The 373,066-nt window shown below is 73.0% G+C and carries 362 protein-coding genes, 1 tRNA gene and 10 pseudogenes (1 of these 373 running past the window's edge); 173 read left to right on the top strand and 200 right to left on the bottom strand.

Features of this window, described 5'->3' with window-relative positions; translation table 11 throughout:
- A pseudogene (locus HS99_RS43445) lies at positions 1 to 924 on the top strand (hypothetical protein); the annotation flags it as partial.
- Between the two features lie 1,327 nt (positions 925 to 2,251).
- Here the strand turns inward: HS99_RS43445 and HS99_RS22805 are convergent.
- The gene (locus tag HS99_RS22805) at positions 2,252 to 3,064 is read right to left on the bottom strand and encodes a TrmH family RNA methyltransferase (RefSeq protein WP_030553645.1); all 813 of its coding nucleotides are present in this window, start codon (positions 3,062 to 3,064) and stop codon (positions 2,252 to 2,254) included.
- Positions 3,065 to 3,153: 89 nt separating this feature from the next.
- Between HS99_RS22805 and HS99_RS22800 the strand changes: the two genes are divergently transcribed.
- Positions 3,154 to 5,895, top strand: coding sequence for a SpoIIE family protein phosphatase (locus tag HS99_RS22800; protein ID WP_078938553.1), 2,742 nt, complete (start codon positions 3,154 to 3,156; stop codon positions 5,893 to 5,895).
- Positions 5,896 to 5,937: 42 nt separating this feature from the next.
- Here the strand turns inward: HS99_RS22800 and cobA are convergent.
- From cobA to HS99_RS22720, 16 genes and pseudogenes are all read right to left on the bottom strand, one after another.
- Positions 5,938 to 7,184, bottom strand: a pseudogene (gene cobA, locus HS99_RS22795) (uroporphyrinogen-III C-methyltransferase).
- 128 nt (positions 7,185 to 7,312) lie between these two features.
- On the bottom strand, positions 7,313 to 11,299 hold the full coding sequence (gene cobT / locus HS99_RS22790; RefSeq protein WP_030553638.1) for a nicotinate-nucleotide--dimethylbenzimidazole phosphoribosyltransferase: 3,987 nt from the start codon (positions 11,297 to 11,299) through the stop codon (positions 7,313 to 7,315).
- A gap of 481 nt (positions 11,300 to 11,780) precedes the next feature.
- A complete protein-coding gene (gene cbiE / locus HS99_RS22785; RefSeq protein ID WP_046385661.1) occupies positions 11,781 to 13,037 on the bottom strand; it encodes a precorrin-6y C5,15-methyltransferase (decarboxylating) subunit CbiE in 1,257 nt (418 codons plus the stop codon).
- Positions 13,038 to 13,168: 131 nt separating this feature from the next.
- On the bottom strand, positions 13,169 to 13,804 hold the full coding sequence (locus HS99_RS22780; RefSeq protein WP_030286289.1) for a GNAT family N-acetyltransferase: 636 nt from the start codon (positions 13,802 to 13,804) through the stop codon (positions 13,169 to 13,171).
- Positions 13,805 to 14,002: 198 nt separating this feature from the next.
- Positions 14,003 to 14,827 (bottom strand): MetQ/NlpA family ABC transporter substrate-binding protein, encoded by an 825-nt coding sequence (locus HS99_RS22775; RefSeq protein ID WP_030286287.1) that lies wholly within the window; start codon positions 14,825 to 14,827, stop codon positions 14,003 to 14,005.
- A gap of 58 nt (positions 14,828 to 14,885) precedes the next feature.
- Entirely contained in the window at positions 14,886 to 15,620 is a 735-nt protein-coding gene (locus HS99_RS22770) for a methionine ABC transporter permease (protein ID WP_030286285.1), read from the bottom strand.
- A gap of 5 nt (positions 15,621 to 15,625) precedes the next feature.
- Positions 15,626 to 16,651 carry a methionine ABC transporter ATP-binding protein gene (locus tag HS99_RS22765; RefSeq protein WP_030286283.1) on the bottom strand — a complete coding sequence of 342 codons (1,026 nt, stop codon included), beginning with the start codon at positions 16,649 to 16,651 and terminating at the stop codon, positions 15,626 to 15,628.
- 597 nt (positions 16,652 to 17,248) lie between these two features.
- Positions 17,249 to 17,752 carry a GNAT family N-acetyltransferase gene (locus tag HS99_RS22760; RefSeq protein WP_030286281.1) on the bottom strand — a complete coding sequence of 168 codons (504 nt, stop codon included), beginning with the start codon at positions 17,750 to 17,752 and terminating at the stop codon, positions 17,249 to 17,251.
- A 259-nt stretch (positions 17,753 to 18,011) separates the two neighbouring features.
- Positions 18,012 to 18,269 carry a sigma-70 RNA polymerase sigma factor region 4 domain-containing protein gene (locus tag HS99_RS22755; protein WP_050366885.1) on the bottom strand — a complete coding sequence of 86 codons (258 nt, stop codon included), beginning with the start codon at positions 18,267 to 18,269 and terminating at the stop codon, positions 18,012 to 18,014.
- Positions 18,270 to 18,377: 108 nt separating this feature from the next.
- Entirely contained in the window at positions 18,378 to 19,805 is a 1,428-nt protein-coding gene (gene argH / locus HS99_RS22750; RefSeq protein ID WP_030553631.1) for an argininosuccinate lyase, read from the bottom strand.
- A 113-nt stretch (positions 19,806 to 19,918) separates the two neighbouring features.
- On the bottom strand, positions 19,919 to 20,467 hold the full coding sequence (locus HS99_RS22745; RefSeq protein WP_030286274.1) for an arginine repressor: 549 nt from the start codon (positions 20,465 to 20,467) through the stop codon (positions 19,919 to 19,921).
- A 23-nt stretch (positions 20,468 to 20,490) separates the two neighbouring features.
- The gene (locus HS99_RS22740; protein WP_030286272.1) at positions 20,491 to 21,696 is read right to left on the bottom strand and encodes an acetylornithine transaminase; all 1,206 of its coding nucleotides are present in this window, start codon (positions 21,694 to 21,696) and stop codon (positions 20,491 to 20,493) included.
- A complete protein-coding gene (gene argB / locus HS99_RS22735) occupies positions 21,693 to 22,568 on the bottom strand; it encodes an acetylglutamate kinase (RefSeq protein WP_046386506.1) in 876 nt (291 codons plus the stop codon). The genes HS99_RS22740 and argB overlap by 4 nt, the downstream gene beginning before the upstream one ends.
- Positions 22,569 to 22,738: 170 nt before the next feature.
- The gene (argJ, locus tag HS99_RS22730) at positions 22,739 to 23,908 is read right to left on the bottom strand and encodes a bifunctional glutamate N-acetyltransferase/amino-acid acetyltransferase ArgJ (RefSeq protein WP_167344942.1); all 1,170 of its coding nucleotides are present in this window, start codon (positions 23,906 to 23,908) and stop codon (positions 22,739 to 22,741) included.
- Positions 23,905 to 24,933 carry an N-acetyl-gamma-glutamyl-phosphate reductase gene (argC, locus tag HS99_RS22725; protein ID WP_030286268.1) on the bottom strand — a complete coding sequence of 343 codons (1,029 nt, stop codon included), beginning with the start codon at positions 24,931 to 24,933 and terminating at the stop codon, positions 23,905 to 23,907. Before argC ends, argJ begins: the two co-directional genes overlap by 4 nt.
- A gap of 146 nt (positions 24,934 to 25,079) precedes the next feature.
- The gene (locus HS99_RS22720) at positions 25,080 to 26,291 is read right to left on the bottom strand and encodes a methyltransferase (protein WP_050366884.1); all 1,212 of its coding nucleotides are present in this window, start codon (positions 26,289 to 26,291) and stop codon (positions 25,080 to 25,082) included.
- Between the two features lie 81 nt (positions 26,292 to 26,372).
- Between HS99_RS22720 and HS99_RS22715 the strand changes: the two genes are divergently transcribed.
- Positions 26,373 to 26,777 (top strand): VOC family protein, encoded by a 405-nt coding sequence (locus HS99_RS22715; RefSeq protein ID WP_030553625.1) that lies wholly within the window; start codon positions 26,373 to 26,375, stop codon positions 26,775 to 26,777.
- 97 nt (positions 26,778 to 26,874) lie between these two features.
- On the top strand, positions 26,875 to 27,249 hold the full coding sequence (locus tag HS99_RS22710; RefSeq protein WP_030286262.1) for an RNA-binding S4 domain-containing protein: 375 nt from the start codon (positions 26,875 to 26,877) through the stop codon (positions 27,247 to 27,249).
- Between the two features lie 12 nt (positions 27,250 to 27,261).
- Here HS99_RS22710 and HS99_RS22705 read toward each other — a convergent pair whose 3' ends face one another.
- From HS99_RS22705 to HS99_RS22695, 3 genes are all read right to left on the bottom strand, one after another.
- Positions 27,262 to 27,771: an FBP domain-containing protein gene (locus HS99_RS22705; RefSeq protein WP_030553623.1), complete on the bottom strand. Its 510-nt coding sequence runs from the start codon at positions 27,769 to 27,771 to the stop codon at positions 27,262 to 27,264.
- Positions 27,772 to 27,809: 38 nt separating this feature from the next.
- Positions 27,810 to 28,376, bottom strand: coding sequence for an HD domain-containing protein (locus tag HS99_RS22700; protein ID WP_030286258.1), 567 nt, complete (start codon positions 28,374 to 28,376; stop codon positions 27,810 to 27,812).
- 173 nt (positions 28,377 to 28,549) lie between these two features.
- Complete coding sequence (locus HS99_RS22695; protein WP_078656723.1) at positions 28,550 to 29,443, bottom strand: SAM-dependent methyltransferase; 894 nt, start codon at positions 29,441 to 29,443, stop codon at positions 28,550 to 28,552.
- 208 nt (positions 29,444 to 29,651) lie between these two features.
- Between HS99_RS22695 and HS99_RS22690 the strand changes: the two genes are divergently transcribed.
- Positions 29,652 to 30,554, top strand: coding sequence for a polysaccharide deacetylase family protein (locus tag HS99_RS22690; RefSeq protein ID WP_030286254.1), 903 nt, complete (start codon positions 29,652 to 29,654; stop codon positions 30,552 to 30,554).
- Positions 30,555 to 30,636: 82 nt separating this feature from the next.
- Here the strand turns inward: HS99_RS22690 and HS99_RS22685 are convergent, their stop codons facing one another.
- On the bottom strand, positions 30,637 to 31,449 hold the full coding sequence (locus HS99_RS22685; RefSeq protein ID WP_030286252.1) for an SDR family NAD(P)-dependent oxidoreductase: 813 nt from the start codon (positions 31,447 to 31,449) through the stop codon (positions 30,637 to 30,639).
- Between the two features lie 312 nt (positions 31,450 to 31,761).
- Between HS99_RS22685 and HS99_RS22680 the strand changes: the two genes are divergently transcribed.
- Positions 31,762 to 32,631 carry a 3-hydroxybutyryl-CoA dehydrogenase gene (locus HS99_RS22680; RefSeq protein WP_046386569.1) on the top strand — a complete coding sequence of 290 codons (870 nt, stop codon included), beginning with the start codon at positions 31,762 to 31,764 and terminating at the stop codon, positions 32,629 to 32,631.
- Between the two features lie 72 nt (positions 32,632 to 32,703).
- Here HS99_RS22680 and HS99_RS22675 read toward each other — a convergent pair whose 3' ends face one another.
- The 12 genes from HS99_RS22675 to infC form a co-directional block, all read right to left on the bottom strand.
- A complete protein-coding gene (locus HS99_RS22675; protein WP_030286248.1) occupies positions 32,704 to 33,795 on the bottom strand; it encodes a sugar ABC transporter substrate-binding protein in 1,092 nt (363 codons plus the stop codon).
- A gap of 242 nt (positions 33,796 to 34,037) precedes the next feature.
- Entirely contained in the window at positions 34,038 to 34,880 is an 843-nt protein-coding gene (locus tag HS99_RS22670; protein WP_030553616.1) for a chitosanase, read from the bottom strand.
- Positions 34,881 to 34,999: 119 nt separating this feature from the next.
- The gene (locus HS99_RS22665; RefSeq protein WP_030553614.1) at positions 35,000 to 35,965 is read right to left on the bottom strand and encodes an ABC-2 membrane transporter-related protein; all 966 of its coding nucleotides are present in this window, start codon (positions 35,963 to 35,965) and stop codon (positions 35,000 to 35,002) included.
- Positions 35,962 to 36,885 carry an ATP-binding cassette domain-containing protein gene (locus HS99_RS22660; RefSeq protein ID WP_046386570.1) on the bottom strand — a complete coding sequence of 308 codons (924 nt, stop codon included), beginning with the start codon at positions 36,883 to 36,885 and terminating at the stop codon, positions 35,962 to 35,964. Before HS99_RS22660 ends, HS99_RS22665 begins: the two co-directional genes overlap by 4 nt.
- Positions 36,885 to 37,322, bottom strand: a complete 438-nt coding sequence (locus HS99_RS22655) for a GntR family transcriptional regulator (RefSeq protein WP_046386571.1) — start codon at positions 37,320 to 37,322, stop codon at positions 36,885 to 36,887. Before HS99_RS22655 ends, HS99_RS22660 begins: the two co-directional genes overlap by 1 nt.
- Positions 37,323 to 37,437: 115 nt before the next feature.
- Positions 37,438 to 39,939 (bottom strand): phenylalanine--tRNA ligase subunit beta, encoded by a 2,502-nt coding sequence (gene pheT / locus HS99_RS22650; protein WP_030286236.1) that lies wholly within the window; start codon positions 39,937 to 39,939, stop codon positions 37,438 to 37,440.
- A complete protein-coding gene (pheS, locus tag HS99_RS22645) occupies positions 39,939 to 41,060 on the bottom strand; it encodes a phenylalanine--tRNA ligase subunit alpha (RefSeq protein ID WP_030286234.1) in 1,122 nt (373 codons plus the stop codon). The genes pheT and pheS overlap by 1 nt, the downstream gene beginning before the upstream one ends.
- Positions 41,061 to 41,306: 246 nt before the next feature.
- Positions 41,307 to 42,410 carry a sensor histidine kinase gene (locus HS99_RS22640; RefSeq protein WP_030286231.1) on the bottom strand — a complete coding sequence of 368 codons (1,104 nt, stop codon included), beginning with the start codon at positions 42,408 to 42,410 and terminating at the stop codon, positions 41,307 to 41,309.
- A 187-nt stretch (positions 42,411 to 42,597) separates the two neighbouring features.
- Entirely contained in the window at positions 42,598 to 43,464 is an 867-nt protein-coding gene (locus HS99_RS22635; protein ID WP_030286229.1) for a TrmH family RNA methyltransferase, read from the bottom strand.
- 122 nt (positions 43,465 to 43,586) lie between these two features.
- Positions 43,587 to 43,982 carry a 50S ribosomal protein L20 gene (gene rplT, locus HS99_RS22630; protein ID WP_030055649.1) on the bottom strand — a complete coding sequence of 132 codons (396 nt, stop codon included), beginning with the start codon at positions 43,980 to 43,982 and terminating at the stop codon, positions 43,587 to 43,589.
- A 109-nt stretch (positions 43,983 to 44,091) separates the two neighbouring features.
- Entirely contained in the window at positions 44,092 to 44,286 is a 195-nt protein-coding gene (rpmI, locus tag HS99_RS22625) for a 50S ribosomal protein L35 (protein WP_030286227.1), read from the bottom strand.
- A 139-nt stretch (positions 44,287 to 44,425) separates the two neighbouring features.
- Positions 44,426 to 45,151 (bottom strand): translation initiation factor IF-3, encoded by a 726-nt coding sequence (gene infC, locus HS99_RS22620; protein WP_072655502.1) that lies wholly within the window; start codon positions 45,149 to 45,151, stop codon positions 44,426 to 44,428.
- A 499-nt stretch (positions 45,152 to 45,650) separates the two neighbouring features.
- Here infC and HS99_RS22615 point away from each other — a divergent pair, with 499 nt between their 5' ends.
- Entirely contained in the window at positions 45,651 to 46,028 is a 378-nt protein-coding gene (locus HS99_RS22615; protein ID WP_046386572.1) for a DUF1844 domain-containing protein, read from the top strand.
- 50 nt (positions 46,029 to 46,078) lie between these two features.
- Here HS99_RS22615 and HS99_RS22610 read toward each other — a convergent pair whose 3' ends face one another.
- Positions 46,079 to 46,852, bottom strand: coding sequence for an SseB family protein (locus tag HS99_RS22610; RefSeq protein ID WP_046386573.1), 774 nt, complete (start codon positions 46,850 to 46,852; stop codon positions 46,079 to 46,081).
- An 89-nt stretch (positions 46,853 to 46,941) separates the two neighbouring features.
- On the opposite strand from HS99_RS22610, the gene HS99_RS22605 reads away from it, so the two are divergent.
- Together HS99_RS22605 and HS99_RS22600 are read left to right on the top strand one after the other, a co-directional pair.
- Positions 46,942 to 48,153 carry an amino acid deaminase/aldolase gene (locus HS99_RS22605; RefSeq protein ID WP_030553608.1) on the top strand — a complete coding sequence of 404 codons (1,212 nt, stop codon included), beginning with the start codon at positions 46,942 to 46,944 and terminating at the stop codon, positions 48,151 to 48,153.
- A 384-nt stretch (positions 48,154 to 48,537) separates the two neighbouring features.
- Positions 48,538 to 49,458 carry a lytic polysaccharide monooxygenase auxiliary activity family 9 protein gene (locus HS99_RS22600; protein WP_030286218.1) on the top strand — a complete coding sequence of 307 codons (921 nt, stop codon included), beginning with the start codon at positions 48,538 to 48,540 and terminating at the stop codon, positions 49,456 to 49,458.
- A gap of 147 nt (positions 49,459 to 49,605) precedes the next feature.
- On the opposite strand, the gene HS99_RS47870 is transcribed toward HS99_RS22600, so the two are convergent.
- The 4 genes from HS99_RS47870 to HS99_RS22580 form a co-directional block, all read right to left on the bottom strand.
- Positions 49,606 to 50,736, bottom strand: a complete 1,131-nt coding sequence (locus HS99_RS47870; protein ID WP_050366883.1) for a DUF2510 domain-containing protein — start codon at positions 50,734 to 50,736, stop codon at positions 49,606 to 49,608.
- 123 nt (positions 50,737 to 50,859) lie between these two features.
- Positions 50,860 to 51,660 (bottom strand): 3-oxoacyl-ACP reductase, encoded by an 801-nt coding sequence (locus HS99_RS22590; RefSeq protein WP_030286215.1) that lies wholly within the window; start codon positions 51,658 to 51,660, stop codon positions 50,860 to 50,862.
- 7 nt (positions 51,661 to 51,667) lie between these two features.
- Positions 51,668 to 51,895 carry a hypothetical protein gene (locus HS99_RS22585; RefSeq protein ID WP_030286214.1) on the bottom strand — a complete coding sequence of 76 codons (228 nt, stop codon included), beginning with the start codon at positions 51,893 to 51,895 and terminating at the stop codon, positions 51,668 to 51,670.
- Positions 51,896 to 51,898: 3 nt separating this feature from the next.
- Positions 51,899 to 53,284, bottom strand: coding sequence for a glutamine synthetase family protein (locus HS99_RS22580; protein ID WP_046386081.1), 1,386 nt, complete (start codon positions 53,282 to 53,284; stop codon positions 51,899 to 51,901).
- Between the two features lie 155 nt (positions 53,285 to 53,439).
- Between HS99_RS22580 and HS99_RS22575 the strand changes: the two genes are divergently transcribed.
- From HS99_RS22575 to HS99_RS22565, 3 genes are all read left to right on the top strand, one after another.
- On the top strand, positions 53,440 to 54,168 hold the full coding sequence (locus HS99_RS22575) for a gamma-glutamyl-gamma-aminobutyrate hydrolase family protein (protein WP_030553606.1): 729 nt from the start codon (positions 53,440 to 53,442) through the stop codon (positions 54,166 to 54,168).
- Positions 54,169 to 54,365: 197 nt separating this feature from the next.
- Entirely contained in the window at positions 54,366 to 55,445 is a 1,080-nt protein-coding gene (locus HS99_RS22570) for a cation diffusion facilitator family transporter (protein WP_030553604.1), read from the top strand.
- Between the two features lie 59 nt (positions 55,446 to 55,504).
- Positions 55,505 to 56,410, top strand: a complete 906-nt coding sequence (locus HS99_RS22565; RefSeq protein WP_030553602.1) for a 5'-3' exonuclease — start codon at positions 55,505 to 55,507, stop codon at positions 56,408 to 56,410.
- A 65-nt stretch (positions 56,411 to 56,475) separates the two neighbouring features.
- Here HS99_RS22565 and HS99_RS22560 read toward each other — a convergent pair whose 3' ends face one another.
- The gene (locus HS99_RS22560) at positions 56,476 to 59,331 is read right to left on the bottom strand and encodes a DEAD/DEAH box helicase (protein WP_030286203.1); all 2,856 of its coding nucleotides are present in this window, start codon (positions 59,329 to 59,331) and stop codon (positions 56,476 to 56,478) included.
- Between the two features lie 261 nt (positions 59,332 to 59,592).
- Between HS99_RS22560 and HS99_RS22555 the strand changes: the two genes are divergently transcribed.
- Positions 59,593 to 59,967, top strand: a complete 375-nt coding sequence (locus tag HS99_RS22555) for a hypothetical protein (RefSeq protein ID WP_030286200.1) — start codon at positions 59,593 to 59,595, stop codon at positions 59,965 to 59,967.
- A gap of 29 nt (positions 59,968 to 59,996) precedes the next feature.
- Positions 59,997 to 60,329, top strand: a complete 333-nt coding sequence (locus HS99_RS22550) for an ArsR/SmtB family transcription factor (protein ID WP_030286198.1) — start codon at positions 59,997 to 59,999, stop codon at positions 60,327 to 60,329.
- A 30-nt stretch (positions 60,330 to 60,359) separates the two neighbouring features.
- Here HS99_RS22550 and HS99_RS22545 read toward each other — a convergent pair whose 3' ends face one another.
- Positions 60,360 to 61,532, bottom strand: a complete 1,173-nt coding sequence (locus tag HS99_RS22545) for an aminotransferase class V-fold PLP-dependent enzyme (RefSeq protein ID WP_223886113.1) — start codon at positions 61,530 to 61,532, stop codon at positions 60,360 to 60,362.
- A 145-nt stretch (positions 61,533 to 61,677) separates the two neighbouring features.
- Between HS99_RS22545 and HS99_RS22540 the strand changes: the two genes are divergently transcribed.
- On the top strand, positions 61,678 to 62,055 hold the full coding sequence (locus tag HS99_RS22540; RefSeq protein ID WP_046386547.1) for a YrdB family protein: 378 nt from the start codon (positions 61,678 to 61,680) through the stop codon (positions 62,053 to 62,055).
- A gap of 198 nt (positions 62,056 to 62,253) precedes the next feature.
- On the opposite strand, the gene HS99_RS22535 is transcribed toward HS99_RS22540, so the two are convergent.
- Genes HS99_RS22535 through HS99_RS22515 form a run of 5 tightly spaced genes read right to left on the bottom strand, consistent with a single transcriptional unit; the run spans position 62,254 to position 67,957 of the window.
- Positions 62,254 to 63,243: an ABC transporter ATP-binding protein gene (locus HS99_RS22535; protein WP_043388600.1), complete on the bottom strand. Its 990-nt coding sequence runs from the start codon at positions 63,241 to 63,243 to the stop codon at positions 62,254 to 62,256.
- The gene (locus HS99_RS22530) at positions 63,243 to 64,250 is read right to left on the bottom strand and encodes an ABC transporter ATP-binding protein (RefSeq protein WP_030286192.1); all 1,008 of its coding nucleotides are present in this window, start codon (positions 64,248 to 64,250) and stop codon (positions 63,243 to 63,245) included. Before HS99_RS22530 ends, HS99_RS22535 begins: the two co-directional genes overlap by 1 nt.
- A gap of 1 nt (position 64,251) precedes the next feature.
- Complete coding sequence (locus HS99_RS22525; RefSeq protein WP_030286191.1) at positions 64,252 to 65,238, bottom strand: ABC transporter permease; 987 nt, start codon at positions 65,236 to 65,238, stop codon at positions 64,252 to 64,254.
- Complete coding sequence (locus HS99_RS22520) at positions 65,235 to 66,191, bottom strand: ABC transporter permease (RefSeq protein WP_030286189.1); 957 nt, start codon at positions 66,189 to 66,191, stop codon at positions 65,235 to 65,237. The genes HS99_RS22525 and HS99_RS22520 overlap by 4 nt, the downstream gene beginning before the upstream one ends.
- An 11-nt stretch (positions 66,192 to 66,202) precedes the next feature.
- Positions 66,203 to 67,957: an ABC transporter substrate-binding protein gene (locus HS99_RS22515; RefSeq protein WP_030553596.1), complete on the bottom strand. Its 1,755-nt coding sequence runs from the start codon at positions 67,955 to 67,957 to the stop codon at positions 66,203 to 66,205.
- A 194-nt stretch (positions 67,958 to 68,151) separates the two neighbouring features.
- On the opposite strand from HS99_RS22515, the gene HS99_RS22510 reads away from it, so the two are divergent.
- Positions 68,152 to 69,603, top strand: coding sequence for an aminopeptidase P family protein (locus tag HS99_RS22510; RefSeq protein ID WP_030553594.1), 1,452 nt, complete (start codon positions 68,152 to 68,154; stop codon positions 69,601 to 69,603).
- Between the two features lie 92 nt (positions 69,604 to 69,695).
- Here the strand turns inward: HS99_RS22510 and HS99_RS22505 are convergent, their stop codons facing one another.
- From HS99_RS22505 to HS99_RS22495, 3 genes are read right to left on the bottom strand one after another with little or no spacing between them, the layout of a single operon-like run.
- On the bottom strand, positions 69,696 to 70,718 hold the full coding sequence (locus tag HS99_RS22505) for a nitronate monooxygenase (RefSeq protein ID WP_030553592.1): 1,023 nt from the start codon (positions 70,716 to 70,718) through the stop codon (positions 69,696 to 69,698).
- A gap of 46 nt (positions 70,719 to 70,764) precedes the next feature.
- Positions 70,765 to 71,391 (bottom strand): response regulator transcription factor, encoded by a 627-nt coding sequence (locus HS99_RS22500; protein WP_030286179.1) that lies wholly within the window; start codon positions 71,389 to 71,391, stop codon positions 70,765 to 70,767.
- Entirely contained in the window at positions 71,388 to 72,593 is a 1,206-nt protein-coding gene (locus tag HS99_RS22495; RefSeq protein ID WP_046387020.1) for a sensor histidine kinase, read from the bottom strand. The genes HS99_RS22500 and HS99_RS22495 overlap by 4 nt, the downstream gene beginning before the upstream one ends.
- A 162-nt stretch (positions 72,594 to 72,755) precedes the next feature.
- Here HS99_RS22495 and HS99_RS22490 point away from each other — a divergent pair, with 162 nt between their 5' ends.
- Together HS99_RS22490 and HS99_RS22485 are read left to right on the top strand one after the other, a co-directional pair.
- Entirely contained in the window at positions 72,756 to 73,832 is a 1,077-nt protein-coding gene (locus HS99_RS22490) for an ABC transporter permease (RefSeq protein ID WP_030286175.1), read from the top strand.
- The gene (locus HS99_RS22485; protein ID WP_030286172.1) at positions 73,829 to 74,512 is read left to right on the top strand and encodes an ABC transporter ATP-binding protein; all 684 of its coding nucleotides are present in this window, start codon (positions 73,829 to 73,831) and stop codon (positions 74,510 to 74,512) included. The genes HS99_RS22490 and HS99_RS22485 overlap by 4 nt, the downstream gene beginning before the upstream one ends.
- 1 nt (position 74,513) lies before the next feature.
- Here the strand turns inward: HS99_RS22485 and HS99_RS22480 are convergent, their stop codons facing one another.
- The 3 genes from HS99_RS22480 to HS99_RS22470 all read right to left on the bottom strand — a co-directional run bounded on the left by HS99_RS22480 (position 74,514) and on the right by HS99_RS22470 (position 76,971).
- Positions 74,514 to 75,137 carry a Uma2 family endonuclease gene (locus HS99_RS22480; RefSeq protein ID WP_030553588.1) on the bottom strand — a complete coding sequence of 208 codons (624 nt, stop codon included), beginning with the start codon at positions 75,135 to 75,137 and terminating at the stop codon, positions 74,514 to 74,516.
- A gap of 101 nt (positions 75,138 to 75,238) precedes the next feature.
- On the bottom strand, positions 75,239 to 75,949 hold the full coding sequence (locus HS99_RS22475) for a GntR family transcriptional regulator (protein ID WP_030553586.1): 711 nt from the start codon (positions 75,947 to 75,949) through the stop codon (positions 75,239 to 75,241).
- A gap of 128 nt (positions 75,950 to 76,077) precedes the next feature.
- The gene (locus tag HS99_RS22470) at positions 76,078 to 76,971 is read right to left on the bottom strand and encodes an NAD(P)-dependent oxidoreductase (protein WP_267885552.1); all 894 of its coding nucleotides are present in this window, start codon (positions 76,969 to 76,971) and stop codon (positions 76,078 to 76,080) included.
- Between the two features lie 105 nt (positions 76,972 to 77,076).
- On the opposite strand from HS99_RS22470, the gene HS99_RS22465 reads away from it, so the two are divergent.
- Entirely contained in the window at positions 77,077 to 77,676 is a 600-nt protein-coding gene (locus HS99_RS22465) for a TetR/AcrR family transcriptional regulator (RefSeq protein WP_030286163.1), read from the top strand.
- A gap of 95 nt (positions 77,677 to 77,771) precedes the next feature.
- On the opposite strand, the gene HS99_RS22460 is transcribed toward HS99_RS22465, so the two are convergent.
- The 16 genes and pseudogenes from HS99_RS22460 to HS99_RS22385 all read right to left on the bottom strand — a co-directional run bounded on the left by HS99_RS22460 (position 77,772) and on the right by HS99_RS22385 (position 92,643).
- Positions 77,772 to 78,668 (bottom strand): ornithine cyclodeaminase family protein, encoded by an 897-nt coding sequence (locus HS99_RS22460; RefSeq protein ID WP_030553583.1) that lies wholly within the window; start codon positions 78,666 to 78,668, stop codon positions 77,772 to 77,774.
- Positions 78,669 to 78,775: 107 nt separating this feature from the next.
- Complete coding sequence (locus HS99_RS22455; protein WP_030553582.1) at positions 78,776 to 79,804, bottom strand: proline racemase family protein; 1,029 nt, start codon at positions 79,802 to 79,804, stop codon at positions 78,776 to 78,778.
- A pseudogene (locus HS99_RS22450) lies at positions 79,804 to 81,012 on the bottom strand (aldehyde dehydrogenase family protein); the annotation flags it as partial. The gene HS99_RS22455 and the pseudogene HS99_RS22450, both read right to left, overlap by 1 nt.
- Positions 81,013 to 81,442: 430 nt before the next feature.
- Complete coding sequence (locus HS99_RS22440) at positions 81,443 to 82,447, bottom strand: proline racemase family protein (RefSeq protein ID WP_030286156.1); 1,005 nt, start codon at positions 82,445 to 82,447, stop codon at positions 81,443 to 81,445.
- Positions 82,448 to 82,580: 133 nt separating this feature from the next.
- Positions 82,581 to 83,444 (bottom strand): dihydrodipicolinate synthase family protein, encoded by an 864-nt coding sequence (locus HS99_RS22435; protein ID WP_370863287.1) that lies wholly within the window; start codon positions 83,442 to 83,444, stop codon positions 82,581 to 82,583.
- A 180-nt stretch (positions 83,445 to 83,624) separates the two neighbouring features.
- Positions 83,625 to 85,010, bottom strand: a complete 1,386-nt coding sequence (locus tag HS99_RS22430; protein ID WP_030286152.1) for an FAD/NAD(P)-dependent oxidoreductase — start codon at positions 85,008 to 85,010, stop codon at positions 83,625 to 83,627.
- Positions 84,991 to 85,311, bottom strand: coding sequence for a (2Fe-2S)-binding protein (locus HS99_RS22425; RefSeq protein WP_030286150.1), 321 nt, complete (start codon positions 85,309 to 85,311; stop codon positions 84,991 to 84,993). Before HS99_RS22425 ends, HS99_RS22430 begins: the two co-directional genes overlap by 20 nt.
- Complete coding sequence (locus tag HS99_RS22420; RefSeq protein ID WP_030553581.1) at positions 85,308 to 86,489, bottom strand: NAD(P)/FAD-dependent oxidoreductase; 1,182 nt, start codon at positions 86,487 to 86,489, stop codon at positions 85,308 to 85,310. The genes HS99_RS22425 and HS99_RS22420 overlap by 4 nt, the downstream gene beginning before the upstream one ends.
- A 150-nt stretch (positions 86,490 to 86,639) precedes the next feature.
- Positions 86,640 to 87,584, bottom strand: a complete 945-nt coding sequence (tatC, locus tag HS99_RS22415; RefSeq protein WP_037830166.1) for a twin-arginine translocase subunit TatC — start codon at positions 87,582 to 87,584, stop codon at positions 86,640 to 86,642.
- A gap of 112 nt (positions 87,585 to 87,696) precedes the next feature.
- On the bottom strand, positions 87,697 to 87,999 hold the full coding sequence (tatA, locus tag HS99_RS22410) for a Sec-independent protein translocase subunit TatA (protein WP_046386872.1): 303 nt from the start codon (positions 87,997 to 87,999) through the stop codon (positions 87,697 to 87,699).
- 208 nt (positions 88,000 to 88,207) lie between these two features.
- Complete coding sequence (locus HS99_RS45130) at positions 88,208 to 88,384, bottom strand: hypothetical protein (RefSeq protein ID WP_099054205.1); 177 nt, start codon at positions 88,382 to 88,384, stop codon at positions 88,208 to 88,210.
- Between the two features lie 29 nt (positions 88,385 to 88,413).
- Positions 88,414 to 88,620: a hypothetical protein gene (locus tag HS99_RS22405; protein WP_370863285.1), complete on the bottom strand. Its 207-nt coding sequence runs from the start codon at positions 88,618 to 88,620 to the stop codon at positions 88,414 to 88,416.
- 27 nt (positions 88,621 to 88,647) lie between these two features.
- Complete coding sequence (locus HS99_RS22400; protein WP_030286140.1) at positions 88,648 to 89,574, bottom strand: helix-turn-helix transcriptional regulator; 927 nt, start codon at positions 89,572 to 89,574, stop codon at positions 88,648 to 88,650.
- A 26-nt stretch (positions 89,575 to 89,600) separates the two neighbouring features.
- Positions 89,601 to 90,578: a helix-turn-helix transcriptional regulator gene (locus HS99_RS22395; protein ID WP_030286138.1), complete on the bottom strand. Its 978-nt coding sequence runs from the start codon at positions 90,576 to 90,578 to the stop codon at positions 89,601 to 89,603.
- A 196-nt stretch (positions 90,579 to 90,774) separates the two neighbouring features.
- Positions 90,775 to 91,158: an FKBP-type peptidyl-prolyl cis-trans isomerase gene (locus HS99_RS22390; RefSeq protein ID WP_030286136.1), complete on the bottom strand. Its 384-nt coding sequence runs from the start codon at positions 91,156 to 91,158 to the stop codon at positions 90,775 to 90,777.
- Positions 91,159 to 91,320: 162 nt separating this feature from the next.
- The gene (locus HS99_RS22385) at positions 91,321 to 92,643 is read right to left on the bottom strand and encodes an FKBP-type peptidyl-prolyl cis-trans isomerase (RefSeq protein WP_050366882.1); all 1,323 of its coding nucleotides are present in this window, start codon (positions 92,641 to 92,643) and stop codon (positions 91,321 to 91,323) included.
- 250 nt (positions 92,644 to 92,893) lie between these two features.
- On the opposite strand from HS99_RS22385, the gene HS99_RS22380 reads away from it, so the two are divergent.
- On the top strand, positions 92,894 to 93,985 hold the full coding sequence (locus tag HS99_RS22380) for an IS630 family transposase (protein WP_030291294.1): 1,092 nt from the start codon (positions 92,894 to 92,896) through the stop codon (positions 93,983 to 93,985).
- A gap of 41 nt (positions 93,986 to 94,026) precedes the next feature.
- Here the strand turns inward: HS99_RS22380 and HS99_RS22375 are convergent, their stop codons facing one another.
- From HS99_RS22375 to arc, 7 genes are all read right to left on the bottom strand, one after another.
- The gene (locus HS99_RS22375; protein ID WP_037830163.1) at positions 94,027 to 95,016 is read right to left on the bottom strand and encodes an FKBP-type peptidyl-prolyl cis-trans isomerase; all 990 of its coding nucleotides are present in this window, start codon (positions 95,014 to 95,016) and stop codon (positions 94,027 to 94,029) included.
- Positions 95,017 to 95,144: 128 nt separating this feature from the next.
- On the bottom strand, positions 95,145 to 96,506 hold the full coding sequence (gene pafA, locus HS99_RS22370; protein ID WP_030286131.1) for a Pup--protein ligase: 1,362 nt from the start codon (positions 96,504 to 96,506) through the stop codon (positions 95,145 to 95,147).
- 116 nt (positions 96,507 to 96,622) lie between these two features.
- A complete protein-coding gene (prcA, locus tag HS99_RS22365; protein WP_030286129.1) occupies positions 96,623 to 97,384 on the bottom strand; it encodes a proteasome subunit alpha in 762 nt (253 codons plus the stop codon).
- A gap of 31 nt (positions 97,385 to 97,415) precedes the next feature.
- Entirely contained in the window at positions 97,416 to 98,258 is an 843-nt protein-coding gene (gene prcB, locus HS99_RS22360; protein WP_030286127.1) for a proteasome subunit beta, read from the bottom strand.
- A 161-nt stretch (positions 98,259 to 98,419) separates the two neighbouring features.
- Positions 98,420 to 98,638 carry a ubiquitin-like protein Pup gene (locus HS99_RS22355; RefSeq protein WP_030286125.1) on the bottom strand — a complete coding sequence of 73 codons (219 nt, stop codon included), beginning with the start codon at positions 98,636 to 98,638 and terminating at the stop codon, positions 98,420 to 98,422.
- A 183-nt stretch (positions 98,639 to 98,821) separates the two neighbouring features.
- Positions 98,822 to 100,333 (bottom strand): depupylase/deamidase Dop, encoded by a 1,512-nt coding sequence (gene dop / locus HS99_RS22350; RefSeq protein WP_191093610.1) that lies wholly within the window; start codon positions 100,331 to 100,333, stop codon positions 98,822 to 98,824.
- A gap of 228 nt (positions 100,334 to 100,561) precedes the next feature.
- Positions 100,562 to 102,328, bottom strand: a complete 1,767-nt coding sequence (arc, locus tag HS99_RS22345) for a proteasome ATPase (protein WP_030286120.1) — start codon at positions 102,326 to 102,328, stop codon at positions 100,562 to 100,564.
- Between the two features lie 285 nt (positions 102,329 to 102,613).
- Between arc and HS99_RS22340 the strand changes: the two genes are divergently transcribed.
- On the top strand, positions 102,614 to 102,919 hold the full coding sequence (locus HS99_RS22340) for a ferredoxin (protein ID WP_030286118.1): 306 nt from the start codon (positions 102,614 to 102,616) through the stop codon (positions 102,917 to 102,919).
- A gap of 14 nt (positions 102,920 to 102,933) precedes the next feature.
- Here the strand turns inward: HS99_RS22340 and HS99_RS22335 are convergent, their stop codons facing one another.
- The 3 genes from HS99_RS22335 to HS99_RS22325 form a co-directional block, all read right to left on the bottom strand.
- Entirely contained in the window at positions 102,934 to 103,596 is a 663-nt protein-coding gene (locus tag HS99_RS22335; protein WP_141763787.1) for a hypothetical protein, read from the bottom strand.
- A gap of 122 nt (positions 103,597 to 103,718) precedes the next feature.
- Entirely contained in the window at positions 103,719 to 104,678 is a 960-nt protein-coding gene (locus tag HS99_RS22330) for a tRNA (adenine-N1)-methyltransferase (protein WP_030286114.1), read from the bottom strand.
- Positions 104,679 to 104,726: 48 nt separating this feature from the next.
- A complete protein-coding gene (locus HS99_RS22325; RefSeq protein ID WP_078938527.1) occupies positions 104,727 to 105,938 on the bottom strand; it encodes a site-2 protease family protein in 1,212 nt (403 codons plus the stop codon).
- A gap of 243 nt (positions 105,939 to 106,181) precedes the next feature.
- Here HS99_RS22325 and HS99_RS22320 point away from each other — a divergent pair, with 243 nt between their 5' ends.
- Both HS99_RS22320 and HS99_RS22315 read left to right on the top strand, forming a co-directional pair.
- Complete coding sequence (locus HS99_RS22320; protein ID WP_043389509.1) at positions 106,182 to 107,099, top strand: RecB family exonuclease; 918 nt, start codon at positions 106,182 to 106,184, stop codon at positions 107,097 to 107,099.
- Entirely contained in the window at positions 107,099 to 107,770 is a 672-nt protein-coding gene (locus tag HS99_RS22315) for a response regulator (protein WP_030286109.1), read from the top strand. Before HS99_RS22320 ends, HS99_RS22315 begins: the two co-directional genes overlap by 1 nt.
- Before the next feature lie 65 nt (positions 107,771 to 107,835).
- Here the strand turns inward: HS99_RS22315 and HS99_RS22310 are convergent, their stop codons facing one another.
- From HS99_RS22310 to metH, 3 genes are all read right to left on the bottom strand, one after another.
- On the bottom strand, positions 107,836 to 109,455 hold the full coding sequence (locus HS99_RS22310) for an ABC transporter substrate-binding protein (RefSeq protein WP_030286106.1): 1,620 nt from the start codon (positions 109,453 to 109,455) through the stop codon (positions 107,836 to 107,838).
- A 255-nt stretch (positions 109,456 to 109,710) separates the two neighbouring features.
- Positions 109,711 to 110,415, bottom strand: coding sequence for an HAD family hydrolase (locus HS99_RS22305; protein WP_030286104.1), 705 nt, complete (start codon positions 110,413 to 110,415; stop codon positions 109,711 to 109,713).
- A gap of 152 nt (positions 110,416 to 110,567) precedes the next feature.
- A complete protein-coding gene (gene metH / locus HS99_RS22300; protein WP_030286102.1) occupies positions 110,568 to 114,077 on the bottom strand; it encodes a methionine synthase in 3,510 nt (1,169 codons plus the stop codon).
- Positions 114,078 to 114,220: 143 nt separating this feature from the next.
- Between metH and HS99_RS22295 the strand changes: the two genes are divergently transcribed.
- On the top strand, positions 114,221 to 115,315 hold the full coding sequence (locus tag HS99_RS22295) for a glycoside hydrolase family 18 protein (protein ID WP_046385576.1): 1,095 nt from the start codon (positions 114,221 to 114,223) through the stop codon (positions 115,313 to 115,315).
- Here HS99_RS22295 and HS99_RS22290 read toward each other — a convergent pair.
- Positions 115,312 to 115,833 (bottom strand): SRPBCC family protein, encoded by a 522-nt coding sequence (locus HS99_RS22290; protein ID WP_030556837.1) that lies wholly within the window; start codon positions 115,831 to 115,833, stop codon positions 115,312 to 115,314. The genes HS99_RS22295 and HS99_RS22290 overlap by 4 nt on opposite strands.
- A 349-nt stretch (positions 115,834 to 116,182) precedes the next feature.
- Here HS99_RS22290 and HS99_RS22285 point away from each other — a divergent pair, with 349 nt between their 5' ends.
- The gene (locus HS99_RS22285; protein ID WP_030286096.1) at positions 116,183 to 117,136 is read left to right on the top strand and encodes a PAC2 family protein; all 954 of its coding nucleotides are present in this window, start codon (positions 116,183 to 116,185) and stop codon (positions 117,134 to 117,136) included.
- Positions 117,137 to 117,220: 84 nt separating this feature from the next.
- Here HS99_RS22285 and mshC read toward each other — a convergent pair whose 3' ends face one another.
- The 4 genes from mshC to HS99_RS22265 all read right to left on the bottom strand — a co-directional run bounded on the left by mshC (position 117,221) and on the right by HS99_RS22265 (position 121,170).
- Positions 117,221 to 118,450 carry a cysteine--1-D-myo-inosityl 2-amino-2-deoxy-alpha-D-glucopyranoside ligase gene (mshC, locus tag HS99_RS22280; protein WP_030286094.1) on the bottom strand — a complete coding sequence of 410 codons (1,230 nt, stop codon included), beginning with the start codon at positions 118,448 to 118,450 and terminating at the stop codon, positions 117,221 to 117,223.
- 397 nt (positions 118,451 to 118,847) lie between these two features.
- Entirely contained in the window at positions 118,848 to 119,693 is an 846-nt protein-coding gene (locus HS99_RS22275) for an SCO1664 family protein (protein WP_370863286.1), read from the bottom strand.
- A complete protein-coding gene (locus HS99_RS22270) occupies positions 119,690 to 120,256 on the bottom strand; it encodes a DUF3090 domain-containing protein (protein ID WP_030556841.1) in 567 nt (188 codons plus the stop codon). Before HS99_RS22270 ends, HS99_RS22275 begins: the two co-directional genes overlap by 4 nt.
- Before the next feature lie 221 nt (positions 120,257 to 120,477).
- A complete protein-coding gene (locus HS99_RS22265; RefSeq protein ID WP_030286087.1) occupies positions 120,478 to 121,170 on the bottom strand; it encodes an MSMEG_4193 family putative phosphomutase in 693 nt (230 codons plus the stop codon).
- A 126-nt stretch (positions 121,171 to 121,296) separates the two neighbouring features.
- Between HS99_RS22265 and HS99_RS22260 the strand changes: the two genes are divergently transcribed.
- Positions 121,297 to 122,286 carry a magnesium and cobalt transport protein CorA gene (locus tag HS99_RS22260; RefSeq protein WP_030286085.1) on the top strand — a complete coding sequence of 330 codons (990 nt, stop codon included), beginning with the start codon at positions 121,297 to 121,299 and terminating at the stop codon, positions 122,284 to 122,286.
- 46 nt (positions 122,287 to 122,332) lie between these two features.
- Here the strand turns inward: HS99_RS22260 and HS99_RS22255 are convergent, their stop codons facing one another.
- Positions 122,333 to 123,379 carry an LLM class F420-dependent oxidoreductase gene (locus tag HS99_RS22255; RefSeq protein ID WP_030556842.1) on the bottom strand — a complete coding sequence of 349 codons (1,047 nt, stop codon included), beginning with the start codon at positions 123,377 to 123,379 and terminating at the stop codon, positions 122,333 to 122,335.
- 297 nt (positions 123,380 to 123,676) lie between these two features.
- On the opposite strand from HS99_RS22255, the gene HS99_RS22250 reads away from it, so the two are divergent.
- Positions 123,677 to 124,657, top strand: coding sequence for an aldo/keto reductase (locus HS99_RS22250; RefSeq protein ID WP_030286081.1), 981 nt, complete (start codon positions 123,677 to 123,679; stop codon positions 124,655 to 124,657).
- Positions 124,658 to 124,729: 72 nt separating this feature from the next.
- The gene (locus HS99_RS22245; protein ID WP_051835615.1) at positions 124,730 to 126,883 is read left to right on the top strand and encodes a helix-hairpin-helix domain-containing protein; all 2,154 of its coding nucleotides are present in this window, start codon (positions 124,730 to 124,732) and stop codon (positions 126,881 to 126,883) included.
- A gap of 92 nt (positions 126,884 to 126,975) precedes the next feature.
- Here the strand turns inward: HS99_RS22245 and HS99_RS22240 are convergent, their stop codons facing one another.
- Positions 126,976 to 127,575 carry a hypothetical protein gene (locus tag HS99_RS22240; protein ID WP_030556846.1) on the bottom strand — a complete coding sequence of 200 codons (600 nt, stop codon included), beginning with the start codon at positions 127,573 to 127,575 and terminating at the stop codon, positions 126,976 to 126,978.
- A gap of 361 nt (positions 127,576 to 127,936) precedes the next feature.
- Between HS99_RS22240 and HS99_RS22235 the strand changes: the two genes are divergently transcribed.
- Positions 127,937 to 128,146 carry a DUF5703 family protein gene (locus tag HS99_RS22235; protein ID WP_033350848.1) on the top strand — a complete coding sequence of 70 codons (210 nt, stop codon included), beginning with the start codon at positions 127,937 to 127,939 and terminating at the stop codon, positions 128,144 to 128,146.
- Positions 128,147 to 128,330: 184 nt separating this feature from the next.
- Here the strand turns inward: HS99_RS22235 and HS99_RS22230 are convergent, their stop codons facing one another.
- The 3 genes from HS99_RS22230 to HS99_RS22220 form a co-directional block, all read right to left on the bottom strand.
- A complete protein-coding gene (locus HS99_RS22230) occupies positions 128,331 to 129,152 on the bottom strand; it encodes a chaplin (RefSeq protein WP_030556849.1) in 822 nt (273 codons plus the stop codon).
- 320 nt (positions 129,153 to 129,472) lie between these two features.
- Entirely contained in the window at positions 129,473 to 129,715 is a 243-nt protein-coding gene (locus HS99_RS22225) for a chaplin (protein WP_033350846.1), read from the bottom strand.
- Between the two features lie 279 nt (positions 129,716 to 129,994).
- A complete protein-coding gene (locus HS99_RS22220; RefSeq protein ID WP_030286071.1) occupies positions 129,995 to 131,326 on the bottom strand; it encodes a M20/M25/M40 family metallo-hydrolase in 1,332 nt (443 codons plus the stop codon).
- Positions 131,327 to 131,617: 291 nt separating this feature from the next.
- On the opposite strand from HS99_RS22220, the gene HS99_RS22215 reads away from it, so the two are divergent.
- Positions 131,618 to 131,705 (top strand) — tRNA-Leu (locus HS99_RS22215).
- 52 nt (positions 131,706 to 131,757) lie between these two features.
- Here the strand turns inward: HS99_RS22215 and HS99_RS46880 are convergent.
- The 5 genes and pseudogenes from HS99_RS46880 to HS99_RS22200 all read right to left on the bottom strand — a co-directional run bounded on the left by HS99_RS46880 (position 131,758) and on the right by HS99_RS22200 (position 135,270).
- Positions 131,758 to 131,904: a BBE domain-containing protein gene (locus tag HS99_RS46880; RefSeq protein ID WP_232543321.1), complete on the bottom strand. Its 147-nt coding sequence runs from the start codon at positions 131,902 to 131,904 to the stop codon at positions 131,758 to 131,760.
- Between the two features lie 28 nt (positions 131,905 to 131,932).
- Positions 131,933 to 132,460 (bottom strand): annotated as a pseudogene (locus HS99_RS48465) (thioesterase II family protein); the annotation flags it as partial.
- Complete coding sequence (locus tag HS99_RS22210; protein ID WP_063737907.1) at positions 132,444 to 133,280, bottom strand: winged helix-turn-helix transcriptional regulator; 837 nt, start codon at positions 133,278 to 133,280, stop codon at positions 132,444 to 132,446. The gene HS99_RS22210 and the pseudogene HS99_RS48465, both read right to left, overlap by 17 nt.
- Before the next feature lie 485 nt (positions 133,281 to 133,765).
- The gene (locus HS99_RS22205) at positions 133,766 to 134,539 is read right to left on the bottom strand and encodes an HAD family hydrolase (RefSeq protein WP_063737906.1); all 774 of its coding nucleotides are present in this window, start codon (positions 134,537 to 134,539) and stop codon (positions 133,766 to 133,768) included.
- A 23-nt stretch (positions 134,540 to 134,562) separates the two neighbouring features.
- Positions 134,563 to 135,270: a ScbR family autoregulator-binding transcription factor gene (locus HS99_RS22200; protein WP_078938790.1), complete on the bottom strand. Its 708-nt coding sequence runs from the start codon at positions 135,268 to 135,270 to the stop codon at positions 134,563 to 134,565.
- Between the two features lie 157 nt (positions 135,271 to 135,427).
- Here HS99_RS22200 and HS99_RS22195 point away from each other — a divergent pair, with 157 nt between their 5' ends.
- Together HS99_RS22195 and HS99_RS22190 are read left to right on the top strand one after the other, a co-directional pair.
- Entirely contained in the window at positions 135,428 to 136,450 is a 1,023-nt protein-coding gene (locus tag HS99_RS22195; RefSeq protein WP_050366878.1) for a ScbA/BarX family gamma-butyrolactone biosynthesis protein, read from the top strand.
- Entirely contained in the window at positions 136,447 to 137,583 is a 1,137-nt protein-coding gene (locus HS99_RS22190; protein ID WP_232543320.1) for an acyl-CoA dehydrogenase family protein, read from the top strand. The genes HS99_RS22195 and HS99_RS22190 overlap by 4 nt, the downstream gene beginning before the upstream one ends.
- Before the next feature lie 254 nt (positions 137,584 to 137,837).
- On the opposite strand, the gene HS99_RS22185 is transcribed toward HS99_RS22190, so the two are convergent.
- A complete protein-coding gene (locus tag HS99_RS22185) occupies positions 137,838 to 138,176 on the bottom strand; it encodes an ArsR/SmtB family transcription factor (RefSeq protein ID WP_030286058.1) in 339 nt (112 codons plus the stop codon).
- A gap of 199 nt (positions 138,177 to 138,375) precedes the next feature.
- Between HS99_RS22185 and HS99_RS22180 the strand changes: the two genes are divergently transcribed.
- Positions 138,376 to 139,815 carry an MFS transporter gene (locus HS99_RS22180; protein WP_030556860.1) on the top strand — a complete coding sequence of 480 codons (1,440 nt, stop codon included), beginning with the start codon at positions 138,376 to 138,378 and terminating at the stop codon, positions 139,813 to 139,815.
- A gap of 168 nt (positions 139,816 to 139,983) precedes the next feature.
- Here HS99_RS22180 and HS99_RS22175 read toward each other — a convergent pair whose 3' ends face one another.
- Both HS99_RS22175 and HS99_RS22170 read right to left on the bottom strand, forming a co-directional pair.
- Positions 139,984 to 140,667 carry a TetR family transcriptional regulator gene (locus HS99_RS22175; RefSeq protein ID WP_094743043.1) on the bottom strand — a complete coding sequence of 228 codons (684 nt, stop codon included), beginning with the start codon at positions 140,665 to 140,667 and terminating at the stop codon, positions 139,984 to 139,986.
- A 146-nt stretch (positions 140,668 to 140,813) separates the two neighbouring features.
- Positions 140,814 to 141,965 (bottom strand): acyl-CoA dehydrogenase family protein, encoded by a 1,152-nt coding sequence (locus HS99_RS22170; RefSeq protein ID WP_050367176.1) that lies wholly within the window; start codon positions 141,963 to 141,965, stop codon positions 140,814 to 140,816.
- A 183-nt stretch (positions 141,966 to 142,148) separates the two neighbouring features.
- Here HS99_RS22170 and HS99_RS22165 point away from each other — a divergent pair, with 183 nt between their 5' ends.
- Positions 142,149 to 142,583, top strand: coding sequence for a PhlB family protein (locus tag HS99_RS22165; RefSeq protein WP_050366877.1), 435 nt, complete (start codon positions 142,149 to 142,151; stop codon positions 142,581 to 142,583).
- Between the two features lie 82 nt (positions 142,584 to 142,665).
- On the opposite strand, the gene HS99_RS22160 is transcribed toward HS99_RS22165, so the two are convergent.
- From HS99_RS22160 to HS99_RS22135, 6 genes are all read right to left on the bottom strand, one after another.
- The gene (locus tag HS99_RS22160) at positions 142,666 to 143,628 is read right to left on the bottom strand and encodes an electron transfer flavoprotein subunit alpha/FixB family protein (protein ID WP_063737905.1); all 963 of its coding nucleotides are present in this window, start codon (positions 143,626 to 143,628) and stop codon (positions 142,666 to 142,668) included.
- 45 nt (positions 143,629 to 143,673) lie between these two features.
- A complete protein-coding gene (locus tag HS99_RS22155; protein ID WP_050366876.1) occupies positions 143,674 to 144,459 on the bottom strand; it encodes an electron transfer flavoprotein subunit beta/FixA family protein in 786 nt (261 codons plus the stop codon).
- A 319-nt stretch (positions 144,460 to 144,778) separates the two neighbouring features.
- Complete coding sequence (locus tag HS99_RS22150) at positions 144,779 to 145,576, bottom strand: family 1 encapsulin nanocompartment shell protein (protein WP_030281363.1); 798 nt, start codon at positions 145,574 to 145,576, stop codon at positions 144,779 to 144,781.
- Positions 145,577 to 145,660: 84 nt separating this feature from the next.
- Positions 145,661 to 146,701 carry a Dyp-type peroxidase gene (locus tag HS99_RS22145; protein WP_030550960.1) on the bottom strand — a complete coding sequence of 347 codons (1,041 nt, stop codon included), beginning with the start codon at positions 146,699 to 146,701 and terminating at the stop codon, positions 145,661 to 145,663.
- A 192-nt stretch (positions 146,702 to 146,893) separates the two neighbouring features.
- On the bottom strand, positions 146,894 to 147,520 hold the full coding sequence (locus tag HS99_RS22140) for an FMN reductase (protein WP_030281367.1): 627 nt from the start codon (positions 147,518 to 147,520) through the stop codon (positions 146,894 to 146,896).
- Complete coding sequence (locus tag HS99_RS22135) at positions 147,517 to 148,626, bottom strand: LLM class flavin-dependent oxidoreductase (RefSeq protein ID WP_030281370.1); 1,110 nt, start codon at positions 148,624 to 148,626, stop codon at positions 147,517 to 147,519. The genes HS99_RS22140 and HS99_RS22135 overlap by 4 nt, the downstream gene beginning before the upstream one ends.
- A 148-nt stretch (positions 148,627 to 148,774) precedes the next feature.
- On the opposite strand from HS99_RS22135, the gene HS99_RS22130 reads away from it, so the two are divergent.
- A complete protein-coding gene (locus HS99_RS22130; protein ID WP_030550963.1) occupies positions 148,775 to 149,536 on the top strand; it encodes a PP2C family protein-serine/threonine phosphatase in 762 nt (253 codons plus the stop codon).
- Positions 149,537 to 149,672: 136 nt separating this feature from the next.
- Here the strand turns inward: HS99_RS22130 and HS99_RS22125 are convergent, their stop codons facing one another.
- The gene (locus HS99_RS22125; protein WP_030281374.1) at positions 149,673 to 150,248 is read right to left on the bottom strand and encodes a DoxX family protein; all 576 of its coding nucleotides are present in this window, start codon (positions 150,246 to 150,248) and stop codon (positions 149,673 to 149,675) included.
- Positions 150,249 to 150,363: 115 nt separating this feature from the next.
- On the opposite strand from HS99_RS22125, the gene HS99_RS22120 reads away from it, so the two are divergent.
- The gene (locus HS99_RS22120; RefSeq protein ID WP_157846638.1) at positions 150,364 to 150,750 is read left to right on the top strand and encodes a TIGR03086 family metal-binding protein; all 387 of its coding nucleotides are present in this window, start codon (positions 150,364 to 150,366) and stop codon (positions 150,748 to 150,750) included.
- Between the two features lie 112 nt (positions 150,751 to 150,862).
- A complete protein-coding gene (locus HS99_RS22115; RefSeq protein ID WP_050366874.1) occupies positions 150,863 to 151,321 on the top strand; it encodes a hemerythrin domain-containing protein in 459 nt (152 codons plus the stop codon).
- A gap of 27 nt (positions 151,322 to 151,348) precedes the next feature.
- On the opposite strand, the gene HS99_RS22110 is transcribed toward HS99_RS22115, so the two are convergent.
- Positions 151,349 to 152,137, bottom strand: coding sequence for a VOC family protein (locus HS99_RS22110; protein WP_030281380.1), 789 nt, complete (start codon positions 152,135 to 152,137; stop codon positions 151,349 to 151,351).
- Positions 152,138 to 152,255: 118 nt separating this feature from the next.
- Positions 152,256 to 152,837 (bottom strand): Uma2 family endonuclease, encoded by a 582-nt coding sequence (locus HS99_RS22105; protein ID WP_030550967.1) that lies wholly within the window; start codon positions 152,835 to 152,837, stop codon positions 152,256 to 152,258.
- A gap of 219 nt (positions 152,838 to 153,056) precedes the next feature.
- Between HS99_RS22105 and HS99_RS22100 the strand changes: the two genes are divergently transcribed.
- The 4 genes from HS99_RS22100 (at position 153,057) to HS99_RS22085 (ending at position 157,723) form a co-directional block, all read left to right on the top strand.
- On the top strand, positions 153,057 to 153,737 hold the full coding sequence (locus HS99_RS22100) for a TetR/AcrR family transcriptional regulator (RefSeq protein WP_030281382.1): 681 nt from the start codon (positions 153,057 to 153,059) through the stop codon (positions 153,735 to 153,737).
- Between the two features lie 146 nt (positions 153,738 to 153,883).
- The gene (locus HS99_RS22095) at positions 153,884 to 155,419 is read left to right on the top strand and encodes an MFS transporter (RefSeq protein ID WP_030281384.1); all 1,536 of its coding nucleotides are present in this window, start codon (positions 153,884 to 153,886) and stop codon (positions 155,417 to 155,419) included.
- 218 nt (positions 155,420 to 155,637) lie between these two features.
- Positions 155,638 to 157,251, top strand: a complete 1,614-nt coding sequence (gene qcrB / locus HS99_RS22090; RefSeq protein WP_030281386.1) for a cytochrome bc1 complex cytochrome b subunit — start codon at positions 155,638 to 155,640, stop codon at positions 157,249 to 157,251.
- A 31-nt stretch (positions 157,252 to 157,282) separates the two neighbouring features.
- Complete coding sequence (locus tag HS99_RS22085) at positions 157,283 to 157,723, top strand: PPOX class F420-dependent oxidoreductase (RefSeq protein ID WP_063736263.1); 441 nt, start codon at positions 157,283 to 157,285, stop codon at positions 157,721 to 157,723.
- Positions 157,724 to 157,828: 105 nt separating this feature from the next.
- On the opposite strand, the gene HS99_RS22080 is transcribed toward HS99_RS22085, so the two are convergent.
- Entirely contained in the window at positions 157,829 to 158,032 is a 204-nt protein-coding gene (locus tag HS99_RS22080) for a hypothetical protein (RefSeq protein ID WP_030550969.1), read from the bottom strand.
- On the bottom strand, positions 158,029 to 158,298 hold the full coding sequence (locus HS99_RS22075) for a DUF1876 domain-containing protein (RefSeq protein WP_030281392.1): 270 nt from the start codon (positions 158,296 to 158,298) through the stop codon (positions 158,029 to 158,031). The genes HS99_RS22080 and HS99_RS22075 overlap by 4 nt, the downstream gene beginning before the upstream one ends.
- 154 nt (positions 158,299 to 158,452) lie before the next feature.
- Here HS99_RS22075 and HS99_RS22070 point away from each other — a divergent pair, with 154 nt between their 5' ends.
- The 4 genes from HS99_RS22070 to HS99_RS22055 are packed head-to-tail and all read left to right on the top strand — an operon-like array spanning position 158,453 to position 161,188.
- Positions 158,453 to 159,295: a YndJ family protein gene (locus HS99_RS22070; RefSeq protein ID WP_037828796.1), complete on the top strand. Its 843-nt coding sequence runs from the start codon at positions 158,453 to 158,455 to the stop codon at positions 159,293 to 159,295.
- Positions 159,292 to 159,825, top strand: coding sequence for a DUF1990 domain-containing protein (locus HS99_RS22065; protein WP_030550970.1), 534 nt, complete (start codon positions 159,292 to 159,294; stop codon positions 159,823 to 159,825). Before HS99_RS22070 ends, HS99_RS22065 begins: the two co-directional genes overlap by 4 nt.
- Before the next feature lie 50 nt (positions 159,826 to 159,875).
- On the top strand, positions 159,876 to 160,484 hold the full coding sequence (locus tag HS99_RS22060; RefSeq protein WP_305953121.1) for a hypothetical protein: 609 nt from the start codon (positions 159,876 to 159,878) through the stop codon (positions 160,482 to 160,484).
- Positions 160,481 to 161,188, top strand: coding sequence for a hypothetical protein (locus HS99_RS22055; RefSeq protein ID WP_063737904.1), 708 nt, complete (start codon positions 160,481 to 160,483; stop codon positions 161,186 to 161,188). The genes HS99_RS22060 and HS99_RS22055 overlap by 4 nt, the downstream gene beginning before the upstream one ends.
- 17 nt (positions 161,189 to 161,205) lie before the next feature.
- On the opposite strand, the gene HS99_RS22050 is transcribed toward HS99_RS22055, so the two are convergent.
- From HS99_RS22050 to HS99_RS22040, 3 genes are all read right to left on the bottom strand, one after another.
- Positions 161,206 to 161,946, bottom strand: a complete 741-nt coding sequence (locus tag HS99_RS22050) for a zf-HC2 domain-containing protein (RefSeq protein WP_050366873.1) — start codon at positions 161,944 to 161,946, stop codon at positions 161,206 to 161,208.
- Entirely contained in the window at positions 161,943 to 162,515 is a 573-nt protein-coding gene (locus HS99_RS22045) for a sigma-70 family RNA polymerase sigma factor (protein ID WP_078656479.1), read from the bottom strand. The genes HS99_RS22050 and HS99_RS22045 overlap by 4 nt, the downstream gene beginning before the upstream one ends.
- 99 nt (positions 162,516 to 162,614) lie before the next feature.
- On the bottom strand, positions 162,615 to 163,058 hold the full coding sequence (locus HS99_RS22040; protein WP_030550976.1) for a hypothetical protein: 444 nt from the start codon (positions 163,056 to 163,058) through the stop codon (positions 162,615 to 162,617).
- A gap of 141 nt (positions 163,059 to 163,199) precedes the next feature.
- On the opposite strand from HS99_RS22040, the gene HS99_RS22035 reads away from it, so the two are divergent.
- The 6 genes from HS99_RS22035 (at position 163,200) to HS99_RS22010 (ending at position 169,301) form a co-directional block, all read left to right on the top strand.
- The gene (locus HS99_RS22035; RefSeq protein ID WP_336470379.1) at positions 163,200 to 163,628 is read left to right on the top strand and encodes a thioredoxin family protein; all 429 of its coding nucleotides are present in this window, start codon (positions 163,200 to 163,202) and stop codon (positions 163,626 to 163,628) included.
- Positions 163,629 to 163,766: 138 nt separating this feature from the next.
- Positions 163,767 to 164,501: an alpha/beta hydrolase gene (locus tag HS99_RS22030; RefSeq protein ID WP_030281410.1), complete on the top strand. Its 735-nt coding sequence runs from the start codon at positions 163,767 to 163,769 to the stop codon at positions 164,499 to 164,501.
- 129 nt (positions 164,502 to 164,630) lie between these two features.
- Positions 164,631 to 166,094 (top strand): dihydrolipoyl dehydrogenase family protein, encoded by a 1,464-nt coding sequence (locus HS99_RS22025; RefSeq protein ID WP_030550978.1) that lies wholly within the window; start codon positions 164,631 to 164,633, stop codon positions 166,092 to 166,094.
- Between the two features lie 154 nt (positions 166,095 to 166,248).
- A complete protein-coding gene (locus tag HS99_RS22020; RefSeq protein ID WP_030281414.1) occupies positions 166,249 to 167,343 on the top strand; it encodes a WD40/YVTN/BNR-like repeat-containing protein in 1,095 nt (364 codons plus the stop codon).
- 105 nt (positions 167,344 to 167,448) lie between these two features.
- Entirely contained in the window at positions 167,449 to 168,204 is a 756-nt protein-coding gene (locus HS99_RS22015; protein WP_030281416.1) for a GNAT family N-acetyltransferase, read from the top strand.
- 71 nt (positions 168,205 to 168,275) lie between these two features.
- The gene (locus HS99_RS22010) at positions 168,276 to 169,301 is read left to right on the top strand and encodes a LacI family DNA-binding transcriptional regulator (protein WP_030281424.1); all 1,026 of its coding nucleotides are present in this window, start codon (positions 168,276 to 168,278) and stop codon (positions 169,299 to 169,301) included.
- A 21-nt stretch (positions 169,302 to 169,322) separates the two neighbouring features.
- Here the strand turns inward: HS99_RS22010 and HS99_RS22005 are convergent, their stop codons facing one another.
- The 3 genes from HS99_RS22005 to HS99_RS21995 all read right to left on the bottom strand — a co-directional run bounded on the left by HS99_RS22005 (position 169,323) and on the right by HS99_RS21995 (position 171,739).
- Positions 169,323 to 170,360: an endonuclease/exonuclease/phosphatase family protein gene (locus tag HS99_RS22005; protein WP_030281426.1), complete on the bottom strand. Its 1,038-nt coding sequence runs from the start codon at positions 170,358 to 170,360 to the stop codon at positions 169,323 to 169,325.
- Between the two features lie 227 nt (positions 170,361 to 170,587).
- Positions 170,588 to 171,106, bottom strand: coding sequence for a GNAT family N-acetyltransferase (locus tag HS99_RS22000; protein ID WP_030281428.1), 519 nt, complete (start codon positions 171,104 to 171,106; stop codon positions 170,588 to 170,590).
- 165 nt (positions 171,107 to 171,271) lie between these two features.
- Complete coding sequence (locus HS99_RS21995; protein WP_030281430.1) at positions 171,272 to 171,739, bottom strand: MarR family winged helix-turn-helix transcriptional regulator; 468 nt, start codon at positions 171,737 to 171,739, stop codon at positions 171,272 to 171,274.
- Positions 171,740 to 171,864: 125 nt separating this feature from the next.
- On the opposite strand from HS99_RS21995, the gene HS99_RS21990 reads away from it, so the two are divergent.
- Entirely contained in the window at positions 171,865 to 172,647 is a 783-nt protein-coding gene (locus HS99_RS21990) for a dioxygenase family protein (RefSeq protein WP_030281432.1), read from the top strand.
- A gap of 14 nt (positions 172,648 to 172,661) precedes the next feature.
- On the opposite strand, the gene HS99_RS21985 is transcribed toward HS99_RS21990, so the two are convergent.
- From HS99_RS21985 to HS99_RS21975, 3 genes are all read right to left on the bottom strand, one after another.
- Positions 172,662 to 173,318 carry an NAD(P)-dependent oxidoreductase gene (locus HS99_RS21985; protein ID WP_030281434.1) on the bottom strand — a complete coding sequence of 219 codons (657 nt, stop codon included), beginning with the start codon at positions 173,316 to 173,318 and terminating at the stop codon, positions 172,662 to 172,664.
- Positions 173,319 to 173,447: 129 nt separating this feature from the next.
- Positions 173,448 to 173,834 carry a VOC family protein gene (locus tag HS99_RS21980; protein WP_030281436.1) on the bottom strand — a complete coding sequence of 129 codons (387 nt, stop codon included), beginning with the start codon at positions 173,832 to 173,834 and terminating at the stop codon, positions 173,448 to 173,450.
- A 4-nt stretch (positions 173,835 to 173,838) separates the two neighbouring features.
- Entirely contained in the window at positions 173,839 to 174,399 is a 561-nt protein-coding gene (locus HS99_RS21975; protein WP_046385932.1) for a GNAT family N-acetyltransferase, read from the bottom strand.
- 127 nt (positions 174,400 to 174,526) lie between these two features.
- Here HS99_RS21975 and HS99_RS21970 point away from each other — a divergent pair, with 127 nt between their 5' ends.
- Genes HS99_RS21970 through HS99_RS21960 form a run of 3 tightly spaced genes read left to right on the top strand, consistent with a single transcriptional unit; the run spans position 174,527 to position 177,322 of the window.
- Entirely contained in the window at positions 174,527 to 175,291 is a 765-nt protein-coding gene (locus HS99_RS21970) for an SDR family NAD(P)-dependent oxidoreductase (RefSeq protein WP_030281440.1), read from the top strand.
- Between the two features lie 20 nt (positions 175,292 to 175,311).
- Positions 175,312 to 175,734 carry a MerR family transcriptional regulator gene (locus HS99_RS21965; RefSeq protein ID WP_078939000.1) on the top strand — a complete coding sequence of 141 codons (423 nt, stop codon included), beginning with the start codon at positions 175,312 to 175,314 and terminating at the stop codon, positions 175,732 to 175,734.
- A gap of 52 nt (positions 175,735 to 175,786) precedes the next feature.
- Complete coding sequence (locus tag HS99_RS21960) at positions 175,787 to 177,322, top strand: AMP-binding protein (protein WP_030550983.1); 1,536 nt, start codon at positions 175,787 to 175,789, stop codon at positions 177,320 to 177,322.
- Here the strand turns inward: HS99_RS21960 and HS99_RS21955 are convergent.
- Entirely contained in the window at positions 177,315 to 178,070 is a 756-nt protein-coding gene (locus HS99_RS21955) for a LuxR C-terminal-related transcriptional regulator (protein WP_030550985.1), read from the bottom strand. The two genes, HS99_RS21960 and HS99_RS21955, sit on opposite strands and share 8 nt — an antisense overlap.
- A gap of 215 nt (positions 178,071 to 178,285) precedes the next feature.
- Between HS99_RS21955 and HS99_RS21950 the strand changes: the two genes are divergently transcribed.
- Positions 178,286 to 179,110 carry a TIGR03084 family metal-binding protein gene (locus HS99_RS21950; protein WP_046387000.1) on the top strand — a complete coding sequence of 275 codons (825 nt, stop codon included), beginning with the start codon at positions 178,286 to 178,288 and terminating at the stop codon, positions 179,108 to 179,110.
- 65 nt (positions 179,111 to 179,175) lie between these two features.
- A complete protein-coding gene (locus tag HS99_RS21945; RefSeq protein WP_030550986.1) occupies positions 179,176 to 179,733 on the top strand; it encodes a Uma2 family endonuclease in 558 nt (185 codons plus the stop codon).
- Positions 179,734 to 179,753: 20 nt separating this feature from the next.
- Here the strand turns inward: HS99_RS21945 and HS99_RS21940 are convergent, their stop codons facing one another.
- The 3 genes from HS99_RS21940 to imuA' all read right to left on the bottom strand — a co-directional run bounded on the left by HS99_RS21940 (position 179,754) and on the right by imuA' (position 185,632).
- Positions 179,754 to 183,059, bottom strand: coding sequence for an error-prone DNA polymerase (locus HS99_RS21940; protein WP_030550988.1), 3,306 nt, complete (start codon positions 183,057 to 183,059; stop codon positions 179,754 to 179,756).
- A 115-nt stretch (positions 183,060 to 183,174) separates the two neighbouring features.
- The gene (locus HS99_RS47865) at positions 183,175 to 184,917 is read right to left on the bottom strand and encodes a DNA polymerase Y family protein (RefSeq protein ID WP_078958713.1); all 1,743 of its coding nucleotides are present in this window, start codon (positions 184,915 to 184,917) and stop codon (positions 183,175 to 183,177) included.
- A 1-nt stretch (position 184,918) separates the two neighbouring features.
- Entirely contained in the window at positions 184,919 to 185,632 is a 714-nt protein-coding gene (gene imuA' / locus HS99_RS45125; protein WP_107048719.1) for a DnaE2-dependent mutagenesis accessory factor ImuA', read from the bottom strand.
- 250 nt (positions 185,633 to 185,882) lie between these two features.
- Between imuA' and HS99_RS21925 the strand changes: the two genes are divergently transcribed.
- The 5 genes from HS99_RS21925 (at position 185,883) to HS99_RS21905 (ending at position 189,634) form a co-directional block, all read left to right on the top strand.
- The gene (locus HS99_RS21925) at positions 185,883 to 186,236 is read left to right on the top strand and encodes an SRPBCC family protein (protein WP_223886107.1); all 354 of its coding nucleotides are present in this window, start codon (positions 185,883 to 185,885) and stop codon (positions 186,234 to 186,236) included.
- A gap of 101 nt (positions 186,237 to 186,337) precedes the next feature.
- Positions 186,338 to 186,916 carry a dihydrofolate reductase family protein gene (locus HS99_RS21920; protein ID WP_030550991.1) on the top strand — a complete coding sequence of 193 codons (579 nt, stop codon included), beginning with the start codon at positions 186,338 to 186,340 and terminating at the stop codon, positions 186,914 to 186,916.
- Between the two features lie 57 nt (positions 186,917 to 186,973).
- Positions 186,974 to 187,567 carry a DinB family protein gene (locus HS99_RS21915; RefSeq protein WP_030281456.1) on the top strand — a complete coding sequence of 198 codons (594 nt, stop codon included), beginning with the start codon at positions 186,974 to 186,976 and terminating at the stop codon, positions 187,565 to 187,567.
- 417 nt (positions 187,568 to 187,984) lie between these two features.
- Positions 187,985 to 189,121, top strand: a complete 1,137-nt coding sequence (locus HS99_RS44180; RefSeq protein ID WP_030550993.1) for an SUKH-4 family immunity protein — start codon at positions 187,985 to 187,987, stop codon at positions 189,119 to 189,121.
- Positions 189,122 to 189,253: 132 nt separating this feature from the next.
- Entirely contained in the window at positions 189,254 to 189,634 is a 381-nt protein-coding gene (locus tag HS99_RS21905) for a hypothetical protein (protein WP_141763785.1), read from the top strand.
- On the opposite strand, the gene HS99_RS21900 is transcribed toward HS99_RS21905, so the two are convergent.
- The gene (locus HS99_RS21900; protein WP_063737903.1) at positions 189,549 to 190,982 is read right to left on the bottom strand and encodes an MFS transporter; all 1,434 of its coding nucleotides are present in this window, start codon (positions 190,980 to 190,982) and stop codon (positions 189,549 to 189,551) included. The genes HS99_RS21905 and HS99_RS21900 overlap by 86 nt on opposite strands.
- Positions 190,983 to 190,990: 8 nt before the next feature.
- Positions 190,991 to 191,911 (bottom strand): DMT family transporter, encoded by a 921-nt coding sequence (locus HS99_RS21895; RefSeq protein ID WP_370863284.1) that lies wholly within the window; start codon positions 191,909 to 191,911, stop codon positions 190,991 to 190,993.
- Between the two features lie 132 nt (positions 191,912 to 192,043).
- Here HS99_RS21895 and HS99_RS21890 point away from each other — a divergent pair, with 132 nt between their 5' ends.
- Positions 192,044 to 192,937, top strand: coding sequence for a LysR family transcriptional regulator (locus HS99_RS21890; RefSeq protein ID WP_078939101.1), 894 nt, complete (start codon positions 192,044 to 192,046; stop codon positions 192,935 to 192,937).
- Between the two features lie 157 nt (positions 192,938 to 193,094).
- A complete protein-coding gene (locus HS99_RS21885; RefSeq protein WP_030281466.1) occupies positions 193,095 to 193,856 on the top strand; it encodes a MerR family transcriptional regulator in 762 nt (253 codons plus the stop codon).
- A gap of 201 nt (positions 193,857 to 194,057) precedes the next feature.
- On the opposite strand, the gene HS99_RS21880 is transcribed toward HS99_RS21885, so the two are convergent.
- Complete coding sequence (locus HS99_RS21880; RefSeq protein WP_030551005.1) at positions 194,058 to 196,448, bottom strand: FtsX-like permease family protein; 2,391 nt, start codon at positions 196,446 to 196,448, stop codon at positions 194,058 to 194,060.
- Positions 196,445 to 197,158: an ABC transporter ATP-binding protein gene (locus HS99_RS21875; RefSeq protein WP_197698004.1), complete on the bottom strand. Its 714-nt coding sequence runs from the start codon at positions 197,156 to 197,158 to the stop codon at positions 196,445 to 196,447. Before HS99_RS21875 ends, HS99_RS21880 begins: the two co-directional genes overlap by 4 nt.
- Positions 197,159 to 197,430: 272 nt before the next feature.
- Between HS99_RS21875 and HS99_RS21870 the strand changes: the two genes are divergently transcribed.
- From HS99_RS21870 to HS99_RS21855, 4 genes are all read left to right on the top strand, one after another.
- Positions 197,431 to 198,873: a sensor histidine kinase gene (locus HS99_RS21870; protein ID WP_051835472.1), complete on the top strand. Its 1,443-nt coding sequence runs from the start codon at positions 197,431 to 197,433 to the stop codon at positions 198,871 to 198,873.
- Positions 198,825 to 199,472, top strand: coding sequence for a response regulator (locus HS99_RS21865; RefSeq protein WP_030281475.1), 648 nt, complete (start codon positions 198,825 to 198,827; stop codon positions 199,470 to 199,472). Before HS99_RS21870 ends, HS99_RS21865 begins: the two co-directional genes overlap by 49 nt.
- Before the next feature lie 393 nt (positions 199,473 to 199,865).
- The gene (locus HS99_RS21860) at positions 199,866 to 200,927 is read left to right on the top strand and encodes an isopenicillin N synthase family dioxygenase (RefSeq protein WP_094742863.1); all 1,062 of its coding nucleotides are present in this window, start codon (positions 199,866 to 199,868) and stop codon (positions 200,925 to 200,927) included.
- A gap of 268 nt (positions 200,928 to 201,195) precedes the next feature.
- A complete protein-coding gene (locus HS99_RS21855; RefSeq protein WP_046385542.1) occupies positions 201,196 to 201,942 on the top strand; it encodes a MerR family transcriptional regulator in 747 nt (248 codons plus the stop codon).
- Between the two features lie 114 nt (positions 201,943 to 202,056).
- On the opposite strand, the gene HS99_RS21850 is transcribed toward HS99_RS21855, so the two are convergent.
- From HS99_RS21850 to HS99_RS21835, 4 genes are all read right to left on the bottom strand, one after another.
- The gene (locus HS99_RS21850; protein WP_030281481.1) at positions 202,057 to 204,237 is read right to left on the bottom strand and encodes a 3-hydroxyacyl-CoA dehydrogenase NAD-binding domain-containing protein; all 2,181 of its coding nucleotides are present in this window, start codon (positions 204,235 to 204,237) and stop codon (positions 202,057 to 202,059) included.
- Between the two features lie 39 nt (positions 204,238 to 204,276).
- The gene (locus HS99_RS21845; protein ID WP_030281483.1) at positions 204,277 to 205,491 is read right to left on the bottom strand and encodes an acetyl-CoA C-acetyltransferase; all 1,215 of its coding nucleotides are present in this window, start codon (positions 205,489 to 205,491) and stop codon (positions 204,277 to 204,279) included.
- 124 nt (positions 205,492 to 205,615) lie between these two features.
- Complete coding sequence (locus HS99_RS21840; RefSeq protein ID WP_030281485.1) at positions 205,616 to 206,758, bottom strand: acyl-CoA dehydrogenase family protein; 1,143 nt, start codon at positions 206,756 to 206,758, stop codon at positions 205,616 to 205,618.
- A gap of 2 nt (positions 206,759 to 206,760) precedes the next feature.
- A complete protein-coding gene (locus HS99_RS21835; protein ID WP_030551010.1) occupies positions 206,761 to 207,903 on the bottom strand; it encodes a CaiB/BaiF CoA transferase family protein in 1,143 nt (380 codons plus the stop codon).
- A 315-nt stretch (positions 207,904 to 208,218) separates the two neighbouring features.
- Here HS99_RS21835 and HS99_RS21830 point away from each other — a divergent pair, with 315 nt between their 5' ends.
- The 8 genes from HS99_RS21830 (at position 208,219) to HS99_RS21790 (ending at position 215,388) form a co-directional block, all read left to right on the top strand.
- Positions 208,219 to 208,686 carry a hypothetical protein gene (locus HS99_RS21830; RefSeq protein WP_030551011.1) on the top strand — a complete coding sequence of 156 codons (468 nt, stop codon included), beginning with the start codon at positions 208,219 to 208,221 and terminating at the stop codon, positions 208,684 to 208,686.
- A 110-nt stretch (positions 208,687 to 208,796) separates the two neighbouring features.
- Positions 208,797 to 209,660, top strand: a complete 864-nt coding sequence (locus HS99_RS44175; protein ID WP_141763784.1) for a hypothetical protein — start codon at positions 208,797 to 208,799, stop codon at positions 209,658 to 209,660.
- A gap of 95 nt (positions 209,661 to 209,755) precedes the next feature.
- Positions 209,756 to 210,814, top strand: coding sequence for a hypothetical protein (locus HS99_RS21815; RefSeq protein WP_050366868.1), 1,059 nt, complete (start codon positions 209,756 to 209,758; stop codon positions 210,812 to 210,814).
- An 83-nt stretch (positions 210,815 to 210,897) separates the two neighbouring features.
- Positions 210,898 to 211,440, top strand: coding sequence for a GNAT family N-acetyltransferase (locus HS99_RS21810; protein WP_046385948.1), 543 nt, complete (start codon positions 210,898 to 210,900; stop codon positions 211,438 to 211,440).
- Positions 211,441 to 211,528: 88 nt separating this feature from the next.
- On the top strand, positions 211,529 to 212,569 hold the full coding sequence (locus HS99_RS42685; protein ID WP_050366867.1) for a hypothetical protein: 1,041 nt from the start codon (positions 211,529 to 211,531) through the stop codon (positions 212,567 to 212,569).
- Positions 212,560 to 213,756, top strand: a complete 1,197-nt coding sequence (locus HS99_RS21800) for a sensor histidine kinase (protein WP_223886105.1) — start codon at positions 212,560 to 212,562, stop codon at positions 213,754 to 213,756. Before HS99_RS42685 ends, HS99_RS21800 begins: the two co-directional genes overlap by 10 nt.
- Positions 213,753 to 214,505 carry a response regulator gene (locus tag HS99_RS21795; RefSeq protein WP_078938679.1) on the top strand — a complete coding sequence of 251 codons (753 nt, stop codon included), beginning with the start codon at positions 213,753 to 213,755 and terminating at the stop codon, positions 214,503 to 214,505. Before HS99_RS21800 ends, HS99_RS21795 begins: the two co-directional genes overlap by 4 nt.
- Positions 214,506 to 214,635: 130 nt before the next feature.
- Positions 214,636 to 215,388 (top strand): Pr6Pr family membrane protein, encoded by a 753-nt coding sequence (locus tag HS99_RS21790; RefSeq protein WP_167344930.1) that lies wholly within the window; start codon positions 214,636 to 214,638, stop codon positions 215,386 to 215,388.
- Here the strand turns inward: HS99_RS21790 and HS99_RS21785 are convergent, their stop codons facing one another.
- Positions 215,389 to 217,014, bottom strand: a complete 1,626-nt coding sequence (locus HS99_RS21785) for an ABC-F family ATP-binding cassette domain-containing protein (protein ID WP_030281506.1) — start codon at positions 217,012 to 217,014, stop codon at positions 215,389 to 215,391.
- A gap of 482 nt (positions 217,015 to 217,496) precedes the next feature.
- Here HS99_RS21785 and HS99_RS45120 point away from each other — a divergent pair, with 482 nt between their 5' ends.
- The 4 genes from HS99_RS45120 to HS99_RS21765 all read left to right on the top strand — a co-directional run bounded on the left by HS99_RS45120 (position 217,497) and on the right by HS99_RS21765 (position 221,971).
- A complete protein-coding gene (locus tag HS99_RS45120; RefSeq protein ID WP_030551019.1) occupies positions 217,497 to 218,714 on the top strand; it encodes a trypsin-like serine peptidase in 1,218 nt (405 codons plus the stop codon).
- A 105-nt stretch (positions 218,715 to 218,819) separates the two neighbouring features.
- Entirely contained in the window at positions 218,820 to 220,457 is a 1,638-nt protein-coding gene (locus tag HS99_RS21775; RefSeq protein ID WP_030551020.1) for an ABC-F family ATP-binding cassette domain-containing protein, read from the top strand.
- A gap of 92 nt (positions 220,458 to 220,549) precedes the next feature.
- Positions 220,550 to 221,224: a nitroreductase family protein gene (locus HS99_RS21770; protein ID WP_030281512.1), complete on the top strand. Its 675-nt coding sequence runs from the start codon at positions 220,550 to 220,552 to the stop codon at positions 221,222 to 221,224.
- Positions 221,225 to 221,320: 96 nt separating this feature from the next.
- On the top strand, positions 221,321 to 221,971 hold the full coding sequence (locus HS99_RS21765; RefSeq protein ID WP_050366866.1) for a GNAT family N-acetyltransferase: 651 nt from the start codon (positions 221,321 to 221,323) through the stop codon (positions 221,969 to 221,971).
- A 3-nt stretch (positions 221,972 to 221,974) separates the two neighbouring features.
- Here HS99_RS21765 and HS99_RS41450 read toward each other — a convergent pair whose 3' ends face one another.
- Positions 221,975 to 222,205, bottom strand: a complete 231-nt coding sequence (locus tag HS99_RS41450; RefSeq protein WP_267885513.1) for an aldo/keto reductase — start codon at positions 222,203 to 222,205, stop codon at positions 221,975 to 221,977.
- A 352-nt stretch (positions 222,206 to 222,557) separates the two neighbouring features.
- On the opposite strand from HS99_RS41450, the gene HS99_RS21760 reads away from it, so the two are divergent.
- The 4 genes from HS99_RS21760 to HS99_RS21745 all read left to right on the top strand — a co-directional run bounded on the left by HS99_RS21760 (position 222,558) and on the right by HS99_RS21745 (position 226,986).
- The gene (locus HS99_RS21760; protein WP_030551022.1) at positions 222,558 to 223,163 is read left to right on the top strand and encodes a choice-of-anchor C family protein; all 606 of its coding nucleotides are present in this window, start codon (positions 222,558 to 222,560) and stop codon (positions 223,161 to 223,163) included.
- A 227-nt stretch (positions 223,164 to 223,390) separates the two neighbouring features.
- Positions 223,391 to 224,890 carry a carbohydrate binding domain-containing protein gene (locus HS99_RS41445; RefSeq protein WP_050366865.1) on the top strand — a complete coding sequence of 500 codons (1,500 nt, stop codon included), beginning with the start codon at positions 223,391 to 223,393 and terminating at the stop codon, positions 224,888 to 224,890.
- A 204-nt stretch (positions 224,891 to 225,094) separates the two neighbouring features.
- The gene (locus HS99_RS21750; protein ID WP_030281519.1) at positions 225,095 to 225,487 is read left to right on the top strand and encodes a hypothetical protein; all 393 of its coding nucleotides are present in this window, start codon (positions 225,095 to 225,097) and stop codon (positions 225,485 to 225,487) included.
- 92 nt (positions 225,488 to 225,579) lie between these two features.
- Complete coding sequence (locus HS99_RS21745) at positions 225,580 to 226,986, top strand: SDR family NAD(P)-dependent oxidoreductase (RefSeq protein WP_078958661.1); 1,407 nt, start codon at positions 225,580 to 225,582, stop codon at positions 226,984 to 226,986.
- Positions 226,987 to 227,074: 88 nt separating this feature from the next.
- Here HS99_RS21745 and HS99_RS21740 read toward each other — a convergent pair whose 3' ends face one another.
- Positions 227,075 to 227,824, bottom strand: coding sequence for an SDR family oxidoreductase (locus tag HS99_RS21740; protein WP_046386003.1), 750 nt, complete (start codon positions 227,822 to 227,824; stop codon positions 227,075 to 227,077).
- Between the two features lie 115 nt (positions 227,825 to 227,939).
- Here HS99_RS21740 and HS99_RS21735 point away from each other — a divergent pair, with 115 nt between their 5' ends.
- Entirely contained in the window at positions 227,940 to 228,563 is a 624-nt protein-coding gene (locus tag HS99_RS21735; protein ID WP_030551030.1) for a TetR/AcrR family transcriptional regulator, read from the top strand.
- Here HS99_RS21735 and HS99_RS21730 read toward each other — a convergent pair.
- Entirely contained in the window at positions 228,556 to 229,143 is a 588-nt protein-coding gene (locus tag HS99_RS21730) for a TetR/AcrR family transcriptional regulator (protein WP_030551032.1), read from the bottom strand. The genes HS99_RS21735 and HS99_RS21730 overlap by 8 nt on opposite strands.
- Positions 229,144 to 229,265: 122 nt before the next feature.
- Here HS99_RS21730 and HS99_RS21725 point away from each other — a divergent pair, with 122 nt between their 5' ends.
- Positions 229,266 to 230,285, top strand: a complete 1,020-nt coding sequence (locus HS99_RS21725) for a glycoside hydrolase family 113 protein (RefSeq protein WP_030551034.1) — start codon at positions 229,266 to 229,268, stop codon at positions 230,283 to 230,285.
- 55 nt (positions 230,286 to 230,340) lie between these two features.
- Here HS99_RS21725 and HS99_RS21720 read toward each other — a convergent pair whose 3' ends face one another.
- Positions 230,341 to 230,859, bottom strand: a complete 519-nt coding sequence (locus tag HS99_RS21720) for a hypothetical protein (RefSeq protein ID WP_030281531.1) — start codon at positions 230,857 to 230,859, stop codon at positions 230,341 to 230,343.
- 129 nt (positions 230,860 to 230,988) lie between these two features.
- On the bottom strand, positions 230,989 to 231,573 hold the full coding sequence (gene def, locus HS99_RS21715) for a peptide deformylase (RefSeq protein WP_037828802.1): 585 nt from the start codon (positions 231,571 to 231,573) through the stop codon (positions 230,989 to 230,991).
- A 75-nt stretch (positions 231,574 to 231,648) separates the two neighbouring features.
- Between def and HS99_RS21710 the strand changes: the two genes are divergently transcribed.
- On the top strand, positions 231,649 to 232,167 hold the full coding sequence (locus HS99_RS21710; protein ID WP_030551036.1) for a winged helix-turn-helix domain-containing protein: 519 nt from the start codon (positions 231,649 to 231,651) through the stop codon (positions 232,165 to 232,167).
- On the opposite strand, the gene HS99_RS21705 is transcribed toward HS99_RS21710, so the two are convergent.
- The 4 genes from HS99_RS21705 to HS99_RS21690 form a co-directional block, all read right to left on the bottom strand.
- The gene (locus HS99_RS21705) at positions 232,168 to 232,713 is read right to left on the bottom strand and encodes a hypothetical protein (protein ID WP_030551038.1); all 546 of its coding nucleotides are present in this window, start codon (positions 232,711 to 232,713) and stop codon (positions 232,168 to 232,170) included.
- Between the two features lie 211 nt (positions 232,714 to 232,924).
- Entirely contained in the window at positions 232,925 to 233,860 is a 936-nt protein-coding gene (gene hemC, locus HS99_RS21700) for a hydroxymethylbilane synthase (RefSeq protein ID WP_030551040.1), read from the bottom strand.
- Between the two features lie 102 nt (positions 233,861 to 233,962).
- Positions 233,963 to 236,275, bottom strand: coding sequence for an FtsX-like permease family protein (locus tag HS99_RS21695; protein WP_050366864.1), 2,313 nt, complete (start codon positions 236,273 to 236,275; stop codon positions 233,963 to 233,965).
- Complete coding sequence (locus HS99_RS21690; protein WP_046386002.1) at positions 236,272 to 236,997, bottom strand: ABC transporter ATP-binding protein; 726 nt, start codon at positions 236,995 to 236,997, stop codon at positions 236,272 to 236,274. The genes HS99_RS21695 and HS99_RS21690 overlap by 4 nt, the downstream gene beginning before the upstream one ends.
- Positions 236,998 to 237,136: 139 nt before the next feature.
- Here HS99_RS21690 and HS99_RS21685 point away from each other — a divergent pair, with 139 nt between their 5' ends.
- The 4 genes from HS99_RS21685 (at position 237,137) to HS99_RS21670 (ending at position 241,282) form a co-directional block, all read left to right on the top strand.
- A complete protein-coding gene (locus tag HS99_RS21685; RefSeq protein ID WP_223886103.1) occupies positions 237,137 to 237,967 on the top strand; it encodes a sensor histidine kinase in 831 nt (276 codons plus the stop codon).
- Positions 237,968 to 237,978: 11 nt separating this feature from the next.
- On the top strand, positions 237,979 to 238,683 hold the full coding sequence (locus HS99_RS21680) for a response regulator (RefSeq protein ID WP_030281547.1): 705 nt from the start codon (positions 237,979 to 237,981) through the stop codon (positions 238,681 to 238,683).
- 187 nt (positions 238,684 to 238,870) lie between these two features.
- On the top strand, positions 238,871 to 240,079 hold the full coding sequence (locus HS99_RS21675) for a cytochrome P450 (protein WP_030551042.1): 1,209 nt from the start codon (positions 238,871 to 238,873) through the stop codon (positions 240,077 to 240,079).
- A gap of 45 nt (positions 240,080 to 240,124) precedes the next feature.
- Positions 240,125 to 241,282, top strand: a complete 1,158-nt coding sequence (locus HS99_RS21670) for a type III polyketide synthase (protein WP_030551044.1) — start codon at positions 240,125 to 240,127, stop codon at positions 241,280 to 241,282.
- Here HS99_RS21670 and HS99_RS46870 read toward each other — a convergent pair.
- A pseudogene (locus HS99_RS46870) lies at positions 241,234 to 241,443 on the bottom strand (hypothetical protein); the annotation flags it as partial. The gene HS99_RS21670 and the pseudogene HS99_RS46870 overlap by 49 nt on opposite strands.
- A gap of 421 nt (positions 241,444 to 241,864) precedes the next feature.
- Between HS99_RS46870 and HS99_RS21665 the strand changes: the two are divergent.
- Both HS99_RS21665 and HS99_RS21660 read left to right on the top strand, forming a co-directional pair.
- Positions 241,865 to 242,449, top strand: a complete 585-nt coding sequence (locus HS99_RS21665; RefSeq protein ID WP_046386001.1) for an NUDIX hydrolase — start codon at positions 241,865 to 241,867, stop codon at positions 242,447 to 242,449.
- Positions 242,450 to 242,548: 99 nt separating this feature from the next.
- Positions 242,549 to 243,046 (top strand): SHOCT domain-containing protein, encoded by a 498-nt coding sequence (locus HS99_RS21660; protein ID WP_046386000.1) that lies wholly within the window; start codon positions 242,549 to 242,551, stop codon positions 243,044 to 243,046.
- Between the two features lie 64 nt (positions 243,047 to 243,110).
- Here the strand turns inward: HS99_RS21660 and HS99_RS21655 are convergent, their stop codons facing one another.
- Positions 243,111 to 245,576, bottom strand: coding sequence for a Tex family protein (locus HS99_RS21655; protein WP_198429360.1), 2,466 nt, complete (start codon positions 245,574 to 245,576; stop codon positions 243,111 to 243,113).
- Positions 245,577 to 245,830: 254 nt separating this feature from the next.
- On the opposite strand from HS99_RS21655, the gene HS99_RS21650 reads away from it, so the two are divergent.
- Entirely contained in the window at positions 245,831 to 246,730 is a 900-nt protein-coding gene (locus tag HS99_RS21650; protein ID WP_033348658.1) for an aminoglycoside phosphotransferase family protein, read from the top strand.
- Here HS99_RS21650 and HS99_RS21645 read toward each other — a convergent pair.
- Positions 246,727 to 247,620 carry a LysR family transcriptional regulator gene (locus tag HS99_RS21645; protein ID WP_030551050.1) on the bottom strand — a complete coding sequence of 298 codons (894 nt, stop codon included), beginning with the start codon at positions 247,618 to 247,620 and terminating at the stop codon, positions 246,727 to 246,729. The two genes, HS99_RS21650 and HS99_RS21645, sit on opposite strands and share 4 nt — an antisense overlap.
- Before the next feature lie 72 nt (positions 247,621 to 247,692).
- Between HS99_RS21645 and HS99_RS21640 the strand changes: the two are divergent.
- From HS99_RS21640 to HS99_RS21630, 3 genes and pseudogenes are all read left to right on the top strand, one after another.
- Positions 247,693 to 248,082, top strand: a pseudogene (locus HS99_RS21640) (RidA family protein).
- 75 nt (positions 248,083 to 248,157) lie between these two features.
- A complete protein-coding gene (locus HS99_RS21635) occupies positions 248,158 to 248,787 on the top strand; it encodes a TetR/AcrR family transcriptional regulator (RefSeq protein ID WP_191093607.1) in 630 nt (209 codons plus the stop codon).
- Between the two features lie 23 nt (positions 248,788 to 248,810).
- Positions 248,811 to 249,542, top strand: a complete 732-nt coding sequence (locus HS99_RS21630; RefSeq protein WP_030281564.1) for a tyrosine-protein phosphatase — start codon at positions 248,811 to 248,813, stop codon at positions 249,540 to 249,542.
- 25 nt (positions 249,543 to 249,567) lie between these two features.
- Here HS99_RS21630 and HS99_RS21625 read toward each other — a convergent pair whose 3' ends face one another.
- Complete coding sequence (locus HS99_RS21625) at positions 249,568 to 250,494, bottom strand: pentapeptide repeat-containing protein (protein ID WP_078938698.1); 927 nt, start codon at positions 250,492 to 250,494, stop codon at positions 249,568 to 249,570.
- Between the two features lie 134 nt (positions 250,495 to 250,628).
- Between HS99_RS21625 and HS99_RS21620 the strand changes: the two genes are divergently transcribed.
- A complete protein-coding gene (locus HS99_RS21620; RefSeq protein WP_030281566.1) occupies positions 250,629 to 251,294 on the top strand; it encodes a GNAT family N-acetyltransferase in 666 nt (221 codons plus the stop codon).
- Here the strand turns inward: HS99_RS21620 and HS99_RS21615 are convergent.
- The gene (locus HS99_RS21615; protein ID WP_030281567.1) at positions 251,285 to 252,073 is read right to left on the bottom strand and encodes an SGNH/GDSL hydrolase family protein; all 789 of its coding nucleotides are present in this window, start codon (positions 252,071 to 252,073) and stop codon (positions 251,285 to 251,287) included. The genes HS99_RS21620 and HS99_RS21615 overlap by 10 nt on opposite strands.
- A gap of 225 nt (positions 252,074 to 252,298) precedes the next feature.
- Positions 252,299 to 252,661: pseudogene (locus tag HS99_RS21610) on the bottom strand (winged helix-turn-helix transcriptional regulator); the annotation flags it as partial.
- Between the two features lie 97 nt (positions 252,662 to 252,758).
- On the opposite strand from HS99_RS21610, the gene HS99_RS21605 reads away from it, so the two are divergent.
- Together HS99_RS21605 and HS99_RS21600 are read left to right on the top strand one after the other, a co-directional pair.
- Complete coding sequence (locus HS99_RS21605; RefSeq protein WP_030551052.1) at positions 252,759 to 253,973, top strand: pyridoxal phosphate-dependent aminotransferase; 1,215 nt, start codon at positions 252,759 to 252,761, stop codon at positions 253,971 to 253,973.
- An 18-nt stretch (positions 253,974 to 253,991) separates the two neighbouring features.
- Positions 253,992 to 254,324, top strand: a complete 333-nt coding sequence (locus HS99_RS21600; protein ID WP_030551054.1) for a YnfA family protein — start codon at positions 253,992 to 253,994, stop codon at positions 254,322 to 254,324.
- A gap of 67 nt (positions 254,325 to 254,391) precedes the next feature.
- Here HS99_RS21600 and HS99_RS21595 read toward each other — a convergent pair whose 3' ends face one another.
- The 3 genes from HS99_RS21595 to HS99_RS21585 form a co-directional block, all read right to left on the bottom strand.
- Positions 254,392 to 256,059 carry a purple acid phosphatase family protein gene (locus tag HS99_RS21595; RefSeq protein WP_046385999.1) on the bottom strand — a complete coding sequence of 556 codons (1,668 nt, stop codon included), beginning with the start codon at positions 256,057 to 256,059 and terminating at the stop codon, positions 254,392 to 254,394.
- Positions 256,060 to 256,240: 181 nt separating this feature from the next.
- The gene (locus HS99_RS21590) at positions 256,241 to 256,495 is read right to left on the bottom strand and encodes a hypothetical protein (protein WP_030281572.1); all 255 of its coding nucleotides are present in this window, start codon (positions 256,493 to 256,495) and stop codon (positions 256,241 to 256,243) included.
- 135 nt (positions 256,496 to 256,630) lie between these two features.
- A complete protein-coding gene (locus HS99_RS21585; RefSeq protein ID WP_232543038.1) occupies positions 256,631 to 257,083 on the bottom strand; it encodes a (2Fe-2S) ferredoxin domain-containing protein in 453 nt (150 codons plus the stop codon).
- A gap of 151 nt (positions 257,084 to 257,234) precedes the next feature.
- On the opposite strand from HS99_RS21585, the gene lepB reads away from it, so the two are divergent.
- Both lepB and HS99_RS21575 read left to right on the top strand, forming a co-directional pair.
- Positions 257,235 to 257,906, top strand: a complete 672-nt coding sequence (lepB, locus tag HS99_RS21580) for a signal peptidase I (RefSeq protein WP_030281574.1) — start codon at positions 257,235 to 257,237, stop codon at positions 257,904 to 257,906.
- 334 nt (positions 257,907 to 258,240) lie between these two features.
- Positions 258,241 to 259,134, top strand: a complete 894-nt coding sequence (locus HS99_RS21575; protein WP_043388311.1) for an SGNH/GDSL hydrolase family protein — start codon at positions 258,241 to 258,243, stop codon at positions 259,132 to 259,134.
- 123 nt (positions 259,135 to 259,257) lie between these two features.
- Here the strand turns inward: HS99_RS21575 and nicT are convergent, their stop codons facing one another.
- Positions 259,258 to 260,394 carry a Nickel transporter NicT gene (gene nicT, locus HS99_RS21570; RefSeq protein ID WP_030281577.1) on the bottom strand — a complete coding sequence of 379 codons (1,137 nt, stop codon included), beginning with the start codon at positions 260,392 to 260,394 and terminating at the stop codon, positions 259,258 to 259,260.
- A gap of 318 nt (positions 260,395 to 260,712) precedes the next feature.
- On the opposite strand from nicT, the gene HS99_RS21565 reads away from it, so the two are divergent.
- Together HS99_RS21565 and HS99_RS21560 are read left to right on the top strand one after the other, a co-directional pair.
- Positions 260,713 to 262,563, top strand: a complete 1,851-nt coding sequence (locus HS99_RS21565) for a CocE/NonD family hydrolase (RefSeq protein ID WP_043388313.1) — start codon at positions 260,713 to 260,715, stop codon at positions 262,561 to 262,563.
- 57 nt (positions 262,564 to 262,620) lie between these two features.
- A complete protein-coding gene (locus tag HS99_RS21560; protein ID WP_030281581.1) occupies positions 262,621 to 263,316 on the top strand; it encodes an aspartate/glutamate racemase family protein in 696 nt (231 codons plus the stop codon).
- Between the two features lies 1 nt (position 263,317).
- Here the strand turns inward: HS99_RS21560 and HS99_RS21555 are convergent, their stop codons facing one another.
- Complete coding sequence (locus HS99_RS21555; protein ID WP_050366862.1) at positions 263,318 to 263,908, bottom strand: SMI1/KNR4 family protein; 591 nt, start codon at positions 263,906 to 263,908, stop codon at positions 263,318 to 263,320.
- A gap of 39 nt (positions 263,909 to 263,947) precedes the next feature.
- Here HS99_RS21555 and HS99_RS21550 point away from each other — a divergent pair, with 39 nt between their 5' ends.
- Both HS99_RS21550 and HS99_RS45115 read left to right on the top strand, forming a co-directional pair.
- Positions 263,948 to 264,541 carry a class I SAM-dependent methyltransferase gene (locus HS99_RS21550; protein WP_030551064.1) on the top strand — a complete coding sequence of 198 codons (594 nt, stop codon included), beginning with the start codon at positions 263,948 to 263,950 and terminating at the stop codon, positions 264,539 to 264,541.
- A gap of 83 nt (positions 264,542 to 264,624) precedes the next feature.
- Positions 264,625 to 264,789, top strand: a complete 165-nt coding sequence (locus HS99_RS45115; RefSeq protein ID WP_157846568.1) for a hypothetical protein — start codon at positions 264,625 to 264,627, stop codon at positions 264,787 to 264,789.
- Between the two features lie 10 nt (positions 264,790 to 264,799).
- Here HS99_RS45115 and HS99_RS21545 read toward each other — a convergent pair whose 3' ends face one another.
- The gene (locus HS99_RS21545; RefSeq protein WP_030281589.1) at positions 264,800 to 265,333 is read right to left on the bottom strand and encodes a hypothetical protein; all 534 of its coding nucleotides are present in this window, start codon (positions 265,331 to 265,333) and stop codon (positions 264,800 to 264,802) included.
- Between the two features lie 246 nt (positions 265,334 to 265,579).
- Between HS99_RS21545 and HS99_RS21540 the strand changes: the two genes are divergently transcribed.
- On the top strand, positions 265,580 to 266,131 hold the full coding sequence (locus tag HS99_RS21540) for an HAD domain-containing protein (protein WP_030551066.1): 552 nt from the start codon (positions 265,580 to 265,582) through the stop codon (positions 266,129 to 266,131).
- A gap of 234 nt (positions 266,132 to 266,365) precedes the next feature.
- Here HS99_RS21540 and HS99_RS21535 read toward each other — a convergent pair whose 3' ends face one another.
- The gene (locus HS99_RS21535) at positions 266,366 to 266,788 is read right to left on the bottom strand and encodes a RidA family protein (RefSeq protein ID WP_030551068.1); all 423 of its coding nucleotides are present in this window, start codon (positions 266,786 to 266,788) and stop codon (positions 266,366 to 266,368) included.
- A gap of 46 nt (positions 266,789 to 266,834) precedes the next feature.
- Entirely contained in the window at positions 266,835 to 267,509 is a 675-nt protein-coding gene (locus tag HS99_RS21530; protein WP_030551070.1) for an HD domain-containing protein, read from the bottom strand.
- A 71-nt stretch (positions 267,510 to 267,580) separates the two neighbouring features.
- Between HS99_RS21530 and HS99_RS21525 the strand changes: the two genes are divergently transcribed.
- Entirely contained in the window at positions 267,581 to 268,540 is a 960-nt protein-coding gene (locus HS99_RS21525; RefSeq protein WP_030551073.1) for a GlxA family transcriptional regulator, read from the top strand.
- Between the two features lie 43 nt (positions 268,541 to 268,583).
- On the opposite strand, the gene HS99_RS45110 is transcribed toward HS99_RS21525, so the two are convergent.
- Genes HS99_RS45110 through HS99_RS21515 form a run of 3 tightly spaced genes read right to left on the bottom strand, consistent with a single transcriptional unit; the run spans position 268,584 to position 269,394 of the window.
- Positions 268,584 to 268,742, bottom strand: coding sequence for a hypothetical protein (locus HS99_RS45110; RefSeq protein ID WP_157846569.1), 159 nt, complete (start codon positions 268,740 to 268,742; stop codon positions 268,584 to 268,586).
- Positions 268,730 to 269,029 carry a hypothetical protein gene (locus HS99_RS21520; RefSeq protein ID WP_030551075.1) on the bottom strand — a complete coding sequence of 100 codons (300 nt, stop codon included), beginning with the start codon at positions 269,027 to 269,029 and terminating at the stop codon, positions 268,730 to 268,732. Before HS99_RS21520 ends, HS99_RS45110 begins: the two co-directional genes overlap by 13 nt.
- Positions 269,026 to 269,394 (bottom strand): ATP-binding protein, encoded by a 369-nt coding sequence (locus HS99_RS21515; protein ID WP_046386637.1) that lies wholly within the window; start codon positions 269,392 to 269,394, stop codon positions 269,026 to 269,028. Before HS99_RS21515 ends, HS99_RS21520 begins: the two co-directional genes overlap by 4 nt.
- A 96-nt stretch (positions 269,395 to 269,490) precedes the next feature.
- Between HS99_RS21515 and HS99_RS21510 the strand changes: the two genes are divergently transcribed.
- Positions 269,491 to 270,519, top strand: a complete 1,029-nt coding sequence (locus tag HS99_RS21510) for a helix-turn-helix domain-containing protein (protein WP_157846570.1) — start codon at positions 269,491 to 269,493, stop codon at positions 270,517 to 270,519.
- Positions 270,516 to 270,740, top strand: coding sequence for a DUF397 domain-containing protein (locus HS99_RS21505; RefSeq protein WP_030551080.1), 225 nt, complete (start codon positions 270,516 to 270,518; stop codon positions 270,738 to 270,740). The genes HS99_RS21510 and HS99_RS21505 overlap by 4 nt, the downstream gene beginning before the upstream one ends.
- A gap of 50 nt (positions 270,741 to 270,790) precedes the next feature.
- On the opposite strand, the gene HS99_RS21500 is transcribed toward HS99_RS21505, so the two are convergent.
- Positions 270,791 to 271,099 carry a cupin domain-containing protein gene (locus HS99_RS21500; RefSeq protein WP_030551082.1) on the bottom strand — a complete coding sequence of 103 codons (309 nt, stop codon included), beginning with the start codon at positions 271,097 to 271,099 and terminating at the stop codon, positions 270,791 to 270,793.
- A 71-nt stretch (positions 271,100 to 271,170) separates the two neighbouring features.
- On the opposite strand from HS99_RS21500, the gene HS99_RS21495 reads away from it, so the two are divergent.
- On the top strand, positions 271,171 to 271,974 hold the full coding sequence (locus HS99_RS21495; protein WP_050366861.1) for a hypothetical protein: 804 nt from the start codon (positions 271,171 to 271,173) through the stop codon (positions 271,972 to 271,974).
- A complete protein-coding gene (locus HS99_RS45105) occupies positions 271,974 to 272,147 on the top strand; it encodes a hypothetical protein (protein WP_167395803.1) in 174 nt (57 codons plus the stop codon). Before HS99_RS21495 ends, HS99_RS45105 begins: the two co-directional genes overlap by 1 nt.
- Here the strand turns inward: HS99_RS45105 and HS99_RS21490 are convergent.
- The gene (locus HS99_RS21490; RefSeq protein ID WP_030281935.1) at positions 272,133 to 272,696 is read right to left on the bottom strand and encodes a DUF4291 domain-containing protein; all 564 of its coding nucleotides are present in this window, start codon (positions 272,694 to 272,696) and stop codon (positions 272,133 to 272,135) included. The genes HS99_RS45105 and HS99_RS21490 overlap by 15 nt on opposite strands.
- A gap of 86 nt (positions 272,697 to 272,782) precedes the next feature.
- Here HS99_RS21490 and HS99_RS21485 point away from each other — a divergent pair, with 86 nt between their 5' ends.
- Entirely contained in the window at positions 272,783 to 273,424 is a 642-nt protein-coding gene (locus HS99_RS21485) for a LysR family substrate-binding domain-containing protein (protein ID WP_232543037.1), read from the top strand.
- On the opposite strand, the gene HS99_RS21480 is transcribed toward HS99_RS21485, so the two are convergent.
- The gene (locus HS99_RS21480) at positions 273,400 to 274,254 is read right to left on the bottom strand and encodes a helix-turn-helix transcriptional regulator (RefSeq protein WP_442354873.1); all 855 of its coding nucleotides are present in this window, start codon (positions 274,252 to 274,254) and stop codon (positions 273,400 to 273,402) included. The genes HS99_RS21485 and HS99_RS21480 overlap by 25 nt on opposite strands.
- Positions 274,255 to 274,357: 103 nt before the next feature.
- Here HS99_RS21480 and HS99_RS21475 point away from each other — a divergent pair, with 103 nt between their 5' ends.
- Positions 274,358 to 275,104: an SDR family NAD(P)-dependent oxidoreductase gene (locus HS99_RS21475; protein WP_030551089.1), complete on the top strand. Its 747-nt coding sequence runs from the start codon at positions 274,358 to 274,360 to the stop codon at positions 275,102 to 275,104.
- Here the strand turns inward: HS99_RS21475 and HS99_RS21470 are convergent.
- From HS99_RS21470 to HS99_RS45100, 4 genes and pseudogenes are all read right to left on the bottom strand, one after another.
- Complete coding sequence (locus tag HS99_RS21470; protein ID WP_030551091.1) at positions 275,092 to 275,757, bottom strand: HAD family hydrolase; 666 nt, start codon at positions 275,755 to 275,757, stop codon at positions 275,092 to 275,094. The genes HS99_RS21475 and HS99_RS21470 overlap by 13 nt on opposite strands.
- A 161-nt stretch (positions 275,758 to 275,918) precedes the next feature.
- Positions 275,919 to 276,647, bottom strand: a pseudogene (locus HS99_RS46865) (Ig domain-containing protein); the annotation flags it as partial.
- 201 nt (positions 276,648 to 276,848) lie between these two features.
- Positions 276,849 to 277,289 (bottom strand): annotated as a pseudogene (locus HS99_RS46860) (trypsin-like peptidase domain-containing protein); the annotation flags it as partial.
- A 361-nt stretch (positions 277,290 to 277,650) separates the two neighbouring features.
- The gene (locus HS99_RS45100) at positions 277,651 to 278,553 is read right to left on the bottom strand and encodes a hypothetical protein (RefSeq protein WP_030551095.1); all 903 of its coding nucleotides are present in this window, start codon (positions 278,551 to 278,553) and stop codon (positions 277,651 to 277,653) included.
- 148 nt (positions 278,554 to 278,701) lie between these two features.
- On the opposite strand from HS99_RS45100, the gene HS99_RS21455 reads away from it, so the two are divergent.
- A complete protein-coding gene (locus HS99_RS21455) occupies positions 278,702 to 279,826 on the top strand; it encodes an alpha/beta hydrolase (protein WP_030281632.1) in 1,125 nt (374 codons plus the stop codon).
- Between the two features lie 142 nt (positions 279,827 to 279,968).
- Entirely contained in the window at positions 279,969 to 282,410 is a 2,442-nt protein-coding gene (locus tag HS99_RS21450) for a glycosyltransferase family 39 protein (RefSeq protein WP_030551102.1), read from the top strand.
- A gap of 113 nt (positions 282,411 to 282,523) precedes the next feature.
- Here HS99_RS21450 and HS99_RS21445 read toward each other — a convergent pair whose 3' ends face one another.
- Entirely contained in the window at positions 282,524 to 284,092 is a 1,569-nt protein-coding gene (locus HS99_RS21445) for an alpha/beta hydrolase (RefSeq protein ID WP_030551104.1), read from the bottom strand.
- A gap of 72 nt (positions 284,093 to 284,164) precedes the next feature.
- Positions 284,165 to 285,160: a GTP 3',8-cyclase MoaA gene (gene moaA / locus HS99_RS21440; protein WP_030551105.1), complete on the bottom strand. Its 996-nt coding sequence runs from the start codon at positions 285,158 to 285,160 to the stop codon at positions 284,165 to 284,167.
- A 141-nt stretch (positions 285,161 to 285,301) separates the two neighbouring features.
- Here moaA and HS99_RS21435 point away from each other — a divergent pair.
- From HS99_RS21435 to HS99_RS21415, 5 genes and pseudogenes are all read left to right on the top strand, one after another.
- Positions 285,302 to 285,634, top strand: a pseudogene (locus HS99_RS21435) (nucleotidyltransferase family protein); the annotation flags it as partial.
- Between the two features lie 191 nt (positions 285,635 to 285,825).
- Entirely contained in the window at positions 285,826 to 286,686 is an 861-nt protein-coding gene (locus HS99_RS21430; RefSeq protein ID WP_223886099.1) for a hypothetical protein, read from the top strand.
- Between the two features lie 224 nt (positions 286,687 to 286,910).
- On the top strand, positions 286,911 to 287,798 hold the full coding sequence (locus HS99_RS21425) for a hypothetical protein (RefSeq protein WP_223886098.1): 888 nt from the start codon (positions 286,911 to 286,913) through the stop codon (positions 287,796 to 287,798).
- A gap of 158 nt (positions 287,799 to 287,956) precedes the next feature.
- On the top strand, positions 287,957 to 288,874 hold the full coding sequence (locus HS99_RS21420; protein ID WP_078958662.1) for a (2Fe-2S)-binding protein: 918 nt from the start codon (positions 287,957 to 287,959) through the stop codon (positions 288,872 to 288,874).
- Positions 288,875 to 289,111: 237 nt separating this feature from the next.
- Complete coding sequence (locus HS99_RS21415; protein ID WP_030551109.1) at positions 289,112 to 290,185, top strand: DUF2637 domain-containing protein; 1,074 nt, start codon at positions 289,112 to 289,114, stop codon at positions 290,183 to 290,185.
- Positions 290,186 to 290,216: 31 nt separating this feature from the next.
- Here HS99_RS21415 and HS99_RS21410 read toward each other — a convergent pair whose 3' ends face one another.
- Positions 290,217 to 292,469 carry a SpoIIE family protein phosphatase gene (locus HS99_RS21410; protein WP_078867202.1) on the bottom strand — a complete coding sequence of 751 codons (2,253 nt, stop codon included), beginning with the start codon at positions 292,467 to 292,469 and terminating at the stop codon, positions 290,217 to 290,219.
- A gap of 342 nt (positions 292,470 to 292,811) precedes the next feature.
- Positions 292,812 to 293,369, bottom strand: coding sequence for an ATP-binding protein (locus tag HS99_RS48180; protein WP_107048726.1), 558 nt, complete (start codon positions 293,367 to 293,369; stop codon positions 292,812 to 292,814).
- Between the two features lie 503 nt (positions 293,370 to 293,872).
- On the opposite strand from HS99_RS48180, the gene HS99_RS21395 reads away from it, so the two are divergent.
- From HS99_RS21395 to HS99_RS21375, 5 genes are all read left to right on the top strand, one after another.
- On the top strand, positions 293,873 to 294,583 hold the full coding sequence (locus tag HS99_RS21395; protein ID WP_030281656.1) for an urease subunit gamma: 711 nt from the start codon (positions 293,873 to 293,875) through the stop codon (positions 294,581 to 294,583).
- Positions 294,580 to 296,301 carry an urease subunit alpha gene (locus HS99_RS21390; RefSeq protein ID WP_030281658.1) on the top strand — a complete coding sequence of 574 codons (1,722 nt, stop codon included), beginning with the start codon at positions 294,580 to 294,582 and terminating at the stop codon, positions 296,299 to 296,301. Before HS99_RS21395 ends, HS99_RS21390 begins: the two co-directional genes overlap by 4 nt.
- Positions 296,302 to 296,326: 25 nt before the next feature.
- The gene (locus tag HS99_RS21385) at positions 296,327 to 297,370 is read left to right on the top strand and encodes an agmatine deiminase family protein (RefSeq protein ID WP_030281660.1); all 1,044 of its coding nucleotides are present in this window, start codon (positions 296,327 to 296,329) and stop codon (positions 297,368 to 297,370) included.
- 86 nt (positions 297,371 to 297,456) lie between these two features.
- On the top strand, positions 297,457 to 298,056 hold the full coding sequence (locus HS99_RS21380; protein ID WP_030551110.1) for a TetR/AcrR family transcriptional regulator: 600 nt from the start codon (positions 297,457 to 297,459) through the stop codon (positions 298,054 to 298,056).
- A 73-nt stretch (positions 298,057 to 298,129) separates the two neighbouring features.
- The gene (locus HS99_RS21375) at positions 298,130 to 298,783 is read left to right on the top strand and encodes a class I SAM-dependent methyltransferase (protein WP_030551111.1); all 654 of its coding nucleotides are present in this window, start codon (positions 298,130 to 298,132) and stop codon (positions 298,781 to 298,783) included.
- Positions 298,784 to 299,132: 349 nt separating this feature from the next.
- Here HS99_RS21375 and HS99_RS21370 read toward each other — a convergent pair whose 3' ends face one another.
- Positions 299,133 to 300,803, bottom strand: coding sequence for a protein phosphatase 2C domain-containing protein (locus HS99_RS21370; RefSeq protein WP_050366859.1), 1,671 nt, complete (start codon positions 300,801 to 300,803; stop codon positions 299,133 to 299,135).
- Between the two features lie 338 nt (positions 300,804 to 301,141).
- Between HS99_RS21370 and HS99_RS21365 the strand changes: the two genes are divergently transcribed.
- From HS99_RS21365 to pth, 4 genes are all read left to right on the top strand, one after another.
- Positions 301,142 to 301,684: a hypothetical protein gene (locus HS99_RS21365; RefSeq protein ID WP_141763780.1), complete on the top strand. Its 543-nt coding sequence runs from the start codon at positions 301,142 to 301,144 to the stop codon at positions 301,682 to 301,684.
- 104 nt (positions 301,685 to 301,788) lie between these two features.
- Positions 301,789 to 302,451, top strand: coding sequence for a thioredoxin-like domain-containing protein (locus HS99_RS21360; protein ID WP_030281671.1), 663 nt, complete (start codon positions 301,789 to 301,791; stop codon positions 302,449 to 302,451).
- A 101-nt stretch (positions 302,452 to 302,552) separates the two neighbouring features.
- Positions 302,553 to 303,185, top strand: coding sequence for a DUF305 domain-containing protein (locus HS99_RS21355; protein WP_037828900.1), 633 nt, complete (start codon positions 302,553 to 302,555; stop codon positions 303,183 to 303,185).
- A gap of 148 nt (positions 303,186 to 303,333) precedes the next feature.
- On the top strand, positions 303,334 to 303,918 hold the full coding sequence (pth, locus tag HS99_RS21350; RefSeq protein WP_030551114.1) for an aminoacyl-tRNA hydrolase: 585 nt from the start codon (positions 303,334 to 303,336) through the stop codon (positions 303,916 to 303,918).
- Here pth and HS99_RS21345 read toward each other — a convergent pair.
- Positions 303,908 to 305,404 carry an MFS transporter gene (locus tag HS99_RS21345; RefSeq protein ID WP_046387053.1) on the bottom strand — a complete coding sequence of 499 codons (1,497 nt, stop codon included), beginning with the start codon at positions 305,402 to 305,404 and terminating at the stop codon, positions 303,908 to 303,910. The genes pth and HS99_RS21345 overlap by 11 nt on opposite strands.
- Positions 305,405 to 305,548: 144 nt before the next feature.
- Here HS99_RS21345 and HS99_RS21340 point away from each other — a divergent pair, with 144 nt between their 5' ends.
- Together HS99_RS21340 and HS99_RS21335 are read left to right on the top strand one after the other, a co-directional pair.
- Positions 305,549 to 306,064 (top strand): MarR family winged helix-turn-helix transcriptional regulator, encoded by a 516-nt coding sequence (locus tag HS99_RS21340; RefSeq protein WP_037828824.1) that lies wholly within the window; start codon positions 305,549 to 305,551, stop codon positions 306,062 to 306,064.
- 97 nt (positions 306,065 to 306,161) lie between these two features.
- Entirely contained in the window at positions 306,162 to 306,671 is a 510-nt protein-coding gene (locus HS99_RS21335) for a GNAT family N-acetyltransferase (protein ID WP_030551120.1), read from the top strand.
- Positions 306,672 to 306,712: 41 nt separating this feature from the next.
- Here the strand turns inward: HS99_RS21335 and HS99_RS21330 are convergent, their stop codons facing one another.
- The 4 genes from HS99_RS21330 to HS99_RS21315 all read right to left on the bottom strand — a co-directional run bounded on the left by HS99_RS21330 (position 306,713) and on the right by HS99_RS21315 (position 311,675).
- Positions 306,713 to 307,222, bottom strand: a complete 510-nt coding sequence (locus HS99_RS21330; protein ID WP_030281687.1) for a methylated-DNA--[protein]-cysteine S-methyltransferase — start codon at positions 307,220 to 307,222, stop codon at positions 306,713 to 306,715.
- Positions 307,219 to 308,880 carry a DNA-3-methyladenine glycosylase 2 family protein gene (locus HS99_RS21325; protein WP_078939013.1) on the bottom strand — a complete coding sequence of 554 codons (1,662 nt, stop codon included), beginning with the start codon at positions 308,878 to 308,880 and terminating at the stop codon, positions 307,219 to 307,221. Before HS99_RS21325 ends, HS99_RS21330 begins: the two co-directional genes overlap by 4 nt.
- A gap of 334 nt (positions 308,881 to 309,214) precedes the next feature.
- Entirely contained in the window at positions 309,215 to 310,375 is a 1,161-nt protein-coding gene (gene rsgA, locus HS99_RS21320) for a ribosome small subunit-dependent GTPase A (protein WP_078939083.1), read from the bottom strand.
- Between the two features lie 265 nt (positions 310,376 to 310,640).
- The gene (locus HS99_RS21315; protein WP_050366858.1) at positions 310,641 to 311,675 is read right to left on the bottom strand and encodes a cytochrome c oxidase assembly protein; all 1,035 of its coding nucleotides are present in this window, start codon (positions 311,673 to 311,675) and stop codon (positions 310,641 to 310,643) included.
- 303 nt (positions 311,676 to 311,978) lie between these two features.
- Between HS99_RS21315 and HS99_RS21310 the strand changes: the two genes are divergently transcribed.
- A complete protein-coding gene (locus HS99_RS21310) occupies positions 311,979 to 313,730 on the top strand; it encodes an FtsW/RodA/SpoVE family cell cycle protein (protein WP_063737901.1) in 1,752 nt (583 codons plus the stop codon).
- 117 nt (positions 313,731 to 313,847) lie between these two features.
- Here the strand turns inward: HS99_RS21310 and HS99_RS21305 are convergent, their stop codons facing one another.
- Positions 313,848 to 315,131 carry a YihY/virulence factor BrkB family protein gene (locus HS99_RS21305; RefSeq protein WP_223886096.1) on the bottom strand — a complete coding sequence of 428 codons (1,284 nt, stop codon included), beginning with the start codon at positions 315,129 to 315,131 and terminating at the stop codon, positions 313,848 to 313,850.
- 303 nt (positions 315,132 to 315,434) lie between these two features.
- Between HS99_RS21305 and HS99_RS48460 the strand changes: the two genes are divergently transcribed.
- The 11 genes from HS99_RS48460 to HS99_RS21255 all read left to right on the top strand — a co-directional run bounded on the left by HS99_RS48460 (position 315,435) and on the right by HS99_RS21255 (position 325,269).
- Entirely contained in the window at positions 315,435 to 315,518 is an 84-nt protein-coding gene (locus tag HS99_RS48460) for a putative leader peptide (protein ID WP_310593185.1), read from the top strand.
- 197 nt (positions 315,519 to 315,715) lie between these two features.
- The gene (locus HS99_RS21300) at positions 315,716 to 317,440 is read left to right on the top strand and encodes a nitrite/sulfite reductase (RefSeq protein ID WP_030551124.1); all 1,725 of its coding nucleotides are present in this window, start codon (positions 315,716 to 315,718) and stop codon (positions 317,438 to 317,440) included.
- A gap of 72 nt (positions 317,441 to 317,512) precedes the next feature.
- Positions 317,513 to 317,692: a hypothetical protein gene (locus tag HS99_RS21295; RefSeq protein ID WP_030281704.1), complete on the top strand. Its 180-nt coding sequence runs from the start codon at positions 317,513 to 317,515 to the stop codon at positions 317,690 to 317,692.
- Complete coding sequence (locus HS99_RS21290) at positions 317,673 to 318,374, top strand: phosphoadenylyl-sulfate reductase (protein WP_030281706.1); 702 nt, start codon at positions 317,673 to 317,675, stop codon at positions 318,372 to 318,374. Before HS99_RS21295 ends, HS99_RS21290 begins: the two co-directional genes overlap by 20 nt.
- Before the next feature lie 35 nt (positions 318,375 to 318,409).
- Positions 318,410 to 319,006 carry an adenylyl-sulfate kinase gene (gene cysC, locus HS99_RS21285; protein ID WP_072655396.1) on the top strand — a complete coding sequence of 199 codons (597 nt, stop codon included), beginning with the start codon at positions 318,410 to 318,412 and terminating at the stop codon, positions 319,004 to 319,006.
- Positions 319,003 to 319,941, top strand: coding sequence for a sulfate adenylyltransferase subunit CysD (gene cysD, locus HS99_RS21280; RefSeq protein ID WP_030551126.1), 939 nt, complete (start codon positions 319,003 to 319,005; stop codon positions 319,939 to 319,941). Before cysC ends, cysD begins: the two co-directional genes overlap by 4 nt.
- Positions 319,941 to 321,269 (top strand): sulfate adenylyltransferase subunit 1, encoded by a 1,329-nt coding sequence (locus HS99_RS21275; protein WP_043388332.1) that lies wholly within the window; start codon positions 319,941 to 319,943, stop codon positions 321,267 to 321,269. The genes cysD and HS99_RS21275 overlap by 1 nt, the downstream gene beginning before the upstream one ends.
- A 243-nt stretch (positions 321,270 to 321,512) precedes the next feature.
- Positions 321,513 to 322,676, top strand: a complete 1,164-nt coding sequence (locus tag HS99_RS21270; protein WP_046386237.1) for an aliphatic sulfonate ABC transporter substrate-binding protein — start codon at positions 321,513 to 321,515, stop codon at positions 322,674 to 322,676.
- A 170-nt stretch (positions 322,677 to 322,846) separates the two neighbouring features.
- On the top strand, positions 322,847 to 323,650 hold the full coding sequence (locus tag HS99_RS21265; RefSeq protein WP_030281720.1) for an ABC transporter ATP-binding protein: 804 nt from the start codon (positions 322,847 to 322,849) through the stop codon (positions 323,648 to 323,650).
- Positions 323,637 to 324,530 carry an ABC transporter permease gene (locus tag HS99_RS21260; protein ID WP_030281723.1) on the top strand — a complete coding sequence of 298 codons (894 nt, stop codon included), beginning with the start codon at positions 323,637 to 323,639 and terminating at the stop codon, positions 324,528 to 324,530. The genes HS99_RS21265 and HS99_RS21260 overlap by 14 nt, the downstream gene beginning before the upstream one ends.
- A 10-nt stretch (positions 324,531 to 324,540) precedes the next feature.
- Complete coding sequence (locus tag HS99_RS21255) at positions 324,541 to 325,269, top strand: sirohydrochlorin chelatase (protein ID WP_030281725.1); 729 nt, start codon at positions 324,541 to 324,543, stop codon at positions 325,267 to 325,269.
- A 12-nt stretch (positions 325,270 to 325,281) separates the two neighbouring features.
- Here the strand turns inward: HS99_RS21255 and HS99_RS21250 are convergent, their stop codons facing one another.
- The 3 genes from HS99_RS21250 to HS99_RS21240 all read right to left on the bottom strand — a co-directional run bounded on the left by HS99_RS21250 (position 325,282) and on the right by HS99_RS21240 (position 327,200).
- Complete coding sequence (locus HS99_RS21250; RefSeq protein ID WP_030281727.1) at positions 325,282 to 325,692, bottom strand: PIN domain-containing protein; 411 nt, start codon at positions 325,690 to 325,692, stop codon at positions 325,282 to 325,284.
- Entirely contained in the window at positions 325,689 to 325,910 is a 222-nt protein-coding gene (locus HS99_RS21245) for a type II toxin-antitoxin system VapB family antitoxin (RefSeq protein WP_030281729.1), read from the bottom strand. The genes HS99_RS21250 and HS99_RS21245 overlap by 4 nt, the downstream gene beginning before the upstream one ends.
- Positions 325,911 to 326,186: 276 nt before the next feature.
- Positions 326,187 to 327,200, bottom strand: coding sequence for a hypothetical protein (locus HS99_RS21240; RefSeq protein WP_141763779.1), 1,014 nt, complete (start codon positions 327,198 to 327,200; stop codon positions 326,187 to 326,189).
- 110 nt (positions 327,201 to 327,310) lie between these two features.
- Here HS99_RS21240 and HS99_RS21235 point away from each other — a divergent pair, with 110 nt between their 5' ends.
- Positions 327,311 to 328,159 (top strand): helix-turn-helix transcriptional regulator, encoded by an 849-nt coding sequence (locus HS99_RS21235; RefSeq protein ID WP_030551132.1) that lies wholly within the window; start codon positions 327,311 to 327,313, stop codon positions 328,157 to 328,159.
- 64 nt (positions 328,160 to 328,223) lie between these two features.
- Here the strand turns inward: HS99_RS21235 and HS99_RS48175 are convergent, their stop codons facing one another.
- The 4 genes from HS99_RS48175 to HS99_RS21215 all read right to left on the bottom strand — a co-directional run bounded on the left by HS99_RS48175 (position 328,224) and on the right by HS99_RS21215 (position 333,875).
- The gene (locus tag HS99_RS48175) at positions 328,224 to 328,937 is read right to left on the bottom strand and encodes a ricin-type beta-trefoil lectin domain protein (RefSeq protein WP_030551135.1); all 714 of its coding nucleotides are present in this window, start codon (positions 328,935 to 328,937) and stop codon (positions 328,224 to 328,226) included.
- Positions 328,938 to 329,211: 274 nt separating this feature from the next.
- The gene (locus tag HS99_RS21225) at positions 329,212 to 330,963 is read right to left on the bottom strand and encodes a DEAD/DEAH box helicase (protein WP_046386495.1); all 1,752 of its coding nucleotides are present in this window, start codon (positions 330,961 to 330,963) and stop codon (positions 329,212 to 329,214) included.
- Between the two features lie 170 nt (positions 330,964 to 331,133).
- On the bottom strand, positions 331,134 to 331,340 hold the full coding sequence (locus HS99_RS21220) for a cold-shock protein (RefSeq protein ID WP_030281737.1): 207 nt from the start codon (positions 331,338 to 331,340) through the stop codon (positions 331,134 to 331,136).
- Between the two features lie 324 nt (positions 331,341 to 331,664).
- Positions 331,665 to 333,875, bottom strand: coding sequence for an MMPL family transporter (locus HS99_RS21215; RefSeq protein ID WP_030551137.1), 2,211 nt, complete (start codon positions 333,873 to 333,875; stop codon positions 331,665 to 331,667).
- A gap of 436 nt (positions 333,876 to 334,311) precedes the next feature.
- On the opposite strand from HS99_RS21215, the gene HS99_RS21210 reads away from it, so the two are divergent.
- The 3 genes from HS99_RS21210 to HS99_RS21200 all read left to right on the top strand — a co-directional run bounded on the left by HS99_RS21210 (position 334,312) and on the right by HS99_RS21200 (position 337,360).
- Complete coding sequence (locus HS99_RS21210) at positions 334,312 to 335,205, top strand: phosphotransferase enzyme family protein (RefSeq protein WP_030551139.1); 894 nt, start codon at positions 334,312 to 334,314, stop codon at positions 335,203 to 335,205.
- 205 nt (positions 335,206 to 335,410) lie between these two features.
- A complete protein-coding gene (locus HS99_RS21205; protein WP_078958664.1) occupies positions 335,411 to 336,511 on the top strand; it encodes a polysaccharide deacetylase family protein in 1,101 nt (366 codons plus the stop codon).
- A gap of 33 nt (positions 336,512 to 336,544) precedes the next feature.
- The gene (locus HS99_RS21200; RefSeq protein WP_030551143.1) at positions 336,545 to 337,360 is read left to right on the top strand and encodes a YwqG family protein; all 816 of its coding nucleotides are present in this window, start codon (positions 336,545 to 336,547) and stop codon (positions 337,358 to 337,360) included.
- Positions 337,361 to 337,363: 3 nt separating this feature from the next.
- On the opposite strand, the gene HS99_RS21195 is transcribed toward HS99_RS21200, so the two are convergent.
- The 3 genes from HS99_RS21195 to HS99_RS21185 all read right to left on the bottom strand — a co-directional run bounded on the left by HS99_RS21195 (position 337,364) and on the right by HS99_RS21185 (position 340,308).
- A complete protein-coding gene (locus HS99_RS21195) occupies positions 337,364 to 337,831 on the bottom strand; it encodes a GNAT family N-acetyltransferase (RefSeq protein WP_030551145.1) in 468 nt (155 codons plus the stop codon).
- Entirely contained in the window at positions 337,828 to 338,562 is a 735-nt protein-coding gene (locus tag HS99_RS21190) for an exonuclease domain-containing protein (protein WP_037828831.1), read from the bottom strand. Before HS99_RS21190 ends, HS99_RS21195 begins: the two co-directional genes overlap by 4 nt.
- Positions 338,563 to 339,033: 471 nt before the next feature.
- On the bottom strand, positions 339,034 to 340,308 hold the full coding sequence (locus tag HS99_RS21185) for a DUF5919 domain-containing protein (RefSeq protein WP_094742868.1): 1,275 nt from the start codon (positions 340,306 to 340,308) through the stop codon (positions 339,034 to 339,036).
- A 382-nt stretch (positions 340,309 to 340,690) separates the two neighbouring features.
- On the opposite strand from HS99_RS21185, the gene glgX reads away from it, so the two are divergent.
- The 3 genes from glgX to treZ all read left to right on the top strand — a co-directional run bounded on the left by glgX (position 340,691) and on the right by treZ (position 347,127).
- Entirely contained in the window at positions 340,691 to 342,838 is a 2,148-nt protein-coding gene (gene glgX, locus HS99_RS21180) for a glycogen debranching protein GlgX (protein WP_030281756.1), read from the top strand.
- A gap of 72 nt (positions 342,839 to 342,910) precedes the next feature.
- The gene (gene treY, locus HS99_RS21175; protein ID WP_051746737.1) at positions 342,911 to 345,394 is read left to right on the top strand and encodes a malto-oligosyltrehalose synthase; all 2,484 of its coding nucleotides are present in this window, start codon (positions 342,911 to 342,913) and stop codon (positions 345,392 to 345,394) included.
- Between the two features lie 2 nt (positions 345,395 to 345,396).
- The gene (gene treZ, locus HS99_RS21170; RefSeq protein WP_030551148.1) at positions 345,397 to 347,127 is read left to right on the top strand and encodes a malto-oligosyltrehalose trehalohydrolase; all 1,731 of its coding nucleotides are present in this window, start codon (positions 345,397 to 345,399) and stop codon (positions 347,125 to 347,127) included.
- A gap of 4 nt (positions 347,128 to 347,131) precedes the next feature.
- Here treZ and HS99_RS21165 read toward each other — a convergent pair whose 3' ends face one another.
- Positions 347,132 to 348,025 (bottom strand): transketolase family protein, encoded by an 894-nt coding sequence (locus tag HS99_RS21165; RefSeq protein ID WP_030551150.1) that lies wholly within the window; start codon positions 348,023 to 348,025, stop codon positions 347,132 to 347,134.
- A 54-nt stretch (positions 348,026 to 348,079) separates the two neighbouring features.
- Positions 348,080 to 348,787: a thiamine pyrophosphate-binding protein gene (locus HS99_RS21160; RefSeq protein ID WP_030551152.1), complete on the bottom strand. Its 708-nt coding sequence runs from the start codon at positions 348,785 to 348,787 to the stop codon at positions 348,080 to 348,082.
- Between the two features lie 56 nt (positions 348,788 to 348,843).
- Here HS99_RS21160 and soxR point away from each other — a divergent pair, with 56 nt between their 5' ends.
- Entirely contained in the window at positions 348,844 to 349,395 is a 552-nt protein-coding gene (soxR, locus tag HS99_RS21155) for a redox-sensitive transcriptional activator SoxR (protein ID WP_046386780.1), read from the top strand.
- 43 nt (positions 349,396 to 349,438) lie between these two features.
- On the top strand, positions 349,439 to 350,362 hold the full coding sequence (locus tag HS99_RS21150; RefSeq protein WP_030551154.1) for a phosphotransferase family protein: 924 nt from the start codon (positions 349,439 to 349,441) through the stop codon (positions 350,360 to 350,362).
- Positions 350,363 to 350,414: 52 nt separating this feature from the next.
- On the opposite strand, the gene HS99_RS21145 is transcribed toward HS99_RS21150, so the two are convergent.
- Positions 350,415 to 350,936 (bottom strand): GNAT family N-acetyltransferase, encoded by a 522-nt coding sequence (locus HS99_RS21145; protein WP_030551156.1) that lies wholly within the window; start codon positions 350,934 to 350,936, stop codon positions 350,415 to 350,417.
- A gap of 54 nt (positions 350,937 to 350,990) precedes the next feature.
- Positions 350,991 to 351,629: a formylglycine-generating enzyme family protein gene (locus tag HS99_RS21140; RefSeq protein WP_030281773.1), complete on the bottom strand. Its 639-nt coding sequence runs from the start codon at positions 351,627 to 351,629 to the stop codon at positions 350,991 to 350,993.
- Between the two features lie 108 nt (positions 351,630 to 351,737).
- On the opposite strand from HS99_RS21140, the gene HS99_RS21135 reads away from it, so the two are divergent.
- The 3 genes from HS99_RS21135 to zapE all read left to right on the top strand — a co-directional run bounded on the left by HS99_RS21135 (position 351,738) and on the right by zapE (position 353,285).
- Positions 351,738 to 352,172, top strand: coding sequence for an SRPBCC family protein (locus tag HS99_RS21135; protein ID WP_030281775.1), 435 nt, complete (start codon positions 351,738 to 351,740; stop codon positions 352,170 to 352,172).
- Positions 352,173 to 352,305: 133 nt separating this feature from the next.
- On the top strand, positions 352,306 to 352,524 hold the full coding sequence (locus tag HS99_RS46850; protein WP_030551158.1) for a hypothetical protein: 219 nt from the start codon (positions 352,306 to 352,308) through the stop codon (positions 352,522 to 352,524).
- Positions 352,521 to 353,285, top strand: coding sequence for an AFG1/ZapE family ATPase (gene zapE, locus HS99_RS21130; RefSeq protein ID WP_050366837.1), 765 nt, complete (start codon positions 352,521 to 352,523; stop codon positions 353,283 to 353,285). Before HS99_RS46850 ends, zapE begins: the two co-directional genes overlap by 4 nt.
- On the opposite strand, the gene HS99_RS21125 is transcribed toward zapE, so the two are convergent.
- The 4 genes from HS99_RS21125 to HS99_RS21110 form a co-directional block, all read right to left on the bottom strand.
- A complete protein-coding gene (locus HS99_RS21125) occupies positions 353,252 to 353,446 on the bottom strand; it encodes a hypothetical protein (protein ID WP_030551160.1) in 195 nt (64 codons plus the stop codon). The genes zapE and HS99_RS21125 overlap by 34 nt on opposite strands.
- A gap of 295 nt (positions 353,447 to 353,741) precedes the next feature.
- The gene (locus tag HS99_RS21120) at positions 353,742 to 354,191 is read right to left on the bottom strand and encodes a hypothetical protein (RefSeq protein ID WP_141763778.1); all 450 of its coding nucleotides are present in this window, start codon (positions 354,189 to 354,191) and stop codon (positions 353,742 to 353,744) included.
- A 223-nt stretch (positions 354,192 to 354,414) separates the two neighbouring features.
- Positions 354,415 to 354,693: a hypothetical protein gene (locus tag HS99_RS21115; protein WP_030551169.1), complete on the bottom strand. Its 279-nt coding sequence runs from the start codon at positions 354,691 to 354,693 to the stop codon at positions 354,415 to 354,417.
- Positions 354,690 to 355,082 carry an ATP-binding protein gene (locus HS99_RS21110; protein WP_030551171.1) on the bottom strand — a complete coding sequence of 131 codons (393 nt, stop codon included), beginning with the start codon at positions 355,080 to 355,082 and terminating at the stop codon, positions 354,690 to 354,692. Before HS99_RS21110 ends, HS99_RS21115 begins: the two co-directional genes overlap by 4 nt.
- 248 nt (positions 355,083 to 355,330) lie before the next feature.
- Here HS99_RS21110 and HS99_RS21105 point away from each other — a divergent pair, with 248 nt between their 5' ends.
- The 9 genes from HS99_RS21105 to HS99_RS21065 all read left to right on the top strand — a co-directional run bounded on the left by HS99_RS21105 (position 355,331) and on the right by HS99_RS21065 (position 361,746).
- On the top strand, positions 355,331 to 356,200 hold the full coding sequence (locus HS99_RS21105; RefSeq protein ID WP_030551173.1) for a helix-turn-helix domain-containing protein: 870 nt from the start codon (positions 355,331 to 355,333) through the stop codon (positions 356,198 to 356,200).
- Complete coding sequence (locus HS99_RS21100) at positions 356,190 to 356,393, top strand: DUF397 domain-containing protein (protein WP_043388336.1); 204 nt, start codon at positions 356,190 to 356,192, stop codon at positions 356,391 to 356,393. Before HS99_RS21105 ends, HS99_RS21100 begins: the two co-directional genes overlap by 11 nt.
- Positions 356,394 to 356,582: 189 nt before the next feature.
- Positions 356,583 to 356,810 (top strand): hypothetical protein, encoded by a 228-nt coding sequence (locus tag HS99_RS21095; RefSeq protein WP_030281786.1) that lies wholly within the window; start codon positions 356,583 to 356,585, stop codon positions 356,808 to 356,810.
- Entirely contained in the window at positions 356,788 to 357,306 is a 519-nt protein-coding gene (locus tag HS99_RS21090) for a DUF6879 family protein (RefSeq protein WP_030281788.1), read from the top strand. The genes HS99_RS21095 and HS99_RS21090 overlap by 23 nt, the downstream gene beginning before the upstream one ends.
- 3 nt (positions 357,307 to 357,309) lie before the next feature.
- The gene (locus tag HS99_RS21085) at positions 357,310 to 358,155 is read left to right on the top strand and encodes a helix-turn-helix domain-containing protein (protein ID WP_030281791.1); all 846 of its coding nucleotides are present in this window, start codon (positions 357,310 to 357,312) and stop codon (positions 358,153 to 358,155) included.
- A 139-nt stretch (positions 358,156 to 358,294) separates the two neighbouring features.
- On the top strand, positions 358,295 to 358,510 hold the full coding sequence (tgmA, locus tag HS99_RS21080) for a putative ATP-grasp-modified RiPP (protein ID WP_030281793.1): 216 nt from the start codon (positions 358,295 to 358,297) through the stop codon (positions 358,508 to 358,510).
- 9 nt (positions 358,511 to 358,519) lie between these two features.
- On the top strand, positions 358,520 to 359,464 hold the full coding sequence (gene tgmB, locus HS99_RS21075; RefSeq protein WP_030281795.1) for an ATP-grasp ribosomal peptide maturase: 945 nt from the start codon (positions 358,520 to 358,522) through the stop codon (positions 359,462 to 359,464).
- Entirely contained in the window at positions 359,457 to 360,650 is a 1,194-nt protein-coding gene (locus tag HS99_RS21070) for a methyltransferase domain-containing protein (RefSeq protein ID WP_051835476.1), read from the top strand. Before tgmB ends, HS99_RS21070 begins: the two co-directional genes overlap by 8 nt.
- A 133-nt stretch (positions 360,651 to 360,783) precedes the next feature.
- A complete protein-coding gene (locus HS99_RS21065) occupies positions 360,784 to 361,746 on the top strand; it encodes an aminoglycoside phosphotransferase family protein (RefSeq protein ID WP_050366836.1) in 963 nt (320 codons plus the stop codon).
- Here the strand turns inward: HS99_RS21065 and HS99_RS21060 are convergent.
- The gene (locus HS99_RS21060) at positions 361,721 to 362,497 is read right to left on the bottom strand and encodes an SDR family oxidoreductase (protein WP_030281802.1); all 777 of its coding nucleotides are present in this window, start codon (positions 362,495 to 362,497) and stop codon (positions 361,721 to 361,723) included. The two genes, HS99_RS21065 and HS99_RS21060, sit on opposite strands and share 26 nt — an antisense overlap.
- Before the next feature lie 165 nt (positions 362,498 to 362,662).
- Here HS99_RS21060 and HS99_RS21055 point away from each other — a divergent pair, with 165 nt between their 5' ends.
- Complete coding sequence (locus HS99_RS21055; protein WP_030551180.1) at positions 362,663 to 363,523, top strand: helix-turn-helix transcriptional regulator; 861 nt, start codon at positions 362,663 to 362,665, stop codon at positions 363,521 to 363,523.
- Positions 363,524 to 363,533: 10 nt separating this feature from the next.
- Here the strand turns inward: HS99_RS21055 and HS99_RS21050 are convergent, their stop codons facing one another.
- Positions 363,534 to 363,884, bottom strand: a complete 351-nt coding sequence (locus HS99_RS21050; RefSeq protein WP_030281806.1) for a MerR family transcriptional regulator — start codon at positions 363,882 to 363,884, stop codon at positions 363,534 to 363,536.
- A gap of 119 nt (positions 363,885 to 364,003) precedes the next feature.
- Between HS99_RS21050 and HS99_RS21045 the strand changes: the two genes are divergently transcribed.
- The 4 genes from HS99_RS21045 (at position 364,004) to HS99_RS21030 (ending at position 367,802) form a co-directional block, all read left to right on the top strand.
- The gene (locus HS99_RS21045; RefSeq protein WP_046387154.1) at positions 364,004 to 364,480 is read left to right on the top strand and encodes a hypothetical protein; all 477 of its coding nucleotides are present in this window, start codon (positions 364,004 to 364,006) and stop codon (positions 364,478 to 364,480) included.
- A 10-nt stretch (positions 364,481 to 364,490) separates the two neighbouring features.
- Positions 364,491 to 365,015, top strand: a complete 525-nt coding sequence (locus HS99_RS21040) for a DUF6879 family protein (RefSeq protein ID WP_030551182.1) — start codon at positions 364,491 to 364,493, stop codon at positions 365,013 to 365,015.
- A gap of 100 nt (positions 365,016 to 365,115) precedes the next feature.
- The gene (locus HS99_RS21035; RefSeq protein WP_030281813.1) at positions 365,116 to 366,381 is read left to right on the top strand and encodes an alpha/beta hydrolase; all 1,266 of its coding nucleotides are present in this window, start codon (positions 365,116 to 365,118) and stop codon (positions 366,379 to 366,381) included.
- 623 nt (positions 366,382 to 367,004) lie between these two features.
- A complete protein-coding gene (locus HS99_RS21030; RefSeq protein WP_030281815.1) occupies positions 367,005 to 367,802 on the top strand; it encodes a hypothetical protein in 798 nt (265 codons plus the stop codon).
- A 114-nt stretch (positions 367,803 to 367,916) separates the two neighbouring features.
- On the opposite strand, the gene HS99_RS21025 is transcribed toward HS99_RS21030, so the two are convergent.
- Positions 367,917 to 368,474 carry a hypothetical protein gene (locus HS99_RS21025; RefSeq protein ID WP_030281817.1) on the bottom strand — a complete coding sequence of 186 codons (558 nt, stop codon included), beginning with the start codon at positions 368,472 to 368,474 and terminating at the stop codon, positions 367,917 to 367,919.
- Positions 368,475 to 368,602: 128 nt separating this feature from the next.
- Positions 368,603 to 369,493, bottom strand: coding sequence for a LysR family transcriptional regulator (locus HS99_RS21020; RefSeq protein WP_305953119.1), 891 nt, complete (start codon positions 369,491 to 369,493; stop codon positions 368,603 to 368,605).
- 70 nt (positions 369,494 to 369,563) lie between these two features.
- On the opposite strand from HS99_RS21020, the gene HS99_RS21015 reads away from it, so the two are divergent.
- Positions 369,564 to 370,292, top strand: a complete 729-nt coding sequence (locus tag HS99_RS21015; RefSeq protein WP_030281820.1) for a CTP synthase C-terminal region-related (seleno)protein — start codon at positions 369,564 to 369,566, stop codon at positions 370,290 to 370,292.
- 16 nt (positions 370,293 to 370,308) lie between these two features.
- On the opposite strand, the gene HS99_RS21010 is transcribed toward HS99_RS21015, so the two are convergent.
- Complete coding sequence (locus HS99_RS21010; protein WP_030281822.1) at positions 370,309 to 370,848, bottom strand: GNAT family N-acetyltransferase; 540 nt, start codon at positions 370,846 to 370,848, stop codon at positions 370,309 to 370,311.
- A 126-nt stretch (positions 370,849 to 370,974) separates the two neighbouring features.
- Between HS99_RS21010 and HS99_RS21005 the strand changes: the two genes are divergently transcribed.
- The gene (locus tag HS99_RS21005) at positions 370,975 to 371,610 is read left to right on the top strand and encodes a sensor histidine kinase (RefSeq protein WP_141763777.1); all 636 of its coding nucleotides are present in this window, start codon (positions 370,975 to 370,977) and stop codon (positions 371,608 to 371,610) included.
- A gap of 50 nt (positions 371,611 to 371,660) precedes the next feature.
- Here the strand turns inward: HS99_RS21005 and coaE are convergent, their stop codons facing one another.
- Entirely contained in the window at positions 371,661 to 372,260 is a 600-nt protein-coding gene (gene coaE, locus HS99_RS21000; protein ID WP_030281827.1) for a dephospho-CoA kinase, read from the bottom strand.
- Positions 372,261 to 372,292: 32 nt separating this feature from the next.
- A complete protein-coding gene (locus tag HS99_RS20995; protein ID WP_030551188.1) occupies positions 372,293 to 372,937 on the bottom strand; it encodes an MBL fold metallo-hydrolase in 645 nt (214 codons plus the stop codon).
- Positions 372,938 to 372,999: 62 nt separating this feature from the next.
- On the opposite strand from HS99_RS20995, the gene HS99_RS20990 reads away from it, so the two are divergent.
- Positions 373,000 to 373,066 carry the 5' portion of a MarR family winged helix-turn-helix transcriptional regulator gene (locus HS99_RS20990; protein WP_030281833.1) on the top strand. The gene runs 365 nt beyond the window's last position, so the window shows 67 of its 432 coding nt (coding positions 1–67); the start codon lies at positions 373,000 to 373,002; its stop codon lies beyond the right edge, outside the window.

The following is a 373,066-nucleotide window of genomic DNA, read 5'->3' as shown; positions in this document are numbered from 1 at the left end:
GCCCGGGCTGCCGCACGGCGCCCACAGGGCGGCCCGCTCCCCCGGCCCGAGGCCACGCCGGTCACCCGTCCGCTGCGGGAGCGCCCGCACACGCCCCCGCCGCCCCGCCAGCGGCCCCGGGAGCGCCAGCACACCCCCGCCCCCGGCGGGCGGCCCGGCACGGCGCGGCAGCGGCTGCTGCGGCAACGGCTGGTGGTCTTCGTCACCGTGACGATCGGGGTGGCGCTGGCCATCGCGGCGGCGCAGGGCTGCGAGAACCGCAGCAACCAGGGGGCGCGGCCGCTGGTCGGACAGACCGTGGCGGCGAACACCGGGCACCGCGGGGGCGAGCAGGCCGTGCCCGGGACCTCCGTGGACGTCGCGCCGCGGGCCACCACGACCCCGCTCCCGGCGGCCGCGCGCGGCACGGCGGACGGTGCCTTGGCGCCCGCGCAGGGGCCCGGACCCGTGGTCGACTGGCCCAACCGCACCTACTCCGACGGGCCGGGCGGGCCCGCCGTCCCGCTGAAGGACGGGCGCTCGGCCGGGGCCGGACCGCAGCTCGCGCTGAGTGCGGTGCTGCCGGCCCGGTACAAGGGCCAGCCGGCCACGGTCGTCGTCCTGCGGCGGGCGGAGGGGTCGGCACCGGTCGACCTCGTCCAGCTCTACACCTTCACCGGGGACACCCCGGTCGCCAGCGCCTCCCGCACCTCCACCGCCGACCCGCAGGCCACCACCACGTGGCGCCTGGACAGCAGCGCGGTCGTCCGCGAGGAACGCGTGGCCGCCACCGGCGCGGTCATCTCCACCCGCTACACCGTGCGCGCCGACGGCACCCTCGACGAGTCCTGGCCCGGCGCCGGCGCCTCCGGCGGCGCCTCCCCCACCAGCCCTCCCCAGCCCCGCCGCCCGGCCCCGCCACCCGCCGCCGCCGCGACGGGCTGAAGCCGCACACCGGAAGTCGGCCCGGCCGACTTCCGGCGCGCGGGCACCGGGCGCAGGACGGCGGCGGGCCGCGCGGCAGAGCGACTGCGGCGCGCAATGACGCGAGGAACGCACAGGCAGTCGGCTGGACTTCCTGCGCGCAGCGGGCCCGGGAGCGCACGCGGCAAACCGGCCACGCGGCGAGCCGACGCCGATGAGATACCCGGCCCGCGCCGCGGGAAGTAGGCAGGCGTCGGCAACCAACGCCCACGCAACGCCGAGCCAGAGCTGCCCGGGCGGCACACCTACACCGGACGCCGACAGAACGGGCATGTGAGAGAAGTGGCTGGGGCCTCCGCGCCAGAAGTCGGATGGGCCGACTTCCTATGCAGGGGGGACGCGAGCTGACACCGCAAAGCCGAGATCAGGGTGCGGACTCCGCAAACGAGTGGAGCCGGCATCCGGCACAGGGACCGGTCAGTGCGTGACCGGAGAGCTCGCGCAGGACCGGAGCGGTGCCCGGGCGATGGGCCACTGGACCGAGGTGCGCACGGCTGTGCGGCGAGGCCGGGACGTCCCACCGATTGACATGCGCAAGGAGAGCTGGCGCCGCAAGATCCGGGAAACGGATGGGGGTGGGGCGACTGGGCGGGCTCCGGGCGCGCGAGGCTCTGTGGCCGGGGCGAGAAGTCCGACGACCTCCTGTGCAGGTGGATTGGTTGCGGGAGGAGGGCCGACGCCGCAGGGCCGGGACCAGGATGCGAATCCCGCGAAGGGTCGAGTCGACATCGGCGCAGGGGCGGGCCGGTTCGTGGCCGGAGAGCTCACGCCGCAAGGGCCGAAGGGGTGCTCGGGCGGGGTGGGCCGCCGGACCGAGGCGCGCGGGCCGGTGCGGGGCTGGAAAATCAGACGGGTTGACTTCTCGTGCGGGGCGGATTCGTGTGCGGGAGGAGGGCTGCCGCCGCAGGGCTGGGGAGGGGTGTTGGGGTGGGTGGACCACCGAGCCGGGACGCGGGAGGCTGTGCGGCCGGGGTGGGAGGTCCGATGGGGCGAATTCCCCGGGCGGGGGCCTGCGGGGGGCTAGCCGGCGCCGTAAGGACCAGGGGGTAGTCGGGCGGCGGATCGCCGGGTTGGGGCACGCGGGGGTGTGCGGCAGAGGCGCGATGTCGGATGGGCCGGTTTCATGTGCAGGGGTCGGCCGGTGTGCGGGAGGGGGGTGCGTTTGGGGGGTGGACGTATCGGGCTGGGCGGGCCGGTTCGTGGCGTGCGAGCTGATGCTGCGAGGGACGGTTGGGATGGCGGTTGGGGCGAGTTCGGGTGCGGGAGGAGAGCTGGCGGGGCGGGGGGGTCAGGGGGTGGTGACGGCGTAGAAGGCTACGGCGGCGGCGGCGCCCACGTTGAGGGAGTCGATGCCGTGGGCCATGGGGATGCGGACGGGGTGGTGGGCGGCGGCGATGGCACGCGGGGTGAGGCCGTCACCTTCGGCGCCGAGGAGGAGGGCGGTCCTGGGGAGGGTGTGGGGGGTGAGGGTGGCGAGGTCGACGGCGGTTTCGGCGGGGGTGAGGGCGAGGAGGGTGAAGCCGGCGTCGCGGACGGTGTCGAGGGCGGCGGGCCAGGGGTCGAGGCGGGCGTAGGGGACCGCGAAGACAGCGCCCATGGAGACCTTGACGGCGCGGCGGTAGAGCGGGTCGGCGCAGTCGGGGGAGAGCAGGACGGCGTCCATGCCGAGGGCGGCGGCGCTGCGGAAGATGGCTCCGAGGTTGGTGTGGTCGACCAGGCCTTCCAGGACGGCGACGCGGCGGGCGCCGGTGAGCAGGGAGGCGGCGTCAGGGAGGGGCTTGCGTTCCATCGAGGCGAGGGCGCCGCGGTGGACGTGGTAGCCGGTGACGGCTTCGGCGAGTGCGGGTTCGACCACGTGGACGGGGGCGTCGGCGTCGGCGTCGGCGATGACGTCGGCCATCACGTCGAGCCACTTGGCGGTCAGCAGCATCGACCGCATCCGGTAGCCGGCGGAGAGGGCGCGGCGGATGACCTTCTCCCCCTCGGCGATGAACAGGCCCTCGGCGGGTTCGCGGCGGCGGCGCAGTTCGACGTCGGTGAGGCCGGTGTAGTCGGCGAGGCGGGGATCGGCAGGGTCGGTGATGGTGCTGGGTTCGGACACCCTGCGATCTTGCCAAGCCGGGGCTGGGAAGGCCAAACGGTCCAGGGGACGGGGTGGTCGCGGACTGGCCGGAGTGCAAACATGACCGTATGGCCCGAAATCCGGGCCGATCCTGGGCTCCGTCGGCCTCTGGTGCCACCGGCGACGCCGGCTCCTTCGGTGGGCGCCCACACGGTCGGCAACAACTGCCACGCGCGAAGCGTCCGCGGCCGGCACGGCACCGGTCGGTGGCCGGGCAGGTGTTCGCGCTCCAGATCCTGGTCGTGCTGCTGCTGGCGGCGGGGGCCGCGGTGGCGCTGGTCGTGCAGTCGCGCACCGACGCCGACCGCGAGGCGCGCAACCGGTCGGTGGCGGTGGCGCAGTCCTTCGCCAACTCGCCGGGCATGGTGGACGCGCTGCGCTCCCCCGATCCGACCGCGATCCTGCAGCCGAAGGCGCAGTCCGCTCGGATCGCCTCCGGCGTGGACTTCATCGTGGTGCTGAACAACCAGGGCATCCGCTACACCCACCCCAACCCGGCGCGGATCGGGCAGAAGTTCGTCGGCACGTACGAGCCCGCGCTGCACGGCCAGGTGGTGACCCAGCACGTCACCGGCACGCTGGGCCCGCTGGTCCAGGCGGTGGTCCCGGTGTACGCGCCGGACGGCTCGGTGGTCGGGCTGGTCTCGGCCGGGGTCACCCTGAGCAACGTCTCCACCGCGAGCGAGCGCCAGTTGCCGGTGGTCCTGGGCGCGGCGGCGGGCGCGATGGGCCTGGCGACGCTGGGCACGGCCCTGATCAGCCGGCGGCTGCGGCGGCAGACGCACGGGCTGGGCCCGGTCGAGATGACCAGGATGTACGAGCACCACGCGGCGGTGCTGCACGCGGTGCGCGAGGGCGTGATGATCGTCGCCGGGGACGGGCGGCTGCTGCTCTGCAACGACGAGGCGCGCCGGCTGCTGGGCCTGCCGCCGGACGCCGAGGGCCGTCCGGTGACCGAGCTGGGCCTGGATCCGGCCGCACTGGAACTGCTGACCGCCGATCACCCGGTGACCGACGAGGTGGTGCTGGCCGGGGAGCGGCTGCTGGCGGTGAACGTCCGGCTGACCGACCAGGACGGCGGTCCACCCGGCTGCGTCGCCACGCTGCGCGACTCCACCGAGCTGATGGCGCTGACCGGACGGGCCGAGGGCGCGCAGCGCCGGCTGCGGCTGTTGTACGACGCCGGCATGACGGTGGGCAGCACGCTGGACGTCACCCGGACCGCGAAAGAGCTGGCGCAGGTCGCGGTGCCGCGGTTCGCGGACTTCGCCACGGTCGACCTCGCGGAGCAGGTGCTCTCGGGCGACGAGCTGCCGCGGGGCACCTCGCTGAACCGGATGCGGCGGGCGGCCGTCGTCGGGACCGGGGAGAACGGCCCGTTCTACCCGGCGGGGACCGCCCTGGACGTGGTGCCGGCCACGCCGCTGGCCAGCGCACTGCAGAGCGGCCAGCCCCGGCTGGAGCCGCGGCTGGCCGAGGCGCGGGCCTGGCGGGAGCAGGATCCCGAAGGGGCGGAGCAGGCGCTGGCGTACGGGGTGCACTCGCTGGTACGGGTGCCGCTGCGGGCGCGCGGGGTGCTCCTGGGAGTGGTCCGGTTCTGGCGTGCGGAGCGGCCGGAGCCGTTCGAGGTGGAGGACCTGACGCTGGCCGAGGAGCTGGTGGCGCACGCGGCGGTGTGCATCGACAACGCGCGCCGGTACACCCGCGAGCACGCGATGGCGGTGACCCTGCAGCACAGCCTGCTGCCGCGCAGCCTGCCGGAGCAGAACGCGCTGGAGGTGGCGCACCGCTACCTGCCGGCCCAGGCCGGGGTGGGCGGGGACTGGTTCGACGTGATCCCGCTGCCGGGTGCGCGGGTGGCGCTGGTGGTCGGTGACGTGGTCGGGCACGGGCTGCACGCGGCGGCGACGATGGGACGGCTGCGGACGGCGATCCACAACTTCTCGACGCTCGACCTGCCGCCGGACGAGCTGCTGGGCCACCTGGACGAACTGGTGAACCGGATCGACCAGGAGGAGGCGGGCGGCGGCGAGAGCGGCGGGCTGACCGGGGCGACCTGCCTGTACGCGATCTACGACCCGGTGTCGCGGCGCTGCACGCTGGCCACCGCCGGGCACCCGCCCCCGGCGGTGGTGGACCCGCAGGGCCGGGTGTCGTTCCCGGAGCTGCCGACCGGGCCGCCGCTGGGGCTGGCGGTGCTGCCGTTCGAGACCGCCGAGGTGGAGCTGGCCGAGGGCAGCCGGCTGGTGCTGTACACGGACGGGCTGGTGGAGGACCGCGAGCGGGACATCGACGAGGGGCTGGCGCTGCTGCGGGAGGCCCTCTGCGGGCCGCCGCGCACGCCGGAGCAGACCTGTGCGGACGTGCTCGGGGCGATGCTGCCCGCTCATCCGCAGGACGACATCGCGCTGCTGGTCGCGGAGACCAGGGTGCTGGCGCCGAACCAGGTCGCGCAGTGGGACGTGCCCTCCGATCCGGCGGCGGTGGGGGCGGTCCGGGCGCAGGTGGCGCAGCGGCTGGCGGACTGGGGGCTGGACGAGGCGGCGTTCGTCACCGAGCTGATCCTGAGCGAGCTGGTGACCAACGCGATCCGTTACGGCTCCGGGCCGATCCGGGTGCGGCTGCTGCGCGACCGCTCGCTGATCTGCGAGGTGTCGGACGGCAGCAGCACCTCGCCGCACCTGCGGTACGCGGCGACGGAGGACGAGGGCGGGCGCGGGCTGTTCCTGGTCGCGCAGTTCGCGAACCGCTGGGGGACGCGCTACACGGCGACCGGGAAGGTCATCTGGACGGAGCAGCCGTTGGAGTGAGAAGTCGGACCGGCCGACTTCCCACTCCGGGCGTGCGAGGGCTCAGCGCTGGAAGGCGGCGGCCAGGACGTTCACCACGTCGCCGACCACGATCACCGCGGGGGGTTTGACGCCCTCGGCCTCGACCACGGCGGCGACGGTGCCCAGGGTGGCGTCCACCCGGCGCTGGGCGGCGGTGGTGCCCTCCTGGACGACGGCGACCGGGGTGTCGGCCGGGCGACCGTGCTCGACCAGCTTGGCGGCGATCGCGCCGATCTTGTCCACGGCCATCAGCAGCACCAGGGTGCCGCTCATCCCGGCGACGGCCTGCCAGTTGGTGACCGAGCGCGGGTCGTCCGGACCGACGTGGCCGGAGACGACGGTGAACTCCTGGGTCAGCCCGCGGTGGGTGACCGGGATGCCGGCCGTCTCCGGGACGCTGATGGAGCTGGAGATGCCGGGCACCACGGTGACCGGGACGCCTGCCTCGGCGCAGGCCAGCAGCTCCTCGCCGCCGCGGCCGAAGACGTACGGATCGCCGCCCTTGAGCCGGACCACGAACTTCCCGGCCTCGGCGTGCTCGATCAGCGCCCGGTTGATCGCCTCCTGGGCCATCTGGCGGCCGTACGGGATCTTCGAGGCGTCGATCACCTCGACGTCCTCGGGCAGTTCGGCGAGCAGCTCGCGCGGGGCGAGGCGGTCGGCGACCACCACGTCGGCGTCGGCGAGCAGTCGGCGGCCGCGCACGGTGATCAGGTCCGGGTCGCCGGGCCGCCGCCGACCAGGGCGACGCCTGCGCCGCGCGAGCGGTACGAGCGGGCGGCCAGCGAGCCGTCCCGCAGGCCGCCGACGATGGCGTCGCGCAGGGCGGCGGAGTGCCGGGGGTCGCCGGTGAGGACGGCGACGGTGGCACCGGCGTCGCGGCCGCTGGCCGGGGTCCAGGCGGTGGCGGCGGAGGCGTCGTCGCTGCGGGAGCAGAACACCCGCTCGCGCTCGGCCTCGGCGCTGACGGCCGTGTTGACCGCCGGGTCGTCGGTGGCGACCAGCACGTACCAGGCGCCGGCCAGGTCGCCGTCGGCGTACGGGCGGGCGTGCCAGGTCAGCTCGCCCGCGTCGGCCATGGCCTGGACGGCCGGGGTGGTGGCCGGGGATATCAGGTGCAGCTCCGCACCGGAGGCGATCAGGGCCGGCAGCCGCCGCTGCGCGACCTGGCCGCCGCCGACCACCACGACACGGCGGCCGGCCAGCAGCAGACCGACCGGGTAGGGGGTGCGGCCCTCGGTGCTGGGGTGCGGGGTGGGCGCGGTCATCGGCGGTGCTCCTGGGAGTGGGATCTGGGGCAGTGCGGTGGCACGCCGCCCGGCAATGCCGGTCGGCGGTACGCCGCTGCGCGGACCGGCGCGCCCTCGGGCCGGTCCGCGGAGCGGTGAGCGGGCGGTCAGGCCTTCTCGGTGACCCCGGCGGAGTCGAAGGTGGCTACATCGTGCATCGCGCGGGCCGCACTCTGCACCAGCGGCAGCGCCAGCAGGGCACCGGTGCCCTCGCCGAGCCGCAGGTCGAGGTCGATCAGCGGACGCAGGCCCAGCTTCGCCAGCGCGGCCTGGTGGCCGGGCTCGGCGGAACGGTGGCCGGCGATGCAGGCCGCGAGCACCTCGGGGGCGATCGCCTTGGCGACCAGCGCGGCCGAACCGGCGATCACGCCGTCCAGCACCACCGGGGTGCGCAGCGAGGCTGCGCCCAGCAGGAAGCCGGCGATGGCCGCGTGCTCCAGGCCGCCGACGGCGGCGAGGACGCCGATCGGGTCGTTCGGGTCGGGCTGGTGCAGGGCCAGCGCGGCGCGGATGACCTCGATCTTGCGGGCGTGGGTCTCGTCGTCGATGCCGGTGCCGCGGCCGGTGACCTCGGCCGGGTCGAGGCCGGTGAACACCGAGATCAGGGCGGCCGAGGCGGTGGTGTTGGCGATGCCCATGTCGCCGGTGACCAGTGCCTTGTTGCCCGCCGCGACCAGGTCGCGGGCGGTCTCGATGCCGACCTCGACGGCCTGGAGGGCCTCCTCGCGGGTCATCGCCGGGCCCTGGGTCATGTCGGCGGTGCCGGGCTTGACCTTGCGCGGCAGCAGACCGGTGGCGCGACCCTGCTGTACGGCCTGCGGCAGCTCGGCGGCGACGCCGACGTCCACCACGCAGACCTCGGTGCCGATCTGCTTGGCGAAGGAGTTGATCACCGCTCCCCCGGCCAGGAAGTTGCCGACCATCTGGGCGGTCACCTCCTGCGGCCACGGGCTGACGCCCTGGGCGTGCACGCCGTGGTCGGCCGCGAAGATCGCCACGCAGGCGGGCTCCGGGAGCGGCGGCGGGCACTTGCGGGAGAGACCGCACAGCTGGGCGGAGATGATCTCCAGCATGCCGAGCGAACCGGCCGGCTTGGTCATCCGCTTCTGGCGGTCCCAGGCCTCGCCGAGCGCCTTGGCGTCCAGCGGACGGATGCCGCGCAGGGTCTCCGCCAGCAGGCTCTGCGGCTCCTCGCCGGGCAGGGCGCGGTTGCCGTACTGCTCCTCGTGGACGACCCAGGCGAGCGGGCGCTTCTTGGCCCAGCCCTGCTGCTCCAGCTCCGGCTCGTCCGGGAAGGAGTCGACGAAGCCGACGCACAGGTAGGCGACGACCTCCAGGTGCTCGGGCAGACCGAGCTCGCGGACCAGCTGCTCGTCGTCGAAGAAGCTCACCCAGCCGACGCCCAGGCCCTCGGCGCGGGCGGCCAGCCAGAGGTTCTCGACGGCCAGGGCGGCCGAGTACGGGGCCATCTGCGGCTGGGTGTGCCGGCCCAGGGTGTGGCGGCCGCCGCGGGTGCGGTCGGCGGTGACCACGATGTTCACCGGGGTCTCGAGGATGGCCTCGATCTTGATCTCCCGGAACTGCTTGGCCCGGCCCTTCGGCAGCGAGTCCGCGTACGCCTCGCGCTGGCGCTCGGCCAGGGCGTGCATCCGCTTGCGGGTCTTCGCCGAGCGGATCACCACGAAGTCCCAGGGCTGCGAGTAGCCGACGCTGGGCGCGGTGTGGGCGGCCTCCAGGACGCGGATCAGCACCTCGTGCGGGATCGGGTCCGGGCGGAAGCCGTTGCGGATGTCGCGGCGCTCGCGGATCACCTGGTGGACGGCGTCGCGGCCGGCCTCGTCGTAGCCGGGGGCGGCCGGGCCGCGGGGCTCGGCGGGCTCGGCGGGCTGCTCGTCCTCGGCGGCGGGCGCCTCGGACGGCTCGACGGACTCCGCGGGCTGCCCGGGCTGCTCGTCGGCGGGCTGCTGGTCGGCGGGCTGCTCGGCCCGGGCCTCTGGCTGCGGCTCCTCGGCGGCGGGGGCCTCGGGCTGCTCGGCGGCCTGCTCCGCGACCGGCTGGGCGGCGGGCTCCTCCTGGACGGCCTCCGGCCCGGCGGCGACGGGCTCGGCCTGCGGCTCCTCGACGGCGGGCGCCCCGGCGGCCGCGGCCCCGGAAGACTGCTCGGCGGTCTCCGACGTCTCCGCGGTCTCCGCGGTCTCGGCGGGCTGTGCGAGGGCCTCGGCCGTCGGCTGCGGCTCGGCCTCCGGGGCGGCGGCCTCGACGGGCTGCGCGGCCTCGGCACCGGCGTCGGCACCGGCCTCCACGGGCTGCTCGACGGGCTGGTCCACAACGGCTTCGACGGCCTGCTCCGCGACCGGCCCGGCCGGGGCCTCGGCGGGCTGCTCGGCCGCTACGGCCTCCGGCTGCACCTGCTCACCCTCGACGGCGACCGGCTCGGCGACGACGGCCTGCTCGGCGACGATCGGCTCGGCAATGATCGGCTCAGTGGCGACCGTCTCCTGACCGGCGGTCTCGGCGACGGCCTGCCCGGAGGGCATCTCACCGGTACCGGCGGCGGTTTCGGCCACCGCCTCGACCACGACAGCCTGGGCCGCTTCGACGGCCTCCACGGCCTCGACGACCTGCTCGGCCGACCCGGTCAGCTCCGCCGCCTGGACCGCCTCGGCCTCCGGGGCCTGCTCGGCGGCCTGCGGCGCGTCGGCGGGCGCTATGGGGGCGGGCTGCTGCTCCTGCGCCGTCTCCCCGGCCGCCGGGGCCTGCTGGGCGGCCTCGACCTTGGGCAGGCCGTGCGGGGTCGGCGCGGCGAGGAAGGCGGAGATCCGGCGCGGCTGACCGGCCGGAGCGGCGCCCTCGGGCTGCTCGGCGGGCGCGACACCTTCTGCGACGCCCTCTGCGGCGAGGGCCTCGGCAGCGCCCTCGACGGCGACGCCCTCGGCAACGGCCGTCTCCACGGCGGCGGCGTCGACGACCACGGTCTCGACCGCGGCACTCTCCACCGCGACCGCCCCGGCGCCCTGCTCGGCGACCGGCTGGGCGGCGGCCTCCGCCGGGACCGGCTCGACCACGACGGCCTGGGTGACCTGGGTGGCCTCGGCGACCGGCACGGCCTCGGGCGCCGGCGCGGCCTGCGCGGCCTCGGCGACCGGCACGGCCTGGACGGCCTCCGGCAGCTCGACGACCTCGACCACCTCGATCGCCCCGACCGTCTCGACGCCCATCAGGCCCTCGACCGGCTGCCCGGCCAGCGGCACCTGCTGGTAGCCCTGACCCTGCGGCACCTGGTGCGCCTCCGGCCCGCCCTCGACCGTGGCGGCCACCGGGGCCACCTGCGCGACGGGCGCCGTCGGGGCGGCCTGCGGCACGCCCTGCGGCACGGTGCCCGGGACCGGCCCGGCGGCCTCGCCCATCGGCGGGCGGCCGACGACCGGGATGCCGTGCGCCGGCGTGCCGCCCTGCGACGGGCCGCGGTCGGCCAGCGAACGGACCGGCACCTGGCCGGTCATCAGCGAGGGGTCCGGAATCGGCGGGCCGGCGTGCAGCGGCCGGCGGGGCGGCTGAGCCTGCGTCATCGGCTGCTGGACGTGCGGCTGCGCCTGGACGTGCTGCTGCGTCAGGTGCTCGCCGCCGAGCACCGGCGGGTCCACCGGCGGCCAGGACGGCTCGACCGGGGTGCCCTCCTGCGGCGCGAACGGCGCCTGCTCGGCGCCCCAGGAGCCCTGCGGACCGGGCATCAGCAGGACGTCGTCCTCGTCGTCGAGCCCGTCCGGCTGGTCGACGAAGTGGAAGGCGGGGCGCGCCGCGCCCTGATCGACGGCCCAGCCCTGGCCCGGGACGGCCTGGGGCGGCACTCCGGGGACGGTGAAGTTCGACTGGCCCTGCGGCGGGATCACGCCCGCGCCGGGGGGCATCGCACCGGGCACCGCACCGGGCATCGCGCCGGTCGGCGCCGCCGGGTTGGGGATCACGCCGCCGTCGGTCGCGACGCCCTGCAGGGGTGCAACGCCCGCGACGCCCTCCGGTCCGCCGAGCGGGTCGGGCCCGGCGTGCAGGTGCTCCGGCAGTCCCTCGCCCGGGACGTGGCCGCCATCGGTCATTGTCAAAGCTCCTTCCAGGCCGCTGCCGCGCCCCTTGGCGACGCGATCACCGACCGCAGCGCCCATCCGCACGGGCCGGACCTGCACCGACCCGCCCCTCAACCACACGCGGCCGCCGCGCCGTGGCGCTGCGGCCCAAGTCCTTCCGGCGCGCTGCGGCACCCCGGCCCGGGCACCGCCCGCGAGGACGGTGCACCATCTGAAACAACGACAACCCGGAGCAACCGGCACGACCGCACCGGACCCTACGACATTCTCCAGGTCCGGCACGCGGCCCGTCGAATTGCCCACACTCCGAGCGGAACCGGGTTGCACCACGTCAAAAAGGTGACAAACCGACCGAATCGGGCAGGTTGCCGACGGCTGCAGCCGCCTGGGACGCCACACTACCGGCCCGGCGCGGTGACCTCTCGAATCGGTGTCCGGATGCGACCTGGATCACCGCCGGGGCCGCCCACCGGCCCCGGCGCACCCGAGGCCTTCACACGATCTGCTCACCCCAGAGCAGCAGGGCACCGCCCGCGCCCGCCCCGAGCGCCAGTGCGCCGCCCTCCTCGGCCGCCCGCAGCGGGGTGGACTGCAGCAGCGCGCCCTCCGCCCGGTAGCCCGCCCCGACGATGGCCCGGTGGATCTCCTCCGCCTCGGCGAAGGTGCGGGCCAGCGCGACGAAGCGCTCCGGCCTGCGGGCCAGCACGGCCCGCACCACCTCGAGACCGCCGGCCTCCACGACCGCCGTGTCCGGCTCGGGCAGTCCGCCCAGCACTTCGGGGCCCTGCCCGTACACGGTCTCCACCTCGACCCCGTACCGGCGGGCGTTGACGGTGATCCGGGCGCAGGCCGAGCGGGAGGCCTCGACCGCGACCACCGCGGCGCCGAACCGGGCCGCCTCCACCGCGAGGGCGCCGCTGCCCGCGCCGACCGACCAGACCAGGTCCCCCGGACGTGCACCCAGACGGGCCAGCACCAGGGCGCGCACGTGCGCGGGCAGCGCCTCCGATGCGCCCGGCTCGCCCTCCTCGCGCCCGGCGCCCGCGTAGGCGTCACCGGGGAGTGCCCAGCCGCGTTCCGCGCCGGGGTAGCCCACCGGGCGCCCGGCCAGCCATCCGGCCGCCTCGCCGACCGCCCCCACCTGGGCTCCGCCGCCGATCACCAGCACCACGTTGGGGTCGCGCCAGACGTGGTCGGCGATCCGGTCGGAGGTCAGGACGGTGACGTCCTCCTCCGGGGTGCCGAGGGCCTCGCAGACCACGAAGGTCCGGTGCACCCCGCGCAGCAGCAGGGCGAGTTCGCTCGGGCCGGCGCCCGGGGCGGTGAGCACCGCGACCTTGGGGTGGGCCCGGCAGATGTTGGCCGCGCGGCGCAGCCGGCCGCCGTGGGCGCTGACCACCTGGGCGTCCTCCCAGGGCATCCCGGCCCGGGCGAAGGCGGTGGCGACGGAGGAGACGGCGGGGAGTACTTCGAGTTCGAGGCCGTACTCGGGGCGGCGCAGGGTGCGCACCACGCCGAAGAAGCCCGGGTCTCCCTCGGCGACCACGACGGCGGCGCCGCGGTGCTCGGCGATCGTACGGGCGGCCTGGCTGATGTTGCCGAGGGTGATCCGCTCGGCGTCCTCCGGTACTGGAAGGGCGTCCAGTTGGTAGGGCGCTCCGGCCACCAGGGTCGCTGCGGCGAGGGCCGCACCGGCCGCCTCGGTCAGCGGCGTACCGTCCCACCCGATGACCGTGATCCGGTCAGCCATCTGCGGCCGTTCTCCCTCGACTCGATGCGGCGCCCACTGTGCGACACCGGTGGAGAGGCTACCGGGTACGACCGCCCGGAGGCCGACATCTCGCACAGATGTCCGCGCCGGGCGGGTGGCCGGACGGCGGCTCAGTCCCGCAGCACGTAGCGGTGGTCGCCGTGCCAGCCGTCGCGGTGCAGTTCGGGCGACTCCAGGTCCTCCGGGAGCAGGCTCCACAGGATCAGGTCGCTCCGGCTCTCCTCGACGACCTCCCCGGACTCGCCGCGCACTATCCAGGCGCTGCGCAGCACGCCCTCGCTGATGCCGCCGATCTTCTGGGCGACCTGCTGGGCGGCGGTGTTCCCGGCGGCGGTGCGCATCTCCAGGCGCAGGAAGCCGCGGTCCTCGAACAGCCACTGGGCGACGCCGAGGACGGCCTCGGGGGCGTAGCCCTCGCCGCGCGCCCAGGTGGCGGTGACGTAGGAGATCTCGGTGCTGCGCAGCCGCCAGTCGGTGTTGCGCAGTTCGACCAGGCCGACCAGGCGCTGGGTGAGGTGCTCGGTGACGGCGAGGACGATGCCGCGCCCGGCGGCGCGGTGGGCGGGGGCGAGGGTGCGGGCGAGCTCCGCCGCGTAGCCCTCGGTGAAGGGGTGGGGCAGGTCCGTCCAGGCCAGGACGAGGTCGTCGGCCATCATGGTGGCCAGGCCCGGGGCGTCGTCCTCCACAAGGGGACGCAGCAGCAGCCGTTCGGTGCTGATGGCGGTCTCGGGGAAGCTCGCTGCCATGCCGTCTCTCCTCGCCGGGTCGTGAACACAACACCGTACGCCTCCGGCGCACCCCGGGTATCACGCGGTGCGCCGGTCGCACGACGGTACGTCAGAACCCGGTCCGCCGTGGTGTCCCTGGTGCATACTGCCCGACCGGGCCCCCGCCGAGGTGCGGCGGGGGCCCGGTCGGACGCCACGCGATATGACGTACGACGATCAGAACGCAGGGATGACCGAACCCTGGAACGTGTCGTCGATGTACTTCTTGACCTCGTCGGAGTGCAGCAGCTCGGCCAGCTTCTTCACCCGCGGGTCGTTCTCCTTGCCCTTCTTGACGGCGAGGATGTTGGCGTACGGGTTGCCCTCGGCCTTCTCCAGCACCAGGGCGTCGGTGGCGGGCTTCAGGCCGGAGTCGAGCGCGTAGTTGCCGTTGATCACGGCGGCGTCGAGGTCGGCGATGGAGCGGGGCAGCTGGGCGGCCTCCAGCTCCTTCCACTTGAAGTTCTTCGGGTTGCCCGTCACGTCCGCCGGGGTGGCGGCGGTGCCGGCGCCCTCCTTGAGGGTGATGAGCTTGTTGTCGGCGAGCAGCTTGAGCGCGCGGCCCTCGTTGGTGGCGTCGTTCGGCAGGCCGACGGTGGCGCCGGACGGCAGGTCGTTGATCGACTTGACCTTCTTGGAGTAGACGCCCAGCGGCTCCAGGTGGACGGTCTCGACCGAGACGATGTCCGTGCCGTTCTTCTTGTTGAAGTCATCCAGGTACGGGACGTGCTGGAAGTAGTTGGCGTCGGCCGAACCGTCCTGCACCGCCGTGTTGGGGGTCACGTAGTCGGTGACCTCCTTGATGTCGAGCTTGAGGCCCGCCTTGGCCGCGAGGTTGTCGTTGACGAACTTCAGGACCTGCCCGTGCGGGGTCGGGCTGGCGACGACCTTCAGCGGCGCGTTCGGGTCCGAGGAGGACGAGCCCGAGCTGCCGCAGGCGGCCAGCGACAGGGCGAGGCCGGCGGTGGCGAGGACACTGGTGAACTTCAGAACGTTGCGCACGAAAAGTGCCTTTCTGCGTGATACGGGGAGCCGCGTCCGGAGGTCGGACGAGGGAGGTCTAGGAGGCGACGAGGTCCTCGTCGGGGGCCGGGGCGGAGGCGCGCGGGCGGAGCAGGCGGGTGCGTCCGCCGCCGCGTCCCCGGTTGGCCAGCCGGCGCACGGCGAGGTCGCCGGCCAGCTGGATCACGGTGACGATGATCGCGATCTCGGCCACGATGATCCACATGAAGGCGGTCTCGAAGCGCAGGTAGCCGTACCGGTAGGCGAGGTCGCCCAGGCCGCCACCGCCGACCGTGCCGGCCATCGCGGAGTAGCCGATCAGCGCGATGACCGTGGTGGTGACGGAGGCCACGATGCCGGGCAGCGCCTCGGGGACGAGCGTCTTGCGCACCAGCGTCCAGGTGCTGCCGCCCATCGCCTGGACCGCCTCGATCAGACCGCGGTCGACCTCACGCACGGAGGTCTCGACCAGCCGGGCGAAGAAGGGGATCGCACCGACGGTCAGCGGCACGGTCGCGGCCTGCCAGCCGAGGGAGTTGCCGGTCAGCCACCGGGTGAAGGAGATCAGCGCGATCATCAGGATGATGAACGGCAGCGAGCGGGCGAGGTTCACGACCGCGCCCAGCACCTTGTTCACCGGCTGGTTCTGCAGCGCCCCGCCCTTGGAGGTGAGCACCAGCAGCACGCCGATGGGGAGTCCGACCAGGACGGTGCAGACCGTCGCGACCCCGACCATCTGGAAGGTCTCCTGGGTGGCGGGCCACATCAGCTCCTGCATCTGGTCCCAGCTCAGGCCACTCATGCCGCCGCTCCGTTCGCCGTGCCGATCACGTCCACCTGCAGGCCCTGCTCGCGCAGGTAGCCGATCGGCACCACGTTGTCCTGGTGGCCGCCGGGCAGCTCCACCCGCATCCGGCCGACCATCCGGCCCGCGATGGTCTCCACCGCGGCACCCAGGATGTTGATGTCGATCTGGTAGGTCCGGGCCAGCTGGGAGACGAAGGGCTGCGCCGGGGTGTCGCCCTGGAAGGTGATCTCCAGGACGGTGGTGCCGGGATGGCCGGTGCCGAACTCGCTGAGCGGGAACAGCTCCCGGGCCAGCTCCGAGCCGGGCTCGGCCAGCAGGTCGGTCAGCTCGCCGGACTCCACCACCCGGCCGCCGCGCATCAGGGCGGCGGAGTCGCAGACGGACTTGATGACGTCCATCTCGTGGGTGATCAGCAGGACCGTCAGGCCCAGCTGCTGGTTGAGGTCGCGCAGCAGCTTGAGGATCGAGCGGGTGGTCTCCGGGTCGAGCGCCGAGGTGGCCTCGTCGGAGAGCAGCACCTTGGGGTCGCCGGCCAGGGCGCGGGCGATGCCCACCCGCTGCTTCTGGCCGCCGGAGAGCTGGTTGGGGTAACTGCGGGCCTTGTCGCCGAGGCCGACCAGGTCCAATAGTTCGGCGGCCTTGCGGCGGCGCTGGGTGCGGTCCAGGCCGATGATCTCCAGCGGCAGCTCGACGTTCTGCTGCACCGTGCGGGAGGAGAGCAGGTTGAAGTGCTGGAAGACCATGCCGATCCGGCGGCGCGCCTCGCGCAGGTCCTTGCCGGCCCGGTTCTCGCCGCCGGACAGGGCGGTGAGCTCGACCCCGTCCACGGTGACCGTGCCGGAGGTCGGGCGCTCCAGCATGTTCACGCAGCGGATGAGGGTGGACTTGCCGGCGCCGCTGGTGCCGACGACTCCGTAGACCTCGCCCGGGCGGACGTGCAGGTCGACACCGGCGAGGGCGGTCACCTCGCGGCCTCGGGAACGGTAGACCTTGGTCAGGTCCGTGGTGGTGATCACAGCTGCTTCCGTGGGTCGGGGGCGGGCGGCGGAGTCCACCGGCCGACCTGCGTTCGATCGGCGGTGTCCTACGACGCCTCACCAAGGGGATCCGGAGCTGCCACCCCTTGATCGTGGCCGCAGGCCGGCCGGGCCGCACGACGGCGCGGCCCTGACGAGTCATCGACGGCCGCCGCTGGGCGGGCACGCCGGAGGGGAGGCTTTCCGGGAGGACGGCGCGCTCGCACGGGCGGGAGCGGCGCCGGATTCTCGCTTCGGGGCGCGAGGGGGAGGCACCCTCGACGGGGTGCCCGGGGGCGGTGGCCCTCAGCAGTGACACATTCGACGGCACATGGCACGCTCACCTGCCGGCAGCGTGCCGGTGGGGGTCCAGTTCGTCGTCGCAGTCATGTGAGCCAGTAAAACAGATGACCCGAATTGCGCCCAACTGTGTGACGGCTACTGTCCGCATTGCGGACACCGGCCGTTCCGACCTGCGGAGATGTGCCTCGACGCCGCCACCGGGGCGTCCGGATGGTGGCGGCGTCTAGGGATGCCCGGGGACGGGCGGGGCTCAGGCGGGTGAGGCCGGGCGGGTGGGGCCCGGGCGGGTGGGGCTCAGGCCGTCGCGGCCAGCTCGCTCGCGACCGGCTTCTCCAGGTGCACGAAGCTCAGCCGGCTGCTGACCTGCTCGACCGAGGTCTGCCGGTAGCCCTGGCGGGCGTACAGCCGCAGGTTGCCGAGGCTGCGGTGGCCGGTGAACAGCCGGTAGGCCGTCACCGGGCGACTGTCCTCGGCCATCCTGCGCTCCAACGCCTCCAGGAGCCTGCCGCCCAGGCCGTGCCGCTGCATCCGGGGGTGGACCACCAGACGCCCTATCCGGCCGATGCCCTCGGCGTCGACATGGCCGCGGACGACGCCCACCACCTCGTCGCCCAGGCGGGCGACCAGGACGTGCTGCTCGGTCAGTTCGGTGCGGAGGCTCTCCAGGCTCTGGGTCAGGGGCTCGATCGCCCAGTCGCCGTACAGCTCCGCCTCGGGCTGGTAGCCCAGGTACTGGAGCTTGAGGATCTGCTCCGCGTCCTCGGCCGCAGCGGCCGAGATGATCACGCTCATGCCCATGTGGAGGGGCCTCCCCAGTCATCGTGCCCGGCGCGCAGAGGGTGGCGCGCCCACGCTCAGTATCCGAGCGTGTGCGCCACCGTCAAGAGTGACGTTCGCCAGCGTGCTACCCGGGTGTCAGGTTCCCTCAACCTTCGGAGGGGCAGACGTGGCAAGGGTCACGCCGCAGTGGGGGCGGGACGCGGCGGGCCCGAGAGGGTGCGGGAGGTGGGGGCACCCGGGTCAGGTGGTCACGCAGCGCGAGTCGGGCCGGGCGCGGTCACGGGTAGCGCTCGGCGTGGAGGAGGAGGCGCAGGCAGGCCAGGCAGCGGGAGCGGGTGGGACCGATGGAGCCGCGCGGCATGCCGAGGCGCTCGGAGAGTTCGCGGTACGTCGGTGGCGGGTCCTCGGCGAGGGCGGCGATCAGCTGGGGGCAGCGGCCGGGCAGGGCGGCGACGGTCTCGCGGACCACGCGGCGGCGGTGTTCGGCGAGGTAGACGTCCTCGGCGGAGGGGACGGACGGAAGGGGGGTGCACACACCGTGGATGACGGGCCCGGGCGGGGCCGGTTACGCCCGGGCCGGGGCGCGCACGCGGGAGGGGCGCGCCGGTCGGCCCGCCGCGCCCCTCCCCCGCCGCCCCAGGGGTCAGCCCTGGGCGACCCACTCCTGCTGCCGCGCCAGGTCCGCCTTCACCTCGGCGAGCTGGACCGCGACGGCCGAGGGGGCGGTGCCGCCGCGCCCGTTGCGGGCGGCGATGGCGCCGTGCACGCTGAGCACCGAGCGGACCTCGGGGGTCAGGTGCTCGGAGATCGAGGCGAACCGCTCGTCCGTCAGGTCCCCCAGCTCGATGCCCTCGGCCTCGCAGACCTTGACGCAGGCCCCGGCGACCTCGTGCGCGACCCGGAACGGCACGCCCTGCTTGACCAGCCACTCGGCGATGTCGGTGGCGAGCGAGAAGCCGGCCGGGGCCAGCTCCTCCAGCCGCTCCCGGTGCACGGTGAGGGTGGCCATCATCCCGGTGAAGGCGGGCAGCAGCACCTCCAGCGTGTCGCAGGAGTCGAAGACCGGCTCCTTGTCCTCCTGGAGGTCCCGGTTGTAGGCGAGCGGCAGCGCCTTGAGGGTGGCCAGCAGGCCGGTCAGGTTGCCGATCAGCCGACCGGACTTGCCGCGGGCGAGCTCGGCGATGTCCGGGTTCTTCTTCTGCGGCATGATCGAGGAGCCGGTGGAGAAGGCGTCGTGCAGGGTGATGAAGCCGAACTCCTTGGTGTTCCAGATGATCACCTCCTCCGCGATCCGGGAGAGGTTGACGCCGATCATCGCGGTGACGAAGGCGAATTCGGCGACGAAGTCGCGCGAGGCGGTGCCGTCGATGGAGTTGCCGACCGAGCCGCCCTCGAAGCCGAGGTCGGCGGCGACGGCCTCCGGGTCGAGACCGAGCGAGGAACCGGCCAGCGCGCCGGAGCCGTACGGGGAGACGGCGGTGCGGGCGTCCCACTGGCGCAGCCGCTCGGCGTCCCGGCCGAGGGCCTGCACGTGCGCGAGGACGTGGTGGGCGAAGAGCACCGGCTGGGCGTGCTGGAGGTGGGTGCGGCCCGGCATGGCGGTGTCCGGGTGCGCCTCGGCGAGGCCGACCAGGGCGTGCTGGAGGTCGAGCAGCAGGCCGCCGATGGTCCTGGCGTGGTCCCGCAGGTACATCCGGAACAGGGTGGCGATCTGGTCGTTGCGCGAGCGCCCGGCCCGCAGCTTGCCGCCGAGGTCGGCGCCGAGGCGCTCCAGCAGGCCGCGCTCCAGGGCGGTGTGGACGTCCTCGTCGGCGACGGTGCCGACGAAGGCCCCCGACCGGACGTCGGTGAGCAGCTGGTCGAGTCCGGCCAGCATGCCGGACAGCTCCTCGTCGGAGAGCAGGCCGGCCCGGTGGAGCACCCGGGCGTGGGCCCTGGAGCCGGCGATGTCGTACGGGGCGAGGCGCCAGTCGAAGTGGACGGAGGCCGAGAGCCTGGCCAGCGCCTCGGACGGGCCGTCGGCGAAGCGCGCGCCCCAGAGGCGGACGTCGGAGGACTGCTGGGCGGTCATCGCGGGGGCTCCTTACACTTGTGCAGTGGGTGGCATAAGTATGCATCACGCCGTATGAAACACAAAACCCCTGCCGCGGGGCTCCGCGGCAGGGGTTCGGGGTCGGGCAGGTGCTACTGCGCCTTGGCCTGGGCGAGTTGCATGAGGTGGTCGGCCAGCGCCTGGCCGCCGGCGGCGTCGCGGCTGATCAGCAGCACGGTGTCGTCGCCCGCGATGGTGCCGATGATCTCGAACACCTCGGCCTGGTCGATGGCCGAGGCGAGGAACTGCGCGGCCCCCGGCGGGGTGCGCAGCACGACCAGGTTGCCGGAGGCGGTGGCGGAGACCATGAGCTCGCCGGCCAGCCGGGCCATCCGGCCCTCGCTGGCCGACTCCCCCATCGGCGCGCGCGGCGTGCGGTCGCCGCCCTCGGCCGGGACGGCGTAGATCAGCGCGCCGTCCCGGTTGCGGATCTTGACCGCGCCCAGCTCGTCCAGGTCCCGGGAGAGGGTGGCCTGGGTGACCACGAGTCCGTCGTCGGCGAGCAGCTTCGCGAGCTGACTCTGCGAACGCACGGGCTGGCGGGTGAGCAGGTCCACGATCCGCCGGTGGCGCGCGGTGCGGGTCTGCGGGACCTGCGGCGTCGGGCCGGCGGCGGACGGGCCGGAGCGGGAATCGGTCATGTGATTATTCTCCCGGACGACGGTCAACTCGCATCGGCCGGGGCGCTCTCGCGCACCGTCCGGAGGATGCCCGGCAGCGCGGCGAGGAAGGCGTCCGCCTCCTGCTCGGTGAGCACCAGCGGCGGAGCCAGCCGTACGGCGTCCGGGACGGCGGCGTTGACCAGGAAGCCCGCCTGCTGGGCGGCGGCCTGGATCAGGGCGGAGACCGGCCGCGTGAGCACGATGCCGAGCAGCAGTCCGGCCCCGCGCACGTGCGAGACCAGCGGGTCGCCGATCGCCTCGACGCCGTGCCGCAGCCGGTCGCCGATCTTGCGGACGTGCTCCAGCAGGCCCTCGGACTCGATGGTGTCCAGCACCGCGAGTCCGGCCGCGGCGGCCACCGGGTTGCCGCCGAAGGTGGTGCCGTGCTGGCCCGGCGTGAGCAGCTCGGCGGCCTCACCGAAGGCCAGCACCGCGCCCATCGGCAGTCCGCCGCCGAGCGCCTTGGCCAGGGTGACGACGTCGGGCTCGACGCCCTCGAAGGCCTGGTGGGCGAACCAGTAGCCGGTACGGCCGATGCCGGTCTGGATCTCGTCCAGGACCAGCAGGGTGCCGGTGGCCCGGGTGATCGCGCGGGCTGCCTCGAGGTAGCCCTCGGGCAGCGGGATCGCGCCGTTCTCGCCCTGGACCGGCTCCAGGAAGACGGCGGCGGTCTCCGTGGTGACGGCGGCGCGCAGCGCCTCGACGTCGCCGAACGGGACGTGGGTGACGTCGCCGGGCAGCGGGCGGAACGGGTCCTGCTTGGCGGGCTGGCCGGTGAGCGCGAGGGCGCCCATCGTCCGGCCGTGGAAGCCGCCCTGGAGGGCGACCAGGTGGGTGCGGCCGGTGCGCCGGCTGATCTTGAAGGCGGCCTCGTTGGCCTCGGCGCCGGAGTTGCAGAAGAACACCCGGCCGCCCTCGCGTCCGTCCAGCTTCAGCAGCCGCTCGGCGAGGGCGATGGTCGGCTCGGCCATGAAGAGGTTGGAGACGTGGCCGAGGGTGGCGATCTGCTTGCTGACGGCCTCGACGACCGCCGGGTGGGCGGTGCCGAGGGCGTTGACGGCGATGCCGCCGAGCAGGTCGGTGTACTCCTTGCCGTCCGCGTCCCAGAGCTTGGCGCCCTCGCCGCGCACCAGCGGGATCCGGGGGGTGCCGTAGTTGTCGGTGAAGCTGTGCTGCCACCGGTCGGTGAGCTGCTCGTTGTGCGTCATGCCAGTCCCCCGGTCACGGTCGGTTCGTCGTCCGGCACGACCATCGTGCCGATGCCCTCGTCGGTGAAGATCTCCAGCAGCAGGCTGTGCTGCACCCGGCCGTCCAGCACGCGGGCGGTGCCCACGCCGGAGCGGACGGCGCGCAGGCAGCCCTCCATCTTGGGGAGCATGCCGCTGGCCAGACCGGGCAGCAGCGTCTCCAGTTCAGTGGCGTTGAGCTGGCTGATCACGTCGTCGGAGTTCGGCCAGTCCTTGTACAGGCCCTCGACGTCGGTCAGCACCACCAGCATCTCGGCGCCGAGGGCGACCGCCAGGGCGGCGGCCGCGGTGTCGGCGTTGATGTTGTACACGTGGCCGTCGGCGCCGCGGGCGATCGAGGAGATGACCGGGATCCGGCCGTCGGCGATCAGCGCCTTCACGGCGCCGGCCTCGATGTTGACGATGTCGCCGACCAGGCCGATGTCGACCTGTTCGCCGTCGACCACCGCGTAGCGCTTGACGGCCGTCATGGTGTGGGCGTCCTCGCCGGTCATGCCGACGGCGAACGGGCCGTGCTCGTTGAGCAGGCCGACCAGCTCGCGCTGGACCTGACCGGCCAGCACCATCCGGACCACGTCCATGGTCTCGGGGGTGGTGACGCGCAGGCCGTTGGTGAAGTTGGACTCCAGGCCGAGCCTGTCCAGCTGGGCGCTGATCTGCGGGCCGCCGCCGTGCACCACGACGGGGTGCAGCCCGGCGTAGCGGAGGAAGACGACGTCCTGGGCGAAGGCCGCCTTGAGGCTCTCGTCGACCATGGCGTTGCCGCCGAACTTGATCACGATGGTCTTGCCGTGGAAGCGCTCCAGCCAGGGCAGCGCCTCGATCAGCGTCATGGCCTTGGGCAACGCGGTGTTGTTGCGGGCCTGTTCGCCCTTGGGTGCGATCTGCACGGGATTCCCTCGTCGGAACGGATGTCGCGGATCAGCGGGTGGGTGGCTCGGCGGATCAGCTCGCGGTGGATCGGCCCGGCGGATCGGGTCGCGGCGGATCGACGCTCGGCGGATCAGCTGGAGTAGGCGCTGTTCTCGTGGACGTAGTCGGCCGTGAGGTCGTTGGTCCACAGCGAGGCGCCGGCCGTACCGGCGTTGAGGTTCGCGGTGATGACGACGTCGCGGGCCTTCATGTCCACCAGCTCGCGGTCCTCGCCCACGCCGCCGTCCTTGCAGACCCAGACGCCGTTGATGGCCACGTCGAGGCGGTCGGGGTCGAAGGCGGCGCTGGTGGTGCCGATCGCGGACAGCACCCGGCCCCAGTTGGGGTCCTCGCCGTGGATGGCGCACTTGAGCAGGTTGTTGCGGCTGATCGTGCGGGCGACCTCGACGGCCTCGTCCTCGGTGGCGGCGCCGGTGACGTCGATCCGGATGTCCTTGCTGGCGCCCTCGGCGTCGCCGATCAGCTGGCGGGCCAGGTCGGCGCTGACGGTGCGGACGGCCTCGGCGAACTCGGCCCGGTCCGGGGTGATGCCGCTGGCACCGGAGGCGAGCAGCAGCACGGTGTCGTTGGTCGACATGCAGCCGTCGGAGTCGATCCGGTCGAAGGTGGTGCGGGTGGCGCCGCGCAGCGCCGCGTCCAGATCGGCGGCGTCCAGGTCGGCGTCGGTGGTGAGCACGACCAGCATGGTGGCCAGGCTCGGGGCGAGCATGCCCGCGCCCTTGGCCATGCCGCCGACCGTCCAGCCGGCCGGGCTGGTGAACTGGGCGGTCTTGTGCACGGTGTCGGTGGTCTTGATGGCGATCGCGGCGGCCTCGCCGCCGGTCTCGCTGAGCTGCCCGGCGGCCAGGGTGACGCCGGGCAGCAGGACGTCCATCGGCAGCCGGACGCCGATCAGGCCGGTGGAGGCGACGGCGACCTCGCCGGAGTTGAGCTCCAGCTCCGCGGCGACGTGCTCCGCGGTGGCGTGGGTGTCCTGGAAGCCGGCCGGGCCGGTGCAGGCGTTGGCGCCACCGGAGTTGAGGACGACGGCGGAGACCCGGCCGCCCTTCAGGACCTGCTGGGACCAGAGCACGGGCGCGGCCTTGACCCGGTTGGCGGTGAAGACGCCGGCCGCGGCGAGCGAGGGGCCGTCGTTGACCACCAGGGCGAGGTCCGGGGTGCCGGAGGCCTTGATGCCCGCGGTCACGCCGGCGGCGCGGAAGCCCTTGGCGGCGGTCACGCCGGTGTTCTGGGTGGTCACGGTGCGACTCCGTTCAGCGGAAGGCCCAGCTCCTCGGGCAGGCCGAGGGCGATGTTCATGCTCTGCACCGCGCCGCCCGCGGTGCCCTTGACGAGGTTGTCGATCGCGCTGATCGCGATGATCCGCCCGGCGGCGGCGTCCAGGGCGACCTGGACCAGGGCGGTGTTGGCGCCGTAGACGCTGCTGGTCTGCGGCCACTGCCCCTCGGGCAGCAGGTGGACGAAGGGCTCGTCCTCGTACGCCTCGGCGTAGGCGGCGCGCAGGCTCTCGGCGCTCACGCCCGGCTTCGCCTTGGCGGAGCAGGTGGCGAGGATGCCGCGCGGCATCGGGACGAGGGTGGGTGTGAAGGAGACCGTCACCGGCTCTCCGGCGACCGGGGTGAGGTTCTGCACCATCTCCGGGGTGTGCCGGTGCACGCCGCCGACGCCGTACGGGCTGACGCTGCCCATGACCTCGCTGCCGAGCAGGTGCGGCTTGGCGGCCTTGCCGGCGCCGGAGGTGCCGGACGCGGCGACCACCACGGCCTCCGGCTCGGCGAGCCGGGACGCGTACGCCGGGAAGAGCGCCAGGGAGACGGCCGTCGGGTAGCAGCCGGGCACGGCGATCCGGTTGGTGCCCTTCAACACGGCGCGGTGGCCGGGGAGTTCGGGCAGGCCGTAGGGCCAGGTGCCGGCGTGGGCGGTGCCGTAGAACTGCTCCCAGTCGGCGGCGGCCCTGAGCCGGAAGTCGGCGCCGCAGTCGACCACCAGGACGTTCTGGCCGAGGGCCTCGGCGACGGCGGCGGACTGGCCGTGCGGCAGCGCCAGGAACACCACGTCGTGGTCGGCGAGCACCTCGGGGGTGGTGGGCTGGAGGACGCGGTCGGCCAGCGGGACCAGGTGCGGCTGCAGCGCGCCCAGTCTGCTGCCCGCGTTGGAGCCGCCGGTCAGCGCCCCGATCTCCACCTCGGGGTGGCCGAGCAGCAGACGCAGCACCTCGCCGCCCGCGTATCCGCTCGCGCCGGCGACGGCGACTTGCAATGCCATGGCGTTCCTCCTTCGTCGTGGCATGAATATACGCGGGAGGGAAAATCCATGCAAGACTGGATGGAGTTCGGACAGGCGCGACGGTTGCCGGGATCGAAGTGGTGGTCGCGGACGTGCCCCGAGTGGCGGCGGCGCCCCGCTGCGGGTTACCGCTTGACCGCGCGCAGCACCACGAACTTGGGGTTCCCGGCGACGAGTTGGCAGTTGCCGAACAGCTTGCGCAGCTTCACGTGGTACCCGAGGTGCCGGTTGCCGACCACCCAGAGTTCGCCACCGGGCCGCAGCGCCCGCCGGGCACCGCTGAACATCCGCCAGGCGGTGGCGTCGGTGGTGGCCTGGTGGGAGTGGAACGGCGGGTTGTTGAGCACCAGGTCCACCGAGCCGGCGGCGAACACCGCCGGGTCGAGCGCGTCGGCGGTGCGGAACTCGGCCGGGGCGTCCGGGCCCAGGTTGGCGCGGAAGGTCTCCTCGGCGGAGGCCACCGCCTGGTGGGACTCGTCCACGAACACCAGCTCGGCACCCGGCCCGGTCAGCGCGGCGGCCGTACCGACGACGCCGTTGCCGCAGCCGAGGTCGACCACCCGGGCCCCGGCGGCGGGGGTGGGCAGGTGGGCCAGGAAGAAACGGGTGCCGATGTCGAGCCGCTCGGCGCAGAAGGTGCCGGCGTGGTTGACCACGGTACGGCCGGCGGCGGCCCCGATGTCCGGCGGCAGCGCGTAGCGGTGCGGCCACGGGCTGGGGCCGGGGTCGAGCGCCGGGTCGGGGGTGCAGAAGATCAGCCGGGCCTTGCGGACGGCCAGCGAGGTGCGGGTCGGGCCGAGGACCTTCTCGAACAGCTGCAGGGTGGAGGTGTGGATCTCGGTCACCATGCCGGTGCCGACCACGACGGTGCCGGGGTGGATCGCCGGGGCGAGCCGGTGCAACTGGTCCTCCAGCAGGGCCAGGCTCTTGGGGACGCGCACCAGCAGGACGTCGATCCGCTCCGGCGGGGTGTCCCGGGTGGTGAGCAGCCGGGCCTCGTCGACGGCGGCGCCGGCCCGGGCCAGGTTCTCCCGGGTGGCCTGCCGGCCGAGGTGGGAGTCGGTGATCTGGACCGGCCCGTACGGCGCCAGCGCGGTGGTGAGCGCGCCCCAGCGGTCGCCGAGGACGGCGATCCGACGGCCGGCCAGCTCGGTGGCCACGCCGTCGGCGCTGTCGGCCTCGCCGGCGAGGTGGCGCAGCAGGTACTCGTCGGCGGCGTCCCAGGCCCGCAACCGCTCGCGCGGGTCCGCCGGGAAGCGGGTGAGGTCGAGGGCGCCCCAGGGCGTGGCGAACGAGGTGGCCGGCGCGGGTTCGGCGGGCGTGGTCTGCGGATTCATCGTGTTCTCAGGCTATCCGAAGGCCACCCGGGAAGGGTTCGGGCAGATACTGGAAGTGCCCGACCGAGAGGGGTGAGGGCAATGGACTGGAAACTCGAAGTCGTGGTGGTCCCGGTGGCGGACGTGGACCGCGCCAAGCTCTTCTACGAGGAGCAGGCCGGCTTCACGGTGGACCACGACACCCGGCTGCGTGACGGGATCCGGGTGGTCCAGCTGACTCCCCCGGGTTCGCACTGCTCCATCGTGGTGGGCACCGGGGTGATCGACGCGGCGCCCGGCTCGGTGAAGGGGCTCCAGCTGGTGGTGGCCGACATAGAGAAGGCGCACGCGGAACTGGCGGCGCGCGGCGTCGAGGTCAGCCCGGTCCAGCACTTCGTGGCGGGGACGCGGGTGGACGGACACGGCGAGACCTGGAACAACTTCGTGTTCTTCAACGACCCGGACGGCAACGGCTGGGCCGTCCAGGAGGCGCCCGCGGCGGCTTAGACCGCGGGGGCCGGGCCCGCGGTGGCTCGGCAGGCAGCGGCTGGGCCCGCGGTGGCCGGGCCCGCGACACCGGACGCGGCTTGGATAGGCTCCGGGGATGGCTGAACACGAGGGAAGCGTGCGGGTGGACGTCTGGATCTGGTCCGTCCGCCTGGCCAAGACGCGCTCGCTGGCCGCGGCCGCCTGCAAGGCCGGCCACGTACGGGTGAACGGCGAGCGGGCCAAGCCCGCCCAGACGCTCAAGCCCGGGGACGAGGTCCGGGTCCGCGAGGAGGGCTACGAACGGGTCGTCGAGGTGCGGAAGCTGATCCGCAAGCGGGTCGGTGCGCCGGTCGCGGCGGAGTGCCTGATCGACAACAGCCCGCCGCGACCGCCGCGCGAGCTCACGGCACCGGTCTTCGAGCGGGACCGCGGCGCGGGCCGCCCGACCAAGCGGGAGCGCCGCGACCTGGACCAGCTGCGCCGGCGGTGACCGGCCGCCGCGCTACGCCGCCACCGTGTCGGTGAGCACCCGGGCCAGGAAGGCGTCGAGGTTGAGCACCGTACGGGCGATCTGGTCCTCCAGCGGCATCGACTCGTCGGGCCGGGTGACCAGGGTGGACTTCTTCAGCCCGCGGACGTAGAGCGAACAGGCCAGGTCGGCGCAGATGTACGTGCCCACGGTGTTGCCCTCGCGCCCGGCGGCCCCGGCCCGGCGGGCGGCCAGCAGCGCGACGCCCGACCCGGCGTGCGCGGTGATGCACAGCGAGCACACGTTGGTCTTGGTCAGGCTGCGCCGGACCGTCGGCGAGCGCAGCGTCACCCCGACCAGCTCGCCCCCGTACGGCGCCACCAGGTATGCCCGGTCGGGCGCGCCCTGGTCCCGCCAGCCGAGGAAGTCCAGGCTCTCCCAAGGCAGTTCGGCCAGGCCCCGGGGCAGGTTGAGCCGACCGGCCTCGCCCTTGGAGCAGTTGACGAAGGACGCGCGGATCTCTGGGTCACTGAGGGGTTCCATGGCGCGGAAGCTAGCACCGTCCGCCGGGCGCTGTCGCGTCAATTTCGCCCGGTACGCACCGGATGGGCGGCCTGCAGCGCGAGCCGCCGGGGGGCGTCCTCGCCGATCGTGGTGAGCAGGTCGTCCAGGGCGAGGAAGGCCTCCCAGCGTTCCCGGCCGGTGGCCTCGGCGAGCCGGTCGACCACCAGGTCCTCCAGGTCGCGGACGCGCCTGTTCTTCCAGGCCTTGTCGGCCAGGCTGACCAGCAGCTCCTCGGTGGTGGTGCCGGGCTCGCCCCAACTCGCGTGACTGCGGGCGAAGCGGGCCAGCGGCTCGGCGACGCCGTGCGCCAACAGCAGGGCGTGACCCGCGGGTTCGTGCGCGGAGCCCGGTCCGGAGAGCTCTTCGGGGTGGATGACTTTGCCGATGTCGTGGGTGGCGGCGCCGAAGCGGACGGCCTCGCGGTCGAAGGCCAGGCCCTCCGCGGCGCAGAATCCGGCGATCTGCTCGGCGACCTGGTGCACGAGCGCGAGGTGGGCGACCAGCCGGGGCGGGGCGTCGACGGCCCGCAGCAGTTCGGCGGCTCCGGTCGGCAGGGGCGGGAGCGGCGGCAGTGCGGTGGTCATGCCGCACGGCATCCGCTCGGGTGAGGGGTTGTCAGCGCCCGGCCGCGGTCTGCGATCGGCCGGTCCCGGCGCCGGAGGGGGCGCCGGGACGGGCCGTGCTCACGCTTCCGAGGCCGTCACGGCCTCACGCCGTCACGGGCTTCACGCCTGCCCGGCCGCACGCCTTCACGCCGTCACGCCTTGACCGCGACGCCCGCGTACGCGGAGACGTCCTGCCAGCCCTCCGGCAGCTCGGTGGTGCGGACGTGCCCCGCGGTCGGGCGCCAGAGCGGCAGCTGGACGAGCCCGGGGCCGACGAACTCGAAGTCGCCGAAGAAGGGTTCGACTCCCGCCCGGGGCCGCAGCACCAGCGGGGCGCTGGCGCTCCGGTAGATCCGGGTGCCCTCGGCGGCACTCTCGCGGGAGGCGAAGTCGGGGCTGCCGTGGGAGAGGATCAGGGCGCTGCCGGGAGCGAGCGCGTCGCGCAGGGTGCGGACGATCCGCTCGGCGCCGTCCTCGTCGCGGATGAAGTGCAGGACGGCGACGAGCATCAGCGCGACGGGCCGGGAGAGGTCGACGGCGGCGGCCAGCGCGGGGTGGCCGAGGATCGCCTCCGGGTCGCGCAGGTCGGCCTCGATGACCGAGGTGTGTCCGGCCGGGTGGCCGGCCAGCAGGGCGCGGGCGTGGGTCGCGACGATCGGGTCGTTGTCCACGTACACGACCCGGGCGTCCGGGGCCACCCGCTGGGCGACCTCGCTGGTGGAGCCCACGGCGGGGATCCCGGTGCCGATGTCGATGAACTGGCGGATCCCCCGGCCCGCCGCGAACTCGACGGCCCGGCCGAGGAACTGCCGGTTGGTGCGGGCCAGCAGCGGCAGCGCCGGGTAGGCGGCTATCGCGGCCTGGGCGGCCTTGCGGTCCGCCTCGAAGTTGTCCTTGCCGCCCAGGTAGTAGTCGTACATCCGGGCGGTGTGCGGGACGCCGGTGTCGAGTTCGCTCGGCGGCTGCCAGTCGTCGGCTCTGGCCCACTCCCAGCCGGTGCGGCTGTCCCGGTCGGTGGCCGCGGTGGCCGCGGTGTCCTCGTGCATCCTGTTCCGCCCCCAATGCGCAATGCCGGAATGTGCCTACTGCCCCGTAACACGTGGTGCGCGGTGATCGTATCCAAGGACACCCCGTGGAAACAGCGGGAGTTCAGGTTTACGCAACACCCGAGAAAAGAGTGTGTGCACGTCAAAGCTGGTTCGGACGGCGGCACCGGATCGCCGGGCGGTGCTGTCATCTCTATGCTGGCTGCCGATGACAGCCGACCGCCGCACCGTACTGCGCACCGCCGCCAAGCTGGCCGCCCTGTCCGCCTCCGCCGGGCTCCTGACGTCCTGCGGCAGCGACACGCCCCGCCGCGCCGAGCCCGGGGCGGCGCTCGCCGCGCACCCCGGCAGTGTCGATCCCCAGCACACCACCGACCCGGCCTGGAAGGGCGGGGAGGAGCCCGCCTCCCCCTCCCCGACCGGCCCGGCGCCCACCGCCACGGGGACCCCGGCGGCCCCCCAGACCTCCGCCCCGCCGACCCCGCCCGTGCTGCCGCCGCTGGCGGCCGGCACCCCGTACGAGGTGGTGCACGGCCCGCGGACCGCCAAGAACGTGGCCCTCACCTGCCACGGCAGCGGCGACCCGAAGCTCGCCACCGCCCTGCTGGAGACGGCCGAGCAGCACGGCGCCAGGCTGACCGTGATGGTGGTCGGCAGCTGGCTGGACCAGCAGCCGCAGATGGTCCGGCGGATCCTGGACGCCGGCCACGAGCTGGGCAACCACACCCAGAACCACCTCGACATCTCCTCGATGAGCCCGGATCAGGCCCGCGCCGAGATCGCCCAGTGCGCCGACCGGCTGAAGGCGCTGACCGGCTCGATCGGCCGCTGGTTCCGCCCCTCCGCCGCGCAGTACGCCACCTCGATGGTGGCCCAGCAGGCCAAGGCCGTCGGCTACGAGCACGTGCTGTCCTTCGACGTCGACCCGCGCGACTACACCGACCCGACCGCCGCCGAGCTGCAGCGCCGGGTGCTGAGCGCGGTGCGCGGCGGCTCGGTGGTGGCCCTGCACATGGGCCACCAGTGCACCATCGACGCGCTTCCGGCGATCCTGGACGGGCTGGGCAAGGCGGGGCTCAAGGCGGTCACCGCCAGCCAGCTGTGCGCCTGAGCGGCTGATCGGACCGACCCGACGGCCTGGTACCCGACGGCCTGAGCGGTCGGGCCGGGCCGGGCCGGGTCGGGCGGCCCACTCAGGCCATCGGGTCGTCGCCCTTGTACGGGCGCAGCCGCAGGGTCCGGGCGTCCGCCGTCCGGATCTCCTCGGCCCGCTGGACCAGCTCCTCCAGGTCGTCGCGCCCGGCGTGGATGAACCGCCCGTGCAGCGCGTCGAAGCGGCCGCGGGCCGCGTCCACGGTGACCGCGACCATGTACGGGATGGAGGCCCAGGCCTTCATGTCCCGGAACATCGGCATCCCGGCGGTCATGTCGGTGGGCACCGCGCCGGGGCTGATGTCGAGGACCACGACGTGGTGCCGGGCCAGCGAGTCCGCCATGTTGTCGGAGAGCTGGAGCAGCGCGCCCTTGGAGGTCGCGTACGCGGTGTAGTTGCCGTCCGGGCGCAGCGCGAAGCCGGAGCTGAGGTTGACCACCCGGCCGCTGCGGCGGGTGACCATGCCGGGCAGGACGCAGCGCAGCAGGTTGTAGGGGCCGCGCAGGTTGGTCTCGACCACCTGCCACCACTGGTTGGGGTCGGTCTCCCAGAGCGGCACCTCCTCCCGGTCGACCAGGCCGGCGTTGTTGACCAGCAGGTCGATCGGACCGAGGTCCCGCTCGACCAGCCGGACGGCCTCGCGCACCGAGCCGTGGCGGCAGACGTCGGCGGTGACGGCGACGCCCCGGGAGCCGTGCTTGACGCACTCCTTGAGGGTCGCGGTCAGCGTGTCGTGGGTGCGGCCGACCAGGCCGACGGCCATTCCCTCGGCGGCCAGCCCGATGGCGATCTCCCGGCCGATGCCCCGGCCGGCGCCGGTGACCAGGGCGACCTGCCCCGTGAGCGATCCCATCGGTACCGTGTTCTCCCTTCCCGTCCCCTGCCCCCGTCTGCGGCATTCTGTCGGGCACCGGGCGGCGGCGGCCCCGGGCACACGCGCGGGCGGCCCGGCCTCACCCGTTCGGAGGACCCGTCGGACCGGCGTCGCGCCGGGAAACGCGCTGGCACTGCGCCGGGGAGGGGGTGACCTACTCGCCGGTACGGAGTAGTAACGTCGTCGGGGCGGTGACCGGTGCACCCATTCCGGTACACCGACCCGTTGACCAGCAGCTCGCTGGGCCACCAGTTCGCTGGGCGACCCCCAGCACCACCGAAGGGCAACTGAGTGAGTGACATCGCGCGCGTCGGAGTAGTCGGCTGCGGACTGATGGGGTCGGGCATCGCCGAGGTCTTCGCCCGGGCCGGGCTGGACGTCATGGTGTCGGAGGCCAGCGGTGAGGCGCTGGAGTTCGGGCGCACCCGGCTGACCAACTCGCTGGAGACGGCGGTCAAGCGCGGCAAGCTGACCCCGGAGCAGCGGGACGAGGCGCTGTCCCGGCTGTCCTTCACCGTCGAGCTGTCCGACTTCGCCGACCGCGACCTGGTGGTCGAGGCGGTCGCCGAGCGCGAGGACGTCAAGGTCAAGATCTTCGAGACCCTGGACCGGGTGATCGAGCGCCGCGACGCGATCCTGGCCTCCAACACCTCCTCGATCCCGATCGTGAAGCTGGCCGCCGCCACCTCCCGCCCGGAGCAGGTCATCGGCCTGCACTTCTTCAACCCGGCGCCGGTGCAGAAGCTGGTCGAGGTCATCCCGACCCTGACCACGTCGGCCGTCACCACCGAGCGGGTCGAGGCCTTCGCCTCCCAGGTGCTCGCCAAGGAGCCGATCCGCGCCCGCGACCGGGCCGGCTTCGTGGTGAACGCGCTGCTCGTGCCCTACCTGCTCTCCGCAGTCCGGATGTTCGAGTCGGGCGTGGCCACCGCCTCCGACATCGACAAGGGCATGGAGGCCGGCTGCGCCCACCCGATGGGCCCGCTGCGGCTGTGCGACCTGATCGGCCTGGACACCATCGTGTCGATCGCCGAGTCGATGTACGACGAGTACAAGGAGCCGCTGTACGCCGCTCCGCCGCTGCTGTCCCGGATGGTCGACGCCGGCCTGCTGGGCCGCAAGTCCGGCCGCGGCTTCTACGACTACACCGCGAGCGCCTGATCCTCGACGGCGGGGGCGCGGCCGCACCGGGTCGGTGCGGCCGCGCCCCCGCCGGGTTCCGGACGGTCCCGGCTACTTGACGCCGGCCTCCGCGCAGGCCTCCTCGTACTGCTGGGTGCAGATGTCCGACGCCTTGTAGAGCCCGCCGGCGACGACGGTGGCCTCCACCCTCGACTTGGTCACCACGATCGGGGTGAGGAGCAGCGAGGGGATGTGCAGCCCGCCGCTGTCCGTGGACGAGGTCGCGGTGGTGCTGATGTCCATGCCCTCGGCCAGCTGGACGGCGATGGTGCCCGCCGCGTCCGTCTCGGGCTTGTACGGCTTGTAGATGGTGTACGCCTGCTCGCCCGTGAGCACCCGGCGGATCGCGTCGATGGAGGCGTCCTGGCCGCCCACCGGCACGTTCTTGATGCCTGCGGCCTTCAGGGCGTCGATGACGGCGGCGGCCATCCCGTCGTTCGCGGCGTAGACGGCCTGGATGCCGTTCTTCCCGAGGCTCTGGATGGCTTCGTTCGTCTTCGCCGTGGCCACCTCCGGCTTCCACTCGCCGGACTGCTCGTAGGCGATCTTGACCTTGCCGTCCAGCGCCAGGTGCGCGCCCGTCTTGAACTGCGCCGCGTTGGGGTCGGACTCGGCGCCGTCGATCATCACGACGTTGGCCGAGGAGGCCTTCGGCCCGAGGGCGTCGAGCAGGGACTGGCCCTGGAGTTGGCCGGTCCGCTGGTTGTCGAAGGAGACGTACGCCGCGACCTTGCCCTGGGCCAGCCGGTCGTAGGCGACGACCTTCACGCCCTTGGCGTTGGCGGCGTCCACCCACGGGGCGGTGAGCTTGGCGTCGACCGGGTCGAGCAGGATGACCTTCACGCCCTTGGCGACCAGGTCGTCGAACTGCTTCTTCTGGGCGTTCGCGTCGCCGCCCGCGTTGGCGTAGCTCACCGTGCACTTCGAGCAGAGGCCCGCCACCGTCTTCTCGATCAGCGGCTTGTCGAACGTGTCGTACCGGGTGGAGGAGGTGCTCTCCGGTAGCAGCAGACCGATGCCCTCGCCGCCGTCTCCGCCGGCCGCCGGTGTCTGGGTCGCGACGGTCTGACCGCAGGCCGTGAGAGCGAGTGCGAGCGACACGGCGGCCGTGCCCGTGGCCGCGACGCGCATGGGTCTGATCATGATCGGTGGTGCCTCCTGTACTGCGCCGCAACACTGCGGCAGGGGAGGGAGTCAAACGCCACCGGGCGAATGCGTCAATGCGGGAGGGATCCTTCGTTATCCCGTTGCTCGATTCGTTACGGGATGAACAGGACTTTCACACTCCCTTGGGTATTTCGCGGGGGGCCGTTCGCGGGGGGGCGAATGCCGGTGCGGCGGGCGACCGGGGCGAACGGCCTCCCGCCACTGCTCCGACCCGGGCGTCAGCCGTCGATGCTGTAGCTGTCGCCGTAGACCTTCCACTTGAGCGGCGGGTTGAGGTCGAAGTTCCCGGCGTTGAGGAACACCAGCTGCTCGGTGTCGACCCGACTGGTGTCGGAGTGCGCGGCCTCCTTCTTCATGGCCACCTTGCGGGCGGCAAGGAAGGCCTTGAGGTAGGTGGCCTCGTCGCCGCCCTGGGCGGGCGTCCTCGCCTTCTTCATCGCGGCCGCGCGGATGCCGCCGAAGCTGTCGGAGCTGTCGCCCGGGCCGTGCATCACGATGGCGTCGTAGTAGGCGAACTGGCCGAGCGCGCGGAGGCCGTCGGCCTTGGCCTGGTTGACGGCGGGGTTGAAGTACACCCGGTCGCGCTCGTCGTTCTGGGCCTGCTGGAAGGCAGGGTCCTTGGCGGCGGCGGCCCAGTCCTTGGTGAAGGCGGTGCCGAGCCCGGCGTGCGAGTCGCTGCCGTTGACCTTCTTCAGCGCGGGCAGGTACTTGGCGAGGACGTTGCCGGGGTTGAGGTCGGTGTAGTGCTGGACCAGCTCCAGCATGTCGCCCGTGCCCGAGCAGAAGCCGATGATGCCGGCGGTGTAGCCGCGGCCGTCACCGATGTCCTCGATGTACTTGTACTGGGCCTTCCAGTCCAGCGACGAGTTCTCCGCACTGGACACCAGCTGCATCGCGATGTCCTTCTTGTGCGGGTCGTCGAGGCCGGCCCCCTTGAGCCGGACGGAGGCCGCGGCCTCGGGGGCGGCCTGGGCGGCCGAGGTGGCCGCGACGGTGAGGGGCGCGGCCACCAGAGCGGCGGCGAGGGCGATGCGGAGGGCACGGCGGGGCTGAGGGCGCATGGGGATGCTCCGGTTCCTCGTAGGTTAGGAAACCTTCCTAACGAGAAGCAAACGCCCAGGGCGCCGTCCCCGCAAGGGATTTGACGTATTCACTTCAACACAGATGTGAACGGCCCAGGTCAGGCAGCCCGACGCCGCACCCACCAGACCGCGGCGGCGCACAGCGCCACGGCGAGCAGGGTCGTCCAGCCGAACTCGATCCACTGGAACGGCCAGAGCCGGTCCGCCGGTTGGTACACCTGGTGCATGGTGTAACCGCCGTCGCTCACCAGGGACTGGAGGTTGGCGTAGTCACGTCCGAGGTTGTAGAAGTCGCTCTCGGAGATCCGGTTGCCGGCCGGGTCGGAGAACCAGACGCTCAGCACCCAGCGGTCGTCCAGCGCCAGCGGCGCCAGGGTGTGCACCGGCTCCTCCACCGGAGCCATGTAGTGCGAACGCACGGCGTACGCGAGGAACGGCAGCGCGACCGAGACCGCCAGGCCGAGGCCCACCGCGATCACCGTGCGGCGCAGCACCGCGCCGGCCAGCGCCGCCACCCCGAAGGCCACCAGCACCCGGCCGACCAGGACGGGCGGCAGCTGCACGAAGGCCTCCGGGCTGAAGCTTCCGCTCGCCATCACCGACGGCACGCTCCACCACCGCAGCAGCAACCCGAACGGCACCGACACGCCGGCCAGCACCGCGCCGCCCACGACCAGGCCGCCCGCCGTCCAGCGGCTCCGCCCCGCACCCTGGGTCCAGGCGAAGCGGACCGTGCCGTGCTCGAACTCCCGTGCCAGCAAGGGGCCGCCGAGGAAGGCGCCGAAGGTTCCACCGAGGACGTAGGACACGGAGGTGAGCATCGGCACGCTGTCGGCGTACTGGTGCAGGAACTGCTTGAACTTGACCCGACAGGCGTCGGTGGCCGGGTCGCAGGATCCCGCGCCCGTCCGGTCCAGCCCGGCGTGCAGGTACCAGCCGTGGAGCAGCAGGGCGAGCGAGACCACGCCCATCACGGCGAGCAGGGTCAGCAGCGCGGGGCGGTGGCGCAGCCCGGCGGCCCGCAGCACGGCGGAGCGGGGCGGGGCGAGGGTGGTCGAACTCACGACAGTACCTTCTGGTTCGGACGGACGGCCCCGCGCGGGCCGGGCAGGGCGGAGGCGGCCGGCTCGCGCAGGTAGGCGAGCACCAACTCCTCCAGGCCGATGCGCTGTTGGCGCCAGCCTCCGGAGACCGGCGCGTCCACGCCGCCGGTGCGGACCAGCAGGTGGGACTGGGCACCGGCCCGGCGGTCGCGGACCACCGGCAGGCGCTCGGCGACCGCGTCGGCCTCGGCGGTCGGGCCGGTGAGCATCCGGTGGTCGGCCAGCAGGTCGTCCACCTCCCCCGACACCTGGACCCGGCCGCCGGCCAGCACCACCAGGTAGTCGCAGCTCTGTTCCAGCTCGTTGACGGCGTGCGAGGAGAACACCACCGACAGGCCGTCCTCGGCCACCGCGGTGAGCAGCGCCGACATGAAGTCGTGCCGGGCGAGCGGGTCGAGCGCGGCCAACGGCTCGTCCAGGAGCAGGAGTTCCGGCCGCTTGGCGAGGGCCAGGGCGAGCGAGACCTGGGCCTGCTGGCCGCCGGAGAGCCGGCCGTACTTGCGCTCCAGCGGGATGCCGAGGCCGTCCAGATGGTCGCGCGCCCGGGCGTCGTCCCAGCGCCGGTTGAGGTGGCGGCCGATCGCGAGCAGGTCGCGGACGGGCAGTCCGGGGTAGAGGGCGGCGTTCTGGGCGACGAAGCCGATCCGGTCCAGGGCCCGTGGCGAGCCGGGGAGTTGGTCGCCGAGGACGGTCATCGCGCCCTCGCTGGGCAGGGTGAGGCCGGCGGCCAGGCTGAGCAGGGTGGTCTTGCCGGCGCCGTTCGGGCCGACCAGGGCCACCACGTGCCCGGCCGGGACGGCGAGGTGGCAGTCCCGCAGCGCCCAGGAGCGGCGGTAGCGCTTGCCGATCCCCCCGCAGTCGATCACCGTGTCCGTCGCCATCACGCCACCACCCCGTCGCGGCCCTCACGCAGGTCGCGCAGCGCGTCCTCGAACACCGCGACCATCCCCCCCTCGTCCAGCCCGGCGGCCCGCGCCGAGCGCATCCAGTCCAGCAAGCCCCGCCGCAGCGCCGCCCGTTCGCGCAGCGGCACCACTCCGGCGGGCATCCCGCGCACGAAGGTGCCCTGGCCGCGCCGGCCGGCCGCCAGGCCGCGGTGCTCCAGTTCCCGGTAGGCCTTGAGCACGGTGTTGGGGTTGATCGCCAGCCCGGCGACCACCTCGCGCACCCGGGGCAGCCGGTCCCCCTCCGCCAACCAGCCCATCCGCAGCGCCTGTTCGACCTGCTGCACGAGTTGCAGGTAGGTCGGGACACCGGAGGCCGGGTCCAGGCGGAACTCGATCGGGGAGGGCCGGTCGGCGCTTTTATCTAGTTCCATAGTTAATGAGTTAAGTGGAGGTGGTGACGGGTTGTCAATCCCGGACAACGCGAAGGGCCCCGCCCGGACCGAGGTTGGTCCGGGCGGGGCCCTTCACAGGCCGTACTGAGGGGCGTCAGGCTCCGCGCAGCACCGCGCCGGTACGGCTGACGGCCTCGGCGACGGCCGCCTCGCGGGCGGCGGTGGCCTCGTCGGCCGTCAGCGTGCGGTCGGCAGCGCGGAAGCGCAGCGCGTAGGCCAGCGACTTCTTGCCCTCGCCGACCTGCTCACCGGTGAACACGTCGAACAGCCGGATGGCCTCCAGCAGTTCGCCCGCGCCCGAGCGCAGCGCCGCCTCGACCTCGGCGGCCGGGACGGCGGCGTCGACGATCAGCGCGACGTCCTGGGTGGCGACCGGGAAGCCGGAGACCGCCGGGCCGTTGACCTTCTGCGGGCCGTCCGCCGTCAACAGGTCGATGTCGACCTCCATCGCCGCCGTGCGGGCCGGCAGTCCGAGCGCCTTGACGACCCTCGGGTGCAGCTCACCGGCGTGGCCGACCACCCGGTCGGTGCCGGCCACGACCAGCTCGGCGCAGCGGCCCGGGTGCCAGGGCGCCCGCTGGCCCTGGCGGACGGTCAGCTCGACACCGGCCGCGCGGGCCACCGTGCGGGCCGCCTCGACGGCGTCCGCCCAGGAGGCCTGGTCGCCCTTGCCCCACCAGCCGGAGGGCAGCCGCTCGCCCGCGAGGGCGACGGCGACCCGGCGCGGCTGGTCCGGCAGCGCGGCGTCCAGCGCGGCCAGCTCCTCGTCGCTCGGCCGGTGGTCGACGGCCGGGCGCGGCGCCACGGACAGCTCGTCCTTCGGCAGGAACACGGTGCCGGTCTCGTAGATCGCCAGGTCGGTGTTGCCCCGGCCGATGTTGCGGCGCAGCGCGCCGAGCAGGCCCGGCAGCAGCGTGGTGCGCAGCGACGGTTCCTCGTCGTTCAGCGGGTTGACCAGCTTGACCGTACGGCGGCGGCGGTCGTCCGGCTCCAGGCCGAGCGCCTCGAAGGCGGCCTCGCCGAGGAACGGGTAGTTGTTGACCTCGACGTAGCCCGCCCCGGCCAGCGCGACGCCGATCCGGCGGTGGATCCGCTGGGCCTCGGTCAGGCCCTTGCCCGGCGGCACGTTGGGCATCCGGGCGGGGACGTTGTCGTAGCCCTCCAGCCGGATGACCTCCTCGGCGAGGTCGTACGGGTCGGTGAGGTCGGGCCGCCAGGTCGGCGGGGTGACCTCCAGGACGTCGGCGCCCGCGACCGAGCAGCCGATCTCCTGCAGGCGCCGGGTGACGGTCTCGCGGCCGTAGGCGGTGCCGGCGACACGGTCGGGCAGGTCGGCGGCGATGGTGATGGTGCGCACCGGGTGCGGGGCCGCGATGTCGGTGACCCCGGCCTCGGCGGTGCCGCCGGCGATCAGCACCAGCAGGTCGACGGCGCGCTGTGCGGCGGCGCGGGCGGCCTCCGGGTCGACGCCGCGCTCGAAGCGCTTGGACGCCTCGGAGGGCAGCTTGTGCCGCTTCGCGGTGCGGGCGACGGAGACCGGGTCGAAGTGCGCGGCCTCGATGATCACCTCGGTGGTGCCCGGACCGGCGGCCGGGTCGAGGATCTCGGTGGAGGCGCCGCCCATCACGCCGGCCAGGCCGATCGGGCCGCTGTTGTCGCAGATCAGCAGGTCCTCGGCGGCCAGCTTGCGCTCGACGCCGTCCAGGGTGGTGAGGGTCTCGCCCTCGGCCGCCCGGCGGACCGTGATCGGGCCGTCCACCCGCTGCTTGTCGTACGCGTGCAGCGGCTGGCCGACCTCCAGCATCACGTAGTTGGTGATGTCGACGGCCAGCGAGATCGGGCGGATGCCCGCCTTCTGCAGGCGGCGCTGCAGCCAGATCGGGGACTTGGCGTTCGGGTCGACGCCGACGACCGTGCGGGCCACGAAGCGGTCGCATCCGGCCGGGTCGTCGACCTTGACCAGGTAGCCGAAGGAGTTGGCCGGCGGCACGTCCAGCAGCGCCGGGTCGGCCAGCGGCAGCCCGTACGCGGTGGCGGCCTCACGGGCCACGCCGCGCATGGACAGGCAGTAGCCGCGGTCCGGGGTGACGGCGATGTCGAGCACCTCGTCGACCAGCTGGAGCAGCTCGATGGCGTCCGTGCCGGGCTCGTACTCCGGCGGGAGCACGATGATGCCGTTGTGGTCGTCGCCCATGCCCAGCTCGCGGGCGGAGCAGATCATGCCGGCCGAGGTGTGGCCGTAGGTCTTGCGTGCCGAGATCGGGAACGGGCCGGGCAGGACGGCGCCCGGGAGCACGACCACGACCTTGTCGCCGACGGCGAAGTTGGTCGCGCCGCAGACGATCTCCTGCGGCTCGCCGGTGCCGTTGGCGCCGCCCACGTTGACGAAGCAGTGCCGGATCGGCTTCTTGAAGCCGGACAGCTCCTCGATGGAGAGCACCTCGCCGACCACCAGCGGGCCCTTGAGGTCGGCGCCGAGCTGCTCGACGGTCTCGACCTCCAGGCCGGCCCGGACCAGCCGCTCGGCCACGTCACGGCCGGTCTCGCCCGCGGGCAGATCGACGTACTCGCGCAGCCAGGAAAGCGGGACGCGCATCAGATCTCCATCCCGAACGGGAGGGTGAAACGCACGTCACCCTCGACCATGTCGCGCATGTCGGCGACGTTGTGACGATTCATCAGGATCCGCTCCAGGCCGAGACCGAAGGCGAAGCCGCTGTAGCGGTTCGGGTCCACGCCGCAGGCGACCAGCACCCGCGGGTTGACCACGCCGCAGCCGCCGAGCTCGATCCAGCCCTCGGAGGAGCAGGTGCGGCACGGGCGGTCCGGGTTGCCGACGCTCTCGCCGCGGCACACGAAGCACTGCAGGTCGATCTCGGCGCTCGGCTCGGTGAACGGGAAGTACGACGGACGCCAGCGCAGCTCCAGGCCGCCGCCGATCAGCTTCTCGACCAGCACCTCGATGGTGCCCTTGAGGTCGGCGAAGGTGATGCCCTCGTCGACGGCGAGGCCCTCGACCTGGCGGAACACCGGGGTGTGGGTGGCGTCCAGCTCGTCGGTCCGGTAGACCCGGCCCGGGCAGACCACGTAGACGGGCGGCTCGCGGTCGAGCAGGGTGCGGGCCTGGACCGGGGAGGTCTGGGTGCGCAGCACCACGCCGGAGTCGGCGGAGCCGTCCGGGGCCTGGACGAAGAAGGTGTCCTGCATCGAGCGGGCCGGGTGGTCCGGGCCCAGGTTGAGGGCGTCGAAGTTCAGCCACTCGGCCTCGACCTCGGGGCCCTCGGCGACCTGGTAGCCCATCGCGACGAAGGTGTCCTCGATGCGCTCGGCCAGCGTGGTCAGCGGGTGCCGGGCGCCGCGCGGGGTGCGGTCGTAGGGCAGGGTGACGTCCACCGCCTCCTCGACCAGCACGCGGGCGTCCCGCTCCGCCTCCAGCTCACCCTGGCGCTTGGCCAGGGCCTGGTTGACGGCTCCGCGGGCCTGGCCGATCAGCTTGCCCGCGGCGGCCTTGGCGTGCGGCGGGAGGGCGCCGATCTCGCGGTTGGCGAGCGAGAGCGCGGAGCGGTCGCCGGTGTGGGCGACCTTGGCCTGCTTCAGCTCGTCGAGCGTGGTGGCGGCGGCGAAGGCGGCGACGGCCTCGTCCCGCGCCTGCTCCACCACCTCGGGCTTGAGGGCCTCGACCTCGACCGGGTCGTACGACTTGTTGGGTGCCGACATCTCTATCTTTCCCGTGCTCCTGCTCGTCCGTGCTCAGGTGTGTGGGCTCGCCTTCGCGTCCCGCCCGGCGGGGCCGGGGCACGGGCAGCCCGTCTCCGTACTGACGGGGAGGGGTGTCCGCGGCTCAGCCGCGCAGGGCGTTGCGCAACGCCAAAGGTCGAGTGTAGTCGCAGCGCGTAGCGCGGCTGCCGTCAAGCCCGTCCGGACCCCGACCCACAGCATGCTGTATCGGTCGTTCATGCCCTTTCAGAGCATGAAGTCGGGCACCCCGGCGGGCAGGACGAATCGGAACCGGGCCCCGCCGCCGGGCGCGCGGTCGACCCTGATCGAGCCACCGTGGGCCTCCACGATGCCCTTGACGATGTAGAGCCCCAGGCCGGTGCCACCGCGCTTGGATCCCCGCCAGAAGCGGGTGAAGACACGCGGCATCGACTCCTCGGGGATGCCGCTGCCTTCGTCGCTCACGGTGACCGCCGTTCCTTCCACGATGCGGGGCGGGGTGCCGGAGCGCTCCCAGACGGGCGCCTCGACGACCTCCTTGGCCGGTGCCACCTCGATGGTGACAGTTCCCTCGCCGTGCCGCACCGCGTTTTCCAGCAGGTTGGCCAGCACCTGGTCGACCTTGTCCGGGTCCGCCCACAGCACGGTCAGCGGCTCGGTGACCCGGATGTCGAAGCGCTCCTCGGCGATGCCGGTGGCCACCTTGCGCTCGACGTGCCGGCGCACCGCGGCCGCCAGGTCGACGACCTGCTTGCGCAGCTCCAGCCGCCCGGCGTCGATCCGGGAGATGTCCAGCAGCTCGGCGATCAGCCGGGTGACCCGGTCCGCGTCGGCGTCCACCGTCTCCAGCATCAGCCGCTTCTGCCCGTCGGTGAACCGCTCCCACTTCGCCAGCAGCGTCGCCGTGAAGCCCTTCACACTGGTCAGCGGGGAGCGCAGCTCGTGCGCGACGGTGGCGATCAGCTCGGCGTGGCTGCGCTCGGTCCGGCGCCGGGCCTCGGTGCCGCGCAGGGCGATCACCAGCCGGTCCACCGGCCCCAGCGGCTCCGCCCGGACGTACCGGGCGGAGACCAGCACCTCCCGGCCGCCGGGCAGCAGCAGGTTGCGCTCGGGCTGGCGGGTGCGGATCGCCAGACCGCCGTACGGATCGGTCAGCTGCCACCAGCGGCGGCCGTCCAGGTCCTCCAGCGGCAGGACGTCCTCCAGCGCGCTGCCGAGCGCGGCTTCCGGGAGCACGCCGGTGAGCCGGGCCGCGGCCCGGTTGAAGCAGACCACCCGGCCCCTCGCGTCGGCGACCACCAGGCCGTCCGGAAGGTCGTCCGGGTCGAGCTCGGGTCCGCTGCCGACCATGGGTTGCCTCCCCGATTACCCACCGTGCCGTTCCCCCCACCGACGCAGACCCTAGCGCCTCGCAGGCCCCGGCAGTAGGGCTTGCAGCGTGGTGATCCCGGCGCGTCCGGGGGCGTGTCAGCTGTGGGGCGCCGGCGTGTCAGCGGTCCGGCGGGGCATGCCGACCGTCGCCGCAGGACGGGTCGCGTCAGCCGTTCGAGCGGCAGCCGCCGGGCGAGCGCTGCGCCCGGGCCGAGGCGTACAGGCAGACGGCCGCGGCGGTGGCCAGGTTGAGGCTCTCCGCGTGCCCGTGGATCGGCACGCGCACGACCTCGTCGGTGAGCGCGCGGGTCTCCTCCGGGAGCCCCCACGCCTCGTTGCCGAACACCCACGCGCCGGGGGCGCCGAGGGTGCCCTCGTCCAGCTCCTGGTCGAGGTCGCGCTCCCCCGCGCCGTCCGCGGCGAGCACCCGGACACCGGCCGCGCGCAGCTGCCCGACCGCCTCCTCGACCGGCACGCCGACCGCCACGGGCAGGTGGAACAGGCTGCCGACGGAGGCCCGGACGGCCTTGGGGTTGTACAGGTCCACCGAGGCGTCGGTGAGCACCACGGCGTCCGCACCGGCCGCGTCGGCGGTGCGCAGCACGGTGCCCGCGTTCCCGGGGTCGCGCACGTGGGCGAGGATCGCCACCAGCTTCGGCCGGGCGGCGAGCACCTCGGCGAACGGGGTGTCGATGAAGCGGCAGAGCGCCACGATCCCCTGCGGGGTCACCGTGTCGCAGATGTCGGCGATCACCTCGTCGGTGGCGGTCAGCACCGGCAGTCCCTCGGCCAGGGCGGCCTCGACGATGTCAGCGTGCCGCTCGGCGGCCTCCAGGCCCACGTACACCTCGACCACGGCGTGCTCGGCCGTCCCCGGCAGCTTGCCGAAGGCGATGGCCTCCCGGACGGCCTGCGGGCCCTCGGCCAGGAAGCGGCGCTCCTTGGTGCGCTGGTTCCGCTTGGCGAGCCGACGGGCGGCGACGACGCGCGGCGAGCGCAGGGAGGTGAGCAGGGGGGTCTCGGTGCTCGGCATGGTCTCGTTCTCTGGAGGCGCTGACTCTGGCTGACTCTGGTGGTGCTGACGGGGGCGGAACGCAGAACCGGACCCGCAGGAGAGCCTGCGGGTCCGGTCGGAGCTCAACCGATCTCGGAAGATCAGGCGGCGTCGGCGGCAGCCTTCGGGGCGTTCACGTCGGCCGGCAGCGCCTTCTGGGCGACCTCGACCAGGGAGGCGAACGCACCCGGGTCGTTGACGGCCAGGTCGGCCAGCATCTTGCGGTCGATCTCGACGCTGGCGGCCTTCAGGCCCTGCACGAAGCGGTTGTAGGTGATGCCGTTGGCACGGGCCGCAGCGTTGATGCGCTGGATCCACAGCTGACGGAAGTCGCCCTTGCGCTTCTTGCGGTCGTTGAAGTTGTAGACCAGCGAGTGGGTGACCTGCTCCTTGGCCTTGCGGTACAGGCGCGAGCGCTGGCCACGGTAGCCGCTGGCGCGCTCCAGGATGACCCGGCGCTTCTTGTGGGCGTTGACTGCCCGCTTGACGCGTGCCACTTGATTACTCCTTGGGTTGGACCACGGACTACTTCACGCGGTCCGTCATTCGAATGGGTCGGGAAGGATCAGCTGCCCCGCACGCGGCTCGCGCCGGGCGGGAGGGCGATCACTTGCCGAGAAGCTTCTTGATCTTCTTGGCGTCAGCGGGGGCCATCTCGACGGTCCCGGCCAGCTTGCGGGTCAGCGTCGAGGGCTTGTGCTCCAGGAGGTGGCGGCGGCCGGCGCGCTCGCGCAGCACCTTGCCAGAGCCACTGATCTTGAAGCGCTTGCTGGCGCCACTGTGCGTCTTCTGCTTCGGCATTTCGCCGTATCTCCTCGTCGGTCCCGTTCACGCCCGCGCGGCCTGCGCCACGCGGGCGTGAACTGGATGGATCTGCGGTGACCGGGCGGGTGCCCCGTCACCGTGGGGGCCGACCCCGGGCTGCCGTGAGCCTTGCGGCTCAGGCGCCCTGGGGAGCGGCCGGCTGCTCGACCGGAGCCTCGGCCTCGGGGGCCTCGGCCTCGGCCGGAGCGTCCTGCGCCTCGGCCACGGCGTCCTCGGTCACGACGTCCTCGTCCGCGGCGGCGGCGTCGGCGTCGGAACCGGTGGTCCGACCCTGCCGCTCGGCCTTGCGGGCGTCCGCGAGGGCGCGGGCCTCGGCCATCGCCTCGGTCTTCTTCTTGTGCGGGCCAAGAACCATGATCATGTTCCGGCCGTCCTGCTTCGGCGAGGACTCGACGAAGCCCAGGTCCTGGACGTCGTCGGCGAGCCGCTGCAGCAGACGGAAGCCCAGCTCGGGGCGGGACTGCTCACGACCACGGAACATGATCGTGATCTTGACCTTGTCACCCTGCTTGAGGAACCGGACGACGTGACCCTTCTTGGTGTCGTAGTCGTGCGGGTCGATCTTCGGCCGGAGCTTCATCTCCTTGATGACCGTGTGCGCCTGGTTCTTGCGCGCCTCACGGGCCTTCATGGCCGACTCGTACTTGAACTTGCCGTAGTCCATGAGCTTGCACACCGGCGGCCGGGCGGTCGCCGCGACCTCGACCAGGTCGAGGTCGTACTCCTGCGCGAGCTCCAGCGCCTTGGCAAGCGGCACGATGCCGACCTGCTCGCCGCTGGGACCGACGAGTCGCACCTCCGGGACGCGAATCCGGTCGTTGATGCGGGGCTCGGTGCTGATGGGGCCTCCTCGGTTGCACCTTCTGCGATGCGGCCGTCGGACGGCGGTCGCACGTAGTGGACTCGACCACTGGGCGGGGCTTCATTCGTGCTGCGCTGCCCGGTGCTGGTTTCCGACACCATGTGCACCGCGACACGAAAAAAGCCCCGCTCGGTACAAGCGGGGCTCCACACAACCGGGGGCGGCGTCCGGTGAGGGACGCTGCGGGCGACTCGGCGCCGTGGCGCCCGTCGCGGACCGGACCCGTCGACCGCGAGGCCGATCAGGTGGGAGACTTTCGCGGTTGCCCTCTCGGGCCTCCTGTGGTGGAGCCTCCACTTGCTGGCCAGGGTGCCCATGCGGGATCCCGGCCGGTCAGTCTCGAAGCTTACAGCGTCGCGGGGTCGAACGCTATTCCGCCCCGGCGCACCGTCTTCGCGGCGCACTGCCCTCCCGGCGAGTCCGGGGCCCCCTTGTACGCTCCACGTGTACCCACACCGCACGACGGAACGAGCCACCCTTGAGCAGCGAGCCCACCCAGAACCCCGGCGCGGACGACGACGCGATCGGCTTCGACGACCTCACCCGCGACATCGCCGAGGTCCCGGCCGTCGAGGTGATCACCACCGTCGCGGTGCACCTGATGAGCGCTGCCGCGGTCAAGTGCGGCCTGGCCGAGGGCGGCGAGAAGGACAAGGACCTCGACGAGGCCCGCAAGCTGATCACCGCGCTGGCCGGACTGGTAACCGCCGGCGCGCCGGAGATCAGCAACTTCCACGCCGCTCCGCTGCGGGACGGGCTGCGCTCGCTGCAGCTGGCCTTCCGCGAGGCCTCGCTCGTCCCGGACGCTCCGGGCGCGGGGCCGGGCGAGAAGTTCACCGGGCCGGTCTACCGCTGAGACCGGTCTTCCGGGGCACCTACCGACGTCGGTGGGTGCCCCGTTCGCTTCTACCGCCGGTACAGCGGCTCCCCCGGCAGCTGCGCGCTCGCCGGCAGCACCGCGAGGTCCAGCCCCCGGTCCAGCCGCACCCGCAGCAGCGGGTCCCCGGCCACCGCCTCGCCGACCCGCTGCGCGGCCGCCTGCAGCCCCGGCTGGTCCAGCGCCGGGTCGAACACCACCGCGAGCACCCCGTCCGAGTCCTCGGACGGCGCCAGCAGCCCGCTGAGCACCTGCGGCTCGGCCGCCAGCAGCGCCCGGACCGCCTCCCGCACCTCCGGGTCCCGCGCCGGCGGCAGGTAGGGGCGGTTCTCCGCCAGCGCCCGCAGCCGGGCGCCGCTCAGCAGGAAGGGCACCGGCCCGGCCGGGTCGACCAGCAGCGTGTCGGCGCGCTCGGAGAAGGCCACCATCGCGGCCTGCGGGGCCGCGGTCGGCGCCGGACGGGCGTCGGCCCGCCAGCGGGTCAGCGACTCCAGCGAGGTGAAGGCCGGCAGCGCACGGCGCCCGTCCGGCGCCTCCAGCACCGGGACGGCCATGTCGCTGCTCTTGTCGTGCCTGTGCCCGTGGTCGTCCACCTCGACCTCGCCGAGGATGGCGACGATCGGGACCATCAACCGGGTCGGGGTCAGCGCCGCCAGCACCTCCGGCTCGGCCGTACGGTCCTGCGACCAGCGGGCGAGGGCCGCGGTCAGCGCCGGGTCCGCCGTTCCGTCGTCGTCGGAGAAGCCGGGATTCGGGATGCTCTTGCCGACGAACGCCGGGTTGGAGAAGTCTTTGCGGTCCACCCGGCCGACCCTATGCCACCTCGAACCGCCGCTCCCATTTCCCCGCACACCCTCTACCCACCGGTAGCCCCCTGTGGCACCCTGCGCGCATGGTCATCCTCGTCACCCGCACTCCGGTATCCGACCGGCACCGGTACGACCGGGCCACCGCCCACCTGGACGGCCCGGTGGCCGTGGTGGACCTCGCCGCCTTCGACGCCAACGCCGCCGACCTGGTGCGCCGGGCGGGCGGCAAGCCGATCCGGGTGGCCAGCAAGTCGCTGCGCTGCCGGGCGCTGCTGGAACGGGTACTGGCCGTGGACGGCTTCGCCGGGGTGATGAGCTTCACCCTCGACGAGTCGCTCTGGCTGGCCCGTACCGGCGTGCGCGACGTGCTGCTCGCCTATCCCTCCACCGACCGGGCCGGCTACGCCGAGCTGACGGCCGACCCGGAGCTGGCCCGCCGGGTCACCGTCGTGCTGGACGACCCGGCCCAGCTGGACCTGATCGACAAGGCCCGCTCCGGCGACGCCGAGGTGCGGGTCTGCCTGGAGCTGGACACCGCGCTGCACCTGCTCGGCGGGCGGGTCCGGGTGGGCGCCCGGCGCTCGCCGCTGCGCACTCCCGAGGAGCTGGGCGCCTTCGCCGAATTCGTCCAGCGGCGCCGGGGTTTCCGGGTGGTCGGCCTGATGGCGTACGAGGGGCACGTCGCCGGGGTGGGCGACCGGGTGCCGGGGCGGCCGGTGCGCTCGCAGCTGATCCGGCTGATGCAGGCCCGGTCCCGGACCGAGCTGGCCGAGCGGCGCGCGGCGGTGGTCCGGCGGCTGCGGCAGGTGGTCGAGCTGGAGTTCGTCAACGGCGGCGGCACCGGCAGCGTGGAGTCCACCGTGGCCGAGCGCGCCGTCACCGAGGTCGCCGCCGGCTCCGGGCTCTACGCGCCGCAGCTCTTCGACAACTACCGCTCCTTCCGGGGCCGGCCGGCCGCGCTGTTCGGCCAGCCGGTGGTGCGCCGCCCCGGGGTCGGGGTGGTGACGGTGCTCGGCGGCGGCTACCCGGCCTCCGGCGCCGCCGGACCGGACCGCTCACCGGTGCCCTACCTTCCGGCGGGGCTGCACTACGACCCGATGGAGGGCGCGGGCGAGGTGCAGACCCCGCTGATCGGCCCGGCCGCCGACGACCTGCTGATCGGCGACCGGGTCTGGTTCCGGCACGCCAAGGCGGGCGAGCTGTGCGAGCGCTTCGCCGAACTGCACCTGATCGAGGGGGACCGGGTCGTCCGGAGCGTCCCCACCTACCGGGGTGAGGGAAGGACGTTCCTCTGACCGGCCGTCGGACCGTGCCCTACCCCCGGGCAGCCGCCGTGGTCCACAACGAACTCAGGGACATGACGGTCCACGGCAACTCATCCAGGGCGGCGAGATCGTCCAGGCGGGGACGATCAACGGCAACCCGAACTTCTGGCCGACCTTTCGACAGCCTTAAGCGGGCCCGATGGAACACCTGACCCGGGTGTTCCGTCGGGCCTTTGCGCTGTTCCGAGCAGACGTGCCGTCAACAACCGCCCGGTGCACGGCTATTGCCTTATGGTCCAGACCAATCCTACGCTCTGGCCGGGGGTCCGCGATCCGGGCCGGCGGCCCCCGAACGGGCAGGCGTGTCCGCTCCCCCACACCCGCCCGGAACGACGGCCGAGGAGTCCCCACCCCATGTCCATCAAGCGAAGCGCCCTGTCCGTCGGCGCCGTCGGCGCCGCCGTCCTCGCGGTGGCCGCGGCCACCGCCGGCACCGCCGCCGCCCACGGCACCATGACCGGCCCGGTCAGCCGGATCGCCGCCTGCTACGCCGAGGGCCCCGAGCACCCGGTGTCCCAGGTCTGCAAGGACCTCGTCGCCGCCGGCGGCACCCAGCCGCTGTACGACTGGAACGAGGTCAACATCGCCAACGCCAACGGCAACCACCAGGCGCTGATCCCGGACGGCAGGCTCTGCTCGGCCAACCGCGACAAGTACGCGGCCCTGGACTGGCCGCGCACCGACTGGCCGGCCACCCCGGTCAGCGCGGGCAAGTTCACCTTCCAGTTCCGCACCACCGCGCCGCACGTGGGCACCCAGACCGTCTACATCACCAAGCCGAGCTACGACCCCACCAAGCCGCTGAAGTGGTCCGACCTCGACCCGACCCCGGTGGCCCAGGCGCAGGTCGACCGCACCGCCGTCAACGGGTACTACACCTACTCGGGCACCCTGCCGCAGCGCACCGGCCGCCAGCTGCTCTACACGGTCTGGCAGCGCAGCGACAGCCCGGAGGCGTTCTACAGCTGCTCCGACGTGGACTTCGGCGCGGCCGGCGCCGCCGGTGCCCCGGCCGTCTCCTCGCTCGCCGCCCCGGCCGGGCCCGGCGACGCCCAGATCGCCGCCGACGCCGCCAAGTCCACGGTCGCCCACCACGGCCACGGCGGGGACGCGAACGCCCCGGCCGGCCAGCCGCTCCCGACCAGCTCCGCGGCCGTGGCCGGCACCTCCGCCACCGGTCCGCTGCTGCTCGCCGGTGCCGCCGCGCTCGGCGTCGGCTGGGCCGGCATGGTGCTCCGGCGCCGTCGCATCGAGGCTGTTCGACGCGACTCCTGACGCCGGACGACGCGGAGCCGGGCCGGCCCACCCCCGTCCGGTCCGGTTCCGTGGCCCTCGCACCCCAGGACACGCCCCGACGAACGGCGACGGCCCACCCGGAGGAGTTCCTCCCGGTGGGCCGTCGCGGTGTGAGGAGCGGGGGGCTCAGGTGCTCTCGGTGCCGGAGCCGTCGGGGCTGCTGCCGCCTGCCCCGGAACCGGAGCCGCCGGAGCCGGAGCCCGGCATGCCCGGGAGGCCCGGGATCTTGCCCTTGAAGTCGGCGATGCCCTTGACGATGGTGTCCATCACCCCGACGTCCGGCGCCTTGTCGGCGATGTCGAAGCCGAAGTGCACCGAGACCAGGTTCTTGCCGTCGCTGGACGGGAAGACCACGGTCTCCACGTAGCCGTTGTTGCCCTTGGCCGCATCGACCTTCCAGCGCACCAGGTAGCCGTCCTTGCCGTTGACCTTCACGGCCTCGGACTTGAGCTCCTGGTGCCCGGTGATGTCGCCGTAGGCGTCCTTGGCGGCCTTGTCGATGTCCGCCTTGGCCGCTGCCTGGGCGTCCGTGCCGCCGCCGTCGATCCGGCCGGTGTTCACCCCGCCGAGGGTGCACTTGTCGGAGCCGTCCGGGCACTTGTAGTCGCCGATGGTGAGACCGGCGTAGCCGTTGTCGGTGGTCCCGCCCTGCCAGCCGGAGGGGACGGGCAGGGTGAGGCCGTTCACCATGTCGATCGCCTTGTTGGCGCCCGGCCTGGCCTTCCCGCCGCCGTTCCCGCCACCGCCGCCGTTCCCGCCGCCCTTGCCGTTGCCGCCGCCGAGGCCCGGGAAGCCGAACAGCCCGCCGCCGCCGTCGTTCGGCGCCGGCTGGGCCCGGGCGGCGCTGCGCTGCGAGCCGCCGTCGTGCTTGCCGTCCATCACCAGGTAGGTGATTCCCGAGCCGGCGCCCAGGCCCAGCACGGCGGCCACGGCGGTGGCCACCACCAGCCGGGAGGGCTTGCGCCAGGCCTTGCGCGGCGGCTGGGCGGGTGCTCCGTACGCCGTGCCGAAGGGCGGCGGCTCCGGGTAGCGGACCGTCGGCCCGCTGTCCAGGACCTCGCCCTCCAGCACCCTGGGCTGCTCCGACGTCTCCGGCCCCGGTGCCGCGGCGGCCGAGGACTCCGGCTGCGGGGCGTCCGAGGGTGCGGGCCGGGTGTCGGCCGTCCAGCCCTTGCCGTCCCACCAGCGCTGCGGTCTCGGGTCGCTGGTGGTGTCCTTCGGGTCCGGGTACCACCCGGCGGGGATCTGCTCACTCACAGCAAAGAATGTAAAGGTAGCCGGATAAACGCGAAATCAGCGCAGCCGGGTATTCCGCGGGTTTTCGATGAGATTACGGTGAGAAGCCACCGGCGACCCAGTGCGGCCACCGGTGCCGACCACCTACAGCGGGGTGACGTACGCCCCGGAGATGCCGCCGTCCACCAGGAACTCGCTCGCGGTGATGAACGAGGAGTCGTCGCTCGCCAGGAAGGCCACCGCGGCGGCGATCTCCTCGGCCCTGGCGAACCGGCCGAGCGGGATGTGCACCAGCCGGCGGGCCGCCCGCTCCGGGTCCTCGGCGAACAGCTCCCGCAGCAGCGGGGTGTCCACCGGCCCGGGCGACAGCGCGTTCACCCGGATCCCCTCCCGGGCGAACTGCACGCCCAGCTCGCGGGACATCGCCAGCACCCCGCCCTTGGAGGCGGTGTACGAGATCTGCGAGGTCGCCGCGCCCATCCGGGCCACGAAGCTGGCGGTGTTGATGATCGAGCCGCGTCCGTGCCGGCGCATGTACGGCAGCGCGGCCTTGCAGCACAGGTAGACCGAGGTCAGGTTGACGTCCTGGACCTTGCGCCAGGCGTCCAGGCCGGTGGTCAGGATCGAGTCGTCCTCCGGCGGTGAGATGCCCGCATTGTTGAAGGCGACGTCCACGCTGCCGTAGGTCTCGTACGCCTCGTCGAACAGCGCCTCGACCATGTACGGGTCGGTGACGTCGGTGTGCACGAACAGCCCGCCGACCTCCTTGGCGGCCGCCCGCCCGGTCTGCTCGTCCAGGTCCGCGCAGACCACCTTGGCGCCCTCGGAGGCCAGTCGGCGGGCGGCCGCCAGGCCGATCCCGCTGCCCGCGCCGGTGACCACGGCGGTGCGGCCGACCAGACGGCGGCAGACGACGTCGTTGTCGCTCCTCGGACTGGCGCTCATCGGACTGTCACTCCTCGCTGTGGATGAAGACGTTCTCGGTCTCGGTGAAGTGGCGCAGCGCGTCCGGCCCCGGTTCCCGGCCCGCCCCCACGCCGACCGCTTCGTGGAAGGTCACGTCCAGGCCGCCGGCCACCGGCATCCGGCGTCCGGTCAGGCGCTCGACCCCGCCGGCCGCGTGCTCCACCAGGTCCCCGGTGGCGGGGTTGCGGACGGCGCTGCCCGGCGAGTCCGTCATGCCTCACATCCGTTCGAAGGACCGGTAGCGCTCCCAGTCGGTGACGGCCCCGTCGTAGGCGGCCTGCTCGACCCGGGCCATGTTCAGGTAGTGCTCGACCACGTCGTCCCCGAAGGCCGTCCGGGCCAGCTCGCTGCCCGCCCACAACTCGGCGGCCTCGCGCAGCGATCCGGGCACCCGGGCGTACTCCTCCACCGCGTAGGCGTTGCCCAGGCAGGGCGTGGGCAGGTCGAGCTTGCGCTGCAGGCCGTGCAGGCCGGCCGCGATCATCCCGGCCACCGCGAGGTACGGGTTGACGTCGCCGCCGGGCACCCGGTTCTCCATCCGCAGGCCCGGGCCGTGGCCGACCACCCGGTAGGCGCAGGTGCGGTTGTCCCGGCCCCAGGCGACGGCCGTCGGGGCGAAGGAGCCGGGGCGGTAGCGCTTGTAGGAGTTGATGTTCGGCGCGTACAGCAGGCTGAACTCGCGCAGTGCGACGAGCTGCCCGGCCAGGAAGTGGCGCATGGTGTCGGTCATCCGGCCGTCCCGGTCGGCGAAGGCGGGGGCGCCGACGGCGTCGCGCAGCGACAGGTGGATGTGGCAGCTGTTGCCCTCGCGCTCGTCGTACTTGGCCATGAAGGTGAGTGCGCAGCCCTGCTGGGCGGCGATCTCCTTGGCCCCGGTCTTGTAGACGCTGTGCTGGTCGCAGGTGGTGAGGGCGTCGGCGTACCGGAAGGCGATCTCGTGCTGGCCGAGGTTGCACTCGCCCTTGGCGGACTCGACGGTCAGCCCGGCGCCGGCCATCTCGTTGCGGATCCGGGACAGCAGCGGCTCGACCCGGGCGGTGCCGAGCATCGAGTAGTCGACGTTGTAGAGGTTGGCCGGGGTCAGGCCGCGGTAACCGCCCAGCCAGGCCTGCTCGTAGGTGTCGCGGAAGACCAGGAACTCCAGTTCGGTGCCGATGTCCGCGGCCAGTCCGTACTCGGCGAGCCGGGCGATCTGGCGGCGCAGCAGCTGGCGCGGGGCGGCGTCCACCGGGTGGCCGCCGTGCCGGGCCAGGTCGGCGGTGACCTGGGCGGTGCCGGGCTGCCAGGGGGTGAGCCGCAGGGTGCCGAGGTCGGGGCGCATCGCGAAGTCGCCGTAGCCGGTGGCCCAGGAGGAGAAGGCGTAGCCGTCGACGGTGTTGAGGTCCACGTCCACGGCCAGCAGGTAGTCGCAGGCCTCGGCGCCGTTCTGCGCCACCTCGTCGAGGAAGAACCGGGCGGCGAAACGTTTGCCCTGAAGGCGGCCCTGCATGTCGGTGAAGGCGAGCGCGACGGTGTGCACCTCGCCCGCGTCCACCAGGGTGCGCAGCTCGGCCAGGGTCAGTGGCGGCCGGGGCCGCGATCCCGCGGCGGCGTTCTCGGGCATGCCGGAACCCTCCTCCTCGATCACTCTTCGAGATCATGCGGTCACAGCGAACCGTACGGCCTGCGGCTTGCGGGGCGGAAGAGGGCGAGCGGGTGTGGCGCGCCGACGCGCGTGATTGACGGGGTATCAGACGGTGCGGGAGGAGAATGCCCGCCATGGATCGCAGGCCTTTCATCGGTGTCAGCACCTACCTGGTGGACGCGAGTTGGAGCGACTGGCGGGGCCGTCGCGTCGCCCTGCTGCCGGAGCGGTACACCGCGTACGTGCAGCGCTCCGGCGGCATCGCCGTCCTGCTGCCGCCGGACTCGCCCGAGCGCGCGCCCGAGGTGCTCGCACGGCTCGACGCCCTCGTCATCGCCGGCGGGCCGGACATCGACCCGGCCTACTACGGGGAGTCGGCCCATCCGTTGACCGACGTGGCCTCGCCGGAGCGCGACCTCTGGGAGGTCGCGCTGCTGCGCGGCGCCCTGGCGGCGGGCATGCCGGTCCTGGGCATCTGCCGGGGCATGCAGGTGCTGAACGTGGTGTGCGGCGGGACGCTGGTGCAGCACCTGCCGGACGTCGTGGACGTCGACGTCCACGGCGGTTCGCCGGGTTGCTACGGCGCCCACGTGGTGCGGCCGGTGCCCGGGACGCTGGTGGGCGGGCTGCTGCCGGAGAGCGAGCTGGAGGTGCCGACGTTCCACCACCAGGCGGTCGGCCGGCTCGGCGCGGGCCTGCGGGTGAGCGCCCTCGCCCCGGACGGGACGGTGGAGGCCGTCGAGGGGCCCGGGTTCACGGTGGGCGTGCAGTGGCACCCGGAACAGGGCGACGACCTGCGGGTCATGCGGGCCCTCGTCCAGGCCGCCACCGCGGCGGCGCTGGACGCGGTGGTGCTCGGTTGAGCGGCGGCGCTGGACGCGGTGGTGCCCGGTTGAGCGGCACCGCGACGCTCGGCTGAGTGGCAGCGCGGCGCTCGGCTGAGCGGCAACGACAACGGTCACCAGTACAGCCTTTGGATCTTTGTCGATTCTGCGGTTCACTTCGGGTGCGGGGCGATCACGCCCGCCACCTCCCACCCGTGCGTCCAGAGAGGATTTCGATGGCCGGGCACGAGCACCACGATGATCATGCGCATGACCACCAGACTCCGCCCGGCCGGAGCCACAACCACAGCCACGGGCACGGGGGTCATGGGCACGGGGGCCACGGCGGGCACTCGCACGGCGTCGCCGCGGATGCCGACCGCCGCTGGCTGGTCAGCGCCCTCGCCCTGATCGTCGTCTTCATGGCCGGCGAGGTCGTGGTCGGCTTCGCCGCCCGGTCGCTGGCCCTGATCTCCGACGCGGCGCACATGCTCACCGACGCCGCCTCGATCGTGCTCGCCCTGGTCGCCATGCGGCTCGCCGCCCGCCCGGCCCGCGGCGGCTACACGTACGGGCTCAAGCGGGCCGAGATCCTCTCCGCGCAGGCCAACGGCGTGACACTGCTGGTGCTGTCGGCCTGGCTGGGCTACGAGGCGATCACCCGGCTGATCGAACCGCCCGAGGTCACCGGCTCACTGGTGCTGGTCACCGCGCTGGTCGGGATCGTGGTCAACCTCGCCGCCGCCTGGTGCATGTCCAAGGCCAACCGCAGCTCGCTGAACGTCGAGGGCGCCTTCCAGCACGTGCTCACCGACCTGTACGCCTTCATCGCCACCGCCGTGGCCGGTGCGGTCATGCTGACCACCGGCTTCGTCCGGGCGGACGCCATCGCCTCGCTGATCGTGGTCGCGCTGATGCTCAAGGCGGGCATCGGCCTGGTCCGGGACTCCGGGCGGATCTTCCTGGAGGCCGCACCCGCCGGGATCGACCCGGACGCGGTGGCCGACCGGCTGGTCACCCAGCCGCTGGTCGAGGAGATCCACGACCTGCACATCTGGGAGATCACCTCCAACCAGCCCGCCCTGTCCGCGCACATCCTGGTCACCCCCGGCGGCGACTGCCACGCCGTGCGGCGCGCACTGCAGCGCCGGCTGGCGGAGGAGTACGGCATCACCCACAGCACCCTCCAGGTCGACCACGTCGGCGAGGACGAGGCGGGCGCGCTGCTGCAGATCGCCGGCCCCGACGACACCCCGGCCGAACACTGCGCCGACGCCCACGGACCGGTGCACCGCGCCGGACCGCACGAGCACTGAGAACCGGGTCATCGTCAGCGCGGTGCGGCATGATCTGAGGCGTGACCGCACCGCGACTGATGCTGCTCGACTCCGCCAGCCTGTACTTCCGGGCCTACTTCGGCGTACCGGACACCCTGCGCTCGCCGCAGGGTGAGCCGGTCAACGCCGTCCGCGGCCTGCTGGACTTCATCGCCCGGCTGGTCCACGACCACCGGCCCGACGAACTCGTCGCCTGCATGGACGCCGACTGGCGCCCCCAGTGGCGGGTGGACCTCGTCCCCTCCTACAAGACCCACCGGGTCGCCGAGGCGGCCGTCGACGGCGAGGAGGAGGTGCCGGACACCCTCGCCCCGCAGGTCCCGGTGATCGAGCAGGTGCTCGACGCCCTCGGCATCGCCCGGGTCGGTTCCCCCGGCTACGAGGCGGACGACGTCATCGGCACCCTCACCGCCCGCGCCAAGGGCCCGGTGCAGATCGTCACCGGCGACCGCGACCTCTTCCAACTGGTCGACGACGCACGGCGGATCACCGTGCTCTACCCGGTCAAGGGCATGGGCAACCTGCAGACCACCGACGACGCCCTGCTGCTGGAGAAGTACGGCGTGCGCGGCGCCCAGTACGCCGACATGGCCGCCCTGCGCGGCGACCCGTCCGACGGCCTGCCCGGCGTCAAGGGCATCGGCGAGAAGACCGCCGCCCAGCTGATCAACGAGTACGGCGACCTCGCCGCGATTCGCGCCGCCGCCCTCGACATCGGCTCCAGGCTCACCCCGGCCCGCCGCCGCAACATCGTCGAGGGCGCCGCCTACCTCGACGTCGCCCCCACCGTCGTCCGCGTCGCCACCGACGCCCCCCTCCCCGACTTCGACCCCACCCTCCCCCGCGAACCCCTCGACCCCATGACCCTCGAACACCTCGCCACCCGCTGGGGCCTCGGCACCTCCCTGGAGCGCCTCCTGGAGTCCCTCGCAGGCACCCGCTGAACCCCCCGGGCGGCCGAAGGGGCCCGCACGTCCGGGACGAACGTGCGGGCCCCTTCTGTCGGGGCTCAGCCCACCGAGGAGTAGGCGATGATGCCGCGGCGGAGGCCGTCGACGGCCTTGCGTGCGGTCTTGCGGAGTTCGGGGTCCTGGGCGGCGGCGTCCTGGATCTGGCCGAGGACGTCGATGAGTTGCTTGGTCCAGCGGACGAAGTCGCCGGCCGGCATGTCGGCGTCGCGCAGGACCTGGTCGAGGTTGTGGCCGAGGGCCCAGCGGTAGGCGACCCAGGCGAAGCCGAGGTCCGGTTCGCGCTGGCCGACGCCCTCCGCGGTGTTGATCCGGTGCTGTTCCTCGAGGGCGTCGAGGTGGCCCCAGATGCGGACCATCTGGCCGAGCGCCTCCTTGGCCGCGCCCTCCGGCACCCGGGGGGCGCCGGCGTCGTCGGACTGGCGCGACTCGTAGACCAACGCCGAGGCGCAGGCGGCGAGTTCGGCCGCGGCCAGGCCGCTCCAGACGCCCTCGCGGATGCACTCGGAGGCGAGCAGGTCGAGTTCGCCGTAGAGCCGGCCGAGGCGCTTGCCGTCGTCGGTGACGGTGTCGCCCTGGAGGTAGCCGAGGTCGGTGAGCAGTGCGCAGACCCGGTCGAAGGTGCGGGCGATGGTGTGGGTGCGGGAGCGCATCCGGCGTTCCAGCAGTTCGGTGTCGCGGTGCAGCCGGTGGTAGCGCTCGGCCCAGCGGGCGTGGTCCTCGCGGTCGGTGCAGCCGTGGCACGGGTGCTGGCGCAGTTCGGTGCGCAGCCGGGTGATCTCCGGGTCGTCGGCGGCGGCCGCGCGGCCGCGCCGGAACCGCTCGGGTTCGAGGTGGCCGGCCTTGGTGCGCAGCGCGGAGGCGAGGTCGCGCCGGGACTGGGGGCTGCGCGGGTTGAAGGACTTGGGGATGCGCACGCGCTCGATCGCGGCGACCGGGTGCGGGAAGTCGACCATCGCGAGCCGCTTGACCTGCCGCTCGGCGGTCAGCACCACCGGGCGCGGGCCGTCCTGGAAGTCGGGGTGGCGCGGGCCGCTCCGGCCGGAGCGGCTGACCGGCGGCAGGCCCGGGTCGAGGACCAGGGCGAGGCCGGCGAACTTGCCGGTGGGGACGTGGATGACGTCGCCCGGCTTGAGCTGCTCGATCGACTCGATGGCGGCGGCGCGGCGCTGGGTGGTGCCCTCGCGGGCCAGTTCGTTCTCGCGGTCCTTGAGCCGGCGGCGCAGCTCCATGTACTCGTCGAAGTCGCCGAGGTGGCAGGTCATCGACTCGCGGTAGCCCTCCAGCCCCTCCTCGTTGCGCTGCACCTGGCGGGCGATGCCGACCACCGAGCGGTCCGCCTGGAACTGGGCGAAGGAGGTTTCCAGCAGCTCGCGCGAGCGGTGCCGGCCGAACTGGGAGACCAGGTTGACGGCCATGTTGTACGACGGCCGGAACGAGGACTTGAGCGGGTAGGTGCGGGTGCCCGCCAGTCCGGCCAGGGCCTCCGGGTCGAGGCCGCGCTGCCAGAGCACCACCGCGTGGCCCTCGATGTCGATGCCGCGCCGCCCGGCCCGGCCGGTGAGCTGGGTGTACTCGCCGGGGGTGATGTCGGCGTGGGTCTCGCCGTTCCACTTGACCAGCTTCTCCATGACCACCGAGCGGGCGGGCATGTTGATGCCGAGGGCCAGGGTCTCGGTCGCGAAGACGGCCTTGACCAGGCCCTTCACGAAGAGCTCTTCGACGACCTCCTTGAACCGGGGCAGCATCCCGGCGTGGTGGGCGGCGATGCCTCGCTCCAGCCCGTCCAGCCACTCGAAGTAGCCGAGGACGTGCAGGTCCTCGTCGGGGATGTCGGCGCAGCGCTCCTCGACGATGGCGCGGACCAGGGCGCGGTCGGCGTCCTTGTTGAGCCGCAGCCCGGAGCTGAGGCACTGCTGGACGGCGGCTTCGCAGCCGGCCCGGCTGAAGATGAAGGTGATCGCGGGCAGCAGGCCCTCGGCGTCCAGCCGGTCGATGACGTCGACCCGGCCCGGCGTCCAGACCCGGCCCGGGCGGCCGTTGGGCATGGAGCGGCCCCGGCCGCGGCCGAAGCGGTCGCGCGGGTTGCGGTCGAGTTCGGAGCGGGCGAGCCGGACCAGCTCGGGGTTGACGGCCTTGCCGGGGTTCTTGAGGCTGTTCCTGGGGCGGCCGTCCCGGTCGGGGTTGGCGAACAGGTCGTACATCCGGTTGCCGGCCATCACGTGCTGCCACAGCGGGACCGGGCGGGTCTCGGAGACGATCACCTTGGTGCCGCCGCGGACGGTGTCCAGCCAGTCGCCGAACTCCTCGGCGTTCGAGACGGTCGCGGAGAGCGAGACGAGGGTGACCGACTCGGGAAGGTGGATGATGACCTCCTCCCAGACGGCGCCGCGGAAGCGGTCGGCGAGGTAGTGCACCTCGTCCATGACGACGTAGCCGAGGCCGTCGAGGGTGCTGGAGCCCGCGTAGAGCATGTTGCGCAGCACCTCGGTGGTCATGACCACCACGGGGGCGTCGCCGTTGACGGTGTTGTCGCCGGTGAGCAGGCCGACCTTGGCGGCGCCGTAGCGCTTGACCAGGTCGCCGTACTTCTGGTTGGACAGCGCCTTGATCGGCGTGGTGTAGAAGCACTTGCGGCCCGCGGCGAGGGCCAGGTGCACGGCGAACTCGCCGACGATGGTCTTCCCGGAGCCGGTGGGGGCGGCGACCAGCACGCCCGATCCGGCCTCCAGCGTCTCGCAGGCCTCCAGCTGGAAGTCGTCCAGCGGGAAGTCGTACAGCTGCTGGAAGCCGTACAGGGCGGAGGCCTGCTCCTTGGCCCGGCGACGGCTGGCCGCGTACGCCTCGGCGGGGCTGAGCTCCCGGTCTTCCTGGGGCTCTGGATCGGGGGTGTTCATCGCCGTCCGGGTGTGGTTGGTGTGATCTCGCATCTCAGCGAGAGGTTACCCGGGTGGAGTGACATCGATAGCACCGTTTTCCGCGCGAGGAGATCACTCCTCTCCCAGATCCATAGTTGCAAATGTCTTCAATCGATCAGGGATGAGCCAGATCCGAACGTCTCCGGTCATTCGCGGTGGAGTGCGGGGATTGCTCCCTACCTTCAAGTGCCACGGCACCCACGCGTGCCGAAGTCACCGACTCACGGGAGGACAGCCACGATGGCGAACCTGGAGATGTCCCTCAAGGAAGCCATGGCGATCGACGGCGCGATCGGCGTCGCCCTGGTCGACTACGGCAGCGGAATGGCCCTCGGCAGCCTCGGCGACGGCGGCGAGATGGACCTCAACGTCGCCGCGGCCGGCAACACCGACGTGGTCCGCGCCAAGATGCGGGCGATGGAGATGCTCAACCTGCACGACAACGAGATCGAGGACATCCTGATCAGCCTGACCAACCAGTACCACCTGGTCCGGCCGATCACGACGCCCAGCGGGCGGGGCCTGTTCCTGTTCCTCGCCCTCAACCGCAGCCGCTCCAACCTCGCGATGGCCCGCCACCAGCTGAAGCGGATCGAACTCTCGCTGGAGATCTGAGCCGGCCGACACCAGGGAAGGGGGGCCTCGTGACGGTGGCGCTCTACCAGGCCAAGGCCGAGTTCTTCCGGATGCTCGGCCATCCCGTCCGGATCCGGGTGCTGGAGCTGCTCCAGGCCGGACCGACGCCCGTCCGCTGCCTGCTCGCCGAGCTGGGGGTCGAGCCCTCCAGCCTGTCCCAGCAGCTCGCGGTGCTGCGCCGGTCCGGCATCGTCACCGCCACCCGGGAGGGCAGCACGGTGGTCTACGCGCTGGCCGGCGGCGACGTCACGGACCTGCTGCGGGCAGCCCGGCGGATCCTCACCGGGCTGCTCGCCGACCGGGACGTCCTGCTCGCGGAGCTGCGGGCGGCCGGCGACTGAGGCCCGTCCGACGATTCCCGCCGGGCGCGCCTAGTCCTTGAGCACCTCCAGGAGCCCGTCCGCGAGCCGCTCGTACTCCGCCGCCCGGTTGTACAGCTGGGCGCTGACCCGCAGCACGCCGCCGCCGGGCCACGGCTTGACCGCCACCCGGACGCCGAGCCGCTGCCACACCCCGGTCACCAGCGCCCGGGCGGACTCCTCGGTGTCGAACCGGCCCTCCGGCAGCCGTACGGCACGCATCCACACCCCGGGCGCCGCGGGCAGCGCCCGCAGCCCCGCCCGTTCGACCAGCACCCGCTGGCCGTACGCGGCGAGCCCGGTGTTGTGCGCGGCGACCGCCTCCGTGCCCAGCTCGCGGAGCAGCTCGAAGCCGGCCGGGGCGGCGAGCCAGGGGGTGTAGTCGCAGGTGCCGCGCCACTCGACGTTGTACGGGAAGCCCCGGTGGTGCTCCCAGGACAGCGCGAGCGGGCGCACCCGGGCCGTCCACTCGGGGCGGACGGACAGGACGCCGGTGGCGCGCGGGGCGAAGGCCCACTTGTGCAGGTTGCCGAACCAGAAGTCGGCGTTGGGGTCGACCGGGTCGGGCAGCATGCCGGGCGCGTGGGCGCCGTCCACCAGGGTCGTCACCCCGCGCTCGCGCAGCTCGGCGACCAGGGCCGGGGAGGCGACCGTACGGGCGGTGGGCGAGGTGATCCGGTCCAGGATCGCGACGGTGGTGCGCCCGTCCACGGCGGCGAGCACCGCCTCCCGCACGGCCCGCTCGTCCGGGGCGTCCACCGGCAGCTCGGCCACCACCAGTTCGGCGCCGGTCTCGGCGGCCCTGCGGGCCGCGGCACGGGTGACGGCGCCGTAGCCGTGGTCGGTGACCAGGATCCGGTCGCCGGGGGCGAAGGGGATGCTGTCCAGGGCGATCGCGGCCGCCTCGGTGACGTTGGCGACCATCGCCAGCCGGTCCGGGTCGGTGGCCAACTCGGCGGCGATCCGCACCCGGGCCGCGGCGATCCGGTCCGGCAGGTCGGCGAAGAAGAGGTCCGGGTCCAGCTCGTGTTCGGTGCGCAGTGCGTGCTGTGCGCGCTGGACCGGGAGCGGTACGGCGCCGAAGGAGCCGTGGTTCAGGTGCGCGGCCTGCGGCGAGACGCTGAACAGGCCCTCGGCGGCGGGCAGCGGGACGGGTGGTTCGGCGCTGCTCAGGTCCTCGGTCACTACAGCCTCCCCTTGGTGATGTGTGACATTTCATAACACTCTAGCGGCCGCCTGGGACGATCCATTGAGTCCGCGAGGCCGAGCTGGGAGACTCCGCACAACCGCCGCCCGGGCCGGGCGGCCAGGCGGGACGGGGAGCACGGGGATGAAGATCGCAAGACCGGGCCCGGTCGGGCAGCGGCAGTGGACCCCGCTGACGGCGACCAACGCGGGCCTCGCCTTCGGCCTGGAGCTCGCGATGCTCGCGGCACTCTGCTACTGGGGATTCAGGACCGGCTCCACGCCGGTCGTCCGGCTGCTGCTGGGGATCGGCGCACCGGCTCTGGCGGCCACCGTCTGGGGCCTGTTCCTGGCCGCGGGCGGGCCGAAGTTCCGCCAGCCGCTGGGGGTGGAGATCGCGCTCAAGGTGCTCGTCCTGGAGACGGCGGCGCTCGCGCTGCACGCCTCGGGGCGGAGCACCCTGGCGGTGGTCTTCGCGGTGCTGGCGGCGGTCAGCGTGGCCGTGGAGTACACGGCGAACTGACGCGCCGAAGACGTACGGACGGACCACCAGGCCGCCGACCAGGATCAGCGGGGCGGCACGGAGCGCCCGGGCCCGGCCTCGCGCCGACTCGATCCCGCCGCCGAACAGCGCAGTAGGGGTGGAACCCGGTCGGACGCGGCCCTCGTGAGGTTCCCCACCGCGTCCGACCGGGGGCCTGTGGCGGCCCGCGGGCCGGGCCTAGGACACGCCCTGCACCTCCGGGAAGTGGCAGGCGGCCTGGCGGCCGCCCGTACCGACGACCTCCAGCAGCGGCCGTTCCGTCCGGCAGCGCTGCTGCGCCTTCGGGCAGCGCGGGTGGAAGCCGCACCCGGCGGGCGGGTCGGCCGGGCTGGGCGGGTCGCCGAGCAGCACGATCCGCTCCCGGGCCCGTTCGGCCGCCGGGTCCGGCAGCGGGACGGCGGACAGCAGCGCCCGGGTGTACGGGTGCGCCGGGTTTCCGTACACCTGGGCCTTGTCGCCGATCTCCACGATGCGGCCCAGGTACATCACCGCGACCCGGTCGCAGACCCGCTTGACCACCGAGAGGTCGTGCGCGATGAACACGTACGCCAGTCCCAGTTCCTGCTGCAACTGCTCCATCAGGTTGACCACTTGGGCCTGGACGGAGACGTCCAGGGCGGAGACCGGCTCGTCCGCGATCACCAGCTTCGGCGAGGTGGCCAGCGAGCGGGCGATGCCGATCCGCTGCGCCTGGCCGCCGGAGAACTCGTGCGGGTAGCGGTCGAGGTGCTCGGGGATGAGCCCGACCAACTCCATCAGTTCTCCGGCCCGTTGGCGCGCCTCCTCGGCGCCCGCGCCCTGGACGAGCAGCGGCTCGGAGATGATCCGGGCCACCGTCTGCCGGGGGTTGAGCGAGGAGTACGGGTCCTGGAAGACCATCTGCAGATGCCGCCGGTGCGGCCGTAGCCGGGCCTGGGACAGCCCGCCGATCTCGGTGCCGTCGAAGGTGACGGTGCCCGAGGTCGGGTCGAGCAGCCGGACGATCATCCGCCCGGTGGTGGACTTGCCGCAGCCGGACTCGCCGACCAGGCCCAGCGTCTCGCCCGCGCCGAGGTCGAAGCTCACCCCGTCCACGGCCCGCACCGGCGCACCGGGCCGCCCGGTGCGCCCGCGCCGCCCGGCGAAGGTCTTCACCAAGTCCCGTACGGAGAGCAGTGGTTCGGCCATCAGACGATCCCTTCCGGCACCAGGGGCAGATGGCACGCGGCCAGGTGGCCGGCGGTGGGCGGGCCGAGGCGGTCGAGCGGCGGGCGCTCGGCCAGGCAGCGGGCGTGCTCCTCGGCGGACGCGGCGGTGGTGCGGGCGCAGCGCGGGGCGAAGGAGCAGCCGGGGGCGGGGGCGAGCAGTGACGGCGGGCTGCCGGGAATGGCCCGCAGCGGGGCGTCGTCGCCGTCGTCCAGGCGCGGCAGCGAGTCCAGCAGGCCCCGGGTGTACGGGTGTGCCGGCGCGGCGAACAGCCGCTCCGCCGGGGCCTGTTCGGCCGCCCGTCCGCCGTACATGACCAGCACCTCGTGGGCGACCCGGGCGACCACGCCCAAGTCGTGGGTGATCATGACGACGCCGAGGCCGCGGTCCTGCTGGATCCGGGCGATCAGGTCGAGGATCTGCGCCTGGACGGTGACGTCCAGGGCGGTGGTGGGCTCGTCGGCGATCAGCAGGTCGGGTTCGCAGGCGAGCGCCATGGCGATCATGACGCGCTGGCGCATGCCGCCGGAGAACTGGTGCGGGTACTCGTCGACCCGGCGGGCCGGTTCCGGGATGCCGACCTCGGCGAGCATCTCGATCGCCTTGGCCCGCCCGGCCTTGCGGCCCGCGCGGAAGTGCACCCGGTAGTGCTCGGCGATCTGTTCGCCGACGGTGTAGAAGGGGTGCAGGCTGGACAGCGGGTCCTGGAAGATCATCGCGATCCGCCGGCCCCGGACGGCGCCCAGCTCCCGCTCCCCCAGCCCGGTCAACTCCTGTCCGTGCAGCCGGATCGAGCCGGTGACGGTGGCCCCGTGGTGCAGGCCCATCACGGCCAGCGAGGTGACCGACTTCCCGCTGCCGGACTCGCCGACCAGTCCGAGGGTGCGCCCGGCCTCGACGGCGAAGGAGATGCCGTCCACGGCCCGGACGGTGCCACGCGGGGTGTCGAAGGCGACCTTGAGGTCCTCGACCTCCAACAGGAGAGCCATCTCAGTACCTCACTCTCGGGTCGACGTACGCGTACAGCACGTCGACCAGCAGGTTCGCGGCGACGATGAAGGTGGCCGCGAGCAGGGTGACGCCGAGGATCACCGGCTGGTCGGAGCGCACCAGCGCGTCGTAGAAGAGCCGCCCGACGCCGGGCAGTCCGAATATCGACTCGGTGATGACGGCGCCGGCCAGCAGCCCGCCGAGGTCCATCCCGAAGATGGTCAGGATCGGCGTCATCCCGGAGCGCAGCCCGTGCTTGACCGTCACGGTGCGCGGCGGCAGCCCCTTCGCCCGGGCGGTGCGGATGTACGGCTCGGCCATCGCCTCGATCATCGAGTTGCGGCTCTGCCGGGCGTACATGGCCGCGTAGAGCAGGGCGAGGGCGATCCAGGGCAGCAGCAGGTTGGAGGCCCAGGCGACCGGGCCGTCCGTGAACGCGTGGTACGACGGGTACGGCAGCAGCCCGGCCGTCCTGACCACGCCCCAGATCAGCATGATCGAGGTGAAGTAGACCGGCAGCGAGGCCGCCCCGACCGAGAACACCATCAGCGTCCGGTCGACGGCCCCGCCCTTGCGCAGCGCCGAGGTGACGCCCGCGCCCAGGCCGAGGACCAGCCAGAGCACGGACGCGCCGACGGCCAGCGAGACGGAGACCGGCAGGCGGTCGGTGAGCAGCCCCCAGACCGGCAGCGAGTACTCGTAGGAGTAGCCGAGGCAGGGGAAGCCGCAGTGGGTGGCGCCGGCCCCGCTGCCGTAGTCGCGTCCGGCGAAGATGCCGGTCACATAGGTGGCGAACTGTTCCCAGACCGGCTGGTCCAATCCCATCGCGGCCTTGACCTCGGCGACCCGCTCGGGGCTGCAGGTCTTGCCGCAGGCGGCCACCGCCGGGTCGGCGGGCAGCAGGTAGAAGATGGTGAAGGTGATCGCGCAGATCGCCAGCAGGATGCCGAGCGCGCCGAGCAGCCGGCGGCCGAGGTAGAGGATCACGACCGGCCTCCCCTGGGGTCGAGGATGTCGCGCAGCGCGTCGCCGAGCAGGGTGAAGGCGAGCACGGCGAGGAACAGGAAGGCCGTCGGGATCAGGAAGTAGGTCGGGTCGGTCTCGTAGAAGCTGATGCTCTCGGCGATCATCTGGCCCCAGGAGGCGGTCGGCGGGCGCACGCCCACGCCGAGGTAGCTGAGCGCGGCCTCGGTGGCGATCATGCCGGGCACCAGCAGGGTGGTGTAGGCGATGACCGGGCCGGAGACGTTCGGCAGGATCTCCCGGGTGAGGATCCGCCAGGGGCGGGCGCCGCCGACCTTGGCGGCCTCGACGTACTCGCGGTGCTTGAGCGAGAGGGTCTGGCCGCGCACCACCCGGGCGATGCCGGGCCAGGTGAACAGCCCGATCACCAGGGTGATCAGCAGGATCCGGTTGACGTCCTTGGCCACCGACATCATCGAGATCATGAAGATCAGCGAGGGGAAGGACATGGTCAGGTCCATCAGCCGGGACAGCACGGTGTCGGTCCGTCCGCCGAAGTAGCCGGCCGCGATGCCGACCAGGGTGCCGGTGACCACCACCACGGCGGTGGCGGTGAAGGCGATCAGCAGCGAGACCTGGCCGCCGTGCAGCACCCGGGCGAACAGGTCGCGCCCGGTGGCGGGTTCGACGCCCAGCCAGTGCCGGGTGCCGATGCCGCCGAAGTCGCCGATCGGCTGGCCGCCGAGGTACGGGTCCACGGCGCGCTTGTCGAACTCCTCGGGGGTCCAGCCGCCGAGTTCGCTCAGCGGCTCGGCGAGGACGGCGAGCAGGATCAGCAGGGCGACGGTGACCAGGCCGAAGCGGGCCGAGCCCTTGGCCCAGAGCTGGTCCCAGACCAGTCGCCAGGGCCCCCTGCTGGAACGTTTCACCGGTGGCGGCGGCGCTTCGGCCGTAGCGGTTTCGATGGTGGTGCTCATCGGAGGAGCCCTCAGCCCTTGCTCTTCGAGGGGTCCTTGAGGCCGATCGTGGCGAAGTCCCACTGACCGGTCCACACCGGGGAGCCGAACGCCCCGGCCACGTTCGTCCCGGCCAGCAGCGGACGGCGCTGCCACAGCATCGGCACGGTGGGCGCCTTCTTCATCAGCTCCTCGTTGAGCTGCTGCCACGCCTTGTTGGCCTCGGTGACGTCGGACATCGCGTTGATCTGGTCGATCCGGTCCGAGGTGACCTGGTCGCGGAACTGCTCGACGTTGCCCTGGTTGCCCTTCTCCTTGATGGTGCGGCCGTCGAAGACCTGCGGCAGGAAGGTCGCGCCGGACGGGTAGTCCGGACACCAGCCGAGGATGGCCAGGTCGGGAGCGTTCTTGGTGTCGCCGATGGTGTCGTAGTAGACGGACGGGTCGGCGGTGGTGATGGTGACCTGGATCCCGACCTTGGCCAGCGACTGCTGCAGCGCCTCGGCCCGGGTCTTGTCCCCGGAGGAGACGGTCAGCGAGAGCTTGAGGTCCGTCCTGCCCGCGTCCTTGAGCAGCTGCTTGGCCTTCTCCGGGTCGCCGGTGGAGGGGATCTTCAGCGGGTCCAGCTTGGTGCCGCCGGCCAGTGCGGGCGGGAGGTAGGAGGTGGCCACGTCGCCCATCGCCGGGCCTCCGTTCGCCGTCACCTGGGCGTCCCGGTCGACCGCGTACATCAGGGCCTCGCGCACCTTGGGGTCGTCGAAGGGCGCCTTGGAGGTGTTGGGGTACAGCATGTCGGTGCAGCCCTGCTGCTCGGCGATCAGCCGGGACCGCACGTCCGCCTTGGGCAGCACCTTGGAGACGGACTCGGGGCGCAGGTTCATCCACTCCACCGCGGAGGCGTCCGCGCCCTCGCTGGCGATGATCCGGTCGTCCACCTGGCCGCCCTTGAGGCCCTGGGTGACCACGATCCTGTCCGGGTACGCCTTGCGGACCGGGTCGGTGGACTGGTCCCAGTTGGTGTTGCGGACCAGGACGAGCTGCTTGCCCCGGTCGTAGGTCTCGATCCGGTACGGGCCGGAGGAGAACGGCCGCAGGTCGTACTGGGGGCCCTTGTCCTGGGACTGCGGCACGGGGGCGAAGGTCGGCAGGGTCGCGGTGTACGAGAACTCGGCGACCGGGCGCTTGAGGTGGAAGACCACCGTCCTGTCGTCCGGGGTCTCGATGCTCGCCAGGTGCTCGCCGTTCAGCGGGCCCTTGTAGTTCTCGTCGTCGGCCAGGTACTGCTGGGCGTAGTCGGGGCCGCCGGTGAGGTCGGGGGCGAAGGAGCGCTCGACGTTGTACTTGATGTCGGCGGACTTGATCGGCGTGCCGTCCTCGTACTTGACGCCGTCCTTGAGGGTGAAGGTCCAGGTCTTCCCGCCGTCCGAGGGCCGGCCGAGGTCGGTGGCGAGGTCCGGGACGATCTCGCTGCCCGCGGCGCCCGGCTCGGCCTTGAAGGTGACCAGGGTGCGGTAGAGCAGCCGGATGCCGAAGTCCATGTTCGGCATGGTCCAGTTGCGGGCCGGATCGAGGTGGGCGAAGTCCTGGTTGGACAGCACCGTCAGGGTGCCGCCCTTCACCGGCGTGCCGCCGACGATCGTCCCCGACTCGGCACCGGGGGCCCGGGTGCTGCCGGCCGCGGCGTCGCCACCGCCACTGTCGCTCTTGTCGTTCTTGCAGGCCCCGAGGCCGAGGGTGAGGGCCGCCGCGAGGGCGGTGGCGAGGATGGCATGGGTGCGCCTGGTCATGTGGCAACTCCGCTGTGGGGGGCCTGCATTGGCCCGCTCTGGGCCTGGTTCGGTCGCGGGGCCCGGCTCTGGCCGCACCGCCGTGTGACCCGTAACATAGTAATGTGAAATTGCACTGCACAAGGGGTGGCGGCCTCCGTTACCCAGCTGTGTCCGTGCGCCCCAGCTCGCCACCCCCGCCTAGGAGTTCACCGGTGACCCTCCCGCAGCCCGGACTCACCACCGGCAGCCACGACCTCCCGGTCTCCCCCGCCCTGGACGCCTTCATGGCCTCCCACTGGGCCGCCACCCCGCTCCCCGCCGACCGGCGCGTCCCCGGCCACTCCGGATTCCCCGGCCGCCGCGCCCGGCTCTCCGCCACCTTCCCCGGTGAACGCCTGATCGTCCCGGCCGGGCGCCTCAAGGTCCGCTGCAACGACCTGGACCACCGCTTCCGACCGCACAGCGCCTACGTCTGGCTCACCGGGCTCACCGGCGAGGACCAGGCCGACCACGTCCTCGTCCTCGAACCGGCCGGCGCCGCGGGCCACGAACCGGTGCTCTACGTCCGCCCCCGCTCCCCGCGCGACGGCGGCGAGTTCTACCGCGACCGCCGCTACGGCGAGTTCTGGGTCGGCCGCCGCCCCGACCTCGCCGAGGCGGCCCAGCTCACCGGACTGCGCACCGAACACCTCGACGACCTGGGCAAGTTGCTCACCGGACCACAGCCGCCCACCCGGGTACTGGCCGGCACCGACCCCTTCGTCGACTCCGCGCTCGACCTCGACGGCGACTCGTTGCGTCACGGCGAACTCGCCGCCGTCCTCTCCGAGTTGCGACTGGTCAAGGACACCTGGGAGGTCCAGCAGCTGCAACTCGCCGTCGACCACACCGTCAGCGGCTTCGAGGACGTCGTCCGCGCCCTGCCCACCGCCCTGCGCCACCACCGCGGCGAACGCTGGATCGAGGGCGTCTTCGACCTGCACGCCCGCGCCGAGGGCAACGGCCCCAGCTACACCACCATCGCCGCCTCCGGCGCCCACGCCTGCGTCCTGCACTGGATCCGCAACGACGGCGCCCTCGACCCGAACTCCCTGCTCCTGCTCGACGCCGGCGTCGAGACCGACACCCTCTACGCCGCCGACATCACCCGCACCCTCCCCCTCGGCGGCACCTTCACCCCCGTCCAGCGCCAGGCCTACGAACTCGTCCTCGCCGCCCAGAGCGCCGGCATCGCCGCCCTGCGCCCCGGCGCCCGCTTCCGCGACTTCCACCGGGCCGCCATGCGCGTCATCGCCGAAGGCCTCGCCGACTGGGGCGTCCTGCGCATCCCGGCCGAGCAGGCCCTCGCCGACGACAACGGCCTGTACCGCCGCTACACCCTCTGCGGCAGCGGCCACATGCTCGGCCTCGACTACCACGACTGCGCCAAGGCCCGCGCCGACCGCTACGTCGACGGCACCCTGGAAGCGGGCATGGTCCTCACCGTCGAACCCGGCCTCTACCTCCAGCCCGACGACGAAACGCTCCCCCTGGAACTCCGCGGCCTCGGCATCCGCATCGAGGACGACCTCGTCATCACCGAGGACGGCGCCCACCTGATGTCCGGCGCCCTCCCCCGCACGGTCAATGCCATCGAGTCCTGGATGGCGGACCTGCTGAGCTGAGTCCGGTCGAGTGGACGATCAAGCCACCTTGATCGTCCGCTCCCCCTGCTTCACGGTGACTTCGACCTCACCGCCGAGGCGCGCCGAGCGCACTACCCCCGCGCGCTCCGCCACAGCTGCGCCACGATGTCCTCCGCCGGGCCCGTGCGGGCGAGCCGGTGGGCGGTGCCCGCCCAGAGGTGCATGGCGTCGGTGTCGGCGCGGCGGGTGGCGGCGGCTCGCAGAGGTGCGGTGAGGTGGTGCACCTCGGGGTAGGCGGGCGGGGCGTACGGGCCGTGGCGGTCGATGAAGGCGTTGCGCAGGCCGCGGGCCGGACGGCCGGTGAAGGCGCGGGTGACGACGGTCTCCGGCAGTTCGGTGAGCGCGGCCCGATGGGCGGCCGAGGCGCCGGACTCGTCGGAGCGCAGCAGCGCCGTCCCCAGTTGCACCGCGACCGCCCCGGCCCGCAGCGCCGCCGCGATCGCCGCGCCGTCGCCCAGCCCGCCCGCGGCGACCAGCGGCAGCGGCGTCACCGCCCGTACCGCGGCCAGCAGTTCCAGCAGCGGCAGCTCCCCCGCCGCGTCCGCCGCCCGGTGGGTGCCGCGGTGCCCGCCCGCCTCCGGGCCCTGCACGCACAGCGCGTCCATCCCGACCGCCTGGGCCGCCCGCGCCTCCTCCGGCGTGGTGACGGTGCCGACCTGCAGCGTCCCCGCCGCCCGCAGCGCCGCCGACTCCTCGGCTGTCGGCAGCCCGAAGGTGTACGAGACCACCGGCACCGGGTCCGCGAGCAGCACGGCGAGCTTGGCCTCCCAGTCGTCCCGGTCCGGCCCAATCTCCTCCGGCAGCGCCACCCCCCACCGCTCGGCCTCCGGCCGCAGCCGCTCCCGGTAGGCGGCCACCGCGGCCGGATCGGCGGGCGGGGCCGGCACGAAGAGGTTCACCCCGTACGGCCGGTCGGTCGACTTCCGGACCACGGCGATCTGTTCGGCCATCCCCGTGGCGCTCTTGTAGCCCGCGGCCAGGAACCCCAGCCCGCCGGCCCGGTTCACCGCGGCCGCCAGTTCGGGCGTCGAGGCGCCGCCCGCCATCGGGGCGCCGATCACCGGTACGGCGAGTTCGTCGAGACGCACGGCCATCGGGGGGGCTCCTCCCACTCCTACGGGTACCTCCCTCACCCTACGCTCAGCGGATCAGCCCCCGCCTGCGCGCCTCCCGCACCGCCGCCGTGCGCGAGTCCACCCCCAACTTGGTGTAGACGTGCACCAGATGGGACTTCACCGTGGCCTGGCTCAGGTGCAGCCGCTGGCTGACCTGCTGGTTGGTCAAGCCGTCCGCGACCAGCCCCAGCACCTCGGTCTCCCGCGCGCTGAGCGCTGCCGACGGCGTGCGCATCCGCTCCAGCAGCCGGTCCGCCACGCTCGGCGCCAGCGCGCTGCGCCCCGCCGCGGCGGCCCGTACCGCCTGGGCCAGCTCCTCCGGCGGGGCGTCCTTGAGCAGGTACCCGGTCGCGCCGGCCTCCAGCGCGGGCAGGGTGTCCGCGTCGCTGTCGTAGGTGGTGACCACCAGCACCCGCGGCGCGCCTGGCCGGGCGGTGATCGCCGCGGTGGCCTGGGCCCCGTTCATCGCCGAACCGGGCCCGAACTGCAGGTCCATGAGGACCACGTCCACCCCCGGCTCGGCGGCCAGCTCGACGGCCCGCTCCGCGGTGGCCGCCTCCGCCACGATGGCGAAGTCCGGTTCGCTCTCCAGCACCGCCCGCAGCCCGGCCCGCACCACCGGGTGGTCGTCGGCGATCAACAGCCGGATCACGGTCCGACCTCCGGGCCGACCGGCAGCTGCACCGCCAGCGCCGTGCCCTGTCCGGGCGCCGACTCCACCGTGAAGCTGCCGCCGAGCGCCCGCGCCCGGGCGCGCATCGAGGGCAGCCCGAAGCCGCCGTCCCCGCCGGTGCGGCCGGCCACCGCCGCCGGATCGAACCCGGCCCCGTCGTCGAACACGTCCAACGCCACCTCACCCTCCATGTAGCTGAGTGTCACCTCGGCCCGCGAGGCCTTCGCGTGCCGCACGGTGTTGCCGAGCGCCGACTGCGCGATCCGCAGCAGGGCCACCTCCTGCGCCGCCGGCAGCCGGACCGGGTCCCCGGAGACGTGCAGGTGGACGGGCAGCGCGCTGTGCGCCGTGGTGGTCGCGCACAGCCGCTCCAGCGCGACCGGCAGCGGATCGCCGTCCAGCGCGGGCGGGCTCAGCGCGCGGACGAACCGCCGGGCCTCGTCCAGGTTGTCCTGGGCGGCCTGCCGCGCCTGCTCGACGTACCCGGCCACGGCCTCGGTCCGCTCGGGCAGCGCCCGCTGGGCGGCCCGCAGCAGCAGCTGGATGGAGCTGAGGCTCTGCGCGAGGGTGTCGTGGATCTCCCGGGCGAGGCGCTCGCGCTCGGCCAGCACCCCGGCCGCGTGGTGGGCGGCGGCGGCGTCGGCGCGGGCCGCGGTCAGCTCGTCGATCAGCCGGCGCCGCTCCTCGCTCTCCCGGTACAGCGCCTGGTAGCCGAGCACGGTGGCGGTGGCGACGGCCGCCCCGAGGGCGGGCCCGATCGAGGCGGCGAGGCTGAAGCTGTGCTGGTGCCAGGACCACGCGGCGATCGAGGCGGCGGCCGTCAGCCCGACCGCGGCCAGGCCGCTGCGCCGGCCGAGCAGGTGCAGTTCCAGGAAGTACAGCGGGAACGCCAGCCACACCCCGTCCTGGGTGGCGACCAGCAGGCCCGCCCAGGTGACGCCGAGCAGCGCCAGCCAGAGCGCCGCGCCCCGGCGCGAGCGGCGGACGGCGGCCAGCCGGGGGCCGACGGCGTACACCGCGGCCGTCGCGGAGGCCGCGGCGGCGACGGCGGCCGGATCGCCACCGCGGTCGACGAAGGCGGCGCGGGCGACGGCGAGCGCCAGCAGGCCCGCCACGAGCAGGTGCAGGCAGACCTGGAGGACGCGGGCGACGGGGATGGTCCTGGATCGTTCGGTCGCCATCCCTCCAGCCTAAGCTCCCGGCCCGCCGAGCAGCATCAATCAAAAGGTTGACCGGCGCTTCGGCCCTTCGATGCCCAGGATGCAATCCCCCGCGCGATGCCCCCTCCCCCTCCTTCGAGGGACGGTGTGAGCATCACCCGTCTGTCCGCAGGAAGGCCCACCGTGTTCGTCGCCTGGAGGGATCTGAGGTTCGCCAAGGGGCGGTTCGCCCTGATGGGAACCGTCATCGTGCTGATCACCGTGCTGGTCGGCCTGTTGTCCGGGCTCACCGCCGGACTCGGCCGGCAGAACATCTCCGCCATCGAGGGCCTTCCCGCCGACCACCTGGTGTTCGGCAAGCCCGCCGACGGCCAGGAGCTCAACTTCACCGACTCCCAGGTCACCCCCGACCAGTGGCAGGCCTGGGCACGCGAGCCCGGCGTCACCTCCGCCCAGCCGCTCGGCATCACCACCACCAAGGCCGCCGCCGGGCAGCGCACCGCCGCCCTCTCCGCCTTCGGCGTCCCGGACGGCTCCGACCTCGCTCCGCAGGGCGGCCGGGTCGGTCCCGGTCGGGCCGTACTGTCCACCGCCGCCGCCGAGAAGCTCGGCAACCTCACCGACGGCGCCGACTTCACCCTGGCCGGCCACCGGCTCACCGTCGCCGCCGTCGAGGGCGACGCCGCGTACAGCCACACCCCGGTGATCTGGACCAGCCTCACCGACTGGCAGCAGTTCGCCCCCGGCGGCACCGGCCACGCCACCGTCGTCGCCCTCCGCACCACCGCGGGCGCCGACCTCGCCGCGGCCGACGCCCGCCACGGCACCGAGACCCGCACCCGGGACGACGCCCTCGCCGCGATCGGCTCCTACACCTCCGAGAACGGCTCCCTCCAGCTGATGCGCGGCTTCCTGTTCGCCATCTCGGCCCTGGTGATCGGCGCCTTCTTCACCGTCTGGACGATCCAGCGCAGCGGCGACGTCGCGGTGTTGAAGGCCCTCGGCGCCTCCACCCGCTACCTGCTGCGCGACGCCCTCGCCCAGGCCGTCCTGCTGCTGGTACTCGGTACGGCCGTCGGCACCGCGATCGCCCTCGGCGCCGGCTCGCTGATCGGCTCCGCCGTCCCCTTCGTCCTGGACGCCCCGACCCTGCTGCTGCCCGCCGCCGTCATGATCGCCCTCGGCGCGGTCGGCGCGGCCCTGTCCATCCGCCGGATCACCTCCGTCGACCCGCTGACCGCCCTGGGGAGCGCCCGATGAGCCTTGTCCTGGACCGCATCACCCTCACCTACCCCGACGGCGACGGCCGGCTCACGGCCTTGGACGACGTCTCCCTGACCGTCCCCAAGGGGACGCTCACGGCCGTCGTCGGCCCCTCCGGCTCCGGCAAGTCCAGCCTGCTGGCGGTGGCCGCCACCCTGATCGGCCCGGACTCCGGGCGGGTCGTCGTGGACGGCACCGACACGGCGGGCCTCGACCGCGCCGAGCTGACCTCGTTGCGCCGCACCAGGATCGGCATCGTCTTCCAGCAGGCCAACCTGCTGCCCTCGCTCACCGCCGCCGAGCAGCTGCAGGTGATGGCCCACCTCGACGGCCGCTCCCCCCGCAGCGCCCTCCCCCGCGCCCTGGAACTCCTGGACGCCGTCGGCCTCCACGACCAGGCCCACCGACGGCCGCACCAGCTGTCCGGCGGCCAGCGGCAGCGGATCAACATCGCCCGCGCCCTGATGAACGACCCCACGGTGCTGCTGGTGGACGAGCCCACCAGCGCCCTCGACCACGAACGCGGGGCGGCGGTACTGGAGTTGATCACCGAACTCACCCACCGGCGGGCCACCGCGACCGTCCTGGTCACCCACGACCGCACCCACCTGACGGCGGTGGACCAGATCGCCGAGGTCCACGACGGCCGGCTGGTGGTGCCTTCGGCCGCGGCCTGAGCTACCTCTTGGCGGAGAGCACGTCGTCCACCGAAAGCGTCACCGTTGCCCCGATCGATTCGGGCAATGTGAATGACTGCCCGGGATGGTGGACGGCGTGCACCTGGTACTCGCTGTCCTTCGGATCGGTCAACACCATGACTCGCTGATTCTTCCGATCCACGATGACGTAAACGGGCACACCAGCAGACGCGTAAACGGTTGGCTTCCGCTTGAGGTCGTCGCTGAGATTCGATGACGTGACTTCGAGTACGAGCCGGAAGACTGCCGGGTCGTAACAGTTGTACTCGATCACGTGGTCATCGATGTCGGCGTCGACGATCGACAGGTCTGGTACGGCATAGTCAGAAGGTCCGTCGGGCAACCAGATACCGATGTTCTGCAGGACCTCGACCTCCTCCCCGTCGAGCCCAGCCGCAAACAGTGCCCGCATGAGGCGGCTCAGCGACTTACCGTGCGAAGCATTTGGCGGCGGCGTCACGGTGATCTGGCTCCCGACGATCTCGACCCGGTACCCAACGAGCTGGTTGGAAATCAGCTCGGCGGCCTCAAGCAGCGTCGGCTGCTCGGCGGCTTCGAGCGGCGGGGCCTGCTCGAAGGGCCCTTCCACTGCTGCGGCGGACATGGATTTCCTCCTGGCTGCCGATGTCGAGAACATCATCGTAGGACCGGAGCGCTTCCCGACACCCAATCTGTCGCATTCACCCCAAAGGGTGGTTTTAACCGCTACCGGGCCCGCAGCCGCAGGGCCGGGCGCTCCGACTCCGCCGTCTCGTCCTGGCCGGCCCAGAGGGAGCGCACATGGCTGAGGTGCCGCGTCATGCAGGCCTCCGCCGCCTCGGCGTCGCCGCCGAGCATCAGGTCGAGCAGCTCCACGTGCTCCACCGCCGAGGACACCAGCTGCCCCTGCTCGTCCAGCCGGGTCAGCCCGTACAGCCGGGAGCGCTTGCGCAGGTCCCCGACCACCTCCACCAGCCGCGCATTGCCCGCCAGCCCCAGCAGGTCGAGGTGGAACTGCCGGTCCGCCTCCAGGTACCCGATCAGGTCGTGCTTGCGCGCGGCCGCGACGATCGCCTCGGCCTGGGGGCGCAGCCGCTCCAGCTGGTCCTTGCTCGCGGTGCGCGTGACCCGGCCGACGGTCGGGACCTCGATCAGGGCGCGGATCTCGGTGTAGTCGTCCAGGTCGCGCTCGGTGAGCTCGGTGACCCGGAAGCCCTTGTTGCGGACGGCTTCGACCAGGCCTTCACGGGCGAGGTCGAGCATGGCCTCGCGCACGGGGGTGGCGGAGACGCCGAAATCGGCGGCGAGCGCGGGGGCGGAGTAGACGACGCCGGGGCGCAGTTCGCCGGAGATGAGGGCCGCCCGGAGGGCGTGGGCGACCTGGTCGCGGAGCCGCTCCTGCACGGAGATCAGGGTGCGGGATTTGAGCTCGGCCATGGTGTTCCTCCGGGTGGGTGCAGAACACCAGCGTACAATGTCACGTTACGTTGAGCATGCAACAGTCCGGGACTCATGGTGACAGCGGCCGCCGGCCCTGACAACGGCCGGCGGCCCACGATCTGCCGCTACGCGGACAGCTGCGCCCGGCGGAACTGCCCCACCAGTGCGGTCAGGCTCGCCGCGCCGCGCCCGGACTCGACCCCGCGTCGGAAGGCCTCGGCCAGGACGGCCGGCAGGGCGTCGTCCACCCCGGAGGCCTCGGCGGTGTGCCGGACGTGCTCGATGCTGGCCAGCGCCATCGCCAGCCGGTCGACGTCCCCGGCGTGGTTCCCGGCCGTGATCCGAGGCGCGTAGAACGCCTGGAAGCCCGGCATGGAGGCCGCGGTCGAGGACAGGTACGGCAGGAACTCCTCGGCCGAGATGCCGTTGGCCTCGGCGATCGCGGTGGCGTGCAGGTAGCCGGCCATGGAGGTCCAGAACAGGTCCATCTGGATCTGGTAGTACAGCTGTGCCAGCCCGGGGTCGTCACCCCGGAAGTCGGCCCCGGTCAGCACCTCCAGCGCGGCCCGGTGCCGGTTGAACAGCTCGACCGGCCCGCTGTAGAAGGTGGACGACTCGGGGCTGCCGATGCCGGAGGGCGGCACCTGCACCCCGCCGGTGAGGTGCCCCGCGCCGCGCTCGGTGAGCCACCGTGCCGCCTCGCGGGCCCGCGCGGGGGTGTCCGAACTGAGGTTGGCGATCACCTTCCCGGCCACCGCCCCTTCCACCGACTCCAGCACCGCGAACACCGCGTCGTAGTCGGTGAGGCTGAGCACCACGAGTTCGTTGGCGGCCACCGCCGCCTCCGCGCCGGGCGCCAACCGCGCTCCCCGGGCGACCAGTTCGTCGGCCCGCGCGGCCGTGCGGTTCCACACCGTGACGGCGTAGCCGGCGTCCAGGTACGCCCCGGCCATGGCGTGCCCCATCGGGCCGAGCCCGATCACCGTCACGGACCGCTTCGCCTGCTGCTCGGTGGACACAGGGATTCCCCTCTCTAGAACGAACGCTCTATCCAGTACCGACGGCGACGCTAGCACAACTCTGGAACGAACGCTCTACTCAGAATCTCGGCTAGGATTCGGCCCGTGAAGACCGCCGAGAAGACCAGCAGCGTCGGCACCCGCGAGCGGATCGTCCGGGCCACCTCCCGGCTGCTGCAGCGTCAGGGCTACGAGGGCACCGGGATCAAGCAGATCTCCCGCGAGGCCGAGGCCACCCTGGGCTCCGTCTACCACTTCTTCCCGGGCGGGAAGCAGGAGTTGGCGGCCGAGGCGATCCGGCACGGGGACCAGGAGTTCGCCGTCATCCTGCGCGCCGGCCTCGGCTCCGCCGAGGACCTGACCGCGGCGGTCACCACCTGCACCACTCTGCTCGCCCGCGAGCTGCGCGGCTCCGACTGGCAGGACGGCTGCCCGATCACCACCACCGCCCTGGAGACCGTCGGCCGAGCCCCGGTGATCGAGCAGGCCGTGACCGAGGCCTTCGCCAACTGGCAGGCCATCGTGGAGGAACGCCTGCGCACCGCCGGCATCGGCGCCGAGGACGCCCGCGAGCTGGCCGGCACCGTCATCAACACCCTGGAGGGCGCCGAACTCGCCGCCCAGGTCGCCCGCAGCGAGGAGCCGCTGCACATCGCCGGCCGCCACCTGGCCCGGCTGCTCGCCACCTACCTCCCGCAGGACTGACGCACGAAAGGAGCCGGCCCGGTGGGGGATCCCTTCCCACCAGGCCGGCTCCGGCCTCCACAACTGCGATGCACTCCCGGCAGTTGGCCCGTACGCTACGGCGCCCGGCGCCGCCCGGCCCGGTACACCTCGGCCGCCACGGCCAGGTCCTCCCAGGCCATCCCGACGCTCTTGAAGAACCGCGGCCGCCCGTCCGGCACCAGCGCGTCGCCGCGTACCAGTTCGGCCAGGTTCCACAGCTGCCGTCCGCCGACGCCCGCCAGCAGCAGGTCCCCGGCCTCGCGCGCCGCCACCGTCCGCGCCTCGACGTACAGCTCGGCCCGGCCGACCAGCACCTCGTCCACCTCCCGCGCCTCCGGCTCGTGCGAGCCGACCGCCGCGACGGCCGCATGCGCGGGCACCAGCGCGCCGTCGAACAGCGGGGTGCGCGCGGTCGTGCAGCACACCACCACGTCCGCCCGCCCGACCGCCTCCGGCCCACCCGCCGAGGCCATGAGTCCGAGCCCCCGCCCGTACGCCACCAGCGCGGCCACCCGCCCGGGGTCGCGCGCCACCACGGTGAGCCGCCGCAGCGGCCGGACGGCCAGCAGCGCGTCCAGGTGCCCGTACGCCTGCGGGCCGGAGCCGAACACCACCAGGTGCTCGGCCTCCGGCTCCGCAAGCCTCGCCAGCGCCGCCGCCGTCACGGCGGGCGTGCGCAGGGCCGTGAGGGCCGCGCCGTCCAGCACGGCCAGCGGCTGGAGCGTGGCCCCGTCCAGCAGCAGGTAGCTGCCGGTGATCCGGGGCAGCCCGCGCGCCGGGTTGTCCGGCACGACCCCGGCGATCTTGACGCCCGCGTACGGCCCGGCGGCGGCCGGCATCAGCAGCAGCTCTCCCGCCGGCACCGGTACGGCCGACCGGGCGGGCGCCGCCTCCGGGTCCAGCCCGTCCAGCAGCACCCGCTCGATCGCCCGCACCGCCCCGGCGGGCCCGAGCCCACCGGTGCCCGGCACGGTGTACTGGAGCGGCTCAGCCCCCGTACCGGGCAGTCCGTCACCGGGCGACGCGGCACCCGACGGCCCCGCACCGAACGGCTCGCCACCGGGCGGCGCAGCACCGCTCACAGGAGGAACCCCGCCCCGAGCGAGTCCCCCGGCTCCACGACGAACAGGTGCTCCCCGGTCCGGAACGCGACGCCGCCGACCTCGGTGACGACCCCGCCCGCCAGCGGGTCGCCCCCGCCCACCGCCCGCCCGGTGAACACCGTGCCGATGATCGACTCGTGCAGCAGTTCCTCCCCCGGCGCGAGCCGCCCCTCGGCGACGAGCACCGCGAGCCGGGCGGAGGTCCCGGAGCCGCAGGGCGAGCGGTCGATCTGCCCGTCCGCGAAGACGGTGACGTTCCGCTGCACCAACGCCGAGCCCTCCGACGGGAGTTCCTCGTACAGCACCACGCCGTACACCCCGGACAGCCGCGGGTCCGTCGGGTGCGAGACCTCCTCTGCGCCGGCCAGCAGCTCCCTGATCTCCCGCCCCACAGCAGTGAGTTCGGGGAGCTGCTCGGCCGACACCGCCAGGCCCAGCGCGGCCGCCGGCACCGAGACGTAGCACGCTCCGGCGTGTGCCACGGCGGCCTCCACCACGCCGCGCGAGGTGGCCAGCGGCAGCTTCAGGGCGCTGACCCGGCTGGGCACGTTGCGGAAGGTGACCCCGGTCGTGCGCCCGCCCGCCCGGTGCACCAGGGCGGTGACCCGCCCCGAGGGCACGTCGATCCGCACCCGGGCCACACCGTCCGCGGGGGCCGGGACCAGCCCGGAGTCGACCGCCCAGGCGCCGAGCGCGATGGTGCCGTGCCCGCAGGCGGTCGAGTAGCCGTCCTTGTGCCAGAACAGCACGCCCAGGTGCGCCCCGTCGTCGTCCGGCGGCACCAGGAAGCCGCCGTACATCCCGGCGTGCCCGCGCGGCTCCCGGACGAGCAGCTGCCGGACCTCGTCCAGCGAGCTCGGCCGGGGCGCGGTGGCGCTGCCGCCCGCGCCGATCGCGACGGCCCGCCGCTCGGCGACGCTGTCGCCCGGGATCGGGGGGATCCCGTCCAGCACGATCCGGAACGGCTCCCCGGCCGTGTGGTAGTCGACCGTGCTGACCCTCATCACAGCCCGCCGCCCGGCAGCACGCTGACCGTCCGGCTGACGGTGTAGAACTCCAGCGCCGCCCGGCCCTGTTCGCGCTCGCCGTGGCTCGCGCCCTTGGTCCCGCCGAAGGGCAGGTGGAAGTCGACGCCGCTGGAGGGGGCGTTGACCCGGATCATGCCCGCGTCCAGCCGGTCGGCGGCGGCCAGGGCCGCGTCCAGGCTGCGGGTGTGCACCGAGGTGGCGAGGCTGTGCGGGGTGTCGTTGGCGAGCGCGATCGCCTCGTCCAGATCGGCCGCCGCGTGCAGCACCGCCACCGGGCCGAAGAACTCCTCGCGTGCCAGCGGGTGTTGGTCGGGCACGTCGGCGAGCAGGGTCGGTTCGACGTACCAGCCGGCCCGCTCGGGCACCCCTCCTCCGACCAGTACGCTCGCCCCGGCCTCGACGGCCGAGGAGACCGCCCCCGTCATCCGCTCCCGCGCGGCCTCGTTGACCACCGGCCCGCAGACCGAATCGTCCACCGCCGCAAGGGCCTTGACCAGCGCCTCGCGCAGCGGCGCGTACGCCGCTCCCACCGCGATCACCCGGCTGGTGGCGGTGCACTTCTGCCCGGCGTACCCGGCGATCGCGGCCGCGATGTGCCCGGCGGCCAGCTCCACGTCCGCGTCCGGCAGCACCAACGCCGCGTTCAGTCCGCCGAGTTCGGCCTGCACCGGCACCCCGCGCCCGGTGGCGGCCCGCACCACGGCCCGGCCGACCCCGGTGGAGCCGGTGAAGGACACCACGTCCGCCGCTTCGACCAGCGCCACCCCCTCCTCGGCCCCGCCGGGCAGCACCGTGAAGACGTCCTCGGGCAGCGAGGCCAGCGCGGTCAGCTCGGCCAGCCGCAGCGCGCACGCCGTCGCCTCCGGCGCGGGCTTGAGCACCGCCGTGTTCCCGACCGCCAGCGCCGGAGCGGCCTTCCAACTCGGGATCGCCAGCGGGAAGTTCCACGGCGCGATCAACCCGGCCACCCCGTACGGCCGGCGCCGGGTGAGCAGCAGCCCCGGCCCGGCGGCGGTCTCGTGCACCGCCCCGGACGGCTCGTACGGCGCCTGGGCGTAGTAGCGCCAGATCGCCGCCGTCCGGGCGACCTCCCCCCGCGCCTCGGCGAGCGGCTTGCCGACCTCGCGCACGATCAGCGCGGCCAGCTCCTCCGCGTGCGCCTCGACCGCCTCGGCGACCCGGCCGAGGGTCGCCGAGCGGGCGCCCGCACCGGCCGCGAGCCAGCCGGCCTGCGCGGCCCGGGCTGGACGCCCTCGTCGGCTACCTCGACGGCGACCTCGCGGTGGTGCCGGTGCTGCTCGGGATGCTGTCCGACGTGGCCGACCCGTTGTGGGCGGGCCGGCTGTCGCTGGCCGCCGACTCGGGGCGGCAGGTCGAGCACCGGAGGTTCGAACGGGGCAACGCCGCCCTGGTGACCAGCATGACCACCGCGAGGCCGGTACGGCTCGTCCGGTTCGAAGGGGCGGGCGGGCGCCCGGGCCCGTCCGACGGCGGCCCGCACGGCCTCGGCGCCGGGCGCCTCGACGGCGACCACCAGGTCGGCCGGGTCGGCGGGGTTGTACGAGGTGATGCTCACAACTACCAGCCCTTCAGAGCGAGTTCACAAAGACAGCATCAGAGCAGGAAGCCCGCCGGGAACGGGTCGTCCGGGTCGAGGAAGTACTGGGCGGTGCCGGTGACCCAGGCCCGCCCGGTGACGGTGGGCACCACGGCGGGGTGTCCGGCCACCTCGGTCTCCTCGACCAGCCGCCCGGTGAAGGTCGTCCCGATGAAGGAGTCGTTGCGGAAGTCCCGCCCGAGCGGCAGTTCACCGCGCGCGTGCAGCTGCGCCATCCGCGCCGAGGTGCCGGTGCCGCAGGGCGAGCGGTCGAACCAGCCGGGGTGGATGGCCATCGCGTGCCGGGAGTGTTCGGCGGTGGAGCCGGGGGCGAGCAGTTGGACGTGGTGGCAGCCGTGGATGGACGGGTCCTCCGGGTGCACCGGCCGGTCCGGGCCCGCGTTGACGGCCGCCATCAGGGCCAGGCCCGCGTCCAGGATGTCCTGCTTGCGCTCGCGCTCGAACGGCAGCCCGAGTTCGGCGAGCGGCAGGATGGCGTAGAAGTTGCCGCCGTACGCGAGGTCGTAGCCGACCGTGCCGTAGCCGGGCACCTCTATCTTGCGGTCCAGCGCGACGGCGTAGGAGGCGACGTTGCGGATCGTCACCGCCTTGGCGGCGCCGCCCTCGACCCGCACCTCGGCGACGACCAGCCCGGCGGGGGTGTCCAGCCGCACCGTCGTCACCGGCTCGACCACGGGCACCATCCCGGTCTCGACCAGCACGGTGGCGACGCCGATGGTGCCGTGCCCGCACATCGGCAGCAGCCCGGACACCTCGATGTAGAGCACCCCGAAGTCGGCGTCCGGCCGGGTGGGCGGCTGCAGGACGGCGCCGCTCATCGCGGCGTGCCCGCGCGGCTCGTACATCAGCAGGGTGCGGAAGTGGTCCAGGTGCTGCTGGAAGTGCACCCGGCGCTCGGCCATGGTCGCGCCGGGGATGACGCCGAAGCCCCCGGTGATCACCCGGGTCGGCATGCCCTCGGTGTGCGAGTCCACGGCGTGGAACACGTGACGGCTGCGCATTCCTCACAACTCCTCTGTCGAAGCGGGCCGGGCGGGCCGGGCGGGCCAGGCGGGCCAGGCGGGCCAAACGAAGCCGAACAGCCGAAGCGGTCGTCGGGGCCGGCTGCCCGCACAGCCGGCCGAACGCCGAGAACTATCCGAGGCCCTCTGCCAGCGCCTTCTCGGTGGCCGCGCGCACCGCCGCCTCGATCTCCGGCTCCAGCGGCAGCCGGGGCGCCCGGACCGGCCCGCCGGGGCGCCCGGCGATGTCCATCGAGAGCTTGATGGCCTGGACGAACTCGGTCTTGGAGTCCCAACGCAGCAGCGAGTGCAGCGACTTGTACAGCGGCAGGGCGGCCCCCAGGTCGTGCCCGACGGCCGCGTCGTAGAGCGCCACGCAGGCGTCCGGCAGCGCGTTCGGGTACCCGGCGATCCAGCCGACCGCACCGGCCAGCGCCAGTTCCAGCAGCACGTCGTCGGCGCCGATGAGCAGGTCCAACCCGGGCGCCAGCTCGGCGAGTTCGTACGCCCTGCGGACGTCCCCACTGAACTCCTTGACGGCCACGATCGAGCCCTCGCCGTGCAGCTGGGCGAGCAGCGCGGGCACCAGGTCGACCTTGGTGTCGATCGGGTTGTTGTACGCGACGACCGGCAGCCCCGCCCGGGCGACCTCCGCGTAGTGCGCCCGCACCGAGGCGTGGTCGGCCCGGTAGGCGTTGGGCGGCAGCAGCAGGACGGAGCCCGCTCCGGCCTCGGCGGCCTGCTCGGCCCAGCGGCGGGATTCGGCGCTGCCGTACGCGGCGACCCCGGGCATGACCCGGGAGCCGTCGCCGGCCGCCTCGACCGCCACCTCGACGATGCGGGCGCGCTCCTCGGCGGTGAGCGTCTGGTACTCGCCCAACGAGCCGTTGGGGACGACGCCGTGGCAGCCGGACTCGATCAGCCAGCGGACGTGCTCGGCGTAGGCGTCGTAGTCGACGGAGTGGTCCGGGCGCAGCGGGATCGTGGTGGCGACCATGACGCCGCGCCAGGGCCGGTTGGTGTCGTGCGGGGTGATGGACACGTTGAGCTCCTTGGTGAGGTGTGACATTTTATAAGCGGCGACAGGCCGGAGACAAGAGCCCCCGCCCCCTGGGTTCCGACCGGTTCCGACTGGGGTTGCGACGGCCCGGGCCCGAAGACCCGGGCCCGGGCCGGACTACTCCGACGCACCTGCCGCCAGCTGCGACAACGGCACCGGGCAGGCCAGCGGCCGCCGGTCCGGCCCCGCCCCCGTGGCGCCGGACAGACAGGCCACGGCCGGACCGCACATCCGCCCCTGGCACCAGCCCATCCCCGCGCGGGTGAGCAGCTTCACGGTCCGCGGGTCGCCCGCGCCCAGCTCCTCCACCGCCTCCCGGATCCGAGCGACCGGCACCTCCTCGCACCGGCACACGTCGGTGTCCGGCCGCAGCCACCCGGTCCAGCCCGGCCCCGGCCGGTGGGCCGCCGCCATCAGCTCGGCGAAGGCCCGCAGCCGTGCCCGGCGGCGCAGCAGCGCCCGCTCCGGCGGCTCCCCGGCGATCGCGTGCGCGGCCAGCTCTCCCTCGGCCAGCGCGAGGTCCGCGCCGCCCACGCCGTTGGTCTCCCCGGCGGACCACAGGCCGGGAACGGTGGTGCGCAGCCGGGCGTCGACCCGCAGGGCGACCGCGCCGTCCGGCCCGGTGCGGGTCTGCGCGCCGAGTTCGGTGGCCAGCTCGATCTGCGGCAGCAGCCCGTGACCGACGGCGAGCGCGTCGCAGTCGATCCGCCGCTCGGTGCCGGGCAGTGGCCGCCAGTCGGCGCCCAGCCGGGCCACGGTGACTCCGGTGACCCGCTCGTCCCCGTGCGCCTCGACGACCGCGCTGCGCGGCCGCAGCCGTACGCCGTGACGCAGCAGCGCGCTCCCGTGTCCGGCGCCCTCGACCAGCTTGGCGGGGACGGCCGCCAGCACGCCGGGGCGCCGGGCGTACCCGAGGTAGCCGCTCGCCTCGACCACCGCCGGGACGTCCGCACCGGCGCCGACCAGCGAGGAGGCGGCCGCGAGCAGCAGCGGCCCGCTGCCGGCCACCACGATCCGCCGCCCGGGCAGCACCAGCCCGGCCTTGAGCATCGCCTGGGCACCGCCCGCCGTGACCACCCCGGGCAGCGTCCAGCCGGGGAACGGCAGCTGCCGCTCGTACGCCCCGGTGGCGAGCAGCACCGTCCGGGCCCGCACGGTGGTCCGCTCGGCGGCCTCCGGCCCGAGGGTGACGTGCACCGCGAAGCCGTCCTCGGTCCGTTCCAGCGCCCACACCTGGTGGCCGCCGCGGAACTCGGCCCGCCGGTGCGCCGTCAGCCGCGCGGCGAGCCCGGTGTACGCCGCCCAGCCGTGGTGCAGCCGGTCGGGGCGGGCCGCGCCGAGTCCGGGCGCGGGGTGCCGGTAGTACTGCCCGCCGGTCCGGTCCGCGCCGTCCAGCAGGACGCAGCGCAGCCCGAGGTCGGCGGCGGTGACGGCGGCGGCCAGCCCGGCGGGCCCGGCGCCCACCACCGCGAGGTCGAACAGCTCAGACGGCGAGGTCGGCACGGCCGTGTCCCTCCTGGGTGGTGACGACGGTACCCGGCTCGGCGGGCAGCAGGCACAGGCGCTGGTTGGCCCGGCCGTTCACGGTGGCCAGGCAGTCGAAGCAGGCGCCGATGCCGCAGAACGCCCCGCGCGGTCGCCCGCCGACCCGGGTGGTGCGCCAGGCGAGCACGCCGTCGGCCCAGAGCGCGGCGGCGATCGACTGCCCGGGCAGGGCGCGGACGGGCCGTCCGTCGAACTCGATCCGGTGGGCAGGCCCGGGGTCGGCCTCGACCAGGGCGGCAGGGGTGCGGCGACGCGTCACGGCTTCTCCAAGGGATCGGTCGAGGCGGGGAACCGGTCGGCCCGGAACGGCGCGAGGTCCAGCTCCGACCGCTTCCCGGTCAGCTGTTCGCTGATCAGCAGCCCGGTGGCGGGCGCCAGCCCGATCCCGGCGCCCTCGTGCCCGCAGGCGTGGTAGAGCCCGGGCACCCGGGGGTCCTCGCCGATGGCGGGCAGGTGGTCCGGCAGGTACGGGCGAAAACCCCGGTAGGTGCGCATCACGGCGACCTGCGCGAGCACCGGGAACAGCGCCGCCGCCTCGGCCGCCAGCCGGCCGATCGCCTCGTGGGAGATGGTCCGGTCGAAGCCGACCCGCTCCCGGCTGGCGCCGATCAGCACCGGCCCGCCGGGGGTGCCCTCGATCACGGAGGAGGTCTGCAGCCCGGCCGAGCCGCTGGCCACGTCGGCCACGTAGTCGGCGGAGTAGACCTTGTGCCGGACGACCCTGGGCAGCGGTTCGGTGACCAGGACGAATCCGCGCCGGGGCAGCACCGGCAGGTGCGCACCTGCCAGCGCGGCCAGCTCGGCCCCCCAGGCGCCGGTGGCGTTCACCACGGCGGGCGCGGCCAGTCGGCGGCGGTCGGTGCGGACGCCGCGCACCGCGCCGTCCGGCCCCCGCTCCACGGCCGTGACGGTCTCGCCGGTGCTCAGTTCGGCGCCCATCCGGCGGGCCTCGCGCAGCAGGTGGGCGGCGGCGAGCGCGGGCTGCACCTGGGCGTCCTGCGGGTAGTGGTAGCCGCCCGCCAGCCCGGGGGCGAGGTGGGGTTCGAGTTCGTGCAGCCGCTCGGCCGGGACCTCCTCGGCGCTCACCCCGACCGCGGCCTGCCCCGCGGCGAAGTCCCGCAGCGCCTGCTGTCCGGCGGCCGTCGAGGCGACCACCACGCCGCCCTTGGGCTCGTACTCGACGGCCGGGCCGAGCTGTTCGGCGAGCTCGCGCCAGAGCCGGAGGCTGAGCAGGGCGAGGTCGAGTTCGGGCCCGGGTTCCTTGTCGGAGACCAGCAGGTTGCCCTCGCCCGCGCCGGTGGTGCCGCCGGCGACCGGCCCGCGGTCGACGACGGCGACAGCGAGTCCGGCGCGAGCGGCGTAGTAGGCGCAGGCGGCGCCGACGACTCCGGCGCCGACCACGACGACGTCCAGGGGAGGTGTCCAGCTCTTCAGCACGCCAGTAATATGTCACATGCCATCCGTGCTGCCAAGAGCGTACCCGGCGCAGCCACGGAAAGGGCCCGGAACCGACGCCGAACAGCGGAAAGCCCCGGTCCTCCGCCCGAGGCGAAGGACCGGGGCCACCCCACGAGGACCGTCAACGGCTCAGGTGATGTCGTCCATCTGCTCCCGCCGCGAGGCCGGCACCGGCGCGCTCGCCGCCGGCGCCGCCGAGGCCTGGACCGTCTCCGCACCCGCCACCGGCTGCACCGAGAGGTCCAGGTGCGAGGCCTCCTCGTCGTCCAGGTCCGCGTCCGGGTTGTTCCGGCGCTTGCGCCGGTCGTTCAGGATCGCGATGCCCACCGCGATGAAGTACAGCGCCCAGATCGGCGCGGCCAGCGCCAGCATGCTCAGCGGGTCGGCGCTCGGCGTGGCGAAGGCCGCGAACACCGTGATGCCCATGACCATGCCGCGCCACCAGCCGAGCAGCCGCCTGCCGGTGACGATTCCGACCTGGTTGAGCATCACCAGCAGCAGCGGGAACTCGAAGGCCAGGCCGAAGACCAGCACCATCCGGGTCGCGATGTCGAAGTAGTCCTCGGGCGGCAGGATCGGCGTGGTGCCGTTCGGGGTGAACGAGATCAGCACCTCAACCGTGGTCGGCAGGGTCAGGATCGCCACGGCCACACCGGCCAGGAACAGCGGCGCCCCGCAGAGCATGAAGACGACCGCGTACTTCTTCTCGTGCTTGTGCAGACCGGGCGCCACGAAGGCCCACACCTGGTAGAGCCAGATCGGCACGGTGCCGACCACGCCGGCCGTCAGCGAGACCTTGAGCATCCAGGTGAAACCGGCGGTCAGCCCGATGTTGGAGACCTGGGCGCACCTGCCGTGGTACTGCCCGGAGGTCTCCGGGGTGCACTGCGGCAGCGGCTCCAGCAGGAAGTGCTCGATCTTCTTGTGGTAGATCGCCGCGATGATCGTGATCACCACGATCGCCAGGACCGACTTCACCACGCGGTTGCGCAGTTCCCGCAGGTGGTCGGCGAGGGCCATCCGCCCCTCAGGATCCTTGGGCGCCTTCGGCGACGCCTTGGAGAGCTTGCTCAACCCCGGTCCTCAACTCGTGCGTCGAGGCCCGCCGGTCGGCGGGCCCCCGTGGTCGCGTGCGTCGCGTACGTCACGCGCGCCGTGTACGTCGGGTGCGTCACATGCGCCGCGCTCAGTGCGGTCGGTCGCCGTCGGGCGCATCCTGCCCGGCGCCCGGCTCGGCGACCGGACGGGCCGTGGCCGAGGCCCCCGGAGCGGTCTGGACGGTCCTGGCCGCCGGCTGCGGCGCGACCTGCGGCCGGGCCGACGGCGCGCTCCCGTCCGGCTCGTCCTCCGAACGCATCGCCTTGGCCTCGCTCTTCAGGATCCGCATCGACTGCCCCAGCGAGCGCGCCAGCTCGGGCAGCCGCTTGGCCCCGAACAGCACGATGGCAACCACTGCGACCACCACGATCGCGGTCATCGAGAAGCGCATGCGTCAACCACCTTCAGCATCCGCGGCCCGGCAGGCCGCCCGCCGCGGATGGTAACCACTGCGGATGACGCCCCGACGACGGCCGCCCGAACAGGACAGCGGCCCCCGGTTCGCGGTTCAGGAGCCACCTGAGAGCGTAACCCGCCCCTACCTCCGAGCAGCATTCCCCGTACCGCCGGTGCCCCGCGTGTGCTGGCAGCCGGACGCCCTACGGGTTCGGAACCGCCGACGCCAGCTCCCCCGCCGCCTCGGTCAGCGCCCGCGAGGCCGCGTCCACGCCCTTGGCGAGCGCCCGCACGTCCAGCCACAGCCGGATCGCGAGGACCCCGAGGACCAGCAGGCCCGCGGTGGCGAGCAGGACGGCGGCGACGAGCATCCAGGGCATGCGCCCACCCTATACGGGGCGCGGGCGCGCTACCCCTCGACCGGGACGAGCCGCATGGTGCGCACCCCCGCCGCGGTGAGCGCCTCGACGATCTTGTCCCCGGCCGGCTTGCGCACCGCCGCCCCGCAGAGCGGGCAGCCGAAGCTGTAGTGCGCCTGCGCCGGGGTCCGGCCGAAGGTCAGCCGGAACTCCTCGGCCGGGAGCTCGACCTTCTCGCGGCACTGCGAGCAGTACACCTTGAATCTCGTCCCGGGCTCCACCGCTCAGACCTGCCCCTCCCCGTAGGCGGCCAGCGCCTCCCGCGCCGCCGAGCGCGCCTGCTCGGCCAGTTCGGGCGGCGAGACGATCCGGCCGTCCCGGCCCAGCCGCAGCGCCAGCGGGCGCAGCTGGGAGGGGTCGGCGCTGCGCAGGGTGATCCGCAACCCGCCGTCGGGCAGTTCCTCGGCCCGGTCGTGGGTGTAGTACTCGGCGACCCAGCGGCCGCCGGAGGAGACCTCCACCACCACCTCGGGGTCGTCCGCCGCCGGGTTGACCAGCCCGCCGCTGAGGTCGCGCGGCTCGCGCCGGGGCGGGTCGGCCGGGACGTCCAGGACGCGGATCTCGGCGACCCGGTCCAGCCGGAACATCCGGTGGTCCTCCGAGGTGCGGCACCAGGCCTCGAGGTAGGTGTGGCCCTCGGTGAGCAGCCGGATCGGGTCGACCTCGCGCTCGGTCATCCCGCCGCGCCCGTGCGAGTAGTAGCGCAGCCAGACCCGGCGGCCCTCGCTGAGCGCGCGGTCGATGTCCGCGAAGACGTGGCTCTCCGCCTCGAAGGTCACGCCGACCCGGGCGCTGCCCTCGGCACTCTCCCCGGCCGCGTTCTCGATCTTGGCGACGGCCCGGGTGAGTGCCTCGCGGTCGCCGGCCCGCAGGCCCGGCAGCCCGGCCACCGCACGGGCGGCCACCAGCAGCGCGGTGGCCTCGTCGGCGGCCAGCCGCAGCGGCTGGGCCACGTCGTCGACGTTGTGCCACCAGATCCGCTCGCCGTCGGTGTCGATGTCGAGCAGGTCACCGCCGCGGAAGCTGGTGCCGCACATCGGCAGCACGTTGAGGTCCCCGATCAGCTCCCGCTCGCTGATCCCGAACGCCCGGGCCACCTCGGCGACCTCGGCCCCGGGCCGCTCGCGCAGGTAGGTGACCAGCGACAGCATCCGTCGCGTCTGGTCGATGGCATTGCTCACGCGCCCGCTCCTTCGAATCCCGCGACCGCCCGCAGCCGGTCGACCACATCCGCCCGCAGCTCCTCCGGCCCGAGCACCAGTACGTCCGGCCCGAACTCGGCGAGGTCGGCGCCCAGCCCGTTGCCGTACGGGATCTCCAGCTCGTCCCAGCCCTCGTCGACCCGGGTGCTGTGCAGCGCCTTGGTGCGCAGCGGGAAGCCCGCGCCCCGGCGGACCCGGACGGTCGCGGTGGCGGTGGCGCCCTCGCCGGCGAACTTGGCCACGGTGGCCCGGACGTCCACGTGCTCGGGCACCGTGCCGAGGAAGGCGCCGCCCTTGGCCTTCACCTTGCCGGTGATCCGGCTGAGCCGGAACACCCGGGCGTCGCCGCGGTCCCGGTCGTACCCGGCCAGGTACCAGTGCCCGCGCCAGCACTCCAGCGCCCACGGCTCGACGCTGCGCTGCTCGACGGCGGCGGCCCCGGCCTTGCGGTACTCGAAGGTGACCGGGCGGCGGTCCCGGGCGGCGGTGAGCAGCGGCTCGAACGCGGCCTCCCGGGCGGGGATGCGCGGCTCCAGGGCCGTACGGCCCTCGGCGGCCTCGCCGAACGGGATTCCGGCCGCGCGCAGCTTCTGCAGCGCGCCGCTGGCCGCACCGGACATCTTGGCCTGCTGCCAGACCCGGGCGGCCAGGGTGAGCGCGGCGGCCTCCTCGGCGTCCAGCGCGATCTCCGGCAGCCGGTTGCGGTCGGGGCGGGCGAGGTAGCCGAGCTCGCCGTCCAGCGCGCTCTCGTCGACGTCGATCACCAGGCCGAGCTCGCGCAGGTCGTCCTTGTCCCGCTCGAACATCCGGTTGAAGGCGTCCTCGCTGCTGTTCTGCCAGGCTTCGCGGTACGCCTCGATCGATTCCCGCAGCTCCTTCTTGGAGAGCGGGCGTCTGGTGTTCATCAGGCACAGGGCGAGATTCATCAGCCGCTCTGCCTTGGCGATCGCCATCGGTGACCCTTCCGGTGTGCCGCGCCGTGCGCGGGGTGCGCCCGGGCGACCCTCACCCGGCGGGACCGACCGTACCGGTAGCGGTACGCACTGCAAAAGCCGCGTCCCACGCCCGTTCGTCGCGCCGTGCCGTTCGGGCCCGAACACGGCCTCGGGCCGGGCCCCCGCAGGGGTCCGGCCCGAGGTCAGCGCAGGCTCAGACGCCCAGCAGGTCGACCACGAAGATCAGGGTCGAGTGCGGCGGGATCGCCGGGGTCGGCGACTGGGCGCCGTACGCCAGGTGCGACGGGATGGTCAGCTCGCGACGGCCGCCGACCTTCATGCCGACGACACCCTGGTCCCAGCCCTTGATGACGCGGCCCTTGCCCAGCGGGAAGCGGAACTCGTTGGGACTCCGGTTCCAGCTCGCGTCGAACTCCTCGCCGGTCTCGAAGGTCACGCCCACGTAGCGGACGCTGACCGTCTGGCCCGGCTTGGCCTCCTCGCCGTCGCCCACGACGATGTCGCGGATCTGCAGCTCCTTCGGAGCGTCACCGATCGGGAAGTCGATCTCGGGCTTCTCGTTGAGGTTCACAGCCATGGTCCCTCTTCTCACGTTCGCGAATTCCATAGACGACCAAGCGGCGGGCGCCCGCACCACGGTCCGTTCCTGGACCACGGTACGGGCGCCCGCCGCCCGTGGGGTGCGGCCACGCGGCCGACCCCGAAGGTCACACGCCCACCATTGTCACCCGAAAGTGGATCAGCCCTGACCGGCGTCCAGGATGTCCACCACGAAGACCAGCGTCGCGCCGGGCGGGATGTCGCCCTGGCCCTTGTCCCCGTAGCCCAGCGAGGCCGGGATCACCAGCTCGACCCGGCTGCCGACGGTCTGGCCCGCCAGCCCCTGGTCCCAGCCCTGGATGACCTGGCCGCCGCCGACCGCGAAGGAGAACGCCTGGCCCTTGCTGAGCGAGGAGTCGAAGACCTTGCCGTCCTTGGCGAGCGCGCCGGTGTACTGGACGACGACCTTCTCGCCCTTCTCCACCACCGGCCCGGTGCCCTTGATCAGGACGTGGGTCTTCAGCTCGGTCGGGTCCTTGGCACCGGCCACCGGGGTGATCTCGGCCGGCTTCTTGCCGTTGTCCTTGACCTGCGGGAAGTCCGCCGGCGGCGGGGTGACGGTACCGCTCACCACGGCGTCCGGCGCGTTGGTGTTGCGGACGTCGATCACGAAGATCAGGTCGTCCTTGGCACCGATCGACATGTCCGGCTTGCCCTGGGAGCCGAAGCCCGCGGCCGGCGGGGCCACCACCAGCAGCCGGCTGCCGGCCTTCTTCCCGATCACGGCCTGGTCCAGCGCCGGGATCAGCGCGTCGGTACCGGCCTGGAAGATCTGCGGCTTGCCCTTGTCGTCGTACGAGCTCGGAATGTCCTTGCCGGTGTTCCAGTCCTTGGCGGTGTAGTCCACCGAGGTCCAGTTGTTCTTGTCCACCTTGGGGCCGCTGCCCTCGGACAGCACCTTCACCACGAAGGAACCGTCGGACTTGTCGCCCGGCACCTGGATGTCGGCCTTCTTGCCGAAGTCACCGGTGACCGTCGGCAGCACCTTGGCGCTGTCCTTGATCGGCGGCACCGGCTCGGCGCTCGGGGTGGGCGGCGCGGACTTGGTGGCGTCCGGCTGGGCGGCCGCGGAGGTGTCCTTGGAGTTGTCCTTGTTCACCATGTACAGCGTGATGCCGCTGCCGACCAGCAGCAGCGCCAGCACCGTGCCGAGGATCACGCCCAGCTTGCCCACACCCGGAGGGTTCTCGTCGTACCCGGCCTCGGAGGCCTCGGCCTTGCGCACGCTGCTGGCGAAGATCTGCGGGGCGTCCTCGGCGTCCGTCCTGGTCCCGCCCGCCGGCCGCGGCTTCTCGCCGGGCTGCGCCCAGCCGGCCTGCTGCGCGAGGATCGCCGGGGGGACGACGATCGACTCGCGGTCCGCCGCAATCGGGCCGCCGGGACGAGAGGCGGCCGGGTCACCCGCAGAGCTGTCGTTCGCCGCGGTGCCGGCCCCGCCCGGGCTCGGCGTCTTCTCAGTCATGACTCCCCATCCATCTCGCCACGAGGTCTTCCAGGTCTTCGCCCGGCGTGGTGAGCGCCGGCCTGCCGCCGCACCGCCCGCCCGGACCTCGGCGCCGGGCGGCGCGTGCCACAGTGCGAGGGCAGTATGACAGCTCAGGATGAGGGCGGACGCTTCGTTGTACGAGCGTCCGCCCAAGCGTACGGAATCCTCCCGGCGACTTCCTAGTGTCCTGAGTCTGGAATTTCATTCATAAATATAGACTGGGGCTGTGGCGCGGACGGGTCGGCCGAAGGTCGAGTTGGTGTTGTCGGAGGATGAGCGGGCTGCCCTGGAGGGGTGGGTGCGTCGCCGGTCGACGCCGCAGGCCTGGGCTTTGCGGTGCCGGATCATCCTGGAGTGCGCGAGCGGCGCGTCCAACAAGGACGTCGCGGAGCGGCTGGGATCGACGCCGCATGCGGTCGGCCGGTGGCGGGCCAGGTTCGTCGAGCACCGGATCGCCGGTCTGGGCGACATGCCCAGGCCGGGAGGTCCCCGCACGGTGACCGACGAGCAGGTGGCCGAGCTGGTCGCCAAGACCCTGGAGCGCACCCCGAAGGACGCTACGCACTGGTCGACCCGGTCGATGGCCAGGGAGACCGGTCTGTCCCAGTCCACCGTGTCACGGGTCTGGCGCGCGTTCGGACTGCAGCCGCATCGCGCTGAGACCTTCAAGCTGTCCACCGACCCGTACTTCGTGGACAAGGTCCATGACGTGGTCGGCCTCTACCTCGACCCGCCCGAGCGTGCCCTGGTGTTCTGCGTGGACGAGAAATCCCAGATTCAGGCGCTTGACCGGTCCCAGCCGGTGCTGCCGATGATGCCGGGCGTGCCGCAGCGGATGACCGCCGATTACGTCCGCCACGGCACCACCACCCTGTTCGCCGCACTCGAGGTCGCCACCGGCAAGGTCATCGGCTCGCTTCACCGCCGCCACCGGGCCGAGGAGTTCAAGAAGTTCCTGCTCCGGCTGGACAAGGAGGTCCCCGAGGGGCTGGATGTTCACCTCGTGCTGGACAACTACGCCACCCACAAGACGCCGGCGATCAAGACCTGGCTGGTCTCCCACCCTCGCTTCCACCTGCACTTCACCCCGACCGGCTCGTCATGGCTCAACCTGGTCGAGCGCTGGTTCGCCGAACTGACGAACAAGCAGATACGGCGAGGCGTCCACAAGTCCGTCCAGGCCCTCGAAGCCGATATCCGTGACTGGATCGCCACCTGGAACACCGACCCGAAGCCCTACGTCTGGACCAAGACCGCCGACGAGATCCTCAACCGCCTAGCCGGATATCTGAAGCGAATTCCTGACTCAGAACACTAGGACCTGTCTTCAAACTCGCGTCTGCGGGGCGGCGCTGGGGCCTAGACCGCTTCCAGAATGTCGATCACGAAGACCAGCGTGGAGTTCGGCGGCACCGAACCCTGTGCCTGGTCCTTGTACCCGAGCGCCGGGGGCACCACCAGCAGCACCCGGCTGCCCACGTTCTGCCCGACCAGTCCCTTGTCCCAGCCCTCGATCACGCTGCCGGTGCCGATCTGCACCGCCTGCGCGCCGCCGTGCGTCCAGGAGGAGTCGAACTGCTGCCCGTTGCTCCAGAGCACCCCGGTGTACTGCAGCACCAGGGTCTGCCCGGACTTGACCTGCTTGCCCTCGCCCTTGATCAGCACCGCCTGCTGGAGGTCGGCGGGCGCGGCCTCCCCCGCCGGGACGGTGATCCCGACCGGCGCCTTGCCGTTGTCCTTGACCTGCGGCAGCGTCGCGGCCGCCTGGGTCATGTTCCCGGTCAGCACGGAGTCCTGCGGCACGCTCTCCATGATGTCCAGCACGAACACCACGGTGTCGCCCTTGTTGACGCCCAGCTGGTTGGAGCCCTGCTCGCCGAAGGCCGCCGCCGGCGGGGCCACGACCAGCAGCCGGGTGCCCACCTTCTTGTCGATCACGCTCTGGTCCAGCGCCGGCACCAGCTGCCCGCTGCCGGCCTGGTAGAGCTGCGGCTTGCCGTTGTCGTCGTACGAGCTGGGCAGGTCCTTGCCGGTGGTCCAGTCCTTCGCCGTGTAGTTGACGGTCACCCAGTCGCCCTTGTTGACCGTCGAGCGCTCCCCGTCGGTGACCGTGTTCACCACGAACTGGCCGCTGGGCTGCTGGCCCTCGGGAATGGTGATGGTGGCCTTGCTGCCGAAACCGCCACCCGAAAGAGTGGGCATCGGGGACGCCTCCCCCACCGGCGGCGGCACCGTCGGCGCGGCGCTCGCCGTGGACGGTGTCGCCGGACCGGCCGCCTTGGGCGAGCTGCTGCAGGCCACCGCGAGCAGCAGGGGCAGGGTAAGAAGCAAACCGGCGGTGCGGCGCACGGTGGTCCTAACTGTCGGTCGAAGTCGGCTCTCCTGGCTCGACGAACAGCGTATGCCCGGCACGCGTCCGGCCCCGGTAGGCACCACCGGGGCCGGACGCGTGCCGGGCGGTCACCCGGGGTCGACGATCACATGCCGGCGATCAGCTTCTCCACCCGCTCGTCCACCGAACGGAACGGGTCCTTGCACAGCACCGTGCGCTGCGCCTGGTCGTTCAGCTTCAGGTGCACCCAGTCCACCGTGAAGTCCCGGCGCTGCTCCTGCGCCCGGCGGATGAAGTCTCCGCGCAGCCGGGCCCGGGTGGTCTGCGGCGGGATCGACTTGGCCTCGAAGGTCTTGAGGTCGGTGGTCACCCGCTCCGCCTGGCCCTTGCCCTGGAGCAGATAGAACAGGCCGCGCCGACGGTGGATGTCGTGGTACGCGAGGTCGATCTGGGCGACCCGCGGGTTGGACATCGTCATCTGGTGCTTGTCGCGGTAGCGCTCGATGAGCTTGTACTTCATGATCCAGTCGATCTCGGTGGCCACCCCGTCCAGCCGCTCGGTGCGCACGGCCTCCAGGGTGCGGCCCCACAGGTCGAGGACCCGGGCGATGGTGCCGGTGTTGATGCCCTTGCGGTCGGCGAACTCCAGGGCCTTGGTGTAGTACTCCTCCTGGATGTCCAGCGCGCTGGCCTCCCGGCCGTTGGCGAGGCGCACCTGGTGGGTTCCGGTGAGGTCGTGGCTGACCTCGCGGATCGCCCGGATCGGGTTCTCCAGGGTGAGGTCGCGCATCACCACGCCGGCCTCGATCAGCCGCAGCACCAGGTCGGTGGCGCCGACCTTGAGCAGGGTGGTGGTCTCGGACATGTTGGAGTCGCCGACGATCACGTGCAGCCGGCGGTAGCGCTCGGCGTCCGCGTGCGGCTCGTCCCGGGTGTTGATGATCGGGCGGGAGCGGGTGGTGGCGGAGCTGACGCCCTCCCAGATGTGCTCGGCCCGCTGGCTGACGCAGTACACCGCACCGCGCGGGGTCTGCAGCACCTTGCCCGCGCCGCAGATCAGCTGGCGGGTCACCAGGAACGGGATCAGCACGTCGGCCAGCCGGGAGAACTCGCCGTGCCGGGCCACCAGGTAGTTCTCGTGGCAGCCGTAGGAGTTGCCGGCCGAGTCGGTGTTGTTCTTGAAGAGGTAGACGTCCCCCGCGATGCCCTCCTCGTGCAGCCGCCGCTCGGCGTCCACCAGGAGTCCTTCGAGGATGCGCTCGCCCGCCTTGTCGTGCGTCACCAGCTCGACCACGTCGTCGCATTCGGGGGTGGCGTACTCGGGGTGGGAGCCGACGTCGAGGTAGAGGCGGGCGCCGTTGCGCAGGAAGACGTTGCTGCTGCGGCCCCAGGAGACGACCCGGCGGAACAGGTACCGCGCGACCTCGTCCGGCGACAGCCGCCGCTGCCCGCGGAACGTACAGGTCACGCCGTACTCGTTCTCCAGCCCGAAAATCCGGCGGTCCATGAGCACTCCTATCTGGTCGGAGCTGTCCGAAACCGCCTCCACGACGACTGGGCCGCCGCAGGGGCACCGGAGTCCCGTACGACGGCGGTCCGGCCGCCGTACGGGACTCCGCCGTACTACTCGTCCGACGGCGTGGTGTCCGCCGGGCTGTCCTCGTCGTCCGCCTCGGCGGACTGGTCGCCGTCGAGCAGGCGACCGAGCTGGTTGCCCAGGATCCGCTTGAACTTGCGCTGCTGGAACCGCTGGCGGTCGAGGACCGCGACCTCCAGCTGTTCCGGGGTGAGGGCCCGCGGGCTGCCGCCGTTGGGGTCGCGGGCGAGCGAGTCCACCGCGACCTTCACCGCCTCGGTGAGGCTCATGCCCACCCGGTGGCGCTGGCCCAGGTAGTTGCCGATCGAGTCGGCGTTGCCGCCGACCACCACGTAGTTCTTCTCGTCGACGACCGAGCCGTCCGGCGTGAGCCGGTAGATCTGGTCGTTGTCCGCGGTCCGGCCGACCTCCGCGACGATCAGCTCGACCTCGTACGGCTTCTCGCCGACCGAGGAGAAGACGGTGCCCAGGGTCTGGGCGTACACGTTGGCGAGGCCCCGGGCGGTGACGTCGGCCCGGTCGTAGGAGTAGCCGCGCAGGTCGGCGTAGCGGACGCCGCCGATGCGCAGGTTCTCGAACTCGTTGTAGCGGCCGACCGCCGCGAAGGCGATCTTGTCGTAGATCTCGGAGACCTTGTGGAGCGCCCTGGAGGTGTTCTCCGCGACGAAGACGATGCCGTCGGCGTAGGTGAGCACGACCACGCTGCGGCCGCGAGCGATGCCCTTGCGGGCGTACTCCGCGCGGTCCGCCATGGCCTGCTGGGGTGAGACGTAGAACGGTGTCGACACCGGCGGTCGTCCCTTTCCTGTGAGGTGATGGCTAGATCAGCGGGGCCCGCGGGCCGTCGGGCCGGGTCAGGCGCTCGTCGGTGATGGCGACCACGGTCTCGGCGACCTCGGCGTCGGTGAGCCGGCGGAAACCGTCCTCGGTGATCAGCGAGACGATCGGGAAGATCTTGCGGGCCAGGTCCGGCCCGCCGGTGGCGGAGTCGTCGTCCGCCGCGTCGTAGAGCGCCTGGACTACCAGGGTGACGGCCTGCTCGGCCGTCAGGTCCTCGCGGTAGAGCTTCTTCAGCGAGCCGCGGGCGAAGACCGAGCCCGAGCCGGTGGCGGCGAAGCCGCGCTCCTCGGAGCGCCCGCCGGTGACGTCGTAGTTGAAGATCCGGCCGCGGCCCCGGTCGAGGTCGTAGCCGGCGAAGACCGGCACCACCGCGAGGCCCTGCATCGCCATGCCGAGGTTGCCCCGGATCATGCTGGTGAGGCGGTTGGCCTTGCCCTCCAGGGAGAGCGTGGTGCCCTCGATCTTCTCGTAGTGCTCCAGCTCCAGCTGGAACAGCCGCACCATCTCGACCGCGAGGCCGGCGGTGCCGGCGATGCCGACGGCGCTGTACTCGTCGGCCGGGAACACCTTCTCGATGTCGCGCTGGGCGATGACGTTGCCCATGGTCGCCCGGCGGTCACCGGCGATGACCACACCGCCGTCGAAGACCGCGGCCACGATCGTGGTCCCGTGCGGGGCCTCCACCACGGATCCCTCGGGGAGCCCGGTTCGGCCGGGGAGCAGCTCCGGCTTGTGCTCGGCGAGGAAGTCGAGGAACGAGGAGGACCCCGGGGTCAGGAAGGCAGCCGGTAGACGCCCGGTGCCACGAGTGTTGGCTTCCACACGATTCCTTCCAGGTAGCTTGAAGCGCGCAATGCCCGCACCCTACCCGCCGACGATCACTGTCCACGCGTGGAGGGGCCGGTGCCGGGCGGCCGGACGGCCGCTGCCGTCCGGCCGCCCGGGACGGTCGCGACCGTGAATTCCCGAATACCGGGGAAGGGCTATTGCCCGCCCTTCTGCACGAAGCCGCGCACGAAATCTTCCGCGTTCGACTCCAGGACCTCGTCGATTTCGTCCAGCACGGCGTCGACGTCGTCGCTCAGCTTTTCCTGGCGTTCCTTGAGGTCATCGGAATTCTGGGTTTCCGCGACCTGCTCCTCGACCTCCTCGGAGGAGCGGTTTGCCCGCTGCTGGCCGCCGCCGGTGTCCTTGCTCGCCATTTCCCTCACCCCGCTCGAATCGTCTGGCACGGTTTGGTCGGTCGGTCGTTGCCGGTTGGCTCCGACCCTATACACAAGGTGCGACTGCCGCTCCCGGTTTGCCGGTGGCGCCTCCTGTCCAACACCCGCTGCCACCCCGGATGATTCCCATTCGGCGGACGTTCACCCGTGGTGATCGAAAAGTTACCCGCCGGCCAGTACGCGCAGCAGGTCCTCCGCCGTGCGGCAGCGGTCCAGCAGCTCCTTGACGTGGTTGCGGGTGCCGCGCAGCGGCTCCAGCGTGGGCACCCGCTGCAACGAGTCCCGGCCCGGCAGGTCGAAGATCACCGAGTCCCAGGAGGCCGCCGCGACGTGCTCCGCGTACTGCTCCAGGCAGCGCCCGCGGAAGTACGCCCTGGTGTCCTCGGGCGGCTTGGTGACGGCCCGCTCGACCTCCTCCTCGGTCAGCAGCCGGTCGAACCGGCCGCGGGCCACCAGGCGGTTGTAGAGGCCCTTCTCGGCCCGTACATCGCTGTACTGGAGGTCGACCAGGTGCAGCCGCGGGTTGTCCCACTGCAGGGCGTCCCGGCTGCGGTAGCCCTCGAGGATCTCCCGTTTGGCGACCCAGTCCAGCTGCTTGGAGAGCGACATAGGGTCGCGTTCCAGCCGCCCGAGGACGTCCTCCCAGCGCGTGAGCACGTCCACGGTCTGCTCGTCGGCGTCGTTGCCGAAGCGGTCCTCGACGTACTTGCGGGCCAGCTCGAAGTACTCCAGCTGCAGCTGGACGGCGGTGAGCTTGCGCCCGTTGCGCAGGGTGATCAGGTGCTTGAGCGTCGGGTCGTGGGAGACCCGGTGCAGGGTGCGCACCGGCTGGTCGACGGCGAGGTCGGAGGCGATGAAGGAGTCCTCGATCATCGACAGGACCAGTGAGGTGGTGCCCAGCTTGAGGTAGGTGGAGATCTCGGAGAGGTTGGCGTCCCCGATGATCACGTGCAGCCGCCGGTACTTCTCGGCGTCGGCGTGCGGTTCGTCCCGGGTGTTGATGATCGGCCGCTTGAGGGTGGTCTCCAGGCCGACCTCGACCTCGAAGTAGTCCGCCCGCTGGCTGATCTGGAAGCCGTGCGCCGAGCCGTCCTGGCCGATGCCGACCCGGCCGGCGCCGGTGACCACCTGGCGGGAGACGAAGAACGGGGTGAGGTGGCGGACGATGTCGGCGAACGGCGTCGCCCGCTTCATCAGGTAGTTCTCGTGGGTGCCGTAGGAGGCGCCCTTGTTGTCGGTGTTGTTCTTGTAGAGGTGGATGTTCTGCCCGTTGGGCAGTTCCAGCGCGCGTTGCGCGGCGGCCGCCATGATCCGCTCGCCGGCCTTGTCCCACAGCACGGCGTCGCGCGGGTTGGTCACCTCGGGCGAGCTGTACTCGGGGTGGGCGTGGTCCACGTAGAAGCGGGCCCCGTTGGTCAGGATGACGTTGGCGAGGCCGATGTCCTCGTCGGTCAGCTGGCTCGCGTCCGCCACCTCCCGCGCGAGGTCGAAGCCCCGCGCGTCGCGCAGCGGGTTCTCCTCCTCGAAGTCCCAGCGGGCCCGCCGCGCCCGGTGCATCGCCGCCGCGTAGGCGTTGACGATCTGGGACGAGGTGAGCATGGCGTTGGCGTTGGGGTGCCCGGGCACGGAGATCCCGTACTCGGTCTCGATGCCCATCACGCGCCGTACGGTCATGCGGCCCTCCTTGCCCGGTGCACCGCCCCCGACGGACGGCACACGCTGACGTACCGCTGAACAACACCGACGCCGGCGGACTGCCCGCGGACGGTGGGTCGAGCCTAGAATGCGGCGTCGACCGGCGGGCCCCGAGACGCGCCGTCCGGCTGCGGGGCCGCGAGGCGCCACAGCCGGACGGTGTGCGTACAGCTCCGGGGACCGCTGCCGGCCCGGACAACCGCGTGCTTACAGGTACTGCCCCGTGTTGGCGACAGTGTCGATCGAGCGGCCGGACTCGGCGCCCTGCTTGCCGGTGACCAGCGTGCGGATGAAGACGATCCGCTCGCCCTTCTTGCCGGAGATGCGGGCCCAGTCGTCCGGGTTGGTGGTGTTGGGCAGGTCCTCGTTCTCCTTGAACTCGTCCACGCAGGCGGCGAGCAGGTGGGAGACGCGCAGACCGCGCTGACCGTGGTCGAGGAAGTCCTTGATGGCCATCTTCTTCGCGCGGTCGACGATGTTCTGGATCATGGCGCCGGAGTTGAAGTCCTTGAAGAACAGGACCTCCTTGTCACCGTTGGCGTAGGTGACCTCCAGGAAGCGGTTCTCCTCGGTCTCGGAGTACATCCGCTCCACGACCGACTGGATCATCGCCGCCACCGTGGCCTCGACGGAGCCGTCGTGCTCCTTGAGGTCGTCCGGGTGGAACGGCAACGAGTCCCTGAGGTACTTGGAGAAGATGTCCTTCGCGGCCTCGGCGTCCGGGCGCTCGATCTTGATCTTGACGTCCAGGCGGCCGGGCCGCAGGATCGCCGGGTCGATCATGTCCTCGCGGTTCGAGGCGCCGATGACGATGACGTTCTCCAGGCCCTCCACGCCGTCGATCTCCGCGAGCAGCTGCGGGACGATGGTGTTCTCCACGTCCGAGCTGACGCCGGAGCCGCGGGTGCGGAACAGCGACTCCATCTCGTCGAAGAAGACGATGACGGGCGTGCCCTCGCTCGCCTTCTCCCGGGCCCGCTGGAAGACCAGGCGGATCTGCCGCTCGGTCTCGCCCACGTACTTGTTGAGCAGCTCGGGGCCCTTGATGTTGAGGAAGTAGCTCTTCCCCTGGGGGCGGCCGGTGACCTCCGCGACCTTCTTGGCCAGCGAGTTGGCGACCGCCTTGGCGATCAGCGTCTTGCCGCAGCCGGGCGGGCCGTAGAGCAGCACGCCCTTGGGCGGGCGCAGCTCGAACTCCTTGAAGAGGTCGGCGTGCAGGTAGGGCAGCTCGACCGCGTCGCGGATCTGCTCGATCTGGTTGCTCAGGCCGCCGATCTGGCGGTAGTCGATGTCCGGGACCTCCTCGAGGACCAGCTCCTCGACCTCGGACTTCGGCACGACCTCGTACACGTAGCCGGAGCGGGGTTCCAGCAGCAGGGCGTCCCCGGCCCGGATGGTGACCTCGCGCAGCGGCTCGGCGAGGCGCACCACGCGCTCCTCGTCGGTGTGGCCGATGACCAGGGCGCGCTCGCCGTCCTCCAGGATCTCCTTGAGGGTGACGATCTCGCCGATGCGCTCGAAGGCCATCGCGTCCACGATGTTGAGGGCCTCGTTGAGCATCACTTCCTGGCCGCGCCGCAGTTCGTCGAGGGCGACGTTCGGGCTGACGTTGACGCGGAGCTTGCGACCGCCGGTGAAGATGTCGGCGGTACCGTCCTCGTTCGCCGCGAGGAAGGTGCCGAACCCGGCCGGGGGCTGTGCCAGCCGGTCCACTTCCTCCTTGAGGGCCACGATCTGGTCGCGGGCCTCGCGCAGGGTGGAGGCGAGTCGTTCGTTCTGGGCGGTCACGCCGGCCAGGTTGGTCTGGAGCTCGACGATCCGCTCTTCGAGGATTCTCGAATTGCGCGGCGAGTCGGCGAGCTTGCGGCGCAGTACGGCGATTTCCTGCTCAAGGTACGAGACCTGAGCGGCCTCGTCGGAACCACGAGCGGGCCTGCCGGTGCTGCGGTTGTAGTCGTCATCGTGGGCTGCCACGGTCCTCACCTCCTCCGGGGAGCTGGACGCTTCCAGACCCTACCTGGGACCAGGGGTCCGTAAACCCCTAGATCAAGAAAGATGGAACGGGCGTGTCCGATCTTCGCCCCAGCGTGCTTCCCCTCTGCTAAGGGGATACCCACCGCGCACCACCCAAAGCGGGCCAGATGTATCGTCGAGCGAAGTGATATCCGACCGCGACCGCGGTACTCGGGTCCGATCGTTGTACGAATGGCGGGATTGCTCCAGGAATAGGGGCGACCCGGGACAGAAACGGCAGGGGACATGTCGGTGACGGAGCAGACCGCGGCGGCGACCGAGGAGCTGGAGGTGTGGATCGACCAGGATCTGTGCACCGGCGACGGCATCTGTGCCCAGTACGCGCCCGAGGTCTTCGAGCTGGACATCGACGGACTCGCGTACGTGAAGGGCCCGGACGACGAACTGCGCCAGCAGCCCGGGGAGACGGCCCCGGTGCCGCTGACGCTCCTTCAGGACGTGGTGGACTCGGCCAAGGAGTGCCCCGGCGACTGCATCCACGTGCGCCGGGTCACCGACCGGGTCGAGGTCTACGGGCCGGACGCCGAGTAGGGCCGACGCGGGCCTCAGGCGGAGCCGGCCGGGGCGGCGGACTGGGAGCGTTCCCAGCTGCCGCCCCGGTGCGTCCAGGTGAGGTCGAGTGAGACGTCGGGGCGGAAGCGCGGGACGTCGTCGCTCGAATACCCTTGCGCGCGGCCGGTGATGGCGCCGTCGGAGCGCACCGCGAGTCTTCCGATGGTGAGGTTCTCGCGCTCGGTCAGCAGGGTCGCGACCACCACCGGGCGCTCGCCCGGGCCGAAGCCGAGCAGGTAGACGGAGTCCGGGGGGTTGCCGGTGTCGGTGGCGCAGTGCGCGGCGACGACCGTGCCGGGGTGCCCGTCGCCCAGGTCGGCGGGCACGCTGAGCACCGTCTTGACCGGGAAGGGGCCGCAGTCCATCGGCAGTTGGGCCCGGGCCGGGTCGGGGGCGGTGCTCGCGGCGAGGGCCTTCGGGGTGCCCCTGGCCGCCAGCGGGGTGCCGGTCGCCGGGGAGGCGGCGAGCGCCGCGGCCACCACCGCGCCGCAGCCGGCCAAGGCAACGGCCCAGTGCCGGGGGGCGGTTCGCGCGCGTCCGGGCCCGGAGCGGCCCCGCGGTGTCTGCTGTCCAGCCGTCGCCGTCGTCGTCCCGACCGCGGTCTCCACCAGGCGTCCCCTCCAGAGCTCCAGGAGCTGGTCTGCGTGAGCGAGCATCGTCCCACACCGCGCGCGTCCGCTCTCGACCGGGGAGCCGAAGGGCGCGCCGGTGCCGAGAGCGACAAAAGGAAGGGGTGGTGCGGGCGTCGAGCTCGCACCACCCCTTCTCGGGTTCCGGGTCAGCCCAGGTCGGGCTGCTCGTCCTCCGCGCCGCGGGAGGCCTTGCGGGCCGCGGCCCGCTCCTGCAGGGTCGGCTCGGGCGCCCCGCTGTCGTAGTCCTCGCCGTAGGCGCCCTTGGCCGGGCGGCGGCGGCGCAGCGGCGGCTCGACGCCGTCCGCCAGGCGGCGGGCGGTGAGCAGGAAGCCGGTGTGGCCGATCATCCGGTGGTCCGGGCGGACGGCCAGGCCCTCCAGGTGCCAGGTGCGGACCATGGTCTCCCAGGCCTGCGGCTCGGTGAAGGTGCCGTGGTCGCGCAGCGCCTCGACGGTCTTGGACATCTGCGTGGTGGTGGCCACGTAGCAGCAGATGAGGCCGCCGGGGACGAGCGCCTTGGAGGCGACGTCCAGGCACTCCCAGGGGGCCAGCATGTCGAGGATGACGCGGTCGACGTCGGTCTCGACCAGGTTGTCCTGGAGGTCGCCGACGGTCAGCTTCCACGCCGGGTGCGGGCCGCCGAAGTAGCGCTCGACGTTGCCGCGGGCGATGTCCGCGAAGTCCTGCCGGCGCTCGTAGGAGGCCAGCGAGCCCTGCTCGCCGACGGCGCGCAGCAGGTAGGTGCTGAGCGCCCCGGAGCCGACACCCGCCTCGACCACGCGGGCGCCCGCGAAGATGTCGGCCATCGCCAGGATCTGCCCCGCGTCCTTGGGGTAGATCACGGCGGCGCCGCGCGGCATGGACAGGACGTAGTCGGGGAGCAGGGGGCGCAGCGCGAGGTACGGGACGTTCCCCGTGGTGCGCACGACCGTGCCCTCGGGAGCGCCGATCAGCTCGTCGTGCGGGAACGCACCCTTGTGGGTGTGGAACTGGTTCCCGGCCTGGAGCGTGAACGTGTAGTGGCGACCCTTGGGGTCGGTCAGCTGGACCTGGTCCCCGACCTGGAAGGGCCCGCGTCGGCGGGCGGCACCGGTCGGTTCGGACATGCGGCCAATCCTAAGGGAAGCGGGCCGCCCCGCCTCACCAGGGCCTGGTCACCTGCCCGAGACGGCGGCGGTGAGGCGCCGCTCGATGTCGGTGAGCGCGGCCACGCCGTACACCCGGCCGTCCGCCTCGACCACCAGGTACTCCCCCGCCGGGGTGGCCTGGACGGCCCGCAGCAGGTCCTCGCCGCCGAGGTCGACGTCCAGCCGCAGCCCGGGTTCGAGGTCGCGGGCGAGCGGGCCGACGGCCACCCAGGGGCGGCGGTGCTCCGGTACGGCGCGTACCGCGGACTCGCGGACGATGGCGATCGGGTCGCCCCGGCCGTCCACCACCACGACCGCGCCGGCCTGGGCCTCGCGGGCCCGGCGCATGGCCTCGCCGAGCGGGGTGTCGGCGGTGACCTCGACGGTGCGGCGGGCGAGGTCGCGCAGCCGCAGTTCGGGCAGCGCCTCCTTGAGCCGGGCGTTGCGCAGGCTGCCGGTGGCGCCGTTCCAGATGATCGCGGCCAGCACGGCGGCCAGCACCGCGTCGACCAGGGTGTCGGTGGTGGTGCGCTCGCCGCTGCGGGAGGCGCTGACCAGCGGCAGGCCGACCAGCACCACGATCGCCAGCGCCCGGCCGATCCAGGCGGCGGCCACCGTGCCGGTCATCGCCCTGCCGCTGACGGCCCAGACCACGGCGCGCAGCATCCGGCCGCCGTCCAGCGGCAGGCCCGGCAGCAGGTTGAAGGCGGCGACCACCAGGTTGGAGACCATCAGGCCGGTCAGCAGCACGCCGGGCACGCTGGACAGTTCGACGGCGCGCAGCGCGAGGTAGAAGACGCCGCCGAGCACCAGGGACAGCAGCGGGCCGACGAAGGCCAGCCAGAACTCGCGCCAGGGGCTCTCGGCCTCGTTCTCGATCTCGGAGACGCCGCCGAAGAACTGCAGCTGGATCCGCCGCACCCCGAGCTTGTAACGCAGCGCGACCAGGGTGTGGGCGAGTTCGTGGACCAGGACGGAGGCGTAGAAGGCGACGGCGAAGAAGAAGGCCAGCAGGTAGCGCACGCCGCTGCCGAGTTCGGGCAGGACGTCGCCGAGCTGCCCGCCGAACACCCAGGTGATCAGGGCGGCGATGACGAACCAGGACGGCGTGACGTAGATGGGCACGCCGAAGGGGCGCCCCATCAGGAGGCCGCCGCCGCGCTCCGGGGGCGGCCCGGTGGGGCGCCCGCCGTCCTGCGGTGGCTGGTCGGAGGTCTGCTGCCCCCTGGTGTCGCTCACCGTGATCCCTTCGGTCGTCCGCCCGTCGTGTCCCCGGTGCGCCCACGCTACGTGATCGCGGCCACTCGGTGCCGCGCGCCCCTCTGTCAGGCTTCATACCCACTGGACCGGCCCCGGACCGGCTCGGACCGGCCCCGGACCGGCTCGGACCGGCTTCGGACCGGCGGGGCTGCCCCGCCGGTCCCGGCGCCGTGGCAGCACGGTGGCAGCGGGATGACAGCAAAGGGCAATAGGGTCGTAGCCATGCAGCAGACCGACACCAGCAGTGCCGCCGGGGCCCCGGCGCGCCCGGCGGCGCCCCCGACCGGGCTGTCCCCGTCCCGCGCGGGGGACTTCCTCACCTGTCCCCTGCTGTACCGGCTGCGGGTGATCGACCGGCTGCCGGAGCCGCCGAGTCCGGCGGCGACCCGGGGCACGCTGGTGCACGCGGTGCTGGAGCGGCTGTTCGACAGCCCGGCGGCCCAGCGGACGCCGGAGCGGGCGCTGGGCCTGCTGCGCCCGCAGTGGGAGCGGCTGCTCGGCGAGCGCCCGGAGCTGGGTTCGCTGTTCCCCGACGACCCGGACGGCGCGGCGCTGACCCGCTGGCTGGCCGACGCCGAGAAGCTGGTCGGCCAGTGGTTCCGGCTGGAGGACCCGACCCGGCTGCACCCGGTGGAGCGGGAGCTGTACGTGGAGACGTCACTGGAGTCGGGGCTGCTGCTGCGCGGCTACATCGACCGGGTGGACGTCGCCCCCACCGGCGAGGTCCGGCTGGTGGACTACAAGACCGGCCGGGCGCCCTCGCGGGACTTCGAGGGCAAGGCGATGTTCCAGATGAAGTTCTACGCGCTGGTGGTGTGGCGCTGGAAGGGCGTGATCCCCAAGCGCCTCCAGCTGGTCTACCTCGGCGGGGGCGGGGACGTGGTGAGCTACGACCCGGACGAGGCCGACCTGCTCGCGGTGGAACGCAAGCTGCAGGCGCTGTGGGAGCGGATCAGCCACGCGGTGGCCACCGGGGACTTCCCGGCCACCCGGAACCGGCTGTGCGACTGGTGCGACCACCAGGCCAGCTGCCCGGAGTTCGGCGGCACCCCGCCGCCGTACCCGCTGCCCGTGCCGGCACAAGCCCGTACGTCGGATGAGAGCGATCCCACGGGGGATCCGATGAGCGAGGAGTCCTAGTGACGATCCGAGTGCTGCTGGTCGACGACCAGCCGCTGCTGCGCACCGGTTTCCGGATGATCCTGGAGGCCGAGTCCGACCTGGTGGTGGTCGGCGAGGCCGGCGACGGTCAGCAGGCGCTGGACCAGGTGCGGGCGCTGCAGCCCGACGTGGTGCTGATGGACATCCGGATGCCGCGGATGGACGGCGTCGAGGCGACCCGCCGGATCGCCGGACCGGGGCGTGACGGCCCGGCCAAGGTGCTGGTGCTGACCACCTTCGACCTGGACGAGTACGTGGTGGAGGCGCTGCGCGCCGGTGCCAGCGGCTTCCTGCTGAAGGACGTCCCGGCGGAGGAGCTGGTGCAGGCGATCCGGGTGGTCGCGGACGGCGCGGCGATGCTGGCGCCGAGCATCACCCGCCGGCTGCTGGACATGTACGCCACCAAGCTGCCCTCGGGCGAGGAGGCGCCGCCGCAGGCGCTGAGCGCGCTGACCGAGCGGGAGTTGGAGGTGCTGAAGCTGGTGGCGCGCGGGCTGTCGAACGCGGAGATCGCGGCCGAGCTGTTCGTCAGCGAGACCACGGTGAAGACCCACGTCGGCCACGTGCTGACCAAGCTCCAGCTGCGCGACCGGGTGCAGGCGGCGGTGTACGCCTACGAGAGCGGGCTGGTGCGCCCGGGCACCCTGTAGACAGCGCGGCGGCCCGCCGCCTCTCCCGGGTCCGGGGGAGGCGGCGGGCCGCCGCGCGCGGGGCGCTACTTCTTGTTGCGGCCGATCTCCCAGAAGCGGAAGACGCCGGTGGTGTCGACGGTCGACTCGACGCCGGTGACGTACGGCTTGGCCGCGAAGAAGGCCTTGGTCTGGAACATCGGGATCAGCGGCACGTTCTCCGCGACGATGCCCTGGACCTGGTTGTAGATCCCGTTCACGGCGCCGCGGTCGGCCTGCTTGAGACCTTCCGGCAGCAGCTTCTGAGTGACCCGCTCGTCCACCCACCCGGTGCGGTAGACGCTGTCCTCGGTGACCAGCGGCCCGATGTAGTTGTCGGGGTCCGGGTAGTCGGCGGTCCATCCGACCAGGTACGCCTGGTACTTGCCCTCGCTCCGGCCCTTCTGGTAGGCGGCCGAATCGTTCTCCACCTGGGTGGTGACCTGGAACAGACCGCCCGTCTCCAACTGGCGCTTCAGGGTGTCGATCTCGTTGGTGCCGGTGCGCGAGCGCCCCGAGGCGAGATTGAGCTTGACCGGCACGGGGACCTTGGCGGCTGCGAGGATCGCCTTGGCCTTGGCGACGTCGGGGTCGCCGTACTTGTCGGAGAAGACGGTGTTGTGGCCGGCGATGCCGGTCGGGACCATCGAGTACAGCGGCTGGACGGTGCGCGCGAAGACGTCGCGGGCGAGGGCCTTCCGGTCGACCAGCTGCGCCACGGCCTGACGGACGGCGAGGTTCCCGGTGGTGGCGTCCTTGGTGTTGAAGGCGATCGAGTTGGTGTCGGAACTGTCGCCCTGGACGACGGCCAGGTCGCCCTTGCCGTTCTGCTGGTCGTCGAGGATCCGGGCGGCGGTGTTCGGCTCCAGGCTGTTGTCGGTGAGGTCGACACCGCCCTTGTCCAACTCGTCCTTCAGCGCGGCGGGGTTGTCGAAGTACCGCACGGTGAACTTGTCGTTCTGCAGCTTGGCGTCGCCGGCGTACTTGCTGTTGGGAGTCAGCACGACCTTGGCGAGGACCTTGGCGCTACCGCCCTCGGGGGTCATGGTCTCGACCGAGTCGAGCTTGTACGGGCCGGAGCCGACGACCTTGTCGTTGTCGAGCAGCTTGTCGGCCGGGTAGACCTCGTGGTCGACGATGGCGCCGGCCGGGGTGGCCAGCTTGGCCGGCAGGGTCGCGTCGGGTGCGGAGAGGTGGAAGACCACCTCGTTGTCGCCCTTCGCCTCGACCGACTTGATCGTGTCCAGCAGGCCGCTCGGACCGTTCGGGTCCTTGATCTTCTTGGTCCGCTGGATCGAGAACACGACGTCGGCGGCCGTGAGGGCGTGGCCGTTGGCGAACTTCTGATCGGGGCGGAGCACGCAGTGGTACTGGGTGGTGTCCCCGCTGACGAACTCGCAGGACTGGGCGGCGTCCGGGGTCGGGGAGCTGGCGGCGGGAGGGAAGGCGAGCAGCGACTGGAAGGTGTTGGAGAGCACCAGCCACGAGCCGGTGTCGTAGGCGCCGGCCGGGTCCAGGACGCTGGTGAGGCCGCGGGTGCCCATGGTGATCGCCTTGCCGCCACTGTCCCCCTTGACGGCGTCGGTGACCGATCCGCAACCGGCCACCGTCACGGCGACCAGACCGGCGCAGCCGAGTGCTGCCAGGCGTTCAGCTGAAGTCTTCAAGGGAGCGTCCTTCGGGGGTGTCACGAACCCGAGTAGCGTGCCATATCGAACACGCACGACCGCTACCCGTGCAGATGACGTTTGGGACACGGTGATCGGGGGCAGCGAGGCGCACCCGACGAGTTGTCAGGCAATGCCCGTTTTCTCCCCGGCCGGCCGTCCCCAGATGCCCGGTGGGAGCGTTTACCGGCGAGTAGGGGCGAGGCGCAATGAGATGACAATCACATCAAGCGCTTCCCACTCCGCCCGCCCCGGCTACACCCGCGAGGCGACCAGCGAGCGCAGCAGTTCGAGATCGACCTGCTCGAGCGAGGGGACCACCAGCCGGCCGGGCGCCGCCTCGATCGGCGCCACCGAGGGCACCGCGATCACCGGGCAGCCGGCCGCCTCGCCCGCACGCACCCCGGTCGGGGTGTCCTCGACGACCACGCAGCGGCCCGGCTCCGCGCCCAGCCGGCAGGCCGCCGCCAGGTACGGGTCCGGGAACGGCTTGGTGCGCGGCACCTCGTCCCCGGCGATGCTGAAGGCGAAGTACTCGGCACCCAGCGAGCGCAGCACGATGTCGATCACGTGCCGGTGCGAGGCGGACACCAGCGCGGCCGGGACGCCGTGCGCGGCGAGGGTGTTGAGCAGTCGCTCGGCGCCCGGCATCAGCGGCACGCCGCCGGCCAGCAGGTCGACGAAGCGCTGGTTGACCAGCACCCCCAGGTCGGCCGGGGCGATGTCCACCCCGGTGCGGGCGACCAGGTAGTCCATCACCCGGGTCATCGGGCCGCCGACCACGTGCGCCCGGTCCTGCTCGTCCAGCTGGTGGCCCAGCTCGGCGAAGAGCGTGGCCTCGGCCTGCCACCAGAAGTCCTCGGTGTCCACCAGCGTCCCGTCCATGTCCAGCAGCACCGCCTGCAGGCCGCGGTCGTCCCCGTGGTCGAGTGCCAGGGCGGTGGTGGAGCTGGTGGTCATGGCGCGTCCTTCCGGCAGTGCCCCGCGGAGCGTCCTGGGACGCCGCCGGGGATGGCACAGGCCGGCCCGCTGGTGAGCGGACCGGCCCGTTCAGGATCATCAAGGATACGCCCGCTTCGCCCGGAAAGAGCGAACGGAGAAGGGCGTCCGGATTACCGGGCGTTGAAGTACTTCGCCTCCGGGTGGTGGATCACGATCGCGTCGGTGGACTGCTCCGGGTGCAGCTGGAACTCCTCGGAGAGCACCACGCCGATCCGCTCGGGCTTCAGCAGCTCGGCGATCTTGGCGCGGTCCTCCAGCTCGGGGCAGGCTCCGTAGCCGAGCGAGAAGCGGGCGCCCCGGTACTTGAGCGCGAACATGTCCTTGACGTCCTGCGGGTCCTCGCCGGAGAAGCCCAGCTCGTAGCGGACCCGGGCGTGCCAGAACTCGGCGAGCGCCTCGGCCAGCTGCACCGACAGGCCGTGCAGCTCCAGGTAGTCGCGGTAGGAGTTCCCGGCGAACAGCTCGTTGGCCGCCTCGGAGATCCGGTTGCCCATGGTGACCACCTGCAGGCCGACCACGTCCCGCTCGCCGGACTCCTCCGGGCGGAAGAAGTCCGCCAGGCAGAGCCGGCGGCCGCGCCGCTGGCGGGGGAAGGTGAAGCGGGTCCGCTCGGTGCCGTCCTCGTGGAAGACGATCAGGTCGTCGCCCTTGGAGTTGGCCGGGTAGTAGCCGTAGACCACGGCCGCCTCCAGCCAGCCCTCGGTCTGCAGCCGGTCCAGCCAGGCCCGCAGCCGCGGCCGGCCCTCGGTCTCCACCAGCTCCTCGTAGGACGGGCCGTCGCCGTTGCGTGCGGCCTTCAGGCCCCACTGGCCCTTGAACAGCGCGTCCTCGTCCAGCCAGGAGGCGTAGTCGGCGAACGGGATGCCCTTGACGATCCGGTCGCCCCAGAACGGCGGGGTGGGCAGCGCGTTGTCCAGCGCCACGTCGGAGCGGATCTGGCCGAGGTTGACCTCGGGCTCCGGCTCCTCCACCTCGACCCGGGCGTGCCGACGCTGCTTGAGCTCCGGCAGGGTCGCGCCGGGCACGCCGCGCTTGACCGCGATCAGGGCGTCCATCAGCCGCAGGCCCTCGAAGGCGTCCCGGGCGTAGCGGACCTCGCCCTCGTAGATCTCGTGCAGGTCCTGCTCGACGTAGGCGCGGGTCAGGGCGGCGCCGCCGAGGATCACCGGGTAGCTGGCGGCCAGCTTGCGCTGGTTCAGCTCCTCCAGGTTCTCCTTCATGATCACGGTGGACTTCACCAGCAGGCCTGACATGCCGATGACGTCCGCGTTGTGCTCCTGCGCGGCGTCCAGGATCGCCGAGACCGGCTGCTTGATGCCCAGGTTGACCACGTTGTAGCCGTTGTTGGACAGGATGATGTCGACCAGGTTCTTGCCGATGTCGTGGACGTCGCCCTTGACGGTGGCCAGCACGATGGTGCCCTTGCCCTCGCTCTCGGACTTCTCCATGTGCGGCTCCAGGTGGGCCACCGCGGTCTTCATCACCTCGGCGGACTGGAGCACGAACGGCAGCTGCATCTGGCCGGAGCCGAAGAGCTCGCCGACCACCTTCATGCCGGACAGCAGCGTGTCGTTGATGATCTCCAGCGCGGGGCGCTCGCCCAGGGCCTCGTCCAGGTCGGCCTCCAGGCCGCCCCGCTCGCCGTCGATGATCCGGCGCTGCAGCCTCTCCTCCAGCGGGAGCGCGGCCAGCTCCTGCGCCTTGGAGGCCTTGACCGAGGCGGTGGAGACGTTCTCGAACAGCTCCAGCAGGCGCTGCAGCGGGTCGTAGCCGTCCCGGCGGCGGTCGTACACCAGGTCGAGGGCGGCCTCGCGCTGGTCCTCGGGGATCCGGGAGATCGGCAGGATCTTGGAGGCGTGCACGATCGCCGAGTCCAGGCCGGCCTCCACGCACTCGTGCAGGAAGACCGAGTTGAGCACCACGCGGGCGGCCGGGTTGAGGCCGAAGGAGATGTTCGACAGGCCGAGGGTGGTCTGCACCCCCGGGTGGCGGCGCTTGAGCTCGCGGATCGCCTCGATCGTCTCGATGCCGTCCCGGCGGGACTCCTCCTGGCCGGTGGCCAGGGTGAAGGTGAGGCAGTCGACCAGGATCGAGCCCTCGTCGATGCCGTAGTCGGAGGTCAGCTCGGCGATCAGCCGCTCGGCGATCTCCACCTTCTTCTCGGCCGTACGGGCCTGGCCCTGCTCGTCGATGGTCAGCGCGATCAGGCCGGCGCCGTGCTCGCGGGCCAGCGACGCGATCCGGCCGAAGCGCGAGTCGGGGGCGTTGCCGTCCTCGTAGTTGACCGAGTTGAGCACCGCGCGGCCGCCGAGCGCCTCCAGGCCGGCCTGCAGCACCGGCGGCTCGGTGGAGTCCAGCACGATCGGCAGGGTGGAGGCGGTGGCCAGCCGGCCGGCGATCTCCTTCATGTCGGCGACGCCGTCGCGGCCGACGTAGTCCACGCACAGGTCCAGCAGGTGCGAGCCGTCCCGGATCTGGTCCCGGGCGATCTCCACGCAGGCCTGCCAGTCGCCGGCCAGCATCGACTCGCGGAACTTCTTCGAGCCGTTGGCGTTGGTGCGCTCGCCGATCGCCAGGTACGAGGTGTCCTGGCGGAACGGCACCGCCTGGTAGAGCGAGGCGGCCGAGGGCTCCGGCTGGGGATCGCGCCGGGCGATCGGGCGGCCCTGGACCTTCTCCACCACCTGGCGCAGGTGCTCGGGCGTGGTGCCGCAGCAGCCGCCGACCAGCGAGAGCCCGTACTCGCGGGTGAACACGTCGTGCGCCTCGGCCAGTTCGGCCGGGGAGAGCGGGTAGTGGGCACCGTCCTTGCCGAGCACCGGCAGGCCCGCGTTCGGCATGCAGGACAGGCCGATCCTCGCGTTCTTGGCCAGGTAGCGCAGGTGCTCGCTCATCTCGGCCGGGCCGGTGGCGCAGTTGAGGCCGATGAAGTCGACGCCGAGCGGCTCCAGCGCGGTGAGCGCGGCGCCGATCTCGGAGCCGAGCAGCATGGTGCCGGTGGTCTCCACCGTCACCTGCACCAGCACCGGGAGGTCCAGCCCGGCCTCGGCCAGGGCGCGCTTGGAGCCCAGGATCGCGGCCTTGGTCTGCAGCAGGTCCTGGCTGGTCTCCACCAGCAGCGCGTCGGCGCCACCGGCGATCAGGCCGGCCGCGTTCTGCTGGAAGCCGTCGCGCAGCGTCTCGTACGGGGCGTGGCCGAGGGTCGGCAGCTTGGTGCCGGGGCCGATCGAGCCGAGCACCCAGCGGGTGCGGCCGTCGGCGGCGTGGGCGTCGGCCACCTCGCGGGCGATCCGGGCGCCGGCCTCGGAGAGCTCGAAGATCCGCTCGGAGATGTCGTACTCGCCCAGCGCGGCGAAGTTGGCGCCGAAGGTGTTGGTCTCGACGCAGTCCACGCCCACCGCGAAGTAGGCCTCGTGCACGGAGCGGACGATGTCCGGCCGGGTGATGTTGAGGACCTCGTTGCAGCCCTCGAGGTCCTGGAAGTCCTCCAGCGTCGGGTCCTGCGCCTGGAGCATGGTGCCCATCGCACCGTCGGCGACCACCACCCGGGTGGCGAGTGCTTCGCGCAGCGCGTTCGCGCGGCTCTGCTGAGTGATGGACGGGTCGGCTGCAGTGGCCATGGGGCGTCTCCCTGGTGCGACGGCTGTCGGCTTTGCGAACCCGCTTCGTCGGGCCCGCACGCCGCCAGGGTATCCGGCCCACGGGCCGCTACGCGGGCCCATTCCGTATCCTGAGCGCTCGACCGCAAGGGGGGAGCAACCGCGTGGCCCGATTCAGGACCGCCGCGCGGCGCACGGGCGGGGCCGTGACGGCCCCGTTCCGGGCGCTGCGCGAGCGTTGGAGGGGATGGTCCCGGTGGCGGCGGGGGCTGCTGGCACTGGGGCTCGCGGCGGCCGTGCCGGTCGCCGCGCTGGGCACGGTGTTCGTGGAGATCCGACTGCACTACACGGGTGAACCCGCCTCCGGGGCCCGCACCCGCGGCAGGGACGCCGTCTGGCTCGGCCACGCCTGGGTGGACGGCCGCAAGACCGACGCGGACGTGGCGGCGCTGGCCGAGCAGCTGGCCGGCACCGGGGTACGCGACCTGTACGTCCACACCGGCCCGCTGGAGCACGACGGCTCGCTGCCGGCGTCCGTCCACCCGCGGGCCCGCTGGTTCACCGAGGCCGCCCACCGGGCGCTGCCCGGGGTGCGGGTGCAGGGCTGGCTGGGCGACGAGGTCAAGCCGGAGAAGGACGCCCTGGACCTGGACGAAGCACCGACCCGGGACCGGGTAACCGCCTCCGCCCGCCAGGTGCTGGACCAGGGCTTCGACGGCGTGCACTTCGACATGGAGCCGATCCGCCCCGGCACGGCCGGGTGGCTCGCCCTGCTGGACGAGGTCCGCCCGGTGACGGCCGCGCGCGGCGCCGTGCTGTCGGTGGCGGCCGCGCAGATCGACCCCGTCCCCGGTCTGCACACCGCGGGCATCCTGCTCACCGACCACGGCAAGTGGTGGGACGAGGCGTACTTCCACGAGACCGCCCGCCGGGTCGACCAGGTCGCGGTGATGGCCTACGACACCTCGATGCCCACCGAGCCGCTGTACGGCGGCTACGTCGCCCAGCAGACCGAGCTGGCGCTGCGGGCGACCCCGCCGCAGGTCGACCTGCTGATCGGCCTGCCGTTCTTCTGGGACGACAAGTGGGGCCACTGGGGCGACGCGGAGACCGTCCCGGCGGCCGTCCGGGGAGTCCGGCTCGGCCTCGGCCGCCAGGGCCTGGGACGGGCCAACTTCGGCGTCGCCCTCTACGTGGACTTCGCCGCGACCCCGGAGAACTGGGCGGCGTACCGGCGCGGCTGGGTGGACCCGGCCTAAGCCGCCATCCGGTGCGCCAGGGCGCCGAGGTAGCGGTGGACGGTGGCGTCCTCGCCGGTCAGGTAGTGCGAGACGGCCCGGGACAGCGGCCTGCGGACCTCGCCGCGCTCGGTGACGGTCAGCGAGCAGCCGGGCCCGGCCGGGGTGAGCTGATACGTCCAGGTGCCGCCGTACGGCAGGTCCGGGTCGGCGATGCCGGTCACCAGGCGGTGCGGGGCCTCGCTGGCGACCACCTCGTAGGTGGTGTGCCCGTGCCGGTCGTACTCGCGCCAGCGCAGGCGGCCGCCGGCCCCGGAGGGCAGCCGCTCGACGTGGGTGAGGCCGGGGCGCCAGGCCGGGTAGAGGTCGATGTCGGTGAGCACGTCCCAGACCGCGCCGGGCGGCTGGGCGAGCTCCAGCCCGCCCTCGGTCACGTGCTCCACCGGCAGCCTGCGCCCGGCGCGGTCCGCCGCCAGCAGCGCGGCCCCGGCCAGCGCCGCCGCGCCCGCACCCGCGAGGATCCACAGCCGTCGGTTCATCGGTCGGCCCCTTCCGCCCCGCTCACCATCATCGCGCCGCTGTGCCCGGGCGGCACGGTCGTGCGCCCGGTAGCCGGTCGGGCCCCGTGCGCCGCCGTCCGGGCGGGCTGCCGGGGGCGTCGGCCGTCACGGTGCGGATAACCGCTGGATCGGGGCGGCCCGCTCCCCCAGACTGTCCCGGTGCCCGGCCGCCTTGCGCATCAAAGCCCGTAGGCTGGGCAGGTAGGGACCATGGAGCGAGCCGTTCCATGGGAGACGAGAGGTTCGACAGGCGGGAGCCGGCCCGTCAGTGCCCCGGCGGCCAGCCGAGGCGGTGCCGGTCCGACCGCCGACCGGAGGGAGACGCTGGGTGATCGAGCTGGAAGATGTTCCCGAGTTGATCGACCCGGTGATGGTCTGCGCCTTCGAGGGGTGGAACGACGCGGGTGACGCCGCCTCCGCGGCTCTGGCGCACCTGGACGACACCTGGGGCGGCAAGGTGTTCGCCGCCCTGGACGCGGAGGACTACTACGACTTCCAGGTCAACCGGCCGACGATCTGGCTGGACGGCGGCATCCGCCGGATCACCTGGCCGACCACCAGGCTCTCGGTGGTCCGGGTGACGGAGCCGGTGACCAGGGACGTGGTGCTGGTGCGCGGCATCGAGCCGAGCATGCGCTGGCGCTCGTTCTGCAACGAGCTGCTCGGTTTCGCCCACGAGCTGGGCATCGAGCTGGTGGTGATCCTGGGCGCGCTGCTCGGCGACACCCCGCACAGCCGCCCGGTGCCGGTCAGCGGAGTGACCTCCGACCCGGAGCTGGCCCGCCGGCTGGACCTGGAGGAGAGCCGTTACGAGGGCCCGACGGGGATCGTCGGGGTGCTGCAGGAGGCCTGCACCCACGCCGGGGTGCCGGCCGTGACGCTGTGGGCCGCGGTGCCGCACTACGTCGCGCAGCCGCCCAACCCCAAGGCCACGCTGGCACTCCTGAACAAGCTGGAGGACCTGCTGGACCTGCGCATCCCGCCGGGCGAGCTCGGCGAGGACGCCCGGGCCTGGCAGCTCGGCGTGGACCAGCTGGCCGCCGAGGACAGCGAGGTGGCCGAGTACGTCCAGCAGTTGGAGGAGGCGCAGGACACCGCGGAGCTGCCGGAGGCCTCCGGGGACGCGATCGCGCGCGAGTTCGAGCGCTACCTGCGCCGCCGGGAGAACGTCGGGCCGACCGGTGAGAAGCCGGTGTCCGGGCACGCGACGGCCGAGCGGCCGGCCGAGCCGGAGTCGCCGGGCACGACCCGCGAGAGCCAGGAGGGCGCCGAGGAGGAGTAGTCCTCCCTCCCCGCCGAACGCCGAAGGGGTGTCAGGACCTCGGTCCTGACACCCCTTCGGCGTCGTTGCGGGACGGGTGCCGGACTACAGCGCGACGCCGAGCAGGGCGTCCACCGTCCGGGTCACCAGGCCGGGCGCGCCGATGTCGGTGCCGCCCTCGCTCTGCTGCTGGGCGGCCCAGCGGTCGACGGCGGCCAGCGCGGCGGGCGCGTCCAGGTCGTTCGCCAGCGCCGCGCGGACCTCGGCGAGCAGCTGCTCGGCCGCCGGGCCGTCCGGCCGGGAGACCGCGGCCCGCCAGCGGGCGAGGCGCTCGACGGCCTCGTCCAGGACGGACTTGGTCCACTCCCAGTCCTCGCGGTAGTGGTGCGAGAGCAGCGCCAGGCGGATCGCCGCCGGGTCGACGCCGTCGCGGCGCAAGGCCGAGACGAAGACCAGGTTGCCGCGGGACTTGGACATCTTCTGGCCGTCCAGGCCGACCATGCCGGCGTGCACGTACGCCTTGGCGTACGGGTGGGCGCCGGTGGCGACCTGGGCGTGCGAGGCGCCCATCTCGTGGTGCGGGAAGGACAGGTCGCTGCCGCCGCCCTGGACGTCGAAGGTCATGCCCAGGTACTGCAGGGCGATGGCCACGCACTCGATGTGCCAGCCGGGGCGGCCGTGGCCGAGCTCGGTGTCCCAGGCGGGCTCGCCCGGGCGGGCGGCCAGCCAGAGCAGGGCGTCCAGCGGGTTGCGCTTGCCGGGCCGGTCCGGGTCGCCGCCGCGTTCGGCGAAGACCGGGCGCATGGCCTCGCGGGTGAGGCCGGAGACCTGGCCGAAGTTCGGGTCGGTGTCGACCGAGAAGTAGATGTCCTCGTCCACCTTGTACGCGGCGCCGGAGGCCAGCAGCTTCTGGACGATCGGGACGATCCACGGGATGGACTCGACGGCGCCGACGTAGTGGGCCGGCGGGAGCAGCCGCAGGGCGGTCATGTCCTCGCGGAACAGGGCCGTCTCGCGCTCCGCCAGGGCCACCCAGTCCTGGCCGGTCTCGACCGCGCGCTGCAGCAGCGGGTCGTCCACGTCGGTCACGTTCTGGATGTACAGGACGTCGTGGCCGGCGTCCTTCCAGACCCGCTGCACCAGGTCGAAGGCGTTGTACGTGGCGGCGTGGCCCATGTGGGTCGCGTCGTAGGGGGTGATGCCGCAGACGTAGATCCGGGCGGTGCCGTCCTGCGGCACGACCTCGCGGACCTTGCCCGCTGCGGTGTCGAAGATGTGGAGGGGGAGCCCCTGACCAGGCAGGGCGGGAACCTCGGAGGCGGGCCAGGCATGCATGGCATCGACTTTAACCTTGAGAACATTTGAAAGCCTAACCAGTCAACAAGATCGTCTGAATTCTGATCCCGTCGTTGCCTGACTGCTTTCCGACTGATAGTGAGCGTTCGGGCGCGGGGGTGAGCGCCCGGTCGGCCCTGCCGCCGACCGGGCGCCCGGCAATCGGCAGTTTCGACGCGATCGGCGCGCTCTCCCGCGCCAAGTAACTGGGGCAGCGGGACCTGCAGGCGGTGCAACGGCAGGTCCGGCGCGGTTCTGGGGGTGGTCCGTCGCACGTCCATCGGAGCAGTGTGCGACCGATTCCGGCAACAGGTCCAGACCACCGGCCGGTAACCTCGCCGGGGCCCGGAACCGAACGGCCGCGCCCGTGCCCGGCCCGGCGCCCGGGCCCCGGGACCTACACCGGCGGCCAGGGGATCGCGGGCCAGTCCGCGGAGGGCAGCGGATGCCTGCCCGAGCTGCGCAGCGCGGCCACCCGGGCGCGGGTGGCGTCCAGTTCGGCGCCGGTCAGGTGCGGGGCGAGGCGCTCGGCCAGCTCCCCCTCCAGCTCCCGGGCCAGCCGGGACAGCACCTCCAGCGCCTCGGCGGGCAGCGGGTCCCCCGCCCAGCCCCAGAGCAGGGTGCGCAGCTTGCCCTCGGTGTTGAAGGTGACGCCGTGGTCGATGCCGTACACCCGGCCGTCGGCGGCGGGGATCAGGTGGCCGCCCTTGCGGTCGGCGTTGTTGAGCACCGCGTCCAGGACCGCGAGCCGGCGCAGCCGCCGGTCGTCGTGGTGCACCAGCAGCGCGGTGCGGCCGTCCTCGACCTCCGCCCGGACGATCGGCAGCCAGCCCGCCTCCGGGCCGTTCGGGTCCTGCAGCGCCAGCAGCGGCTCGGCCCGCGGGTCCGGCTCGACCCACAGCTGCAGCATGCCGGGCCCGTGCGGGCCCTCGCGCAGCACGGTGGGCGGGATCAGCTCCCAGCCGGTCGCCGCGGACAGCTCGTACGCGGCGACCTCGCGGCCGGCCAGGGTACCGTCCGGGAAGTCCCAGAGCGGGCGCTCGCCGGCCACCGGCTTGTAGACGGCCTGCGCGCTCAGCGAGCCGTGCTCGACGGTGCAGTACAGCGCCGCGTTGGAGGCCTCGGTGAGGCGGCCGTGCACGGTCAGCGCGCCCTGGCGCAGCAGCGCCAGGGCGGTCGGCGCATCGGCGGCGAGGGCGGCGGCCGCCGCCGGGTCGGCCTGCGGCGGGGTCTCGGTGTTCAGCGCCGGTAGCCGTTCGCGCGCGGGCACAGGTGGCCCTCCGGGTCCAGCGGCAGGTTGCAGAACGGGCAGGGCTTGCGGCCGGCCGCGACCAGGTCCAGCGCGCGCTTGGCGAACACCCGGGCCATCGCGCCGGTCAGCCGCACCCGCAGCATGTCCGGGCCGTCCTCGTCGTCCCGGAAGACCGCCTCCTCGCCGTCCTCCTCCTCGTCCTCCACCAGCGCCTGCGCCTCGACCACCAGGCAGGCGTCCACGCTGTCCCAGGCCAGGGCCATGGTGCCGACCCGGAACTCCTGCTCCAGCGGGAGGTCCAGCGGGGCGGTGTCGAGCAGGTCCTTGGGCGCGGCGGCCGGGATGGCGGCGTCGCCGCCGCTGCGCCGCAGCGCCTCGTCCAGGACCTCCTCGATCCGCTCGGCGAGGGCGGCCACCTGGTTCTTCTCCAGCAGCACGCTGGTGACCCGGCCACGGGCGCTGGCCTGCAGGTAGAACGCCCGGGCGCCGGGCTGGCCGACGGTGCCGGCCACGAACCGTTCGGGCTGGTCGTAGAAGAAGACCTGACGGGGCACGCTCTAGCTCCGGATCGTGTCGGTCGGTACGGATCCGCCACGCGGGACCGCGGGTTGTCCAACGGGCGGGGTCGTTCAACGGGCGGGTGGTCGAACTAGGGGGCACTCAGAACTACGGGACGCTCACCAGTCACCCTACGACCTCCGGGGCCCGGCCGGGGAGCCGAGCCGGAGGCCGCGGGCGGGTTGCACCGGTGGGCCCGGGCGGTGTCGCGGGCGGTTCAGGCGGTTCCGCCGACCACCGCGTCACCGGCCGGGGTGGCCGTGGCGGCGGAGGGCTTGGGCGCCAGCGAGGAGAGGTCGCCGGTGTCGCCCATCCTGAGTACGAAGGGCCGCTGCGGCGTGTAGCGGATCGCGGTGACCGAGCAGGGCTCGACGCTGATCCGCTGGAAGTGGTCCAGGTGCAGGCCGAGCGCGTCGGCCACCACCGCCTTGATCACGTCCCCGTGCGAGCAGGCGACCCAGACCGCGTCCTCGCCGTGTTCGGCGGCGATCTTCGCGTTCCACTCGCGGACCGCGCCGACCGTGCGGTGGCTCAGCTCGCGAAGCGACTCGCCGCCCGGGAAGGCCGCGGCGGCGGCGTGGTCCTGCACCGTGCGCCAGAGCGGCTCCTTGGCCAGCTCGGCCAGCGGGCGGCCGGTCCACTCGCCGTAGTGGCACTCCCCCAGCCGTTCGTCCTCGGCCGGCGGGCCCAGCTCGGGGCGGACGGCGAGCAGCGGCTCCAGGGTCTGCCGGCAGCGCTCCAGCGGGCTGCTGACGGCCTGCGCCAGCGGGACCGCGGCCAGTCGGCCGGCCAGTGCGGCGGCCTGGGCGCGTCCGGTGTCGTCCAGGTCCACGCCGGGGGTCCAACCGGCCAGGATTCCGGCGGTGTTCGCGGTCGAGCGGCCGTGGCGGACGAGCAACAGGGTGGGCATGGGGCTCAGCCTACGGCCTGCGGGCACGGCGGTGGGGTTCGGTTCCCGGTCGGACCGCCGCCGCGAGCACCGCTGCGGCTCAGGTCGTCGCGCAGGCCCGGCATCGTCCGGCGTTCCCGGGGAACAATGGCCCGCATGATCGTCCACTGCGCCGCGTACCAGGACGGCCGCCGGATCGGGGCCTCCGAAGATCTGACCGACGCGCTCACCACCGCCCGCCGGGCCGGCCCGGGTGCCTTCGTCTGGATGGGCCTCTTCGAGCCCACCACCGAGGAACTCGACCGGGTCGGCAAGGAGTTCGCACTGCACCCGCTGGCCGTCGAGGACGCCGTCAGCGCCCACCAGCGCCCCAAGGTCGAGGCCTACCAGGGCTCGCTGTTCGTCGCCCTCAAGACCCTCGGGCACCACCCCGAGACCCACGCCGTCACCAGCGGCGAGGTGATGGTCTTCCTCGGCCCCGACTTCGTGATGACCGTCCGCCACGGCACCGACAGCCCGCTCAGCGGCCTGCGGGCCCGGCTGGAGCAGGAGCCCGAACTGCTGCGGTACGGGCCCAGCTCGGTGCTGCACTCGGTCTGCGACACCGTGGTGGACGGCTACGTGGAGGTGGCCGCCGCCCTGCAGGTCGACCTGGACGAGCTGGAGGCGGACGTCTTCGCCCCCGGCCGGGTCCACCGCGACGCCGCCGGCCGGATCTACGGCTGCAAGCGCCAGGTGATGACCGTCCGGCGCGCCGCCTCCCCACTGCTGGAGCCGATGCTGCGGCTGGAGCGCGGCGCCCCGTTCGTCCGCCCGGAGACCGCCCCCTACCTGCGGGACGTCGCCGACCACCTGGCCCGGGTGAACGACCAGGTGGACGGCATGGACCGGCTGCTGTCCGACATCCTCGGCGCCAACCTGGCGCAGGTGAGCGTGCAGCAGAACAACGACATGCGGAAGATCTCCGCCTGGGCGGCGCTGGCCGCCGTACCGACCATGATCGCGGGCGTGTACGGGATGAACTTCGACGTCATGCCCGAGCTGCACGAGCCCTGGGGGTACCCGGCGGCGCTGTCGCTGATGGCGGTGGTCTGCATGGTGCTGCACCGGGTGTTCAAGCGGCACGACTGGCTGTAGTGCCGCCGGCTGTGGCGCCGCCCGCGTCCGGGTCGTAGGCGACGGGTTACGCGAGCCCGGCCCGCTCCAGCGCCTCGACGCCCGTGCGCAGCGCCTGGATCCGCTCGTCCAGGGTGAAGCCGGCCGGGGCCAGGGTGAGCGTGGTGACGCCCGCGTCGGCGTAGGCCTGCATCCGGTCGGCGATCCGGGCGGTGTCGCCGACCAGCGAGGTGGCGTCGATCAGGTCGTGCGGGACGGCGGCCGCGGCGCCCGCGTAGTCCTTGGCCAGGTACTTCTCCTGGACCTCGTCGGCGGCCTGCTCGTAGCCCATCCGCCGGGCGAGCTGGTTGTAGAAGTTCTTCTCCTTGCTGCCCATGCCGCCGATGTAGAGCGCGGCGTAGGACCGCTGGGAGTCGACACCGGCCTTGATGTCCTCGCCCACGGCAATGGTGACGGTCGGGCAGAGGTCGAAGTCGTCCAGGGACTTGCCGGCCTTGGCGCGCCCGGCCTTCAGCGGGTCGAGGGAGAGCGCGGCGTGCTCCGGGGCGAAGAAGATGCCGAGCCAGCCGTCGGCGATCTCGCCGGTCTGCTCCAGGTTCTTCGGGCCGATCGCGGCGATGTACAGCGGGATGTGCTCGCGCACCGGGTGCACGGTCAGCTTGATCGGCTTGCCCGGGCCGCCGGGCAGCGGCAGGGTCCAGTGCGCGCCCTCGTGCACCAGGCGCTCGCGGGACATCGCCTTGCGGATGATCTCCACGTACTCACGGGTGCGGGCGAGCGGCTTGTCGAACTTCACGCCGTACCAGCCCTCGGACACCTGCGGGCCGGAGACGCCGAGGCCGAGCCGGAAGCGGCCGCCGGAGAGGGTGTCCAGGGTCGCGGCGGTCATCGCGGTCATCGCCGGGGTGCGGGCCGGGATCTGGAAGATGGCCGAACCGACGTCGATCCGCTCGGTCCTGGCGGCGACGAAGCTCAGCACCGTCGCGGCGTCCGAGCCGTACGCCTCGGCCGCCCAGCAGACCGAGTAGCCGAGCCGGTCCGCCTCCTGGGCCACCGCGATGTTGTCGGCATCCATGCCGAGTCCCCAGTAGCCGAGGTTGATGCCGAGTCGCATGTGCCGAACCTTCCAGTCGGGTGGGCTTGGTGGTCGAGCGTAGTGCCGACCGCGCGGTCATGCTACTGACGGGTAGCGGTGGCCTGGGTCACAGCGGGCGCGGGCCAGGCGGGCCCGGGTCAGGAGGGCCCGGAGGCGAGCGGGCGACTGGCGAGTGAATGATCGTTCTGCGGGTCTCCGCCCCTGCCCGGGTACCGGCCGCTACGCTCAGCCGACGTGGGGAGCGCTCTTCCCACCTGCGCGTTTACAGGGCTACCGGCGCCACCGGCGCCGCCCGGCCAGTGGAGGGCCCGTCGGATGGAAAAGCGTCACCTCGGCCGTACCGGCCTGCAGGTCTCCCGCCTCGGTCTCGGCACCATGACCTGGGGCCGCGACACCGACGAGCACGAAGCCGCCGAGCAGCTCAAGGAGTTCGTCGACGCCGGCGGCAACCTGGTCGACACCGCCGACGTGTACGCCGACGGCGGCGCCGAGTACCTGATCTCCCGCCTCACCGACAGCCTGATCCCGCGCTCCGAAGTCGTCATCGCCACCAAGGCGGGCAGCGTCCCCGAGTCCGCCCGCCGCTTCGACGGCTCACGCGGCCACCTGCTCGCCGCCCTGGACGCCTCGCTGCGCCGGCTCGGCACCGACTACGTCGACCTGTGGCAGGTGCACGCGTTCGACCCCATGACGCCGGTCGAGGAGACCCTCAGCGCCCTCGACATCGCCGTCTCCTCCGGCCGCGCCCGCTACGCCGCGGTCTGCGACTTCAGCGGCTGGCAGCTCGCCAAGGCCGCCACCTGGCAGCGCGCCCACCACGCCCGGATGCCGCTGGCCGGGGCCCAGTGGGAGTACTCGCTGCTCCAGCGCGGCATCGAGCGCGAAGCACTGCCCGCCGCGCTGGACGCCGGGGTCGGGATCCTGGCCGGCTCACCGCTCGGGCGCGGGGTGCTCACGGGCAAGTACCGGCACGGGGTGCCCCAGGACTCGCGCGGCGCCTCGGCGTACCTGTCCGGATTCGTCCAGCCGTACCTCGGGGAGCGCTCCCGGCGGATCGTGGACGCCGTGGCCACCGCCGCCGACGGGCTGGCCAGCAGCCCGCTCGCGGTCGCGCTGGCCTGGGTCCGCGACCGGCCCGGGGTGGCCTGCGCGCTGGTCGGGGCCCGCACGGTGGCGCAGCTGCAGGCGGCGCTGTCAGTGGAGGCGCTTACGCTTCCGGATGAGATCCGCGGCGCGCTGGACGACATCTCGTCGCCGGTGCACCGCTACCCGGACCAGGGGTGGACGGAGCTGTAGCCCCGGACCGGGTCGTCGAGCAGAACGTGCAGTGCAGAACGTGCGGTGGAGTGAGCTTTGGAGCGGACGACGATGAGTGACACGGGGAACGGCGCTCCGGAGGCGACCCCCGGGGTCCGGCTGACCGCGGAGGAGAAGGCGGCGAAGTTCGCGGAGCTGGCGCAGCGGATCCGCGGCATGCAGCCAGAGGATGCCGCGGCGAGTGCCGCACGGGCGGGTGCCGCACGGGCGGAGGCCTCGATGGCGGAGGCTCCGGAGTCCGAGCCGGCGGTGCCGGCCGAACAGGCCGCTCCCCCGGTTCCCGCCCCGGCGGCTCCGGCCGCTCCCTCCGCCCCGGCCGCTCCCTCCGCCCCGGCGGCTCCGGCCGCTCCCTCCGCCCTGGTGCTGCGGCCCGCCGAGCCGAGCGCTGACGTGCTCCAGCGGACGGTCGCGGTGCTGTCCGCCGGTGGTGCCCCCGTCGAGCTGGCGGCCGCCGCGGTGGCCGCGTTCGGCGACGGCGCGGCCGAGCGGCTGCGCGAGGACCCGTGGGCGGTCCTCGGGCTGCCCGGCGTGCGCCCCGAGCACGCGGACCACTTCGCCCGCGGCCTGCTCGGTGCCTCGGTCGGCCCGGACGACCCCCGCCGGGCCCAGGCCCTGGTGGTCTGGGTGCTGGAGCAGGCGGCGCTGCGCGGGCACTCCGCCCAGGAGCTGTCCGAGGTGGCCGCCGGGCTCGAACGGCTCCGGATGCCCGAGCCGGCCGCCGCGATCGAGGAGGCCCTCGCGGACGGGCGGGTGCTGCCCTTCCAGGAGGAGCTGACCGGAGCCGAGGCGCACGCTTCGGCGGCCGGTGACGGGGACGAGGACGAGCCGCCGACGCGCACGCTGCTCGCGCTGGAGACGCTGGCGATGGCGGAGGTGAGCCTCGCCGAGAAGCTGCTCCAGCTGATGGCCTCCTTCGTGCCGGGCGAGGACGGCGGCGAGCAGGACGGCGACGAGCCATCGGCGGAGTCGGAGTCCGAGTCGGAGCCGGAGGGGCCTGCCGAGACCGCGCCCGTCTCCCCCGGTCCCGCCGCCTGGGAGGCCGCCGCCGAGGCGGCGCCGTCCTCCTCCGCGACCGCCCTGATCCGGGCCGTGGCCGGGAGCGCCCTGGTGCTGCACACCGGCGGCGAGGCGGCCCGCGCCGAGCCGGCCGCGCTGCTCGCCGCCGCCACGGGGCTCGGGCTGCGCGCCTGGGCCGCCACCTGGACCGACCAGGGCAAGGCGTCCTTCGCCGCCCTCGGCGAGGCCGGGAGCCCGGTGGTCACCCTCGCCGAGCTGCTGTCCGGGACGGCCGGCCCCGGCCGCGCGGCCGACGGCACGCTCGCCCTGGACCTCCTGATCGTGCTGGACGCGCCGCTGCTGGACGTCGAACTGGCCGCCACCGTGCTGGAGTCGCTCGCCGACGGCACCCGGCTGGTGCTCAGCGGGGACCCGGGCCAGCTCTGGTCGGCCGGCCCCGGCCGGTTCTTCGCCGACCTGCTGGCCGCCAAGGTCTGCCCGGCGGTCGCCTCCCGCACCCCGGACTTCGGGCCGATCGGCGAGCTGGTCTCGGGGGTCGGCATCGGCGAGCTGCAGCCCGTCGAGGCACCGGACAAGGAGGTGGTCATCCTGACCGCCAAGGACGGCGGCGAGGCCGTCCACCGCGCCGTCCAGCTGCTCACCGACTCCATCCCGCGCGCGCTCGGCATCCCCGCCGAGCAGGTGGTGCTGCTCACCCCGGGCCACGGCGGCCCGGCCGGTACGCGGGCGCTGAACGCCGCCGCCAAGGCCCGGCTGAACCCCGGCCCCGGCCGGTTCGGCGGTTTCGACCCGGGCGACCGGGTGGTGGAGTCCCCCGCGCCCGGGGTCGTCCGCCCCGCCCGGGTGGTGGACGGCGACGCCGCCGGTCTGCATCTGGAGTACCCGGACGGCTCGCGCCGGACCGTCCTGCCCGCCGAGGCCGGGCGGCTGCGGCACGGCTGGGCGCTGACCGTCCACCAGTCGCTGGGCCGCCGTTGGCCCGCCGCGGTGGTCGTGGTGCCGGAGGACGCCGCTCCGGCGCTCTCCCGGCAGTGGGTCTACACCGCGTTCGGGCGCGGCGAGCGGCACCTGTCCGTGGTCCACACGGCGGGCCCGGCGCTCGTCCAGGCCGTCGCCGAGCGCCCGGCGCAACCGCGCACCACCCGGCTGCGGGCAATCCTCGCGGAGAACGCGGTCGACGCGGACTGACCCGGTGGCCCGCCCGTGGCCGGTCCGGCCGGCTGACGCGCGGAGGGCGGCCCCGGTGCTCCCGGGCCCGCCCTCCGCGCGTACGGGCGACGTCAGTCTTCGGGGTCCTCGTCGTCGTAGACCTCGCTCACGTCGAACCGGCAGATCAGCAGCTGCGGGTCGGCGTGCTCGAAGGGCTCCGGCAGCCACTCCCCCGGCTCGGTCGGCGCGGCCGCCGCGACCCAGAGCGTCGAGTCCGCCTCCTCCAGGCCGAACTCCTCGCTGCGGGCGGCGATCTCGTCCGGTTCGTACTCGCCGAACAGCACGCCGAGCGCGGTGTTCACGCCGCCGGCGCCGCCCGGGGTCAGCGACTCGTCGAGCCGCTCGGCCTGCGCGCGCAGCCGCTTGGGGTCGACCACGTGGTAGTCGCGGCGGATCAGCACGCTGATCGCCTCGGGCTGCTCCGGGCCGTGGTAGCCGCCCGGTCCCTCGTCGCCGGGGATCTCGAAGGGAGTGACCTCGTCGTAGACCTCGTACAGGAGTTGGTCGTAGGCGATGGCCGCCGTCGCGAGCTGCTCGTAGGCAGCGGACACGGCGGGATCATCGGCTGCGTTGGGGCTTGACACCGCTTCCAGATGACGGTCGATGGCGGCCTTGACCGCCTCAGCGGCGGCGCGTACCTCGGCAATGGTGGGCTGCGCGGCATCAGACATGGTGCAGACGCTATCTCCCCACGGCGCCGGTACGCACAGCGGTTGTCACCTACACCCGCGATTTCACCGCAACTTCCCCCCTGATGTCCGATTCAGGGGTTTCTGTCCACCGGCAGAACCGGCGCGGTCGGGCGCGAAGGGCGCGCAGCCGGTTCTGCCGGGGCCGTCCGGGTGCGGCTGTGCGCGCCGGTATCGGGATATCCACTCCACAACCGCAACAGAACTGATGGACTGTCAGATAAGTGCCCGGGGAGAGCCGTCGGACCGTCGCAGCGGGACGGGAGGACGGCCGGAAATACCCGGGCCGACTGTCCGCGGCAGGCCGTAGGCTTGCGTGCAGGTGATCCTCAGGAGGAGCGTTTTGACCCCACCGAAGCCGGTCCGGCAACCGGAGTACGAGTACCAGTCGCTGCGCATGCCGCGCGGGACCACGCGCAACGCGGCACGCCAACTGCTCACCGAGCACGCCGAGTACGGGCACTGGGAGCTCGACCGGCTGAGGCTGTTCCCCGACGGGAGCCGGACGGTCCGGCTGAAGCGGCGGATCATCCGGCAGGTCCGGAGCTGGTGACGGACGGCGTCCGGTCCGCCCCGGGGGGGATGCGCGCCGGGCTTTCACGCAGCCGCGGCCGCCCGTGGTTCTACGGGCGGCCGCGGGTGCGTCGTTTCGTCGGCGGGTGCTTCGCTCCACCAGCGGGTTGCCGCTGAGCGGTCGGGGTGCTCAGCGGGCGGAGGGGCTCAGTCCGCCGAGTGACTCAGCGGGCGCCGACGCGGGCGCGGCGGTAGAGCACGCCGCCGCCGACCAGCAGCGCGAGCCCGGCGGCGCCGAGTGCCTCGACTCCGCCGGCGCCGGTGTGGGCCAGCTGATCGCCGGTGGCGACGCTCTGCGCGGCGGGGGTGGCCGGGGCGCTGGTGCGGGCGGCGGCCGGGACGGCCGGGGTGCTCGGGGTGGCGCTGGTGGACAGGCCGCCGTTGCGCGGCCCGCCCGGGCCGGTGTCGCCGCCGGACGCCGGCGGGGTGGAGGGGGTGTGGCCCTCGGGGATGTCGTCGGTCGGCTTCGGGGCGGGGTGGGTCACGTTGCCGCACTCGTTGCCGAAGGCCGGGTTGGCGACGCCGACCACGTCCACGGAGTTGCCGCAGGCGTTCACCGGGACGTGCACCGGGGCCTGGACGCTGTTGCCGGAGACCACCCCGGGCGAGCCGACGGCGGCACCGCTGGCGGAGGCACCCGAGGCGGAGGAGCCGCGGCTCGCCCCGGCGCCGGAGCTGTCGCTTCCGCCGGAGTGACCGGTCTGACCGGGCTGACCGGGCTTCGGGGCGGCGTGCCGGCCGCCGCTGACATTGGCGCAGCGGTTGCCGAACGCCGGGTTCAACGCGCCGACCACGTCGACGGTGTTTCCGCAGGCGTTGATCGGCACTTCGACGGGCACCTGGACCGAGTTCCCGGAGGCGACGCCCGGCGATCCCGCCGCACTCCCCTGCGCCTCGGCGGCCGCGTAGGCGTAGCCGGCGGTGGAGGCCAGCACGCTGCCGGTGGCCACGGCAGTGAGGATCCCCTTCTTGGTGACGTTCCTCATGATTTCCCCTGACGTTTCGAGACGGCTTGTGCGACCTTGACGTGAACCTTATGAAAATCGGAATTTCTGTATATGCGGCAATCACGCAAGGTCTTAGACTGCACAGGAGTTAACGAGAGGCGAACGGCGGAGTTGGGCCGAACGAAGCGGCTTCACCCGATCGAGCGATCGGGGCCTCGGGGCCTTGCCGCGCCGCGCGGCGGGACCGCACGAAGGCCCCCGGTTGACGGCGCGCGCACGAAGGCCCCCGTGCGGCGCGTCCGCCGCCCGGGGGCCGTGCTGAATCGGGCTCAACGGGCCCCGAGGGCCCGGAGGTTGACTCAGACGTTGGCGCAGTGGTTGCCGAACGCCGGGTTGATCAGACCGATCACGCTGACGGTGTTGCCGCAAACGTTGACCGGCACGTGAACCGGGATCTGGACCTGGTTGCCCGAAACGACGCCCGGGGAGCCCGCGGCCACACCCTCGGCACCGGCACCGCCGTGAGCGGACGCGACACCGGCGGCGGCGAGCACCAGGCCACCCGTGGCGGCGGCGACAGCGGCGATCTTCTTGACCTTCATCATTCCTCCTGTATGGACAACGCAACCCGTTCGGCGGGCTGCACAGGAATGAACGACGCTGCGGCGAACGGGGTACGGAACAGATTTCCCATTCACCCGCAACGGTGACGCTTCGCACAGATAAGCGGCGCAAAATTGCGGGCAGAATCGTTTCTGTTGATCTCTTTCCACCCGTCCCACAATCATGCGCTCGGACAATGCGCTCGGCCCGCTCCCGGCCGTCCGGGAGCGGGCCGACCCAGTCGCCTGATCAGCAGGCGCGACGGAATCGCGGGGCGCTCAGCAGGCGTCGATGAAACGGTCCAGCACCCGGACGCCGAACTTCAGCCCGTCCACCGGCACCCGCTCGTCCACGCCGTGGAACATCCCGGCGAAGTCCAGCTCCGGCGGCAGCTGCAGCGGCGCGAAGCCGAAGCAGCGGATGCCGAGGTCCTGGAAGGACTTGGCGTCCGTCCCGCCCGACAGGCAGTACGGCACCGCGCGGGCGATCGGGTCCTCCGCCCGCAGCGCGGTCTGCATCGCCTCGACCAGCGAGCCGTCGAAGCCGGTCTCGATCGCCCGGTCCGAGTGCAGGCTCTCCCGCTTCACGCGCGGGCCGAGCACGCTGTCCAACTCGGCCAGGAACTCCTCCTCGTAGCCGGGCAGGAAGCGCCCGTCCACGTGCGCGGTGGCCTGGCCGGGGATCACGTTCACCTTGTAGCCGGCGCCGAGCATGGTCGGCTGGGCGGTGTTGCGCAGCGTGGTGCCGATCATCTTGGCGATGCCGCCGAGGACGCGGAGCGTCTCGTCCATGTTCTCCGGGTCCAGCTCGACGCCGAGCGCGTCGGACAGCTCGTCCAGGAAGGCCCGGACGGTCTTGGTGATCCGCAGCGGGAACTTGTGCCGACCGAGCCGGGCGACCGCCTCGCACAGCTCGGTGATCGCGTTGTCGTCGTTCTCCATCGAGCCGTGCCCGGCCCGGCCCTCGACCGTCAGGCGCATCCAGTGCATGCCCTTCTCGGCCGTTTCCACCAGGTAGAGCCGCACCTGGTCGTTGACCGTGAAGGAGAAGCCGCCGACCTCGCCGATGCCCTCGGTCACGCCCTCGAACAGCTCGGGGTGCTTGTCCACCAGGAAGCGCGCGCCGTACGTGCCACCCGCCTCCTCGTCGGCGAGGAAGGCCAGCACCAGGTCGCGCGGGGGCTTGCGGCCGGTGCGCAGCCGGTCGCGGACGACCGCGAGGGTCATCGCGTCCATGTCCTTCATGTCGACCGCGCCGCGCCCCCAGACGCAGCCGTCGGCGATCTCGCCGCCGAAGGGGTCGTACGTCCAGTCCGCGGCGTTGGCCGGCACCACGTCGGTGTGGCCGTGGATCAGCAGGCCCGGGCGGGACCGGTCCTCGCCCTCGATCCGGATCACGGTCGAGGCCCGGCCCTTGGCCGACTCGAAGATCTGCGGCTCCACCCCGAACTCGGCGAGCTGTTCGGCCACATACTCGGCCGCCCTGCGCTCGCCCGGGCCGGAGCCGTCGCCGTAGTTGCTGGTGTCGATCCGGATCAGATCGCGACAGATCTCCGCGACCTCCGACTCAGCCGTCACCTTCGGCGCCGCCGACTCGCTCCGCTCGCTCACGGTCACTCCTCGTCTTGGGCCCGCACCGACGCACCAGCGCGCCACCCCCAGGCTCTGCACCCGGGCCGTACGAGCACGTCCGCCCATCCTCCCCCAGCGCCCGATCCCGATCCACCCCCCGTACCGCCCCGAAACCCGCTGGTCACGCCCCCGCCACAGGCCGGGCCCTGCTCCCGCCACCGGCCCGGCCACCCGGTCCGGAGCCGTTTTGGGAGCCCAAGCCGATCTTTGCTACAGTTACATCTGTCAGCGCGACGGACGAGAGATCGGAAGCCGCGAGGGCGACACCCGGTCCGGGTGGCGGAATGGCAGACGCGCTAGCTTGAGGTGCTAGTGCCCTTTATCGGGCGTGGGGGTTCAAGTCCCCCCTCGGACACCAGCTAAGGCCCCAGTTGATCTGGGGCCTTCTGCGTTTTCCGGGGCCCGGGGGTTCAGCTGCGGGCCAGCTCGGCGGGCTCGGTGTTCTGGTTCACCCGGAAGACGTTGGCGGGGTCGCACTTCGCCTCCAGTTCGGACAGGCGCCGGTGAGCGATTCCGGCAGCGCGCCGAATCGACGAGCAGACGCACGAGTTCGGCATCGGAGAGCCCCGCCGCGCGGTGCGGCGGGTGCGGCAGGCGGGGTGCCGGATAGGCCCCGAGCAGCAGCCGCTCGGGCAGTCGGCGGCCCTGCTCGGTTCTGCACAGGGTGAGCCGATGGGCGAGCAGCGCACCCATGCTGTGCCCGTAGAGGAGATAGGGGCGGTCGAGCGGCGGGCCGAGGTCGCGCGCCAAGGCGGCGACCAGGCTCGACAGGTCTGCCCGGCAGTGGCCGCCGGTGGCGTCCCGGCCGGGGAGCCGGACCGGGACGTCCCTCGCCCGCTCCCCCGGGGCGCGCCGCCGGCCGGTGAAGAAGGCCGTACTGCCTCCGGCCGGGTGCAGCCCCGGCAGGGCGATCGGGGCGTCGTCGGGTCCGGGCTCCGCCGTGGCCGGGTGTGCGACCGGGGACCGGCCCCGGTTGCACACCCCGGGCGCCGTCGCCTCGCGGCCCGGACGGTGGCCCGGACGGTGGCCCGGACGGTGGCCCGGACGGTGGCCCGGACGGTGGCCCGGGCGGTGGCCCGGGCGGTGGCCCGGGCGGTCAGGCCGCCGGAGCATCGGCCCGCCCCGCTCCGTGCGAGCGCGTCGAGGAGGCGACCGCGCCCGCCGCGGAGGACCAGCCCTCGGGGGCGAGGTCCGGCCTGGCGGTCTCCACCAGCCGCGCGAACTCCTGCCAGGCGGCGGCGCATTCCAGGGCCAGCTGGGAGACCCGCCCGGCGCAGTGCGGCGGGACGCTGCGCACCAGCTGGTCCCGCTGCTCGGCCGGGGGCAGGCTGCTGGTCAGCATCCGCAGCAGGTGCCGGCCGCTCTCGGTCAGCCGGAGGGCGGGGTCGCTCATCAGCCGTTCCATGGTGCGGGCAAGGTCCGGGCCCGCCTGCTGCGAGGCGGGGGCGCGGCGCCCGGCGGGGACGGGATCCTCGCCGCGCCGCAGCCGCTCCCGGACGTCCCGGACCGTCCCCGGGGAGATGCCCGCCTCGTCGGCGATCGCCCGCAGCGAGGCCCGGGGGTTGGCGGCGATCAGCTCGCTCGCGCGCAGCCGGCCGGTCGCGCTGTCCAGCGGCCGGGCGCGCCCGTCGCGGCCGATCCGGGTCGCCGAGTGCGGGATCGCCCCGTCCATCTCCCGCCGCAGCGCCCGTACGGTCTTGGTGGACAGGCCGGTGACCTCGGCGATCATGCGGTCCGCCCAGTCGGCGTGGGAGCCGAGGATCCGGCTGGCCGCCGCCGTCCGCTCGGCCCGGGAGAGCGGCAGGCCGTGCCGGGTGTTGCTCTGGACCGAGAGCACGAAGGCGTCACGCTCCAGGCCCTCGAAGAAGCGGACGGGGATGTCGGGTCTTCCCTCGGCGGCGGCCACGCGCAGCCGGTGCATGCCGTCGATCACCCACCCGCATGGTCGAACGGTGGACGATGATCGGCGGCAGGTCGCGGCCGAGTTCGGCCAGCGTCCTCAGGTGCTCCGGGTCCTCGCCGCGGGCGCGCGGCGAGTCGGCCGGCAGCAGTGCGGCGACCGGGACGGTCACCACCTCGGACAGGGCCGGGGCCCATTCCGGGGACGGCGTGCGGAGTGCCGGGTTCTCCTCGGCTCGGACGGTTGCGGTCTCTTGCTTCACGGCGAGTCCTCTGACGTGCAACACGGGAGCGTGGCCGGGCGGACGGGGCCGCTGTGCGCACCGCTCGTCCGGCCTCGGGGACCGTGCCCGTCCCGCTCCCTGGGTCTGCTGGGGCGTCTCCTCGTCGAGGCAGGCCAAAGGGGGCATGCTTCGCAGCGATCGTAGGCCACACACATACCTTTGGGACGGTATTTTAATGCGGCCGCAACATGCGGCAGCGAGACCGTTGCGTCCAGGGGGCGGCGGGCCCGGGTGATCAGCGTGCCGCGGCCCCGGCCGCCAGCGCACCGGCCGTCAGCTCACGGGCCACCGGCTGACCGGCCGTCAGCCCGTCCGCCGTCAAGGCGTCGGGCGGAAGGGGCCTGCCGACCGGCAGCAGCCGGGCCCCGGGCACCCGGTCGACCAGGTCCGGGTCGCCGACCACCACGGGGTGCCCGACCTCGGTCAGCATCGGCAGGTCGGAGACGTGGTCCCCGTAGCCGTAGCAGTCGGCCGGATCGACGTGCGGGTACGCCCGGAGCAGGGCGCGCACGGCCCGGCGCTTCTCCTCGCCGATCACCGGCTCGCCGACCAGTTCGCCGGTGAACACCCCCCGGCGCACCTCCGGCCGGCTGCACACCACGTGCGCGGCGCCGATGTCCCGGGCGACCGGCTCGACCAGCGCCGGGAAGGAGCCGGACACCAGCACCACCGGGTCGCCCGCCGCCCGGTGCCGCGTCAGGGCCTCGCGGGTGGCGGCGATGTAGAAGCCGGCGCTCCGGGAGCGCTGGGCGAACCACTCCCAGCCGGCCGCGCGGACGGACTCCTCCCGCTCCCCGGCCCAGACCCGGTAGTAGGCCCGGTTCGCCTGCTCGCGCGGCGTCCCGGCGGCCACCAGGGCGACCAGCTCGGCCCGCACCCGGGCCGCCCGCCGGACGCCCGAGGCCCCGTACCGGTCGCCGAGGTAGAAGTCCAGGAAGTCGAACATGCTCTTGCAGTCGATCAGCGTCTCGTCCAGGTCGCTGAATGCCAGACGGTCGGACTGGACCACGGAGGGCTCCTCGGGGGCCGGGGTCACCCGCGGGTGACGGGTCGGTCGGGGTCGGCGGCCAGGCTCGGCCGGGCACGCAGGGCGGGGAACAGGGTGTCACGCACCTCGCGCCACCGCTCGGCGAAGTCCGCGCGGCCGTTCAGGTTGTCGGAGATGTGCTGGGCGCCGAAGAACGCCGCGACGGCCACCCGCGCGGCGACGTCCGGATCCACGTGCTGCGCCAACTGGCCCTGCTGGTGGGCCTCGCGCATCAGCATCGAGATCAGGTTCGTCCAGTCCACGTAGGGCGGCGGCAGCTCGACGTCGACGGCGTCGCGCTCGTTCTGCAGCCTGGTGCCCGCCTGCATGATCGGGTCCTCCAGGAACGCGACGGTCGCCGCGTTGAACATCTCGATCACGGTGTCCAGCGGCGAGAGGCCCTTGCCGCGCACCGCCTCCAGCGTCACGGGCCAACGTGAGTACAACTCGTCCACCACGGCGATGGCAAGGGCCTGCTTGTTCGGGAAGTGGAAGTAGACGGCACCCTTGGTCATGGCCACCTCGTCCGCCACGTCCTTGATGCCGGTCTGCTGGTACCCGCGCTCGGCGAAGATCCGCGCGGCACAGTGCAGGATCTGCTCCCTGGTGCGTTCGGCGCGCTCCTGGCGCAGCAGCGGCCCGGTCGCGCCCGATCGCTGGATCTTGGGGGTCGGCCACAGCGACTCCACGGCAACACCCTTGTTCTGACTCACTGTTCGCCCTTTCTTTCTACATCGGGCACTTCTGGCGATATACCTTCTCCCAGGTATATTTTCAGCCCGGGATCAACGGTCACCTGACATGACCCTCGCCCGCAGATGGGGTGGCACCACCTTAGGGAACGGCACACCAACGGGGAGACGTGCTCGCATGTCCATCATCACCGCACCGCCAAAGTACCTGCCGTCGGACCAGGCAGTACCACTGTCGTCCGGCTCCAGGATCTCGTTCAGTCACCGACTTCCGGCCGCTTCGGTCCACAAGACCTCCGCGGCCGAGGTCCTGCTCACCGACGCCGTCCGCACCGGCGACGGCCGCTTCACCGTCGGCGCCGCATGGCTCCGCGACCACTTCCTCCACCACAGCGGGGACGGCCGGTCGCCGGATCCGCTGCTGCTCGCCGAGACGGTCCGCCAGACCCTGATACACCTCTCGCACCGCTTCCACGGCGTACCGCAGGGGCACCCGTTCGTCCTCGACCGGCTCGACCTGGAGCTGCCGGACGGTGCTGCACCGCTGCGGCCCGGCGCCCCGGCGCACGTCACCCTGGACGTCACCTGCACCCGAACGGTGAACACGCCGCGCCGCACCGGCCTCGCCCTGGAGGCGGCGGCGTCCGTCGACGGCGTCCCGCTCGGCCGGGCGGGCATCCGCTGGGAGGTCCTGGACCCCGCCTTCTACCAGGTGGTGCGCCACCGCGAGGCCCGCCCGAGGACGGCGGCCGGGGCACCCCGGCGCCCCGAGGCTCCGCTCGGCCCGCTGCGGCGGCTCGCTCCCGGCGAGGTCGGGTACCCGGGCGACGAGCACGTCCTGCTCGCCCGGGACTCCTCCGACGCCCCCGGCACCTTCTGGCTCGACCCGGATCCGGGCCACCCGGTGCTCTTCGACCATCCGTCCGACCACGTCGCGGGCATGGTGCTGCTGGAGGCGTTCCGGCAGGCCGGCCGCGCCCTGGGCGCTGCACTGCACCCCGCCGGGCTCTCCGCGAGCTTCACCGCCTTCGCCGAGCCGGACCTGCCGGTGGCCGTCACCGTGACGCCCGGGCCGGACGGGGCCGCGCGGACCGGCGGCCCGGGCCGGATGCGGACGGCCGAGGTCACCGCCGCCCAGCGCGGCGTCGTCCTCGCCACGGCCCGGCTCGCCTACCCGACGGACCGTCAGGAGGCCCCGTGAAGGCGCCCGTCGCGAACACCGCCGCCCCGCCCCCCGCCCTGCCCGCCGACGCGATCGGACGGGTGGTGGACGCGGCGCGGCGCGACCTGGCCGGCGTGGAGGACCGGCGCCGGCTGGGCCCGGAGGCGGTCGCGGCCGTCGTGGCCGCCGGGTTCCCCCGCCACTTCGTCCCCCGCGAACTCGGCGGCACGGCCGGCACCTTCGCCGAACTGCTCGGCGCGTCGGCCGAGATCGCCCGGACCTGCCCGTCCACCGCCTGGTGCGCCATCCTGTTCGCGGCGCACGGCCGGCTCGCCGCCTACCTCCCCGAGGAAGGGCGGAAGGAACTGTGGGGGGCCTCGCCCGACGTACTGATCGCCACCTCGATCATGCCGCCGCAGGGCGAGGCGGTCCGGGACGGCGACGGCTGGCGGATCCGCGGCCGCTGGGACACCGCCAGCGGGGTCGACCACGCGTACTGGCTGCTGCTGGCCACCCGGACCGGCCCCGCGGACCGGCCCGAGCACCGGATCTTCGCCGTCCCCCGGTCGGACTGGACCGTCCTGGACACCTGGCGGAGCCTGGGCATGCGCGGGACGGGCAGCAACGCGGTGGAGGTGGCCGGGGCGTTCGTCCCGGACCGGCTCTCCTGCACCCTCGCGGACCTGCAGCGACCGCTGGGCGTGGACGCGGCCCGCTGCCACCGGGTGCCGGTCCACCTGGCCGGGGCGCTGATGTTCGCGGCGCCGGTGCTGGGGGCGGCCGAGGGCGCGTTCGACGCATGGCGCTCGGCCGTGACGCCTCGGCTGCCCGCCCTCTCCCCCGCCCGGCGGGCGGAGGCCGAGCTGGCGCTCGGCGAGGGCTCGGCTCGGATCGCCGCGGCCAGGCTGCTGCTGGAGCGGGTCGCCGAGCGGGCCGACCGTGCCGAGGTGACCCCGCTGCTGGTGGCGGAGAACCGGCGGGACGCGGCGATGGCCGCGGCCTGGTGCGCGGAGGCGGTCGACCGGCTCTTCCGCGCGGCCGGATCGCAGGTGCAGCGGGAGGACTCCCCCATCCAGCGGTACTGGCGCGACGTCACCACCGCGGCCTCGCACGGTGTGCTGGGCCCGGCGGCGGCCGCCGCCGACTACGCCGCGGCCGTGCTCGACGGGTAGGCGCCCAGGCCGCCGAACCCCGTGCCGCCGTGCGGCCGCGCCGCCCTGGCACGCTGCGCAGCGTCCCGCGCCAGGGGCCGACCGCCCGCCCGTCGGAGCGTCGGTCGACCCCTGGTGCCCAGCTCCTCCATCGCCCCAGAAACATACCTTCACATAGGTATGTTCCTACCTCTGCGGCGCCACGCCCTCGTCGCCGCGCCCGGCCAGGCCGGCCGCCTTCGGCCAGGCCGGCCGACCAGGGAGCCGGTCTCCGGTCAGCCGGCTTCCCGGTCGGCCGCGGCGATGAGGGCGTCCAGCAGGCCGGGGAAGGCCTGCTCCAGGTCGTCGCGGCGCAGGGTGTTCATCTTGGACGTGCCGACGTAGTACTGCCGGATCAGCCCGGACTGCCGCAGCACCCGGAAGTGGTGGGTGCCGGTCGACCGGGTGACCGAGATGTCGAAGGTGCCGCAGGCGGTGTCGCCCGCGGCGCGGGCGATCTGCCGGACGATGCTGCGCCGTACCGGGTCGGCGAAGGCCTCCAGGATGCGCTGCAGGGTGATGTCCGCGGCGTCGGGGTGGTCCCCGATGCGGTCGACGGCGGCCTGTGCGGTCACGGTGCACCTCTCTGGTTCGCGGCCTCCTCATCGTACGAGCGCGATCGCACGACGGCCACTTTATGACGACCGTAATCAAATTTGACAGCCATCGTCATATGCCCTTCAGTGGGGTCCCGCACACTCGCCAACTCGACCATCGCCATGGTGAGTTGCCCGCTCCCCGGGCAGCCGCCGTCCGCAAGAGAAGGAACCAGCGATGACTACCGCCGAGACCCGCCTGGCGCAGACCGGCGCCCCCGCCTCCGCCCCACCGGACTCCTCCAGCGGCCCGAAGATCGCCGCACTGGCCACCGGATTCGTGATGGCCACTCTGGACGTCACCATCGTCAACGTCGCGGGCGCGACCCTCCAGGAGAGGCTCGGGGCCACGCTCACCCAGCTCACCTGGGTCGTGGACGGCTACATCCTGACCTTCGCCTCCCTGCTGATGCTGGCCGGCGGCCTGGCCAACTGGCTCGGCGCCAAGAGGGTCTACATGGGCGGCATGGGTCTGTTCCTGCTGGCCTCGCTCGGCTGCGCACTCGCGAACACGCCCGAACTGCTGATCGCCGCAAGGATGTTGCAGGGCGCCGGTGCCGCGCTGTTCATGCCGAGCTCGCTGTCCCTGCTGGTGTTCTCGTTCCCCGAGAAGCGCCGGCGCACCAAGATGCTCGGTCTGTGGTCCGCGATCGTCGCCACCTCCTCGGGTGTCGGTCCCACCCTCGGCGGCCTCATGGTCGGCTCGCTCGGCTGGCAGAGCGTCTTCCTGCTGAACCTGCCGATCGGCGTGATCGGCATGCTGATGACGCGGCGGTTCATCGCGGCGCCGGAGGCGCGCGGCGACCGGCCGGCCCCGTTCGGCCACCTGGTCTGGATCGTCACGCTCGCCGCGGTCAGCTTCGCGCTGATCGAGGCCCCCCAACTCGGCTGGGCCGCAACCCCGGTGGTGGTCTCCTACGCCGTGGCGCTGGTCGCCGCCGCCGTGCTGGTACGGCGTGAGCGCAGCAGCGACAAGCTCGTGATGCCGTGGACGCTCTTCCGCCACCCCGGCTTCTCGGGCGCCAACCTGGTCGGCTTCTTCTTCAACTTCGCGTTCTTCGGCACCATCTTCATGCTCGGGCTGTTCTTCCAACACGCCCAGGGCGCCAGCCCGTTCGTCGCCGGGCTGGAGCTGATCCCGATCACCGTCCTGTCGCCGGTGGCCAACGTGGTGTACTCGAAGATCTCGGAGCGCTACGCCAACGGCCCGCTGCTGACAGTCTTCCTGCTGATCGCCGGGGTGTGCTCGCTCGGCCTGACCGCGATCTCCGCGTCAACCCCGTACTGGATCATCGCCGTCGGCATCGGCGTGGCCTGCCTCGGCTCGGGCATCGTCTCCCCCGGCATGACGGCGGCCATGGTGGACTCGGCCGGCCCGGAGCACGCCAACGTCGCCGGGTCCGTCCTGAACGCCAACCGCCAGATCGGCTCGCTGGTGGGCATCGCCGTCGTCGGCGTGGTGCTGCACGCGACGCCCGACTGGAGCCGGGGCGCCTCGGTGTCGTTCGTCCTGGTCGGCGTCGCCTACCTGCTCGGCGCGGGGTGCGCCTGGCGGCTGGTCGCCCACTCGGAGCGCCGCACCGAGGCCGCGGCCGCGCCCGCCCCGGCCCGTACCTGACCTGCCCCGACCTGACCGGCCCCGCGATCCGGGAGTCCGTCACCCCGTGTTCCCGCGCCGCCCGGCCCCCGGAGGGGGGGCGGGAACGCCGAACGGCCCCTCCGACCGGACCACGCGTCCGGTGGGAGGGGCCGTTCGGCATGCTGCGACGCGGTCCGCCGGGCCGGTTCAGGGCCGGCGGGCGTCGCCAATGGCGCTCTCGATGCCCTGGACCATCCGCCACAGCGGGGCCCGGCGGCTGGCGACCAGGACCACCACGTCGTCGGCCGCGTCCTGGCCCTCCGGGGCGTCGGCGGGGCGGTCGCTCCAGGTGGAGGTGACGAAGGCCATCGCCGCGTCCACCTCGGCCACCCAGTCGCTCTCGCCGCCCGAGCGCAGCCAGGTGCGCAGGGCGTGGTTGTGGGCGGCGACCACGGCCGCGGCGATCACGTCGGCGCGAAGCGGGCCGTCCGGGCGGTCGGCGAAGCGGCCGCGCAGGTAGGCGGCGAGGGTGTGCTCGTAGCGCCAGACCACCGACAGCTCGTACGCCCGCAGGCCCGGGACCTTGCGGGTGAGGCGGTACCGCTGGACGGAGAAGGAGGGCTGCTCGGCGTACATCCGCAGGACCAGCCGGGCGGCGTCGCAGGCGTGCTTCACCGGGTCCTCCTCGCCGGTGCCGGAGTCCAGGAACTCCGTCATCTCGGCGAGGCTGCGCTCGTGGTCGGGGAAGACCACGTCCTCCTTGGCCGGGAAGTACCGGAAGAAGGAGCGCCGGCCGACGCCGGCGAGCGAGACGATGTCGTCGATCGTCGTCTGCTCGAAGCCGCGCTCCAGGAAGAGTTCGAAGGCAGCGGCCACCAGCGCCTCGCGCATCGCCGGCTTCGAGGGCCCGTCGTTCATGGGCAGGTCCTGCTCTTCCTTCTCGCTCATTCTCCGGAACTTAGCATCGGCGCAACGTGTCGGCCCCGACGGCCGGTGGGCTGACCCGCCCGGCCGCCGGGGCGTCCCGGGGGGCGCCGTTACGGCAGGTTGCGGGCCATGACGATCCGCTGGACCTGGTTGGTGCCCTCGTAGATCTGGGTGATCTTCGCGTCCCGCATCATCCGCTCCACCGGGTAGTCCCGCGTGTAACCGTAACCACCCAGCAACTGCACCGCGTCCGTGGTCACCTCCATCGCCACGTCCGACGCGAAGCACTTCGCCGCCGCACCGAAGAACGTCAGATCCGCGTCCCCGCGCTGCGACTTCGCCGCCGCCACGTACGTCATCTGCCGCGCGGCCTCCAGCTTCATCGCCATGTCCGCCAGCATGAACTGGATCCCCTGGAACTCCGCGATCGCCTTCCCGAACTGCTTGCGCTCCCGCACGTAGCCCTTCGCGTAGTCCAGAGCACCCTGCGCGATCCCCACCGCCTGCGCCGCGATCGTCACCCGGGTGTGGTCCAACGTCCTCATCGCCGTCTGGAACCCGCTCCCCTCGGCACCGATCATCCGGTCCGCCGGAATCCGCACGTTGTCGAAGTACACCTCACGCGTCGGCGAACCCTTGATCCCCAGCTTCTTCTCCGGAGCACCGAACGACACACCCTCGTCGCCCTTCTCCACCACGAACGCCGAGATCCCCTTCGAACGCATCGAAGGATCCGTCACCGCCATCACCGTGTAGAACTCCGACACCCCCGCGTTGGTGATCCACCGCTTCACACCGTTCAGCACCCAGAAGTCACCGTCACGCACCGCCCGGGTCTTCATCCCCGCCGCGTCACTGCCCGCCTCCGGCTCCGACAGGCAGTACGAGAACATCCCCTCACCCCGCGCCAGCGCCCCCAGGTACTTCGCCTTCAACTCCTCCGAACCCGACAACTGCACCGGCAGCGACCCCAGCTTGTTCACCGCCGGAATCAACGACGACGAGCCGCACACCCGCGCGACCTCCTCGATCACGATCACCGTCGCCAGCGCGTCCGCCCCCGCACCGCCGTACACCTCCGGCACGTGCACCGCGTGCAGATCGTTGCCCCGCAGCGCGTCCAACGCCTCCTGCGGGAAACGCCCCTGCTCGTCCACCTCCGCCGCGAACGGAGCGATCTTCGCCTCGGCCAGCGAACGCACCGCCTCACGGAGCATCTCGTGCTCCTCGGAGATACGGAAGAGATCGAAGTCCTGGCTCATGATCGCCACTCCTGTTTCACGACGGTACTCAGTACCCTTCATTATGCACGGGCACGGCAAAAAGGGAACTCAGTGCCTTCACAGGGCGGCACTGAGTTCCCTATTCTTTTCCTGCCGCACTACAGCCGAACTACTGGCGTACTTCTGCCGACAGAGCCGGTCCGAGCGCAGGGAGATGACGACGTGGTCCACTCAGCCATCGATGCCGACACCCGGAGTACGACGCTGTACTTCCAGCGCTGTACCTGGTGCAACAACCCGACCTTCCAGCGGCTGCTCTGCCCCACCTGCGGCTCCACCGAGCTGCGGCTGGAGCCCAGCGAGGGCACCGGCGTCGTGCGGCGCTGCGCGGTCGAGCAGGCCCGTACGCCGCTGGTCCGCCAGAAGTCGCTGATCCGGATGGCCGAGGGGTTCGACGTCTGGTGCATCGTGGACGGCATGCGCAGCACCGTGCCGGTCGGCACCCGGGTGAGGCTGTACTCCTCCCCCGGCTCGGACCAGCCCGAGCTGCGGCTGCTGACGGTGGAGGAACCGCCGGTGGAGCAGGACCCGGAGCCGCGCCCGCTGCCGCCGGTCAAGGGCGGGTTCACCCAGCACCTGGCGGCCTTCGCCGAGTAGTCGGCGGGACGGCACGACGGAGGGCGTGGCACTCGGTACCGGGGGTACCGAGTGCCACGCCCTCCGTGCGGCTTCCGGGGGATCAGCCCTTGCGGGCCTTCACCTCGGCGGTGAGCTGCGGCAGGACCTCGAAGAGGTCGCCGACCACGCCGTAGTCGGCGAGCTCGAAGATCGGGGCCTCGGGGTCCTTGTTGACGGCCACGATGGTCTTCGAGGTCTGCATGCCGGCCCGGTGCTGGATCGCGCCCGAGATGCCGTTGGCCACGTACAGCTGCGGGGAGACCTGCTTGCCGGTCTGGCCGACCTGGGAGCTGTGCGGGTACCAGCCGGCGTCGACGGCGGCGCGCGAGGCGCCGACGGCCGCTTCGAGCGCGTCCGCGAGCTCCTCGACCACGCCGAAGCCCTCGGCGGCACCGACGCCGCGGCCGCCGGAGACCACGATGGCGGCCTCGGTCAGCTCGGGGCGGCCGGTCGAGACCCGCGGGGTGCGCGAGGTGACCCTGGCGGCGTTGCCGGTGAACTCCACCGACACGTTCTCGACGGCGCCGGCGGCCGGAGCGGCCTCCGGGGCGACGGCGTTCGGCTTGACGGTGATGACCGGCACGCCGTTGCTGACGCGGGATTCGACGGTGTACGAGGCGGCGAACACCGACTGGGTGGCGACCGGGCCCTGGTCGCCGGCGCGGACGTCCACCGCGTCGGTGATGATGCCGGAGCCGAGGCGCAGCGCCACGCGGGCGGCGACCTCCTTGCCCTCGCCGGAGGAGGTCACCAGCACGCCGGCCACGTCGTTGGCCTTGGCGATCTGGGTCAGGGCGTCCACCTTGGGGACGACCAGCTGGTCGGCGAACTCGGCGCCGTCCGCGACGTACACCTTGGCGGCGCCGAACTCGGCGGCCTTGGCGGCGATGTCGGCGGCCGCGGCACCGGCGCCCAGGACGACGGCGGACGGCTCGCCGATGCGGCGGGCCAGGGTCAGCAGCTCCAGGGCGGGCTTGCGGACCGCACCCTCGGCGTGGTCGACCAGGACGAGAATCTCAGCCATGGTTCGTTGCTCCTGATCGATCGTTGGATGCGCTGACGGGCGGGACTAGATGAACTTCTGGTCGGCGAGGAAGGCGGCGAGCTGCTTGCCGCCCTCGCCCTCGTCCTTGACGACCGTGCCCGCGGTGCGCGCCGGGCGCGCCGCCACCGAGTCGACCGCCGTCCACGAACCCGCCAGGCCGACCTCGTCGGCCTCGATGCCCAGGTCGTCCAGGTCCAGCGACTGCACCGGCTTCTTCTTCGCCGCCATGATCCCCTTGAAGGAGGGGTAGCGGGCCTCGCCCGACTGGTCCGTCACCGAGACCACGGCCGGCAGCGGGGCCTCCACCAGCTCGGTCGCCGCGTCACCGTCACGACGGCCCTTGACCACGCCGCCCTCGACCGACACCTCGGACAGCAGCGTCACCTGCGGCACACCCAGCCGCTCCGCCAGCAGCGCCGGCAGCACACCCATCGTGCCGTCCGTCGACGCCATGCCACCGATCACCAGGTCGAACCCGGTCTTCTCCAGCGCCTTCGCCAGGATCGCCGACGTCGCCAGCACGTCCGAACCGTGGATGTCGTCGTCGTTCACGTGGACGGCCTTGTCCGCGCCCATCGACAGCGCCTTGCGCAGCGCGTCCTTCGCGTCGTCCGGACCCACCGTCAGCACCGTCACCTCGGCACCGTCGTTCGCCTCGGCGATCCGCAGCGCCTGCTCGACGCCGTACTCGTCCAGCTCCGACAGGAGGCCGTCCACGCCCTCCCGGTCGGTGGTGTGGTCGTCCGCGAAACGACGGTCACCCGTCGCGTCCGGCACGTACTTCACACAGACGACGATCCTCAAGCTCATGAGCGGTTTCTCCTGTCACGGGTGCACGGATGCACTGGATCCATGGCCTCAGGTCAGGCCGAGGGTACTGAGTGCCAAGTCCGGCCCGGCCGCGGTCCGCGCGCCGTAAGCGCCACCTGGACCGGCATGCCGTGTCGGCTGTCTTCGACTGGCGTCAGAGGCTCCACCGAAAGAATACGGCACTCAGTACCCCTCGTAAAGGCACTCAGTACCCTACCCGGTGTCCGGCCGCCGGGAGCTGACACCAGGTTTCCACAAGCCCTGCGCCCCACCCGGGGACCGGTCACGACCCCACCATCCGGGACGTTCCCTGCTGGTGTCAGCCGTGCAGGGCTACGGCTGCCTCTCCCGTGTACACGCTGAACGTGAGCGACTCCTGAAGGTAGAGTTCCACCGAATCCGAGTCGTGGGAGAGGTAGCCCACCGAGACGTCCTGGCCCAGGCAGAGCTCGAAGTCCCCTCCTCGGGTGGACAGCAGGAACGCGCCCTCGATCGCGGGGGCCCAGATGATCTCTCCGTCGAGCAGCCGGGCCAGGTGGTTGTGGACGGGGTAGCCGTGGTCGCTGGTCTCGTTGACGGCGGTGAAGACCTCGGCGCCGAGCAGGAGTGAGTACGGTCCGCCGACGCCCGCGAGACGGAGGGCGGTGAGTCCGCGGCTCACGGCCTCCGGGTACTCCCGTACGTCGTCGGGGAGTTGGACCGGCGGGTTGCTGGAGCCCGCCCGGATGCCCTCGATCCCGGCGGCCCGGTAGCCCTCGAACACGGCGCGGTCCTCGGCGCGGGCGAGGGTGCGGGCGGCGTCCTTGACCGGTTGCCAGTCGGAGTCGCGGGAGCCGCGTTCGACGTCGTCGACGGCCTCCCGGCCGACGGTGAAGGGGACGCGCAGTTCGACCACCGGGCGGCTGGCACGGGCACGGGCCTGGACGCCGTGGAGGGGTGGTTCGACGCCGGTGAGGTGGCCGGTGCCGACGGCGGCGAGGGTGGTGCCCTCGGGACCGGCGAGGTCGACCACCCGGCGTCCGGCGATGTGGAGCTTGAAGGTCTGGCGGGCCTCCTCCTCGATCTCCTCCCAGGCGACGGCGGAGACCGGGGCGAGTTCGCGGTGCAGGTTGTTCATGGCGCAGGTCCTGTTCAGGGGGCGGCTTCGGACAGGCGGCTTCGGGCGGGCGGTTTCGGGCGGGCGGTTTCGGGCGGGCGGTTGTCAGGAGGGCGCCTTGAGGCTGCCGATGCCGAGCGAGCCGTCCGAGCGGTCCTCGGTGGCGGGAACGGCGGCAGCAACGTCAGCGGGGACGGCATCGGCGGCCCGGGAAGCCGGCGGCGGCGGGGAGTCGAGGAAGTCGGCCGTCGGAACGTAGAACAGCGAGCCGGTGACGGCGGTGGAGAAGTCGAGCAGCCGGTCGGTGGTGCCGGGCGGGTTGCCGAGGAACATGTTGCGCAGCATCTCCTCGGTCACCCCGGGGTCGCGCGCGTAGCCGATGAAGTAGGTGCCGAACTCGCCGCCGCCGTCGAAGGAGCCGAAGGCCATGTTGTAGCGGACGATCTTCTGCTCCACGCCGTCAGGGCCGGTGATCACCGTGAGTGCCACGTGCGAGTCGGCGGGTTTGGCCTCGTCGTCCAGTTCGATGTCGGTCAGTTTGGTGCGCCCGACCGCACCTTCCTGCTGCTCGACGCTCAGCGCGTTCCACTTGTCCAGGTCGTGCAGGTACTTCTGGACGATGACGTAGCTGCCGCCGGCGAAGTCCGCGTCCTCCGCCCCGACCAGGGTGGCCTCGGCGGCGGCCCGGCCCTCGGGGTTCTCGGTGCCGTCGACGAAGCCGAGCAGGTCCCGGTCGTCGAAGTAGCGGAAGCCGTGCACGGCGTCGGCCACGGTGGCCGCCCCGGCGAGGCGCGTGGTGAGCTGGCCGGCCAGTTCGAAGCAGAGGTCCATCCGCTCGGCCCGCAGGTGCAGCAGCAGGTCGCCGGGGGTGGCGGGGGCTCGGTGGCGAGGGCCGGCCAGTTCCTGGAAGGGGCGGAGGTCGGCGGGCCGGGGGCCGTCGAAGAGGCGGTCCCAGAGCTCGGAGCCGATGCCGGTGACGCAGGTGAGGCCGCCGTCGGGGGCGCGGAAGCCGACGGAGCGGCGCAGCCCGGCGAGGTCGGGCAGGAGGTCGCGGACGGCGTCCTCGCCGCCGGGTTCGACGGTGAGGACCAGGAAGATCGCCGCGCCGGTCAGCGGGGAGAGCACGGCTTGCGGTTCGGACTGCATGGCAACGATCACATCCCACAACGGACGCATCGGCATGGTCGACACGCAGCCCGAACGGCCCGCCGAGGGAGCCGACGGCACCGCCGGGGATCGCACCGCGGGGCCGTTCGGGTGACGGGGCCGTACTGCCCGAGCGCAGGCGGAAGGGGCGGGCGCGCTCCTTCGCGCACCCGCCCCCTCGACCGTCCGGCCTCAGACCCGCAGCGCTGCCAGCTGTTCGGCGAACGGGACCACCTGCTCGGGCACCGCCGCCTCCGCCACCGGGCCGTGCCCGGCCAGCAGGCCCGCCAGCTCACCCGCCGCGCGCTCGATCCGGCCCGGCAGGCCGTCGGTCAGCGCGTCCCCGGCCGTGCCCCAGTCGTCGGTGGCCGCGTACACGGCCGTCGGCAGCACCACCGCGCGCAGGTAGCTGAACAGCGGCCGTACGGCGTGCTCCAGGGCGAGCGAGTGCCGGGCCGTACCGCCGGTGGCGGCGATCAGCACCGGCTTGCCGGTGAGCGCGTCGTGGTCGATCACGTCGAAGAAGGACTTGAACAGGCCGCTGTAGGAGGCGGTGAAGATCGGCGTCACGGCGATCACCGCGTCCGCCTCCGTCACCGTGCCGATCGCCTCGCGCAGCGCTGCGGCCGGGAAGCCGGTGACGAAGTTGTTGGCGATGTCCACCGCGAGGTCGCGCAGTTCGATCACCGCGACCTCGGCCTCCCGCCCCTCCTCGCCGAGCCGGCGCACGGTCGCCTCGGCGAGCCGGTCGGCCAGCAGGCGCGTCGAGGACGGCTTGCTCAGTCCGGCGCTCACCGCCGCCAGCTTGAACGCGGTCACTTGGCGACCTCCTCCTTCTCGTTGGTGCCGGCGGCATCGCGGGCCGCGACCAGCGCGGCGTGGGTCGGCCCCTCCGGAACCCCGGCCGGGCGGCCCTTGGCGAACTCCTGGCGCAGCACCGGCACGACCTCCTCGCCGAGCAGGTCCAGCTGCTCCAGCACGGTCTTCAGCGGCAGGCCGGCGTGGTCCATCAGGAACAGCTGGCGCTGGTAGTCGCCGAAGGTCTCGCGGAAACCGAGCGTCTTCTCGATGACCTCCTGGGGGCTGCCCACGGTCAGCGGGGTCTGCTCGGTGAACTCCTCCAGCGAGGGCCCGTGTCCGTACACCGGAGCGTTGTCGAAGTACGGACGGAACTCGCGCACCGCGTCCTGGGAGTTCTTCCGCATGAACACCTGCCCGCCGAGGCCGACGATCGCCTGCTCAGGCGTGCCGTGGCCGTAGTGGGCGAAGCGCTCGCGATAGAGCCCGATCAGCTTCTGGAAGTGCTCCTTGGGCCAGAAGATGTTGTTCGCGAAGAAGCCGTCGCCGTAGTAGGCGGCCTGTTCGGCGATCTCGGGGCTGCGGATCGAGCCGTGCCAGACGAACGGCGGGACGTCGTCCAGCGGGCGCGGGGTGGAGGTGAAGGACTGCAGCGGGGTGCGGAAGCGGCCCTGCCAGTCCACGACCTCCTCGCGCCACAGCTGGTGCAGCAGCGCGTAGTTCTCGATCGCGAGCGGGATGCCCTGGCGGATGTCCTTGCCGAACCAGGGGTAGACCGGGCCGGTGTTGCCGCGGCCCATCATGAGGTCCACCCGGCCGTCGGCGAGGTGCTGGAGCATCGCGAAGTCCTCGGCGATCTTCACCGGGTCGTTGGTGGTGATCAGCGTGGTCGAGGTGGAGAGGATGAGGCGGTCGGTCTGCGCGGCTATGTAGCCGAGCATCGTCGTCGGCGAGGACGGGACGAACGGCGGGTTGTGGTGCTCGCCGGTCGCGAAGACGTCCAGGCCGACCTCCTCGGCCTTGCGGGCGATGGCCACCATCGCCTTGATCCGCTCGTGCTCGGTCGGGGTGCGGCCGGTGGTCGGGTCGGGGGTGACGTCGCCGACGCTGAAGATTCCGAACTGCATGCTGCTCACCACACTCCAGAGGGTCCCAGGTAGTCCAACTTTCAACCACCCTAGCAGTCGGCCGCGGATCGTTATTCCCCCGGCTCCCCCCGACAATGGAAGGCGGGCCCCCGACAGCGGCCCGGCCCTCCGGAAGGGCGGCGAACCGATGGCGCCGTACATCGCGGTGAGCGCACTGAGCCACGAGGGCCTGGTGCGGGAGCACAACGAGGACAGTCTCACGGTCGGCCCCTGGACGCTCTGCGCCACCGTGACCACCAACCCGCAGACCCTGCTCTTCCCGCTCGGCCCGCCCTGCGTGGTCGCGGTCGCCGACGGCCTCGGCGGCCACCCCGGCGGCGAGGTGGCCAGCGCCCTGGTCGCCCGCCGGCTCGCCGTCGGCGGAGGCGGACTGGACGGCGAGGAGGCCGTCCGGGACGAGCTGCAGGAGTGCAACCGGGCGGTCTACGCGGCCACCGCCGGGGACCCGGAGCTGGCCGCGATGGGCACCACCGTCGCGGGGCTGGTACTGCTCCCCGGGCAGGCGGTGGTCTTCAACGTCGGCGACAGCCGGGTCTACCGGATCACCGGGGACGGGCTGCAGCGGGTGAGCGTGGACGACAGCCCGCCGCTGCCGCCCGGCCGGCGCACCACCTCGGTGGTCACCCAGACGCTGGGCGGCTCGCTCGGGCTCACCTTCGTCGAACCGCACGTGCGGACTGCGCCACTGACCGTCGGCGACCGCTACCTGGTGTGCAGCGACGGCCTGACCGACCCGGTGACCGAGGAGGAACTGAGCGGAGTGCTCGCCCGGCCGTCCGACACCTCCGAGCGGGCCGACGGCAAGGCCGCCTTCGAGCTGTGGAAGGCGGCGATCGAGGCGGGCGGGCCGGACAACATCACCCTGGCGCTGGTGCGGATCGGCGAGTGACGCGATACGTTTCCGGTCCGCCACGTTTCCGGTCCGCCGCACGCGGGACGCACCGGAAACGCGCGGAGGCCGCGGCGGCGATCGGCCACCACGGCCTCCGAGACGGGGGGTCGAGCCCCTCGCCCCCGGTGTCGGGCTACTTGCGCAGCAGCAGGATGACCCCGGCCGTCGCCAGGCCGACCAGCACGGCGGCCACGCCGTACGCCAGGCGGTGCGCCTTCAGCACCGGCAGGAAGCGGTCCACCGCGTAGCGGCCCGGGCCGGTCAGCGCGAGGGCGGCGGCCCCCGCCGTCAGCAGCAGCTCGTACTCGTTGCCCTTGGGGGCGAAGAAGCCGCCGCCCCAGGTGACGGCGATCGCGTTGACCATCGTGCCGACGACCGCGGCACCCGCCAGCGGGGTCAGCAGGCCGACGGCGAGGCCGAGGCCGCCCAGAATCTCGGTGAGGCCGGCGACCACGGCCATGGTGTTGCCCGCGGGATAGCCGCTCATGGTGAAGAACTGACCGGTGCCGTCGATCCCGCCGCCCCCGAACCAGCCGAACAGCTTCTGGCTTCCGTGCGCGGCCATGGTCAGGCCGAGCACCAGGCGCAGGAGCAGGAGTCCGGCGTCATAGGCGTGCGGGGAGGTGGTCGCGGGCCCGGAGCCGTTCCGGTTCCGGGCCGGGCCGGCGGGGCTGGTGGCGGCGGTCGTGCTCGGGCTGCTGCTCGGCATGCGCGTCTCCATCGATCGGGATCGGTCGTAGGGGTGTGGCTGGTGGTGCGGCCGGGCGGGGTGTGGCCCCCGCGCCTGTTGTTCAAATTTGAACCGGCCGCTCCTCGACCGTACCGTGGAGTTCGAATTTGAACAACTGACGGTCCGTGAGCGACTCGCGTGCCCCGGCGGTACCGGGGCGGCCGCCGCCACGGCCGCCCGGCAGGCCTGGGAGGTGCCCGGCACCGCCGGGCTCACCGTCCACCTCTCCTTCGGCGACGTCTCCGGCCGGTACCACCTGGACCAGCTCACCACCGACCTGGTCGTCCACACCTGGGACCTCGCCCAGGGCATCGGGAAGGACACCCGGCTCCCGGGCGACCTGGTGGACTTCACGCCGGACCGGTTCGCGGGCTATGGCGACCTCTCCGGCAGCGGGCTGTTCGACCCGCCGCTGCCGGTGCCCGAGGACGCGAGCCCGCAGACCCGGCTGCCGGCCCTCACCGGGCGGCGGGGCGGCTGAGACGCGCGCCCGGCCGGCCCCGGCCCGGGCGGGTCGCGGGTTCCGTCCGGCGGCGCCGGATACTGGACAGTACGGGGGGCAGTCCCGATCCCGGAGGAGAGGCGGTCACGCCATGAGCCGCAGGCCGGACATCCTCGGCGAGTTCACCGCCGACCACAAGGCGGTCACCGAGCTGCTCGACCGGGCCGAGACGGCACCGGCCGGCTCCGCCGAGCGCGCCGAGCTGGTGGCCCGGCTGACCGATCTGCTGTTCACCCACTGCGCCGCAGAGGAGGAACACCTCTTCCCGGCCGTCCAGCACGACGTGCCCGAGGGCGGGGCAATGGTCTTCCGCAGCATCCACGACCACCTGGCGATCGGGCAGTACCTCTCCGACCTCCAGGGGCTCGACCCGGCCGACCCGGCCTTCGACACCCTGCTGCGCGGCCTCGCCGACACCCTCCGGCGGCACCTGACCGGTGAGGAGAAGCTGCTCTTCCCCGCCGCCCGCAAGGCCCTGCCCGCGGCGGCCCGCGCGGCGCTCGGCGAACGGCTGCGGAAGGAACGGGAGGAGCTCGGCGATCCGGAGTGATCCGGGAACGCTTCCGGCGGCCTCCGGTCAGCCCTTGGGGCTGATCACCGCGAACCGGGCGCCCTCGCGGTCCCGCAGCCGGGCCACCCGCCCGTACGGGGTGTCGAAGGCCGGGCCGATCACCGAACCGCCCAGCTCCAGAGCCCGGGCCAGCGCCCGGTCGGCGTCCTGGACGGCGAAGGAGATCTCCCAGTGCGGCGGCATGCCCGCCGGGCCGCCCGCCTGCTCCTTGGCCAGCGCCGCGACGCTGTGCCCCTCCGCCCGCAGCACCACCCGGTCGTGCTCCCAGCGAACCTCGAAGCGCTCCGGATCCCGGCCGTCCCAGCGGAACACCTCGCCGTAGAACAGCGCCGCCGCGAAGGGGTCCGGGGTGCGCAGCTCGATCCAGACCGGCGCGCCCGGCAGGTCCAGCCTCCGGGCCCGGCCCAGCGGGCCCTCCCAGATGCCGAACACCGCCCCGACCGGGTCCGCCGCGAAGGCCACCCGCCCGGCGTCGAAGGCCAGCGGGCCGACCGCCAGGGTCGCGCCGCGCTCGCGCACCGCGTCGGCGACGGCGTCGGCGTTCTCCGTGCCGAAGTAGCTGGTCCAGGCGAGCGGCACCGCCCCGGTTCCCGCGACCCCCAGCCCGGCCACCGCCTCCCCACCGGTCACCGCGTGCACGTACGGCCCGAAGCGCTCCGGCCCGGGCTCGAACTCCCAGCCGAGCAGCGGACCGTAGAAGTCCTTGGCGCCCTCCAGGTCCCGGGCCATCAGGCTCACCCAGCACGGAACGGCCGCCACGCAGCGCACCTTGGCGGTCGTCTCCTCGCTGTCCATAGCGAACCTCCTCGCCACCCGGCCGCCGGGCCCCTCCCGACTCCCGCGACCCACCGGCCGCCCGGGACGCCCAGCCTAGGCCGACGGGGCTACCCGCCCCGGGAAGACATGGCCGGGCTCAGCGCACCCAGTTCTTCAGCGGCTCGGTGTCCAGGGAGATGCCGACCGGCTCGGGCAGGCGGACCGTCTTTCCGAAGGGCAGGGTCTGGACGGTCTCGGAGCGGACACCGTCGGGCCGGCTGCGTACGAGGACCTCGGCGGAGTCCCGGTCGATCAGCAGGTGGACGGGGATGCCGGTCTCGGCGTAGGCCCGCGGCTTCTCGACGCGGTCGCGGCGGTCCGTGCCGGAATCGAACGAGGTGACCTCCGCGACCATGAGCACCCGGTCGGGAGCGGCCCAGTCACCGTGACCGACGAACGCGTCGGCGTCGGCCAAGGTGCCGTCCGGGCGGGCGAATCCTCCTCGACAGCCTTGCACCTTGAGGCCTTGGTCATGCAGGTAGAGTTCCGGCCGAGCCTGGATGCAGATGCGGAGCAGCCACTGGATGATGCGGCCGTGGTCGCCGTCCGGCACGGGTTTGACCCCCAGCTTCCCGTTGATGAACTCCGGCCGTACACCTTCGGCGGTCGTGGCCAGATGACGAGCGAACTGCTCGAACTCCTCGGGCAGCATCTGCGGGCGGTCGGAGATCGCAGTCACGGGCCTTGCTCCTTCGCCTAGGCACCCGCCGGGAGAACGAGCACATCGGCGAGCGGTTACGGAGCGTCTGGCTTCCGACGATACCGACCACGTCCGACGACCGCCCCGATGTGATGCGGGTCACATCACGGGCGGAAATTACGGGGACGGATTCCCCGTTTTCCAGTACGTTGGTAGAAGCGGGGACAACTTCCCCGGTATCCTGGAGGAGCAGTAGCCATGACCACCGTCGCCGCCGAGACGGCCCGTTGCCCGGGGAGCGTGCGCACGCCGAAGCTGCGTGCGGACGCCAGCCGGAACCGGGAGCGGATCGTGCTGGCAGCCCGGGACGCGTTCGTCGAGCACGGCGCGGACGTGCCGCTGGACGAGATCGCGAAGCGGGCGGGGGTCGGCAATGCCACGCTGTACCGGAACTTCCCGGACCGGGTGGCGTTGATCCGCGAGGTGGCACTGCTCGTCAAGAACCGCATCCTGGCGCTCGCCGAGACGGCGACTGCGGAGGCGGATGCGCCTGACGGCGGAGGCCCGTTCGACGCTCTGCAACGGTTCGTGCACGCGAACGTCGCGGAGAAGATCGGCGGCCTCTGCACCTTGTTCAGTAGCCACATCGACCCGCACGACCCAGACCTGACCGAGGTCCGGGAGCGCCTGCAGTCCGCCGTGGGCGGGCTGATGGAGCGCGCCCGGGCCGCGGGCGAGCTGCGGCCGGACGTCGACCACGGCGACCTGTTCATCGCGATGAGCCAGCTGACCCGACCGCTTCCGAACACCTCCTGCCGGCTGCTCGACGAGTTCGTCCACCGGCACCTGCAGATCTTCCTGGACGGTCTGCGCACGCCCGTCCGTTCGGTCCTGCCCGGCCGGGCCGCGACCTTCGAGGACTTCCAGACCAAGAACTGACCGACCACCAGCACCGACCCGACGCGCCGCTGGCCGGCGCCGCCTCCGACGCGTTCGCGCGCCCTCGCACCCGTACGGCAACCTGCCGGTGCCGTACGGCAGTTGACCGTTCTCGCACACCCACGCACCGTGAAATGGGTACCCCCATGTCTCAAACCGACGCCCGCCCGGCGACGCTGCCCGATCCCAGGCGCTGGAAGGCCCTGATCTTCATCGGCCTCGCCCAGCTGATGGTCGTCCTCGACGCCACCATCGTGAACATCGCCCTGCCGTCCGCCCAGCGGGACCTGGGCATATCCGACGGCAACCGCCAGTGGGTGATCACCGCCTACGCGCTCGCCTTCGGCGGCCTGCTGCTGTTCGGCGGCCGGATCGCGGACCTGTGGGGCCGCAAGCGGACCTTCATCGTCGGCCTGACCGGCTTCGCCCTGGCGTCCGCGCTCGGCGGCGCCGCGGTCAACACCGCGATGCTGCTGGGCTCCCGCGCCCTCCAGGGCGTGTTCGGCGCGCTGCTGGCGCCGGCCGCGCTGTCGCTGCTCGCGGTGACCTTCACCGAGGCCAAGGAGCGCGCCAAGGCCTTCGGCATCTACGGCGCGATCGCCGGTGGCGGTGGTGCCATCGGTCTGATCCTCGGCGGTTTCCTGACCGAGTACATGAACTGGCGCTGGACCTTCTTCGTCAACATCCCGTTCGCCGTCGTGGCCGCCACCGGCGCCGTCATGGTGATCCGCGAGCCCGCCGAGGGCCGCAACCGCAACAAGCTGGACGTCCCCGGCGTGCTGCTGGTGACCACCGGCCTGGTCTCGCTGGTGTACGGCTTCACCCGGGCCGAGTCCAGCGGCTGGACGGCCGGCAGCACCCTGGGCCTGTTCGCCGCGGCCGTCGTGCTGCTGACCGCGTTCGCCGTGGTCGAGCGCACCGTCAAGGCCCCGCTGCTGCCGCTGCGCGTGGTCCTGGACCGCAACCGCGGTGGGGTGTACCTGTCGCTGGGCATGGCCGTGATCGGCATGTTCGGTCTGTTCCTCTTCCTGACCTACTACCTGCAGGTCGTGCGCGGCTACAGCCCGGTGCTGACCGGCGTGGCCTTCCTGCCGATGGTGGCGGGCATGATCACCGGCTCGACCCAGATCGGCGCCCGCCTGATGACCCGCGTCCCGGCGCGGTTCCTGATGGCCCCCGGCTTCCTGACCGCCTCGATCGGCATGTTCCTGCTGACCCACATCGGCCTGGACACCTCCTACCCGGCACTGATCCTGCCCGGCCTGATCCTGATGGGCCTCGGCATGGGCACCGCCTTCATGCCGGCCATGAGCCTGGCCACCCACGGCGTCCAGCCGCGGGACGCGGGCGTGGCCTCGGCCATGGTCAACACCTCCCAGCAGGTCGGCGGTGCCATCGGCACCGCGCTGCTGAACACCATCGCGGCCAGCGCCACCACCACCTGGCTGACCTCGCACGCCCACGCACTGGCCACCGCCGCCTCGCCCGAGGCCGCCAAGGCCCTGCAGTTCCAGGGCATGGTGCACGGCTTCACCACCGCGATCTGGATCTCCTTCGGGATCCTGGTGGCGGCCGCCTCGGTCGCCTTCACCTTCATCAACGCCGGCCGCCCCGGCGCCACGCGTGCGGCCGCCGGCTCGGACGCGGCGAAGGTCGACGAGGTGCCGGTGCTGGTGCACTGACGCCGGCCGCCCTTCGGGGCGCCGGTCCGTCCCGGTCACGTGGGTGCGTTCGCGGCCCGTCCGGTGTCTCCCCGACACCGGGCGGGCCGCTCGGCGTTTCCGCCCCGGCCGCTCCGCGAACGGACCCCGGGTAGAAGTGGGGAATACCCCCCGATTATTGTGACCCCAGCGCGAACCGGGGAACTATCCCCGTTTCCTTCGGACTGAGGTGCGTGCACATGACCCGGAATCAGAACCCAGGGCGGGGGCGGCGGGCCGCCGACTGGACGGACGGCCGGCTGGGGATCCACACCCTGGCCAGGGCCAACCTGCGGAAGATCTTCCCGGACCACTGGTCCTTCATGCTGGGCGAGATCTGCCTCTACACCTTCCTGATCATCATCCTGACCGGCGTCTGGCTGACCCTGTTCTTCAAGCCCGGCATGGGAGAGGTGGTCTACAGCGGCTCGTACGTGCCGCTCAAGGGGATCTCGATGTCCGAGGCCTACGCCTCCACCGTGGACATCAGCTTCGAGGTGCGCGGCGGACTGCTGATCCGGCAGGTCCACCACTGGGCGGCGATCGTCTTCGTCGCGGCCATGTTCGTGCACATGATGCGGGTGTTCTTCACCGGCGCGTTCCGCAAGCCGCGCGAGATCAACTGGGTCTTCGGCTTCCTGCTGCTGTTCCTCGGCATGCTGGACGGCTTCTTCGGCTACTCGCTCCCGGACGACCTGCTCTCCGGCACCGGCATCCGGTTCATCGAGGGAGTGGTGCTGGCCGTGCCGCTGATCGGCACGTACGTCCAGATGTTCCTGTTCGGCGGGGAGTTCCCCGGACACGACATCATCCCGAGGTTCTTCACCATCCACGTGCTGCTGGTGCCCGGCATCATGCTCGGACTGCTGGTGGCCCACCTGATCCTGGTCTTCTACCACAAGCACACCCAGTGGGCCGGACCGGGCCGGACCGAGAAGAACGTCGTCGGCATGCCGCTGATGCCGGTCTACGCGGCCAAGGCCGGCGGGTTCTTCTTCCTGGTCTTCGGGGTCGTCGCGCTGATGTCCGCGGTCGCCACCGTCAACCCGATCTGGTTGTACGGCCCGTACCGTCCGGACCAGGTCTCCACCGACGCCCAGCCGGACTGGTACATGGGCTTCGCCGAGGGCCTGATCCGGGTGATGCCCGGCTGGGAGGTCAGCCTCTGGGGGCACACCCTCAACCTCGGGGTGCTGGTCCCGTTCACGCTGTTCCCGGTGATCCTCGGCGCGATCGCGCTCTACCCGTTCGTCGAGAGCTGGGTGACGGACGACGGGCGCGAGCACCACCTGCTCGACCGTCCGCGCAACGCCCCCGTGCGCACCGCCCTCGGCGCGGCCTGGATCAGCGTCTACCTGGTGATGCTCGCGGGCGGCGGCAACGACCTCATCGCCACCCACCTGCACCTGTCGCTCAACGCGATCACCTACGCGGTGCGGATCGGCTTCTTCGTCGTCCCGGTGGCCGTCTTCGTGGTCACCAAGCGCTGGTGCCTGGGACTGCAGCGGCGGGACCGCGACAAGGTCCTGCACGGCCGGGAGACCGGCACCGTCCACCGGTTGCCGCACGGCGAGTTCACCGAGGTGCACGCCCGGCTCACGCCCGCCGAACTGCACCGGCTCACCGCCCACGAACAGCCCCGCCCCCTCGAACTGCCGCCCGCGGTGGACGAGAATGGAGTGGCCCGGCCGGCGGACGTGCTCACCCGCACCCGGGTACGGCTGTCCCGGGCATTCCACGGCGAGCACGCCCGGATCCCCCGGCCCACCGCCGAGGAGTACCGCGAGATCACCGAGGGCCACGGTCACCACTGACCCCGCCGCCCCCCGCGAGAGGGAGGAGATCATGCACGCCCGAACCGAGCGGCTCGCCGACAGCAAGTACCTCCTGCTGACCACCTTCGGCGACGACGGCAGCCGACAGGACTCGCAGCTGTGGGTCGTGCCCGACGGCACGGCGCTCGGCGTCTGGACCCCCGCCCACTCCGGCGAGGCCGAACGGATCCGCCGCCACCCCAGGGTGCTGATCGGCCCCTGCGACGCCCACGGACGCCCGACCGGGCGCCGGCTCCCGGCCCGCGCCCGGCTCTGCGACGCCGACGCGACCGCGCGCTACCGCACCTCGCTGATCAACAAGTACGGCCTGACCGCGCTGATCGCGCTGGCCCGCAGCCGGTTCCGGGTGGGGCTGGACGGGACGGTCGGGATCCGGATCACGCTGAACGAGCTGGAGCAGCGGCTGGTCGGGCCGGAGTGGCTGCCGCCGGCCACGTACTGCGCCAACTGACCGTTCGCTCGCGGTCAACTGACCTTCCGTTCGTTCCGGTTGGCCCGCCGAGTGGCGGGACCCGCGGGCACGCGGGTCCCGGCACGCGGCGTCACCCCCCGGGCGTCAGGTCCCCTCGTCCGGCGCCCGGGCCAGGTCCCCCGGCTCGCAGGCCTCGCGACCGGTCCCCACGTGCACCACCTTGACCGTCCGCTCGGGACCGCCGGGGACGACCTGCTGCTCGTGCCCGCAGCGCGGGCAGATCAGCGGGATGCGCGAACGCTCCGGATCCCGTCCGGCATGGTCACCGGCGGGGTGCGGGGCGGTCACGAGAGCGGATGGGTCGGGACCGGGCTGACCTCCTGGATCTCCCCGTGCGCCTTGGAGAGCAGCTGCGAGGCGAGGTCGTTGAGCGCGCGGGCTCCCGCGATCTCCTCGCCGACCCTCAGCTGTTCCGGGTCGGAGGGGTGGCGGCTGCTGTAGCCGTGGGCGCGCAGTTCGCTCCCGTCGCCGAGCCGGAGCAGGGCGGCCGCGGTCGTCCGCGGGCCGTCCTCGCGAAACTCCATCTCGATGTGCCAACCGACCAGAGTCTGCATGGCGGATCACCTCCATCGGTTACTCCTCCAGAGTGCGCCGCACCCCACGTGAACACCAGGCCAGCCGGAGCGAGGGTGAGTTGAACGCGTTCAAGTCGGCGCGTAGAGTCACCGGCGAAGCATTTGAACGCGTTCAAGAGGGGGTGGGCCCGCCATGGGCAAGGGCACGACCGAACTGGTGGACCTGCTGGTCCTGCTCGGCATGGGCGCCGTCCTGCCGCTCGGACTGGCCCTGATCGACGAACCCGGACTCGCCCGGGTCCGCCGGCTCTGGCCGCTCGCGGCCGTCCCGGGGGCGCTCTCGCTCTGGCTGCCGCGCGGGGGCCTCGCCACCGGCTGCGCGCTCCTCTACGCGCTCGGCACCCTGCTGGTGGCCCTGCACGCGCCGCTGCGGCTGGCGAGGACCCGCTCGCTCGCCGCCGCCGAGGTCGCCGTGCTCACCGCGCTCACCGCGCCCTCGGTGGCCGGCGTGGCACTGGTCGCCGAGCGCTCCGGTTACCCGCTGTTCGGCTTCGAACCGCACATCCTGGCGCTGACCGTCCCGCACTTCCACTACGCCGGATTCACCGCCGCACTGATCGCCGGGCTGGTCTGCCGCGCCGACCACGGCTCCCGGCCGGCCCGCTGCGCGGCGCTCAGCGTCCCGGCGGGCACCCTGCTGGTGCTGGCCGGGTACTTCCTGGGCGACTGGTGGCAGTTCGCCGGAGCCGTCGTGCTGAGCGCCGGGATGTGGCTGGTCGGCCTGATCAGCTGGCGCGAACTGCGGCCCCGGACGGCGGACCGGGCCACCGCCCGGCTGCTCGCCGCCTCCTCCGCCGTCCTGGCCCTCACCATGCTGCTCGCCCTCTGGTGGGCGCTCGGCCGGGCCGCCGGGCTCCCCCACCCGACCCTGACCTGGATGGCCGCCACCCACGGCCTCGGCAACGCGCTCGGCTTCGCCCTGTGCGCGGTCCTCGCCTGGCGCCGGATCACCACCACCGTGGAGACCCACCGTTGAACGACCACAGCCGCCCCGGCAACGACTACAGCTACCCCGAGCAGGGCGCCAGCTGCACCGGCGACCTGCCCGCCGGCTACCGCCACCTGCGCCACCGGGCCCGGATCGGCCATGGCCGCCCCGCCCTCGACGTCGCCGGGGGCGCCCTGCTCGGCTGGCGGATGCACCGCCTGGCGGGCGTGCGGATCGACGCGGAGGCCGAGGAGGCCGCACCCGGCGTCGCCGTGCGGTGCGCCATCGGCCTCGGCCCGCTGCGGGCGGGCGCGCCCAACCGGGTGCTGGCCACCGTCAACGGCCCGGACCGGTACGGCTTCACCTACGGGACCAGGCACGGGCACCTGGGCCGGGGCGAGGAGACCTTCCTGGTCGAACTGGCACCCGACGGGGCGGTCTGGTTCAGCGTCACCGCCTTCAGCCGCCCGGTCGCCTGGTGGGCCCGGCTGGCCGGACCGCTGTTCCCGCTCCTCCAGCACGCCTTCGCCCGGCGGTGCGGACGGGTGCTGGCCGCGATCGCGGCCGACGCGGCGTAAATCCTCTGGTCGGCCGGCGCGGCCTCCGGCATCATCGCCAGGTGATCACGATGCAGCCGGTACTGGAGACGGGTGCCCCCGACGAGGACTTCGCGCTCTGGCCGACGGCCGCCGTCGAGCCGTACGGATTCCTGGTGCTGGACGGGCGGTTGACGCCGCAAAAGGTCGGCTCCGCGGTGTGGCGGATCGCCGACGCCAACGAGGACGCCCCTGAGGACGGCCCTGCGCCCGACCCGCCGGCGGCCTTCCTGTACGGGCTGCTCACCGCGGAACACCTGCTCGCCCCCGGCGGCTTCCGGGTGACGGACGGCGTCACCGGCGCCGTCTTCGCACCGGGCTGCTGCAACGGCCTGGAGGAGTGGCGCGAGTGGCTGGACGTGGCGGACGGCACCGCCGAGGGCTGGTTCGGCCACGACCCCCACGCCGCGGCAGAACGCCACGGCGGCACCGTGCGGTTGATGGTGGACACCCGGGCCGGGAGTGGCCAGGTGATCGAGCTGCCGGTGGACGAGCTGCGCCGACTGCTCGCCGGGGCCGAGCAGGACCTGCGCGACTTCGTCCGCCTTGCGGGCTGCTGGGCCGAGCGGCAGCTGCCGGGGCATGCCCGGGCCCTCACCGCCGCACTGGCCCGGGCCCTCGCCCTGGAGCCGTCGCCGTGACCAGCTTCCTCACCCACCGCGCCCGGGTGCACGACGCCGCCCTCCCGCCGTACCGGCGGCACAGCGCCCTGCGGACCTGCCTGACCGAGTTCGCCCCGTACGGCCTCCGGGCGACCTACCACCACCTCACCGTCAGCGCGCGGATGCCCCGGATCCTGGAGGCCGATCCGGACTCGCTGGTGCGGGCGGTGGAGGAGCTGAACGAGGCACGGGCGCTGTGGCTGGCCCGGGCGGAGCAGTACGCGGCGCAGCGGCGGGCGGAGAAGCGGGCCGGGCGGCGGGAGCCGCCGGTCACGGCGTGGTGGGACCGGCCGTGGCCGGGCTCGCCCGATGCGGTGTGGTACCAGGACCCCTTCCTGCACCCGCCGTTGAGCCTGCCCGACTACGTCCGGCGGCAGAACGCACTGCTGGACGGGGCCGGACTGCCCGGCTGTCCGGCCTGCGGAGAGGAGGGGCCGGCGGTGCCGGTCCCGACCGGCCACGGCCGGGCCGAGCTGTGCCGCTGCTGCGCACGGGTGCTGGTGCCCTGCCCGTGCGACCGGTGGCACGGCTACCAGCCGCAGCCGCCGGTCGGCTGGAGCCAGACCTGGCGTCGGGCGCACATGACCGGCAGCGGCGAGCCGAACCCGCACTGGCCCACCCTCCTGGAGACGGCCCGGGTCGAGCGGCTGGTCGCGTACGAGTCACCGCACGGGCCGTGCTGAGAACGGCCCGGCCCGGGTCAGGCCTTGTGCGCCGGGACGGAGACCAGCAGGGCGTCGGTGCCCTGGACCCGCACCTCGAAGTGGTCGATGTCGTGCGGCTGGAGGGCCGCGCCGCCGGTGGTGCGCAGCGTCTCCCGGTTGTCCGGCTCGTCGTAGCCGCCGGCCGGGACGCTCCAGGTGGTGACCGTCTGGTGCTCGCCGCCGTGCGAGACGGCGACCAGTCGGCAGGTCAACGGGCCTTGCACGCCGGAGAGTTGGAGGCTGATCTGGCTGCCCCAGGACTGTCCGTTGATGCCGACGGTAGCCTTGGCGCCGGTGGTCGGGTCGGTGGCGCTGAACTGTTCGGCGACGGCGACCACGGAGGGCGTGTTCTCGGCGGTGAGCACCGCGGCCGTGACGGCCGGGCCCGCCGCGATCATCGCGGTGGCGGTCAGGGCGAGGGCCAGCCGACGTATCCGGCCCCGCCGCCGGCCGGCCCTGACCTCGGCGACCAGCCGGTCCAGGAGCCGCCCGCCCGGCATCGGCAGGGGCCCGGCAGGGTCCAGCCCGGCGGCCGCGGTCGAGGCCGCGTACTCGGCCAACACCCGCTGTACGGACTCGAGTTGCCGCACCTCCTCGGTGCACTGCGGGCAACCCGCCAGGTGCCCTTCGAAGGCGGCGTTCTCGGCGGGCTCCAGCACGCCGAGAACGTACGCTCCGACGGCCAGGTGCACGGCTCCGGTGGGCAGGCCGGGATCGGGGGCGGGCCACGTGGTCACGATGTCACTCCCCTTTCCTCCAGCGCGAGCCTGAGCGAGCGCAGTGCGTAGAACACCCGCGACCGGACGGTCCCGGCCGGGATGCCGAGTTCGGTGGCGGCCTCCTTGGCGGTGCGGCCCCTGAGGTAGGTCTCGACGATGACCTCCCGGTGGGCGGGCGAGAGGTCGGCGAGGGCGTCCGCGACGGTCATCATCCGCAGGGCCCGTTCGATGTCGTCCTCGGCGGGCAGTTGCTTCAGGGCCTCCGCGTCGACCTCGTGCGGGCGGGCGCGGGCGCTGCGGTGGTCGTCGATCACGATCCGGCGGGCAACGGTGACCAGCCACGGCCGCAGCGAGTCGACCTGCGGGTCGAGCCGGTGGATGTTGCGCCAGGCCCGGACCAGCGTCTCCTGGACGACGTCCTCGGCCCGCTGGCGGTCGCCCGCGACCAGGTGGAGGACGAAGGCGAAGAGCGGACCGGCGTGCTCGCGGTACAGGGCCCGCATCAGTTCCTCGTCGGCGGCCCCCGCGCCGTGTGCGGCGGAACCGCCGACGGGGTGCTCATCGGTCACCACTTCATCCTTGCGCACCCCGGCCTCCCCGGCGAGGGCGGTGATCGACAGCCGTCAGCGGCCGTCGGTCGTCGGCGGCGGCGGCGGTCGGGCTCGGGGGCGGTCAGTGGCCATCGGTCAGCCCGCCGGTCGGTAGCCCGGGGCGCTGGACGTCGGGGTGGGGTCGGTGGGCCCCGGCGAACCGTTGAGGGTGCCCCGCTCGACGCCGCCGGAGCGGGTGACGGTGCCGAGCGGCTTGCTGTCGGCGCCCTTGGCGGTGACGTTGCCGCGGGCCTGCTCGGGCGGCCGGAGCGTTGCCCAGTTACCGTTGCAGTAGGACTTCGGCGGACTGGTCCCGTCCTGGTCGAAGCGGTAGAGCGTGAAGCCCGCACTGTCGGTGACGATCGTGCCGAGCCCGGGGCCGTGCGCGGTCCGCAGGGTGACACCGGCCGGAGCGCCGGTACCGCCGGACGTGCCGGTGGCGCCCGACTTACCCGACTCGGATGATCCGCAACCGGCCACCCGGGCGGCCGCGGCGGTGCCGGTGGCGGCGACCCGGCGGGTGCGGGGTGTGCTGCGCATTGGGGCGCCTCCCGCCTCGGCGAGCGGACTGGACACTCATCTGTACGGACGGTGGCCGCCGCGTGCTCAATCCGGAGGCCGACCGGAATACCCCTGTGGGCATCACCGTTGTCCCGGGCGCACGATCTGTGCCGACACCCGATCTGTACCGCCACCCACCGGAAGGGAAGGATCCGCGAGATGAGCAACACGGTCGAGCTGACCAAGGAGAACTTCGACGACATCGTCCCGGGCCCGGAGGGCAAGGACTTCGTCTTCATCGACTTCTGGGCCGGGTGGTGCGGGCCGTGCCGGCAGTTCGCCCCGGTGTACGAGAAGGCCGCGGAGCGCCACCCCGACCTGGTCTTCGCCAAGGTCGACACCGAGGCCCAGCAGGAGCTGGCCTCCGCGTTCGGCATCCAGTCGATCCCGACGCTGGCGATCATCCGCGAGGGCGTGCTCGTCTTCTCGCAGGCCGGCGCGCTGCCGGAGCCGGTCTTCGAGGACCTGATCGGCCAGGCCCGCAACCTGGACATGACCGAGGTCAAGCGCAAGGTGGCGGAGGAGCAGGCGGCCGAGGGCCAGGCCTGACGGCCAAGGGGTCCGCGGGTGCTCCACCCGCGGCTCCGTCCGGCGCTCCTTCCGCGGCGGGAAATCCGGGCGCGATCCGTCCGGTTCGGCGCCTAGAGTCGCCGGTGACGGGGTCCCACCGCGGAAGGAGCGTCCACCATGAGCACGTTCGTACTGGTTCCCGGCTTCTGGCTCGGCGCCTGGGCCTGGGACGGCGTGGCCGCGCCGCTGCGCGCGGCCGGCCACCGGGTGCACCCGGTGAGCCTGCCGGGGCTGGCGGAACGGGCGGGCGAGCAGGGCGACTTCGGGCTGGAGGACCACATCGCGGACCTGGCCGAGCTGCTGGTGCGCGAGGACCTGTGGGACGTGGTGCTGGTCGCGCACAGCGGCGCCTGCGCACCGGTGGGCGGCGTCGCGGACCGGATGCCGGAGCGGATCCGGCGGGTGGTCTACCTGGACAGCGGCCCGATGGCCGACGGCGCCTCGGTGTACGACCTCTGGCAGCCCGACTTCCGGGCCGAGGCCGATGCCACGGCGGTCGACGGCCGCTTCCCGATGCCCTCCTGGGAGTACATGACCGCCCACGGGTCCAGCACCGAGGGCCTGGACGACGCCGCCCTCGCGCAGATCCGCACCCGGCTGACCCCGCACCCGGTCGGGGCCTACCGGGACGCGCTGCGGCTGACCGGCGCCGGGGCCGCGCTGCCCCAGGCGCTGGTCTCCTGCTCCTTCCCGCTCGAACAGGTGCGGGCGCTGATCGCGGCCGGGCACCCGTGGTTCGCCGGGATGGACCGGCCAAACTGGGAACTTCGCGAACTGCCCACCGGGCACTGGCCGATGTTCTCCCGCCCCGCCGACACCGCCGCCCTGCTGGCGGAGCTCGCGGCAATCTGAGCCCGTCCGCGTGTTCGCCCGCGCGCGGGCCCCTCCGCGTCGCAGGATGGGGCCCACGCCTGCGGCCGCCGGGAGCGGCCCGCACCGGGCGCAACGACGCGAGGCCCGCGAGACCACGGAGGACGCGACATGACCAGCAGCACCGCCGAGGAGTACGACGTCATCGTCCTGGGCGCCGGCCCGACCGGCGAGAACGTGGCCGACCGGACGGTCGCCGCGGGCCTGCGCACGGTGATCGTGGAGGCCGAACTGGTCGGCGGCGAGTGCTCGTACTGGGCCTGCATGCCGAGCAAGGCGCTGCTGCGCCCGGCGGCCGCGCTGGACGACGCCCGCGCGGTGGGCGGCGCCCGGGAGGCGGTCGGTGGCGGACAGCTGGACGCGGCGGCGGTGCTGGCCCGACGGGACTCCTTCACCTCGCACTGGAAGGACGACGGCCAGGTGCAGTGGCTGCGGGACACCGGCATCGAGCTGGTCCGCGGACACGGCCGGCTGGCGGGCGTGCGGACCGTCGCGGTGGAGGCGGACGACGGCACCGAGCGGGTGCTGACCGCCCGGCACGCCGTCGCGGTGTGCACCGGCAGCCGCCCGGTGCTGCCCTCCGACGTGCCCGGGCTGGCGGACGCCCACCCGTGGACCAACCGGGAGGCGACCGGCTCGCCTACCGTCCCCGGGCGCCTCGCGGTGGTCGGCGGCGGGGTGGTCGGGGTGGAGATGGCCTGCGCCTGGCGGGCGCTGGGCTCCGAGGTGGTGCTGCTGGTGCGCGGCGACGCGCTGCTGCCGCGGATGGAGCCCTTCGCCGGCGAGCTGGTCGCGGAGGGCCTGCGGGGGGCGGGGGTGGACCTGCACTTCGGTACGGAGGTGACCTCGCTGGAGCGGGCCGGGGCGACCGGGCCGGTGGTGCTCTCCCTGAACGACGGCGAGCGGCTGACCGAGGGCGAGCGGCTGAGCGCCGATGAGGTGCTGTACGCGACCGGACGGGCCCCGCGCACCGCCGACATCGGACTGGAGCAGGTCGGGCTGCGGCCGGGCAGCTGGCTGGACGTGGACGACAGCTGCACGGTGCTGGGCGTGGACGGCGAGTGGCTGTACGCCGCCGGGGACGTCAACCACCGGGCGCTGCTCACCCACCAGGGCAAGTACCAGGCCCGGATCACCGGTGCGGCGATCGCGGCCCGCGCCCAGGGGCGCGCGCTGGACACCTCGCGCTGGGGCGCGCACTCCGCGTCTGCCGACCTCGCCGGCGCGCCGCAGGTGGTGTTCACGCAACCGGAGGTCGCGGCCGTCGGCCTGACCCTGGCGGCGGCCGAGCGGCTCGGACTGCGGGTCAAGGCCGTCGACCAGGAGATCGGCGACGTCGCCGGGGCCTCGCTCTACGCCGACGGCTACCGCGGCCGGGCCCGGGTGGTCTTCGACCTGGACCGGGAGGTGATCGTCGGCGCCTGTCTGGTCGGCCCGGCCGTCGCCGAGCTGCTGCACTCGGCGACCGTCGCGGTCGTCGGCGAGGTGCCGATCGACCGACTCTGGCACGCCGTTCCCGCCTACCCGACGATCAGCGAGGTGTGGCTGCGGCTGCTGGAGGGCTGCCGGGGGTAGCGCCCGGCCCCTGCCTCTGCACGGCCCTTGGCCGGGGCGCGCGGCGCGGCGAGATGTGACCACCGGCGGACGGCGGGACACTGGCGACGGGGCGTGCCGACGCGCCCCGGGGGGCGTCCCGGGGGGCCGTGCTCGTGATCAGGTGGTGTGAGGCATGACCGAGGTGCTGTTGGCCGTCGGAACCGAGAAGGGCCTCTTTCTCGGCCGCAGCCGCGACCGGCTGGACTGGGAGTTCAGCGGGCCGCACTTCCGGATGAACGCGATCTACTCCGTCTCGATCGACCGCCGCGAGGGCCGGACCAGACTGCTGGTCGGCGCCGACAGCAGCCACTGGGGCCCCTCGGTGTGGCGCTCCGACGACCTCGGCGCCAACTGGCACGCGCCGTCCCGACCGGCGATCCGCTTCCCCGAGTCCACCGGTGCCTCGCTCACCCGGGTCTGGCAGCTCCAGCCCGCCGGGCCGGAGGCCCCCGGGGTGGTGTACGCGGGCACCGAACCGGCCGCGCTGTTCCGCTCCACCGACGGCGGCGAGACCTTCGCACTGGTCGAGTCGCTCTGGAACCACCCCCAGCGGCCCGAGTGGGGCGCCGGCTACGGCGGCCAGGGCCTGCACACCATCCTGACCGACCCGCGCGACCCCCAGCGGCTGCTGGTCGCCGTCTCCAGCGGCGGCGTCTACCGCAGCAAGGACGGCGGCGACAGCTGGACCCCCTCCAACACCGGCCTGCGCGCCGAGTTCTTCCCGGCCGAGCGGCAGTACCCCGAGTTCGGCCAGTGCGTCCACAAGATCGCCCCGGACCCGGTCCACCCCGACCGGCTCTACCTGCAGAACCACGGCGGCGTCTACCGCAGCGACGACTGGGGCGGGAGCTGGCGCTCCATCGCGGACGGGCTGCCCGCCGAGTTCGGCTTCGCCGTCGCCGCCCACCCGCGCCGGGGCGACACCGCCTACCTCTTCCCGCTCGGCGGCTCGGACGACCGGATCCCGCCCGGCCACCGCTGCCGGGTCTTCCGCACCACGGATGCCGGCACCAGCTGGGAGCAGCTCGCCGACGGGCTGCCCGGCCAGGACCACTACGGGATCGTGCTGCGCGACGCCCTGCGCACCGACGACGCCGACCCGGCCGGGATCTACTTCGGCAACCGGACCGGCGACGTGTACGGCAGCCGCGACGAGGGCGGGACCTGGTCGCTGCTGGTCTCCCACCTGCCGGACGTGCTCTGCCTCCGCGCGGCGGTGGTGGGCTGAGCCCGGTCCCACCACGAACGCACTGGCCGAAAACCCCTTGCACCGGGCTCCCGCCACTGGTGAGCATGGGCGCCGACGAACGAACTCGTGAACGGGGTGGGTGCCATGGCCGAGGCGGACTGGGTGACCAGGCGGCACGGCGACGGCGTACCGGTCCTGCGGTACCGGTTGGGCGAGCGGGAGGGGCGGCCCTGGGCCGACCTGCTGGAGGTGCTGGACGACTCGGCGGACCCGGCGGAGTACATCCGCGCCGAGCTGCCCGGCTGGGTCGTCTCCGGGCCGCCCGAGCTCGGGCAGCGGCTGCTGGCGCAGGGCGCGACCGCGCTGCGGCACGCCCACACCTTCCGGCGCGACCTGCGCGCCGATCCCCCGCCCGCCGACTGGACCGGGACTCCACTGCGCGAGGGCCTGCGGGCGGTGCCCTGCGACCGCTCGCCCGAGGAGATGCTGGAGTCCTGGCGGGCCGCCTTCGACCCGGCCCACGTGGACCACTACCCCGGCGACGACGCCCGGGCCGTCGCCGACCGGATCGGCCCGCTGCTGGCCGGGCAGGCCATCGGCCCGGTGCTGCCCTCCAGCCTGCTCGCCGTGGATGCCGAGGACCGGGTGGTCGGCGCGGCCGTGCTGACCGACCGCGACGGCCTGCCCTGGGTCGCCGAGGTCTTCCGCCACCCCCGGCGCGGCTACCGCGGCCTCGGCGCCGACCTGCTGCGCCGGGCGCTCGGTGACGCCGCCCACCGGGGGCTCGCCGACGTGCACCTGGTGGTGACCGAGGGCAACCCGGCCCGCCGGGTCTACGAGGCACTGGGCTTCCTGCGGCAGGAGACCTCCCTGACGGTGATCGTGCCGGACGCCGTCTAAGGCGCGGCGCCGGGCGGCTCCCCGCACGCGGGAACACCGCTGGTCGGAGGTGCTGTGTAGGCTCACTGGTCATGGCGAGGGTGACACGGGACGATGTGGCGCGGGTGGCGGGGACGTCCACAGCGGTCGTGAGTTATGTGATCAACGACGGACCGCGCCCGGTGGCGGCGGCCACCCGGGCCCGGGTCCTCGCGGCCGTGGAGGAGCTCGGCTACCGGCCCAACCGGGTCGCCCAGGCGATGGCGCGGCGGCGGACCAACCTGCTCGGGATGGTCGTGCCGGACGCCCGCCAGCCCTTCTTCGCCGGGCTGGCGCACGCCGTGGAGCAGGCCGCCACCGAGCACGGCCGGCTGCTGCTGATCGGCAACTCCGACTACGCCGACGAGCGCGAGGCGCACTACATCCGGGCCTTCCTGGGGATGCAGGTGGACGGCCTCATCCTGGTCACCCAGGACCCGGCCACCCCCGGGCTGACCGGCTTCGACTCGGCCGACGGCACCCCGGTCGTCCTGCTGCACCACCGCGCCGAGAGCGCCGACGGCGTGGCCGTGGTGGCGGACGACGAGGGCGGCGCCCGCGAGGTGGTCCGTCACCTGCTCGGCCACGGCCACGCCGAGGTGCACTGCTTCGGCGGCACCCTGGCGCTCAGCCCGCTCGACCCGGTCACCGGTCGGACGGCCGGCTGGGCCGGGGCGCTGGCCGAGGCCGGGCTGTCCACCGACGGGCGGCTCACCCGGGCGCCCTTCGACCGGGTCCGGGCGCACGCCGAGGCGCTCGCGCTGCTCAGCCGGCCCGACCGGCCGTCCGCCGTGTTCTGCGCGACGGACGACCAGGCGATCGGACTGCTGCGGGCCGCCGACGACCTGGGCATCCGGGTGCCGGAGGACCTCGCGGTGGCCGGTTTCGACGACATCGCCGAGGCGGTGATCGCCGGACCGGCGCTGACCACCGTCACCACCGCGCAGGACGAGATGGCCCGGGCCGCGCTGGACCTCGTGCTGGGCGGGCCCGAGCGCCGCGCCGCCGGGGACCGGACCTTCCCCGCCAAGCTGGTGGTGCGGCGCTCCTGCGGCTGCCCGGCTGCGCCGGCGCGCTGAGCAACCGCCGTAGGTCACCGGTCAGTTCAGCTGGAAGGCGGCCTCGACCGGGTAGTGGTCGCTGGGCGCGTCGGTGTCCAGCCGGCCCGGCGCCCAGCCGGCCTGCGGGTCGAAGTCGATCTTCACGTTGGACATCGAGGTCGGCACCGGACGGCCCGGGGCGTTGAGGTAGCCGATGTAGTCGAGGTCGTCCCGGTAGTCGGTCGGGAAGGTCTCGACGCCCGCCATGTACTGGCACCAGGAGGAGACCGGGCAGTCCATGGTGGTGCGGGCCTGCGTCGGGTCGGTGGCCGGGGTGCCGAGCACGCCGTTGACCGCGTTCTGGGCGTTGGCGTAGTCGCCGCGGCTCTGGCCGTGGAAGTACTCGACGTTGAGGTCGCCGCCGATCAGCACCGGCGCGCTGCTGCCGACGATGCCGTCGACCCAGGCGCGGATCTCGGCGAGCTGGCCGAGCCGGGTGGACTGGGTGGTGTCGGTCGAGGTGTCGGACTCGTCGGCCTGCAGATGGGTGCCGACCACCCAGGCGGTGCCGCCGTTCTTCTTCACCTGCACCAGCGCCGCGCCCTTGTTGGCGTGGTAGTCCCAGGTGCCGTACGTGGAGTTGCTGAAGACGTGGGCGTACTGGGCGGTGATCGGGTACTTGGAGAGGATCATCGTGCCGCCGTTGATGACGAACAGCGAGTTGGAGCAGTTGCCGCTGACGCCCGTCCAGCCGCCGCCGGAGCAGACCCCGCCGACCACCGGGGTGCGGTACGGGTAGAGGTCGGCGAGCTTGGCGTTGATGTCGGCGGTCGAGCTGTTGTTGAACTGCTCGTCCAGGACGACCACGTCGGCGTTGTGCTGCCGGACGATCTGCTCGATCACCGGAGTGCGGCGGGCGGCCTGCTCGTTCTGGGTGCTGTCGACGATCGCGGTGCCGAGGTCGACGTTGAACGCGAAGACGGACAGCGTGGTGGGGCTCGCCGGGGTGGTGGCGAAGGCCGTCGGCGCGGTGCCGCCGAGCAGAAGTGCGGCGGCGGCCGCCGAGGTGAGGGCGGTGGCCGTGCGACGCGAGAGCATGGGCGTTCTCCTGGTCCGTCAATCCGGTGGGGCCCGGCCGGGCCGGGGTGCGGCCGCCGGGGATTGGCGGGGGAACGCTAGCTACTGCTCGGTACCAGGGGAAGAACGGCAGGCGATCAGTTTCGATCGCTCCTGTGGCGACGAGGTGTCTGTACAGGTCAGGACAGTTGGCTGACAAGATGTCTGTACACCCTTGCACCGGGCGCCGAGGGGCCGGTGAACTTCCGTCAGCCGTCCGACAGTTCGTCCGCGAGCAGATCCATCAGCAGGTTGTCGTGCCAGCTTCCGTCCGGCCCGCGCTCGTACTGGCGCATGGTGCCGACCGGGCGGAAGCCCACCTTGGTGTAGCAGCGGATCGCGGCGAGGTTGTCCGCGGCCGGGTCGATCACCAGCCGGTGGTAGTGGTGGTCGTGCACCAGGTGCCGGGCCATGGTGCGCACGGCGTCGGTGCCCAGCCCCAGGCCGTGCACCGACGGCTCCAGGTAGAGGTCCATCCCGGCGTGCCGGTACTCGTCGTCGTTGTTGGCGTACCACTGGACGGCGCCGACCACCCGGCCGCCCAGCTCGATCGCGAAGGTCTCGGTGTCGGGCGATTCCAGGTCCTCGGCGACCTCGTCGACCAGGTCGTCGCCGCCGCGCCAGCGGGCGAACACCTCGGGCGTGCTGCGGATCGCCGCCAGTGCCGGGATGTCGTCGGCGGTGGCCGGGCGGAGGGTGACCAGGGTGCCGTGCAGAATCGTCCCCATACGGGGCATGTTGACACGGAACGCCGCCCCCGGCGAGCGGTTCGCGCGGGCGAGCAGCGGCCCCGGGCAAGCGGTTCGTGCGCGGAATCAGCGGCCGAGCGGGAGCTTCGCTTGCCCGGCCCGCATCTGCGCCCTTCGCCGCGGCGGGTGTCGATCCGGCGCCCGCTACGGAACGTCGTCCTGGCGCAGCCGGGCGCTGACCGCGCCGAGGCTCTCGGCGAGGACGGCCAGCTGCTCGCGGGTGAGCACGTCGATCAGCAGCTCGCGCACCAGGGCGACGTGTCCGGGCGCGGCCCGGCGGATCATCTCCCGGCCCTGGCCGGTGAGTTCGGCGATGACGCCGCGCACGTCGCTGGGGCAGGAGCGGCGGGCGACCAGGCCCATCCGCTCCAGCTGGGTGACCTGGTAGGTCAGTCCGCTCTTGGAGGTGACCAGCTTGTCGGCGAGTTCGGTCATCCGCAGCGAGTCGCCGGGGGCGGCGGACAGGTGCACCAGGATCTCGTACTGCTGGTGGGAGAGGCCGGAGTCCTCCTTGAGCTGGCGCTCCAGCCGCCGGTTGAGCAGGTTGCTCGCGACGACGAAGCCCCGCCAGGCGGCCATCTCGTCCCGGTCGAGCCAGCGGGGTTCGTTCAGTGCGGACATGGGGTGAAGCCTACTCCTGTTGTTCAAATTCGAACGAAGGTGTACGGTCGGTCGGTATAGGTTCAAATTTGAACTACTTGGCCCCCAAGCCCCCGACCGATCCCGAGGAGGACGCCATGAGCGCCGCGGCCCCCGAGCGCATGCCCGCCCTGTACCTGTCGCACGGCGCGCCGCCGCTCGCCGACGACCCGATCTGGCCGGGCGAGCTGTCCGCCTGGTCCGCCGACCTGCCGCGTCCCAAGGCCGTCCTGATGGTCTCCGCCCACTGGGAGGAGGCCCCGCTCGCCGTCGGCGCCGTCACCACCGTCCCGCTGGTGTACGACTTCTGGGGCTTCCCCGAGCACTACTACACGGTTCGGTACCCCGCCCCCGGCGCGCCGGAGCTGGCCGAGCGCGTGCGCAAGCTGCTGCGCGCCCCCGGCACGCCCGTCCAGGACATCCCCGGCCGGGGGCTCGACCACGGGGCCTACGTGCCGCTGGTGGAGATGTTCCCGGAGGCCGACATCCCGGTGCTGCAGATCTCCATGCCCACCCTGGACCCCCAGCGCCTGCTGGAGATCGGCCGCCGGCTCGCGCCGCTGCGGGACGAGGGCGTGCTGATCATCGGCAGCGGCTTCTTCACCCACAACCTGCGGGCACTCAGCAGCGACGGCCGGATCAGCTCGGTGATGGCCGAGTTCGACGACTGGGGCAGGCGCGCGCTGGACGCCCACGACCTGGACGCGCTGCTCGACTTCGAGCACAAGGCCCCGGCCGGGCGGCTGGCGCACCCGCGCACCGAGCACTTCGCCCCGCTGTTCGTCACCCTCGGTGCGGGCGAGGCCGACCTCGGCAGCCAGCGCAGCGTGATCGACGGGTTCTGGATGGGGCTGGCCAAGCGGTCGATCCAGCTGGGCTGAACGGGTCATCCGCGTCAGGCACGCCCTGAGGCGCAGCAGGTGAAGCGCTCGCCGATGTGCTCGGGCTGCTCGATCTCGTCCACCAGGGCGACCGCGTAGTCCGGCACCGAGATCCAGCTGCGGCCCTCGCCGTCGGTGAGCAGTTGCTCCAGGCCGGTCCGGTAGCGGCCGGTCCGCTCCCCCGGGCCGATCTCGGCGGCCGGGCTGAGCACCGTCCAGCGGATGTCGGAGACCGTCCGGTAGTAGTCCAGCGCCTCGCCGTGGGCGTGCATGATCTGCAGGATCGGCTCCGGCAGGCCCGGGGTGTCCCAGACCCGCACCCCCGGCGCGGTCTCCAGGCTGCCCGCGCCGCCGACCGCGACCAGCCGGGGCGCGCCGCCGACGAGCGAGCGCAGGCCCTCGACCAGCGAGCGGGCGGCGGGTTCGATCAGCGTCAGGTGGCCCGGGCCGTCGCCGCCGCCGACGGCGCTCACCAGGACGTCCCGGCCGGCCGCCACCCGGGCCACGTCAGCCGGTTCGAGCACGTCGCCGCGCTCCACCGAGGCGGCCCCGCCCCGGTAGCGGTCCGGGTCGCGGACGACCGCGGTGACCTCGTGCCCGCGCGCCGCCGCCTCCTCGACGACGGCGCTGCCGATGGTGCCGTTGGCGCCGATCACGGCGATTCTGGCCATGGGGTACCTGCCCTGGTTGCCGGGGTGGACGCGATGGCGTCGGACAGGGTCGATTATCGACCGAGCCCCCGGCGGCGGCCCGGGGGCTCGGCCTGTCGTGTGACGGCCCTTCCGGGCTCTTAGCCGGGCTCAGGCGGCGCCGGTGGCGACCCGCTCGGCGTGGCTGCGCTCGACGCACAGCTCGTTGCCCTCCGGGTCGGCCAGGGTGACCCAGCCGGTGCCGTCCGGGCGGCGGAGGTCCGCCAGCACCGTGGCGCCCAGGGCGACCAGGCGCTCGACCTCCTCGTCCCGGCTGCGGTCCTGCGGCTGGAGGTCGAGGTGGACCCGGTTCTTCACCGACTTGCCCTCGGGCACCCGGATGAAGAGCAGCGAGGCGCCCTCGGAGTTCACCACCGCCTCCTCGTCTCCCGGGTTGTCGTCCTCGCCCACCGTGCCGTCCAGCGCCTGCGCCCAGAAGGCGGCGAGGGCGTGGGGATCGGCGCAGTCGATCGTCACGTGCCGTACCAGAGAAGCCATGCGCTCACTCTGACCCGTGCCGTTCGATCACGTCCAGCGCTTTCCGGGAGTGCCGGTGGCCGTCCAGCGGGAACTCCGGCGGGAGGGCGGTCAGCAGTTCCTGGAAGACGTAACCGCTCTTCTCCGCCACCCTGCAGGAGGCGATGTTGTCCACCTGGTGCAGCAGGTCGATCCGGCGCAGGCCGTCCTCGGCGAAGGCGGCGAAGGCCCAGGCGGTGAGCGCCTCCACCGCGCGCGGGGCCACGCCCCGGCCACGCGCCGGGGCCGCCGTCCAGTACCCCACCTCGGCCGTGGCCCCGCCCGGGGCGCCGCGCTTGAGCGCCACGTTGGCGACCAGTTCACCGGCTTCCAGGACGGCGAAGGAGTAGCGGGTGCCCGCCGCCCGGCCCTCGTACTGGATGCCCAGCCAGCGCGCGGCCTGCTCGGCGTCGGTCACCGGGACGCGGGTGAAGCGGCGCAGCGTGTCGTCCCGGTAGGCCTCGATCAGGGCCGGTGCGTCGGCGTCCTCGAAGGGGCGCAGCAGCAGGCCCTCCGCCGTCGGGCGGGTGTTCACTGTGACGGTCATTCGGCGGTCTCCCCCTGGGTTCGGAACCGTACTCGACGATCTCCCTGACGGACGGTCGTGGGCTGCCGCTCGGTTGCGGTCCCGCGCTTGACCCTGACGCTGGCGGCAGGGTCGGAGGCTTCCCGGCATGAACGACGAGAACGTGGTGGAGCAGCGGGTCGTGGTGGTCACCGGGGCCGGGACGGGGATCGGGCGGGAGACCGCGCGCGCCTTCGCGGCCGAGGGTGCCCGGGTGGTGGCAGTGGGCCGGCGGGCGGAGCCGCTGGCGGAGACGGCGGCCGCGCACCCGGGGCTGATCGAGCCGCTGGTCGCGGACGTCACCGGACCGGACGCGCCGGAGACGATCGTGGGAGCGGCCCTGGAGCGGTACGGGCGGCTCGACGTGCTGGTGAACAACGCCGGCATCGTGCAGAGCGGGCAGGCCGTCGGCGGCTACCGGCGGGCGGGCATCGAGACGCTGCTGGCCACCAACCTGGTCGCCCCGGTCCTGCTCGGGCAGGCCGCGCTGCCGGCGCTCGGCGAGAGCCGGGGGGTGGTGGTCAACGTCAGCACGGCCGTGGGGCAGCGCGGCTGGCCGGGCAACGCGGTGTACGCGGCGGGCAAGGCCGCGCTGGAGACGATCACCCGCAGCTGGGCGGTGGAGCTGGCGCCGCGCGGCATCCGGGTGGTGGCGGTGGCGCCCGGGGCGATCGACACCCCGATCGGCGAGCACGCCGGTCACGGCCCCGAGCAGTCGGCGGCGATCCGCGCGTGGCAGCTGGCGCACACCCCGCTGGGCCGGATCGGCCGGCCCGCCGAGGTGGCCTGGGCGATCACCCAACTCGCCTCGCCGCAGGCCTCGTTCGTGACCGGCGTAGTGTTGTCGGTGGACGGGGGCGCACTGGTGGGCTGACGGGCGGGGGCGCGGTAGGGGTGCTGATCGGGGAGCTGGCACGGCGGACGGGCAGTACGGCCCGGGCGCTGCGGCACTACGAGCAGGCCGGGCTGATCGACTCCGAGCGGGCGGCCAACGGCTACCGGGAGTACGGGGAGCCGGCGGTGGTGCGGGTGCGCAACATCCGCGCCCTGGTGGCCGCCGGGCTCACCCTGGAGGACCTGCGGCCGCTGCTGGGCTGCCTGGACGGGGACGTGATGTCCCGGCCGCCGTCCGAACGGGTGCTGGGGATCGCCCGGGAACGGCTGGCGGTGCTGGAGCGCCGGATCGCCGCCCAGACCGACGCCCGGGACCGGCTGGTCGCGGCGCTGGCGGCGGCCGGCCGCGAGCCTGGGGAAGGGCCGGGGATCGAGCCGGAGAACGGCCCGGGAAGCGGCCCGGGCAGACGGACGGACGGGTGACCACCCCCGATCGGGGGTGTGCAGGGGGCCGACCGCGGAGGACAGTGGGCGCATGCAGATTCCACTCTCCGTGATGGACTTCCTCGACCGGGCCGAGCTGGTCTACGGCGACCGGGTCGGCATCGTCGACGAGCCGGTGCAGCCGGCCGAATCCTGGGGCGAGCTGAGCTACCGGCGGGTCGCCGAACTCGCCCGGGCCCAGGCGACCGGGCTGGACCGGCTCGGCGTCGGGCCGGGAGAGCGGGTCGCGATCGTGTCGCACAACTCCGCCCGGCTGCTCACCTCCTTCTTCGGGGTGAGCGGGTACGGCCGGGTGCTGGTGCCGGTCAACTTCCGGCTGCGGGCCGAGGAGGTCGCGTACATCGTCGAGCAGAGCGGCGCCTCCGTCCTGCTGGTCGATCCCGAACTCGCCGACGCGCTCGACGGGGTGGTGGCCGAGCACAAGTTCGTGATCGGCGCGGACAGCGACGCCCTGCTGTACGACTTCGACAACGCGCCCCGCCGGTACGCGATCTCCGAGAACGACACCGCCACCATCAATTACACCAGCGGAACCACCGCCCGCCCCAAGGGCGTTCAGATCACCCACCGCAACGCCTGGCTGAACGCGACGCTGATGGGCCTGCACTACGGCGCGAGCGACCGGGACGTGTACCTGCACACCCTGCCGATGTTCCACGCCAACGGCTGGGGCCTGCCGTTCGCGATCACCGGGCTCGGCGCCCGGCACATCGTGCTGCGCAAGGTGGACGGCGCGGAGATCCTGCGCCGGGTCGAGCGGCACGGGGTGACCTTCCTGTCCGGCGCGCCCGCCGTGGTGCAGATGGTGCTGGACGCGGCCGCCGACTGGGACGGCCCGGTGCCCGGCCGGGACCGGGTGCGGATGATCGTGGCCGGCGCGCCGCCGCCCACCTCGGTGGTTCAGCAGGTCGAGGAGCAGCTGGGCTGGGAGTTCATGCAGCTCTACGGCCTGACCGAGACCGCCCCGATCGTCACCGTCAACCGCTCGCGCGCCGAGTGGGACGCCCTGCCGGCCGCCGAGCGGGCCGAGAAGCTGGTGCAGGCCGGCGCCCCCGCGCTGGGCACCCAACTGCGGGTCGACGCGTCCGGCGAGGTGCTGGTGCGCTCCAACACCGTCCTGGACGGCTACTGGCGCCAGCCGGAGGCCACCGCCGAGGCGCTGCGGGACGACTGGTTCCACACCGGCGACGGCGGCACCCTCACCGACGGCCAACTCACCATCTCCGACCGGAAGAAGGACGTCATCATCAGCGGCGGGGAGAACGTCTCCTCGATCGAGGTGGAGGACTGCCTGTACGGCCACCCGGCGGTGGCCGAGGCAGCGGTGATCGGGGTGCCGCACGAGAAGTGGGGCGAGACGGTCAAGGCGCTGGTGGTGCTCCGGGACGGCCAGGGGACCGTCACCGAGGCGGAGTTGATCGCCCACTGCAAGCAGCGGCTGGCCGGCTACAAGTCGCCGACCTCGGTGGAGTTCCGGGACGCACTGCCTCGGACGGCCACCGGGAAGCTGCAGAAGTTCCGGCTGCGCGAGCCGTACTGGAGCGGACGGGAGCGCCAGGTCAACTGACCAGGCCGGACTCCTTCGCGGTGAGGGCGAGTTCGGTGCGGTTCCGGACGCCGAGCTTGTGCATCGCGGACTTCAGGTAGCCGGTCACGGTGTTGCAGGTGAGGCCCAGTTGGGCGGCGATCTCCGGATTGGTCCGGCCGGTCGCCGCCCAGCGCAGCACCTCGTGCTCGCGCCGGGTCAACGGCGGTACGGGGGCGGTCGGTCGGGGCACCTGCGATCGGGGCCTCTCCGGCCGGGGCCTCTCCCATCGGGGCCTCTCCGGCCGGGGCTCCTCCCGGCTCCAGGCCGCAGCTCCGGCGAGCGCCCGGGTGGCCGCCGCTGCCAGCTTGCCGACGGCGCAGATCCGGACGTCCCCGAACGGCACGACGGTGCGCAGCGAGGCGTACACCACGCCGTGCACGGTACCGCCGTCCATCAGCGGGACGGTGAGCATCGCGTACAGGTCCTCGGCGGCCACGGCCGCGTCGTAGTGGTGCGAAATGGTCGTCGCCGCCCGGTAGTCCGGCACCCAGGTGGGCGCGCGCTCGGCGAGCGCCCGACCGCCGAGGCCCAGGCCGGCCGGCACCGGCACGTCGTGCAGCAGGTCCGCCCGGGTGCCGGCCCAGTGGCGCAGCACCATGCCCTCGCTGCCGGGACGGCTCCCGGGCAGCGGCTCGGGCACGCCGACCAGGCCGACGTCGGCGCCGCACTCGGCCACCACCCGGCGGGCGAGCGCCGAGCACGGCGTCGCGAACCAGCTCGGCCGCACGCACGGCGAGTTCGGGGTCGTCGGTTCGCGCAGCGGTGAGGGTGTCCGCAGCCTCAGGGCCCGTCATCGCGGAATTGTCACATGCGGTGGGGCCGGTGGCGAGAGTCCTGACGTGCCTGTTTCGTGGAGTGGCGGGCACCGGCGCCGGGCCGGGCGTAGGGTGCGGCGGCGGGGCTACCGACGGGTAGCGACTGCCTTGAACCGAGGGGAAGCCGATGACCGACCCGAACGCCGCGGGCGACGTCCTGCACGGCCTGCTGGCCGACCTGCGGGCCGAGAGCGCCGTCCTGGACGCGCTGGTGGCCGGGTTGCCGGCCGACGGCTGGGCCGGGCCCACCCCGGCCGAGGGCTGGACGGTCGCACACCAGATCGCCCACCTGGCCTGGACCGACGACTGGACGGCACTGGCCGCCCGGGACCCGGAGGGCTTCACCGCGTCGCTCGGCGGCAGCTTCACCGCCCTGCTGGCCACCGGGGCCGACCCGGTCGAGGAGGGCGCCCGGGAGGGCGCGGCCGCCGCCCCCGCCGCCCTGCTCGCCCGCTGGCGGACCGGCCGGGCCGAGGTGCAGGACGCCCTGGCCGCCGCCCCCGCCGACGCCCGGCTGCCCTGGTTCGGCCCGCCGATGAAGCCCGCCTCGATGGCGACCGCCCGGCTGATGGAGACCTGGGCGCACGGCCAGGACGTCGCGGACGCGCTCGGCGTGACCCGGGAACCCACCGCCCGGCTGCGGCACATCGCCCACCTGGGCCTGCGCACCCTGGGCTTCGCGTTCGCGGCCCACGGGCTGCCCGCGCCGGAGCACCCGGTGCGGCTCGAACTGACCGCACCCGACGGCAGCACCTGGGCCTTCGGCCCGGCGGACGCGGCGGACGTGGTGACCGGCCCGGCCCTGGACTTCTGCCTGCTGGTCACCCAGCGCCGCCACCGCGACGATCTGGCCCTCACCGCCACCGGCCCGGTCGCCACCGCCTGGCTGCCGATCGCCCAGACCTTCGCCGGGCCCCCCGGCAAGGGCCGGGCGGCGGCCTCCGGCGCCTGAACGGCCCGGGGCGGGTCTGTGCATAGACTTCGAGTCGGCCGAACGCACAGACCGGAGGAGGCGCCATGAGCTTCTACGAGCAGCACCGCGAATACGTCGAGGAGGTACTGCGCACGGCCCCCGACGGCGTCCGCGTCGAATGGTCCGGCGACACGCTGATCATGCAGGCGCCCCCTTCCAGCATTCACCAGTTGAACCTCGGACTCGTCCAGCGGCAGTTCGAGCGCCACGCCCCTGACGGCTACATGCTCAGCGGCAACAGCGCGCTGACCACCCCCGACGTGACGAAGGAGCGGACCCCCGATCTGACCTACCTTCCGATCACTTCCCTCGCCCGGGAAGGCAACACCACGCTCGCCGAGGAGGCCCTCGTCGCGGTCGAGGTGGTCTCGCCTTCCAATCCGGGGACCGACTGGGTGGACAAGCTCCGCGACTACGCGGTGATGGGCATCCCCCTCTACCTGATCGTCGATCCGCGGGAGGGGGTGGTCACGCTGTTCTCCGAACCGAACCGCGACCGCTACCACGTGCGGCACGACCGGAAGTTCGGCGACGGCATGCGCATTCCCGATCCGTTCGACTTCGACCTGGATCTGAGCGCGCTCGTGCGCTACCCCGACTGAGTCGCGGGAGGGCCCAGGGCTCACAGGCCGATCCGCAGGGGGGTGAGCCGGGTGGCGATCAGGTTGGTGGCGCCCCGGTCGCGTTCGACGTGGCCGTGCACCAGCAGGCCCGCCCGGTCCAGGGCGGTGCGGCGCTGGGACTCCCAGACCGGGCGGTTGCAGATCACGTTGATCAGGCCGGTCTCGTCCTCCAGGCTGAGGAAGAGCACCCCGCCGGCCGTCGGCGGCCGCTGCCGGTGGGTGACCAGGCCGCCGACCACCACCGCCGTTCCCGGTGGCACGTCCGGGAGTTGGTCGGCGCGGAGCGCGCCGCCGCGGTCCAGGTGGGCGCGCAGGTGCTGGAGCGGGTGGCTGGTGGCGGAGGTGCCGGTGGCCCACAGGTCGGCGATGGTCTCCTCGACCGGGCTCATGCCGGGCAGTTCGGGCGCCGCGGTGCCGGGGGTGGTGCCGGGCAGCAGTTCGGCCGAGATTCCGGCGAACGCCCCGGCCGCCCAGAGTGCCTGACGCCTCGTCAGACCGAAGCAGTCGAAGGCGCCGGCCGTCGCCAGCGCCTCCAGGACGGGTGCGGGCAGGCCGGTGCGGCGGGCGAAGTCCTCCAGGTCGGCGTACGGCTGTCCGGCCGCGATCGCCTCGGCCTGCGGGGTGCCGATGCCGCGCACCGTCTCCAGGCCGAGCCGGATGGCGGGTTGCGGGCGGCCGGCGGTCAGCGGCGGCTCGGGGGTCGGGCCCCGGTACGGTTCCAGGGTGGGGCGCGGGCCGCTGGCGTTGACGTCCACCCCGCGCACCCGGACGCCGTGCCGCCGCGCGTCCGCGACCAGGCTGAGCGGCGAGTAGAAGCCCATCGGCTGGTTGGCCAACAGGGCGCAGGTGAAGGCCGCCGGGAAGTGGTACTTGAGCCAGGCACTGGCGTACACCAGGTACGCGAAGCTGATCGCGTGGCTCTCCGGGAAGCCGTAGTTGGAGAAGGCCTCGATCTTGCCGTAGACGTCCTCGGCCACCTCGGGCGGGATGCCGCGCTCGGCCATCCCGGTGAGCAGCCGCTCGCGCAGCCTGGCGACCCGCTCGCGCGAGCGCTTGGCACCCATCGCCTGGCGCAGCTGGTCGGCCTCGGACGGCGTGAACCCGGCGCAGTCGATGGCGAGTTGCATCATCTGCTCCTGGAACAGCGGCACCCCGAGGGTTTTGCCGAGGGCGTTCTCCATCAGCGGGTGGGGGCAGCCGGCCGGCTCCACCCCGGCACGGCGGCGCAGGTACGGGTGGACGGAACCGCCCTGGATCGGGCCGGGTCGGATCAACGCGACCTCGACCACCAGGTCGTAGAAGTGGTCGGGCTTGAGCCTGGGCAGGGTGGCCATCTGCGCCCGGGACTCGACCTGGAACACCCCGACGGTGTCGGCCCGGCGCAGCATCGCGTACACGCCCTTGTCGTCGTCCGGGATGCCGGCCAGGTCGTAGCGCAGGCCGTGGTGTTCGGCGACCAGGTCGCAGGCGTCGTGCAGCGCGGCGAGCATGCCGAGGCCGAGCAGGTCGATCTTCACCAGTCCGGCGCCGGCGGTCGACTCCTTGTCCCACTGCAGCACGGAACGCCCGGGCATCCGGGCCCACTCGGTCGGGCAGATCTCCCCGATCGGCTCCTTGGTGAGCACCATCCCGCCCGAGTGGATGCCCAGGTGGCGCGGCAGGCCGTGGAGTTGGGCGGCGAGCGAGAGTACGTCGGCGGGAATGACGGCGTCCGCGCCGGGCGCGGAACGGAAGTCCGTCTGCCGGCTGAAGGCGTCCACCTGGCCCTGCGGGTAGCCGAGCACCCGGGCGGCGTCGCGGATCGCCAGCCGGGGCCGGTAGGTGATCACATTGGCGACCTGGGCGGCGTGCTCGCGCCCGTAGCGGCGGTAGACGTACTGGATGACCTCCTCGCGGCGGCGGTTCTCGATGTCCAGGTCGATGTCGGGCGGGCCGTCCCGGGCGGTGGAGAGGAAGCGTTCGAACAGCAGCTTGTAGTGGATCGGGTCGACGGCGGTGATCCCGAGGGCGTAGCAGACCGCCGAGTTGGCGGCCGAGCCGCGGCCCTGGCACCAGATGTCCTGGCTCCGGCAGAAGTCCACGATGTCGTGCACGATCAGGAAGTAGCCGGCCAGGTCGAGGTCCTCGATCACGTCCAGTTCCCTGGCGAGCTGGCGGCGGGCAGCGGCGTTGCCGGGGCCGAAACGGGCCGGGCCGCCGGCTGCGACCAGGGCGCGCAGGTGGCTGATCTCGGTCTCGCCCTCCGGGACGGGGTAGCCGGGCAGTTCCGGGTCCAGCTTGGCGAAGTCGAAGGCGCAGGCCCGGCCGAGTTCGGCCGTGGCCCGCTGCACGCCGGGGAAGCGGGCCAGTCGGGCGGCCATCTCCCGGCCCGAGCGCAGGTGCGCGGTGCCGGCCGCCCGTGTCCAGCCGGCCGCCTCCTGGAGGGTGCGGCGTTCGTGCAGGGCGGCCAGGCTCTGCGCGAGGCGGCCCTGGGCGGGGCCGGCGTGGTGGGCGTTGGTGGAGGCGACGACGGGCAGCCGCAGTTCGGCGGCCAGCGCGGCGAGGGCGTCGTTGCGCCGGTCGTCGCCGGGCAGCCACTGGTCGATCAGCTCGACGTGGACGTTCTCGCGGCCGAACGCCTCGGTGAGGGTGCGCAGTCGCCGCTGCGCCTCGTCCCGGTCGGGCAGCGCGGCCGGGACCCGGCCGAGCCGGCAGCCGGTGAGCACCGCCCAGTGGCCGTCGTGTGCCCCGGCGAGCGTGGCGAGGTCGTACACCGGGCGGCCCTTGGCGCCGCCGGCCAGCTGGGCGGCGGCGATCGCGGCGGAGAGGCGGCGGTAGCCGGCCGGGTCGCGGGCGAGGACCAGCAGGTGTTCGGTGGCGCGGTCGGTGGCGCGCGCCGTGCCGTGCTGGGTGCCGTGTTCGGTGTCGCGCGCCGTGCCGCGTTCGGTGCCGCGTTCGGTGCCGCCTTCGCGGCTGAGCGTCAGTTCGGCGCCGAACACGGTGGCCACGCCCGTCCCCCGGGCCGCACCGGCGAGCCGGACGGCGCCGTACAGGCCGTCGTGGTCGGTGATCGCCAGGGTCTCCACGCCCAGCCGGGCGGCCTCGGCGACCAGGTCCTCCGGGTCGCTTGCGCCGTCCAGGAAGCTGAAGGCGGAGTGGACGTGCAGTTCGGCCCAGGGTTCGGCGGGGCCGGGGCCCTCGGACCTCACGACCGGGGGTTCCTCGACGCGGCGGCGCAGCGGGACGACCGTACGGTCCGGCGCGGCGCCGGTCATCCGGCGGTGCAGCTCGCTCCAGGGGAGGGTGGGGTGGCTGGTGAAGCCCATCGGGGGTTGCCTTCGTCGTTCTCGTGCTCGTCCTGCCCCCCTGCTGCTGCGGGCCCTCGGGCCGCTGGTCCTCGGGCCGCGGGTCCTCGGCCGCAGCCGGTCGCTTGGCCGGCCGCTAGTCGTAACCGGCCTCCAGGTACCACGCACCCCCCTCCACGGTGAGCAGCAGCGCCCGGCCGCCGTCCACCACCATCTGGAACCGCGCCCGGCGGCGGGCGAGCGACTGGTCCCACCAGTACTCGACCGCCGGCCAGGGCCCGGTCCAGCCCGCCACCCGCTCCTCCCGGCCCCGGACCACGACCAGGGCCGGCCGGGCCGACACCCCCGCCCGGCCGTCCACCGTGACCGGCCGCCCCTCCTCGTCCAGCACCCGTACGGGAGCCGGCTCGCGCAGCACAACGGCCGGCCAGAGGTCCGCCGACCGCTCCGCCAGACGCCCCGGCCAGGGCGCTTCGGCCGGGGCCGCCGCCTCGTACGGTTCGCCCCACGGCACCCTGACCTGCTGCTCGCCCGGGCCGCGCCCGCCGGCCGGCTCGATCCGGCGCAGCCCGGCGTGCCCGAGCACCGCCTGCACCCGGGCCACCGCGCGCTCCACCCGGTCGTCCGCGACGGCCTGACCCCACAGGGCGAGCTGGCGGCCCTGGTCCGGGGAGAGCCCGTCGGGGGCGAGGCGGAGCAAGGTGAAACCCGCCTGACCGCCGCGGTCACCGCGGTCACCGCGGTCGCCGGTGAAGGTACCCATGCCCTGCCAGGCCTGGAGCTGCCAGCGGACCCGCTCGGCCAACGCCGTCGCGGACAGCCGGCCCTCGTGCCGCCACAGCCGCGAGGCCGTCCGACCGTCCGCGCAGGCCACCTCGACGGCCACCCGGCGGCAGGTCAGCCCGGCTTCGGCCAGCCGCTGGTGCAGCTGCTCGGCCAGCGTGCGGGCGACGAACACCAGCGGCTCGGCCAGCGGCTCCGGCGGGTCGAAGCGCTGCTCGACGGCGAGGTCCGGCTCCTCGTCGCGCGGCACCAACGGGCGCGGCTGCAGGCCCCGGGCCAGCCGGTGCGCGACCGTCCCGGCCGGGCCGAAGCGGTCCGCGACGGCCTCGGGCGGCAGCGCGGCGAAGGCCCCGACGGTGGGCAGACCGAGCCTCCCGAGCAGTTCCGCCAGCGCCTCGTCGCCCAGCGTGCCCACCGGGTAGGGGGCGAGGAACTCCGCCGTACGGCCGGCGGGGACCAGCACCCCGGCGCGGGCGGCGAGGACGGCGGCGAACAGGCCGTCGGCCACGCCGATCTGGGCGTGGGGGGTGGTTCGAGGGGCTGTTTCGGCTCCGGCTTCGGGTTGGGGTGTGGGGTCGGGGTCGGAGTCGGGGTCGTTTGCGGTTTCGGTCCCGGGCACCGTCACTGCGCCGGGGACGGCGTCCGGGACGGGGGGCCGTTCGAGGGCTTCCGTCACCGCCGCGCCCACCATCGCCGCCAGCGCCTCCTCGCCGCCGAAGTAGCGGCCCGGACCCTTCACCGGGATGGCGCACAGGCCCGGACGGATCACCTCCACCCGTGGCGTGAACGCCTCCACCGCCGCGACCACCGGCTCGAAGCGGCGGGCCTCGGCCTCCGGGTCGCGGTCGCGCAGCTCCAGCTCCGGGCAGAGCCGCTGGGCCAGCTTGAGCCGCTGCCCCTGCCGCACCCCGGCCGCCCGGGCGCCCGCCGAGCAGGCGAGGATCCGCCCGCCCTCGGTCACCGCCACCGGGTCGTCGCCGGTGACGGCCACCACCGGCCAGTCCGGGCACCAGACCACCAGCACCCTGGGCGTCCTGCCGTCGCCGGGAGTCGTCGATGTGGTTGGCGTGGTCGGCGTGGTCGGCGTGGTCGACATGTCAGACCACCGCCGCCACGAGTGGTGCCGCCGGTTCCACGGGGCCGGCCACGGGCTGCGGCTGTTCCCGGACCGGGCGATGCTGAACCGGATGCTGCTGGACCGGGCGCACCGCGCCGTGCTCGTCCGGCAGCCAGAGCCGGGCCGTCCGGCCGCGCACCGCCGAACCGCGTCCCTCGGCCACCACCTCCACCTGCCGCCCGGTGAGCTGCCCGTAGCCGTCCCCCAGCCCGAACCAGCGCCCGGACCGCACCCCCAGCCGCAGCACCGCGCCCGGCCACGGCCCGGCCACCAGCAGCACGCAGCCGCTGCGCCGCAGCACGGCGGCCAGCCGGGTGGCCAGCTTCGGGGGCACCGGCCCGTCCGGGCGCAGCATGATCAGTTCGACCGCGCCGGCCAGCACCGACACCACCTCGGGCCAGTGCGCCCCCGGGTCGTCCGCGACCAGCAGGCGGCGCAGGTCCAGCCCGTACCCCTCTGCGGCGGCGAGCCCCAGGTCCGGCAGCCCGACGGCCGCCGCCCAGCCGCCCTCGGTCTCCCGCACCCCGGCGGCCAGGGCCAGCAGCAGTCCGGCGTCCCCGCCCGCCACCGACACCGCCGTCCCCCGCCGCAGTCCGCCGTCCGGCAGCACCTCCCGCAACGCGGGTACCACCGGCACCAGCCCGCGCCTCGCCGCCGCCTGCCCGTCCTCGGGCACGGCAGCCGTCAGCGCCACCGGCCGAAGCGCGGGGCGTTCGGGCTGCTCAGCGGCAGATTCGAAAACAGATTCGAAAACGGGCACAGCCCCAGGATCGAACATCCGTTCGCAAAGATTCAAGTCCGGCGCAGCGCCTCCACCCCGTTACGCTCCGTAGCGGGTGCGTCGAACGCGCGACAGCCCTCGGCCGACCGAGCTGCCGACAGGCCGGCGAGCCCGGAGCAGGTCTGGGAGGTGATCGCCCGAGCCAGGCATCGGCTCCTGGTTCATGGGGCGCAACGAACTCGACCCGCGCGAGGGCGGGACCGCCACCATGGAGACCGGCGGCCACCGCGAGGAGGCCGTCATCACCGCCTACGAGCCCGGCAGGCGACTGGCCACCCGCACGACCGCCGCCGAGGACGGCCGGTTCATGGCCTTCGAGTACCTGATCGAGGGACAGGACGGCGGCAGCACCGTACTCCGTGTCGTCCACAGCGGCCTGCTCGGCGACGACTGGCAGGATGAGTACGACGCGCTGCGCCGCGGCTGGCCCTTCCACCTGCACACCCTCCGCGAGTACCTCACCCGCTTCCCCAGGCGCACCGCCGTCCCCGTCTTCGCCGCCGCCCCGGCCGCCTGACGGACCCACATCCGACCGCCCCAGACCCAGGCACAGACCAGATCCAGATCCAAAGCCAGAGCCACACCTGACTCAGAGCCACGAGAACCGAGGAACCACCCATGCGCACCCTGATCAGCACCGCCTTCGTCTCTCTCGACGGCGTCGTCGAGGCCCCCGGCGGCGAACCCGGCTACCGGAACTCCGGTTGGACCTTCAAGGACGTCGAGTTCCTCCCCCAGGCGTACGAGATCAAGGGGCGGGAGCAGGAGGAGGCCACCGCCATGCTGATGGGCCGGGTCAGCTACCAGGCGTTCAGTCCGGTGTGGCCGGACATGGCGGAGTTCGCCCGCTACCGGACGATGCCGAAGTACGTCGTCTCCACCACCCTCACCGAGGACGACCTGGTCCCGAACTGGGGTGAGACCACCATCCTGCGCTCGGTCGACCAGGTCGCCGCCCTGAAGGAGACCGAGGGCGGTCCGATCATCCTCCACGGCAGCGCCGCCCTGAACCACAGCCTCTCGGACGCCGACCTGATCGACCGCTACCACTTGCTCGTCTACCCCCTACTGCTCGGCGCCGGCAAGCGCCTGTTCAGCACCACGGACAAGGACGCCCAGAAGCTGAAGCTGGTCGAGCACGAGGTCTACGGCAACGGCCTGCAGAAGCAGGTCTTCGACGTCGTCCACCGTCCTTGACGTTTCGTCATGCGATAAACGGGTGGACAGGCTCCCGACGGTCAACAAACTCATCCCATGACGGTGAACACAGACGACAAGAACGACCTGCTGATCTACGTCCAGGATGCCCGCGACGCCCTGATGTGGAAGCTGGAAGGCCTCTCCGAGTACGACCTCCGTCGACCGCTCACCCCCACCGGAACCAACCTGCTGGGGCTGATCAAGCACGTCACCGGGGCCGAGGCGCTCTACCTCGGCGAGACCTTCGGGCGCCCCTTCCCCGAACCGACCCCCCTGTGGATCATCGGCACCGCAGAGCCGAACGCCGACCTGTGGGCCCGGGCGGACGAGAGCACCGAGGAGATCCTCGGACGCTACCGCCGGGTCTGGGCGCACTCGGACGCCACCATCGAGGCGCTGCCACTGGACGCGATCGGCCAACTCCCCTTCGGCGGCCGCCCGAAGCAGACCCTGCACCGGGTGCTCGTCCACGTGATCGCCGAGACCCACCGCCACGTCGGCCACGCCGATCTGGTCCGCGAACTCATCGACGGCGCCACCGGCCAGCGCTCCCACGGCCCCAACACGGCCCCCGGCGACACCGCCTGGTGGCAGGCCCACCACGACCGCGTGGAACAGGCTGCCCGACAGGCCGGCGGACTCGCCTGATCGCGGGGCGCCGTGCGGGGATCCATGGGGCGGTGAGGTGGTGGGCTGGTGAGGTGGTGAGGTGGTGGGCAGACCTGGGCGGGGCCCTGCGGCTCGCTCCGCGCCGCAGCGAACATGTGGCCCGCGCAGGCGGAGAGTTGGTGCTGAGTGCCGGGGAGATCGGACTCCGGCGGTCGGGAGGCGGCGGAGCCGTCGGCGGGGGCTGGGAGGTCGAGAGGGTCAGCAACCTCTCCACCGGCTACTGCCCGGACGTCACCTCCTGCCCACCGTCGCCACCGCCCTCTACCGCCCTGTCGGCCCCCTGCCCGACCGCTGACGGACGACGAAACCGCCCGTGGCGGTGTCGGGTCGGCCCGCTAGGGTCGGGTGGGTCAGGGGGCGGAGCGGGGAAGGGCGGGGGCAGTGGGGTGTGTGCGGGTGTCCGGGGTTCCGGGCGGGGTGGTGCACGAGGGGAGCCGGGAGTTCCTGGTGCGGGAGGGGCTGCCCACGACCGGGGCGTTCCTGGACTTCGGGGCGCTCGACGCCGGGCCGCTGAGGGCCTTCCCGACCAGCGGGGCGGAGCGGCTGTTCGTCCTCGGGGAGACGGACTACTGCACGCCCTTCGCCGCCGTCGGTGACCTGGTGCTGCTGGACGGGACCACCGGCGAGGTGTGCCTGGGCAACGGTGGCCCCCGGCGGGACCGGCTGGCCTCCGACCTGATCGCGCTGGCCGCACTGGTGCGGGAGATCGAGGCGGTGGGCGAGGCGGCCCGGCGGCCGGAGGCGCTGGACGGGCGGCGCGGGCCCACGGTGGTGGCCCAGGTGATGGCCGGGGCCGAGCGGCGGCTGCGGCAGATCGACCCCCGGCTGTTCGGGGGCGACGCCCCGCCCGCGCACTGGGGGACGGCACTGCTGGTGCGGGCACTGGGCTGGGGTGCGCTGCCCGGCGGCCCTGACGGGCCCGCGTACGAGGTCGGCCCGGAGCTGGTGGCCGAGCTCGCGGCGCTCACCGACGAGGACGGCGGGGCGGGCCTGGTGCACCGGTTCCGGCCGGAAGGGCTGCCCGCCGCCCTGGCGCACGAACCGACCCGGCGGCTGCTCACCGAGGTCGGGCTGCCGCTCGGCGGGGCGATGTTCGGGGTGTGCGCGGAGCCGCTGGTCACCATGGCGGAGGCGTACCCCGAGTACTTCGACGGCGAGGAGGAGCGCCCGTACCAGCGGGACTTCCTCGCACTCGGGGACTGGCCGACCGACCTCACGATCGCCCTGGACGGCGCCACCGGCCGGCTCGAACTGCCGGACTGGTACGACGACGGCCAGCCCGAGGCCTACCTCAACCGCGACTTGTCCGCCCTGCTCTACGCGCTGTGGACGTACGAGCGGCTGCGCGCCGAGTGGGAGCGCTGGGAGCACGGCCGGGGCCGGGACACCTGGGCGGTGTTCGACCCGCAGTCGCTGCTGAGCACCGTGGTGGACCGGCTGGTCGAGGGTGTCGACCCGGAGGCCTTCGCCTCACCGGGCCGCTCCTGGCGGCTGCTCGCCGAGGACGGACACCTGGGCGGGCTGCTCGGGTGAGCCGCTGCGAGGTGCGTACGGTGCCGGGCCGGGCGGCCGTGATCCGGGCCGGCTGGACCAGCCGGACCGTGATCCGCGCCGGCCGGGCCGTGATCCGGGCCGGCCGGGCCGTTGCGCCGGTACGCTGCCTCGGTGACGAACATCCGTACGGCGGCCGGGCGAAGACGGACGGTGCTCCTCGGCATCAGCGCCGCGCTCTCCCTCGCCTCGGCGGGCGCCCTGTACGCCCTGCTGTACGTACGGTCGCTGGACTACGGGGACCGCTGCGAGCGCGGCCTGGTCTCGGGCGGTGGGCGGCTGCTGGAGACGGGTGCGTCCTGGCTTCCGCCGGACGCCTGGTGCCGGTTCGAGCACCGGAGCCTGTCCACCACGCCGTTCTGGGCGCTGCTGCTGTTCTACGTGCTGCTGACCGTGGTGGTCTCGGCGGTCACCTCGCTGGTGCGCACCCTTCGTCCGCGCCCGAACCCGGGACTGGACTGGCAGCCGGGGCACGGCGCCGGCCCGGGCTGGTAGCCGCGTCCACCGCGGGCGGTGCCCCGGGCAGTACTCCGGGCGGTGCCACGGGCGGTGCCACGGGCGGTCGGCGGCGGGTGCGCAGCGGGGACAGGTAGACCGGCAGGAAGGCGGTCGCGAGCACCGCCCCGCCGAGCCAGAGCGTGGCGTGCGTGCCGAACAGTTCGCCGAGCAGCCCGGAGATCGCGGAGCCGACCGCGAGCGCGCCGAAGAGCAGGAACCGGAAGGTGGCGTTCATCCGGCCGAGCAGCGGGTCCGGGGTCATCCGTTGGCGCAGGCTCACCCCGAGCACGTTGTCCATGCCGGTCTTCAGCGAGACCAGCAGCCAGCCGGCCCCGGCCAGGAGCAGCCGCGGCCCGTCACCGATCAGCGGCACCAGCAGCCCGGCGGGCGCCAGGCACAGGCCCGCCAGCGCGAGGGTGCGGCCGTCGCCGAGTCGGGCGCAGATCGGGCGGGCGCAGCGCGAGCCGAGCAGGATGCCGACCCCGCCGACCGCCCAGAACAGGCCCAACGCCCCTGCCGGTAGGTGCAGTTCCCGTACGAAGAGGACCGGGAGGAGGGTGTTGAACAGCTGCGACCCGAGGTTGTTGAGGGCGGCGGTGACGGCCAGTGCCCGCAGTTCCGGGGCGCCGAGGACATGTCGCAGGCCTTCGGTGATCTGTGCGCCGAGGCCGGGGGTGGGCGCCATGGGGGTGGGGGCCGTGGGGACTGGGGTCGCGGGGGTGGGGGCTGCGGTAGGGGTCGCGGGGGTGGTGGTCGCGGGGGTGGTGGTGCGGCGCAGCGCGGTGAGCCGCAGCGCCGAGCCGAGGTGGCTGAGTGCGGTCACGGCGATCGCCAGCGGTGCGGTGAGCAGTTGGACCAGGATCCCGCCCGCGCCGCGTCCGGCGACGTTGCCGATCGCCATCAGGCCGACCACGGCGGCGTTCGCGTCCACCAGGTGCCGGCGACCGACCAGCCCGGGCAGCACGCTCTGCGCACCCACGTCGAAGAACACCGTGGCGCCACCGGTGAGCAGCGCGACCGCGTACAGCTGCCCGAGGCTGAGGCCGCCGAACCACCAGGCGAGCGGGACGGAGGCGTAGAGCACGGCCTTCACCAGGTCCGCGACGACCAGGACGCGGCGGTGGCGCATCCGGTCGACCCAGGCACCGGCGGGCAGACCGATGAGCAGGAAGGCGAGGGTGCTCAGGGTGGCGAGCAGGCCGGCCTGCCCGGGGCCCGCGCCGAGCGCGGCAACGGCCACCAGGGGGACCGCCACGTAGCCGACGTTGGTACCGAGTTGGGTGAGGGCGGTCGCGGCGAAGAGGACGCGGAAGTCCGGGATCCGCCAGAGGGAGTCGGGGCGCATGGTCCGTTTCAGTCGGTGAGCAGCGGAACGACGGTGCGGGGCTTCGGCCGGTGCTTCACCAGGAACACTCCGGCGAGGACGACGGCCGTCCCGGCGACCGCCCGTACGGTCAGCCGCTCGCCGAGGACCAGTGCGCCGAGCACGGTGGAGACGACGGGCAGCAGGTAGCCGACGGCGGCAGCACTGGTGGGGCCTTCGGTGGCGATCAGGCGGTAGTTGAGGTGGAAGGTGAGTCCGGTGCAGGCGACGCCGAGGACGGTCACGGCGGCCAGGCCGACCGGATCGGCGCCGCTGAAGCCGCTGAACGGGTTCAGCGGGCCGCCCGCGGGCAGGGCTACCGCGCTCAACCCGGCGGCGGCGGTGAGCTGGGCGGCGGAGAGGGCGAGCGGGGCGGTGCCCGTCCCGGCGAGTGCCCGGGCCATGTGGGCGAAGGCGACCGCGTAGCTCGCGGCCGCGCCCAGCAGGGCGAGCGCCCCGGGGGTGCTGATGCCGCCGCTCTCGCGCCAGGGGGCGAGGATCAGCAGCACTCCGGCGAAGCCGAGCAGCAGGCCGGTGAGGCGCAGCGGGGTCGTTCGGTCGGTGCCGGTCGTTCGGTCGGTGCCGAGGGCGAGGCCTATCAGCAAGGACCAGAGCGGGGTGGTCGCATGCAGCACTCCGGCCGTGCCGGAGCCGACGCTGCGTTCGCCGTACGCCGTGAGCAGGAACGGCAGGGCGTTGCAGAAGAACGCCGCCACGGCGAGCCGCCGCCAGAGGGCGCCGCCGCGCGGGAGGCGTTGCCGGGCGGAGCAGGCGAGCAGCAGCAGGACGGCGGCGCCGAGGGCGGCCCGCAACACGGTGATCTGCACCGGGGTGAGCCCGTGTTGCAGCGCGATCCTGATCCAGAGGAAGCCCGAGCCCCAGAACAGGGCGAGGACGGCCGTCCGCAGCACGGGGTGCCTTCCGGTTGGTTGATGAACGAGGTGTCGGACGACGATCGCGCCGGATGATCACATAGCACAAGCGAAAATTTCTTCAGAATACTTAAGCTGAGCTACATGAACGCCTCGCTCGACATCCGCCGGATGCAGGTGCTGCGCGCCGTGGTCGACCACGGCTCGGTGAGCGCTGCCGCCGCCGCGCTCGGCTACACCCCGTCCGCCGTCAGCCAGCAGGTGACCACGCTGGAGCGGGAGACGGGGACGGCCCTGCTGGAGCGGATCGGGCGGGGCGTACGGCCGACCGCAGCCGGGCTGCTGCTCGCCGGGCACGCGGCGGCCATCGACCGGCAGGTCGCGGAGGCCGGTGCGGCGCTGGCCGACCTGCGAGCCGGGCGCAGCGGCAGCCTGACCGTCCGCTACTTCGCCACGGCCGGGGCCACCCTGGTGGCCCCGGCCGTGGCCGCCTTCCGCCGGAAGCACCCGGGCGTGCGGCTCGACCTGGGCCTGACCGAACCGACGGACCAGCTCACCGACGTGCGGGACGGCCGGGCCGACCTGGCCGTGGTGTTCTGGGCCGACGAGGCCCCGGCCGGCCTGCGACTGGTTCACCTGCACGACGATCCGTACCGCGCCGTACTGCCCCGGGGGCACCGGCTGGCCGCACGGCGTGTCCTGGACCTGACCGAGCTGGCCGAGGAGCCCTGGGTGGGCGCCGAACCGCCCGGGCCCTGCCGGAGCCTCGTGCACGACGCCTGCGAGGCGGCCGGATTCCGTCCGGCGGTCACGGTGGACGGCGCGGACTACCTGACCGCACAGGGGTTCGTCGCGGCGGGGCTGGGGGTTTCGCTGCTGCCCGAACTGGGCCTGACCCAGCGGCACCCCGGCGTCACGGTGCACCGGGTGCGCGGTCCGGAACCGGTCCGTGCGCTGCACGCCGCCGTACGGGAGGGGGCCTGGGGGCAACCGGTGCTCGGGGCCATGGTGGAGGCGCTCCGCTCGGCGGCCGAGGCTGCGGGAGGCAGGGGGTCGGTGCCGTGACCGGCTCGGCGCGGCGGTCGACTTGAAGCTTCCGCAGCGGCAGCTCCTACGGTCATGACCAGGGCCGGAGGAACCGGCCCCGGTCCGACCGAACGTGCACGTCGATGGACGTGGGACCGAGCGCGTGGAAGCGCAGGACTCGAGTGAGGAGACGGCAATGGCCTGGCCGATCGCGGAGGTCGCCCGGATGTCGGGCGTGACCGCCCGGACCCTGCGGCACTACGACGAGATTGGGCTGCTGCCTCCGGCCTGGATCGGCTCCAACAGCCACCGCTACTACGAGGAACGGCAGTTGCTGCAGCTGCAGCAGATCCTCGTGCTGCGGGCACTGGGTGTGGGGCTCGCCGAGATCGCCCGGATCATCGGCGACCAGGTGGACGAACTGGAGTCCCTGCGGAGCCACCACCGCCGACTGGTCGTCGAGCGCGACCGGCTCGACGCCCTGGCCACCACCGTCTCGCGCACGATCGCCGACCTGGAACGCTCCCGGAAGGATGGCACGCCCATGACCAGCATCAACCGACCCGAGAACCTCTTCGAGGGCATCCAGCCCGCCGATGTCGACGCCAGCCTGCGCGACTTCCCCGAGCACGCCGAGGCGACCCGGCGCGCGACCGCCGCGATGACCCCGGCCGAGATCGAGGCCGGCCAACGCGAGCGGACCGCGCGGATGGTCCGACTGGCGGAGCTGATGGCGGCCGGCCACCCGGCCGACGCCGAGCCCGTGCAGCACATGATCGACGAGGAGTATCAACTGCTCAGCGGGCTCCGGACGGTCGCCGTGGCGGACTACCTCGCCATCGCGCGCTCGTGCACGGATAACGAGCAGTGGAGCGCCGCGTACGAGGCCATCGCCGCGGGGCTGGCCGGCTACCAGCGCGCCGCCATGGAGGCGTACGCGGCGGCACGGCTCTCCTGAGCCGGGCGGGGGCGCGGCCGGCGGGCGGGCGGTGCGGGTAGGGGGGCGGGCCCGGGGAAGCGGCTCCCGCCCTCCGGCCGATCGCCCGGCGGTCAGCCCACCGGGTGACCGGAGCCGCTCCCCCGCGGTTGCTGCCGTCGCTACCGGCGCTACCGTCCCGGCCATCCCCGGCGTCCCGGGCCGTCCGTGCCGCCCCTGCCGTCACTCGGTCCGCAGCGCGGTGACCGTCCGGGTGCGGGCGGCCCAGGTGGCCGGCAGCAGGGCCCCGACCAGGGCCAGCACCAGGCCGCCGAGTATCAGGGGCCCCACCACCGATGGGGCGAACACGGTGAGGTCCACGTCCGGCACATCGATCCCGGCGGCGTTGGCCATTGCGGGCATCACCAGGTGGTGCACCACGACCCCGATCGGGACCCCGACCAACCCGGCCAGCAGTCCGCTGCCGCAGACCGAGGTGAGGACCATCCCGGTGGTCTGCCGGGGCGACATCCCGAGTGCCTTGAGCACCCCGAGGTCGTGCACCCGTTCCCGGGTGTCCAGCAGCACCGTGTTGAGCACCCCGAGGCCGGCCACCACGGAGAGCAGCAGTGTGAGTGTGCCCGCCAGGGTGTTCATCGCCAGCACCACGATGTTGATGTGCGCCTCGCCCGGGTCGGCGCTCAGGCCCATCGGCGACACGGCCGGGTCCAACCCGTCCGCGTAGGCCTTCACGTCGGCCCCCGGGGTCAGGTCGATGTGGAACGAGATCGCCTCGGCGTGGATCGCACCGCCGAGCGGCTCCAGCGAGGACCGGTCCGTGAACACCACGTCCTGGGTGGTCAGGACCTCGCCGATGATCTTCGCCGGGGTGTTGCGCCCGTGGTCGGTGAGGGTGACGGTGTCACCGACCTTCTTCTGGTCGGTCCGAAGGAAGGCCGCGCTGACCGTCACCTCACCGGGGCCGTGGAACCAGCGGCCCGAGACCAGTTGGAAGCCGCTCCACGAGGCGTCGCCAGCGAATGCGACCACCTCGGTGCGTCCGGTGTTCCCGGCCACGGTGGCCGCGACCGGCACGCTGCTGTACCAGGCCTTGGTGCCGGGGCGGGACTCGATCGCCTTCACCACGGCCGCCTCGTCCACGTGGTCGACGGGCTTGGAACCGTCGAACGGGGCCTGGACCACGACCTTGCCCGTGCGGTCGGCCTCCAGCCCGCCCTGGAGGGAGCTCAGGGAGAGCGTCAGACCGACGCACAGGGTGACCCCGACCGTCCCGAGCACCACCGCGGCGGCGGTGGTGGCCGAGCGGCCCGGGCGGTTCAGCGGGGACGCCAGCCCGAGGCTGAGTGCGCGCGGCACCGGCAGCCGGCCGATCAGGTCCTGCACCCGGGACATCAGGCCCGCCGCTCCGGCCCGCCCCGCCGCTCCCCCGGCGGCCGCCCGCTTGGCCCCGGGCGCCGTCCGGCCGACCGCGAGCGCCTCCACCGTGCGCAGCCGTCCGGCCCGCAGCGCCGGCACCAGCGCCGTGCCGACCACCGCGCCCAGGGCCGCCACCGCGACCACCACGTCCACCCAGATCGGGATGCCGAGCAGACCGCCCCGCAGCGCCTTGTGGGCGATCCCGAGCACGGGTACGGACAGCAGGTTGCCCCCGAGAACACCCAGCGCGGTGCCGATCCCGGCGGGGATCAGCGCCTGGCCTACGTAGGCGCGCGCCACCTGGGCGGGGGTGAAGCCCAGGGACTTGAGGATGCCGATCCGCCGGGTGGCGGCGCTCACCGCACCGCTGACCACGACGCCGATGATCAGCACCGACATGGCCAGTCCGAGCACCCCGAAGGCCGTGACGAACGGGACGAAGGTCGAGGCCGTGCGGTTGGCCTCCTCCCTGACGGGCCGGTAGGTGGTCGCCTTGGTGATCGCACCGTTCGGCACCGCAGCGGCGATCGCCGCGTGGTCGGCTTCCATCTCGGCGTCGCTGCCGGCGTGGGCGAAGCGGTAGAGGTACTGGGCGGCGGGCGTGGTGCCCGGCGCGGTCAGCCCGGCCACCTGCTCGGGGGCGACCCAGCCGTCCGCGCTCCAGGAGACGGAGGTGGCCAGGCCGACGACCTTGAGCGTCGGGTGCCCGGGCAGGTCGGGGAGCTCCATGCTGTCGCCGACGGCCAGCGGGGAGTGCCCGTCCAGGAACACCACCTCGCCGGGGCTCGCGATCCAGCGGCCCTTGGTGATCCGCAGGTCGTCCATCGGGCCGTGCTGGGCGCGGCCGACCAGCGTCATCGACGGCAGCGGGCTGCCGGCCGGCGGCAGCGTGGTCTCCGGGCCCGAGCGCGGCTGGACCATCACGGCTGGCAGGGGACCGGCCGAGGCCGTGACGCCGGGCGCGTGCGCGGCCGCGGCGAGCTGTGCGGGGCTCACCTTGCTCTGGTCGTACACCACGTTGAGGTGCGCGCCGTGCTGGTCGGTGAAGGAGCGTTCGTACGGGCCCTGGGCGGCGACCAGCAGCCCGAGAGCGAGGATGCACGCCGTCACCGACATCATCGTGGTGAGCACCATGACCAGGGTCTGCACCCGCTTGCGGCCGACTCCCGCCCGGACCACCTTGCTCATCGCACTCATCGGCCACCCCCCGACGTCGGCGCCGCCGCCGTGTCCCGGACCAGGCGGCCGTCCAGCAGTTCGATCGTCCGGTCTGCGCAGGCTTCGGCGAGCGCGTTGTCATGGGTGACCAGCAGGATCGTCTGGCCCTCCGCGTTGAGCCCGCGGAGCAGGTCGCGGACGTCGGCGGCGGAGGCGGTGTCCAGCGCCCCGGTCGGTTCGTCGGCCAGCAGCAGCGGCGGGCGGTTCATCAGGGCCCGGGCCACCGCGACGCGCTGGCGTTCACCGCCGGAGAGCCGGCCGGGGAAGGCCTTGGCGTGCCGGACCACCCCGAGTCGCTCCAGCAGCTCCCCGGCCCTGGCCCTGGCCTGCTCCCGCTTCATCCCGGCCAGTTGGGCCGGGAGCAGCACGTTGTCCTCCACGTTCAGGTCGTCCAGCAGGTTGAAGAACTGGAACACCATGCCGATCCGTGTCCGCCGGTACTCGGCCAGCGCGGCCTCGCCGAGTTCGTGGACGGCCACGCCGTCCACCTCGACGCCGCCCTCGCTCGGGCGGTCGAGGCCGGCGATCAGGTTCAGCAGGGTGGACTTGCCGCTGCCCGAGCGGCCGAGCACGGCCAGCGCCTCGCCGGCCCGTACCTCCAGGTCGAGCCCGGCCAGGGCGGGACGGGCGCTGTCGGATCGGTCGTACGTCTTGCTGACGCCGCGGATCCTGATGATCGGCGCGTTCACGGGCCCTCCACGGTTCGGGGTCCGGCACCGGGGGAGCCCGGACCGGCTGACGGAACATCACGCTAGGAATCCGCGGGCGGGTACGGACAGCCGTCTGAGCGGCGTCCTGGGGGTGTATCCAGATACACCCCGAACTGGGTGTTCAGGCCTAGAGCATCGGGCTTCCGCGCGGGGCAGACTGACCCAGCGAAAGATCGGAACGGGGCGCCGGGCCAAGGCTTGTGAGCCCCGGGCGGGGGCTCAGGACGGAGGGGTGCGAGATGGAGGCCGAAATGACCGGCAAGGTGGCCCGGCGGGTGGGCCGGGCCTGTGTGGACAGCGTGCGCGCCTGGTACGTGGCGACGCTGGCCGTGACGGGGCTGGTCTCCCTGCTGGCCGGGCCGATCCTGCTGGCCTCCGCGCTGTTCGGCCCCGACGAGTCCCGGCCGTTCGGCTCCCCCGGCGGGCCGCTGATCCTGCTCGTGCCGATGGCGCCGGTCGCCGCCTGGGCGCTCTGCTGGGCCACCGGGGGCGGCGGCCGGGCGGTCGGGGCCGCGCTGTTCGCCCCGGGCGCGCTCGCGGTGACGGCGGCCCACCTGTACGGCGGCGCCGCGCCCGGAAGCCGGTCCGTCTCGCTCTGGCTGGCGCCCTCGCTGCTGGTGCTCGGGCTGTTCGGCGCACGCTGGATCGCGACCGAGAGCCGGCGGGTCGTCGACCGGTGGAGCGGACGGCCGATCCCGGAGCCGTACCGCCGGCCGGGCAGCGGTTCCGGCTCCTGGCAGCGGTTGCGTTCCGGCGGCTGGCTGACCGACCCGGCGACCTGGCGGGATCTCGCCTGGGCGCTCCTCACCGGCCTCGCCGTGCTGTTCACCGCCGCGGTCGTGGTGCTGACCCCGATCGCCCTGGAGATCTTCGGCCGGAACGGACTGCTCTTCCCACTGGTCCTCGTCTACGGCATGGGCGTCTGGGTGGCCCCGTTCGCCCTCCTGTGGGCCGCCCCGCCCGTCCTGCGGATCCACGAGAAGGCCGCCCGCTCCCTGCTCGGGCCCTCCCGACGGGCCGAACTCGCCCGCCGGGTGAGCCACCTGGCGCGCACCAGGGCGGACACCATCGACGCCGGAGCGGCCGAGCTGCGCCGGATCGAGCGGGACCTCCACGACGGGGCCCAGGCCCGGTTGGTGGCACTGGGCATGCTGCTGACCGTCGCCGAGCAGGTGAAGCACGACCCGGACGCCCTCGGGCCGCTGCTGGCGGAGGCCCGGACGTCCTCGGTGAAGGCACTGGGCGAGCTGCGGGACCTGGTCCGGGGCATCCACCCACCGGTTCTGGCCGACCGCGGCCTGGCAGACGCGATCGAGGCGACCGCACTGGACCTGCCGCTGCCGGTCACCTTCACCGGCGGTCTGCCCGGCCGGGCCCCGGCTCCGGTGGAGTCGGCCGCCTACTTCGCGGTGAGCGAACTGCTGGCCAACGTGGTGAAACACGCCGAGGCCTCGCAGGTATGGATCGAGATAGGGCACAGTGACGGGCTGCTGCGGATATCGGTCACCGACGACGGGCGCGGAGGCGCCGAACCGTCCCGGGGAACCGGCCTCAGCGGAACCGAACGCCGACTGGCCGCCTTCGACGGGGTGCTCGCGATCAGCAGCCCGTCCGGTGGTCCGACCATCGTGAACCTGGAGATCCCGTGCGCGTTGTCATCGCCGAAGACCTCTTCCTCCTCCGGGACGGGTTGACCCGGTTGTTGGAGGCCAACGGCATGAAGGTGACCGCGGCGGTCGAGAACGGCGAGCAGTTGCTCGCCGCCGTGGCCGCCGACCGGCCCGACATCGCCGTGGTCGACGTGCGGCTGCCGCCGACCTTCACGGACGAGGGGCTGCGCGCGGCCCTGGCGGCCAGGCAGGCCCACCCGGGTCTGCCGGTGCTGGTGCTGTCGCAGTTCGTGGAACAGCTGTACGCCCGCGAGCTGCTGGCCGGCAGCTCCGGCGGAATCGGCTACCTGCTCAAGGACCGCGTACTGGATGGCGCGCAGTTCCTCGACGCCGTCCGGCGAGTCGCCCAGGGCGGCACCGCGATGGACCCGGAGGTGATCACCCGGCTGCTCACCCACAACTCCTCGGCCGGCCCGGTCTCCACCCTCTCCCCTCGGGAGCGGCAGGTGCTCGGACTGATGGCCGAGGGCCGCTCGAACGCGGCGATCGCCCAGCAACTGGTGATCACCGAGCGGGCGGTCGCCAAACACACCGCGTCGATCTTCGTACGGCTCGACCTCCAGCCCTCCGATGACGACAACCGACGCGTCCTGGCCGTCCTGGCCTACCTCAACAACTCCTGAAGGTCTCGACACCTCTGGAGGAAAGGGAGCCGCCATTTGGAAGGAGCCACTGAGCGGAACGGCGCCACCGATCACCAACCATCGCAATTCTTGACAAGTCGCGGACAATTAAGAAGTGGCCCCTCCTCGGTAGGGGGCTCGCCCGCCGCGGAGCGCGTCATTTAGGCTGGTCGGGTGCTCATCCTTGTTCGCCGCCGTCACGTGGACCTGCTCCGCGTGACCAGCATGTCCTGTCGACGCTCCGGCTGAACCTCGCTTTACCCACCCTCACGGCGGTCCCGAGCGGCCGCCACCACCTCCCGGTTACCGGAGCACCCGCCGCACCAGGCGCGTCTCCGGCCATCCCTGGTCGACCACCGGGACCAGCCGGGACGAGACCAGCGGATGTCACACATGACGCAGCAGTACACGCCCATATCCGGAACTGGCATATCCGGAACCGGCTCCACCCCGGAGGCGCACCCCGAGGCCCTCCCCGTGATCGACCTCTCGCTCGCCGACGGCACCCCGGAGGACCGCCGCCGACTGCACGACGAGCTCCGCGCCGCGGCCACCGGTGTCGGCTTCTTCCAACTCGTCGGCCACGGCGTGACCCAGGAGGAAAAGGCCGCGCTCACCGGAGCCATGCGCGCCTTCTTCGCCCTCCCCGAGGCCGACCGGCTCGCCGTGAGCAACCTCAACTCCCCGCACTACCGCGGCTACACCCGTACCGGCGACGAGCGCACCGGCGGCAGCCAGGACTGGCGCGACCAGCTGGACATCGGCGCCGAACTGCCCCCGCACGCCCCTGGCGCCGGCGAGCCGCCGTACTGGTGGCTGGAGGGACCCAACCAGTGGCCGACCGCGCTCCCCGAGCTACGCACCGCCGCGCTCGGCTGGATCGACCACCTCGGCACGGTCGCCCGCCGCCTGCTGCACGAGCTCCTCGCCTCGATCGGCGCCCGCCCCGACTTCTACGACGACGCCTTCGCGGGCCACCCCCACCTGCGCCTCAAGCTGGTCCGCTACCCAGGCACCGCCCCGGACGGCGCGGGCCAGGGCGTCGGCGCGCACAAGGACTACGGCTTCATCACCCTGCTCCTCCAGGACACCGTCGGCGGCCTCCAGGTCGAGCGCCCGGACGGCACCTTCCTGGACGTCCCCCCGCTCGACGGCGCCTTCGTGGTCAACCTCGGCGAGCTGCTGGAAGTGGCCACCGACGGCTACCTCAAGGCCACCAGCCACCGCGTGGTCAGCCCAGCCGGAGCCCGTGAGCGCTTCTCCGTCCCGTTCTTCTACAACCCCCGCCTCGACGCCCACATCGAGCCGCTCGACTTCCCCCTCGCCCACCACGCCCCTGGCGCGACCGAGGACCCGGCCAACCCGCTCTTCGCGGACTTCGGCTTCAACGAGTGGAAGGGCTACACCCGGGCCCACCCCGAGGTCACCCGCCGCCACCACGCCGCCCTTGCCTGACCTGCCTCGACCGAGCGGCACCACCGAGCGGCACCACCGACCACGGAGCACCGAACACCGGCCCCCGAGCGCCGACCACCGGTCGCTCGGCAACCGGACCGACCGGCACGCCCCCCGCACACCGGGGCGCGTGCCGGTTCGCTCGTTCCAGGGCCCAACGGCTCGCACCGCCAGGGCCACGGCCACCACTCCCGCGATGGACCTGATCGCACCGCACTGTCACACTGCTGCTGTCACAGCAGGAGTGTGCCAGCGTGGGAGGCAGCAGATGGGGGAGCACGGCGCCGGGGTGGGCGAGGTGCGGCTGACGGTGGACGAGTTGGCGGCACGGGCCGGGGTGACGGTGCGGACGGTGCGGTTCTACGGGACCAAGGGCCTGCTGCCGCCGCCAGAGCTGGGGCCGCGACGGGTGGGCTTGTACGGAGCGGCGCACCTGGACCGGCTGGGGCTGATCGAGGAGTTGCAGCGGCAGGGGCTGACGCTGGCCGCGATCGAGCGGTACCTGGCGCGGCTGCCCGAGGACAGCACACCGCTGGGCCTGGCGATCCACCGGGCACTGGTGGCGTCCTGGACACCCGAGGCGGCCGAGGAGATGGGCCGGGCTCAGTTGGAACGGCGGGCCGGCCGTGGGCTGTCGGAGGAGCAGCTGGAACGCCTGGTCGCGATGGGCGCGCTGGAGCGGACGGCCGACCCCGACGTGTTCCGGGCGGACCCGGGCCTGCTGCCGCTGGGCGTGAGGATCCTGGACGTGCCGATCCCGTTGGAGACGCTGCTGGCCGCCCGGGCGGTGGTGCTGGAGCACAGCCGGGCGACGGCCCGGGAGTTGCAGCGGCTGTTCCGGGAGACGGTGTGGAAGCCGTACCGGGAGAGCGAGCCGGACCCGGCGGAGCTGGCCCGGATGAAGGAGCTGACCGACCACATCCAGCCGATGGTGGCGCAGGCCCTGGTCACCGCGTACCAGCGGTCGCTGCGGGAGGAGTTGGGCGAGGAACTGGGCGACGAACCGCGCCACTGACCCGCGCCGGGAACCGGATGAGGAACCGCGCCGGGAACCGGGTGAGGCCGCGCGCGGCACGGCCTCACCCTGATCCACCCCGGCCGAAGCGCCCGGGGTGGTACTCGGCCCGGGTCAGTCGGTGAAGGTCCGCCCCTCCGCCGCGATCCGCTCCAGCAGCGCCGGCGGCGCGAACCGCTCACCGTACGTGGCGGCGAGTTCGCGGGCGCGGGCCGCGAAGCCGGCCGGGCCGCCCCGGTAGCCGTTGATGTACTGGAGGACGCCGCCCGTCCAGGCCGGGAAGCCGATGCCCAGGATGGAGCCCACGTTGGCGTCGGCGACCGAGGTCAGCACGCCCTCCTCCAGGCAGCGCACCGAGTCGAGCGCCTCGCTGAACAGCATCCGCTCCTTGAGGTCCTCGAAAGGCACCTCGACCTCCCCCTCCCGGGAGAAGTGCTCCAGCAGCCCCGGCCAGAGCCGGCCGCGCTTGCCGTCCTCGCCGTACTCGTAGAAGCCGGCGCCGCCGCTGCGGCCGGGGCGGCCGAACTCGTCGACCATCCGGTCCACCACCGCGTCCGCCGGGTGCGGCGTCCAGGTGCCGCCCGCGGCCTCGACCGCGAGCCGGTACTCGTCGCGGATCTTGCGCGGCAGGGTGAGGGTGAGCTCGTCCATCAGGGAGAGCACCTTGGCGGGGTAGCCGGCCTGGGCGGCGGCCTGCTCGATCGAGGAGGGGTGGATGCCCTCGCCGACCATGGCGACGCCCTCGTTGAGGAACTGGCCGATCACCCGCGAGGTGAAGAAGCCGCGCGAGTCGTTGACCACGATCGGTGTCTTGTCGATCTGCCGGACCAGGTCGAAGGCCCGGGCGAGCGCCTCGTCGCCGGTCTCCGGGCCGCGGATGATCTCCACCAGGCGCATCTTGTCGACCGGCGAGAAGAAGTGCAGGCCGATGAAGTCGCCGGTGCGCTGGACGCCTTCGGCGAGCACGCCGATCGGCAGGGTGGAGGTGTTGGAGCACAGCAGTGCGTCGGGGGCGACCACGCCCTCGATCTCCTTGAACACCTTGTGCTTGAGCTCGGTGTTCTCGAAGACCGCCTCGATCACCGCGTCGCAGCCGGCCAGGTCGGAGGTCTCGGAGGTGGGGGTGATCCGGGCGAGCAGGTCGTCGCGCTTGGCCTCGGTGGAGCGGCCACGGGCGATGGCCTTGTTCAACAGCCCCTCGGAGTAGGCCTTTCCGCGCTCGGCGGCCTCGACGCTGACGTCCTTGAGCACGACCTCGATGCCGGCCTTGGCGCAGGCGTACGCGATCCCGGCGCCCATCATCCCGGCGCCGAGCACCGCGACCTTGCGGACCGGCCGCTTCTCGACGCCCTTGGGGCGCCCCGCACCGGAGTTGACCGCCTGCATGTCGAAGAACAGCGCCTGGATCATGTTCTTGCTGGTCTGCCCGCAGGCCAGCTCGGTGAAGTAGCGGGCCTCGATCACCATCGCCGTGTCGACGTCGACCTGGGCACTCTCCACCGCGGCGGCGAGCACGTTGCGCGGCGCCGGGTAGGGGGCGCCGTTCAGCTGCTTGCGCAGGTTGGCGGGGAAGGCGGGCAGGTTGGCGGCGAACGCGGGGGTGGCGGGGGTGCCGCCGGGGATCTTGTACCCCTTGACGTCCCAGGGCTGCACGGCAGTCGGGTTGGCCTCGATCCAGGCCTTGGCCCGGGCAGTCAACTCCTCTGTGCTGTCCACCAGTTCGTGCACCAGACCGTGCTCCAGCGCCTGCGCCGGGCGGTACTGGCGGCCCTGCAGCAGGTACTTCAGCAGGGCGTCGGTGATGCCGAACAGCCGGACCGTACGGACCACACCGCCGCCGCCCGGCAGCAGGCCGAGGGTGACCTCGGGCAGGCCGATCCGGCTGGCGGGGGTGTTCAGCGCGATCCGGTGGTGGCAGGCGAGGGCGATCTCCAGGCCGCCGCCGAGCGCGCTGCCGTTGACGGCGGCGACGACCGGCTTGCCGAGGGTCTCCAGCTTGCGCAGCGAGCGCTTGATCCGCATGGACTTCTCGAAGACGGCCTCGGCGTCCTCCGGGCGGGCGGCGGAGAGCATCCGCAGGTCTCCCCCGGCGAAGAAGGTCTTCTTGCCGGAGGTGATCACGACCCCGCGCAGCGCGTCGGAGGAGGCCAGTCCGGCCAGTCGCTCGACCACGGCCTCGAAGTCGGCCGTGAAGGCCTCGTTCATGGTGTTGACGGACTGGGTGGGGTCGTCGAGGACGAGGGTGACCACGCCGTCCTGGTCCTGCTCCCAGCGGATGGTGGTGGTGTCGCTCATGAGTTTCAGGGTCTCCAGGTCTACCGGGGAGGGAGGGAGTCAGACGCGCTCGACGATGGTGGCGACGCCCATGCCGCCGCCCACGCACAGGGTGATCAGGCCGTAGCGCAGGTCGCGCCGCTCCAGCTCGTCGACGACGGTGCCGAGCAGCATCGCGCCGGTGGCGCCCAGCGGGTGACCGAGGGCGATCGCGCCGCCGTTGACGTTCACCTGGTCGTGCCGGAAGCCGAGTTCGCGGATGAAGCGGAGGGCGACCGCCGCGAAGGCCTCGTTGATCTCGACCAGGTCGATGTCGGCGGCGGTGAGGCCGGCCTTGGCGAGCGCCTTGCGGGTGGCCGGGGCGGGGCCGGTGAGCATGATGGTCGGCTCGGAGCCTGAGACGGCGGCGGAGACGATCCGGGCGCGCGGGCGCAGCCCGTACCGCTCGCCGACCTCGCGGTTGCCGATCGCGACGAGGGCGGCGCCGTCCACGATGCCGGAGGAGTTGCCCGCGTGGTGGACGTGGTCGATGGCCTCCACCCAGTGGTACTTCTGCAGGGCGACGGCGTCGAAGCCGCCGGCCTCGCCGATCGCGGCGAAGGAGGGCTTGAGGCCGGCCAAGGTCTCGACGGTGGTGCCGGGGCGGATGAACTCGTCGCGCTCCAGCACGACCAGGCCGTTGCGGTCGCGCACCGGGACCACCGAGCGGTCGAACAGGCCGTCCGCCTGGGCCTTGGCGGCGCGGGCCTGGGACTCGGCGGCGAAGGCGTCCACGTCGGTGCGGGAGAGGCCCTCGATGGTGGCGATGAGGTCGGCGCCGATGCCCTGCGGGACGAAGTTGGTCTCGTACGAGGTCATCGGGTCGGCGAACCAGGCGCCGCCGTCGGAGGCCATCTTGACCCGGGACATCGACTCCACGCCGCCGGCCAGGATCAGGTCCTCCCAGCCCGAACGGACCTTGGCGGCGGCCAGGTTGACGGCCTCCAGGCCGGAGGCGCAGAAGCGGTTCTCCTGGACGCCGGCCACGGTGTCGGGCAGGCCGGCCGCGATGGCGGCGATCCGGGCGATGTCGGAGCCCTGGTCGCCGACCGGCGAGACCACGCCGAGCACGATGTCGTCGATCGCGGCCGGGTCCAGCTCGGGGTGGCGGCGGCGGATTTCGTGGATCAGGCCGACGACCAGGTCGATCGGCTTGGTGCCGTGCAGCGAGCCGTTGGCCTTGCCGCGGCCGCGCGGGGTGCGGATCGCGTCGTAGACGTACGCTTCGGTGGTCACGATGGAAATGCCTTTCGGGGCAGGGGGGTTCCTGAGGGTCCTGGGGTGGCGGAGCGGGGCAGAGGGTGCGGAGCGGGGCAGAGGATGCCGAGGGCGGCCCGGTGTGCGCAGGAAGGGCGGGCGCTCAGCCGAGGATGGAGCGACCGACGATCTCCTTCATGATCTCGGTGGTCCCGCCGTAGATCGTCTGGATGCGGCCGTCGGTGAACGCCCGGGCGACCGGGAACTCGCTCATGTACCCGTAGCCGCCGTGGAGTTGGAGGCAGCGGTCGGCCGTGCGCTTCTGCAGTTCGGTGGCCCACCACTTGGCCATCGAGGCGTCCGCCGGGGTGAGCGCGTAGCGGTTGTGCTCGGTGATGCAGCGGTCGACGAAGGTCCGGGTGATCGCGCACTCGGTGGCGAGCTCGGCGATCTCGAAGCGGACGTGCTGGAGCTTGGCGAGCGGACGGCCGAAGGCCTCGCGCTGCTTGACGTACTCGGTGGTGATCTCGACCAGGTACTCGGCGCCGGCGATCGCCGCGGCGGCGATGGTGAGCCGCTCCTGGGCGAGGTTCTGCATCAGGTGGATGAAGCCGCCGTTGAGCTCGCCGAGCAGGTTCTCCTTCGGCACCCGGACGTCCTCGAAGAACAACTCGGCGGTGTCCTGGGCCTTCTGGCCGATCTTGTCGAGGTTGCGGCCGCGCTCGAACCCCGGGGTGCCGCGCTCGACGGCCAGCAGGCTCAGTCCGTGCGCACCGCCCTCCGGGGTGGTGCGGGCGACCACGATCACCAGGTCGGCCAGGATGCCGTTGGAGATGAAGGTCTTGGCGCCGTTGAGCAGGAAGTGGTCACCCCGGTCGACCGCCTGGGTGCGGATGCCCTGCAGGTCGGAGCCGGTCCCGGGCTCGGTCATCGCGATCGCGGTGATCAGTTCGCCGCTGCAGAAGCCGGGCAGCCAGCGGCGCTTCTGCTCCTCGGTGGCGAGCGAGGTGAGGTACGGGCCGATGATGTCGTTGTGCAGCCCGATCGCCAGCCCGGAGGCACCGGCCCGGGCGAACTCCTCGGCGAGCACGGCGGCGTAACGGAAGTCCGGGGTACCGCCACCGCCGTACTCCTCGGGCGCGGCGATGCCGAGCAGGCCCTGCCGGCCGGCCGCCAGCCAGACGGAGCGGTCGACGATGCCGGCCTTCTCCCAGCGGTCGTAGTGCGGCAGCACCTCCTTGGCGAGGAAGGCCTTCACGGTGGCCCGGAAGTCCTCGTGCTGCTCGGTGAAGATCTCGCGCTGCAACGCTACTCTCCTTGCTCTGCTGCGGAGTTGGATGGTTCCGTGCCGTCGGCCGCGGAGTCGAGGGACGGAACGGCCCAGTCCCGGGCGACCTCCGCGGTGTCCGCACCCGGCCGGGCCGGCGGGCGGCGCAGCGCGCCGGGGGTGGCGGAGAAGCGGGGGGCGGGAGCGGGCTGGGTCACGCCGTCCGCCTGGACGTACGTCCCGCGCGCCAGCAGGTGCTCCTCGCGGGCTGCCTGGCGCATCGTCAGCACCGGCTCCACGCAGGCGTCCGAGCCGGCGAAGACGGCTTCCCACTCGGCCCTGGTCCGGGTGGCGAAGCGGGCGGCGATCAGGGTGCGCAGTTCGGTCCAGCGGGCGAGGTCGTACTGGCCGGGCGCGTCCGGGCCCAGCTCCAGCAGCCGGGCGAACTCGGCGTAGAACCGCGGCTCCAGGGCGCCGACCGCGAGGTGCCCGCCATCGGCCGCCCGGTAGATCGCGTAGAACGGGGCACCGCCGTCCAGCAGGTTGACGCCCCGGCGGTCCTGCCAGTGGCCGGCCGCGAGCAGCCCCCACAGCATGCTGCCGAGGTGCGCCGCACCGTCGACGATCGCCGCGTCGACCACCTGGCCGGCGCCGGTGGCCCGGGCGTGGTGCAGCCCGGCCAGCAGGCCGACGACCAGGTAGAGCGAGCCGCCCGCGTAGTCGCCGAGCAGGTTCGCCGGGATTCCGGGCGGCGCCTCGGCCCCTCCCGGCGAGGCGACCATCCCGAGCACCCCGGCCACCGCCGCGTAGCCGAGGTCGTGCCCGGCGGTGGCGGCCCGCGGGCCGTACTGCCCCCAACCGGTCATCCGCCCGTACACCAGCGCCGGATTGCGCGCCAGACACGCCTCGGGCCCCACCCCGAGCCGCTCCGCCACCCCCGGCCGGTAGCCCTCGATCAACAGGTCGGCCCGCTCGACCAGGTCCAGCACCAGCCCAGGCCCCTCGGGCGACTTGAGGTCGACCAGCACCGACCGCTTGTTCCGGTTGCTCAGGTCGTGCGCCGGATCCGTCCCGAGCGGCGACGGCTCCGGCCGGTCCACCCGCACCACGTCCGCCCCGAGATCGCCCAACAGCATGGCCGCGAACGGCCCCGGCCCGATTCCCGCGAGCTCGACGACCCGCACACCCGCCAACGGCCCCGGACCACCCGCACGGCCCGCCGGACTGCTCGTGTCACCCACTGGCTGCAGAACCCTTCGGGGTTTGACAGTAAAGCTGTAACACTCGCGATGATAGGCAAGCGACCCGCCGGTAACAAGACCTCGCCCACCCCCGATCCCCCGCCACGAACCCGCGACGGACTCCGACGAACCCGACCACACCCCGTGCCAATGGCACCACGGAGGGTGCGTCGGTGCACTGACGGAGCGGGCCTGTACGGTCGTCATGTCGCAGAGGGTGCACGAACCATCTGTACACCTGGGGAGGATTGCACACACATGGTCAGCCCGTACTTCACCACCGGCCCGGTGGCCCCGGCCACGGACCCGATGCCGAGCACCACCAAGAAGTCGCCGTACGCGCCTCCGGCGCCGGCCGACAACGGCAACACCGTGCCGCCCCTCCCGCTCCTCCCGCCGGACAGGCCCACCACCCAGCTGGACACCCCGTACGAACTCACCGCCTCCGCCGGGCTGGCCCGGCAGATCGCCACCGACCTCGACAACGCCAACGCCAAGGCGGGGCCCGGTTCGCACAGCCTCACCGAGTACGCGAGCACCGCGTCGACCAGGATCCGCGGCTTCTCCTTCGGCAGCGCCCTCACCACCGCCACCGAGCGGTGGCTGCAGCAGTGCAAGACCCTGCACGACAAGGTCGACAACGCCGCCACGAGCCTGGACCGGACCCGCGAGTACTACCACGGCAACGAAATCACGACGGTCGCCGACCTGAACGCGGCCCGCTGACCAGAACAGGGGGAACAAACGGATGGTTTCCTTCAAGGAACTGCACGAGGCCGACTTCGGTCAGCTGGAGCCTGCCGAAGGGCGCCAGGAACGACCCGGACAGCGACAAGTTGGCGAAGGACCTGGACGCCAAGGCCAAGGCCAAGGCCATATCGGAGCGCCTGGCCAAGGCCGTCGAGAAGGCCACCACCGCCGACCAGCGCGCCACCGTCGACCTCCAGAGCGACATCGGCACCAGCACCACCGCCTTCAACCCCACCCCGGGCGGCGGTGGCCCGGTCGCCGACGCCAAGCGGGCCACCGACCTGACGTCCAAGGGCGGCAGCCTCTCCGACGACCAGCTCAAGCAGTTGCAGACCCTGCTGGCCGCCAACGCGGAGAACAAGGACTTCTCCACCACGCTGCTCAACGGCCTCAACTACGGTGGCAAGACCGGTCCGGAGGCCCTGCTGGAGTACTCCAAGGTCTACGGCGACCTCGCCCACGGCAACCACAATGCCAAGGGCTACCAGGACGTCTACGGCGGCCTGTCCGTGGCCCTCGCCACCGCCACCCGCGACGGCGGCATGGGCAAGGACTGGGAGGACGGCCTCCTCGCGGCCGCCCGCCGCCCGGGCGGCTCCGCGGCGGGGTGGAACGACAACTACCCGGCGCTGACGACTCTCATGGGAGGCGGCGGCAAGTACGACAAGGCGTTCCTGGTCAAGGTCGGCAACGACCAACTGGAAAGCCAAGATGGACTACCACTACATCGGCACGCTCGCGAACATGCTGCCGGGCACGGACTGGCTGCCAGTGGGGGACATCGCCCAACGCTACGTCGACGTCGCCACGTCCGACTGGGCGAACAAGGTCAACGCAGCGATCGACACCAAGGCGCAAGGCGACCTCAGCAGCCTCTACACCACGGGACAGTCGCAAATGCAGGTCATGCTCCAGCGGAAGGCCGCCGACATGGGCGTGCCAAGTCGTGATGTCCTGCTCGACCAACTGACCGACTCGGCCAAGGTCCACTACTACACATCGATCACCCAGGCCCACAACGCAGCCTTTGGGAAGGGGTGACCCGGTGACGGGACGACAGCACGGAACGCCCTCCGACGGGACGGCCGAGGGGATCGGTGCGGCACTCGAGCGGCGCGGGTTCACCACGCGGGCGCTGCGGGCGCGGGCGGCGGTCGTTGGGGTGGCGCTGGCGGTGGTCGCGGCCGGGGTGGGGGCGTTCCTCGTAGGCAACCTGAGCAATGCCTTCGGGCCGGGCAGCGTCTGTGAGGGGGCGGTGAGCGCCGACGCGCTGCACGATGCGCTCGGGCCGGGCACGGTCGGTGAGCAGAAGTACGGCGACGGGAGCCTGCACAGCGGCACCGCGTTCTGCACGGCGACGGTGAGTTACGGAGTGTTCGGGAACGAGCGGTCGGTCACGGTGGAACTCCGCAAGGACACCGGCCTCTCCATCCTGGCGGACAACGCGGACGAGGCGGAGGCCCGGATGTTCGGCGCTTCGGCCAACGGCGGCGCGGCCGGCGCGGCCTTCGACCACCGGGCGTGGGCGCTGCTCCCCGAGGACTGCGGCAGCGGGCTGCGGGTCGCGGTCCGATCCGGTGGCAGCGACAGGCCAGGCGCCCGGAAGCTCGCCGGACTCGCCGTGTCGGCTGCCAACCGCGTCGCGATGCAGCGGGCCTGCGGAAAGGCGCCGATGCCAGCACCCCGGGAGCTGTCCGAGGCGGGGAAGGAGCACGACCTGGACCGCAACGCCGTCTGCGGTCTACCCGGGCTCACCCTCGCCGAAGCCCCCGGGAGTACCGGTCTCCGGGAGACCGTGACCACCGCCACCGATCCCTTGTGGGCCTGCCGCATCCACTCGACCGGGGACCCGACGTCCTCGGCCGCCTTCACCATCGGCACCGAGCCGCGGCTGCTGACCGTGGGCGCCCCGAAGGACGAGCCGGGGCTCGGCCGGGCCCGTTGGGTGGAACCCGGCGAGATGGTGACGACCTGCCACGGCAAGCCCGCCTACTTCCGAATGAGTTGGGACGGCATCCAGAAGCTCGTCCCCGACAGCGACGAGACCTGGAAGCAGTTCCTCACCGCCGGGGGCAGGGCGATCGGATGCGAGCCGATCGTGTAGGGACGGAAAATGGGGCGGGCGAATGTCGGCGTAATGGTCTATCGTGCGAGCGATCCATTACGTACGACATCGGGGGAAGCAGCATGACCACCGCTGAGCAGGCCGTCGTCACCGGACGCACGATCGTCGCCGTTTCCGAGCGGCTGGTGTTGACGCGGCCGCAGGAGGGGGATGCCGAGGCGATGTTCGCGATCCACGGGGATCCGGAGACCAACCGGTACAACCCGGACGGGCCGCAGCGGGACATCGCGCAGGCGCGGGAGCAGTTGGCCGGGTTCGTGGCGGACTGGCCGCGGGACGGGGTCGGGTACTGCATGGTGTCGACCCGGGAGGAGCCGGAGGTCGTCATCGGGGTCGCCGGGCTGTTCCTGCACAGCCTGGACGGGGAGCCGGTGTTCAACCTGTACTACCGGTTCCGGCCGTCCGCCTGGGGCAAGGGCTACGCGGCGGAGGCGTGCCGGGCGGCGATGGCGGAGGCGCTGCCGCGATTCCCGGGGATCCCGGTGACGGCGTTGATCCGGGAGGACAACCTGCCCTCGCGCCGGCTCGCCGGGCGGCTCGGGCTGGTGGCGGACCCGGACGGGCGGGTGGACCATGAGGACCGCCTGATCCACCGGATGGCGTGAACGGCAGGGCCGGGGATCCCCCGCCGGAGGGAGGGGGTTCGCCCCCACGGCGGAGGCCGCGGGCCGGGTCCGGAGGCAGCCTGGGGGCATGAGGATCGACGAAGGGCGGGTACGGGCCCTCGCCGGGTGGACCGCCGTGGCGGCGACGGGACCGTACCTGACGCTCAAGGCGCTGTGGCTGACCGGGCACCCTGTGGGATCGGGCGATCCCGGGGCGATGGACGAGCTGTGGCTGGTGAACCTGCTGACCGTCGGAATGGACGCCATAGCCGCGGCCCTGGCGCTGGCCTTCGTCCGGCCCTGGGGACGACGGGCCCCGGCCGGGCTGGTGCTCTTCCCGATGTGGGTGGCGACCGGGCTGCTCGGCACCATCCTGCTGGCGCTGCCGCTGTACCTGTTGAGCAGTCTGCTCCTGGGACCGGAGCGGAACACGGGCCAGGAACCCGGCGGCGGCCTCGGCGGCTGGGTCTTCCCCGTGGTGTACGGCGGGTTCGCCGTCCAGGGGCTGGCGCTGATCACCGCCTTCGTCCTGTACGCCCGGCACCGCTGGGCCGCACTGCTGCGGGCCGGGACCGGCGACCTGCCGCGCTCCCCCACCCTGGCCGTGCAGCGCAGTCTGGCCTGCGTCGCCGCGCTGCTCGGGCTCGGTACCGCGGTGGCGCGGGCGTACTGGGCGGCGGGTGGCACGGCCGGGCTGCCGGCTGCCCTGGCACAGGACCGGTCCAGGGGTGTGGCGGTGATGGACGCCGTGACGGCGGTGATGGCGGTGGCCGCCCCCGCGGGGCTGCTGGTGCTGGTGTTCCGGCTCCGGCCTCTGAGGCCGCTGCGCGTACCGTTGTTGGTGGTCTGGACGGCTGCCGGGTCGCTGTTCGGCTGGGGCTGCTGGCAGTTGGTCGCCTTCGGCGCCACCGCGGCCGGGACGACCGGCCCGCTGGCCCTGGTCCAGGCCGCACAGGTGCTGACCGCGGTGCTGGTGCTGGCCGCCGGCGCGGTGGCGCTGGTCGAACGGGCGGCCGCGGCGCGCGGCGCTGTCGTAGAGTCACCCGGGTGGACACGGGGGGCGGCCGGATTCGGCGGGCGGGAGCGGCGTTGTTCGGGCGGCGGGCCCGACTGCGCTGGGTGCACCTAGTGCTGGGTGGCGCGCTGCTCATGCCGTACTACCTGCTGTCGGTGGTGGCGCTCGGAGCGCTCAATCCCGACCAGGGGGAGGTGCGCCGAGTCCTGTTGCAGTTCCTCGCGTTGTTCACCTCGCTGCCGATGGCCGCAGTCACCGCCCTGGTGCCGACCGTCCGGGGGCTGGAGGGGGCGGCCGCCCGGGCGCTGTGCGCGGTGGCACGGCCGGAGGAGCTGGCCACCGGGCCGGCCCGGTCCTGGGCGGCCCGTCGGCGTACCGCGCTCTGGTTCGTGCTGCACCTGTTCTCCGGCGGGGTGGTCGCCGGGATGACGCTGGCCGGGGTGCCGTTCGCGGTGGTGCTGCTGTTCGGCTTCGTGGGGAGTGAGGAACTCGCCAGGTTCTGGACGGACCGCTTCCCCGGCTGGATGCTCACCGGCCCGGCGCTGGGCCTCGCCCTGCTGCTGCTGATCGTCGGGACCAGTGCCGCCTGCGGCGCACTGCTGGCCCGCTGGGCGCCCGTCCTGCTCGGTCCCACTCCGGAGGAGCGGCTGGCCGCCGCCGAGCGGCGGGCCACCGTACTCGCCCAGCGCAACCGGCTGGCCCGCGAGCTGCACGACTCGGTCGGGCACGCGCTGAGCGCGGTCGGCATCCAGGCTTCGGCGGCCGCCCGGGTGCTGCGCACCGACCCGGACTTCGCCGCCGAGGCGCTGCGGGCGATCGAGGAGACCGCCCGCGGGGCCGTCGCCGAACTGGACACCGTGCTCGGGCTGTTGCGCGAGGAGGAGGACGCCGCCGCCGGAGCGGCCGGGCCCACCCTGGCCGGGCTGGACGACCTGCTGCGCCAACTCGCCCGCACCGGCGTGACGGTGGACGCCGAGCTGGCGCCCGGCCTGGGGGCACTGCCGGCCGAGGTCTCCCGCGAGGCGTACCGCATCGTGCAGGAGGGACTGACCAACGTGCTGCGGCACGCCGGGCCCGCCCCGGCCGGACTGCGGGTCGCGCTCGACGCCGACCGGCTGGAGATCGAACTGACCAACCCGCTGGGCCCGGCCCGCCCGAGCCGCCCCGGCGGCGGGCGCGGGCTTCGTGGGATCGGGGAACGCGCGACGGCCCTGCACGGCGGCAGCGCCGTGGGGCCGAGCGAGGACGGAACGACGTGGCGGCTGGCTGTGTGGCTGCCGGTGGGAGGGACCGCGGGATGAGCACCGAACACGACACCGAACAGGACCGCGCACGGGACAGCGCACAGGGCACCGAACAGGACAGTGGGCACCGGACCGACGGGAGCGGTGCCATCCGGGTGGTGATCGCGGACGACGAACGGCTGGTCCGGATGGGCCTGCGGGTGGTGATCGACGCCGAGCCCGACCTCTCCGTGGTCGGCGAGGCCTCCGACGGCGCCGAGGTCGTCCCGCTGGTGCGCGAACTGCGCCCGGACGTGGTGCTGATGGACGTCCGGATGCCCGGCATCGACGGCATCCGGGCCACCGAACAGCTGGTCGGCGGGATGGCCGAGCCGCCGAGGATCCTGGTGGTCACCACCTTCGAGCACGACGACCACGTGTACGACGCGCTGCGCGCGGGCGCGGCCGGGTTCCTGCTGAAGCGGGCGCGGGCGGAGGAGATGGTCCAGGCGGTGCGACTGGTGGCGCGCGGGGACTCGCTGCTGTTCCCGGCGGCCGTACGCGAACTCGCGCTGCGGCACGGCGCGGGCGGCCGGCGGGAGGCCGCCCCGAACCGTGGGCCGATCGGGCGGCTGACCGAGCGGGAGGGTCAGGTGCTGCGGCTGATGGCCACCGGACTGAACAACGGTGAGATCGCGCGGCAGTTGGTGGTGAGCCAGGAGACGGTGAAGACCCATGTCGGCAGCGTGCTGGCAAAGCTGGGCGCCCGGGACCGCACCCAGGCGGTGATCGCGGCGTACGAGTCGGGGTTCGTGCTCCCGGGCTGAACCCGCGGCCGCCCGGCGGTCCGCGGGTCCGGAACGCGGATTCCGATCTCCCGGGCGCAGCACGTAGAGTACGAACTTCCGATCAACTGTCCGATACCTCCCGTATCGCCTGGAACGAACTGGTGGCCGCATGACCGTCCGGACCCGCCCGGCGCTGTGGTGGCGCGCGGGCATCGTGCTCTCGGCGGGCCTCGGCCTGGTCCTCGGCGAGTCCTCGCTGGTCTACTTCACCGTGCAGAGCAACGTCATCGTGCTCGGCTACTTCATCGGCGCGGTGTACTGGATGGCCGAGCGCGACACCGTGGACGCGCCCGCGCCCCGGCTGCGCGGGGCCGCCACGCTGTACATCCTGATCACCGGGCTGGTCTCGCACATCCTGCTCCAGCACGGCGCCAACCCGCTGCCCGGACTGGTCAGCGGGCCGGACCGGCTGGCGCACTGGTCGTCCTTCTTCCTGCACTACGTCACGCCGGTGATGGTGCTGGTCGACTGGCTGGTGCTGAAGCCGCGCAACGCGGCGGCCTGGAAGGACATCCCGCTCTGGCTGGCCTTCCCGCTCGGCTACGCGGCGGTCGTGCTCGCCCGCAACGCCCTGTTCGACGACTTCCCGACGCCCTACCCGTACTTCTTCTTCGACCCGACCAGCAAGGGCTACGGCTACGTCTGGGGCCAGATCGCCCAGCTGACCGTCGAGTTCGTCGTGCTCGGCGCCCTCGTGGTCGGGCTGGACCGGCTGGGCACGCTGGTCGCGGGCACGGCCCGCCGGGCGCTCGCCGAGGAGGCGCAGGACTCACCGGACGACCACGACGCCCAGGCCGCCCAGCTCGCCCAAGGCGCCCAGGACGACCACGGGGCCCGTGGCGCACAGGACTCGCAGCACTAGCTACATCGGATCCACCGCCCTCAGTCCGCCGTCCAGCTCCAGCCACCTGGTCAGCCCAAGGCCGCGCAGGAACGGCAGGTCGTGGCTGACCACGACCAGCGCCCCCCGGTAGGCGGCCAGCGCCTGGGTGAGCTGCCGAACGCTGGCGAGGTCCAGGTTGTTGGTCGGCTCGTCGAGCAGCAGCAGCTGCGGTGGCGGGTCGGCCAACAGCAGGGCGGCCAGCGTCGCCCGGAACCGCTCGCCGCCGGACAGCGTGCCGGTCGGCTGGTCGGCCCGGCCGCCGCGGAACAGGAAACGGGCCAGCCGGGCGCGGACGGCGTTGTCCCCGGCGCCCGGGGCGAACAGCTTGACGTTCTCCGCGACCGTCAGCTCGTCGTCCAGCAGGTCGAGCCGCTGCGGCAGGTGGCGCAGCGGCACCTGGGTGGTGACCATGCCGTCCAGCGGGGCGAGTTCGCCCGCGATGGTGCGCAGCAACGTGGTCTTGCCGGAACCGTTGCGGCCGACCAGGGCGATCCGCTCGGGGCCGCGCAGGTCGAGGTCGACGGTGACGCCCTCGGGCAGCCCGGGCAGCCCCGGCAGCCGGACCTTCTGCAGGGTGAGCACCCCGCGCCCGGCCGGCACGGCGGTGCGCGGCAGGTCGACCCGGATCTCGGCGTCGTCGCGCACCGCCTCCTCGGCCGCGGTGAGCCGCGCCCTGGCCTCCTCCAGGCGCTCGGTGTGCATGCCGGTGAGCCGGCCCGCCGTCTCCTGGCCCTTGCGTTTGAGCATTCCGGCGAAGATGTGCGGGTCGTTGCGGGTGACCGAGCGCTTCCGGCCGTAGCTGGCGCTGCGCTCCAGCTTGCTGCGGGCGTCGACCAAGTCCCGCTTCTGGCGCTGGACCTCGGCCTCGGCGTTGCGCAGCAGCCGTTCGGCCGTCTCCTGCTGGGCTGCGAGGGTGCGCTCGTAGTCGTCGAAGTTGCCGCCGTACCAGGTGACTTCGCCGTCCCGGAGGTCGGCGATCTGGTCGACGTGCCGCAGCAGCTCGCGGTCGTGGCTGACGATCACCATGACGCCGTGCCAGCCGGCCACCGCCTCGTAGAGCCGCTCGCGGGCGGCCCGGTCGAGGTTGTTGGTGGGCTCGTCGAGCAGCAGCACGTCGGGGCGGCGCAGCAGCAGGGCGGCCAGTCGCAGCAGCACCGCCTCGCCGCCGGAGAGTTCGCCGGTGGTGCGGTCGAGGCCGAGCCGGTGCAGGCCGAGCCGGTCGAGGGTGGCGCGGGCGCGCTCCTCGACGTCCCAGTCGTCGCCGACGGCGTCGAAGTGCCGCTGGTCGGTGTCGCCGGACTCGATGGCGTGCAGGGCCTCGCGGGCGGCCCGGATGCCGAGCGCCTCGTCGACCCGCAGGCCGGTGTCGAGTGTCAGCCCCTGGGGCAGGTAGCCGAGTTCGCCCGCGATCCGGACGGTGCCGCCGGTGGGGGTGAGCTCGCCGGCGAGCAGCCGCAGCAGGGTGGACTTCCCGGCGCCGTTGAGGCCGATCAGTCCGGTGCGGCCGGGGCCGACGGCGAGGTGGAATCCGTCCAGGACGGACTTGCCGTCGGGCCACTCGAACGCGAGGTCGGTGCAGAGGACGGCGGTGGTGGGTTGTGCCATGCAAGGCCTCCCGGGTGGTTGCTGAAGGAACGAGGAGCAACACGGGGAGACACCGCGGGTGCGGAACCGGAACGGCCGAGGGACAGGGCGGCGCTAAGGGGCGCCACGGGGCCGTGACTGAGGTCGCACACTCGCGCACCACGCGGCAGGAGCAGGGCCTGGCGTGGCGGGGCGGTGTCCCGGGACCTCAGTAGATCAACGGCCTTCTCCTTGTCTGGCGGATGACACGGACCATGCTAGGCGGGCCGGTGGACGGAGGCAACCGATTTGTTCGGCCTTGCCGCCGGGGCCGTTTCCTCCCCCCCGGCGAAGGCCCGGTGCCGATCCCGTGCCGATCCGGTGACAGCCCCCGTCCCGGCGAGGGGCGGATGTAAGGAGTTCCTCATCCGCATGGCAGACTCCTCACCTGCCATACCTGCGGCCCGAAGGCCGTACCCGAGGAACAGGGCGTATGGCGGTAGTCAACAGGGGGATTTGAACTCATGTCACCGATATCCCGGCCGAGCCGTGCCGTCCTCGGCGCTTCCGTCGCCGCGCTGACCATGGTGGTCGCCACCGGTTGCGGGCCGGACAACAGTGACCCGGCCGGTGCCCAGAGCACGGCTCCGACGGTCGCGGCCTCCGCCTCCGGGAAGCCGGGCGCCGCGCCGCTCAAGCTGCCGACGGTCCAGGAGCTGAAGACCTGGAAGCTGGAGGACTGGGACAAGTGGGCCCAGGCCAACGTGATCACCCCGGCGGTCAAGGGCTACTGGACCCTGCAGAAGCTGCTCAACGCCAAGCCGAAGCCGCTGCCGCAGGCGCCGGGCCAGGCCCCGACGCAGGACCCGGCCCAGCCGACCGCGCAGCCGACCGGCGCGGCCCCGGCCCAGCCCACCGCCGCCCAGCCGCCGACCGGGCCGGGTGACCTGCCCGCGGTCGTCGCGGCGAAGCCGGTGGCGCACCCGTTCCCGAAGAACACGCACGTCAACGGCAAGATCTTCTTCAAGGACGGCAACGACGACTACGTGTGCTCCGGCACCGTCGTCTCGGACCCGGCCAACCCGGGCAAGAGCAACCTGGTGTGGACCGCGAGCCACTGCCTGCACGGCGGCAAGGGCAACAAGTACTACACCGACATCACCTTCGCCCCGGCCTTCAACAGCAACGGCGTGCTGAGCAACGGCAACAAGCAGAAGTCCAAGCTGGAGGACGCCGAGCCGTACGGCGAGTGGGGCGCGACCGCCGGCATGGTCTCCCCGCAGTGGACGCAGGAGGCCGACCCGGAGAAGGGCGGCCCCTGGAGCCAGTACGACTTCGGCATCGTCAAGGTCGCCAACCCGGACCCGAACGGCAAGTCGCTGGAGGAGACCGTCGGCGGCTCGGTGCCGCTGTGGTTCAACGCCCCGCGTGACCAGCTCGCCTCCGTCTCCAACTACGGCTTCCCGGAGGGCAAGCCCTTCGACGGCGTCGAGCTGGAGCACTGCGACGGCGGCAAGCCGGCCGCGAAGCCCGGTGTACCGGACCGCCCGGCGATGCTGATGATCGGCTGCAACATGACCGGCGGCAGCAGCGGCGGCGGCTGGTACGCCACCAAGGACGGCAAGCCGGCCCTGGTCAGCGACACCTCCGTCGGCAACGGCGCCAACACCTACGAGGCCGGCCCCTACCTGGAGGACGTCGCGGCGCACATGTTCGACTACTTCTCCAAGAAGGCCAAGTGACCCGATAGGCAGTGATCCACGGATCACCCCCGGGGCCGCGGCTGCCACAGCCGCGGCCCCGGGCTTTTCCGGCTCGGGGCCCGGTCCTCCTACAATCGGCCCATCATGAGCGCCACACTCGTAGTCAAGGACCTCAGCGCCGGCCACGGCGAACGCACCCTCTTCTCCGGCCTGGACCTGGTCGTCGCCCCCGGCGACGTGATCGGCCTGGTCGGCGTGAACGGCGCCGGCAAGTCGACCCTGCTGCGGCTGCTGGCCGGGCTGGACACCCCCGAGGGCGGGTCGCTGCGGCTCAGCCCGGCGAGCGCCAACGTCGGCCACCTCCCGCAGGAGCCGGAGCGGCGGGAGGGCGAGTCGGTGCGCGACTTCCTGGCCCGGCGCACCGGTGTCGCGGCCGCCCAGGCCGCACTGAACGAGGCCACCGAGGGGCTGGTCGAGGGCCGTCCGGGCGCCGACGACGCGTACGCGGCGAGCCTGGACCGCTGGCTGGACCTCGGAGGCGCCGACCTGGAGGAGCGGGCCGAGGAGGTGGCCGACTCGCTCGGCCTGAAGGTCTCCCTCGACCTGCCGATGACGGCGCTGTCCGGCGGCCAGGCCGCCCGCGCGGGCCTGGCCTCGCTGCTGCTCTCCCGTTACGACGTGTTCCTGCTCGACGAGCCCACCAACGACCTCGACCTGGACGGCCTGGAGCGGTTGGAGTCCTTCGTCAAGGGCCTGCGCGCCGGAACCGTGCTGATCAGCCACGACCGCGAGTTCCTGGCCCGCACCGTCACCAAGGTGCTGGAGCTGGACCTGCACCAGCAGCAGGTCAACCTGTACGGCGGCGGCTACGAGGCGTACCTGGAGGAGCGGGCGGTGGCCCGTCGGCACGCCCGCGAGGAGTACGACGAGTACGCCGACACCAAGGCCTCGCTGGAGGCCCGGGCGCAGATGCAGCGCAACTGGATGGAGCACGGCGTCCGCAACGCCCGCCGCAAGGGCGGCGACAACGACAAGAAGGCCCGCGCCACCCGCGCCGAGTCCACCGAGAAGCAGGCCTCCAAGGCCCGGCAGACCCAGCGGATGATCGAGCGGCTGGACGTGGTCGAGGAGCCGCGCAAGGAGTGGGAGCTGCGCATGGAGATCGCCACCGCGCCGCGCTCCGGCTCGGTGGTCGCCACCCTGCGAGCGGCCGTCGCCAAGCGCGGCGACTTCGCCTTCGGCCCGGTGGACCTGCAGATCGACTGGGCCGACCGGGTCGCCATCACGGGTGCCAACGGCGCGGGCAAGTCGACCCTGCTGGCGGCCCTGCTCGGCCGGCTCGAACTCGACGGCGGCAGCGCCGTGCTGGGCTCCGGCGTGGTGGTCGGCGAGGTGGACCAGGCGCGCGGCCTGTTCTTGGGCGGGGAGCCGCTGGCGGACGCCTTCGCGGCCGCCGTACCGGAGTTCACCGACGAGGAGGTGCGCACCCTGCTGGCCAAGTTCGGACTCAAGGCGGCGCACGTGCTGCGCCCGGCCGGCACCCTCTCCCCCGGCGAGCGCACCCGGGCCGCGCTGGCGCTGCTGCAGGCGCGCGGGGTCAACCTGCTGGTGCTGGACGAGCCCACCAACCATCTGGACCTGCCGGCGATCGAGCAGCTGGAGTCGGCGCTCGGCTCGTACACCGGCACCCTGCTGCTGGTCACCCACGACCGGCGGATGCTGGACACCGTGGCGGTGAACCGGCGGATCGAGGTCCGTGACGGCCGGGTGCACGAGCTGTAACCCTCCCCAACCCTCCCCGGCGCAGGACGGCCACTCCCGGAATTGGTCTCTACCTCTTCCCGGAGTGGCCGTCATGTGCTGTGCTGTCGGCCATGGTTGACAGCGCAGTGGCAGGGGCGTCCCACCCGACCGTCCCGCTCACCCCCATGACGGTGCCGGCCCACCAGGCCGAGGACCGCAGCAAGGCCTTCCACGACGTGATGGCGCAGCGCCGGACCGTCCGCGACTACGACAGCCACCCGATCCCGGACGGGGTGATCGAGTGGGCGGTCCGCACCGCGAGCACCGCGCCCAGCGGCGCGCACGTCCAGCCCTGGCGGTTCGTGGTGATCACCGACCCGGAGCGCAAGCGGCTGCTGCGCGAGGCGGCCGAGGCCGAGGAGCGCGAGTTCTACAGCCACCGGGCGTCCGAGGAGTGGCTGGCCGCACTGGCGCCGATCGGCACCGACTGGCACAAGCCGTTCCTGGAGGACGCGCCGGCCGTGATCGTGGTCTTCGAGGTGCACAAGGGGCCCAACTCGCCGCGCCCGTACTACACCAAGGAGTCGGTGGGGATCGCGGTCGGGCTGCTGCTGGCCTCGCTGCACCAGGCCGGACTGGCGACGCTGACCCACACGCCGAGCCCGATGCGGTTCCTCAACGAGGTGTGCGACCGCCCGGCGGAGGAGCGCGCGGCGTACGTGATCCCGGTCGGCTACCCGGCCGAGGGGGCGCGCGTGCCGGACCTGCGGCGCAAGGATCTCGACGAGGTGATGGTCCGGCTCTGAGGCGCCGGGGGCGCGCCGCCCGCACCCCCGGTCGGGAGCTCCGGTCGCGCCCCCTTCCGGATGTGGCAGGTCCGGGGCAAGGACATAATCGCGGCCATGAGCCGAGCACAGTCGCACTCCTGCGAGCCCGCCCGGGCGGCACCCGCGGGCACGGCGGCCCCGGCGGTACCGACGGAGGCGCCCGAGGCGCCCGAGGCGACCACCGGACGGCCGCCCGAACTGCTGCGGCTGCCCGGCGGCCTGCGGTTGCACCGCCGTCGCAGCGCCCACGCCCCGGCGCTGAACCGGGCCGTCCGCGCCAACCTGGAGCACCTGCGGCCCTGGATGGAGTGGGCGGCCGAGGCCCCCACCCGGGCCCGGACCGCCGAGCTGACCCGGGCCGGCACCGCCGCCTGGGAGGCCGGCACGGACTTCATGTACCTGGCCGACCTGGACGACGCACCCGGCCGGGTGGTCGGCGCCTTCGGCCTGCACGGGCGGATCGGCCCGGGCGCGCTGGAGATCGGCTACTGGGTCGCCGCCCGGCACGTCGGCCGCGGCATCGCCACCGCCGCGGCCGGGGCGCTGACCGAGGCCGCCCTGGCCCTGCCGGGAATCGCCCGGGTGGAGATCCGCTGCGACCAGGCGAACGGCGCCAGCGCGGCCGTCCCGCGCAAGCTCGGCTACCGGCTGGACCGGGTCACCGAGGCCGCCGCCCGGGCCCCGGGCGAGACCGGACGGCAGCTGGTGTGGGTGAAGGAGCGCTGAGGGTCAGTAGTAGCGCCCGCCCTCGGCGGCGGGCAGCGCGTCCAGCTCGGCCAGGTCGTCGGCGGAGAGCGTGAGCCCGGCGGCGCCCGCGTTGTCCAGCAGGTAGCGCGGTGTCCTGGTGCCGGGGATCGGGAAGACGTACCGGCCCTGCGCCAGCGTCCAGGCCAGCGCGACCTGGGCGGGTGTGGCGCCGAGCCGGTCGGCGATCGCCCTGACCCGCCCGACCAGCTCCAGGTTGGCCTGCGATTCCAGCCTCTACCCCTCATCGACCACCAGGCTGTTCATATGCTCATCGACCCACCATGGAGGCGCGGACGGGGCGCGCGGCTCCGGTTTCACCACCGGGCTACCCCACCCGGCCGTCGGCCCGGGGTGTTCGTCCCCGCACGGCCCGCCGGGCCCCGGCGGCCCCGCCCCCGCCAAACCGGCGCGCGAGAGCCCGCCCCGGGGCACCCCGCACCACCGGGCGCCGCCCGCCCGGTCTTGGCACGGCTCGCCGGGACGGTCGACGCTCTGTTCGCGGCCGATCAACTCGGCCCGGCAACACGGAAGTGACCGAAAAGTCACGGAACTCGGGGAGGAACCCATGTCGTTCTCGCGCACCCGCACCGCCGCGCTCGCCCTGGCCGTCGCCGCCACCGCCCTGACCACCACCGCGCTCGCCGCCCCGGCCCAGGCGGCCGGCCACCGCGCGTTCAGCCGCTTCGACGACGGCAGCTTCGAGTCCCCCAAGGCGCCTGCGGGGAACTTCACCGAGTTCGCCGCCGGGCAGACCATCGGCCCGTGGCGGGTCACCAGCGGCAGTGTCGACCTGATCGGGGCGGGCATGTGGCAGGCCGCCGAGGGCGACCAGGCTCTCGACCTCAACGGCAACGCCGCCGGCACCATCGCCCAGACCTTCACCACCGTCCCCGGCGCCACCTACTCGGTGACGTACGCGCTGGCCGGCAACCCCGACGGCGGGGTCGCCCTCCGGACCGGGCGGGCGCTCATCGACGGGCAGGACTTCCAGGACTACTCCTTCGACGTCACCGGCAGGACCAGGGCCGCGATGGGCTACGTCGGACGGCAGTTCAGCTTCGTCGCGCAGAACTCCAGCACCACGCTGGCCTTCGAGAGCACGGTGGGCGGCCCGTACGGCCCGGTGCTCGACAACGTGCAGGTGAAGGAGTGCAAGTCCTGCTGCGGCTGAGACGGCCCGCGGGAGGGCGGTCCTTAAACCCGCCCTTAAACCCGCCCTAAAACCTGCCCGGGACGGCTTCCGGAAGCCGGGAAGTGCTTGACGTGCACAGCTGGTCTAGTCCAGTTTGATCCTCAGCACCGCGCTCCTCCCCGCACCGGACCAGCCCCCATGCTGCCGCCCGCCCCGTGTCCCCCCCTTCACGGCGCGGGCGGCCCCACGTCCCGAGAGGCACCCCCATGCCCAGTGCGCTCCAGCACGCCCCCACGCACCGCCGCCCCACCGGCCGGACCGAACTGCTGAGCCTCGCCGCCGCCGCGGTGCTCGCCGCCGGCGGCCTCGCCACCCTCGCCGGGAACGCCGGCGCCGCCGACGCGAACCTGCTCGCCAACGGCGGCTTCGAGAGCGGCGCCCTCGGCCCGTGGAGCTGTTCCGCCGGCACCGGCAGCGTCGTCAACTCCGGCGCCCACAGCGGGGCGTACGCACTCAAGGGGGCGGCGAGCGCGAGCGACACCGCGCAGTGCGGCCAGACCGTGAGCGTCCAGCCCAACACCACGTACAGCCTCAGCGCCTGGGTGCAGGGCCAGTACGTCTACCTCGGCGTTACCGGCAGCGGCGTCACCGACCCCGCCGTGTGGACCCCCGGCGGCTCCAACTGGCAGCAGCTGTCCGCCGGTTTCACCACCGGCCCGACCACCACCAGCGTCACCGTCTACCTGCACGGCTGGTACGGGCAGGGCGGCTACGTCGCCGACGACGTCACGCTCACCGGCCCCGGCGGCAGCGGTCCGACCACTCCCCCGACCACCCCGCCGACCACTCCGCCCACCGGCGGCCCGACCACCCCGCCGCCGAACGTCGCCCTCCCGGTCGCCCCGTACATCGACATGGGCGCCTGGCCCACGCCGTCCATGCCCGACATGGCCAGGGCGGGCGGCGCCAGGGGTTACAGCATGGGCTTCGTCACCGGCGTCGGCTGCAAGGCCAGCTGGTTCAACGCCTACGACCCGCGCACCGGTTGGGCCAAGGACCAGGTCGACGCGCTGCGCGCGGCGGGCGGCGACGTCAAGCTCTCCTTCGGCGGCGCAGCCGGGACCGAACTCGCCGCCGCCTGCACCTCGGTGGACTCGCTGTTCAACGAGTACGACGCCGTGGTCAACGCCTACGACCTGCGCTACGTCGACTACGACATCGAGGGCGCGGCGATCGCCGACACCGCCTCCAACGACCGCCGCTCGGCCGCGCTCGCCAAACTCCAGCAGGCCCACCCCGGCCTCAAGGTCTCGCTCACCCTGCCCGTCCTGCCCGAGGGCCTGACCGGCGACGGCGTGGCCGTCGTCAAGTCCGCCCGGGACGCCGGGGTCAACCTCGACCTGGTCAACGTCATGGCGATGGACTACTACCGCTCCGGCACCGACTACGGCAACGCCACCGTCCAGGCCGCCCGGTCCACCTTCGGCCAGCTCAAGGCGCTCTACCCGGCGAAGACCGACACACAGTTGTGGGCCATGGTCGGGGTCACCCCGATGATCGGCGAGAACGACGACCACCAGATCTACAACCAGGCCGCCGCCCAGCAGTTGGTGACCTTCGCCAAGCAGAACCACCTCGGCCTGCTCGCCTTCTGGGACGCCACCCGGGACGCCAACGCCTGCACCGGCGGCTCGCTGGCCAAGTGCACCAACGTCCCGCAGCAGCCGTACGAGTTCGCGAAGATCTTCAGCCAGTACACGGGCTGAGCCCGGTAGCGGGAACGAGGTGCCGGCGGCCCGGGAAGGGCGGCCGGCACCTCCGCGCGTTCCGGCGCGGGTGTCCGGAAACCGGCGCGCGGCTCCGTCGTTCGCCCGGGAACCATCTAGCATGCGGTGACGACGACCACACGGATGGTAGTCGCCTCCCTGCGCTCCCTGCGCTTCCCCTGTGCCGAACGATTGGGACCTCTCGTGCGTCACCGCCTGCTCCGCGCCGCCCTCGCCTCCGCCGCCGCGATCGCCCTCGCCACCGCCACCGCGCCCGCCGTCCACGCCATGCCGACCGCCCCGAGGTGTCCCAAGGGGCACCTGTGCCTGTTCGATGGTCCGCACCAGACCGGGCGCATCCTGCTCAACGAGGACGCGCACGTCACGAGCGAGGGCTTCAGCCTGCGCGAACTGGACGACATCGAGCCGCCGATCCACCCGCGCTCGGCCGTCGCCCCCCTCCCGAACGACTTCGGCTGCATCATCCGGCTGAACGACCAGCCCCACTTCGCCGGTGACGAGCAGGAGCTCGCCCACTTCGGACCCCACGAGCTCGACGGCCGCCGGGTCGGTTCACTGACGCCCGACTGCGGCTGAGCGCCCGGGCCACCCCCGGCGGAAATTGGCATCTCATCCTTCCGGACCGTCAACTACAGTCCCTCCCACCTGTACGGAACGAGGGGGCGGACATGACGGTCCGGGACGACCACCATCAGCTGATCATCGACACCACGACCAGCGAAGCCGCGTGCGCGGCGGGCCTCACCCCCGAGGAACTCAGCGCGTTCAGCCGCACCCTGGGCCGCCTCCGCGGCCTACCCTCCCACGACCGCACCCGGCTGCACGCCGAGCGGCAGCTCAGCTCCTTCGTGACGGAGAGCCGCAAGCGCCGTCGCCAGGAGGCCAAGGAGGCGCTCCGGCAGGCCGACGCCGACCTGCTCGCCGCCACCGCGACCGGCGCCCGGCACCGCCGCGAGGACGCACCGCTCACCGCAGTCCCCACCGGGCCGGTCGGCGAACTGCAGGTGCCGCGCAGGTGCTACGTCTGCAAGCAGCCGTACCGCCGCGTCGATGGCTTCTACCACATGCTCTGCCCGGACTGCGCGGCCGACAACACCGCCCGCCGCGGCCTCTCCACCGACCTGCGGGGCCGTCGGGCGCTGCTCACCGGGGGGCGGGTGAAGATCGGCTTCCAGCTCGCCCTGATGCTGCTGCGGGACGGCGCCGAGCTGACCGTCACCAGCCGCTTCCCGCAGGACACCGTGCGCCGCTTCCGCGCCGCCGAGGGCAGCGACCAGTGGTGGGAGCGGCTGACGGTGGTCGGCATCGACCTCCGCGACCCGCGCCAAGTCCTCTGCCTGACGGATCAGTTGTGCGCCGACGGCCGCCCACTGGACATCCTGGTCAACAACGCCGCGCAGACGCTGCGCCGCCCGCCCGAGTCCTACGCCCTGCTGGCGGCGGGCGAGACCACGGCCCTGCCGGCCGCCGACCGCCGGGCCGTCACCCGGGCGCCGGGATTCCGGCCGTTCACCGGCGCGGCCCAACTCCCCTCCGGGGCGGGTCCCTTGCTGGACCTCACCGACGAGGCCGGGCTGCTGCCCGACCTCGCGCCCGCCAACTCGTGGTCCGCCACGCTCGGTTCGCTCGACCCGGCCGAGGTGCTGGAGACCCAGCTGGTCAACGCCCTCGCCCCGGCCCTGCTCTGCGACCGGCTGCTGCCGCTGCTGCTCGCCTCCCCGCACCGCGCCCGCTACATCGTCAACGTCACCGCGGTGGAGGGCCGGTTCGCCGTCCGCAACAAGACGGCACGCCACCCGCACACCAACATGGCCAAGGCCGCGCTCAACATGCTCACCCGCACCAGCGCGGCCGAGCTCGCCCCGCGGGGCGTCCACATGTGCGCCGTGGACACCGGCTGGATCACCGACGAGAACCCGGCGCCCAGGAAGACCCGGATCGCCGCCCGGGGCTTCCGCACTCCGCTGGACATCGTGGACGGCGCCGCCCGGGTCTACGACCCGATCGTCCGCGGCGAGGCGGGCGACCCGGTGTCGGGGGTGTTCCTCAAGGACTACCGGGTCGCGGAGTGGTGACGGGCGGGGCCCGGCCCGAACAGGGCTGAGGGCGCCCCCGGCGGCCCGGTCCGGGAGTTCCCGGGCCGGGCCGCCGGGGTGAGGGTACTCAGCGGCCGGTGGGGAGGTTGGCGCCGCCGGTGCAGTCGAGCACGACGCCGGTGACGAAGGTGTTGGCGGCGAACATGTGGATCGCCCGGGCGACGTCCTCGGGGCGGCCGACCCGGCCGACCGGGGTGGTGGCGGCCAGGCCGTCGAAGAGGGCGGTGCGCTGCTCGGAGGGGACGCGGTCCCACCACGGGGTGTCGATCACGCCGGGCGAGACGGCGTTGACCCGCAGCGGGGCGAGTTCGACGGCCAGCGGCGGGACCATCGCCTCCAGGGCACCGTTGATGGCGGCCAGTCCGGCGGTGCCGGGGATGGCGGCGCGGGCCGAGGCGGCGGTGATCAGGGTGACCGAGCCGTCCTTGCGCAGGTGCGGCAGGGCCGCCTGGAGGACCCGGACCTGCGGCCAGAACTTGGCGTCGAAGCCGTGCGCCAGGTCGGCGAGGTCCAGATCGGCGAACGCGCCGCTGCCGGCCGCGCCGCTGACCGCGACGACCAGGTGGTCGACGGTGCCGGTCGCGGTGAAGAAGGCGGCCAGGGCGGCCGGGTCGGTCGCGTCCAGCTGGACGCCGCTGGTGCTGCCGCCGATCCGGGCGACGGCGACGTCCAGCTTCTCGCGGTCGCGGCCGGTGATCACGACCTCGGCGCCGTCCGCCGCGAAGGCGGTCGCGGTCGCCTCGCCGATGCCCGAGCTGCCGCCCATCACGACGGTGCGCTGTCCGGCGAAGACGTTCGATGCAGATGCAGTGCTCATGGTTCTGGCCTTTCCGGCTACCTGTTCGCCAGCTTGTCGAGACCGTCAGTTCTGGTAATGATGGTTGCCGAGACTGCTAGTCTTGTCAAGCGGGGGCAGAACGAAAGGGAACACGATGAGCGAGACCGACCCGCGGGCGGCCGAACAGGCCCCCTCCGCCCGGCCGCACACCGGCCGCCGCCGCAACGAGGCGGCCCACCGGGCGATCCTGGACGCGGCGCTGCACCTGCTCGCGGACTCCGACGGCACACCCGTCACCATCGACGCCATCGCCCGTACGGCCGGCGTCGGCAAGCAGACCGTCTACCGCTGGTGGCCCTCCAAGGGCGCGGTCCTGCTGGACGCCCTCACCGACCGCGCCGACCGAGACGTCTCCGACCAGCCGGACACCGGCAGCCTGCGTACCGACCTGCGCGCCTTCATCGAGACCACCTTCGACGCCGCGCAGCGCAGCACCACCGCCTCCGCGCTGCGCACCGTCGTCCGGGAGGCCGCCCGCGACCCCCACCTGGCCGAACTGATGCAGACCTTCACCGCCACCCGGCGGACCGCGCTGCACGAACTCCTCGCCCGGGGCCGCGAACGCGGCGAACTGGACGGCGGCGCCGACCTGGACCTGATCGTGGACCAGGTCTACGGACTGTTCTGGTACCGCTTCCTGCTCGGCCACGCCCCGCTGGACGCCGCCGCCGCCGAACGCCTCGCCGCCACCCTCACCGAGGGGAACCGGGTCAGCTAGCGCTCCGGCGCCGGACCAGCGGCAGGTACACCTCGTCCACGATCTCGACCAGCACGTCGTCGGGCGCACTCGGCACGCCTCGGACGACGAACTCGTTGCGCAGCAGCACCACCGCCACCGTCGCCACCCGCGGGTGCAGTACCTCCGGCGCCGCCTCGCCCCGGGCGACGGCCCGGCCCAGCAGGGTCAGCCAGGGGGCGGCCGCGGCGTCGCCGGACTGGTCCTGCAGCTGCGCCAGGAACTCCGTCGCGCCACCGGCCGCGGCCAGCAGTTCGCGCAGCACGCCGCCGAGCGGGGAGCTCCAGTGCCGGTTCGCCTGGCGCAACAACTCCAGGGCGTCGCCGCGCAGTTCACCCGTGTCGGGGAGCGGGGCGGCCTTGGCGAGCTGCTTGTAGGCGGCGATACCGAGGGCGAGCCGGTTGGGCCAGCGCCGGTAGAGGGCGTTCTTGTTGGTGCCCGCGCGGGCGGCGACCTTGTCCATGGTCAGCCCCGCGTACCCGGATTCGGCGAGTTCCGCGACGGCGGCCGCCAGGATCGCCTCCTCCAGCGCCGCTCCGCGCCGCCGCGTCTGCCCGGCCATGCTCCCGCTCCGCCCTCGCTGCCGCCCGTACCGCCACCATGCTTACTTGCCGCGCTGGGGCCACGGCAACTACGGTACTGGCCGTACCGTAAGTTTCCGATCCTCCGTGAAGGCAGGAGACCATGCGCGCCAGGGGAATCAGCTACGACACCGGATTCGTCCGGGGCGGCTCGTACTCACGCAAGCTGTTCGACCCCCAGGTCGTCGAGCGCGAGCTGCGGATCATCCGCGACGAACTGCACTGCACCGCCGTACGGATTATGGGCGGCGATCCGGACCGGATCGAGCTCGCCGCCGGATACGCCGCCGGGCTCGGGCTGGAGGTCTGGTTCTCCCCGTACCCGCTGGAGCGCACCGCCGAGGAGATGCTGCGGCTGTTCGCCGACTGCGCCGGGCGCGCGGAGCGGCTGCGGCTGGGCGGGGCCGAGGTGGTGTTCGTGGCCGGCGCCGAACTCAGCCTGATGAACCCGGGGTTCCTGCCCGGCGACACCACGGAGGAGCGGATCGCGCTGCTCGCCCGGCCGGAGGCGGTGCGCGAGCACCTCGGCGCGGTCCGCGGCAAGGTGAACGCCTTCCTCGGCGAGGCGGTGGCCACCGTCAGAGAGCACTTCCACGGCAGGCTCACCTACGCCGCCGTCCCGCTGGAGCAGGTCGACTGGACGCCCTTCGACGTCGTCTCGCTCGACCTCTACCGTTCCGCCGGGACCGCCGACCGCTTCGCCGACGGCGTCCGCGAGCTGACCGCCCAGGGCAAGCCGGTCGCCGTCACCGAGTTCGGCTCCGCCACCTACCGCGGCGCGGGCGACCGGGGCGCGCTCGGCCTGTCGGTGGTCGAGTACGGCCCCGACGGGCCGGTGCGCCTCGACGGCAGCTACCAGCGCGACGAGCCCGGCCAGGCCGCCCACCTGCGCGAGCTGCTGACGGCCTTCGACGCCGGCGGGATCGACGCCGCCTTCGTGTTCACCTTCGCGCTCCACGACTTCGTCCACCGCCCGGACGGCGATCCGCGCGAGGACCTCGACCTGGCCAGCTACGGCATCGTCAAGGTCCACGAGGACCGCCCGGGCAGTGCCTTCCCCGGGCTCCCCTGGGAGCCGAAGGAGGCCTTCGCCGCGGTCGGCGAGTACTACCGCACGCACTGAGACGCGGCGCTGCGCAGGAAGTCGGCCGGTCCGACTTCCTGCGCAGCGACCGGGTTCACGCGGTGCGGCGGCGGTAGTAGGCGATGCCGAGGGCGATGGTGATCGGACCCCAGAGCGCCGCGGGGCCGATGCACACCCGGGCCAGCGCCTCCCACCACCCGTTGCTGAAGCCCACCTCGTCCAGCGCCCCGATCCAGGCGAGCGGCTGGAGCCCGAACAGTCCGAACAGCACCAGCCCGCCCAGCAGCGTCGCGACGAGCGGCCCGAGCGGCGGCACCCGGCGCCCGCGCAGCAACGGCACCCAGCGCGGGAACACCTCGCCCCACCCGCTGACCAGGCCCAGGGTGAGCAGCGCCAGCCCCTCGGTGACCAGGCTCAGCGCGAAGACGTACGGGGCGGCCCACCAGGTGAGGGGCGGCCGGCCCGGCTCGACCGTGCCCATCGTGAAGTCGAAGGCGAACGGCAGCCGCCACAGACAGTGCGGCAGCAGGACGAACGGTAGGGCCTTGGCGAGGCGCAACGCCCAACGGGGAACGGGGCGTTCGGTGTCACCGACCGGAATGTTCTTCAACATGCGTCCACCCTCGCCGCGACCACCCCGCCCCCACCTCGACCGCAGGATCGAACCGCCTCCCCCGGCAGAGCCAGTCGGGCATGCGCCAGCAGGCTGACGCGCCCCCGCCCGGACCGCGTCATCCGGGCGTCATCCGACCGTCTTCGCGGCCTTGGCGGCGCGCTCGGCGAACACCTGCTCGCGGCGGTCGGCGGTCTGCTTCATCATCCGCTTGCGGTCGCGGGCGGAGAGCCGGTCGATGTAGAGGCCCCCGTTCAGGTGGTCGGTCTCGTGCTGGAGGCAGCGGGCGAAGTAACCGGTGCCCTCGATCGTCACGGGCTCGCCGTGCTGGTCGACACCGCGCACCACCGCGCGGGCCGGGCGGGCGAGCCGGGTGTTGGCTCCGGGTACGGACAGGCAGCCCTCGACGTCCTCGATCAGCGGGCGGCCGGGGTCCTGCTCCTCGACCACCGGGTTGAGCACGTGCCCGACGTGCCGGACGCCGTCGTCGTCGGGGCAGTCGTAGACGAACAGGCGCAGGTCCACGTCGACCTGGTTGGCGGCGAGTCCGCAGCCGTCGGCGACGTACATGGTGGCGAACATGTCGTCGATCAGCCGGGCCAGGCGCTCGCTGCCGAAGTCCTCCCCGGTCGCCGTGCGGCAGGTGCGGCGGAGGATCTCCTCCCCCACCTCGGTGATCCGTAGGACGGTCGGACGTTCGCGCGACTCGGACACTGTCGCTCCCCCTCATCTTGATGAACCTGCTCGATGGCCTTGCTGTCCACTTTGCAAAGTAGCAGACTTTGCAAAGTGACCGAAGACATCGTCAGAACCGGCGCCCTCCCTGAACACGCCGTCCGCACCGCGCTGCTGGAACTGCTCGCCGAACGCCGCACCCTCACCTCCACCGAGGCCGCCGCCCGACTCGGGTACAGCTCCGGCCTGTGCTCCTTCCACCTGCGGCAGCTCGCCCGGTACGGAGTGATCGAGGAGGCCCCGGCCACCGACGGCCGGGCCCGGCCGTGGCGACTGGCCCAGGCCCAACCGCCCACGACCGGCGACGGGTTCGGCGAGCTGGCCCGCGGCCTGGAGGACGAGAGCTACCGGCACTGGCTCGCCCGGCGCGCCGAAGCCCCGGCCGAGTGGCAGCAGGACGAGGCGTTCAGCACCGTCGTCCACCTCACCCCCGAGGAGCTGACCGCCGTCGCGGACGCCGTGCGGCAGCTGCTCACCCGTTACCGCGGCCGGGACACCGACCCGCGGACGCGGCCCGCCGGGGCCCGTCCGGTCGCGGCCGTGGCGCGCCTGTTCCCCCTGCTCGACCGGTAGTCAGACCGCCCGCGCCCTGGTCATCGCCCGGGCCACCGGTCCCACCACCAGCCCCAGCGCCGCCCCCAGCACGACGCCCTGCACGCCGTCCCAGACGTCCTGCACGTCACACGCCCGCCCGAGCGCGGGCACCGCGTACTGCAGCCCCGACACCGCGAACGGCAGCATCGCCGTACCCAGCAGCGCCACCGCCGCCCGTCGCCGCGTCCCGGCCAGGGCGGCCGCGAAGCCCACCGGCGCGTAGGTCGCCAGCTTGAGCTCGATGTGCCGCACGTGCAGCAGCTCGTACGGCGAACGCGGCCGGGCGCCCGCCACCGAGCAGTGCCGCGCGGCCTCCGCCGCGTGCCGGAGCACCGACGGCCGGAACGCCTCCGGCAGCAGCGTCGCGACGACCACCCCGCCGAGCCCGAGCAGCAGCAGGAAGCCCACCACCCAGTGGGCCCGCAGCAGCCGCCCCACCGGCCGGTTCAGCAGGGCCGCCGGCACCAGCGAGAGCAGCAGCCCGGGCCAGAAGTTCGGCATCCCGCCGAGCACCGCACTGATCACGCCTCAACGGACGCCCCGAACACCCGGTCGGTTCTCGCGTAACGGCCGGAACGGACGCCGGGTTCACAGGACGCCGGGTTCACAGGACGCCGGGTTCACAGGACGCCGGGTTCACAGGACGCCGGGGCCACGGTCGCCGGGGCCACCGGACAACGGGGCCACCGGACGCCGGATCCACCGGTCGCCGGGGCACAGCGCACCGAACCCCGCCTCAGTGCGGGATCGAGGAGATCAGCTCCTGCGCGCCCTGCCGCTTGAGTGCCAGGGCGACCGAGGTGCCGAGGTCCTCCGGGCTGAGCACGCCCGCCCACTCGTGGGCGTCCAGCACCCGCTTGCCGTCCGGGGTGAAGACCCGGCCGCGCAGCGAGAGCCGGCCGTCCGCCTCGGCCCTGGCGTAGCCGGCGATCGGGCTGTTGCAGTGGCCCTGCAGCACGTGCAGGAACATCCGCTCGGCCGCCGCCTCGCGCCAGGTGTCGTGGTGGCCGAGCCCGGTGACGGCCTCGATGGTCGCGGTGTCGTCCTCGCGGCACTGCAGGACGAGGATGCCGGCGCCGATCGGCGGGCACATCGCCTCGACGCCGAGGACCTCGGTGATCCTGGCCTGCTCGCCGATCCGCTCCAGGCCGGAGACGGCGAGCAGTAGCGCGTCGGCGTCCCCGGCCGCCAGCTTGGCGAGCCGGCTGTTGGCGTTGCCGCGGATCGGGACGCACTCCAGGTGCGGTTGGGTGGCGGCGAGTTGGGCGATGCGGCGGACGGAGGAGGTGCCGATCCGGGTACCGGGCGGGAGTTCGGCCAGGGTCAGGCCGCCGGGGTGGACGAGCGCGTCGCGGATGTCGTCGCGGCGCAGGTAGGCGGCGAAGACGGTGCCGGCGGGCAGCGGGCGGTCGGCGGGCACGTCCTTGAGGCAGTGCACGGCCACGTCGGCCTCCCCGGCGAGCAGCGCGGCGTCGACCTCCTTGGTGAACGCGCCCTTGCCGCCCAGCTGGGAGAGGTCGCCGGTCCAGCGGTCGCCCGAGGTGGTGACCGGCACCACCTCGGTGCGCAACCCCGGGTGCAGTTCGGCGAGTTCGGTGCGGACCCGGTCGACCTGGGCGAGTGCCATGGGCGAGGAGCGGGAGACGATGCGGATCAGCTCAGCGGTGGCCATGGCGCGATGATAGGCGCTCCGACACCGACGATCGACGATGCGTCAGCCATGCGGCGGACGGCCGGGCGGCGAATCACCCGGCCGTCCACTTGCCGCAGCACCTCACTCGTTGTGCAGCACCTCGGCGATCGGCAGCCGCGCCGCCGAACGGGCCGGGACGAGGGCGCCGAGGACGGCGATCGCGACGCCCGCCAGGGCGAGGGCGGCGAGCAGCGGGGCGCCCCAGACGTCGATCATCGAGTCCGGGAAGGCGATGATCCGGACGTGCTCGACGATCAGCCGGTGCACCAGGATCCCGAGCGGGATGCCGACGATCCCGCTGACCACGCCCTGCCAGGCCACCGAGGTGATGGTCATCGCGACGACCTGCCGGGGCGTCATCCCGATCGACTTCAGCATGCCGAGGTCGCGGCGGCGTTCGCGGATGGTGAGCAGCAGGGTGTTGAAGACGCCGAGCGCGGCGACCACCGACAGCAGGGCGGAGAAAGTCGTGCTGAAGGTCTGGATCGCGACCACGGACCCTTCCGTCCCCGGCGTGACGACCGAGGCCGACAGGCTGGGGTCGGCGCCCGTGACGGCCTTCTGGTAGGCCCCGGCGTCGGCGCCTACGGCGAGCTTCACGTCGTACTCGACCACGTGCGGGTCGGGGGTGAGCAGGGCTCGGGTGGCGTCGTTGGAGGTGATCGCGTTGGCGTTGCCCTGGATCTCCTTGCCGACGATGGTGACGGTGGTCTGCCGCCCCTCCAGGACCAGGGTGACCCGGTCGCCGAGCTTGAGCCCGTGCTGGTCCAGGAAGGCCGGCCCGGCCTCGATCTCGTTCAGCCCGGTCGCCAGGCGGCCCTCGACCACGTTGAGCCGCCGGTGGTCGACCATGGCGTCGCCGCCGTAGAAGTCCGCGAAGACGAGTTGGGGCTGGCCGAGGATGCCGACCCGGACCAGGCCGCGGACGGACACCTGCTCGGCGCCGGGGGTGGTGTGCAGCATCGCCGTGGTCTGCTCCGGGGTCAGCCGGGGCGCGATCTTGTTCTCCGAGAAGGCGCTGGTCTGCACGTCGATGTGGGTGCTGCGGTCGGGCGCGGCCATGGACTTGGCCAGGGTGGTGGTCACCCCGGTGGTCACGGTCACGGTGACCACGCCGAGCACGATCGCCGCCATGGTCAGCGCGGTGCGGGCCGGGCGGGCGAAGGGCTGGCCGAGGCCGAGGCTGACGGCGCGCGGAAGCCGGGTGCCGCTCAGCCAGCGCTGGACCTTGAGGCCGCGCCCGGCGCGCGGGGCGCTGCCCGCCGAGATGGCCTGGGCGGCGGACAGCCGGTGGGCGCGCGAGGCGGGGACGAGCGCGGCGAGGGCGGCCAGCAGCGGGACGCTGACCAGGGTGGCCACGGGCAGCCAGCCCGCCGGTTCGATCACGGCGGTGCCGGTCGAGATGCCGGAGAACGCGGCTTGGAGGATCGGGCCCGCCGCCACCCAGCCGGCCGCCGTACCGAGGACGGTGCCGACGACCGCGGGCACCGACACCATGGTCAGGTAGACCGTGACCACCTGGCGCGGCGTGAAGCCGATCGACTTGAGCACCCCGATGTGCCGGTAGCCGGAGATCACCGCGCCGCTCACCACGTTGCCGACGATCAGCGCGGCGACGACCAGGCCGAGCACGCCGAAGACCGTCATCAGCGGCAAATAGGCGTCGGCGCCCGCCGAGAACGCCTGCTTGAGCACCAGGTAGGACTGCCCGCTCTCGACGGCGCCCTCGGGCAGGCCCTCAGTGGCGTTGGCGAGCGAGGTGGTGAGCTGCTGCTCGGTGGCCGCGTCGGTGAAGCGGTAGAGCATCTGCCGCCCGGTGGGATGCAGGGCGGCCGCCTGCTCGGGGGTGACCCAGCCGCCGGAGGACTGGCTCATGTCGGTCGCGAAGCCGACGACGGTGAGCTTCACCCCGGTGTTGGTGGTGAGCGGCGTGCCGACGAACCGGCTCGCGGCGCCGCCGCCCGGGTTGTTGACGACCACCTCGCCGGGTGCGGAGGCCCAGCGGCCGGCCAGCAGCTCCACCCGGTCCACCGGCGCGGACGCGGGGTCGGGCCGACCGACCAGGGCCAGCGGGCCCGGCGGGCGGCCGACCCAGTCGGCGGGGATGGTCACCACGGCCTGGTCGAAGGGCCCGGCAGCCGCTTCCACGCCCGGCCGGTGGGCGGTGGCGGCCAGTTGCTCCGCCGAGGCCTTGGCCGGGTCGAAGAGGGCGGTGACGTGCGATCCCCGCTCGGCCTCGAAGGCGTCGTCGAACGGGGCCCTGGCGGCGCTGATCACCGCGAGGGCGAGCAGCACGGTCGCGGTGGAGCAGAAGACGACCAGGCCGATCACGACGGTCTGCACCCGGCGGCGCTTCACGGCCGCCCGGGAGGCGCGCCACACGGCACCGCTCATGACGAGGCCTCCAGCATCCGCTCGCGCGCCACCTTGCCGTCCGCGACCTCGACCAGCCGACTGGCGCAGCGGGTGGCCAGGTTGGGGTCGTGGGTGACGATCAGCAGGGTCTGCCCGATCTGGTTGAGGTCGATCAGCAGGTCCATCACCTGCTCGCCCGAGCGGCTGTCCAGCGCGCCGGTCGGCTCGTCGGCGAGCAGCAGGGCCGGCCGGTTCATCAGGGCGCGGGCCACCGCGACGCGCTGGCGCTCGCCGCCGCTGAGCGCGGCCGGGTAGACGTCCTTGCGGTGTGCGACGCCCAGTTCGTCCAGCAGCTCCAGCGCCCGGCGACGGGCCTGCCTGGCCGTGGTGCCGGTCAGCTGGGCGGCCAGGGCGACGTTGTCGAGGGCCGGGAGGTCGTCGATCAGGTTGAAGAACTGGAAGATCATGCCGACGTTGCGGCGGCGGAAGAGCGCCAGCCCGTTCTCGTTCAGCCCGCCGAGGTCCTGCCCCTGCACCCGGACGGTGCCGGAGCTGGGCCGGTCCAGTCCGGCCACCATGTTCAGCAGGGTGGACTTGCCGCACCCCGAGGGGCCCATCACGGCGACCGCCTCGCCCGCCCTGATCCGCAGGTCGACGCCGTCGAGGGCCTTGGCGTCGCCGAACTCCTTGTGCACCCCCGACAACTCGACGACGAAGGGCGCGTCGTCGGGGCGGGTGGTCCCGTCGTGGTCGTTGCTCATGGTCGACGACGGTAGGCGCGCCGGCCGGGGCCGGTCGTCCCACCCGGGGTGTAACCGCAGGTCGCCGTAGTACCGGGGATGTACGGGAGCGGCACCCCCGGATGATGTCGATCAAGCTCCCAGCTGCGAAGCTGGCGCCGTGTGGGGAACAGGGACGGACTGGATCGCGGTGGCGGTGGCGGGCACGGCCTGCGCGGGCGCCGGCTGGCTGGGCGTCGCGCTGGTCCGGGCGCGCCGGCTGTACCGGGCGGCCATCGGCGAGCGCGGCTGGCTGCTGGAACGGGAGCGGGAGAGCGCCGCGAGCGCCGCCGTGGACGCCGAACGGGCGCGGATCGCCTCCGAGCTGCACGACATCGTGAGCCACAACGTGAGCCTGATGGTGGTGCAGGCCGGGGCCGCGCGCGAAGTGCTGGCCACCATGCCGGAGGAGGCGGCGGCCGCGATGGGCGCGGTCGAGGCGGCCGGGCGGGACACGATGACCGAACTGCGGCATCTGCTGGGCCTGCTCGCCCCGGCCGCGGACGGCAGTGAGGAACCGGAGCCGGAAGGTTTCTCCCCGCAGCCGAGCCTGAGCCGGCTGAGCCCGTTGATCGACCGGTTCGCCTTCGCCGGGCTGCCGGTGGAGGTGCGGATCTCCGGCGAGCCACGGCCGCTGCCCGGCGGCATCGACGTGACGGCGTACCGGATCGTCCAGGAGGCGCTGACCAACGCGCTCAAGCACGGGGAAGGGGTGACGGCGGAGGTGACGGTGCGGTACGCGGACCACTACCTGCGCGTCGAGGTGCTGAACAGCGGCCCGAGCGTGCTCTCCGGTTCGTCCGCCCCCGCACCGAAGCAGGCGGACGGCGCCGGGCGCGGGCTGCTCGGCCTGCGCGAGCGGGTCGCGGTGTACGGCGGGGACCTGGACGCCCGGCGCCGGCTCGGCGGCGGATTCCGGGTGCGCGCCCGCATCCCGCTGGACCGGCCGTGACGGAGGGGACCGTGGAAGAGACCGAACAGCGCCGCCCCCGGGTGGTGATCGCCGACGACCAGGAACTGGTCCGCACCGGCTTCCGGATGATCCTCACCGCCCGCGGCATCGACGTGGTCGCCGAGGCCTCGGACGGCGCGGAGGCGGTGGCCGCCGCCGTCCTGCACCGGCCCGACGTGGCCCTGCTGGACATCCGGATGCCGACCATGGACGGCCTGGAGGCCGCCCGCCGGATCCTGGCCCAGGCGCCCGACTGCCGGGTGATCATGCTGACCACCTTCGACCTGGACCACTACGTCTACGCGGCGCTGTCCGCCGGCGCCAGCGGCTTCCTGCTCAAGGACGTCACCTCGGCCCACCTCGCCGCCGCCGTACGGCTGGTGGACACCGGCGACGCCCTGCTCGCCCCGTCGATCACCCGCCGGCTGGTCGAGCGCTTCGCGACCGGCGCCCCGCACCCGGCGGCCCGCGGCGCCGACTCACCGCGGCTGCACCGCGATCTCGCGCCGCTCACCCCGCGCGAGGTGGAGGTGCTCGGACTGCTCGGACGCGGGCTCTCCAACACCGAGTTGGCGGTCGAGCTGACCCTCAGCGAGTCGACGGTGAAGACCCATGTGGCCCGGATCTTCGCCAAGTTGAACCTGCGCGACCGGGCCCAGGCGGTGGTGCTCGCCTACGAGACGGGGCTGGTCGCCCCCGGCGACGCGAACGGCTGAGCGTCAACTCGTCCACACGTGCGGTGAATTCACCTGACAATCAGCTATCTCACTCCTTAGGGGGAACCGCCCTCGGAGTCCACATCTTTACCAGTCCATGGGGAAGCATCTGGATGTCCGCGCCCGAACCACCCGGAACCGTTTCGGGCGCCATCACCCCGCACGACGAAGACCATTGGACAGGCCCGTGACCACCACCGCCCCCGTGTGGGAGTGCCCCTTCCACCACACCGACGGCCTGGAGTTCGACCCCCTCCTCAAGCGGTTGCTCACGGAGGCCCCGATCGCCAGGGTCCGACTGCCGCACGGCGAGGGTGAGGCCTGGCTGGCCACCCGCTACGAGGACGTCAAGGTGGTCACCACCGACCGCCGGTTCAGCCGCGCCGCCGGCATCGGCCGCGACCTGCCCCGGATGACGCCCGCCCCCATCGCCCAGGCCGAGTCGATCAACCTGATGGACCCGCCCGAGCACAACCGGCTGCGCCGCCTGGTCGCCCAGGGCTTCACCAACCGCCAGGTCGAGCGGATGCGCCCGGCCACCCAGCGGATCGTCGACGGCTACTTCGACGAGATGGAGGAGCACGGCGCCCCGGCCGACCTGGCGCAGTTCCTCTCCGCCCGGCTCCCGCTCACCACCATCTGCGAAGTGCTGGAGATCCCCGCCCAGGACCGCGACCGGCTGCGCGGCTGGGCCGTCGCGATGATGCGGATGGGCCCGGGCAGCCGCGAGGGCCAGGAGGAGGCCAAGGCCGGGCTGCGCGCCTACTTCACCGCGCTCACCGCCGAGCGCCGCGCCCACGCCGGCGAGGACCTGATCAGCGCGCTCGCCACCGCCCGCGACGGCGACGACCTGCTGGACGCGGACGAGCTCGCCGTGATGGCGATGGTCCTGCTGGTCACCGGCCACGACACCAGCACCTACCAGCTCAGCAACATCACCTACACCCTGCTCACCCACCCCGAACAGCTCGCGAAGCTGCGCGCCCGGCCGGAGTCGCTGCCGCAGGCCCTGGAGGAGCTGCTGCGCTTCATCCCGTTCCGCCAGGGCCCCGGCATCGCCCGGGTCGCCACCGAGGACGTCGAACTGGGCGGGGTGCCGATCCGGGCCGGCGAGGCCGTCCACGTCTCCTACCTGACCGCCAACCGCGACCCGGCGGTGTACGAGCACCCCGACGAACTGGACCTCGACCGCACCGCCGGGCCCGTCAACATGGCCTTCGGTCACGGCCAGCACCGCTGCCTCGGCTCACACCTCGCGCTGATGGAGCTCCAGGTCGCCATCGGCACCCTGCTGCGGCGTTTCCCCGGGCTGCGACTGGCCGTCGACCCGTCCGGACTCGACTGGAGCTCCGGCTCGATCTGGCGCTTCCCGCGCACCCTGCCGGTCGCCTGGTAGTCCCTCCCCTCGACACACTGTTCCCGCACCGGGGAGACCCACGCCATGGCCACACTCTGCCGCCCCGCGGTCGCCGTACCCGAGCACGTCATCACCCTCGAGGAGACCCTCGACCTGGCCAGCGCGCTGCACGCCGGTCATCCCCAACTCGGCCTGGCACTGCGGCTGATCGAGAACACCGGGGTGCGGACCAGGCACCTGGTCCAGCCGATCGAGCAGACCCTCACCCACCCGGGCCTCACCGTCCGCAACCAGGTGTACGAGCGGGAGGCCAAACGCCGCGTCCCCGAGGTGGTGGAACGCGCTCTCACCCACGCCGAGTTGCGTGCCCGGGACATCGACCTGCTCATCTACGTGTCCTGCACCGGCTTCATGATGCCGTCGATGACCGCCTGGCTGATCAACACCATGGGCTTCCGCTCCGACACCCGCCAGGTGCCGATCGCCCAGCTCGGCTGCGCGGCCGGCGGCGCCGCCGTCAACCGCGCCCACGACTTCTGCCGCGCCTACCCCGGCGCCAACGTGCTGATCGTCGCCTGCGAGTTCTGCTCCCTCTGCTACCAGCCGACCGACCTCGAAGTCGGCTCGCTGCTCTCCAACGGTCTGTTCGGCGACGCCGTCGCCGCCGTGGTGATGCGCGGGCGCGGCGGCAGCGGGGTGCACATCGAGCGCAACGGCTCGCACCTCGTCCCGGACACCGAAAACTGGATCTCGTACGGGGTCAAGGACACCGGCTTCCACTTCCAGCTGGACAAGCGGGTGCCCGGCACCATGGAGATGCTCGCCCCCGCCCTGCGCACCCTGGCCGGACAGCACGGCTGGGACGTCTCCGGGCTCGGCTTCTACATCGTGCACGCCGGCGGCCCGCGCATCCTGGACGACCTCTGCCACTTCCTCAACCTGTCGCCGGAGAAGTTCCGTTACAGCCGGGCCACCCTGACCGAGCGCGGCAACATCGCCAGCGCCGTCGTCTTCGACGCCCTCGCCCGGCTGTTCGCCGACGGCGGCGCCCCCGAGGGCACCCCCGGCCTGATCGCCGGCTTCGGACCGGGCATCACCGCCGAGATCTCCCTCGGCAGTTGGATCGGCGCCCCGCCGGAACCGGCGCACCGACGCCTGCGCGCCATCTCCACCTCCGACATCGCCCTCGTCCATCAGGGCGTCCCCCGCCGTTTCCCGACCGGCACTACGATCACCGATTGACTTCCTCCCCTCCCGAAGGGAGATGATTCGACTTCCTGCTTCACCGACGACCGCCCGCCCGGAGTGCTCCGTTGAGGTCTTACACCGTCTCCCCAGGCTGCCACCGCCGGCCCGGCGGCCAGGACGTTGCGTGCCGCGTTCACGCCCCGGTCGTGGACTGCCAGGTCCTCGACCACGACCGTTGGGTGCCCACGGACGAGCCGAGTGGTGAGTTCACCCCCGGTCGGTCGAGCCGGTCGAACCCCTGAGCCTGCGGGCGAGGTCCCGTCGTGCCCTGGCGAGAGCAGTGCCCGATCAGGGCGTTCATGCCCGCGGGCGTCCCGCCCGCCGCGCGGAGAAGTTGCCGACGGCCGCTCGGAGGTGTCGGAGCGTCTGCTGAAACGGCACGGACCGGACCTCGGACGGGCAGGCCGGTTCCCCGGTTCTCTCCCACGCCGTCAGCATCGCCGAGGTGGGGCTGTCATCGGCGGCGCTGTCATCGGTAGCGCCGCCCTTGACCGCTCGCCGAACTGCCGGCCCTCCCCGCGGCGTCAGGACACCCCACCCCCCGCCGGAGTCGGGGGCATTCATGAAGGAGTCATCATGACCGACACCACGGACCGCACCGACACCTCCGCCAGAGCCGCCGAACTCGCCGTCCTCTTCCCGGCCTTGCACGCGCCGCAGTACTGGGCCTGGGGCCGCTACGACGCCCAGTTCTCCACCGAGCTGCCGCCGGACGAGCTGGTCACCAACATCCACCTGGTCGGATTCGCGGACGGCGACGTGGTGCTGTGCCGCGACGACCGGGACCACTGGTTCCTGCCCGGCGGCACCCGGGAGCAGGACGAGTCCGTCACGGACTGTCTGGAGCGCGAGCTGCGCGAGGAGGCCGGCGCCCGGCTGCTCGGCGAGCCCGGCTGGCTGGGCGCGCACCGCTGCCACACCGAGGACGCGGTGCCGTACCGGCCGTGGCAGCCGCACCCGGACAAGGCCTGGCTGTGGGGCTGGGGCGAGGTCGTGCTCGACTCGACGCCCACCAACCCGGCGGACGGCGAGCAGGTGGTCGAGGTCCGGGCCGTCCCGGTGGACGAGGCGCAGCGGCTGCTGCTCACCGGGCACGACGCCTGGTGGGGCGAGCTGATCGAGCTCGCGGCGGAGCTGCGGCGGCGGGCGGGGCTGGGCTGAGGTCGCCCTGGGCCCGGGATATTCCCGTCGAGCCGCAAAGCCACTGGAACGGCGTAGCACCGGACGGCGATGTCCGTTTTGCGGTGATATGACTCGGCCATGGACACCTACGCGTTGGCCACTTCGCTGGCCGTGGACTACCCGGTGCTCAACATCTTCTGGACGATGTTGGAGCTGTTCCTGTGGATCCTGTGGTTCTTCCTGCTGTTCAAGATCATCACGGACATCTTCCGCAGCCACGACATCGGCGGCTGGGGCAAGGCCGGCTGGCTGGTCCTGGTGATCTTCCTGCCGCTGATCGGCATCCTCGTGTACCTCATCGCCCGTGGCCAGGGCATGGGGAAGCGGGACCTCGAACAGGCCCAGCAGGCCGACGCGGCGCTCCGGGCCTACATCCGGGAGGCGGCCGCGACGCCGACCGCGACGCCGGCCGCGACGCCGGCCAGGACGCCAGCCGCGACGCCGGCCGCAGGCGCTGCCGGCGGTGGCGGCGGCCGCGGCCACGTCGAGGACCTGGCGAGACTGGCGGACCTGCGGGACCGGGGCGCCATCTCCGACGAGGAGTACCAGAGGGCCAAGGAGAAGCTGCTGATGTGAGCGCAGAAGGCGGCCGGGGCCGGTGGGCATCGCGCCCACCGGCCCCGGCCGTGACCTGCACGGGTCAGCGCCGCCCGGAACGCCGGTCCTTCGAGCCGCCGGAGTCGCCGCCACCTGCCAGGCCGGCCCGGCGCAGCGCGTCCGCCATGGCGCTGTTCGCCAAGGCGCCGCCGCCGAAGCCGCCCCGGTCGCCCCGGTCCCCGCCGCGGTCACCGCGACCGCCCTGGCCGCCACCCCTCCGCTCCTGGCGCGGCGGGCGGGCCTGCCGCTCCCCGCTCCGGTCGCCCCGGTCTCCGCCCCGGTCGCCGCGCTCGCGGCCGACCTCGTCGTCCAGCCGCAGGGTGAGCCCGATCCGCTTGCGCGGCACGTCCACCGAGACCACCCGGACCTTCACGATGTCGCCGGGCTTGACCACCTCGCGCGGGTCCTTGACGAAGTTCCGCGACAGCGCCGAGACGTGCACCAGCCCGTCCTGGTGGACGCCCACGTCGACGAAGGCACCGAAAGCGGCGACGTTGGTGACCACACCCTCCAGCACCATGCCGACCTCCAGGTCACCGATCTTCTCGACGCCCTCCTTGAAGACCGCGGTGCGGAAGGCCGGACGCGGGTCCCGGCCCGGCTTGTCGAGCTCGCCGAGGATGTCGGTGACGGTCGGGATGCCGAAGGTGTCGTCGGCGAAGTCGGCCGGGCGCAGCGCCCGCAGCCGCTCGCCGTTGCCGATCAGCTCGCGCAGTTCCCCGCCGGTCGAGGCGAGGATGCGGCGCACCACCGGGTAGGCCTCGGGGTGCACGCTGGAGGCGTCCAGCGGGTCCTCGCCGCCGGGGATGCGCAGGAAGCCGGCGCACTGCTCGAAGGCCTTGGGGCCGAGCCGGGAGACGTCCTTGAGCTGCTTGCGGGTGCGGAACGGGCCGTTGGCGTCGCGGTGGGCCACGATGTTGTCCGCCAGCGTCGCGGTGATGCCCGAGACCCGGGTGAGCAGCGGCGCCGAGGCGGTGTTGACGTCCACGCCGACGGCGTTGACGCAGTCCTCGACCACGGCGTCCAGCGAGCGGGAGAGCTTCACCTCACTCAGGTCGTGCTGGTACTGGCCGACGCCGATCGACTTGGGGTCGATCTTGACCAGCTCGGCCAGCGGGTCCTGGAGGCGGCGGGCGATCGAGACCGCGCCGCGGATCGACACGTCCAGGTCCGGCAGCTCCTGCGAGGCGAAGGCGGAGGCGGAGTAGACCGAGGCGCCGGCCTCGCTGACCATCGCCTTGGTGAGCTTCAACTCGGGGTGGCGCTTGAGCAGGTCCTCGGCGAGCTTGTCGGTCTCCCGGGAGGCGGTGCCGTTGCCGATCGCCACCAGGTCGACGTCGTGCTTCTTCGCCAGCGCGGCCAGCGTGGCCAGGGCCGCGTCCCACTTGTTGGCGGGCTGGTGCGGGTAGATGGTCTCGTACGCGACGACCTTGCCGGTGGCGTCCACCACGGCGACCTTCACCCCGGTGCGGAAGCCCGGGTCCAGGCCCATGGTGGCGCGGGTGCCGGCCGGGGCGGCGAGCAGCAGGTCGCGCAGGTTGGCGGCGAAGACGCGCACCGCCTCGTCCTCGGCCTCGGCGCGCAGCCGGGCGCGCAGGTCGATGCCGAGGCGCACCAGGATGCGGGTGCGCCAGGCCCAGCGGACGGTGTCGCCGAGCCACTTGTCGGCCGGGCGGCCGCGGTCGGCGATGCCGAAGCGGGCGGCGATGCGCTGCTCGTAGTCGTTCCCGCCGGGCAGGTCGCCCTCGGACTCGCCGTCGTAGGGCGACAGTTCGAGGTCGAGCACCTCCTCCTTCTCGCCGCGCAGCATCGCCAGGATGCGGTGCGAGGGGAGCTTGGTGTACGGCTCGGCGAAGTCGAAGTAGTCGGCGAACTTGGCGCCGTCGCCCTCCTTGCCGTCCCGGACCTTCGCGACCAGGCGGCCGCGGGTCCACATCCGCTCGCGCAGCGAGCCGACCAGGTCGGCGTCCTCGCCGAAGCGCTCGACCAGGATCGCCCGGGCGCCCTCCAGGGCCGCCGCGCCGTCCGCCACCGACTCGTTCAGGTACTGGGCGGCGAGCGCGGCCGGGTCCTGGGTCGGGTCGGCGAGCAGGGTGTCGGCCAGCGGCTCCAGCCCGGCCTCGCGGGCGATCTGCGCCTTGGTGCGCCGCTTGGGCTTGAACGGGAGGTAGATGTCCTCCAGCCGGGCCTTGGAGTCGGCCGCCAGCACCTGGGCGCGCAGCGCGTCGTCCAGCTTGCCCTGGGACTCGATCGACTCCAGGACGGCTGCCCGCCGCTCCTCCAGCTCGCGCAGGTAGCGCAGACGCTCCTCCAGGGTGCGCAGCTGGGCGTCGTCCAGCGAGCCGGTGACCTCCTTGCGGTAGCGGGCCACGAACGGCACGGTCGAGCCGCCGTCGAGCAGTTCGACCGCCGCCTTCACCTGCCCCTCGCGGACGCCCAGTTCCTCGGCGATCTTGCGCTCGATCACCTGCTGGGCCTGCCGGGCCACCTGTTCGACTGGCGTGGTCACGAAGCCGGTCACCTTCTCCTTCAGTGCTTTCGCCGTACGCCCTGCATTCTGGCAGGTACCGGTGACGGCCACCGGCCGCGCCCAGGGCGGCGGGCGTGGCGCGGTCTCCCCCGCCGGCGACCGGCGGGTGACGGGCGGGTGGCGCCGTGGTGGCCGGCGGCTGGAACTCGGCCGGACCCCGTGCTGATCGAAGTCGTGTGCGCAGTTCGCGAATCCGGCTGATCCCCGGCGATCTGCGCTGTACGCTGCCGGGCATGTGCGCTGCCGCCCGGATGCACCCCGATGAACCGGTCGTCGACGCGGCCCTGGTACGGCGGTTGATCTCCGCCCAGTTCCCGCAGTGGGTGGGCCTTCCGGTCACGCCCGTAGGGTCCGCCGGGACGGACAACGCGATGTTCCGGCTCGGGCCCGAACTCGCCGTCCGGCTGCCCCGGGTGGAGTGGGCCGCCGGTGACGTCCGCCGCGAACACCAGTGGCTGCCCCGGCTGGCACCGCAGCTGCCGCTGCCCGTCCCCGCCCCGCTGGCCGTCGGCCGCCCGGCCGCGAACTACCCGTGGGAGTGGTCGGTGGTGCGCTGGCTCGACGGCGTCAATCCGGCGGTCGGCGTGCTCGCCGCACCCGAGGCGCTGGCCCGCGACCTGGCGGGCTTCGTCAACGCCCTGCGCTCCGTCAACCCCGCCGGCGCCCCGGCCGGCCACCGCAGCGTGCCGCTCGCCTCCCGGGACGGCTCCACCCGCGCGGCGATCGCCCAGCTCGCCGGCACGATCGACACCGCGGCCGCAACCGCCCTGTGGGACAAGGCGCTCCGCCTCCCCGAGTACGCCGGCCCGCCGGTCTGGATGCACGGCGACCTCACCCCCGGCAACCTGCTGCTCAACAGATCCGGCCGGCTCGCCGCCGTCATCGACTTCGCCCTGATGGGCGTCGGCGACCCCACCGCCGACCTGATCGCCGCCTGGAACCTGCTCCCCGCCTCCGCCCGCCCCGCCTTCCGCGCCGCCCTGCGCGCCGACGACGCGATGTGGGCCCGCGGCCGGGCCTGGGCCTTCTCCATCGCCCTGGTGACGATCCCGTACTACCGCCACACCGACCCGGCGCTGACTGCCAACGCCCGCCACGTCGTCCGCGAGGTGCTCGCCGACCGCAGCGTCTAGGACGCCACCGCCAGCGCCAGCAGGTGGCTCAGCAGGGGGCTCCGGTCGTCGGCGCGCCAGGCGAGGGCGGAGTGGGTGCGGGCGGTGCCGGGGTCGACCGGGCGGAAGGCGACGCCCCGCAGCCGGATCCGGCGGATGCTCGCCGGGGCCAGTGAGACGCCCAGGCCGGCCCCGACCAGGGCGCACACCGTCTGCCACTCCACCGCGTGCTGCCCGATCCGCGGGGTGAAGCCCGCCCCGGCGCACAGGCCGGTGATCCGGTCGTACAGCGGCGGCCCCTCCTCCCGGGGCAGCAGCACGAACGGCTCGTCCGCCAGCTGCCCGAGCCGGACGGTCCGTTGGGCGGCCAGCGGGTGGTGCGCCGGGAGCACGGCGACGAAGGGTTCGCTGAGCACCGTACGGAAGCACAACTCCGGCGCGTCGGCAGGTGGTTCGCGCAGCAGGCCGACGTCGATGCGGCGGTCGCGCAGTGCGGCGAGCTGCGGGGCGCCGGTCATCTCCCGTACGTCCAGCCGCACACCGGGGTGGCGCTCCCGGTAGCCGCGCAGCAGGCCGGGCAGGACGGTCAGGGCCAGTGAGGCGGAGAACCCGATCCGCAGCCGGCCCGCCTCGCCACTGCCGACGGCCCGGGCGGCGGCCAGCCCGTCCGCGAGCTCTCCCAGGGCCCGGCGCGCGGCGGGCAGGAGTTCGCGCCCGGCCGGGGTCAGGGTGATGCCGCTGGGCGCCCGGAGGAACAGCGGGTGGCCGACCTTCTCCTCCAGACGGCGGATCTGCTGGCTCAGCGGCGGCTGGGCGACGCCGAGGCGGGCAGCGGCCCGGCCGAAGTGCAGCTCCTCGGCGAGCACGACGAAGGCGTGCAGCTGCGGCAGGGGGAGTTCGGGGCGTTCCATACCGCCAGGGATATCAGACGGGCGCCGCAGGAGTATTGGACGTATCCCCGCAGGCCACCTAGCGTTCGGCGCATGACAGAGCGACGCGCGGTACTCAGCGGTTCCACCTTCGAGGAGCAGATCGGCTACGCCCGTGCCGTGGTCGACGGCGACTGGGTGCACGTGTCCGGCACGACCGGCTTCGACTACACCACCATGACCATCTCCGAGGACGTGGTGGAGCAGGCCGAGCAGTGCCTGCGCAACATCGGGTCCGCACTCGCCGAGGCGGGCTGCGGCTTCGCCGACGTGGTGCGGGTACGCTACCTGCTGCCCGAGCGCGCCGACTTCGAACCCTGCTAGCCGGTCCTGCGCCGCTGCTTCGGCGACGTCCGGCCGGCCGCGACGATGCAGGTGTGCGGCCTCGCCGACCCCCGGATGCGGATCGAGATCGAGGTGACCGCCCGGCGCGCGGGCGGGTGACCCAGGCCGACCCGACATTTATCCTACCGGGTCAATAACCTTCCCGGGTCAAGCCTGGCTGCTAGCCTGGCCCGCATGAGTGGACTGCGAGAGCTCAAGAAGGAACGGACACGGCGGGCCATCTCCGAGGCCGCCATCGCGCTCTTCCTGGAGCACGGCTTCGACCAGGTCTCGGTGGCGGACGTCGCGGCGGCCGCCGAGGTCTCCAAGCCGACCCTGTTCAGCTACTTCGGCAGCAAGGAGGACCTGGTCGTCCACCGCTTCGCCGACCACCAGGAGCAGGCGGCGGACGTGGTCCGGGGCCGGGGCGAGGGTGAGACGGTGCTCGACGCCCTGCGCCGGGACTTCCTCGACGGCCTGGCCCGGCGGGATCCGGTCACCGGCCTCAACGACCACCCCCAGGTGCTGGCCTTCACCTCCCTGGTCTACGGCACCCCCAGCCTGGCCGCCCGGGTCGGCGCGTACGTGGCCCGCGCCGAACGGTCCCTCGCCGACGCCCTGCGCGAGGCCCCCGACCTCGCCCCGCCCCGCGAGCTCACCGCCCAGCTGCTCGCCGCCCAGGTCACCGCCACCCAACGCGTCCTCGCCCTGCACAACTGGCGTCGCATCCACGAGGGCGGCCGCACCGCCGACGACCTCCACCCCGAGGCCGCCGCCGACGCCGACCGCGCCTTCGAACTCCTCGCCCGGGGGTACACCCCCTGACCGCGCTGGCTAGAGTGCGGCACATGTCAACGCGTCACATCGAGTTCGAGGCCCTGCACAACTTCCGCGACCTGGGCGGCTGTTCGGCCGCCGACGGACGGACCGTCCGCCGGGGCCTGCTCTACCGCTCCGACTCGCTCGGCAAGTCCTCCCCCGCCGACCTGGAAAAGCTCCGGGCCCTCGGCGTGCGGACCGTGATCGACCTGCGCTACGACTGGGAGATCGCCGCCAAGGGACGGGTCCCCGACTTCGACGGGCTGGACTTCCACAACCTCTCGATCGAGCACCGCCCGTACGACCAGGCCTCGATCGACCCGGAGCTCGACCCCTGGCGCTACCTCGCCGACCGCTTCGCCGAGGTCGCCGAGGACGGGGTCAAGGAGATCCGCCGGACCTTGGAGGTGATCAGCGCCGCCGAGGCCCCCGTGGTCTTCCACTGCATGTCCGGAAAGGACCGCACCGGGTTGATCGCCGCCCTGGTGCTCACCCTGCTCGGCGTCTCCGAGGACGACATCGCCGCCGACTTCGCCCTCACCGAGCACGCCACCGCGCACCTCGTCGCCGACTGGCACGCCGCCCACCCCGGCGAGACCCTCCGCTGGCCCGGCTACGGCCGCGCCCCGGAAACCGTCATCCGCCTCGCCCTCGCCGACCTCGCCACCCGCTACGGCTCCGTCGAGGCGTACGTCACCGGCACTGTCGGCCTCGACCGCGACCGCATCGACGCCCTGCGGTCACGGATGCTCACGTCCTGACCACGCGGATCCTGCCGGACCGGCCCTAGCGGCGGCGCGGGCGGCCTGAGCGGCCGCCGCCCTGCGGGCGGGGGCCGCTGCGGGGCTTGCGGTCGGTCGTGGCCGCCGGGGCGGTCTCGGGCCAGTGGGTGGGGCGGGTGAGGGTGGCCGGGAGACGGGTGGTGGCGTCGCCGCGGGCGGCGTTGAGCTGGATTTGGGTGAGGAAGAGGGCCGTGCTGAGGTCGGCCCCGGCGAGGTTGGCGTCGCGCAGGTCGGCGCCGATGAGGTCGGCGAGTCGGAGGTCGGCTCCGGAGAGGTCGGCGGCGACGAGGAGCGCGCCGCGCAGGTTGGCGCCCTGGAGGTCGGCGCCGCGCAGGCGGGCGCCGAAGAGGTCGGCGCCGCGGTGTTCGCGGCGGCGGGGGACGGCGGCGCGGACGAGTTCGCCGGCGCGCAGCAGGAGGTCGCTGATCCGCCCGCGGTGGGCCGGGACGTCGACGGCGAGGATCTCCTCGGGGGTGCCGGCGGCGAGGCGGTCGGTCTCTTCGAGGGCCTGCCGCAGTTCGGCGTGGAGGGGGCGGGCGGGCGCGAAGGTGAGCGCCTCGGTGAGGTACGAGAGCAGTTCGTGGAGCTGCCGCACGATCGGGAACACGTCGGACATCGGCTTGGCGTTGTCGGGCTCCTCGCGCCAGCTGACGCCGCCGAAGGTGATCTGGGAGACCCGCTGTCCGGCGCCGAAGCAGTCGTAGACGGTGCAGCCCTGGAATCCGCTGTCGCGCAGCCGGGCGTGGATGCCGCAGCTGAAGTCCGTCTGCAGGTTGCGGCAGGCGCTGCCGGCGGCCTTGTTGACGGCGAAGTCGGTGCCGGCGGCGAAGGGCAGGGCGACGCAGCAGAGTCCGAAGCAGTTGCCGCAGTCGGACTGGAGCGGAGTCGGCGCGGCCGCCGTGGGGTCCTGCGGCGACTCGGTCTCGCTCACGGTCCGGGTCCTCTCAACTGCTGGTTGCCTTGAAGCGGGAATCCTACTGGGCGGAGCCGCCCTCGGGCCGGTAAGGTGCCAGATGGAGATAAGACTATTACTCACGTACACGCGTACTCACGGGGGTGGGCGCCATGCCGCAGCCGAACGTCACCGAGCTGGTCCGGATGTGGATCAGCGGCTGGGTCGCCTCCCGGGGCGCGGCCGATCCGGTGGGGCAGCCCTGGGGCTGGACCATCGACGTCGGCGCGCCGACCGGGGAGGTGGCGCGGCACGTGCTGCCCGAACCGACCGAAGCCGAGGTCCGCAAGCTCGCCGAGACGACCACCGCGCCGACCACCTGGCTCAAGCTGTTCGCCGAGGACGACACCGTACGGCCGTGGCTGGGCCCGCAGTGGCGGCTGGACCAGCCCGGCTTCCTGATGACCACCCCGCTCACCGTCGAAGAGCCCGCCCCGCCGGCCGGCTACACCCTGACCACCTGGGCCCGCGGCGGCGTCCTGCGCGCCCTGGTGCGCAGCGAGGAGGGGCACCTCGCCGCCCGCGGCCAGGCGGGCCTGGCGGGTGCGGTGGCCGTGCCGGACCAGATCGTCACCGCCCCCGACCACCGCCGCCGGGGCCTGGGCTCGGTGGTGATGCGGGCCCTGCAGTCCGGCGCGTACGAGGCGGGCGCCCGGACCGGGGTACTGGTCGGCACGGCGGCCGGCCAGGGGCTGTACACGGCGCTCGGCTGGACCACCCGCGCCCCGATGGCGAGCCTGGTCCTGGAGGCGGAGACCCCGGAGGGGACCTACCGGTAGGGCAGCAGCTCCGGCCGCTTCGGCGGGCGGCCGTCGCCGGAGGAGCGGCCGGTGAGGCGGCGGCCGATCCACGGGCCGAGGTGGGCGCCCAGCCATCGGGCGTCCGAGCGCAGCTTCTCGGCGCGGCCGGGCGGGGCGGCGGCGGGCAGCGGGGCGCGCCAGTCGGAGGCGGTGGGGCGGCCGAGCGCCTCCAGTACGCCCTCGGCGACCCGGCGGTGACCCTCGGGCGACAGGTGCAGCCGGTCCTCGGCCCAGAGCCGGCGGTCGTCGAAGCAGGGCGCGGAGAACAGGTCGACGACGGCGAAGCCGTCCTGCTGCCCGAGTTCCTGCACGAAGGCCTTCATCCGCAGGATGGCGGGCAGCAGCCGGGCGCTGCCGGCCAGTCGGCGGGTGGGGTCGGTGCTGGTGAACAGCACCACGGTGGCGCCGGTGGCGCGCAGTTCGGCGGCGCAGCGGCCGAGTAGCCGCTCGACCCGGGCGATGTCGCAGCCGGGGCGCAGCACGTCGTTGAGGCCGCCGGCCAGGGTGACGAGTTCGGCGCCCATCCCGACTGCGGTGGCGAGCTGTTCGTCGTGGATCTGGCCGATGAGCTTGCCGCGGACGGCGAGGTTGGCGTAGCGGAAGTCCCCGCCGGCCCCGGCCTCGGCGGCCAGCGCGGAGGCGACCCGGTCGGCCCAGCCGCGGTAGTGGCCGTCGGGATGGAGGTCGTCGCACATGCCTTCGGTGAAGGAGTCGCCGACGGCGACGTAGCTGGCGTAGCTGCGGCTGGTGGTGGGCACGGACTGCCTCCGCTCTCCTGAGATGGCTCCGCGACCCGACGATCGTACGTGTGCACTTACCAACCAGTTCCGCCGGGGTCGGGCCGCTCATTCGGCGTCCACCGGGCGTTTATCGGTCCGCGCCATCCTGGGACCACGGGGCGGCGGCCGGCGACGGGGGCCTTGCCGCCGCCCCGCCACCGCCTTCCGGCGGCTCCCGAGGACTCAGCCCGGGACCGCCGCCTTCGGCGCCGTGAACCAGTGCTCGCGCACCGCGTCGGTGGGCCGCTGTTCGCCCAGGGCACTCAGCCCCCACGCTCCCAGCGCCTCGATCACCGGCCGCAGTTCGCGTCCGCGCTCGGTCAGCTCGTACACCGTCGCGTTGGCCGGCCGTTCCAGCCGCCGCCGTTCCACGAGCCCTTCGCCCTCCAGCTGCTTGAGCCGGGCGGCGAGGATGTCGGTGGAGACGCCGGGCAGGTCGGCGTGCAGGTCGGTGTAGCGGCGCGGGCCGCCCAGGAGTTCACGGACGATCAGGAGGCTCCAGCGCTCCCCCACCGCGTCCAGGGCGCGGGCGACGGCGCAGTACTGGTCGTAGCTTCGGCGTGACATGTGGATCAGCATAGCCAAGAGGTTGGACTTTCCAAGTGCCAGCTTGGTAGAACAAAGCAGAAGCAACGGAGCGGTGGTGACGGTCGGGAGGCCGCAGATGGAGTTTCGGCAGTCCAGCAAGCTGAATGACGTGTGCTACGAGATCCGGGGGCCGGTGGTCGACCAGGCCAACGCCCTGGAGGAGGCCGGGCACAGCGTGCTGCGCCTGAACACCGGCAACCCGGCACCGTTCGGCTTCGAGGCGCCCGAGGAGATCATCCAGGACATCATCCGCAACCTGCCCTCGGCGCACGGCTACAGCGACTCCCGCGGCATCCTGCCGGCCCGGCGCGCGGTCGTGCAGTACTACCAGCAGCGCGGGGTCGAGGGCGTCGGCGTCAACGACGTCTACCTCGGCAACGGCGTCTCCGAGCTGATCCAGATGGCGGTCACCGCGCTGGTCGACGACGGCGACGAGGTGCTCGTCCCGATGCCGGACTACCCGCTGTGGACGGCGTCCGTCCGGCTGGCCGGCGGCAAGGCCGTGCACTACCTGTGCGACGAAGAGGCCGAGTGGTACCCGGACCTGGACGACATCGCCGCCAAGATCACCGCCCGCACCAAGGCGATCGTCGTCATCAACCCCAACAACCCCACCGGCGCGGTCTACCCGAAGGAACTCCTGGAGGGGATCCTCGACCTGGCCCGCCGCCACCAGCTGATGGTGCTGGCCGACGAGATCTACGACAAGATCCTCTACGACGGCACCGAGCACCACTGCCTGGCCGCCCTCGCCGACGACGTGCTCACCCTCACCTTCAACGGCCTCTCCAAGGCCTACCGGGTGGCCGGCTTCCGCAGCGGCTGGCTGGTCGTCTCCGGCCCCAAGCAGCACGCCACCGACTACCTGGAGGGCCTGACCATGCTCTCCGGCATGCGGCTGTGCCCCAACGTACCCGCGCAGTACGCCGTCCAGGCCGCGCTCGGCGGCCACCAGTCGATCAACGACCTGGTCCTGCCCGGCGGCCGGCTCACCGAGCAGCGCGACATCGCGGTCAAGGCGCTCAACGAGATCCCCGGCGTCAGCTGCGTCAGGCCCAAGGGCGCCCTGTACGCCTTCGCCCGGCTCGACCCCGCCGTGCACCGGATCGTCGACGACGAGCGCTTCGTCCTGGACCTGCTGCTGCGCGAGAAGATCCACGTCGTCCAGGGCACCGGCTTCAACTGGCCCCGCCCGGACCACTTCCGCTTCGTCACCCTGCCGCGCGCCGACGACCTGGAGACGGCGATCAACCGGATCGGGCGCTTCCTGGCGACGTACCGGCAGAGCTGAGCGCCTACGATCGGCCCCATGGCCGTCCTCCGCTCCGTCGCCCTGTTCGCGCTCGCCGCGCTCGCCGAGATCGGCGGCTGCTGGCTGGTCTGGCAGAGCGTGAGGGAGCAACGGCCGTGGTGGCTGGCCGGGTTGGGCGTGCTGGCGCTCGGCGCGTACGGCTTCGTCGCGGCGCTGCAGCCGGACGCGGACTTCGGCCGGGTGCTGGCCGCCTACGGCGGGGTGTTCGTGGCCGGGTCGCTGCTGTGGGGCGTGGTCGTGGACGGCTTCCGGCCGACCCGCTACGACGTGCTGGGCGCGCTGGTCTGCCTGGCCGGGGTCGGCGTGATCATGTACGGGCCCCGGCGCTGAACCTCCAGCGCCGGGGCCGCACCGGACCGCTCGGGGCCGAGCCGATCGGAAACGAGCCGATCGGGGACTACCAGCCCCAGCCGCCGCCCTGCCCGTCGTCGTCGCCGCTGGAGTCCCAGCCCTCGCCGACCTTGCGCAGGATCGTGTAGTTGTCGATCTGCGTGCCGTTCTCGGCCAGCGCGGTGACCTTCATGACCGACTTCTGCCCCAGGTGGGCCGGGGTGACGTCGACCTTGATGAAGGAGTAGCCGGTGTAGCGCACCCGCGACCACTGGATGGTCTCCGGGACCTTCACCCTGCCCTTGCCCCAGTAGTAGGTCTTCACCTCGTCCTGGTGGTTCTCGTGCCCCTCGTAGGTGTCCGGCACGTCGAACTTGTACAGGCTGCGGCCGGCCGCGCCCGCGGTCACGTAGACCACGCCGTCCTTGGCGGGCTCGATGGTGGCGCCGCTCGGCACCTGCTTGGAGACCTTGTTGCCGAGGATGGCGTCGGTGCGCTCGTAGATGTGGTTGTGGCCGTTGATGACCAGGTCCACCCGGTACTTCTCGAACAGCGGCACCCAGGCCTCGCGGACGCCGCCCTCGGAGGCGTGGGCGACGGTGGTGGAGAAGGCGCAGTGGTGGAAGAAGACCACGACGAAGTCGACGGTCTCGTCGCTCCGCAGGTCCTTGAGGGTGCGCTCCAGCCACTTGGTCTGCTGGTTCGCCGAGATGCCCAGGTTGGCCGGGATCTCGTAGGAGACGTCGTTGGCGTCCAGCGAGATGACGCCGACGTTCTTGTAGCGGAAGGTGTAGACGCCGGGGACCTTGCGCGGGTCCGGGCCGTTGTCCGGCAGGAAGAAGCGGCTGTTCTCGCCGCCGTAGCCGTTGGGCGAGTACCAGGCCTCGATGTCGTGGTTGCCGTACGCGACCATCCACGGGATGTCGGCGGCGACCGTCTCGGTCTGGACCAGGAAGTCGTCCCAGGTCCTCGCGTTGAAGACGGACTTGTCCGGGTCGGTGCCGGAACCGGCCGGGTCGGCGTAGCAGATGTCGCCGGCGTGCAGGTGGAACGCCGGCTTCTGGGCCCTGATGATGTTGTCGTTGCCGGCCGCGTGGGCGCTGACGCCCTGGTCGCCGAAGGCGGTGAAGGTGAACGGCTCGTACACCTTGCCCCAGCGGTGGTCGCGGGAGGGCGCGGTGCGGAAGGTGTGCAGGGTGGAGATCTGCTGCTGCGAGGCCGGGTCGAAGCCCTCGTGGCCGACGCCGTAGTAGTAGGTGGTGTCGGGGTGGAGGTCCTCCAGCGCCACGTGCAGGTAGTACTGGTCCACCGGCTGGCTGTTCGGGGTCAGCGCCGGGGTGTGCAGGGCGCGGACCTCGGCCTGGACCTTGTGACTGAGCTCCCACGGGTGCTTGCCGAAGCGCAGGAACGGCTTCTTGACCGGCGCCGGCACCTGCCAGGAGATGCGGAACTGGGTGTCCGGCTCGGCGCCGAACTGGAGGTGGCGGCCGATCGGCGCGACCAGCGCGCCGTCGATCCCGGCCGTCGTGGCGCCGGTCAGCAGCTGGGGACCGGCCGGGGCGGCGAAGGCCGGCGCACTGCCGAGTGCACCGCCGACGGCGACGGCGCCCACGGTCACCGCGCCGGCGCGCAGCATCCGACGGCGGGAGAAGCGGGCCCGCAGGTACTCGTGCTGCTCGGCCATGCTCATGCGGTCGGCAAGCTTGGCCGGCACGCCCATGTTGGGGATATCCATGCGCGGGACTCTGTCAGCGGTGCGTTGACCGCACACGGACTCCCGGTGAACGGGCGTCAGCGCCTCCGCCACTCGAACACCAACGCTGGGTCACGAATCAGTAAAGAACATGTCCGTATCAGAAAGATGACGGATCATCTCCCCGGCTCACCCCTCGATCCGGCGGGTGCCGGAGGGGGGGTCAGGTGGAGGGTTCGTCCCAGAGGTTCGCGGACCGGTTGCCGGTGCCGTCGCAGGTGCGGCAGATCTCGTCCCGGTAGGCCTGCTTGGCCCCGGTCGCGTCCACCCGGTAGCGGACGTACACCCCGGTGCCGTCACAGAGGAAGCAGTTGCCGCCCCCGCCGCCCACCTCGGTGGTGCCGGTGCCCTGGCAGGTGCGGCAGTTGAGGCCGGCGGTGCGGCCGGTGCCCGCGCAGATGCGGCAGACCGTCGTCATCGTCTTCCTCCTTCGCGCGGAACCGCTGGATGCCACCGGTCATGGTAGTGGGCCGACCTCGAAGCCGTCCCGGGTCGCGCAACTGACGAAAAGTCAGTGGCGGCCGGCCGGTGGCGGCGGCTCAGTGGCGGTCGGTCACTCCGCGAGGCCCTCGCGGACCCGGCGGGAGACCGAGATCAGCTGGAGGTCGAGCAGCCCGGGCGGGTCGGCGAGGCCGGGCCCGCCCGCGTGCGCCCAGGCCGCTATGTCGTCGATCATCTCGTCCATCAGCACGAAGCCGAGCCAGACCGGACGGCCACCCGCCGCCCGCCCCTCGCTGGACGGGCCGACCACCACCACGTTGGACTGGGTGCACACGTCCAGGCACGTGACGGCCCGGACCCGGCCGGCCGAGCCGACAGCCGTCCGCAGCCGCTCGTACTGCCCCGCGTGGTCCACCCCCGGGTGCTTCGCCTCGGTGCCGCAGCAGCAGCCCCGGCAGACGGTGACGGTCACCGGGGAACCGGTGCCCCGCCTGCCGTCCCGGCCACGGCCGCCCTTGCCGTCACGGTCACGGCCACCCTCGCGGTCACGGTCTCGGCGGCTCATCCGCTCTGGTCCCCCTCCTGGTCGGCGGCCCCGGTCGACGGCACGCTCTGCACCGGAACTGTACCTGTCAGGCCGCAGGCCTCCGAGGGCCACCCGATCGGCCTGGAATAGGATCCGACCGACGAACGGCCGAGGAAAGAGGAACGGGCGAATGCCGAAACGGAGGGCCCGGGGCCTGTGGTTCGCGGTGGCCGTGGCGGTGGCCGGCATCCTGTGCGGGGCGCTCGGGCTCTCGGTGGTCCTCACCGGCGGCTACTCCGTCCACCGCATGGACGGCACGGCGATGGAACCGGTGCTCCGCCCGGGCGACCGGATGCTGGCCGACAAGGTCGCGGCGGCGGACGTCCGGCGCGGCGAGATCTACATCGCCGACTCCCCCTGGGGCCTCCAGGGCTCCCCCGTGTTCCGGGTGACGGCCCTCGGCGGCCAGCGCATCACGTGCGCCGGCGGGCGGCTCAGCCTCGACGGGCAGCCGCTGGACGACCCGGCCGACCGGCAGTCCGACACCTGCCGGCGCGACTTCGACGTCACCGTCCCGCCCGGACGGGCCTTCCTGATGGGGGACCGGCGGGCCACCGCGACCGACTCCCGGCTCCACCTGGACGACGGCCACCAGGGCACCGTCGACCTCGCCGCACTCACCGGCGACCGCGTGGTCTGGCACTCCGGCAACGACTCCCCCGCCCTGCCCGGCAAGCTGATCGGCGCGGCGCTGCTGATGGTGCTCGGCGCCCTGCTCACCGTCTTCGGGGTGCTCGGCTCGGTGGTCATCGCCTCCTTCGCCGCCGCCCGGCGCCGCGCTCCGGCCGTCCCCCTCGACTGACGTCCCTCTCGGCTGGCGTCCCTCTCGGCTGGCGTCCCTCTCGACTCGCGTCGACCGACTCGACCGGCCTCGACCGGCGCTCGAATTCCGCTCCACCGCGTATCGGAGTTGTTTTCGAAACACGGTGGAGCGGAATTCGAAATGTCACCCGGTGCCATCTGACGGGTTTTCCGGAATTTCCGTCGAAAGCATGGACGCCGCCGAAACCTGGCAGTAACTTACCTGCGAGTAGCTGTGGCCCGGCTCGGCACGACCCCCCACCCTTCGTTTCTCTCCCCCAGGAGGAACCGTGCTCCGCCCTGCCCGGAATTCCCGGCGACTCCGCAATTCGAGCGTGCTCGCCGCCGTCGCCGTCGGTGCAGCCCTCGCGCTCACCTCCACCACCGCCCAGGCCGCCATCCCCGCCCCGAAGCACTACGTGGCCCTCGGCGACTCCTACGCCGCCGGCGCCGGCGTGCCCGGCCAGTCGGCCGGCCTGTGCCTGCGCTCCGACCACAACTACGGCCACCTGGTCGCCGCCTCGCTCGAGGCCGGCGCCTACACCGACGTCACCTGCGCGGCCGCCAAGGTCAAGGCCATGACCCAGCCGCAGTACGACGCCTTCATCCGGGTCAACGACCCGCAGCTGGACTCGGTGACCGCCGACACCGACCTGGTCACCCTCGGGATCGGCGGCAACGACCTCGCCGCCAGCGACCTCGGCCTCGGCGAGCTGGTCGCCACCTGCATCGCCGGCGCGACCGTCAACCCGCTCGGCACGCCCTGCAAGGACGTCTACCACCACGGCTACTGGGACTGGAACACCTGGTCCTGGCAGTACGGCAACGACGACCTGGCCGAGCGGGTCACCACCACCATCGCCCCGCAGATCGCCACCACCCTCCAGCAGATCCACGCCAAGGCGCCCGGGGCCCGGGTGCTGCTGGTCGGTTACCCGTCCGTGCTGCCCGCCGACGGCTCCGCGTGCATCCTGCGCCAGCCGGTGACGCCGGGCGACGTCGAGTACATGTACGGGGTGCTCAACAAGCTGAACGCCGCCCTGAAGTCCACCGCGGCCGCCAACGGCGCGACGTACGTGGACACCGCGACGCCGACCCGCGGACACGACGTCTGCTCCGACGACCGCTGGATCGAGGGCGCGCTGCCCGGCTCGCCCGCCGTGCCGTTCCACCCGAACGCGACCGGCGAGCAGGTGATGGCGAACGCGGTCCTCGCCGCGCTGAGGTAACCACGGCGGCAACGGGCTCCGGAAGGTCCCGAACGACGGCACGGGGCTCCGGAAAGACCCCGAGGGGCCGATGACCAGACCCCGGTCACCGGCCCCTCGGTTGCGTTCGGCGCTTTTCCGCGGCTATTCCGCCTCTGCGGCGGAGGCGGCCGCCAGCCCGGCCGACCACTTCTCCTCGACCTTGCCGAACTTCCAGAACGCGATCGCCCCGATCCAGGTCAGCACGAACAGGCCGACGATCGCGTAGCCGACGAAGTTCAGGTCCAGGTCGCCGATCCAGGCGATCGGCCCGCTGGTGATGTCCAGCTTCTCGCCGAGCAGGCCGATCAGCTCGACCAGGCCGATGACCAGCGCGACCAGCACCGACAGCCCGGTGACGGTCAGGTTGTAGTAGATCTTGCGGACCGGCTTGGAGAACGCCCACTCGTAGGCGAAGTTCATGAACGAGCCGTCGATGGTGTCCAGCAGGCTCATCCCCGCCGCGAACAGGATCGGCAGCGTCAGCAGCGCGTACCAGGGCAGCGAGAAGGCCGCCGCGCCGCCCGCCAGCACCAGCAGGGACACCTCGGTGGCGGTGTCGAAGCCCAGGCCGAACAGCAGGCCCACCGGGTACATGTGCCAGGACTTGCTCACCGCCCGGGTGACCTTGCCGAGGATCCGGTTCATCAGCCCGCGCCGCTCCAACTGGCGCTCCAGCTCGGCCTCGTCATACTCGCCCAGGCGCATCCGGCGGAACACCCGCAGGATCCCGTTGAAGGCGCCCAGGTTGATCAGACCGAGCAGCAGCAGGAACGAGCCGGAGACGGTGGTGCCGATCAGGCCGGTCATTCGGTGCAGGGTCGAGTCGTCCGCCTCCACCTGGTCGGCGAGCGTGCGGATGCCGAAGGCCAGCAGCGCGCACAGGCCGAAGACGATCGAGGAGTGCCCGAGCGAGAACCAGAAGCCGACCGACAGCGGCCGCTTCCCCTGGCCCATCAGCTTGCGGGTGGTGTTGTCGATCGCCGCGATGTGGTCCGCGTCGAAGGCGTGCCGCATCCCGAGGGTGTAGGCGGTCAGGCCCATGCCCGCGCCGAACACCTGGCCACCGACGTCGTAGTGCTCGGGCGCGACCAGGGCGAGCAGGGTGAACCAGCCGATGACGTGCAGCGCGAGGATGAAGCCGCCCATCCCGGCCAGCCGGATCCACTCCTCACGGGTGAGCCGGTCGCGCCATCTGACGGGTGCGGCGCCTGCCGGGGCACCCGGGGCGGTGCTGGGCATCCTGTGGTCCTTTCGGGTGATCCGGGCGGAGCTGGGCCATCTTTCCCCGCTCGGGCGAGCAGTTGCAAGTCATGCGCAAATGCCGGACGGCGGCGAACCGATCCACGACGGCGCAGGCCGGGGGCGCGCGACCCACCGCCGCGCGCTTCCGGGGCATCACCGCCGCGGGGCCTTCGTCAGGAAATCGGGCGCTTCCTCCCCTAGGGTCGGAATGCCGACCTCCTCACCCAGGGTCGGAATGCCGACGCCCACGGCGCGATCCCCTCCGCGCCCCCGGCCGCTCGGCGCTCACCGGCCCGGGATTCGATGGGAGCGGCCATGCCGTCGTACCCCTTCCACACCACCCGCGAGGACGTCCGCATCCCGCTGCCCGACGGCACGGAGCTTGCCGCCCGTGTGTGGCGCCCGGTCGGCGGCGAGCCCGTCCCCGCCCTGCTGGAGTACTCGGCCGACCGCCTCGGCGACCGCACCGCCGCCGAGGACGCCCGCCGCCACCCCTGGTACGCCGGCCACGGGTACGCCGCCGTCCGGGTCGACACCCGCGGCCACGGCAACTCCGGCGGCCTGCCCGGCGAACCCGGCGACGAACAGGAACTCGCCGACGGCACCGCCGTCATCGACTGGATCGCCCGCCGCCCCTGGTGCAGCGGCCGGGTCGGCCTGCTCGGCGTCGGCGCCGCCGGGACCACCGCGCTGCGGCTCGCCGCCCGGGTGCCGGACACCGTCGGCGCGGCGGTCACCGCCTGCCCCCAGGGCGGCCACCGCCTCGGCGGCGCCCTCCTCGCCGCCGACCTGCACACCCGGCTCACCGCGCTGGTCGCCGACGCCGCCCTGCCCCCGGACCCGCTCCGGCTCGGCGACGCCTGGCGGCCCGGCTGGCTGGCCCGGCTCGAATCGCTGGAACCCCCGGTCGACGCCTGGCTCGCCGCCGGGGACACCACCGTGCCGGTGTCCGTCCCGGTCCTCGCAGTGGCCGGCTGGGGCGACCCGTCCTGCTCCTTCGTGCTGCGCCTGCTCTCCGAGTCCCCCACCGCCCGCGCCCTGATCGGCCCCTGGCCGCACGGCCTGCCCGAGGCCGCCCTGCCCGAGACCCTGCGCTGGTGGGACCACTGGCTGCGGGGCGTCGACACCGGCGTCGCCAAGGAACCGGCCCTGCGCAGCTGGATCAGCACCCGCTGGACCGGCGACGAGGCCTGGCCCTCGCCCGACGTCCGGGAGATCCACTGGAACCTCGACGGGCAGCTGCGCACCGCCGGCACCGCCTCCGACGACCGCTACGTCCACGTCCGCTCCCCCCAGCACACCGGCCTCAACGCCGGCGCGTACGTCTCGCACGGTCGCGCCGCCGAACAGCCGCCGGACCAGCGCGAGGAGGACGGGCGCTCGGTCTGCTTCGACTCCCAGCCGCTGCCCGAGCCCGTCGAACTGCTGGGCATCCCCGTCGCGCGACTGCGGCTGCGCTCCGACAGCAGGCCCGTCCAGGTGGTGGCGCGACTGTGCGCGGTCGGCCCCGACGGCGATTCCACCCTGCTCACCCGCGGCGTGCTGACCGCCGCCGGCCCGGACGCCGAGGTCGAGCTCGCCGCCTGCGCCGCGACCGTCCCGGCCGGACACCGGCTCCGGCTCGCGTTCTCCTCCGTCTACTGGCCCTGGGTGTGGCCGCCCGCCGACGACACCGGGTACGCCCTCGACCCGTCCCGCTCCACCCTCAGCCTGCCGGTCCGCCACCTGGCGGCCGACGTCGGCGCCCCGCCCGTCACCTTCGAGACCCCCTCGCTGCCCGACCCACTGGCCGTCCACCTCACCGAACCGCTCACCGCCCGGCCCGAACACCTCACCGTGCACGACATCGGCCGCCACGAATGGCGCACCGAACTCTCCCCCGCCACCGACGGCACCCGCACCCACCCCGACGGCCTGGTCCGCGACGAGCACACCGTCACCGCCTACCGCATCCTCACCGGCGCCCCGCTCAGCGCCCAGGCCCGCACCGACCGCACCGTGCGGCTGGAGCGGCCGGACCTCGGCTGGGACGTGACCGTCCAGACCCGGACGCAACTGCGCTGCGACGCCGGGCACTTCATCAGCGTGGTGCAGCTGCGGGCGCTGGAGGCGGGGTCGGTGGTGTTCACCCGGGAATGGCAGCACCGGGTGGAACGAGAGAGTTGATCAAAGATATCCTTATGCACTTGCCTTGATTTTCCCGCTTGGCTTATAAATGGCCGCATGAAAACCCTCGGCCTGATCGGCGGAATGAGCTGGGAATCCACCGCCGAGTACTACCGCACCCTGAACGAACTCACCCGCGCCCGGCTCGGCGGCCTGCACTCCGCCCGACTCGTGCTCCACTCGGTCGACTTCGCCGACATCGAGCAGCTGCAGGCGGCGGGGCGGTGGGAGGAGGCCGGCGCCGTCCTCGCGGACGCGGCCCGCTCACTGGAGGCCGCGGGCGCGGAACTGCTGCTGATCTGCACCAACACCATGCACAAGGTCGCCGACCAGGTCGCGGCCGCGGTGACCGTCCCGCTGCTGCACCTGGCCGACGCCACGGCGGACGCGGTCCGGGCGGCGGGCTTGCGGCGGATCGGGCTGCTGGGGACGGCGTTCACCATGGAACAGGACTTCTACCGGGGCCGGTTGGCCTCCGGCGGCCTGGACGTCCTCGTCCCCGACGCCGAGTCCCGCGCCCTGGTGCACCGGGTGATCTACGAGGAACTGTGCGTCGGGGTGGTCCGCGAGGAGGCGCGGACGGCGTACCGGCAGGTCATCCAGGAACTGGTCGCGGCGGGCGCCGAAGGCATCGTCCTCGGCTGCACCGAGATCGAACTCCTCGTCGGGCCCGGGGACAGCCCCGTCCCGGTCTTCCCCACCGCCCGCCTGCACGCCGAGGCCGCCGTGTCGGCCGCCCTGGCGGAGGACTGACCTACCCTCCCGGGGTCGACACTTCCCTCGCCAACCAGTCCAGGTACCAGTCCCGGAACTGCGGCCCGGGATTCAGGCCCTTGTCGTACGCGAGGTCGTCCGACCACACCTGGCCACGGGCCTCGCCGGTCACCACCAGCCGCAGGAACCCACCGCAACCGAGCTCGGACAGCACCATCGATCCGGTGAACCAGCAGGGGTCGAAGGACTCGTCGTCCGGGGTGTGCCGGGCGCAGATCTCCAACTCGGGCCAGGGCTGGAACCGTTCGGTGTGCGGGAAGGGGACGGCGAAGTGATCGGCCCAGTCGGGGCCCAGGTCGGTCTGCAGGCGAGCCCAGGTGGTACTGCCCCAGCGGTACAACCCGTAGTTCGGACCGGCGCCGCCGCCTCCGACGGTGGTGATGAACGCCCGGTACGAAGACGGAAGTTCGAAACCGTGCGCCGCCTCGAAGCGGGCGATCTCCGGCTCCGGCACCGGCGGATCCAACCGGTACCGGTGCCGGTTCGCGCCGAAACGCCGGTACCGCGGATCCGCCTCTGCCAGCTCCCGCAGTCGTGCGCGTACGCCCTCGACGTCCCACATGTCGCCCATGCTCGCACGGCGGGGCCTGCCGACCCCTACCGTGGGGGGATGCGCGAGGAACAGCCGTACTGGAACACCAATGTGGCGCGGCACGCCGGGATCCTGCGGGCGGTGCCGCCGGAGTGCGGGGCGGCGCTGGACGTGGGGTGCGGGGACGGGCTGCTGGCGGCGAAGCTGGCGCGGCGGTGCGGCCGGGTGGTCGGGGTGGACAGCTCGGCCGGGATGGTCGCCCGGGCCCGGGCGCTGCACGCCGAACCCACCTTCCTGGAGGGGGACTTCCTGACGGTCGACCTGCCCGCCGAGGGCTTCGACTTCGTCTGCTCGGTGACGGCCGTCCACCACATGGACTTCACGGCCGCGCTGACCCGGATGAGAGAACTGCTTTGCCCCGGTGGGGTGCTGGTGGTGGTCGGCCTGGCGCGGGAGGAGACGGCGGCGGACTGGGCCCGGCGGGTGGCGGCCGCGCCGCTGGTGCGGACCGTGAAGGTGCTCCGGCGTGCCGGGGGCCCGACGGGCATGCCGGAGGCCGCGCCGGGGATGGGCTACCGGCGGGTGCGGGAGGCGGCAGAGCAGGTGCTGCCCGGCGTGCGCTACCGGTGGCACCTGCTACGGCGGTACTCGCTGACCTGGCGGAAGCCGTGACTTCCCGGCCACTGCCTGTGCTCGGTCTGTGCGGCTGCCCCCGAACCACGCCGACCCGCTGGTCTCCGCGTTCCCCGCATTGATTGGCGGCCGGTGCCGCGGCCGTACGGGCAGTCCTCCCGGCTGCCGGGCACGCGCCCGCCGACCCCTTCCTGGTCCTCGTCCTCGTCGAGGGCGACCAGATCCCCGAACGCCCCTGGCCGAGTCTCGCGCCCGGATCCCCCGCCGCGCTGCACGGTTACTGCTGAGGCCGGCGGCTCAGCGCTGGGCGACGGCCGCGGCGAGCAGCATTCCAGCCGGGAGCAGCGCGACGAACACGAAGAGGAGCCCGAGTACCCGACCGCCCGCGGCGTACCACCGGGTGGGCTCGAGGCCCAGCAGGCCCAGGGCCCACGGCGAGACGTAGCCCGCGCCGTGCCTGCGCACCGCGTCGGCGATCAGCTGCCGGCGCCCGCCGTCGGCGAGCAGGACCACCCAGCCGCCGGAGCGGTCCGCCAGCGAGACGAAGGTCCGCGCACCGTCCCTCGAAATAGCCTCCCAGGCACGCACGATGGCGAGGTCCCGCAGGTCCACCTCCCGCTCGCCCGACCAGGTGCGCGCCCGCACCACCCCGCCGGCCACCCGCACGCTCCTGCGCCGCGCCGTCGCGGCCTCCAGCAGGACGGCGGGCCCGAGCGCCGCCACCAGCCCGGACGCGATCAACGCCCCCGAACGCGCGAACGCCGGCCCGACCACCAACGGCGGCACCACGACCGCCGCCAGGAGTACGGCCCAGCCGACGGAGAAGAACACGCGCCGTCTTCGTACGGCGCCAGTCGAAGCACTCACCGCGCCAACGTAGACCCACCAACCACCCGAGCACCATGGCTCGTTGCTCACCCGTCCAAGCCGGGCCCGGCAGGAACAGGAAGTCGACCGGGCCGACTTCCTGCGAAATGCTGTTGAGCCCGTGCCAGCGGGTCAGAAGACTGCCGTCATGGCGTTGGGCGCAGGCCGTCCCGGCCGCTGACGTGCGGGGGCGATCGAGGGAGGTGCTCCATGGTGCGGCCGGTGCTGCTGCTGGACGTGGACGGGCCGCTGAACCCCGATGCGGGGAAGCCCCACCGGCGGCCCGAGGGGTACGGCACCCACCGGCTGGTGACGCCGCGCTGGGCGGCCGCCGAGCGCCGCCGGCTCGCCTGGTGGGGCACGCCCCACAAGCGGCCGAAGCCGCTGCGGGTCTGGCTCAACCCGGAGCACGGGCCCGCGCTCACCGCGCTGCCCTACGACCTGGTGTGGGCGACGACCTGGGAGGAGGAGGCCAACGCCTTCATCGCGCCGGTCCTCGGGCTGCCCGAACTGCCGTTCATCACCTGGTCCGAGCCGCGGCCCGAACCGGAGGGCGGGGTGTTCTGGAAGACGCCGGAGATCGTCGCCTGGGCCCGGGGCCGCCCCTTCGCCTGGGTCGACGACCACATCACGGACGCGGACCGCTCCTGGGTCCGGGCCCGTCACGACGGCCCGGCGCTGCTCCACCGCGTCGACCCGAAGGTCGGGCTGACGGCGGGCGACTTCACACGACTTGCGGAGTGGGCCCGCTCGTTGGGCTGAAGCAGTCGGTCAGCCGGGCCGGTGTGCGACGGCTGCGAAGATCGTCACCGACAGGTGGAAAGCGCCCTGTTCGCCGGCGGCCGCCAGGTCTGTGTGGAGCCGGTCGCGCTGCTCCTCCGTGGTCAGCCCGCGTGCCTGCGCGGCCGAGGCGAGTCCGCAAACGCCGGCCCGGATCCGGACGGTGATCTCTCCTGGGCCCAGCCCAGGAGAGAGCCCGGACCCGGGAACGGCGGTCTACCGGGGTGCGTCGGGGTACGCGGCGGTCGCGCGGATCTCGACGAGGAGTCCCGGGCTGGCGAGGCCGCTGACCCCGATGATCGTCCAGGTCGGGTAGGGGGCTCGGACGAGGCGCTTCTTGGCCTCGATGAAGCCGGGCAGGTGCCGGCGGATGTCGACGTGGTAGCTGGTGACGTCGACGAGGGCGGACGTATCGAGGTTCTCCAGCCGAAGGATCTCCTCGATCTTCCGGAGGGCGATCTCGGTCTGCTCCTCGATGGTGTCCGGAATGGTTCCGTCGGCACGGCGGCCGATCGTTCCGGCGATGAACAGGAGGCCGTGCGCGCGGACCGCGGCGGAATAGCCGAAGCTCGCGAAGGCGCTGGTGGTTTGCCCGAAGACTGCGTTGTCCTCGGGAACCTCGACGGTGTGGGCGGTCATTGCGGTGCTCCTCTTTCCTTGTTGACGGGCCGTCGGCTCCGTGGAGTCAGCTGCCCCAGCGGGACGAACGGTAGAAGTGCTCCAGCCGGGTCCGTCCGAAGGTCTCGCGTTCGCGGAGGAGTTCGCCGGGGGTCGTGTACCGGGGTGCGTTCTTCGGCTCCTTCGCGGCCTGCGCGACGATCGCGTCGGTGAGTGAGCGGATCATGTCCAGCCGTGGATAGGCGGCGTGCACGGCGTCGGCCTGCTCGTCGGTGACGGCGTCGACGTGGTTGGCGCCCACTCGGCCGCCGAAGTCGAGGGTGACGCCCTCGCGGACGAGCACGCACAGCGTGCCGCGGCGTTCCGCGATGCCCGAGGAGGTGTGCAGGGCGATGGCCTGCCAGACCTGGTCGGCGTCGGCTGCGGATACTCCGCGGTCGGTCAGGAACGAGGCGGCCCGGTCGGCGCCCTCGACCTCGAACCGCTGGCTGTGCGGGCCGTCCGACGCCAGGCCGAGGTCGTGCATCGCGCACGCGGCGAACAACAGGTCGTCCTGGTAGTCGTGGCCGGCGGCCAGGCCGAGCCGGCCGGCCACCAGCCGGGCGAACAGGTAGCTGCGGATGCTGTGGTTGAAGACGGACGGCGTTTCCACCGGCCGGATGAGGTTCACGACGGCGTCGGCAAGCGGTGTGCCGGGCAGCGTGATCAGGTCGGCGGTCGCCTCGTGGGTAGGTCCGGTCATGTCTTCAGCCTGGCCGCGACCCCTCTGACCTGGTGAGAGGCAAAGTTTCCATACTTCGATAGAATCTTGCCATGGCAGTGCATCGAGTCGCGGTCCTGGCGCTGGACGGGGTCACCCCGCTCGACCTGGCGATCCCGGCCCAGATCTTCACCGCCCGGCCGGAGACCCCCTACGAGATGACCCTGTGCGCGCTGGACGCGAAGGTGGCCACCAGCGCGGGCTTCGCCCTGGTCGCCGACGGGGGCCTGGAGCAGGTGCGCGCCGCCGACACCGTGATCGTGCCGGGATTCGAACCGCTCCTCCCCTTGCCGGACGCCGTACTCGACGCGTTGGCCGAAGCCCGCGACCGGGGCAGGCGTGTGGTGTCGATCTGCACGGGCGCCTTCGCGCTGGCCGCGGCGGGCGTACTGGACGGGCTGCACGCCACGACCCACTGGAAGCACATCGACGAGTTCGAGCGGGGCTTCCCGGCCGTCACGGTCGACCGCGACGTGCTCTACGTCGACGAGGGCGACGTGCTCACCTCGGCCGGAGTGTGCTGCGGCATCGACCTGTGCCTGCACATCGTGCGCCGCGACCTGGGCGCGGAGGTGGCCAACCAGCTCGCCCGCGGTCTGGTCGCCGCCCCGCATCGCGACGGTGGACAGGCCCAGTACGTGCCGGCCCCTGTCGCGGTGGCCGGTGAGGCGTCGCTCTCCAGTACCCGGGGATGGGCCCTGCAACGGCTCGGCGAGCCGCTCACGCTGCGCGTGCTCGCCCGGCACGCGGGCGTCTCTCAGCGCACCTTCATGCGCCGGTTCACCGAGGAGACGGGCACGACCCCGTTGCAGTGGCTGCTCAACGCCCGGGTCGGCAGGGCACGGGAAATGCTGGAAACCACGGAGCTCTCGGTGGATCAGGTGGCGCGGGACTGCGGGCTGGGCACGGCAGCCAACCTGCGGCTGCACTTCCGGCGCGCACTGGACACCACCCCCACCGCCTACCGCCGCACCTTCGCACGCTCGACGTCGGACAGTCCGGCCCCTCGGTAGCCGCCCGGTGGATCCGGCCGGGCGGCGTGGGAGGGGCGGGGGGTCAGGCCACCGGTTGGCGGTCGCGGGCCGGGGCGGGGGTGGTCGCGGTGACGTCGTCCGGGCGGTGGGGCATCCGCAGGACGGCGATCGCGCCGAGGCCGAGGACGGCGATGGCGAGGATCAGGAGGGAGAGGAGGGCGAGGCCGATCAGGAGTCGCACGGGGTGTCGTCCTCACTGCTGTTGTCGTGGGAGCGGAGGAGGGTGAGGAGGTTGAGCACGGTGCTGGCCGGCGCGTTGCCGAAGCGGACGAGGACGCGGCCGTCCACCACGCTGTCGGTGGTGGCGGAGGGCCAGAGGAGGCCGAACCGGCGGCCGCGCTCGGCGAGTTCGGCGAGCAGGTAGGTGACTTCGATCTCGGTGTAGGTGCGCATCAGCGGGTCGTCCGGCTCGATCGGACGTCCGCTGCGGTCGTCGGCGGCGGAGGCGGAGGCGGGGACGGCGCTCACGCGGCGGCGTCCAGCTCGAACCAGACGGACTTGCCGGCCTTGCGGGGCTCCGTGCCGAAGCGGTGGGTGAGCGAGCGGACGAGGTGCAGGCCCCGGCCGGAGACGGCGTAGGGGTCGGGGTCGTCGCGCTGGGCGGGGAACAGCGGGTTCTGGTCACTGACGGAGACGCGCAGGACGCTGCCGATGATGAGGACGACCACCAAGGGCGCCGCACTGCCGCCGTGGCGCCAGGCGTTGACGAAGAGTTCGAGGAGCGCGACCTCGGCGTCGGCGACCAGGTCGGGCTTCCACCCGGCGCGCGAGGTGGCCTCGCGCAACTCCTCGCGCGGGACCGACCAGTCAGGGGGGAGTTCGAGGGAGAACACGAAGGAACCTCCGTGGGGGGCGAAATGGATCACTCATCGCCGCATGCCGGCAGGCACGCCTTGGACAACGGCGAGCCACAGGCCGCCATATACAGAGTGCACACGGTCGACTACGCTCAGCATGGGGCCTATGCGCTGCTCGACGCAACTCCTTCGCAAGAAATCGCATATATGCAAATCGAACCTGAATTCGGCAGTCAGGACTGCCAGTTGTCGGTAGCGCTGGTGCCCTTCACACAGGCAGACTGGTCAACTGACAGCTCAGGAGGGGACAACATGGCAGTCTCGACCGTGCGCCGACGGAGGCTCGGCGGCGTGCTGCGAAAGCTCCGTGAGGAGCGGAAGCTCACCGCAGAGGTGGTCGCAGAGGCCACCGGCATGAGCCAGCCCAAGCTCACTCGGATCGAGACAGCTCACACCGCAGCAAAGATCGAGGACGTCAACAAGCTCCTCGACTACTACGGGTGTGACGATGAGGACTTCCGAGCCGGGCTGATCGCCATTACCAAAGACGGCAGCAAACGAGGCTGGTGGCTGAGCTACCGAGATGTGCTTCACGCGACCGCCACGGATCTGATCCTGCTGGAATCCGATGCTTCGACGTTGCGGACCTACGAACCGGCATTCATCCCCGGACTCTTCCAAACGCCCGAGTACGCCCGCGTTGTCATCGACCGGCTTCGAACCGAGTCCAGCGGAACGGTCGAGGACATGGTCCAGGTCCGAATGGCACGACAATCGATCCTCACCCGGCCGAACCCAGTCCAAGTCTGGGCCGTCATCCATGAGACGGCGCTGTGCGCAAATGCCAACCGCCCCGACATCATGTCCGCCCAACTGGACAAGCTCGTCTCGTTGAGCCGCCTGTCCAATGTCAACATCCAGGTCATGCCGGCAGGAGCAGCAATCCACCCCGGAATGGCAGGAGCCTTCGCCCTGCTCGGGTTTCCCCAACGTGCGGACCTGGACGTCGTCCTCGCGGAAGGGCTGATCAGCAGCCTCTGGGTTGAGCACCCAAACGACGTGGAGATCTACCGAGCGAAGTTCCAGGAGATCACGGCTGAAGCTTTGCCGGTCGACTCATCGCTCGATTTCATCACCGCACAGAGAGACAAACTCAAGTGACCTACTACTACCCCAACGCTTCCGCCACCGGGCTCGCTTTTCGGAAGTCAAGCTATAGCGGGGGTAACGACAACTGCGTTGAGTGTGCCTTCCTTCCCGAGGCGGTCGCGATCCGAGACAGCAAGGACCCCTCCGGTCCTGCTCTCGCCTTCGACCGCGCGGCGCACGCCTCGTTCATCCAGGCCGTCGCCATAGGAGAGTTCGACTTCGGTCTCCTCTAGTCGGCACCCTGCGGCGCCTCGCCCGATCCCGGGCGAGGCGCCGCCGTCCATCACTCCCCCTCGGGGACCTCCACGATCAGCAGGGTCCCCCGGCTGCCCGGCCGCACCGCGTGCCGAGCACCGGCCGGCACCTGGCACAGTTCACCGGCGCCGACCGTCAGCGCCTCCCCCTCCACGTCCAGTTCCAGGACGCCATCAGCAACGAACAGCACCTCGGCCGTCCCGTGCACCTCCTGCTCCAGTTCCCGGCCGTCCATCCGCAGCACCTTCACCGCCGTCGTCCCGACCCGTCCCAGCACCACCGAGCGCCAGGCGTCGGGCAGTTGGGCCGCACATTCCCTCAGGTCCACCAAGCTCATGACCAGGGACGCTATCCGGGCCGACCATCAAATTGGTCGACCGTTTGGCAAAACCTGCCAGGATCTCCAGGGTGAACGCTCGCGCGCTGTACGAGGTACTACTCGACACCGAAAGCCCCTACGAGGACGTCATCGCCCCCTGGCTCGCCCAGGCCGCCACCGACGACTACCGAGCCCGTCTCCGCATCACCGCCACCCCTCACGACCGCTGGTGGGCCGACAACGGGGACCTCCTCGAAGAGCTCTACGCCCTCAGCCGCGTCAGCGACTTCCTCCTCCTCGACCCCCAGCTCCCGCCCTACCTCCTCCTCTTCACCGCCCTCGGCATGACCCCCTTCGACACCCTCTCCCCCTTCGACCCCTTCCTGCACGAGATCACCGAGGTCGAACAGGCCGACGACCCGGACACCCCCATCGAGATCCTCGGCGCCCGCTGGCCCGGCCTGATGCTCGGCGAGCTGCTGTTCAGCCGCGCCGGCGTCCGAGTCAGGGCCGGCGCCGCCCACGCCGAGCGCGGGGTGGCCGACCGCTGGCCGCTCTACTGGACCCACCGCCGCGCCCATCGCCCCACCCGCGACCTCTCCCAGGGCTGGGGCAGCAACTCCCAGTGGAGCACCGACTTCCGCCTCGACTACCGCACCCCCGACGGCGACCTGCTGAACGCCGCCGAGGACGCCCCGATCGACGGCCGCCCCGACCTCCACCCCGACGCTCCTCACAACCTCGGGCCCGACGAGCGCCTCCTCACCCCCGCCGAACGTCGCGAACTCCTCCGCCACCGCACCTTCCTGCGCACTCCCGCCGCCTCTTCCGACCCCGCCTGGGCCGCAGACCTCTTCCCCTTCGAGTGGTGTCTGCCCGCCGGCATTGAATAATGAGCTGGAGGCGCACTGGCGGCTACGACCTCAACGTGCTCGCCCACCGGCTCGGTATCAAGGACTCCGGTGAAGTCGACGACCGCCGGCCGTTTCTCGTCTACGTCATGGGGCCGGGAATCGGGGACGAGGAGCTGTCTTTGCTGGTCGACTGGGATCTACATCGGCGATAGGTGCGCTTCCATGGTCCGGCTCATCGGGTAGACGCGCTCTGCGGGCAGGAGTCGCTGCGCCTGGGCGGCGCGTCCGTTCCGGACGAGCGCTGCGGCCTTGTGGACCTGCGGGGTGAGGTCAGTGAGGCCGACGACCCATTCTTCGGCGAACGTGCGGATCAGGTGGCGACCGATTCCGACCTGGATGCTGTAGTGGTTCAGAGCCGCTCCACGCAGCGAGCGCTCGGGGTCCCACTGCAGGTGCACGGCAGCTTGAGCCACTGCCTTTGGATCCGCGGTCGTATGTACGGCCTGGGACAGGGCCTGCTCCCAGCCTTCCCGTGTCATCCGCACTGCGAGGACGCGCTCCTGCCCTGGCTTGCGGGCCCAGTTGCTGCGGTGCATCAGCCACAGGAACGAGGGCTTGATCCACGTCATTCGCTGGAACGAGAACGGGGTGACGAAGCGTCCCGCCCGCAGTGCGGCGTCGGCGATCGTGGATGAGTATGCCTGGTAGACAACGATGGTACGGGCATCGTAGTCGGCACGGATCTGATGCTGCGGCGTCATGCACCGCACGTTGCCATCCGCCGTACGGGTGCCGCCAACGGTTTCCCACCGCGTGCGGCCCCATTCCGACCGCCGCCGGAGAGCAGTTGTACGAGGAGGCGCAGCGGATCACCACCACCGTGGGCACCGCCCTGGAGCGGGTGCGCGAGGCCGCGCGGGGCGAGCAGCGGCTGGTGGTCGCCTTCTCCCCCGGCCTGCGCGTGTCGGAGGCGATCCGGGCGTTCACGGCCCGCCACCCCCACGTCACGGTCGACGTGCTGCCGCTGCGCTGGTGGGAGCAGGACGCGCCGCTGCGCGACGGCCGTGCCCACGTCGGCTACCTGCGGCGGCCCTTCGACGACACCGGCCTGCGCACCGTCCCGATCGGCCGGGAGACCAAGGTCGCGTGCCTGCCCGTGACCCACCCGCTGGCCGCCCGCTCGAGCCTCACCACGGCCGACCTCGACGGCGAGCCGGTCCTCGACACCCGGGCCCGGCGGACCTACACCCTGGACGAGAAGTTCGAGCTCATCGCCGCCGGGCAGGGTGTCGCCCTCGTCCCGGTGAGCATCACGGGCTCCTACTCCCGCCCCGACCTGGTCTATCTCCCGGTCACCGACTTCCCACCCGTGAAAACCTGCCTCGCCGTCCCGGCGGGCGGCGACGGTCCGGGCCCCGTACGCGAGTTCCTCGACCTCGCCGTCCCCGCGCTGCGGCAGGCGGCTCAGTCCCGCACCGCGAGGTCCTGACTCCCCACCACCTTCAGTAGCCGCAGCGCGGAGTGCGAGGGGGTGCCGGGGGCGGCCGTGTAGAAGATCGTCCACTGGTCCCGGTGCGGGTCGTGGAGTGCCTCGCAGTCGAGGTCGAGTGGGCCGACCACCGGGTGCACGATGCGCTTGCTGGTCGAGCGGCGCACTTCGACGTCCTGACGGGCCCACAGGTCGCGGAACTCGGCGCTGCCCGCGAGCAGCCGGTCGACCAGGCGGCGCAGGTCGCTGTCGGCGGGGTAGCGGGCGGCGGCGGAGCGAAGGTCGGCGACCGCGCGGCGGGCGAAGTCGGCCTGCCCGGCGGGGTCGTGGAGGGCGCGGGCGTCCGGGTCGGTGAAGAAGCGCCAGATCAGGTTGCGCTCGCCGGGCGGCAGGGCGGAGAAGTCGCCGAGCAGGGCGGCTGCCATGGCGTTCCAGGCGAGGACGTCGCGGGCGGCGCTGCAGACCATGGCCGGGGTGTCGTCCAGCCGGTCGAGCAGGTGCAGGATGCCGGGCCTTACGTCGCGGGGCATGGCGCTCGGGGGCAGCGGCGGCTCGCCGACCAGGTGGTGCAGGTGGGCGGTCTCGTCCTCGGACAGCCGCAGGGCCCGGCTGATCGCCCCGATCATCTGCCGGGACGGGCGCGGGCCGCGGCCCTGTTCGAGCCGGATGTAGTACTCCACCGACATCCCGGCGAGCTGAGCGACCTCCTGGCGGCGCAGGCCCGGGGTGCGGCGCCGGCCCCCGGCCGGCAGGCCGACGTCGGCGGGCTGGATGCGGGCGCGCCAGCGCCGCAGGAAGGCGGCCAGCTCCGCCCGGTCCACGTGTTCCACACCCCAAGTCTGGCCCTGCCGCCGCGCGCCGACCATGGGACCGCCGGTACCACCCTCGGCAGTGCTCTCCCGCGCTTCGTACGGCCCGGCCAAGGTGGTGCACATGAACGACAACCACGGCAACCACCGCATCGTCCTGATCACCGGCGCCAACAAGGGCATCGGCCTGGCCACCGCCGGCGAACTCGCCCGCGCCGGACACACCGTGCTGATCGGCGCCCGCGACCCCGAGCGCGGCGCCGCGGCCGCCACCGGGCTGGCCGAGCAGGGCCTGGACGCCCGCTCCGTCCGCCTGGACGTGACCGACCCGGCGACCATCGCCGCCGCGGCCGAACTGATCGCCGCCGAGTACGGCCGGCTGGACACCCTGGTCAACAACGCGGGCATCACCCGGGACTTCGGCACCACCCCGGAGACCCTGCCCCTCGACGACCTGCGCGAGACGTACGAGACCAACGTGTTCGGCGTCGTCGCCGTCACCAACGCCATGCTGCCGCCGCTGCGCAGGTCCCCGGCCGGCCTGATCGGCAACGTCTCCAGCGGCCTCGGCAGCTCCGCCGTCCTCACCGACCTCGACCACCCGGCCGGGGAGCACGCCATGCTGCTCGGCTACAACACCTCCAAGGCCGCGCTCAACGCCGTCACCCTGGTCTACGCCCGCAGTCTGCGGGACGCCGGCATCAAGGTCAGCTCGCTGGAGCCGGGCCACTGCGCGACCGACCTCAACCACCACTCCGGGCCGTCCAGCGTCGAGGAGGGCGGCCGCCGGATCGCCCGCCAGCTGGGCGAGGCGCTGGCGGGGCCGAGCGGCCAGTTCTTCCACCCGGAGGGCGGCAACTACCCCTGGTAGGCGGCGATGAGGCCGGGCAGCTCGCGCATGTCGTCGAACACGACCGTGCCCGGCCCGGCCAGCCGCTCCGCCGCCGTCACGCCGCCCGCGTAGCCGAGGGCGCGCATCCCGGCGGCGCGGGCGGCCTGCACGCCGGGCCCGCTGTCCTCGACGACCAGGCAGCGGGCCGGATCGACGCCCATGCGGCGGGCGGCGTGCAGGAAGAGGTCGGGCGCGGGCTTGCCGCGCCCGACCTCGGTGGCGCTGAAGATCCGGCCCTCGAACCGGCCGTACAGGCCGGTGCGGCCCAGGGTGTGGCGCATCTTCTCGTGCGTCCCGCTGGACGCCACACAGGTCGGCAGCGCCAGCGTCTCCAACGCGTCCAGCACCTCCGGCAGGCCGTCCACCGGAGTCAGCCCTGCGTCCACGGCCTCGGCGTGCAGCTCTCGGAAGCGCTTGTCGAACAGCGTCGCGGTCTCCTCGTCGAACCGCTCGGCGACCATCGCGTGGTTGGCCGCCTCGGACCGCCCGACGAACCGCTCGATCGCCTCGGCCTCGGTGAGCGGCCAGCCGAACTCCTCCCCTAGCTGCACCAGGACGCGCACGGCGATCACCTCGCTGTCCACCAGGACGCCGTCGCAGTCGAATATCACCAGTTCTATCGGCTCGATCATCCGATGAGCATAGGACGCCCCCGATCCGGTCAGGGCCCCGGCGGCGGGAAGTTCGCCGCCGACTGCGGAACGCTGTCCGGCAGGTGCAGGGAGTTGAACGAAGCCGGAGCAAACAGCAGGGCCCGGCGGCCGAAGCCGCCGGGCCCTCTACCGATCGGGCGTCAGCTGGTCTGGATCGAGGTGTCGTCGATCACGAAGCTGGTCTGCAGCGAGGAGTCCTCGGTGCCGGTGAACTTCAGGGTGACGCTCTTGCCCGCGTAGGCGGACAGGTCGAAGGTGCGCTGCTGGTAGCCGGCCGCGGCGTCCGCGTTGGAGTAGGTCTTCAGCGTGGTGCCGTTCACCGACACGGTCAGCTTGTCGTACGCCGTCGAGCCGGTCTCGGCGGTGTCGATGTGCAGCCAGAAGCTCAGCGTCGCCTTGCAGCCCGCCGGGACGGTGACCGTCTGGGACAGGGTGTCGGTGTGGCTGCTGCCGTAGCCGTCCAGGTAGGCCTTCCAGCTTCCGCCGTGGGCCGCCTCCGAGGAGCTGTTGTCGACCACGCCGCTCGAAGCCGTCCACGGCGCCGCCGAGCCCGTCTCGAAGCCCGGGTTGCCGAGCAGCTGCGCCGGGGTGCAGGAGCCGCCGCCGCTGCCGGCGACCGTCCAGCCGAAGCTGGTGGTGGCCGACTTGCCGGCCGCGTCGGTGACGGTGACGGTGACGGTGGAGCTGCCGGCGGTGGAGACGGTGCCGGAGATCAGGCCGGTCGAGGAGTTGATCGACAGCCCGGCGGGCAGGCCGGTCGCGCGGTAGGACAGCGGGGCGGTGCCGCCGGAGGCGTTGATCTGGAGGCTCACCGCACCGCCGACCGCGGTGGACTGGTCACCGGGGCTGGCCACCGACACGGCGGCGCCGGCCGGCTTGGTGAGCAGGCAGCCGGGCACGGTGAGGTCGATGGCGCGGCTGGAGTTCAGGCAGGTGGTGAACCAGTAGGTCTCCTCGCCGTAGCTCTGGCCCTTGGTGGCCGTGGTGGACCCGTCGGCGGCGACCTCACAGGGGTTGTTGAGGGTGCACATCTCGCCGTCGTCGTTGCCGGTGTTGTTGATGCCGACGATCCGCCCGCTCGCGGAGTCGATGATCGGCGAACCGGACGTGCCGTGCGTGGTGTTGCAGCCGGAGCTGTAGCGCAGCGAGTCGTGCCAGGTCCACTGGTCCTCGCGCAGGGTGGGCACGAACCCGTTGACGGAGCAGTTCCAGACCTGCTTCCAGTACGAGGACGGGATGTACATCGAGGCGCCGTCGGTGGGGTGGGCGTCGTTGACGGTCAGCGCGGTGGCGCCGTACTTGGAACTGATCGAGCCGTAGGTGTCGGTGAGTTCGTAGAGCGCGACGTCGGTACCGGTCATCGTCGCGTAGATCACCTTGTCGGCCTGGACGGTGCCGAGGCTGTTGCCGGCACCGTCCAGCAGGGTGCCGCTGCGGCTGGCGCTGACGTTCTGGATGACCTGGCCGTACGGGGGCATGGTGGGCAGGCAGTGCCCGTTGGTGAGCATCATGGCCCGGTCGCCGGCCACCGAGGCCGGGAACCGGACCAGCGAGGCCGAGCAGTCGTCCAGGGCGATGGTGGACGTCAGGTCGGCCGCCTGGGCGGCGTGCGCGGGGACGGCGGCTAAGGCCAGCCCGCCCGCGACGACGGCGCTCGTACCGGCCACCGCGACAAGTCTCTTGAACATGGCTCTCCTTGTGGGGGATCGCGGGGTGCCCGGCTGGTCGCCGAGGCCCGCGCGCACGAAAGTGCCATGGTCACTTCAAGTGGTCAACAGTTCCCGCACAACTCGCCACTGCACAGGATGGGTTGTGCCACCAAATGGCAACGACCCGTCCTGGTATGCCCGTTACGGGCAGCTGCGGTGAACGCTACGGCTGCGGGAAGGAGTTCGGATCCACGTCGTTGGTCTTGGCGTTGCCGTCGGCCACCGGCTGCAGGGTGATCTCCCAGGAGGTCGAGGTGCTGCCGGTCTCGTACGGGAAGTTGTCCTCGAACTTGGTGAAGGCGCAGTTCTGCGTGAAGGCCTTGGTCGCGGAGTCCCAGTCCGCACCCTCGGAGACATAGACGTCATACGTCCCGTCCTCCACGCCCTCGACGCTGGCCTTCTGTCCCTTGGCCACGAACACCGAGTGCACCGCCTTGCCGTTCAGCACGAGCGAGACGACCGCGTTCACCTTGCCGCCGTTGTCCACCTTGAACACCCCCTCGCCGCGCAGCTTGCCCTTGCTGACCATCGTGCCGTTGTCCAGCGAACGGGATTGCTGCTTGGGCAGCGGTGGGACGCTGAGGCTCGCCGAGTAGCCGACCGCCGACAGTTTGGCGAGGAGTGTCGAGACCGACGCCAGCCCCTGCGAGTCACCGAGTTTCGCCTCGGCCGAGCTCAGGGCGCAGACGTCCCTCGCCTTGATCGCGCCACGGACGTTCGCAACATCTTCCTGGAGCACGCTCAACGCGTTCGCCAGGTCATGCCTGTCCTCCGCGGCCGCAGCCGGGGCGTCCGCCACGTTCAGAGCCCTGGAAGCCTCGTGCGCGGCGGTGTCGAGGGTGCTGAGCACGCCATCGAACTCGCCCAGGCTCTTGACCCCTGAGATCTGGGCGAGCGCGGCATTGACCGGATCGATGTTCTTGCTGAGCACCGGACCGAACGGCGTCGCGCCGGCCGTCGGCGTCGCACTCGGCGCGGCCGTACCGCCCCCGCCCGAGCACGCGGCGAGCAGCAGCGCCGCGCCGACGGCAAGAACGGACCTGCCCGCGGACCCCGAGAACTTCACAACCCCACCCCGATGACACCGTGCGCACACGCCGTGCACATGCGGGCGACATCGTGCCGATCATGAACCGCCCCGGTCAAACGGTTTCGAACGACCACCCCCAGGGGCCGTCCCGAGCCGTCCACCAGGGTCCTCTACGATCGGGCACGTGCTCAGTCTCACCGGCCTCCCCCTCCAGATCATCGCCTCGGCCTTCGCGATCGTCGTCTTCGCCGCCACCATGTGGCTCTGGCCGAAGTTCAGCGGAAAGGGCTGGAAGTCCTGGCTGGGCCGGATCGGCGCCTTCCTGGCCACCCAGCTCTCGGTGCTGGCCGCCATGGGCCTGATCGCCAACAGCTACTTCGGCTTCTACAGCTCCTGGACCGACCTGCTCGGCACCAGCGGCGGGCTCGGCACCGTCGTCGACCACCAGCCGAACGCCTCCGGGGTGTCCGTCACCGGTGAGCAGAAGTTCTACTCGGCCCAGGGTTCGGAGCCGGACCGCTCCGGGCTGATCCAGAAGGTCGACGTCAAAGGAGCCGGCAGCGGCCTGAGCACCGAGGCGTACGTCTACCTCCCGCCGCAGTACTTCCAGCCGGGCTTCGCCAAGCAGCGCTTCCCGATGGCCGTGGTGCTCACCGGCTACCCGGGCACCCCGGAGAAGCTGATCTCGCTGATGCAGTACCCGGCGTCCACCCTCGACGCCATCGAGCAGAAGAAGCTGCCGCCGACCATCCTGGTGATGACCCGGCCCACGCTGGTCGGCGACCGGGACACCGAGTGCGTCGACGTGCCGAACGGCCCCCAGGTCGAGACCTTCTTCACCAGCGACCTGCCCAAGGCCCTCGCCACCACCTACCGGATCGGCACCGACCCGGCCAACCGGGCCGTGATCGGCAACTCCACCGGCGGCTACTGCGCGCTCAAGTTCGCGCTGCGCAAGCCCGACTCCTACCCGGCGGCGGTCGCCCTCTCCGGCTACTACAGCGCGGCCCACGACCCGACCACCGGCGACCTGTTCGGCGGCAACGACAAGCTCAAGCAGGAGAACGACCTGCTGTGGCGGCTGAAGAACCAGCCCGCCGCCCCCGTCTCGCTGCTGCTGACCACCGCCTACGACGAGAACAACTACGACGAGACCAAGGCCATGGTCGCCGCCTTCAAGGCCCCCACCAAGATGTCGACCATCACCCTGGACACCGCCGGCCACAACTTCCACACCTGGACCCGGGAGATCCCCCCGGCCCTGGAGTGGCTGGGCAAGCACCTCACCATGCCGGCCGCCACGGCCTGAACCGGGAAGCCGGCTCGAAGCCCGGATGAGCACTCCCTGAACGCCCTGAGTGCCCGGCCGCACGGGTGAAACGGGACAGATCACACCCGGCTCACAGCCTCGTCTCACGGTTCTCTCAGCCTCGCCACGCACGGTATGGCGCATGACCACGAGCAGCTACTCCCCTCCGGCCGGCGATCCGTGGCCCGAGGCCGCGAACTATCCGCCGCCGGAGGTGCCGCAGCCGGGCGCCGGTCGGCCGGGTCCGGCGCCGCTCTTCCCCGAGCAGCCCCTGCCGCCCATCGGCCCCAAGGGCCCCGCCTCCTGGTCCGGACGGCTGCGCACCCTCCCGGCCCTCGCCTGGCGCGGCCGCGCGGACGACCCGCGATGGGTGCGCCCCGCTCTGCTGGCGCTGATGGCCGCGACCGTCGTCCTCTACCTGTGGGGCCTCGGCGCCTCCGGCTGGGCCAACGCCTTCTACTCGGCCGCGGTCCAGGCCGGCAGCCAGAGCTGGAAGGCCTTCTTCTTCGGCTCCTCCGACGCCGGCAACTTCATCACCGTCGACAAGCCTCCGGCGTCGCTGTGGCCGATGGCGCTGTCGGTGCGGATCTTCGGCCTCTCCTCGTGGTCGATCCTGGCCCCGCAGGCACTGATGGGCTCGGCCACCGTCGGCGTGCTGTACGCCACGGTGCGCCGCCGCTTCTCCCCGCTCGGCGGCCTGCTGGCGGGCGCCGCGCTGGCGCTCACCCCGGTCGCGACGCTGATGTTCCGCTTCAACAACCCGGACGCCATGCTGGTGCTGCTGCTCACCCTGGCCGCGTACGGGATGGTGCGGGCGGTCGAGACGGCGAGCACCCGGTGGCTGCTGTTCACCGGGGTGATGTTCGGCTTCGCCTTCCTCACCAAGACCCTCGCGGCGTTCCTGATCCTTCCCGCCTTCGCGGTGATCTACCTGGTCGTGGCGCCGACCGGCTTCTGGCGGCGGCTGCGGCAGACCCTGCTCTCGGGCCTGGCCCTGGTGCTGTCCGCCGGCTGGTGGGTGGCGATCGTCCAGCTGCTGCCCGCCTCGGACCGCCCCTACGTCGGCGGCTCGCAGGACGACAGCTTCCTGTCGCTGACCTTCGGCTACAACGGCCTCGGCCGCGTCGACGGCAACGAGCGCGGGAGCGTGGGCGGCGGCGGCCACCTCCCGGCAGGGCTCGACCTGCCGGCCGGCGCGATGCACAACCGGGGCTGGGGACAGACCGGCATCACCCGGCTGTTCGGCAGCGACATCGGCGGGCAGATCGCCTGGCTGATGCCGGCCGCGCTGATCCTGCTGGTGGTCGGCCTGTGGGCGACCCGCCGTTACGGCCGTCCGGACACCGCCCGCGCGGCGTTCCTGGTCTGGGGCGGCTGGCTGGTCTCCACCGCACTGATCTTCAGCTTCATGTCCGGGATCTTCCACCAGTACTACACGGTGGCGCTGGCGCCGGCCGTCGCGGCCCTGGTCGGCATGGGCGTGGACGGCCTGTGGCGGGCGCGGCACCGGCTGCCGTACGCGCTGCTGCTGGCGGGCGTGCTCGCGGTCACGGCGGTGTGGGCGTTCGTCCTGCTCGGCCGCAGCGCCGACTTCCTGCCCTGGCTGCGCTGGGCGGTGCTGGTCGGCGGACTGGCGGCGGCGGTCGGGCTGGTCGCCGGGCAGCACCTCGGCGGCGTCTCCGGACGGACCGGCGCGCGGATCGCCTCGGTGGCGGGCCTGGTGGGCGTGGCGGCGGCGCTCGGCGGTCCGGCCGCTTACGCGGTGGACACCGTGGGCACCGCGCACAACGGCTCGATCATCACCGCCGGGCCGTCCGTGAAGGGCGCGTTCGGGCCGGGGTCGTTCGGCCGCAAGGGCGGCAAGGGCGCGATGGGCAACGGCCGGATGTTCGGTCAGGGCGGCCAGGGTGGTCAGAACGGCCAGGGCGGCTGGGGCGGTTTCCCGGGCGGCCAGGGTGGCCAGGGCGGCCGAGGCCAGGGCGGCTTCCCCGGCGGCTCCGGCCGGGGCGCCGGAGGCGGCACCGCCCCCGGCGGCCACCACGAGCGCGGTGCCGGCGGCAACGGCGGTGCCACGGGCTTCCCGGGCGGCTTCCCCGGCGGCCAGGACCCCGAGAGTGCCGGCAACTTCGGTGGCCCCGGCGGCTTCGGCGGTCCCGGCGGCCCCGGCGGCCCCGGCGGCGGCATGGGCGGCCTGCTCGGCGGCACCAAGGTCAGCGACGAGGCCGCGGCGCTGCTCTCGCAGGACGCCGGCCACTACACCTGGGCAGCCGCCACCACCGGTTCGCAGAACGCCGCGAGCTACCAACTCGCCACCGGCAAGCCGGTCATGGCCCTCGGCGGCTTCAACGGCACGGACCCCTCGCTCAGCCTGGAGGGCTTCCAGAAGTACGTCCAGCAGGGCAAGGTGCACTGGTTCATCGCCGGTGGCTCGCACCGCGGCTTCGGCGGCGGCGCGGGCGGTGAGGGCGGCGAAGGAGGTCAGCAGACCGAGGCCGCCCAGATCGAGGCCTGGGTGACCGGCCACTTCACCGCCAGGACGGTCGGCGGGGCCACCTTCTACGACCTCACGGCTCCGAAGTCCTGACCGACCGACCTCCCGAGCCGGGAGCCGGGCCCCGGGAACCCTGACCCGGGGCCCGAACTCCCCAGGGGGCGTGCCGCGTTCGCGCGGCGCGCCCCCTCTTCGCGTTCCCCGGCTCAGTCCGAGGCGCAGCGCGTCCCGGCGGCCGGCAGCACCCCGTCCACCAGGAAGGCGGCGACGGCGTCGCGCACGCACCCGCTGCGGTCCCAGGACATGTGCCCGTCGCCCTCGCGGGTGAGCAGCACGCCGTGCTGCAGCCCGGCCGCCATCCGCTGCGCCCACGCGTAGGGGGTGACCGGGTCCTCCGTCCCGCCGATGACCAGGATCGGCGCGCTGCCGGCCGCCGTCACGGTGTGGGGCCGCTCGGTGGAGCGGTACGGCCAGCGGCGGCAGTCGGGGTCGAGCAGGGTGACCCGGGTGTCGTGCCGGCTGGTGAGCGGGGCCCGGGCGGCGAGGTCGGCGAGGGCGGCGCGCAGGTCCGCGTCGGTGGGGGCGAGCGGGGCGTCGGCGCAGTGGATGGCCGCGTAGGCGTCCGCGGCGGTGTCGTAGTCGCCGCCCTCGTCGCGGCCGGTGGTTCCGTCGGCGAGCTTGAGCAGTTCGTCGGCCTCGCCCTGGGCGAGGGCCGGGTCGAGGGCGGCGCGCAGCCGGGGCCAGTTGCGGTGGCCGTCGGCGAGGGCGTCGAGGACACCGGTCCAGGCGAGGGCGGCGGTGAGGGTGCGGCCGTCGTGGGCGGGCAGCGGGTGGTCCTTGAGGCCGTCGAGGAAGCCGGCGAGGCGCTGGGCGGCGGCGGCCGGGTCGCTGCCGAGCGGGCAGGTGTCCCCGTCGGCGGCGCAGTCGGCGGCGTAGGCGCGGAAGGCGGCCTCGGTGGCGACGGCCTGTTCGCCGTTGAGGTGCATCAGGTCGGTGCTGCGTTCGACGGCGCCGTCGAGGACGAGCCGGCCGGTGCGGTCGGGGAACTCCTCGGCGTAGAGGGCGCCGAGGTAGGTGCCGTAGGAGAGGCCGAAGAAGTCGAGTTCGCGTTCGCCGAGGGCGCCGCGCAGCACGTCCATGTCGCGGGCGGTGTCGCGGGTGCCGAGGTGGGGGAGCAGGTCGGCGTACTTGGCCCGGCAGGCGTCGGCGAGGACCTGGCCGTGGTCGTAGGCCGGGTCGTCGGTGCTGGTCCACTGGTCGCGGGTGCGGTCGTCCAGGCAGTGGACGGGCAGGGTGCCGCCCGCCGCGCGCGGGTCGAAGCCGATCAGGTCGAAGTGGTCGCGCAGCGGGCCCTGGTTGCCCTTCCAGCGCCGGGCCAGGGTGACGCCGGAGATGCCGGGGCCGCCGGGGTTGAGCAGCAGGGCGCCGGTGCGGTGGCCGGGGTCGGCGGCGGGCACCCGGGCGACGGGGACGTCGGTGGTGCGGCCGCCGGGGTCGGCGTAGTCCAGCGGGACCTTCAGGGTGGCGCACTGCAGGTCGGGTTCGTCCTGGTCCGCGGGGTCCGCGACGGCGTCGCAGGGGGTCCAGTCGAGCCGCTGGTCGTAGAAGGCCCGCAGGGCCGGGGAGGTGTCGGCGGAGACCCGCTCGGCGAGTGGTGGGCGACTCGCCGGCGCGCCCGCCTCGCGTGCGCCGCCGGGGCCGGAGCAGCCGACGGGCAGGGCGAGGAGGAGGGCGGCGAGGGCGGGCAGGGCGCGCCGCGGGAGGCGGGGGGTCATCGGGGACACCGCCCACGAATACCACCCCCGCCAGGTCGCCGACGAACCCCGTTCCCCGACGTGCCGGTTGCCTCAGCCGCCGATCGCCGACATCGGCCGCTCGGGCCGGACGAAGTCGGCGCTGCCGATGGCGTGGCCGGGCCCCTTGCCGGCCACCGAGGCCCGCCAGGCCTCCTCGATCCGCCCGTCGTCCGCGCCGCCGCGCAGCAGCGCGCGCAGGTCCGACTCCTCGGTGGCGAACAGGCAGTTGCGCAGCTGCCCGTCGGCGGTCAGCCGGACCCGGTCGCAGCCGCCGCAGAACGGGCGGGTGACGGAGGCGATGACCCCGATCACCGTGTCCGTCCCGGCGATCCGCCACTCCTCCGCCGGGGCGTTGCCGCTGCGCCCGACCGGGACGAGCTCGAAGCGCTCGCCGAGGCGGGCCAGGACCTCGTCGGCCGTCACCATCGCGGCCCGGTCCCAACTCCCCTGCGCGTCAAGCGGCATGGACTCGATGAAGCGCATCCGGTAGCCGTGCTCGACGGCGAAGGACGCCAGCTCCGCGATCTCGTCCTCGTTGACCCCGCGCACCGGCACGGCGTTGACCTTCACCGGGTCCAGTCCGGCCGCCTTCGCCGCCGCCAGTCCGGCGAACACGTCGTCGATCCGGTCCCGCCGGGTGAGCGCCGCGAACCGGTCCGCGCGCAGCGTGTCCAGGCTGACGTTGACCCGATCCAGCCCCGCTTCCCGGAGTTCGACGGCGGTACGCGCCAGGCCGATCCCGTTGGTGGTGAGCGAAAGCTCCACGCCCAGCGCCGCCAGCCGTGCGACCAGCCCGGGCAGTCCCCGGCGCAGCAGCGGCTCCCCGCCGGTCAGCCGCACCGAGCGCACCCCCAGCCGCTGCACCGCGATCCGCACCAGCCGCACCACCTCGTCGTCGCCGAGCACTTCCGCCCGGGGCAGCCAGTCCAGCCCCTCCGCCGGCATGCAGTAGGTGCAGCGCAGGTTGCAGCGGTCGGTCAGCGAGACCCGCAGATCGGTGTGGACCCGTCCGAAGCGGTCCACCAGCGGGTGCGGTGCGGTGTTCATCGCCCCAGTACAGGGGCAAGCGCGCCGCCGGACCAGCGGCCGAACCGCCGGGGAACGCCGCCGCGCCGCGTCTTCGTCCTGTGGATTCGTACAAGCCGCGAACCGCTGCGCGGGCGCCCCCGGAACGGGCAGGCTGGGCGCATGCAGAGCACACCGCCCGCCGCCGTACCGGCCCTCGTCCTCGCCGCCGGGGGCGGACGCCGGCTCGGCGGACGGCCCAAGGCGCTGGTCCGGTACGCGGGCCGGCCGCTGGTGGAGCACGCGGTGGCCACCGTACGGGCCGGCGGCTGCCCGGACGTCACGGTGGTGCTGGGCGCGGAGCGCGACCGGGTCCGCTCCACCGCGCACCTGCCGGGCTGCCGGCTGGTGGCCAACCCGGACTGGGCCCAGGGCATGGGCTCCTCGCTGCGGGCCGGGCTGGCCGCGCTGGCGCCGGACGCCGCCGCGGTGCTGGTGATGCTGGTCGACACCCCCGCCGACCTGGCCCGCTGGTCGGCCCGCTGATCTCCTCCGCACGCCGACGGCGCCTCCTCCCTGCGAAGGGTGCGGCCGAGCGGCCTGCCCTGATCTGTCCCTGAGGATTGCGCCATTCCGCGCCCAGCGCCGGAGGTTTCGGGGAGCATGGGAGGCACCCACCCACCCGACCCCGACGGACGGAGCCCGCGATGGCAGGACTGCCCGACGACTTCACCGGACACGACCCCGCGCGGCCAGGGCCCGGGGCGGGCGGTGCCGCCCGGGCGATCCGCTGCCCCGCCTGCCGCCGCGAGCACCTGTACGAACCGCCGTCGCTGCCCTGCCCCTGCGGCGCCTCGCTGAAGGTGCCGCTGCTGCGCGGCGGGGTGCCGGTGCAGGTGCGGTTCCGCTCCTGGGAGGACTCCTGGCTGAGCATGCGCTGCCCGCACTGCGGCCGCTCCGACCAGTGGCCGCAGCCCGAGTTCACCTGCAACTGCGGTGCCACCGTCCGACTCCCGGTGGACCGCACCACCCGGCTGGGCAGCGGCACGGCCGGCCCGCTCGCCGCCCCCGGCCCGCAGGCCTCCCGCCCGTACCCGGCGCACCCGGTGAACACCCCGGCGCCCGCCCCGCCCGCCGTCCCCGGCGGCTCGGCCGGCCGCTCCCGCCCGTTCCGCCACCGCGCCCCGTTCCGCCCCCACCCGGTGCGCACCTCGCAGGACGCGGTGTTCACCGCCGCCCGCTACCTGGAGTGGCTCGGTTTCGACGACCTGGAGCTGACCGAGGCCCAGGAGCGCGACGGGGTCACCCTGCTGGGCAGCCGGATGGTCGCCCAGGTCGACACCTGGACCGAGCCCGCCGACGTGAAGTCCGTCGAGTGCCTGTGGCTGCAGACCCTGCACGCCGAGGAGATGGCCGCCGCCATGTTCACCCTGGCCGGCTACTCCCACCAGGCCACCGTGCGCGGCGAACAACTGCTGGTCGCCCTGTTCAGCCTGGACCTGGCCGGCGTGCCGCAGCCCGCCAACGGCGCCGCCGAGGCCCTGATGGAGACCGGCTGGACCTCCTGACCCGACCGCCGAGACCTCCTGCCCCGACCGCCGACCCCTCTAGATCATTTCCCCGGCAAAAGCAACAACCTCCGCTCGTGATCTGGTGCACAAGCTCGCCCCCGTGTTGAATTGCCGCCACAGCGCGGGCCTTTCGCCCTGCCGTCGCCATGCGCACGGTCGTGGCGGCAGGGCCCCAGGGGCAGGTCCGTGCCCTGCTGGATGGCGCACACAAGGAGGTGGCGTTGTCGGAGCACGGATGGAGCCCGAACGGCCCGGACGGACGGGGGCGGGCGGCAGCGGAGGAACCGGGCGACACCGTGTGGCGGCTGCGGTCCCGGGGGTGCTGGCAGGAGGCCGCCGAACTGCTGCGACCGGCCGCCGAACACGACCCGGCCGCGGCCCTCGCACGGGCCGAACTCCTCATCGAACAGTGCCTGTTCACCGCCTCGCAGTGGCCCCAGGCGGAACAGGCGTTACGACTGGCCGAGGCCCTGGCGGAGGGCACCGAGCAGCGGGCGGCCGCCGCCTGCGCCCGTGGCTTCCTCGCCTACCTGGCCAGCGTGCTCGGCCCGCGCGACCGGCTGGACGAGGCGCAGGCCGCACTCGGCCGCACCTCGGCCCTGCTGCCGCCGGACGCCCCGGGCCGCCCGCTGCTGGACTTCCGGCGCGGACTGGTCGCCGAGAACCTGCTGCGCGACCGCGGCGCCGCCTGGATCGCCTACCGCCGGGCGCACGAGGGCGCCGGCGAGCGCGGGGACGAACTGCTGCGCTCCTACACCTGGCGGCACCTCGCCGCACTGGCGCTCTCCCGGGGGGAGCGCGGCAACGCCCGGGAGGGCTTCGACGCCTCCCTGCGGCTGCGCGAGCAACTCGGCTTCACGGTGGGGGTGGCGCCGGCGCTCGCGGCGCTCGCCGAGGTGTCCGAGCCCACCGAGGCCGTGCGGCTGCGCGCCGAGGCCGCCCGTCTGGTGCACGCCCTGGGCGGGGTGCCGGTCTGGCTGGCACGCCAGTTGTCCAGCACGCCCCCGGGCGGTGTCCGTACGCCGGGGTCTCCCCCGGACGGTGTCCCCACGCCGGGGCCTCCCCCGGACGGGCGCATCACCGGCGAGACCCGAGGGGCAATCAGCTAAGGTGAGCCTAACCTGCCTGGGGTGAGCAGCGCCCCGGGCAGGTCGCCTTGCTGTCCCCCGGGCACCGCCGTGCCCCGGTCCGGCCGGGCCCGGCTCCTCGCGGCCGGGCGGCCACCGGCCGGACCACCGGCGCCCCGGTCGACCCGATGGGGCCCGCCATGACCGCGAGCAGCACCCGGCCCGGCCCCGCGCCGTGCGCCCCCCGCACCACCGAGGCGCACACCCCGGCCCACGCGCCGGACACCCCGACCCCCTGCGCGCCCTCGTACCACCGGCTGACCGCGCTCACCCCGATCCTGGACGTGCGCTGCGCCCCACCCCGCCGGGGCGGCGGCTGGCTGCCCGTCGCCGACCTCACCGCCGACCCGGGAGCCGTGCGCGAGCTGGTCGCCCACAACGCCCGGCAGGGCCTCGCCCGCTACGGGCGGCCGCTGCGCCCCGACGTGGCGGCCGGCTTCGGGCTGCACCGCCTGGTCTGGCCGGTCTCGCTGCTGTTCACCGTGCCGTGGTTCCTGGAGCGGCGCGTCCCGCTGCTCGGCCCCGACGACGTCTCGCTGCGCCGCGGCCCCGCCTCCGCGGAGCTGACGGTGCGCCCGGAGGCCTTCGTCTGCCTGCCGGACGACCCGGCGGCCGGCTCGCCCGGGGCCCGTACGGCGCCGGACGAGAACGCGCTGGCGGCCCGACTGCGGTGCTCGCTCGGCGAGTTCCTCGCCCCGGTGCTGACCGCCTTCCGGCCGGAGGTGCGGCGCGGGCCGCGGGTGCTGTGGGCGATGGCCACCGACGCGGTGGTCGAGGGGCTCTGGTACGCGGGCGGGCTGCTCGGGGAACGGGAGCGGGCGCGTGCCGAACTGTCCGCGCTGCTGGTGCCCGGGGAGCGGTCGGCGTGCGCGCCCGGCGCGGGCCCGACCCCCGCTCCCGCCCCGGCCCCCTTCACCCCCGGCGCCGGTTTCGCGCCCCCGGCGCCCGGCCGCACCGGTGCTTCGGGCACCGACCGGTCCCGGGCCAGCTGTTGCCTCGTCTACACCGTGGAACCCGGGGAGATGTGCGGCGGCTGCCCCCGCGTCACGCGGCGTTGACGAAAGTCCGTACGATTCAGGATTCGAAAAGCCCGCAATTCCGGGAACCTCCCACGTCGAATTCATATGACCATGCGATTGGCGACGGGTCAGAAATCCCTCTCCCCAGCGCATTGACGGCGAATCCGCCTTTCGCCCGTCGGGCATCCGTCATGATGGTCCCCGCCGCGCCGCTGGAGCGCAGTGGGCGGCGCAGGAACGCGACGCGCGACGCAGAAAGCGAGGCTGGTTCCGGCGATGAAATTGTCCGACATACCGCTCGGCTGGGCCGTCACCGGGGTAGTGGGGCTGCTGGTCAGCGCACTCCTGCTGGCCCTGGCCCGAAGCCGGGGATCCGCCGCCGGCGGGGATTCCTGGGAGCGTTCCGAGGAACGGCGCCGCAACAAGGAATCCCTGTACGGCGCCGCCTCCTACACGCTGCTGTTCTGCTGCGCCGGGGTCGCGGCCGCGCTCTCCTTCCACGGACTGGTCGGCTTCGGCGTGCAGAACCTCGGCCTCTCCGGCGGCTGGGAGTACCTCGTCCCGTTCGGGCTCGACGGCGCCGCGATGTTCTGCTCGGTGCTCGCCGTCCGCGAGGCCAGCCACGGCGACGCGGCACTCGGATCCCGGCTGCTGGTCTGGCTCTTCGCCGGCGCCTCCGCCTGGTTCAACTGGGTGCACGCCCCTCGCGGCTTCGGCCACGCCGGCGCCCCGCAGTTCTTCTCCGGCATGTCGCTGTCCGCCGCCGTCCTGTTCGACCGGGCGCTCAAGCAGACCCGCCGGGCCGCACTGCGCGAACAGGGCCTGGTGCCCCGCCCACTGCCGCAGATCCGCATCGTCCGCTGGCTGCGCGCCCCGCGCGAGACCTACGCGGCCTGGTCGCTGATGCTCCTGGAGGGCGTGCGCAGCCTGGACGAGGCGGTGGACGAGGTCCGCGACGAGAAGCGGGAGCGCGCACTGGAGAAGGAGCGCCGCAAGCTGGCCGGCCGCCGGGAGCGGGCCGAGATCCGGGCGATCAACCGCGGCAGCAGCCACTGGCGCGGACGCGGCGGTGCCGCACGGCAGTTGGAGCCGGCCGGCTCGGAGCCCGCGATAGCCGGCGGGCCCGGGGCGGAACTGCCGGCGGGCGCGCGGGAGGTCGGGGCGCCGGCCGCTGCCGAGCCGGGTGCGCGTGAGGTCGAGGCGGCCGAGGGCACCGTCGTCCAGCCCGGGCTGCCGGCCCGTCCGGAGCGGCGCACCATCGACCTCACCGTCGACGAGGACACCGTCACGCTGCCCCGGCTGGACTCGCTGGAGCGCAAACTGAAGGACCTGGAGCAGCAGTTCGGCTGATCCGTTCCGGGCCGGCCCCGGCCCGGAACGGTCAGGCCGCGCTCGCCCCGCTGAGCTCGAACCACATCCGCTTGCCGGACCCGCGCGGCTCCACGCCCCAGGCGTCCGCCAGCGCCTCGACCAGCATCAGCCCGCGCCCGGAGGAGGCCTGCTCCCCCGGCGTCCGGCGGGTCGGCCACAGGTCCGACTCGTCCTCCACCTCGACCCGCAGCCGGGCCCGGCCGCCGTCCGAGGCCGGCTCCCGGTAGAGCCGGGCGGTGAACATGGCGTCCCGGTCGGTGTGCCGGATCGCGTTGGTGACCAGCTCGGAGGAGAGCAGTTCGGCGGTGTCGATGAACTCGGCGACGCCCCAGCGGCGCAGCGCGTCACGCAGTTCGGCGCGGACCTCGGCGACCCGCGCCAGGTCGGCCTGGCCGATCCGGCGGCGCAGCTGCTGGGCGGCGAGCCCGCCCGCCGGGCCGTCCCAGCGCAGGAGCAGCAGCGCTATGTCGTCCTCACGCTCGTTGGAGTCGGCGGCCTGGGAGGCGATCCGGTCGGCCAGCTCCTCCAGCGGGTCGCGGGCCGCCTCGTCGGCGACCGGCAGCGGGCGGGCCAGGGTGCCGGTCAGCCGGCCGATGCCCTCGTCCAGGTCCATGCCGCGTGCCTCGACCAGGCCGTCGGTGCACAGCACCACCGTCTCGCCCGGGTCCAGGCTGAACCGGGTGACCCGGTACTCCTGGTCCGGGTCGATGCCCAGCGGCAGCCCGCCGGCCACCGGCACCACGGCGGCGGTGCCGTCGGCACGGCGCACCACCGGGTCGAGGTGACCGGCCCGCACCGCGTAGACCACGCCGTAGTCCACGTTGACCTCGGCGTAGGTGCAGGTCGCGAAGTGGTCGGTGTCCAGGTCGGCCAGGAAGCGGGAGGCCCGGGCCATCACCGCGGCCGGCGGGTGGCCCTCGGCGGCGTAGGCGCGCAGCGCGATCCGCAGCTGGCCCATGATCCCGGCGGCGTGCACGTCGTGGCCCTGGACGTCGCCGATCACCAGGCCGACGTGCCCACCGGGCAGCGGCACCACGTCGTACCAGTCGCCGCCGATCTGCAGCCCGGAGCCGGCCGCGAGGTAGCGCACCGCGGTGGTCACGCCGGAGATGGACGGGACGGTGCGCGGCAGCATCACCCGTTGCAGGCCGGCCGCCAGCTCGTGCTCGGCGTCGTGCAGCCGGGCCCGGGCCAGTGACTGGGCGACCAGTCCGCCCAGGGTGGACAGCAGGGTGCGCTCGTCCGCGTCCAGTTCGCGCTCGTCGTCGAAGCTGACCACGCACACGCCGATCGCCCGGCCGCTGGCCACCAGCGGCAGGTACGCCCAGGAGCCGCGGCCGGTGCTGCTGGTCTGCTCCCAGACGTCGGGGTGGCGGTCGCGGAAGTCCTCGCGGCTGGAGATGAAGACCGGGGCGCGGTTCCTGAGCGCCTCGGCGGCCGGGTGGCCGGCGGGCAGCACGGCGCGGTCCCAGACGGCGAGCGCCTGGGAGCGGTAACCGGAGGCGCCGAGGATCCGGGCCCGTCCGGCCTCGAAGGCGGCGAGCACCAGGCCGTCCGGCGGCAGTCCGGGCAGCGGCAGCTCGGTGAACACCCGGGCCACGTCACGGACGGTGACCGCTTCGGAAAGGGCGCGCGCGGCCTCCTTGATGAACCGGGAACGCTCCTCGCGCAGCTGGGCGAGCCGGTCGGCCCGGTCACGCTTGTGCAGCTCGACGGTGGCGTCCCAGACGAAGCCCACCATCCGGGAGGCGCGGCCGAAGGCGTCCGCGAGCACCCGGCCCCGGAAGCGCACCGCGCGCATCGTCCCGTTCGGCCCGACGGTGCGGTAGTAGGCGCCGCACTGGCCCAGTTCGGCGACCGCGCGCTCGACCCGGCGGCGCACCACGGGCGCGTCCTCGGGGTGCAGCAGGGACAGGAAGGAGGCGGCGGTGCGGTCGAAGCGGTCCCGCTCGACGGAGTCCAGGCCGAGGATCGTGCAGGCCCGCTGGTCGCCCTCCAGGACGTCGCGGCGGATGTCCCAGTCGAAGGAGCCGATGCCGTTGGCGGCCATCGCGGGCTCCAGCCAGTCCGGCATGGAGTCGCCGGAGGAGGGCGGCAGTCCGCCGGACAGCACGGGCGCCAGTCGCCCGGAGGCGAGCGCGGGGGGCGTGCGCACGGAGTTACGGCGGGTGGCCTGGGCGGGCGGCCGGACGGCTGGCGGCGGCTGCACGGCGGGCGCGCCGGGAGGAAGGGACGGCCCCTGCGACTCGGGCTCAGTGGGCATGCTGCTCCTGCCGCTGCCGTGGCGGACCGCGCCGACCGTCCGGACGGGCCGCGTGGCGGTGTGATGGGTCGTGCTGGATCGGACGGTGCCGACGGACGGTGGTCAGTCGAGGTTCGGTCTCCCCGCTGCTTCCCGCACGTGGACACACATTCCCACCATCCTGGCCAATGTTCGGCCGAGCGGCAATGGCAACGGGCCGGAAATCTTGCGCCCCGCCTTGCGTTCAGGGCATGCTTCGATAACGGATCAATCGACGGCGAACAATCCTGCGGGCGCGCTGTGCGGTTCGTGCGGGGCGTGCGGTGCGGTTCGCGCCGTGGGTCGTGCGGGGCGGAGGCGGGGCTACGGCAGGGCGAGTTCGAACCAGGTGACCTTGCCGTCGCCCAGCAGCTGCACGCCCCAGGAGTCCGCGAGCGCCTCCACCAGGAGCAGTCCCCTGCCCGAGGTCGCGTACTCGGCCTCCGGATCGCGCCGACGCCCGGGCAGCCGGCTCGTGCCGTCCTGCACCTCGACCCGCAGCCGGCTGTCCGAGCCGAGCGCCGCGTCGAAGACCGCGCCCTTGGCGGTGTGCAGCAGCGCGTTGGTGACCAGCTCGGAGGTGAGCAGCTCGGCGGTGTCGGACAGCTCCGGCACCCCCCAGTGGCTCAGTGCCGTGCGCAGCCGGTGCCGTACCGCGCCCACCGCGACCAGGTCGGCGGGGTCGAGCGTCAGGTGCAGCCGGCGGTGCAGCGCGCACCCCGGGGCCGGCGCACCCGGCAGGGTCGTCCCGGTGCCGGTTCCCATGCCGACGCCGGTGCCGGTGCCGGTGCCGGTGCCGTTGACCGGGCCCTGGGCCGTCCCGGACCGGTAGGCGTCGCCCGAACTCGTCCGCTGCCGCGGGAATCGCGACTGACCGTCCATCACCACATGCCCCCGCCCTCGAATCCGGGCCCCCGCCTCCGGATCCCCCGCCGGCCGGGTGGCCCCCTCGTTCTGACCACCCATCCTCATGCCCAGTTGACGGCGTTTGCAACAGTGTGCGTCCGATCACGTGGGGTGAAAGGGGCACGGGGAGGTTCACGTGATCCAACTGCCCGCGCCGGACAGGTTTGCGAAGCGCAGAGGCTGCTTTCGAGCCCGCTCCCACTCGATCCCGCGCACACCCGGCGCCCGTACGGACCGCGCGCGGGCCGCGCGCCCCGTCTCCGCCACCACCGCGCCGGGACCCCCGCGCACTCCGTCCTCCACGCCCCTCACCCCCGCCGCGCGCCCGACAAGCCGAACCTCCGCGAAGCGGCAACGCTGGACACGACGCCCCTGCGCGGGTTCAATGACCCGAGATGTTTGAACGCCGTTCTAACATCACCCCGGAAGCCCCGGCCCCCCGAGCCGACCCCCTCCCCGGCGACCGCGAGCGAGGAACCGTGCGACTGACCCCCACCGAGCGGGACCGACTGCTGATCTTCACAGCAGCCGAACTGGCCCGCGCCCGCCGAGCCCGGGGCGTACGCCTCAACATCCCCGAGGCCACCGCCCTGATCGCGGACACCGTCTGCGAGGCCGCCCGCGACGGCCGGCGCCTGGCCGAGGCCATCGAGGCCGGCCGCTCCGTGCTGACCGCCGACGACGTGCTGCCCGGCGTGCCGGACGTCGTCACCGTCGTCCAGGTCGAGGCCGTCTTCGACGACGGCACCCGCCTCGCCGTCGTCAACGACCCCTTCAAGGGCGCCGGCTCGCTCGGCGACGAGGCCCCCGGTGGCGCGCTGGTCGGCGACGGCGCCGGCTACGACCCGATCGAGGAGACGCTGCTCCTCCCCGTCCACAACACGTCCGCGGTGCCGATCTCGGTCACCTCGCACTTCCACTTCTTCGAGGCCAACCCGCGCCTGGCCTTCGACCGCGCCGCCGCCTACGGCACCCACCTGGCCGTCCCGGCCGGCTCCTCGGTGCGCTTCGACCCCGGCACCACCGTCGAGGTCGGCCTCGTCCCGATCGGCGGTGACCGGGTCGCGATCGGCTTCGCCGGACTGGTGGACGGCCCCCTGGACGCGCCCGGCGCGAAGGAGGCCGCCCTGGAGAAGGCCCGCGCGACCGGCTACCTGACCAACTTCGACGACTCGGAGGTGCCTTCGTGAGCTCCATCACCCCGCACGACTACATCTCCGTCCACGGCCCGCGCGCCGGCGACCGGATCCGCCTCGGCGACAGCGGACTCATCGTCCGCGTCGAGTCCGACTCCCAGGCGCCCGGCGACGAGTTCCTGGCCGGCTTCGGCAAGACCGCCCGCGACGGCCTCCACCTCAAGCCCGCCGCCGTCCGCGACACCTGCGACGTGGTGATCAGCAACGTCCTGGTCATCGACGCGATCCAGGGCATCCGCAAGACGTCCATCGGCCTGATCGGCGGCCGGATCGCCTCGATCGGCCGGGCCGGGAACCCGGACACCCTGGACGGCGTGGACGTGGTCGTCGGCACCGGCACCACGATCGTCTCCGGCGAGGGCCTGATCGCCACCGCCGGCGCCATCGACACCCACGTGCACCTGCTCTCGCCGCGGATCATGGAGGCCTCGCTCGCCTCCGGCGTCACCACGATCATCGGCCAGGAGTTCGGCCCGGTCTGGGGCGTCGGCGTCAACTCGCCCTGGGCGCTGCGGCACGCCTTCAACGCCTTCGACGCCTGGCCCGTCAACATCGGCTTCCTGGGCCGCGGTTCGTCCTCCGACGAGGCCCCGCTGATCGAGGCACTGGCCGAGGGCGGCGCCTCAGGCTTCAAGGTGCACGAGGACATGGGCGCCCACACCCGTGCGCTGGACACCGCGCTGCGGGTCGCCGAGGAGTACGACGTCCAGGTCGCGCTGCACACCGACGGGCTGAACGAGTGCCTGTCGGTCGAGGACACCCTGAAGGTGCTGGAGGGCCGGACCATCCACGCCTTCCACATCGAGGGCTGCGGCGGCGGTCACGTCCCCAACGTGCTCAAGATGGCGGGCGTGCCGAACGTCATCGGCTCCTCCACCAACCCCACCCTGCCGTTCGGCCGCGACGCCCTCGGCGAGCACTTCGGCATGATCGTCTCCGCGCACGACCTCAAGGTCGACCTGCCCGGCGACGCCGCCATGGCCCGCGACCGCATCCGGGCCGGGACGATGGGCGCCGAGGACGTGCTGCACGACCTCGGGGTCATCGGCATCACCTCCTCCGACGCCCAGGGCATGGGCCGCGCGGGCGAGACCGTGCGCCGCACCTTCGCCATGGCCGGCAAGATGAAGGCCGAACTCGGCCCGCTCGACGGCACCGGCTCCTACGGGACCACCGAGAGCGGCGACGACAACGAGCGCGTGCTGCGCTACATCGCCAAGCTCACCATCAACCCGGCCATCGCCCACGGCCTCTCCCACGAGGTCGGCTCGATCGAGGTCGGCAAGCTCGCCGACATCGTGCTGTGGCGCGCGGACCACTTCGGCGCCAAGCCACAGCTCGTCCTCAAGTCCGGCTTCCCCGCGTACGGCGTCGTCGGAGACCCCAACGCCTCCACCGACCGCTGCGAACCGCTCGTCCTCGGCCCCCAGTTCGGCGCCCACGGCGCGACCGCCGCCGACATCTCGGTGGCCTTCGTCGCCCAGGCCGCCGCCGACGCCGCCTACCTCGACCGCCCCGCCGACGGCCTGCCCACCCGCCGCCGCCGCGTCGGCGTCCGCGGCACCCGCGGCATCGGGCCGCGCGACATGGTGCGCAACGCCCGGGTCGGCCAGGTCGACGTCACCGAGACCGGGCTGGTCTCCCTCGACGGCTCGCCGCTGCGCTCCGAACCCGCCGACAGCGTCTCCCTCAGCCGCCTCTACTTCCTCTGATCCCCCCTTGTTGAGGACTCCCACGATGACCACCCCCACGCCCGCCTCCCTCGGCTACCGGATGCCCGCCGAATGGCACCCCCACGACCGCACCTGGATGGCCTTCCCGACCGCCAACCCCACCTTCGACAGCCCCGAGGCACTGCACGCCGGCCGCCAGGCCTGGGCCGCCGTCGCCGACACCGTCGTCCGGTACGAGCCGGTCACGCTGATCGTCAACACCGGTGAGACCGCCGAGGCCCGCAAGTACGTCTCCGAGCAGGTCGAGATCGTCGAGCGCCCGCTCAACGACGCCTGGATGCGCGACATCGGCCCGTCCTTCCTGATCGACGGCAAGGGCTCGCTCGCCGCCGCCGACTGGATCTTCAACGGGTGGGGTGCCCAGTCCTGGGCCCGCTGGGACAAGGACCAGCACATCGCCGAACACATCAGCGAACTCGCGGACGTCCAGCGCTTCGCCTCCCGGCTGATCAACGAGGGCGGCGGCATCCACGTCGACGGCGACGGCACCGTGCTCGTCACCGAGACCGTCCAGCTCGGCGAGGGCCGCAACGCCGACTGGACCAAGGAGCAGGTCGAGGCCGAGCTGCACGCCTTCCTCGGCACCACCAAGGCCATCTGGCTGCCGCGCGGACTCACCCGCGACTACGACGAGTTCGGCACCCGCGGCCACATCGACATCGTCGCCTCCTTCGTCCGCCCCGGCGTCGTCGTCGCCCACGTCCAGCCCGACCCCTCCCACCCGGACCACGCCGTCTGCCAGGAACTGGTCACCCTCCTGCGCGCCTCCACCGACGCCCGGGGCCGGCAGCTGGAGGTCATCGAACTGCCCGCCCCCACCGTCCTGTTCGACGAGGACGGCGAGCCGGTCGACTACTCCTACATCAACCACTACGTCGCCAACGGCGCCGTCGTGCTGTGCGCCTTCGACGACCCGCGCGACCAGCAGGCCGCCGACATCCTCGCCGAGGCCTACCCCGGCCGCACCGTCGAACTCGTCGACGCCCGCGAGATCTTCGCCAACGGCGGCGGCATCCACTGCATCACCCAGCAGCAGCCCAAGGCCTGACGCCCCCGGCCACCGGGGTGGGGGCACCCGCCCCCACCCCGGTACCCTCCGGTCCTGCCCACCTCCTCCCAGGAAGCAGCCCCACCATGGCCGACCCCCGCCCGCGCCGACCGGCGCGCCCCCGCGAGGAGGTCTTCGCCACCGCCCGGGCCGCCATCGCCGAACACGGGCTCGCCAAACTCACCATGGCCGGCCTCGGCAAACAGCTCCAGATGAGCGCCGGACACCTGCTCTACTACTTCGGCACCAAGGACCAGCTCCTGCTGGAAACCCTCCGTTGGAGCGAGGACCAACTCGGCGCCCGCCGCCGCGAAGCCCTCACCGACCCCACCCTCGACCCCTGGCAGCGCCTCGACGCCTACCTGCGCCTCTACCTGCCCGAAGGCCCCGGCGACCCGCGCTGGATCCTCTGGGTCGAGGTCTGGGGCCGCTCCCCCGCCAGCGACGAGCTCCGCCGGGGCCAACAGGAGATCGAAACCCCCTGGCAGGCCGACCTGGTCACCCTCATCGAACAGGGCACCACCACCGGCCACTTCACCCCCGGCCCCGCCACCGCCCGCGCCGCCCGACTCCGCGCCCTCCTCGACGGCCTGGCCGTCCCCATCGCCATCGGTCTCCCCGACGCCCACCCGCCCACCGCCCTCACCCACGCCACCTCCGTCGCCACCACCCTCCTCCGCACCTGAACCCCTGCGGCCCCCATCCGTCAACTCAAGGGCGTGACAAGGGTCGTCGTTCCCCTGGTCTAGGGTCGCCCGCATGGCTGAGCCCTCCTTCCTGACCGCCGTCCGCGAGTCGTACGACACCGTCGCCGCCGCTTACGTCGAACGCGTTCCGCCTCCAGCCGCGATGGATCCGCTGTCACGCGCGATGCTGGCGGGGCTCGCCGAGCTCGTGCGGACGGCCGGTCCCGGTCTCGTCGCGGACCTGGGATGCGGCCCCGGCCGCGTGACGGTGCACCTGGCCGAGCTGGGAGTGTCCGCCTTCGGCGTCGATCTGTCACCGAACATGATCGAGCTGGCCCGGCACGCCCACCCGAACCTGCGGTTCACCGTGGGATCGATGACCGCGCTGGAGATGGAGGACGACGAGCTCGGTGGCATCCTGGCCTGGTACTCCACACACCACACGCCCCCTCAGTGGCTGCCGGCGGTGTTCGCCGAGTTCCACCGCACGCTCGCGCCCGGCGGCTACCTCCTCTGGGGGGACTACGTCGGCGACGAACGGCTGCAGCCGACCCGGGGCTACGGCCAACCGGTGTCCTACGAGTCATACCTCCTGCCCCTGAACCGCATGGTCGACCTGCTGGAGCAGGCCGGACTCGTGGTCACCGCGAAGCTGGAACAGGAACCCGGCGGGCGGGCGAACAGACCGCGCGCCTGCCTGCTGGCCCGCAAACCCGAGGCGCCTTGACGGGGCTCACTCCCGCGGCGAGGCCGCTGATGCCGTATCGCCGCACACCTGCACGCCCCGCGACATCGCGGGGGCGCTGGGGCGCTGGGGCGCCCACGCGAGGAGGTCGGCGGGGCCCGCAGGAGAAGTCGACCAGGCCGACTTCCGGCGCAACGGCCCCGGGCGACTGACCGGCAGACAGACAGGCCCGGCCGGGCGCGGGCAACAGCGACACCGCATCCACGCACCGGTGGCCGCAGGCCGATCACCCCAAGCGGCAAACCCGGTTCCCGGGCCCGCGGGTGTGGGCCCGGAGCGGGACCGGACGCACCAGAAGTCGGGTGGGCCGACTTCTGGTGCGGGGCCGTGTCTACTCGGTCCAGATGGCGGCGGCGGTGCGGTCGTCGGCGTAGCCCTTGGCGCGGACTTGGACCTGGCGGAGGAAGTCGACGGTGCCCGGGGGGTGGGGGTGGGCCCAATGGGCGGAGAGGAAGTGGGCGACGGCGGGCTCGTCGGCGATCGGGTGGGACAGGCCCGGGGTGCACAGCAGGAGGATGTCGCCCGGGGTGGCCGGGACGAGGCGGAAGCGGAACGGGCGCGGGTCCGGTACCGGGGCTTCCGGAACGGGCGGTTGGCCGTCCGGGTGGTGGAGCAGCCGGGCCGCGTAGGCGTCGATCCAGTGGCCGGAGCGCAGCAGGTAGAGCCCGCCGGGGCCGACGCCGAAGGCGGCGCGGTAGCCCGCCGCCGGGTCGAGCGACACGAGCAGGCAGTGCAGCGAGGCCGGGAACGGGGAGTCGTCCCCCTCCTTCCGGGGTGCCAGCGCACGCAGCGGGGCGGCGGCGCCGGTGGCCAGGCGCTGGAGGCCGTAGCGCAGGCGGTCCCTGGCGCCCTCGCGCAGGTCGGCGGCCAGGCCGGCCCGGCTGCGTCCGATCGCGGCGGCGAGCTGGCGGCAGGCCTCGCCGGTAGCGGCGGCGACGGCCTGCGCGGTGAACGACTCGTCCTCGGCGCCGTCGGTGCGGTCGTAGCCCGCGAGGACGGCGAGCAGCAGCCCGTCGGGGCCGTCGCCGAACCTGGTGACGAGCAGGCTGTCCCGGCGCGGCTCACCCCGGTAGCGGGCGGAGTCACCCCGGACGGAGACGGCGCGCAGCACGGTCGTCCCGTACTGGGCGCCTTCCAGCGCGGTGTCCGGTACGACGGCGTTCAGCGTGCCCGGGTCGGCCTCGGGTACGGCCGTCGGCTCGGGCCCGTACGTGGGGGGCCGCTCGCCGACGTGCGGGACGGCGGGGCCGCTGTCGGTGAGCGGGGCGCGGATGGCCAGGCGCGGGTCGGGGATGGGGGCGGAGCGCTCCGGGTCGGGCTGCGGCGCATGGTCGGGTTCGGGTTCGGGGGCCGGTTCCTTGACGGCGACGGGTTCCGGGGCAGGAGCGACCTCCGGTTCGGTGGCAGGGGCGACCTCCGGCTCCGGTGCCGGGGCAGGAGCGGCCTCCGGCTCCGGCTCCGGCTCCGGTTCCGGTTCCGGTTCCGCAGAGGATTCCGGTTCCACGGACGGTGCAGGTTCGGGTTCGGGTTCGGGGGCCGGGGCGGGCTTTTCCAGGGAGACCGGGGTGGGCGGGGCCTCTGGCTCCGGCGCGTCGGCGGCGGTCTCGGTCGAGCGGCGCTGGCGTCCGATGCCGCCGGTCCCCCCGATCACGCCGAGGGCGGTGTCGAACCAGTCGTCGAGGCCGTCCCGCGCCACCACCGGTTCGGCAGCAGGCGCCACCACCGGCTCCGTGACCGGCTCCGCAGCCGGTTCGGCAGCAGGCGCCACCACCGGCTCCGTGACCGGCTCCGCAGCCACCACCGGCTCCGCAGCCACCTCCGGCTCCGCCGTCCGCTGCTGCCCGATCAGTCCCGCCGCCGTGTCGAACCAGTCGTCGACGCTGCCGTCGCCCGGGTCGGCGTGCGGGGTGTCGGGGAGGGTGCCCGCCGGCCCGTCGTAGACGGTGTCCCACCAGCCGTCGTCGGGCCGGGGCGGCTGTGCGGGTGCACCCTGCTTGCTCATCTGGCGGCTCCTGGTCGGTCCGTGGTCGCGCCGCCCCCGGCGGGGCCGGACTGGCGTCATTGTCTCCAAGTGCAACGACGCTGTCCGGGTTTCGGCGACAACCGGTCACCGACCGGATCATCCCGGCCACCGCGTTCACCTGGTGCTTAGCCGGCGGCGGGGCGGCAGGGCGGCGGCAAGACGGTACGGCCGTCGTCACGGCGTGCGTTTCCGTTCCGTCCGCGCTTGCCGGATGTGCCCCGAGCAGGGCGTTTCCTGGAGATTGCGGGGTGTTGGCGGCCGAAAATGAGGGCCGATGAGGGGCATCGCTTCACCCGTTCGGCTGATTAAATGTGCGCATGACCGCGTCGGCCCCGAGCTCACCCCGACCGGGGAGGGCCGCATCGGCGGGCCGCCCGGCGGGTGCGCTGTTGGGCCTGCTGCTGGTCGCCCTGTTGACCGTGCTGCCGTGTACGGGCCTGGCGAAGGCGGACGCGTCCGCCCGTCCGGGGCCGGGCCCGGTGAGCGCCGTCTCGGTGGTCACCGCGGCTGAGGCCACCGCGCAGACCCCGCTCGCGCGTGAGGCGGCACGGGACACCGCCCGTGACGCCGCGCGCGACACCGCCCGGGCCTCCGACGGCCACCACCGCATCGCGGAGCAGCAGGATCACTGGATCCTGTGCACCGCCGACGGCCAGCCGCCGCACAACAACGGCTGCTCCAGCCACCCGTTCTGCCCGCAGGACGCCCAGCTGCCGAACCCGCCGCCGCATCCGCAGCCCGCCGCATGGCCACTCGTCTCCCCGGCACCCGAGGCGCTGCCCCGGGTGGTGCCCGCGGGACTGCTGGACGGCCCGCACCCGGCCCCTGATCTGCACGAGCTCCAGGTCCACCGGTCCTGAGCGGAACCCACCGCCGACGCTTTCCCTTCGGCGGGTCCGCCACTCCCCCCTCTTCAGCCGACCGCCGCCACCAGCCGTGCGCGGCGGGGACAAGGACAACCATCATGGGTTCCGCCTCTAAGCAGTCCAACAAGCCCGGCGGCAAGGGCGGCGTCGACCGCCGCACCCGGATAGCCGAGCTGCGCGCCGCCGAGCAGCGCCGCGACCGCCGCAACAAGGTGATCGCCTCGGTGGCCGCCGGTGTGCTGGTGATCGGCGCGATCGCGACCGGCACCTGGTTCGTCATGGACCAGAACCAGAAGAAGAAGGACCGCGAGGCCGCCGCCAACGCGGACATCCCGGGCGTGAAGACCTTCGGCGACCTGAGCCGCAACCACGTCAAGGACAAGGTCAACTACCCGATGACCCCGCCGGTCGGCGGTGACCACAACGCGGTCTGGCTGGACTGCATGGGCCACGTCTACGACAAGCCGGTCGAGAACGAGCGCGCCGTCCACTCGCTGGAGCACGGCGCGGTCTGGGTGACGTACAACGGCAAGGCCACCGCGGACGACATCAAGATCCTCACCGACAAGGTCAAGGCCACCCCGTACTCGCTGATGAGCCCGTACCCGGACGAGCAGGGCACCATCACCCTGAACGCCTGGAGCACCCAGCTGATCGTGGACAGCGCGAGTGACCCGCGGGTCAACCAGTTCTTCACCAAGTACGTCCAGGGCAAGCAGACCCAGGAGCCGGGCGCCTCCTGCACCATGGGGGAGATGTGACCGCCGACGGGACCCGCCCCGAGGAGACCTCGGCAGCGGGCGCAACGGACGCAGCGGGCGAGCCGGAGGAGCAGACCGCGGAGCGACCCGGCCGTCGCCGGATGTGGTGGCCGGCCGTGCTGGCCGCCGTGGTGGCGCTGGCGCTCGGGGTGCCGGCCCTGGTGGCCGGCGGGACCTCGGCCTCCGGTTCGTCCTCGATCGCCGTCCCCGCGGACGACTCGCCCGAGGCCGGTTTCGCCCGCGACATGGCGACCCACCACCAGCAGGCGGTGGACCTGTCGTTCATCGTCCGGGACCGCACGAGCGACGAGCCGACCCGCACCCTCGCCTTCGACATCATCAACACCCAGGCCAACCAGCGCGGGATGATGACGGGCTGGCTCGACCAGTGGGGGCTGTCGCAGCACTCGACCGCCAAGCCGATGACGTGGATGAAGATGGACCACGACTACCAGGCGCACGACGGTTCGCTGATGCCGGGCATGGCCACCAACGCCCAGATGGCGAAGCTGCGCACGCTCAGCGGGCGGGACGCCGAGGTGTACTACCTCCAGCTGATGATCGAGCACCACAAGGGCGGCGTGGAGATGGCCCAGGGCTACGTCGACATGGCGAAGAACGACGTCGAGAAGCGGCTCGCCCAGTCGATGGTGGTCGCCCAGACGTCCGAGCTGGAGCTGATGACCGGCATGCTCAAGGAGCGCGGCGCCGCCCCCGGCGTGCCCGCGTCCTGACTCCCGCAAGCCCCTCGTTCCCCCGGACGGCCGGGGCGCGACGACGGTCCCGCGACCGCCCGTACCGCGCCCCGGCCGTCCGCCGTCCGCACCCCGTCCGCCGTCCGCACCCCTCCGCTGTCCGCACCCCCTCCTGGAGCACTCCCGCATGACCACCGACGCGCCCTGGCTGATCGCCGGACTGGGCAATCCCGGCCCCTGGTTCCGGCTGACCCGGCACAACGCCGGCTTCCTGGCCGTGGACCGGCTGGCCGAGCGGTACGGCGCGCGGTTCCGCCGGCGCGGGATCGGCGCCGTGGTCGCGGAGATCGAGGTGGACGGCCGGCAGGTGCTGCTGGCCAAGCCGCTGTGGTGGTCCATCAACCTGTCCGGCCGGCCGGTGGCCGCCCTGCTGCGCCGCTACGGGGTGCCGGTCGAGCGCCTGGTGGTCGTCCAGGACGACCTGGACTTCGCCTACGGCACCGGCAAGTTGAAGCGCGGCGGCGGCCCGGGCGGGCACAACGGGGTGCGGTCGGTGGGCGAGGTGCTCGGCACCCGGGACTTCGTCCGGCTGCGCTTCGGCATCGGGCGCCCGCCGAAGGGGCAGAGCGTCGGCGACTACGTGCTGAAGAAGTTCTCGGACGGGGAACTCGCCGCGATGCCGCAGGTGACGGACCGCTGCGCGGACGCCCTGGAGACGCTGGTGCGGCTCGGGCTGAACCGGGCCCAGGACGCCCTGAACGTCAGCGCGTAGCCGCCGGACGGCTCCGAGGGGCGGCGGGCCGGGTCAGCGCGACCGCCGCCACCGCGACCGCCGCCAGGACGGCCAGCACCGTCCGCCCACCGGACGCCGCGCCCGCCAGGTGGACACCGAGGACGGACAGCGCCATGCCGAGCGCGGTGCCCAGGCTGCGCGCCATGTTCACCATGCCGCCACCGACGGCCGAGCACTCCGCCGGGATCGCCCGCATCACCAGGGCGTTGTTGGCGGGCAGCAGCAGGCCCAGCCCGTACCCGGCGACCAGCAGCGGAGCCGCGACGGCCGCGGCCGAGACCGGCAGTGCGGCGAACAGCAGCAGTCCGGCGGCGGCCAGGCCGGCGCCGAAGCGGCACCGGGTGACGTCCGACCAGCCCCGGGGCAGCAGTCCGCCGCCGACCGTCGCCGCGACGGCGAACGCGGCGGGAAGCAGCGTGACCACCAGCCCGGCGGCGGCCGTCGACACGCCCGCGCCGGTGAGCCGCACCGGGCCCAGCACCAACGGGCAGAACAGCAGCAGGTAGCCGATCAGCGCCACCACCAGCCCGGACCGCACTCCCGGGGTGTTGACCAGCCCCGGCGCCAGGATCGGCCGGGCCGCTCGCCGCTCCTGGCGCACCAGCGCCACGGCGAGGACGGCGGCGGCCAGCAGCAGGGCCGCGACCGCCCAGCCGGGCAGCGGCAGGCCGGAGGCGGTGGACAGGGCGAGCAGCAGCGCGGTGGTCGCGCCGGTGAGCAGCAGCATGCCGGGCAGGTCGAAGCGGGGCTCGCGCGGGCTCCGGGCACGCGGTCCCCGGCCTCGCGCCCCCCGGCCACGCGGCTGCGGGACCGTCGTCGGGACCGCCGCCGGCGGGCAGGTCCGGGTGCGGGGCAGCAGGTACCAGCCGGCCACGATGCCGAACACGGCGATCGGCACGTTCACCCAGAACACCCACTGCCACGAGGCGTGCTCCACCAGCAGCCCGCCGAGGCTGGGCCCGAGCGCCAGCCCGAGGCCCTGGGCGGCGGCCTGGATGCCGAGGGCGCGCCGCATCGCGTGCTCGGGGACGCCGCGTGCGACCAGGGCGACGCTGTTGGCCTGCATCATCGCGGCGCCGACGGCCTGCACGGCGCGGCAGCCGACCAGGATCCACAGGCTCTCGGCGAACCCGGCGCCGAGAGAGGAGAGGCCGAAGACGGCGAAGCCGCCGATGTACATGGTCTTGCGGCCTACCAGGTCGGACAGCCAGCCGATCGGGGCCAGCAGGGCGACCAGGACGAGCAGGTAGGCGAGGGCGACCCACTCGACGGCGGCGAAGCCCGCGCCGAAGTGGCGGCCGAGGGCGGGGAAGACCAGGGCGATGACGCTGGCGTCGAGCTGGCCCAGGAAGGCTCCGAGACAGACGGTGCCGACGGCCAGCCAGTGGGCGTGGCGCCAGCCGGCTATGCCGCGGGGCCGGGGCCGCTCGGTGAGCAGGCGCGCGACAAGAGCGGTGGCGTTCATATCACAAATATATCGGATGCAGATATGTTCTCTCTACGAGTTGCTCGTGCTGCGATACGAAGGATCTCGCGGTGCGTCCACCCCGCGTCCGAGCAGCGGACAGCGCCCCCGGAACGCCCCGCACCAGGCGATACGCTGTCCGCCATGCCGTCGTCACCGCTCGTTCCCGACTCCGCCGCCGAAAGCCACGACCCGGCGGTCGAGCACGCCCGGCGGCTGACCGACACCGTCACCCGGCTGCGCCGCGCACTGCGCAGCAGCATCCGCACCGACTACCCGTGGGAGTCCCTGCCGATGGCGCAGGTCGAACTCCTCCAGACCCTCGCCGCCGCCCCGCTGCGGGTCGGCGAGCTCGCCGCCCGCCAGCGGCTCGCCCCCAACACCGTCAGCGGACTGGTCGGCAAGCTGCTGGAAGCCGGATTCGTCGACCGCCAGGCCGACCCCGGCGACCGGCGCACCGCCCGGATCGCCCTCACCCCGGCCGGACGCCGCCAGCTGGACGACTGGCAGCACGCCCACGAACGCCGGATCGCCACCGCGCTCGGCACCCTCGCCCCGGCCGACCGCGAGGCCGTCGTCCAGGCGCTGCCCGCGCTCGAAAAGCTCGCCCGCGCCCTGGCGCAGCCGGGCGCTCTCACCGAGGGGCCCGCGAGCAGCTGAACGCGGACGTCCGAGGCGGACGGTCGAAGCGGACAGTGGAAGCGGCCGGTCGAAATCGGGTGGCCGCCGGGATCCGGAGGCCACTACCGTCCCCGTCATGACCGAGATCGCGGTACGGATCGAGCCCTGGACGGACGCCGACCTCGCGCTGCTGCGCCGGGTGAACACCCCGGAGATGAAGAAGCACGTCGGCGGACCGGAGACGGAGGAGCAGCTGCTCGTCCGGCACGGGCGCTACCTGGACTTCGTCCCCTCCGGCCTGGGCTGCATGTACCGGATCGTGCTGCTGCCCGGCGGCGAGGCCGTCGGCACGGTCGGCTACGGCACCCGCACCTGGGCGGGCGGGACCGTCCACGAGATGGGGTGGAACGTCCTGCCCGGGCACCAGGGGAAGGGCATCGCCGTGACCGCCACCCGGGCCGCCGTCGCGGCCGCCCGGCGCGAGGCCGCGCACCGCTTCCTGCACGCCTTCCCCTCGGTGGACAACCCCGCCTCCAACGCGGTGTGCGCGAAGGCCGGGTTCACGCTGCTCGGCGAGACGGAGTTCGAGTTCCCGCCCGGCCGGTTCATGCGCAGCAACAACTGGCGGGTGGACCTGCGGGACTGACGCCCTTCACCCCGCAGGCTTCGCGCGCCGCACGCGCCGGGTCAGAAGAGGGTGCCGCTCTCCAGCTCCAGCAGCCGGCGCTTGCGGTCCACGCCCGCCGCGAAGCCGGTGAGCGAGCCGTTGGCGCCGAGCACCCGGTGGCAGGGGCGCACGATCAGCAGCGGGTTGGCGCCCACCGCGCCGCCGACCGCCCGGACCATCCGCGGCGACTCGCCCGCCAGCTCGGCGAGTCGGCCGTAGGTGACGGTCGTGCCGTACGGGACCTCGTCCAGCGCGGCCCAGATCCGCCGGCGGAACTCGGTGCCCTCGGGAGCGAGCGGCAGGTCGAAGGTGGTGCGCTCGCCGCTGAAGTAGGCGGTCAGCTGGGCGACCGGTTCGGCGAGGGCCTCGGGGTCGAACTCCCAGCCGTCGGCGGGCTCGGCCAGCGCGTACTTCTGCCCGGGCGCGGTGACGGTGGCGAGGGCCGCCGCGCCACCGCCCTCGGGAAGCACGCCGCTGAGCAGCAGACGGCCGAGGGGGCTCTCCATGGTGGTGTAGACGGTGGTGCTCATGCCGGGTCGTTCTCCGTTCCGGTGCTGGTGCTGAAGCTGGTGCTGGATCCGGTTTCGGTGCCAGTGCCTGTGTCGGCTCCGGTGCCGGTGCCGGTTCCCGTTCCGACGCCGCCCGGGGCGGCGCTCACGGGCCCGGCCCACAGCCGGTGGACGGCGTAGGAGCGCCACGGGGCCCAGGCCTCGGCGGCGAGGGCGGCGGCCTTCGGGTCACCGGGGGCACCGAGCCGGATCAGGCCGTGCTTGACGCCGATGTCGCTCGGGAGGAAGACGTCGGGGTCGGCGAGGGCGCGCATCCGCAGGTAGCCGACCGTCCACGGGCCGATGCCGGGCAACGCCAACAGCTGGGCGGCGGCTGCCTCCCGGTCCACCCCGCCGTCCAGCCGCACCACGCCCTCGGCCAGCGCCGCGCACAGGCCGGTGAGCGCGCGGCGACGGGCCGCAGGCATCGCGAAGTCCTCGGGGTCGGCGGTCGCCAGCGCCGCCGACGTGGGGAAGAGCAGCCGCAGGCCACCGCTCGGTTCGGGCAGCGCGGCGCCGTACCTCTCCGCGAGCCGGCCCGCCAGAGTACGGGCGGCGCCGACGGTGATCTGCTGGCCGAGCACGGCGCGGACGGCCAGCTCGTGCGGATCCACATGTCCGGGCGAGCGCAGACCGGGGCGCTCCCGGACCAGCGGGCCGAGCACCGGGTCGGCGCCGAGCTGGTCGTCGACGGCGTCGGGGTCGGCGTCCAGGTCGAACAGGATGCGCAGGCGCTGGACGGCGGTCGGCAGGTCGCGCAGGTCGGCGAGCAACAGGCGGCAGTCGAGCCAGCCGCGGGTGCGCGGGTCGTCCGGAGCCAGGCCGTCCACCTCGGCGATGCCGTGACCGTACGGGAGCGCGAGGGTGCGCCGGTAGGTGCGCACGCCGGGGCGCGCGCCGGGCACGACCTCCTCCACCCCGGGGACGGCGCGCAGTCCGAGGAAGTCGATCAGGTGGTCGCTGTCGATCGCGCCGCGGTAGGCCAGGCGCAGGGTGAGGCCGCCGGCCGGGGTCGCGGTGCGGCGGCCCGCCACGACCTCGGCGCGCAGGCCGCTGGGGGTGCGGTCGTAGACCTCCCGGACGGTGTCGTTGAACTGGCGGACGGAGGCGAACCCGGCCGCGAACGCGATGTCCGTGACGGGCAGCTCGGTGGTCTGCAGGAGCAGCCGGGCGGTCTGGGCGCGGCGGGCGCGGGCCAACGCGATCGGGCCGGCGCCGAGCTCGGCGATGAGCTGGCGCTGCAGCTGCCGCGCGCTGTAGCCGAGCCGACCGGCCAGGCCCGCGACGCCCTCGCGGTCCACCACGCCGTCGCCGATCAGGCGCATCGCGCGGCCGACCAGGTCGGCGCGGTGGTTCCACTCCGGGGAGCCGGGCACGGAATCCGGTCGGCAACGGCGGCAGGCCCGGAACCCGGCGCCTTGAGCGGCCGCGGCACTGGGGTAGAAGCGGCAGTTGGCACGCTTCGGGGTCACGGCGGGGCAACTCGGTCGGCAGTAGATGCCGGTGGAGGTGACGGCCGTGAAGAAGACCCCGTCGAAGCGGGAGTCCCGGCTGTCCACGGCTCGGTACCGGATGTCGTCGTCGATCACGCTGTCCAGTCTGCGGCACCGACGAGGGGGCGACTGGCGGGAATCGGACATCACCGTTCAGGGGTTGCCCATCGGCTGCTTGCCCGTCGCCGCTCCGGCAGCGCCGGAGCGGCGACGGAACGATCAGGTGGGAATCGGCCACCTGGTTCTCTGGGCCCCTCCTCCTCCCCCCGCCCACCCGCCGCCACCACCGCGCGTCCATCTACCGCCCCCGCCGTGCCCACCACACCCACGCGCCCCAGCCCCACCTGTTCTGGCCGGCCGCTGGCGGCCGGCCAGAACAGGTGGCACTCCAGGTGGCCGCAACAGCCAGGTGGTCAGCGCAACTGTCCAGCACCAGCCGGGCCCGGCTGACGCCCGTCCCCTGAGCCGGGAACCCGTCCGCTCAACGCTTCACCGGACCTCCCGCCGCACGCATCGACTTGGTGATCGCCTTCCACTTGTTCAGCCGGGCCTTGGCCACCCGGGCGTCCGAGCGGGAGGCAATCCACTCGTTCTCGCGCTGGAGCTTGAGGTAGCTGTCCATCCGGCGCTGCGGCAGGGTGCCGTCGGCCAGCGCCGTCCGCACCGCGCAGCCGGGCTCGGTGTGGTGGTTGCAGTCGTGGAAGCGGCATTCCTCGGCCAGCTCGGCTATGTCGGCGAAGGCCAGGTCCACCCCCTCGCCACCGTAGAGGCCGACCTCGCGCAGCCCGGGGGTGTCGATCAGCACGCCCCCGCCGGGCAGTGCCATCAGTTCGCGGGTGGTCGTGGTGTGGCGGCCCTTCTGGTCGACCTCTCGGGCCTGCTGGACGGTCATCACCTCGGCTCCGACCAGCGCGTTGGTGAGGGTGGACTTGCCCACGCCGGACTGGCCGATCAGCACGGTGGTGCCGGGAGCGCAGGCGCGGAGCACGTCGATGCCCTCGCCCGTCTCGGCGCTGACCACCAGCACGGTGACGCCGGGGGCGACCGCTTCGACGTCGGCCCGGATGAAGTCCGCGTCGTCCACCAGGTCGGCCTTGGTGAGGACGACCAGGGGTTCGGCGCCGGACTCCCAGGCCAGGGCGAGGAAGCGCTCGATCCGCCCGAGGTCGGGATCGGCCGCAAGGGAGGCGGCGATCAGGACGGTGTCGACGTTGGCCGCCAGCACCTGGCCGTCGGAACGCTTGCCGGCCACCTTGCGGATGATCGCGGTGGAGCGCGGCAGCAGCGCGGTGACGGCGGCCATCGGTTGGGCGTGCAGGTCGACGGCGGCCCAGTCGCCGGTGCACGGGCAGTTGATCATGTCGGCGTCGCCCACCCGCCGGGTGTCGAACCGGACGGTGCGCAGCGCGCCCGTCTCCGGGTCGGCGAGCACGGCGTCGCACTGGCCGCGGTCGACCCGGACGATCCGGGCCGGGAGCAGCCCGGCTTCGGCGAGCGGGGCGAAGAGCTCGTCGAGCTCGGGCGTCCAGCCGTAGCCGGCCAGCGGGGAGCCCGCGACTGCGGGGTCGGCGAGGTTGTCGGCGAAGGTGTCGCCGGAGAAGGAGGAGGAAGAGAACGACGGAACGGAGGCAGCGTTGAACAACGCAGTGGCCCTTCGGGAGGAGATGGTCCCGGCGGGCTACGGCTGGCGCGGAGGGCTCAGCCGGCGGCCGGGAAGAGGAGGTGAACGCGAGTGCTGCCCAGGGCAGCTATCGGGGCGACAACGACCACGGGGTTCACCTCCTGCTCTCTACTCCTCGGGCGGCCCAATGGCCCCCGAACCTGACGCGTCACACGCTAGCGGGGGCCGCGCCGACGGCCAACACATTTTTGACCTGCGGAAACGCGCTCCGGAGGGGAAACGAGGACTACCCGCCGTACCGGTGCTTGAGGTTCGGGTCGTCCAGCCACCACGGCCGCATGCCCGTTTCCTCCTCCTCCGGCAGCCCCGCCGCCCGGGCCTGCGCGGCCTGCGCCTCGAAGCGGGCGTCGAGCTCGGCGTCCACGGCCTTGATCTCCTCGCGCCCCTGCACCACCATCCGCCGCACCAGCGCGGCCACGAACGGCAGCCCGACGAAGTCACCCAGCACCCAGAAGGCGTTGCCGCCCCAGGTCTGGTCCTGGGCCAGGCTCGGCCCCCAGGGCCGCCCGAGCGCGACGTAGTAGTGCTCGGCGACGAGGTGGCCGCCGTAGATCAGCACGATCCCGAGCCCGGCGTCGAAGATCACCTCGGCGAAGGTGATGAACAGCCCGACCAGGTGCGGGTACTCGTGCCCGACCGGGTCGAGCTGCAGCCGCGGCCAGAAGTAGGCGAGGCCCAGCAGCACCAGTGCCAGGTGCAGCACCACGTTCCCGACCCCGCTGGAGAGCGACCACTCGTACCAGGGCGTGAAGTAGAGGAGCCACGGCGGCGCCATCAGCAGCGCCGTGGAGACCGCCGGGAACATCAGCACCTTGGACGGCCTGCTGCGCAGCACCCGCAGGATCCGCTCCCGCCGGTGCTCCGGCGAGGACTCGACCAGCAGCGAGACGGGCGCGCCCAGCGCGAGCAGCAGCGGGACGACCATGAGCAGCAGCACGACCTGCACGGCCCGGTCGGTGAAGAGGATGCGCTCGTACACCCCGAGCCCGGAGCAGGTGCACCAGATCCACAGCAGCAGCCCGCCGAGGAAGGCCGCGGTGCGGGTGGGTTGCCAGCGCTGGCCGTCGCCGCGGTGGACGGTGCGCACCGCGGTCAGGTACCAGCCGCCGAGGAGCACCGACAGGGCGGGTACGAGCGGTTCGAGCGTCCAGGAGGTGGCCAGGTCGGACCACTGCCACGCGGGCGGTCCGCTGTACGCGAGCGCCCGGGCCGCGCCACCGTGGCCGAGCGCCTGGACCGCGACATCCACCGCGCCGTTCATCCGTCCGCCCACCTCGTCCGCACCCGCTCCCCGGGGTCGCCGGGGAGGGCGCCGGGAGTCGCCGGGCAGGGGCCGCGGCGCCCGGCCATGATGTCCCTTCCGACCCGCCCCGCCGCAGCCGGGGCCCACCTCTATACCCGGCCCTGAACAAAGCTTTACCGAAGCCCGGCAAAGCTTTGCCAAGGCAAAGTTCTGCCCTTGCCGGGCCCGCAGGCGCAACCGGCGCGGGGCCGCGTTCGTCTGGCAGGATGCACCGTCGGCGCGATACCGGCCACGTGGGTGACAACAAGGGGACGACAAGAGGTGCAAAGCACTGCACGCGGCGAGGGCCGCCGGCTGGCCGCGCGCCACCGCAACATCGAGCTGGGCCTGTTGGCGCTCGCGGTGGCCGTCTGTCTGGCCGGACACATCGACGCCTCGCTGGCACTGACCGGCAAGCTGCCGTCCGGGCTGCTGGTCCACGGCCTGTCCCTGGGGGCGCTGGTCGCGGTCGCGCACCTGGCGGTGCGCCGGTTCGCGCCGTACGCGGACCCGCTGATCCTGCCACTGGGCGTCTTCCTGACCGGCTTCGGGCTGATGCTGCTGGACCGGCTGGACTTCAGCTACAAGGCCGCGCACCCCGGCAAGGGCGACTACCAGAAGCTCCCCGCCGCGCCCTCGCAGATGATGTGGGTGTTCATCTCGGTGGCGGCGGCGATCGCGCTGATCGTCTTCGTCAAGCACCACCGCTTCTTCCAGCGGTACGTCTACGTGATGATGGCGGGCGCCCTGGTCCTGCTGACCGCACCGGTGTTCTCGCCGACCGACAGCTTCGGCGCCAAGCGGTGGATCAAGCTCCCCGGGCTGCCGTCCTTCGAGCCGGACGAGTTCGTGAAGGTCGCGATCACGATCTTCTTCGCGGGCTACCTGATGGCCAACCGGGACGCCCTGGCGCTGGCCGGGCGGAAGGTCTGGGGGATGACCCTGCCGCGCGGCCGGCACGCCGGCCCGGTGCTGGCGATCTGGGCGGTCAGCCTGCTGGTGCTGATCTTCGAGCGCGACCTCGGCACCTCGCTGATCTTCTTCGGCCTCTTCATCGTGATGCTGTACGTGGCGACCGAGCGCACCAGCTGGGTGGTGCTCGGCCTGCTGATGGCGGTCGGCGGCGCGACGGTGGTCGGCACCCTGGAACCCCACGTGCACGGCCGCGTCGAGGCCTGGCTGCACCCGCTCGACTACTACAAGCCGGTGCACGACCCGGCGATCTCCGAGCAGCCCGCCGAGGCGCTGTTCAGCCTGGGCACCGGCCACATCACCGGGACGGGCCTGGGATCGGGCCGGCCGTGGCTGATCGGCTTCGCCGGACGCAGCGACTTCATCTTCACCACCATCGGCGAGGAGCTGGGCCTGGCCGGGGTGACGGCCGTCCTGCTGGTGTACGTGCTGCTGATCCAGCGCGGCCTGCGCACCGCGATCGGCCTGACCGACCCCTTCGGCAAGCTGCTCGCGGCCGGGCTGTCGGCGGCGCTCGCGCTGCAGATCTTCGTGGTGGTCGGCGGCGTGAGCGGGCTGGTCCCGCTGACCGGGAAGGCGCTGCCGTTCCTGGCGGCCGGTGGGTCCTCACTGCTGGCGAACTGGCTGATGGTCGCGCTGCTGATCAAGCTCAGCGACTCCTCGGGACGCACCGCCCTCGACCCGGTCCAGACCTCCCCCGAGCCGCTCCCCGCACAGACCGGCCCGGGTGACCGCCCCGCCGCCACCGACCCGGCCCCGCCCGGCGGGAGCCAGGGCCGGGGCCCGAACCCCGGCCCGGGCCACACCCTGGGCGGCCCGGGCCGACCCCTGGCCCCGGAATCCGACCCGAGCGCACAGACCACCGCCGGCCCCGGCGCGGACCCGGGCGCCGCCACCGAGCTGCGCCCCGCGTTCGGTCGCCCGCCCGCCGCACCGCACCCCGCCGGGCCCCAGCCGCCCGCCCCGCAGGCCTCGTACGGCTACCCGCCGGTCAACGAGCAGCACACCCAGGGCTACGGTCTGCCGCCGCAGTCCCCGTTCCCCTCGAACCCGTCCGCCTGAGGACACCCCGGACACCCCGGACACCCGGGACACCCGGGACACCCGGGACGAACGCACAGGGCCTCCCCCGCGACCCGCGAGGGAGGCCCTGTCCCGTACCTGCCGACGGAGAACCCGCTACCGCTGCTCCCACGGCGGCCGCGGCGGCCTGGACGGGTAGCCCGGCCCCGACCCCGGCCGCTCCGGCGGCAGCCCAGGCCCCTGCGGCCCCTGCGCTCCCGGCCCGGGCCGCCCCGACCCCGGCTGCTCCCCCGACGCCCCCGGCGGTGCCCCCGGCGACGGCCCCACCGGCCGGTCGCTGTCCGGCGGCGGCGGAGCGGGCCGGTGGTGCGGCCCGGGCCGGGCGGTGAGGCGCCCGCGTACGTTGTCGGCCGCCAGCACGTCGGCCCACCGCTCGGGGTACTCGGCGGGCGCGTCGACGTCGTCCGCCTCCTCCTCGCCCCACTCCTCCTCGACGCCCTCGGCCAGCCCCAGTTCGCGGGCGCGCCGGGCCCGTTCGACGGCCCGCCGGGCGGCGACCTCGCGGACCACGGCGGCGGCGGCCTCCTCGTGGGCACGCTCGTTCTCGGCACGCGCGTCGGCGGTCTCCAGGGTGGGCCAGCGGCGGTCTATCGCGGCGTTCATGGCCGCGCCGATGAGCACCGCGAGGGCCACCACGAAGATCCACAGCAGCACGGCCACCGGCGCGGCCAGCGAGCTGTACACCGAGGGGCCCTCGATCGAGCTGACCAGGTAGATCCGCAGGCCGACGCTGCAGAAGACCAGCACCACCAGGGCGACCAGCGCGCCGGGGATGTCCTCGCGCCAGGGTGTGGAGACCGGTACGGCCAGGTGGTAGAGGGTGGTCAGGGAGACGATCAGCAGCAGGATCGCGACCGGCCAGTAGGCGGCGCTGACCACCCCCGTGAGACCTGACACGGCGTTCTCGACCAGTCCGGGCCCGGCCATCATCAGCGGCAGCACCAGGGACCCGATGACGAGGGCACCGAGGTAGAGGCCGAGCGACATCAGCCGGGTCTTGACGATGCCCCGCTTGCCGTCCAGCCCGTACATGACGGTGATGGTGTCGATGAAGATGTAGAGCGCCCGGGATCCGGACCACAGCGAGAAGAGGAAGCCGATCGAGATCAGGTCGGGCCGGACGTGGTCGAAGACCTGGCTGAGCAGCGGTTTGACGACCTCGTTGACGGAGGACTCCGAGAGCACCGTCCCGGAGGCCGAGACGATGTCGTGCTTGAGCCGTTCGATGGTGCCGGCGCCGAGGAACTTGTCGAGGTAGCCGAGGGTGGCCGCCAGGCCGAGCAGCAGCGGCGGGATCGACAGCAGGGTGAAGAAGGCCGCCTCCGCGGCGAGGCCGGTGACCCGGTACTCGACGCAGGTGTTGGTGGTGTCCTTGACCAAGTCCCACGCCGTACGGCGCCAGGTGGCCCGTTTGGCCGCGCGCCGGGAGCCCTTGCCCCGACGCCGGGACGGCCGCTCGGGGTTCGGTCTGCTCGTATCGCCTGCTGCTTGCACAGCGCTAACGGTATCGGGCCGGGACGCTCCGGTTGATCTCCCCCAGGGGTACGGGCGCGTGCGCACCGCAGGTAAGGGCGCCCGGCGGGGAGCGGCGGGAACGCCCGACCGTCCCACATCTCGAAACCACAGCGTCCAGCATCCGGATGTTAGTGGACCGGGAGTCCCGGGCCGTGCGAATCTCTTGCCATGCCTAGCGCCGGAACCACCCTAGTAGGTCGACTCCACGTCGATCTCCTTCGCGTGTCCAGCGCCATCTGTCCGGTGACCTGAGCCGCCACCCCGCCGCACCACCGCACCCGGCGCCGACCCACCGCCATCCCCGCACCAACGGATGCGCAGGCGCCCGCCCGGCCCGGCCACTGCTCTCCCGGAACCTGAGAAACCCGCAGGTCACAGCAGCGCCGCAGGGCCGAGCACGCTCCGCGACCCACCCTGCGTCAGCGCCACCTGCCCCGAAGGACTTCAGCATGGCCACCTCTCCCGAGACCGTCGAGCCCACGGCCGACCGCACCGCCGCGCGCCGCCCCGCCGCAGCGCGCAAGGTGACCCGCCATCGCGGCGAGGGCCAGTGGGGCATGGGCCACTACACCCCCCTGAACGCCAACGAGCAGATCAAGAAGGACGACGACGGTCTCAATGTGCGGACACGCATTGAGACGATCTACGCGCACCGCGGCTTCGACTCGATCGACCCGGCCGACCTGCGCGGCCGGATGCGCTGGTGGGGGCTCTACACCCAGCGCAAGGAGGGCATCGACGGCGGCAAGACCGCGATCCTGGACCCGCACGAGCTGGACGCCGAGTACTTCATGATGCGCGTGCGCATCGACGGCGGACGGCTGACGGTCCCCCAGCTGCGCGCCGTCGCCGAGGTCTCCGAGCAGTACGCCCGGGGCACCGCCGACCTGACCGACCGGCAGAACATCCAGTTCCACTGGATCCGGATCGAGGACGTCCCGGCGATCTGGCAGAAGCTGGAGGCCGTCGGCCTGTCCACCACCGAGGCCTGCGGCGACACCCCGCGCGCCATCCTGGGCTCCCCGGTGGCCGGCGTCGCCCGGGACGAGATCATCGACGGCACCCCGGCGATCGAGGAGATCCAGCGCCGCTTCATCGGCAACCCGGAGTTCTCCAACCTGCCGCGCAAGTTCAAGGCCGCCATCTCCGGCTCCCCGCTGCTGGACGTCGCGCACGAGATCAACGACGTCTCCTTCGTCGGTGTGGTCCACCCCGAGCACGGCCCGGGCTTCGACCTCTGGGTCGGCGGCGGCCTGTCCACCAACCCCAAGCTGGGCGTGCGGCTGGGCGCCTGGGTCCCGCTGGAGCAGGTGCCGGACGTCTTCGGCGGTGTGATCAGCATCTTCCGCGACTACGGCTACCGGCGCCTGCGCAACCGCGCCCGGCTGAAGTTCCTGGTCGCGGACTGGGGCGTGGAGAAGTTCCGCCAGATGCTGGAGGACGAGTACCTGAAGGCCCGCCTGATCGACGGCCCGGCGCCAGCCGAGCCCGTCGCCCGCTGGCGCGACCACGTCGGTGTCCACCAGCAGCAGGACGGCCGCTACTACATCGGCTTCGCCCCGCGCGTCGGCCGGGTCGACGGCAAGCTGCTCGGCCGGATCGCCGACCTCGCCGCCGCCCACGGCAGCGACCGGGTGCGCACCACCACCGAGCAGAAGATGCTGATCCTCGACGTCGCCGAGGAGCACGTCGAGTCGGTGGTGGCCGGCCTGGAGTCGCTCGACCTGCGGGTCAGCCCCTCGCCGTTCCGCCGCGGCACCATGGCCTGCACCGGCATCGAGTACTGCAAGCTCGCCATCGTCGAGACCAAGGAGCGCGGCCGCTCCCTGATCGACGAACTCGAACAGCGCCTCCCGGACTTCGCCGAACCGCTGACCATCAACATCAACGGCTGCCCGAACGCCTGCGCCCGCATCCAGGTCGCCGACATCGGCCTCAAGGGCCAGCTCGTCACCGACGAGCACGGCAACCAGGTCGAGGGCTACCAGGTGCACCTGGGCGGCGCGCTCGGCCTGGAGGCCGGCTTCGGCCGCAAGGTCCGCGGCCTCAAGGTCACCAGCGCCGGCCTGCCCGACTACGTCGAGCGCCTGCTGACCCGCTACCAGGCCGACCGCACCGAGGGCGAGCGCTTCGCCCAGTGGACGGCCCGCGCCACCGAGGAACAGTTGTCGTGAGCGAGCGGAGCGAGCGAACCGAAAGGGCAGTGCGTGTTCGCGAAGCGAACGCCGAGCGGAGCGAGGTGGGCGATGAGTGAGCGAGCGGCGCCGTTCTTCTGCCCGTACTGCGGGGACGAGGACCTGCGCCCGTCCGAGGCCGGCCACGGCGCCTGGGAGTGCCACGGGTGCCGCCGCGCCTTCCAGCTGAAGTTCCTCGGCCTGCTGTCACCGACCAACGGGGGTACGTCCCATGAGCAGCACCGCGACTGACTACGAGGCGATCGCCGTCCGGGCCGGCCGCGACCTGGAGGAGGCCACGCCGCAGGAGGTCCTGCGCTGGGCCGCCGACACCTTCGGCAAGCGGTTCTGCGTCACCTCCTCGATGGAGGACGCGGTGGTCGCCCACCTCGCCGCGTCGGTGTTCCCCGGCGTGGACGTGGTGTTCCTGGACACCGGCTACCACTTCGCGGAGACCATCGGCACCCGGGACGCGGTGGCGGCGACCATGCCGGTCAACGTCATCACGCTCACCCCGCTGAGGACCGTCGCAGAGCAGGACGCCGAGTACGGCCCGAACCTGCACGACCGCGACCCGGACCTGTGCTGCTCGCTGCGCAAGGTCGAGCCGCTGGACCGCGGCCTCGGCGGCTACGACGCCTGGGCCACCGGGCTGCGCCGCGACGAGTCCCCGACCCGGGCGAACACCCCGGTGGTCGCCTGGGACCCGAAGCGCCGCAAGGTCAAGATCGCCCCGATCGCCCGGTGGACGCAGGAGGACGTGGACGCCTACGTCGCCGCCAACGGCGTGCTGCTCAACCCCCTGCTGTGGGAGGGCTACACCTCGATCGGCTGCTCGCCGCTGTCCTGCACCCGTAAGCCGGGCGAGGGTGAGGACGCCCGGGCCGGCCGCTGGTCCGGTTCCGGCAAGACCGAGTGCGGCATCCACCTCTGACGATTCCATCACCACTCTCGCGTTAGGAAAGAACCGTGACAGCTGACACTTCGGTAGCCGACGGAGCCGCAGAGGCGGCCCGCGCGGCCGCCCCCTGCGAGCGCGGCGCCACCGTGTGGCTGACCGGGCTGCCGAGCGCGGGCAAGACCACCCTGGCCTTCGCACTGGCCGAGCGGCTGCGCGCCGAGGGCCACAAGGTCGAGGTCCTGGACGGCGACGAGATCCGCGAGTTCCTCTCCAAGGGCCTCGGCTTCTCCCGCGAGGACCGGCACACCAACGTCACCCGGATCGGCTTCGTCGCCGAGAAGCTCGCCGCCAACGGCGTCAAGGTGCTCGCCCCGGTGATCGCCCCGTTCGCCGGCTCCCGCGCCGCCGTGCGCGAGCGGCACGCGGCGGCGGGCACCGAGTTCCTGGAGATCCACGTCGCCACCCCGGTCGAGCTGTGCGCCGAACGGGACGTCAAGGGCCTGTACGCCAAGCAGGCCGCCGGTGAGATCTCGGGCCTGACCGGCGTCGACGACCCGTACGAGGCTCCGGAGAACCCGGAGCTGCGGATCCAGACGCAGGGCCGCGAGGTGGCCGACTCCGCCGCCGAGCTGCACGCCTTCCTGACCGAGAGGGGCCTGGCATGACCACCGCGACCGACAGTCCGGTCCGCACCGACGACACTCCGTACGCGTTGTCCCACCTGGACGCGCTGGAGGCCGAGTCGGTGCACATCTTCCGCGAGGTCGCGGGGGAGTTCGAGCGCCCGGTGATCCTGTTCTCCGGCGGCAAGGACTCCATCCTGATGCTGCACCTGGCGCTCAAGGCCTTCGCGCCCGCCGCCGTCCCCTTCTCGCTGCTGCACGTCGACACCGGGCACAACTTCCCCGAGGTGCTCGCCTACCGCGACCGCGTCGTGGCCGAGCACAACCTGCGCCTGCACGTCGCCCACGTCCAGGACTTCATCGACCGCGGCGTGCTGCGCGAGCGCCCCGACGGCACCCGCAACCCGCTGCAGACCGTCCCGCTGCTCGACGCCATCGAGCAGAACCGCTTCGACGCCGTGTTCGGCGGCGGCCGCCGGGACGAGGAGAAGGCCCGCGCCAAGGAGCGCGTCTTCTCGCTGCGCGACGAGTTCGGCGCCTGGGACCCGCGTCGCCAGCGCCCCGAGCTGTGGTCGCTGTACAACGGCCGGCACGCGGTCGGCGAGCACGTCCGGGTCTTCCCGCTGTCCAACTGGACCGAGCTGGACGTCTGGCAGTACATCGAGCGCGAGGGCATCGAGCTGCCGGAGATCTACTACGCGCACGAGCGGGACGTCTTCTCCCGGGGCGGCATGTGGCTGACCGCCGGCGAGTGGGGCGGCCCCAAGGACAGCGAGCCCGTCGAGCGGCGGCTGGTCCGCTACCGCACCGTCGGCGACATGTCCTGCACCGGCGCTGTCGACTCCGACGCCACCACCATCGAGGCCGTGATCGCCGAGATCGCCGCCAGCCGCCTCACCGAGCGCGGCGCCACCCGCGCCGACGACAAGCTGTCCGAGGCCGCGATGGAAGACCGCAAGCGCGAGGGGTACTTCTAATGAGCACGACCATCGAGACCAGCGCCACCTCCCTGCTGCGCTTCGCCACCGCCGGCTCCGTCGACGACGGCAAGTCCACCCTGGTCGGCCGGCTGCTGCACGACTCCAAGTCGGTGCTCGCCGACCAGCTGGAGGCCGTCGAGCGCGTCTCCCTGGGCCGCGGCCAGGAGGCGCCCGACCTCGCGCTGCTCACCGACGGCCTGCGCGCCGAGCGCGAGCAGGGCATCACCATCGACGTCGCCTACCGCTACTTCGCCACCCCCCGGCGGCGGTTCATCCTCGCCGACACCCCCGGGCACGTGCAGTACACCCGCAACATGGTGACCGGCGCCTCCACCGCCGAGCTCGCCGTCGTCCTGGTCGACGCCCGCAACGGCGTGGTCGAGCAGACCCGCCGGCACGCGGCCGTCGCCGCCCTGCTGCGGGTGCCGCACGTCGTGCTGGCCGTCAACAAGATGGACCTGGTCGACTACGCCGAGCCCGTCTTCGCCGCCATCGCCGAGGAGTTCAGCGCCTACGCCGCCTCCCTCGGCGTCAAGGACGTCCTCGCCGTCCCGATCTCGGCCCTCGCCGGGGACAACGTCGTCGAACCGTCCGCCCACATGGACTGGTACGGCGGCCCGACCCTGCTGGAGCACCTGGAGACCGTCCCGGTCGGCAGCGACCCGAGCCGGGAGCCCGCCCGCTTCCCCGTCCAGTACGTGATCCGCCCGCAGACCGAGGAGCACCCCGACTACCGCGGCTACGCGGGCCAGTTGGCCTCCGGGGTGCTGCGGGTCGGCGACGCCGTCACCGTGCTGCCCTCCGGCCTGACCACCACCGTCGCCGGGATCGACGCCCTCGGCCGCGAGAGCGACATCGCCTGGGCGCCGCAGTCGGTCACCGTCCGGCTCGCCGACGACCTCGACATCTCCCGCGGCGACCTGATCGCCGCCGGGGCCGCGCCCGTCCCCACCAAGGACATCGTGGCGACCGTCAGCCACCTCAACGAGCGGCCGCTGCGCGCCGGGGACAAGGTGCTGCTCAAGCACACCACCCGCACCGTGCGCGCGCTGGTCAAGGAGATCTCCTACCGGATCGACATCGACACGCTCCAGCGGCGTTCCGGCGCCGAGGGGCTGAACGTCAACGACATCGGCCACGTGAAGCTGCGCACCGCCGAACCGCTGGCCCTCGACGACTACACCGACAACCGCCGCACCGGCTCGTTCCTGCTGATCGACCCGGCCGACGGCACCACCCTCACCGCCGGCATGGCGGGCGAGGCCTTCGAGGCCGTACACGGCGACGACGCTCCCGGCGCATCCGAAGAGGAGGACTGGGTCTGATGCCCAGCGAGGCGTTCTCGGGCATGGACAAGGAAGGCGGCCGCATCGGCAGCGGCGTCCTCGGCAGCGGCCAGGGCGGCCTGACCCGATGTGTGGGCCGACGGGGCTGAGCACGCCCCGTCACCGGGCCGCGTCCCCACCGCAGCCCGGCCTGCCCCGGCACCGACGTGCCGCGCACACCACTTCCAACAGACCACCCGGGACCGCTTTCCGACGGTCCGTCCGCGAACAGGACCCACCACCATGGCACCCAGCCCGGCCTCCTCCCATGCCTTCGTCCGCCCCAACGCCGGGCGGATCAGACGCTCCGCCGCGGCCGCCCTCGCCGGCCTGACCGCCGTCGCCCTGCTGTCGGCCTGCAGCTACGGCTCCAAGGCCGCCGACAGCGGCTCCGGCGGCTCGGCCGACACCGCCGCCGCGACCGGCGCCTCGGGCGCCAAGCTGTCCTCCCCCACGGTGAAGATCGGCTACTTCGCCAACCTGACCCACGGCACCGCCCTGGTCGGCCTCCAGGAGGGCATCCTCCAGAAGGAGTTGGGCGCCACCCAGATCAAGACCCAGGTCTTCAACGCGGGCCCGGCCGAGATCGAGGCGCTCAACGCCGGCTCCATCGACATCGGCTGGATCGGCCCCTCCCCCGCGATCAACGGCTACACCAAGTCCGACGGCAAGTCCCTCAAGATCATCGGCGGTTCGGCCTCCGGCGGGGTCAAGCTGGTGGTCAACCCGGAGAAGATCTCCTCGCTGGACGACCTCAGGGGCAAGAAGATCGCCACCCCGCAGCTGGGCAACACCCAGGACGTGGCCCTGCTCAACTACCTGGCGGGCAAGGGCTTCAAGGTGGACGCGGCGTCCGGCGCGGGCGACGTCTCGGTGGTGCGCACCGACAACAAGGTCACCCCCGACGCCTACCGGCAGGGCTCCGTCGACGGCGCCTGGGTGCCCGAGCCCACCGCCTCCAAGCTGGTCACCCTCGGCGCGAAGGTCCTGCTCAACGAGAAGGACGTCTGGCCGGACAAGAAGTTCGTGATCACCAACCTCATCGTCTCGCAGAAGTTCCTCAAGGAGCACCCGGACGTGGTCGAGGCCGTGCTGCGCGGCTCGGTGAACACCAACGCCTTCATCAAGGCCAACCCCGAAAAGGCCAAGGCCGACGCCAACGAGGCGATCAAGAAGGAGGCCGGCAACGCCCTGGAGCCGGCCGTCCTCGACCCGGCCTGGGCCGACATCGACTTCCTGGACGACCCGCTGGCCGGCACCCTGCAGGCCGAGGCCGACCACGCCGTGACCGCCGGGCTCCTCAAGAAGCCCAACCTCAACGGCATCTACGACCTCACCCTGCTGAACAAGGTCCTCGCGGCCAAGGGCCAGGCGCCCGTGGCGGACGCCGGACTCGGCGCCAAGTAGCGCCGACCGGCGCGAGTAGCGCCAGCCGTACGGAAGTCCGCCCCAGAATCCGCGGTCCGGTCCCCGCCCGCCCGGTCGATCCCCGATCGATGCCCACCGGGACGGGCGGGGGCCGGACCCCTGCCCCCGCTTCGCAGCCCTTTGCCAGATCACTCAGCAGGAGGTCCCCGATGACCCCGGCACTGACCACCGAGGCCGACGCCCCCGTCCTCGACAGCGACGGCGGCGCGCCCGCCGTCCGGATCTCGCACGTGCACAAGTCCTTCGGCCGCCCGGGCGCCCAGACCCACGTGCTGGACGACATCACCCTCGACGTCGCGCCCGGCGAGTTCGTCACCCTGCTCGGCGCCTCGGGCTGCGGCAAGTCCACCCTGCTCAACCTGGTCGCCGGCCTCGACAAGCCCAGCCGCGGCAGCATCGAGGTCCCCGGCGGCCGGCCCGCCCTGATGTTCCAGGAGCACGCCCTGTTCCCCTGGCTCACCGCCGGGAAGAACATCGAGCTGGCCCTCAAGCTGGCCGGTGTCCCCCGCCCCGAGCGCCGCGCCGAGGCCGAGCGGCTGCTCGAACTGGTCCGGCTGGGCGGCGCCTACGGAAAGCGGGTGCACGAGCTGTCCGGCGGCATGCGCCAGCGCGTGGCGATGGCCCGCGCCCTCGCCCAGGGCAGCAAGGTGCTGCTGATGGACGAGCCGTTCGCCGCGCTCGACGCCATCACCCGCGACGTGCTGCACGACGAGATCACCCGGATCTGGGCCGAGCGGCAGCTGTCCGTCCTGTTCGTCACCCACAATGTGCGCGAGGCCGTGCGCCTGGCCCAGCGCGTCGTCCTGCTCTCCTCCCGGCCCGGCCGGGTCGCCCGCGAGTGGCGGATCGACCTGCCGCAGCCGCGCCGCATCGAGTCCTCCGGCGTCGCCGACCTGTCCATCGAGATCACCGAAGAACTGCGTGGGGAGATCCGTCGCCATGTCCAGCACTGACACCGCCCCCGCCAGGAACGACGGCGACACCGCCGAGGTCGGTGCGGGCCTGGACGCCCTCGACTCCGTCGCCGCCCAGCGCAGCTCGCTCGGCGAGGTGCTGCGGACCAAGGCGCTGCCGCCGCTGATCGGCGTGCTGGTGGTGCTGGCGCTGTGGCAGGGCGCGTACAGCCTCCACCTCACCTCCTCGTACAAGCTGCCCAGCCCCGCCGACGTCTGGCGCTCCCTCCAGGACCTCTGGTACCAGGGCACGCTGTTCTCGATCATCTGGACCAGCGTGTGGCGCGGCCTGTCCGGCTTCCTGCTCGCCGTCGTCATCGGCACCCCGATCGGCCTGGTCGTCGCCCGGGTCGGGCCGGTGCGCACCGCCATCGGCCCGGTGCTCCAGGGCCTGCAGTCGCTGCCCTCGGTCGCCTGGGTGCCGGCCGCCGTCATCTGGCTCGGCATCAACGACTCGATGATGTACGCGGTGATCCTGCTGGGCGCCGTCCCCTCCATCGCCAACGGCCTGGTGGCCGGCATCGACCAGGTGCCGCCGCTGTTCCTGCGGGCCGGACGCACCCTCGGCGCCACCGGGCTGACCGGGGCCCGACACGTGCTCATCCCCGCCGCGCTGCCCGGTTACCTGGCCGGACTCAAGCAGGGCTGGGCGTTCTCCTGGCGCTCGCTGATGGCGGCGGAACTCGTCGCCTCCTCCCCCGACCTCGGCCGGGGCCTCGGCCGGTTCCTGGAGGACCAGCGCGAGTTCTCCGACATGTCCGGAGTGCTGCTCGGCATCGTCCTCATCCTGTTCGTCGGCATCGCCATCGAGCTGCTGGTGTTCACCCCGGTCGAGCGCCGGGTGCTGCGCGACCGCGGCCTGCTGGCCTCCACCAAGTGAGGCCCCGCTGATGCCCGCCCTGCTGCTCATCGCCCACGGCAGCCGCGACCCGCGGCACGCCGCGACCGTCGCCGCCCTGGTCGGGCAGGTGCGGGCCCAGCGGCCCGCCCTGGAGGTAGCCACCGCCTACCTGGACCACTGCGCCCCGCGGATCCCCCAGGTGGTCGGCCGGCTGGCGGACGCGGTGGCCGTCCCGCTGCTGCTGAACCGGGCCTTCCACGCCAAGCACGACATCCCCGCCGCCCTGCGCGCCGCGGGCTCCTCGCTGCCCCTCGCCGATGTCCTGGGGCCTTCCCCGCTGCTGCTCGCGGCCCTGGACCGCCGCCTGGCCGAGGCCGGACTCGACGTCGGCTCGGCGGCAGTGCGTTCCCGCACCGGCGTGGTGCTGGCCGCGGCCGGCTCCTCCGACCCGGCCGCCGACGCCGCCACCCGCGCCGTCGCCGCCGAGTGGCGCCGCACCCGCGGCTGGGCCGCCGCCGAGGTCGCCTACGCTTCCGCCGCCGGCCCACGCGTCCCGGACGCCCTCGCCGCCCTGCGCGCCGCCGGCGCCACCCACACCGCCGTGGCCCCCTACCTGCTCGCCCCGGGCCTGCTGCCGGACCGCATCGCAGCGGCCTCGACCGACGCGGACACCGTGGCCGACCCCCTCGGCCCCGCCCCCGAACTGGCGGCCCTGCTGCTGCAACGCTACGACCGGGCACGCCTGACGGCTCCCGTGGTTCCTGCCCTTACCGCCTGAGGGTCACGAGCCTCAGGCGCAGTCCAGGATGCTGTGCTCACTGAGATCCGGGGCACAACGCGCCACGGTGCGGTAGTCCGCATCGTCGTGGAGGACCGTGAGTCCGTGGTGCGCAGCAGTCGCCGCGATCATGAGGTCAACTGCGGAAGCACTGCGATGTTGCCCGGCGAGCGCCATCCGCCGTTGCACCGTGTCGATCCAGCGCCCTGCGTTCTTGGGCACTGAGACGTCCGGGTAGAGGTCGGCGAACATCTCGGAGATCTCGTCGTACTCCCGGCCGTCGCGCGCGCTGTAGAGAAACTCGGCACGCTGCGGATAGCACGACGCGATCGACTCCGCGTCGATCGCGTCGTACCAGGCCGCCTGAAGCTTCGGCTCGCGCAGCAGCCGGACCAGCGCGGAGGTGTCGAGCAGATAGATCACCGGGTGTCCTTCTCGGCTCGGTGCAGCCGCTCGGCGTCCTCGACTGCGCCCCAATGCCGGGCGCGCTCGAAATGCCTACTGATGCGGGCGGCCCGTTCCTGCTGCTCCGCATAGAAGCGCAGCGCGAGGTTGACGGCTTCCTTCTTGGTCCGCACGCCTGCGAGGGCCATCGCCCGCTCCAGCGCCTCTTCATCGATGTCGATCTGTGTCACGGACATCCAGCACCTCCGTCGACCGATGTTGGTGATGTACATGGAATTGTATGTCACCAACAATGGCGAGGCGAGGATCCGGCTTCCCGGGAGCGCGGCACGCGGAGGCGTCGACGGCGCGCGGCCGGGGCCGCGCACGCCGGATGGATCGGACCAACGCCAGGTGAAGGTGCCGGCCGGTTGGGATCAGGCGGGGGTTCCACTTCTGTCTGGCGGCGCGGTCGCGGTCCCGGACACCCGGATGGTTGCCGTTGGCGGTGGAGTAGCCCGGGCCGGAGCCGCTCAGATCCGGCGCAGGGTGAAGGCGTCCGTCGGGTGGCCCGAGGCGGCGGCGGCGAGGCCGCCGGAGAGCAGGTAGAGGCTGCCGGCCGGCCCGGCGACGGGGGCCGTGGGGGTGGTGTCCGGGGAGGGGTGGACGGCGGTGAGCCGGGCGGTGCGCCAGTGGTCGTCGGAGCGCAGTTCGAGCTCGGCATCGCGGCCGGCCCCGAAGAGGGCGTTGGTGACGCCGGCGATGGTGCCGTCCGGGCGGCCGAGCAGGCCGTCCAGGTGGAGCAGGGACGCGCCACCGGCCACCTCGACGCGTCGCAGGGCGGCCGGGTTCCCCAACGGGACCCGCCACAGGGTGCCGTCGTCCCACTTGCCGAGGATCAGGTGGCCCTCCCGGTAGACGATGCCGTTGAGGCCGTACGTTCCGGGGGCGGGGGTCAGGCGCGGGTCGCGCAGCAGGACGGAGGCGGTCCCGTCCGGCGTCACCCGGTAGACGACGGGGGCGAAGGAGTCGGTGACGTAGGCGGTGCCGTCGGGGGCGACGGCGATGTCGTTGGCGAGGTGGCTGCCGCCGTCGCCGGCGACGGTGGCGAGGTCGGTGTAGAAGAGGCGGCGGCCGGTGTCCAGGTCGTACGCCCCGATCCCGGCGATCTTCCCCAGCGTCGCGGCGGTGCTGCGCTCGCCGATGCCGTTGTCGAGGTCGGTGACCAGCACGCGGCGGTGGACGGGGTCGATCCGCAGACCGGCGATCTCGGTCAGCGCGGGGTCCTGCACCAGGGTGCGGACGCTGCCGTCGAGGGCGACGGCGGAGACGGTGCCGTGGCGCAGCGAGCCGAGCAGGAAGCGGTGGTGGGAGGCGTCCCAGACGCCCGCCTCGGGGACCAGGGTGGGGGCGTGGCCGACGATCACGGCCGGGGTCGGGCGGTGGGCGGCCGCGGCGGCGGGTAGCGTACCGGCGGTGCCGAGCAGGGCGGCGGCCGCGATCGCGACCACAGTGCGGCGGATGGCTGGATTCTGACGGTTCATCATGGATCCTTCGGAGCTGGCTTGCGCTGTCGCGATCAAGCCTGCCGCTCGGGCCGGGGCCGCGGCAGTGCGTGGGGATACTGGTAGTTCGACCACCAGGAAGGACGGGGGACATGGCCGAGTCGGAGGAGCGCCGCACCGAGCTGTCGGGCTTCCTGCGCAGCCGCCGGGCCCGGTTGACGCCGCAGGAGGTGGGGCTGGCGCCGGGGGGCCGGCGGCGGACGCCGGGGCTGCGGCGAGAGGAGCTGGCGCTGCTGGCCGGGGTGGGGGTGACCTGGTACACGTGGCTGGAGCAGGGGCGGGACATCCATCCCTCGCCGGAGGTGCTGGCGAGCCTGGCCCGGACGCTGCGGCTGGACCGGGCGGAGACGGCGTACCTGTTCCGGCTGGCGGGCAGCCATCCGCTGGACGGGGAGGTGGGCGCGCCCGCGGAGGTGCCGGCGTCGCTGCTGCGGCTGATGCACGCCCAGTGGCCGGCGCCGGCCTGGGTGATGGACGCCAACTGGGACCTGCGGGCCTGGAATCCGGGCGCGGACGCGCTGTTCGAGCTGTCCGGTCGACCGCCGCAGGAGTGCAACCTGGCCTGGGTGGTGTTCGGCAACGCGGTGCACCGCCGGCGGGTGGAGCACTGGGAGCAGCACGCCCGCCGTTTCCTGGCCCAGCTGCGGGCGGCGTACGCGGAGCGCGGCGGGGAGGCGACGGCGGTGGGCCGGCACCTGGGCCGGATGATCCAGCACGTGCGGGGCGAGCACCCGGAGGCGGACCGCTGGCTGGACGAGCACCAGGTCGCGGAGCGCTCGGGGGCCGAGAAGGTGCTCCGGCACGAGGAGTTGGGCGTGTTGCGGATCGACCAGCACGTGCTGCTGGCGGCGGAGGGGCTGCAGCTGATCGTGATGTCGCCGCGTGACGCGGAGACGGCGGAGCGGTTGCGCCGACTGGCTCCCATGCCCGTCACGGTGTAGCCATCGGACAAAGGCCCGCCGCCCGGCGCGAACAACCGGGCGGCGGAGCAGAATTGGCCAGAAATCAGGTGGGCAGGTTCCACTTCTGGTTGGCGGCGCCGTTGCAGTCCCAGATGCCGAGCTGGTTGCCGTTCGCGGTGGAGAAGCCGAGGTCGTCCAGGCAGCGGCCGGACTGCGGGTTGAGCAGCGAGCCGTCGGCGCGGTACTGCCACTGCTGGGCGCCGGTGCCGTTGCAGTCGTAGAGCTGGACCATGGTGTGGTTGGCGGTGCCGCCGCCCGAGACGTCCATGCACTTGCCGAGGGCGCGGACGGTGCCGTCGACGCCTGTCCGCCACTTCTGCGCGATCGTGCCGTTGCAGTCGTAGATCTGGACGGGGGTGCCGTTGCCGAGGTTGGCGCCCCGCACGTCCACGCACTTGCCGACGTAGCCGGTGATCTGGCCGGTGGGGCCGGCCGGCGGGGTGGCGCCCATGATGATGTGCGGGAACATCACGCTGTCGCCGACGCCGCAGGCCGCGGAGAGGCTGCCGTCGCCGACGGCCACGCCGCCGATGGCGGGCCGGCTGAACTGCACGGTGTGGGTGGAGTTCCAGTAGTAACAGGTGGCGCCCACGGACCAGGTCTGCATCGGGTCGAGGCCACTGCAGCTGCCGACGGCGCTCCAGCCCGCGACGAAGGCGCTGCAGGCGGGCGCGGCCTGGGCGGCGGTGGCCGGTGCGGCCAGGGCGGCGGCCCCCGCGAGCAGGGCGGTGGACAGCAGGGCGGAGGTTCGGCGCATCGGGACGGTGGTCCTTCCGGGGTCGGCGAATCACGTCAACTCAACATCTGCACAACCGTGGTGACTGTGCGACAGATGTGCGGGCCGGGTAAAAGAATCCGGGCTGGACGGTCCTCCGTCAAGCGTTGGTTCAAGGCGAACTGCGACGGGTTCATCTCAGCTGCCGGCCCCGGCCGGGGCGAGCCTGCCCGGAAAACGCGGAACGGGCCCCGTGCTCCCCCGTGGCGGGGAAGACGCGGAGCCCGTTCGGCAGGATTCGGTCCGGGGACGACCGTCAGTCGAACTTGCGGCGCTGGCGCCCGGTGCCGTAGTTGCCACCGGACTTGGAGCCGCTGCCCGGCCGGGCCCGGCCGGAGGAGCGCCCGATGAACCCGGCGGCCTGCGGCCGCTCGCCCTGGCCGGCGGCGCCCAGGCGCTGCTTGGGGCGCGGGCGGCGCGGGTTGCCGTTCATGTCGACGTCGGTGGGCAGTCCGGAGCGCTTGCCGGGGCGGCGGCGCGGGCTGCCCGACTTGCCGTCCGCGCCCTTGCCGTCGGCGGAGGCGGCCTGGGCCGCGGGCTGGGCGGCGGCCGGGACGGCCAGTGCGACCGGAACGCCGCTGGGGGTGCGGGCGCCGGTGATCCGAGCCAGGTCGGCGTCGCCGGGGCGGATCCTGGTCACGGTGGGGCGGATCCCGGCGACCGTCATCAGCCGGTTGACCTCGCGGCGCTGCTCGGGCAGCACGAGGGTGACGACCGTGCCGGACTCGCCGGCCCGGGCGGTGCGGCCGCCGCGGTGCAGGTAGTCCTTGTGGTCGATCGGCGGGTCGACGTTGACGACCAGGTCGAGGCCGTCGATGTGGATGCCGCGGGCGGCGACGTTGGTGGCGATCAGCGCGGTGACCTCGCCGTCGCGGAACTGGTCGAGGACCCGGTTGCGCTGCGGCTGGGACTTGCCGCCGTGCAGCGCGGCGGCCATCACGCCGGTGGCGCGCAGCTGCTTGGCGAGCCGGTCGGCGCCGTGCTTGGTGTGCACGAACATGATCACGCGCCCGTCGCGGGAGGCGATGTGGGCGGTGGCGGAGGCCTTGTCGGTGGGCTCCAGCTGCAGGACGTGGTGGTCCATGGTGGTGACCGCGCCGGCCGAGGGGTCGACCGAGTGGGTGACCGGGTCGGTCAGGAAGCGCTTGACCAGCCGGTCGACGTTGCGGTCCAGGGTGGCGGAGAACAGCATCCGCTGCCCGCCCTCGGCGACCTGCTCCAGCAGCTTGCTGACCTGCGGGAGGAAGCCCATGTCGGCCATCTGGTCGGCCTCGTCGAGGACCGTGATGGCGACGTCGGACAGGTTGACGTCACCGCGCCCGATCAGGTCGTCCAGGCGGCCGGGGGTGGCGACCAGCACCTCGGTGCCGCGGCGCACCGCGTTGGCCTGCCGGCTGATGCCCATGCCGCCGACGACGGTGGTGATCCGCAGGTTGACGGCGGTGGCGTACGGGGTGAGCGCCTCGGTGACCTGCTGGGCGAGCTCGCGGGTGGGCACCAGGACGAGCGCCAGCGGGTGGCGGGAGTCGGCGCGGCGACCGGCGGTGCGGGCGAGCAGCGGCAGGCCGAAGGCCAGGGTCTTGCCGGAGCCGGTACGGCCGCGCCCGAGGACGTCGCGCCCGGCGATCGAGTCGGGCAGGGTGGCGGCCTGGATCGGGAACGGCTCGGTGACGCCCTCGCGGGTGAGCGCGGAGAGGATCGCCTTGGGCAGGTCCAGCTCGGCGAAGGAGGCCGCCGGCGGCCGGGCCGGGGTGCCCTCGACGACGGTGAAGTCGGCGGGCTCCGGGACGGCGGTGCGGCCGGTCTTGGTGGCGCCGGCGCGGTTGCGCGGCTTGCGGGGGGCGCGGTCGGCACCCTCTCCGCTGTTGCGGGTGCGGTCCGGGGTGTCCGCGCCGCGGCGCGGGCGGCCGGTGCGGCCCTGCTCGCCCGAGCGGGCGGCGGAACGGTCCGCGGTGCGGTCGGTGGTGCGGTCGCCGCGGTCGCGGGGCGTGCGGGCAGGGGTGGTCACGGGGTCTCCGTCCGTCGGTCGTCAGCCCGCGGTCGCGGACTGGTCGGCCGTCGTCTGGGAGTGCGCCGCCCCGGCCGTACGGCGGCATGAGCGGGGGCCCGCACCGTCGAGCGGTGCGGGCCCCCGCTTCACGGGATCACAGGGGATCGCGCATCAGCGTGAAGCTGACGTCAGGCGATGACCTGGATGTTCTCGCCCTGCGGGCCCTTCTGGCCCTGGGTGACGTCGAACTCGACGCGCTGACCCTCGACGAGCTCACGGAAGCCCTGGGCGACGATGTTCGAGTAGTGGGCGAAGACGTCCGGGCCGCCGCCGTCCTGCTCGATGAAGCCGAAGCCCTTTTCGCTGTTGAACCACTTCACGGTGCCGGTAGCCATAACCGTCTCCTCCTATTGGGGCATCAGGGATCCACACCTCGTGAATCCCCAAGTAGCCGCGATCCCCATCCGGAGACTGAAACACCGGACAAAACAAATGCGCCTGTTGGTTGGTACCAGCAGGCGCACACACACGTTCATGGGAACCAAAACTGCAACTGCTTCGACTGTAGCACGGTCGCACCCCGATTGACCGGGGACTTTTGTGCCCGACAGATCACGTTTGACGCTGCCGGAAAACGGGGAGCGGCGCCCCGCCGGAGCGGGGCGCCGCCTGGTGTTCGGCCGCCGTTCAGACCTTGATCGGAAACGGCCGCACGTCGGTCATCGCCGGCCGACCGGCTCCGCCGGCACGGTGGTGCCGACCCGCGGGGCCGGGCCCCCGCCGTGGCCCGGGCGGGCGTCCGCACCGTGTCCGGGCCACCAGGCCTTGTTGCCGATCAGCGCGGTGAGCGCCGGCGTGAAGAACATCGCCATCACGAAGGCCGCCAGCACGATGCCGAAGGCCATCGCGAAGCCGAACTCCAGCATGAAGGTGTTGCCCGCGAGCATGAAGGTCCCGAACGAGGCCGCCAGGATGAAGCCGGCCGCCGCGACGGTCGGGCCGCCGTGGCGCAGCGCCTCGCGGGCCGCCTCGCGCGGGGAGCGGCCCTCGCGGGCCTCCTCGCGCAGCCGGGCGATGATCAGGATGTTGTAGTCCGTCCCGATCGCCACCACGAAGAGGTAGATCAGGATCGGCATCATGAACATCAGGCCGGTCTCGTGGCCGATCTTCTGGAAGAGCAGCGTGGTGGCACCGAGGGTGGCGCCGAAGCCGAGGCCGACCGAGGCCATCAGGTACCAGGGGGCGACCACGCTGCGCAGCTGGAGCGCCAGGATGAGCAGGATGAGCAGCCCGGCGATCGGGAAGACCAGCTTGTAGTCGTGGGTCATCGCCAGGTTGATGTCCTTGAACACCGAGGTCAGGCCGGCGACCTTGGCCTCGGTGCCGGCCGGGGCCTGCGCGTGGGCGACGGTGCGCAGCTCGGTGACGGTGTCGATGGCCGCGTTGCTGGAGGGTTCGTCCTTGAGCATCACGGTGAACTGCGCGGTGGTGCCGTCGGCGCTGACGGTCTTGCTCTGGCCGTCGGAGGCGGTGCTGGGCAGGATCACCTGGGCGACGCCGGGGACGCCCTGGAGCTTGTCCCCGTAGGCCTTGAAGGAGGCCGGGTCGAGCTTCTTGCCGTCGGTGCTGCTGAGGTAGACCTGGCTCGGGTCGGCCGCGCCCTTGGAGAAGGCGGTGGACATCGTGTCCTGGACGACCATCGACTCCGCGGTCTTGGGCATCGAGCTGCCGGCCATGTCGAACAGGCCGTTGTAGCTGAGGGCGCCGAAGGTCAGGGCGACCAGCACGCCGCCGGAGGCGATGGCGGTGAGTGCCGGGCGCTTCTCGACGACCCGGCCGATCGCGGTGAAGCGCGCGTCGCTGGGCTCGCGCATCCACTTCTTGCCGGGCCAGAAGACGGCCCGGGCCGGGATGACGGCGAGCAGGGCCGGGGCCAGGGTGACGGAGGCCAGGGCGGTCACGACGACGGCGATGGCCAGCGCCGGGCCGAGGGCCTGGAACATGCCGAGGCTGGAGAGGATCAGCGCGGCGAAGGCGATGGTGACGGCGCCGGCCGCGGAGGCGATCGCCTCGCCGACCCGGCCGACGGCGTTGGCCACGGCCTCCTTGCGGTCGTCACCGGCCCGCAGCCGCTCGCGGTAGCGGAAGGCGAGGAAGAGGAAGTAGTCGGTGCCGACGCCGAGCACGACGACGATGAGGATCGCCATCAGGATCGGCGTGCTCTTGAGGTCGAAGGCCTTGGTGGCGTAGTTGATCAGCCCCATCGAGGTGGGGAGTCCGATGATCAGCGAGACCACGATCGGCAGCAGGCCGGCCAGGATGCTGCGGAAGATGATGCCGACGATCACGATGACCAGCAGCAGGGTGGCCATGGTGATGATGCCCTCGGCCGAGCCGGAGGCGTCCTTCTGGTCCAGGGCCTGTGCGGCGGATCCGCCCAGCTGGAACTTCAGGTCGGTGCCGGTGGCCAGTGCCTTGCCGTCGTCGCGCAGTGCCTTGGCGACGTCCGATATCAGGTTCTGGTCCTGCTGCTTGGCCTTGTCGATGGAGACCAGGGCCATCCCGTACTTCTGGTCCTGCGAGTAGCCCATGTCCTTGGTCGGCGGGATGATCTTCACCACGCCGTCGATCTTCTTGTCCGTCAGGTCCTGGACGAGCTTGCCGATCGCGGCCTTGTCACCGTCGGTGAAGGCGGCGCCGTCGTTGCGCTCGAACAGGGCGAGGGCGTCCGGCGTGAAGGCGGACGGGAAGGCCCGTGCCTGCACCTCCGCGGCCTGGATGGACTCGTAGTGCCTGGGCAGGAACGACGCCTCGTCCGCCTGGGAACTGACCTTGGGCGCCGAGATGAAGATGGCGATCATCGCGACGACCCACGCCGCGATCACCCACCAGGCGCGGCGGACGACGAAGTGTCCTAGTCGGTGGAACATGCTCGATGCCTCCTGGGCATGGTTCACCGCAGCCCTTGGGGGACGGGACGCTGGGCGACGGCAGGACCGGGCGGGCCACGCACGCTGGCGTTCCCTAGCCGGTCGGCAGGTAAGTAGGTCTGGGCGTCATCCTACGAGTACGTGCTTGCCGCGCGGCAAGGAAGCCCCCGTCGTCCAACCCCCGTTGCGGGCCGCCCCGAACGGCCCCGACCCATTCTCTCCCGGCCGCAGTTCCCTTGACCTCGTGCTCCGGGTGGAGTCTTCTCCCCCTCAGGGTGGAGCCCGCCCCCTACCTCCGAGGAGGAGGCATCAGGGTCCCCGGGTAGGGAAAACCCCACCCCGCCCCCCGGGACCAAGGTCCCGGCCCCGCCCCGTGCGCCATGATGATCTCCGTCCGGAGCCCTCCGGACGGACGACGGCGGAACGGAGCCCAGCCATGATCCCCTTCGACGAGGACCGCGCCCGGCTGCTGCTCGCCCACGCCTGCGAGTCCGCCGGACTCCCCGCCCCGGGCGACGCCCGGCTGCTCGCGCTCGGCGAGAACGCCGTCTTCGACCTCGGCGACCCGGCCGTGGTCGCCAAGGTCGGCCGCGGCCCCGAACTGTACGACCGGGCGCACCGCGAGCTGACCGTCGCGCACTGGCTGGCCGGGCAGGACGTGCCGGTGGTCCGCCCGTACGAGGCGGTGGTGCCCGAACCGCAGTCGGCCGACGGTCACCCGGTCACCTTCTGGCACCGGCTCGCCCCCGCCGTCCGTCCGGCCCGCCCGGCCGACCTCGCCCCGCTGCTGCGCGCCCTGCACCGGCTGCCGCTGCCGCCCTTCCCGCTCGGCCGCCGCGACCTGCTGGCGCCGGTCGAGCGTTGGCTGGCCTCCGCCGAGGGGCACGTCGACCCTGCGGACGTCGCCTTCCTGCGCCACCGTCGGGACGCCTTCGAGGCCGCCCTGCCCGACCTCGTGCCGCGACTGCACCCCGGAGTGATCCACGGTGACGCGCTGCCCCGCAACGTCCACGTCGGCCCGGACGGGCCGGTGCTGCTCGACCTGGAGAACGTCTCGCGCGACCTGCGCGAGCACGACCTGGTGGTCCTCGCGCTCAGCCACGACCGCTACGGCGTGCCGGGCGAGGAGTACCGGGCGTTCACCGAGGCCTACGGCTGGGACGTACGGGACTGGCCCGGCTTCGCGGTGCTGCGCGGGGCCCGGGAGACCGCCAGTGCCTCCTGGGTCGCCCAGCAGGCGGCCGGGAACCCGGCGGCGCTCGCCGAGTTCGGCCGCCGGGTCGCCTCGCTCCGCGAGGGGGCTACCGAGGTGCGGTGGTACCCGTTCTGAGCGGGCGCACCGCTGCTCCTTCTACGGGGCGCACCGCTACTCCTTCCGAGCGGTGGACGCAAACCCGGCCCGGTGTGAGAAGCCTCTTAGGCCGGACCGGTCCGGCGCGCAACCGGGGCACGTACGATCGGCGTCCTGTCACCCAGTCGTCCTGACCGATGGACCGATGGATCGGCACCCTTCCCGCCCCTCAGGAGCCGCCGCCATGCACCGGAACGCCGCCCGCCGCCGCCCCGCCCACCCGATACGTCCAGCCCGTCCAGCCCGTCCGGTCCGTCCGGCGCGCCCGGCCGCCGGCCGCAGTCGGCTGGTCGCGGGCTGCATCGCGGTGGCCGCCGTCCTGGGCCTGTCCGCGTGCGGCACCGCCAGCGGGGCGCTGCAGCCGACCACCGCCGCGGCCACCCCCGGCTCCGCCTCTCCCCAGCAGCAGCCGACCGGCACCGCGGCCTCCACCACCGCGCCCGCCACCGGCTCGGACGGTGCCACCGGCTCCGGCCCGGCCGCCCCGTCGGCCGCCGCGAAGCCCGGCACGTCCGGCGTGTCCGGCACGTCCGGCACGCCCAGCGCGTCCGGCACGTCCGGCACGCCCGGCGCGTCCGGCACGCCCAGCGCGCCGGCCCAGCCCGCGGCCACCGCCCGGACCACCTCCCCGGCCACCACCCCGGCCACCGGCACGCCCGCCCCGCCGCCCGCCCACCCCGGGACGGCGACCAAGGTGATCGGCTCCACCGCCTCCGGCGGCCGCACCGTCGCGCTCACCTTCGACGACGGCCCCGGCCCGGCCACCGGCCAGATCCTCGATCTGCTCGCCCAGTACCACGTCAAGGCCACCTTCTGCGAGATCGGCCAGAACGCCGCCGCCAACCCGGCCCTGGTCAAGCGGGTGGTGGCGGAGGGCCACCGGCTCTGCGACCACAGCGTCCACCACCCCCAGCCGTTCGAGAAGCTCTCCCACGACAAGGCGGTGTACGAGATCGGCGCCGCCCACGACATGATCGTCAAGGCCGGCGGGCCCAGCACCGAGGTCAGCTGGTTCCGCGCGCCCGGCGGCGGCTTCGACGCCGACAACGAACACATCGCGGCCGGGCTCGGGATGTCCTCCCTCGGCTGGTCCGTGGACCCGCGCGACTGGGCCCGCCCCGGCGCGCCCGCGATCGTCTCCACCGTGCAGCAGCAGCTCAAGCCCGGCGGCGTGATCCTCATGCACGACGGCGGCGGCGACCGCAGCCAGACCGTCGCCGCACTGAAGCAACTGCTGCCCTGGCTCGTCGCCCAGGGGTACACCTTCGACCTCCCCGCCGCGTAAGGGAGTTCGACGACGGGCCTAGGCTTGGGCGCCGTGACCCACACCGCGCCCGCGCCCAGCCCTGCCGAACTCGCGGCCGCCGTCCCCGGCCTCGCCGAGTACCTGCGGCCCGCCACCCTGCTCAACCCGTACGCCGCGCAGCCCGTGCCGGGGGCGAGCGGCATCGGCGGCCCGGCGCTGTGGGCGGTGGGCGCACCCTGGCCGCACTGCACCGCCAGGCACCCGGAGGACGAGTACCTGATCCCCCGCAGTGCCCCGGTACCCCCCACCGTCCCAACGGCTCTGATCACGCTCGCGCACCTGCGGGCCGAGGACGCGCCGCACCTGCCGTGGCCGGAGGGCACCGACCTCCTCCAGGTGCTCTGGTGCCCCAACGACCACGACGACATCCAGGGCGAGCGGTTCTACTACGGCCCCGCCGTCGAACTGCACTGGCACCGAGCCGCCGACCTCGCCCCGGCCACTCCTCCGCCGCCCCGGTGCAGCCAGGAGGATTACTACCTGCCGCAGCCGTGCGCGCTGCGCCCCGAGCAGGTCCTCGACCTGCCCGACCGGGACGAGCTGCAAGAGGAACTCGCCTACGCCGTCAGGGAGTTCACGGCGCGGCAGGGCATCGAGTACCAGCGCGACCACGGCCGCGCGGACGGCTGGAAGCTGGGCGGCTGGCCGTCCTGGCACTCCACCGACCTCGTCCCGATCGACTGCGGCCGCTGCGGCGAGCGGATGAACCACCTGCTGACGGTGGAGAGCGGCGGCGACCCTGGTCTGTGCGTCGGGCGGCACGGCGAACTGCACGTGTTCGTCTGCCCGGTGGACGTGACGCACCCGGTGGGGCTGGACCTTCAGTAGCGGTCAGGGCAGGCGCAGCCGGTAGACCTGGCGCGAGCCGCCCTCCGGTCCGGGCTCGGCGGCCTCGGCGGGCGTGAAGCCCAGCCGCTCGTAGAACGTCCGGGCGCCGCTGGTCACCGCGCCGGGGTGGTCGGGGCCGAAGGTGACCACCTCGACCGCGGCCGGGGCGCGGACGTGCCTGCGCAGCGCGTCCTCCACCAGCGCCCGGCCGATGCCCGTACCGCGGGCGCGCTCGGCCACCACCAGCCAGTGCAGGTGGTGCAGCGGGGGCCCGCCGCCGAACAGCAGGCCGCCGAGCAGGCCCCGGTCGTCCGCCACGACGGTCGCGCTCCCCCGGCCGACGGACCTCTCCACCGCGCGGTGGAAGCCGGGTTCGGCCACCATCGGCCCGAACCAGTGCTCGACCTCGGCGGCGAGGGCGAGGAAGCCGGGCAGGTCCCCGGGCCGGGCCGGGCGTACGGCCGCGGTCATCCGGTCGGCCCCGGCAGCTGCTGCTCGGACACTCTGGACGGCCAGCGCGGATCCACCACCGCCAGCGGGTCCTTGCCGCGGCGCAGCCAGGCCTGGAGGCCCTCGGCCCACTCCCGGTACCAGCCGATCTGCCGGGCGTGCAGTTCGGCCGGCGCCACCTCCCCCACCTCGGCCGGGTAGCGCCCGGCCAGCGCGACGGCGACCCGTACGGCGGCCAGCGCGTCACTGCCCGCCTCGTGGGCGTCCGTCAGCTCCACCCCGTACACCTCGCACACCCGCTGCAGGGTGCGGGAGCCCTTGCGGTACCTGTCCACGGCCCGGTCGATCACCAGCGCGTCCAGCACCGGCCCGACCGGCCGGCCGAGGCGCTCGGCGAGCGTCGGCAGCCCGTACCGGCGCAGCTCGGCGTCGAGGAGCGAGAGGTCGAACGGCGCGTTGAAGGCCACCACCGGCCGCCCGTCCGCGATCCGCGCGCACAGCGCCGCGGCTATCTCCTCCACCGCCTCCTTGGCCTGCCGCCCCCTGCTGCGCGCCAGCGCGTCTCCGATCCCGTGGATCGCCTCCGCCTCGGCGGGGATCGGCACCCCGGGATCGAGCAGCCAGTTGGCGGCCTCCACCCGGACGGCGCCGACCGTGTCCACGAGCGCGGCCGTGACGATGCGGTCCACGGCCGGGTCGGTGCCCGTGGTCTCCAGGTCGAAGCCGACCAGTGGCTGCTGCCACCAGCTCATCAGGTGTGTCCTTCCGTCCTCCAGCGAAACAGCCCCCATCATCACCCGCCCCACCGACAACCCGACCGCCCGGGGAGGCGTCCCGGCTGCTCCGCGGCCTTGAACCGCCGTCGGCGGGCTCCGGCGGTCCTGCACCGCTGGGCGACGCCGGGCACCGACGGCTTCCCCGGCTTCCTGCTGTCGACGCCGTTCGAGGGGCCGGAGTTCGGGGCGCGTTCCTACCGCGCCCCGGTTCCCGGCCGACTCGGTCTCCCGGGCCTCGGGCGCCTGCCGCCCGATGGCTGTCCGGACGTCGCACACCCTCCACCCGTCAACTCGCCGGGCCCGCGGGGGTCGGGCCGGCTCCCGGTGCATGGTGACGTCGATCGGGTCCTCGTGGACGACCTCGAAGCCGTGTCGTGCGTCCAGACGGGGAGGCTGTTCACGGCCCGCAGTGTTCCACCGGCGGCGGCCCGCCGACCACGGGATGTCTCACGATACGTTGCGGGAGTCCGCCCAGATCCCCTCGAACTCCTCGCGGTAGACCTCCAGCAGCCCCGGTTCGGTGCCGCCCGGCTGCTGGCCGGCTCCGCCGCGCAGGATCAGGGCCGGGGACTCCATGCCGCGGGAGCGGCGCAGGTAGGGCTGGATGACGCCGAGGTCGCGGCTCTGCCGGCGGCCGGCGACCGGGCCGGTGGGGCGGGGGCCCTCGACCAGGTAGGCGGTGAAGCGCGGGGTCTCGTCGAAGACCCGGATCTCGAAGCCGCCCTGGTCCCGCAGCCGGGCCCGGACCCTGCGCACGTGCATGATGTTCATCTCGATGGATCGGGACAACTCGCCGCGGGACAGGCCGAGTTCCCGCTCGCGGCGGCGTACGGCGCTGCTCGCCGGGTTGAGGAACAGCAGCCGCACCCGGCAGCCCTCGCCGGCCAGGCGGACGAGCCGCTTGCCGGTGTAGTTCTGGCAGAGCATGCCGAGGCCGATGCCGAGGGCGTCCAGGCGGCGGGCGCCGTCGAGCAGGTCCTCGACGGGCAGGTCGCGCTGCAGCCGGACCCGGTCGGCGTGCACCGCGACCACGTCCGCGTAGCGCCCGGCGACGAGCGACTCCACCACGTCGGCGGGCACCCCGCCCGCCCCGCCGTCGAGGACGGCGAGCAGCCGGGCGGCGGCGCGTTCGGTCTGGGCCAGCACGGTCTGGGTGAGCACCCGGTTGCGGGAGACCACGTGCCGGGCCACTTCCAGCTCGTCCAGGGCGAGTTCGATCTCGCGCCGGTCGGCGAGGTAGGGCTCGAAGCAGGGCCAGTGCTGCACCATCAGTTCGCGCAGCTGGGGCAGGGTGAGGAAGACCAGCGGGTCGTCGTCGGCCGGGTCGAGCAGGTAGCCCTTGCGGCGGCTGACCTCGCGCACCGCGCCGGCCCGGTGGGCCCATTCCTCCCCGGCCGGTCCGGCGGCGGCGGTGACCCAGTCCTCGCCGTGGGCGGGGGCGTAGATGGGGTGCAGCACCTCGTCGACGAGGGAGCGCAGCCGCTGTTCGACCAGGTTGAGCCAGACGTAGGCGCGACCGGAGAGCCGGACCCGCTGGTAGGCGTCCTCCCACTCGCCGGCCGACCAGGCGAGCGCGGGGACCTCGACGGGGCCGCCCTGGGCCGGCACCAGGGCGCGGCCGGTCATGGTGGGGCGCATGACGACCGTGGGCGCCTCGCTGCGGGCACCGCCCCGGTCGGGGCCGTCGGGCCCGGAGCCTCGCCCGCCAGCGGGGAACACCATGCGCCACCTCATCTGCGGCTGACCCCCGCGGGCGCGGGGTCCGTTGACGGGCCGTTGACAAGCACCGGTCGGCCGGGGCGGCCGGACGATCAAGGGTACTGCCCGCCGAGAGCCGCCCGCAGCCGGTTGGCCGAGGGGCTCGCGCGCACCACCCGCCCCATTCTTCACAGGATTCGCCGCTGGACACCCGTTCGGACTAACCCCGGCACTATCTCCCGGCCGTCGGGGAAGGGCTCGGGGAGTATTGCGGGCTGTGCCGTGCGTCACGGCGCGCGAGCGTCGCACATGCCCGACCACCCGGCCGGGAAGAGAGCGCACGGGTCCGGGCAGATCGTCGGACTATAAGCCAGTTTCCGTACAGCATAGGGAAGTTGAGGACGTCATGCAGGTCTGGCCCGGTAAGCCCTACCCCCTCGGCGCCACCTACGACGGGGCCGGCACCAACTTCGCGGTGTTCTCGGAGAGTGCCGACCGGATCGAGTTGTGCCTGCTCGACGAGGACGGCTCGGAGACCGCCGTCGAACTGCGCGAGACGGACGCCTTCGTCCGGCACGCCTACCTCCCGGGCGTCCAGCCCGGCCAGCGCTACGGCTTCCGCGTGCACGGCCCGTACAACCCGGGCCTGGGCCAGCGGCACAACAGCGCCAAACTGCTGCTGGACCCCTACGCCAAGGCGATGAGCGGCCACATCGACTGGGACGAGTCCGTCTACGGCTACCACTTCGGCGCACCCGAGCGCCGCAACGACCTCGACTCGGCCCCCCACACCATGCACTCGGTGGTGATCAACCCGTACTTCGACTGGGGCACCGACCACCCGCCGCGCACCGACTACCACCGCACCGTGATCTACGAGGCCCACGTCAAGGGCCTCACCCAGCTGCACCCGGGCATCCCCGAGGAGATCCGCGGCACCTACGCGGGCCTGGCCCACCCGGCCGTCATCGAACACCTGGCCAAGCTCGGCGTCACCGCGATCGAGCTGATGCCGGTGCACCAGTTCGTCCGCGACCACCGGCTGCGCGACCTCGGCCTGGCCAACTACTGGGGCTACAACACCATCGGCTTCTTCGCCCCGCACTCCTCCTACTCCTCGGGCGGCGACCGCGGCCAGCAGGTGCAGGAGTTCAAGTCGATGGTCAAGGCGCTGCACGCGGCCGGGATCGAGGTGATCCTCGACGTCGTCTACAACCACACCGCCGAGGGCAACCACCTCGGGCCTACGCTGTCGCTGCGCGGCCTGGACAACGTCTCCTACTACCGCCTCGCCCAGGACCAGCGCTTCTACGAGGACACCACCGGCACCGGCAACAGCCTGCTGATGCGCAGCCCGCACGTGCTCCAGCTGATCATGGACTCGCTGCGCTACTGGGTCACCGAGATGCACGTGGACGGCTTCCGCTTCGACCTCGCCGCCACCCTGGCCCGGCAGTTCCACGAGGTCGACCGGCTGTCCTCGTTCTTCGACCTGGTCCAGCAGGACCCGGTGGTCTCCCAGGCCAAGCTGATCGCCGAACCCTGGGACCTCGGCGAGGGCGGCTACCAGGTCGGCAACTTCCCCCCGCTGTGGACGGAGTGGAACGGCATGTACCGGGACACCGTGCGCGACCTGTGGCGCGGCGAGAACGCCACCCTGGCCGAGTTCGGCTCCCGGCTCACCGGCTCCTCCGACCTCTACCAGGACGACGGCCGCCGCCCGATCGCCTCCATCAACTTCGTCACCTGCCACGACGGCTTCACCCTGCGCGACCTGGTCTCCTACAACGACAAGCACAACGAGGCCAACGGCGAGGACAACCGGGACGGCGAATCCTTCAACCGCTCCTGGAACTGCGGCGCCGAGGGCCCGACCACCGACCCGGCCGTCGAGGAGCTGCGGGCCCGCCAGCAACGCAACTTCATCGCCACCCTGATGCTCTCCCAGGGCGTGCCGATGCTCTCCCACGGCGACGAACTCGGCCGCACCCAGCAGGGCAACAACAACGCGTACTGCCAGGACAACGAGCTCACCTGGGTGCACTGGCCCGAGGGCGAGGGGCCGGAGGCCCGGCTGCTGGAGTTCACCCAGGGGATGATCTGGCTGCGCCGCGACCACCCGGTGTTCCGGCGCCGGCGCTTCTTCCACGGGCGGCCGGTACCCGGGGGGCACGGCGCCGGGGCCCCCGCCCCGAACGGCTACGACGACCTCACCGACATCGCCTGGTTCACCCCCGCCGGGGAGGAGATGACCAAGCGCAACTGGGGCGCCAGCTACGCCAAGTCGCTGACCGTCTTCCTGAACGGCTACGCCATCTCCGAGCCGGACCGGCGCGGCGGGCGGATCGTCGACGACTCCTTCCTGCTGATGTTCAACGCCCACTTCGAGCCACTGGAGTTCACCGTGCCCGCCGACCACGGACAGGAGTGGCAGATCGTGGTCGACACCGCCCAGCCCGAACTGCCCGCCCCGGGGACCGGCGCGCGGGTCAAGGCGGGGGACGCCCTGTGGCTCACCGACCGCTCGCTCATGGTGCTGCAGCGACCGGCCTGATCCCGCGTGCGCTCACCTGTTCGGGTCAACAGCGGGTCTTGGCGGCGGCCCCGGCCGGGTACCTATGGAGCTATGACCTCCGCCGCCGAGCCCGCGCAGCCCCGCCCGGCCGCTACCCGCCCCTGGTCACCGCCGACCCCGCCCCCCACCGCCTCCTACCGCCTCCAGCTCCAGCCCGGCTTCACCCTCCACGACGCCACCGCCGCCGTCCCCTACCTGGCCGCCCTCGGCGTCTCCCACCTGCACCTCTCCCCCCTGCTGGAGGCCGCCCCCGGCTCCACCCACGGCTACGACACCGTCGACCACACCAGGATCAGCGAGCAGCTCGGCGGCGAGACCGCACTGCGCGCCCTGGCCGCCGAGGCGCACCGGCACGGCCTGCGGCTTGTCGCCGACGTGGTGCCCAACCACATGGCCGTGCCCGTCCCCGAGCGCCTCAACCAGCCGCTCTGGCAGGTGCTGCGGGACGGCCCCGACTCGCCGTACGCGCGCTGGTTCGACATCGACTGGACCGCCCAGCCCGGGCCCGCCGACGCCCCCGGGCGCGGGCGGGTGCTGCTGCCGCTGCTCGGTGACCGGCTCGGCGCCGTCCTGGACCAGCTGACGGTGGACGGTGATCGGCTGCGCTACCACCGGCACGAGCTGCCGCTGCGCCCGGGCACCGAGCAGCTACCGCTGCCCGAGCTGCTCGCCCGCCAGTGGTACCGGCTGGCCTGGTGGCGCCTGGCCCGCACCGAGCTCAACTACCGGCGCTTCTTCACCGTCAACGAGCTGATCGCCGTCCGGGTCGAGGAGCCGGAGGTCTTCGCCGCCACCCACGCCGTGCTGCTGGGACTGCACGCCGACGGCGTCCTGGACGGCTTCCGGATCGACCACCCGGACGGGCTGGCCGACCCGCGCGGCTACCTGCGGCACCTCGCCGACGCCACCGGCGGCGCCTACGTCGTGGTCGAGAAGATCCTCACCGGCGAGGAGCGGCTGCCCCAGGACTGGCCGGTCGCGGGCACCACCGGCTACGACGCACTGCGCCGGATCGACGGCGTGCTCACCGACCGCACCGGCGCCTGCCGGCTGGCCGGGGCCTACGAGTCCTTCCTGCACGGCGGGCCGGTCCGCGACCTGTGCCAGGACCCGCACCCGGCCGTCGCCGCCGCCCGGCGCGGCCGGGCCGACATGACCGGGCCCGGCGGCGAGCTGACCTCCGAGGTCGAGCGGCTGGTCCGGATCGCGCTGCGGATCGGCGCCGCCGAGCCGGCCCACGCCGACCACGCGCCCGGGCAGCTGCGGGCGGCGCTGCGGCGGCTGCTCACCGACTACCCGACGTACCGGCCGTACGCGCGGCCCGGGGAGCCCGCCTTCGACGACCCGCTGCAGGCCACCCGCTCGCTCGGCCCGGACGGCCCCGCGGACGGCCCGGACGGCTCCGCGGACCCGACCGAGCGCCTGGTCGCCGCGCTCGCCCTCGGCGAGCTGGGCCGCAGCGCCGACAAGGACGAGTTCTGCGTGCGCTTCGCCCAGACCGCCGCCGCCGTGGCCGCCAAGGGCGTCGAGGACACCGCCTTCTACCGCTGGAACGCCCTGCCCGGCCTCAACGAGGTCGGCGGCGAGCCGGCCAGGCCCGGGGTGCACCCGGTCGAGTTCCACGACTGGTGCCGGTACCTGGAGCGCACCTGGCCCCACAGCATGACGGTGCTCTCCACCCACGACACCAAGCGCAGCGCCGACGCCCGGGCCCGGCTCGCCGTCCTCGCCGAGCAGCCCGATGCCTGGGCCGCCGAGGCCGCCGCCTGGTCCACCGCCGCCGGGCCGGGCTTCGACCGTGACGCCGACTGGGTGCTCTGGCACACCCTGGTCGCCGCCTGGCCGATCACCCCGGACCGGCTGGTCGCCGCCCTGCTCAAGGCCGCCCGCGAGGCCAAGCTGCACACCTCCTGGACGGCCCCCGACACCGGGTACGAGCAGGCCCTGGAGCAGCGGGCGCGTGCCGTCTTCGGCAACGCCGGACTGCTGCCCCGGATCGAGGGCCTGGTCCACTCCCTCGCCCCGTACGCCCGCTCCAACACGCTGGCCGCCGCCCTGCTGCACCTGACCGTCCCGGGCGTGCCGGACCTCTACCAGGGCAGCGAGGAGCCGCTGTACACCCTGGTGGACCCGGACAACCGCGGCGTGGTGGACCTCGGCGCGCTGGCCGTACGGCTCACCGACGCGGCCGCCCCGCGCCCCGGCGACCTCGCCCGGGAGAAGCTGCACCTGACCGCCACCGCCCTGCACCTGCGCCGCTCCGGCCCGCTCGGCGCCTACCGGCCACTGGCCGCGGCGGGCCCGGCCGGTGACCACCTGCTGGCCTTCGCCCGGGGCGAGGACGTGGTCACCGCGGTCACCCGGCTGCCCTACGGGCTGGCCCGGGCCGGCGGCTGGCGCGACGAGGTGCTGGAGCTGCCGGGCGGCGCCCCCTGGACGGACCAGCTGTCGCTGCGCAGCTTCCCGGCCGGGCCGGTGCCGGTGGCGGAGCTGCTGACGACGTACCCGGTGGCACTGCTGAGCAGGAGGGGCTGAGGATGTCGCGCTACGAGGTGTGGGCGCCGTACGCGACTCACCGCGTCGACGTCCAAGTGGGTGAAGCCATCCACGAGTTGGCCCGCTGCCCGGACCGGGACGGCTGGTGGACGGGCGAGGCCCCCGAGGGCGACTACTCCTTCCGGCTGGACGGCGGCCCACCGCTGCCCGACCCGCGCTCGCCCCGGCAGCCGCACGGCCCGGACGGGCCCAGCCGGGCGGTGGACCACGCCGCCTTCCGCTGGTCGCGGACCGGCTGGCACGGCCGCGCGCTGCCCGGCGCCGTGCTGTACGAGCTGCACGTCGGCACCTTCACCGCGCGCGGCACCTTCGACGCGGCCGCCGAACAGCTCGACCACCTGGTCGAGTTGGGCGTGGACTTCGTCGAGCTGATGCCGGTCTGCCCGTTCCCCGGCAGGCACGGCTGGGGCTACGACGGGGTGTCGCTGTGGGCCGTGCACGAGCCCTACGGCGGGCCGGAGGGCCTCAAGCGCTTCGTGGACGCCGCGCACCGCAAGGGCCTCGGGGTGGTGCTCGACGTCGTGCACAACCACCTCGGCCCGTCCGGCAACCACCTTCCGGCGTACGGCCCGTACTTCACCGACCGGCACCACACCCCGTGGGGCTCGGCGGTCAACCTGGACGCGCCCGGCTCGGACGAGGTGCGCGCCTACCTGATCGGCAGCGCACTGGCCTGGCTGCGCGACTACCGGATCGACGGCCTGCGGCTGGACGCCGTGCACGCCCTGGCGGACGACCGGGCCGTCCACTTCCTGGAGGAACTCTCCCACGCGGTCGAGAGACTGGCGGTCGCGAGCAACCGGCCGCTGTTCCTGATCGCCGAGTCCGACCTCAACTCCCCGCGCACCACCGACGCCCGCGAGGCTGGCGGCCAGGGCCTCACCGCCCAGTGGAGCGACGACTTCCACCACGCCCTGCACTGCGCGCTCACCGGCGAATCCCAGGGCTACTACGGGGACTTCGCGCGCCAACCGCTCGCCGCGCTGGCCAAGACCCTGCGGCGCGGGTTCTTCCACGACGGCACCTGGTCCTCCTTCCGCGAGCGCACCCACGGACGGCCGTTCGGCCCCGGCGGCGGCCACCGGCTGCTCGGCTACCTCCAGACCCACGACCAGGTCGGCAACCGGGCGCTCGGCGACCGGATCTCCACCTCACTGCCCGCCGGGCGGCTGGCCTGCGGGGCCGCGCTGGTGCTCACCTCGCCGTTCACCCCGATGCTGTTCATGGGCGAGGAGTGGGGCGCCGCCACCCCCTGGCAGTACTTCACCGACCACACCGACCCGGACCTCGCGGAGGCCGTCCGGCAGGGCCGGCGCCGGGAGTTCGCCGAGCACGGCTGGGCCGCCGAGGCCGTCCCGGACCCGCAGGAGCCGGCCACCGTACTGCGCTCGGTCCTCGACTGGACCGAGGCCCGGCGCGCCCCGCACGCCGAACTCCTCGGCTGGTACCGGACCTTGATCCGGCTGCGGCGCGAACGCCCCGAGCTGGCCGACCCGGACCTCGGCGCGGTGCGGGTCGACTTCGACGAGGCGGCGGGCTGGCTGGTGGTGCACCGGGGGCCGTACCGGGTGGCGGTCAACCTCGGCCGGGGCGGGGCGGTGCTGCCACTGGCGGCCGCCGGGCGGGAGGTGGTGGCGGCCTTCGGGGCGGCCGCCCTGGAGGGCGGGGCGGTGCGGCTGGACGCCGACTCCGTCGCCGTCGTGAGCACCTGACCGCTCACCAGAGGAAGGTGGCGATCCGCTCCTTGAGCGAGGCGGCGTCCAGGCCGTACGCGGCCAGGTGCTCGGCCATCGAACCGTAGTGCCGGTGCTCGCCCCGCGGCACGCCCAGGGCCAGCACCCGGTGCGGGTGGTCGGCCAGCGCGGCGTGCGCCTCGTTCGCCGAGGTGCCCTCCAGGTACGGCTCCACCAGCACCACGTCCGTCCGTTCGCCCAGTGCGGCGCGCAGCCCGGCGGTGTCGAAGGGGCGCACCGTCGCCGCGTACAGCACGGTGACGTCCAGGCCCTCGGTGGCCGCCAGCACCGCGTCCAGCATCGGGCCGACGGCCAGCACCACACCGCGCGAGCCGGTGCGCACGGTGGCGAAGCGGCCGGGCTCGACCGGGACGGGCGCGGCGTTCTGGTGGTTGGAGAGCCGGACGTACACGTTGCGGTCGCCGTCGGCGACGGCGTGGCGCAGCAGCTGCTCGGCCTCCTCCGGGTGGCCGGGAACGTGCACCGTCCAGTCCGGGAGGGTGTCCAGCAGGGCGACGTCGCCCGGGGACATGTGGGTGCGACCGGCGGCCGGGTTGTCGTAGGAGCCGCCCGCGCTGACCAGGACGGCGCCGACACCCTGGTGGACCAGGCTCAACTTCAGCTGCTCGAAGGGCCGTTCGACGAGGAAGCTGGCGAAGGTGTGGGCGATCGGACGCATGCCGCTGAGCGCCAGGCCACCGGCCGCGCCGATCAGCAGCTGCTCGCGGATGCCGACGTTGACCACCCGGTCGGGGTGGCGCTCGCGGGCGGGCTCGAAGGCGGCGGCGGTGATGTCGGCGAGCACCACGGCCAGCCGGGGGTCCTCGTCCAGGAGACGGGTGGTGACGTCGACGAAGCGCTCGCGCATGGTGTCCATCGGTGACGTGCCTTTCACTTTCGTGGTGCTGGCTGGATCAGGGGCTTTCGGGGATCAGGAGTACTTCGGCTCGACCCGGGCGACCACCACGTGCGGGCGGCCCGGGTGCGCGGTGGTGTAGGCCCGGTGCAGCGCCTCGTGGTCCCGGCCGTCCACCGTCGCGGTCGACCAGCCCTCGGCGGCGAACCGCTGGGCGATCCCGCCCTGCCAGCCGTGGGTGGCCGAGGAGTTGTCGATCACCACCGCGTGCAGCCGGTCCAGCCCGTAGGCGCCGGCGAAGGCCATCGCCTCGTGGTTGGAGCCCTCGTCGAACTCGGCGTCGCCGAGCAGCACCCACACCGCCGGGTCGGTCAGCCCCTGCGCCCGCAGGCCGAGCGCGGTGCCGACGGCCAGCGGCAGGCCGTGCCCGAGCGAACCGGAGGAGATCTCCACGCCGGGCAGCAGGGTGCGGTCCGGGTGGTAGCCCAGCGGCGAGTCGTAGCCGCCGAAGCTCGGCAGCACGGCCGGGTCGATGAAGCCCTTGGCGGCCAGTACGGCGTAGTAGGCCATCGGGCCGTGCCCCTTGGAGAGCAGGAACCGGTCGCGGTCCTGCTCCTCGGCGGTGTCCGGGGTGACCCGCAGCACCCGGTCGTACAGCACCCAGAGCGCGTCCAGCGTGGAGGTGGCCGCGACGTCGTGCTTCTCGTCGCCGGTCATCAGGGCCATCAGCGGCTGGAGGTCCTCGAAGCGGGCCGGGGCCGCCGTCTCTGTCTTCGTCGTCATGAACCGATCGTGCAACTTAAAGCGAGCTTGAGGTCAAGCGGCTACAGTGAGCCCCCATGACCGCGATTCCCGACGGCGGCCGCACCACCGGCCCGCGCTCCGGCGACCTGCTCACCATCGGCCAGCTGGCCGCGCGCAGCGGCCTGGCCGCCTCCGCGCTGCGCTACTACGAGAGCCTCGGCCTGATCCACGCCACCCGCACCTCCGGCGGCCAGCGCCGCTACCTGCGCGGCACGCTGCGCCGGATCGCCTTCGTCCGGGCCGCCCAGCGGGTCGGACTCTCCCTGGACGAGGCCCGGGTCGCCCTCGACCGGCTGCCCGAGCGCCCCGCTCCCAGCGGCGCCGAGTGGACCGCCGTCGCCGCGTCCTGGCAGGGCCGGATCGACGAACAGATCGCCGAACTCGAACTGCTCAAGGCCAAACTGACCGGCTGCATCGGCTGCGGCTGCCTCTCGCTCACCCGCTGCGCCCTCTACAACGCCGACGACCGGGCCGCCCAGGCCGGCCCCGGCGCCCGCTACCTGCTCACCCGCGACCCGGCCACCGGTCCGGAACCCGCCCCGGCGGACGTCCCGGGCGGCGGCGGCCGCCGTGACGACACGCCCTGAAAAGCCTTTGCCGCAGGGCGGTCGGCGTGCGTACCGTGGCGCCGTGCTGCCCCCGGTCGAGACGGACGAGCAGTGGGACGCGGTCGTCCCCGACGAGTCGGTGATGCGCCCGGGCGCCGAGGCGCTCTGCGCGCGACTGGGCCTCGGCGGGCGGCCGTTGACCCGCTTCGCGGAGGGGTCCGTCCCGGTCTACGCGGTCGGCGAGGAACACGTGCTCAAGCTGTTCCCGGCGGCCAGCGCCGGGGACGGCCTGGCCGAGCAGCGCGTCCTGACCTTCCTGGAAGGCGCCCTGCCGATCCCCACCCCCGCCGTCCGGGCGGCGGGCGAGTACGTCAACGGCTGGCGCTACGTCCTGATGTCCCGCCTCCACGGCGAGGGCCTCGCCCCCGCCTGGCCGCGCATCCCCCGGGCCGGCCGCGAGCGGATCGCCCGCGACTGCGGCGAGGCGCTCGCCGCCCTGCACTCCCTCGACGCCGCGCCGCTCGCCGGCGCCCTCGCCCCCGGCGACTGGCCCGCCTTCCTGGCCCGGCAGCGCGCGGGCGCCGTCGACCGGCAGCGCGAACGCGGGCTGCCGGCGGCGTGGTTGGAGCAGATCCCCGGGTTCCTCGCCGCCACCCCGCTGCCGACCGCGCCACAACGGTCCCTGTTGCACACCGAGTTCATGCGCGAGCACCTGATCGCCGACCCGACCGGCCACTGGCGGCTCACCGGGCTGATCGACTTCGAGCCCGCGATGATCGGCGATCCGGCCTACGACCTGGTCGCCGTCGGCCTCTTCACGACCCGCGCCGACCCGCAGCTGCTCGGACAGCTGCTCACCGCCTACGGCCGCCCGTTCGAGCCCCGGCTGCTGATGGCGTACACGCTGCTGCACGTGTACAGCAACCTGCCGTGGTACCTGCGGGAGTTGAGGCCCTCGGCGCGGACCCTGGACGGCCTCGCCGAAGAGTGGTTCGGGGTCGCCTGAGAGCCTTGAGCCAGGACCTCTGACTCAGGACCTCTGACTCAGGACCTCGGGTTCAGGGCCTCAGGTCGGTGCGCAGCAGCCCGTAGAACACCCCGTCGCGCCACTGCCCGGCCCGGAAGTTCACCGCACGGTGGACACCCTCCCGGGTGAAGCCGACCTTCTCCAGGGCGCGCTGCTCCGCGATGTTGTCGACGTCCGTGTCCGCCTCCACCCGCATCGTCGGCGTGTGTGCGAACAGGTAGTCCACCAGGAGCCGTTGGGCCTCGGTGCCGATCCCCCGTCCGCGTGCCTGCGGCATCAGCTGGATACCGATGCTCCAGTACGGCGCCGTCGGCAGCATCCCCTTCCGCCTGGCGGCGACGAAGCCGCAGAACTCTTCGCCGGCCACGACCGCGAAGATCCACTGGTCGTCGCCGAGCAGCCCGTGCTCCGCCCACCGGCGCCGGAAGCGCTCCGGGTCCCGCCAGCCGAACCACTGGAACTCGCCCACCACCTCGGGGTCGTTGACCAGCCGACCGAAGGCGGGGAGGTCGGCTTCGGCTATCGGACGCAGGGATACCGCTTCATCGTTCACGCAGGCGCCAACGCGCGGACCGCCGAGGGGGTTCCGCCGGGTGTCCGCCTGGTTCTACGCCCCTGCCGACCGCGCGAGCCGGAAGCCCACGTCGTCGATCCGCAGGGTCGGGTGGCTGCGGCGGCGGACGGAGGCGCGGCAGCTCCAGTGCTCGTCGAACCAGCCGCCGCCGCGCAGGACGCGGTAACTGCCGTACACCTCGGGGTCGTACAGCTCCCAGCACCACTCCCACACGTTGCCGAGCAGGTCGTACAGCCCGTAGGCGTTGGGCCGCAGCTCTCCGACGGAGTGCGGGCGCTCGCCCGAGTTGCCGCGGTACCAGGCGATCTCGTCCAGCGGACCGTAGCGCGGCCCGTCCGTCCCGGCCCGGCAGGCGTGCTCCCACTCGGCCTCGGTCGGCAGCCGGTAGCCGTCGGCGCTGCGGTCCCAGGAGACGTCCTCGCCGTCCACCCGGTAGGCGGGCGCCAGCCCCTCGCGCCGGGACAGCTCGTTGCAGTAGCGGACGGCGTCCAGCCAGGACACGCTGTGCGCGGGGCGACGGTCGCCCGCGACGCCCTCGTACTGCTCACGGGTGACCGGACAGACCGCCAGCTCGAACGGGGCCACCTCCACGCCCCAGGTCCGCTGGGTACGGCGGTCGGAGAGCATGACGCGGCCGGGCGGCACGGCGATCAGTCCGGTACTCGGTTCCATGATCGACGATCCTACGGGCCGCCCCGATCGGCCTGTCCCCTGGCGCGGTGATCTGATGTCACATCAGAATGAGTGGCTTTGGCCAACGGACGGAAGGCGGCAACGACCATGGCGGTCCTGACAGTCAGCACAGTGGTGGAGGCTCCCGCGGAGCGGGTGTGGGAGCTGGTCGGGGACTTCCACGCCCTCGGCGACTGGCACCCCCACCTGCCGCCCAGCCGGCTCGGCAACGGCCTGGCGGGCAACGCGATCGGTTCGGTCCGGGTCTTCGAGCTGCCCGACGGCGTCGTCCTGCACGAGACGCTGCTCGCCTACGACGACGAGGCCCGCAGCTACACCTACAGCTTCCCCGACGGCACCTTCCACTTCGACGGCTACCGCGCCACCCTGCGGGTCACCCCGGTGACCGAACTGGCCGCCAGCTTCGTGGAGTGGAGCGTCCGGTACGACATCGAGGCCGAACACCGCAAGGACTCCACCGAACGCGTCCACGGCGTCTTCACCACCGGCCTCGCCGGCCTGCGCGAGCGCTTCGCGAGCTGAGCGGGCCGAGCGGGTCGGCGAGCCGAGCGCGTCCGGCGGGTGCTCGCCCCGCCGGACCCGCTCGGCGTTCCCATCGTCGTCGACGAACACCTGTTGATCTTGAAGGTCCGACGCCCTGCCAGGGTCCGGACCCGTGGCGGACAGGGCCCGGAAGCAGTACGAGGCGATGCGTGGACACTTCCACCGGACCGCCGAACAGCACGGATTCACGCTCGACCCCGCCCAGGAACTCCCGGTCGAGCGAATCAGCCGACTGGCCGGCGAACTGGCCCACCCGGCCTGGCGGCTGCGCCGCACGCCGCGTCGCCTCTACCTCTGGGCCCGGTCGGCCGCGGCAAGAGCTGGCTGGTGAACACCTTCCTCGACGGGCCGACGATCAGGCTGATCGAGGAGCGGATGGACGTGCTCGACGTCTCCGGGCCGGTCGACTTCCGGCGGCAGTCCCGGCCGGACGACGCCCACGGGTTCGCCCTCGGCGCCCGCCTCCATCCCGGCGACGAAACCCCGGCCGGTCTCACCCCACCCCGGCCGTCGGAAGCGGGTGCGGTCGTCGCCCACCACCGTGAGCTGCCGGCCCGGGCCGTCCACGACGACCACGTGTGGTTCGGCTTCCAGGAGTTGTGCGAGGGCGGCACCTCCGTCACGGACTACCTGGCGGTCGCCGACCGCTTCCCCACCATCGCCCTGGACGCCGTCCCACCGCTCACCGACGCGTCCCCCGACGGCCGGCGCCGCTTCGCCAATCTGGTCGACGTCTGCTGCGACCGCGACATCGGCCTGATCCTCATCGGCGCCGACCCCCTCGCCGCCTCCCCACCGACTCGACCCTCATGCGCGACCTCGACCGCACCGCCAGCCGCCTCGCCCTCCTCCGCCAGCCGGCCCAGGAGGCCACCCGCTGAGCAATCGGCGAATCGTGGCGGAGCAGATACCCACGACGGCGAGAAGGGTCTCCCCCGCCGTTCGCGTGCCGCGAGTTCGATCCGATCGGCCACGCAAACGGAGTGGATCCCCTCGGCCGCATTCGGCCGAGGGGATCCACTCCATTTCGACGGACCCGGCGCCCGCCACCGGTTCGATCAGATGCTCTGGTCGGGGTTGGCCGGCAGGTAGAAGTTCCAGCTGCCCTGACCGTGGTGCTGCCCGTCCGGGGAGTTGGGAGAGGGGCAGGCCCCGTTGTCCGAACGGCCGTTCCACCACAGGGAACAGCAGTTGTTGCAGAACCGCCAGTTGTCCTGGAAGGCGGTGATGTTGTCGTCATTGGGAATGGACATAGGGGTCCTCATTTCAGAGATTCTGAACATCTCGAACCCATGAACGATCGGCGCGATCCGAAAAACCTGCACATGGAGCCCGAGATCCGGTCGGACGCAGATTACTCCCGCGAGCCAATGATTCGCGCACGTCACGCCTACGTGTTGAAAATGGCTTATCTGCAATGATTTTCACTGTCGCGATAATTTCAGGATCGGCCGACAATCCACAAAAGAGTTTGTCCATCACGGTCGGACCATTTTTGCTCCACCGTTAACCGGCTGAAAACTGCCCGCCGCGCCGTTTTCCCGACCCTTAATGGGCCGCCTCGACCAGCGGGAACCAGCCCGCCACCGAGGCCACCGCGGCCAGCCACCCGGGAGCGACCGCCGTCCGGCCGCACTCAGGCCCCCGGGCCCGCTGGAACGCGGCGATCAGGGTGGTGACCGCCGCGACCGGCATGAAGAGGTAGGCGAGGCACCAGACCCAGCCACACAAGGGCAGCACCGCAAGGAATCCGATGATCAGTAGCGGCACCCATACGGCGGCGACGGTGAAACCCGCTGCCGCACAGGCGACCCGGAAGCGGTCCTCGCGGCGGCAGAAGACCGGCGCCGTACAGACGACGGCGGTCAGCAGCCCGACCGCGGACAGGAAGAGCGCGAAACTGACCCCGTACGCCCCGGCGATGAGCACCAGCGGCACCACGAACACCGCACACGCCATCCCGGCCAACCACCGCGCACTTGCGGGAACCGCGGCCACCCGCCACCTCCTTTGAACGCGTTCACAGGTAGCACGCTGAGGCGGTGCGATCAGGTGGATCCGGACTCGCGGACGGCGGCGAGCACACGTTGGCGGACCGCAGCGGAGGCGCCGGGCGGCCGACGCGCCAACTCCGCTTCCAGGCGCCGCCGTTCGGCACGCAGGAGGCGGCCGACCGGCGCGCGGGAACAGTGCCGGAACCACCAGTCGCGGAAGCGGTAGATCACGCCGGCTCCCCTTCGGCAGTGTTCGCCCAGCTGATGCGCAACTCGCAGTCGCCGAAGGGGAGGGCGAGGTACGGGTTCGCGGCGAGGTGGCGAATGACGTTGCGTTCGGCGCAGGGGCCGGCGAGGGCGCGCTCCAGGATCTCGCGCTGGAGCGGGGACATCGGGCGGAAGCAGATCGAGTTCCAGAGGGATTCGAGGCCGTCGGGGCTGAGGGTGCGGACCGACGGGGGCCTCACGCCGGGGACTTCGACGCGGATCTCGTGGTCGGCCCTCACGCGGCCACCTCGCCCCAGACGATCTTGCCCACGGGTCGGCGCGGGCAGCAGCCCCAGCGCTTGGTGAGGGAGTCGACGAGGTGGAGCCCTCGCCCGGTCTCGCCGTCGAGACCGGGCGAGGACAGGGCGGGGAGGCGGTCGCCCCGGGCGTCGTGGACCTCGATGCGGAGGCGGGTGGGGTCGACGTCGAGGGCGAAGTAGATGAGGTGGCCGATCGGGGTGCCGTGGAGGACGGCGTTGGTGACGAACTCGGTGGTGACGACGAGCCCGGAGTCGAGGAAGCGGTCCCCGTTCGGAGTGGAGGAGAGGAGGACGGAAAGCCGCTGACGCGCGATGGCGGGCGAGCGGCGGCTGCGCGGGAGCCAGATGGTGGAGGAGTTTCGAGACATGGCGAAGTCACCTTCCAGGGAGAGGGGTTGAAGCCATGCGACGACCGGGCGAAGGCAAGGGAATGCCCGGCAGTAGGTCCGTTCCGGTCACTCAGGAAACCCGAAGGGCTACTCGCTGTAGCATGCGCTGCGATGGCTTCGTTACGCAAGCGCATCGTCGCGCAATTGCGCAGAGCCGCAAGACTCTTGTGATCAATTGGGGAGGTGGCAGACTGTGACTCGACGTCAACCAAGAGGGAGCGACGAGCATGGACAGTCCAACCGTGCTGCGCCGTAGGCTTGGCTCCGAGCTGCGACGATTGCGCGATCGGGCTGGGCTTCAGGCCAAGGCCGTTGCGGACGAGCTCGGGTTCAGCGCGACAAAGGTGTCGCGGATCGAGTCCGGTCAGACGACGCTGAAGGAATCCGACGTTCGCGCGATGCTCGAACTGTACGGCGTCAGCGACGAGGCCGAACTGCGCCAGTTCATCTCTCTGACCCGCCGCAGTACGCAACGCGGCTGGTGGCACGACTACGGCGACACACTGCCGGATTGGTTCCAGACCTACGTCGGTCTGGAGGCTGACGCTGCACGAATCCGGTCCCACGAGACAGAGTTGATTCCCGGACTGTTTCAGACGCCCGACTACTCTCGTGCAATCTTCCGTGCCTCCCTCGCCGGACAGGACGGCGACATAGAGGGCACGATCGGTCGACGGTCGCGGCTCAGGATGCAGCGCCAGGAGATTCTCCGCCGACCGAACCCACCCGAGATCCATGCGGTTCTCAACGAGGCCGCTTTGAGCCGCCCGGTCGGAAGCCACGGCGTCATGCACGAGCAGATCCTGCATCTGTTGAAGCTCGCAGCAGAGCCCAGCATCTCCATCCAGGTACTGCCACTCAGCGCTGGCGCTCACGCAGCGATGAGCATGCCGTTCCACCTTCTCTCCTTCGCGGACGTGCCGGGTCAGATCGTCTATGTCGAAGCACTGACCAGCAGCCTCTACTTGGAGCGGGAATCCGACATCGCGCGCCACGAGTTCGTCTTCGAGCAACTGGCCAAGACCGCGATGACTCCCCAGGATTCCGCTGCGTGGATGAATCAGCTACTGAAGGAGAGATATCGAAATGACAGCTGACCTGACATGGCGCAAGAGCAGCTACAGCGGCGGCGAAGGCGGCAACTGCGTCGAAGTAGCCGACGGCATCACCGGTCTCATCCCGGTCCGCGACAGCAAGGATCCCCACGGCCCGGCCCTCGGCTTCTCCCCTGCGGCCTGGCGAGCATTCGTGGCCGGCATCCGGGCCGGTGACTTCCCCAGCTCCCTCTGACCTCCGCTCTCACGGGCGGCTCCGCGTCACACGCGGAGCCGCCCGTTCAACGAACTTGTCCAAGCGGCTCGAGAGGACAACCGATGCGCGGCTACGAGCGGGCAAGTTCGAGCAAGTTCGTGGCACGGGAAGCCCTCCGTACGAAACGATCGCCCAAGGCAATCGGCTCCGGCCGCTAGGAGGCCCACCATGGCACTGCACAAGCTCGGGCAAGACCCCGACAGTCCCGAAGGCAAGTCCCCGACCGTCTACTTCGACGACGTGACGGGCAACTACATCCTCCAGGGCTGGAGGGTGCTCGACCCGGCACGTCTCGCGCACATGGACGTCCCCGAGCACGAGACCGTGATCGAATTCCCCAGGCGCATGATGCAGTTCTTCCCGGAGGTGAACGGTGGCGGCGGCACCCACGCTTGAGGAGCTGCTGCGAGGCTGCACCCGCTCGGCGCTCCACCTGGAGATGCGCGACGGATACATGCGCGACGACCCGTTGTTCCTCCGTTGGCTCAGCGGGCGGCGGGACGATCCGACGGACCGTTCGTCGTGGTGGAGCCCTTGGTTGCAGCTGATCAAGGAAACCACCGCCCGCGGAGTCGACGTGCGACGGGCTCGCATCATCTCCGAACCGCCCAGCGAGTACATCCGGTTCGAGCACGAGATCACGTTCCGCAACATCGCCTCCGGTGAGCAGGTCAGATGGCTCCCCCGCCGACAGGCGACCGATCTGGCTCTCCCCGGCAACGACTTCTGGCTCATCGACGGGCAGCATCTTCTGATCCACCACTTCAGCGGCGAGGGCGACTTCGTGGAACACGAATTCAACGCCGCCCCTCAGACGGTGAGTCTCTGCGCCTCGGCGTTCGAGGCTGTCTGGGCGCGCGCGGTACCTCACCAGGACTTCCGGCTGACCTGAGCCGTGTCCGCGTCATCCAGCGTCCAGCAAGCCAGGCAAGCCCTGGGCCAGCGTCTGCGCGATATCCGACGGGATTCCGGACTCAGCGCGCGAGCGCTGGCCGAAGCTGCTGGGTGGCACGAATCCAAGTGCTCCAAGATCCAGAGCGGTCGCGTGATGCCCTCGGAAGCCGACATAAGGACCTGGACCGCCATCTGCGGCGCCCCCGGTCAAGCAGCGGACCTCATCGCGACTGCCCGCAACATCGAGGGCATGTACATCGAATGGCTCCGCCTCGAACGGTCAGGTCTCAAACGGGCCCAGGAGTCCGTACGCCCCCTCTTTCAACGAACCCGTCGATTCCGCATGTACCAATCCTGGGTCGTCCCGGGGCTGCTCCAAACACCCGCATACACGCGCGCCGTGCTCAATACGATCGTGTCACTGCGCAGCGCTCCCGACGACGTCGACGACGCCGTCGCAGTCCGGATCGAGCGGCAGAAGGTCCTGCACAGCGGAGATCACCGCTTCGCCATCCTGGTCGAGGAGTGGGTGCTTCGGACAGTCATCGGCACCCCGGACGTCCTCATCGGCCAGCTCGGCCATCTGAGCACCGTCAGCGCCCTGCCGTCAGTCAGCCTCGGGGTGATTCCGCTCGGATCACCCCGAGGCTCCGGCTGGCCGGTTGAGTCCTTCACGATGTACGACGACGCGCAGGTGAACGTCGAGCTCGTCTCCGCCCACCTCACCATCACCCAGCCGGCCGAGATCGCCGAGTACAGTCGAACGTTCTCCGAACTGGCCGGCATCGCTGTCCACGGAGCCGAAGCGAGGTCGCTCATCACCAGCGCCATCAACGCGCTTGGGTGATTACAAGCAAGCTGAAGCAAGTTGGTCGACCGCAGGCGCGCTCTCTCCCTACCGTCTCCCAGTGAGAGGCCGCAAACGCCACCTGCGGCTACTCCGAGCGGGCAGCACCACCGGATTCGACCCACGAGAGGAGAGCACCATGACCACCGCCTCCGCGGAACGGCAGCCCTTCGCCATGCGCTACGCCGCACGCCAGACCAGCGAGCCGGCCGACACCACCAGCGTCACCTACGACCAGGGGCTGCAGATCGCCGTCACATCCGACGGCAATCCCTGGGCACACACCGCCCTCGGCGAGACCAGCAGCAACACCAACTCCGACAGCAGGAACGACGAAGGCACCGACTTCTACTAGGAGAGCCAGGTGACGGAACCTGACGGCGAGGCGGTACTGGTTCTCACGAACCAGCTCGACTCCACTGCGGATCTCGTGGTTGAGCATCTGAACAGCCGGGGTGTCCCCGTGTTCCGATGCGACACCGCCGAGTTCCCCACCGAACTCATCCTGACCGCAACGTTGGAGGACAGGTGGGCCGGTCTGCTCGACAACGGGCACCGCACGCTCGACCTGGCCCGTGTCCGGTCGGTGTACTTCCGCAGGCCAGAAGAGTTCCGGCTGCCAGACGGCTTGTCCGAGGCCGGGCGGCGGTTCGCCGCCGCCCAGTCCCGGGCCGGCTTCGTCGGTGTCGCCGTCGCCCTTCCCTGCCTATGGATCAACCACCCTGCGCGGGAATTGGATGCCAACCACAAGCCGTGGCAACTCACCGTCGCCCGTCGCCTGGGGCTGGATCCACCACGCAGCATCATTACCAACGACCCCGAGGCGGCCCTGAAGTTCGCCGCCGACCTCGACGCCCCGGTCATCACCAAGAGCCTCGGCTCGCCCGTGGACACGGTCGTCATCGACCCCGCCGACCTGGACGACTCCGTACGCCTGTGCGCCCACCTCTTCCAGGAGTGGATCGACAAGGCCCACGAGGTCCGGCTGACCGTGGTCGGCGACCGCTTCTTCCCCGTCGAGATCCACGCCGGATCGGAGGCCGCCCACATCGACTGGCGTACCGACTACCAGAGCCTCACCTACCGGCCGACGGCCGTACCCGGCCCGGTGCGCGAGCGCGTTTCCACGTTCATGCGCGAATTCGGACTCGTCTTCGGGGCATTCGACTTCATCGTGACGCCGGCCGGGGAATGGCGCTTCCTCGAAGTGAACCCCAACGGCCAATGGTCGTGGATCGAACACAGGACCGGCGTGCCCATCTCGCGCGCCATCGCAGATCTTCTGGAGAAGGGCAACACAGGTGAGTGACAGCGTGGCCGGGACCGAAGAAGCGGCGCGCGTTCTGCGCCTCGCCCTGGCAGACGAGCTGGAGCGCGCCGGCTCACTCCGCAGCCCGCAGTGGCGGGACGCTGTACTGGCAGTGCCCCGCCATGTCTTCCTGCCAACCTTCTACACCACCGTGGACGCCCCGGACGGCATGACCCGATACACCCTGGTCAGCCGGGAAGCCGACGCGCAGAAGTGGCTACGACTCACCTACCAGAACACGACGTGGGTCACCCAACTCGACCGGGGTGCGACCCTGCCGAACAGCGGATCCTGCATCGGGACACCCACCAGTTCCTCGACGCTGCCCGGCGTCGTGGTACGGATGCTCGAAGACCTCGACGTTCCGGACGGCACGAACGTGCTCGAAGTCGGGACCGGCACCGGCTACTCCACCGCGCTCCTGTGCGCCCGGCTCGGCGACCAGCACGTGACCAGTGTTGAGCACGACGCCGTCCTGTCCGCCGCAGACGCCGAACGGCTCGCCTCCATCGGCTACCGGCCCCGCCTGGTCGTCGGCGACGGCGGCAAGGGCAGCCCGGACGGCGGACCGTACGGCCGCATCATCGCAACGTACTCGCCCAGCCGCGTCCCGTCCGCATGGCTGGCCCAGTCGCTCCCCGGCGCGGTAATCCTGGTGTCCCTGGTCGGCAGCTTCGACGCCTACGGCTACGTGAAACTGCACGTCGGCGACGGCGCAGCGCAGGGCCGATTCCTCGGCTCGGACGTCTCGTTCATGCTCTCCCGAGAGACCCTCCGGCCCGCGATCGGGCCCCTCATGAGCGCCGCCCTTCAGGCTCGCGACGCCACCGTCGGCCTCGACACTGCCATCCGCCCCGACGTCCTGGTCGACCCGACGTTCCTGTGGAGCGCCCAACTCGCCATGCCGGGCACGACCCGGCTGCGCCTGGCAACCGACCGCGTCGCGGGCCAGTGGTTCCTCCACACCGACGGATCGTGGGCCGTACTGGAGAGGTGGAACGACGGCACCACACGCGCCTTCCAGGACGGCCCACGCGACCTCTGGACCGAGCTGGAGTCCGCCGCCTCTACGTGGTTGTCCAACGGACGTCCTGGGCTTGAGCGTTACGGACTCACGGTGACCTCGGAGGCGAACACGGTCTGGCTGGACGACCCCGGCAACCCGGTCGGCGTTCTCGGGGAGTGATCACGGTCTATCCGTGAGGAGATCACCTTACGGGGATGCGCCGATCTGGACCGTAGTTGCGGGCGGCCCCGCGCATCGCGCGGGGCCGCCCGTTTCCGTACGCCCGACCGTCTGCCTCAACTACCGTTCGCCCATGCCCCACACGCCGAACGAGATCACCGCGGACCTCATCCGCCGCCTCCTCCTCGACCAGCATCCCGACCTCGCCCACCTCCCCCTCCGCCTCGGGGCGCGTGGCTGGGACAACCAGATGTGGCGGCTCGGGGACGACCTCGCCGTCCGGGTTCCCTGGGCGACGGAGTCGGCAGCGGACATTCTGCGCAAGGAGCACACCTGGCTGCCGACCCTCCCGGCCGGTCTGTCCCTCGCAATCCCGGTTCCGCAGCGCCTCGGCGAGCCCTCCGAGCGCTTCCCCCACCCCTGGCTGGTCACCACCTGGGTCCCCGGCACCCCCGCCGACCTGGCCCCCGTCACCCGCGCCGCCTCCTCCGCCCGCAGCCTGGCCGCCTTCCTGACCGCCCTCCACCGGCCCGCCCCCGCCTCGGCCCCCACCGGGCGCGACGACCGCGGGGGTCCACTGGCCCTGCACGCCGAGCAGTTCACAGGGGGCCTCGCCACCGCCACCGATCTGGGCCTGATCCCCGACCCGGACGCCGTCCGCACCCTCTGGGAGGACGCCGTCACCGCCCCGCCCTGGACCGGGCCGGCCCTCTGGATCCACGGCGACCTCCACCCCGCCAACGTCCTCACCGCCGACGGCGCCCTCTGCGGCGTGATCGACTTCGGCGAACTCTGCGCGGGCGATCCGGCCTGCGACCTCGCCGCCGCCTGGAACCTGCTCCCGGACGGCGCCGCCGAGCTCTTCCACCAGGCCTACGAACCGGCCGCCGACCCCGCCACCGTGCGCCGCGCCCGCGGCTGGGCCCTCATCCGGGCCCTCGGCGGCATCTTCGTCGGCGAGGCCGGCCGCCACAACCGCCCCGGCGGCAAGGCCACCTGGGGCCCGCCCGCTCAGGCCGCCCTGCGCCGCCTCGTCAGCACCGCCCGTGAGACGTCCGCAGCGCCACCGCTCAACTGGCCTGCCCCGTCGGCATGATGGTGACCTGTTGCAGGTTCACCCGGGCCGGCAGCGTCGCGATCACACCGACCATCTCCGCGACGTCCTCCGGCGTGAGCCACTCCACGGTCTCCTTCGACCCCTCCAGCCACTCCAGCGCACCCTGATCCGTCACGTGGCTCTGCAACTCGGTGCCGACGATCCCCGGCTCGACCGCCGACACCCGCACCTTCTTCGCGCCCAGCTCCGCCCGCAGGTGGCGCGACAGGTGGCTGACGTACGCCTTGGTCCCCGAGTACACCGCGAAGTTCGGGAAGATGTTCTGCGCCGCAATGGACGACGTGTTGATCAGGTCCGCCACCCCGCGCTCCGCCGCAGCCTTCACCAGCTGCGGGGTGAAGGCGCCGATCGCGTTCATCAGCCCGGTGATGTTCAGGTCGATCTGCTGCTTCCACTGCCCGGTCGCCAACTCCTCGATCGGAGCGGGCAGCATCACACCGGCGTTGTTCAGCAGCAGGTCGGCCCCGCCGAACTCGGCCTCCACCCGCTCGGCGGCCGCCTGCACAGCCGCCGCCTCGGTGACATCGACGGCGATCGCCGACGCGGCGCCGCCGTTCTCCTCGATCCGCCCGACCAGCTCCGCCAGCCGCTCGGCCCGCCGCGCCAGGACGACGACGCGGGCACCCAGCGACGCCAGCTTCTCGGCGGACGCCTCGCCGATGCCGCTGGAGGCCCCGGTGACGACGGCGACACGGCCGGTCAGCGGCCGGGACAGAGTGTTCGTAAGCATGGCACTTTCCTTCCAGGGGCTTTCGGCCGATCCCCGTCGGCCGCAGGTCCAGTACAACCCCCGGACCATCCCCCTGGACCGCCATAACTGGCCCTGCCCAGGCAGGTACCACCAGGGCCACCCAAGAGCGCCCACACCCCCACCCACCACACCGACAATGGACCCATGGACCGCACCAAGGAGATCGCCGGCTTCCTGCGCTCCCGCCGCGCACGCGTCACCCCCGAGGAGGCCGGGCTGCCCGCCGACGGGCGCGTCCGCCGCGTTCCCGGCCTGCGCAGGGACGAGGTGGCCCGCCTGGCCGGTGTCAGCACCGAGTACTACACGCGCCTGGAGCAGGGCCGCGCCCTCAACCCCTCCGCCGAGGTCGTCGACGCGATCACCCGCGCGCTACGCCTGGACGACACCGAGCGCGAACACCTCACCGACCTCCTGCACTCCGGCACCCAGCGCCCTCGCCGCGCCGCCCCCGCCACCAAGGCCCAGCGGGTCCGGCCCGGCCTGTACCTGATGCTCGAAACCCTCGACCACGTACCGGCGTTCATCCTGGGCCGCCGCACCGACGTACTGGCCTCCAACCGGCTCGCCCGGGAGGTCCTCACGGACTTCGACGCCCTGCCCGCCACCCACCGCAACCTGGCCCGCTACTACCTCCTCGACCCCCGGGCCCGCGAGCGGGTGGGCGACTGGGCACGGATCGCCGCCGAAACCGTGGCCATGCTCCGACTCGAAGCGGGCCGCTACCCGGACGACCGCCGGCTCGCCGACCTCGTCGGCGAACTCACCCTGAGGTCACCGGAGTTCACCGGATGGTGGAACGACCACCGGGTGCTGCGCCGCACCCACGGCGCCAAGCACTACCACCACCCGCTCGTCGGGGACCTGCACTTCTCCTACGAGTCCTTCCAGGTCCCCGGCGACGCGGAGCAGACCCTGTGCGTCTACAACGTCGAACCGGGCTCCGAAACCGCCCAGTCCCTCCTGGTGCTGGCCAGCTGGACCGCGCCCGGGATCCCCACCCGCTGACCCGACCGGCTCAGCCGCGCAGCGGGCACCCGGTGCCCACGCGCGCGTCCAGGTCCGCCCGCAGCGAGGCCAGCTCGGCCATCCGCTCGTCGATGATCCGGATCTTGTCCCGCAGCAGCGCGGACAGCGCCTCCGCGCCATCGGGAGCGTCGCGCAGCTGCGCGCCGTGCTGGGCGATCTCGGCCAGCGTGAAGCCGAGCGTCTGCGCGGTGCGGACGTAGTGCAGCCAGGTCACCGTCTCCGGCGGGAAGTCGCGGTAGCCGTTGGCCTGCCGACGCCCTTCGAGCAGGCCGATCCTCTCGTAGAACCGAACGGTGTCCCTGCTGACGCCCGCCTGCGCGGCCAGCTCCCCGATCCTCATGATCCTCCGCCGAACGATCCGCCGCCCCGCTCCCCACCGAGCCGTGGCTTGACCTTGGACAGTACTCCACTGTCTACCGTGAGGCCGTCGTCCACCGGAAACCGGCAGGAGCCTCCCTCATGACCCGCCAACCCGACCCGCTCACCCCGCCCCGCACGGCCGCCTACATCCGTCTCGTACGTTCCAGCGCCTGGTACGACCTCGTCGTCACGGCGGGATTCGCGACCCCGTGGACGTACGCGCTGCTGCACGGCGCGCTGTCCTCCCTCAGTGCCCGGTTCGGGCTGGGCACCCTCCCCGCCCTGAACCCGTTCCAGACCCTTTACGCGAACCTGATGGGCTCGGTCGTGATCGTCTGGGCGCTCCTTCGGATCATCCAACCTCTGCCGCTGCACGGCCTGTTGGACGGAATCGCGCGTACGCTGTTCGCCTCGTGGCAGGCGTACGCGCTGGCCCACGGCGCCACCCGGGTGCTGTGGTTCTTCTTCGTCCTGGAGGCGACGTTCGGCGTCGTGCAGCTCCTGCCCTGGTGGCGGGACCGCGCCGCCCTGCTCGCCTCCGTCCGCCGCAACGATCCCGAGCCCACCACCCCGTGAGAGGTGTGCGATGACGCAGAACGTGCCGGACTTCTCCGCCCTGCTGAGGGGCGCCCGGCGAACGGCCGTCCACCTGGAGATGCGTGACGTCTACGGCGTCGCCGACGAGGAAGCCGCCTTCGAGGAGTTCAGGCGCTCCGGCGCGGTCGACCTCGATCCCGACTCCGCCCTCTGGGCCGGCTGGCTGCCCCTCGTGCGGGAGACCGTCGCCCGGGGCGTCGTCCTGCGCCGGGCCCGGATCGTCTCCGAGCCCGTGACGGACTACATCCGCTGGGAGCACGCCCTCACCCCCGCCAACATCGCGGCCGGGGAGCAGGTCCGCTGGCTTCCCCGGCGTCTGGCCTCCGACCTCGCCCTGCCCGGCAACGACCTCTGGCTGATCGACGACCGCCTGGTCCTCTTCCACTGGTTCACCGGCGACGGCGCCTGGGCCGGCCACGAGTTCACCGAGGATCCCGCCGTGGTGAGGGCGGCCTCCACCGCCTTCGAGGCCGTCTGGGAGCGCGGGACCCCGCACGACCGCTACTCCGTCTGAACCGCGCCCCCGGACCCCCTCCCAGCCGACTCCCAGCAGCCGGTCAGCGGACGGTCAGCCTTCTCACCCCCTTCTCATCCGCCGCGCCTAGCCTCCGCGCATGAACGTCTCCCTGCTCGACGGCTGGTTCCCCTGGACGGTCCAGGCCGCCGCCCTCGCCCTGTTCGTGACGACGGCGGCTCGGCGGGACCGGAACTGGCAGCGCAAGTGGGGACCGATCGCGCTCGGGACGGCGCTGGCGGTCACCGCGGTCGTCGCCCTCGGCGTGCTCACCCTGGGCGGGATCACCGACCCGATCCCGTTCGGGGTGTGGCTGTGGAGCGGCGTGGCGATCGCGGCGCTCTCCGTGCTGGGCTTCGGCTGGCGCGGCGCGAAGTGGTGGCGGCGGGCGCTGGTGGCACCGACCGTACTGCTGGCGCTGTTCTGCGCCGCGAACAGCGTGAACATCGCCACCGGCTACTACCCGACGATCGACGACGCGATCGGCGAGCTCAGCGGGCAGCCGCTGCCGGACCAGATCACCCTGGCCGAACTCGGCTCGATCCACGGCAAGACCAGGACCGGCCGCATCGTGCAGGTCGACATCCCGGACACCGCCAGCGGCTTCGCCCACCGCCAGGAACTGGTCTACCTGCCGCCCGCCTGGTTCCGCAGCCAGAGCCGGCCCAAGCTGCCGGTGCTGGAGATGATCGGCGGCGAGTTCGCGGCGCCCGACAACTGGATCCGCTCCGGCAACGCGGTCAGGACCGCCGACGAGTTCGCCGCCAAGCACAACGGCTTCGCCCCGATCCTGGTCTTCGTCGACGCGACCGGCGGCTTCCGGGTGGACACCGAGTGCGTGGACGGGCCGCACGGCAACTCCGAGAGCCACCTGCTCAAGGACGTCCCTCCGTACATCCAGAAGACCTTCAACGCCGCCACCGACCCGCACAAGTGGGGCGTGGCCGGCTGGTCGATGGGCGGCACCTGTGCCGTCGACCTCGTCGTCGAACACCCCAACCGCTTCACCCACTTCGGCGACTTCTCCGGCGACAAGGGCCCGTACATCGGCGACAAGGACCACACCATCCAGGAGCTGTACGGCGGCGACGCCGCGGCCTGGGCCGCCCACGACCCGCTGACCGTGCTCGCCCACCACCCGAAGTACCAGGGCGTTTCCGGCTACTTCGGCCAGGGCGACGAGGAACACGGCCAGATCGAGGCCGCCAAGGCCCTGGAGGCGGCCGCCAAGCGGGACGGCATCCGCACCACCTCCACCGTCGGCTCCGGCAAGCACACCTGGCAGACCGGCGCCGCCACCTTCACCCAGGCCCTCCCCTGGCTCGCCGCCCAACTCGGCGTCCCGGGCACCCACCCCCAGCCGTAACGGCCGGCACACCGCTCCGGTCGTAACGGCCCGGTACGGATTCCGTCCGGATTCGGTACCAGCCGCACCGGAACCGCCACCCCGAGCGGACACGCCGACCCGGACCGTGGGTGGGATCACACGGGCATTGCGGCCGGGGGGAAGCCTTGGTGTCGGCCGCCGGGTCGGCCGGGCGGGCCTCGTGACGGACGGGCACGATCCAGCGCCGGAGCGCGTGCCCGGCAAGGGATGCGCCGGGCCCGGCGGTGTCCGGGAGCGGGCGGATCCGCCTGCTGCGGCCGCGCCCTGCCCATCGCTTCCGCCGCGTCCGCACACATGTTCCCCACCGGTCCGCTGCAACTGCCGCACTCGCCCGGCGCCCGGCAGGAATCCCGCTTTGCTCCCGGCGCCCCCGTGGCGTAAGTTTCCTCCGCCGTCGACGCAGTAACCGGTCTGACCAACGCTCAGACCTGCGGTGAGCTGCGGAGCCAGGGGGCCTGACGGCAGCACGAAACGGGGGAGGAACAGCCATGTCGAGTGCCCGCAGCCACGGGTCGGCCGGGCGGCGAGGACGGGCGGCCGAAGCGCCGCCGGCCCCGGTCCCAGCCCCGAACCACGACACCGGACACGCGAGGAATCGTCAGTTGCGCAGCAGCACCCGACTGGTCACCGCCACCGCCGCCGCCCTGCTCTGCGTGGGCGCCCTGAGTGCCTGCGGCCCGGACAACAGCGGCCAGGACGGCGGCAAGACCGCCGCCCCCGCACCGACCGGCACCACGGCGACCGGCACCACGGCACCGAGCGCGGGAAGCACGGGGAGCACGTCCAAGCCCGACGGCAAGGGCATCCCGGCCAAGGCCTGGATGGACACCAAGAACATCCCGATGGACGAGACCTACCACTACGCCCCGCTGGCCGCCAACGCCAAGCCGGTCACCGGAGCGGTCGGCTTCAAGGGCATGGAGCTGTGCCACTCCCCGCTCCCCAAGGGCGAGGAGTACCTGTTCACCGAGGGCACCGCCAAGGCCAAGGCCTCGGTGGGCTTCGGCGGCGACCGCTGGACGGCCCAGCAGACCCTCTTCTTCTGGGGCGACCCGACCCACAGCAGCGGAAACGGCCAGAGCGTGGGCGTCATCAAGGACCGCCTCGCCACGGCCGTCAAGGACTGCGCCAAGACCGCGCCGGGCGCCACCGTGAAGGTCAACAGCGCGGACGACGCGCCGTATTTCGCCGCCACCCTGACGGTCCCGCAGGCCGACGGCTCCACCGCCACCCTGCACGAGTACGTGGTCAACGCGGGCGGAACGGTCAGCGAGCTGTCCGTCTGGGCTACCACCAAGGGCGGCGCCCAGCCCAAGGACGCCTGGAAGGCGCCCGACGACAAGTACGTCGGCACCGGCATGACCTCCGCGCTCTGCGAGGCCCTTCCCGGCTGCTACTAGATCCGCACGACGGGCTGCTGATCCCAGCAGGCCCGCACCACCCACACAGACGGCCGCCCGGTCCGTCCGGCACAGGGGACCGGACGGGCCGGGCGGCATCACTCTGCCGCCGGGTCAGAGCCCCAGGCGGCTGAGCGCCGTGGTCCAGTCGCCGGCGATCGCGCTGCGGGCGGCCGCCAGGGTCACCTTGCGGGCGCACACCGCGTTCTTGAGTCTGGTCTCGACCGAGTCCTTGCTCTGCGCGGGCTCGTTGCCGTAGCGCGGCTCGGGCCACAGGTTGCGCGGGTCGCGCGGCGCGCCGCCGAGTTCGAGCGGGACGAAGTGGTCCTCCTCGTAGTCCGACGGGTTGGTGTCCGCGTACCCGTACCGGGCTATCTGCTGGACCTTCAGCGCGTTGGTGTAGCTCGTCGGCGGGCGCACGGTGGCGGTCCAGCCGGAGACGCAGATGGTCTGGCCGATGGTGGCCTGGGTGACGTCCGGGTTGTACGCGCCGGGGGTGCAGGACGGGTCGGGCAGCGGCAGGTACGCCTGCGAGCAACTCGCCGTGAGAGTGCCGGACTTGGCCTTCCCCTGCGGGGCGGGGGCGGCGGCCTGTGCGGTGCCGGTGGCGAGCCCGGCGGCGGCGAGGGCGGCCGCCGCGGCGACGACGGTGAGACGCTGACGGAACATCATGGGGCGCTCTCCAGGACCGGCCCGGCCGATCGCCGGGCGACTGTGCCCATGACAGCACCGGTATGCCGACCGCCGTCAGCCCCGGGACGTGAACGAGTGGTGACCGCCCCTCCACATCCGCCCGCGCCTCAGTCGACCAACAGCCGTGCCAGCAGCGCCGCCGGCCCCTCCGGCAGGCTGCCGTGAACGAGTTCGGTGCGGTGCACCAGCCGGGGCGCGGCGACCGGCGCGTGGTCGACTCCGGGCGCCCCGGCCACCACCGGCTCGGGCAGCAGGGTGAGCCCGTGCCCGGTGGCGACCAGCGCGAGCAGCCCGTGCAGATCGGTGCCGCGGTACCGGGTGGCGGGCCGGAAGCCGTCGGTGCCGGCGGCGGCGCGCAGCCGGTCTGCGGTCGGGGTGAGGTCGGGGGCGTCCAGCCAGCGCGCGGCCGACAGGTCGGAGAGGGCGAGCCCGGCGCGGCCGGCCAGCGGGTGCCCGGCGGGCAGGGCGACGGCGACGGGCCGCTCGTCCACCGCGACGGTGGTCAGCGGGCCGACCTCGGGCAGCGGCAGCGGATCGCTGGGCGCGGCCAGCCCGTCGATCAGCGCGAGGTCGACCTCGCCGGTGGCGACCCGGGCCGCCAGCACGTCCTGGGCGAGCACCCGGACGACCGGCTCCACCTGCGGGTACGCCCGGCGCACCTCGCCGAGCGCGCGCCCCAGTGCCACTCCGACCGCCAGCGGGGTGGCACCGAGCACCAGTCGGGCACTCGGGGAACCGGCCAGGCGCGCGACGTCGGCGCGCGCCGCCTCCAGCCGGACGAGCAGCGGGACGGCGTGCTCCAGCAACCGCCGCCCGGCCACGGTGGGGCCGACCGGTCGGCGCACCAGCAGGGCGGTGCCGAGGTCCGCCTCCAGCGCGGCGATCTGCTGGGACACCGCGGACTGGGTGTAGCCGAGTTCCCGGGCCGCCTCGGAGAAGGAGGCCAGCCGGGTGACGGTGGCGAAGGTGCGCAGCTGCTGCGGATCCACGGTGGTCATCAACCGATCTGATCGACGGGTAAGAAATCATCGTTGGCGCTGATATCGGGTGCCGCGTCAGGATAGCCGCATGACCTACCTGACCCCACGGATCGCCCTGGTCGGCGACCGCTCCCCCGCCGTCCGCTCGCACGCCCGCGTCCCCGGCCTGCTCGACGCCCTCGCCGAGCGCGACCAGCTCGTCCTGGACGCCTACTGGATCCCCACCGAGGACGCCGGGGCGCCGGGCGCGCTCGACGGCTTCGACGCGATCTGGCTGCTCCCCGGCAGCCCGTACCGCAGCGAGGCGGGCGCCCTGGCCGCGATCCGGACCGCCCGCGAGGGCGGCATCCCCTTCCTCGGCACCTGCGCCGGGTTCCAGCACGCGGTGCTGGAGTACGCCCGCAACGTCTGCGACCTCGGCGGGGCCGTCCACGGCGAGCAGGACCCCGACCGCGAGGAGCAGGTGATCGTGCCGCTCGCCTGCTCCCTGGTCGGCCACGAGGGCGCCGTCGTGATCACCCCCGGCACTCTCGCCGAACGCGCCCTCGGCGCCACCGGCAGCCTGGAGCGCTACCACTGCAACTACGGCCTCAACGCCGACTACCTGGACCGGCTGCGCGCCCACGGGCTGCGCTTCAGCGGGGCGGACGAGTCCGGGCAGGTCCGGGTCCTGGAACTGCCCGGCCACCCGTTCTTCCTCGCCTCGCTGTTCCAGCCCGAGCTGTCCGGCGACGGCACCCGGGCCCACCCGATGATCCGCGCCCTGGCCGAGGCCGCCGTCGCCCACGCGGCGCTCGGCGAGGCGACGCCCGTCTGATCGGGTGCCGACCCCGTCACATCGGCAGTGACCGCAGCCGCACCGGCCCCTCCGGCCACCCGGCGTCCGCCGCCAGCGGACGCCACATGGTGCTCAGCGGCATCACCGCGAGCCGCCCCTCCGGCTGTTCGACCGTCACCTCCTCGGCCACCTCGCGGAAGCCGAGCCCCCGGTAGAACACCGCCAGCGGCGGACGGCAGAACAGCAGCGCGTACCGGAAGCCGAGCGCGCGCCCGTGGTCCACGGCGGCCCCGACCACGGCGTGCGCCAGGCCCTCGCCCCGCCGCTCGGCCGCGACGCACACCCCGCCGACGCCCACCGCCTCCAGGTCGGTGCCGCCGACGGTGAGCGGGACGGGGAGCAGCCCGGTGTGGGCGATCAGCCGGCCGCCGGCGGCCCGGATGCCGAAGTGGATCTCCTTGGGCCGGAAGGTCAACCCGGTGTAGGCGACGCCGTACGGGTCCTCGCCCGGGCCGAGGATCTCCTCCTGCCCGGCGCGGGTGTACTCCTCCAGCCGCTCGACGGCCAGCGGTTCTGCAGAGAAACGATCACTCATCACTCCATGCTCCATTCCCCTCGGAGCAGCCCCCAAGTCCCGTCCCGACCACCGGATGCCGGTGATGCCGGCCACTTGAACACGAGCCCCATCCCGGCACGCCCCGGGTGTGACAGCATGCCCCTCATGCGCCAGCCCATGGTGTGCAACCGCGTCTCGCTGATCACCCTGCACGCGGGCGCCGGACAGGTCGCCCGGGCCGACGACCCGGCCGCCGTCCGGGAGACCCTCGGCCTGATCCGCGGCCTGGGCCTTCAGGCGCTCACCGAACTGCGCGGCCTGCTCGGGGTGCTGACCCCGGCCTCCGACCAGGCGCCCTCGCTGCGCGGCCTGCCCACCCTGGTCGAGGAGTCCCGGCGGGCGGGGCTGGCCGTGGGCCTGACCGTCACCGGCCCGGACGACGGGCTGCCCGCACCCGGGCCCAAGGTGCAGTACGCGGCCTACCGGATCGTCCAGGAGGCACTGACCAACGCCCACAAGCACGCCCCGGCCGCCGAGGTCGCCGTCACGGTCGCGGTCGAACCGGACGGGCTGCGCCTGGCGGTGGTCAACTCCCCCGCCGAGCCTGCCCAGCCCGCCCAGCCCACCGATCTCGCTGGGCCGGTGGCTTCGGAAGGTGCCGGCCCCGGCCTGCCCTCGGGCGGCCACGGCCTGCACGGAATGCGCACCCGCGCCGACGACCTCGGCGGCACCCTGCACGCCGGCCCGACCCCCGAGGGCGGTTTCGCCGTCCGGGCCCGACTGCCGCTCAGGGTGGTCTGAGACCGGTACGGCGGCGGCCGCCACGCGGCGGCCCGGTGCGGCGGTGGCCGCTACGCGGCGGCCCGCTTCACCAGCTCCGCCCACACCTCGTCGACCCGCGCCGTCAGCGCCTCCAGCGGCCCGCCGTTGTCGATCACCAGGTCGGCGATCGCCAGCCGGTCCGCCCGCGAGGCCTGCGCGGCCATCCGGGCCCGGGCCTCCTCCTCGGCCATCCCGCGCAGCCGCACCAGCCGCTCCACCCGCACCTCGTCGTCGGCGTCGACGACCACGACCAGGTCGAACAGCGGGGCCAGCCCGTTCTCGGTGAGCAGCGGCACGTCGTGCACCACGACCGCGTCCGGTGCGGCCGCCGCCTCCAGTTCGGCGGAGCGGGCCCGCACCAGCGGGTGGACGATCGCGTTCAGCGCCCGCAGCTTCTCCGGGTCGGCGAACACGATCGCCCCGAGGGCCGGGCGGTCCAGCGTGCCGTCCTCCCGCAGCACCTGCGGGCCGAACTCGGCGAGCACGGCCGCCAGGCCGTCCGTCCCCGGCGCGACCACCTCGCGGGCGATCAGGTCGGAGTCCACGATCACCGCGCCGTGCGCGGCGAACAGCCGGGACACCTCGCTCTTGCCCGCGCCGATGCCACCCGTCAGTCCGATCTTCAGCATGGCGTCAGGCTACCGGCGCGGCGCCGGGACCGTCAGTCCAGGTCGAGGCTCTCACCCTCGCCGAGCACGACCAGCTCCGCGCCGCCGGTGCCCGGCCCGTCCGGCCCGAGCAGCCGGGTGGCGACCATGTGCCCGATCGGGCTGAGCGTGGCCTCGTGCACCGGGACGGCCTGGCGCGGGCCCGACTCGCGGACATAGTCGACCACTTCGGAGGCCTTGCTCCACGGCCCCGCGAGCGGCAGCAGCAGGGTGTCCACCGCGTGCGGCGGCACGGTGAAGGCGTCGCCGGGGTGGAACAACCGGCCGTCGAAGAGGAAGCCGATGTTCTTCACCCGCGGGACGTCCGGGTGGATCACCGCGTGCCACTCGCCGTGCACCGAGACGCCGACCCCGCCGATCTCGAAGGCGTCGCCCTCGCCGACCTCGGTGACCCGCTGCCCGAGGCCCTCCAGCTGGGCGGCGACGGCGCCGTTGGTCCACACCCGCAGGGCCGGGTCGGCCTCCATCGCGGCGCGCAGCCGGGACTCCTCGAAGTGGTCCATGTGCTCGTGGGTGATGAGGACGGCGTCCGCCCCGGCGAGTGCGGCGGGGTCGGTGAAGGCGCCGGGGTCGACGATCAGGGTGGTGTCGTCGTGCTGGATGCGTACGCAGGCGTGTCCGAACTTGGTGATTCGCATGCCCAAAACCATACAGCATGGCTGTACAGTCTTGCTGCACATCTTCCGGATAGACTTCTCCCATGACCAGCGACACCCCGCACCCGGACACCCTGGACCTCGCCGCCGACCTGCGCGCCGCCCTCGGCA

Source organism: Kitasatospora aureofaciens (assembly GCF_001188955.3).
Taxonomy (GTDB): domain Bacteria; phylum Actinomycetota; class Actinomycetes; order Streptomycetales; family Streptomycetaceae; genus Kitasatospora; species Kitasatospora aureofaciens.
Note: the sequence above shows the minus strand (reverse complement) of the source record. Positions and strands in the feature narration are given on the sequence as shown.

What these genes read in the sequence shown, in the direction of transcription:
- HS99_RS21445 (WP_030551104.1), bottom strand. Translation starts at nt 284,092, where the DNA reads ATGACCCCCCGCCTCCCGCGGCGCGCCCTGCCCGCCCTCGCCGCCCTC.
- HS99_RS21125 (WP_030551160.1), bottom strand. Translation starts at nt 353,446, where the DNA reads ATGTCCATTCCCAATGACGACAACATCACCGCCTTCCAGGACAACTGG.
- HS99_RS22175 (WP_094743043.1), bottom strand. Translation starts at nt 140,667, where the DNA reads ATGCGCGAGGCGCTGGTGGCCGCTGCCTTCGAACTCTTCCTGGAGCGC.
- HS99_RS21065 (WP_050366836.1), top strand. Translation starts at nt 360,784, where the DNA reads ATGCCCCACACGCCGAACGAGATCACCGCGGACCTCATCCGCCGCCTC.
- HS99_RS22535 (WP_043388600.1), bottom strand. Translation starts at nt 63,243, where the DNA reads ATGGCCGAACCACTGCTCTCCGTACGGGACTTGGTGAAGACCTTCGCC.
- HS99_RS21490 (WP_030281935.1), bottom strand. Translation starts at nt 272,696, where the DNA reads ATGACGCCGCAGCATCAGATCCGTGCCGACTACGATGCCCGTACCATC.
- HS99_RS21380 (WP_030551110.1), top strand. Translation starts at nt 297,457, where the DNA reads ATGGCCGACCCCCGCCCGCGCCGACCGGCGCGCCCCCGCGAGGAGGTC.
- HS99_RS21695 (WP_050366864.1), bottom strand. Translation starts at nt 236,275, where the DNA reads ATGAGCGGTGCCGTGTGGCGCGCCTCCCGGGCGGCCGTGAAGCGCCGC.
- HS99_RS21590 (WP_030281572.1), bottom strand. Translation starts at nt 256,495, where the DNA reads ATGACGACGGTCTGCCGCATCTGCGCGGGCACCGGCCGCACCGCCGGC.
- HS99_RS22010 (WP_030281424.1), top strand. Translation starts at nt 168,276, where the DNA reads ATGGCGAGGGTGACACGGGACGATGTGGCGCGGGTGGCGGGGACGTCC.
- HS99_RS21060 (WP_030281802.1), bottom strand. Translation starts at nt 362,497, where the DNA reads ATGCTTACGAACACTCTGTCCCGGCCGCTGACCGGCCGTGTCGCCGTC.
- HS99_RS22560 (WP_030286203.1), bottom strand. Translation starts at nt 59,331, where the DNA reads ATGAACACCCCCGATCCAGAGCCCCAGGAAGACCGGGAGCTCAGCCCC.
- HS99_RS21165 (WP_030551150.1), bottom strand. Translation starts at nt 348,025, where the DNA reads ATGGACACCATGCGCGAGCGCTTCGTCGACGTCACCACCCGTCTCCTG.
- HS99_RS21605 (WP_030551052.1), top strand. Translation starts at nt 252,759, where the DNA reads ATGGAGTTTCGGCAGTCCAGCAAGCTGAATGACGTGTGCTACGAGATC.
- HS99_RS21885 (WP_030281466.1), top strand. Translation starts at nt 193,095, where the DNA reads ATGGCCTGGCCGATCGCGGAGGTCGCCCGGATGTCGGGCGTGACCGCC.
- HS99_RS21660 (WP_046386000.1), top strand. Translation starts at nt 242,549, where the DNA reads ATGGACACCTACGCGTTGGCCACTTCGCTGGCCGTGGACTACCCGGTG.
- HS99_RS22340 (WP_030286118.1), top strand. Translation starts at nt 102,614, where the DNA reads ATGTCGGTGACGGAGCAGACCGCGGCGGCGACCGAGGAGCTGGAGGTG.
- HS99_RS21110 (WP_030551171.1), bottom strand. Translation starts at nt 355,082, where the DNA reads ATGTCTCGAAACTCCTCCACCATCTGGCTCCCGCGCAGCCGCCGCTCG.
- HS99_RS22025 (WP_030550978.1), top strand. Translation starts at nt 164,631, where the DNA reads ATGACCAGCAGCACCGCCGAGGAGTACGACGTCATCGTCCTGGGCGCC.
- HS99_RS20995 (WP_030551188.1), bottom strand. Translation starts at nt 372,937, where the DNA reads ATGCGAATCACCAAGTTCGGACACGCCTGCGTACGCATCCAGCACGAC.
- HS99_RS21630 (WP_030281564.1), top strand. Translation starts at nt 248,811, where the DNA reads ATGTCAACGCGTCACATCGAGTTCGAGGCCCTGCACAACTTCCGCGAC.
- HS99_RS21720 (WP_030281531.1), bottom strand. Translation starts at nt 230,859, where the DNA reads ATGTTGAAGAACATTCCGGTCGGTGACACCGAACGCCCCGTTCCCCGT.
- HS99_RS22145 (WP_030550960.1), bottom strand. Translation starts at nt 146,701, where the DNA reads ATGCAGTCCGAACCGCAAGCCGTGCTCTCCCCGCTGACCGGCGCGGCG.
- HS99_RS22435 (WP_370863287.1), bottom strand. Translation starts at nt 83,444, where the DNA reads ATGGTCGCCACCACGATCCCGCTGCGCCCGGACCACTCCGTCGACTAC.
- HS99_RS21500 (WP_030551082.1), bottom strand. Translation starts at nt 271,099, where the DNA reads ATGAGCTTGGTGGACCTGAGGGAATGTGCGGCCCAACTGCCCGACGCC.
- qcrB (WP_030281386.1), top strand. Translation starts at nt 155,638, where the DNA reads ATGACCCGGAATCAGAACCCAGGGCGGGGGCGGCGGGCCGCCGACTGG.
- HS99_RS22030 (WP_030281410.1), top strand. Translation starts at nt 163,767, where the DNA reads ATGAGCACGTTCGTACTGGTTCCCGGCTTCTGGCTCGGCGCCTGGGCC.
- HS99_RS21220 (WP_030281737.1), bottom strand. Translation starts at nt 331,340, where the DNA reads ATGGCTACCGGCACCGTGAAGTGGTTCAACAGCGAAAAGGGCTTCGGC.
- HS99_RS22155 (WP_050366876.1), bottom strand. Translation starts at nt 144,459, where the DNA reads ATGAGCTTGAGGATCGTCGTCTGTGTGAAGTACGTGCCGGACGCGACG.
- HS99_RS21745 (WP_078958661.1), top strand. Translation starts at nt 225,580, where the DNA reads ATGACGGTCCGGGACGACCACCATCAGCTGATCATCGACACCACGACC.
- HS99_RS22115 (WP_050366874.1), top strand. Translation starts at nt 150,863, where the DNA reads ATGAGCCGCAGGCCGGACATCCTCGGCGAGTTCACCGCCGACCACAAG.
- HS99_RS21135 (WP_030281775.1), top strand. Translation starts at nt 351,738, where the DNA reads ATGGCGGTCCTGACAGTCAGCACAGTGGTGGAGGCTCCCGCGGAGCGG.
- HS99_RS22070 (WP_037828796.1), top strand. Translation starts at nt 158,453, where the DNA reads ATGGGCAAGGGCACGACCGAACTGGTGGACCTGCTGGTCCTGCTCGGC.
- treY (WP_051746737.1), top strand. Translation starts at nt 342,911, where the DNA reads ATGACCTCCGCCGCCGAGCCCGCGCAGCCCCGCCCGGCCGCTACCCGC.
- HS99_RS22640 (WP_030286231.1), bottom strand. Translation starts at nt 42,410, where the DNA reads ATGGTCGGCAGCGGACCCGAGCTCGACCCGGACGACCTTCCGGACGGC.
- HS99_RS21970 (WP_030281440.1), top strand. Translation starts at nt 174,527, where the DNA reads ATGAACGACGAGAACGTGGTGGAGCAGCGGGTCGTGGTGGTCACCGGG.
- HS99_RS21925 (WP_223886107.1), top strand. Translation starts at nt 185,883, where the DNA reads ATGGGGCGCAACGAACTCGACCCGCGCGAGGGCGGGACCGCCACCATG.
- soxR (WP_046386780.1), top strand. Translation starts at nt 348,844, where the DNA reads ATGACCGCGATTCCCGACGGCGGCCGCACCACCGGCCCGCGCTCCGGC.
- HS99_RS21025 (WP_030281817.1), bottom strand. Translation starts at nt 368,474, where the DNA reads ATGATGTTCCGTCAGCGTCTCACCGTCGTCGCCGCGGCGGCCGCCCTC.
- HS99_RS21530 (WP_030551070.1), bottom strand. Translation starts at nt 267,509, where the DNA reads ATGACCGGACCTACCCACGAGGCGACCGCCGACCTGATCACGCTGCCC.
- HS99_RS21645 (WP_030551050.1), bottom strand. Translation starts at nt 247,620, where the DNA reads ATGGAACGCCCCGAACTCCCCCTGCCGCAGCTGCACGCCTTCGTCGTG.
- HS99_RS21785 (WP_030281506.1), bottom strand. Translation starts at nt 217,014, where the DNA reads ATGGCACAACCCACCACCGCCGTCCTCTGCACCGACCTCGCGTTCGAG.
- HS99_RS21420 (WP_078958662.1), top strand. Translation starts at nt 287,957, where the DNA reads ATGACCGCGAGCAGCACCCGGCCCGGCCCCGCGCCGTGCGCCCCCCGC.
- HS99_RS21650 (WP_033348658.1), top strand. Translation starts at nt 245,831, where the DNA reads ATGTGCGCTGCCGCCCGGATGCACCCCGATGAACCGGTCGTCGACGCG.
- HS99_RS21100 (WP_043388336.1), top strand. Translation starts at nt 356,190, where the DNA reads ATGACAGCTGACCTGACATGGCGCAAGAGCAGCTACAGCGGCGGCGAA.
- HS99_RS22635 (WP_030286229.1), bottom strand. Translation starts at nt 43,464, where the DNA reads ATGCCGAGCACCGAGACCCCCCTGCTCACCTCCCTGCGCTCGCCGCGC.
- HS99_RS21345 (WP_046387053.1), bottom strand. Translation starts at nt 305,404, where the DNA reads ATGAACGCCACCGCTCTTGTCGCGCGCCTGCTCACCGAGCGGCCCCGG.
- cobT (WP_030553638.1), bottom strand. Translation starts at nt 11,299, where the DNA reads ATGACCGATGGCGGCCACGTCCCGGGCGAGGGACTGCCGGAGCACCTG.
- HS99_RS21375 (WP_030551111.1), top strand. Translation starts at nt 298,130, where the DNA reads ATGGCTGAGCCCTCCTTCCTGACCGCCGTCCGCGAGTCGTACGACACC.
- HS99_RS22480 (WP_030553588.1), bottom strand. Translation starts at nt 75,137, where the DNA reads ATGTCCGCCGCAGCAGTGGAAGGGCCCTTCGAGCAGGCCCCGCCGCTC.
- HS99_RS21980 (WP_030281436.1), bottom strand. Translation starts at nt 173,834, where the DNA reads ATGGCTTCTCTGGTACGGCACGTGACGATCGACTGCGCCGATCCCCAC.
- HS99_RS21735 (WP_030551030.1), top strand. Translation starts at nt 227,940, where the DNA reads ATGAGCGAGACCGACCCGCGGGCGGCCGAACAGGCCCCCTCCGCCCGG.
- HS99_RS21010 (WP_030281822.1), bottom strand. Translation starts at nt 370,848, where the DNA reads ATGAGTGATCGTTTCTCTGCAGAACCGCTGGCCGTCGAGCGGCTGGAG.
- HS99_RS22355 (WP_030286125.1), bottom strand. Translation starts at nt 98,638, where the DNA reads ATGGCGAGCAAGGACACCGGCGGCGGCCAGCAGCGGGCAAACCGCTCC.
- HS99_RS21670 (WP_030551044.1), top strand. Translation starts at nt 240,125, where the DNA reads ATGGCCACACTCTGCCGCCCCGCGGTCGCCGTACCCGAGCACGTCATC.
- HS99_RS21760 (WP_030551022.1), top strand. Translation starts at nt 222,558, where the DNA reads ATGTCGTTCTCGCGCACCCGCACCGCCGCGCTCGCCCTGGCCGTCGCC.
- pheS (WP_030286234.1), bottom strand. Translation starts at nt 41,060, where the DNA reads ATGTCGGCACCCAACAAGTCGTACGACCCGGTCGAGGTCGAGGCCCTC.
- HS99_RS21475 (WP_030551089.1), top strand. Translation starts at nt 274,358, where the DNA reads ATGAACGACAACCACGGCAACCACCGCATCGTCCTGATCACCGGCGCC.
- HS99_RS21275 (WP_043388332.1), top strand. Translation starts at nt 319,941, where the DNA reads ATGAGCACGACCATCGAGACCAGCGCCACCTCCCTGCTGCGCTTCGCC.
- HS99_RS22540 (WP_046386547.1), top strand. Translation starts at nt 61,678, where the DNA reads ATGAAGATCGCAAGACCGGGCCCGGTCGGGCAGCGGCAGTGGACCCCG.
- HS99_RS22580 (WP_046386081.1), bottom strand. Translation starts at nt 53,284, where the DNA reads ATGCCCGAGAACGCCGCCGCGGGATCGCGGCCCCGGCCGCCACTGACC.
- HS99_RS21565 (WP_043388313.1), top strand. Translation starts at nt 260,713, where the DNA reads ATGCCGTCGTACCCCTTCCACACCACCCGCGAGGACGTCCGCATCCCG.
- HS99_RS22020 (WP_030281414.1), top strand. Translation starts at nt 166,249, where the DNA reads ATGACCGAGGTGCTGTTGGCCGTCGGAACCGAGAAGGGCCTCTTTCTC.
- HS99_RS21525 (WP_030551073.1), top strand. Translation starts at nt 267,581, where the DNA reads ATGGCAGTGCATCGAGTCGCGGTCCTGGCGCTGGACGGGGTCACCCCG.
- HS99_RS21765 (WP_050366866.1), top strand. Translation starts at nt 221,321, where the DNA reads ATGAGCCGAGCACAGTCGCACTCCTGCGAGCCCGCCCGGGCGGCACCC.
- HS99_RS21050 (WP_030281806.1), bottom strand. Translation starts at nt 363,884, where the DNA reads ATGAGGATCGGGGAGCTGGCCGCGCAGGCGGGCGTCAGCAGGGACACC.
- HS99_RS22720 (WP_050366884.1), bottom strand. Translation starts at nt 26,291, where the DNA reads ATGAATCCGCAGACCACGCCCGCCGAACCCGCGCCGGCCACCTCGTTC.
- pafA (WP_030286131.1), bottom strand. Translation starts at nt 96,506, where the DNA reads ATGGACCGCCGGATTTTCGGGCTGGAGAACGAGTACGGCGTGACCTGT.
- HS99_RS21550 (WP_030551064.1), top strand. Translation starts at nt 263,948, where the DNA reads ATGCGCGAGGAACAGCCGTACTGGAACACCAATGTGGCGCGGCACGCC.
- hemC (WP_030551040.1), bottom strand. Translation starts at nt 233,860, where the DNA reads ATGGCCACCGCTGAGCTGATCCGCATCGTCTCCCGCTCCTCGCCCATG.
- HS99_RS22660 (WP_046386570.1), bottom strand. Translation starts at nt 36,885, where the DNA reads ATGGCGACGGACACGGTGATCGACTGCGGGGGGATCGGCAAGCGCTAC.
- dop (WP_191093610.1), bottom strand. Translation starts at nt 100,333, where the DNA reads ATGACCGTACGGCGCGTGATGGGCATCGAGACCGAGTACGGGATCTCC.
- HS99_RS21810 (WP_046385948.1), top strand. Translation starts at nt 210,898, where the DNA reads ATGACCACCGCTGAGCAGGCCGTCGTCACCGGACGCACGATCGTCGCC.
- HS99_RS22600 (WP_030286218.1), top strand. Translation starts at nt 48,538, where the DNA reads ATGTCCATCAAGCGAAGCGCCCTGTCCGTCGGCGCCGTCGGCGCCGCC.
- HS99_RS21160 (WP_030551152.1), bottom strand. Translation starts at nt 348,787, where the DNA reads ATGACGACGAAGACAGAGACGGCGGCCCCGGCCCGCTTCGAGGACCTC.
- HS99_RS21005 (WP_141763777.1), top strand. Translation starts at nt 370,975, where the DNA reads ATGCGCCAGCCCATGGTGTGCAACCGCGTCTCGCTGATCACCCTGCAC.
- HS99_RS46880 (WP_232543321.1), bottom strand. Translation starts at nt 131,904, where the DNA reads ATGCCGAACTCGTGCGTCTGCTCGTCGATTCGGCGCGCTGCCGGAATC.
- HS99_RS21265 (WP_030281720.1), top strand. Translation starts at nt 322,847, where the DNA reads ATGACCCCGGCACTGACCACCGAGGCCGACGCCCCCGTCCTCGACAGC.
- HS99_RS21020 (WP_305953119.1), bottom strand. Translation starts at nt 369,493, where the DNA reads ATGACCACCGTGGATCCGCAGCAGCTGCGCACCTTCGCCACCGTCACC.
- HS99_RS21900 (WP_063737903.1), bottom strand. Translation starts at nt 190,982, where the DNA reads ATGCGCCCCGACTCCCTCTGGCGGATCCCGGACTTCCGCGTCCTCTTC.
- HS99_RS22085 (WP_063736263.1), top strand. Translation starts at nt 157,283, where the DNA reads ATGCACGCCCGAACCGAGCGGCTCGCCGACAGCAAGTACCTCCTGCTG.
- HS99_RS22485 (WP_030286172.1), top strand. Translation starts at nt 73,829, where the DNA reads ATGAGCCTTGTCCTGGACCGCATCACCCTCACCTACCCCGACGGCGAC.
- HS99_RS22800 (WP_078938553.1), top strand. Translation starts at nt 3,154, where the DNA reads ATGGCCCGAAATCCGGGCCGATCCTGGGCTCCGTCGGCCTCTGGTGCC.
- HS99_RS21870 (WP_051835472.1), top strand. Translation starts at nt 197,431, where the DNA reads ATGACCGGCAAGGTGGCCCGGCGGGTGGGCCGGGCCTGTGTGGACAGC.
- HS99_RS22780 (WP_030286289.1), bottom strand. Translation starts at nt 13,804, where the DNA reads ATGGCAGCGAGCTTCCCCGAGACCGCCATCAGCACCGAACGGCTGCTG.
- HS99_RS21340 (WP_037828824.1), top strand. Translation starts at nt 305,549, where the DNA reads ATGCCGTCGTCACCGCTCGTTCCCGACTCCGCCGCCGAAAGCCACGAC.
- HS99_RS22670 (WP_030553616.1), bottom strand. Translation starts at nt 34,880, where the DNA reads ATGCGCCCTCAGCCCCGCCGTGCCCTCCGCATCGCCCTCGCCGCCGCT.
- HS99_RS22715 (WP_030553625.1), top strand. Translation starts at nt 26,373, where the DNA reads ATGGACTGGAAACTCGAAGTCGTGGTGGTCCCGGTGGCGGACGTGGAC.
- HS99_RS21045 (WP_046387154.1), top strand. Translation starts at nt 364,004, where the DNA reads ATGACCCGCCAACCCGACCCGCTCACCCCGCCCCGCACGGCCGCCTAC.
- HS99_RS22095 (WP_030281384.1), top strand. Translation starts at nt 153,884, where the DNA reads ATGTCTCAAACCGACGCCCGCCCGGCGACGCTGCCCGATCCCAGGCGC.
- HS99_RS22000 (WP_030281428.1), bottom strand. Translation starts at nt 171,106, where the DNA reads ATGGGGACGATTCTGCACGGCACCCTGGTCACCCTCCGCCCGGCCACC.
- HS99_RS21830 (WP_030551011.1), top strand. Translation starts at nt 208,219, where the DNA reads ATGGTCAGCCCGTACTTCACCACCGGCCCGGTGGCCCCGGCCACGGAC.
- HS99_RS21855 (WP_046385542.1), top strand. Translation starts at nt 201,196, where the DNA reads ATGGGGGAGCACGGCGCCGGGGTGGGCGAGGTGCGGCTGACGGTGGAC.
- HS99_RS22150 (WP_030281363.1), bottom strand. Translation starts at nt 145,576, where the DNA reads ATGAACAACCTGCACCGCGAACTCGCCCCGGTCTCCGCCGTCGCCTGG.
- HS99_RS45105 (WP_167395803.1), top strand. Translation starts at nt 271,974, where the DNA reads ATGAGCTGGAGGCGCACTGGCGGCTACGACCTCAACGTGCTCGCCCAC.
- HS99_RS22290 (WP_030556837.1), bottom strand. Translation starts at nt 115,833, where the DNA reads ATGAACCGACGGCTGTGGATCCTCGCGGGTGCGGGCGCGGCGGCGCTG.
- HS99_RS22695 (WP_078656723.1), bottom strand. Translation starts at nt 29,443, where the DNA reads ATGCACGAGGACACCGCGGCCACCGCGGCCACCGACCGGGACAGCCGC.
- HS99_RS21290 (WP_030281706.1), top strand. Translation starts at nt 317,673, where the DNA reads ATGAGCAGCACCGCGACTGACTACGAGGCGATCGCCGTCCGGGCCGGC.
- HS99_RS22385 (WP_050366882.1), bottom strand. Translation starts at nt 92,643, where the DNA reads ATGACTGAGAAGACGCCGAGCCCGGGCGGGGCCGGCACCGCGGCGAAC.
- HS99_RS21270 (WP_046386237.1), top strand. Translation starts at nt 321,513, where the DNA reads ATGGCACCCAGCCCGGCCTCCTCCCATGCCTTCGTCCGCCCCAACGCC.
- HS99_RS21560 (WP_030281581.1), top strand. Translation starts at nt 262,621, where the DNA reads ATGAAAACCCTCGGCCTGATCGGCGGAATGAGCTGGGAATCCACCGCC.
- HS99_RS21985 (WP_030281434.1), bottom strand. Translation starts at nt 173,318, where the DNA reads ATGGCCAGAATCGCCGTGATCGGCGCCAACGGCACCATCGGCAGCGCC.
- cbiE (WP_046385661.1), bottom strand. Translation starts at nt 13,037, where the DNA reads ATGGCTGACCGGATCACGGTCATCGGGTGGGACGGTACGCCGCTGACC.
- HS99_RS21535 (WP_030551068.1), bottom strand. Translation starts at nt 266,788, where the DNA reads ATGACCGCCCACACCGTCGAGGTTCCCGAGGACAACGCAGTCTTCGGG.
- HS99_RS21850 (WP_030281481.1), bottom strand. Translation starts at nt 204,237, where the DNA reads ATGAGCGACACCACCACCATCCGCTGGGAGCAGGACCAGGACGGCGTG.
- cysD (WP_030551126.1), top strand. Translation starts at nt 319,003, where the DNA reads ATGACCACCGCGACCGACAGTCCGGTCCGCACCGACGACACTCCGTAC.
- HS99_RS21190 (WP_037828831.1), bottom strand. Translation starts at nt 338,562, where the DNA reads ATGAGCTGGTGGCAGCAGCCACTGGTCGGCTTCGACCTGGAGACCACG.
- HS99_RS22250 (WP_030286081.1), top strand. Translation starts at nt 123,677, where the DNA reads ATGGAAAAGCGTCACCTCGGCCGTACCGGCCTGCAGGTCTCCCGCCTC.
- HS99_RS22690 (WP_030286254.1), top strand. Translation starts at nt 29,652, where the DNA reads ATGACAGCCGACCGCCGCACCGTACTGCGCACCGCCGCCAAGCTGGCC.
- HS99_RS22160 (WP_063737905.1), bottom strand. Translation starts at nt 143,628, where the DNA reads ATGGCTGAGATTCTCGTCCTGGTCGACCACGCCGAGGGTGCGGTCCGC.
- nicT (WP_030281577.1), bottom strand. Translation starts at nt 260,394, where the DNA reads ATGCCCAGCACCGCCCCGGGTGCCCCGGCAGGCGCCGCACCCGTCAGA.
- HS99_RS22240 (WP_030556846.1), bottom strand. Translation starts at nt 127,575, where the DNA reads ATGTCTGATGCCGCGCAGCCCACCATTGCCGAGGTACGCGCCGCCGCT.
- HS99_RS21410 (WP_078867202.1), bottom strand. Translation starts at nt 292,469, where the DNA reads ATGCCCACTGAGCCCGAGTCGCAGGGGCCGTCCCTTCCTCCCGGCGCG.
- HS99_RS22555 (WP_030286200.1), top strand. Translation starts at nt 59,593, where the DNA reads ATGGCGAACCTGGAGATGTCCCTCAAGGAAGCCATGGCGATCGACGGC.
- HS99_RS21860 (WP_094742863.1), top strand. Translation starts at nt 199,866, where the DNA reads ATGACGCAGCAGTACACGCCCATATCCGGAACTGGCATATCCGGAACC.
- HS99_RS21355 (WP_037828900.1), top strand. Translation starts at nt 302,553, where the DNA reads ATGTGGTGGCCGGCCGTGCTGGCCGCCGTGGTGGCGCTGGCGCTCGGG.
- HS99_RS22305 (WP_030286104.1), bottom strand. Translation starts at nt 110,415, where the DNA reads ATGACCACCAGCTCCACCACCGCCCTGGCACTCGACCACGGGGACGAC.
- HS99_RS22015 (WP_030281416.1), top strand. Translation starts at nt 167,449, where the DNA reads ATGGCCGAGGCGGACTGGGTGACCAGGCGGCACGGCGACGGCGTACCG.
- HS99_RS21385 (WP_030281660.1), top strand. Translation starts at nt 296,327, where the DNA reads ATGACCACCCCCACGCCCGCCTCCCTCGGCTACCGGATGCCCGCCGAA.
- HS99_RS22110 (WP_030281380.1), bottom strand. Translation starts at nt 152,137, where the DNA reads ATGGACAGCGAGGAGACGACCGCCAAGGTGCGCTGCGTGGCGGCCGTT.
- treZ (WP_030551148.1), top strand. Translation starts at nt 345,397, where the DNA reads ATGTCGCGCTACGAGGTGTGGGCGCCGTACGCGACTCACCGCGTCGAC.
- HS99_RS21210 (WP_030551139.1), top strand. Translation starts at nt 334,312, where the DNA reads ATGATCCCCTTCGACGAGGACCGCGCCCGGCTGCTGCTCGCCCACGCC.
- HS99_RS22760 (WP_030286281.1), bottom strand. Translation starts at nt 17,752, where the DNA reads ATGGGCATGAGCGTGATCATCTCGGCCGCTGCGGCCGAGGACGCGGAG.
- HS99_RS21600 (WP_030551054.1), top strand. Translation starts at nt 253,992, where the DNA reads ATGGCCGTCCTCCGCTCCGTCGCCCTGTTCGCGCTCGCCGCGCTCGCC.
- HS99_RS22135 (WP_030281370.1), bottom strand. Translation starts at nt 148,626, where the DNA reads ATGCAGTTCGGAATCTTCAGCGTCGGCGACGTCACCCCCGACCCGACC.
- HS99_RS21370 (WP_050366859.1), bottom strand. Translation starts at nt 300,803, where the DNA reads ATGAGCAAGCAGGGTGCACCCGCACAGCCGCCCCGGCCCGACGACGGC.
- HS99_RS22475 (WP_030553586.1), bottom strand. Translation starts at nt 75,949, where the DNA reads ATGGCCGAGCTCAAATCCCGCACCCTGATCTCCGTGCAGGAGCGGCTC.
- HS99_RS22705 (WP_030553623.1), bottom strand. Translation starts at nt 27,771, where the DNA reads ATGGAACCCCTCAGTGACCCAGAGATCCGCGCGTCCTTCGTCAACTGC.
- HS99_RS21360 (WP_030281671.1), top strand. Translation starts at nt 301,789, where the DNA reads ATGGGTTCCGCCTCTAAGCAGTCCAACAAGCCCGGCGGCAAGGGCGGC.
- lepB (WP_030281574.1), top strand. Translation starts at nt 257,235, where the DNA reads ATGCCGAAACGGAGGGCCCGGGGCCTGTGGTTCGCGGTGGCCGTGGCG.
- HS99_RS22530 (WP_030286192.1), bottom strand. Translation starts at nt 64,250, where the DNA reads ATGGCTCTCCTGTTGGAGGTCGAGGACCTCAAGGTCGCCTTCGACACC.
- HS99_RS21920 (WP_030550991.1), top strand. Translation starts at nt 186,338, where the DNA reads ATGCGCACCCTGATCAGCACCGCCTTCGTCTCTCTCGACGGCGTCGTC.
- HS99_RS21690 (WP_046386002.1), bottom strand. Translation starts at nt 236,997, where the DNA reads ATGAGCAACGACCACGACGGGACCACCCGCCCCGACGACGCGCCCTTC.
- HS99_RS21540 (WP_030551066.1), top strand. Translation starts at nt 265,580, where the DNA reads ATGGTGCGGCCGGTGCTGCTGCTGGACGTGGACGGGCCGCTGAACCCC.
- HS99_RS21990 (WP_030281432.1), top strand. Translation starts at nt 171,865, where the DNA reads ATGAGCGCCGCGGCCCCCGAGCGCATGCCCGCCCTGTACCTGTCGCAC.
- HS99_RS22520 (WP_030286189.1), bottom strand. Translation starts at nt 66,191, where the DNA reads ATGAGCACCACCATCGAAACCGCTACGGCCGAAGCGCCGCCGCCACCG.
- HS99_RS21430 (WP_223886099.1), top strand. Translation starts at nt 285,826, where the DNA reads ATGGCAGGACTGCCCGACGACTTCACCGGACACGACCCCGCGCGGCCA.
- HS99_RS21975 (WP_046385932.1), bottom strand. Translation starts at nt 174,399, where the DNA reads ATGACCGTCACAGTGAACACCCGCCCGACGGCGGAGGGCCTGCTGCTG.
- HS99_RS21245 (WP_030281729.1), bottom strand. Translation starts at nt 325,910, where the DNA reads ATGTCCGTGACACAGATCGACATCGATGAAGAGGCGCTGGAGCGGGCG.
- HS99_RS22675 (WP_030286248.1), bottom strand. Translation starts at nt 33,795, where the DNA reads ATGATCAGACCCATGCGCGTCGCGGCCACGGGCACGGCCGCCGTGTCG.
- HS99_RS22575 (WP_030553606.1), top strand. Translation starts at nt 53,440, where the DNA reads ATGGATCGCAGGCCTTTCATCGGTGTCAGCACCTACCTGGTGGACGCG.
- HS99_RS21890 (WP_078939101.1), top strand. Translation starts at nt 192,044, where the DNA reads ATGCAGGTGCTGCGCGCCGTGGTCGACCACGGCTCGGTGAGCGCTGCC.
- HS99_RS21730 (WP_030551032.1), bottom strand. Translation starts at nt 229,143, where the DNA reads ATGGCCGGGCAGACGCGGCGGCGCGGAGCGGCGCTGGAGGAGGCGATC.
- HS99_RS22225 (WP_033350846.1), bottom strand. Translation starts at nt 129,715, where the DNA reads ATGAAGGTCAAGAAGATCGCCGCTGTCGCCGCCGCCACGGGTGGCCTG.
- HS99_RS48180 (WP_107048726.1), bottom strand. Translation starts at nt 293,369, where the DNA reads ATGGACGGTCAGTCGCGATTCCCGCGGCAGCGGACGAGTTCGGGCGAC.
- HS99_RS21055 (WP_030551180.1), top strand. Translation starts at nt 362,663, where the DNA reads ATGGACCGCACCAAGGAGATCGCCGGCTTCCTGCGCTCCCGCCGCGCA.
- HS99_RS22265 (WP_030286087.1), bottom strand. Translation starts at nt 121,170, where the DNA reads ATGCCCACCCTGTTGCTCGTCCGCCACGGCCGCTCGACCGCGAACACC.
- HS99_RS21770 (WP_030281512.1), top strand. Translation starts at nt 220,550, where the DNA reads ATGGTTGACAGCGCAGTGGCAGGGGCGTCCCACCCGACCGTCCCGCTC.
- HS99_RS22505 (WP_030553592.1), bottom strand. Translation starts at nt 70,718, where the DNA reads ATGGCCGTGCGTCTCGACGAACTCGCCGTACCGGTGATCGGCGCCCCG.
- HS99_RS21950 (WP_046387000.1), top strand. Translation starts at nt 178,286, where the DNA reads ATGACCGACCCGAACGCCGCGGGCGACGTCCTGCACGGCCTGCTGGCC.
- HS99_RS22170 (WP_050367176.1), bottom strand. Translation starts at nt 141,965, where the DNA reads ATGAGCCAGGACTTCGATCTCTTCCGTATCTCCGAGGAGCACGAGATG.
- HS99_RS21105 (WP_030551173.1), top strand. Translation starts at nt 355,331, where the DNA reads ATGGACAGTCCAACCGTGCTGCGCCGTAGGCTTGGCTCCGAGCTGCGA.
- HS99_RS22400 (WP_030286140.1), bottom strand. Translation starts at nt 89,574, where the DNA reads ATGCTGTCGCTGGTCACCTACCTGCGCGAGCGGCCCGGGGCCGAGGTC.
- HS99_RS42685 (WP_050366867.1), top strand. Translation starts at nt 211,529, where the DNA reads ATGAGGATCGACGAAGGGCGGGTACGGGCCCTCGCCGGGTGGACCGCC.
- HS99_RS21140 (WP_030281773.1), bottom strand. Translation starts at nt 351,629, where the DNA reads ATGGAACCGAGTACCGGACTGATCGCCGTGCCGCCCGGCCGCGTCATG.
- HS99_RS22585 (WP_030286214.1), bottom strand. Translation starts at nt 51,895, where the DNA reads ATGACGGACTCGCCGGGCAGCGCCGTCCGCAACCCCGCCACCGGGGAC.
- argH (WP_030553631.1), bottom strand. Translation starts at nt 19,805, where the DNA reads ATGACCGCCCAGCAGTCCTCCGACGTCCGCCTCTGGGGCGCGCGCTTC.
- HS99_RS21880 (WP_030551005.1), bottom strand. Translation starts at nt 196,448, where the DNA reads ATGAGTGCGATGAGCAAGGTGGTCCGGGCGGGAGTCGGCCGCAAGCGG.
- HS99_RS22440 (WP_030286156.1), bottom strand. Translation starts at nt 82,447, where the DNA reads ATGCGCAGCCGTCACGTGTTCCACGCCGTGGACTCGCACACCGAGGGC.
- HS99_RS48460 (WP_310593185.1), top strand. Translation starts at nt 315,435, where the DNA reads ATGCCTAGCGCCGGAACCACCCTAGTAGGTCGACTCCACGTCGATCTC.
- HS99_RS22320 (WP_043389509.1), top strand. Translation starts at nt 106,182, where the DNA reads ATGCAGCAGACCGACACCAGCAGTGCCGCCGGGGCCCCGGCGCGCCCG.
- rpmI (WP_030286227.1), bottom strand. Translation starts at nt 44,286, where the DNA reads ATGCCGAAGCAGAAGACGCACAGTGGCGCCAGCAAGCGCTTCAAGATC.
- HS99_RS21215 (WP_030551137.1), bottom strand. Translation starts at nt 333,875, where the DNA reads ATGTTCCACCGACTAGGACACTTCGTCGTCCGCCGCGCCTGGTGGGTG.
- HS99_RS21585 (WP_232543038.1), bottom strand. Translation starts at nt 257,083, where the DNA reads ATGAGCCGCCGAGACCGTGACCGCGAGGGTGGCCGTGACCGTGACGGC.
- HS99_RS22255 (WP_030556842.1), bottom strand. Translation starts at nt 123,379, where the DNA reads ATGCGACTCGGCATCAACCTCGGCTACTGGGGACTCGGCATGGATGCC.
- HS99_RS22655 (WP_046386571.1), bottom strand. Translation starts at nt 37,322, where the DNA reads ATGGAACTAGATAAAAGCGCCGACCGGCCCTCCCCGATCGAGTTCCGC.
- HS99_RS41445 (WP_050366865.1), top strand. Translation starts at nt 223,391, where the DNA reads ATGCCCAGTGCGCTCCAGCACGCCCCCACGCACCGCCGCCCCACCGGC.
- HS99_RS21555 (WP_050366862.1), bottom strand. Translation starts at nt 263,908, where the DNA reads ATGGGCGACATGTGGGACGTCGAGGGCGTACGCGCACGACTGCGGGAG.
- HS99_RS21335 (WP_030551120.1), top strand. Translation starts at nt 306,162, where the DNA reads ATGACCGAGATCGCGGTACGGATCGAGCCCTGGACGGACGCCGACCTC.
- HS99_RS22685 (WP_030286252.1), bottom strand. Translation starts at nt 31,449, where the DNA reads ATGGGATCGCTCACGGGGCAGGTCGCCCTGGTCACCGGCGCCGGCCGG.
- HS99_RS45120 (WP_030551019.1), top strand. Translation starts at nt 217,497, where the DNA reads ATGTCACCGATATCCCGGCCGAGCCGTGCCGTCCTCGGCGCTTCCGTC.
- HS99_RS21790 (WP_167344930.1), top strand. Translation starts at nt 214,636, where the DNA reads ATGACCGTCCGGACCCGCCCGGCGCTGTGGTGGCGCGCGGGCATCGTG.
- HS99_RS21740 (WP_046386003.1), bottom strand. Translation starts at nt 227,824, where the DNA reads ATGAGCACTGCATCTGCATCGAACGTCTTCGCCGGACAGCGCACCGTC.
- HS99_RS21635 (WP_191093607.1), top strand. Translation starts at nt 248,158, where the DNA reads ATGAGTGGACTGCGAGAGCTCAAGAAGGAACGGACACGGCGGGCCATC.
- HS99_RS22745 (WP_030286274.1), bottom strand. Translation starts at nt 20,467, where the DNA reads ATGACCGATTCCCGCTCCGGCCCGTCCGCCGCCGGCCCGACGCCGCAG.
- HS99_RS22005 (WP_030281426.1), bottom strand. Translation starts at nt 170,360, where the DNA reads ATGCTCTCGCGTCGCACGGCCACCGCCCTCACCTCGGCGGCCGCCGCC.
- HS99_RS22230 (WP_030556849.1), bottom strand. Translation starts at nt 129,152, where the DNA reads ATGAGGAACGTCACCAAGAAGGGGATCCTCACTGCCGTGGCCACCGGC.
- HS99_RS21015 (WP_030281820.1), top strand. Translation starts at nt 369,564, where the DNA reads ATGACCTACCTGACCCCACGGATCGCCCTGGTCGGCGACCGCTCCCCC.
- pheT (WP_030286236.1), bottom strand. Translation starts at nt 39,939, where the DNA reads ATGCGCGTCCCGCTTTCCTGGCTGCGCGAGTACGTCGATCTGCCCGCG.
- HS99_RS48175 (WP_030551135.1), bottom strand. Translation starts at nt 328,937, where the DNA reads ATGCGCCGAACCTCCGCCCTGCTGTCCACCGCCCTGCTCGCGGGGGCC.
- HS99_RS22195 (WP_050366878.1), top strand. Translation starts at nt 135,428, where the DNA reads ATGTCCATCATCACCGCACCGCCAAAGTACCTGCCGTCGGACCAGGCA.
- HS99_RS21325 (WP_078939013.1), bottom strand. Translation starts at nt 308,880, where the DNA reads ATGTCCGATTCCCGCCAGTCGCCCCCTCGTCGGTGCCGCAGACTGGAC.
- HS99_RS22390 (WP_030286136.1), bottom strand. Translation starts at nt 91,158, where the DNA reads ATGGCTGTGAACCTCAACGAGAAGCCCGAGATCGACTTCCCGATCGGT.
- HS99_RS22330 (WP_030286114.1), bottom strand. Translation starts at nt 104,678, where the DNA reads ATGTCCGAACCGACCGGTGCCGCCCGCCGACGCGGGCCCTTCCAGGTC.
- HS99_RS22570 (WP_030553604.1), top strand. Translation starts at nt 54,366, where the DNA reads ATGGCCGGGCACGAGCACCACGATGATCATGCGCATGACCACCAGACT.
- HS99_RS21260 (WP_030281723.1), top strand. Translation starts at nt 323,637, where the DNA reads ATGTCCAGCACTGACACCGCCCCCGCCAGGAACGACGGCGACACCGCC.
- argB (WP_046386506.1), bottom strand. Translation starts at nt 22,568, where the DNA reads ATGACGCTGATCGAGGCGCTGCCCTGGCTGGAGCGCTTCCACGGCAAG.
- HS99_RS21365 (WP_141763780.1), top strand. Translation starts at nt 301,142, where the DNA reads ATGACCGCGTCGGCCCCGAGCTCACCCCGACCGGGGAGGGCCGCATCG.
- HS99_RS22180 (WP_030556860.1), top strand. Translation starts at nt 138,376, where the DNA reads ATGACTACCGCCGAGACCCGCCTGGCGCAGACCGGCGCCCCCGCCTCC.
- HS99_RS22495 (WP_046387020.1), bottom strand. Translation starts at nt 72,593, where the DNA reads ATGGCGACCGAACGATCCAGGACCATCCCCGTCGCCCGCGTCCTCCAG.
- HS99_RS22060 (WP_305953121.1), top strand. Translation starts at nt 159,876, where the DNA reads ATGCAGCCGGTACTGGAGACGGGTGCCCCCGACGAGGACTTCGCGCTC.
- HS99_RS21205 (WP_078958664.1), top strand. Translation starts at nt 335,411, where the DNA reads ATGCACCGGAACGCCGCCCGCCGCCGCCCCGCCCACCCGATACGTCCA.
- HS99_RS21940 (WP_030550988.1), bottom strand. Translation starts at nt 183,059, where the DNA reads ATGGGCTTCACCAGCCACCCCACCCTCCCCTGGAGCGAGCTGCACCGC.
- HS99_RS21595 (WP_046385999.1), bottom strand. Translation starts at nt 256,059, where the DNA reads ATGGATATCCCCAACATGGGCGTGCCGGCCAAGCTTGCCGACCGCATG.
- HS99_RS22245 (WP_051835615.1), top strand. Translation starts at nt 124,730, where the DNA reads ATGAGTGACACGGGGAACGGCGCTCCGGAGGCGACCCCCGGGGTCCGG.
- HS99_RS21315 (WP_050366858.1), bottom strand. Translation starts at nt 311,675, where the DNA reads ATGAACGGCGCGGTGGATGTCGCGGTCCAGGCGCTCGGCCACGGTGGC.
- HS99_RS21195 (WP_030551145.1), bottom strand. Translation starts at nt 337,831, where the DNA reads ATGACCGCGGCCGTACGCCCGGCCCGGCCCGGGGACCTGCCCGGCTTC.
- HS99_RS22075 (WP_030281392.1), bottom strand. Translation starts at nt 158,298, where the DNA reads ATGCAGACTCTGGTCGGTTGGCACATCGAGATGGAGTTTCGCGAGGAC.
- coaE (WP_030281827.1), bottom strand. Translation starts at nt 372,260, where the DNA reads ATGCTGAAGATCGGACTGACGGGTGGCATCGGCGCGGGCAAGAGCGAG.
- HS99_RS21300 (WP_030551124.1), top strand. Translation starts at nt 315,716, where the DNA reads ATGGCCACCTCTCCCGAGACCGTCGAGCCCACGGCCGACCGCACCGCC.
- HS99_RS22605 (WP_030553608.1), top strand. Translation starts at nt 46,942, where the DNA reads ATGGTCATCCTCGTCACCCGCACTCCGGTATCCGACCGGCACCGGTAC.
- HS99_RS22130 (WP_030550963.1), top strand. Translation starts at nt 148,775, where the DNA reads ATGGCGCCGTACATCGCGGTGAGCGCACTGAGCCACGAGGGCCTGGTG.
- HS99_RS21665 (WP_046386001.1), top strand. Translation starts at nt 241,865, where the DNA reads ATGACCGACACCACGGACCGCACCGACACCTCCGCCAGAGCCGCCGAA.
- HS99_RS22260 (WP_030286085.1), top strand. Translation starts at nt 121,297, where the DNA reads ATGGCCCGCATGATCGTCCACTGCGCCGCGTACCAGGACGGCCGCCGG.
- HS99_RS21185 (WP_094742868.1), bottom strand. Translation starts at nt 340,308, where the DNA reads ATGGTGTTCCCCGCTGGCGGGCGAGGCTCCGGGCCCGACGGCCCCGAC.
- HS99_RS21095 (WP_030281786.1), top strand. Translation starts at nt 356,583, where the DNA reads ATGGCACTGCACAAGCTCGGGCAAGACCCCGACAGTCCCGAAGGCAAG.
- HS99_RS21295 (WP_030281704.1), top strand. Translation starts at nt 317,513, where the DNA reads ATGAGTGAGCGAGCGGCGCCGTTCTTCTGCCCGTACTGCGGGGACGAG.
- argC (WP_030286268.1), bottom strand. Translation starts at nt 24,933, where the DNA reads ATGGCATTGCAAGTCGCCGTCGCCGGCGCGAGCGGATACGCGGGCGGC.
- HS99_RS22125 (WP_030281374.1), bottom strand. Translation starts at nt 150,248, where the DNA reads ATGCCGAGCAGCAGCCCGAGCACGACCGCCGCCACCAGCCCCGCCGGC.
- HS99_RS21725 (WP_030551034.1), top strand. Translation starts at nt 229,266, where the DNA reads ATGCGCGCCAGGGGAATCAGCTACGACACCGGATTCGTCCGGGGCGGC.
- HS99_RS21775 (WP_030551020.1), top strand. Translation starts at nt 218,820, where the DNA reads ATGAGCGCCACACTCGTAGTCAAGGACCTCAGCGCCGGCCACGGCGAA.
- HS99_RS21470 (WP_030551091.1), bottom strand. Translation starts at nt 275,757, where the DNA reads ATGATCGAGCCGATAGAACTGGTGATATTCGACTGCGACGGCGTCCTG.
- HS99_RS22040 (WP_030550976.1), bottom strand. Translation starts at nt 163,058, where the DNA reads ATGCGCAGCACACCCCGCACCCGCCGGGTCGCCGCCACCGGCACCGCC.
- moaA (WP_030551105.1), bottom strand. Translation starts at nt 285,160, where the DNA reads ATGAACACCGCACCGCACCCGCTGGTGGACCGCTTCGGACGGGTCCAC.
- HS99_RS22740 (WP_030286272.1), bottom strand. Translation starts at nt 21,696, where the DNA reads ATGACGCACAACGAGCAGCTCACCGACCGGTGGCAGCACAGCTTCACC.
- HS99_RS22455 (WP_030553582.1), bottom strand. Translation starts at nt 79,804, where the DNA reads ATGAGGGTCAGCACGGTCGACTACCACACGGCCGGGGAGCCGTTCCGG.
- HS99_RS21620 (WP_030281566.1), top strand. Translation starts at nt 250,629, where the DNA reads ATGCCGCAGCCGAACGTCACCGAGCTGGTCCGGATGTGGATCAGCGGC.
- HS99_RS21240 (WP_141763779.1), bottom strand. Translation starts at nt 327,200, where the DNA reads ATGATGAACCGTCAGAATCCAGCCATCCGCCGCACTGTGGTCGCGATC.
- pth (WP_030551114.1), top strand. Translation starts at nt 303,334, where the DNA reads ATGACCACCGACGCGCCCTGGCTGATCGCCGGACTGGGCAATCCCGGC.
- HS99_RS21040 (WP_030551182.1), top strand. Translation starts at nt 364,491, where the DNA reads ATGACGCAGAACGTGCCGGACTTCTCCGCCCTGCTGAGGGGCGCCCGG.
- HS99_RS45130 (WP_099054205.1), bottom strand. Translation starts at nt 88,384, where the DNA reads ATGCCCTGGATGCTCGTCGCCGCCGTCCTGCTCGCCACCGCGGGCCTG.
- mshC (WP_030286094.1), bottom strand. Translation starts at nt 118,450, where the DNA reads ATGCATGCCTGGCCCGCCTCCGAGGTTCCCGCCCTGCCTGGTCAGGGG.
- HS99_RS47865 (WP_078958713.1), bottom strand. Translation starts at nt 184,917, where the DNA reads ATGTCGACCACGCCGACCACGCCGACCACGCCAACCACATCGACGACT.
- HS99_RS21235 (WP_030551132.1), top strand. Translation starts at nt 327,311, where the DNA reads ATGGCCGAGTCGGAGGAGCGCCGCACCGAGCTGTCGGGCTTCCTGCGC.
- tatA (WP_046386872.1), bottom strand. Translation starts at nt 87,999, where the DNA reads ATGCGCTTCTCGATGACCGCGATCGTGGTGGTCGCAGTGGTTGCCATC.
- HS99_RS22590 (WP_030286215.1), bottom strand. Translation starts at nt 51,660, where the DNA reads ATGAGCGCCAGTCCGAGGAGCGACAACGACGTCGTCTGCCGCCGTCTG.
- HS99_RS22395 (WP_030286138.1), bottom strand. Translation starts at nt 90,578, where the DNA reads ATGGCGATCGCCAAGGCAGAGCGGCTGATGAATCTCGCCCTGTGCCTG.
- HS99_RS21035 (WP_030281813.1), top strand. Translation starts at nt 365,116, where the DNA reads ATGAACGTCTCCCTGCTCGACGGCTGGTTCCCCTGGACGGTCCAGGCC.
- HS99_RS22700 (WP_030286258.1), bottom strand. Translation starts at nt 28,376, where the DNA reads ATGACCACCGCACTGCCGCCGCTCCCGCCCCTGCCGACCGGAGCCGCC.
- HS99_RS22100 (WP_030281382.1), top strand. Translation starts at nt 153,057, where the DNA reads ATGACCACCGTCGCCGCCGAGACGGCCCGTTGCCCGGGGAGCGTGCGC.
- HS99_RS22710 (WP_030286262.1), top strand. Translation starts at nt 26,875, where the DNA reads ATGGCTGAACACGAGGGAAGCGTGCGGGTGGACGTCTGGATCTGGTCC.
- HS99_RS22565 (WP_030553602.1), top strand. Translation starts at nt 55,505, where the DNA reads ATGCTGCTCGACTCCGCCAGCCTGTACTTCCGGGCCTACTTCGGCGTA.
- HS99_RS21945 (WP_030550986.1), top strand. Translation starts at nt 179,176, where the DNA reads ATGAGCTTCTACGAGCAGCACCGCGAATACGTCGAGGAGGTACTGCGC.
- tgmA (WP_030281793.1), top strand. Translation starts at nt 358,295, where the DNA reads ATGACCACCGCCTCCGCGGAACGGCAGCCCTTCGCCATGCGCTACGCC.
- HS99_RS21795 (WP_078938679.1), top strand. Translation starts at nt 213,753, where the DNA reads ATGAGCACCGAACACGACACCGAACAGGACCGCGCACGGGACAGCGCA.
- glgX (WP_030281756.1), top strand. Translation starts at nt 340,691, where the DNA reads ATGCAGGTCTGGCCCGGTAAGCCCTACCCCCTCGGCGCCACCTACGAC.
- HS99_RS22515 (WP_030553596.1), bottom strand. Translation starts at nt 67,957, where the DNA reads ATGACCAGGCGCACCCATGCCATCCTCGCCACCGCCCTCGCGGCGGCC.
- HS99_RS21915 (WP_030281456.1), top strand. Translation starts at nt 186,974, where the DNA reads ATGACGGTGAACACAGACGACAAGAACGACCTGCTGATCTACGTCCAG.
- HS99_RS21415 (WP_030551109.1), top strand. Translation starts at nt 289,112, where the DNA reads ATGAAATTGTCCGACATACCGCTCGGCTGGGCCGTCACCGGGGTAGTG.
- HS99_RS21330 (WP_030281687.1), bottom strand. Translation starts at nt 307,222, where the DNA reads ATGAGCACCACCGTCTACACCACCATGGAGAGCCCCCTCGGCCGTCTG.
- HS99_RS21960 (WP_030550983.1), top strand. Translation starts at nt 175,787, where the DNA reads ATGCAGATTCCACTCTCCGTGATGGACTTCCTCGACCGGGCCGAGCTG.
- HS99_RS21255 (WP_030281725.1), top strand. Translation starts at nt 324,541, where the DNA reads ATGCCCGCCCTGCTGCTCATCGCCCACGGCAGCCGCGACCCGCGGCAC.
- metH (WP_030286102.1), bottom strand. Translation starts at nt 114,077, where the DNA reads ATGGCCACTGCAGCCGACCCGTCCATCACTCAGCAGAGCCGCGCGAAC.
- HS99_RS22335 (WP_141763787.1), bottom strand. Translation starts at nt 103,596, where the DNA reads ATGCTCGCTCACGCAGACCAGCTCCTGGAGCTCTGGAGGGGACGCCTG.
- HS99_RS21450 (WP_030551102.1), top strand. Translation starts at nt 279,969, where the DNA reads ATGACCACGAGCAGCTACTCCCCTCCGGCCGGCGATCCGTGGCCCGAG.